General features: G+C 70.5%; 440 protein-coding genes, 4 tRNA genes, 3 rRNA genes, 4 pseudogenes and 1 riboswitch (1 of these 452 only partly in view). Of the genes and pseudogenes, 171 read left to right on the top strand and 280 right to left on the bottom strand.

Annotated elements, in window-relative coordinates:
- Window positions 1-9 precede the first annotated feature (9 nt).
- A complete protein-coding gene (locus MXD64_RS14960) occupies window positions 10-654 on the top strand; it encodes a GntR family transcriptional regulator (protein WP_263136711.1) in 645 nt (214 codons plus the stop codon).
- An 82-nt stretch (window positions 655-736) separates the two neighbouring features.
- Here MXD64_RS14960 and MXD64_RS14965 read toward each other — a convergent pair whose 3' ends face one another.
- Window positions 737-1315, bottom strand: coding sequence for a TetR family transcriptional regulator (locus MXD64_RS14965; RefSeq protein WP_263136712.1), 579 nt, complete (start codon window positions 1313-1315; stop codon window positions 737-739).
- A gap of 86 nt (window positions 1316-1401) precedes the next feature.
- Between MXD64_RS14965 and MXD64_RS14970 the strand changes: the two genes are divergently transcribed.
- The gene (locus MXD64_RS14970) at window positions 1402-2475 is read left to right on the top strand and encodes a threonine aldolase family protein (protein ID WP_263136713.1); all 1074 of its coding nucleotides are present in this window, start codon (window positions 1402-1404) and stop codon (window positions 2473-2475) included.
- A 33-nt stretch (window positions 2476-2508) separates the two neighbouring features.
- Here MXD64_RS14970 and MXD64_RS14975 read toward each other — a convergent pair whose 3' ends face one another.
- On the bottom strand, window positions 2509-4002 hold the full coding sequence (locus MXD64_RS14975; protein ID WP_263136714.1) for a CitMHS family transporter: 1494 nt from the start codon (window positions 4000-4002) through the stop codon (window positions 2509-2511).
- Between the two features lie 153 nt (window positions 4003-4155).
- Here MXD64_RS14975 and MXD64_RS14980 point away from each other — a divergent pair, with 153 nt between their 5' ends.
- Genes MXD64_RS14980 through MXD64_RS14995 form a run of 4 tightly spaced genes read left to right on the top strand, consistent with a single transcriptional unit; the run spans window position 4156 to window position 7714 of the window.
- The gene (locus MXD64_RS14980; protein ID WP_263136715.1) at window positions 4156-5862 is read left to right on the top strand and encodes a sensor histidine kinase; all 1707 of its coding nucleotides are present in this window, start codon (window positions 4156-4158) and stop codon (window positions 5860-5862) included.
- Window positions 5859-6521, top strand: a complete 663-nt coding sequence (locus MXD64_RS14985) for a response regulator (protein WP_263136716.1) — start codon at window positions 5859-5861, stop codon at window positions 6519-6521. The genes MXD64_RS14980 and MXD64_RS14985 overlap by 4 nt, the downstream gene beginning before the upstream one ends.
- A gap of 40 nt (window positions 6522-6561) precedes the next feature.
- Window positions 6562-7239, top strand: coding sequence for a DUF402 domain-containing protein (locus MXD64_RS14990; protein ID WP_017886872.1), 678 nt, complete (start codon window positions 6562-6564; stop codon window positions 7237-7239).
- Window positions 7240-7285: 46 nt separating this feature from the next.
- Complete coding sequence (locus tag MXD64_RS14995) at window positions 7286-7714, top strand: hypothetical protein (RefSeq protein ID WP_042540680.1); 429 nt, start codon at window positions 7286-7288, stop codon at window positions 7712-7714.
- Here the strand turns inward: MXD64_RS14995 and MXD64_RS15000 are convergent.
- On the bottom strand, window positions 7711-8061 hold the full coding sequence (locus tag MXD64_RS15000) for a hypothetical protein (RefSeq protein WP_194590802.1): 351 nt from the start codon (window positions 8059-8061) through the stop codon (window positions 7711-7713). The genes MXD64_RS14995 and MXD64_RS15000 overlap by 4 nt on opposite strands.
- Window positions 8062-8376: 315 nt before the next feature.
- Here MXD64_RS15000 and MXD64_RS15005 point away from each other — a divergent pair, with 315 nt between their 5' ends.
- The 9 genes from MXD64_RS15005 to MXD64_RS15045 all read left to right on the top strand — a co-directional run bounded on the left by MXD64_RS15005 (window position 8377) and on the right by MXD64_RS15045 (window position 17083).
- Window positions 8377-8691 carry an SdpI family protein gene (locus tag MXD64_RS15005; protein WP_017886875.1) on the top strand — a complete coding sequence of 105 codons (315 nt, stop codon included), beginning with the start codon at window positions 8377-8379 and terminating at the stop codon, window positions 8689-8691.
- Window positions 8692-8825: 134 nt separating this feature from the next.
- Complete coding sequence (locus tag MXD64_RS15010) at window positions 8826-9554, top strand: hypothetical protein (RefSeq protein WP_214519386.1); 729 nt, start codon at window positions 8826-8828, stop codon at window positions 9552-9554.
- Window positions 9555-9835: 281 nt separating this feature from the next.
- Window positions 9836-11023 (top strand): hypothetical protein, encoded by a 1188-nt coding sequence (locus MXD64_RS15015; RefSeq protein ID WP_017886877.1) that lies wholly within the window; start codon window positions 9836-9838, stop codon window positions 11021-11023.
- Between the two features lie 3 nt (window positions 11024-11026).
- A complete protein-coding gene (locus MXD64_RS15020) occupies window positions 11027-12772 on the top strand; it encodes a glycosyltransferase (protein ID WP_263136717.1) in 1746 nt (581 codons plus the stop codon).
- 95 nt (window positions 12773-12867) lie between these two features.
- Window positions 12868-13377 (top strand): hypothetical protein, encoded by a 510-nt coding sequence (locus MXD64_RS15025; protein ID WP_214563406.1) that lies wholly within the window; start codon window positions 12868-12870, stop codon window positions 13375-13377.
- A gap of 272 nt (window positions 13378-13649) precedes the next feature.
- A complete protein-coding gene (locus tag MXD64_RS15030; protein ID WP_214563407.1) occupies window positions 13650-14135 on the top strand; it encodes a hypothetical protein in 486 nt (161 codons plus the stop codon).
- Window positions 14136-14290: 155 nt separating this feature from the next.
- Window positions 14291-14917, top strand: a complete 627-nt coding sequence (locus tag MXD64_RS15035) for a hypothetical protein (protein WP_263136718.1) — start codon at window positions 14291-14293, stop codon at window positions 14915-14917.
- 59 nt (window positions 14918-14976) lie between these two features.
- Window positions 14977-15501, top strand: coding sequence for a hypothetical protein (locus MXD64_RS15040; protein ID WP_263136719.1), 525 nt, complete (start codon window positions 14977-14979; stop codon window positions 15499-15501).
- 184 nt (window positions 15502-15685) lie between these two features.
- Window positions 15686-17083: a family 20 glycosylhydrolase gene (locus MXD64_RS15045; protein ID WP_263136720.1), complete on the top strand. Its 1398-nt coding sequence runs from the start codon at window positions 15686-15688 to the stop codon at window positions 17081-17083.
- A gap of 65 nt (window positions 17084-17148) precedes the next feature.
- On the opposite strand, the gene MXD64_RS15050 is transcribed toward MXD64_RS15045, so the two are convergent.
- Window positions 17149-18090: a LysR family transcriptional regulator gene (locus tag MXD64_RS15050; RefSeq protein WP_017886883.1), complete on the bottom strand. Its 942-nt coding sequence runs from the start codon at window positions 18088-18090 to the stop codon at window positions 17149-17151.
- 120 nt (window positions 18091-18210) lie between these two features.
- Between MXD64_RS15050 and MXD64_RS15055 the strand changes: the two genes are divergently transcribed.
- Window positions 18211-19167: a DUF1852 domain-containing protein gene (locus MXD64_RS15055; protein WP_263136721.1), complete on the top strand. Its 957-nt coding sequence runs from the start codon at window positions 18211-18213 to the stop codon at window positions 19165-19167.
- Window positions 19168-19204: 37 nt separating this feature from the next.
- On the top strand, window positions 19205-20254 hold the full coding sequence (locus tag MXD64_RS15060; RefSeq protein WP_263136722.1) for a methionine synthase: 1050 nt from the start codon (window positions 19205-19207) through the stop codon (window positions 20252-20254).
- Between the two features lie 137 nt (window positions 20255-20391).
- Here MXD64_RS15060 and MXD64_RS15065 read toward each other — a convergent pair whose 3' ends face one another.
- The 3 genes from MXD64_RS15065 to MXD64_RS15075 form a co-directional block, all read right to left on the bottom strand.
- Window positions 20392-20811: a DUF1648 domain-containing protein gene (locus MXD64_RS15065; protein ID WP_194590809.1), complete on the bottom strand. Its 420-nt coding sequence runs from the start codon at window positions 20809-20811 to the stop codon at window positions 20392-20394.
- Between the two features lie 37 nt (window positions 20812-20848).
- Window positions 20849-21052: a PLDc N-terminal domain-containing protein gene (locus MXD64_RS15070; protein ID WP_194590810.1), complete on the bottom strand. Its 204-nt coding sequence runs from the start codon at window positions 21050-21052 to the stop codon at window positions 20849-20851.
- A gap of 71 nt (window positions 21053-21123) precedes the next feature.
- A complete protein-coding gene (locus tag MXD64_RS15075; RefSeq protein WP_263136723.1) occupies window positions 21124-21873 on the bottom strand; it encodes a hypothetical protein in 750 nt (249 codons plus the stop codon).
- 241 nt (window positions 21874-22114) lie between these two features.
- Between MXD64_RS15075 and MXD64_RS15080 the strand changes: the two genes are divergently transcribed.
- Together MXD64_RS15080 and MXD64_RS15085 are read left to right on the top strand one after the other, a co-directional pair.
- Complete coding sequence (locus MXD64_RS15080; RefSeq protein ID WP_262118000.1) at window positions 22115-22552, top strand: hypothetical protein; 438 nt, start codon at window positions 22115-22117, stop codon at window positions 22550-22552.
- A gap of 344 nt (window positions 22553-22896) precedes the next feature.
- Window positions 22897-24132 (top strand): acyl-CoA dehydrogenase family protein, encoded by a 1236-nt coding sequence (locus MXD64_RS15085; RefSeq protein WP_263136724.1) that lies wholly within the window; start codon window positions 22897-22899, stop codon window positions 24130-24132.
- Window positions 24133-24268: 136 nt separating this feature from the next.
- Here the strand turns inward: MXD64_RS15085 and MXD64_RS15090 are convergent, their stop codons facing one another.
- Together MXD64_RS15090 and MXD64_RS15095 are read right to left on the bottom strand one after the other, a co-directional pair.
- Window positions 24269-24733, bottom strand: a complete 465-nt coding sequence (locus MXD64_RS15090; protein WP_263136725.1) for a hypothetical protein — start codon at window positions 24731-24733, stop codon at window positions 24269-24271.
- A 222-nt stretch (window positions 24734-24955) separates the two neighbouring features.
- Window positions 24956-26008: a LacI family DNA-binding transcriptional regulator gene (locus tag MXD64_RS15095; protein WP_031259559.1), complete on the bottom strand. Its 1053-nt coding sequence runs from the start codon at window positions 26006-26008 to the stop codon at window positions 24956-24958.
- A gap of 187 nt (window positions 26009-26195) precedes the next feature.
- Here MXD64_RS15095 and MXD64_RS15100 point away from each other — a divergent pair, with 187 nt between their 5' ends.
- The 4 genes from MXD64_RS15100 (at window position 26196) to MXD64_RS15115 (ending at window position 30535) form a co-directional block, all read left to right on the top strand.
- On the top strand, window positions 26196-27257 hold the full coding sequence (locus MXD64_RS15100) for a glycosyl hydrolase family 32 (RefSeq protein ID WP_263136726.1): 1062 nt from the start codon (window positions 26196-26198) through the stop codon (window positions 27255-27257).
- A gap of 44 nt (window positions 27258-27301) precedes the next feature.
- Window positions 27302-28627: a sugar ABC transporter substrate-binding protein gene (locus MXD64_RS15105; protein WP_056069901.1), complete on the top strand. Its 1326-nt coding sequence runs from the start codon at window positions 27302-27304 to the stop codon at window positions 28625-28627.
- A 73-nt stretch (window positions 28628-28700) separates the two neighbouring features.
- Window positions 28701-29687, top strand: a complete 987-nt coding sequence (locus MXD64_RS15110) for a carbohydrate ABC transporter permease (RefSeq protein ID WP_231564124.1) — start codon at window positions 28701-28703, stop codon at window positions 29685-29687.
- Entirely contained in the window at window positions 29684-30535 is an 852-nt protein-coding gene (locus tag MXD64_RS15115; protein WP_017886893.1) for a carbohydrate ABC transporter permease, read from the top strand. Before MXD64_RS15110 ends, MXD64_RS15115 begins: the two co-directional genes overlap by 4 nt.
- A gap of 164 nt (window positions 30536-30699) precedes the next feature.
- Here MXD64_RS15115 and nrdF read toward each other — a convergent pair whose 3' ends face one another.
- The 4 genes from nrdF to nrdH all read right to left on the bottom strand — a co-directional run bounded on the left by nrdF (window position 30700) and on the right by nrdH (window position 34649).
- Window positions 30700-31674 (bottom strand): class 1b ribonucleoside-diphosphate reductase subunit beta, encoded by a 975-nt coding sequence (gene nrdF / locus MXD64_RS15120; protein WP_017886894.1) that lies wholly within the window; start codon window positions 31672-31674, stop codon window positions 30700-30702.
- Window positions 31675-31764: 90 nt separating this feature from the next.
- Window positions 31765-33870, bottom strand: coding sequence for a class 1b ribonucleoside-diphosphate reductase subunit alpha (gene nrdE / locus MXD64_RS15125; RefSeq protein WP_017886895.1), 2106 nt, complete (start codon window positions 33868-33870; stop codon window positions 31765-31767).
- Between the two features lie 17 nt (window positions 33871-33887).
- Complete coding sequence (gene nrdI / locus MXD64_RS15130; protein WP_031259561.1) at window positions 33888-34304, bottom strand: class Ib ribonucleoside-diphosphate reductase assembly flavoprotein NrdI; 417 nt, start codon at window positions 34302-34304, stop codon at window positions 33888-33890.
- 111 nt (window positions 34305-34415) lie between these two features.
- Complete coding sequence (nrdH, locus tag MXD64_RS15135; RefSeq protein WP_017886897.1) at window positions 34416-34649, bottom strand: glutaredoxin-like protein NrdH; 234 nt, start codon at window positions 34647-34649, stop codon at window positions 34416-34418.
- Between the two features lie 355 nt (window positions 34650-35004).
- On the opposite strand from nrdH, the gene MXD64_RS15140 reads away from it, so the two are divergent.
- From MXD64_RS15140 to MXD64_RS15150, 3 genes are all read left to right on the top strand, one after another.
- Window positions 35005-36210, top strand: coding sequence for an MFS transporter (locus MXD64_RS15140; protein WP_031259562.1), 1206 nt, complete (start codon window positions 35005-35007; stop codon window positions 36208-36210).
- Window positions 36211-36398: 188 nt separating this feature from the next.
- Window positions 36399-37217: an aldo/keto reductase gene (locus tag MXD64_RS15145; protein WP_263136728.1), complete on the top strand. Its 819-nt coding sequence runs from the start codon at window positions 36399-36401 to the stop codon at window positions 37215-37217.
- A gap of 55 nt (window positions 37218-37272) precedes the next feature.
- On the top strand, window positions 37273-37839 hold the full coding sequence (locus MXD64_RS15150; RefSeq protein WP_017886900.1) for a hypothetical protein: 567 nt from the start codon (window positions 37273-37275) through the stop codon (window positions 37837-37839).
- A gap of 6 nt (window positions 37840-37845) precedes the next feature.
- On the opposite strand, the gene MXD64_RS15155 is transcribed toward MXD64_RS15150, so the two are convergent.
- Window positions 37846-38184, bottom strand: coding sequence for a hypothetical protein (locus MXD64_RS15155; protein WP_017886901.1), 339 nt, complete (start codon window positions 38182-38184; stop codon window positions 37846-37848).
- A 118-nt stretch (window positions 38185-38302) separates the two neighbouring features.
- On the opposite strand from MXD64_RS15155, the gene MXD64_RS15160 reads away from it, so the two are divergent.
- From MXD64_RS15160 to MXD64_RS15180, 5 genes are all read left to right on the top strand, one after another.
- The gene (locus MXD64_RS15160; protein WP_263136729.1) at window positions 38303-39133 is read left to right on the top strand and encodes a hypothetical protein; all 831 of its coding nucleotides are present in this window, start codon (window positions 38303-38305) and stop codon (window positions 39131-39133) included.
- A 71-nt stretch (window positions 39134-39204) separates the two neighbouring features.
- Window positions 39205-40035, top strand: a complete 831-nt coding sequence (locus MXD64_RS15165; RefSeq protein WP_259494213.1) for a hypothetical protein — start codon at window positions 39205-39207, stop codon at window positions 40033-40035.
- Between the two features lie 94 nt (window positions 40036-40129).
- The gene (locus MXD64_RS15170) at window positions 40130-40651 is read left to right on the top strand and encodes a ribonuclease H family protein (RefSeq protein ID WP_017886904.1); all 522 of its coding nucleotides are present in this window, start codon (window positions 40130-40132) and stop codon (window positions 40649-40651) included.
- 64 nt (window positions 40652-40715) lie between these two features.
- The gene (locus MXD64_RS15175; RefSeq protein ID WP_259553210.1) at window positions 40716-40910 is read left to right on the top strand and encodes a type II toxin-antitoxin system VapB family antitoxin; all 195 of its coding nucleotides are present in this window, start codon (window positions 40716-40718) and stop codon (window positions 40908-40910) included.
- Entirely contained in the window at window positions 40910-41314 is a 405-nt protein-coding gene (locus MXD64_RS15180; protein ID WP_263136730.1) for a PIN domain-containing protein, read from the top strand. Before MXD64_RS15175 ends, MXD64_RS15180 begins: the two co-directional genes overlap by 1 nt.
- A gap of 7 nt (window positions 41315-41321) precedes the next feature.
- Here MXD64_RS15180 and MXD64_RS15185 read toward each other — a convergent pair whose 3' ends face one another.
- Together MXD64_RS15185 and MXD64_RS15190 are read right to left on the bottom strand one after the other, a co-directional pair.
- Window positions 41322-41573, bottom strand: coding sequence for a DUF6458 family protein (locus MXD64_RS15185; RefSeq protein ID WP_017886906.1), 252 nt, complete (start codon window positions 41571-41573; stop codon window positions 41322-41324).
- A 64-nt stretch (window positions 41574-41637) separates the two neighbouring features.
- The gene (locus MXD64_RS15190) at window positions 41638-44208 is read right to left on the bottom strand and encodes a DEAD/DEAH box helicase (protein ID WP_042540825.1); all 2571 of its coding nucleotides are present in this window, start codon (window positions 44206-44208) and stop codon (window positions 41638-41640) included.
- A 182-nt stretch (window positions 44209-44390) separates the two neighbouring features.
- On the opposite strand from MXD64_RS15190, the gene MXD64_RS15195 reads away from it, so the two are divergent.
- Complete coding sequence (locus tag MXD64_RS15195; RefSeq protein ID WP_017886908.1) at window positions 44391-45404, top strand: LLM class flavin-dependent oxidoreductase; 1014 nt, start codon at window positions 44391-44393, stop codon at window positions 45402-45404.
- A 548-nt stretch (window positions 45405-45952) separates the two neighbouring features.
- On the opposite strand, the gene MXD64_RS15200 is transcribed toward MXD64_RS15195, so the two are convergent.
- Window positions 45953-48433: a glycoside hydrolase family 3 protein gene (locus MXD64_RS15200; RefSeq protein ID WP_194590819.1), complete on the bottom strand. Its 2481-nt coding sequence runs from the start codon at window positions 48431-48433 to the stop codon at window positions 45953-45955.
- A gap of 176 nt (window positions 48434-48609) precedes the next feature.
- On the opposite strand from MXD64_RS15200, the gene MXD64_RS15205 reads away from it, so the two are divergent.
- Window positions 48610-49200, top strand: a complete 591-nt coding sequence (locus MXD64_RS15205; protein ID WP_263136731.1) for a TetR/AcrR family transcriptional regulator — start codon at window positions 48610-48612, stop codon at window positions 49198-49200.
- Window positions 49201-49314: 114 nt separating this feature from the next.
- On the top strand, window positions 49315-50178 hold the full coding sequence (locus tag MXD64_RS15210) for an NAD-dependent epimerase/dehydratase family protein (RefSeq protein ID WP_031259567.1): 864 nt from the start codon (window positions 49315-49317) through the stop codon (window positions 50176-50178).
- Window positions 50179-50181: 3 nt separating this feature from the next.
- On the opposite strand, the gene MXD64_RS15215 is transcribed toward MXD64_RS15210, so the two are convergent.
- Both MXD64_RS15215 and MXD64_RS15220 read right to left on the bottom strand, forming a co-directional pair.
- The gene (locus MXD64_RS15215) at window positions 50182-51795 is read right to left on the bottom strand and encodes a DUF7059 domain-containing protein (RefSeq protein WP_262159282.1); all 1614 of its coding nucleotides are present in this window, start codon (window positions 51793-51795) and stop codon (window positions 50182-50184) included.
- Window positions 51792-52157 carry an ArsR/SmtB family transcription factor gene (locus MXD64_RS15220; RefSeq protein ID WP_017886913.1) on the bottom strand — a complete coding sequence of 122 codons (366 nt, stop codon included), beginning with the start codon at window positions 52155-52157 and terminating at the stop codon, window positions 51792-51794. The genes MXD64_RS15215 and MXD64_RS15220 overlap by 4 nt, the downstream gene beginning before the upstream one ends.
- 103 nt (window positions 52158-52260) lie before the next feature.
- Between MXD64_RS15220 and MXD64_RS15225 the strand changes: the two genes are divergently transcribed.
- Window positions 52261-53514: an MFS transporter gene (locus tag MXD64_RS15225; RefSeq protein ID WP_042540827.1), complete on the top strand. Its 1254-nt coding sequence runs from the start codon at window positions 52261-52263 to the stop codon at window positions 53512-53514.
- Between the two features lie 134 nt (window positions 53515-53648).
- Here the strand turns inward: MXD64_RS15225 and MXD64_RS15230 are convergent, their stop codons facing one another.
- The 3 genes from MXD64_RS15230 to MXD64_RS15240 form a co-directional block, all read right to left on the bottom strand.
- Window positions 53649-54098, bottom strand: coding sequence for a TIGR02611 family protein (locus tag MXD64_RS15230; RefSeq protein ID WP_263136732.1), 450 nt, complete (start codon window positions 54096-54098; stop codon window positions 53649-53651).
- A gap of 119 nt (window positions 54099-54217) precedes the next feature.
- Complete coding sequence (locus tag MXD64_RS15235) at window positions 54218-55165, bottom strand: hypothetical protein (RefSeq protein ID WP_263136733.1); 948 nt, start codon at window positions 55163-55165, stop codon at window positions 54218-54220.
- Window positions 55166-55367: 202 nt separating this feature from the next.
- Window positions 55368-55700 (bottom strand): TraR/DksA family transcriptional regulator, encoded by a 333-nt coding sequence (locus tag MXD64_RS15240; RefSeq protein WP_140448748.1) that lies wholly within the window; start codon window positions 55698-55700, stop codon window positions 55368-55370.
- Between the two features lie 50 nt (window positions 55701-55750).
- Between MXD64_RS15240 and MXD64_RS15245 the strand changes: the two genes are divergently transcribed.
- Entirely contained in the window at window positions 55751-56788 is a 1038-nt protein-coding gene (locus tag MXD64_RS15245; RefSeq protein ID WP_263136734.1) for an LLM class flavin-dependent oxidoreductase, read from the top strand.
- 9 nt (window positions 56789-56797) lie between these two features.
- Here the strand turns inward: MXD64_RS15245 and MXD64_RS15250 are convergent, their stop codons facing one another.
- The 30 genes from MXD64_RS15250 to infC all read right to left on the bottom strand — a co-directional run bounded on the left by MXD64_RS15250 (window position 56798) and on the right by infC (window position 90616).
- Window positions 56798-57256: an ASCH domain-containing protein gene (locus tag MXD64_RS15250; protein WP_263136735.1), complete on the bottom strand. Its 459-nt coding sequence runs from the start codon at window positions 57254-57256 to the stop codon at window positions 56798-56800.
- Window positions 57257-57337: 81 nt separating this feature from the next.
- Complete coding sequence (locus MXD64_RS15255) at window positions 57338-58390, bottom strand: site-specific tyrosine recombinase XerD (RefSeq protein WP_031259572.1); 1053 nt, start codon at window positions 58388-58390, stop codon at window positions 57338-57340.
- Window positions 58391-58428: 38 nt separating this feature from the next.
- Window positions 58429-59028 (bottom strand): DUF1349 domain-containing protein, encoded by a 600-nt coding sequence (locus MXD64_RS15260; protein WP_042540832.1) that lies wholly within the window; start codon window positions 59026-59028, stop codon window positions 58429-58431.
- A complete protein-coding gene (locus MXD64_RS15265) occupies window positions 59025-59600 on the bottom strand; it encodes an NUDIX domain-containing protein (protein ID WP_017886921.1) in 576 nt (191 codons plus the stop codon). The genes MXD64_RS15260 and MXD64_RS15265 overlap by 4 nt, the downstream gene beginning before the upstream one ends.
- A 172-nt stretch (window positions 59601-59772) precedes the next feature.
- Window positions 59773-61488 (bottom strand): CTP synthase, encoded by a 1716-nt coding sequence (locus MXD64_RS15270; protein ID WP_194590824.1) that lies wholly within the window; start codon window positions 61486-61488, stop codon window positions 59773-59775.
- Between the two features lie 123 nt (window positions 61489-61611).
- A complete protein-coding gene (recN, locus tag MXD64_RS15275; RefSeq protein ID WP_042540836.1) occupies window positions 61612-63306 on the bottom strand; it encodes a DNA repair protein RecN in 1695 nt (564 codons plus the stop codon).
- A 16-nt stretch (window positions 63307-63322) separates the two neighbouring features.
- The gene (locus MXD64_RS15280) at window positions 63323-64246 is read right to left on the bottom strand and encodes an NAD kinase (RefSeq protein ID WP_017886924.1); all 924 of its coding nucleotides are present in this window, start codon (window positions 64244-64246) and stop codon (window positions 63323-63325) included.
- On the bottom strand, window positions 64243-65076 hold the full coding sequence (locus MXD64_RS15285; protein ID WP_263136736.1) for a TlyA family RNA methyltransferase: 834 nt from the start codon (window positions 65074-65076) through the stop codon (window positions 64243-64245). Before MXD64_RS15285 ends, MXD64_RS15280 begins: the two co-directional genes overlap by 4 nt.
- A complete protein-coding gene (locus MXD64_RS15290) occupies window positions 65069-65236 on the bottom strand; it encodes a hypothetical protein (RefSeq protein ID WP_156155395.1) in 168 nt (55 codons plus the stop codon). The genes MXD64_RS15285 and MXD64_RS15290 overlap by 8 nt, the downstream gene beginning before the upstream one ends.
- Window positions 65237-65246: 10 nt before the next feature.
- Entirely contained in the window at window positions 65247-66218 is a 972-nt protein-coding gene (locus MXD64_RS15295; protein WP_231564126.1) for an HAD-IIA family hydrolase, read from the bottom strand.
- 31 nt (window positions 66219-66249) lie between these two features.
- A complete protein-coding gene (locus tag MXD64_RS15300) occupies window positions 66250-67110 on the bottom strand; it encodes a hypothetical protein (protein WP_263136737.1) in 861 nt (286 codons plus the stop codon).
- The gene (locus tag MXD64_RS15305; RefSeq protein ID WP_263136738.1) at window positions 67101-68036 is read right to left on the bottom strand and encodes a hypothetical protein; all 936 of its coding nucleotides are present in this window, start codon (window positions 68034-68036) and stop codon (window positions 67101-67103) included. Before MXD64_RS15305 ends, MXD64_RS15300 begins: the two co-directional genes overlap by 10 nt.
- Window positions 68037-68426: 390 nt before the next feature.
- Window positions 68427-68543 (bottom strand): 5S ribosomal RNA (gene rrf / locus MXD64_RS15310).
- Window positions 68544-68700: 157 nt separating this feature from the next.
- Window positions 68701-71828: ribosomal RNA gene (locus MXD64_RS15315) — 23S ribosomal RNA — on the bottom strand.
- A 433-nt stretch (window positions 71829-72261) separates the two neighbouring features.
- Window positions 72262-73783: ribosomal RNA gene (locus MXD64_RS15320) — 16S ribosomal RNA — on the bottom strand.
- Together the 16S, 23S and 5S rRNA genes form the textbook arrangement of a ribosomal RNA operon.
- 581 nt (window positions 73784-74364) lie before the next feature.
- Window positions 74365-75678: a tyrosine--tRNA ligase gene (tyrS, locus tag MXD64_RS15325; protein WP_263136739.1), complete on the bottom strand. Its 1314-nt coding sequence runs from the start codon at window positions 75676-75678 to the stop codon at window positions 74365-74367.
- 63 nt (window positions 75679-75741) lie between these two features.
- A complete protein-coding gene (locus MXD64_RS15330; RefSeq protein ID WP_263136740.1) occupies window positions 75742-76440 on the bottom strand; it encodes a DNA-3-methyladenine glycosylase in 699 nt (232 codons plus the stop codon).
- The gene (argH, locus tag MXD64_RS15335; RefSeq protein ID WP_263136742.1) at window positions 76437-77873 is read right to left on the bottom strand and encodes an argininosuccinate lyase; all 1437 of its coding nucleotides are present in this window, start codon (window positions 77871-77873) and stop codon (window positions 76437-76439) included. The genes MXD64_RS15330 and argH overlap by 4 nt, the downstream gene beginning before the upstream one ends.
- 81 nt (window positions 77874-77954) lie before the next feature.
- Window positions 77955-79151 carry an argininosuccinate synthase gene (locus tag MXD64_RS15340; protein WP_263136743.1) on the bottom strand — a complete coding sequence of 399 codons (1197 nt, stop codon included), beginning with the start codon at window positions 79149-79151 and terminating at the stop codon, window positions 77955-77957.
- An 18-nt stretch (window positions 79152-79169) separates the two neighbouring features.
- On the bottom strand, window positions 79170-80093 hold the full coding sequence (argF, locus tag MXD64_RS15345; RefSeq protein WP_042540032.1) for an ornithine carbamoyltransferase: 924 nt from the start codon (window positions 80091-80093) through the stop codon (window positions 79170-79172).
- Window positions 80090-81313, bottom strand: a complete 1224-nt coding sequence (locus MXD64_RS15350) for an acetylornithine transaminase (RefSeq protein ID WP_017887968.1) — start codon at window positions 81311-81313, stop codon at window positions 80090-80092. The genes argF and MXD64_RS15350 overlap by 4 nt, the downstream gene beginning before the upstream one ends.
- On the bottom strand, window positions 81310-82362 hold the full coding sequence (gene argB, locus MXD64_RS15355; RefSeq protein ID WP_263136747.1) for an acetylglutamate kinase: 1053 nt from the start codon (window positions 82360-82362) through the stop codon (window positions 81310-81312). Before argB ends, MXD64_RS15350 begins: the two co-directional genes overlap by 4 nt.
- Window positions 82362-83561 carry a bifunctional glutamate N-acetyltransferase/amino-acid acetyltransferase ArgJ gene (argJ, locus tag MXD64_RS15360; RefSeq protein ID WP_017887970.1) on the bottom strand — a complete coding sequence of 400 codons (1200 nt, stop codon included), beginning with the start codon at window positions 83559-83561 and terminating at the stop codon, window positions 82362-82364. The genes argB and argJ overlap by 1 nt, the downstream gene beginning before the upstream one ends.
- Complete coding sequence (locus MXD64_RS15365) at window positions 83558-84655, bottom strand: N-acetyl-gamma-glutamyl-phosphate reductase (RefSeq protein WP_042540036.1); 1098 nt, start codon at window positions 84653-84655, stop codon at window positions 83558-83560. The genes argJ and MXD64_RS15365 overlap by 4 nt, the downstream gene beginning before the upstream one ends.
- A gap of 77 nt (window positions 84656-84732) precedes the next feature.
- Window positions 84733-87225, bottom strand: coding sequence for a phenylalanine--tRNA ligase subunit beta (gene pheT, locus MXD64_RS15370; RefSeq protein WP_263136749.1), 2493 nt, complete (start codon window positions 87223-87225; stop codon window positions 84733-84735).
- The gene (pheS, locus tag MXD64_RS15375) at window positions 87225-88265 is read right to left on the bottom strand and encodes a phenylalanine--tRNA ligase subunit alpha (protein ID WP_042540039.1); all 1041 of its coding nucleotides are present in this window, start codon (window positions 88263-88265) and stop codon (window positions 87225-87227) included. Before pheS ends, pheT begins: the two co-directional genes overlap by 1 nt.
- Window positions 88266-88357: 92 nt before the next feature.
- Window positions 88358-89209 (bottom strand): TrmH family RNA methyltransferase, encoded by an 852-nt coding sequence (locus MXD64_RS15380; RefSeq protein ID WP_027466551.1) that lies wholly within the window; start codon window positions 89207-89209, stop codon window positions 88358-88360.
- Window positions 89210-89274: 65 nt separating this feature from the next.
- Window positions 89275-89658, bottom strand: a complete 384-nt coding sequence (rplT, locus tag MXD64_RS15385) for a 50S ribosomal protein L20 (RefSeq protein ID WP_017887975.1) — start codon at window positions 89656-89658, stop codon at window positions 89275-89277.
- A 28-nt stretch (window positions 89659-89686) separates the two neighbouring features.
- Window positions 89687-89881, bottom strand: coding sequence for a 50S ribosomal protein L35 (gene rpmI, locus MXD64_RS15390; RefSeq protein ID WP_017887976.1), 195 nt, complete (start codon window positions 89879-89881; stop codon window positions 89687-89689).
- A gap of 60 nt (window positions 89882-89941) precedes the next feature.
- Window positions 89942-90616, bottom strand: a complete 675-nt coding sequence (gene infC, locus MXD64_RS15395; protein ID WP_017887977.1) for a translation initiation factor IF-3 — start codon at window positions 90614-90616, stop codon at window positions 89942-89944.
- A gap of 314 nt (window positions 90617-90930) precedes the next feature.
- Between infC and MXD64_RS15400 the strand changes: the two genes are divergently transcribed.
- Complete coding sequence (locus MXD64_RS15400; RefSeq protein ID WP_017887978.1) at window positions 90931-91281, top strand: DUF1844 domain-containing protein; 351 nt, start codon at window positions 90931-90933, stop codon at window positions 91279-91281.
- Window positions 91282-91357: 76 nt separating this feature from the next.
- Here the strand turns inward: MXD64_RS15400 and MXD64_RS15405 are convergent, their stop codons facing one another.
- Window positions 91358-92647: a phosphotransferase gene (locus tag MXD64_RS15405; RefSeq protein ID WP_017887979.1), complete on the bottom strand. Its 1290-nt coding sequence runs from the start codon at window positions 92645-92647 to the stop codon at window positions 91358-91360.
- Window positions 92648-92751: 104 nt separating this feature from the next.
- On the opposite strand from MXD64_RS15405, the gene MXD64_RS15410 reads away from it, so the two are divergent.
- Complete coding sequence (locus MXD64_RS15410) at window positions 92752-94614, top strand: glycoside hydrolase family 2 protein (protein ID WP_263136753.1); 1863 nt, start codon at window positions 92752-92754, stop codon at window positions 94612-94614.
- A gap of 150 nt (window positions 94615-94764) precedes the next feature.
- Window positions 94765-95994, top strand: coding sequence for a hypothetical protein (locus MXD64_RS15415; protein ID WP_263136755.1), 1230 nt, complete (start codon window positions 94765-94767; stop codon window positions 95992-95994).
- A 105-nt stretch (window positions 95995-96099) separates the two neighbouring features.
- Here the strand turns inward: MXD64_RS15415 and MXD64_RS15420 are convergent, their stop codons facing one another.
- Window positions 96100-97149: an amidase domain-containing protein gene (locus tag MXD64_RS15420; RefSeq protein WP_263136756.1), complete on the bottom strand. Its 1050-nt coding sequence runs from the start codon at window positions 97147-97149 to the stop codon at window positions 96100-96102.
- A 107-nt stretch (window positions 97150-97256) separates the two neighbouring features.
- Here MXD64_RS15420 and MXD64_RS15425 point away from each other — a divergent pair, with 107 nt between their 5' ends.
- Window positions 97257-97640, top strand: a complete 384-nt coding sequence (locus tag MXD64_RS15425) for a hypothetical protein (protein WP_017887983.1) — start codon at window positions 97257-97259, stop codon at window positions 97638-97640.
- 122 nt (window positions 97641-97762) lie between these two features.
- Here the strand turns inward: MXD64_RS15425 and MXD64_RS15430 are convergent, their stop codons facing one another.
- The 5 genes from MXD64_RS15430 to galU form a co-directional block, all read right to left on the bottom strand.
- Window positions 97763-98590: a hypothetical protein gene (locus tag MXD64_RS15430; RefSeq protein WP_017887984.1), complete on the bottom strand. Its 828-nt coding sequence runs from the start codon at window positions 98588-98590 to the stop codon at window positions 97763-97765.
- A gap of 215 nt (window positions 98591-98805) precedes the next feature.
- Window positions 98806-98881: transfer RNA gene (locus MXD64_RS15435), tRNA-Ala, on the bottom strand.
- A 73-nt stretch (window positions 98882-98954) separates the two neighbouring features.
- Complete coding sequence (locus MXD64_RS15440) at window positions 98955-100064, bottom strand: hypothetical protein (RefSeq protein ID WP_214518659.1); 1110 nt, start codon at window positions 100062-100064, stop codon at window positions 98955-98957.
- A gap of 118 nt (window positions 100065-100182) precedes the next feature.
- Complete coding sequence (locus MXD64_RS15445; RefSeq protein WP_017887986.1) at window positions 100183-100842, bottom strand: GNAT family N-acetyltransferase; 660 nt, start codon at window positions 100840-100842, stop codon at window positions 100183-100185.
- An 87-nt stretch (window positions 100843-100929) separates the two neighbouring features.
- The gene (gene galU / locus MXD64_RS15450; protein WP_017887987.1) at window positions 100930-101820 is read right to left on the bottom strand and encodes a UTP--glucose-1-phosphate uridylyltransferase GalU; all 891 of its coding nucleotides are present in this window, start codon (window positions 101818-101820) and stop codon (window positions 100930-100932) included.
- Between the two features lie 114 nt (window positions 101821-101934).
- Between galU and MXD64_RS15455 the strand changes: the two genes are divergently transcribed.
- The 3 genes from MXD64_RS15455 (at window position 101935) to mscL (ending at window position 103382) form a co-directional block, all read left to right on the top strand.
- On the top strand, window positions 101935-102519 hold the full coding sequence (locus MXD64_RS15455; protein WP_017887988.1) for a 5-formyltetrahydrofolate cyclo-ligase: 585 nt from the start codon (window positions 101935-101937) through the stop codon (window positions 102517-102519).
- 1 nt (window position 102520) lies between these two features.
- Window positions 102521-102811, top strand: coding sequence for an FmdB family zinc ribbon protein (locus MXD64_RS15460; RefSeq protein ID WP_071250341.1), 291 nt, complete (start codon window positions 102521-102523; stop codon window positions 102809-102811).
- 76 nt (window positions 102812-102887) lie between these two features.
- Window positions 102888-103382, top strand: a complete 495-nt coding sequence (gene mscL / locus MXD64_RS15465; RefSeq protein ID WP_042540047.1) for a large conductance mechanosensitive channel protein MscL — start codon at window positions 102888-102890, stop codon at window positions 103380-103382.
- A 109-nt stretch (window positions 103383-103491) separates the two neighbouring features.
- Here mscL and MXD64_RS15470 read toward each other — a convergent pair whose 3' ends face one another.
- Window positions 103492-104076: a CDP-alcohol phosphatidyltransferase family protein gene (locus MXD64_RS15470; protein WP_042540049.1), complete on the bottom strand. Its 585-nt coding sequence runs from the start codon at window positions 104074-104076 to the stop codon at window positions 103492-103494.
- Window positions 104077-104428: 352 nt separating this feature from the next.
- Window positions 104429-108256, bottom strand: coding sequence for an ATP-binding protein (locus MXD64_RS15475; RefSeq protein ID WP_017887993.1), 3828 nt, complete (start codon window positions 108254-108256; stop codon window positions 104429-104431).
- A gap of 143 nt (window positions 108257-108399) precedes the next feature.
- Here MXD64_RS15475 and MXD64_RS15480 point away from each other — a divergent pair, with 143 nt between their 5' ends.
- From MXD64_RS15480 to MXD64_RS15490, 3 genes are all read left to right on the top strand, one after another.
- Entirely contained in the window at window positions 108400-109272 is an 873-nt protein-coding gene (locus MXD64_RS15480) for an HpcH/HpaI aldolase/citrate lyase family protein (RefSeq protein WP_017887994.1), read from the top strand.
- Between the two features lie 10 nt (window positions 109273-109282).
- The gene (locus MXD64_RS15485) at window positions 109283-109750 is read left to right on the top strand and encodes a DUF6264 family protein (protein WP_263136760.1); all 468 of its coding nucleotides are present in this window, start codon (window positions 109283-109285) and stop codon (window positions 109748-109750) included.
- Window positions 109751-109931: 181 nt separating this feature from the next.
- Entirely contained in the window at window positions 109932-110810 is an 879-nt protein-coding gene (locus tag MXD64_RS15490) for an aldo/keto reductase (RefSeq protein WP_056071716.1), read from the top strand.
- 81 nt (window positions 110811-110891) lie between these two features.
- Here the strand turns inward: MXD64_RS15490 and MXD64_RS15495 are convergent, their stop codons facing one another.
- Together MXD64_RS15495 and MXD64_RS15500 are read right to left on the bottom strand one after the other, a co-directional pair.
- Window positions 110892-111377 (bottom strand): hypothetical protein, encoded by a 486-nt coding sequence (locus tag MXD64_RS15495; protein WP_263136761.1) that lies wholly within the window; start codon window positions 111375-111377, stop codon window positions 110892-110894.
- On the bottom strand, window positions 111377-111784 hold the full coding sequence (locus tag MXD64_RS15500) for a hypothetical protein (RefSeq protein ID WP_017887998.1): 408 nt from the start codon (window positions 111782-111784) through the stop codon (window positions 111377-111379). The genes MXD64_RS15495 and MXD64_RS15500 overlap by 1 nt, the downstream gene beginning before the upstream one ends.
- 146 nt (window positions 111785-111930) lie before the next feature.
- Here MXD64_RS15500 and MXD64_RS15505 point away from each other — a divergent pair, with 146 nt between their 5' ends.
- A complete protein-coding gene (locus MXD64_RS15505) occupies window positions 111931-112896 on the top strand; it encodes an NAD(P)H-quinone oxidoreductase (protein WP_042540057.1) in 966 nt (321 codons plus the stop codon).
- Here the strand turns inward: MXD64_RS15505 and MXD64_RS15510 are convergent.
- The 6 genes from MXD64_RS15510 to MXD64_RS15535 form a co-directional block, all read right to left on the bottom strand.
- Window positions 112893-113669: an amino acid ABC transporter ATP-binding protein gene (locus tag MXD64_RS15510; protein ID WP_263136762.1), complete on the bottom strand. Its 777-nt coding sequence runs from the start codon at window positions 113667-113669 to the stop codon at window positions 112893-112895. The two genes, MXD64_RS15505 and MXD64_RS15510, sit on opposite strands and share 4 nt — an antisense overlap.
- Window positions 113666-114544 (bottom strand): amino acid ABC transporter permease, encoded by an 879-nt coding sequence (locus MXD64_RS15515; RefSeq protein ID WP_017888001.1) that lies wholly within the window; start codon window positions 114542-114544, stop codon window positions 113666-113668. Before MXD64_RS15515 ends, MXD64_RS15510 begins: the two co-directional genes overlap by 4 nt.
- 4 nt (window positions 114545-114548) lie before the next feature.
- A complete protein-coding gene (locus MXD64_RS15520; RefSeq protein ID WP_017888002.1) occupies window positions 114549-115370 on the bottom strand; it encodes an ABC transporter substrate-binding protein in 822 nt (273 codons plus the stop codon).
- Window positions 115371-115455: 85 nt separating this feature from the next.
- Window positions 115456-115974 (bottom strand): cupin domain-containing protein, encoded by a 519-nt coding sequence (locus MXD64_RS15525; protein WP_235517658.1) that lies wholly within the window; start codon window positions 115972-115974, stop codon window positions 115456-115458.
- Window positions 115971-117356, bottom strand: coding sequence for an amidohydrolase family protein (locus tag MXD64_RS15530; protein ID WP_017888004.1), 1386 nt, complete (start codon window positions 117354-117356; stop codon window positions 115971-115973). Before MXD64_RS15530 ends, MXD64_RS15525 begins: the two co-directional genes overlap by 4 nt.
- Window positions 117353-119185: an adenosylhomocysteinase gene (locus MXD64_RS15535; protein WP_263136763.1), complete on the bottom strand. Its 1833-nt coding sequence runs from the start codon at window positions 119183-119185 to the stop codon at window positions 117353-117355. Before MXD64_RS15535 ends, MXD64_RS15530 begins: the two co-directional genes overlap by 4 nt.
- A gap of 114 nt (window positions 119186-119299) precedes the next feature.
- Between MXD64_RS15535 and MXD64_RS15540 the strand changes: the two genes are divergently transcribed.
- The 6 genes from MXD64_RS15540 (at window position 119300) to MXD64_RS15565 (ending at window position 123338) form a co-directional block, all read left to right on the top strand.
- Window positions 119300-119569 (top strand): glutaredoxin family protein, encoded by a 270-nt coding sequence (locus tag MXD64_RS15540; RefSeq protein ID WP_017888006.1) that lies wholly within the window; start codon window positions 119300-119302, stop codon window positions 119567-119569.
- 53 nt (window positions 119570-119622) lie between these two features.
- Window positions 119623-120516, top strand: coding sequence for an amidohydrolase family protein (locus tag MXD64_RS15545; protein WP_263136764.1), 894 nt, complete (start codon window positions 119623-119625; stop codon window positions 120514-120516).
- 42 nt (window positions 120517-120558) lie between these two features.
- Window positions 120559-121407 carry a fumarylacetoacetate hydrolase family protein gene (locus MXD64_RS15550; protein WP_263136765.1) on the top strand — a complete coding sequence of 283 codons (849 nt, stop codon included), beginning with the start codon at window positions 120559-120561 and terminating at the stop codon, window positions 121405-121407.
- Window positions 121407-122192 (top strand): SDR family NAD(P)-dependent oxidoreductase, encoded by a 786-nt coding sequence (locus MXD64_RS15555; protein ID WP_263136766.1) that lies wholly within the window; start codon window positions 121407-121409, stop codon window positions 122190-122192. Before MXD64_RS15550 ends, MXD64_RS15555 begins: the two co-directional genes overlap by 1 nt.
- 138 nt (window positions 122193-122330) lie before the next feature.
- The gene (locus tag MXD64_RS15560) at window positions 122331-122966 is read left to right on the top strand and encodes a FadR/GntR family transcriptional regulator (RefSeq protein WP_042540122.1); all 636 of its coding nucleotides are present in this window, start codon (window positions 122331-122333) and stop codon (window positions 122964-122966) included.
- Between the two features lie 96 nt (window positions 122967-123062).
- On the top strand, window positions 123063-123338 hold the full coding sequence (locus MXD64_RS15565) for a GlsB/YeaQ/YmgE family stress response membrane protein (RefSeq protein ID WP_056071734.1): 276 nt from the start codon (window positions 123063-123065) through the stop codon (window positions 123336-123338).
- Between the two features lie 88 nt (window positions 123339-123426).
- Here the strand turns inward: MXD64_RS15565 and MXD64_RS15570 are convergent, their stop codons facing one another.
- From MXD64_RS15570 to MXD64_RS15610, 10 genes and pseudogenes are all read right to left on the bottom strand, one after another.
- Window positions 123427-124389, bottom strand: a complete 963-nt coding sequence (locus MXD64_RS15570; protein ID WP_263136767.1) for an aldo/keto reductase — start codon at window positions 124387-124389, stop codon at window positions 123427-123429.
- Window positions 124386-124730 carry an L-rhamnose mutarotase gene (locus MXD64_RS15575; RefSeq protein ID WP_056071737.1) on the bottom strand — a complete coding sequence of 115 codons (345 nt, stop codon included), beginning with the start codon at window positions 124728-124730 and terminating at the stop codon, window positions 124386-124388. Before MXD64_RS15575 ends, MXD64_RS15570 begins: the two co-directional genes overlap by 4 nt.
- Complete coding sequence (locus MXD64_RS15580) at window positions 124730-125857, bottom strand: alpha-L-fucosidase (protein ID WP_411512260.1); 1128 nt, start codon at window positions 125855-125857, stop codon at window positions 124730-124732. Before MXD64_RS15580 ends, MXD64_RS15575 begins: the two co-directional genes overlap by 1 nt.
- Before the next feature lie 94 nt (window positions 125858-125951).
- A pseudogene (locus MXD64_RS17860) lies at window positions 125952-126056 on the bottom strand (alpha-L-fucosidase); the annotation flags it as partial.
- 49 nt (window positions 126057-126105) lie between these two features.
- Entirely contained in the window at window positions 126106-126996 is an 891-nt protein-coding gene (locus MXD64_RS15585) for a carbohydrate ABC transporter permease (RefSeq protein ID WP_052481878.1), read from the bottom strand.
- Window positions 126989-127963 (bottom strand): carbohydrate ABC transporter permease, encoded by a 975-nt coding sequence (locus MXD64_RS15590; RefSeq protein WP_042540073.1) that lies wholly within the window; start codon window positions 127961-127963, stop codon window positions 126989-126991. Before MXD64_RS15590 ends, MXD64_RS15585 begins: the two co-directional genes overlap by 8 nt.
- A gap of 108 nt (window positions 127964-128071) precedes the next feature.
- On the bottom strand, window positions 128072-129307 hold the full coding sequence (locus MXD64_RS15595; RefSeq protein ID WP_250898172.1) for an ABC transporter substrate-binding protein: 1236 nt from the start codon (window positions 129305-129307) through the stop codon (window positions 128072-128074).
- Window positions 129308-129355: 48 nt separating this feature from the next.
- A complete protein-coding gene (locus MXD64_RS15600) occupies window positions 129356-130693 on the bottom strand; it encodes an enolase C-terminal domain-like protein (RefSeq protein ID WP_262118035.1) in 1338 nt (445 codons plus the stop codon).
- A 242-nt stretch (window positions 130694-130935) separates the two neighbouring features.
- The gene (locus MXD64_RS15605; protein ID WP_140449397.1) at window positions 130936-131529 is read right to left on the bottom strand and encodes a TetR/AcrR family transcriptional regulator; all 594 of its coding nucleotides are present in this window, start codon (window positions 131527-131529) and stop codon (window positions 130936-130938) included.
- Window positions 131530-131606: 77 nt separating this feature from the next.
- Entirely contained in the window at window positions 131607-133667 is a 2061-nt protein-coding gene (locus tag MXD64_RS15610; RefSeq protein WP_263136768.1) for an MDR family MFS transporter, read from the bottom strand.
- Window positions 133668-133836: 169 nt separating this feature from the next.
- Between MXD64_RS15610 and MXD64_RS15615 the strand changes: the two genes are divergently transcribed.
- Window positions 133837-134787, top strand: coding sequence for a phosphotransferase (locus MXD64_RS15615; RefSeq protein WP_259494310.1), 951 nt, complete (start codon window positions 133837-133839; stop codon window positions 134785-134787).
- A 72-nt stretch (window positions 134788-134859) separates the two neighbouring features.
- Window positions 134860-135273 (top strand): hypothetical protein, encoded by a 414-nt coding sequence (locus MXD64_RS15620; RefSeq protein ID WP_017888022.1) that lies wholly within the window; start codon window positions 134860-134862, stop codon window positions 135271-135273.
- A 33-nt stretch (window positions 135274-135306) separates the two neighbouring features.
- Here MXD64_RS15620 and MXD64_RS15625 read toward each other — a convergent pair whose 3' ends face one another.
- From MXD64_RS15625 to argG, 5 genes are all read right to left on the bottom strand, one after another.
- Window positions 135307-136764 (bottom strand): SPFH domain-containing protein, encoded by a 1458-nt coding sequence (locus MXD64_RS15625; protein ID WP_017888023.1) that lies wholly within the window; start codon window positions 136762-136764, stop codon window positions 135307-135309.
- A 178-nt stretch (window positions 136765-136942) separates the two neighbouring features.
- On the bottom strand, window positions 136943-137770 hold the full coding sequence (gene nadE, locus MXD64_RS15630; RefSeq protein WP_042540131.1) for an ammonia-dependent NAD(+) synthetase: 828 nt from the start codon (window positions 137768-137770) through the stop codon (window positions 136943-136945).
- Window positions 137771-138015: 245 nt separating this feature from the next.
- Window positions 138016-138627, bottom strand: coding sequence for a copper resistance CopC family protein (locus tag MXD64_RS15635; protein ID WP_056071756.1), 612 nt, complete (start codon window positions 138625-138627; stop codon window positions 138016-138018).
- Between the two features lie 41 nt (window positions 138628-138668).
- The gene (locus tag MXD64_RS15640; RefSeq protein ID WP_017888026.1) at window positions 138669-138836 is read right to left on the bottom strand and encodes a hypothetical protein; all 168 of its coding nucleotides are present in this window, start codon (window positions 138834-138836) and stop codon (window positions 138669-138671) included.
- A gap of 257 nt (window positions 138837-139093) precedes the next feature.
- On the bottom strand, window positions 139094-140536 hold the full coding sequence (gene argG / locus MXD64_RS15645; protein WP_042540079.1) for an argininosuccinate synthase: 1443 nt from the start codon (window positions 140534-140536) through the stop codon (window positions 139094-139096).
- 111 nt (window positions 140537-140647) lie between these two features.
- On the opposite strand from argG, the gene MXD64_RS15650 reads away from it, so the two are divergent.
- The 3 genes and pseudogenes from MXD64_RS15650 to MXD64_RS17865 all read left to right on the top strand — a co-directional run.
- Window positions 140648-141202 (top strand): RNA polymerase sigma factor, encoded by a 555-nt coding sequence (locus MXD64_RS15650; protein WP_259553034.1) that lies wholly within the window; start codon window positions 140648-140650, stop codon window positions 141200-141202.
- Window positions 141199-142101 (top strand): hypothetical protein, encoded by a 903-nt coding sequence (locus tag MXD64_RS15655; RefSeq protein ID WP_017888029.1) that lies wholly within the window; start codon window positions 141199-141201, stop codon window positions 142099-142101. Before MXD64_RS15650 ends, MXD64_RS15655 begins: the two co-directional genes overlap by 4 nt.
- Before the next feature lie 44 nt (window positions 142102-142145).
- Window positions 142146-142553 (top strand): annotated as a pseudogene (locus MXD64_RS17865) (HTH domain-containing protein); the annotation flags it as partial.
- A 92-nt stretch (window positions 142554-142645) separates the two neighbouring features.
- Here MXD64_RS17865 and MXD64_RS15660 read toward each other — a convergent pair.
- Both MXD64_RS15660 and MXD64_RS15665 read right to left on the bottom strand, forming a co-directional pair.
- Window positions 142646-142720: transfer RNA gene (locus MXD64_RS15660), tRNA-Arg, on the bottom strand.
- A gap of 13 nt (window positions 142721-142733) precedes the next feature.
- Window positions 142734-143837 (bottom strand): epoxide hydrolase family protein, encoded by a 1104-nt coding sequence (locus MXD64_RS15665; protein ID WP_263136769.1) that lies wholly within the window; start codon window positions 143835-143837, stop codon window positions 142734-142736.
- 216 nt (window positions 143838-144053) lie between these two features.
- Between MXD64_RS15665 and MXD64_RS15670 the strand changes: the two genes are divergently transcribed.
- Window positions 144054-144746, top strand: coding sequence for an HAD family hydrolase (locus MXD64_RS15670; RefSeq protein WP_263136770.1), 693 nt, complete (start codon window positions 144054-144056; stop codon window positions 144744-144746).
- 79 nt (window positions 144747-144825) lie between these two features.
- Here the strand turns inward: MXD64_RS15670 and MXD64_RS15675 are convergent, their stop codons facing one another.
- The 4 genes from MXD64_RS15675 to MXD64_RS15690 form a co-directional block, all read right to left on the bottom strand.
- Entirely contained in the window at window positions 144826-145971 is a 1146-nt protein-coding gene (locus MXD64_RS15675) for a TIGR03364 family FAD-dependent oxidoreductase (protein ID WP_263136771.1), read from the bottom strand.
- A 298-nt stretch (window positions 145972-146269) separates the two neighbouring features.
- The gene (locus MXD64_RS15680) at window positions 146270-146764 is read right to left on the bottom strand and encodes an HNH endonuclease (RefSeq protein ID WP_017888036.1); all 495 of its coding nucleotides are present in this window, start codon (window positions 146762-146764) and stop codon (window positions 146270-146272) included.
- A gap of 353 nt (window positions 146765-147117) precedes the next feature.
- Window positions 147118-148089 (bottom strand): C40 family peptidase, encoded by a 972-nt coding sequence (locus MXD64_RS15685; protein ID WP_263136772.1) that lies wholly within the window; start codon window positions 148087-148089, stop codon window positions 147118-147120.
- Window positions 148090-148331: 242 nt separating this feature from the next.
- Window positions 148332-149027, bottom strand: a complete 696-nt coding sequence (locus tag MXD64_RS15690; protein WP_017888038.1) for a metal-dependent transcriptional regulator — start codon at window positions 149025-149027, stop codon at window positions 148332-148334.
- A 184-nt stretch (window positions 149028-149211) separates the two neighbouring features.
- Between MXD64_RS15690 and serC the strand changes: the two genes are divergently transcribed.
- A complete protein-coding gene (gene serC / locus MXD64_RS15695) occupies window positions 149212-150327 on the top strand; it encodes a phosphoserine transaminase (RefSeq protein ID WP_056071769.1) in 1116 nt (371 codons plus the stop codon).
- An 87-nt stretch (window positions 150328-150414) separates the two neighbouring features.
- Here serC and MXD64_RS15700 read toward each other — a convergent pair whose 3' ends face one another.
- Window positions 150415-151263: a DUF3027 domain-containing protein gene (locus MXD64_RS15700; protein ID WP_263136773.1), complete on the bottom strand. Its 849-nt coding sequence runs from the start codon at window positions 151261-151263 to the stop codon at window positions 150415-150417.
- Window positions 151264-151267: 4 nt separating this feature from the next.
- Window positions 151268-151645, bottom strand: a complete 378-nt coding sequence (locus tag MXD64_RS15705) for a cold-shock protein (protein ID WP_017888041.1) — start codon at window positions 151643-151645, stop codon at window positions 151268-151270.
- Window positions 151646-151700: 55 nt separating this feature from the next.
- Here MXD64_RS15705 and MXD64_RS15710 point away from each other — a divergent pair, with 55 nt between their 5' ends.
- The 5 genes from MXD64_RS15710 (at window position 151701) to MXD64_RS15730 (ending at window position 158065) form a co-directional block, all read left to right on the top strand.
- On the top strand, window positions 151701-152000 hold the full coding sequence (locus tag MXD64_RS15710) for a hypothetical protein (RefSeq protein ID WP_139179609.1): 300 nt from the start codon (window positions 151701-151703) through the stop codon (window positions 151998-152000).
- A 28-nt stretch (window positions 152001-152028) separates the two neighbouring features.
- Window positions 152029-153795 (top strand): helicase-associated domain-containing protein, encoded by a 1767-nt coding sequence (locus tag MXD64_RS15715; RefSeq protein WP_194590047.1) that lies wholly within the window; start codon window positions 152029-152031, stop codon window positions 153793-153795.
- A 48-nt stretch (window positions 153796-153843) separates the two neighbouring features.
- Window positions 153844-155541, top strand: coding sequence for a DNA repair helicase XPB (locus tag MXD64_RS15720; RefSeq protein WP_017888044.1), 1698 nt, complete (start codon window positions 153844-153846; stop codon window positions 155539-155541).
- Between the two features lie 51 nt (window positions 155542-155592).
- Window positions 155593-156288, top strand: a complete 696-nt coding sequence (locus tag MXD64_RS15725; RefSeq protein ID WP_017888045.1) for a response regulator transcription factor — start codon at window positions 155593-155595, stop codon at window positions 156286-156288.
- 79 nt (window positions 156289-156367) lie between these two features.
- The gene (locus tag MXD64_RS15730) at window positions 156368-158065 is read left to right on the top strand and encodes a sensor histidine kinase (RefSeq protein ID WP_031260211.1); all 1698 of its coding nucleotides are present in this window, start codon (window positions 156368-156370) and stop codon (window positions 158063-158065) included.
- 191 nt (window positions 158066-158256) lie between these two features.
- Here the strand turns inward: MXD64_RS15730 and MXD64_RS15735 are convergent, their stop codons facing one another.
- From MXD64_RS15735 to MXD64_RS15765, 7 genes are all read right to left on the bottom strand, one after another.
- Window positions 158257-159153 carry a hypothetical protein gene (locus MXD64_RS15735; protein ID WP_152427318.1) on the bottom strand — a complete coding sequence of 299 codons (897 nt, stop codon included), beginning with the start codon at window positions 159151-159153 and terminating at the stop codon, window positions 158257-158259.
- A 322-nt stretch (window positions 159154-159475) separates the two neighbouring features.
- Window positions 159476-161098, bottom strand: coding sequence for a chaperonin GroEL (gene groL / locus MXD64_RS15740; protein ID WP_056071779.1), 1623 nt, complete (start codon window positions 161096-161098; stop codon window positions 159476-159478).
- Window positions 161099-161358: 260 nt separating this feature from the next.
- Window positions 161359-161562 (bottom strand): cold-shock protein, encoded by a 204-nt coding sequence (locus MXD64_RS15745; protein WP_017888049.1) that lies wholly within the window; start codon window positions 161560-161562, stop codon window positions 161359-161361.
- A gap of 180 nt (window positions 161563-161742) precedes the next feature.
- Complete coding sequence (locus MXD64_RS15750; RefSeq protein ID WP_263136774.1) at window positions 161743-162354, bottom strand: LytR C-terminal domain-containing protein; 612 nt, start codon at window positions 162352-162354, stop codon at window positions 161743-161745.
- Complete coding sequence (locus MXD64_RS15755) at window positions 162351-162662, bottom strand: DUF3263 domain-containing protein (RefSeq protein WP_231564081.1); 312 nt, start codon at window positions 162660-162662, stop codon at window positions 162351-162353. The genes MXD64_RS15750 and MXD64_RS15755 overlap by 4 nt, the downstream gene beginning before the upstream one ends.
- A gap of 96 nt (window positions 162663-162758) precedes the next feature.
- Window positions 162759-163838 carry a DUF2332 domain-containing protein gene (locus MXD64_RS15760; RefSeq protein WP_263136775.1) on the bottom strand — a complete coding sequence of 360 codons (1080 nt, stop codon included), beginning with the start codon at window positions 163836-163838 and terminating at the stop codon, window positions 162759-162761.
- A complete protein-coding gene (locus tag MXD64_RS15765; RefSeq protein ID WP_214518646.1) occupies window positions 163838-164311 on the bottom strand; it encodes a GNAT family N-acetyltransferase in 474 nt (157 codons plus the stop codon). Before MXD64_RS15765 ends, MXD64_RS15760 begins: the two co-directional genes overlap by 1 nt.
- Before the next feature lie 65 nt (window positions 164312-164376).
- On the opposite strand from MXD64_RS15765, the gene msrB reads away from it, so the two are divergent.
- Together msrB and MXD64_RS15775 are read left to right on the top strand one after the other, a co-directional pair.
- Entirely contained in the window at window positions 164377-164784 is a 408-nt protein-coding gene (msrB, locus tag MXD64_RS15770; RefSeq protein WP_017888054.1) for a peptide-methionine (R)-S-oxide reductase MsrB, read from the top strand.
- Window positions 164785-164821: 37 nt separating this feature from the next.
- Window positions 164822-164897 (top strand) — tRNA-Thr (locus MXD64_RS15775).
- A 201-nt stretch (window positions 164898-165098) separates the two neighbouring features.
- Here the strand turns inward: MXD64_RS15775 and MXD64_RS15780 are convergent.
- Entirely contained in the window at window positions 165099-166130 is a 1032-nt protein-coding gene (locus tag MXD64_RS15780; protein WP_056071789.1) for an aldo/keto reductase, read from the bottom strand.
- A gap of 53 nt (window positions 166131-166183) precedes the next feature.
- Window positions 166184-166969 (bottom strand): alpha/beta fold hydrolase, encoded by a 786-nt coding sequence (locus MXD64_RS15785; protein WP_042539307.1) that lies wholly within the window; start codon window positions 166967-166969, stop codon window positions 166184-166186.
- Here MXD64_RS15785 and MXD64_RS15790 point away from each other — a divergent pair.
- The gene (locus tag MXD64_RS15790; protein ID WP_031260218.1) at window positions 166968-167771 is read left to right on the top strand and encodes an NAD(P)H-hydrate epimerase; all 804 of its coding nucleotides are present in this window, start codon (window positions 166968-166970) and stop codon (window positions 167769-167771) included. The two genes, MXD64_RS15785 and MXD64_RS15790, sit on opposite strands and share 2 nt — an antisense overlap.
- A gap of 13 nt (window positions 167772-167784) precedes the next feature.
- Here the strand turns inward: MXD64_RS15790 and MXD64_RS15795 are convergent, their stop codons facing one another.
- A complete protein-coding gene (locus MXD64_RS15795; RefSeq protein WP_263136776.1) occupies window positions 167785-168927 on the bottom strand; it encodes a glycerol dehydrogenase in 1143 nt (380 codons plus the stop codon).
- A 100-nt stretch (window positions 168928-169027) separates the two neighbouring features.
- Here MXD64_RS15795 and ypfJ point away from each other — a divergent pair, with 100 nt between their 5' ends.
- Entirely contained in the window at window positions 169028-169921 is an 894-nt protein-coding gene (ypfJ, locus tag MXD64_RS15800) for a KPN_02809 family neutral zinc metallopeptidase (protein WP_017888059.1), read from the top strand.
- 102 nt (window positions 169922-170023) lie between these two features.
- Here the strand turns inward: ypfJ and MXD64_RS15805 are convergent, their stop codons facing one another.
- Window positions 170024-170956, bottom strand: a complete 933-nt coding sequence (locus MXD64_RS15805) for a DsbA family protein (protein ID WP_017888060.1) — start codon at window positions 170954-170956, stop codon at window positions 170024-170026.
- A 243-nt stretch (window positions 170957-171199) separates the two neighbouring features.
- Here MXD64_RS15805 and MXD64_RS15810 point away from each other — a divergent pair, with 243 nt between their 5' ends.
- Together MXD64_RS15810 and MXD64_RS15815 are read left to right on the top strand one after the other, a co-directional pair.
- Window positions 171200-172300 carry an ABC transporter ATP-binding protein gene (locus tag MXD64_RS15810; RefSeq protein ID WP_017888061.1) on the top strand — a complete coding sequence of 367 codons (1101 nt, stop codon included), beginning with the start codon at window positions 171200-171202 and terminating at the stop codon, window positions 172298-172300.
- Between the two features lie 84 nt (window positions 172301-172384).
- Window positions 172385-173692: a DUF4032 domain-containing protein gene (locus tag MXD64_RS15815; protein ID WP_017888062.1), complete on the top strand. Its 1308-nt coding sequence runs from the start codon at window positions 172385-172387 to the stop codon at window positions 173690-173692.
- 435 nt (window positions 173693-174127) lie between these two features.
- Here the strand turns inward: MXD64_RS15815 and rlmB are convergent, their stop codons facing one another.
- Genes rlmB through MXD64_RS15835 form a run of 4 tightly spaced genes read right to left on the bottom strand, consistent with a single transcriptional unit; the run spans window position 174128 to window position 178358 of the window.
- The gene (gene rlmB, locus MXD64_RS15820; RefSeq protein WP_017888063.1) at window positions 174128-175138 is read right to left on the bottom strand and encodes a 23S rRNA (guanosine(2251)-2'-O)-methyltransferase RlmB; all 1011 of its coding nucleotides are present in this window, start codon (window positions 175136-175138) and stop codon (window positions 174128-174130) included.
- A gap of 28 nt (window positions 175139-175166) precedes the next feature.
- Window positions 175167-176576 carry a cysteine--tRNA ligase gene (cysS, locus tag MXD64_RS15825; protein ID WP_263136777.1) on the bottom strand — a complete coding sequence of 470 codons (1410 nt, stop codon included), beginning with the start codon at window positions 176574-176576 and terminating at the stop codon, window positions 175167-175169.
- Between the two features lie 32 nt (window positions 176577-176608).
- Window positions 176609-177871, bottom strand: a complete 1263-nt coding sequence (gene ispD / locus MXD64_RS15830) for a 2-C-methyl-D-erythritol 4-phosphate cytidylyltransferase (RefSeq protein WP_411512261.1) — start codon at window positions 177869-177871, stop codon at window positions 176609-176611.
- Between the two features lie 4 nt (window positions 177872-177875).
- Window positions 177876-178358, bottom strand: coding sequence for a CarD family transcriptional regulator (locus tag MXD64_RS15835; RefSeq protein ID WP_017888066.1), 483 nt, complete (start codon window positions 178356-178358; stop codon window positions 177876-177878).
- Between the two features lie 141 nt (window positions 178359-178499).
- Between MXD64_RS15835 and MXD64_RS15840 the strand changes: the two genes are divergently transcribed.
- On the top strand, window positions 178500-179102 hold the full coding sequence (locus tag MXD64_RS15840; RefSeq protein ID WP_140448501.1) for a hypothetical protein: 603 nt from the start codon (window positions 178500-178502) through the stop codon (window positions 179100-179102).
- Between the two features lie 273 nt (window positions 179103-179375).
- On the opposite strand, the gene MXD64_RS15845 is transcribed toward MXD64_RS15840, so the two are convergent.
- Window positions 179376-180056, bottom strand: a complete 681-nt coding sequence (locus tag MXD64_RS15845; RefSeq protein ID WP_017888068.1) for a response regulator transcription factor — start codon at window positions 180054-180056, stop codon at window positions 179376-179378.
- The gene (locus MXD64_RS15850; protein ID WP_017888069.1) at window positions 180053-181219 is read right to left on the bottom strand and encodes a sensor histidine kinase; all 1167 of its coding nucleotides are present in this window, start codon (window positions 181217-181219) and stop codon (window positions 180053-180055) included. The genes MXD64_RS15845 and MXD64_RS15850 overlap by 4 nt, the downstream gene beginning before the upstream one ends.
- 146 nt (window positions 181220-181365) lie before the next feature.
- Between MXD64_RS15850 and phoU the strand changes: the two genes are divergently transcribed.
- Together phoU and MXD64_RS15860 are read left to right on the top strand one after the other, a co-directional pair.
- Entirely contained in the window at window positions 181366-182034 is a 669-nt protein-coding gene (gene phoU, locus MXD64_RS15855; RefSeq protein ID WP_017888070.1) for a phosphate signaling complex protein PhoU, read from the top strand.
- A 31-nt stretch (window positions 182035-182065) separates the two neighbouring features.
- Window positions 182066-182614, top strand: coding sequence for an AAA family ATPase (locus MXD64_RS15860; protein WP_042539320.1), 549 nt, complete (start codon window positions 182066-182068; stop codon window positions 182612-182614).
- Between the two features lie 183 nt (window positions 182615-182797).
- Here the strand turns inward: MXD64_RS15860 and MXD64_RS15865 are convergent, their stop codons facing one another.
- Window positions 182798-183544: a phosphoglyceromutase gene (locus MXD64_RS15865; protein WP_263136779.1), complete on the bottom strand. Its 747-nt coding sequence runs from the start codon at window positions 183542-183544 to the stop codon at window positions 182798-182800.
- Between the two features lie 44 nt (window positions 183545-183588).
- Between MXD64_RS15865 and MXD64_RS15870 the strand changes: the two genes are divergently transcribed.
- Window positions 183589-184362: an SAM-dependent methyltransferase gene (locus MXD64_RS15870; RefSeq protein ID WP_017888073.1), complete on the top strand. Its 774-nt coding sequence runs from the start codon at window positions 183589-183591 to the stop codon at window positions 184360-184362.
- A 96-nt stretch (window positions 184363-184458) separates the two neighbouring features.
- On the opposite strand, the gene ygfZ is transcribed toward MXD64_RS15870, so the two are convergent.
- The 3 genes from ygfZ to MXD64_RS15885 all read right to left on the bottom strand — a co-directional run bounded on the left by ygfZ (window position 184459) and on the right by MXD64_RS15885 (window position 186562).
- Window positions 184459-185541 (bottom strand): CAF17-like 4Fe-4S cluster assembly/insertion protein YgfZ, encoded by a 1083-nt coding sequence (ygfZ, locus tag MXD64_RS15875; RefSeq protein WP_263136780.1) that lies wholly within the window; start codon window positions 185539-185541, stop codon window positions 184459-184461.
- Window positions 185541-186143, bottom strand: a complete 603-nt coding sequence (locus tag MXD64_RS15880) for an FABP family protein (protein WP_017888075.1) — start codon at window positions 186141-186143, stop codon at window positions 185541-185543. The genes ygfZ and MXD64_RS15880 overlap by 1 nt, the downstream gene beginning before the upstream one ends.
- A gap of 137 nt (window positions 186144-186280) precedes the next feature.
- The gene (locus MXD64_RS15885; RefSeq protein WP_140448504.1) at window positions 186281-186562 is read right to left on the bottom strand and encodes a hypothetical protein; all 282 of its coding nucleotides are present in this window, start codon (window positions 186560-186562) and stop codon (window positions 186281-186283) included.
- Window positions 186563-186742: 180 nt separating this feature from the next.
- Between MXD64_RS15885 and MXD64_RS15890 the strand changes: the two genes are divergently transcribed.
- The 3 genes from MXD64_RS15890 to MXD64_RS15900 are packed head-to-tail and all read left to right on the top strand — an operon-like array spanning window position 186743 to window position 190317.
- On the top strand, window positions 186743-187426 hold the full coding sequence (locus MXD64_RS15890; protein ID WP_017888078.1) for a response regulator transcription factor: 684 nt from the start codon (window positions 186743-186745) through the stop codon (window positions 187424-187426).
- Window positions 187426-188253: a mycothiol synthase gene (gene mshD / locus MXD64_RS15895; RefSeq protein WP_263136781.1), complete on the top strand. Its 828-nt coding sequence runs from the start codon at window positions 187426-187428 to the stop codon at window positions 188251-188253. Before MXD64_RS15890 ends, mshD begins: the two co-directional genes overlap by 1 nt.
- A 48-nt stretch (window positions 188254-188301) precedes the next feature.
- Window positions 188302-190317 (top strand): serine/threonine-protein kinase, encoded by a 2016-nt coding sequence (locus MXD64_RS15900; RefSeq protein WP_031260226.1) that lies wholly within the window; start codon window positions 188302-188304, stop codon window positions 190315-190317.
- Between the two features lie 100 nt (window positions 190318-190417).
- Here MXD64_RS15900 and MXD64_RS15905 read toward each other — a convergent pair whose 3' ends face one another.
- The 3 genes from MXD64_RS15905 to MXD64_RS15915 are packed head-to-tail and all read right to left on the bottom strand — an operon-like array spanning window position 190418 to window position 198744.
- Window positions 190418-194683 carry an FtsK/SpoIIIE domain-containing protein gene (locus MXD64_RS15905; protein ID WP_263136783.1) on the bottom strand — a complete coding sequence of 1422 codons (4266 nt, stop codon included), beginning with the start codon at window positions 194681-194683 and terminating at the stop codon, window positions 190418-190420.
- 39 nt (window positions 194684-194722) lie between these two features.
- Entirely contained in the window at window positions 194723-196129 is a 1407-nt protein-coding gene (locus tag MXD64_RS15910) for a hypothetical protein (protein ID WP_263136784.1), read from the bottom strand.
- On the bottom strand, window positions 196126-198744 hold the full coding sequence (locus MXD64_RS15915; protein ID WP_263136785.1) for a hypothetical protein: 2619 nt from the start codon (window positions 198742-198744) through the stop codon (window positions 196126-196128). Before MXD64_RS15915 ends, MXD64_RS15910 begins: the two co-directional genes overlap by 4 nt.
- A 390-nt stretch (window positions 198745-199134) precedes the next feature.
- Between MXD64_RS15915 and MXD64_RS15920 the strand changes: the two genes are divergently transcribed.
- Entirely contained in the window at window positions 199135-199728 is a 594-nt protein-coding gene (locus MXD64_RS15920; protein WP_263136786.1) for a hypothetical protein, read from the top strand.
- Window positions 199729-199761: 33 nt separating this feature from the next.
- On the opposite strand, the gene MXD64_RS15925 is transcribed toward MXD64_RS15920, so the two are convergent.
- The 5 genes from MXD64_RS15925 to MXD64_RS15945 all read right to left on the bottom strand — a co-directional run bounded on the left by MXD64_RS15925 (window position 199762) and on the right by MXD64_RS15945 (window position 207864).
- On the bottom strand, window positions 199762-200232 hold the full coding sequence (locus tag MXD64_RS15925) for a hypothetical protein (protein ID WP_263136787.1): 471 nt from the start codon (window positions 200230-200232) through the stop codon (window positions 199762-199764).
- Window positions 200204-201136 (bottom strand): hypothetical protein, encoded by a 933-nt coding sequence (locus MXD64_RS15930; RefSeq protein ID WP_259576856.1) that lies wholly within the window; start codon window positions 201134-201136, stop codon window positions 200204-200206. The genes MXD64_RS15925 and MXD64_RS15930 overlap by 29 nt, the downstream gene beginning before the upstream one ends.
- 100 nt (window positions 201137-201236) lie before the next feature.
- Window positions 201237-202016 (bottom strand): hypothetical protein, encoded by a 780-nt coding sequence (locus tag MXD64_RS15935; RefSeq protein WP_214531993.1) that lies wholly within the window; start codon window positions 202014-202016, stop codon window positions 201237-201239.
- Between the two features lie 13 nt (window positions 202017-202029).
- The gene (locus MXD64_RS15940; RefSeq protein WP_263136788.1) at window positions 202030-207456 is read right to left on the bottom strand and encodes a DUF6531 domain-containing protein; all 5427 of its coding nucleotides are present in this window, start codon (window positions 207454-207456) and stop codon (window positions 202030-202032) included.
- A 126-nt stretch (window positions 207457-207582) separates the two neighbouring features.
- Window positions 207583-207864: a hypothetical protein gene (locus MXD64_RS15945; RefSeq protein ID WP_017888088.1), complete on the bottom strand. Its 282-nt coding sequence runs from the start codon at window positions 207862-207864 to the stop codon at window positions 207583-207585.
- Window positions 207865-208071: 207 nt separating this feature from the next.
- Between MXD64_RS15945 and MXD64_RS15950 the strand changes: the two genes are divergently transcribed.
- The 6 genes from MXD64_RS15950 to pstB all read left to right on the top strand — a co-directional run bounded on the left by MXD64_RS15950 (window position 208072) and on the right by pstB (window position 215810).
- Window positions 208072-210237 carry an RNA degradosome polyphosphate kinase gene (locus MXD64_RS15950; protein ID WP_042539263.1) on the top strand — a complete coding sequence of 722 codons (2166 nt, stop codon included), beginning with the start codon at window positions 208072-208074 and terminating at the stop codon, window positions 210235-210237.
- Complete coding sequence (locus tag MXD64_RS15955; protein WP_071250259.1) at window positions 210234-211181, top strand: NUDIX hydrolase; 948 nt, start codon at window positions 210234-210236, stop codon at window positions 211179-211181. The genes MXD64_RS15950 and MXD64_RS15955 overlap by 4 nt, the downstream gene beginning before the upstream one ends.
- 405 nt (window positions 211182-211586) lie before the next feature.
- Window positions 211587-212693, top strand: a complete 1107-nt coding sequence (locus tag MXD64_RS15960; protein ID WP_263136789.1) for a phosphate ABC transporter substrate-binding protein PstS — start codon at window positions 211587-211589, stop codon at window positions 212691-212693.
- A 238-nt stretch (window positions 212694-212931) separates the two neighbouring features.
- The gene (gene pstC, locus MXD64_RS15965) at window positions 212932-213882 is read left to right on the top strand and encodes a phosphate ABC transporter permease subunit PstC (RefSeq protein WP_017888092.1); all 951 of its coding nucleotides are present in this window, start codon (window positions 212932-212934) and stop codon (window positions 213880-213882) included.
- Between the two features lie 13 nt (window positions 213883-213895).
- Entirely contained in the window at window positions 213896-214981 is a 1086-nt protein-coding gene (pstA, locus tag MXD64_RS15970; RefSeq protein ID WP_017888093.1) for a phosphate ABC transporter permease PstA, read from the top strand.
- 49 nt (window positions 214982-215030) lie between these two features.
- Window positions 215031-215810 (top strand): phosphate ABC transporter ATP-binding protein PstB, encoded by a 780-nt coding sequence (gene pstB, locus MXD64_RS15975; protein ID WP_017888094.1) that lies wholly within the window; start codon window positions 215031-215033, stop codon window positions 215808-215810.
- Between the two features lie 275 nt (window positions 215811-216085).
- Here the strand turns inward: pstB and MXD64_RS15980 are convergent, their stop codons facing one another.
- From MXD64_RS15980 to MXD64_RS15990, 3 genes are all read right to left on the bottom strand, one after another.
- Window positions 216086-216961, bottom strand: a complete 876-nt coding sequence (locus tag MXD64_RS15980; protein WP_071250251.1) for an anti-sigma factor — start codon at window positions 216959-216961, stop codon at window positions 216086-216088.
- On the bottom strand, window positions 216958-217557 hold the full coding sequence (gene sigK / locus MXD64_RS15985) for an ECF RNA polymerase sigma factor SigK (protein WP_017888096.1): 600 nt from the start codon (window positions 217555-217557) through the stop codon (window positions 216958-216960). Before sigK ends, MXD64_RS15980 begins: the two co-directional genes overlap by 4 nt.
- A gap of 526 nt (window positions 217558-218083) precedes the next feature.
- Entirely contained in the window at window positions 218084-218713 is a 630-nt protein-coding gene (locus MXD64_RS15990) for a hypothetical protein (RefSeq protein ID WP_017888097.1), read from the bottom strand.
- 127 nt (window positions 218714-218840) lie between these two features.
- Here MXD64_RS15990 and MXD64_RS15995 point away from each other — a divergent pair, with 127 nt between their 5' ends.
- The 4 genes from MXD64_RS15995 to MXD64_RS16010 all read left to right on the top strand — a co-directional run bounded on the left by MXD64_RS15995 (window position 218841) and on the right by MXD64_RS16010 (window position 220532).
- Window positions 218841-219002 (top strand): hypothetical protein, encoded by a 162-nt coding sequence (locus MXD64_RS15995; protein WP_017888098.1) that lies wholly within the window; start codon window positions 218841-218843, stop codon window positions 219000-219002.
- A 53-nt stretch (window positions 219003-219055) separates the two neighbouring features.
- Window positions 219056-219131 (top strand) — tRNA-Lys (locus MXD64_RS16000).
- A 67-nt stretch (window positions 219132-219198) separates the two neighbouring features.
- Entirely contained in the window at window positions 219199-220035 is an 837-nt protein-coding gene (locus tag MXD64_RS16005) for an SGNH/GDSL hydrolase family protein (RefSeq protein ID WP_194590031.1), read from the top strand.
- Between the two features lie 176 nt (window positions 220036-220211).
- On the top strand, window positions 220212-220532 hold the full coding sequence (locus tag MXD64_RS16010) for a hypothetical protein (protein ID WP_262161011.1): 321 nt from the start codon (window positions 220212-220214) through the stop codon (window positions 220530-220532).
- Window positions 220533-220620: 88 nt separating this feature from the next.
- Here the strand turns inward: MXD64_RS16010 and MXD64_RS16015 are convergent, their stop codons facing one another.
- Both MXD64_RS16015 and MXD64_RS16020 read right to left on the bottom strand, forming a co-directional pair.
- On the bottom strand, window positions 220621-221553 hold the full coding sequence (locus MXD64_RS16015; RefSeq protein WP_017888101.1) for an aldose 1-epimerase family protein: 933 nt from the start codon (window positions 221551-221553) through the stop codon (window positions 220621-220623).
- On the bottom strand, window positions 221550-222404 hold the full coding sequence (locus MXD64_RS16020; protein WP_017888102.1) for a DeoR/GlpR family DNA-binding transcription regulator: 855 nt from the start codon (window positions 222402-222404) through the stop codon (window positions 221550-221552). Before MXD64_RS16020 ends, MXD64_RS16015 begins: the two co-directional genes overlap by 4 nt.
- Before the next feature lie 64 nt (window positions 222405-222468).
- Here MXD64_RS16020 and galT point away from each other — a divergent pair, with 64 nt between their 5' ends.
- Together galT and galK are read left to right on the top strand one after the other, a co-directional pair.
- Entirely contained in the window at window positions 222469-223566 is a 1098-nt protein-coding gene (gene galT / locus MXD64_RS16025; RefSeq protein ID WP_140448512.1) for a galactose-1-phosphate uridylyltransferase, read from the top strand.
- Entirely contained in the window at window positions 223563-224702 is a 1140-nt protein-coding gene (gene galK / locus MXD64_RS16030; RefSeq protein ID WP_140448513.1) for a galactokinase, read from the top strand. The genes galT and galK overlap by 4 nt, the downstream gene beginning before the upstream one ends.
- Window positions 224703-224874: 172 nt before the next feature.
- Here galK and MXD64_RS16035 read toward each other — a convergent pair whose 3' ends face one another.
- The 3 genes from MXD64_RS16035 to glyA all read right to left on the bottom strand — a co-directional run bounded on the left by MXD64_RS16035 (window position 224875) and on the right by glyA (window position 227642).
- Window positions 224875-225324, bottom strand: a complete 450-nt coding sequence (locus MXD64_RS16035; protein WP_042539253.1) for a hypothetical protein — start codon at window positions 225322-225324, stop codon at window positions 224875-224877.
- A gap of 120 nt (window positions 225325-225444) precedes the next feature.
- Window positions 225445-226368, bottom strand: a complete 924-nt coding sequence (locus MXD64_RS16040) for a tetrahydrofolate dehydrogenase/cyclohydrolase catalytic domain-containing protein (protein ID WP_259553061.1) — start codon at window positions 226366-226368, stop codon at window positions 225445-225447.
- Entirely contained in the window at window positions 226365-227642 is a 1278-nt protein-coding gene (gene glyA, locus MXD64_RS16045; RefSeq protein ID WP_056071863.1) for a serine hydroxymethyltransferase, read from the bottom strand. The genes MXD64_RS16040 and glyA overlap by 4 nt, the downstream gene beginning before the upstream one ends.
- Window positions 227643-227738: 96 nt before the next feature.
- Window positions 227739-227823: riboswitch (ZMP/ZTP riboswitch) on the bottom strand.
- A 38-nt stretch (window positions 227824-227861) separates the two neighbouring features.
- Here glyA and clpS point away from each other — a divergent pair.
- Window positions 227862-228167 carry an ATP-dependent Clp protease adapter ClpS gene (gene clpS / locus MXD64_RS16050; RefSeq protein ID WP_017888108.1) on the top strand — a complete coding sequence of 102 codons (306 nt, stop codon included), beginning with the start codon at window positions 227862-227864 and terminating at the stop codon, window positions 228165-228167.
- Entirely contained in the window at window positions 228164-228637 is a 474-nt protein-coding gene (locus MXD64_RS16055) for a DUF2017 family protein (protein ID WP_017888109.1), read from the top strand. Before clpS ends, MXD64_RS16055 begins: the two co-directional genes overlap by 4 nt.
- Before the next feature lie 43 nt (window positions 228638-228680).
- On the opposite strand, the gene MXD64_RS16060 is transcribed toward MXD64_RS16055, so the two are convergent.
- Complete coding sequence (locus tag MXD64_RS16060) at window positions 228681-229553, bottom strand: NAD(P)H-binding protein (protein ID WP_052481810.1); 873 nt, start codon at window positions 229551-229553, stop codon at window positions 228681-228683.
- A gap of 75 nt (window positions 229554-229628) precedes the next feature.
- Here MXD64_RS16060 and MXD64_RS16065 point away from each other — a divergent pair, with 75 nt between their 5' ends.
- From MXD64_RS16065 to nagA, 5 genes are all read left to right on the top strand, one after another.
- Window positions 229629-230084: a MarR family winged helix-turn-helix transcriptional regulator gene (locus MXD64_RS16065; RefSeq protein ID WP_111032312.1), complete on the top strand. Its 456-nt coding sequence runs from the start codon at window positions 229629-229631 to the stop codon at window positions 230082-230084.
- Window positions 230085-230204: 120 nt separating this feature from the next.
- Window positions 230205-230417, top strand: a complete 213-nt coding sequence (locus MXD64_RS16070) for a hypothetical protein (RefSeq protein WP_042539250.1) — start codon at window positions 230205-230207, stop codon at window positions 230415-230417.
- 91 nt (window positions 230418-230508) lie between these two features.
- Window positions 230509-231369: a formyltetrahydrofolate deformylase gene (gene purU / locus MXD64_RS16075; protein WP_056071870.1), complete on the top strand. Its 861-nt coding sequence runs from the start codon at window positions 230509-230511 to the stop codon at window positions 231367-231369.
- Window positions 231370-231377: 8 nt separating this feature from the next.
- Window positions 231378-231785, top strand: coding sequence for a YrdB family protein (locus tag MXD64_RS16080; RefSeq protein ID WP_052481808.1), 408 nt, complete (start codon window positions 231378-231380; stop codon window positions 231783-231785).
- Window positions 231782-232948 (top strand): N-acetylglucosamine-6-phosphate deacetylase, encoded by a 1167-nt coding sequence (gene nagA / locus MXD64_RS16085; RefSeq protein ID WP_042539248.1) that lies wholly within the window; start codon window positions 231782-231784, stop codon window positions 232946-232948. The genes MXD64_RS16080 and nagA overlap by 4 nt, the downstream gene beginning before the upstream one ends.
- Window positions 232949-232973: 25 nt before the next feature.
- On the opposite strand, the gene MXD64_RS16090 is transcribed toward nagA, so the two are convergent.
- The 3 genes from MXD64_RS16090 to MXD64_RS16100 all read right to left on the bottom strand — a co-directional run bounded on the left by MXD64_RS16090 (window position 232974) and on the right by MXD64_RS16100 (window position 238176).
- Window positions 232974-233501: a hypothetical protein gene (locus MXD64_RS16090; RefSeq protein WP_042539246.1), complete on the bottom strand. Its 528-nt coding sequence runs from the start codon at window positions 233499-233501 to the stop codon at window positions 232974-232976.
- A 13-nt stretch (window positions 233502-233514) separates the two neighbouring features.
- On the bottom strand, window positions 233515-235386 hold the full coding sequence (locus MXD64_RS16095) for an alpha/beta hydrolase family protein (protein WP_263136793.1): 1872 nt from the start codon (window positions 235384-235386) through the stop codon (window positions 233515-233517).
- Between the two features lie 342 nt (window positions 235387-235728).
- On the bottom strand, window positions 235729-238176 hold the full coding sequence (locus MXD64_RS16100) for a GH92 family glycosyl hydrolase (RefSeq protein ID WP_263136794.1): 2448 nt from the start codon (window positions 238174-238176) through the stop codon (window positions 235729-235731).
- Between the two features lie 146 nt (window positions 238177-238322).
- Here MXD64_RS16100 and MXD64_RS16105 point away from each other — a divergent pair, with 146 nt between their 5' ends.
- The gene (locus tag MXD64_RS16105) at window positions 238323-239498 is read left to right on the top strand and encodes a MalY/PatB family protein (RefSeq protein WP_263136796.1); all 1176 of its coding nucleotides are present in this window, start codon (window positions 238323-238325) and stop codon (window positions 239496-239498) included.
- 160 nt (window positions 239499-239658) lie between these two features.
- Here MXD64_RS16105 and nagB read toward each other — a convergent pair whose 3' ends face one another.
- Window positions 239659-240444, bottom strand: coding sequence for a glucosamine-6-phosphate deaminase (gene nagB, locus MXD64_RS16110; protein ID WP_140448517.1), 786 nt, complete (start codon window positions 240442-240444; stop codon window positions 239659-239661).
- A 60-nt stretch (window positions 240445-240504) separates the two neighbouring features.
- Between nagB and MXD64_RS16115 the strand changes: the two genes are divergently transcribed.
- Complete coding sequence (locus tag MXD64_RS16115; protein ID WP_263136798.1) at window positions 240505-240984, top strand: NUDIX hydrolase; 480 nt, start codon at window positions 240505-240507, stop codon at window positions 240982-240984.
- Window positions 240985-241148: 164 nt separating this feature from the next.
- On the opposite strand, the gene MXD64_RS16120 is transcribed toward MXD64_RS16115, so the two are convergent.
- The 12 genes from MXD64_RS16120 to MXD64_RS16175 form a co-directional block, all read right to left on the bottom strand.
- Window positions 241149-242219: an ABC transporter ATP-binding protein gene (locus tag MXD64_RS16120; RefSeq protein ID WP_071250234.1), complete on the bottom strand. Its 1071-nt coding sequence runs from the start codon at window positions 242217-242219 to the stop codon at window positions 241149-241151.
- Entirely contained in the window at window positions 242216-243130 is a 915-nt protein-coding gene (locus tag MXD64_RS16125) for an ABC transporter permease (RefSeq protein ID WP_263136799.1), read from the bottom strand. The genes MXD64_RS16120 and MXD64_RS16125 overlap by 4 nt, the downstream gene beginning before the upstream one ends.
- The gene (locus MXD64_RS16130; RefSeq protein ID WP_071250408.1) at window positions 243127-244092 is read right to left on the bottom strand and encodes an ABC transporter permease; all 966 of its coding nucleotides are present in this window, start codon (window positions 244090-244092) and stop codon (window positions 243127-243129) included. The genes MXD64_RS16125 and MXD64_RS16130 overlap by 4 nt, the downstream gene beginning before the upstream one ends.
- A gap of 5 nt (window positions 244093-244097) precedes the next feature.
- A complete protein-coding gene (locus tag MXD64_RS16135; RefSeq protein WP_262118083.1) occupies window positions 244098-245240 on the bottom strand; it encodes an ABC transporter substrate-binding protein in 1143 nt (380 codons plus the stop codon).
- A gap of 228 nt (window positions 245241-245468) precedes the next feature.
- Entirely contained in the window at window positions 245469-246332 is an 864-nt protein-coding gene (locus tag MXD64_RS16140) for an NAD(P)H-hydrate dehydratase (protein ID WP_214518621.1), read from the bottom strand.
- Complete coding sequence (locus tag MXD64_RS16145; RefSeq protein ID WP_042539822.1) at window positions 246322-247062, bottom strand: histidine phosphatase family protein; 741 nt, start codon at window positions 247060-247062, stop codon at window positions 246322-246324. Before MXD64_RS16145 ends, MXD64_RS16140 begins: the two co-directional genes overlap by 11 nt.
- A 50-nt stretch (window positions 247063-247112) precedes the next feature.
- On the bottom strand, window positions 247113-248072 hold the full coding sequence (locus MXD64_RS16150; RefSeq protein ID WP_263136800.1) for a hypothetical protein: 960 nt from the start codon (window positions 248070-248072) through the stop codon (window positions 247113-247115).
- 328 nt (window positions 248073-248400) lie between these two features.
- The gene (locus MXD64_RS16155; protein WP_263136801.1) at window positions 248401-251436 is read right to left on the bottom strand and encodes an alpha-mannosidase; all 3036 of its coding nucleotides are present in this window, start codon (window positions 251434-251436) and stop codon (window positions 248401-248403) included.
- Window positions 251437-251541: 105 nt separating this feature from the next.
- The gene (locus MXD64_RS16160; protein WP_371830315.1) at window positions 251542-252435 is read right to left on the bottom strand and encodes a carbohydrate ABC transporter permease; all 894 of its coding nucleotides are present in this window, start codon (window positions 252433-252435) and stop codon (window positions 251542-251544) included.
- Between the two features lie 5 nt (window positions 252436-252440).
- Entirely contained in the window at window positions 252441-253391 is a 951-nt protein-coding gene (locus tag MXD64_RS16165; protein WP_017888131.1) for a carbohydrate ABC transporter permease, read from the bottom strand.
- Window positions 253392-253566: 175 nt separating this feature from the next.
- Window positions 253567-254925 (bottom strand): extracellular solute-binding protein, encoded by a 1359-nt coding sequence (locus tag MXD64_RS16170; protein ID WP_263136802.1) that lies wholly within the window; start codon window positions 254923-254925, stop codon window positions 253567-253569.
- Window positions 254926-255126: 201 nt separating this feature from the next.
- Window positions 255127-255969: a PhzF family phenazine biosynthesis protein gene (locus MXD64_RS16175; protein ID WP_140448521.1), complete on the bottom strand. Its 843-nt coding sequence runs from the start codon at window positions 255967-255969 to the stop codon at window positions 255127-255129.
- Window positions 255970-256113: 144 nt separating this feature from the next.
- Here MXD64_RS16175 and MXD64_RS16180 point away from each other — a divergent pair, with 144 nt between their 5' ends.
- Window positions 256114-256626 carry a hypothetical protein gene (locus MXD64_RS16180; protein WP_071250230.1) on the top strand — a complete coding sequence of 171 codons (513 nt, stop codon included), beginning with the start codon at window positions 256114-256116 and terminating at the stop codon, window positions 256624-256626.
- A 162-nt stretch (window positions 256627-256788) separates the two neighbouring features.
- Here MXD64_RS16180 and MXD64_RS16185 read toward each other — a convergent pair whose 3' ends face one another.
- From MXD64_RS16185 to MXD64_RS16200, 4 genes are all read right to left on the bottom strand, one after another.
- The gene (locus MXD64_RS16185; protein ID WP_263136803.1) at window positions 256789-259197 is read right to left on the bottom strand and encodes a lamin tail domain-containing protein; all 2409 of its coding nucleotides are present in this window, start codon (window positions 259195-259197) and stop codon (window positions 256789-256791) included.
- A gap of 267 nt (window positions 259198-259464) precedes the next feature.
- Entirely contained in the window at window positions 259465-260442 is a 978-nt protein-coding gene (locus MXD64_RS16190; RefSeq protein WP_156463879.1) for a hypothetical protein, read from the bottom strand.
- Between the two features lie 101 nt (window positions 260443-260543).
- Entirely contained in the window at window positions 260544-261857 is a 1314-nt protein-coding gene (locus MXD64_RS16195; protein ID WP_263136804.1) for an ROK family transcriptional regulator, read from the bottom strand.
- Window positions 261858-261960: 103 nt separating this feature from the next.
- Window positions 261961-263013, bottom strand: coding sequence for a LacI family DNA-binding transcriptional regulator (locus MXD64_RS16200; RefSeq protein WP_017888137.1), 1053 nt, complete (start codon window positions 263011-263013; stop codon window positions 261961-261963).
- 195 nt (window positions 263014-263208) lie between these two features.
- On the opposite strand from MXD64_RS16200, the gene MXD64_RS16205 reads away from it, so the two are divergent.
- From MXD64_RS16205 to MXD64_RS16240, 8 genes are all read left to right on the top strand, one after another.
- A complete protein-coding gene (locus tag MXD64_RS16205) occupies window positions 263209-264111 on the top strand; it encodes a polysaccharide deacetylase family protein (protein ID WP_017888138.1) in 903 nt (300 codons plus the stop codon).
- On the top strand, window positions 264111-264485 hold the full coding sequence (locus MXD64_RS16210; protein WP_017888139.1) for a hypothetical protein: 375 nt from the start codon (window positions 264111-264113) through the stop codon (window positions 264483-264485). The genes MXD64_RS16205 and MXD64_RS16210 overlap by 1 nt, the downstream gene beginning before the upstream one ends.
- The gene (locus tag MXD64_RS16215; protein WP_263136805.1) at window positions 264482-265528 is read left to right on the top strand and encodes an asparaginase; all 1047 of its coding nucleotides are present in this window, start codon (window positions 264482-264484) and stop codon (window positions 265526-265528) included. The genes MXD64_RS16210 and MXD64_RS16215 overlap by 4 nt, the downstream gene beginning before the upstream one ends.
- A gap of 82 nt (window positions 265529-265610) precedes the next feature.
- Entirely contained in the window at window positions 265611-266960 is a 1350-nt protein-coding gene (locus MXD64_RS16220) for an MFS transporter (protein WP_082046967.1), read from the top strand.
- Entirely contained in the window at window positions 266957-267754 is a 798-nt protein-coding gene (locus MXD64_RS16225; RefSeq protein ID WP_231564095.1) for an SDR family NAD(P)-dependent oxidoreductase, read from the top strand. The genes MXD64_RS16220 and MXD64_RS16225 overlap by 4 nt, the downstream gene beginning before the upstream one ends.
- The gene (locus MXD64_RS16230; protein WP_042539809.1) at window positions 267754-268503 is read left to right on the top strand and encodes an SDR family NAD(P)-dependent oxidoreductase; all 750 of its coding nucleotides are present in this window, start codon (window positions 267754-267756) and stop codon (window positions 268501-268503) included. The genes MXD64_RS16225 and MXD64_RS16230 overlap by 1 nt, the downstream gene beginning before the upstream one ends.
- A gap of 104 nt (window positions 268504-268607) precedes the next feature.
- On the top strand, window positions 268608-269063 hold the full coding sequence (locus tag MXD64_RS16235; protein WP_017888144.1) for a GNAT family N-acetyltransferase: 456 nt from the start codon (window positions 268608-268610) through the stop codon (window positions 269061-269063).
- Window positions 269064-269077: 14 nt separating this feature from the next.
- Window positions 269078-269416 (top strand): MGMT family protein, encoded by a 339-nt coding sequence (locus tag MXD64_RS16240; RefSeq protein WP_263136806.1) that lies wholly within the window; start codon window positions 269078-269080, stop codon window positions 269414-269416.
- Window positions 269417-269438: 22 nt separating this feature from the next.
- Here the strand turns inward: MXD64_RS16240 and MXD64_RS16245 are convergent, their stop codons facing one another.
- The 8 genes from MXD64_RS16245 to sucC form a co-directional block, all read right to left on the bottom strand.
- Window positions 269439-269867 (bottom strand): DUF805 domain-containing protein, encoded by a 429-nt coding sequence (locus MXD64_RS16245; RefSeq protein ID WP_263136807.1) that lies wholly within the window; start codon window positions 269865-269867, stop codon window positions 269439-269441.
- A gap of 37 nt (window positions 269868-269904) precedes the next feature.
- Window positions 269905-271704: an ABC transporter ATP-binding protein gene (locus MXD64_RS16250; RefSeq protein ID WP_031260262.1), complete on the bottom strand. Its 1800-nt coding sequence runs from the start codon at window positions 271702-271704 to the stop codon at window positions 269905-269907.
- A 119-nt stretch (window positions 271705-271823) separates the two neighbouring features.
- Window positions 271824-273632, bottom strand: a complete 1809-nt coding sequence (locus MXD64_RS16255) for an ABC transporter ATP-binding protein (RefSeq protein ID WP_042539805.1) — start codon at window positions 273630-273632, stop codon at window positions 271824-271826.
- A gap of 593 nt (window positions 273633-274225) precedes the next feature.
- Entirely contained in the window at window positions 274226-275860 is a 1635-nt protein-coding gene (gene purH / locus MXD64_RS16260; RefSeq protein WP_263136808.1) for a bifunctional phosphoribosylaminoimidazolecarboxamide formyltransferase/IMP cyclohydrolase, read from the bottom strand.
- Window positions 275857-276450 (bottom strand): phosphoribosylglycinamide formyltransferase, encoded by a 594-nt coding sequence (gene purN, locus MXD64_RS16265; RefSeq protein WP_140448532.1) that lies wholly within the window; start codon window positions 276448-276450, stop codon window positions 275857-275859. The genes purH and purN overlap by 4 nt, the downstream gene beginning before the upstream one ends.
- A gap of 41 nt (window positions 276451-276491) precedes the next feature.
- Window positions 276492-278552, bottom strand: a complete 2061-nt coding sequence (locus MXD64_RS16270; RefSeq protein WP_263136809.1) for a cell division protein PerM — start codon at window positions 278550-278552, stop codon at window positions 276492-276494.
- 141 nt (window positions 278553-278693) lie between these two features.
- Window positions 278694-279581 carry a succinate--CoA ligase subunit alpha gene (gene sucD, locus MXD64_RS16275; RefSeq protein ID WP_071250213.1) on the bottom strand — a complete coding sequence of 296 codons (888 nt, stop codon included), beginning with the start codon at window positions 279579-279581 and terminating at the stop codon, window positions 278694-278696.
- A gap of 11 nt (window positions 279582-279592) precedes the next feature.
- Window positions 279593-280762 (bottom strand): ADP-forming succinate--CoA ligase subunit beta, encoded by a 1170-nt coding sequence (sucC, locus tag MXD64_RS16280; protein ID WP_263136810.1) that lies wholly within the window; start codon window positions 280760-280762, stop codon window positions 279593-279595.
- A gap of 223 nt (window positions 280763-280985) precedes the next feature.
- Here sucC and MXD64_RS16285 point away from each other — a divergent pair, with 223 nt between their 5' ends.
- From MXD64_RS16285 to MXD64_RS16310, 7 genes are all read left to right on the top strand, one after another.
- Entirely contained in the window at window positions 280986-282302 is a 1317-nt protein-coding gene (locus tag MXD64_RS16285) for a RecQ family ATP-dependent DNA helicase (protein ID WP_317629839.1), read from the top strand.
- Entirely contained in the window at window positions 282206-282616 is a 411-nt protein-coding gene (locus tag MXD64_RS17785) for a DUF3553 domain-containing protein (RefSeq protein ID WP_317629840.1), read from the top strand. The genes MXD64_RS16285 and MXD64_RS17785 overlap by 97 nt, the downstream gene beginning before the upstream one ends.
- A 244-nt stretch (window positions 282617-282860) precedes the next feature.
- Window positions 282861-283160, top strand: coding sequence for a hypothetical protein (locus MXD64_RS16290; RefSeq protein WP_159557054.1), 300 nt, complete (start codon window positions 282861-282863; stop codon window positions 283158-283160).
- 50 nt (window positions 283161-283210) lie between these two features.
- Window positions 283211-283576, top strand: coding sequence for a hypothetical protein (locus tag MXD64_RS16295; protein ID WP_159557056.1), 366 nt, complete (start codon window positions 283211-283213; stop codon window positions 283574-283576).
- Complete coding sequence (locus MXD64_RS16300; RefSeq protein WP_259553092.1) at window positions 283573-284412, top strand: oxygenase MpaB family protein; 840 nt, start codon at window positions 283573-283575, stop codon at window positions 284410-284412. Before MXD64_RS16295 ends, MXD64_RS16300 begins: the two co-directional genes overlap by 4 nt.
- A gap of 5 nt (window positions 284413-284417) precedes the next feature.
- Complete coding sequence (locus MXD64_RS16305; protein WP_017888159.1) at window positions 284418-285026, top strand: hypothetical protein; 609 nt, start codon at window positions 284418-284420, stop codon at window positions 285024-285026.
- Window positions 285026-285637: an FHA domain-containing protein gene (locus MXD64_RS16310; protein WP_159557060.1), complete on the top strand. Its 612-nt coding sequence runs from the start codon at window positions 285026-285028 to the stop codon at window positions 285635-285637. Before MXD64_RS16305 ends, MXD64_RS16310 begins: the two co-directional genes overlap by 1 nt.
- 64 nt (window positions 285638-285701) lie before the next feature.
- On the opposite strand, the gene MXD64_RS16315 is transcribed toward MXD64_RS16310, so the two are convergent.
- Window positions 285702-290117, bottom strand: coding sequence for an FtsK/SpoIIIE domain-containing protein (locus MXD64_RS16315; RefSeq protein WP_263136811.1), 4416 nt, complete (start codon window positions 290115-290117; stop codon window positions 285702-285704).
- 105 nt (window positions 290118-290222) lie between these two features.
- Between MXD64_RS16315 and MXD64_RS16320 the strand changes: the two genes are divergently transcribed.
- From MXD64_RS16320 to MXD64_RS16375, 12 genes are all read left to right on the top strand, one after another.
- Complete coding sequence (locus tag MXD64_RS16320; RefSeq protein WP_017888162.1) at window positions 290223-290519, top strand: WXG100 family type VII secretion target; 297 nt, start codon at window positions 290223-290225, stop codon at window positions 290517-290519.
- Window positions 290520-290626: 107 nt separating this feature from the next.
- Window positions 290627-290956, top strand: a complete 330-nt coding sequence (locus MXD64_RS16325; RefSeq protein WP_152427322.1) for a DUF6507 family protein — start codon at window positions 290627-290629, stop codon at window positions 290954-290956.
- A 2-nt stretch (window positions 290957-290958) separates the two neighbouring features.
- Entirely contained in the window at window positions 290959-292797 is a 1839-nt protein-coding gene (locus MXD64_RS16330) for a WXG100 family type VII secretion target (RefSeq protein ID WP_396127173.1), read from the top strand.
- Window positions 292794-293402 (top strand): hypothetical protein, encoded by a 609-nt coding sequence (locus MXD64_RS16335; RefSeq protein WP_017885450.1) that lies wholly within the window; start codon window positions 292794-292796, stop codon window positions 293400-293402. The genes MXD64_RS16330 and MXD64_RS16335 overlap by 4 nt, the downstream gene beginning before the upstream one ends.
- Window positions 293393-294226, top strand: coding sequence for a hypothetical protein (locus MXD64_RS16340; protein ID WP_263136812.1), 834 nt, complete (start codon window positions 293393-293395; stop codon window positions 294224-294226). Before MXD64_RS16335 ends, MXD64_RS16340 begins: the two co-directional genes overlap by 10 nt.
- Window positions 294227-294414: 188 nt before the next feature.
- Window positions 294415-294849: a hypothetical protein gene (locus MXD64_RS16345; RefSeq protein ID WP_152427103.1), complete on the top strand. Its 435-nt coding sequence runs from the start codon at window positions 294415-294417 to the stop codon at window positions 294847-294849.
- Complete coding sequence (locus tag MXD64_RS16350) at window positions 294846-295928, top strand: hypothetical protein (RefSeq protein ID WP_263136813.1); 1083 nt, start codon at window positions 294846-294848, stop codon at window positions 295926-295928. The genes MXD64_RS16345 and MXD64_RS16350 overlap by 4 nt, the downstream gene beginning before the upstream one ends.
- A gap of 24 nt (window positions 295929-295952) precedes the next feature.
- Entirely contained in the window at window positions 295953-296804 is an 852-nt protein-coding gene (locus tag MXD64_RS16355) for a phosphoribosyltransferase family protein (protein ID WP_140448540.1), read from the top strand.
- On the top strand, window positions 296801-296965 hold the full coding sequence (locus MXD64_RS16360; protein WP_263136814.1) for a hypothetical protein: 165 nt from the start codon (window positions 296801-296803) through the stop codon (window positions 296963-296965). The genes MXD64_RS16355 and MXD64_RS16360 overlap by 4 nt, the downstream gene beginning before the upstream one ends.
- A 21-nt stretch (window positions 296966-296986) precedes the next feature.
- Entirely contained in the window at window positions 296987-298387 is a 1401-nt protein-coding gene (locus tag MXD64_RS16365; RefSeq protein ID WP_263136815.1) for a nicotinate phosphoribosyltransferase, read from the top strand.
- Entirely contained in the window at window positions 298384-299034 is a 651-nt protein-coding gene (locus MXD64_RS16370) for an NUDIX domain-containing protein (protein ID WP_017885456.1), read from the top strand. Before MXD64_RS16365 ends, MXD64_RS16370 begins: the two co-directional genes overlap by 4 nt.
- Before the next feature lie 18 nt (window positions 299035-299052).
- Entirely contained in the window at window positions 299053-299688 is a 636-nt protein-coding gene (locus MXD64_RS16375) for a pyridoxine/pyridoxamine 5'-phosphate oxidase (RefSeq protein WP_056071967.1), read from the top strand.
- A 30-nt stretch (window positions 299689-299718) separates the two neighbouring features.
- On the opposite strand, the gene MXD64_RS16380 is transcribed toward MXD64_RS16375, so the two are convergent.
- The 6 genes from MXD64_RS16380 to MXD64_RS16405 all read right to left on the bottom strand — a co-directional run bounded on the left by MXD64_RS16380 (window position 299719) and on the right by MXD64_RS16405 (window position 310635).
- Entirely contained in the window at window positions 299719-302130 is a 2412-nt protein-coding gene (locus tag MXD64_RS16380; protein WP_056071970.1) for a GNAT family N-acetyltransferase, read from the bottom strand.
- The gene (locus MXD64_RS16385) at window positions 302127-303557 is read right to left on the bottom strand and encodes a lysine N(6)-hydroxylase/L-ornithine N(5)-oxygenase family protein (protein WP_263136817.1); all 1431 of its coding nucleotides are present in this window, start codon (window positions 303555-303557) and stop codon (window positions 302127-302129) included. The genes MXD64_RS16380 and MXD64_RS16385 overlap by 4 nt, the downstream gene beginning before the upstream one ends.
- Window positions 303554-304978, bottom strand: coding sequence for a pyridoxal phosphate-dependent decarboxylase family protein (locus tag MXD64_RS16390; RefSeq protein WP_263136818.1), 1425 nt, complete (start codon window positions 304976-304978; stop codon window positions 303554-303556). The genes MXD64_RS16385 and MXD64_RS16390 overlap by 4 nt, the downstream gene beginning before the upstream one ends.
- Window positions 304979-305073: 95 nt before the next feature.
- A complete protein-coding gene (locus tag MXD64_RS16395) occupies window positions 305074-307065 on the bottom strand; it encodes a LamG-like jellyroll fold domain-containing protein (protein ID WP_214563704.1) in 1992 nt (663 codons plus the stop codon).
- A 99-nt stretch (window positions 307066-307164) separates the two neighbouring features.
- Window positions 307165-309612 carry an ATP-dependent helicase gene (locus MXD64_RS16400; protein WP_017885462.1) on the bottom strand — a complete coding sequence of 816 codons (2448 nt, stop codon included), beginning with the start codon at window positions 309610-309612 and terminating at the stop codon, window positions 307165-307167.
- 12 nt (window positions 309613-309624) lie between these two features.
- Window positions 309625-310635, bottom strand: coding sequence for a glycerophosphodiester phosphodiesterase family protein (locus tag MXD64_RS16405; protein WP_017885463.1), 1011 nt, complete (start codon window positions 310633-310635; stop codon window positions 309625-309627).
- Window positions 310636-310741: 106 nt separating this feature from the next.
- Between MXD64_RS16405 and MXD64_RS16410 the strand changes: the two genes are divergently transcribed.
- Entirely contained in the window at window positions 310742-311737 is a 996-nt protein-coding gene (locus MXD64_RS16410) for a DUF817 domain-containing protein (protein ID WP_263136819.1), read from the top strand.
- Between the two features lie 31 nt (window positions 311738-311768).
- Window positions 311769-312641: a Bax inhibitor-1/YccA family protein gene (locus MXD64_RS16415; protein WP_017885465.1), complete on the top strand. Its 873-nt coding sequence runs from the start codon at window positions 311769-311771 to the stop codon at window positions 312639-312641.
- A 344-nt stretch (window positions 312642-312985) separates the two neighbouring features.
- Here MXD64_RS16415 and guaA read toward each other — a convergent pair whose 3' ends face one another.
- Genes guaA through MXD64_RS16440 form a run of 5 tightly spaced genes read right to left on the bottom strand, consistent with a single transcriptional unit; the run spans window position 312986 to window position 317787 of the window.
- Window positions 312986-314566 carry a glutamine-hydrolyzing GMP synthase gene (guaA, locus tag MXD64_RS16420; protein ID WP_017885466.1) on the bottom strand — a complete coding sequence of 527 codons (1581 nt, stop codon included), beginning with the start codon at window positions 314564-314566 and terminating at the stop codon, window positions 312986-312988.
- Window positions 314563-315009 (bottom strand): DUF3817 domain-containing protein, encoded by a 447-nt coding sequence (locus MXD64_RS16425; protein WP_042539755.1) that lies wholly within the window; start codon window positions 315007-315009, stop codon window positions 314563-314565. The genes guaA and MXD64_RS16425 overlap by 4 nt, the downstream gene beginning before the upstream one ends.
- Before the next feature lie 10 nt (window positions 315010-315019).
- Window positions 315020-315796 carry an SURF1 family cytochrome oxidase biogenesis protein gene (locus MXD64_RS16430; RefSeq protein WP_071250173.1) on the bottom strand — a complete coding sequence of 259 codons (777 nt, stop codon included), beginning with the start codon at window positions 315794-315796 and terminating at the stop codon, window positions 315020-315022.
- Between the two features lie 5 nt (window positions 315797-315801).
- Window positions 315802-317253 (bottom strand): cation:proton antiporter, encoded by a 1452-nt coding sequence (locus tag MXD64_RS16435; RefSeq protein WP_263136820.1) that lies wholly within the window; start codon window positions 317251-317253, stop codon window positions 315802-315804.
- A 3-nt stretch (window positions 317254-317256) separates the two neighbouring features.
- A complete protein-coding gene (locus MXD64_RS16440) occupies window positions 317257-317787 on the bottom strand; it encodes a cation:proton antiporter regulatory subunit (RefSeq protein ID WP_017885470.1) in 531 nt (176 codons plus the stop codon).
- Between the two features lie 75 nt (window positions 317788-317862).
- Here MXD64_RS16440 and MXD64_RS16445 point away from each other — a divergent pair, with 75 nt between their 5' ends.
- Complete coding sequence (locus MXD64_RS16445) at window positions 317863-318366, top strand: hypothetical protein (protein WP_263136822.1); 504 nt, start codon at window positions 317863-317865, stop codon at window positions 318364-318366.
- 249 nt (window positions 318367-318615) lie between these two features.
- On the opposite strand, the gene MXD64_RS16450 is transcribed toward MXD64_RS16445, so the two are convergent.
- The 7 genes from MXD64_RS16450 to MXD64_RS16480 form a co-directional block, all read right to left on the bottom strand.
- Complete coding sequence (locus MXD64_RS16450) at window positions 318616-320502, bottom strand: glycerol-3-phosphate dehydrogenase/oxidase (protein WP_214563224.1); 1887 nt, start codon at window positions 320500-320502, stop codon at window positions 318616-318618.
- A 62-nt stretch (window positions 320503-320564) separates the two neighbouring features.
- The gene (locus MXD64_RS16455; protein WP_017885473.1) at window positions 320565-321683 is read right to left on the bottom strand and encodes a GuaB3 family IMP dehydrogenase-related protein; all 1119 of its coding nucleotides are present in this window, start codon (window positions 321681-321683) and stop codon (window positions 320565-320567) included.
- 95 nt (window positions 321684-321778) lie between these two features.
- Complete coding sequence (locus MXD64_RS16460) at window positions 321779-321970, bottom strand: hypothetical protein (RefSeq protein ID WP_139179596.1); 192 nt, start codon at window positions 321968-321970, stop codon at window positions 321779-321781.
- A 367-nt stretch (window positions 321971-322337) separates the two neighbouring features.
- Entirely contained in the window at window positions 322338-323144 is an 807-nt protein-coding gene (locus MXD64_RS16465) for an ABC transporter ATP-binding protein (RefSeq protein ID WP_263136823.1), read from the bottom strand.
- The gene (locus MXD64_RS16470) at window positions 323141-324043 is read right to left on the bottom strand and encodes an ABC transporter ATP-binding protein (protein WP_017885476.1); all 903 of its coding nucleotides are present in this window, start codon (window positions 324041-324043) and stop codon (window positions 323141-323143) included. The genes MXD64_RS16465 and MXD64_RS16470 overlap by 4 nt, the downstream gene beginning before the upstream one ends.
- Window positions 324036-325022 (bottom strand): branched-chain amino acid ABC transporter permease, encoded by a 987-nt coding sequence (locus tag MXD64_RS16475; protein ID WP_017885477.1) that lies wholly within the window; start codon window positions 325020-325022, stop codon window positions 324036-324038. Before MXD64_RS16475 ends, MXD64_RS16470 begins: the two co-directional genes overlap by 8 nt.
- Before the next feature lie 12 nt (window positions 325023-325034).
- A complete protein-coding gene (locus MXD64_RS16480; protein WP_017885478.1) occupies window positions 325035-326345 on the bottom strand; it encodes a branched-chain amino acid ABC transporter permease in 1311 nt (436 codons plus the stop codon).
- Window positions 326346-326671: 326 nt separating this feature from the next.
- Between MXD64_RS16480 and guaB the strand changes: the two genes are divergently transcribed.
- The 4 genes from guaB to MXD64_RS16500 all read left to right on the top strand — a co-directional run bounded on the left by guaB (window position 326672) and on the right by MXD64_RS16500 (window position 331537).
- Window positions 326672-328174 carry an IMP dehydrogenase gene (gene guaB, locus MXD64_RS16485; RefSeq protein WP_017885479.1) on the top strand — a complete coding sequence of 501 codons (1503 nt, stop codon included), beginning with the start codon at window positions 326672-326674 and terminating at the stop codon, window positions 328172-328174.
- Between the two features lie 206 nt (window positions 328175-328380).
- Window positions 328381-329286, top strand: coding sequence for a hypothetical protein (locus tag MXD64_RS16490; RefSeq protein WP_263136824.1), 906 nt, complete (start codon window positions 328381-328383; stop codon window positions 329284-329286).
- Between the two features lie 211 nt (window positions 329287-329497).
- A complete protein-coding gene (locus MXD64_RS16495; RefSeq protein ID WP_071250160.1) occupies window positions 329498-329899 on the top strand; it encodes a VOC family protein in 402 nt (133 codons plus the stop codon).
- Between the two features lie 309 nt (window positions 329900-330208).
- Window positions 330209-331537, top strand: coding sequence for an ABC transporter substrate-binding protein (locus MXD64_RS16500; RefSeq protein WP_071250158.1), 1329 nt, complete (start codon window positions 330209-330211; stop codon window positions 331535-331537).
- An 84-nt stretch (window positions 331538-331621) separates the two neighbouring features.
- Here MXD64_RS16500 and rarD read toward each other — a convergent pair whose 3' ends face one another.
- Together rarD and groES are read right to left on the bottom strand one after the other, a co-directional pair.
- Window positions 331622-332584 carry an EamA family transporter RarD gene (rarD, locus tag MXD64_RS16505; protein ID WP_214563221.1) on the bottom strand — a complete coding sequence of 321 codons (963 nt, stop codon included), beginning with the start codon at window positions 332582-332584 and terminating at the stop codon, window positions 331622-331624.
- 175 nt (window positions 332585-332759) lie between these two features.
- Entirely contained in the window at window positions 332760-333056 is a 297-nt protein-coding gene (gene groES, locus MXD64_RS16510; RefSeq protein WP_017885484.1) for a co-chaperone GroES, read from the bottom strand.
- Between the two features lie 159 nt (window positions 333057-333215).
- Here groES and MXD64_RS16515 point away from each other — a divergent pair, with 159 nt between their 5' ends.
- Complete coding sequence (locus tag MXD64_RS16515; protein WP_140448553.1) at window positions 333216-334418, top strand: class I SAM-dependent methyltransferase; 1203 nt, start codon at window positions 333216-333218, stop codon at window positions 334416-334418.
- A 49-nt stretch (window positions 334419-334467) separates the two neighbouring features.
- Here the strand turns inward: MXD64_RS16515 and MXD64_RS16520 are convergent, their stop codons facing one another.
- The 10 genes from MXD64_RS16520 to glmS all read right to left on the bottom strand — a co-directional run bounded on the left by MXD64_RS16520 (window position 334468) and on the right by glmS (window position 343097).
- Window positions 334468-335289 (bottom strand): DUF4190 domain-containing protein, encoded by an 822-nt coding sequence (locus tag MXD64_RS16520; protein ID WP_263136825.1) that lies wholly within the window; start codon window positions 335287-335289, stop codon window positions 334468-334470.
- 86 nt (window positions 335290-335375) lie between these two features.
- Window positions 335376-336431 (bottom strand): tRNA (adenosine(37)-N6)-threonylcarbamoyltransferase complex transferase subunit TsaD, encoded by a 1056-nt coding sequence (gene tsaD / locus MXD64_RS16525; protein WP_214533303.1) that lies wholly within the window; start codon window positions 336429-336431, stop codon window positions 335376-335378.
- Entirely contained in the window at window positions 336418-336963 is a 546-nt protein-coding gene (gene rimI, locus MXD64_RS16530) for a ribosomal protein S18-alanine N-acetyltransferase (RefSeq protein WP_263136826.1), read from the bottom strand. The genes tsaD and rimI overlap by 14 nt, the downstream gene beginning before the upstream one ends.
- Window positions 336960-337595 carry a tRNA (adenosine(37)-N6)-threonylcarbamoyltransferase complex dimerization subunit type 1 TsaB gene (gene tsaB, locus MXD64_RS16535; protein WP_263136827.1) on the bottom strand — a complete coding sequence of 212 codons (636 nt, stop codon included), beginning with the start codon at window positions 337593-337595 and terminating at the stop codon, window positions 336960-336962. The genes rimI and tsaB overlap by 4 nt, the downstream gene beginning before the upstream one ends.
- A gap of 20 nt (window positions 337596-337615) precedes the next feature.
- Complete coding sequence (locus MXD64_RS16540; protein WP_308159306.1) at window positions 337616-337978, bottom strand: GNAT family N-acetyltransferase; 363 nt, start codon at window positions 337976-337978, stop codon at window positions 337616-337618.
- A 92-nt stretch (window positions 337979-338070) separates the two neighbouring features.
- A complete protein-coding gene (tsaE, locus tag MXD64_RS16545) occupies window positions 338071-338586 on the bottom strand; it encodes a tRNA (adenosine(37)-N6)-threonylcarbamoyltransferase complex ATPase subunit type 1 TsaE (RefSeq protein WP_263136828.1) in 516 nt (171 codons plus the stop codon).
- Window positions 338583-339749, bottom strand: a complete 1167-nt coding sequence (alr, locus tag MXD64_RS16550; RefSeq protein WP_017885492.1) for an alanine racemase — start codon at window positions 339747-339749, stop codon at window positions 338583-338585. The genes tsaE and alr (MXD64_RS16550) overlap by 4 nt, the downstream gene beginning before the upstream one ends.
- Window positions 339746-340849 (bottom strand): alanine racemase, encoded by a 1104-nt coding sequence (gene alr / locus MXD64_RS16555; protein ID WP_042537487.1) that lies wholly within the window; start codon window positions 340847-340849, stop codon window positions 339746-339748. Before alr (MXD64_RS16555) ends, alr (MXD64_RS16550) begins: the two co-directional genes overlap by 4 nt.
- The gene (locus MXD64_RS16560) at window positions 340846-341241 is read right to left on the bottom strand and encodes a holo-ACP synthase (protein WP_017885494.1); all 396 of its coding nucleotides are present in this window, start codon (window positions 341239-341241) and stop codon (window positions 340846-340848) included. Before MXD64_RS16560 ends, alr (MXD64_RS16555) begins: the two co-directional genes overlap by 4 nt.
- 8 nt (window positions 341242-341249) lie before the next feature.
- Window positions 341250-343097, bottom strand: a complete 1848-nt coding sequence (glmS, locus tag MXD64_RS16565) for a glutamine--fructose-6-phosphate transaminase (isomerizing) (RefSeq protein ID WP_042537488.1) — start codon at window positions 343095-343097, stop codon at window positions 341250-341252.
- 70 nt (window positions 343098-343167) lie between these two features.
- Between glmS and MXD64_RS16570 the strand changes: the two genes are divergently transcribed.
- On the top strand, window positions 343168-343653 hold the full coding sequence (locus MXD64_RS16570; protein WP_017885496.1) for a glutathione peroxidase: 486 nt from the start codon (window positions 343168-343170) through the stop codon (window positions 343651-343653).
- Between the two features lie 105 nt (window positions 343654-343758).
- Window positions 343759-344703 carry a type I pantothenate kinase gene (coaA, locus tag MXD64_RS16575; protein WP_056072020.1) on the top strand — a complete coding sequence of 315 codons (945 nt, stop codon included), beginning with the start codon at window positions 343759-343761 and terminating at the stop codon, window positions 344701-344703.
- Between the two features lie 94 nt (window positions 344704-344797).
- On the opposite strand, the gene glmM is transcribed toward coaA, so the two are convergent.
- The 13 genes from glmM to infA all read right to left on the bottom strand — a co-directional run bounded on the left by glmM (window position 344798) and on the right by infA (window position 356844).
- Entirely contained in the window at window positions 344798-346171 is a 1374-nt protein-coding gene (gene glmM / locus MXD64_RS16580; RefSeq protein WP_056072023.1) for a phosphoglucosamine mutase, read from the bottom strand.
- A gap of 22 nt (window positions 346172-346193) precedes the next feature.
- Window positions 346194-346679: a 30S ribosomal protein S9 gene (rpsI, locus tag MXD64_RS16585; protein ID WP_017885499.1), complete on the bottom strand. Its 486-nt coding sequence runs from the start codon at window positions 346677-346679 to the stop codon at window positions 346194-346196.
- Window positions 346680-346716: 37 nt separating this feature from the next.
- Window positions 346717-347163, bottom strand: coding sequence for a 50S ribosomal protein L13 (rplM, locus tag MXD64_RS16590; RefSeq protein ID WP_017885500.1), 447 nt, complete (start codon window positions 347161-347163; stop codon window positions 346717-346719).
- 331 nt (window positions 347164-347494) lie between these two features.
- Window positions 347495-350566 (bottom strand): ExeM/NucH family extracellular endonuclease, encoded by a 3072-nt coding sequence (locus MXD64_RS16595; RefSeq protein ID WP_263136829.1) that lies wholly within the window; start codon window positions 350564-350566, stop codon window positions 347495-347497.
- Window positions 350567-350650: 84 nt separating this feature from the next.
- Entirely contained in the window at window positions 350651-351394 is a 744-nt protein-coding gene (locus MXD64_RS16600) for an MBL fold metallo-hydrolase (protein ID WP_042537494.1), read from the bottom strand.
- Window positions 351391-352299, bottom strand: a complete 909-nt coding sequence (gene truA, locus MXD64_RS16605) for a tRNA pseudouridine(38-40) synthase TruA (RefSeq protein ID WP_263136830.1) — start codon at window positions 352297-352299, stop codon at window positions 351391-351393. Before truA ends, MXD64_RS16600 begins: the two co-directional genes overlap by 4 nt.
- A gap of 76 nt (window positions 352300-352375) precedes the next feature.
- A complete protein-coding gene (locus tag MXD64_RS16610; RefSeq protein ID WP_056072035.1) occupies window positions 352376-353494 on the bottom strand; it encodes an FUSC family protein in 1119 nt (372 codons plus the stop codon).
- A 141-nt stretch (window positions 353495-353635) separates the two neighbouring features.
- Window positions 353636-354202, bottom strand: coding sequence for a 50S ribosomal protein L17 (rplQ, locus tag MXD64_RS16615; protein ID WP_042537495.1), 567 nt, complete (start codon window positions 354200-354202; stop codon window positions 353636-353638).
- Between the two features lie 63 nt (window positions 354203-354265).
- Window positions 354266-355261, bottom strand: coding sequence for a DNA-directed RNA polymerase subunit alpha (locus tag MXD64_RS16620; RefSeq protein ID WP_017885506.1), 996 nt, complete (start codon window positions 355259-355261; stop codon window positions 354266-354268).
- A gap of 205 nt (window positions 355262-355466) precedes the next feature.
- Entirely contained in the window at window positions 355467-355865 is a 399-nt protein-coding gene (gene rpsK, locus MXD64_RS16625; protein ID WP_017885507.1) for a 30S ribosomal protein S11, read from the bottom strand.
- Window positions 355866-355874: 9 nt separating this feature from the next.
- A complete protein-coding gene (gene rpsM, locus MXD64_RS16630) occupies window positions 355875-356249 on the bottom strand; it encodes a 30S ribosomal protein S13 (RefSeq protein WP_017885508.1) in 375 nt (124 codons plus the stop codon).
- Window positions 356250-356435: 186 nt separating this feature from the next.
- Window positions 356436-356552, bottom strand: a complete 117-nt coding sequence (gene rpmJ, locus MXD64_RS16635) for a 50S ribosomal protein L36 (protein ID WP_022903266.1) — start codon at window positions 356550-356552, stop codon at window positions 356436-356438.
- Window positions 356553-356622: 70 nt separating this feature from the next.
- Window positions 356623-356844 (bottom strand): translation initiation factor IF-1, encoded by a 222-nt coding sequence (gene infA, locus MXD64_RS16640; RefSeq protein WP_017885509.1) that lies wholly within the window; start codon window positions 356842-356844, stop codon window positions 356623-356625.
- A gap of 296 nt (window positions 356845-357140) precedes the next feature.
- Between infA and MXD64_RS16645 the strand changes: the two genes are divergently transcribed.
- Window positions 357141-358430 (top strand): LCP family protein, encoded by a 1290-nt coding sequence (locus MXD64_RS16645; RefSeq protein WP_042537499.1) that lies wholly within the window; start codon window positions 357141-357143, stop codon window positions 358428-358430.
- 150 nt (window positions 358431-358580) lie between these two features.
- Here the strand turns inward: MXD64_RS16645 and map are convergent, their stop codons facing one another.
- From map to MXD64_RS16815, 34 genes are all read right to left on the bottom strand, one after another.
- Complete coding sequence (map, locus tag MXD64_RS16650; RefSeq protein WP_042537634.1) at window positions 358581-359360, bottom strand: type I methionyl aminopeptidase; 780 nt, start codon at window positions 359358-359360, stop codon at window positions 358581-358583.
- A gap of 59 nt (window positions 359361-359419) precedes the next feature.
- Window positions 359420-360010, bottom strand: a complete 591-nt coding sequence (locus tag MXD64_RS16655) for an adenylate kinase (protein ID WP_017885512.1) — start codon at window positions 360008-360010, stop codon at window positions 359420-359422.
- Window positions 360007-361329: a preprotein translocase subunit SecY gene (gene secY / locus MXD64_RS16660; RefSeq protein WP_017885513.1), complete on the bottom strand. Its 1323-nt coding sequence runs from the start codon at window positions 361327-361329 to the stop codon at window positions 360007-360009. Before secY ends, MXD64_RS16655 begins: the two co-directional genes overlap by 4 nt.
- A gap of 147 nt (window positions 361330-361476) precedes the next feature.
- The gene (gene rplO, locus MXD64_RS16665) at window positions 361477-361941 is read right to left on the bottom strand and encodes a 50S ribosomal protein L15 (RefSeq protein ID WP_017885514.1); all 465 of its coding nucleotides are present in this window, start codon (window positions 361939-361941) and stop codon (window positions 361477-361479) included.
- Entirely contained in the window at window positions 361938-362123 is a 186-nt protein-coding gene (gene rpmD, locus MXD64_RS16670; RefSeq protein ID WP_017885515.1) for a 50S ribosomal protein L30, read from the bottom strand. The genes rplO and rpmD overlap by 4 nt, the downstream gene beginning before the upstream one ends.
- Window positions 362123-362971, bottom strand: coding sequence for a 30S ribosomal protein S5 (gene rpsE, locus MXD64_RS16675; RefSeq protein ID WP_263136831.1), 849 nt, complete (start codon window positions 362969-362971; stop codon window positions 362123-362125). The genes rpmD and rpsE overlap by 1 nt, the downstream gene beginning before the upstream one ends.
- Entirely contained in the window at window positions 362968-363342 is a 375-nt protein-coding gene (gene rplR, locus MXD64_RS16680) for a 50S ribosomal protein L18 (RefSeq protein WP_031259041.1), read from the bottom strand. The genes rpsE and rplR overlap by 4 nt, the downstream gene beginning before the upstream one ends.
- Window positions 363343-363344: 2 nt before the next feature.
- Entirely contained in the window at window positions 363345-363881 is a 537-nt protein-coding gene (rplF, locus tag MXD64_RS16685) for a 50S ribosomal protein L6 (protein ID WP_017885518.1), read from the bottom strand.
- Window positions 363882-363887: 6 nt separating this feature from the next.
- The gene (gene rpsH / locus MXD64_RS16690) at window positions 363888-364286 is read right to left on the bottom strand and encodes a 30S ribosomal protein S8 (RefSeq protein ID WP_017885519.1); all 399 of its coding nucleotides are present in this window, start codon (window positions 364284-364286) and stop codon (window positions 363888-363890) included.
- Window positions 364287-364439: 153 nt separating this feature from the next.
- The gene (gene rplE / locus MXD64_RS16695) at window positions 364440-365030 is read right to left on the bottom strand and encodes a 50S ribosomal protein L5 (protein ID WP_042537502.1); all 591 of its coding nucleotides are present in this window, start codon (window positions 365028-365030) and stop codon (window positions 364440-364442) included.
- Window positions 365030-365389 carry a 50S ribosomal protein L24 gene (gene rplX / locus MXD64_RS16700; RefSeq protein ID WP_017885522.1) on the bottom strand — a complete coding sequence of 120 codons (360 nt, stop codon included), beginning with the start codon at window positions 365387-365389 and terminating at the stop codon, window positions 365030-365032. The genes rplE and rplX overlap by 1 nt, the downstream gene beginning before the upstream one ends.
- 3 nt (window positions 365390-365392) lie before the next feature.
- Window positions 365393-365761: a 50S ribosomal protein L14 gene (gene rplN, locus MXD64_RS16705; RefSeq protein ID WP_017885523.1), complete on the bottom strand. Its 369-nt coding sequence runs from the start codon at window positions 365759-365761 to the stop codon at window positions 365393-365395.
- 31 nt (window positions 365762-365792) lie between these two features.
- Complete coding sequence (gene rpsQ / locus MXD64_RS16710) at window positions 365793-366077, bottom strand: 30S ribosomal protein S17 (RefSeq protein ID WP_017885524.1); 285 nt, start codon at window positions 366075-366077, stop codon at window positions 365793-365795.
- Window positions 366077-366397, bottom strand: coding sequence for a 50S ribosomal protein L29 (gene rpmC / locus MXD64_RS16715; RefSeq protein WP_017885525.1), 321 nt, complete (start codon window positions 366395-366397; stop codon window positions 366077-366079). Before rpmC ends, rpsQ begins: the two co-directional genes overlap by 1 nt.
- Window positions 366397-366816, bottom strand: a complete 420-nt coding sequence (gene rplP / locus MXD64_RS16720) for a 50S ribosomal protein L16 (protein WP_017885526.1) — start codon at window positions 366814-366816, stop codon at window positions 366397-366399. The genes rpmC and rplP overlap by 1 nt, the downstream gene beginning before the upstream one ends.
- Window positions 366817-366818: 2 nt before the next feature.
- Window positions 366819-367631, bottom strand: a complete 813-nt coding sequence (gene rpsC / locus MXD64_RS16725) for a 30S ribosomal protein S3 (protein ID WP_017885527.1) — start codon at window positions 367629-367631, stop codon at window positions 366819-366821.
- Window positions 367631-368023, bottom strand: coding sequence for a 50S ribosomal protein L22 (gene rplV / locus MXD64_RS16730; protein WP_017885528.1), 393 nt, complete (start codon window positions 368021-368023; stop codon window positions 367631-367633). Before rplV ends, rpsC begins: the two co-directional genes overlap by 1 nt.
- Window positions 368024-368048: 25 nt before the next feature.
- The gene (rpsS, locus tag MXD64_RS16735; protein WP_017885529.1) at window positions 368049-368330 is read right to left on the bottom strand and encodes a 30S ribosomal protein S19; all 282 of its coding nucleotides are present in this window, start codon (window positions 368328-368330) and stop codon (window positions 368049-368051) included.
- Window positions 368331-368341: 11 nt separating this feature from the next.
- A complete protein-coding gene (rplB, locus tag MXD64_RS16740; RefSeq protein WP_017885530.1) occupies window positions 368342-369181 on the bottom strand; it encodes a 50S ribosomal protein L2 in 840 nt (279 codons plus the stop codon).
- Window positions 369182-369199: 18 nt separating this feature from the next.
- Window positions 369200-369499, bottom strand: a complete 300-nt coding sequence (gene rplW / locus MXD64_RS16745; protein ID WP_017885531.1) for a 50S ribosomal protein L23 — start codon at window positions 369497-369499, stop codon at window positions 369200-369202.
- The gene (gene rplD / locus MXD64_RS16750; RefSeq protein WP_027466730.1) at window positions 369496-370155 is read right to left on the bottom strand and encodes a 50S ribosomal protein L4; all 660 of its coding nucleotides are present in this window, start codon (window positions 370153-370155) and stop codon (window positions 369496-369498) included. The genes rplW and rplD overlap by 4 nt, the downstream gene beginning before the upstream one ends.
- Before the next feature lie 2 nt (window positions 370156-370157).
- Window positions 370158-370814: a 50S ribosomal protein L3 gene (rplC, locus tag MXD64_RS16755; protein WP_017885533.1), complete on the bottom strand. Its 657-nt coding sequence runs from the start codon at window positions 370812-370814 to the stop codon at window positions 370158-370160.
- A 12-nt stretch (window positions 370815-370826) separates the two neighbouring features.
- Window positions 370827-371135: a 30S ribosomal protein S10 gene (rpsJ, locus tag MXD64_RS16760; protein ID WP_017885534.1), complete on the bottom strand. Its 309-nt coding sequence runs from the start codon at window positions 371133-371135 to the stop codon at window positions 370827-370829.
- A 521-nt stretch (window positions 371136-371656) separates the two neighbouring features.
- Complete coding sequence (locus MXD64_RS16765; RefSeq protein WP_052481641.1) at window positions 371657-372484, bottom strand: DarT ssDNA thymidine ADP-ribosyltransferase family protein; 828 nt, start codon at window positions 372482-372484, stop codon at window positions 371657-371659.
- 79 nt (window positions 372485-372563) lie between these two features.
- Window positions 372564-373541, bottom strand: coding sequence for a DNA topoisomerase IB (locus tag MXD64_RS16770; protein WP_042537504.1), 978 nt, complete (start codon window positions 373539-373541; stop codon window positions 372564-372566).
- 173 nt (window positions 373542-373714) lie between these two features.
- Window positions 373715-374902: an elongation factor Tu gene (gene tuf, locus MXD64_RS16775; RefSeq protein ID WP_017885537.1), complete on the bottom strand. Its 1188-nt coding sequence runs from the start codon at window positions 374900-374902 to the stop codon at window positions 373715-373717.
- 147 nt (window positions 374903-375049) lie between these two features.
- Window positions 375050-377167, bottom strand: coding sequence for an elongation factor G (gene fusA / locus MXD64_RS16780; RefSeq protein WP_017885538.1), 2118 nt, complete (start codon window positions 377165-377167; stop codon window positions 375050-375052).
- 87 nt (window positions 377168-377254) lie between these two features.
- Window positions 377255-377725, bottom strand: a complete 471-nt coding sequence (gene rpsG / locus MXD64_RS16785; RefSeq protein ID WP_017885539.1) for a 30S ribosomal protein S7 — start codon at window positions 377723-377725, stop codon at window positions 377255-377257.
- A gap of 5 nt (window positions 377726-377730) precedes the next feature.
- Entirely contained in the window at window positions 377731-378099 is a 369-nt protein-coding gene (gene rpsL, locus MXD64_RS16790) for a 30S ribosomal protein S12 (protein WP_017885540.1), read from the bottom strand.
- A gap of 228 nt (window positions 378100-378327) precedes the next feature.
- On the bottom strand, window positions 378328-379584 hold the full coding sequence (locus MXD64_RS16795) for a hypothetical protein (protein WP_263136832.1): 1257 nt from the start codon (window positions 379582-379584) through the stop codon (window positions 378328-378330).
- 37 nt (window positions 379585-379621) lie between these two features.
- Window positions 379622-380149 carry a DUF6121 family protein gene (locus tag MXD64_RS16800; RefSeq protein ID WP_042537507.1) on the bottom strand — a complete coding sequence of 176 codons (528 nt, stop codon included), beginning with the start codon at window positions 380147-380149 and terminating at the stop codon, window positions 379622-379624.
- Window positions 380150-380176: 27 nt separating this feature from the next.
- Complete coding sequence (locus MXD64_RS16805) at window positions 380177-380788, bottom strand: CBU_0592 family membrane protein (RefSeq protein ID WP_194589991.1); 612 nt, start codon at window positions 380786-380788, stop codon at window positions 380177-380179.
- A gap of 161 nt (window positions 380789-380949) precedes the next feature.
- Complete coding sequence (locus MXD64_RS16810) at window positions 380950-381198, bottom strand: hypothetical protein (protein ID WP_194589990.1); 249 nt, start codon at window positions 381196-381198, stop codon at window positions 380950-380952.
- A gap of 61 nt (window positions 381199-381259) precedes the next feature.
- The gene (locus MXD64_RS16815; protein ID WP_263136835.1) at window positions 381260-382123 is read right to left on the bottom strand and encodes a prepilin peptidase; all 864 of its coding nucleotides are present in this window, start codon (window positions 382121-382123) and stop codon (window positions 381260-381262) included.
- A gap of 239 nt (window positions 382124-382362) precedes the next feature.
- Between MXD64_RS16815 and MXD64_RS16820 the strand changes: the two genes are divergently transcribed.
- Entirely contained in the window at window positions 382363-382758 is a 396-nt protein-coding gene (locus MXD64_RS16820) for a VOC family protein (protein ID WP_017885546.1), read from the top strand.
- 129 nt (window positions 382759-382887) lie between these two features.
- Here MXD64_RS16820 and rpoC read toward each other — a convergent pair.
- The 6 genes and pseudogenes from rpoC to MXD64_RS16850 form a co-directional block, all read right to left on the bottom strand.
- Window positions 382888-386770: pseudogene (rpoC, locus tag MXD64_RS16825) on the bottom strand (DNA-directed RNA polymerase subunit beta').
- A gap of 44 nt (window positions 386771-386814) precedes the next feature.
- Window positions 386815-390303, bottom strand: a complete 3489-nt coding sequence (gene rpoB / locus MXD64_RS16830; RefSeq protein ID WP_017885548.1) for a DNA-directed RNA polymerase subunit beta — start codon at window positions 390301-390303, stop codon at window positions 386815-386817.
- A 418-nt stretch (window positions 390304-390721) separates the two neighbouring features.
- Entirely contained in the window at window positions 390722-391321 is a 600-nt protein-coding gene (locus MXD64_RS16835; protein ID WP_017885549.1) for a hypothetical protein, read from the bottom strand.
- Window positions 391322-391653: 332 nt separating this feature from the next.
- Entirely contained in the window at window positions 391654-392337 is a 684-nt protein-coding gene (locus MXD64_RS16840) for a response regulator transcription factor (protein ID WP_042537513.1), read from the bottom strand.
- Window positions 392334-393602, bottom strand: a complete 1269-nt coding sequence (locus MXD64_RS16845; protein ID WP_263136838.1) for a sensor histidine kinase — start codon at window positions 393600-393602, stop codon at window positions 392334-392336. The genes MXD64_RS16840 and MXD64_RS16845 overlap by 4 nt, the downstream gene beginning before the upstream one ends.
- Window positions 393599-394120, bottom strand: coding sequence for a hypothetical protein (locus MXD64_RS16850; RefSeq protein ID WP_214563204.1), 522 nt, complete (start codon window positions 394118-394120; stop codon window positions 393599-393601). The genes MXD64_RS16845 and MXD64_RS16850 overlap by 4 nt, the downstream gene beginning before the upstream one ends.
- 131 nt (window positions 394121-394251) lie before the next feature.
- Here MXD64_RS16850 and MXD64_RS16855 point away from each other — a divergent pair, with 131 nt between their 5' ends.
- The 6 genes from MXD64_RS16855 (at window position 394252) to MXD64_RS16880 (ending at window position 399960) form a co-directional block, all read left to right on the top strand.
- Window positions 394252-395094: a spermidine synthase gene (locus MXD64_RS16855; RefSeq protein ID WP_017885553.1), complete on the top strand. Its 843-nt coding sequence runs from the start codon at window positions 394252-394254 to the stop codon at window positions 395092-395094.
- A gap of 108 nt (window positions 395095-395202) precedes the next feature.
- The gene (locus MXD64_RS16860; RefSeq protein ID WP_139179594.1) at window positions 395203-395976 is read left to right on the top strand and encodes a DUF308 domain-containing protein; all 774 of its coding nucleotides are present in this window, start codon (window positions 395203-395205) and stop codon (window positions 395974-395976) included.
- A 140-nt stretch (window positions 395977-396116) separates the two neighbouring features.
- Window positions 396117-396947: a hypothetical protein gene (locus MXD64_RS16865; RefSeq protein ID WP_052481644.1), complete on the top strand. Its 831-nt coding sequence runs from the start codon at window positions 396117-396119 to the stop codon at window positions 396945-396947.
- Window positions 396944-397435: a SprT-like domain-containing protein gene (locus MXD64_RS16870; protein ID WP_071250131.1), complete on the top strand. Its 492-nt coding sequence runs from the start codon at window positions 396944-396946 to the stop codon at window positions 397433-397435. Before MXD64_RS16865 ends, MXD64_RS16870 begins: the two co-directional genes overlap by 4 nt.
- A 47-nt stretch (window positions 397436-397482) precedes the next feature.
- Entirely contained in the window at window positions 397483-398178 is a 696-nt protein-coding gene (locus MXD64_RS16875; RefSeq protein WP_056072072.1) for a CGNR zinc finger domain-containing protein, read from the top strand.
- 522 nt (window positions 398179-398700) lie between these two features.
- Window positions 398701-399960 carry an Nramp family divalent metal transporter gene (locus MXD64_RS16880; protein ID WP_017885856.1) on the top strand — a complete coding sequence of 420 codons (1260 nt, stop codon included), beginning with the start codon at window positions 398701-398703 and terminating at the stop codon, window positions 399958-399960.
- A 27-nt stretch (window positions 399961-399987) separates the two neighbouring features.
- Here MXD64_RS16880 and MXD64_RS16885 read toward each other — a convergent pair whose 3' ends face one another.
- Together MXD64_RS16885 and MXD64_RS16890 are read right to left on the bottom strand one after the other, a co-directional pair.
- Complete coding sequence (locus tag MXD64_RS16885; protein ID WP_017885855.1) at window positions 399988-400290, bottom strand: DUF427 domain-containing protein; 303 nt, start codon at window positions 400288-400290, stop codon at window positions 399988-399990.
- A gap of 42 nt (window positions 400291-400332) precedes the next feature.
- Complete coding sequence (locus MXD64_RS16890) at window positions 400333-400938, bottom strand: 2-phosphosulfolactate phosphatase (RefSeq protein ID WP_031259161.1); 606 nt, start codon at window positions 400936-400938, stop codon at window positions 400333-400335.
- A 91-nt stretch (window positions 400939-401029) separates the two neighbouring features.
- Between MXD64_RS16890 and MXD64_RS16895 the strand changes: the two genes are divergently transcribed.
- From MXD64_RS16895 to MXD64_RS16910, 4 genes are all read left to right on the top strand, one after another.
- Window positions 401030-401668, top strand: coding sequence for a GNAT family N-acetyltransferase (locus MXD64_RS16895; RefSeq protein WP_017885853.1), 639 nt, complete (start codon window positions 401030-401032; stop codon window positions 401666-401668).
- Between the two features lie 80 nt (window positions 401669-401748).
- Window positions 401749-402231 (top strand): hypothetical protein, encoded by a 483-nt coding sequence (locus MXD64_RS16900; protein ID WP_263136842.1) that lies wholly within the window; start codon window positions 401749-401751, stop codon window positions 402229-402231.
- Between the two features lie 132 nt (window positions 402232-402363).
- Window positions 402364-402936 carry a DUF1684 domain-containing protein gene (locus tag MXD64_RS16905; protein ID WP_017885851.1) on the top strand — a complete coding sequence of 191 codons (573 nt, stop codon included), beginning with the start codon at window positions 402364-402366 and terminating at the stop codon, window positions 402934-402936.
- A 10-nt stretch (window positions 402937-402946) separates the two neighbouring features.
- Window positions 402947-403306 (top strand): GntR family transcriptional regulator, encoded by a 360-nt coding sequence (locus MXD64_RS16910; RefSeq protein WP_031259158.1) that lies wholly within the window; start codon window positions 402947-402949, stop codon window positions 403304-403306.
- 139 nt (window positions 403307-403445) lie between these two features.
- Here MXD64_RS16910 and MXD64_RS16915 read toward each other — a convergent pair whose 3' ends face one another.
- Complete coding sequence (locus tag MXD64_RS16915; protein ID WP_263137455.1) at window positions 403446-404273, bottom strand: endo alpha-1,4 polygalactosaminidase; 828 nt, start codon at window positions 404271-404273, stop codon at window positions 403446-403448.
- A gap of 295 nt (window positions 404274-404568) precedes the next feature.
- Between MXD64_RS16915 and MXD64_RS16920 the strand changes: the two genes are divergently transcribed.
- Both MXD64_RS16920 and MXD64_RS16925 read left to right on the top strand, forming a co-directional pair.
- Entirely contained in the window at window positions 404569-406179 is a 1611-nt protein-coding gene (locus MXD64_RS16920) for a DEAD/DEAH box helicase (RefSeq protein WP_017885848.1), read from the top strand.
- A gap of 279 nt (window positions 406180-406458) precedes the next feature.
- Window positions 406459-406662 carry a CsbD family protein gene (locus MXD64_RS16925; protein WP_017885847.1) on the top strand — a complete coding sequence of 68 codons (204 nt, stop codon included), beginning with the start codon at window positions 406459-406461 and terminating at the stop codon, window positions 406660-406662.
- Between the two features lie 105 nt (window positions 406663-406767).
- Here the strand turns inward: MXD64_RS16925 and MXD64_RS16930 are convergent, their stop codons facing one another.
- A complete protein-coding gene (locus MXD64_RS16930; RefSeq protein ID WP_042537523.1) occupies window positions 406768-407310 on the bottom strand; it encodes an NUDIX hydrolase family protein in 543 nt (180 codons plus the stop codon).
- Window positions 407311-407383: 73 nt separating this feature from the next.
- Between MXD64_RS16930 and MXD64_RS16935 the strand changes: the two genes are divergently transcribed.
- The gene (locus MXD64_RS16935) at window positions 407384-408004 is read left to right on the top strand and encodes an alpha/beta hydrolase (RefSeq protein WP_083389177.1); all 621 of its coding nucleotides are present in this window, start codon (window positions 407384-407386) and stop codon (window positions 408002-408004) included.
- Between the two features lie 137 nt (window positions 408005-408141).
- Here MXD64_RS16935 and MXD64_RS16940 read toward each other — a convergent pair whose 3' ends face one another.
- Window positions 408142-408816 (bottom strand): PadR family transcriptional regulator, encoded by a 675-nt coding sequence (locus tag MXD64_RS16940; protein ID WP_017885844.1) that lies wholly within the window; start codon window positions 408814-408816, stop codon window positions 408142-408144.
- A gap of 160 nt (window positions 408817-408976) precedes the next feature.
- On the opposite strand from MXD64_RS16940, the gene MXD64_RS16945 reads away from it, so the two are divergent.
- Together MXD64_RS16945 and MXD64_RS16950 are read left to right on the top strand one after the other, a co-directional pair.
- Window positions 408977-413755 (top strand): Lhr family ATP-dependent helicase, encoded by a 4779-nt coding sequence (locus tag MXD64_RS16945; protein ID WP_263136845.1) that lies wholly within the window; start codon window positions 408977-408979, stop codon window positions 413753-413755.
- A gap of 50 nt (window positions 413756-413805) precedes the next feature.
- Complete coding sequence (locus tag MXD64_RS16950) at window positions 413806-414585, top strand: Fpg/Nei family DNA glycosylase (RefSeq protein ID WP_017885842.1); 780 nt, start codon at window positions 413806-413808, stop codon at window positions 414583-414585.
- On the opposite strand, the gene MXD64_RS16955 is transcribed toward MXD64_RS16950, so the two are convergent.
- On the bottom strand, window positions 414576-415490 hold the full coding sequence (locus MXD64_RS16955; RefSeq protein WP_071250114.1) for a LysR family transcriptional regulator ArgP: 915 nt from the start codon (window positions 415488-415490) through the stop codon (window positions 414576-414578). The genes MXD64_RS16950 and MXD64_RS16955 overlap by 10 nt on opposite strands.
- A gap of 70 nt (window positions 415491-415560) precedes the next feature.
- On the opposite strand from MXD64_RS16955, the gene MXD64_RS16960 reads away from it, so the two are divergent.
- Complete coding sequence (locus MXD64_RS16960; protein WP_214563054.1) at window positions 415561-416322, top strand: LysE/ArgO family amino acid transporter; 762 nt, start codon at window positions 415561-415563, stop codon at window positions 416320-416322.
- A gap of 101 nt (window positions 416323-416423) precedes the next feature.
- On the opposite strand, the gene MXD64_RS16965 is transcribed toward MXD64_RS16960, so the two are convergent.
- The 3 genes from MXD64_RS16965 to MXD64_RS16975 all read right to left on the bottom strand — a co-directional run bounded on the left by MXD64_RS16965 (window position 416424) and on the right by MXD64_RS16975 (window position 419787).
- Window positions 416424-417899 (bottom strand): APC family permease, encoded by a 1476-nt coding sequence (locus MXD64_RS16965; RefSeq protein WP_017885839.1) that lies wholly within the window; start codon window positions 417897-417899, stop codon window positions 416424-416426.
- A gap of 175 nt (window positions 417900-418074) precedes the next feature.
- Window positions 418075-418947, bottom strand: coding sequence for a hypothetical protein (locus tag MXD64_RS16970; RefSeq protein WP_201300418.1), 873 nt, complete (start codon window positions 418945-418947; stop codon window positions 418075-418077).
- A gap of 18 nt (window positions 418948-418965) precedes the next feature.
- Window positions 418966-419787, bottom strand: coding sequence for an alpha/beta fold hydrolase (locus MXD64_RS16975; protein WP_214518564.1), 822 nt, complete (start codon window positions 419785-419787; stop codon window positions 418966-418968).
- A gap of 211 nt (window positions 419788-419998) precedes the next feature.
- Between MXD64_RS16975 and MXD64_RS16980 the strand changes: the two genes are divergently transcribed.
- Together MXD64_RS16980 and MXD64_RS16985 are read left to right on the top strand one after the other, a co-directional pair.
- Window positions 419999-420565: a hypothetical protein gene (locus MXD64_RS16980; protein ID WP_263136848.1), complete on the top strand. Its 567-nt coding sequence runs from the start codon at window positions 419999-420001 to the stop codon at window positions 420563-420565.
- Window positions 420566-420574: 9 nt separating this feature from the next.
- On the top strand, window positions 420575-421168 hold the full coding sequence (locus tag MXD64_RS16985) for a TetR/AcrR family transcriptional regulator (protein WP_263136849.1): 594 nt from the start codon (window positions 420575-420577) through the stop codon (window positions 421166-421168).
- Window positions 421169-421179: 11 nt separating this feature from the next.
- Here MXD64_RS16985 and MXD64_RS16990 read toward each other — a convergent pair whose 3' ends face one another.
- Genes MXD64_RS16990 through MXD64_RS17005 form a run of 4 tightly spaced genes read right to left on the bottom strand, consistent with a single transcriptional unit; the run spans window position 421180 to window position 423818 of the window.
- Window positions 421180-421440: a type II toxin-antitoxin system RelE family toxin gene (locus tag MXD64_RS16990; RefSeq protein ID WP_017885834.1), complete on the bottom strand. Its 261-nt coding sequence runs from the start codon at window positions 421438-421440 to the stop codon at window positions 421180-421182.
- Window positions 421437-421697, bottom strand: coding sequence for a type II toxin-antitoxin system prevent-host-death family antitoxin (locus MXD64_RS16995; RefSeq protein WP_031259153.1), 261 nt, complete (start codon window positions 421695-421697; stop codon window positions 421437-421439). The genes MXD64_RS16990 and MXD64_RS16995 overlap by 4 nt, the downstream gene beginning before the upstream one ends.
- 28 nt (window positions 421698-421725) lie before the next feature.
- On the bottom strand, window positions 421726-422238 hold the full coding sequence (locus MXD64_RS17000; protein ID WP_017885832.1) for a methylated-DNA--[protein]-cysteine S-methyltransferase: 513 nt from the start codon (window positions 422236-422238) through the stop codon (window positions 421726-421728).
- Window positions 422235-423818, bottom strand: a complete 1584-nt coding sequence (locus tag MXD64_RS17005) for an AlkA N-terminal domain-containing protein (protein WP_263136850.1) — start codon at window positions 423816-423818, stop codon at window positions 422235-422237. Before MXD64_RS17005 ends, MXD64_RS17000 begins: the two co-directional genes overlap by 4 nt.
- A 249-nt stretch (window positions 423819-424067) precedes the next feature.
- Between MXD64_RS17005 and MXD64_RS17010 the strand changes: the two genes are divergently transcribed.
- The gene (locus MXD64_RS17010; RefSeq protein ID WP_263136851.1) at window positions 424068-424673 is read left to right on the top strand and encodes a molybdenum cofactor biosysynthesis protein; all 606 of its coding nucleotides are present in this window, start codon (window positions 424068-424070) and stop codon (window positions 424671-424673) included.
- A gap of 115 nt (window positions 424674-424788) precedes the next feature.
- Here the strand turns inward: MXD64_RS17010 and MXD64_RS17015 are convergent, their stop codons facing one another.
- From MXD64_RS17015 to folE, 5 genes are all read right to left on the bottom strand, one after another.
- The gene (locus MXD64_RS17015) at window positions 424789-425331 is read right to left on the bottom strand and encodes a type 1 glutamine amidotransferase domain-containing protein (protein WP_031259152.1); all 543 of its coding nucleotides are present in this window, start codon (window positions 425329-425331) and stop codon (window positions 424789-424791) included.
- Window positions 425332-425958: 627 nt separating this feature from the next.
- Complete coding sequence (locus MXD64_RS17020) at window positions 425959-426612, bottom strand: HAD-IA family hydrolase (protein WP_263136852.1); 654 nt, start codon at window positions 426610-426612, stop codon at window positions 425959-425961.
- Between the two features lie 24 nt (window positions 426613-426636).
- The gene (locus MXD64_RS17025; protein ID WP_259553133.1) at window positions 426637-427386 is read right to left on the bottom strand and encodes a pyrimidine reductase family protein; all 750 of its coding nucleotides are present in this window, start codon (window positions 427384-427386) and stop codon (window positions 426637-426639) included.
- A complete protein-coding gene (folP, locus tag MXD64_RS17030; protein WP_235517676.1) occupies window positions 427383-428333 on the bottom strand; it encodes a dihydropteroate synthase in 951 nt (316 codons plus the stop codon). Before folP ends, MXD64_RS17025 begins: the two co-directional genes overlap by 4 nt.
- Window positions 428330-428941, bottom strand: coding sequence for a GTP cyclohydrolase I (folE, locus tag MXD64_RS17035; protein ID WP_214518595.1), 612 nt, complete (start codon window positions 428939-428941; stop codon window positions 428330-428332). Before folE ends, folP begins: the two co-directional genes overlap by 4 nt.
- Window positions 428942-429098: 157 nt before the next feature.
- Here folE and MXD64_RS17040 point away from each other — a divergent pair, with 157 nt between their 5' ends.
- Window positions 429099-430574: an NCS2 family permease gene (locus tag MXD64_RS17040; RefSeq protein WP_042537544.1), complete on the top strand. Its 1476-nt coding sequence runs from the start codon at window positions 429099-429101 to the stop codon at window positions 430572-430574.
- 182 nt (window positions 430575-430756) lie between these two features.
- Here the strand turns inward: MXD64_RS17040 and MXD64_RS17045 are convergent, their stop codons facing one another.
- Window positions 430757-431209 carry a hypothetical protein gene (locus MXD64_RS17045; RefSeq protein ID WP_017887957.1) on the bottom strand — a complete coding sequence of 151 codons (453 nt, stop codon included), beginning with the start codon at window positions 431207-431209 and terminating at the stop codon, window positions 430757-430759.
- 133 nt (window positions 431210-431342) lie between these two features.
- On the opposite strand from MXD64_RS17045, the gene MXD64_RS17050 reads away from it, so the two are divergent.
- Window positions 431343-431609, top strand: coding sequence for a hypothetical protein (locus MXD64_RS17050; RefSeq protein ID WP_056072109.1), 267 nt, complete (start codon window positions 431343-431345; stop codon window positions 431607-431609).
- Window positions 431610-431635: 26 nt separating this feature from the next.
- The gene (locus MXD64_RS17055; RefSeq protein WP_056072111.1) at window positions 431636-432151 is read left to right on the top strand and encodes a DUF1697 domain-containing protein; all 516 of its coding nucleotides are present in this window, start codon (window positions 431636-431638) and stop codon (window positions 432149-432151) included.
- 107 nt (window positions 432152-432258) lie between these two features.
- Here the strand turns inward: MXD64_RS17055 and MXD64_RS17060 are convergent, their stop codons facing one another.
- From MXD64_RS17060 to MXD64_RS17070, 3 genes are all read right to left on the bottom strand, one after another.
- Window positions 432259-433026: an SDR family NAD(P)-dependent oxidoreductase gene (locus MXD64_RS17060; RefSeq protein ID WP_194589970.1), complete on the bottom strand. Its 768-nt coding sequence runs from the start codon at window positions 433024-433026 to the stop codon at window positions 432259-432261.
- Window positions 433027-433212: 186 nt separating this feature from the next.
- A complete protein-coding gene (locus MXD64_RS17065; RefSeq protein WP_017887953.1) occupies window positions 433213-435723 on the bottom strand; it encodes a glycoside hydrolase family 65 protein in 2511 nt (836 codons plus the stop codon).
- A 73-nt stretch (window positions 435724-435796) separates the two neighbouring features.
- Window positions 435797-436570, bottom strand: a complete 774-nt coding sequence (locus tag MXD64_RS17070) for an HAD family hydrolase (protein ID WP_042537551.1) — start codon at window positions 436568-436570, stop codon at window positions 435797-435799.
- A gap of 201 nt (window positions 436571-436771) precedes the next feature.
- Between MXD64_RS17070 and MXD64_RS17075 the strand changes: the two genes are divergently transcribed.
- On the top strand, window positions 436772-438127 hold the full coding sequence (locus tag MXD64_RS17075) for an APC family permease (RefSeq protein ID WP_071250089.1): 1356 nt from the start codon (window positions 436772-436774) through the stop codon (window positions 438125-438127).
- A gap of 71 nt (window positions 438128-438198) precedes the next feature.
- Here MXD64_RS17075 and MXD64_RS17080 read toward each other — a convergent pair whose 3' ends face one another.
- The 4 genes from MXD64_RS17080 to hxlB form a co-directional block, all read right to left on the bottom strand.
- Entirely contained in the window at window positions 438199-438921 is a 723-nt protein-coding gene (locus MXD64_RS17080; RefSeq protein ID WP_017887950.1) for an alpha/beta hydrolase, read from the bottom strand.
- Window positions 438918-439424: a GNAT family N-acetyltransferase gene (locus tag MXD64_RS17085; protein WP_159556143.1), complete on the bottom strand. Its 507-nt coding sequence runs from the start codon at window positions 439422-439424 to the stop codon at window positions 438918-438920. Before MXD64_RS17085 ends, MXD64_RS17080 begins: the two co-directional genes overlap by 4 nt.
- Before the next feature lie 148 nt (window positions 439425-439572).
- Window positions 439573-440199 (bottom strand): 3-hexulose-6-phosphate synthase, encoded by a 627-nt coding sequence (hxlA, locus tag MXD64_RS17090; protein WP_017887948.1) that lies wholly within the window; start codon window positions 440197-440199, stop codon window positions 439573-439575.
- An 11-nt stretch (window positions 440200-440210) separates the two neighbouring features.
- Window positions 440211-440774 (bottom strand): 6-phospho-3-hexuloisomerase, encoded by a 564-nt coding sequence (hxlB, locus tag MXD64_RS17095; protein WP_017887947.1) that lies wholly within the window; start codon window positions 440772-440774, stop codon window positions 440211-440213.
- Between the two features lie 110 nt (window positions 440775-440884).
- On the opposite strand from hxlB, the gene MXD64_RS17100 reads away from it, so the two are divergent.
- Complete coding sequence (locus tag MXD64_RS17100) at window positions 440885-441730, top strand: helix-turn-helix transcriptional regulator (RefSeq protein WP_017887946.1); 846 nt, start codon at window positions 440885-440887, stop codon at window positions 441728-441730.
- 30 nt (window positions 441731-441760) lie between these two features.
- On the opposite strand, the gene MXD64_RS17105 is transcribed toward MXD64_RS17100, so the two are convergent.
- The 6 genes and pseudogenes from MXD64_RS17105 to MXD64_RS17130 form a co-directional block, all read right to left on the bottom strand.
- Window positions 441761-442444 (bottom strand): response regulator, encoded by a 684-nt coding sequence (locus MXD64_RS17105; RefSeq protein WP_017887945.1) that lies wholly within the window; start codon window positions 442442-442444, stop codon window positions 441761-441763.
- Entirely contained in the window at window positions 442441-444933 is a 2493-nt protein-coding gene (locus tag MXD64_RS17110) for an ATP-binding protein (RefSeq protein ID WP_017887944.1), read from the bottom strand. The genes MXD64_RS17105 and MXD64_RS17110 overlap by 4 nt, the downstream gene beginning before the upstream one ends.
- 121 nt (window positions 444934-445054) lie before the next feature.
- Window positions 445055-445654, bottom strand: coding sequence for a K(+)-transporting ATPase subunit C (gene kdpC, locus MXD64_RS17115; RefSeq protein WP_263136854.1), 600 nt, complete (start codon window positions 445652-445654; stop codon window positions 445055-445057).
- 2 nt (window positions 445655-445656) lie between these two features.
- Window positions 445657-447754, bottom strand: a pseudogene (gene kdpB / locus MXD64_RS17120) (potassium-transporting ATPase subunit KdpB).
- Window positions 447751-449433, bottom strand: a complete 1683-nt coding sequence (gene kdpA / locus MXD64_RS17125) for a potassium-transporting ATPase subunit KdpA (protein WP_056072128.1) — start codon at window positions 449431-449433, stop codon at window positions 447751-447753. The pseudogene kdpB and the gene kdpA overlap by 4 nt, the downstream one beginning before the upstream one ends.
- Window positions 449433-449522, bottom strand: coding sequence for a potassium-transporting ATPase subunit F (locus MXD64_RS17130; protein ID WP_017887940.1), 90 nt, complete (start codon window positions 449520-449522; stop codon window positions 449433-449435). Before MXD64_RS17130 ends, kdpA begins: the two co-directional genes overlap by 1 nt.
- 342 nt (window positions 449523-449864) lie before the next feature.
- Between MXD64_RS17130 and MXD64_RS17135 the strand changes: the two genes are divergently transcribed.
- Both MXD64_RS17135 and MXD64_RS17140 read left to right on the top strand, forming a co-directional pair.
- Window positions 449865-450203, top strand: coding sequence for a hypothetical protein (locus MXD64_RS17135; RefSeq protein WP_228500774.1), 339 nt, complete (start codon window positions 449865-449867; stop codon window positions 450201-450203).
- Window positions 450178-450711, top strand: coding sequence for an Abi family protein (locus tag MXD64_RS17140; RefSeq protein WP_263136855.1), 534 nt, complete (start codon window positions 450178-450180; stop codon window positions 450709-450711). Before MXD64_RS17135 ends, MXD64_RS17140 begins: the two co-directional genes overlap by 26 nt.
- Here the strand turns inward: MXD64_RS17140 and MXD64_RS17145 are convergent, their stop codons facing one another.
- The gene (locus MXD64_RS17145) at window positions 450712-451668 is read right to left on the bottom strand and encodes a helix-turn-helix transcriptional regulator (RefSeq protein WP_263136856.1); all 957 of its coding nucleotides are present in this window, start codon (window positions 451666-451668) and stop codon (window positions 450712-450714) included.
- 62 nt (window positions 451669-451730) lie between these two features.
- Here MXD64_RS17145 and MXD64_RS17150 point away from each other — a divergent pair, with 62 nt between their 5' ends.
- Together MXD64_RS17150 and MXD64_RS17155 are read left to right on the top strand one after the other, a co-directional pair.
- Window positions 451731-452150: a VOC family protein gene (locus MXD64_RS17150; protein WP_017887937.1), complete on the top strand. Its 420-nt coding sequence runs from the start codon at window positions 451731-451733 to the stop codon at window positions 452148-452150.
- Between the two features lie 96 nt (window positions 452151-452246).
- Window positions 452247-452780 (top strand): hypothetical protein, encoded by a 534-nt coding sequence (locus MXD64_RS17155; RefSeq protein ID WP_263136857.1) that lies wholly within the window; start codon window positions 452247-452249, stop codon window positions 452778-452780.
- 13 nt (window positions 452781-452793) lie between these two features.
- On the opposite strand, the gene MXD64_RS17160 is transcribed toward MXD64_RS17155, so the two are convergent.
- On the bottom strand, window positions 452794-453606 hold the full coding sequence (locus MXD64_RS17160) for a putative RNA methyltransferase (RefSeq protein ID WP_017887935.1): 813 nt from the start codon (window positions 453604-453606) through the stop codon (window positions 452794-452796).
- Between the two features lie 67 nt (window positions 453607-453673).
- Between MXD64_RS17160 and MXD64_RS17165 the strand changes: the two genes are divergently transcribed.
- Genes MXD64_RS17165 through MXD64_RS17175 form a run of 3 tightly spaced genes read left to right on the top strand, consistent with a single transcriptional unit; the run spans window position 453674 to window position 455864 of the window.
- The gene (locus MXD64_RS17165) at window positions 453674-454291 is read left to right on the top strand and encodes a CG0192-related protein (protein ID WP_263136859.1); all 618 of its coding nucleotides are present in this window, start codon (window positions 453674-453676) and stop codon (window positions 454289-454291) included.
- Window positions 454292-454342: 51 nt separating this feature from the next.
- Window positions 454343-455281: an aldo/keto reductase gene (locus MXD64_RS17170; RefSeq protein ID WP_263136860.1), complete on the top strand. Its 939-nt coding sequence runs from the start codon at window positions 454343-454345 to the stop codon at window positions 455279-455281.
- Window positions 455282-455318: 37 nt separating this feature from the next.
- On the top strand, window positions 455319-455864 hold the full coding sequence (locus MXD64_RS17175; protein ID WP_263136861.1) for a GNAT family N-acetyltransferase: 546 nt from the start codon (window positions 455319-455321) through the stop codon (window positions 455862-455864).
- 81 nt (window positions 455865-455945) lie between these two features.
- Here MXD64_RS17175 and MXD64_RS17180 read toward each other — a convergent pair whose 3' ends face one another.
- From MXD64_RS17180 to MXD64_RS17195, 4 genes are all read right to left on the bottom strand, one after another.
- Entirely contained in the window at window positions 455946-456413 is a 468-nt protein-coding gene (locus MXD64_RS17180) for a hypothetical protein (RefSeq protein WP_263136862.1), read from the bottom strand.
- A 72-nt stretch (window positions 456414-456485) separates the two neighbouring features.
- Complete coding sequence (locus MXD64_RS17185; RefSeq protein ID WP_263136863.1) at window positions 456486-456698, bottom strand: hypothetical protein; 213 nt, start codon at window positions 456696-456698, stop codon at window positions 456486-456488.
- A gap of 64 nt (window positions 456699-456762) precedes the next feature.
- Window positions 456763-456993, bottom strand: a complete 231-nt coding sequence (locus MXD64_RS17190) for a hypothetical protein (RefSeq protein WP_071250069.1) — start codon at window positions 456991-456993, stop codon at window positions 456763-456765.
- 33 nt (window positions 456994-457026) lie between these two features.
- Window positions 457027-459136, bottom strand: the 3' portion of a protein-coding gene (locus tag MXD64_RS17195; RefSeq protein ID WP_263136864.1) for a GH92 family glycosyl hydrolase. The gene runs 1103 nt beyond the window's last position; only the last 2110 of its 3213 coding nucleotides appear in the window; its start codon lies beyond the right edge, outside the window; the stop codon is at window positions 457027-457029.

Consider the following 459136-nt stretch of genomic DNA (forward strand, 5'->3'; position numbering starts at 1 on the left):
ATCGGTGCCATGACCCGAACCGTCGGCGGCGCTGACTCCACGGCCACGCGGTTGCGCACCATGATCGCGTCGGGCGGCTTCTCCCCCGGGGCGCAGCTGTCCGAGGAGCGGTTGAGCGATCAGCTCGGGGTGTCGCGGAACACCCTGCGCGAGGCATTCCGGCTGCTCGCCCGCGACCGACTGGTCGAGCACGTGTTCAACCGCGGGGTGTTCGTCCGACGTCTCTCCGCCGCCGACGTCACCGATCTCTACGCGGCTCGGCGGGTTCTCGAGGAAGCCGCTGTGCGTGCCTGCTCCCCCGACTCGCCAGCCCTCGCCGCGGCCGCCGCAGCGGTCGCGGACGCCCGGGCCGCAGCAGCCGCGGGCGACTGGGGCGCCGTCGGCACCGCCGACATCCGGTTCCACACCGAACTCGTGCGCGCGGTGCCGAGCGAGCGGATCCACGCCCTGATGGACGGCCTGCTCGCCGAGATGCGACTCGCGTTCCTGACCACCGCCGACCCGGCGTCGTTCCACGCCGACTTCGTCGAACGCAACGACGCGATCGTGTCCGCGTTGCGCGGTGGCGACCAGGACGCCGCCTCGGCACTGCTCGCGGTCTACCTCGACGATGCGGAGCGGACGCTGCGGGTCGCCGCCGGCGCAGCCGACTGAGGGACGGCCAGGAGGCCCGGCGCGGCTCCGCCCCGCCCGCCCGGTCCGATCGCGGTCGCGCTGGTGCCGGTCGAGCCCTCGGTCAGGACTTCCCGCCGAGCAGCGCCGTGACCGCGTCCACCACGACCTGGCGACGCCGCGGCGGCGTCACGGCCTGCACCAGCGGCTCGTACTCCGGAGCGGTCGCGCTCCAGAACGCCGCGGTGTGCAGGACGAGCCCGAGGAGCACCGCCGGACGGAACGCCCGCGGCAGGACCCCGGCGCGCTGGGCGTGCTCGACCTCGGCCACCGCGTCGGCGTAGCTCGTCGCGACGGACTCGAGCGGGACGTCGGCACGCTCGAGCCGGTGCCACGTCGCGAGCCGCTGGGCCCAGGGGCGACGGACGTACGAGTCGTGCACCCCGCCGGCCCAGGCGGCCAGGTCGGCGGTGTCGAGCGGGGCGTCGGCGAACGTCTCGGTCATGGTCTCCGCGACGAGGGCGTCGAACAGGCCCTCCTTGCTGCCGAAGTAGTGGAAGACCTGCGCCTTGTTGCTCGACGCGGCGGCACCGATCCGTTCGACCCTGCCGGCGGCCAGTCCGACCGCGGCGAACTCGTCCCGCGCGGCGAGCAGGAGTCGTGCGCGCATCGCGTCAGCGGCTGGGGGCGTGAATCGGGCCATGGCGACCACCGTACCGATCACGCGGCCCGCGACGCGGGTGCGACCGTCGCTCAGGGCACCTGATCCCCCGAACCTAGGATGAACGAGTGACCCTCCGACTCCACGACCTGGACCTGCGGGGCTTCGCCTCGGACAACTACGCCGGCGTGCACCCCGAGATCCTCGCGGCCATCGCCGAGGCCAACGACGGCCACCAGACCGCGTACGGCGAGGACGTCTACACGGCGCGTCTCCACGAGGTGGTCCGGCAGCACTTCGGGTCGCAGGCCGAAGCGTTCCCGGTGTTCAACGGGACCGGCGCGAACGTCGTCGGCCTGCAGTCGATGCTGCCGCGTTGGGGTGCGGTGGTGTGCACCTCGACCGCGCACATCCACACCGACGAGGCCGGAGCACCCGAGCGCATCGGGGGCATCAAGCTGCTGACGGTCGATGCACCGGACGGCAAGCTCACCCCCGAGCGCATCGACCGACAGGCCTGGGGCTGGGGCAACGAGCACCGTGCGCAGCCGCTCGTCGTGTCGATCACCCAGACCACCGAGCTCGGCACCGCCTACACGGTGGACGAGATCCGGGCGATCGCCGACCACGTGCACTCGCTCGGCATGACGCTGCACATGGACGGCGCCCGCATCTCGAACGCCGCGGCATCGCTCGGGGTGCCCCTGCGCGACTTCACCACCGACGCCGGCGTCGACGTGCTGAGCTTCGGCGGGACGAAGAACGGCATGCTCCACGGCGAGGCGATCATCGTGCTGAACCCCTCCGCGTCCGAGGGATTGCACTACCTGCGCAAGATCAACATGCAGCTCTCGTCGAAGATGCGGTTCGTCTCCGCCCAGCTCATCGCCCTGCTCAGCGATGACCTGTACCTGCGCTCCGCCGGGCACGCCAACGCGATGGCCGCCCGCCTGCGCGGTGCACTCGAGGCCGGCATCGCCGACGGCAGCATCCGAGGTGTCGGCTTCAGCCAGCAGACCCAGTCGAACGGGGTCTTCGCGACCCTGCCCGCCGGCGTGGCCGACCGGCTGCGGGAGCACTTCCGGTTCTACGACTGGGACGCCAGCCGCAACGAGGTGCGGTGGATGTGCGCGTACGACACCTCGGAGCAGGACGTCGACGACTTCGTCGCAGCCCTGACGCGCGAGCTCGACCCCGCCTGAGCCGGCCCGGCGCACTCCGGCGCGGCGGTCAGATCACCCGAACGGGATGACCCGCACCACGATCGCCACCACGAGCATCGCCATCGCGACCACGGCGGCCCGCCACAGCACCTTCTTGTGGTGGTCGCCGAGGTTCACGTTGGCGAGCGACACCAGCAGCAGGATCGCGGGGACCAGCGGGCTCTGCATGTGCACCGGCTGCCCGACGACCGAGGCCCGCGCCATCTCGGCCGGGGTGATCCCGTACGCCGAAGCGCTCTCGGACAACACCGGCAGGATGCCGAAGTAGAACGCGTCGTTGCTCATGAAGAACGTCAGCGGCATGCTCAGCACACCGGTGATGCCCGCCAGGTACGGGCCCATCGAGTCCGGGATGACCGCAACGAGCCAGTCGGCCATCGCAGCGACCATCCCGGTGCCGTCGAGCACCCCGATCAGCACCCCGGCGGCGAACACCATCGACACGACACCGACGATGCTCGGGGCGTGCGCGACGATCTGCGCGGTCTGCTGCTTGAGCTGCGGGAAGTTCACGAGCAGGGCGATCGCCGTGCCGATCATGAACACGAAGTGCAGCGGCAGCAGGCCCATCACGAGCGCCACCATCACGGCGACGGTCAGTGCCAGGTTGAACCAGATGCGCTTCGGGCGCAGGGTCGGACGGTTCGGGTCGAGCATCGTCTCGGCCATCGTGCCGGTGCCCGCGCCCTCGTCCGTCGCACCGGTTCCGTCCACGCCGTCGCCGTCCGCACGTCGGCCGTCGGCCTTCCCGCCGCGCAGCCCGAGCGCGACCGTGGGGCTCGTGAACATCCCGCCGCCGGTCCCGCCGACCGCCGCGAGCACGCGCGACCCGGCCCGGGCGTTCGCGCGCTCCGGCACCCGTGCACCCCGCGAGGCCTCGGTGAACTCGATCAGCCCGAGGCGCTTCCGCTCCCGCAGCCCCATCGTCCAGGCGAACGTGAAGCACAGCAGCAGCCCCACCACGAGCGACGGCACGAGCGGGACGAAGATGTCCGTCGGGTCGATCTTCAGTGCAGCGGCGGCCCGGGCGGTGGGACCACCCCACGGCACGATGTTGAGCGTGCCGTTCGTCAGACCGGCGACGCACGTCATCACGACCGGGCTCATGCCGAGCTTCAGGTAGATGGGCAACATCGCCGCGGTCACCACGATGAACGTCGTCGAGCCGTCCCCGTCGAGCGAGACCGCGCCCGCCAGCAGGGCCGTCCCGAGCACGATCTTCGCCGGGTCGTTGCCGGTCACCCGCAGGATGAACCGGACGAGGGGGTCGAACAGGCCGACGTCGATCATCAGCCCGAAGTACATGATCGCGAACATCAGGAGCGCAGCCGTCGGCGCCAGGGTGCCGATCGCCTCGGTCACCATGTCGCCGAGTCCCAGGCCCGCCCCCGCGAACAGGCCGAACACGGTCGGCACGATGATCAGCGCGAGCATGGGCGACATGCGCTTGGTCATGATCAGGACCATGAAGGTCAGGACCATCGCGTACCCGAGGATGACGAGCATCAGGACTCCTTCGTCCGTGTCTGGCGGTCCGGGCACGCTACGACCCGGCCTGGAGGCGCGGCGCGCTTCTGCACATTGGCGCACCATCGCGCGTTGACCGCATTCTGCGCATTGTGCGCAAGCAGGTCGGCGCACCCTCCGTACGCTGGGGTCGTGACCGACGACCGTTCACGGCGCCCCAGGCTCCGCTTCGCCACCCAGGTGCTCGTCCTGCAGCTCGCCGTGGTCGTCGCCGTCGTCGCCCTGACCAGTGCCGTGTTCGTCCGGATCGAGGTCACCCGGCTCGAGCGCGCTGCCGAGGGGACCGCACTGGCGATCGCGCAGAGCGTCGCCGCCCAGTCCGACGTCCGGGCCGCGGTCGCCCGGCTCAGCGTCGACGGCACCGACCTCGACCGAGCGACCCTCGCCGACGGGCCCGTCCAGCGTGCTGCCCTTGCCGCCCAGCGCCGGACCGGGGCGCTCTTCGTCGTGGTCACCGACGACCGGGGTGTCCGGCTGGCCCACCCCGACGTCGACCGCATCGGCGAGATGGTGAGCACCTCCCCCGACGCCGCACTGGCCGGACGCGAGACCGTGTCCTGGGCCCGCGGCACGCTCGGTGAGTCGGCGCGGGCGAAGGTGCCCGTCTCCGCACCCGCAGCCGGCGGGGCGGGGACGAGCCGCGCCTCCCGGCAGTCCACCGTCGTCGGCGAGGTGAGCGTCGGGTTCACCCGGGCACGCGTCTACGACACCCTGGTCGAGGACAGCATGCCGGTGATCGGTGCCGGGCTGGCGGCGGTCCTGCTCGCGCTGATCGCGTCGGTGCTGATCCGACGCAGGTTGGTGCGGCTGACGCTCGGGCTGCAGCCGGAGGAGCTCGTGACGCTCGTGCAGAACCAGCAGGCCGTGCTCGGCGGGGTCGGTGAAGGCGTCATCGCGATCGGCCCGTCGGGGGCCGTCACCGTCTGCAACCCCGAAGCCGTGCAGTTGCTCGGGCTGGCGGACCCGGTCGGGCAGCCGGTGGGTTCCCTCGACCTGCCCGCGCCGCTCGGGTCGATGCTCGACGGGGGTTCCGCCGCTCCGGCGAGCGCCACGATCGTCGCCGGGCACCGGGTGCTGCTCGTCGACGTCCGCACCGTGTCCCGCGACGAACGCGACCTGGGCCGGGTCGCTGTCCTGCGCGACCGCACCGACGTCGAAGCCCTGACCCGGCGGCTCGACGCCGTCGGAGCGATGAGCACAGCGCTCCGGGCGCAACGCCACGAGTTCGCGAACCGACTGCACGCGATCTCGGGGCTGCTCGACATCGGCGAGACCGCACGGGCGCGGGCGTACCTGGCGGACGTGCAGGAGCGCGGGCCGCTGCGCTACCCGGTGCAGCACGCCGACCGGTTGACCGAGCCGTACCTGCAGGCGTTCCTCGGGGCGAAGGGCGTCGAGGCCGCCGAGCGCGGGGTGCTGCTGCGGATCGGGGCGGAGACGCTCGTGCAGGGGACGATCACCGAGCCGGGCGACGTCACGACCGTGCTCGGCAACCTGGTGGACAACGCGGTGACGGCGGCCCTCCGCGGGGACGAGCGCACGCGTGACGGGGGCTCCCCGTGGGTGGAGGTCGAGGTGCTCGACGACGGTACGACCCTGCACCTGTCGGTGATGGACTCCGGGCCGGGGGTGCCGGACGGTGCCGCGGACTCGCTGTTCCTCCGAAGTACGGTGACCGCCGCGTCCGGGGACGTCGCGCAGGTGCACGGGCTCGGGATCGGGCTGCCGTTGTCGCGGGAGATCGCCCGGCGGCACGGTGGCGACGTGTGGCTCGCCTCCCCCGGCGGCGACGACCACGGCGCGGTGTTCTGCGCCCGACTGGAAGGAGTGGTGTCGTGAGTTCCGTGTTCACCGTGCTGGTGGTCGACGACGACTTCCACGTCGCAGACCTGCACCGGCGGCAGGTCGACCAGGTACCGGGCTTCCGGGCGCTCGAACCCGTCGGGACCCTCGCGGGTGCTCGCTCCGCGCTGTCGGGCGGAGCCGTGGACCTGGTGCTCGTCGACGTGTACCTGCCCGACGGCAGCGGCCTCGACCTGCTGCGGTCGATCGACACCGGCGCCGACGCCTTCGTGCTGAGCGCGGCCTCGGACTCCGGCACCGTGCGCCGGGCGATGCGGAGCGGAGCGCTCGCCTACCTGATCAAGCCCTTCCCAGCCGGGGTGCTGGCCGAGCGGCTGCAGGCGTACGCGCGGTCGCGGAACGTGCTCGACGAGCGGTCGACGCTCGACCAGGAGGCCGTCGAGCGGGCGTTCCGGATCCTGCACGCCGGGGACAGCGGTGGGGCGTCGCCGTCCCGGGCGGCCACTGCTGCGCTGGTGCTCGAGCAGCTCGTCGCCGGTGAAGAACGATCGGCCGCCGAGGTCGCTGCGGCGATCGGGGTCTCGCGGGCGACGGCGCAGCGGTACCTGGCGCAGCTGACGGCCGACGGGACGGTGGCGATGCAGTTGCGGTACGGGGCTGCGGGGCGGCCGGAGCACCGGTACGTGCGGCGGTGAGTCAGCCGTTCCGAAGACTGCGCCGTGGCACCATCGGTGGATGACCGACGCTGCGCGATCCGACACCAGGACTGATCCGTTCCCCTCGGGGACTCCCGTTGCGCTCCGGAGCCTCAACGACTTCGGCGAGCGCGGCGAAGCGGTCGGCTTCGCGGTCGCCGGCCGGGTCCTGGTGGACGACGACGAGCTCGCGGTGGTCGCCACGACGGTCGGCTCGGCCGTCCGACGACGAGCGGGCGTCGGGAGCGGCCCCAACGGACGCCTCGTGCTTCCCGAGGACTGGGACGGCTCCTACGTCGACGACCGGTGGGTCGGCTCCAGCGTCGTCCGCGTCCATCAGAAGGGAACGCGCTGGTCCGTCTGGCGTTGGCACGACGGGTCGGACTGGCTTCCCGACTGGTACGTCAACCTCGAGCTGCCGTGGGTGCGGACGCCGATCGGGTTCGACAGTCAGGACTGGACACTCGACGTGGTGGCGACCACCGAACCCGACGGTTCGTGGTCCGTCCGGTACAAGGACGAAGACGAGCTCGAGTTCTACGCGGCCGGCGGGTACTGGCCGGCGGCGATGCGGGCGATCATCGAGCGCGCTGGCGAAGAAGCCACCGAACTCGCGGTCGCGCAGCGCTTCCCGTTCGACACCGATTGGTCCGGCTGGGTGCCCGACCCGGCGTGGGGCACGACTGCGCTCCCCCAGGAGTGGAGCGCCGTGCAGTGATCCGCGGAGTCGGTGCAGCGTTGCACAGCCTCCTACGCTCGCTGTCGTGAGCGAGTTCGTCCGGTACCAGAGCGCCGTTCCCAACCGTCGCGGGCGGTTCCCGGGGGTCTTCGCCCTCGCCAACGGTCTGCAGCGGGACGGCAGGCTCAGTGACGCCGAGACCAGGTGGCTCCGAGAAGCGAACCTGCACGCGACCGCGATGTACACGGACCCGACCACGGTGCAGCCCGACTGCTACGACGAGACCCGCAACCCCGGGGCCCGGGCCTGGTTCGCCGCCGACGCCGTCGAGCTGCTCGAGATGGTCGGCCCGTACCTGGAACTCCTCGACCGCCACGGGATCCCGTGGATGCAGCTCGTGACCCGCTCGCCGGGTCGGATCGTTTACCGGGACGCGGTCCAGGTCGTCGCGGTGCCACACACGCACGCTGACGCCTGGCCCTTCCGGCCGACACGGGAGGGGCGGACGCCCTAGCCCTGTCCCTGGTCCGTGAGCCGCCATCCGGACGCCGTCTTCGTGAAGCAGAAGCTCCACGTGCGCGTCCCGTTCATCGGCTCCGATTCCTCCGACGCTCGACTCGTCACCGTCGTGTCGACGCAGGACTCCGTCGTGTGGCCAGGGTTGAACGGCACCGATTCCGCCTTGTCCGCGACGGTGTACTTCCGCAGCGTCGGGTTCCGGCACCACGCCCACGTGCTGTCGAGCGTCAACGCCTTCGTGACATCACACCGCTGCGCCTTCGCCGCAGCGAGGTACGCCTTCGTCACCTCGACCGGAGACGCTGACGACGGCGGCAGGTCGGGCGAGCTGCACCCGGTCATCAGCGCCAGCCCAGCTGTCACCACGATGGTCGTAGCGAGGGTGCGCGTCAGGAGCGGCGAACGCCCCGGCAGCCTGCTCGTCCGCACCTGCACCCCTCACACTGCCGCCGACGGTCCGACGGTCCGGCGGTCTCGGCAAGCGAAGCGCACGACCTCGCACCAGCGCAATGAGTACCCCCACAGCCGCGCTGCCCACTTCTCGCCGACTCAACCCCTTGCGTATTTCACCGTATACCGGCAGGTTGGACTCGTGCGACGCAGCGGGTGCATTGCAAGTCCGCTTGAGCGCGCAACGACCCCGGAAGGAGACCGCACATGATCGCCATCGAGATCGTCGCCGCCGCGCTAACCGTCGTCCTAGTCGCCTTGCCGGCGCGCGGCGTCATCGGCAGGAACGGGATCGCCGGCATCCGCACCAGGGCAACCATGCGCAGCGACGAGAACTGGCTCCTCGGCCACCGCGCAGCGGTCGTCCCGACGAGCATCGCCGGTGGCGCGACGGTGGTCGTGGGCCTGGTCTCCGTCGGACTCGGACGCGCCGACGACGTTCCCGCGTTCGTCGCCTGCGCCGTCACCCTCGTCGGCGGGGCGCTCTGGAGCGTGGTCGCCGCAGGCCGCGCGACCAGATGACGGACAGGAGGCGCGGGGCGGCGCCGCAAGCGGCCTCCAGACCGTCAGGTGGTCCCGTGACGATCTGCACCCGCGCGGGCATCTCGGGGCGCAGCACCGTCGGGCCGGACACCCCGGTGTGTAGATTCGACTCCATGGCGACCTGGGGGAAGTCGGGGACACAGCGCTTCGCAGCAGTGGCATCGGGGAGTTCGAACCGCGGAAGACGTCGTCGGCTGCGGCGTGTGGTGTGGGTGCCGCTTGCGATCGGCTGCGCAGTCCTCACGCTCGCAGGATGCGCCGAAGACGAGCCCCCGGCCGTCTACCCAGACGTCCGGTGGGTTGGCGCAGCACCATCGGGGCCGCTCGAGAAGGACCCCTGGGTACGAGCAGTCCGCGCAGAGCTCGAAGCGGAGGCTGTGGCGCGCAACCGGAACGACTTCAGCATCCCCGAACTCGCTCACAGCGCGACGCCTTCCTACATCGATCGCCTCGCCAGCGTGGCGATGGAGACGCTCCGCCAGAACCACGACACCGACCTCTTCGCCGGCCCCTGGCCGTTCGCACCCACAGAGGTCGAACTGGGCAACGGGAACAACGGTGAGGACGTGGCAGCTGTCCGCGGCTGCAAGGCGCGCAACTGGACCATGACCCCGGGGCGATCGCTCGGCAGCCTCGATGCCGGGTACGGAGTCGAGTACCGGCTCGAGCGTGATGGCAACGGAGTGGTGCGAGTCGATTCGATCGCCGGGCTCCCGAACTGCGATGGTCGTGTTCCGCTCCGCGTGGCGATGTTCGATCCGGTGCCCGAGCCGTCGTCAGTGACCGATGTGAATGAACTCGTCAGGCCTGACGGAACGACCGTCGGGCGACCTCGACGATAGCCGCGGAACGCATGCCCGCACGGGCGGCCTCTGGGCGGGAGGCGAACACGTCGATCGCCTCGACGACGCGGTCGAACCGCCTCGACCGGCCGGTACGAGCACCCGACAGCCGCGTGCTCGACGTCACGTGCGGTCAGACAGACCGAGGCCCGGGTCGGCGATCGGCTGGAGGTGAGAGGATTCGCTCGCGTCCGCACTGCCGCGGCGTCCACGACTTGCGTGTCGTGCGCGGATATCGATTTCAAACAAGACCGAGTCGGCCTTGCTGTGAGGTGGCCCCAGTGGTCTTGTTGGAAGCGGAACGTGCAGGCTCCCTGCGGCGCGAGCTGGAAGCCGCCCGTGCGGACGGCCACGCGCGCACACGGCTGGAACCGTTCCCGAGCCGCGCGGGCGCACGGTGGCTGCTCCGGCTCGCGTTCGCCGTCCCGTTCCTGATCCTCGCCGTCGTCAGCGCCGACCCCACCGTGGCCGACGTCACCGTCAACCGCTCCGTCGTGGACCACGTCGCGACACTGAGTTGGGACCGGGCGGACGTCTCGTGGCTCAGTGAGCTCTACCCGCCGCTGGGCACGGTCCTGGTGCGGCTCATCCCCGGTGGCGCCGCCGGCCTCGCGGCGGCCGGGGCCCTGGTCGCCGGGATCCTGCTGCAGCAGTTGCTCGAGGCCATGGTCCAGCGACGCTTCCCCTGGTGGAAGAGCACGGTCTTCCTCGTCGCGATCGGCGCGAACCCGCTCTTCGCGTACACCGCCACGGGCAACTTCGAAGCGCTCCTCGGCATCGCACTGTTCGGGATCGGCGCGATCAACATGGTCCGCTTCGTCTCCAGCCGGAACACCAAGGCAGGCTTCGAGTCCGGGATCCTCTTCATGCTCGCGGCGTTGGCGGATGCTTCGGGGCTCGTCCTCGTGGTCGCGGCGGCGATCACCGCCCCACTGCTCTCCGTCGCCCGGCGGAGCGAGTCGGGGGCGCGATGGTCGAACGTGCTCATCGTGCTGTTCCCGACGATCGCGGTCTTCGGGGCGGTGATGTTCCTCGAGGCGCTGTTCGGACGGAACCCGTTGCTGGTGTTCCAGAACGCCGTCCACTACGACCCCGCGCTCTGGGCGCTCGTCCCGGAGCTCGTCACGACACTCAACGGGCTGCTCATCCTCGCCCCGGTCGTGAGTGGTTGCGCCCTGGCGCTGCTGAGCCGGCGCCCCGGCTCGGTCCTGATCTCGGTGTTCGTCTTCGGGGCACTGATCATCGGCTACGTGGGCGGCCTCATCCCTGTGAACTCCGCGGGCAACGTGTTCCTCATCATGACGATGATGGGCATCGCCGTGGTCCCCGCCGCCCGGACCACCCGGGTGAGTGGCCTGATCGCTGCCGTGGGCGCAGCGCAGATCGTGATCGCGTGGGCGGCTGCGTTCAACCGGCCGATCACGCTGCAGTGGATGGCCGCCATCGGTGCATCGCTCGGGTGGTGGTGACGCGTGACGACCCCGCACCCCTCCGGGCTCGGCCGGCACACGGCCACGTCCCGACCCGACGAACTCACCGAACTCGAGGCCTCCGGGATCGACCCGGCGTTGCAGCGCCCCGGATCCGGACAGCGGTACCTCGCCGAGGACTGGATGCCGGTGCGCGTGCTGCAGGACGGCAGCATCCTCGTCCTCACCTCCGGCCGAGCCGACGACGCCACCCTCGGCGATGCGCTGTCCGAGGAGCTCGGGGCTCCGGTCACGTTCGTCTCGGTCGACAGCTGGACGCTCCGCCGTGCCGTGCTGAGCCAGTTCCACGGCGCCGTCGCCGACGCTGCCGCGAACGAACTCCACGACCGGAACCCGACGCTCTCCGCCCGCGTCGTCTTCTCGCGGTCGCAGAAGGCCTCGGGCATCGTCCTCGCCGTGATCGCCGTGGCGTGCGGGATCGTCTGGCCCGTCCAGACCGCCATCGCAGCACTGATCGCAGCGAGCCTCGTGTTCCTCGCGGGGACGGGCTTCAAGTTCGTCGTCGCCACGCAGGGAGCCCGCTACGACGTCGTCGAACGGATCACCGACACCGAGGTCGCCGCTCTGGACGACGCAGATCTCCCCGGCTACACGGTCCTGGTCCCGGTGTTCCGCGAGGCGAACATCGTCGCCCAGCTGATCGACAACCTCGGCGGCCTGGACTACCCGGTACACAAGCTCGAGGTCATCATCCTGACCGAGGAAGAGGACCAGGAGACACGGGACGCGATCGCCGCGGCGAACCCACCGCCGCACTTCCGCGTCATCAGCGTGCCGAAGGGGCACCCGCAGACGAAGCCACGTGCCTGCAACGTCGGGCTCTACGTCGCGACCGGCGACTTCCTCGTGATCTACGACGCCGAGGACACCCCCGACCCCGACCAGCTGAAGAAGGCACTGATCGCGTTCGAGCGCGGTGGCGAGTCCACGGTGTGCGTGCAGGCGGCGCTGAACTACTTCAACGCCCGCGAGAACGTCCTCACCCGCATGTTCACGCTGGAGTACTCGTACTGGTTCGACTACATGCTGGCCGGTCTGGACCACGCGTCCCTGCCGATCCCGCTGGGCGGCACGTCGAACCACTTCCGCACGGCGTCGCTCATCGAGCTCGGCGGCTGGGACCCCTACAACGTGACCGAGGACGCCGACCTCGGCATCCGGGCGAGCGCCGTCGGGTACCGGGTGGGTGTCATCAACTCCACCACGATGGAGGAGGCCAACACCTCGGTGCCGAACTTCATCCGGCAGCGGTCCCGGTGGATCAAGGGCTACATGCAGACGAGCCTCGTCCACGCGCGGCGGCCCGTCGCACTGGTCCGTGAGATCGGACTCGTCCGGTTCGCGGCGTTCGTCCTGCTCATCGCAGGTACCCCGGCGACGTTCCTCTGCGTGCTGCCGTTCTACGCGCTCACCGTCGTCACGTTCTTCCTGCCGCGGGAGACCGTCGATGCGCTGTTCCCGGTGTGGGTGCTGTGGCTGTGCCTGTTCAACTTCCTGGTCGGCAACGCGATCATGATCTACCTGTCGATGATGGGCCCGTTCAAGCGCGGGACCTTCCACCTGATCCTCTGGTCGCTCCTGAACCCCGTGTACTGGACGCTGCACTCCATCGCCGCCTACAAGGCGCTCTGGCAGCTCCTGACCCGGCCGCACTACTGGGAGAAGACGGAGCACGGGCTGACGAACCAGGGGTCTGCGACGGTGACGTCGCCCGATTCGCCGCGCTGAGCGGGAGGCCCGCCAGGGAAGCGGCTCCGGTTCGCCGGAGGCCCACGAACGGGAGGATGCAGCAGGCCGCCGCCGTAGGGGACACTTGCCACGACATGCGCACTCCGTTCCTCCACGCCCGCCGCGGCCTTCGACGCAGCACCTTGGTCATCGGCGTCGCCGTCGTGGCCCTCGTGTCGCTCACGGCCTGTTCTGATCACCCGACGCCGGAGGAGAACGACAAGGCCCACTCCGACTGGATGCAGCGCGTGCAGGCCCGGTGGGCCGGACAACCCGGCGGACTCGGCAGCGGTGCCGGCACCAACGATTCATCCAGCCGGCTCTCCCTCGGCACCGACGGAGCCGGAGACCGTGCGCGGATCCGCGTCTCGATCACCTGCCAGGGTGACGAAACCGTGCAGATGGCCGTGTGGGCCGGACGCATCGGTGCGAACGGGTCGGAGACGGGCAAACGGCTCACGTCACGCTCCGTCCACTGCGGACACGACGAGGACCTGTACGTGGTCACGTCGAGCGCGGCGATCACGATCGGCCCGACCGCCGGAGACGGCACCGTCGGCTGGTACGCGGCGGCCTACGGCGATCTCACTGCGCGTACGCCCTGAGCAAGCACCGCAACAGCGGAGCGGCGAGCGCAGCGCTTCCCGCCAAGGGCGCAGGCCGATCCTGCGACCGGACCGGTTTCCGTCGACACCACACGGCGGCCTGGAGGCGCATGGCGGCGCCGCCACGCGCCTCCAGGCCGCCTTCCGGTCACGTCGGGAGCGCGCCGGGCGCGTCCTTTGAGGATCGCACCTGCAAGGTTGTGGTTCGTATTGATATGCAGCATTCTGTGTGAGTCCACCGTGATCACGGTGACGAATTGGGGAGGAAACACATGAAGAAGACCCTTTCGGTCGCATCCGCAGTCACGACCGTCGCAGTTGCGGCGGGACTCTTGATCGCTGCACCCGCCCAAGCTCAGACCACGACGCCGGTCGAGCTGCCGACGAACGTCGTGGTCGACGAGAGCTTCGATCCCGCCGGAGAGGTCGTCACCGCCGACGACGGGCGGTCCACCCGTTCGGGGAACTGCAAGGACCGAGCGTTCGCCGTCGTCGCCAAGATGACCCAGTCACTCAACGGCTGCAGCGTCATCGGCTCGAAGGCTTCGACCCAGGTGCAGTACAAGTGGTACAAGCACCAGGGCAACTCGAATCCCTGCATCTGGGGGAAGTCGTTCAACTCGCGGCACGCTCCGACCTGGACGACCCTGAACTGCGGGACCGGGCGCTCGAAGTTCGTCCCCTGGGGCAACGTGGCCGCCACCAAGAAGATGAAGGGCCTCACGGGCACCGGTTGGGCCGGCGTGCAGTGGCAGTGACGCCCCAACGATCGCGGCGACGCAGCATCGAGGCCGTTGCCTCGATCTGCGTCGCCGCAGCCGCTCTGTCCGCGTGCTCGTCGGGCCCCGACGATCGGACGCGACGGGCTGAGTCACCGACGCAGACACCCGCACCCGCACTCGGCGTGGCTTCGATGCAGATGATCGCCGATGAGCTCCGCGCAACAGTGCCGTGCCTGCGGGCGGATGCACTGCATGACGACCTCGCATTCTGGGACAGCATGCGTGGCTTCGACTGTCTCGACGGGGACTCTCCAACCTTCATCCGTGTCTACGCGCATGCGGTGTCGGTGCCGCAGACCCTCGCGGACTGGGACGGCACGTTCGGTGCCGGGCGAGCCGTGACCAGGGGTGAGCACTGGTACGTCATCGGAGCTCCCGCCACCGTCTCGGCCGTGAAGCCTCCGAAGGGAACACCCCGCATTGCGAACGACGTCGGAGTGCCCGTGCCCCTCACTCCCGAGCAGGACTACATGACGACGTGCGTGCTGTTCGTCTCGAGCGAGGGCCAGCGGTACGTGCAGCATCCGAAGCAGCGCAGCACATCGGCGGATCAGTACAGCGCGCTCTTCCCAGGGGTCACTGCCGCGGTGCACGCGGCGATCGAAGACCTCGGCCGGAACCGCATCCTCGGGATCGCAGATGAGGAACGATGGATTGCGGCACTGTCACCGATGGGCCCACGGCTCAAGCGGCAGTGCGCGACCGCGTACCGCGCGGTCGGCGACACCGTGCGCCCGCTCAGCGGAGACGAGCGATGAGGGCGTCAGGCACCCGGCCCTCCGCTCGCAGAACTGCCACTGCCGCCTCCGCCGCATTGATGGTCACCACCACCGGCGCCTCGCTGCTGGCGGTCGACAACGTGCTCGGCTTCATCGGAACGCATCTGATCGCAGGAGGGCCAGTGTTGATGGTCGCTGCGATCTCGGTCTCAGCAGGAGTCGTGGCCGCTGCCGGTGCTGCGCTCGCTCGCGACGCCGTGCACCTCGTCTTCGCGGCCGCCACCGTCGTCTTCGTGAGCGCTCTGTCGCCGGCGACCAGCAGCCAGCTGTTGCTCCCCATCGCGGTCATCCTGCAGGCGCTCGTCCCGTTGGCCTTCGCAGCCGCCGGGCTGCTGGCCCTTCGCGGTTCGCGGAACTCCACCGCGGTGCGGGTCCTCGCAGTGACGCTCGTGGGGTTCGCCGCCGCCTGGATCGTCACCGCGTTCATCCCGGTGGCGCTCGTGGCGTTCCTCCTCGCACAGGCCGGCACGCTGGTCGTCGGGGCTGTCCTCAGCCTGCAGCCGATTCTTCGCCGAGGTCGGAGTCTTGCGCGTGCGCTGTGGTCGAGCGCGGAGGTCCGCTGAGGAGTCCCGCTGCACGCCGCTGGGCGGTGTGCGTTCGACGCGGTGCGGATACGATCGTGCGCGCATCCTGATCCAGCGAGGGCAACGGGTGTTCGAGGGGGAGAACGTCGTGGTGCGTCAACAGGGGCACGTGGGTCCCGGATCGTCTGCCAGACGCACGCTCGCGGTCGGTCTGGCAATCGCCGTGTCGGCAGCAGCTCTGGTCGGCTTCCGTGCAACGGCAGGATCAGCGGACACCGCAGCCTCGGCGGTGACGGTCACGAAGGTCACCGCGACGACGACCGTCACCTCGACCGGCACCGCCGTTCGCACCACCCTCAAGGTCAAGAACACCGCCTCGGTGCGGAAGCCGGCCTCCTCCGCGTGGCTGTACCTGTCCGCCGGCACGAAGAAGTACACGCTCGGCCGGGTCGCGGTGAAGGCGCTCTCCGCTGGTTCGAGCACCTCGGTCACCGCAGTGCGCGGGACCCCTTCCCGTACCGCGGCCGGCAACTACTCCGTCCTCGCCTGCGCCGGTGCGTACTCGGCGAAGCAGTGCCGCACGTCGACCGCGACCGTCACCACCAAGCCGACGACCCGCGCGCGTCCGGAGACGGGCGTGATGCTCGACGTCGCTCGCGCCTACTACCCCGTGGCGCTGATCAAGCGGTACATCGACCTGCTCGCCGACGACGGTGGGCGCTTCCTGCACCTGCACCTCACCGATGACCAGAACGTCGGGATCGAGAGCACGGTGCTCGGCCAGACCCTCGCCAACGCTGATCTCGACGACGGCGTGTACACGAGCCGCGTGACCCATCGTCCGTTCCTGAGCGTCGCGCAGGCACGTACGATCTCCGACTACGCAGCGAGGCGGGCTGTCGCGATCGTGCCCGAGATCGACACTCCGGGCCACATGGCTGCGGCATTCGACCTGCTCCAGGCGCAGCACGGCACGAAGTGGGTCGATCGCATCCGTTCGGGCGAGAACGAACTCGACACGTCGACGCCCGGGAGCCTCGCGCTGGCGAAGAAGCTGTACGCAGAGGTGCAGCGGACCTTCCCCGCCAGCCGAACCATGCACATCGGCGGTGATGAGTGGGGCGACGACGTCTCGGCCGCCGAACGGGTCGCGTGGATGAACGCGATGGCGGCCGCTCTCGGCAACCGCGAGGTCTGGGCCTGGAACGACGGGATAGATCGGGTCGCGGTCGGGCGACTGGACCCGCGCATCCACGTCACGTACTGGAGCTTCGACGGCGACACCGAGGACGCAGCCGAGCGGCGCGAACGGCGAGCGCGGCGGGCGAGTGCGGTCGACCTGCAGCAGGCCGGGATCGACATGCTCAACTACAACTCGTACTACCTGTACGAGGTGCCGACGGACCTCGACCCGGCCGACAGCGAGTACACCGTCGCCGATCTCCGCGAGAACTGGTCACTCCGGACGTGGGACGGCGACTCCGGTTCGCTGCTCGCGGCTCCGATGTCGGGCGCCGCCGTCGCGATCTGGGGTGAGGACCTCGAGGACCCGCCATCTGACGCGCTCCTGCGGTGGAGCGCACCGCACGTGACGGCGATGATCGAGACCGCAGCCTCCTGACGGACGCGTGTCGTGCCTCCAGTCCGATCGCCGGACCCGCCGGAGCCGCCGGAGCCGCCGCCTGCCTACCCGAGCGGCTCGACGCCGTAGCTGGTGACCACCGCACGCAACTCGTCCAGGTACGCCTGCGCCTGCACGGTGAGGGGAACCGAGGCATGCGCGATCCAGCCGATCTCGATGCGTTCGTCGACGTCGAGGGGGATGGCGACGATCTCGGGGTCGAGGTCGTCGCTGATGAGCCCGGTGGAGATCGTGTACCCACCCAGGCCGATCATGAGGTTGAAGATCGTCGCCCGGTCCGAGACGCGGATCTCCCGCTTGCTCGACATCGTCGACAGGATTTCCTCGGCCAGGTAGAAGGAGTTGTTGGCACCCTGGTCGAAGGTGAGCCGAGGCAGGTCGGCAAGGTCCTCGAGGGTCGCCCGCTCCCGTGACGCGAGCGGGTTCCGCTTGGCCACGAAGATGTGCGGCTGCGCGACGAACAGCGGCGTGAACACGACCCCGGCGTCGCGCAGCAGCTTGCCGAGCACCTGCTTGTTGAAGTCGTTGCGGTAGAGGATGCCCACCTCGCTGCGCAGGGTGCGGACGTCCTCGATGATGTCCCAGGTGCGCGTCTCACGCAGCGAGAACTCGTACTCGTCCGCAGCCGCCGCTTCGACCATCCGGACGAATGCCTCCACCGCGAACGAGTAGTGCTGGGCGGACACCCCGAGCAGCCGACGCGACCGCTGGCCGCCGACGTACCGCTGCTCGAGCAGGGAGACCTGCTCGACGACCTGCCGGGCGTACCCCAGGAACTCGACGCCGTCGACGGTGAGCACGACTCCCCTGGCCGATCGGGTGAAGAGCGGGCGCCCGATCCGCGTCTCCAGGTCCTTCATCGCCGCGGACATCGTCGGCTGCGACACGTAGAGCAGGTCGGCCGCTGCGCTGATCGAGCCCTCCGTTGCGACCTCGATGAAGTACCGGAGCTGCTGCAGGGTGATGTCGTTCGAGACCCGGGCCATAGGCCGAGGCTATACCAGTGCATAGCGTCTCGGTATTACCTGATGGCTCGCTATTCCCGCCATCATCGATGCATCCTTCCCACCGTGCCCACGGGCCGCTCGACGAACAGATTGCCGACCATGGCGAACGACCTCACCTTCAGCATCACCCGGACCCGGTTCGACGAGGACTACTCCCCCGCCGACAGCTCCCGGCTGACCACGAACTTCGCCAACCTGGCGCGCGGCGAGCACCGTCAGCAGAACCTCCGTGCTGCGCTGGCGATGATCGACGGGCGCGCGAACGAGCTGGCCGCGGCGCACGACCGCTACCGTCTGCAGCTCGACATCGTCTCGGTGGCGCTGGAGTTCTCAGACGGTGGTTCGGACGCGCAGTTCCCGTTGCTCGAGATGCTCGACGTCACGATCGTCGACCAGCACACCGGCGAGCGCCACCAGGGGATCCTCGGCAACAACTTCTCGTCGTACCTGCGCGACTACGACTTCTCCGTCCTGCTGCCGTCGTCGCCGGGCTTGCCGTCTGACTTCGGGGCGCTGCACGGGGCACTCTTCCAGCGCTTCCTGGAGTCCTCCGCGTTCCACTCGAATTTCAGTGCCGAGCCCGTCGTCTGCATCAGCGTCTCGACGAGCCAGACCTACCGCCGGAACGGGTACGTCCACCCGATCCTGGGCGCCGAGTACGAGCACGAGCACTCCTCGCTCACCGACGACTACTTCGGCCGGATGGGCATGCAGGTCCGGTACTTCCAGCCAGCCGGGGCGGCTGCTCCGCTCGCGTTCTACACGCGCGGCGACCTGACCGGCGACTACACGGACCTCCAGCTCATCGGCACGATCGCAACCATGGAGACGTTCCAGAAGATCTACCGCCCGGAGGTCTACGCCGCGAACACCCCGGCCGGCAGCACCTACCGCCCCACCCTCGACCACACCGACTTCACGCCGACCCCGGTGACGTACGACCGCGAGGAGCGCAGCCGCCTCGGGATCACGCAGGGCCGGTGGACCGAGGAGCACCTGGTGCGGCCGCACCACGCACGCCTCGCCCGGTGGGCTGACCTCGCCCTCGCGCGCTGACTCCCTCTGCCCTTCGACTGACTGGACCGTCACACCCATGCGTTCTCTCCTCCCCACCTCGATCGTCGGCAGCCTGCCGAAGCCGTCCTGGCTCGCCGAGCCCGAACGGCTCTGGTCCCCCTGGGAGCTGCAGGGCGCAGCACTGACCGAGGGCAAGCAGGACGCCCTCCGCTCCGCCGTCCACGAGCAGGAGCGCCGTGGCATCGACATCGTCAGCGACGGCGAGCAGACCCGCCAGCACTTCGTCACGACGTTCATCGAGCACCTGGACGGCGTCGACCTGGAGCGCAAGGAGACCGTCCGCATCCGCGACCGCTACGACGCGGCCGTCCCGACCGTCGTCGGTGCCGTCAGCCGTCGGGCGCCCGTGTTCGTGGACGACGCCCGCTTCCTGCGCGCGCAGACGGACCGGCCGATCAAGTGGGCGCTCCCCGGCCCGATGACGATGATCGACACGCTGTCCGACCAGCACTACAAGAGCCGCGAGAAGCTGGCGTGGGAGTTCGCCACGATCCTCAACCAAGAGGCCCGGGAACTGCAGGATGCCGGCGTCGACATCATCCAGTTCGACGAGCCCGCCTTCACCGTCTTCCACGACGAGGTGCAGGACTGGGGCGTGGCCGCGCTCGAGCGCGCAGCCGAGGGCCTGCGCGCCGAGACCGTCGTGCACATCTGTTACGGCTACGGCATCGAGGCGAACAACAAGTGGAAGGAGACGCTCGGAGCGGAGTGGCGGCAGTACGAGCAGTCCTTCCCGCTCCTGCAGCAGTCCTCGATCGACATCGTGTCGCTCGAGTGCATCCACTCCCACGTTCCCCTCGAGCTCGTCGAGCTGATCCGCGGCAAGAAGGTCATGCTCGGGGCGATCGACGTCGCGACCGAGACCGTCGAGACCCCGGAGGAGGTCGCGGAGGTGCTCCGTCGGGCGCTCGAGTTCGTCGATGGGGACAAGCTCATCCCGAGTTCGAACTGCGGGATGGCTCCCCTGGCGCGGGGTGCGGCGCTGGACAAGCTCGGGGCGCTGTCGGCGGGAGCGGACATTGTGCGGGCCGAGCTGGTCGGCACGGCGGCCCCGTCGGCCCGCTGACACGTGCGGACACAACGGCGGCTCTCTTCCGGAAGGAGGAGAGCCGCCGTTCGTGTTGCGTCCGCCGCGTGCGCGGCTTTCGATCCGATCTGGAGGCGCGGCTGCGCTCCGGCTGGAAGGTCACGCCGGCAGTGGCGTCACCTTCCACCGCCCCTCGCGGGGGAAAGCAACCAGTACGGGACAAACGCCCACACGGGCGCCGCCGCGAGAAGCCACCAAGCCGTCGGACTCAACGTCGAAGACCCCAATCCCACGATGATCAGCCAGCTCATCGCGAGAGCCGCAACGAACCCTGCGGTGACCGCACACGAGATGCGACCTCTGCGCCGGTCTCGAGCAAAAGCGGAGCCGACCGCCCCCACGAGGAACAGCGACTGTACCGCCGCGAGCAGGATCGCGGTTCCCAACGGAGTTCCGTACCCGCTCGGGCTGCCATCCGGGCCGAACGTCGTCGCGATCCGGTCGGGCAACCGATCCCACCAGACGCTGGTGACCGCGACCTCGACGACGACCGGGAACGCAGCAGCGACGGCTGCGAACAAGGCACGCGGATTCATGCTGCGCACAGGGTGCTGATCCGACCGAAAGTTCCCCTCACCGCTGGCCAACGTCGTCATTTCTGGGCACGATCGACCGTTCGCGGTGCCGAGCGACGAACCACGTTGCCGGCCCGATGATCGGAGCGAACAGGACGACGAGAGTCCATCCGAGCAAACGACGGCCAGAGGTCGACCGAGCTCGGATCAGCGAGATGAACGCTGCGAGCGCGAGGAACAGCGCGAGGAGGGATACGGCCATCAGCACACCGTCGAGCACTGTTGGAACAAGTGGATTCATCATCTGTCCCGCCGCCCAAGACGCCATTCCGCTCACTCCCAGCGGTTGTAGGTGATCGCGCCGTTGCCCTTGGCGCTGAGGCGCTGGATCGAGGAGTAGGTGCTCCACGCAACCGTGCCCCATGGAGTCGGCACACCACGCTTCACGACGACCTTGCACTTCGCAGTGGCCTGTCCGCCGCTGATGTAACCGCTGCTCTTGGAGGTCCTCACTTCAGTGAACGGCTGGACGTTCCTGACGACGGTGCACGAGTACCCGAGCATCTTCCTCGCTGTAGTACCGCTGTACTGGTACGACATCGACACCTTCGTCTCGGTGAGCCGGATTCCGGCGAAGGCGAACCACTGCTTCCCCCACGACGACCGGGATGCGGCCCTGGCCCCCACCCCGACGCCGTTTCCTGCCTGTCCAGCGCCCGACGGTTCCGTTTCTCCCCATTCAAAGTCCCCGTTCGTCCGAACAGTCTCCGGCCCGAGCACCCTCTCATCGGCGGCTGCGGTGGCCGCGGACGCAATGCTCGGATCCAAGAAGTAGGAAGCGAGCTCATGGCGCTGATCAGCGCTGAGGCGGTCGAAGGCCGTGATGTCGGACGGGGTTCCGGAAGCGACGAGGTCAGCGCGGATAGCCGACAACACCTCGGACGGCGTTCGCGGTTCAACAGCGTTGCTGTCGGCGGGCGGCGTGACCGTGGCGTTTGCCGGAACGGCGACGATGACGGAACCAGCGACGACGGCGCATGATGCGCCGATCGAGACGACACGTCCGTAGGTTGACTGCTTCATGGAAATTCCCCTCGCTCTCCGGCCTCAACGCCGGCTTTCGCGTCGGCGGCGTTGCCGACAACGAGCAGTCAACTCAGCGATACATCAGATCTGCAACTTCAGAATCGCTCCGGGCGTGTCGTTGACGCGCGGAGGGCGATCGGCCGATCGAGTGGCGCGCCAAGGCGGCCCCGGACTCCGAGGGTCGGGTCCACCCCGCCCACCAAGGGGACGGCGTCTGCGAAGCGTCAGACTCGGGGCGTTGACTACGTTCATGATCACCAAGGGCGTCATCCACAAGGTCGAGAGTGCGACTGTCCGGGATCGCAACGGCGTATCAGTGGGCAAGGTCGTGCAGGTGTTCCCCTCCGACGAGGACGGCAGTGCGGCCTACGTCTGTGTCGCGACGGGACTGCTCGGGCGACACCAGGCGCTCGTCCCCGCCGACGACGCCACGTTCGACGGCACGGACGTGCACGTCGGGTACACGAAGGACGCGATCAAGGACGCGCCGTCCCTCGGAGCCGGACGCACCCTGTCCCCCGCCGAGGCGAACGCCGTCCGCGGACACTTCGGGCTGTCCCGCACCGGCGCTGCGACCGGAGACATGGGCGACCCCCACGAGAACCTCGATCAGGCCGGGACAGGTCTTGCGGGTGCCGACGACACCGAGGGCGCAGGGACGACACCGCCGGCCTGAACGTCACCGGGGTGAACGACGCCGGGACCGAAGCCCTCGCCCACACCCGGCCAGGCAGTGGCCAGTCCCCCCGACGGGTGCTTGCTCCCTCGTTGATGCGCGCTGCTCTGAGGGCGGCGCAGGCGGGCTCCCCGAAGGAGCATGCCCGTTGTCGTCCGAGGTTGACTCCCCAGCCATCGCAGCGCGGTCACGTGTCATCGGAAGTCACCCTCCGACACACATCGACACAACCCTTCTCGCGGGCGTTCGGCGATGCCAAAGTCTCGCGATGGCGCAGATCTGGACGGGGCCGTCCGGTGCCACACCACGCCACAGGTAGCAACCCAGACCACGAAGGAGTCCTCGTGACGATCAGCAACCAGACCGCCGACAGCACGATCGACGAGGGCGCAGACGACGAGCTCCTCGCCCGCTTCCGACCGATCTTCGACCGCATCGCTGCCGGCGCCTCCGAGCGCGAACGCGGCCACCGCCTCCCGTTCGAGGAGATCCGCGAACTGGCCGCCGCAGGATTCGGCGCCGTCCGCGTCCCCGTCGCCCACGGCGGAGCCGGGGCGACCCTGCCCCAGCTGTTCCGCCTGCTGACCGAACTCGCGGCCGCGGACAGCAACATCCCCCAGGCGCTCCGCGGCCACTTCGCACTCGTGGAGGACCGGCTGGTCGCACGGACCGGGGAACGCGACGGGTGGCTGGACCGCTTCGGCCGCGGTGAGATCGCCGGCAACTCGTGGACCGAGGTCGGGTCAGTGCAGGTCGGCGACGTGATCACGAAGGTGACCCCGCAGGCGGACGGGACGTTCCGGATCACCGGCCAGAAGTACTACTCGACCGGCAGCATCTTCGCCGACTGGATCGACACCTACGCTGAGCGCACGGACACCGGCGAGCGGGTCATCGCGATCGTCGACGCGCACCAGCCCGGGGTCACGCACACCGATGACTGGGACGGGTTCGGGCAGCGCACCACCGGCTCCGGTACCAGCACCTTCGACGACGCCGTCGTGCAGGCCGACGCGGTGATCCCCTTCGACGAGCGGTTCAAGTACCAGACGGCGTTCTACCAGGGCGTGCTGTTGAGCGTCCTCGCCGGGTCCGTGCTCGCAGCCGAACGGGAGATCGCCCGCGAGGTCCGCAACCGCACCCGCGTCTTCTCGCACGGCAACGCCGACACGTTCGCGGCAGACCCGCAGATCCTGCAGGTCGTCGGTGAGGTGTCGGCGGCCGGGTTCGCCGCCACCGCGATCGTCGACCGGGCCGCCGCAGCCCTGCAGGAAGCGTACGAGGGAGCGGGGCTCGACACCGCCGAGGACGAGCGCCGCAACGACCGCGCCGAACTCGCGACCGCGCAGGCGCAGGTGGCGCTGACCACGCTGGCGACGACGGCGACCTCGCACCTGTTCGACGCGCTCGCGGCGTCCGGGGTGAGCACGACGAAGAACCTCGACCGGCACTGGCGGAACGCTCGCACCGCTGGCAGCCACAACCCGTGGGTGTTCAAGGCGCGGATCATCGGTGACCACGCGGTCAACGGTGCCGAACCGCCCCGCGTCTGGGCGATCGGTGCGACCCGCACCTCGTGACGCCTGCACCGGAAGCTGGCCGCGTGAGTGCACGCGATCTCGTGACACGCGACGGACGGGAGGCGCGGTGCCAGCTGGCACCGCGCCTCCCGTCCGGTACACGGTCTCGAACACGCGACGGTGGCGTCGCCACCATCTACATGTCGGCGATGAGACGGAGCGTGCACCCGTCGGGGACCGTCTGGTGTTCGACGTAGTGCATGAACACCGGCGCGGCCTGATCGGCCGTGAACAGCTCGGCTGGATGCCGGGGCTCGTGCGCCGCCTGCACGTCGATGGTCTCCGTGAGCGGTTCCGACAGATCGTGGGCACGGCCGACGATGGAGAAGCGGTACTCGCCGTCGTCCGCACGGCGGCGTAGCTCCACGGTCATCTTCTCCGCGGTGCCACCGGCCTGCAGGTACGAGTCGCCGTACTCGTCGATGACCGCCTGCGGGCCGGCGCGCCAGGTCTGGTCGTCGATCGGCGCGGAGAAGACGAGCCACGCGAAGTGGTCGTCGTTGTCGAGAAGGCCGAGGCTACGTCGCACCTGGTCCGGGAGCGGTCGGAACGTGTCGTTCAGCACGCTGCTGACCGACCCGTTGGTTTTCGTGATGATCAAGGCGGGCTCCTCCACGTGCTCGTCGGCGACAGAGGTGATCGTGATCCGCGCTCCTCTGAGCGTGGCACACGTGGGTTCGTCGGGGCATCACACCCCCCTGGTCCGACGTTGGCAGCTCGCGGTTCGGCGCTCGCCGAACGGACCATGGCGTCGACGAACGAGATGCCCGCTCGGCCCAGGCTGCGACCGCACGTCCCGAGCCGCGGACCGTCGCTGGACGACTCAGTGGGGCCTGTCGAACGATTTGAGCTCCTGCGGGACTGCGGACACCGAACCGCGTACCCGGATCGGCATCGGGACGAGCTGTTCACCGACGGTCAAGTCCGGGTCAAGGAGGATGCGGACCGCCAGGGCCCCCATCTCCTCGTACGGCAGCGCCGCGGTGGTCAGGGTCGGTTCGAGGTACAACGCGATGTCGTCGTCGTCGAAGGAAACGACTGAGACGTCCTCGGAGACCCGGAGTCCCGCTTCGGTCAGGGCGCGGTAGACACCGAAGGCGAGCCGGTCGTTCAGGGCGATCACCGCTCCAGGGCGACGGCCGCTGGCGAGCAGGCCCCGCATGGCTTCGTAGCCGTGGTCGGGATCCCACTCGGGCATGTCGATCTCACTGATCGGCACGACGTCGTGGGCCGCGAGGGCCGCCGATATCCCGGCGAGGCGCCGTTCGATCGCGCGGGTGGTCCAAGCCGGGCGGACGGACCGATCGCGGCCGATGATGACGACGTCCTCGGTGTGGCCGGCGTCGAGCAGGAGCCGCACGATCGACTCGCCGCCGGCGTGCTCATCGGCGAGGACGGTGGCGGTCGGACGGGATGCGACTGCGTTGAGCATGACGACGGGGATGTCCGCGTTGATCTCAGGGAGTTCGACGGCGTGCGGTCGGATCGAAGCGTAGATGAGCCCGTCCACCTGGTGGTCGACGAGCACACCGAACGACGAGACGATCCCGGCCTGCTGGTCCTCGGTCTCGGTGATGAAGAGGACGTATCCCTGGCGCTTCGCCTCGGCGAGGGCGCCGCGGATCATGCCCGACCCGAACCGGTCAGTCGTGATGGCCTCGGAGACGAGTCCGATGACACCGGACCGGCGAGTGGTGAGTGACCGTGCGGTGAGGTTCGGTCGGTAACCGAGTTCACCCGCTGCGGCACGGATGCGGGCTGCGGCGTCGACGGAGACGCGCGATGCCGGGTGGGAGTTGAGCACCTGCGAGACGGCTGCCTTGGACAGCCCGACGCGAGCGGCGACGTCGGAGAGCGTCACTCGACGGGCGCTCATCTCGACCTCGTCGTCATTGTTCGCACCTCTCCAGCATACGGGCTTGACAGACCATGGTGAACCGGTACACCATACGTGATTAACCGGTTCACCATGGCGGTGGACCCCTCGATGATGAGTGGTGGAACCCCGTGCACGACCTTCCCTCGACCGACGGCCAACGCCGCTTCCGGGCAACGGTGCTCCCGTGCTGAGGCTCCCCGACCACTGGGTGTGGGACTTCTGGTTCGCCGACGACGGCGACCGCCACCACGTGTTCTTCCTCCACGCACCGCGGTCACTCGGCGACGAGCACCGTCGACACCGTGCAGCCCGCATCGGTCATGCCGTCTCCGACGACCTCGTCGACTGGGCGATCCTGGACGGACCGTTCGGGCCCGGTCCCGACGACGCGTTCGACGGGACGACGACCTGGACCGGGAGCGTCGTGCGCGGCCAGGACGACCGCTGGCGGATGTTCTACACCGGCACACGGTTCCTCGAGGACGAGCCCGTCCACACCAACATCGAGACGGTCGGGGTCGCCGTGTCCGACGACCTCGTCACCTGGCAGAAGCTGCCCGGCCCTGTGACGCGCTCCGACCCCCGCTGGTACGAGACCCTCGGCAACGACCCCGACGTCGACGGCGCACTCTTCCCGGAAGAGGCCTGGCGCGACCCGTGGGTCCACGAGGACCCCTCTGGCGGCCTCTGGCACATGCTCGTCACCGCCCGCTCCACCGAGGGAGCGCTCGACGACCGCGGAGTCATCGGACACGCGACGTCCACCGACCTCGAGCGCTGGGAGGTACAGCCACCGCTGACCTCACCCGGGTCGGGCTTCGTCCACCTCGAGGTACCGCAGGTCGTGCAGGTCGACGGCGCCTGGTTCCTGGTGTTCTCCTGCCCCGCTGACGCCCTCAGCACGGCCAATCCACGCGCCGACGAGACACCGGGCACCTGGTCGGTCCCGATCGACGGGCCCTTCGGTCCGTTCGACGTGACGGATGCCGAGCCGCTGACCGACGTGACGTGCTACTCGGGCCGGATCGTCCGTCGTCGCGACGGCTCACCCGTCCTGATGACCTTCGCGAACGGCCGCGCCGGAGAACCCCTGCCCGGCTTCCTGCACGACCCGGTCGACGTGCACGTCGTCGACGGTCGGCTGGCTCTCCGTCCAGCGACGCCCACGGCCCAGACCCAGACCCAGACCCAGACCCAGACCCAGACCCAACCCTGCCCCGCCGGCAGCGGTACGGCCGCTCCCTGAGCGCCGTCCCACCGACCGACACCCGATCCCACTCAAGGAGAACCATGCACACCACGTCCCTCGTCCGCCGGACAGGAACGGTCATCGCCCTCGCCGCGGTCGCCGCTGCTGCCCTCACCGGCTGCTCCTCCGGCTCCGCTTCCAGCAGTGCTGCTGGCAGCGGGACCGGCAGCATCGTCGTCTGGGGCCACCAAGGCCAGGACTCCGAGGTCGCGGCCATCCAGAACGCCGTCAAGGGCTTCAACGCGTCGCAGAAGAAGGTGAAGGCGACCCTGAAGCTCATCTCCGGCGACACCTACACCAGCACCGTGACGAACACCCCGACGAACAAGTTGCCGGATGTGCTCGAGATCGACGGCCCGACGCTCGCGAGCTACGTCTACAACGGCAAGCTCACTCCGCTCAGCGACTACGTGTCGAAGTCCACCGTCAGCAACGCCACGAGCGGCTCGATCGCCGAGGGTACCGACGACGGCAAGCTCTACGGCCTCGCGCAGTACAGCTCGGCGATGGGCCTCTACGGCAACAAGAAGCTCCTCAAGGCCGCCGGTGTTCAGCTCCCGACTTCGCCGTCCACTGCGTGGACGCCGGAACAGTTCTCGGCGGCGCTGAAGAAGCTCGCCGCGGCGAACTCCTCAGGGAAAGCGCTCGACCTCACCGAAGCGTCGCTGAACGCCGAGTGGGGCACGTACGGCTTCTCGCCGATGGTCCAGTCTGCCGGGGGCAACCTCGTCCAGGGTGACAAGGCCACCGGTGTGCTGAACTCCGCCGCCTCGGTCAAGGCCCTCGAGGACATCGCGTCCTGGAAGCCCTACGTCGACGCGAACACGGACGGCAACGCCTTCCAGAACGGCCGCGTCGCGCTGAGCCTCAGCGGACACTGGAACTACCCGGCCTACTCGAAGGCGGTCGGCAGCAACCTCGTGGCCCTGCCGCTGCCGAACTTCGGCAAGGGTGAGAAGGTCGGCGCCGGGTCCTGGACCTGGGGCATGAGCTCGGCCACCAAGAACGGCAAGGCCGCAGGTGCCTTCATGGACTACCTGCTCAACGACACCAGCGTCAAGGCGATCACGGACGCGAACGGTGCTCCGGCAGCGACGAAGTCCGTGTTCGACAAGCAGGCCGACTACCAGCCCGGTGGTGCCCTCGCCCTCTGGGGGCAACAGCTCGAGCAGTCCTGCCCCGCCACGGCGATCACGGACTCCTGTATCGCGGTCTACCGACCGGTGACCCCGGGCTACCCGGTCATCACCTCGAAGTTCGCCAGTGCGCTCTCCGCGGTCTGGGGCGGCGCCGACGCGAAGGAGCAGCTGACCACCGCGGCCCAGTCCATCGACCAGGCCTTCTCCGACAGCAACGACTACAAGTGATCGGCGGTGGAGACGTCGGCCTGCCCGACGTCTCCACCGGCACCGCCCCCGAACAGGACGACCAGGAGCACCAGTGACCAGCACGACCAGTCCCCAGTCGGATGCCCCGCCGACGCCATCCAGGGCGCGGGAGCACCGCGCTCCCCGACAACTGCGCAAGCAGCGGAGCGGCACCTTCGCCGGTCCGCTGATGGCCCTCCCCGCGATGAGCGGCATCGTCCTGTTCATCGCAGTACCCTTCGTCGCCGCGATCGGGCTGTCGTTCTTCAACGTCCAGATCGGGTCGCCGCGTCCGCCGACGTTCCTCGGGTTCACGCAGTACGTGCGCCTCTTCACCGACCCCGTCGAGGCACCGCAGTTCTTCCGCGCCCTCGGCAACAACCTCTTCTTCGCCGCGGTCGTCATCCCGGTGCAGACCGGGCTGGCGCTCGTGTTCGCCGTCCTGCTCAACCAGCAGCTCAAGGGCATCAAGTTCTTCCGCACGTTCTTCTTCATGCCCGTCGTCTTCCCCATGGCGCTCGTCGCCGTCATCTGGCGCGTAATCCTCGACCGCAGCGGGGACGGCCTGCTGAACAGCGCGGTCGAGACCGTGACCGGCGGGACCGTCGGCGCGCACAACTGGCTCGGCTCCGGCAACACGGCGATGCTCTCCGTCATCGTCCTGTCGGTCTGGCAGGGCGTCGGCTTCCAGATGGTGATCATCCTCGCGGCGTTGCAGGAGATCCCCGAGGAGCGCTACGAGGCCGCACGACTCGACCGAGCGAACGTCTTCCAGCAGTTCCGCTACATCACCGTGCCCGGCGTCCGGAACACCCTGATCTTCGTCGTGCTGCTCACGACGATCTTCGCCTTCCGGGTCTACGACCAGGTGTACATCCTGATCACCACCGCCGGCGGGAACGAGAACGCCCTCCGCACGGTCCTGTACCAGGCGACGAACGCGATCCTCGCCGAGAACAGCGTCGGCCAGGCTGCCGCCATCTCGGTGGTCCTCTTCCTGATCATCGTCGTCATCACCCTCGTCCAGCGAGCCGTCCTGCGCCAGAGGAGCGAAAGTTGAGCACCATCCGACCCACCCGCAAGCGACTCTCGAAGGCCGGCTCCTACGCCATCCTCATCGTGATGTCGGCGGTCATGTTCTCGCCGATCTACTACCTGCTGATCGGCAGCTTCAAGCCGAGCTCCGAGGTCCTCGACGGCTTCACCGGTTTCCTCCCCATCCACCTGTCGCTCCAGAACTACCTCGGGGTCTTCAAGGCCCTCGACTCGGACGCGACGGGGTACTTCTGGCGGTTCATGGGCAACTCCGTCGCCATCTCGCTGGTCATCGTGCTCGGCGGGCTCGTCGTGAACTCGATGGCGGGCTACTCCTTCGCGCGCCTGCAGTGGCGCGGCAAGAACGCGGTGTTCGTCATCGTCGTCCTGCTGATCATCGTGCCGTTCGAGTCCGTCGCGGTCCCGCTGCTGTTCCTGCTGAACGGCCAGCGCGACACCCTGTTCGTGCAGATGATCCCGTTCGTGGCGAACGCGTTCTCGATCTTCTTGTTCTACACGTTCTTCCTCAACCTGCCGAAGAGCATCGAGGAGGCCGCGCGCCTGGACGGTCTCGGGGCATTCGGCACGTTCGCCCGGGTCGTCGTCCCGAACGCCAGACCGGTCTTCGCGACCGTGGCCATCCTCACGTTCCTCAGCTCGTGGGGGTCGTACCTCTGGCCGTCGATCGTGACGTCCGATCCGACCGCCCGCCCGCTCCCGCTCGAGATGAGCGTGTTCTCCGGCCAGACGCCGGTCGACTGGGGACAGACGTTCGCCTTCGGGACCCTGCTGGTGCTGCCGGTCCTGATCGTCTTCCTCGCGTTCCAGCGGTTCTTCATCCAGAGTGTCGCCGGTTCGGCCGTCAAGGGATGACGCTCGCCTGCTCGAGTCGAGGTGGAACCGGTCGGTCGCAGACGCCCCTTCCGAGCTGAACCTCGACGGGGGTGCCAGCAAGCCTCTCGGGCGGCGGGGCCGGTGAACGAAGGACGCCCCGCCGGCCGAAGCCAGCGGGGCGTCCCCGTCGAGTCAGTCCAGGATCAGAAGTCCCAGTCCTCGTCCTCGGTGTTCACGGCCTTGCCGATGACGTACGACGAGCCGGACCCCGAGAAGAAGTCGTGGTTCTCGTCCGCGTTCGGCGACAGGGCGGACAGGATGGCCGGGTTCACGTCCGTGATGTTCTTCGGGAACATCGGCTCGTAGCCCAGGTTCATCAGCGCCTTGTTGGCGTTGTAGTGCAGGAACTTCTTGACGTCCTCGGTCAGACCGACCTCGTCGTAGAGGTCCTGCGTGTACTGCACCTCGTTCTCGTACATCTCGAACAGCAGCGAGAACGTGTAGTCCTTGAGCTCGTCGCGCTCGGCCTGCGTGAGGGTTTCGAGGCCCTTCTGGTACTTGTACCCGATGTAGTACCCGTGGACGGCTTCGTCACGGATGATCAGGCGGATCAGGTCGGCGGTGTTCGTGAGCTTGGCGCGCGACGACCAGTGCATCGGCAGGTAGAAGCCCGAGTAGAACAGGAACGACTCGAGCAGCGTCGAGGCGACCTTGCGCTTCAGCGGGTTGTCGCCCTGGTAGTAGTCCATCACGATGGACGCCTTCTTCTGCAGGTTCGGGTTCTCCTCGGACCAGCGGAAGGCCTCGTCGATCTCACGCGTCGACGCGAGGGTCGAGAAGATCGACGAGTAGGACTTGGCGTGCACCGACTCCATGAACGCGATGTTCGTGTAGACGGCTTCCTCGTGCGGGGTGATCGCGTCGGGGATGAGCGACACGGCGCCGACGGTGCCCTGGATGGTGTCGAGCAGGGTCAGACCGGTGAACACGCGCATGGTCAGGGTCTGCTCGGCCGGCGTCAGCGTGTTCCACGACTGCACGTCGTTCGACAGCGGCACCTTCTCGGGCAGCCAGAAGTTGTTGACGAGACGGTTCCAGACCTCGACGTCCTTGTCGTCCTGGATGCGGTTCCAGTTGATGGCCTGGACCCGATCAATGAGCTTCAGCTTCTCGACCAACGTGTGTTCCTTACAGAGATGGTGACTAAGTGACGGACTGGAGGCGCGGTGCGGGTTGGCACCGCGCCTCCAGGGAGCAGAGCGGCAGCTCTACAGCATGCAGCTGACGCAGCCCTCGACCTCCGTGCCCTCCAGCGCGAGCTGGCGGAGACGGATGTAGTAGATCGTCTTGATGCCCTTGCGCCATGCGTAGATCTGCGCCTTGTTGATGTCACGCGTGGTGGCGGTGTCCTTGAAGAACAGCGTCAGGGACAGGCCCTGGTCCACGTGCTGCGTCGCCGCGGCGTACGTGTCGATGATCTTCTCGGCACCGATCTCGTACGCGTCCTGGTAGTAGTCCAGGTTGTCGTTCGTCATGAACGGCGCCGGGTAGTAGACGCGGCCGAGCTTGCCTTCCTTGCGGATCTCGATCTTCGACGCGATCGGGTGGATCGACGACGTCGAGTGGTTGATGTACGAGATCGAACCGGTCGGCGGGACGGCCTGCAGGTTCTGGTTGTAGATGCCGTGCTCCTGGATGGACGCCTTCAGCGCCTTCCAGTCGTCCTGCGTCGGGATCGTGATGTTCGCGTTGTCGAACAGCGAGGCAACGCGCGCCGTCGCGGGGGTCCACGTCTGGTCGGTGTACTTGTCGAAGAACTCACCCGACGCGTACTTCGAGTCGCGGAAGCCGTCGAAGGTCTCGCCGGTCTCGATCGCGATCTTGTTCGACGCACGAAGGGCGTGGAACAGCACCGTGTAGAAGTAGATGTTCGTGAAGTCGATGCCCTCTTCGGAGCCGTAGTAGACGCGCTCACGAGCGAGGTAACCGTGCAGGTTCATCTGGCCGAGGCCGATGGCGTGCGACTTGTCGTTGCCGTCCTCGACGGAACGCACCGAGGTGATGTGCGACATCTGCGAGACCGAGGTCAGGCCGCGGATGGCGGTCTCGATGGTCTTGCCGAAGTCGGGCGAGTCCATCGTCAGCGCGATGTTCAGCGAGCCGAGATTGCAGGAGATGTCCTTACCGATCTCCTTGTAGGACAGGTCCTCGTTGAAGGTCGTCGGGGTGTTGACCTGCAGGATCTCCGAGCACAGGTTGGACATGTTGATCCGACCCTTGATCGGGTTGGCCTTGTTCACCGTGTCCTCGAACACGATGTACGGGTAGCCCGACTCGAACTGGATCTCAGCGATGGTCGTGAAGAAGTCACGCGCCTTGATCTTCGTCTTCTTGATGCGCGAGTCGTCGACCATCGCGCGGTAGTTCTCGGAGATCGGGACGTCGCCGAACGGGACGCCGTAGACCTTCTCGACGTCGTACGGCGAGAACAGGTACATGTCCTCGTTGTTCTTCGCGAGCTCGAACGTGATGTCCGGCACGACGACGCCCAGGGACAGCGTCTTGATGCGGATCTTCTCGTCGGCGTTCTCGCGCTTGGTGTCGAGGAACTTCATGATGTCCGGGTGGTGGGCGCTGAGGTAGACCGCGCCGGCACCCTGACGCGCACCGAGCTGGTTCGCGTAGGAGAAGGAGTCTTCCAGCAGCTTCATCACGGGGATGATGCCCGAGGACTGGTTCTCGATCTGCTTGATCGGGGCGCCGGCCTCGCGGATGTTGGAGAGGAGCAGGGCCACGCCGCCGCCGCGCTTCGAGAGCTGCAGCGAGGAGTTGATGCCGCGCGAGATCGACTCCATGTTGTCCTCGATGCGGAGCAGGAAGCAGGAGACGAGCTCGCCGCGCTGTGCCTTCGCCGTGTTGAGGAACGTGGGGGTCGCGGGCTGGAAGCGGCCGGCGACGATCTCTTCGACCAGGTCGATGGCGAGCTGCTCGTTGCCCTGGGCCAGGCCGAGGGCGGTCATGACGACGCGGTCCTCGAAGCGCTCCAGGTACCGCTTGCCGTCGAACGTCTTGAGCGTGTAGCTCGTGTAGTACTTGAACGCGCCGAGGAACGTCTGGAACCGGAACTTCTTCGAGTACGCCAGGTCGTTGAGTCGCTGGATGAAGTCCAGCGAGTACATGTCGATCGTGGCTTGTTCGTAGTACTCGTTCTCGACCAGGTAGTCGAGCCGCTCCTTCAGGTTGTGGAAGAAGACGGTGTTCTGGTTGACGTGCTGCAGGAAGAACTGCTTGGCGGCCTCACGATCCTTGTCGAACTGGATGTTCCCGTCCGCGTCGTAGAGGTTGAGCATCGCGTTGAGGGAGTGGTAGTCCATCCCCGTCTGCGGCGACGTCAGATCGACGTCTGCAACTGCTGCGTCCAAAATGCATCCAATCCTGAGTTGACCGCCGACACGTCGTCAGGGGTCCCGAAGAGTTCGAATCTGTAGAGAAGGGGGACGTTGCACTTCTGTGCGATGACGTCCCCTGCGAGGCCGTACGCCTCGCCGAAGTTCGTGTTGCCACCCACCACCACGCCGCGGATGAGCGAGCGGTTGTGGGCGTCGTTGAGGAACTTGATGACCTGCTTGGGCACTGCCCCGTCGCCGTTGCCGCCACCGTAGGTGGGCAGCACCAGGACGTAGGGCTCGTCCACGTGCAGGAACGGTTCGCTCGGGTAGATCGGGATCCGGTCCGCATCGCGGCCGAGCTTCTCGACGAAGCGTGCGGTGTACCCGGACACGCTCGAGAAGTAGACCAATCGGCTCATGGTGCGCTCCTCGTGGAAAGGTGCGGACAGGCGGACCGGGCGGGCCAGGAGCGGCGAGTCGCGCCTCCCGAGATGCCCTGCCCGCGGGCCCCTTCGGGGCCCGCAGGACGACTACGCCAGTTCGGCGCTGAGGGTCGCGATCTTGTCGGGGCGGAAGCCCGACCAGTGGTCGTCGTCCGTGACGACGACGGGGGCCTGCATGTAGCCCAGGCTCTTGACGTGCTCGAGCGCTGCTTCGTCCGTGGACACGTCGTGCACTTCGTACTCGATGCCCTTGTTGTCGAGGGCCCGGTACGTCGCGGTGCACTGGACGCAGGACGGCTTGGTGTAGACGGTGACGGCCATGTTCTCCCCTGGTTCCTACTGGTTTCTGCTGTGCTGTGGAGGTGGTGCTGATGTCTGTCCGCAGTCGTGTCCGGGAGGGGCCGCTGCGATGTCTCCACACTACATCTAGTGGCTAGCCGCAGCACCGACCACAAGAGGGAGTGTTACAGCCGTGTAGTTCTCCACAACGCCCTCCACAGTCTGTGGATTCCCGGGAGGCCCGAGTTTCCGCCAGTCTGCGGCCGGCCACCGACACTTCCCCACACCGGGGGACAGTCCCGATCCACAGATGTGGAATCAGCCCATCGGCGTGTCGCGAAGGCCCCCTCCCCAGGACGGGGGACACCCCGATCCGGCCGGTCCGTACACTCGTCTCGTGAGTACGTACGGGCCCCTCCTGAAGACCCCTGGCGTGGGTCGTGTCATCGCCGCACAGCTCACCGCACGGTTCCCGTTCGGCATGCTGTCGCTGGCCTACCTGCTGCACGTCGAGCACGTGTTCCACTCCTACGGCGCCGCCGGTCTGGTGCTCGCGACGACGAGTGTCGGGCAGGCGCTGGCCGGGCCGCTGACGAGCCGCTGGATGGGCAGCTGGGGCATGCGCCCCGTCCTCATCCTGACGAGCATCGTCGCGCTGGTCAGCATGGTGGTGATCGCGTTCGTGGTCATGCCGCTCTGGGGCTACGTGGTGGTCGGGTTCCTCGGCGGGCTGGCGGTCCCGCCCGTGCAGCCGGCGGTGCGCACCATCTACCCGAAGATGGTGACGTCGGCGCAGCTCACACCGCTCTTCTCCCTCGACGCCAGCGCGCAGGAGCTCATCTGGGTCGCCGGCCCGGTCATCACCACCTTCGTCGCGACCCAGGTCGGCACGGTCGAGGCGATCGTCGTCGCGATGGTGTTCCTGGTCGTCGGCGGCACGTGGTTCATCGCCTCCCCCGAGCTCGGACGCGTCCGCATCCCCCGTTCCAAGCGCGCGTTCGGTGTCGTGCTGAAGCGTCCAGCGGTCGTCGTCGCCACCCTGACCGGCCTGCTCCTGATCGGGGCGTGCGCCGCGGTCGAGGCGAGCGTCACCAGCGTCTTCGGCGAGGGCAGCCCGAACGCCGGCATCGTCCTCGCGGTGTTCGCGGTCGGCTCGCTCGCCGGTGGCCTGGCGTTCGGCCACCGCCCGATCTCCCGCAACACCCTGTGGACGCGCATGGCCGTCGTGTTCGTCGGCCTCACCCTGGCCCTCGGCGGCACGGGCTTCTGGTGGCTGTGCCTCGCCCTGGTCATCGCGGGTGTGGGCATCGCGCCGGCCCTCGCCGTGATGTTCGGTTCGGTCTCCGCCACCGTCAAGTTCTCCGACACCGCCGAGGCCTACGGCTGGATGGGCACCGGCCAGCTGATCGGTGCCGCCGGCGGTTCGGCGATCGCCGGCTTCCTGATCGACGGCAGCGGCCCCGTCGGCGGCTTCACCGTCGGCGCCGTGATGGCCGGCCTGGGCGTGCTGCTCCCCCTGGCGATGCGGAGCTGGCTGCCCGACCTGCGCGGCCGCGACGCCAGCCCGCTCCCCGACACCGAGCCGGTGCACCTGCCGACCTGAGCGGACGCTTTCGGGCGTACCTGGTCGAATCGGGCGTACCCGGTCGGAAGTTCTGAGCAGGTACGCCCGTTTCCACTCGCCATCGCCGCCGGTATGGGAAGGAACGTGCGCCCGGCGTACGGGTCGCGTTCTCCACAGATTGCCTGGAGGCCCGGCGCGCGCCCGCCAGGCACCGGCAGGATGGGTGCATGGTCACCTCAGTTCCCCTGCGCGACGGCCGCTCGATCCCCGCGATCGGCTTCGGCGTCTACAAGGTCGACGACGCACAGGCCGAGACGGCGGTCGGCCTTGCGCTGGACGCCGGCTACCGGCACGTCGACACCGCCGAGATGTACGGCAACGAGACCGGCGTCGGCAAGGCGATCCGGGCCTCCGGGCTGGACCGTGACGATGTCTTCGTGACGACCAAGGTGTGGAACGACCACCAGGGGCGCGACGCGACCCTGCGGGCGTTCGACGGAAGCCTCGAGCGACTGGGGCTCGACGCCGTCGACCTCTACCTGATCCACTGGCCGGCCGCCGCGAACGACCGCTACGTCGAGACCTGGCGGGCGCTGGTGGAACTGCGCGAGTCGGCGCGGGCTCGGAGCATCGGCGTCTCGAACTTCCAGGTGCCGCACCTGCAGCGACTCATCGACGAGACCGGCGAGGTACCGGCGCTGAACCAGGTCGAACGGCACCCCTGGCTGCCGCAGCGCGAGCTCATCGCGTTCCACGAGCAGCACGACATCGTCACCGGGGCGTGGTCCCCGCTCGGCCGCGGGCGCCTGATCGACGAGCCGGTGCTGACCGGCATCGCGGACGCGCACGGCGTGAGCGTGGCGCAGGTGCTCGTGCGGTGGAACGTCCAGCAGGGCGTGGTGGTGCTGCCGAAGTCGGTCACGCCCTCGCGGATCCGGTCGAACCTCGACGTGGACGGGTTCGAGCTGACCGACGACGAGCTCGCGGCGATCGCGACACTCGAGTCCGGCCAGCGGACGGGCTCCCACCCGGACACGGTGTCGTAGCGGGCGGGGTACGCACCGGTCAGCCACGGCGAGGGCAAGGTCGTACTGTCGAGGGGTGATCGATCCTCAACAGGCCGCCCGTGAACATCTGCGTCCCGATGAGCACCTGTACTGGGCGGGCACCAGTGACCCGGCCAAGCTCTTCTCGGGCCGCGACGGCTTCCTCATTCCGTTCTCGCTGCTCTGGTGCGGATTCGTCGGCTTCGGCACCGTCAGCGTCCTCCGAGACGGTCAGATCGGGCCAGAGCTCGTCATCTTCCCGCTCTTCCTCGTCCTCGGCCTCCACTTGCTGTTCGGCCGGTTCCTCGTGAAGCTCCACCGGAAGCGGACGACGGTCTACGCCGTGACCGACCGCCGCGCCCTGGTCATCACGGCGCGTGGGACCCGCGACGTCCCGGTGGGCCGATCGGACCGCACGACGCGCTGGTCGGCCGACCGACGGCACTGCACGGTCGAGTGGCAGGAGCAGTTCGGTCCGTTCGCTGGCGTGACCCGCGGTCTGCAGACGCAGATCTACGCGAACACCGGACTCGATGGATTCTTCGGTCCGCAGCTCGTGGCGTTCTGGGACGTCCGCGACGGCGAGGAACTCGTGCGCGCACTCGAGCTCGCGACCCGGTAGCCCGGATCAGCCCCGGCGGTCCTCCTCTGACTGCCACGGCAGGTGCAGGTCGCCCGGTTCGGGCTCCACGTCGCCGGCGTCGTCCGCGCCGCCGGTCCCGGGGGCCGCGATGACCTTGGACGGGTCGATGCCGTCCTCACGCAGGTCGTCGTCGTCACGCTGCTTCGTCTGGGACGCGTCCATCTCGCGCTCACTCGACGGGCTGTACGACGTGTCCGCCGCCCGCTGCTCGCGGCCGCTGACCCCGTCGACGTCGTCGCTGTGCGCCGCGTCGCGGAGCGCATCGTTGCGTGCTCGGTCGTCGGACGGCTCGGGGCCGGGGGCCTTCGGGATGCTGTCGCTCATGGTGTTTCCTCCTGCAGCGGACGCTAGTCCTCGGCCCCGTGTAACGAGTCTGGCTCGGTCCGCTCCCCGCACTCGATGACATCCCTGGCCCCCGCTACGCTGCCGACGAGGGGGAACGATGGGACGAACACGGACCGCGACGACCGCGGTGATCGGCTCGGCACTGGTGGGGCTGCTGCTCGCCGGGTGCACGGCGTTCGGCGGCGACGACGCGATCCCGACACCGACGCGTCAGGCGGGCGAGCGCACCGCGGAGCCCGCGCCGGGTCCGACGCGCGACACCGATCCGGTCGAGCCCGAGCCCGAGCAGGCGCTGCCCACCGGCACCGTGGCGGCCGAGACCGACGTCGTCTCGCCGAGCGGTGACACGAGCATCCACGTCCGCGTCGTCGCGAACGACCGCGGCACCTTCGACGCCCAGCTCTCCGGGTACCGGACGACCAACCCGCAGCCCATGCGACTGGAGTTCCGGCACCGGCCCGCGAAGCCGCTCGACGGCGCGGACGGCTCGGTGCGCGAAACGGTCGAGTGGGACGCCGCGGTTGCTCCTCCGGCCTCGTTCACGATGGGTCAGGCCGGGCCACGCCCCGACTACCTGCGCAGTGTCGTCCTCGTGCCGGCGACGACGGCCGACGAGGATTCGTCGTCGCGCCCGTGGGCGGGGTCCGTGCTCGCCGCCGCCGACCTCACGTGGAAGATCCCGAACCCGTATCCCGACCTCCGCGTCACCGTCGGTAAGGACCGACCGGGCGCCTACGGCATCGTCACCGACGTCGACGGCCGACCGGCGAACTACCTGGTCGCGCACGGTGACGAGCTCTCGACCGTCGCGGAGCGGTTCGGCATCACGCCGGAGCAGGTGCAGTGGATGAACCCCCTCATGGAGCCACGTGACGACGACTGGCTGCTCGAGGGCAGCACGCTCAACATCGATCCCGCTCGCCGCTGAGCCTGCGGGAGACGAACGACATGGACCAGCGCGAGCCGACGCAGGGGCCGCGCTGCGGACGAGGGGGAACGATGCGACGAACACGGACCGCGACGACCGCGGTGATCGGCTCGGCACTGGTGGGGCTGCTGCTCGCCGGGTGCACGGCGTTCGGCGGCGACGAAGCGATCCCGACGCCGACGCGTCAGGCATCACTCGACGGGACGAGCCGGAGCCCGGGAGCCGACCCGACCTCCGCCGCACAGCAGGTCAGCACACCGCAGGTCTTGGCGGCCGGCACGGTCGCCGCCGAGACCGATGTCGTCTCGGCGAGCGGTGACACCCGGATCCACGTGCGGGTCGTCGCGAACGAGAGCGGCACCTTCGACGCCGAGTTGTCCGGCTACCGCACGACGAACCCGCAGTGGATGAGCTTGGACTTCCGCGGAGGTGACGCTGACGGTGCCGGCGACGCCAGCGGGTACCGTGCCGGAGTCGTCATCTGGGACCCGGAGACCGGCGCTCCGGACTCGGTCGGGCTGTCAGACGCCGGCCCCACTCCGGACTTCCTGCACAGCGTCGCGCTCGTGCCGGCGCCGTCTGATGACGGGGACGATTCCGGACGCACCGGCATCGGCTCCGTGCTCGCAATCGCTCCGTTGCACTGGACGATCCCCGACCCGTACCCGGACCTGCAGGTCGACGTGGGCGCATCGCGGCCCGGGGCGAACGGTTGGGTGCACGAACGTGACGGCGTGCCGGTGTCGTACCAGGTGTCGAGCGACGACGCGCAGGTGACGGTCGCTGAGCGCTTGGGCATCACCGTCGCGCAACTCCGCTGGCTGAACCCGTCGCTGCAGACCGGCGCGGACGACCAGCTCATCACGGACACCGATCTCAACCTGGATCCCGCAGCGCGCTGATCCGGTCGCCGCCCCGCCGGACGGAGCCCGTCCGTACGGTCGGTTACGGTTGACCAGCACTCGCGAGCACTCGGCACCACCAGGAGGTCCCATCGTGACGATCGTCGCCGCCGCAGACGGCTCAGCCCTCGGCAACCCCGGCCCCGCCGGCTGGGCCTGGTACGTCGACGACGACCGGTGGGCGGCCGGCGGCTGGCCCCGCGCGACGAACAACATCGGCGAGCTCACCGCCGTGCTGCAGCTGCTCCGTGCCACGAAGGACACCGGCGAGCCGCTGCACATCCTGTGCGACAGCCAGTACGCCATCAAGGCCTGCACCGAGTGGCTCGCCGGCTGGAAGCGCAAGGGCTGGCGGAAGGCCGACGGCAAGCCGGTCCTCAACGTCGAGATCATCAAGGAACTCGACGCGGAACTGCAGGGTCGCAAGGTCACGTTCGAGTGGGTCCGCGGCCACGTCGGTCACGAGATGAACGAAGCTGCCGACGTCCGTGCCCGTGGTGCTGCCACCGCGTTCCAGAACGGCACCGACGTGCCGCACGGTCCTGGCTGGCCCAACGTCGAGGTCCCCGAGCCGTCCGCGCTGCCCGACGCCACCCCGCCCGCGACCCTCTTCTGACCCTTCCGCCAGCAGCCCGCCCGGTTATGTACTCCCCTGTATAACGGAGGTGATCGGCTTGGCAGTGACGACGATCGATCTTGATCCACGCGTGCTCGATGATGCGAAGCAGCTGACCGGCGCCCGCTCCAACCGCGAGGTCGTGCAGAGAGCACTCGAAACCCTCATCGCGGTGCGGCGACAGCCCGCCGCCGTCGAACGCATCATCGCGCGAGACTTCAGCGCCGACCCTTCTGCGGCCGACGAGCTGCATCCCTGATGGCGACGTACATCGTCGACAACTCCGTCTGGTGGAAGGCACACCGTTCAGCGGGCATCGCACAGCGGCTTCGCGAGATCGCGACGCAGGACCTGATCATGACCTGCCCGCCGCCGGTCCTCGAGCACTGCCATGCAGCACGCACCGGACCCGACCACCAGGGGTACCGCGACGACATGGACGCCTTCCTCGAGGCTTCAGAACACCCGGACATCCAGGATGTCACGAGCATCCATAACGCCCTCTGGAACAACGGCCACGTCCGCGGAGCCGGACCGATCGACGTCCACATCGCTGCCTACGCCGTGCGCAACGGGGCCACCGTCCTCAGCTCGGACCGCGACTACGACCACATCGCCGACGCAGTCGCCGATTTCCGGCACGAGTACCTGCCGGAGCGCTGACTGCGGGTCAGTAGGTCCCGTCGCGCCGCTCCTGCTGCGTGATCTGCTCCCCCGACGCCGGGTCGACGCCCGAGCGCGTGGTGGTCGTGGTGCGGCGACCACCGAAGGCCACGGCGAGGCTGATGATGAGCAGCACGACACCGGCTGCCATCAGGATGTAGCCGATCAGGCGCAGGTCGACGCCGGCGAGCTGGATGTTCAGCGCGAAGGCGACGATCGCGCCGATGACGATCAGGGCGATGCTGGATCCGATGCGCATGACGCAGTCCTCTCGGGTGGGGGTGGTGCGGCAGACGGTACACGTCCGACAACCCCCGCGCGGATCAGTCGACGTCGACTTCGGCCCACCCGTCGAACCGACCGATCTCGGTGACCCGCACGACGGCCTCGCCGACCTCGTCCGAGGCGTCCAGGTCGATCGTCGCCGAGAACCCGAAGTCCTTGTCGCCCTCGGGGTCGGAGAAGATCTGCCGTGCCTTCCAGACCCGCGGTGATGCCGTGGCACCGCTCTCGTCGAGCACCAGGTACTGCATGGACCGTGCGTCGGCGTCCGTGCCGATGCTGTCGTGCTCCTCGTAGTACTCCTCGAGCACGGTGTCCCACGCCGACCGGTCGAACCCGGCGGTCGCGTCGAGCTCCCCGAGCCCGTCGATGTCGTCGGCCGCGGCGAGCAGCACCCGCTGGAACAGGGCGTTGCGCACGAGCACCCGGAACGCCCTGGGATTGCCGGTGAGCCGTGCGGGCTGCGGCGGCGCGATCTCCTCGTGTTCCTCGGAGGCCAGCAGGACGTCGCCGTTGAGCAGCGCCTCCCACTCGTCGACGAGTGAGGAGTCGGTCTGCCGCACGACCTCGCCGAGCCACTCGATCAGGTCGTCGAGCTCCTGGGTCCGCTGTTCCTCGGCGATGGTCTGCCGCATGGTCCGGTACGCGTCGGACAGGTAGCGGAGCACGAGCCCCTCGGAGCGGGTGAGCTGGTAGAAGCGCACGAAGTCGCCGAAGGTCATCGCGCGTTCGTACATGTCGCGGACGACGGCCTTCGGGGACAGCTGGAAGTCGAGCACCCAGGGCTGTTCGGCGGCGTAGGCCTCGTAGGCGGCGGTCAGCAGTTCGTCGAGCGGCTTCGGCCAGGTGACCTCCTCGAGCAGCTCCATCCGCTCCTCGTACTCGATCCCCTCCTGCTTCATGCGGGCGACGGCCTCGCCACGCTCCTTGAACTGCTGCTGCGACAGGATCGCCCGCGGGTCGTCGAGGGTTGCCTCGACGACCGAGACCATGTCCAGTGCATAAGTGGGAGAAGAAGGGTCGAGCAACTCGAACGCGGCGAGCGCGAACGGCGACAGCGGCTGGTTGAGCGCGAAGTTCGGTGCGATGTCGACGGTCAGGCGGTAGGCGCCGTCGACCTTCTCGATCACCCGTGCGTTGATGAGGGTCCGGGCGATGACGAGTGCCCGCCGGGCCATGGCGAGCTGCCGGGAGCGCGGTTCGTGGTTGTCGTAGACCAGCGACCGGACGTCGGCGAAGGCGTCCCCGCCACGGGCGACGACGGACAGCACCATCGCGTGCGTGATCCGCATGCGCGATGCCATCGGCTCGGGCTCGGCCGCGATCAGCCGTTCGAAGGACGCCTGCCCCCATGACACGAAGCCCTCGGGCGCCTTCTTCCGCTTGATCTTGTTCTTCTTCTTCGGGTCGTCGCCGGCCTTGGCGACGGCGCGGGCGTTCTCGATGTCGTGCTCGGGGGCCTCGGCGACGACGTCACCCTCGGTGTCGTACCCGGCGCGTCCGGCGCGGCCGGCGATCTGGTGGAACTCGCGTGCGGACAGCTGGCGCATCTTGGTGCCGTCGAACTTCGTCAGTCCGGTGAACAGCACGGAGCGGATCGGCACGTTGATCCCGACGCCCAGGGTGTCGGTGCCGCAGATGACGGGCAGCAGGCCGCGCTGGGCGAGCTGCTCGACGAGTCGTCGGTACTTCGGCAGCATGCCGGCGTGGTGCACGCCGATGCCCGCCCGGATCAGGCGCGACAGGGTCTGCCCGAACCCGGCGCTGAAGCGGAAGCCGGCGATGGCGTCGGCGATCTGGTCGCGGCGTTCGCGCGAGGCGACCTTCGCCGACATCAGCGACTGCGCCCGTTCGAGTGCGGCAGCCTGGGCGAAGTGCACGATGTAGATCGGCGCCTTGCCTTCCTCGAGCAGCCGCTCCACCGTCTCCTGCACGGGCGTCATCACGTACTGGTACTCGAGCGGCACGGGTCGCGAGACACCGGTCACGCGGGCGGTGGGCCGGCCGGTCCGGCGGGACAGGTCGTCGGCGATGGTGGTGACGTCGCCGAGGGTCGCCGACATGAGCAGGAACTGCGCACGCTCGAGCACGAGCAGCGGTACCTGCCACGCCCAGCCGCGGTCGGGGTCGCCGTAGAAGTGGAACTCGTCCATCACGACGACGTCGACGTCGGCGTCCGGTCCCTGCCGCAGCGCCAGGTTCGCCAGGATCTCGGCGGTGCAGCAGACGATGGGTGCGTCGGCGTTGACGCTCGAGTCGCCGGTGACCATGCCGACGTTCTGCGCACCGAACAGCTCGACGAGCTGGAAGAACTTCTCGGACACCAGCGCCTTGATGGGTGCCGTGTAGTAGCTCCGCTTGCCCTCGGCGAGCGCGGCGAAGTGCGCGCCGGCCGCGACGAGCGACTTCCCGGTGCCGGTCGGCGTGCTCAGCACGACGTTCGCGCCGGAGACGAGCTCGATGACCGCTTCGTCCTGCGCCGGGTACAGGGGCCGGCCGCCCTCGGCGGCCCAGGCCGCGAAGGCCTCGTAGACCTCGTCGGGGTCGACGACGCCGTCCACCGCCGCCGGGATCGCGGCGACGAGCGGGGGCAGGGCGGTGACGTCGGTCATGCGCCCATCCTCCCAGGTGCGGCCATGACGGACTGGGCCCACGCCGCCGGTCCCGGGGCGACGCGCCAGCGGCGGACCGGCCGTGCCGGTGGGGAGAGGCGCGGTGCCAGCTCGCCACGGGCCTCCCGTCCGCCCCGTCGCCGACTCAGGCGCATTTCAATACGTGCGCATAGACTCGCGCCATGCGCGAACTCGGCTTCCTCTCCTTCGTCCCGAACCACGGCGGCACCGACGGCGCCGCCGGCGCCCTGGAGGACGGCCTGCGCCTGTTCGAGACCGCCGAGTCCCTCGGCTACGGCACAGGTTGGGTGCGTGGACGGCACTTCGAGCCGTACCTGACGAGCCCGATGACCTTCTTCGCGGCCGCCGCGCAGCGCACCAGCACCATCGCGTTCGGCACCGCCGTGCTCGGCATGCGCTACGAGGACCCGGTGCGCTTGGCCGAGGATGCCAGCACGGTCGACCTGCTCAGCGGCGGCCGTGTGCAGCTCGGCATCAGCACGGGCATCGCCGGGTACGGGCCGATCCTCGACCCGGTGTTCGGCACGGTCGACCGCAGCTTCCGCGACGAGGCCGAGGCCCGCGCAGCACGGCTGCTCGAGGTCCTGCAGGGCGAGCCCCTGGGCAGTGCCGGCAAGGGCTACGAGAGCATCCCCGCCGGGGCCGACCTGACCCTGCAGCCGCTCAGCCCGGGCCTGCGCGACCGCGTGTGGTGGGGTGGCGGCAGCATGGGCACGGCGGTGCGCACGGCCGAGAAGGGGCTGCTGCTGCACTGCTCGACCCTGAACACCGAGGACACGGGTGCGCCGTTCGCCGAGGCGCAGGCCGACCAGATCGCCGCCTACCGCGAGCGGTTCGCCGAGTTGCACCCGCACCGCGAGTCCAAGGTCGCCGTGGGCCGGATCGTGGTGCCGCTCCTCGACGACCACGACCGCGCCGTGCACCAGGAGTTCCTGACCGGGTACGCGTCCGGGATGGACGACGAGGGCCGACCGCTGTCGGGCACGCCGCCGTTCCGCTTCAGCAAGGTCGTGTCCGGCGAACCGGCGGCCATCGTCGACGCCCTGCTCGCCGACCCGGCGGTCACCGCCACCGATGAGCTCGTCATCACCCTGCCGGCGAACGGCGACCGTGCGGCACACGAGCGGATCCTGCGCATCGTGGCCGAGGAGGTCGCTCCGGCGCTGCGGGCCTGAGGGCCAGCGACGCGGGCAGACGCCTGGAGCCTGATCGCCTGCGGCCCTGCCGCCACCGAGAGTCGAGGGCATCCGGCGGGGCTCTGATCGAGTTGGTGAAGCCCGAGAGCCCGGCCGGATGACCATCTCGTCCCTGATCCGCACGAGATGGTGCCCCCATCGTTCCACCTACCGACCGGTTTGTCACACCGATCTGCGTCCCTGGAGCAAAGAAGTTGACCAAGTGTCACTCGTTTTTGCGAACCGGCACGAAGTCCGGCAACCGGTTCACCGGTGCGCACCGAGTCCGGGACGGTCCACGGAACGAGGTTCCGGCACGGAGCACCGATGCGGCTCCGACCCGGAACGACGAATGCGCCCCCGCGCGGACGCGGGGACGCATTCTGGGACGCACCGGGGAAGCCAGGGCGACAACGGCCGGATCAGGAGGCCGAATCGCTCACCCAGCGACCCCGTAGTCGGTGCGTGCGCGGACGGTAACCAGCCGACTCGCGCACAACGATGTTACTGAACAGAGTCGGGAGCTGCGCGGAAACCGGACGACTTCGTCACTCCAGTTCGAGGGACGCGGTTCCGGCGTCGTCGACGACGGAGGCACCGACGTGCAGCGTGAACGTCCCCGACTCGTACTGCCACGAACCGTCCCAGTGGGCGAAGGCGCGTGCCGGGACCTCGATCGAGACCTCCGTCGACTCCCCCGCACCGAGCCGGACCGGGGCGAACCCGACCAGCCAGCGAACCGGGCGGTCGACCGCCGACTCCGCACGGGACGCGTAGACCTGCACGACGTGCTTGCCGGCGCGGTCGCCCGTGTTCGCGACGGTCGCCGTGACGATGACGGCGTCGCCCTCGCGCACGGTCGGCGTCGCGGAGACCCCGTCGATCGACCACGTGGTGTAGCCGAGGCCGTGCCCGAACGGGTAGGCCGGCTCGGTGCCGGCCCGCAGCCAGGCCCGGTACCCGACGTGGACGCCCTCGTCGTAGGAGACCTTGCCGTCCACCGGGGTGACGTCGAGCACGGGGACATCGGCCATCGCGACCGGCCACGTGGTGGGCAGGCGTCCACCGGGCTCCTGCCGCCCCGTCAGCACGTCGGCCAGGGCGTTGCCGTACTCCTGCCCGCCGAACCAGGTCAGCAGCACCGCGGCGACGTCGTTCCGCCACGGCATCTCGACCGGCGAACCGGCGTTCACGACGACGACCGTGTTCGGGTTCACGGCGGCGACCGCGCGCACCAGGTCGTCCTGGTGACCGGGCAGCGCCAGCGAGGAGCGGTCGTAGCCCTCGGACTCGACCTTGGAGTTCGTCCCGACCACGACGACGGCGACGTCCGCACCACGAGCGGCCTCGACCGCTGCGTCGATCAGCACGGCGGGGTCGTCGTCGGAGGGCTCGGTACCGAACTGGTACGCCAGCACCCCGCCGAGCGTCTCGTCCTGGATGACGTCGTACTCGATCCGGATCGCGACCTGCTGGCCGGTGGTCACCGACACGGGCACCGACCGCGCCGGCGGGTTCAGGAACGCGGCGCCGAGCTGGTCGCCCTCGTACGGCACGTCCTCGTCGAGCAGCAGCTCGCCGTCGATCCACATGCGTGATCGTCCGGCCGCGCCGATGCCGAACCGCACGGTCCCCGTCGACTCGGCGGTGTAGGTGGTGGTGATGTCGAGCCGGTCGGCTTCGCGCGTCGGCGCGTCACCGCCGAACCAGAACAGTGCCGTCGCGCGGCGGTCCTCGACGAACAGCTCCTCGCCGTCCTTGACGAAGGCGACCCGCGCTCCGGGCTCACCGGTGCCGGGGTTCGTGATGGTGGACAGCGGGAACTCCGCGATGCCCTCCTGCACGACGGCGCCGATCGCGTAGTCCACGCTCGCGCCGGGGAACGCCGAACGGATGCCGTCCAGCGGCGACACGACCTGCGACGGCACGACCGTGGCCGAGCCACCGCCCTGCGTGCGGGCCTGGTCGGCGTTGTGGCCGATCACCGCGATGCGCGACACGGCGGGGGCGTCGAGCGGCAGGACACCGGTGTTGCGGACCAGGACGGTGCCCTCGGCCTCGGCCTCGCGGACGAACGCGATGCCGTCCTCGACGTGCACGGGCGACGCGGCGACGGGTTCGAAGCCCTCGAGCGCGCCGACGCGGGCGGCCAGGGTCAGGATCCGGCGGACCTTGCGGTCGATCGCTGCCATCGGCACCTCGCCGGACTGCACGGCGGCGAGCAGCGGCCCCTCGCTCCACCACGGGTTCGGCCCGGGCATCGCGACGTCCTGCGACGCCTTCGCGGAGTCCACCGAACGCACTCCGGTCCAGTCGGACACGACGATGCCGTCGAAGCCCCACTCCGAGTTGAGCGGGGTCTCGAGCAGATCGTTCTCCGATGCCGTCACGCCGTTGATCGCGTTGTACGACGACATGACCGCCCAGGCGTGCGCCTCGGTCACGGCCTTCTCGAACGCCAGCAGGTACAGCTCACGCAGCGCGCGGTCGGACACCTCGGTCGACGCGGTGAAGCGGTCGGTCTCGTAGTCGTTCGCGATGTAGTGCTTCGGGGTGGCGGCGACACCGTTCTCCTGCACACCGTCGACGTACGACGCGGCCAGGTCGCCCGTGAGCACGGGGTCCTCGCTGAACGCCTCGAAGTGCCGGCCCCCCAGCGGGGACCGGTGCAGGTTGATGGTCGGGCCGAGCACGACGTCGACGCCCTTGCGACGGGCCTCGACGGCAGCGGCGGCGCCGTAGCGCTTCGCGATCGCGCGGTCCCACGAGGCGCTCAGCGCGGTCGCCGACGGCAGGTTCAGGGACGGGTCACGCTCGTCCCACACCTCGCCGCGCACGCCGGACGGCCCGTCCGACATCAGGATCCGGCGCAGCCCGATCTTCTCGACGGGCCAGGTGGTCCAGAAGTCACGTCCGGTGAGCAGCTGCACCTTCTCGTCGGTGGTCAACTGGCCGAGGAGCGCATCGATGCGCTCGGTCAGCGGCGTCGACGGACTGGAGGCGGTGCTCGCGTCGTTCACGGTGGTCACGGTGGTCGGTCCTCTCGTTCAGGGCCGCGGGGCGCCGCCTGGACGGCCGGGGCCTCGTCGCCCACACCCACCATCCACCGGGTTCGCCGCCCGCGCTGGCAGCTCCTGCACCGTACCACCCAAAACCGACCGCTGGTTGGTTTTCTGGGGTCTCCCGTGGGCGGTACAGTCTGGCCATGGCACGACGGGGTTCGTACGCAAAGGGCATCGCGAAGCGCGAGGAGATCCTCACGGTCGCGCTGGACCTCGTGGCGTCGCAGGGCTTCCGGCGGACGAGCATCAAGGACATCGCCGACGCCGTGGGACTGACCCAGGCCGGCCTGCTGCACTACTTCGACTCGAAGGACGAGCTCTGGGTGGAGATCCTCCGCCGCCGCGACGAGCTCGACCTGGCACACGACTGGCAGGCCGCGGACCCGGCGGCCCTGCTCGCGGCGATCGTGCGGCACAACGCCGAGGTCCCGGGGCTGGTGCAGATGTTCGTCAACCTGTCCGCCGCGGCCGCCACCGACGCCGAGCACCCGGCGCACGAGCACTTCCGCGAGCGCTACGAACGCAGCCGCCGCGTGCTGTCCGCCGACTTCCGCACCATGCAGCAGGACGGACGGCTGCGGACCGACATCGACCCCGACGAGCTCACGAGCGTGCTGCTCGCGGTGTCCGACGGCATGCAGATCCAGTGGCTCTTCGACCCCACACGCGACATGGCCGAGCACGTCGAGCTCGTCGCCCGTCTGGCGATCGCCCAGGTCGCCCCCACCGCCTGACAGACCCCCGCCCCGGCAGTGGGGTACGGACAGGGCCTGGTCGTGTCAGGGCAGGCGGGGCAGGATGGTCGGTGCCCGCCAGGGTGTGTTCCGACGACGATGTGGAGTGACGCGATGACGCGTGTAGTGGTGACCGGTGGCAGCGGCAAGCTCGGACGAGCGGTGGTGCGCGACCTCGATGCGCACGGGTACGACGTGGTCCTGCTCGACCGTGTCCCCTCGCCCGACAAGCCCGAGCGTGTCCCGTTCGTGCGGATCGACCTGACCGACCACGGCCAGGTCCTGAACGCCCTGCTCGGCATCGACGACCGGTACGACCACGTCGACGCCGTCGTGCACCTCGCGGCGGTGCCGGCCCCGGGACAGGTGCCCGACGTGGCCCTGATCACCAACAACGTGACCTCGTCCATCAACGTCTTCCACGCCGCCCGTGCCGCCAAGATCAAGAACGTCGTGTGGGCGTCGAGCGAGACCCTGCTCGGCATCCCGATGGGCGAACACCTGCCGCCCTACCTGCCGGTCGACGAGGAGTTCGCCGTCCGCCCGCAGTCGTCGTACTCGCTCGGCAAGGCGGTCGAGGAGGAGATGGCCCGCCACTTCACGCGCTGGGACCCGGAGCTGAAGATGATCGGGCTGCGCTTCTCGAACGTGATGGACGAGACCGACTACCCGGCGTTCCCGTGGGACGCCACCCCCGAGGCGAAGACGTTCAACCTGTGGTCGTACATCGACTCGCGCGACGGGGCCCAGGCCGTCCGCCGTGCGCTCGAGGCGGACCTCACCGGGTTCGAGGCGTTCGTCATCGCGAGCCCCGACACGGTGATGGACACCCCGACGATCGAACTCGTCGAGCGTTTCGTGCCGGACATCGAGCGCCGTGCGGACATCGACGGCGTCAGCTCGCTGCTGTCGTCGGAGAAGGCCCGCGAACTCCTCGGCTACACGCCCGAGCACAGCTGGCGCGACCACCGCGCCTGATCGTCAGGCGGCGGGGACGAGCAGCCCGTCGAGCACCAGGTCACGCGCCGCCGGCAGCAGGTCGGCGGCCAGGGCCTGCTCGTCCACGCCGGTGATCTGCGCGAGTGCGCCGATGATCGCCGCGACGGACAGGTCACCGTCGCACGCACCCACGAACGCCGCGAGTGCGGTGTCCGCGTCCACCCGGCGCCCGAGCCCGCCGCCCTGCACCAGCGTCATCACGGTGGGGTCGTCGTTGCCCGGCCAGTAGTACCGCTCCTCGGTGACGTCACCGGCCACCGCCAGGTGGGCGGCCGCGAGCGCGGCGTCGTCGTGGGCGGCGAGCCAGGCGGCCGCGTCGAGGACGCGGGCGACCGTCGCCCCCAGACCCGCGGGGTTGGAGCCGAGCGTCTCGGGGACGCGCTCGAACCGGCGGAGGCCGGACGGGCCTCCCGGCAGGGGTCGACGCACCACGACGTAACCGAAGCCGACGCCGGTGACGCGGCGATCCGCGAAGTCGTCGAGCCACGCGCCCATCAGGGTGTCGAACCCGTCCGTGCCGGGCTTGGTGCCGCCGTCGCGGATCCAGGTCTCGGCGTAGGACGTCGGGTCCTGCCGTTCGCGCTCGATCACCCACACGTCGAGGCCGGTGTCGGCGAACCAGGCGCGCACGCGGTCCAGGCCGTCGACGCCCCAGTGGTACTCCCAGTTGCCGAGGAGCTGTGCGGTGCCACCGGGCTCCAGGTGGTCCCCGAGGCCCCGGAGCACCGTCTCGACCAGGGCGTCACCGACCATGCCGCCGTCGCGGTACTCGTAGGACGGGACGCCTTCGCGACGAGGCGTGATGACGAAGGGCGGGTTCGAGACGATCCGGTCGAAGCGCTCCCCCGCGACCGGCTCGAACAGTGAACCGAACCGGAAGTCGATGCCGTCGATGCCGTTCAACTGCGCGTTGAAGCGGGCGATGTCGAGGGCACGGCGCGAGATGTCGGTGGCGACCACGTGGTCAGCGAACCGCCGCGCGTGCATGGCCTGGATCCCGCAGCCGGTGCCCAGGTCGAGCACCCGCTCGACCGGCACGGGCACCTGCAGGCCGCTCAGCGTCGTGGTGGCGCCGCCGATGCCGAGGACGTGTTCCTCGCTGATCTCGTGTCCGAGGGCGAGCTCGCCCAGGTCGGAGACGATCCACCAGCTGCCGGCGCCGAGGTCGTCGACGAAGGCGTAGGGGCGCAGGTCGACGGTGGGGTGGACGAGCGGGGCGCCGCCGTCGCCTTCGCCGTCGCCTTCGCCTTCGCCTTCGCTGCGCAGCAGACCCGATGCGATGACGGCGTCGAGCCCGGCGGTCGGGAACGCCGCGGCTGCCTCAGCGCGCGCCACCGGCAGCCCGAGCACGAACAGCGTCGCCAGGGTGCTGAGCGGCGTGGTCTCGCGGGCGGCGAGCGCACGGAGCGCAGCGACCCGCGAACCGCGGTGCAGCGATGCGGCGGCCTCGGCGCCCCACAGGGAGTCGAGCCGGTCGACGGTGAAGCCGGCGGCCGTCAGGTCCGCGGCGAGCGCCGTGGCGACGGCGGGGTCTGCGACGATCGACGGCAGCGTGTGCACGGTCGGGCTCGGGGCGGCGTCGGGCTCGCCGCTCACGAGGCGAGCCCCTCGCGGAGCAGGGCCGATGGGACCTGCCAGTCGAGCACCAGGTCGAGGAGCCCGGGGAACCGCTGCTGCACGTCCGCCACCCGGACACGGCTGACGCGGGTCAGGCCCTCCAGGTGCTGCTCGAGCAACCCGGCCTCGCGCAGGACCCGGAAGTGGTGGGTCAGCGTGGACTTCGGCCGGTCGATGCCGACCCACCCACAGCTGCGCTCGCCGCCGGCCGCGTCGACCAGGTAGCGGTGCAGGATCGCGAGCCGGATCGGGTCGCTCAGGGCGTCCATGACGACGGGGAGGTCCATCTCGGCCACGGACGGCTGCGGCAACCGTTCGGGAGCATCGACGTGCGCGGGCATGGACGGGACGCTACCACCGTTCGGCTTGCTGTACGACTTGCGTCGTACTGTTCGAGTGCGGTACGAATGCAGTCGTACTGCACGGAGATGGAAAGGGGTGCGCATGCACCAGTCAGCTCGTTCGGTCGCCGGGTTCTGGATCCTGGCGGCGATGCTCCTGGTCTCGGTCGCCTCGTCGGCCGTCCCGTCGCCGATCTACCCGGTCTACGCCGCCGAGTGGCACCTCACGCCGCTCATGCTCACCGGGGTCTTCGCCATCTACGTCGCCGGCCTGCTGGCGAGCCTGCTCATCGCGGGGCGCTTGTCCGACCACGTCGGCCGGAAGCCCGTGCTCGTCGTCGGCGGGCTGGGCGTCGCACTGTCGCTCGGCCTGTTCGCGGCGGCGGACGGGGTCGTCGCGCTCATCGTGGACCGGATCGTGCAGGGCGTCTCGGTCGGACTGCTCATCGGTGCACTCGGCGCGGCCCTCATCGACAACTCCCTCGAACGCCACCCGACCATGGCGGGTGTGTTGAACGGTGTCATCCCGCCGATCGCCCTGGCCACCGGCGCGCTGTCGAGCGGCGCCCTGGTGCAGTGGGGTCCGGCGCCGGAGCAGCTCGTCTACCTGCTGTTCGGCGCGCTCCTCGTGCTGCTCGTCCTCGCGCTGTCCGTCGTCCCCGAGCAGGTGGAGCGTCGCCCAGGAGCACTCCGCTCCCTGCGCCCGACGATCAGCGTGCCGCGGTCATCGCGTCGGTTGTTCCGCGGCGTCGCCGGATCGCTCGTGGCCAGTTGGGCGCTGGGCGGCATGTTCCTGTCGCTCGTCCCCTCGGCACTCGGCGCGGTGTTCGGCATCACGAACCACTTCGCCGCCGGTGCGCTCATCGCGGTCGTCACCGGTGTCGGCGCCCTGACCGGCCTGGCGATCCAGCGGATGGACACCCGACGTGCGGTCCTGCTCGGGCTCGTGGCGCTCGTGCTCGGCCCGATCATCACCGTGTCGTTCGTGTTCGCGCACTCCCTGCCGGGCATGGTCGTCGGCAGCGCCGTCGCCGGTGTCGGCTTCGGCGCCGGGTTCCAGGCACCGCTGCGGATGCTGCTCGCCACCGCTGCACCGACCCACCGCGCCGGACTGCTCTCCACGATCTACGTCGTCAGTTACCTGGCGTTCGGGGTGCCCTCGGTCATCGGAGGCCTGCTCGAGCCGTCGGTCGGCCTCGTCCCGGTCATCGCTGGGTACGGCGGCTTCATCGTGCTCGCCGCGGTCGTCGCCCTCGTGCTGCAGCTGTCGTCGAAGGACGCCGCCGAGGTCGAGGAGCGCGCTGCCGAGGTCATCGAGCGCACCGCCACCGGTTCGGTGCGGGTCGCGGCCGAGTAGGCGCGCCCGGCACGGTGCGGCGCTGCCCATTCGGTGCGAGGTTGATCGCTCGGTGCGAGCCTGCAGCGCCGCACGGAGGCGTCAACCTCGCACGCGGTGAACAGCACCGCACGGTGCCGACTGCGACGGCCCGACTAGTGGCCCGGGTGTGCCGAGTTCGCCCCGCGAGCGCGCGCACGGACCCCGACGGTCCGCGCCGCTCCGGTGTGCGCAGCATCGACCTCGGCCTTGCCCCGGTCGGCCGCATCGCGCAGACGCTTCGGCCCGTGCCGCTTGGCCCAGTCCCAGAAGCGGTGCAGCTGCGCCTTGAGCCACGTGATGATCTTGTGGAAGAAGTGGAACTCGCTCGCCAGCACGGTGAGACCGATGAACACCACGAGCCACCCCGGGCCCGGCAGCGGCACCAGGATCAGCCCGATGATGACGACCAGCCCGCCGACCAGACCGACCAGCACCTTGTAGAACAGGTGCACGTGCGGCCGCTCGTGGATCCAGGCGCGCAGGCGGTGGAACCACTGGAAGCGCTGTCGGGCCGCACCATCGGCCCGGGCGTCGCCGGGTCGGTCGTTCGGGTCGCCGTCCATGCCGAAAACGTAGGGCGCGCGGCTGGGAATCAGCGGCGCACGCGGTGGACGCGGGGTGCGCAGGCCGGGAGGCGCGGGGCGGGGTTGCGCCGCGCCTCCCGGCGAGCAGGTGGTCGCCGCTACTGCGCCGGTCGCGCGAGCGGTGAGCCTTGCAGCGCCTTGAACCAGCCGTTGCTCCAGGTGACCATCGTCTCGACGAGCGCGTCGAGGTCATCGATGCCGACGAGCTCGGTCTTCGGGCCGATGGACCAGTCGGTGTAGCCCCTCGCCAGGTGCGTGCGCCCGGACAGGTGGCGCTTCGCGAGCGGCAGCTTGTGCTTGCCGAGACCCTTCCGACCGTTGCCTGCCGACCCACGGCTCACCGCGATCCCGCCCGGGTTTTCCGACAAGACCTGGTCGTCCAAGACCTCGAGCGCCCGGACCCACGCCGGCGCCTGCTCATCACCCTCTGGATCGGGGAAGTCGGCCTCGTCGAGGTGGTTCACCGAAAATCCGACAAACCCCTCGAACTGCGTGTCCTCCAGGTACGGCGGCATCCCGCGCCCCGGGACCTGGATCTGCCCGCGGATCCACTTCGCATCCTTGCCGTCGTGCAGCGGCCGCTCGAAGACGATCGACGGCATACCGCCGTCCCCGCGCTGCACCCGCACCTTCCAGCCAGGCATCCGCGCACCGAGCCCGAGGCCGTGCAGCCGGGCCTCGACCGTCGTCTTCAGCAGGCGCCCCTCGCCCTCGATGTCGTCCTTGACCAGCCGAGGGGCGTCGAAGCACGCAAGAACCTCGTCCCAGTCGATAACGCTGACTCGCTCGTGCTCGATGACCGAGCGAGCGAGCGACTCCTTACGCGGCACCAGCACGAACAGCGCGCCGGTGTCGCCGAGCGCTTCGAGCTGGGCGTCCACCTGCCGCTCGGTCAGCTCGTGGTCGAGCTTCGCCTCGATCCCGACCAAGCCACTGTCGAAGGTCAGCTGCACGTCAAGACGGACGCTCCCTCGCTCGGTCTCGACGTCCTTGTGTGGCACCTCGCACTCGACCTTCTGGAACGAGCCGAACTGCTTGCCGCTCACGCGCTCGAGGAGCTGGACGAACCGCTCGTGATCGTGTCGGATCTCGGCGCCGAGGGCACGAGTCGCCATCGGCTCGGTGCGGTAGATGGTGGTCTGCGTCATGGCGTCATGATTGCGGGACGCGAGGCGCCGACAAGAACGCCACGCGCGGTCGGCGGCAAAATACTAAAGAAATCTCACCTGCGAGTGGAATCCCCGAGCCTCAAGCGTGCGCGACGCACGTCGCCGCCCACGGGACGGCGGCCAGCCGGGCCTCCGGGATCGGCTCGCCGCCGACCGTGCAGCGGCCGTAGGTGCCCTCGTCGATCCGTGCGAGCGCGGCGTCCACCTGGCGGATCCGCAGCTGCGCACCGTCGCGGACCGCGCCGAGCGAGCCACGTTCCCACGCCAGGGTCGTACCCTCGGGGTCGTGCTCGTCGTCGGAGTTGGCATCCTGCCGGGCGTCACTGACGTCACGCATGCTCCGCTCGACCTCGGTCAGCAGCCGTTCGTTGCGGGCGCGTTCGGCTTCGAGTGCGGGGCGGGGGTCCTCCATCCCGGACACGGTAGTCGCGGCGGAATGCCCCCGCCCCCGGATGCGTTCGCATGGACATGACGAAGATCGGGTTCCTGTCGTTCGGACACTGGCGTGACGTGCCGGGGTCGAAGGTGCGCAGCGGGCGAGAGGCCCTGGTGCAGGCGATCGACCTCGCCGTCGCAGCGGAAGAAGCGGGCGTCGATGGCGCCTACTTCCGCGTCCACCACTTCGCGCCGCAGCAGGCCGCACCGTTCCCGCTGCTCGCCGCCATCGCCGCGAAGACGAGCCGGATCGAGATCGGGACCGGCGTCATCGACATGCGTTACGAGAACCCGCTCTACATGGCGGAAGAGGCCGCAGCCACCGACCTCATCTCCGGCGGCCGACTGCAGCTCGGTGTCTCGCGGGGATCACCCGAGACCGCCCTGGCCGGCTACCAGCAGTTCGGGTACGTGCCCGACGCCTCCGACGAGAACGGTGGCGACATGGCCCGAGCGCACACGAACGTGTTCCGCCGTGCGATCGCCGGCGAGCCGATGGCCAACGCCAACCCGCAGATGACCGGTTCGGTCGGGTCCCTGCCGATCTCCCCGCTGGCCGACTCGCTCGGCGATCGGATCTGGTGGGGCGCCGGCACACGTGCCACGGCCGAGTGGACCGCCGAGCAGGGCATGAACCTGATGTCCTCGACCCTGCTGACCGAGGACACCGGTGTGCCGTTCGACCAGCTGCAGGCCGAGCAGATCGAGCGCTTCCGCCGGGTCTGGTCCGAGTCCGGCTGGGACCGCGAACCGCGCGTCTCGGTCTCGCGCAGCATCATCCCGATCATCGACGACGAGTCGCGCCACTACTTCGGCGTGCGCGCGCAGGTCGAGGGGCAGGACCAGGTCGGGCACCTCGACGGCGGACTGGCCCGGTTCGGGCGGTCCTACATCGGTGAGCCCGAACAGCTCGTCGCGGAGCTCGCGGCCGACCAGGCCGTCCGCGCTGCCGACACCGTGCTCGTCACTGTGCCGAACCAGCTCGGTGTGGAGTTCAACGCGCGGCTGCTCGCGGCGGTGAAGGACGTCTTCACCGAGGTCGACGCGGAGCCGGTCCCCGCCTGACCGAAGGCCTCAGCGGTTCGGCCACAGCAGCCGGAACCGCTCGCACACGACGGGCATGTCCGGCGCGAACCCGCGCGGGTGCTCGGAGTGTGCACGCCAGAACGCCTCGTGCACGGCCCGCCAGTGCTCGAGCGTGCGGTCGCCTTCACCCTCGGCCCAGGCGTGGTCAGCATCGACCTGATCGAACGGGACCACCTGGACCAGCGTCGTCTCGATGACCGCGCGGGGCGCATCGGAGCCGTCGGTCACGATGCTCAACTCGTCCACTGCGGGCAGCGGGTCACCGGTCGCCTCGTAGTCCCAGAGCGACGACGCCGTGCCGACCTTGACCCCGTCGAGCACGAGCTGCAGGAGCGCGTCCGCCTGCTCCGGGGTCGCACCGAACGACCAGGCTTCCGGCACGTCCACCGGAAGGTCCGGTCGCTCGAGGCGTCGTGCGGTCCAGAAGTCGTCGAGGGTCGAGGGCACGCCCCGACCGTAGTGCACCGGGAGACGGCACTTCGTGAGCAGGAGATGTCGAGTGCTATGCCGCGACCCGACCATTGCTGCTCACGAAGCACGCCCGTCGCGCCCATCCGGCAGCGCCTGCCGCCGCGCTCTCGGGTGCGCCGTCTGGTACACGTCCCGCAGCATGTCGGCCGTGACCATCGTGTAGATCTGCGTCGTGGCGACGCTCGCGTGCCCGAGCAGCTCCTGCACCACGCGGACGTCAGCACCGCCCTCGAGCAGGTGCGTCGCGAACGAGTGCCGGAAGGTGTGCGGTGACACGTGCGCCTCCAGGTCGGCGGCGGCAGCAGCGGCCTGGATCACGAGCCAGGCGCTCTGTCGCGACAACCGCGCACCACGGGCGCCGAGGAACAGCGCCGGCGTCGACGCTCCCCGTGCCGCGAACACCGGCCGTGCCCGCACCAGGTACGCGTCGATCGCGGCCCGCGCGAAGCTGCCGAGCGGGACGATCCGCTGCTTGTTGCCCTTGCCGGTGACCTTCACGACGGCGAGCCCGTCCGCACCGGGGCCCGGGCCCGGGCCCGGAGCGTCGGCAGCGGCGTCCGACAGCGTGGTGACGTCGTCGACCGACAGCCCCACCGCCTCGGAGATCCGCGCACCGGTGGCGTAGAGCAGCTCGAGCAGGGCCTTGTCCCGCAGCTGGACGGGGTCGTCCGCGTCGACGGAGACCGCCCCGAGCAGCCGTTCCATGTCCTCGACGGGGATCGCCTTCGGCAGCCGCATGGGAGCCTTCGGCGGTCGGACGGCGGTGCCGGGGTCGAGCGGCAGCCAGCCCTCTCCCGCGGCGAAGGCGGTGAACGAACGGACCGAACTGAGCATGCGCGCGATCGACCGCGGCGCCAACGGTCCCGATGGTCGCGTGGCGAGGTGCTCGACGAACCCCGAGACGTCCGCCCGCGCCAGGCGAGCGACGTCCTGCAGCACCGAGGAGCCTCCGGCCCGGTCAGCGCCGTCCGACTCGACGACCGGTGCGACGCCGAGCCACTCGGCGAACACGGCGAGGTCCCGCCGGTACGCCGACAGCGTGTGCTGCGAGAGTCCCCGCTCGATCGCGACGTGCCGCAGGTACGTCTCCACGGCACGATCGAGGGGCATCACCTCAGCAGGCTAACCGGCGAACGGCCACCTGCCCGTCAGTGCAGCGCTTCGTCCGGCGCGCCCACCCGGAAGCCGGTGAACGTCACGGTCAAGCCAGCCCGCGTCGGCCCGGCGCACAGCAGCCCCGCGGACACGACGGCCTCCGGGTCCAGGTACGCGACCCGGACGAGCCGGGGCTCGTCGCCCTCGGCCCACGCCCGGATCGTCACGGCGTCACCGTCGCGGCTCGCGCGGACGGTCACCACCCGGCCCACCCACTCCGGCACGGGCGACACGGACCAGTCGGAGAACCCACGCGTGACCACGGCGCCGAGCTGAGGAGCACCGTCCGAGAACTCGACACCGGCCTTGATCCACGTCCGCTCGTCGACGCGCAGGAACACCCCGGCCTGGTCGAACTGCTCGGTGTAGTCGAGCACGAACGACGCCTCGACCGAGAACGGGCCGTCGGTCGGTTGCAGCAGCGCGTGCTCCGAGTCGTGCACGAACCCGTACGAGGTGGTCCGCCAGGCATCGCTGCCCTCGACGGCGGTGACACGGAACACGTCGCCGTCGAGCACGGAGGCCTGCGGCTTGTGCGTCCAGGCACCGGCGCCGACCAGGTCACGCAGACCGTCGACCGCTGCCCCGCTCACTTGCTGCGCTGTTCGATGGCCTCGACCGCGAGCGTCGCGACGACGAGGGCCGAGTTGTTGAGCCGACCGCCCAGGATCCCGTCGAGCAGCTCCGCCCGTGGCACCCAGCGCGTCACGATGTCGGCCTCTTCCGCCTCGCGCTCGAACGCGGACCCGGTCGACCGCACGCCGCGCGCCCGGTAGACCTGGATGAACTCGTCGCTGCCGCCGGACGACGTGTTGTAGCGGATCAGCGGCTCCCACGTGTCGGCTTCGAGGTCGGCCTCTTCGCCCAGCTCGCGCTTCGCGGCGGTCAGGTGGTCCTCGCCCGCCATGTCGAGCAGGCCGGCGGGCAGCTCCCAGTCACGCATCCGCACCGGGTGCCGGTACTGCTGGATGACCAGGACGCGGCCCTCGTCGTCCTCGGCGTACACCGCGACCGCGCCGGTGTGGTCGATGTACTCGCGGACCATCGCGTCACCGTTGTACGCGACGGTGTCGCGACGCACGTCCCAGACGGCGCCCTCGTAGACGACGGTGGATTCGGTGACCTCGAAGGAGGCGGACTCGTCGGCGATCGGTGCGTCTGTCACGGCTCCATCCAAGCAGGCGCGCGCCGGACGCCCCGTCGGAACCAGGTTCCGGACACAGCACCGCGTCATTCCGTGGTTCCGTGTCCGGAATCAGGTGCCGTGGACGCGCCCCCAGACGGACGGGAGGCGCGGTGCCAGCTGGCACCGCGCCTCCAGTCAGAGACCACTCGCGTTACGCGACCTGCTCCTCGGTCTGCGGGTCGAACAGGCTGGACGCCTCGTGGCGCTCGATCGCGGCCGCGACGAGCCCCGCGAACAGCGGGTGCGCATCGGTCGGACGCGAGCGGAGCTCCGGGTGCGCCTGCGTGGCGATGTAGAACGGGTGCACGTCGCGCGGCAGCTCGACGTACTCCACCAGCGTGCCGTCGGGCGACGTGCCCGAGAACACCAGGCCGGCATCCGCGATCTGCTCGCGGTACTTGTTGTTCACCTCGTAGCGGTGACGGTGCCGCTCGGAGGCCTCGGGCGCACCGTACAGCTCCGCCGCCAGCGATCCTTCGGTGAACGACGCCGGGTACAGGCCCAAGCGCATCGTGCCGCCCAGGTCGCCACCGGCGATGATGTCGACCTGCTCCGCCATCGTCGCGATGACCGGGGTCGAGGTCTCCGGGTCGAACTCGGTGCTCGACGCGTCGGTCAGACCGACCTCGTGGCGGGCGTACTCGATGACCATGCACTGCAGGCCGAGGCACAGGCCGAGCGTCGGGATGCCCTGCTCACGCGCGAACTGCAGCGCGCCGAGCTTGCCCTCGATGCCGCGCACGCCGAACCCACCCGGGATGCAGATGCCGTCGACGTCGCCGAGCTGCTTCGCCGCGCCCTCGGGGGTGGTGCAGTCGTCGGACACGACCCACTTCAGCGTGACCTTCGCGTCGTGCGCGAAGCCACCCGCACGGAGCGCCTCGGTGACGGACAGGTAGGCGTCCGGCAGGTCGATGTACTTGCCGACCAGCGCGATCGTGACGTCCTTCTTCGGCTCGTGCACGGCCTTCAGCACAGGCGTCCACGCGGTCCAGTCGACCGGACCGGCGTCCAGCTTGAGCGCCTCGACGATGACCTGGTCGAGACCCTGGTTGTTCAGCAGCGTCGGCAGGTCGTAGATCGAGGGGACGTCCACGGCGTTCACCACGGCGTCCTCGTCGACGTCGCACATCAGCGCGATCTTGCGCTTGTTCGACTCCGACACCGGACGGTCGCTCCGCAGCACGAGCGCGTCGGGCTGGATGCCGATCGAGCGGAGCGCGGCGACGGAGTGCTGCGTCGGCTTGGTCTTCTGCTCACCCGAGGCGTTCATGAACGGCACCAGCGACACGTGCACGAAGAACACGTTGCTGCGGCCGAGCTCGTGCCGCACCTGACGGGCGGACTCGATGAACGGCTGCGACTCGATGTCGCCGACGGTCCCACCGACCTCGGTGATGATGACGTCGGGCTGCGGGTCGTTCTGCGCCTGCTCGCGCATACGGCGCTTGATCTCGTCGGTGATGTGCGGGATGACCTGCACCGTGTCGCCGAGGTACTCGCCGCGACGCTCCTTGGCGATCACCGTCGAGTACACCTGACCGGTCGTGACGTTCGCGGCCTGCGACAGGTTGATGTCGAGGAAGCGCTCGTAGTGCCCGATGTCGAGGTCCGTCTCCGCGCCGTCGTCGGTCACGAAGACCTCGCCGTGCTGGAACGGGTTCATGGTGCCCGGGTCCACGTTGAGGTACGGGTCGAGCTTCTGCATGACGACCTTGAGGCCGCGAGCAGTGAGCAGGTTGCCGAGGCTGGCCGCCGTCAGGCCCTTGCCGAGAGACGAGACGACCCCGCCGGTCACGAAGATCTGCTTCGTCACCTTCGGGGTCGAGTTCGAAGAATTGGTACCGCCGCTGAGAGTGTCCGCCACGGGATTCCATCGTACGTCAGAACTGCCGGGAGGCGCGACCCCGGTTCGCCGTGGGCGTTGCGCGGGTGGGTGGCCGGGTCGTCGTGACGTGGCCGGGTCACCGGGATCAGGCAGGTCTGGCCGTCAGGCCCGCTGGCCGGCCACGTCGAGCAGCTCGCGGGCGTGCTCGATGCCGCTGGCGCTGTCGCCGAGCCCGGAGAGCAGCCGAGCCATCTCCTGCAGCCGGTCCTCGCCTTCGAGCCGTCGCACACTCGACGAGGTCACGGCACCGCTGGCGTCCTTCACGACGTTGAGGTGGTTGTTCGCGAACGCGGCGACCTGGGCCAGGTGCGTGACGACGATGACCTGCGTGCGCTCGGCGAGCTTCGCCAGCCGCCGGCCGATCTCGATGGCCGCCGCCCCACCGACACCCGCGTCGACCTCGTCGAAGACGAAGGTCGGCACGGTGGTGCTGCCAGCCATGACGACCTCGATCGCGAGCATGACGCGCGACAGTTCACCACCGGACGCCCCCTTGCCGATCGGCCGGGGGTCGGTGCCGGAGTGCGGCTGGAGCAGGATCGTCACCTGGTCACGGCCGTGGCGGCGGTACTCCCCCGCGTCCGTGACCTCGACCACCAGGGTCGCGCCACCCATCGCGAGGGTCTTCAGCTCGGCCGTCACACGCTTCGCCAAGTCGGCCGACGCCTTTGTGCGCGCCGTGGTGAGCGCTGCGGCGGCGGACTCGAGCGCCTGCTCATCCTGCTCGACCGACTGCTGCAACGCCGCGATCCGGTCGTCGTCGCCGTCGAGTTCGAGCAGCCGGTCACTCGCGCGCTGACCGTAGGCGATGACGTCGTCCACCGTCTCGCCGTACTTGCGGGTGAGGCCGGCCAGCAACGCCCGGCGTTCGTTGATGAGTTCGAGGTCGTGCCCGGCTTCGGGTTCCAGGGAACCGAGGTAGCTCGAGATGCTCGCCGACGCCTCGGCCGCCTGGATGCCCAGCTCCGTGAGCTGCTCGAGCACCGGCTGCAGGGCACTGTCCGACGACACCACACGCTCGACGGCACGGCGCGCGGACTCGACCAGGCCGACGACGTCCGAGACGCCGTCGAGGGACTCGCTGGACAGTGCCTCGTGCGCCAGGGCAGCCGACAGCCGGAGCTCCTCGAGGTTCCCCAGGCGCTCGGCGCGCTCGGCCAGCTCGACGTCTTCCCCGGGCTGCGGGTCGGCGGCTTCGATCTCGTCGGAGGCCGCACGGATCCGCTCGGCCTCGGCCACCCGGTCGTCCCGGTCACGGACCAGGACCTCGAGTTCACCGGCGTGCTGCTGCCAGGCGTCGTACGCGGCCACGTACCGGGCAAGGGCCTTCTCGAGCGAGGATCCCCCGAACCCGTCCAGCGCTGCCCGCTGCGCGGTGGCCGAGGTCAGGCGGATCTGATCGGACTGCCCGTGCACGGTGACGAGCTGGTCGGCGAGTTCACCGAGGACCGCGACGGGGGCACTGCGACCGCCCACCGTGGCACGGCTGCGCCCCTCGGCGGAGACCGTGCGGGTGAGGATGAGCTCGCCGTCCTCGACGGTGCCGCCGGCGTCCTCGACACGTTCGGCGACCGCGTCCTGCTCGGGGACGTGCCAGCGGCCTTCGACGACCGCGCTCGACGCGCCACGGCGAACCGAACCGGCGTCGGCCCGCGCACCGAGCAGCAGCCCGAGTGCGGTGACGATCATCGTCTTGCCCGCACCGGTCTCCCCGGTGACCACGGTGAAGCCCGGCCCGAGTTCGAGCGTGGTCTCACCGATGACACCGAGGTCGCGGATCGCGATCTCCTCGATCATCGGTCGTCCTCCGTGCTCATCGGTCGTCCTCGTCGCTCTGGGGGCCGCGCCACCCGGCGACGGGCAGCTGGAACTTCGCGACCAGCCGGTCGGTGAACGGGGCGTCCTTGAGCCGGGCGACGCGCACCGGGTCGGGCGAACGCCGGACCTCGACGCGGGCACCCGGGGGCAGGTCGTGGGTGCGGCGTCCGTCGCACCAGAGCACGCCGACGCCGCTCGTTCGCCGCAGGACCTCGATCGCGAGCGTGCAGTCCGGCCCGACGACGATCGGACGGGCGAACAGGGCGTGGGCGCTCAGCGGCACCATGAGCAGTGCGTCCACATCGGGCCACACGATGGGGCCACCACCCGAGAACGAGTACGCCGTGGAGCCCGTCGGGGTCGACACGACAACACCGTCACAACCGAAGGACGACAGCGGGCGCCCGTCGACCTCGGTCACGACCTCGAGCATCCGCTCACGGGACGCCTTCTCGATCGTGGCTTCGTTCAGCGCCCAGCTCGAGTAGACGATCTGGTTGCCCACGACGACGTCGACCTGCAGGGTGACGCGTTCCTCGACGTTGTACTCGCCGGACAGCGCACGCTCGACCGTCTCGGCAAGACCGTCGCGCTCGCTCTCTGCCAGGAACCCGACGTGCCCCAGGTTCACGCCGATCAACGGAGCACCGGTGTTCCGGACGAGTTCCGCGGCGCGGAGGATCGTGCCGTCGCCGCCGAGCACGATGACGATCTCGAGCTGGTTCGGCTGGACGTCGACGCCCAGGATGTCGACCTTGCCGACCGACGCTTCGGCGCGGCGGATGTCCGCGTACTCGTCGAAGGGCATGACGGGCGTGAGACCGGCGGCGTGCAGGAGGTCGCAGACCTCGACCGCGGCGTCGATCGAGTCGCGGCGACCCGTGTGGGACACGAGCAGGATGTGCCGTTCGTCGCTCATGAAGACCCTTCCGTGAGTTCGGTCGCCCGGACTCTCCATTCTGTCGGATTGCCCCCGACACCGCGCTGGAAGCGGGCCAGGTACTCGTGGTTGCCGTGGGTCCCGACGATCGGCGATGCGGTGAGCCCGCTGGTACCGAGGCCCTGGTCCCACGCCGCCCAGAGCACGTTCATGAGCGCGTCGTTCCGCAGCCCCGCGTCGTGCACGATGCCCTCGCGCACACCGCCGCGGCCCACTTCGAACTGGGGCTTCACCAGCAGCACGAACTCGTCCGCCGGGACGGCCTCGGCCAGCGCCGGCAGCACGAGTCTGAGCGAGATGAAGGACAGGTCCCCCACCACGAGGCTCGTGTCGGTGGCTGCGTCGTCGAGCGCCAGGTAGTCGGCGCGCGTGAGGTTCCGGGCGTTCGTCCCCTCGACCACGGCGACGCGTTCGTCGAGCGCGATGGTGGGGTGCAGCTGTCCGTGGCCCACGTCGAGCGCGACGACACGGCGCGCACCACGTGCGAGCAGCACCTGGGTGAACCCGCCGGTGCTCGCGCCGACGTCGAGCACGACACGATCCACAGGGTCGACGTCGAAGGCGTCGAGCGCACCGACGAGCTTCCGGGCTGCACGCGACACCCATTCGTCCGCGGCGTCGACCTCGATCTCGGCGTCTGGCGCGACCGGCGTCGACGGCTTGAGCACGGCACGCCCGCCGACGAGCACTCGGCCGTCCTGGATCAGCTTGCTGGCCACGGTGCGCGACCGAGCGAGTCCGCGTGCAGGGAGCAGCGCGTCGAGGCGGACCGGGGTCGCGTCGGGGACGGCTCCGTCCGGCTCAGGCACTCGCGGAGCCGCCGCTCTCGAGCCGCGTCCGCAGCTCGTCGTGCAGCGCAGAGAAGGCGTCGGCGCGATCGACGAGCGGGAGCGTCTCTGCCTCGGCGGTCCGCGCGGCGAAGGCGTCCTGCTGCTCGGGTTCGGCGGACGGCTGCTCGGGGTTCGGCACGTCCGACACGCTACTCGCCGCCGTACAGCTGCGGGTCGACGTCGAGCCCGTAGATGGCCAACTCGGACTCCCAGATGATCGTGGAGCCGGCGCGCAGTCGATCGATGTCCGTCCCGGCGTCGAGCACCCGGACCACGTGCCCGCGCATCGCCACCGTCGAGGTTCCGACGGTCACGTACCGGGTGCCGTCCTCGTCCTCGCGCCGCACCGTCTCCGGGTACGGCTGGGACAAGCCGCGGAGGTCTTCCAGCACGTAGGTGGGACGCGAGCGCTGGTCGGCCGCGAGCACCTGCTTGGCCTGGTCGATGCCGGTGAGCACGAGCACGCTCGGGATCCCGACGTCGTTCGCGCCCTTGATGTCGGTGTCCAGCCGGTCACCGATGAACAGGGTCCGACCGCCGCCGAAGCGTTCCACCGCGGTGTCGAAGATCGGCCGCTCGGGCTTGCCGGCGACCACGGGCATGCGACCGACGGCCTGGTGCACGGCGGACACGAGCGTCCCGTTGCCGGGGGCGATGCCGCGCTCGACGGGGATCGACCAGTCCATGTTCGTCGCCACCCACGGCACGTCCGGGTCGGCCAGGGCGAACGACGCCTCGGCCAGTTCCTTCCAGCCGAGATCCGGCGAGAAGCCCTGGATCACCGCTGCCGGAGAGTCCTCGGCGCTCGACGTCACCGTGAACCCGGCTGCCTCGACGATGCTGGACAGGCCGAGCCCGCCGGTCACCAGGACGGTCGACCCGGCCGGCACCAGGGTCGCGAGCAGCTGGACGCCGGCCTGCGACGAGGTGACGACGTCGCCCTCGGACACCTCGAGCCCGTAGCGCTCGAGGTGTTCAGCGACGTCGATCGGGCGGCGCGATGCGTTGTTCGTGATGTAGCCGACCCGCGCCGTGAGGGATGCCCGGGTCAGTGCTTCGACCGCGTGCGGGATCGCGTTGCGGCCCCGGTAGACGACGCCGTCGAGGTCGGTGAGGACCACGTCGACGCCGTCGGTCAGCGCCGCCGGGTGCTCAGCCGGCTGCGGAGCCGTCGACGTCGCGGGGGTTGTCGTCGTCGATCTCGCCGGGCTCGTCGGCTGCCGAGGTGTCGTCGTCGAGGTCGTCGAAGGCTGGTTCGTCGTCGAGGTCGTCGTCGACATCGTCGGCGGAGTCGTCGTCGCCGTCGAGTGCGTCGGTCGCGACGTCGTCGGTTCCGAGGTCTTCGGCGTCGTCGTCTCCGGCGTCTCCGGCGGCTCCGTGTACTTCGACTTCGATCGTTTCCTCGACCACATCAACTGTCTCCCAAGCGTTGTCGTCCGCGATTTCGGCGAGGGCCGCTGCCGCGCGGTCCACTCGGGCCCACCACTCGTCGGCCTCGTCCTGTCGACCGAGCTCCTCGAGCGTGGCCGCGTAAGCACTGTAGAGCGCCGGGGACCACGTGTAGGCGGTGGACGGGTCGAGCTGTGGAATCTCCAGCTCGCCGAGCGCAGCTGTGGGATTCCCGAGGTCGAGACGGGCGCCGGACATGGCGATCGCGAGTTCGACCTGCACCGGTGTCTCGAGGGCCGACCGTTCGACCGAGCGGCCGAGTTCGAGCGCGCGCTCCGGACGTCCGAGGCCGCGCTCGCAGTCCACCATCATCGGCAGCTGGTCGTTGCGACCCGAGATCCGGCGGTAGGTGCGGAGCTCACGCAGGGCCGTGGCGAAGTCGCCGAGACGGTAGGCGGTGATGGCAGCGGTCTCACGGACGACACCGACCCGACCAGCACGACGAGCCGCGCTCAGCGCGTGCTGGTTCGCCGTCTCCGGGTCGTCGTCGACGAACAGCGCAGCAGCCACCAGGTGACGAGCCACCCAGTCCGCGTTGTCCTTGCTGAGGGTCTTCAGCTCCATGCGGGCGGCCGGGTCGAGGTCGCGCGCATCGATCTCTTCGGGGATCTCCGGGTCCTCGTGACGCGGACGGATGGACTTCGTGCCGTACGGATCGCGGTCTTCCCAGTCGTCGCGGGCCGCTTCGCCGAAGCGTGCACCGGCGTGCCGGGAGCCGTCGCCGAACCGACGACGCTCCTCGCCACCATCGCGGCTCGGACGGTCCGAGGACCCGCCACGGAACGGACGGTCGGAGGAGCCGCCACGGTCGCCGTCGCGACGCGGGCGGTCCGGGGAGCCACCACGGTACGGACGGTCACCATCACGAGCCGGACGGTCCGAGGATCCCCCGCGGTACGGACGATCGCCATCACGACGCGGACGGTCCGAACCGCCCTGGAAGGGTCGGTCCCCGTCACGGCGCGGCCTGTCCGAGGACCCGCCACGGTTCGGACGATCGCCATCACGAGCGGGACGGTCCGAGCCACCGCGGTACGGGCGATCGCCATCACGAGCCGGGCGGTCGGACGAGCCACCGCGGTACGGGCGATCGCCATCACGAGCGGGACGATCGGACGAGCCACCGCGGTACGGGCGGTCGCCATCACGAGCGGGACGATCCGAGCCACCGCGGTACGGGCGGTCACCGTCCCGACGCGGACGGTCAGAGCTCCCACCACGGTACGGACGGTCAGCATCACGAGCCGGACGATCCGAAGACCCACCACGGTACGGACGGTCACCGTCACGACCCGGGCGATCGGCACCACGCGGACCATCCCCGCGCGGCGGACGGCCGGCGGAGCCACGATCACCCTGCCACGAGGGTCGGTCATTGCGGTCGCTTGACCGGAACGGACGATCGCCGTCACGACGCGGAGCGCTGTCCCGGCGGGGAGCACCATCGCGGAACGGACGGTCCCCACCTTGCGGACGATCGCGACGGTCACCCTCGCGACGCTCGAACTCACGAGGGCCAGAGGACCACCGGCCGTTGCTCTGGTCGTCACGACGCGGAGCACCATCACGACGGGGGAAACGATCGCCGTCCCGCCGGGGTCGATCTCCGCGGTCGCCGTCGTTCCGCCGCTGATCGTCGTCGTTCGCCACCGTTGCTCCTCATCGCGTGCCCGGTGCAGTGCCTCGGGCGTTCATCCGCTGTGTCGTTGTGTTGGGTGCCGCGTCGGTCGCCCGACGGTGGTTCCAGTCCATCACGAACCGGAGCCGGCGTCGAGTGAACGGCGGCAGAAACAGAAATGGCCACCGGCCCCAACCGAGAACGAGGGTTTCCCCTGCGAATTCTCGATGGAGGGCCGATGGCCACATCTTTCTTACGTTAAGTCCGGCGGCGTCCTACTCTCCCACAAGGTCCCCCTTGCAGTACCATCGGCGCTGAGAGGCTTAGCTTCCGGGTTCGGAATGTGACCGGGCGTTTCCCTCTCGCTATGACCACCGGAACACTCTCGACCAGATCATACATTGGTCTCAAAGCTGTCCCGACTACTGCCCTCGGTGAAGAGGGCAGAGCGGTGTATTCAGTTTCGATTCCCGATCGTCTGTCGGGAACCACAAAGTGGACGCGAGCCCGTGCAACAAGTGCACGGAAATCAGTGTGTTATCAAGTCTTCGGCTTATTAGTACCGGTCAGCTCCACGGGTCGTTAGTCCCCGCTTCCACATCCGGCCTATCAACCCAGTAGTCTGCTGGGAGCCTCTCACACTCAAGGTGCATGGAAATCTCATCTCGAAGACGGCTTCCCGCTTAGATGCTTTCAGCGGTTATCCGGTCCGAACGTAGCTAATCAGCGGTGCCCTTGGCAGAACAACTGACACACCAGAGGTTCGTCCATCCCGGTCCTCTCGTACTAGGGATAGATCTTCTCAAATTTCCAACGCGCGCAGCGGATAGGGACCGAACTGTCTCACGACGTTCTAAACCCAGCTCGCGTACCGCTTTAATGGGCGAACAGCCCAACCCTTGGGACCTACTCCAGCCCCAGGATGCGACGAGCCGACATCGAGGTGCCAAACCATGCCGTCGATATGGACTCTTGGGCAAGATCAGCCTGTTATCCCCGAGGTACCTTTTATCCGTTGAGCGACAGCGCTTCCACAAGCCACTGCCGGATCACTAGTCCCGACTTTCGTCCCTGCTCGACCTGTCAGTCTCACAGTCAAGCTCCCTTGTGCACTTACACTCGCCACCTGATTGCCAACCAGGTTGAGGGAACCTTTGGGCGCCTCCGTTACTCTTTGGGAGGCAACCGCCCCAGTTAAACTACCCATCAGGCACTGTCCATGAACCCGATCAGGGTCCTACGTTAGACATCCAAAGTGACCAGAGTGGTATTTCAACAATGACTCCACGAACACTAGCGTGCCCGCTTCACAGTCTCCCACCTATCCTACACAAGCCACTCCGAACACCAATACCAAACTGTAGTAAAGGTCACGGGGTCTTTCCGTCCTGCTGCGCGTAACGAGCATCTTTACTCGTAGTGCAATTTCGCCGAGTTCGCGGTTGAGACAGCTGGGAAGTCGTTACGCCATTCGTGCAGGTCGGAACTTACCCGACAAGGAATTTCGCTACCTTAGGATGGTTATAGTTACCACCGCCGTTTACTGGGGCTTAAATTCAGAGCTTCGCCCAAAGGCTAACCCTTCCTCTTAACCTTCCAGCACCGGGCAGGCGTCAGTCCGTATACATCGTCTTGCGACTTCGCACGGACCTGTGTTTTTAGTAAACAGTCGCTTCCCACTGGTCTCTGCGGCCTTCAACGCTCACGGAGTAAATCCGGTCACGTGTCCGGCCCCCCTTCTCCCGAAGTTACGGGGGCATTTTGCCGAGTTCCTTAACCACGATTCTCTCGATCTCCTTGGTATTCTCTACCTGACCACCTGAGTCGGTTTCGGGTACGGGCGGCTGCAACCTCGCGTCGATGCTTTTCTCGGCAGCATAGGATCACTGATTTCCCCTTACGGGTACGCGTCGGATCTCAGGCACACAGACGACGGATTTGCCTATCGTCAGCCCTACATCCTTACACCAGGTTCACCTTACGGATACCATCGCCTGGCTCAGCTACCTTCCTGCGTCACACCTGTTCATACGCTAACCGCACCAGCATGGGGTCGAGCGTTAGACCGGCCACCATCACCCCGAAGGGATCCGGTTGTACCGGGTTAGGACTCTTAGCACCACTGGATTAGCTTGGGCGGTTGTTCGCCGGTACGGGAATATCAACCCGTTGTCCATCGACTACGCCTGTCGGCCTCGCCTTAGGTCCCGACTTACCCAGGGCGGATTAACCTGGCCCTGGAACCCTTGGTCTTTCGGAGGACGGGTTTCTCACCCGTCTTTCGCTACTCATGCCTGCATTCTCACTCGTGTAGCGTCCACGGCTGGATCACTCCGCCGCTTCACTCGCCACACGACGCTCTCCTACCACTCCGCACGACTGAACCACGAAGGCTTGTCTATAGTGCGAAATCTACAACTTCGGTGGTGTGCTTGAGCCCCGTTACATTGTCGGCGCGGAATCACTTGACCAGTGAGCTATTACGCACTCTTTCAAGGGTGGCTGCTTCTAAGCCAACCTCCTGGTTGTCTGTGCAACTCCACATCCTTTCCCACTTAGCACACGCTTAGGGACCTTAGTTGGTAGTCTGGGTTGTTTCCCTCTCGACGATGAAGCTTATCCCCCACCGTCTCACTGCTGCGCTCTCACTCACCGGCATTCGGAGTTTGGCTGACGTCAGTAACCTGTTGAGGCCCATCGGCCATCCAGTAGCTCTACCTCCGGCGAGAAACACGCAACGCTGCACCTAAATGCATTTCGGAGAGAACCAGCTATCACGAAGTTTGATTGGCCTTTCACCCCTATCCACAGCTCATCCCCTCCATTTTCAACTGAAGTGGGTTCGGTCCTCCACGACGTCTTACCGTCGCTTCAACCTGGCCATGGATAGATCACTTCGCTTCGGGTCTAGAACATGCGACTCAAACGCCCTATTCAGACTCGCTTTCGCTACGGCTGCCCCTCACGGGTTAACCTCGCCACATATCACTAACTCGCAGGCTCATTCTTCAAAAGGCACGCCGTCACCCCTACTAAGGAGGCTCCGACGGTTTGTAAGCAAACGGTTTCAGGTACTATTTCACTCCCCTCCCGGGGTACTTTTCACCTTTCCCTCACGGTACTTGTCCGCTATCGGTCATCTGGGAGTATTTAGGCTTATCAGGTGGTCCTGACAGATTCACACGGGATTTCTCGGGCCCCGTGCTACTTGGGATACACATCCGGCCATAACACCATTTCGTCTACGGGGCTGGCACCCACTACGGCCCGGCTTTCAAACCGGTTCGACTATGATGCGCTGTAACCGCCCCAGTCCGGCAGAACTGAGTGACGTGTCCCACAACCCCGACCATGCAACGCCCGCCGGCTATCACACATGATCGGTTTAGCCTCATCCGCTTTCGCTCGCCACTACTCACGGAATCACATGTTGTTTTCTCTTCCTGTGGGTACTGAGATGTTTCACTTCCCCACGTTCCCTCTACCCGCCCTATATATTCAGGCGGGAGTCACCAGGTCGCAAAACGCCTGGCGGGGTTTCCCCATTCGGAAATCCTCGGATCAAAGCTCGATTATCAGCTCCCCGAGGCTTATCGCAGATTTCTACGTCCTTCATCGGCTCCAGATGCCAAGGCATCCACCGTTTGCTCTTAGAAACTTGACCACAAAGATTAAAATTGCGATCCAACGTCACCACTCAACAACCCAAAAGGCTGATCATGGATGACGCGAATCAAAGATGCTCGCGTCCACTGTGTAGTTCTCAACATACGATCGGCACCAGCACTCCCCCACCACAACAGCAGGATCACACTGGCCCGACGAAGGACCCGTAGGCCCAACCCCCACCACCACTCACGTAGCAGCAGGAAGCCTGGTCCCTCAGGACCCAACAACGTGCACCAGCTGAGCGCTCCACCCCGACCCGTCCCAACCCTGCAAGCAGAGCGTACTGAGGTCGGAAGCATCACTCCCAACTGCACTGTCAATGTTCCACCCATGAGCTACCCGTCGGACACGTTCGGTCCGAAACAGGCGCCTGGACCAGCAACCAACCACCCCTAATGGGCGACCAGCACTGACCAGATGCTCCTTAGAAAGGAGGTGATCCAGCCGCACCTTCCGGTACGGCTACCTTGTTACGACTTAGTCCTAATCACCGATCCCACCTTCGACGGCTCCTTCCACAAGGGTTAGGCCACCGGCTTCGGGTGTTACCGACTTTCATGACTTGACGGGCGGTGTGTACAAGGCCCGGGAACGTATTCACCGCAGCGTTGCTGATCTGCGATTACTAGCGACTCCGACTTCATGAGGTCGAGTTGCAGACCTCAATCCGAACTGAGACCGGCTTTTTGGGATTCGCTCCACCTTACGGTATCGCAGCCCTTTGTACCGGCCATTGTAGCATGCGTGAAGCCCAAGACATAAGGGGCATGATGATTTGACGTCATCCCCACCTTCCTCCGAGTTGACCCCGGCAGTCTCCTATGAGTCCCCGGCATAACCCGCTGGCAACATAGAACGAGGGTTGCGCTCGTTGCGGGACTTAACCCAACATCTCACGACACGAGCTGACGACAACCATGCACCACCTGTACACCGACCACAAGGGGGCGACCATCTCTGGCCGTTTCCGGTGTATGTCAAGCCTTGGTAAGGTTCTTCGCGTTGCATCGAATTAATCCGCATGCTCCGCCGCTTGTGCGGGCCCCCGTCAATTCCTTTGAGTTTTAGCCTTGCGGCCGTACTCCCCAGGCGGGGCGCTTAATGCGTTAGCTACGACACAGAAACCGTGGAAAGGTCCCTACATCTAGCGCCCAACGTTTACGGCATGGACTACCAGGGTATCTAATCCTGTTCGCTCCCCATGCTTTCGCTCCTCAGCGTCAGTTACGGCCCAGAGATCTGCCTTCGCCATCGGTGTTCCTCCTGATATCTGCGCATTCCACCGCTACACCAGGAATTCCAATCTCCCCTACCGCACTCTAGTCTGCCCGTACCCACTGCAAGCCCGAGGTTGAGCCTCGGGATTTCACAGCAGACGCGACAAACCGCCTACGAGCTCTTTACGCCCAATAATTCCGGACAACGCTTGCACCCTACGTATTACCGCGGCTGCTGGCACGTAGTTAGCCGGTGCTTTTTCTGCAGGTACCGTCACTTTCGCTTCTTCCCTACTAAAAGAGGTTTACAACCCGAAGGCCGTCATCCCTCACGCGGCGTTGCTGCATCAGGCTTTCGCCCATTGTGCAATATTCCCCACTGCTGCCTCCCGTAGGAGTCTGGGCCGTGTCTCAGTCCCAGTGTGGCCGGTCACCCTCTCAGGCCGGCTACCCGTCGTCGCCTTGGTGAGCCATTACCTCACCAACAAGCTGATAGGCCGCGAGTCCATCCCCAACCAAAAAATCTTTCCACCACCAGACCATGCGGCCAGTGATCATATCCAGTATTAGACGTCGTTTCCAACGCTTATCCCAGAGTCAGGGGCAGGTTACTCACGTGTTACTCACCCGTTCGCCACTAATCCACCCAGCAAGCTGGGCATCATCGTTCGACTTGCATGTGTTAAGCACGCCGCCAGCGTTCGTCCTGAGCCAGGATCAAACTCTCCGTAAAAAAATACAGACCCAACACCCGAAGGCATCAGACCGAGTTGATTCTGACTGTTGACTGTCTACTGACAATCTTCAATCCAAAAGGAATTGCTTCATGACCCAGTCAGCAAGCCGACCAGGCACGAGGTCAATCAATAAATTGGCATTGACAATGTGCACGCTGTTGAGTTCTCAAGGACCAGACGCACTTGCTCTTCGGCTCGAGTTCGAGCTTCAGCCACAAGGCTTGTGTTCTTGGCTTGCCACCGGTTGTTCGTCGGACCCGGAGGTCCAGTGGCTCATCCCGAGGGGAGAGAACCGGTGGGCTTGTCATCCTAGGCGTCGAAGCGATCCGGCGCAAGGCCCGATCTGAACTTCAGTGGAGGATGGTCCCGCTTGAGGGCCGACGTGCTCTGGGCTTTCGCTCCAGCCGCTCCGCCGCACCTTTGGGGTGACGAGTAAGAACTATACGCAGCCCTGAGCGGGTGCGCCAAGCCAGCTCCCATCCCGGGCGTGTCGCGTTGTGCAACACACGTCGCCCGGACGCAGTGATGCCCGGTTCCGCAGGGGAACCGGGCATCACGAGAGGTCGAGCGATCGGGGTCAGCCGAGCGTCACACCGGCGAGGGTCTTCTTGCCACGACGGAGCACGAGGACTCCCCCGGGCAGGGCGAGGTCGGACAACGGGGCGGCCGCGTCCTCGGCTCGGACGTTGTTCACGTAGACACCGCCCTGGTCGATCGCGCGTCGGGCCTCGCCGAGGGACTTCACGAGTTCCGTCTCCACGAGTGCCCGTGCGACGTCCGCCTCGGGGTCGAGCGTGACCGACCCCGGCAGCGCGGCGATCGCCGACCGCAGGGTCTCGGGGTCGAGCGCACCGAGGTCGCCGTTGCCGAACAGCGCGGCCGCGGCGTCGATCGCCGCCTGGGTCGCCATCACGCCGTGCACGATCGAGGTGACCTCGAACGCCAGGGTCCGCTGGGCTTCTCGTCGGAAGGGCTCGTCGGCGACGGCCTGCTCGAGTCGTTCGATCTCGGCGCGCGTCAGGAACGTGAACTGCCGCAACCGGGCGATCACGTCCGCGTCCGTCGTGTTGAGCCAGAACTGGTACATCGCGTACGGCGAGGTCATCTCGGCGTCGAGCCAGATCGCGTTGCCCTCGCTCTTGCCGAACTTCGTGCCGTCGGAGTTCGTGATGAGCGGGGTGCCGAGGGCGTGCACCGTGGCGCCTTCGGCGCGACGGACGAGTTCGGTGCCGGAGGTCAGGTTGCCCCACTGGTCCGAACCGCCGGTCTGCAGCGTGCACCCGTACTGGCGCCAGAGTTCGCGGTAGTCGAGTCCCTGCAGGATCTGGTAGCTGAACTCGGTGTAGCTGATCCCCGCATCGGAGTTCAGCCGCGCGGCGACGGCGTCCTTCTTGAGCATCGAGTTGACGCGGAAGTACTTGCCGACGTCGCGCAGGAAGTCGATCGCGGACATCGGGGCGGTCCAGTCGAGGTTGTTCACCAGTCGGACGCCGTTGTCGCCGTTCGGGCTGAGGAACCGCGACACCTGGGTCTGCAGTCGGGAGACCCACTCGGCCACGGTCTCCGGGGTGTTCAGCGTGCGCTCGGCCGTCGGACGCGGATCGCCGATGAGACCGGTCGACCCGCCCACCAACGCGAGCGGCTTGTGCCCGGCGAGCTGCAGCCGGCGCATGGTCAGGAGCTGCAGGAGGTTGCCGCAGTGCAGCGACGGGGCCGTCGGGTCGAAGCCGCAGTAGTACGTGATCGGCTCACCGTCGAGGGCCTCTTGCAGCGCGGCCTCGTCGGTCGAGACCTGCACCAGACCGCGCCACTGCAGTTCGTCCCACACCGAGTCGAAGGCGGGGTCGTTCTGCTGGCGCGTCAGGACGTCTTGAGCGGTATCACTGGACACCCCGCCATCGTAGCGGCGACGGACGACCGGCAGGCGCGGCAGCCGGGAGGCCCGTGGCCGGGTTCACGGGCCGAAGGCACCCTTGTGCCGTCGGTACGTCGAGACCGTGGGGTCACCCGTCAGCCAGAAGCGCCAGGGGTACCGCACCCCGCCGGCGATGCCGCCGACGCCGGTGCGCGGGCCGCGGGAGATCCGTGGGACGGCAGCGCCGGCCCGCGGGCCGGGCAGGGTCTCGGACAGGAGCTCGTCGATCACCCGGGCCGGTCCGGCGGAGGCGAGCCGGGCCTCCAGGCCGGGTGCCAGGGTGAGCACGAACGGGCCGGAACCGTCGAGGAGCGACGTGCCGTCGTCCTGCCCGAGGACCGCGCCGAGCGCTCCCCCGAGGTTGCCGGGCCCGCGTGCCAGCGCGACGTCCGCGACCGTCGGACCGCGACGCGCTCGCGCGAGGTCCAGCCCCTCGACGACCTGCGCACCGCGGAGCAGGGAGCCCGACGAGGTGCCGGCCGGCCCACTCACGACGTTGACGCAGGTGTGGATGCCGTACGAGCGGTAGGCGTACAGCGTGCCGGGCGGACCGAAGAGGTGGCGGTTGCGCTCCGTCATCCCCCGATGGCCGTGCGATCCGGGGTCGGTGGTGCCGGAGTAGGCCTCGACCTCGGTGATGCGGAGCGTCACGCCGCGGCCGGCGATCGTCGCACCGAGCAGGGCCGGCGCGATGACCGGGGCGGGCTCGGCGAGCAGCGCGGCGATCCCCTCGGTCATCGCGAGAAGGGTGCGCCCTCGGCCAGGTCGCGGACGCGGCGGGTGACGGACGCGAGCTGCTCGGCGACCCGGTCGGGCGCGGTGCCCCCGACGCCGGAGCGCGACGCGACGCTGCCCTCGATGGTCAGGACCGACCGGACGTCGGGCGTGAGGTGCTCGGACACCGAGCGGTACTCGTCGTCGGTCGGCTCGTCGAGCTCGATGCCGCGCTCCTCGCAGTACCGGACGAGCGCGCCGGAGACCTCGTGCGCGTCACGGAACGGCACACCCTGGCGGACCAACCACTCGGCGACGTCCGTCGCGAGCGAGAACCCCTGCGGGGCGAGCTCCGCCATCCGGTCCGTGTCGAAGGTCAGGGTCGCGATCATGCCGGTGAACGCGGGCAGCAGGACCTCGAGCGTGGCGACCGAGTCGAAAACCGGCTCCTTGTCCTCCTGCAGGTCGCGGTTGTAGGCCAGTGGCAGTCCCTTGAGGGTCGCGAGGAGGCCGGTCAGGTTGCCGATCAGACGCCCGGACTTCCCTCGTGCGAGCTCGGCGATGTCCGGGTTCTTCTTCTGCGGCATGATGCTCGACCCGGTCGAGAACGCGTCGTGGAGCCGGACGAAGCCGAACTCCTTGGTGTTCCCGAGGATGACCTCTTCCGACAGACGCGAGACGTCGATGCCGATCTGCGCGAGGACGAACGCGAACTCGGCGACGACGTCGCGGGCTGCTGTGGCGTCGATCGAGTTGTCGGCCGGGCGGTCGAAGCCGAGCTCCGCGGCGATCGCAGCGGGGTCGAGACCGAGGGAGCTGCCCGCCAGCGCACCGGCGCCGTACGGGCTGACGCTCGCGCGGCCGGCCCAGTCGCGCAGGCGCTCGAGGTCGCGGACGAGCGGCCAGGCGTGCGCGAGCAGGTGGTGGGCCAGGAGCACGGGCTGGGCGTGCTGCAGGTGCGTGCGCCCCGGCATGATCGCGGACGGGTGCTCGGTGGCCTGCTGGGTGATCGCGTCGACGAGGTCGATCACGAGCCGCCCGATGCGCCGTCCGTGGTCGAGCATGTGCATCCGGCCGAGGGTGGCGATCTGGTCGTTGCGGCTGCGACCCGCGCGGAGCTTGCCGCCGAGCTCGGGACCGAGGTCGGCGATGAGCAGGCGTTCGAGGGCGCCGTGGACGTCCTCGTCGGAGTCGTCGGGCTGCAGCGTGCCGTCGGCGTGCGCCGCTTCGAGCCGGTCGAGGCCGGCGAGCATGCGCTCCAGCTCCTCGGCGGTCAGGTAGCCCGCGGTGTGCAGCGCTCGGGCGTGGGCACGTGACCCCGCGATGTCGTAGGGCGCGAGCTGCCAGTCGAAGTGCGTCGACTTGGAGAGCGCAGCGAGGGCCGCACTCGGGCCGTCGGCGAAGCGGCCGCCCCAGAGGGCACCGGTGTTGGTGGCGTCGGTCTTCTCGTCGGTCATGTCGTCCTGCGTCGTTTCGTCGGTGCTCGGGCGGGCCGGGGCGGGGCCGCGGGCTGGTGGTCGGTGCGGTGCGGCTGTCGGTCAGTTCGCCGCATCGCGGCGGGCGGAGATCTTGCTGGGCAGTGACCAGAGTTCGATGAACCCCCTGGACACGGACTGGTCGAACGCATCGCCGGATTCGTACGTCGCCAGGTCGAAGTCGTAGAGGCTCTGCTCGGACCGACGACCCGTCACCGTGGCGCGTCCGCCCTGCAGCCGCAACCGGACGTCGCCGGAGACGTGCTGCTGGGTGTGCTCGACGAAGGCATCGAGGCTGCGCTTGAGTCCGCCGAACCACAGGCCGTCGTAGACCAGGTCGGCCCACTCGCCCTCGACACCGCGCTTGAAGCGCGCGACGTCACGCTCGAGCGTCAGGCTCTCGAGTTCCTCGTGCGCGGCGATGAGGGCGACCGCGGCCGGTGCCTCGTAGACCCCACGCGACTTGATCCCGACCACGCGGTCCTCGACGACGTCGATGCGTCCGACCCCGTGCTTGCCGGCGACGGCGTTGAGCTCCTGCACCATCCGGAGCACGCTGAACCGCTGCCCGTCGAGGGCGACCGGCACCCCGCGGTCGAAGGTAATCGTGACCTCGTCGGCCGGCTGCGGGAGGGCCGGGTCCTGCGTGGTCGCGTAGAGGTCCTCGGTCGGGCCGTTCCACGGGTCCTCGAGGAGACCCGTCTCGACGGCACGACCCCACACGTTCTGGTCGACCGACCACGGCTGCCGCTCGGGCTGCTGGACCGGCAGCCCGTGCTCCTGCACGTACTGGAGGGCACGGTCGCGGGTGAGGGCGATGTCCCGCACCGGGGCGATGGTCCGCAGGTCCGGTGCGATCGCCGCGACAGCTGCCTCGAAGCGCACCTGGTCGTTGCCCTTGCCCGTGCAACCGTGCGCGACGCTGTCGGCACCGAGCTGCTTCGCCGTCAGGGCGAGGTGCTTCGCGATGAGCGGTCGGCTCAGGGCCGAGACGAGCGGGTACCGCTTCTGGTACAGCGCGTTGGCTCGGAGCGCCGGCACGATGTACTCGTCCGCGAACTCGTCCTTGGCGTCGACCACGAGCGCCTCGACCGCGCCGCAGTCGAGTGCGCGCTGCCGGATCGCCTCGAGGTCGTCGCCGCCCTGGCCGACGTCGACCACGAGTGCCACCACGTCCTTGCCGGTGCCGTCGCGCAACCGGCCGATCCCGACGGAGGTGTCGAGACCGCCCGAGTACGCGAGGACGACGCGGTCAGCCACTGGTGATCACCCGGTCGGTCAGTCGTTGGCGAGCAGCCAGGCCAGCAGCGCCTTCTGGGCGTGCAGACGGTTCTCCGCCTCGTCCCAGATGATGCTGCGCGGACCGTCGATGACGTCGGCGGTCACCTCGAACCCACGGTCTGCCGGCAGGCAGTGCATGAAGACGGCGTCGGCGGCGGCGTGCGCCAAGAGCGCGTCGTCGACGCGGTACCCCGCGAAGGTGTCGAGGCGCGACTGCTTCTCGGACTCCTTGCCCATCGAGACCCAGGTGTCGGTGACGACGACGTCGGCACCGGCCACGGCGGCCACCGGATCGGTCACGACGAGGACGGAGCCACCCGTCACGGCAGCGCGGTCCTCGGCGTCGGAGACGACCTGCGCCGACGGGGAGAACTCGGCCGGAGCGGCGACGCGGACGTGCATGCCCGCGGTCGCACCGGCGAGCAGGTACGACTGCGCCATGTTGCTCGCGCCGTCACCGATGAACGCCACGGTCTGCCCGGCCAGTGTGCCGCGGTGCTCACGGATGGTGAGCAGGTCGGCGAGGAGCTGGCAGGGGTGGAAGTCGTCGGACAGCGCGTTGACGACGGGGACCGTCGTGCCGGCGGCCATCTCCTCGAGCCCGGCCTGGCCGTAGGTGCGCCAGACGATCGCCGACACCATGCGCTCGAGCACGCGAGCGGTGTCCGACGGGGTCTCCTTGCCGCCGAGCTGGCTGTTCGCCGTCGAGATGATCAGCGGGCTGCCGCCGAGGTCCGAGATGCCGACGTGGAACGACACCCGGGTGCGGGTCGACGACTTGTCGAAGATCACCGCGACGCTCTGCGGACCGGCGAGCGGCTTCTCCGCCCAGCGGTCGGCCTTCATGCGGTCGGCGATGTCGAGGATCGCGGACTGCTCGGCCTGGCTCAGGTCGTCGTCGCGGAGGAAGTGGCGGGTCATGCGGTGGGCTCCTGCGCTGCGGCCACGGCCGCGAGGCTCTGGGCGAGGATCGACAGGAACTCGTCGACCTCGGCGTCGGACACGATGAGCGGCGGCGCGATGCGCAGGCTCGACTCGTTGGGGGCGTTGATGATGAGGCCGCGTTCGAGGGCGGCTGCGTTGACGAGCGGGCCGACCGGGCCGGCGAGACCGACGCCGATGAGCAGGCCGGTGCCGCGGACCTCTTCGACCAGCGGGGAGCCGATGGCACGGATACCGTCACGGATGCGCTCACCCTTGACCACCGCGCTGGCGACGAGGTCGGCGCGCTCGATCTCCTCGAGCACGGCGTTCGCCACACGGGTGCCGAGCGGGTTGCCGCCGAAGGTCGAACCGTGCTGCCCGGCCGAGAACAGGTCGGACGCCCAGCCGAAGGTCACGAGGGCGCCGATCGGGAAGCCGCCCGCGATGCCCTTCGCGATCGTGATGGCGTCGGGCGTCACCCCGTGCCCCTGGAACGCGAACCAGTTGCCGGTCCGGCCGACACCCGTCTGGATCTCGTCGAGGATCAGCAGCGCACCGTGCTCCTCGGTCAGCCGGCGGGCGGCCAGCAGGAACCCCTCGGGGAGGTCGACCACGCCGGCCTCGCCCTTGATGGGCTCGAGGATCAGAGCGGCCACGGTGTCGTCGATCGACGCTTCGAGCGCGTCGATCGAGGTGTCGATGTGCTCGACGCCCGGGATCATCGGCAGGAAGTCCTGCTGCAGTGCGGGCTTGCCGGTGAGCGCGAGGGCGCCCATCGTCCGCCCGTGGAAGCCCTGCTTGAGCGCGAGGATCCGCGTCTTCGTGCCGTCGGCGCCCCTGTTGAGGCGGGCGAGCTTGAACGCGGCCTCGTTCGCCTCGGCGCCGGAGTTGCCGAAGTAGACACGGCCCGCTTCGCCCGCGCCGGTGATGCGCTTGAGGCGCTCGGCGAGTTCGAGCTGGGGCGGGGTGGCGAAGTAGTTCGACACGTGCACGAGCTTCGCCGCCTGGTCGGCGATCGCCGCGACGAACGCGGGGTGCGCGTGGCCGAGCGAGTTCACCGCGATCCCCGCGAGGAAGTCGAGGTACTCGTTGCCCTCCACGTCCCACACACGGCAGCCCTGTCCGCGCTCGAGCATGATCTTCGGAGGGGTCAGGGATCGCATGAGCGACGCCCCGAACCGGTCGTTCCAGGTCTCGGTCTGCGTCTCGGTGCTCACTGCTGGTGTCCCTTCTCGTCCGTACCCGCCGCGTGCTGGCCGGTACTGCTGTCGATCGACGGCGACGCCACGCGTCGGCCGATCTCGGCGTGGGTCATCTGGTTCTCGGTTCGTCGGCTCGGGTCCGGGATCACCTCGGTGCCCGCACCCCGCAGGGTGAAGACCTCGAGCAGGATCGAGTGCGGGATCCGGCCGTCGATGATGGTCGCGCCGCCGACCCCGCCGACCACGGCATCGAGGCACGCGGTCATCTTCGGGATCATCCCCGACTCGAGGCTCGGCAGGAGTTCGCGGAGTTCCTCGACCGCGATGAGGTCGACGATCGAGTCACGGTCCGGCCAGTTGCGGTAGAGCCCCGGGACGTCGGTGAGCATCATGAGCTTCGACGCCCGGAGTGCGATGGCCAGGGCACCGGCCGCAGCGTCCGCGTTCACGTTGAGCGCCTGGTCGGGGTGCGCGTCGTCGATCGCGATGCTCGAGACCACCGGGATCCGACCGGCCTCGATCGCGGCGAGCACACCGGACGGGTCGACGTGGGTGATGTCCCCGACGTGGCCGAGGTCGTACTCCTGCCCGTCGACGACGACGCCCTTCTTCTCGCCGGTGAACAGCGAGCCGCCGTCGCCGAACACGCCGACGGCCAGGCCCTCGCCGTGTTCGTTCATCAAGTCGACGATCTCGCGGTTCACCTCGCCGGCCAGGACGTCCCGGACGACCGTGATCGCCTCGGTCGTCGTGACGCGGTAGCCGCCGCGGAACTCGGACTCGATGCCCTGTTCCTTGAGGGCGGCGGAGATCTGCGGACCCCCACCGTGCACGACGACGGGGTGCAGGCCGGCGTAGCGCAGGTAGACCATGTCCTCGGCGAAGGCGCGCTTCAGGTCCTCGTTCACCATGGCGTTGCCGCCGAACTTGACCACGACGACCTTGCCCGAGAAGCGCTTGAGCCAGGGCAGCGACTCGATGAGCGTCGCGGCCTTGACCGCGGCGAACTCGTGCTCTTCTTCCTTCGTGAGGGGCGTGCCGGCCCCGTTCGTGTCGGCCGCCATCAGCTGGAGTACGCGCTGTTCTCGTGCACGTAGTCGTGCGTGAGGTCGTTGGTCAGGATCGTGGCCGAGTGCGTGCCGACACCGAGGTCGATGCGCACGTGGGTGTCACGCGGGGTCAGGTCGACGGAGTCGCTCGGCTCGTCGGGTGCGCCCGCGTGGCAGACCCGGACACCGTTCATGCTGACGTCCACCGCGTACGGGTCGAACTCGGCGTCGGTGGTGCCGATCGCTGCGAGCACCCGTCCCCAGTTCGGGTCGTTGCCGAAGACGGCCGCCTTGAACAGGTTGTTCCGGGCGACGCTCCGACCGACGGTCACGGCGTCGTCCTCGGTCACGGCGTGCACGACCTCGATCGTGATGTCGTGGCTCGCGCCCTCGGCGTCCTGCTGCAGCTGCCGGGCCAGGTCGGCACAGACCGCGGTCAGGGCTTCCTGGAAGTCACCGACCTCGGGCGTCACGCCGCTCGCACCCGACGACAGCAGGACGACGGTGTCGTTGGTGGACATGCAGCCGTCGGAGTCGACCCGGTCGAACGTGATGCGGGTGGCCGCCCGGAGCGCCTGGTCGAGCTGGTCCGGCGTCTGCACGGCGTCGGTCGTGATGACGACGAGCATCGTCGCGAGCCCGGGCGCGAGCATGCCGGCGCCCTTGGCCATGCCGCCGACGGTCCAGCCGTCCTCGGTCACGACGGACTGCTTGGCCTTCGTGTCGGTCGTCATGATGGCGGTCGCGGCATCCGGACCGCCGTCGTCGCTGAGTGCCGCGCTCGCCAGGTCGACGCCACGGAGCACGTTGTCGCGGAAGGACTGGTCGCCGACGCCGATGAGCCCGGTGGAGCAGACGACGACGTCGCCGGCCCCGATCCCGAGGGCGTCGCCCACGGCCTCGGCCGTCAGGTGCGTGGTCTGGAAGCCGAACGGTCCGGTGAAGCAGTTCGCGCCGCCGGAGTTCAGGACGACGGCCCGGGCCACGCCGTCCCCGACGACCTGGCGGGACCAGATCACCGGGTGCGCCTGGGCGCGGTTGCTGGTGAACACGGCGGCCACGGCCGCGTCGGGGCCGTCGTTGACGACGAGTGCCACGTCCGGCTTGCCGCTGGTCTTCAGGCCTGCGGTCACGCCGGCGGCGCGGAAGCCCGCTGCCGCGGTGACGCCCTGGAGGCCCGGCTCGGTCTGGGTGGTCGTGCCTGCGTCGGTCACGGTGCGACTCCGTCCACGCTGAGGCCCGTGGTCTCGGGGAGACCGAGGGCGATGTTCGCCGACTGGACGGCGGCGCCCGCCGTGCCCTTGGCGAGGTTGTCGAGGGCGGTCACCGCGACGACGCGGCCGGCGGCCTCGTCGACGGCGATGCCGACGAGCGCGGTGTTCGCGCCGATCGTGTCGGCCACCCGGGGGAACTCGCCCTCGGGCAGCAGGTGCACGAAGGGTTCGTCGGCGTACGCCTGCTCCCACGCGAGCCGGACGTCACGCGCGCTGACGCCGGGCGAGAGCTTCGCGGTCGTGGTCGCCAGGATCCCCCGCGACATCGGCACCAGGACCGGCGTGAACGAGATCGTCACGTCGGAAGCGCCCGCGACCTGCAGGTTCTGCTGGATCTCGGGGACGTGCCGGTGCGTCCCCCCGACGGCGTAGGCACTGGCGGACCCCATGATCTCGGAGGCCAGGTAGGTGGTGCTGAGCTTCTTGCCGGCACCACTCGGCCCGACGCTGAGCACCGCGACGAGGTCGTCGGACTCGACGAGGCCAGCCTGGACGCCCGGCTGGATGCCGAGCGTCACCGCGGTGACGTTGCAGCCGGGGACCGCGATGCGCTTCGTGCCGACCAGGGCGGAACGCTGCTTGCCCTGGGAGGCGATGTCGTCGACCTCGCGCCACTCGTCCGCCGAACCCGGTGTGGGAGCCGCGAGCAGGAGTTCGGGGAGGCCGTACGTCCACGCGCCGAAGTAGTCGCCGCCGTAGAACCGCTCCCACGCAGCCGGGTCCGTCAGACGGTGGTCCGCGCCGCAGTCGATGACGAGCGCGTCGTCGCCGAGCTCCGCGGTGATCGCACCCGACTGTCCGTGCGGCAGCGCCAGGAAGACCACGTCGTGCCCGCGCAGCGTCTCGGCCGTCGTCTCCGCCAGGGTCAGGTGCGACAGCGAACGGAGGTGCGGCTGGGTCGCGATCAGGGGCTGTCCGGCGTTCGAGAACGCGGTCACCGTCCTGACCTCGAACTCGGGGTGGGCGGAGAGCACACGCAGGAGCTCACCACCCGCGTAGCCGGAGGCTCCCGCCACGGCGACGGATACGGACATGGGATTCCACCTTTGGTCGGACTGGTCGTCGAGAGAGTCGGAGGCGGCGACCCCGGGCGGTGCTGATCCCGTGTGGGTCAGTCGCGCAGGGTCGCCCCGAATCGCTCGCCGGCACGTCGGACAGCGCCGTCACGGGCCTCGGTGGCCTCGGCAGCGGTCAGCGTGCGGTCCGTGGCACGGAAGCGCAGGGCGAACGTCAGGGACTTCTGTCCCTCGTCCACGCCGGAGCCCCGGTAGTCATCCACGAGCCGAGCATACTCCAACAGGTCTCCGGCGCCAGAGCGCACCGCATCCAGCACCTCGCCGGCCGGTACCCCGGCGTCGACGACCAGGGAGAGGTCCTGCGTGGCTGCCGGGTAGGAGACGATCGGCGCGACCGCGATGAGTTCCGGGGCTGCGGCGACGAGCGCGTCGAGGTCGAGCTCGACGACCGCCACCACGCGGGGCAGGACGGCGGCCTCGGCCAGTCCGGGCAGGAGTTCCCCGGCGACGCCGACGACCGTGCCGTCGACGAGCAGGGACGCGGCGCGACCCGGGTGCAGCGACGGGTGGGTGGCCTGCGCGACGGTCAGTTCCACACCGACGGCCCACGCGACCTGGCGGGCGGTGTCGATGGCGTCGGCGATGCCGAACGGTTCCGCGGTGGCGCCGGGCTGCTTGACGACCCGGTGGCCGGTGAGCAGGGCGGCGACGTGGAAGGGCTGGGCCGGCAGCGAGGCGTCCAGTGCTTCGAGCGTCGCACGGTCGGGCCGGGCCGCGCCCGCCGGGACCTCGTCGGTGCCGACCGTCACGCCCGTCACCGGCAGGAACACCCGGGACGTCTCGTACAGGGCGACGTCGACGAGCCCGCGCGAGACGTTGCGGCGGGCGGCGTCGACCAGGGCCGGCACGCCGCTGCGGCGCAGCAGGTTCTGCTCGCTGTCCAGGGCGTTGGCGAGCACGACGCTCGGTCCGCCCTGCGGGTCGATCCCCGGGTAGGCGTCCTGCGTGGCGGCCGACACGAACGGGGCCGTGACGACCTCCGTCAGGCCCGCCGCGGCCAGCGCCGAGGCCACCCGACGACGTGCCTGCTGGTGCCGGGTCAGCCCCCGGCCGGGCGGGGCGACGGGCAGGACGCTCGGGATGCGGTCGTAGCCGACGATGCGTGCGACCTCTTCGACCAGCGTGGTGTCGTCGGTCAGGTCAGGGCGCCAGGTGGGCGGGGTGACCGCGAGCTGCTCGCCGTCGGACTCGACCGTGGCGCCGATCGCACGGAGCGTCTCGATGACCTCGGCGTCGGTGTAGTCGACGCCGACGAGCTCGGCCGGACGGGAGACCCGCATCGTGACGGTCGGCCGCGGGTCGCTGTCGACGAGCGTGGACCCGAGGGGGTCGGCGGTGCCGCCGGCGAGCTCGACGAGGAGCTCGACGGCGCGGTTCGCCGCGGCCTCGGCCACCAGCGGGTCGACCCCGCGCTCGAAGCGACGGGAGGCCTCGCTGGGCAGCTTGTGCCGACGAGCGGTGCGGGCGATCGAGACCTGGTCGAACCCGGCGGCCTCGATCAGGATGTCCGTCGTGCTCGCCGAGATCTCGGTGCGGGCCCCGCCCATGACGCCGGCGAGACCGACGGGACCGTCGTCGTCGGTGATCACGAGGTCTTCGCGGTCGAGCTTCCGGACGGTGCCGTCGAGGGTCTCGAGCGTCTCAGCGGCGTTCGCCCGGCGGACGCCGAGGCCCCCCGCGATCGTCTGCAGGTCGTAGCCGTGCAGCGGCTGGCCGAGCTCGAACATGACGTAGTTCGTGATGTCGACGGGCAGGGAGATCGAACGCACCCCGGCCAGCGACAGACGCGACACCATCCAGGATGGTGTCTTCGCTGCCGGGTCGATCCCGCGCACGACGCGCGTGACGAACGTGGAGGCGCCGACCCGACCCCGGACCGGAGCCTGGTCGTCGATCGTGACCCGGAAGCCCTCGGCCGCACGCGGCGCGATGCGCTCAACGGGGTCGTGGAAGCTGGCTCCGGTGGCGTGCGCGTACTCACGAGCGACCCCGCGCATGCTCAGCACGTACCCACGGTCGGGCGTGACGTTGATCTCGACCGCGGCGTCGTCGAGGCCGAGGAGCGCGATCGCGTCGGCACCGACGGCGGGCTCCATGCCGAGGTCGGCGAAGCGCAGGATGCCGTCGTGCTCGTCGCCGAGCCCGAGCTCGCGCGCCGAGGCGATCATGCCGTCGGACACGTGTCCGTAGGTCTTCCGGGCGGCGATCGGGAACGGCCCGGGCAGGACCGCACCGGGCAGCGTGACGACGACGAGGTCGCCGACGTCGAAGTTGTGCGCGCCGCAGACGATGCCGCGGGGCTCGGCTTCGCCGACGTCCACCTGGCACCAGTTGATCGTCTTGCCGTTCTTCTGCGGCTCGGGGACGCGCTCGAGCACCCGACCGACCACGACGGGGCCGGTCAGGTCGAAGGTGTGGACGTCCTCTTCCTCGAAGCCGACCGACACGAGCGCCGCGTGGACGTGCTCGAGGGTGACGTCGTCGGGGAGGTCGACGGACTCACCGAGCCAACGGAGTGGGACGCGCATCAGACCACCGTTCCGAACTGCTGCGAGAAGCGGATGTCGCCCTCGAGGAAGTCACGCATGTCGTTCAGGCCGTTGCGGAACTGCAGCGTCCGCTCGATGCCCATGCCGAACGCGAAGCCCTGGTACTCGTCCGGGTCGATCCCGGCGGCACGCAGGACGTTGGGGTTGACCATGCCGCAGCCACCCCACTCGACCCACCGTGCGCCACCCTTGGCGTTCGGCTGCCAGACGTCCATCTCGGCACTGGGCTCGGTGAACGGGAAGTAGTTCGGGCGGAGGCGGATCTGCGCCTCGGCGCCGAACATCTGCCGGGCGAAGTGCTCGAGCGTGCCGCGCAGGTGCGCCATCGTCAGGCCCTTGTCGATCGCGATGCCCTCGACCTGGGTGAAGACCGGCAGGTGCGTGGCGTCGAGCTCGTCGGCACGGTAGACGCGTCCGGGCGCGATGACGTACAGCGGGAGGTCACGCGACAGCAGCGACCGCACCTGCACCGGTGAGGTGTGGGTCCGCATGACCAGGTGCCGGTCGACGGGCTCGACGAAGATCGTGTCCGCCATGGCCCGGGCGGGGTGGTCCTGGTCGAAGTTCAGCGCGTCGAAGTTGAACCACTCGTGCTCGAGCTCCGGGCCTTCTGCGACTTCCCACCCCATGCCGACGAAGATGTCGGCGACGGCTTCGTTCAGCAGCGAGAGCGGGTGGCGGGAGCCGGTGGCGCGGTGGGTCGGCAACGCGGTGACGTCGACGCGTTCGGCTTCGAGCCGTGCACGTTCCTCGGCCACCGCGAGGACGGATTCCTGCTCGGCGATCGCCGCGTTCACCCGCCCACGGGCCTGCCCGACGAGCTTGCCCGCCGCGGCCTTCTGTTCCGGCGGCACACTGCGCATCGATGCGTTCATCCGCGCCAACGGTGACTGCTCACCGGTGTGCTCGGCCCTGGCCTGCTTCAGTTCGGCGACCGTCGTCGTGGCACGGACGGCGGCGAGGGCCGCGTCCACCGCGTCGGCGACGGCCGATTCGCTGATCTCGAGAGGTTCTGACACGAGACCCAAGCCTACCGGCCGTCGGGATACCACCCACCTGCACCGAGCGGACGGTGGATGGCCGACGCCGACGACCGATCTGTGGAGGAGCGTCAGCTCCGGAGCGCGAAGGCCGACTCGTACAGGCACACCGACGCCGCCGTGGCGAGGTTCATCGACTCTGCCTGCCCGTAGATCGGCACCTTGACTGCCCGGTCGACGAGCGCCAGGTCGTCGGCGGTGAGCCCGCGTGCCTCGTTGCCGAAGACCCACGCGGTCGGACCGTCGAGCATCCCTTCGGCGCGCACCACCGGCAGGTCGTCGCCGGAGACGTCGGCGGCGAGCACCGTGTAGCCGAGGGCCTTCGCCCGCTCGATCGTGTCCGCGAGCGTGACGCCCACCGACACCGGCACGTGGAACAGGGACCCGGTCGTCGACCGGACGACCTTCGGGTTGTACGGGTCCACCGACCGGCCGGTCAGCACCACCGCATCGGCTCCGGCCGCGTCAGCGGCGCGGATGATCGTGCCGGCGTTCCCCGGGTCCCGCACCTCTTCGAGGATGGCGACCAGTCCGGGCAACGCGGCCTGCTCGTCGGACGCATCACGGGCCTCCGCGTCGGCGGCAGCCGCAGCGCGGTCCGGGAAGACGTCCTTCACCGACGTCGGGAACTGCTGGCACACCGCGACCACGCCCTGCGGGGTGACGGTGTCCGCCATCGCGTCGAGCACCTGCTCGGTCACGAACCACGTGTCCACCGGCGCGTCGTCCAGCCCGTAGCGGGCTGCGGCGGTGGGGGTCACGTACAGCTCGCGCAGGAGCTCCGGCGCGTACTCCAGCGCTTCGCGGACCGCTTGGGGTCCTTCCAGCAGGAACAGGCCGGTCTCGGCCCGGACGTCCTTCTTGGCCAGGGCCGCAACGGCCTTCACGCGTCCGGCACGGGGGTTCTCGAGGAGATCGCTCACGACCCAAGTCTAGGAACGACGAAACCCCCGCCGTGCGGCGGGGGTTTCGCGAGCAGAAGAACTGACTACGCAGCCTTCGGGGCCGAGGTGTCGGCCGGGAGGGCCTTCTTCGCGGTCTCGACGAGCGCGGTGAAGGTCTCGGGGTTGTTCACCGCGAGGTCGGCGAGGATGCGACGGTCGACCTCGACGCCAGCCAGGTTGAGACCCTGGATGAGGCGGTTGTAGGTCAGGCCGTTCGCACGGGACGCAGCGTTGATGCGCTGGATCCAGAGGCGACGGAACTCGCCCTTCTTCGCGTGACGGTCGCGGTACGCGTAGACGAGGGAGTGGGTGACCTGCTCCTTGGCCTTGCGGTACAGACGCGAACGCTGGCCGCGGTAGCCCTCGGCGCGTTCGAGGATGACGCGGCGCTTCTTGGCGGCGTTGACCGCTCTCTTTACTCGTGCCATTGCACTATTCCTTTACGATCTGCGGGGCTCAGTGGCCGAGGAGCTTCTTGACGTTCTTCGCGTCACCCTTGGAGAGGACCTGGTCCTCGTTCAGGCGGGCCTTGCGCTTGGAGCTCTTGACCTCGAGGTTGTGACGCATACCGGCCTGCTGCTTCATGATCTTGCCGGTACCGGTGACCTTGAAGCGCTTCTTCGACCCGGAGTGGGTCTTCTGCTTGGGCATGGTGGTGCCTTTCCGTGGGATGGATGGGGGGCCGCGTCGTTGCGGGTTCGGTCCGGGGACCTATTCGGCCGCGGAGTCCGTGGATTCCGCAGCTGCCTCGGACGTGGAACCGGCCTCGGCCTCGTCCTTGCCCTTCGCGGCGTGCTCGGTGGCACGACGCTCGGCCTTCTGTGCAGCACGCTTGGCGTTCTGCTCGCCCTTGACGTCGGACTTGTTCTTGAGCGGGGCGATGATCATCGTCATGTTGCGGCCGTCCTGGGTCGGACGCGACTCGACGACGCCGAACTCGGCGATCTCTTCCGCGAACTTGTGGAGGAGACGGACACCCTGCTCAGGACGCGACTGCTCGCGGCCACGGAAGAGGATCATCGCCTTCACCTTGTCGCCACCGAGGAGGAACCCCTCGGCGCGCTTGCGCTTCGTCTCGTAGTCGTGCACGTCGATCTTCAGGCGGAAACGGACCTCTTTCAGGTCCGTGTTCACCTGGTTGCGACGGGCTTCCTTGGCCTTCTGAGCGGCTTCGTACTTGAACTTGCCGTAGTCCATGATCTTGGCCACGGGCGGCTTCGAGTTCGGCGCGACCTCGACCAGATCCAGTTCGGCTTCCTGCGCGAGACGCAGGGCCATGGCGATCGGGACAACGCCGACCTGCTCACCCTGCGGACCGACGAGTCGGACTTCGGGAACGCGGATTCGGTCGTTGGTACGGGGATCGGTGATGCGGAGCTCCTTCAATCAGGTGGTGGCCGTCCGGGGCGTTTGCCCTGGACGACAGCACGAGAGAGGAGATCTGACGCACGGGATGTCGACCCGTTCGGCAGCCGCCCTGCATCGGATCCGTGGGATCCGACCGACGAGCGCAACACGTGCACTCGCGGAGCGGTGGTGACCCGGTAGCCTGGTGGAACGCGGCCGCGGGTGGGAGAGACTCCTCTTTCGTGACACCGTCCGGGAGTTGTCAGGGTTCGTGACGTCAGGAGAACTGATGTCAAGAGAACTGATGGCACACGGACAGCATCTGCCGCGAGCAAGCCTAGCAGAGGAGCACCGTGAGCGACACCCCGATCGACGACACCGGCATCGACGCCGCCAGGGACATCGCGGAGGTGCCGGCGGTCGAACTCATCAACACCGTTGCGGTGCACCTGCTCAGTGCCGCGGCCGTGAAGGTCGGCCTGGCCGACGACCCGCAGCAGCAGACCGACCTGGACGAGGCACGGAAGCTCATCACCGCGCTGGCCGGTCTGGTCACCGCCGCCGCGACCGAGATCGGCGATCACCACGCCCGCCCGCTCCGCGACGGGCTGCGGTCGCTGCAGCTCGCCTTCCGCGAGGCGTCGGCGATCCCGGACGCGATCGGCGCCGGGCCGGGCGAGAAGTACACGGGACCCGTCAACTAGACGGGCGTCACCCGGTGACGGACAGGAGGCCCGTGGCGGTGTCGCCACGGGCCTCCTGTTCGTTCGTGGGTCGCGGTCAGGACCCGCTGTCGCCGACCAGGCGCGCGACGGCCGCCAGCGGGATGCCGACCCAGTCGGGTCGGTTGCGGGTCTCGTAGACGACCTCGTAGACCGCCTTGTCGAGCTCGAAGGCGTCGAGCAGCGCACTGTGGCCGGCGAGGTCCGCGCCGGTGCCGCGCTGGTAGCCGTCGAGGAAGCGCGCTCGCGCCTCGGCTGCCCAGGCTGACGCGTCGACCGGCTCGGCGTCGTGCGCCAGGGCACCGGCGACGTAGTCGAACGAGCGGAGCATGCCCGCGACGTCGCGCAGGGTGACGTCCGGCAGCGACCGTTCGTCGAGGGGGCGGAGCGGTTCGCCCTCGAAGTCGAGGAAGACCCACCCGCGGGGATCCGGAGCCGCCAGGACCTGCCCGAGGTGCAGGTCGCCGTGGATGCGCTGCAGGTCCGGCCAGATCGCGTCGGCTGCCCGGGCGTAGACCGCACGGATCGCGTCGGCGTGGTCGGCGACGGCCGGGGCCTCGCGGGCGGCGGTGTCGAGTCGGGCGTGCATCGTGGCGACTGCGGTGGCGCGTCGCGACGCGTCGGCCGGCTCGGTCGGCAGCGCTCCGGCCAGGGTGCGGTGCACGTCGGCGAGCGCGGTGCCGAGCTGCTCGGCTCGGTCCCCGAACGGCGTGCCGGCCTGGGCTTCCTGCAGGGCGACGCGCCAGGCGTCGTCGAGCCCGGGCAGGAACTCCTGGGCGAAGGCGAGGTGGCCGGTCGCTGCGCCGTCCGGGCGGCCGACGTCGGGCCAGTCGGCGCGGAGGGCCCCGTAGACCCGGGGCACGCGGGTGCTGCCCGCCGCGGTGAGGGCGAGCTGCGTGGTCACGTCGGGGTTGTCGCCGTGGTGCAGCACGCGGAAGACCTTGATGATGACGCGATCGCCGGACTCCGTGTCGCAGATGACCGAGGTGTTGGACTGCTCGCCCGTCAGGACGCGGGCCGCGGTGACCCGGCCGATCGGGCTGAGGCACTCCGGCGCCGCGTCGATGCGTGCGGCGAGCGCCGACACCCACGCGAGGTCGGTGGTGGCGTCGACGACCGTGCCGTCGGGACCGCTCGTGATCGGTGCCTGGTAGAGCACGGGGACCGCGGGGGCCTCGTCGAGCACCAGGCGGGTCCCGTCGTCGGTCGAGATGGTGCGGAGACGCGGCACGGACCCCTTCGAGGCGTACCAGCGACGGTCGGCGATCCAGGACTCGAGGTCGTGGTCGCTCGGCGTGCGAGTGTCGGGGGCGGTGGTGTCGGGGGCGCTGGGTGCTCCGTCGCTCATGCAGCGGAACCTACGCGCCGGGGGCTGGCGAGGTGCCGAGTCCTCGGCGCGACGGCGGGCGGCATGCCCTTTACAACGATGTACCGAACCGGGAACATGGAGGTATGAGCACGCTCGACGGCACCGTGGCCGCACCTGACTCCGCTTCCGCCCCCGGCCTCCCCCTCGCTTCGCGGCAGGACGGCACGTACCCCCGGCCGCAGATGCTCCGCACCGCCTGGGCCGACCTCGACGGCACGTGGTCGTTCCGGAACGACGGCGACGACGACGCCTGGCGCACCGGCTTCACCGACGCCCGGGACATCGTCGTCCCGTTCCCGCCCGAGTCCCCGGCCTCGGGCATCGACGAGCCCGGATTCCACCCGGTGGTCTGGTACTCCCGTGCGATCACCCGCTCGGAGCTCGACGCCGCCGGGTTCGGCACCGGCGCGCCTCGACTCGTGCTGCACTTCGGCGCCGTCGACCACCGCGCCCGCGTCTGGGTCGACGGGCAGTTCCTCGGCGGGCACGAGGGCGGCCACACGCCGTTCTCCTTCGACGTGACCGAGGCGCTGACCACGGACCCCGACGCCGTGCACACCCTGGTGGTCCGCGCCGAGGACGACCCGCACGACCTGACCCAGCCGCGCGGCAAGCAGGACTGGCACGAGGACCCGCACGCGATCTGGTACCGCCGCACCACCGGGATCTGGCAGACCGTCTGGCTCGAGGCCGTGCCGACCGTCTCCATCGCGTCCCTGCGCTGGACGAACGTCGACCACGCGACCATGCGCCTGACGGTCCGGCTCGACGGGCACCGCACCGGCGGCGAGCGCCTGCGCGTCGAGGCCCGCTGGGACGACCGCGACGAGCACCTCGCCACGATCGAGACCACCGTCGGCGAGACCGGGGACGAGTTCGACGTGGTCGTCCCGATCGCGCGGCAGACGAACGGGCAGGCCGAGGACGAGCTGCACTGGACCCCGGACGCCCCACGCCTGGTCGACGCGACGGTCTCGCTGCTGCCGCGTACCGGCGCGACGCCGATCGACGCCGTCGCCAGCTACTTCGGACTCCGGACGGTCGGGGTCGACGGCGGCGCGTTCCTGCTCAACGGCCGACGCCACGAGGTCCGCAGCGTCCTGAACCAGGGCTACTGGCCCGAATCGCACATCGCCGCCCCGTCCCGCCGGGCACTCCGCCGCGAGGTCGAACTCATCAAGGAGCTCGGCTTCAACGCGGCCCGCAACCACCAGAAGATCGAGGACCCGCGGTTCCTGTACTGGGCCGACCGACTCGGACTCATGGTGTGGGGCGAGGCCCCCGGCGCCTACGCGTTCTCCCCCCGTGCCGTGCAGCGTCTGGTGCGCGAGTGGATGGACGCCGTCGAGCGTGACGCCTCGCACCCGTCGATCGTCACGTGGGTGCCCGTCAACGAGAGCTGGGGTGTGCAGCACATCGCCACCGACCCGGCGCAGCAGGCCTACGCACGGGCCCTCGCCGACGTCACGCGGGCACTCGACCCGACGCGTCCGGTGATCTCGAACGACGGGTGGGAGCACACGAACTCCGACATCGTCACGATCCACGACTACGAGGGTGACGGACCCCGGCTCGCAGCGACCTACGCGGACGAGACCGCACGGACCCGGCTGCTCGGTGGGATCGGCCCGGCGGACCGCCGCATCCTGGTCGGTGGCGCCGAGAACCTCGGCCAGCCGGTCATGCTCACCGAGTTCGGCGGCGTGAACTACCAGCCGGGCGTCCAGCGCGAGGACGGCTGGGGGTACACGTCGGCCACGGACGGCGACGACTGGGTCGCCCGCATCACCGCGCTGTACGACGCGGTCCGTGCGAGCTCGTTCCTCGCCGGGTCCTGCTGGACGCAGCTCACCGACACCATGCAGGAGACGAACGGCCTGCTCAACGCAGACCGTTCCCCGAAGGTCCCGATCGAGCAGATCCGTCGCGCGGTCACGGGGCGCTAGCCGGGAGGCCCACACCCCGTGAGCAGCGGTGGTCACCTCCGGCAGACGGACCCGACCACCGCTGCTCACGACGCACACGGGTCGCCTCGCGCCGGGCGGGCGGCGACCCGCGATGCGGGGCGCGGCCCACGGTCTGGGAGGATCGGGCGGGTGACGAACGTGGCGGAAGCGAGCCGGGCCTCCAGGCGGGGGTTCCGCAACCTGCTGACCGGACGGCACAGCGCGTGGACCGCGCCGCTGCTGCTCTGGATGGGCTCCCGGGTGGTGAGCACCGTGCTGCTGGCGACCGTGTACCTGCTGGCGACCGCGAACGGCTGGCCGTTCGCCTCGTACCGACGCGACCCGTCGTTCTTCACGTTCTCGGGGTCGTGGGACGCCTCGTTCTACCGGATCATCGCCGAGCACGGGTACCCGGCGACGCTGCCCGTCGACGACGCCGGGCACGTCCTGCCGAACGCGTGGGCATTCCTGCCCGTGTTCCCCACGGTCGTGCGGATCCTGATGACGCTGACCGGCGCCTCGTTCTGGGTCACCGGGGTCCTCGTCGCCTCGATCGCCGGAGCCGGCGCGTGCGTGCTGCTGTACCGGCTGGTGCTCGCCGTCGGCAGCGCACACCGTGCCCGCTGGGCGACCGCGCTGTTCGCGTTCGCGCCGACGGGCTTCCTGCTGCAGGTCGCCTACGCCGAGAGCCTGCTGCTCGTGCTGCTGTTCGGCGCACTGCTGGCCCTGGTGCGGCGACGGTACTGGCTGATCGCACCGCTCGGTGTCGTGGCCGCGTTCACGAAGCCCGGGGTCCTGGCACTGGCGCTGGCGCTGGCCGTGCACCTGGTGGTGCGGTGGGTCGGAGCGCGCCGGTCCGGGCGAGCAGCCGAGGTGTTCCCGTGGCGCGATCGGATCGCGATCGCGGTGACCGGCCTGGTCGTCGCGGCTGCGGGCCTGGCGTGGCCCGTCATCGCGACCGCCGTGACGGGGCGGCCGGACGCCTACCTGGACACCGAGTTGTCGTGGTGGGTGGGGTTCGTCGGCCGGCAGCACTTCGCGCCGCTGACACCGTGGTTCATCATGGCGTCGACGTGGCTCGGGCCGCTCGGCATCGGGCTCGTCGTGGTGGTGCTCGCCGGCGCCGTGTGGTTCATCTCGCGCAGGAGCACCCGGGCCCTGGGCACCGACGTGCTCGCGTTCACGGCCTCGTACGGGCTGTACCTGGTGGCCGTGTTCCTGCCGCAGCAGTCGTTGCCACGGTTGCTCATGCCGATGGCGCCGCTGCTCGGGTCGGACGCGTTCGTGGGGACACGGCGGCGGGCGGTGACGTGGCTCGTCGTCGGGGTGTGCCTGCAGCCGGTCGCGATCGTGCTGCTCTGGTTCCTCGGGTACCCCTGAGCGGTGCTGTCCGTCGGCTCTGCAAGACACCGGTGTTCGCCGGTTGAACACGCGCAGACCGCGGTGCGACACGCGAACACCGGTGTCGTGCGGGCCTGGACAGCGCTACACGTCGAACGTGTGGAACCAGGCCGTCCCACCGGGGTGCTGCACCGTGATCATCTCGTCGAGGTCGCGGTACGGGCCGTCCTGGTTGTGGCTCGCCGACTTGATGCGGATGGTGCCGTCGGACTCGGTGAAGACCTCGGACACGATGGTGGTGTGGTCCGGTGAACCGTTCGCGTTCCAGTCGAAGAACACGATGTCGCCGACCTTGACCTTGTCGCGCTCGTCCGACGAGCGCCGGGTGAGCCCGAACTCGGCCGCGTTGGTCTCGAGCCACGGGTCCATGGTGGGGCAGTAGGTCCACGTCGCACTGTGCTCGGCGCCGGCCGCGCGGTTGTACCAGTCGGACCGCTGCTTCCAGCCGCGGGCGATGAGCGTCTGGTTGACGTAGTTCGCGCAGTCGCCGCCGATCGGGTTCATGGTGCCGTACTCGGCGAGGTTGTAGTCCTTCCAGTACCGCATCGCGTAGGCGAGCTGCCGGTCGACGTCGGTCAGTGCGGCGTACGCGAGGGTGGTCGTCGCGACGGCGCTGCCCGCGTCCGGTGTGGGGGCGGCGGTCGGTGTGGGCGTGGTGGTCGCGGTGTCCTGGGTGGCGCCGCTCTGCCCGTCGTTCGCGGCGCTGCCGTTGCCGTCCGAGGACTGGTTGGCGGACGGGCTCGGCTCGATCGCCGACGTGAAGAGCGCGACGTCGGCGTCACCGGCGGTGTACATCGCCTGGTGCGGGGCCGTGAAGGTCACCTTCGACGCGGTCGCCTCGACGTCGCGCGCAGCGACACCACCGACGGTGACGCCCTTGACCGCGGCGAGCCCGGTCCCCGTGACGGTGACCGTGACGCCACCGGCGAGCGGGACCTGCGCCGGGGCGAGGGCCTTCGCGACGGGCTTCGTCGCGGGGGTGGACGTCGTCCCGCCCCCGCCGCCGGAGCTGCCCCGGCCGCTGCCGCCGTCGCCGCCCTTGTCGCTGCCGGAGGAGCACGCCGCAACGGCGAACCCGATCCCGGCGACGCCGGCGAGGGACAGGAGTGCGCGGCGGTTCATCGAGGCAGTCATGACACGACCAGCGTAAGCGACACCTCCGTCGTTCCGACACGGCATGATCATCTCCGGGGACGAGCGTCCTCCGTGTCCCAGCGGACCCGTTCGGAAGGAACACACACATGCCCGAGAGCCACGACTTCTTCGTCGCCACCGACCCCGAGACCGCCCGTGCCCAGGTGCGCGACGCGCTCGCCCACGAGGGCTACACCGTCGACGACGCCGAACAGGGTGCGCTCCGCGCGACCCGCGGCAGCCTCGGCCTGACGCTGCTCATCGGCGGCATGGCGAACGACCGCACGTTCCACACCCGCCTGGACGTGCAGATCATGATCGCCCCGGACGGCCGCACCGTCGCCCGACTGCTGCGCGGATCCGGCAAGTCCGCGATCAAGGGCGGCGCGCTCGGCGTCTCGCGCGGCAACCGCGCCTTCGAGCAGGCCGCGAACGCGATCCACACCACCTTCGCGCAGTCCGGCGTGCTGACCGAGAGCATCGCGGGCTGACGATCGGGCGGTGGCGATGGGTCTGACGCGACCCTCGGACGGACGGGAGGCCCGGTGCCAGCTGGCACCGGGCCTCCCGTCTGTCAGGTCAGGTCAGGTCAGGTCAGGTCAGGTCAGGTCGATCAGGTGCAGGAGACGTTGCGGTCGATGGTGCCGGAGCCGTAGGGCACCTCGACCTGGACCATGGCGATGGTGCCGCCGGGAAGCGGCGTGCCGGAGCACGCCTTGCGTGCCTTCGTCACCGTGCTCTTGCCGAGCGCGATCCAGTTCGAGCGGCCGTACAGCGGGCTGTTCGCCTTGACGGTGCCGGCGATGGTCTTCCACTGTGACCCGGTCGAGTACAGGCCGATCCGCTTCACGCCGGCGGTCTTGAGCCCGACGATCATGCCCTGCATCGCCGCACGGTTCTGCGCGGTGTCGCGCTGGTACGACAGACCCGTCTCGACGTCGATCCACCAGCGGTAGGCGGACGGGTTCGGGACCCCACGGCTCTGGACGTCGTCGTACCCGCGGGCGTAGCCGTACATGAACGAGCAGGCCAGGGTGAGCTGCTTCTTGCCGCTCTTGGTCACGCACGTGCCGAACGGGTTGGTGGGCACCGTGCCCTGGTAGCTGTTCGACGTCGGCCAGACCGAGGCCTGGAGCCCCGGGTTGGCGAACAGCGCGTACAGCTGGGTCTTCGGCTGGGCCGAACCGCCGACGGACTTCGATGCCCAGTCGAGCTGTTCGGCGAGGCACGGGTTCGTGGTGTTGCCGAGGGACTCGTTGACCCCGACGATGCCGAACGCCTGGTCGGTCGGCACCTGGCTGCCACACTGCGGCCAGGAGATGTCGACCCCCAGCGGTGTGACCGCCGCGGACGCACCCGAGGACGGTCCGGCGACCGCGATGCCGGCGGCCACCACCACCGTGGTCGCGATGGTCGCGACGAGACGACTGATACGGAACATGCTCTCCCCCTGGTCGGGCCCGGTGGGCCGGCGACGCCCCTGCGGCGCACCGGGAGTCTAGGGCGATGCGTTGGACAACACACCACCCCGGTGCGTGAACTGTGTCGAACGATCCCCGTTGCTCGGCCTGTGGAGGAAGGTCTCACCGCACGCGCGCAGCAACGACAGAACGGCCCGGAACCTGTCGGTTCCGGGCCGTTCTCGTGGTTGCCACGTGGTGGAGCTAAGGGGATTCGAACCCCTGACCTTCTCATTGCGAACGAGACGCGCTACCAACTGCGCCATAGCCCCAAGTGCTCGACCACACTAGCACCCTCGTTCGGCCCAGCCGAAATCGCGCGTGGCCCGTCGGGCGTGCCGCGGGTCAGACCGCGCGGCGCCGTCGCATGATCGCGTCGAGGTCGGCCTGCTGGTACGCATCGTCGTCGAGGACGCCCATGCCGGCCCACTTGCTCGGCGGCCCGGCAGGCTCGTCGGTGGGAGCAGGAGCGGCTGGAGCAGGAGCGCCGGGAGCAAGGCCGGCGGACGCGGCCGGGGCCCGGAGCCCGAGCCGCTCGGCGAGACGCCCCTGGTCGTGCGCGGACAGTGACGCCGCCGCTTCTTCGAGCTCGGGACGCATCCGGGACACGGTGGCGAGCGACGGGTCGGACTCCCCCGCACGGATCGCCGCAGCTTCGGCCTCGGCTTCCGCCTTGGCCGCGGCGACGCGCTCCTTCAACCGGGCGGCGAGCTCGGCCGACGACTCGGGCGACGCGGCCGGCGCGGCCGGTCGCTCCACGTAGAGGGGCTTCGGCACGTGGTTCGGGGTCCACGAGCGGTCCTGCGCGGGCACAGCGGGCTGTTCCGTCGACAGGGGCGGCGCCGGGTCGGTCCACGCGGTGGACTGCCGGGAGGCGCGGGTCGCGCCCGTCTCGGCGGCCGCGAGACGCTGCTTTCGCGCCGTCGCCACCTGGTGCAGCTGGGCCAGGACCGCTGCGGACCCACCGGCGGCGACGAGGCCGGCGACACCGACGAGCCAGAGCGACGGCGATGCGATGAAGACCACGAGGGCGATGACGATGCCGAGCGTGCCGAACAGGGTCGCTCCGAGCCGGGAACGGCGCATCCGCATCGCGGTCAGGGCCGGCACGGCGGATGCCCGCTCGAGCACCGGGGCCTGCTCGGCGAGGCGGCGGGTGATCTCACGCTGCCGCGCGGCCTCGTGGGCCCGGACGATGGCGGTGCGCTTGGCCTCTTCGGACCGGGCGACGCGCTGCGCCTGGGCCAGGGACTTCGCGTTCATCTCGATGCGGACCTCGTCCGGCAGCTCGGCGGTCTGCGCGAGGATCCGGAGGGTCTGCTGCAGCCGGATGGCGTTCCGCTCGGTGGCCAGGTACTGACGACGGGCGGCCCACGACGGCATCAGGTAGACGAGCCAGAGGACGGCCGCGACGAGCAGGACGATGCCGCCACCCCACGAGCCGATTCCTGCCATGCGAACACGGTAGGGGCGGCGGTTCCCCGGCCCCGTCATTGCCGGACGCGTGTTGCGCGTGTCGGGGCGGAATCCGTGGGAGGTGCGCCGCGCCTCCGGGCCCGTCAGGTGCAGCGCGTCAGATGCGCGGCGTCGTGTCCAGCGGCATCGCGGCCTCGTCGCGAGCGGCGAGCGGCACGGTCCCCACGCCCGGGGGCACCTGCCCCTGGACCCAGCGCTCGAGGACGCCACCGCGGACTTCTTCGGCCACCAGTGCGAAGCAGAAGTGGTCGCGCCAGTCCCCGTTGATGTGGATGTACCGGCGACGGAGCCCCTCGTACCGGAAGCCGAGCTTCTCGACGACCCGCAGGCTCGGGGCGTTCTCCGGCCGGATGCAGATCTCGATCCGGTGCACGCCGAGCGACCGGAAGCAGTGGTCGACGGCGAGGGCGACGGAGATCGGCGTCACGTTGTGGCCGGCGGCGTCCTCGACGACCCAGTAGCCGATCGAGGCGCTCGCGAGCGAGCCGTACGAGATGCCGGAGACGTTGAGCTGCCCGACGAAGCGGCCGTCGAGCTCCATCGCGAACGGCAGACCGAGTCCCGCGCGGGCGTTGGCCTGGAGCGCGCGGATGCTGCCACGGACGTCGGTGGAGACGTGTCCGGAGGGGTTCGTGGCTTCCCAGGTGCGGAGCCACGAGCGGTTCGTCGCGAGTGCCGCGTCGAGGTCGCGGGTGTCGCGGAGCCGGAGGGGGCGGATGGTGACCCGCCCGTGGGACAGGGTCGGGATCGTCGTCATCGCTGGGTTCCTCCGGGGTCCCGCCCCGGTGCGGGACGGGGTGTCCCGCTCGGGTCCGTGATCACCGGACCCGAGCGGGATGGCCGACTATTCGCCCGCGTTGAACTCCTTCAGCCACGACTTGAGGTCGGGGCCGAGGTCATCGCGGTCCGAGGCGAGCTGCACGATCGCCTTGATGTAGTCGAGTTTGTCACCGGTGTCGTACCGGCGTCCACGGAACACGACGCCGTACACGCCGCCGGTCCACTCTTCCGCGCTCGCCATCTTCATGAGCGCGTCGGTGAGCTGGATCTCGCCGCCCTTGCCCGGCTCCTGCTTCTCGAGGACGTCGAAGACCTCGGGACGGATGACGTAGCGGCCGATGATGGCCAGGTTCGAGGGCGCTTCGCCCTGCGGGGGCTTCTCGACGAGGCCGGTGATCTTCACCACGTCGTCGGTCTCGGTCGGCTCGACCGTGGCGATGCCGTACAGGTGTGTCTGCGACTCGGGGACCTCGAGCAGGGCCACGATGGTGGCGTTCTTCTCGCCCTGGACCTCGATCATGCGCTGGAGCAGCGGGTCACGGGCGTCGATGATGTCGTCACCGAGGAGCACGGCGAACGGCTCGCGGCCGACGTGCATCTTCGCGCGGAGCACCGCGTGGCCGAGGCCGAGCGGGTCACCCTGGCGCACGTAGTGCATGTCGGCGAGGTCCGTCGACTGGTTCACCTTCTGCAGCTTCTCGTGGTCGCCCTTCTTGCGGAGGGTCTCCTCGAGCTCCGACACGTGGTCGAAGTGGTTCTCGAGCGCGTTCTTGTTGCGCCCGGTGATCATCAGCACGTCGGTCAGCCCGGCACCGACAGCCTCTTCCACCACGTACTGGATGGCCGGCTTGTCGACGACGGGGAGCATCTCCTTCGGCATCGCCTTGGTCGCGGGGAGGAAGCGGGTACCCAGCCCTGCGGCCGGGATCACCGCCTTCGAAATCTGGAAGCCCATGGTCAGACCGTATCCGATCCCCCTTTCGAGGGCATGTCGTCGCTCCGGGGGACACGGGAGTGCGCGCGTTCCCGGCGGGAAGCCGCAACGACACCCCTCGGTAGACTCCTCGGCATGATCGCCGATCTCGGGAACGAGAAGCGCGCCCTGCGAGCCGAACTCCGGCAGCGGCGGCGCACCCGGACCACGACCGAACGCGACGCGGACACCGAGACCCTGACCGCGACCCTGCAGCGCTTCGTCGAGGAGCGCCAGGTGACGTCCATCGCCCTGTACCTGTCCGCGCCGGACGAGCCGAACGTCCGGCCGTTCCTGAACTGGGCCTTCGAGCAGGGCATCCGCGTGCTGCTGCCCGTCACCCGCGAGGACGGCCTGCTCGACTGGGCCGTGGGCGACGGTGAGAGCGAGACCGAGAGCCTGCTCGGCCTGCCCGAGGTCGTCGGTGAGGTCCTGTCCCCGCTCGCGATCAATGACGTCGACGCCATCCTCGCCCCCGCGGCGGCGGTGGGGCACGACGGGGTCCGCATGGGCTGGGGGCGCGGCTACTACGACAAGACCCTCGGGTCCATGGCGAACCGCCCGCCCGTCTATGCTGTGATCTTCGACGCGGAGTACCTCGACGAGGTCCCGCGCGAACCCCACGACGAACCCGTCGACGGCATCATCACGCCGTCACGCATCATCACGTTCCGGAGCTGATGTGCCCACCTACTCGTACCGCTGCACCGAGTGCGACAACGCGTTCGACATCAAGCAGTCGTTCTCCGACGCCACCCTGACGGAGTGCCCGGTCTGCGGCGGCGTCCTGCGCAAGGTGTTCTCCCCCGTCGGCGTGACCTTCAACGGCGGTGGCTTCTACCGCACCGACTCCCGCCCGGCGCCGAAGGCCGAGGGGTCGTCGAGCGCCCCTGCGAAGTCGGAGCCGAAGAAGTCCGAGCCGGCGAAGAAGCCCGAGTCGAAGCCGAGCAGCTCGAAGTCCGCCGCGTCCTGACGCGGTCTGCGCTCTCCGGATACATTGGGCGCGTCGCCACTCGGCGGCCGTCCTCGACCCGGAAGGAGACCCTCGCATGAAGGGCTTCAAGGAGTTCCTGCTCCGCGGCAACGTCATCGACCTGGCCGTGGCAGTCGTCATCGGTGCGGCGTTCACCGCGATCGTCAGCACGATCGTCAGCGCCCTGATCAACCCGCTCATCGGTGCGGTGTTCAACGCCTCAAGCCTCGACCAAGCCTTGAAGGTCAAGATCCCCACGGTCTCCGGCGAAGGCGCAACGCTCTACTTCGGCGCGATCATCGGCGCGGTCATCAACTTCGTCATCGTCGCCGCTGTCGTGTACTTCGCGCTCGTCGTACCCGTGAACCACCTGAAGAAGGTGGCGTTCGAGCGCGTCAAGAACGACGAGGAGCAGACCCCGCAGGACGTGCCCCCGACCGACGTCGAAGTGCTGCTCGAGATCCGCGACCTGCTCCGCCCGCAGAACGGTGGCGCCGCGAGCACGGGGGCGCACATCGCCCCGTCGAACGCTCCCGAGGGGCCCGGCATCGGCGGCTCGACGAAGCTCTAGCCCCGGCGCACGACCGCGCTCGGACCCGCAAGACACCGGTGTTCCCGCTCTGCACACCCGCAAACCGCGGTGCGCAGCGTGAACACCGGTGTTTTGCGCTGGAGGGGGGTCAGGCGGCGGAGACAGCCCGGCGCTTCGCGAACATCGCGACGGCGTACTGGGCGCCGGCGAGGACGTGCCCCGCGGTGCCGAGGTAGACGAAGACCAGGGCCACGACCCGGACCCACGGCGCGTTCTCGTCGACGGTGTGCACCGCGGAGAACAGCAGCACCGGCAGCCCGACGAACAGCAGTGCCGAGCGGATCTTGCCCGTCCACGTGACGTCGAGGTCCGGGTTGCCGTGGAACAGCACGCTCGACAGGACGACGAGCACCAGGTCGACGAGCACGACGACGGCCACCACCCACCAGGGCAGCAGGCCGACGAGCACCAGGGACAGCACGATCGCGATGATCGCCAGACGGTCGGCGACGGGGTCGATCGCCTTGCCGAGCTTCGAGCCCTGGTCGAACTTCCGGGCGATGAAGCCGTCCGCCCAGTCGCTCACGCCGATCACGACGAGGGCGACGAGCGCCCACCCCGGGTGGCCGGCGACGACGAGGCCGATGAACACCGGGATCAGCACGAGGCGGAACAGCGTGATCAGGTTCGGCCAGGTCTGCCAGTCGGGGCGCTGCCGCGCGGTGTCAGTCATCACGGGCCAGGGTACCGGTTACCAGTGCGGCGGGACGTCGCGCCGGAGCTGGTCGTCGTTCTCACCGTCGCGGTGTCGCGCCGGTTCCGGCGGCGGCGCCGGGGCGTAGCCCGCCACCGGCTGGGTGGTGACGCGCCTGCGGCGCCGCACCGGGCCTCCCGACGGGTCGTCCGTGTCAGGTTGCGGAACCGCTGATCCGGGAGGCGCGGCTGACGACACGTCGTCGGCCCGCGTCCACGTGCCCACCAGCTGGTCCGTCTCCGGCGTCACCGGACCGGCGGGCCGCGAGGCCCGGCGGCTCATCGGCGGGCGGGGCCGACCGTGGACACGCTGGGATCGAGGTCCTGCGTGCTCACCGGCGGGCGGGGATCGGTGGGATCGAGATCTCCTGCGTGGCACCGCGGTCGACCCCGAGCACGGACGCGACGGTGTCGGCAACGCGGTCCGGGTCGGAGAACAGCTGGAACGCGTGCACGCGCACGTAGTGCCAGCCGAGACGACGGAGCACCTCGGGGCGCAGGCGCAGGGACTCGCGCAGCGATCCCTTGACGAGCGACGCGTCGGTCTCGATGGTGACGCACACCCCGCCGTGCGCGGCGACGAGACCGAGCTTGCCACGGTGGCCGAGCGCGACCGGGATGCCGCGCATCTCGAGGCGACGGGCCAGGTCGACGAGCAACGGGTCGGAGTCGTCCGGCACGTACTCGGCGGTCGTGCGGGCGCGCACCTCGGCCAGGATCTCCGCGAGGGCGATGGTGCCGTGGCCCATGCGCTCGGCCTCGATGTCGGACGGCTGGAAGCACGTGACGATGACCATCGAGCGACGGGCACGGGTCATCGCGACCGCGAGCAGCCGCTCGCCGCCGGGTTTGCCGAGCGGACCGAAGTCGCGCAGCACGCGGCCGTGCGGTGTGCGGCCGTACCCGATGGAGAACACGACACGGTCGCGGCTCTGCGCCACCGACTGCTCGAGCGTCGCCACGATGAACGGTTCGGCGCGGTCGCCGATGACGAACTCGGTCAGGTCCTTGTGGCCCTGGGCGGCGGTCAGCACGGCCTGCTCGACCCGCACGGCGTGCTTCGCCGACGCGGTGATGACCATGAGCGACTCGGTCGGGCGGGTGCGGGCGTGGTCGATGACGAGCCGGACCACGCGGTCCACCTCGGCGTCGACGCTCTCGACGGCACCGGACTCGGGGTCGGGGACGGCTTTGCCGTCGCTGACGTAGTCGAGCGCGATCGAGCCGTGGCCCAGGAACGAGCCGGCCCACGGCAGGGACTCGATCTTGCCGCCGTAGAAGCGACGGTTCACGAGCTCGGCCAGGTCCTCGCCGCCGGCGCGGTACGACCGCGACAGCGACAGGGTGGGCAGCAGGGTGGAGAGCTTCGCGAGTGCGGAGTCGGCGTGGAACGCGTCGAGCGTGCCCTCGTCGACCTGCAGCGCCCGGTGCTCGGGGTCCACGGCGATGCGGAACGGCGACGGTGTCTGGGTGACGGGGTCACCGAACACGACGGTCTGGCGGGCACGACGGACGGCACCGACGGTCTCGGCGATCGTCACGGCACCGGCGTCGACCAGGATCACGGTGTCGAACGGCATCGTGTCGGCGATCTGCGGCACCTCGTACGGGCTCGCGAGCCAGACGGGGGCGATCGACCGGGACAGGTGCGGTGCGGAGTCCTGCAGCAGGCGCGAGGTGATCGCACCGTCGCGCAGCTGCGTCTTGAGCGCCGTCGCTTCTTCGGGCCAGTCGACGAGACCGACCTTCCAGTTCTCGGCGAGCTGCCACGCCAGGCCCTGGGAGACCCCGGCCGCGTGGGCGTCGTCCACCAGGCGGAAGTCGGCCTCGACCCGGTCGAGCATGTCGGTGTTCGCGCCGAGCAGGGCCCGGTCGGACTCGAGCATGGTCTCGAGGGCGGACTGCCACCAGGCGAGCTCGAGCTCGGCCGGCACCTGCACGTCCGGCACGTGCCGGTTCGCCAGGTCGGTGATGAGCGGTTCGAGCTGCAGGTCACGCAGGGTCTGCATGAGCTCGGTGCGCTCCTGCAGGTTGTGCAGGACGTCGGACTCGGCGGCGAGCTCGGCGATGGTCGGGACGAGCTGGTCGACCGGGGTGTTCGCGAGCTGGCGGTCGCGCTCGGTGCGGCCCAGCGGCTCGTCGAGACGCGCGAGGTCCTCGGCGACGTTCGAGAACAGCACCTGCACGTCGGCGATGCCGGTCGGCACCTCGGGGTTCACGCCGGCGGCGACGTAGCGCTGCCAGAGCACGCGCTGCTGCTGGACGCGGGTCAGTGCCTCGTGCAGGTCGGACACGTGCACGCCCGGTCGGACGTACTCACGCGCGAGCTTCTTCAGCCGCCGACGGTTCGTGGACGACATCGGGGCGCCCTCGCCGCGGGGGGCGGTGGCGGCCACGAGCTCGGACACCGAGCGGTCGAACACCACCGGCAGGAAGCGGTCGAGCGTGTCGCGGATCTCGGTGAGCAGGCGCAGGTAGATGCCGAGCTCGTTGATCGTCGTGAACTGGCGCATGTGCGTCGTGCTCACCAGGTCGTGGGCACGGCGGAGCAGGGTCGGCAGGCCGTCGGCGTCCAGGTCCTTCGCGATGCGGTGCGCACGCTGCGCCCCGTCGCTCGAGGAGAACTTCGCGCCGTACCAGGGCGAGTCGTCGGGGCCGTAGCGGAACTCGCCGAGGTTCGCGGCGCTGACCATCGTCTCGGCGACGCGCGACCGGCCGTCGACCATCGAGGCCACGGACTGCTTCGACAGCCGAGCGGTCGTCGACGGGGCGACGGGCAGCAGCGACAGGCGCGACAGCTCCACCAGGCAGTCGAGCACCGAGACGCCGAAGTCGGGGTCCTTGCGGGTGAGCGAGCCGCGGTAGTCCTTCAGCACCTTGCGCAGGCGGACCAGGGCGTCGTCGACCTCGCGGAGGTTCGGCCGCGCGGCCTTCTCGTTGCGGGCGATGGCACGGACGACGTCGCGGCGCAGGGTCGACGGCGTGACGGCGACCCCGGGCAGCTGGACCTCGCCGAAGCGTGCGGCGATGCCCCGCAGGGTGGCGCGGCGCGGGCTCACGACGAGGACGCGCTTGTTCGCCGCGACCAGGCCGCCCAGGGCGTTCACGATGGTCTGGGTGCCACCGGTGCCCGGCAGGGTCTTCACGACGATGGAGTTGCCGGCCGTGATCTGGGCGATCACGTTCTCCTGCTCGTCGTCGGCGTCGAGCAGCAGCGTGTCGGTCTCGGGGCTGCGCTCGTCCGACGGGGTCTGCTCGACGGGGTGGTAGGACTGCTCGACCTGCCACTTCGCGCTCGGGTTGCCGGCCAGTGCGTCGAGCACGGGGTGCGACAGGTCGCCGGTGTCCTCGACCATGCCGGTCGCGACCTCGGCGAAGGCGGACACCACGAGTCGGGCGTGCACTGAGAAGCCCGGGATGTGCGCGGTCAGCCCACGCAGCCGGTCGATGACGGGGTTCGGTGTGAACGAGCCGTCCTGCTGCGCGAGGGCCACGAAGGACTGCGCGTCGAGGATCACCCCGAACTGCTCGTGCAGGGCGTCGGCGAGGCCCGGGTTGAGCACCGGCTCGCCGAGCAGGCGCACCTCGAAGTCGCGTCCGTGCCGACGGATCGCCAGCGGTCGCAGGAGCACGGGGCCGCGGAACTGCTCGTCGCCGTGCTTCCAGTCGGCCATGCCGATGCCGAGCTTCACGGCGTCGATGCCGCGCACGGTGGCGAGCTCGGTGCCCTTCGCCTCGACGTGTCCGGCGGCCACGCGGGCGGCACGGAGCGCCACCTCGTCGCGGATCAGGCTGGACAGCAGGGTCGTCTTGCCGGTGATGAACTGCGCGAGACCACCGGGGTGGGTGGTCGACAGCTCGATGCGGGCGCGCGGGTGGTCGCTGAAGTGCGTGAGCGGGCTGGTGCCACCGACCCCGGTCAGCTGGGTGCGCCAGCCGTCCCACGTCGGTTCCGCCGCGTTGCCCGCCTGCAACCGCGGGTCGCCCAGGCTGATCGCCTGCGGGCTCGTCATCTGCAGCTCCGGGCGGAGCATGCGGTCCGGCTCGTCGTCGGTCCGTTCCTGGTCCACGTCCTGCTGCTCGTCTCGATCGTCGTCGGAGCGCGCGCGGGCACCCTCGACGGGGACGTCGTCGTTCACGTCGTCCTCACCGTCGGTCACCCTGTCCGCTCGCCACACATCCGACACTGTAGGCGGAACCGGACGGCCTCTCTGGCAATGAACCGAGGTTTCGGGGTTTCCGCATCGACGCGGCACGCGTCCGAGCGAGGCGTTCGTCCCCTCGGGTGTGGTACCAACGGGGCATGGCCATCGACGACCGCACCGCTCCGTCCGCCCCCACGCCGAACCGGCGTCGATCGGTCCCCGCCGAGATCTCACGCTCGTGGCTGCTGGTCTCCGGCACCGCGACCGATCGGTTCGACAAGTCCCAGCGGTCCCGCGCCGACCAGATCATCCTGGACATCGAGGACGCCGTCGACCCCGCCGCGAAGCCCTCGGCACGGCAGGGCGTCGCCGCCTGGTTGGCCGGCGGTGGCGAGGCCTGGGTGCGCATCAACGACGTCACGACGGACTTCTGGGCCGACGACGTCGAGGAGCTCCGTGGCCTGCCCGGGCTGCAGGGCGTCATGCTCGCCAAGACCGAGTCCCCCGCCCAGGTCACCGACACCTGGCACCGGCTCGGCGGCCAGACGCCGGTGATCGCCCTGGTCGAGTCCGCGCTCGGCATCGAGGAGTCCGTGTCGATCGCCAAGGCGCAGGGTGCGTTCCGCCTGGCCTTCGGGTCCGGCGACTACCGCCGCGACACCGGGACGAGCGCCGACACCCTCGCGATGGCGTACCCGCGGTCGAAGCTCGTCGTCGCCTCGCGCGTCGGCGACCTGCCCGGCCCGATCGACGGCCCCACGGTCGGGTCGTCGCACCCGATCCTCCGCGAGCAGTCGCAGGTCGCCGTGTCGCTCGGCCTCACCGGGAAGCTCTGCCTGGACACCGAGCAGCTCCCCGTCATCAACGAGGTCATCTCCCCCACCCCGACCGACGTCGCCTGGGCACAGGACTTCCTGGACGACTTCGAGGCCCGCGGCCGGGTCATCCGCGACGGTTCCGACCTGCCCCGACTCGGTCGGGCGCAGAAGATCCAGCGGCTCGCACAGGCGTTCGGGGTCGAGGCGCGGTAGGACTGCACGCATGACCTGGTCCAACGTCCCCGGCCCTCCGCAGCAGCCCTCCTCCGGCCCCACGGACGCGCAGCGCGCGGCGTGGGAGCGCGGCGGCACCACGTTGTTCCCGCCGGCGAAGCTCGCCGACCGGATCTCGACGGTCCTGCTCCTGGTGTTCGGTGCCGTCATGACCGCGATCACGGCGGTCGTCGGCATCATCGCGATCGCCTCGGCCACGACGTCGTGCGACGCCTCGGCCGGGTGCTCGCCCGGCGGGTACTTCGGTGGCGCCGCCATCGCGGTCGGTGGCGCGTTCGTCATCGGGGTCGCCACGATCGTGCTGTCGATCGGCGCCTGGATCCGCCGCAAGCCGTCGTGGTGGATCGCCGCGATCGGCTTCGTGCTCGCGATCGTCGTCATCGCCTGGGGCGGCGTCGTGTTCGCGAACGCCGTCGACAGCGGTTCCGCCGCGTCGTCGGTGTCCGCCACCGCCTGACCGACACCACCCTTCCGACAGGACACGCGTCGATCAACGCGTGTCCTGTCGGAGAACGCGTGTGCGTTCCGGCCTGGAGGCGCGAAGGCTGGGCCGCTACGCGCCTCCCGTCCGCCTGTCGGTCACGGCCACGGCGTGACCACCTGGGCGTGCGGGCGCACCCCCGGCGCATGCTGGGCCGATGAAGCAACGAGTCATCGGAGACGTGTCCGTCAGTGCCATCGGTCTGGGCGGGATGCCCATGTCGATCGAGGGCCGACCGGACGAGCGTCAGTCCATCGCCACGATCCACGCAGCGCTCGAGAACGGTGTCACGCTCATCGACACCGCCGACGCCTACCACCTGGGCGGCCACGACGAGGTGGGGCACAACGAGGAGCTCATCGCCCGGGCCGTCCGGGAGTACCACGACGACACCTCGGCCGTGCTCATCGCGACGAAGGGCGGACACCTGCGCCCCGAAGTCGGCAACTGGACCCAGAACGGGCACCCGGAGTACCTGAAGGAGGCGGCGAAGGCGTCGGCGAAGCGGCTCGGCGTCGAGCAGATCGGCCTGTACCAGTTCCACCGTCCCGACCCCGCGGTGCCCTACGCCGACTCGATCGGGGCGCTCGCCGAGCTGCTCGACGAGGGCGTCATCCGGATGGCGGGCATCTCGAACGCCGACCCGGACCAGATCCGCACCGCGAACGAGGTGCTCGGCGGACGCCTGGCCTCGGTGCAGAACCAGTACTCGCCGAAGTTCCGCTCGAGCGAGCCGGAGCTCGAACTGTGCGACGAGCTCGGCATCGCGTTCCTGCCGTGGAGCCCCCTCGGCGGCATCGGGAGTGCGGCGGACCTCGGCACGGCGTTCGAGGACTTCGCCTACATCGCCCGCGACCGTGGCGTCACCCCGCAGGTCATCGCCCTGGCGTGGGAGCTGCAGAAGAGCGACGTCGTCGTCCCGATCCCCGGGGCGTCGCGCCCGCAGTCGATCCTGAACTCGATCACCGCGCCGACCGTGCGGCTGCGACCGGAGGACGTCGCACGGCTCGACGCGTCGCAGGCCGCGGCCGCCTGACCCGTCCCCCTGGGATGCACGACGCCCCGCCGCTCCTTCGCAGGAGGGCGGGGCGTCGTCGTGTGTGGTGCGCGGTGGCGGTCAGCTCTTGGCGGGGCAGACGGCCGAAACCTGGTCGAGCGTGCTCTGCACGTCGGACTGGGCCTTCTTGACCTCGGGCGAGTCCTCTGCCGAACCGGACTCGATGGCCGAGCTGTAGCGCTTGGCCGCGCCCGAGAACTCCTCGAACGTGTCGTGCACCTGCTCGTTCGAGACCTTCGTCAGCGCCGAGTCGATGCGCTGGACGAACTCGCCGATGAGCGCCCCGCGGGCCTTCACGTCGGACGGAGCCGTGTTGGCCCCCTGCTCCTTGAGGAACGACGCGAGTTCGTTCTCGAGCAGGGAGCAGGCCTCCTGCTTGCTCTGCGCGGGAGCCGCCGCGGCGGTCTTCGACGCCGAGGGTGCACTGGACGCCCCCGAGTCGCCGCCGGACGAGTTGCCACCGTTGCCACCGTCACCGCCGGAGCAACCAGCGAGCAGCGTGAGTGCGAGGCCGGCGGTGGCCAGCGCGGTGAGGGTGCGGCGCATCAGGAGTTGCACTCCTTCTGGAACGCGTTGCCGGCGTCCTGCACCTTGGTGCTGGACTTCGTCAGGCCCGAGACGTCGGCCGACTTCGGGTCCTCGGCGATGTCCTCGATGTCGTCGACCAGGTCGCCGTAGGCCTCTTCGAAGGCGTCGCCCTTGGCCTTCAGGTCGTCGTCCGACAGGTCGTCGACGCCGTCGGAGATCTTCGCGTCGAGCTCCTTGAGCTTCGTGACGGCGGCGTCCGGGTCGGACTGCAGGTTCGCGGCCTCGGACTGCACGCCCTCGGCCGCGGACTTGACGGTCTTCTCGAACTGGGTGCACTGCTCGGCCTTGGACGGCCCGGTGGAGCAACCGGCGAGCAGCGTGAGTGCGAGGCCGGCGGTGGCCAGCGCGATGAGCTTCTTGGGCATGGTGGAGGGTCCCCCTCGATCCGTCCGCACTCCCCCGGATGAGGTGCAGATCCATGATCGAGCGTACAGGGAAGATCCGCTCCGGGTCCGGCCGGCCGCGGCCCCCGACAGCCGGCACGAGGGACGGGGCGCGTACCGTCGAGGGCATGCACGCCATCACGTTCGACGACGCTTCCATGTCGGTCACCGACCTGCCCGACCCCCGACCCGGCACCGACGAGGTCCTGATCGAGGTCGCCGCCGCCGGCGTCAACAACGCGGACCTGCAGCAGCGCGCCGGGAACTACCCGCCGCCGCCCGGGGCCTCGGACGTCCTCGGGCTCGAGGTCTCCGGCACGGTCCGGGCCGTCGGCACCGGGGTCACGACCGTCGCGGTGGGCGACCGGGTGTGCGCACTGCTCTCCGGCGGCGGGTACGCGTCGCTCGTCGTCGCCCCGGTCACCCAGGTACTGCCGGTCCCCGACGGGGTCGACCTGGTCGAGGCCGCCGGTCTGCCCGAAGCCGCCTGCACGGTCTACTCGAACATCGGCATGCTCGCCGGGCTCCGACCCGGGCAGACGCTCCTGGTGCACGGTGGCACGGGCGGCATGGGGTCGCACGCGGTGCTGTGGGCGAAGGCCCTCGGTGCGACGGTGATCGCGACGAGCGGTGGGGAGCGCAAGGTCGCCGCGTCCCGGGACCTCGGTGCCGACCTGGTCGTCGACCACCGCACGGAGGACTTCGTGGAGCGCGTCCTGGCGTTCACCGACGGGGTCGGTGTCGACGTGGTGCTCGACGTCGTCGGCCCGTCCTACCTGGACCGGAACCTGCAGGCCCTCGCCCCGAACGGGCACATCGCGGTGATCGCCGCGGGCAGCGGCCGCACCGCCGAGCTCGACTTCGGGGTGCTGATGCGCAAGCGCGCGTCGATCAGCGGCACGACCCTGCGCGCCCGGCCGCTCGCCGAGAAGGCCGCGATCGTCGCCGCCGTCCGCGAGCACGTCTGGCCCTTCGTCGCCGACGGCAGCATCCGCCCGGTCATCGACTCGGTACTGCCGCTCGCCGAGGTCGAGGAGGCCCACCGCCGCGTGCGCGACGGTGAGGTGATCGGCAAGGTGCTGCTGACGCCCTAGGCGTGCACGCGGGCGAGGAACTCGACCAGCGCGGGGTGCTGTGGGTGGTCGAGGACCTCGGCGGGCGATCCCTGCTCGACGACCTCGCCGCGGTGCAGGAAGACGATCCGGTCGGCGACGTTCCGCGCGAAGTGCATCTCGTGCGTCGTCATCAGGATCGTCGAGCCCTGCCGCTTCAGCTCGGTGACCAGGTCGAGCACCTCGCCGACGAGCTGGGGGTCGAGCGCACTCGTGACCTCGTCGAGCAACAGCAGCTCGGGGTCGGACGCGATGGCCCGGACGATGGCGACGCGCTGCTGCTGCCCGCCGGACAGCCGGTCGGGGTACGCGTCGGCGAACGAAGCGAGGCCGATCCGGTCGAGCAACCGTCGCGCGGTCTCCTCGGCCTGGGCCCGTCCGATGCCGTGCACCTGACGGGAAGCGAGCGTGACGTTGTCGAGCACGCTCATGTGCGGGAACAGGTTGAACTGCTGGAACACCACGCCGATGCGGGCCCGCACGGCGTCGACGGCGACGCGCGGGTCGGCGATGTCCGTGCCCTGCAGCAGGATCTCGCCGTCGTCGATGCCCTCGAGCAGGTTGACCGTCTTGAGCAGCGTCGACTTGCCCGACCCGGACGCCCCGATGACGCAGATGACCTGGTGGCGGTGCACCGTCAGGTCGATCCCGCGCAGGACCTCGTGCTCGCCGAAGGCCTTGCACAACCCGCGCAGCTCGAGGACCGCGGCGTCCGTTCCGGACGCACCACGGGCCTCCAGGCCTGCCTCGCTCATACGGTCCCTCCGATCTGCTCACGCCGCTGCTGCCGACGCGCGATCGCGTCCGTGACGCGGATCAGCGGCAGGCTGATCACCACGAACAGCAGCCCGGCGACGAAGTAGGGGGTGAAGTTGTAGGTCTCGGCCTGCGCGATCTGGGCGGAGCGGACCGCGTCGACGGCGCCGAGGATCGAGACCAGACCGACGTCCTTCTGCATCGACACGAAGTCGTTCATGAGCGCCGGCGTGACCTTGCGGATCGCCTGCGGCAGCACCACGAGGCGCAGCGTCTTGGCGTGCGAGAGCCCGAGCGACCGGGCGGCCAGGCGCTGCGAGGGGTGCACGGCCTCCATGCCGGCCCGGAGCACCTCGGCGATGTACGACGAGTAGGTCAGGGTGATCGCGATCGTGCCCCAGACCTCGGCGGGGAGCCGCGGGAACACCCCGAGCCCCGGGATGCCGTAGCCCACCAGGTAGAGCACGATGATGAGCGGCAGGCCGCGGAACAGGTCCGTGTACCCGGTCGCGAGCATCCGCAGCGGGAAGAACACCGGGTTGCGCAGGCCCCGCACGACCGCGAGCAGGGTGCCGAACACGGCGACGCCGATGGCGCTGAAGAACAGGATCCGGACGTTCAGCCACAGGCCCAGCAGGATGTCCGGGAACGTGTCGATCGCGGTCTCGGGGTCGAAGAACGACTGCTGCACCGCCGCCCAGCCGGGGGTGTTCACGACGCCGAAGTACACGACGGCGAGCACGACCAGGGTGGACACGACCGACACGACGACCGAACGACGGCCGCGCTGGCGACGGTAGAGCCGACGCTCGAGCTCGACCTGGCTCGGCGCGGGGGCGGCCACCGGGGTGCCGGTGCCTGCTGGCAGCGTCATGCGGTTACTTCAGGACCGGGGTGCCGGTCTCGGACGACAGCCACTTGGTCTGCAGCTTGTGCAGGGAGCCGTCGTCGTCGAGGGTCTTGAGGGCCTTGTCGACCTTGCTCGTGAGCTCCGAGTCCTTCGGCAGGACGAAGCCGAACTGGTCGCCCTTGCCGTCGTCGGGGAACTGCGCCGACACGGTCCCGTCGTCGAGCTGCGCGCCGGACATGTAGAACGCCGTCGGCAGGTCGGTGACGATGGCGTCGATCTGGCCGGACTTGAGTGCGAGCACGGCGTCGTCGTTCGAGTTGAACACCTGCGGGGTGACCCCGAGGACGTCCTTGACGCTCGCGATGCTCGTCGAGCCGGTCGCGACACCGATGGCGTCCTGCTTGAGCGCCGCGATCGTGGTGTCGTCGGCGGCCTTCGACTTCTCCGTCGTGACCACGGCCTGCGTCGTCGTGTAGTACGCGCTCGACATGTCGACGGCCTTCTTGCGCTTCGCGTCGATCGAGAACTGCTGGACGTTGAGGTCCCAGTCCTTCGGGCCCGGGGCGATGGCACTGTCGAAGGTGCTGCGCTTCCACACGACGTCGGACTTGCCGTAGCCCATCTCCTTCGCGACGGCGTACGCCACGGCGGACTCGAAGCCCTTGCCGGACTGCGGCTTGTTGTCCTCGACCCAGGGCGAGTACGCCGGGTCACCGGTGGCGATCGTGAGCTTGCCGTCGGTCACGGTGCCGTCGGCGTTGCTGCTGCCCCCGGCGGAGCAGGCCGACAGGGCGAGGGCGGCGACCGCGGCGGTGGCGACGGCGAGGGTGAAGCGGAGGGGACGGGTCACGGTCGGGCCTTCGTGCGAGGGGGGGGTGGGGGCAGGTCGAAGTGTACTTCGCGGTGGGATACCAACGCGAAACGGTGTCGCGGTGCTACTCGGCGGCAGAGTCCCCGTCGTCGACCATCGTGAAGTCGTCGAACGAGAAGCCCGGCGACACCAGGCAGCTCAGCAGCACTTCGCCGTCGCCCGGGATCGTCCGCTGCCACACCCCGCCGCGCACGAACGCCTGCGCGTCGTTCACCCGGTCCCGGCCGGCGTCCGGGCCGAGCGTGATCGTCGCGCCGGGCTCGGGGACGTCACCGTCGCCGCCGAGCTGCAGGTCGACGGTGTCCGGACCGTGCCACATCCAGATCTCGTCGCTCGTGACCCGGTGCCAGGCCGAGGCCTCGCCCGGGGGCAGCAGGAAGTGGATCAGGGTGGCGGCCGGACGGTCCCCCGCGGGGGTGGTGACCGTCGCCGGCGAGGTCCAGGTGCGGACGTACCAACCGCCCTCGGGGTGCGGTTCCATGCCGAGGGCGATGGCGCGCTTCGGCACGTCGAGCCACTCGATCAGGTCGCCGTCGACGGTGCGACGGGCGGCCATGCCGGGGCGGGGTGCGGTCTCGGTCATCGTTCCTCCTGGTGCGGTGCGGGGATGTCCATGTGCGGGGAAGCCGGTTCGGTGACGACGCCCGCCGCGGCACGGACGACCCCGCGGATCACGGTGGCGGCCGCCCGCCCGGCGCCGTCCTCGACGAGCTCGGCGAGCGCGTCCGGCACGGTACGGGCATCGACGTCGAAGACCGCCAGGTCGGCACGCGCCCCGACGGCGAGGTGCCCGATGCGGTCCGGCCCGACGGCGAGCCCCATCGCGTGCGCGCCACCGAGGGTCGCCGCCGCGAGCAGCCGCTCGTGCAGGTCCCGGTGCCCGTAGCCCTGGGCGCGGGCGATCCGGTGCAGCGCGGTGACGTCGGCCATCAGGTCGAGGGACGGCGACGACGACAGGGAGTCGGTGCCGATGGCGATCGGGCTGCCCTCGCGCAGGTAGTCCGCGACGGGCGGCGGATCGAGGCCGATGACGGCGTTCGACCGCGGGCACAGTGCGACGGCGGTGCCCCGGGCACGCAGGAGGGCCCGGTCGGCCGCGGTCATGTAGACGCCGTGGGCGATGTGGCAGTCCGGGCCGAGCACCCCGAGCCGGTCGACGAACGCGGTGGCACTCGCGCCGAAGCCCAGGGCTCGCAGCGCCCGGAACGACGGCACGTTCGCCAGGTGCCAGTCGTTCCCGTGTCCGACGCCGTCGACCCCGTCGAGCCCGGGGACCGGACCGAGGGCGGTGCGCTCCCCCTCGAACGCCGCCTCACCGAGGTGCAGGTGCAGTCGCAGACCGCGCTGCCGCACGATGTCGGGGAGCTCGAGCAGCGGGGCGACCTCGAGCGAGTACGGCGCGTGCGGCGACAGACCCGCACCGGGCGTCGTGGGGATCCGGTCGAGTTCGTCGAGCACCTGGTCGCGACCGTGCGACTGCCAGGCGTCGTTCTCCCAGTCCATGACCTCCCAGTACGCGATGCCGCCGAGCCCGGCGTCCTGCAGCGCGGTGGCGGCCTCGATGTCGGTGACGATGTCCGCGATGCTCGTGACGCCGGCCAGGATCGACGCCCGTGCACCGTCCGCGGCTTCGGCCCGCCAGTCGTGGGGTTCGGCGTAGTCGACGTTGAACGCCGCGGCCCAGTCCTCGAATCCGCCGTACTGGCGCTGGCCGACACTGGCCATGCCGGTGTACTGCAGGTGCGAGTGCGCGTTCACGAGTCCGGGTAGGAGCGCGCCACGCCACTGCCGCTCGGTGAACGTCGCGCCGGACCCGGTGAGCTGGTCGATGACCCACGACCGGTCGCCGACGTGCAGGATGCGGCCGTCCTGCACGGCGACCGCGCCGTCCGCGATCGGCGGCGCGGTCATCGGCACGACGACGCGCGCCGAGTGCACCGTGACCGGGTGCTGTCGGGCGCTCACGTGGGGTCTCCGAAACGGTGCGTCCGGACGTCCGGCTCGCGGTCCGCCGGGTGTTCAGGGGGAAGGCCTGGGCCCACGCCGCCGGTTCCGGGCTGACGCGCCAGCGGCAGCCCGGCCGTGCCGGTGGGGAGAGGCAGGGGTCGGCTCCCGAACGCGGCGAGCGCCGCGCGGGCGGTCACGTCGTCGACCGCGGGGTCGATCGGCACGACGGCACGCTCCAGCTCGTCGCCGCGTTCCAGGAGCATCCGGACGGCGCCGAGCTGCACGGCGAAGGACAGGTCCATGATCTCGACCGGGTTGCCCTCGGCCGCGGTGATGTTGATGCAGCCACCGTCGTCGAGCACGATCGGCCCGCCGTCGACGCCGGGGAACACGAACCGCTCGGCCTTCGGCCCCACGGGCCGCCGTTCGACCCCGGCGGCGAGGGCGTCATCGACCGCGATCTCTTGGTCGACCCCACCGGCGACGGCGACGATCGCGCCGTCCGCGCAAGCACGGAGCACCTCGAGGTCGATGGTGTCCGGCACCCCGGTGGCGCTCATCACGAGGTCGGCGTCACGCACCGCCTGGACCAGCGGGGCCACGGCGTACCCGGCGAAGCGGGCCTGCAGGGCGCGGACCGGGTCGGTCTCGGCGACCGTCACCCGGAACCCGAGGGCGGCGAGCACCAGGGCGACCCCTTCGCCGACGTGCCCGAACCCGGCGACCGCCGCCGCGCCTCTCCCCACCGGCACGGCCAGCCCGCCGCTGGCGCGTCGGGCCGGAACCGGCGGCGTGGGCCCAGCCTGCAATCGGTGTGCGCCGGACGCGAGCCCGTCGACCAGGTCGAGCACCGCGAACACCGTCGACTGCCCGGTGCCGTACCGGTTGTCGAAGAACGTCTTGGTGCGGGCGTCGTTCACCGCGATCACGGGGATGCCGAGCTCGCCGCGCGCTGCCAGCACACGCAGGGGCCGCAGGCCGCTCGTGGTCTCCTCGGCGGCGCCGAGCATCGTCGGCAGCAGGTCGGGGCGCTCCTGGTGGGCGAGCCGGATGACGTGTGCCCCGTCGTCGAGCAGGATGTGCGGCGCCGTGTCGAGCATCGCGAGGGCCAGCTGCTTCTGCTCGGGGAGCGTCGCCGTGCTGCTCGCGAAGACCGTCAGGCCGGCCGACCGCAGTGCGTCGGCGACGGCGTCGTCGGTCTCGTCGGCGTGGGCGTAGACGACGACCTCGGCACCGGCATCGCGGAGCAGCAGGCTCAGCACCGCCGTCTTGGGTTCGAGGAACATCGCGACGCCGATGCGTGTGCCGCGCAGGAGTCCGCCGTCGCGGAGTTCGGCGGCGACCGACCGGGCGACCGGCATCGACCGCCGGGCCCATCGCAGGCGGGCCTCGGCTGCGGGGTCGTGCTCGGGGTCGCGGCCGGTGGAGACGAGGAAGACGTCGTCGGACAGCATCGGGACGGCGAGCACGCCGGGGCGGGCGGGTGCGACGGGGCCGAAGGCGTCCTCGTCGACGGCGGGCAGGTACCGGCCGGCGTCGATGACGACCAGGGTGGTGCCGCGCGGGCGGTCGGCGGCCTGCTCGACGGCGGGCGTCGATTCCTCGGGCGTGCCGAGACACCAGAGCTGGTCGACCAGGTCGGACGGCTGCTGCGGGTTCGGCTGCTGCTCGTCGGCCTCGCGCGCGCCGAGTGCGGTCAGCAGGTGCCGGAGCGCCGCGGCGTCCCGGGGGTCCCCGCCGATGATGCGGAACCGGCGGGCGGCGACGAGCAGGTTGGTCGCAGCGGCGAACCGCCGGACGGCCGCCGAGGCCCAGGCCAGCGTCGCGGGGTCGGGTGCTGGCGGCATGTGCCAATCGTAGGGCGAGGCCGGGCACGCGCCTGCTGCGGAGGCCTGCGGTCCTGTCGCCCTGCGACGCGGGCTCCGGGAATGCCCGGTGGCGCTCCGACGTACTCTCTGCACATGAGCGATGCGACGACTGCCCCCGACCGCGTGACCATGTTCGGCGCCGACTGGTGCCGCGACTGCCGTCGGTCCAAGGCGCTGCTCGACACGCTCGGCGTGGACTACGAGTACGTCGACGTGGAGCAGGACCTGTCCGCGGCGGACCGTGCCGAGGCGATCAGCGGCCGGAAGAACATCCCCGTCGTGGTGCTGCCGAACGGCAAGCACTTCGTCGAGCCGTCCGACGCCGAGCTGCGCGCCGAGCTCGAGGCCTCCGGCGTCGTCTGAGCCGCACCGGCAACGCGCGGGTGAACATCGGATGAATCAGGCATCATGAGCGCGTGATCATCGACGCTCACCACCACCTCTGGGATCCCGCCGACCGGCCGTACCCCTGGATGGACGACTCGGTCGCCCCGATCCGCCGCCGGTTCGACGTGGACGACCTGCGCGCCGCCGCCCGGAGCACCGACGTCACCCGGACGATCGTCGTGCAGGCCGTGCACGACCCCGGCGAGACCGCCTGGCTCCTCGAGCAGCCCGAGCCGGTCGCCGGGGTCGTCGGCTGGGTGGACCTGACCGCCCCGGACGTCGCCGACCGGATCGCCGCCCTCGCCGCCCTCGCCGCACGACCCGGTCGCACCCCTGTGACCGGGAACCGCCTGGTCGGCATCCGGCACCAGGCGCAGGACGAACCGGACCCGGACTGGCTCGCCCGCCCCGAGGTGGTCCGAGGCGTCCGCGCCCTGGCCGCCGCCGGCCTGGCGTTCGACCTGCTCGTCCGCGCACGGGAGCACCGTGCAGCGCTGACACTGGTCGACGCCGTGCCCGAGGCCTCGTTCGTCCTCGACCATGCCGGCAAGCCCGACATCGCGGGCGGGGACCCCGGGTGGCCGAGCCGGATGGACGACTTCGCCGCACGCCCCAACGTCGCCTGCAAGGTGTCCGGCCTGTTCACCGAGGCTGGCCCGGGGTGGCGACGGCAGCCGGTCGACCGGTACGTCCGCGCCGTGGTCGAGCGGCTCGGCCCGACGCGGTCGATGTTCGGGTCGGACTGGCCCGTCTCGACACTCGCCACGACCTACGACGACGTGGTCCGACGCACCACCGAGGCACTGGCCGACCTGAGCCCGGACGAGCGCCAGGCGATCCTCGGCGGTACGGCGGAGCGCACCTACCTGCATGACAGGACCCTCAGCACCCGGAACCTTGTCGACACCTCGGACCAGACATAGGATGTCTCTGGTTGCGCCGGTGCAGCCGGAGAGCGAGGAACGATGCAGTTCGCACGACTCGGCCCCGCGGGCGACGAGGTCCCCGTCGCGGTCGACACCGACGGCGAGGTCCTCGACCTCCGCCCGATCACGACCGACATCAGCGGCGCCTTCCTGGCAGCGGACCCGGTCGCCCGCGTCCGGCACGCGCGCGACGCCGGCGACGTCCGGGTGCTGCCCGACGCAGAGGGCCTGCGTCGCGGCGCACCGGTGGCCCGCCCCGGCAAGGTCGTCTGCATCGGCCTGAACTACCGCGACCATGCCGCCGAGACCGGCGCCGAGATCCCGACCGAGCCGATCGTGTTCATGAAGGACCCGATGACGGTGATCGGCCCGGACGACCAGGTCCTGATCCCCCGCGGCAGCGAGAAGACCGACTGGGAGATCGAACTCGCCGTCGTCATCGGCGCCACCGCCCGGTACTGCGACTCCGACGAGGCGGCGAGCGCCTGCATCGCGGGCTACGCCATCGCGAACGACGTCTCCGAACGCGCCTTCCAGCTCGAGCGCGGCGGGCAGTGGGACAAGGGGAAGTCCTGCGAGACGTTCAACCCGCTCGGCCCGTGGCTGGTCACCCCCGACCAGGTCGACCCGGCGGCGCTCGCGCTCCGGCTCACCGTCAACGGCGAGGTGCGGCAGGACGGCACCACCGCCGACATGATCTTCCGACCCGTCGAGATCGTCCGGTACCTGTCGCAGTTCATGGTGCTGTACCCGGGCGACGTCATCAGCACGGGCACCCCGGCCGGGGTCGCCCTCGCAGGACACGCGCCGTACCTGCAGCCCGGCGACGTGGTCGAACTCACCGCCGACGGGCTCGGCTCGCAGCGCCAGACCGTAGGAGCAGCCTGATGACCGACACCACCGACCAGACCGGCACCACCGGGACGCCCGGCAGCCACGCGGGTCTCCGCGCGATCGTCACCGGCGGCGCCTCCGGCATCGGCGCGGCCATCGCGGCAGCCCTGCGGGAGCGCGGCGCAGCGGTCGCCGTGCTCGACCTGCAGCCGTCCACCGCCGAGGGACTCGTCTCCGTCACCTGCGACGTGTCGTCCGACGAGTCCGTCCGTGCCGCCGTCGCGTCGGCCGTCGACCAGCTCGGCGGTCTCGACGTGCTCGTGAACAACGCCGGCATCGGCGCTCAGGGGAGCGTCGAGGACAACACCGACGACGAGTGGCGCCGCGTGTACGAGGTCAACGTGCTCGGTGCCGTTCGCCTGTCCCGCGCCGCACTCCCCCACCTCCGGGCCTCCGACAGCGCGAGCATCGTCAACACCTGCTCCGTCGCGGCCACCGCCGGGCTCCCCCAGCGTGCGCTGTACTCGGCCACGAAGGGGGCGATCTCCGCACTCACCCGCGCGATGGCAGCCGACCACGTCCGCGAGGGCATCCGCGTCAACGCCGTCAACCCGGGCACCGCCGACACCCCGTGGATCGCACGGCTCCTGTCGACCGCGGACGACCCGGCAGCCGAACGCGCCGCGCTCGAGGCACGCCAGCCGCACGGCCGACTGGTGCAGGCAGCAGAGGTCGCCGAGGCGGTCGCCTACCTGACGAGCCCGCTCGCCCGGTCGACGACGGGCGTCGAGCTGGCGGTCGACGGCGGGATGCAGGCGCTCCGGCTGCGGCCGGTGTGATCGCGCCACGGCTCCGCCGCACGGCCTGGAGGCCCGTCCCGGGTATCGTCGGGACGTCCCGTCGCACAGGCGGCCGGGTCCACAGGAGGTGGTGACGTGGCGTCGTTGACCGACGATGCGATCGCACGCATCCAGCAGATGATCGTGAGCGGCGAGCTCCAACCCGGCCAGCGCCTCCCGCCCGAGAAGGAGCTGAGCGAGTCGCTCGGCCTGTCGCGGAACAGCCTGCGTGAAGCGGTGAAGGCGCTCGAGCTCATCCGCGTGCTCGACGTCCGACGCGGCGACGGCACGTACGTGACGTCCCTCGAACCGGGCGTCCTGCTCGAGGCGGTGTCGTTCGTCGTCGACATGCACCACGACCGGTCGCTCGTCGACCTGCTCGAGGTGCGACGCATCCTGGAACCGGCGTCCGCCGTCCTGGCGACCGCGCGTGCCACGGAACAGCAGATCGACGAACTCGCGACCCTGATGCAGTCCGTCACCGACGACACCGGCGTCGAGGACCTCGTCGCCCACGACCTGTTGTTCCACTCGACCATCGCGGGCATCGGCGGCAACCAGTACCTGTCCGGACTGCTCGACGCCCTGTCGAGCAAGACGGTGCGGGTGCGGGTGTGGCGGGGGCTGACCCAGAACGGCTCGGTGCAGCGGACCCTCGACGAGCACGCGGCCATCGTCGACGCCATCCGACGCCGCGACCCGCAGCTCGTGCAGGCCCTCGTCGTGTCCCACGTCGAAGGGGTCGAGCGCTGGTTGCGGCGCTCCCTGGACTGAACCCGACAATCCTCCCAGGAACCTCGGAGTTGTGTCAGTCCTCGGCCCTGACTCCGGCAACCATGCCGCGGCAACCGCACCCACGAGGAGGACACCGTGCTCGGTCTCATCATCAGCTTGATCATCATCGGACTCATCGCCGGCGCTCTCGCCCGGCTCATCATCCCCGGCAAGCAGAACATCGGCATCCTCATGACGATCGTCCTGGGCATCGTCGGCTCGTTCGTCGGCGGATTCCTCGGCTACCTGATCTTCAACCACGATGGGAACGACGGCTTCTTCCAGCCGGCCGGCATCATCGGCTCGATCATCGGCGCCGTCATCGTGCTGTTCATCTACACGCGCGTCGCCGGCCGCGGTTCGCGCCGCTAGGCACCACACTGCCGGTCTGACCGGCGCACGACGAAAGGCACCCCGAACCGCGCAACCGCGTGGGCGGGGTGCCTTCGTCGTGCGTGGGTCAGGTGTCGAGCAGGCCCGCAGCACGCAGGTCGTCCCAGAGCGCCTCGGGCACGACGGCGGCGGCCCGGGCGACGTTCGAGCGCACCTGGTCGGCGGACTGCACGCCGAGGGCGATCGCGGCGACCGCCGGGGCCCGCCGTGGGAACGCCAGCGCGGCCTCGGGCAGGGTGACCCCGTGGCGGTCGCACACGTCGGCGATGGCGTTCGCCCGCGCGAGCAACCGCGCGGGCGCCTCGGCGTAGTCGTAGGTCACGCCGGCCGCGGGGCGCTCCTGCCCGAGCAGCCCCGAGTTGTAGACGCCGACCGCGACGACCGCGACGCCCAGCGCCGCGCACCGGTCGACGAGCGCCGCCGCCGGTTGCTCGAGCAGCGTGTACCGGCCGGCGAGCATGACGACGTCGCAGAGCCCGGTGTCGACGGCCGCCGACAGCGCCTCGACGGAGTTCGACCCGACGCCGACCGCCCGCACGACGCCCTCGTCGCGGAGCTCGGCGAGGGTCGGCAGCGCCTGGGTCAGGCCGTCGGTGAGCGAGTAGACGTCCGGGTCGTGCAGGTAGGCGATGTCGACGTGGTCGAGCCCGAGCCGGCCGAGCGAGTCGTCGAGCGAGCGCCGCACGCCCGAGGGCGACGGGTCCCACTGCCGCACGGTGTCGTCCGGCACCGCGAAGCCCCCGGACGCCAGGTCGTCGCCGTCGCCGCGCCCCGGCACGAGCACCCGCCCGACCTTCGTCGACACGAGGAACTCCTGCCGGGGGCGTCCGGCGAGCGCCACCCCGAGCCGTCGTTCGGACAATCCGAGGCCGTAGTGCGGAGCGGTGTCGAACCCGCGCACCCCGGCGTCCCAGGCGGCGTCGACCGTGTCGCGGGCGTCGTCGTCGGAGACCGGACGGAGCAGGTTGCCGATGCCGGCCCCACCGAACCAGAACGGCCCACGGTCCAGGTCGAGGGCGAGGTCCGTCACGGGGCCACCTGGTCCACGCCGTCCACCTGGTCCGCCAGCGACCAGACCCGCGGGACGCCGTCGTCGTCGCCCGAGTAGTCGTCGGCCGCCTGGAGCAGCGGGTTGATCGTCTCCTGCCACTCGGCGTTGACCGGGTCGTCCGCGAGCGCCCGGCGCATCGCCCGGTGGTCCTCGACCTCGATCAGGTGGACCAGGTCGAGCCCGTCCCGCCAGATCGTCCAGTCGTGCACGCCGGCCTCGCGCAGTCGTGCCGCGAGCGCGGGCGGGACCGAGGCGTGCACGGTGTCGTACGCCGCCTCGTTCCCGGCCCGCAGTCGCGTCCGCGTCAGGATCCGCTGCATCAGTCGCGCAGGAACAGCTCGACGACGGGGACGGCGACGTCGGGTCGCACGATGGGCAGCGTCAGGGTGAGGGTGCCGGCGGGCTGGCCGCCGAGCCCGGTGTTCTGCGCTCGGGTGCCCGGCGGGATCTCGCGGAAGTGGATCTCCGACGCGTCGTTGAGCAGCTGCGCGTACGCCACCTTGCCGGCCAGGTCTGGCAGGTGCACGTGCTCGAACGGCCAGGCGAACAGGTGCAGGTACAGGCGGTTCCCGTTCTGCGTGTAGACGGTGTTCCGCGGGGCGACGAACTTCGCGGGTCCGGCGCCGTACACCGAGCGGGCGTGCTGGTGCATCCACGTCCCGATGCCCTCGAGCGTCCGGCGGGAGACCCCGTCGAACTCACCGCGACCGGTCGGCCCGATGTTGAGCAGCATGTTCCCGTTGTTCGAGACGCCGTCGACGAGCATGCGGACGAGCAGGTCGACCGGCTTCAGGTTGAGGTTGTCGCGGTCGTAACCCCACGAGCCGTTCAACGTCTGGCAGGCCTCCCACGGCACCGGGACCCCGCCGACCTCCATCGGCTTGTCGGGCTGGTACTGCTCCGGGGTGACCAGGTCACCGGGGATGTCGAGCCGGTCGTTGACGATGATGCCCGGCTGCAGGCGCTTCGTCAGCGCCATGAGTTCCTCGGAGCCCCACTCGTCGCGACCCTTGCCGCCCCAGATGTCCTCGTGGTCGTTGTCCCGGTACGAGAAGTCGTAGAACAGGTAGTCGATCTGCCCGTAGTCGGTGAGCAGCTCCTCGATCTGACCGTGGAGGTACTCGCGGTAGCGCGACATGTCGCGGCCCTCGTTGAACGCCTCGATCTCCTCCGCCGAGTCGTCGCGCCGGGGGTGCACGCCGTCGACGGTGAAGTCCGGGTGGTGCCAGTCGATGAGCGAGTGGTAGAAACCGACCCGCAGCCCCTCGGCACGGACGGCGTCGACGAACTCCCGAACGATGTCCCGGCCGAAGGGGGTGTTCGTGGACTTGTAGTCGGTGAGTGCGGTGTCCCACAGGCAGAAGCCCTCGTGGTGCTTCGTGGTGAGGACGACGTACTTCATCCCCGCCGCGCGCGCACGGCGGGCCCAGTCGGCGGCGTCGAACAGGTCCGGGTCGAAGTGGTCGAAGTAGCTTCTGGTAGTCGGCGTCGGTGATCCGTTCGTGGTTCTTCACCCACTCGTGCCGTGCCGGCAGGGCGTAGAGCCCCCAGTGGATGAACATGCCGAACCGGTCGTGGGAGAACCACGCGGGGAACCCCGCGAGATCCGTCGCGGTCTGCGGCTCGGCAGGTGCGGTGATGGTCATGAGGCCAGTGTTCCTTTCAGTGGAGGACGAGGGAAGACGTCCGGCGGCGTCACCGGCCGCCGAGACCGCTGGTGACGATCCCCTTGACCAGGTGCTTCTGGAGCAGGATCAGCAGGATCACGGTGGGCAGCATCGAGATCACCGACGCCGCCATCACGAGGTTCCACTCGGAGCCCTGCTGCCCGAAGAACTGCTGCAGGCCGAGCGGGATGGTGCCACGGGCCTCGACGTCGTTGACGATGACGAGCGGCCAGAGGAACGAGTTCCAGTACGCGATGAACGAGAACACGGCGAGGACCGCCATCGTCGGCCGGGCGAGCGGGAGCATCACCGAGAAGAACGTCCGGATCGCTCCGGCACCGTCCACCCGGGCGGCGTCGTCGAGCTCCTGCGGCACGGTGAGGAAGAACTGCCGCACCAGGAACGCGCCGAGGGCCGTGAACGCCCACGGGATGATGAGCGCCTGGAACGTGTCGACCCACCCGAAGCCCTGCATCATCACGTACATCGGGATGACGAGGACGTCCTGCGGGATCATCAGCGTCGCGAGGAACAGGACGAACACCGTGTTCCGGCCGCGCCACCGCAGCCGTGAGAACGCGTAGCCGGACAGCACCGCGACGGCGACGTTGATCGCCGTGCCGGCCGCGGCGACGAACACGCCGTTCAGGATGAACCGGGCGAACGGCAGGTAGGTGAACGCCTGCGCGTAGTTGCCCCACTCGATGGACGAGCCCCACAGGGTCGGCGGGGTCGTGAACACGTCGGCCGACGGCTTCAGGCTCGTCGCCACCATGTAGATGAGCGGCGAGACGAACAGCAGGGCCACCAGGCACAGCAGCACGTACCCGACCGCGTGGCGCACCCTGCCGGCCTGCCGGTGCGTGCGGGGCAGCGCCCGCGGGTTGATCGTCCGGTTGGACGAGGTCAGCTCACTCATAGTGCACCCACCGCTTCTGTCCGAGGAACTGGACGGCCGTGATGCCGAGGATGATGACGAACAGCACCCACGCCCCGGCCGATGCGAGCCCGAGCTGCTGGGTCTGGAACCCGGTGTTGTAGATGTACTGCACCAGGGTCTCGGTCGCGGTGCCGGGACCGCCCTTCGTCAGGACGAACGGCTGCACGAACACCTGGAACGAGGTGATCAGGGTCATCATCGTCGCGAAGAAGATCGACGGCGAGATGAGCGGGAACTTGATCCGCCAGAACATCTGCCAGGCGTTCGCCCCGTCGAGCTGGGCAGCCTCGATCTGGTTCTCCGGCACCGAGTCGAGCGCCGCCGAGAAGATCAGCATGTTGTAGCCGAACCCCTGCCAGACGCTCATCGCGACGACGGCGAGCATCGCCCAGTGGTCGTCCGCCAGGAAGTTCGGGGCGTGCACGCCGACGGTCGACTGCAGCGTCGCGTCGATGGCGCCGCCCGGCTGGTACAGCATCCGCCAGACGACGACGTTCGCGACGATCGGCGTGATCGTCGGGATGAAGAACAGCACGCGGAAGACGTGCCGGTGCCGGATCTTCGGGGTGAGCCAGGCCGCGAGTCCGAGGGACACGACCAGGTTGAGCGGCACGTAGAGCACGACGAACAGCACCGTGTTGAGCGTGACCGTCCGGAAGATCGGGTCGGAGAACAGCTGCGCGTAGTTCGACAGGCCGGCCCACGAGCGTTCACCGAGCATCGGCCAGTTCATGAAGCTCACGACGAGCGACGCCAGGATCGGGAACGCCGTGAACACGACGAGGCCGATCGAGTGCGGTGCGGCGAACGCCGCGCCCCACCACGAGCGGCGGCCGAGCTCGGCGTCGGCGCCGCCGGTCTTCCGGCGGGGCGCCGCGCCGGTCGCGACCGCGACCGCGGGGGCGGGCAGCGCCGCCTCGGCGGGTGGGTCCTGGATGGTGGTCATGCGACGACCTCCTCGTCGTTCGCGCGGTCCTGAACAGGGTGGGGATCGGACGGGAGGCCCGTGGCGGGGCCGTGGCGGGCCTCCCCGTCCGTCAAGGGGTGACGCCCGTCACTGCGAGCCGAGCTGGCTCGCGATGGACGACATCGTGTCCTTGCCGGAGGTCTGTCCGTTCACCGCCTGCAGGGCGTACTGCGCGAAGAGCTGGTTGAGCTGGTCGCTCTGCTTGTTGCCGGGCAGCGGGGTGGCGTTCTCGAGCCCGGTCTTCAGGGCGTCCTCGACCCCGTCGATGCCGGCGTTGTCGTACCAGGCCTGCTGCGCGGCGGTGCGTGCCGGGAAGGCGCGACCCTGCTCGGCGAGCGAGGTGAGCGTGGACTCGTTCGTCATCGTCGTGATGGCCTTGAACGCCTGCTCGGGGTACTTGCACTGCTTCGAGATGCCGAAGCCCGACCCGGCGGCGAACGAGCTGGGTCCGTCCGTGCCCGAGGGGATCGTCGTGATGCCGAGGTCGAACTGCACCTTGGCCTTCTGGCTGATGATCGACCACGGGCCGTCGCTGTACATCGCGACGTCACCGGACACGAACGCGTTGTCGTCGGTGGAGCCGTCGGTGCTCGCCTGCGTGGCGTAGCCGTCCTTGACCAGGCTGCCGATCCAGTCGAGCCCCTCGGCGAACTTCGTGTTCGAGGCGTCGAGCGTGCCGTCGGCCCCGATGACCCGACCGCCGTTGTAGCCGAGGATCATCGACTCGAGGGGGATGTCCTCGACGCTCGTGCCCCAGATCGGTGTGCCGGCGGCCTTGAGCTGCTTGGCGGCGTCCTCGAACTCGTCGACCGTCCAGCCCGGCTTCGGCTCGGGGACGCCCGCCTTGTCGAAGATGTCCTTGTTGTAGAACATGACCATGGGGCCGGTGTCGTACGGCAGCCCGTAGAGCTTGCCGTCGACCTTCATGCCGTCGAGCCCGGTCTGGTCGTACTCGCTCAGGTCGAGGTCGGCCTGCTTCGCCATGTCGTCGATCGGCACGAGCACGTCCGTGTAGTTCGCGGCGCGGAGCGACTGGATGCTCACGATGCACGGGGCGGTGCCGGTCGACAGCTGCGTGCGGAGCTTCGTCCAGTAGTCGTTGAACGGGGAGCCCTGGATCGACACGTCCACGTCGTCGTCGGTCTTGACGGTGTCGGCGACCTTCTGCCACGCGGCCTTGTCCTCCTTCCCGGCGATCCACATGGCCCAGGTGAGGGAGTCCTTCGACTGGCCGTCGCTGGCGTTGCTGCCAGCGGAACAGCCGGTGAGCACGAGCACGGCAGCTGCTGCTGCCGCCAGCCCGGCGGTACGTCGTCGTTGCATCGGTGTCTCCACTTCGTCGTGGTGATGGGGTGTGCGGGGAGGGGGGAGTCAGGCGACCCGGACGGCGTCCGCGACGTGCGCTGCGTCGGACTCGGCCCAGACCGGGCCGTCCGGGAACGCGTGGGTGGTCAGGGTGTCGGCGAGCAGCTCGGTGCCGGCGCCGGGCGCGGTCGGCGGCCAGTAGCGGCCGTCGTGGACGTCGACCGGGGTCACGAAGTGCTCGTGCAGGTGGTCGACGAACTCGATGCACCGGGTGTCGAGGTCGCCGGTCAGGGCGACCGCGTCGAACATCGACAGGTGCTGCACCGCCTCGCACAGGCCGACACCGCCGGCGTGCGGGCAGACACGGACGCCGTGCTTCGCGGCGAGGAGCAGGATCGCCAGGTTCTCGTTCACCCCGGCGACCCGGGTGGCGTCGATCTGCAGCACCGACATCGACCCGGCCTGGATCAGCTGCTTCGCGATCACGCGGTTCGCCATGTGCTCCCCCGTCGCGACCGGGATCGGCGCGATGCGCCGGGCGATCTCGGCGTGGGCCAGGATGTCGTCCGGGCTCGTGGGCTCCTCGACCCACGCGATGTCGAAGGGGCGGAGCCGGTCGATCCACGCCACGGCCTCGTCGACGTCCCAGCGCTGGTTGGCGTCGATCGCGATCCGGACGTCCGGGCCGACGGTGGCGCGGGCGATGCCCATCCGTCGGACGTCCTCGTCCACGTCGCCGCCGACCTTGAGCTTGATCTGGGTGAACCCGTCGTCCACGGCTTCGCGGCACAGCCGCGCGAGCTTCTCGTCGTCGTAGCCGAGCCAGCCCGGGGTCGTCGTGTAGGCGCGGTAGCCCTCGCGCTCCAGACGGGCACGGCGTTCGGCACGCAGCGGTTCGGCGGCGCGGAACAGCTCGAGCGCCTCGGCCGGGGTGATCGCGTCGGTCAGGTACCGGAAGTCGACCAGGTCGACGAGTTCCTCGGGGCGCAGGTCGGCGAGCAGGGCCCAGAGCGGCTGCCCCGTACGTTTCGCCCGCAGGTCCCACAGGGCGTTCACCACGGCGCCGATCGCCATGTGCATGACGCCCTTCTCCGGGCCGAGCCACCGCAGCTGCGAGTCGTGCACCATCGCGCGCCAGGTGCCGCCCATGTCGGCCAGGACCGCCTCGGCATCGGCGCCGACGACGTGCCCGCGGAGCGCCGCGATCGCCGACTCCTGCACCTCGTTGCCGCGGCCGATGGTGAAGACGAAGCCGGTGCCGACCAGGCCGTCGAGCGCGTCGGTGGTGATCTCGACGTAGGCGGCGGAGTAGTCGGGAGCGGGGTTCATGGCGTCGGACCCGTCGTGCTCTCGCGAGGTCGGGAACCGGATGTCGTGCACGTGCAGACCGGTGATGCGGCTCATCTGTGTCTCCTGCCGTCCGGTCTCCGTCGACCGAACGATGCAATCAAAACATCCGATGTCTTGCGCGTCAAGAGCCGCGTTCGTGCCGTTTCGGCGAAAGTCACCCCGCAACCGTCCGATGACTGCGCATGCGGCGGTCTGGACGCACCAACGGCCTGGAGGCGCGGTGCGGGTCGGTCCCGCACCGCGCCTCCAGGCCGTTCTCACCCCCGCGCCGGGGGGCGACGCGATGGTCGCGCCGGTCAGGCGGAGGCGAGCCGCCCCATCTCGGCGACGACCGCACGCAGCCGCGCCGCGAGCTCGTCGCGCGAACCGTCCGCCGACCGGTGGGCCGACTCGATCACGGCGGCCATCACCAGCGTGGTCGCGGTCCGCGCGGTGTCCTCGCCGACCCGCTCGGCAGCGACCGTCAGGACCGTCTGCCGGGCGTGCGCCATCCACTGCATCATCGCCGGGACCATCTCCGGCCGAGCCCGGACGAGCTCCTTCATGCGCCGACGGTCCTGTGGCAGGGTGACCGTCTGCGCGACGAGCTCGCAGAGGTCCGACACCAGCGGACCCGCGGAACCGAGGAACACTGCGCGCGCCGCGTCCGGGACCATCGTCGCCGGCAACCCGAGGGCCGCCTCGGCCTTCGACGGGAAGTAGTTGAAGAACGTCCGCGGGGAGACCCCGGCGTCCGCGCAGATCTGCTCCACCGTCACCCCGGCGAGCCCCCGATCGGTGACCAGGGCGAGTGCCGACCGGTGGATGGCGGACCGGGTCTGCTGCTTCTTGCGTTCCCGCAGGCCGCAGTCGCTCGCGACGAGGTCCTCGGTGGTGGTGGTCTGGTGCACGTGCTGCGCTCCGTCCTGCTCTCGGGTCCGTGCGACGCCGGGCCTCCGCGTCGTGTGACGAGGAGGCCCGGCGGGGTTCAGTCCTTGGACCGACCGCCCTGGACCGGGATCGAACCGGTGACCGGGGCGGTGGGCGAGCCCATCGTGTCCGCGGCCCGCACGGCCTGCGCTTCGAGGTCGTCGGCGGTGCCGGCGTCGTCCGCCTGCTCCTGCAGGGCCGAGCTCTTGCGGAGCGGCGGCGCCTTGAAGAAGAAGCTCAGGACGAACGCGAGCAGGATCACCGAGAAACCGACCCAGTAGACGGTCACGGCCGAGGCGTTGAACCCCGACATGAACGGCCGGGTCAGGGCCGGGTCCGCACCGTTGAGGTAGGACGTGTCGCTCGTCTCGGCGTTCGAGTCCTTCGAGTCGTTCGCGCCCTTGTCGATCTGCTTCGACAGCTCCGGGGCGAGCTGGTCCACCCAGTAGGTGCGCTGCGACGAGTCGGACCAGTCGACGACGAGTCGGCCGTCCTGCACGCTGGCGTGCGCCTTGTCGGCGGCTGCGGTGAGCGCCTGCTGCCGCACCGCATCGGGAGCACCGGCGGTGGCCGCGATCACCTGGTCGGTGGCGGTGTCGAGCCCGGACTGCACCTGCTGCTGGAGCGGGGTGACGATCGGGTTCCAGATCTGGTCCATGACACCCTGGTTCGCCTCGGCGCTCGCGACCGTCGGGTCGAGCGCCGCGCTGAGGGCGGGCTTCAGGTTCGACTGGTCCGCCGTGGCGTGCAGGATGTTCGTCGGCATGAGCGAGAACAGGACGGACAGCAGCACGGCGGTGCCGAGCGTGCCACCGATCTGGCGGAAGAACGTGGCGGACGACGTCGCGACACCCATGTCCCGCGGCTGCACCGCGTTCTGCGACGCCAGGGTGATGCTCTGCATGAGCTGGCCGAGCCCGAGACCGATCAGGAACATGCCGATCATCAGGAACCACAGCGGCTTGTCGATCGTCATGAACGTCAGGACGACGTAGCCGAGCGACACCAGCGCCGTCCCGATGACCGGGAAGATCCGGTATCGGCCGGTGCGGGCCACGATCTGACCCGAAGCGATCGAGGCGATCATCAGGCCACCGATCATCGGCAGCGTGGCGAACCCGGACTCCGTCGGCGTCAGACCGGTGACGATCTGCAGGTAGAGCGGGATGGTGAGCATCGCACCGAACATCGCGAAGCCGACCAGGAAGCCCAGGACGGTCGCCATCGAGAACGTGGCCGAGCGGAAGAGCTTGAGCGGGATGATCGCGTCGTCCTGCATGCGGGTCTCGATCACCAGGAAGGCGACGAGGCCGAGCGCGCCGATGCCGTAGCAGGCCAGCGCACTCGCCGAACCCCAGCCCCACGTGCGACCCTGCTCCGCGACGAGGAGCAGCGGTGCCAGCGTGACGATGACCGAGGTCGCGCCCCACCAGTCGATGCGCGGCTTCGCCCTGGCCTCGCCGAACTTCGGCAGGTGCAGGAACGCGATCACCATGAGCAGCGCCGCGACGCCGATCGGCACGTTGATCAGGAACACCCAGCGCCAGCCGGTGATGCCGACGATCGAGCTCGCACCGGCGAACAGTCCGCCGATGAGCGGGCCGATGACGGACGAGATGCCGAAGACCGCCAGGAAGTAGCCCTGGTACTTCGCACGCTCACGGGGCGCGAGGATGTCGCCCATGATCGCCAGCGGCAGCGACATCAGCGCACCGGCACCGATGCCCTGGAACGCGCGGAAGGCGGCCAGCATGGTCATCGACGTCGACAGGGTCGAGAGCAGCGACCCGAGGATGAAGACCGCGATGCCGAAGATGTAGAGCGGGCGACGACCGAAGACGTCGGAGAGCTTGCCGTAGATGGGCGTGGTGATGGTCGACGCGATCAGGTAGGCGGTCGTGACCCAGGCCTGCTGGTCGAGGCCGTGCAGGTCGTCGCCGATCGTGCGGATCGCGGTGCCGACGATGGTCTGGTCGAGCGAGGACAGGAACATGCCCGCCATCAGGCCGTAGATGACGAGCAGGATCTGGCGGTGCGACATGATCGGCTTGCCCGGCGTGCTCGCCGGGGAGTCCTGTCGTCCGCGCGACACCTCGACGGGTGCGGTGGCAGTGGACATGCGGTGTTCCTCACAGGGGGTGTGGCGTGGTGGTCGTCGGCCTGGTCAGGACCCCGAAGCAGGATCAACCTTGCAGGCTCTGCAACTTTACACCCCGAGCACCTTTGCCGCCAACGCAAAGTTGCCGAGCGTGCACGTTTGTGTACGGGTTCTCAGGTAGCGTCGGGTCATGGGGCGAACCACCTGGACCGACGTACCGACGACGCTGCGGCAGCAGGTGGAAGGGGTACTGGGCGGGCCCGTCGTGACCGCCCAGTCGCAGGCGAGCGGGTGGTCCCCCGGCAGCGCCGACCGCGTGACGACCGGGGCCGGACGACGCGCCTTCGTGAAGACCGTGTCGCGCTCGCGCAACGAAGCGGCCTTCGAGCTGCACCGGCGCGAGGCCACGGTCATGGCGCAGCTGCCGACCACCGTGCAGGCGCCGCGACTGCTCGACGCACTGCACACCACAGTCGACGGCGACGACTGGGTCGCGCTCGTGCTCGACGACGTCGCGGGACAGCACCCGGGCAGCCACCTCGACGGTTCGGACACGACGGCCGTACTCGACGCGCTCGACACCCTGCCGCTCGCGACCGGCGCCCTGGCGGCACTCCCCCGCATCGCCGAGGACCTGCGCGACGAGTTCGGGGCCTGGGACCGGATGCTGACCGACGACGCGACCGCCGCCCGCGTCGCCGAGGTCGTGCCGCCGCACGTGCTCGACGCCGGCCCCGCGATCGCCCGTGCGGCATCGCAGGCGGCCGCGCTCGTCGACGGCGAGCACCTCGTGCACGCCGACTGCCGAGCGGACAACCTGCTCGTCGACGGCGGCGGGCTCGTCTGGGTGGTCGACTGGCCCTGGGCGAGCGTGGGTGCGCACTGGCTCGACCCACTGACCTACCTGCTCGACACCCTCGTGCGTGGTGAGGACGCCGACGTCGAGCACCACCTCGCCACGCACCCGGTGTTCGCCGAGGTTCCGGCCGACACGATCGACGCCGTGCTGGCCGGGCTCGCCGGGCTGTTCTTCGAGCACGCCCTGCCGCCGGCGCCACCGAACATGCCGACGATCCGCGACTTCCAGCGGCGCGAGGGCGTGGCGGCCGCCGAGTGGCTGCTCCGCCGCTGGGCCGACTGACGGCTCGTCCGCGGACGCCGGGGGACGCATCTGTCCAGGGAGCGCAGCGCGCCGGAGCGTACGGTCCACCGCATGACTGACGAGCACCGCACCCCGCGCCCCGAAGACGACGCCGCGCGCCTCGGTCTCGTCGTCGTCGGCGAGGCAGCAGCCCTGCAGTCCGGCGACGAAGCGGCGTTGGACGCGAGCGAGCAGAACATCCGCGACACGATCGACGAGCTGGTCGACGAGCCCCTGACGCAGCGGCAGGAAGAGGTCGTCGAGCGACTCGCCGCGGCCGGTGGGACCCTGACCGCTGGGCTCAGCGGCGCCCTCGCCGCACAGAGCGGACGCAGCGTCGACGACGTGCTCGAGGGCGCCGCTCGCAGTGTCGTCTGGCAGCAGCGGCTGGCCGACCAGCGCGAGGACGCCGGGTCGCAGCAGCGTGAGGACGCCGGTGGGCAGCAGCGCGACCAACAGGACGAGAACGGGCGCGGCGAGGGCTGACCCCCGACGCGCCCGCCGAACGGGTCCGCTCGGTTACTCGACCGGTTCGGCCTGCGGCGCCGCCTGCTCGCGCACGACGGCACGGGCGGCTGCCTGCCCCGTCGTGGTGCTCTTCACGATGTCGCTCAGGGTGAACCCGGCGGTGGCACCGAGCAGCGCATCGACCTCGCTGAACTGGCTGACGACGCTCTTCGACAGTGCGCCGGCGCCGTCGGAGGACACCACGGTGAGCGTGTCGATGTTGCTCATCGGAGCAGCGAGCTCGCGGGCGATGCTCGGCAGTGTCTCGATCGCCTTGACCCGCAGGACGGCCTCGGAGTGCTGTGCGAGCGCGTCGGCCTGCGCCTTGGTCGCATCGGCCTCGGCCTGACCCTTCGCACGGATCGCGTCGGCGGCGGCTTCACCCTCGGCGCGTGAGGCGTCGGCGGCGAGCTTGCGGGCATCCGCCTCGGCCTTCGCCTCGGCCGCGACGGCCTCGGCGGAGATCCGGCGGGCCTCGGCCTGGGCGCGTGCGGTCTCGACCTGGGCACCGGCAGCGGCTTCGGCCTCGACGCGGGTCTTGCGCGCCTGGGCCTCTGCGACGGCGGAGACCTCGGACTCGAGCTCGGCACGACGCAGTTCGGCACGCTTCTGGGCGGTGATCTGCTCCTGCTCGACGACGCCCTGGGACGCACGCGCCTGGGCGAGCGGGCCGGCGGCAGCAGCTTCGGCAGAGGCGCGGTCGGCGTCGAGCTGCAGCGCGGCACGACGGATGGCCAGGGTGTTCTCGGCCTCGGCGATCGCCTGGTCGGCGGTCGCGCGGGCCTCCCGCGCTTCACGGTCGGCCTGGGCCTCGGCGTTCTCGGCCTCGAGTCGCACGCGTGCACGCTCGGCACGACCGAGGTCACTGATGTACTCGTTGCGGTCCGAGATGCCCTTGATCTCGAACGAGTCGACGTCGAGCCCCTGGCTGTGCAGGGCGTCCTTCGCGACGTCGAGCACGGCGACGGTGAGCTGGTCGCGCTTGCGGATGATGGTCGACACGTCGGTCGCACCGATCGAGGCGCGGAGCGAACCGGACAGGACCTCGCGCGCGAAGTCGTCGATCTTCTTCTCCTGCCCGAGGAACCGCTGCGCGGCAGCCCGGATCGAGGCGTCGGTCTCGCCGACCTTGACGAGCGCGACCGCTTCGACGTCGATGGTGACCCCTCGGGAGTCCTGCGCGTTGACGTTGATGTCGATCGCGCGCGAGCTGAGCGACAGCTTCGCGACCTTCTCGAAGAAGGGTCGGACGAGCACGCCGGCGCCGAGCACGACCTTGATGCCGGACTCGACGGTCTCGGTGCCGTCGTCGTTCTTGACCTTGCGCGAGCGCTTGCCGGTGATGATGAGCGCTTCGTCGGCGCCGGCGTTGCGGTACACGACCTTGGCGTAGATCAGCGCGATCACGGCGAGGACGATGATCCCCACGATGACCAGCGGGATTGCTCCGAGCGCGAACAGGACGTCCATGTTTCCCCCCTTGCGGACCAGGTACCAGCCTGGATTCCGCATCTGTTGTTCCGTTGGCTCCCATCCTAGGAGCGCCGGCGGACAGCGGGGGGCGCGCAGGGAAGTGTCGGGGACGACAGACGGGAGGCGCGGTGCAGGATCACCTGCACCGCGCCTCCCGGCCGTGTCGCGTCAGCGCCTACGCGCCCGCACGCCACCAGTCGTCGAAGGGCGTCGCCGGCACCTGCCGCTTGTGCTCCGTCGCGCGGTAGCGCGACTCGATCGCCTCGGCGACCTCGATCGACACGTCGTGCCCCTGCAGGTAGGCGTCGATCTCGGCGTAGGACAGCCCCAGGTTCGCCTCGTCGGTCTGCCCGGGCGTCTCGTCGAGCAGGTCCGCGGTGGGGGCCTTCTCGTACAGACGGGCGGGTGCGCCGAGGTGCTCGAGCAGCTGCCGCCCCTGGCTCTTCGACAGCCCGGTGAGCGGGGTGAGGTCGACGCCGCCGTCACCGTACTTGGTGAAGAAGCCCGTGACGGCCTCGGCCGCGTGGTCCGTGCCGACCACCAGCAGGCCACGCTGCCCGGCGACCGCGTACTGGGCGACCATGCGCATGCGGGCCTTGACGTTGCCCTTCACGAAGTCGCTCAGCTCGACGCCGGAGGCCGCGGTGTCCTCGACGACCCCGTCGACCCCGTGCTCGATGTTCACGGTGATGCCCGGGTCGGCCGCGATGAACTGCAGGGCGAGCTGGGCGTCGTCCTCGTCGGCCTGCACCCGGTAGGGCATGCGGACGGTCGTGAACTCGGCCGGGTGCCCCTCAGCACGGAGCGACTCGACCGCGAGCTGGGTCAGGCGGCCGGCCAGGGTGGAGTCCTGCCCGCCGCTGATGGCGAGGAGGTACCCCTTCGCCCCGGTCGTCAGCAGGTAGTCACGCAGGAACCCGACACGACGGGCGACCTCCTGCTCCGGGTCGATGGTCGGCTGGACGTTGAGGTCCGCTGCGATGGCGGCTTGGAGTTCACGCACCACCCCAGTATCACGCCGATCGGCCCGGATGGACCGGATCGATCGACAGTTCGATGCCACGCGATGGTGCTGTCGATCGCGCAGAGGTGTTGTTCGTCCCGATCGTGTTCCGCACCGCGCCGGCGCCGCACTCGAGGCCACTCCCGTGGCGCACGCGGTCGCGCCGCGTGCGCTTCGTGCGCAGGAACGGTCGGGTGCGCGCCTGCGACCCGACCGTTCCTGCTCACGAAGTGAGGTGCGCCGCGCTACGAGCTGCGCTCGGCGCTGCGCCCACGGCGCAGCAGCAGCACGACGACAGCACCGGCCACCAGGACCGTGCCGGCGCCGAGGGCGACCCACACGCCGGGCGCGATGCCCGGTGACGACGACGGCGCTCCGTCGGACGCCCCGGTGGCCGTCGCGGTGGCGCTCGGTGTGGGCGCGGTGCTCGCCGTCGGGGTCGGAGCACCGGTCGCGCTCGGGGTCGGAACAGCAGCTGCAGCCCGGTAGTCGAACGCGAGCGTGCCCTCGATCGGGTGGCCGTCCGGCGACACGTACCGCCAGAGCACCGTGTAGTTGCCCCGGTCGAGATCGACCGCGCGGCGCATGGTCGTGCCGGAGACGGTCACGTCACCCGTGGCGACGTCCGTGCCGGCAGCATCCGTCACCTGGATCCGGAGCCCGGCGTCGAGGCCGGCGAGCGGCGCCTCGGAGAAGGTCAGGTCGACGGTCTGCAGCGGTTCGGTGACGACCGCCCCGTCCGCCGGGGTACTGCTCGTCAGGGCCGAGTGGGCAGACGCGGGCTGGACGCCGACGAGCGTCAGCAGTCCCGCCGCGACGATCGCCAGTGCCGCCGCAGTGGTTCGGGCTGTACGCATGCGCAGACTCTACCGACGGTCGAGCGGCAATCCGCTGCGGATCAGAGCTGCTCGCCGAGGAAGTCTGCGTACGTCGGCTCGTAGCGCGCGTCGCCGGCGCCGACGAGCTGGTGGCCGGTTCCTTCGAGGCGCTCGGCAACGAGGGCGGCGAGTTCTTCCGGGGACCGGAGCCCGTGGCGGTGCCAGATGTTCTGCAAGTTGGCGGCCATGATGACCAGCCCTTCGTCGAGATGATGCGCATCTCGGATCCGTCCGGGTCGACCCGCTGTGCCAGACCCCACAGATCGTGAGGAGCATCGTGACGACGAGTCCCTGATGACTGACCCGGTACCGCAACGATACGGTCGCGTCCCACCGCCGTCGAGGCGGATGCGCTTCGCGGCTGACGACCGACGGGAGGCCCGGTGCCAGCTGGCACCGGGCCTCCAGTCGTCAGGGGTCGCGCCCAGGGCGCGGGTCCGCTCGATCAGTCGGTGCCGGAGTCGAAGGCGGCGCCTTCGGAGGCCAGGTCGGTGCGACGGCCCATCGCGTCCTCGGCGTCGGAGGCGACGATCGCGCCACCGAGGATCTCCTCGGCCTCGCCCGCTTCGAGCTCGCCGACGAGCTCGGCCGTCGCGCCACCGATGAGGCCGGCGGCGGCGTACTGCTCGAGTCGCGAACGGGAGTCCGCGATGTCGAGGTTGCGCATCGTGAGCTGGCCGATGCGGTCGTCCGGCCCGAACGCGGCGTCGCCGACGCGCTCCATCGACAGCTTGTCCGGGTGGTACGACAGCGCCGGGCCCGTGGTGTCGAGGATCGTGTAGTCGTCGCCGCGACGCAGACGCAGCGTGACCTCGCCGGTGACGGCGGAGGCGACCCAGCGCTGCAGCGACTCGCGGAGCATCAGGGACTGCGGGTCGAGCCAGCGGCCTTCGTACATCAGGCGACCGAGACGGCGACCCTCGTTGTGGTACGAGGCGACCGTGTCCTCGTTGTGGATCGCGTTGAGCAGGCGCTCGTAGGCGATGTGCAGCAGCGCCATGCCCGGCGCCTCGTAGATGCCGCGGCTCTTCGCCTCGATGATGCGGTTCTCGATCTGGTCGGACGCACCCAGGCCGTGGCGGCCACCGATGGCGTTCGCCTCGTAGACCAGGGCGACCGCGTCGGTGTACTCGACGCCGTTGATCGCGACGGGGCGACCGGCCTCGAACCGGACGCTGACGATCTCGGTCGCGACCTCGACGTCGTCACGCCAGGCGGCGACACCCATGATCGGCTCGACGATGTCCAGGCCGCTGGACAGCTCTTCGAGGCTCTTCGCCTCGTGCGTCGCGCCCCAGATGTTCGCGTCGGTCGAGTACGCCTTCTCGGTGGAGTCGCGGTACGGGAACCCACGGGCGACGAGCCACTCGCTCATCTCCTTGCGGCCGCCGAGCTCCTCGACGAACTCGGAGTCGAGCCACGGCTTGTAGACGCGCAGGCGCGGGTTGGCCATCAGGCCGTAGCGGTAGAACCGCTCGATGTCGTTGCCCTTGTAGGTGGAGCCGTCGCCCCAGATGTCGACGCCGTCTTCCTTCATGGCGCGGACGAGCATCGTGCCCGTCACCGCACGGCCGAGGGGCGTCGTGTTGAAGTACGTCTTGCCGCCGGAGCGGATGTGGAACGCACCGGTCTGCAGGGCGACCAGGCCTTCTTCGACCAGGGCGCTCTTCGCGTCGACCAGCCGGGCGATCTCGGCGCCGTACTCGTGGGCGCGGCTCGGGACGGCGTCGATGTCCGGCTCGTCGTACTGGCCGATGTCAGCCGTGTACGTGCAGGGGATCGCTCCCTTCTCGCGCATCCAGGCAACGGCGCAGGAGGTGTCGAGACCCCCTGAGAACGCGATGCCGACTCGTTCGCCGACGGGGAGACTGCTCAGGACCTTGGACACAGGGTCAATCGTACGGGGCCAGCGGGGTGGACTACCGTCCGGGGCGACGGTTGTGGAGAACTGGTCGGGCAGAACCAGGAACCGATCCGGGGCGACCGGACAATACAGAGCATGAACCAGATCACGGGGGACCGGTCCGACTGGGCCCTGGGCGTCGCCGGGGACGGCCGTGCGGTCGGTCGGCTCTTCGACCGGCACGCGGCGCGACTGCGTCGTCACGTCCGAGCGCTCGTCCCGACGCCGGACGACGCCGACGACGTGGTCGCCGTGGTGTTCCTCGAAGCCTGGCGGAAGCGGGACCACGTCCGTTTCGTCGACGACTCGATGCTGCCGTGGCTCCTCGTCACGGCGACCAACACGGCGCACAACCTGACGCGGTCCTCTCGGCGCCACCGCTCGTTCCTCGGCAGGTTCCCGGTCGACGACCCGGCACCCGACCCGGCGGACTCCTTCACCGACGCAGAGGCCGTGACCGCACTCCGTGGTCTTCCGATCGGAGACCAGCGCGTCCTGTCCCTCTGCGTGCTCGAGGGGCTGAGCGAGCGTGAGGCCGCGACCGTCCTCGGCGTCCCGCCCGGCACCGTCAAGTCCCGGCTCCACCGTGCGAAGGCGCGGCTCCACAAGCAGTACTCGGCGACAGCGGAACCCCTCGGAGGCACACTGTGAACCACGACCAGATCTCCCCCCGGCTCGCGGCGATGCGCGACGCACTCGTCGCAGAGGTCGACGCGACCAGCGCCACCGGAGCGCCGCTCCGTCGACGTCGCCGACCGACCCGCGGCACGGTCCTCACGATCGCGGCGGCGTTCCTGGCGGGATCGGCCGTCACGGGCGGGATCACCGCGGCCGCCCTCCCGTCGAGCGACCCGGATGCCGCGCTGGAGAGCACCCTTGCGACCTCGACGCGCTACATGGTCGAGGACGTCAACCACGCCACGATCCTCGGGACTCCGGCCTTCGCGAGCACGCAGGGCGATGGTTCGTTCTCGCTCGGTGCCCGCCCCGCGGACGCTGACCGTGTGACGCTCACGTGGAAGTGCCTCGACCCGGCGACCTTCACCGTGGCCGTCGACGGGACGACCGTCGACGGGCCGACCCGCTGCACGCCCGGCGCGACCGGTGCGCATTGGAGCCTGTCCCCTGCGACCGGTTCCGGACGTGCGTCGGTGACCGTCTCCGTGATGGGCGGCGGCTCCGCCCGCTACGCCGTCTGGGCCTCGTGGGCCGAGTCCGCGCCGATCGCGGATCCGTCTGCCCAGCAGCGAGCCGAGATCCGCGACGGCCGGATCACCCTCGACGAGTACCGCGCCGCGTTCAACCGGCTCGAGGCCTGCCTGACGCAGGCGGGACACCCGATGGACGACGTGCCCCTCCTCTGGTTCGCGAACGGGTCCTGGACGAGCCGACCCGTCGGCACGGGCCCCTGGTACCTGTACTCGACGCCGACCGAGGGCCTCGAGGTGTTCGACACCCAGTGCTACCCGCGGGAGTTCGGCCAGGTCGACGCGCTCTGGCAGGCGGAACACCCCGTGCCGGAGGACCCGCCGGCCCAGCCCGCTGGATGATGCACCATGGTGCGGAGAGTCCTGCGACCGATGAAGGGAACGAGATGACTGCCGAGGCCCTCGACGTCCGGGCGGAACTCCGCGCGCTGATCGAGCACCGTTCCGTCGCGCTCGAGGCGATCGCGCAGATGACCGGGATCTCGGAGTCCACGCTCTCCGCGTACCTGGCCGGGCCAGGGACCGAGCACCAGGGTTTGACCGCCCTCGGGACCGGGCTGACTCCCGACGAATCGCAGCGGCTCGCCGTCTTCGCAGCCATGCTGGCCGCGACTGGGAGCGTGCCCGACGATGACCGCGTCCGGGGCATGCTCGAGGGTCTCACGCAGGTCTCCGGGCTGACGGTGGCGAACATCGCGTCGCTCACCGGGATCGCGGAGTCCGACCTCGATGCGTTCTCGGAGGACCCGACCGGGGTGAGCGACGACGTGAAGTACGCGATCGCGACCCGGACCTCGTACCTCGTACCTCGTGAACGCCGTCAACCTCGCGACGTCGAGACACTGAGCGACACCGACGTGCGGCAGGAACTCGAACCGTTTCGATCTGGTGCCCCTGGAGGGACTCGAACCCCCAACCGTTTCCTTAGGACGGAACTGCTCTTCCATTGAGCTACAGAGGCTGGCGCGTCCACTCTAGCGGCGGAAGGGCCCCAGGAACGCGTGCAGTTCGTCGACGAACAGGTCGGGCTGCTCGAACGGCGCGAAGTGCCCGCCGCGGTCGAGTTCGTGGTGGAACACGAGGTTCGTGGTCCGCTCGAGCCACTCGCGCGGCGCCCGCACCAGGTCGCCGGGGAAGATCGAGAACCCGGACGGCACCTCGACCCGTCGCTCCAGCTGCTCCGCAGGGATCGCGGCGTTCGCGTGGTACATCCGCATCGCCGAGCCGATCGTGGCGGTGGCCCAGTACTCGGTGAGCAGCGCCAGGACCTCGTCGCGCGTGTAGACCGGCCACAGGTCGCCGTCGCAGTCGCTCCACGCCCGGAGCTTCTCGACGATCCAGGCGGCCAGCCCAGCGGGTGAGTCGTTCAGCCCGACCGCTGCGGTCTGCGGCTTCGTCCGGTGCAGCATCGCGTAGGCGCCCTCGGCGGTGCGCCAGCGGTCGGTCGCGGCGACGAACTCCCGTTCGGCGGCGGACAGCGTCGACGGGTCGAGCCCCGGCCAGGCGAGCCCGCCGTCGATGCGGTGCACGGCGACGACCCGGTCGGGGTGGTCGAGTGCCAGGTACCGGGCGACGTGTGTGCCGATGTCGCCACCGGAGACCGCGAACCGCTCGTACCCGAGATCCGTCATCAGTGTCGCCCACATGCCGGCCACCTGCCGGGCGTCGAGCACCTGCGGCGGCGCATCCGAGAAGCCGTACCCGGGCATGTCCGGCACGACGACGTCGTACCCGGCGTCGACGAGCATCGGCAGCACCTTCCGGTACCGCCAGCCGGAGTCCGGCCAGCCGTGCGCGAGCAGGACCGGCAGCGCGTCCGGCTGTGCGGCCCGGGCGTGCAGCACGTGGATTCCGACGCCGTCCACGACGGCACGACGCGAGGGCAGCGCCTCGAGCGCGGCACGGTGCGCGTCGAAGTCGAAGCCGTCGGCCCAGTACTCGACGAGTGGCCGCAGGACGTCGTAGTCGGCACCGAGCGACCAGCCGACCCCGGCGGGCGCGTCCGGCCAGCGCGTGGCACGCAGCCGAGCGCGCAGGTCGTCGATGGTCGCGTCGTCGATGTGCGGTGTCTCGCCCATGCGGCCGACGCTACGCGGCGCCACCGACGCAGATCGGCGAACGGGGACCGGAGCCGCTCCCCCTGGCGGACCGGCTGCATGTCCGCACAGGCCGTGACGAGCCTCCTGGCGGCGTTCACCTGGCGGACACCCGCGCATCGTCTGCCCGCCATGGGGTGCGTCGACGCTGGTCGGACCGCGCCGGTCCCGGCGTGGCGGCACGTACCCAGGAGTCCCATGATCTCGCTCGTCTGCCTCGACATGGCAGGAACCACCGTCGACGACGGTGGCGTCGTGCTCGACGCCTTCCGCACCGCGCTCACCGACGTCGGCCTCGAGCGTGGGAGCGCCGAGCACGACCATGCCGTGCAGTACGCCGTCGACACCATGGGCCAGTCGAAGATCGCCGTCTTCACGGCGCTCTTCGACGGGGACGGCGTCCGCGCCGCAGCGGCGAACACCGCGTTCGAACGCGCCTACGCACGCACCCTCGACCGGGGCGTGCGGCCGGTGGACGGCGCCGTCGAGACGCTCGTCGCCCTCCGCGCAGCGGGGCGACGGATCGCGCTGACCACCGGGTTCTCGCCCACGACGCGCGACGCGGTGCTCGACCTGCTCGGCTGGCGGCCGCTGATCGACCTCGCGCTCTCCCCCGCCGACGCCGGACGCGGGCGCCCGTACCCGGACATGGTGCTCACCGCCGTGCTCCGGACCGGCACCGACGACGTCCGTGCCGTGGCGGTCGTCGGGGACACCGTCGCCGACCTGCTCACCGGGCACCGCGCCGGCGCCTCCGTCGTGGCGGGCGTGCGGACCGGGACGCACCAGGACGCGGACTTCGCGACGGTCGAGCACACCCACGTCCTCGACTCGGTCGCCGAGCTGCCGTCGGTGCTCGCCGAGGTCGACGAGGCTGTGGCCGTGGTGTGACGACCGCGCCGGTGCCAGAGGCCGCCGGGGTCGCAGCGTTGGCCGGCCTGGTCGGCGGCTGCGCGACTGACGGTCCCCCTCAGCCGAGGACCGCCGGGGCGATGCCGAGGCCGGTCGTCATGCCGATGCCCGTGGTGACCGTCACGACGTCGACGCCGGGCAGCGGCTGGTCGATGAGGAACTCCCGCCCCGGCGCCGAGGCGTAGACGCCCTGCCACCGGTCGACCACGGAGACCGGCGCACCGAACAGGCGCTCGGTCTCGGTGACGAGCAGCCGGAAGCCGTCCTCGTCCTGGAACGGCGGTGCGTCGACCCCGCGCTCGTGGGTGTCGCCGACGATGACGCTGCCGTCCGGCGGCGACGTGTACATCTGGTTGAGGTCCCAGCGGACCCCCTCGGGCAGGTCGGCGGCGAGCCGGTCCCGCAGGGCTCCCGCTCCGGGCATCGCGGCGAACCCCGAGTAGCGCAGCAGCGACCACCCGGTCAGCAGCGGTGTGGCGAGCGGGAAGGCGAGCGGGATCGTCGCACGCAGCATGTGGAGCCGGCAGCGGACCAGGCCGATCGACTCGGCGAGCTCCGGGAAGAGCTGGTCGAGGTCGTGGTTGGTGCAGACGACGACCCTGGTCCCCTCGACGACGCCGCGACCGGTGCGGACGGCGCCGGCGGCGACCTCGAGCACGGGGGTGCGCCAGAGGAAGGTGACCCCCTGCTCGGCGAGCCAGCGCGCGATCGCGGGTGCTGCCTCCCGGGGGTCGACCTGCAGGTCGTGCGCCAGGTGCGCGCCGCCCAGGGCGGTGTCCGGGTCGACCGGCACGGCCGCGGCGATCTCGGCCGCGTCGGCCAGCCGCACCTCCGCGCCCGAGTCGCGGTACTCCTCGAGCACCGCCATCTCCTCGGGGCGACGGGCGACGACGTGGGCACCGCGTTCCCGAGCCGTGAAGCCGGCGAGCTGCGCGAGTGTGAGCCAGCGGCGGCGTGCCTCCTGGGCGTACCCGGCTGCCTCGCCGCTCTGCGGGGTGACGCAGGCGTGGCCGAAGTTCCGGACGCTCGCCCCGACGACCGCACCCGCACGGTCGACCACCGCGACCCGGGCGCCCTGCCGGAGTGCCTCGTACGCCATGCCGAGTCCCACGATGCCCGCGCCGACCACGACGACGTCGTACCGTTCGGTCAGCGGCTGGTGGTCCGTCTCGGTGTCGAGTGCGGTGCGTGCGGAGCGGGGCATGGAGACCTTTCGGGCAGTGCGGGACGCCGGTCCGGTGCGGACGTCGCAACTGTCGCAGGCAACCGGTGGGGCGGGGTTCCGTCCCGGTGCACACGGCGTGGACGGCAGGTGAAATCGATCGGCACCTGTCCGGACAGCCCGGCCGGGTCAGGTGGTCTCGGTGCCGCCCGGCGTGGCGCGGCGGTCCCGTCGACTGCGGAGCCGCGTGCCCTGCACGCGCGTCAGGGCGGACTGGAGGCCCGTGGCGGCGTCGCCACGGGCCTCCAGTCCGTCTCGTGGTGCCTCCTACCGACGGCCGCTACGCGGCCACGAGGTACTCGTCCCACTCCGCCTGCGGGCGCTCGATGCCACGCACGACCCACGAGGACCCGTGCGGCACCTTCGGCGGGAACCGGAGGCGCCACCCCATCTCCTGCGGGGTGCGGTCGCCCTTGGTGTTGTTGCAGGTCAGGCAGCAGGCGACCAGGTTCTCCCACGAATCCTGCCCACCGCGCGACCGCGGGTGCACGTGGTCGATGGTGGTGGCGTGCCGGCCGCAGTAGGCACAGTGGTTGCCGTCGCGACGCAGGACGCCGCGACGGGACACGGGCACGAGCCGGGAGTGCGGGATGCGGACGTAGCGGGTGAGGATGATGACCGTCGGACGTTCGTAGCTCGACGTCGACCCGGTGACCGGGTGTTCGACGTCGGCCGCGACGACGGCGGCCTTCTGGTTCATGACCAGCACGAGGGCTCGTCGGAACGAGATCACCGCGAGGGGCTCGTAACCGGCGTTGAGGACGAGAGTGCGCATGGGTTCCCTTCCGACGTGCCTGGACGGCTTCCAGGCGCTGCGGGTGCGTCGGACCGACGACGCGGAACGGGTGAACACGGCCTGTTCACACCCCTGGAACCACGAAGAGCACCACCCGGATGGGCAGTGCTCTCGTCATGCAGGGGCGTGCTCGTGCACGCAGGCTGTGCTCGACCATATGTCGACACGCGCGCGCCGACCCATGGTGCGGGTCGTGCGGAACGTCGACATGAGGGTCTCCTGTTCGCGCCGGTGCGGACCGGTGCAGCGTCAGGTTAACCAGAAACCGGCCCGGCACGAGGGTGTGCGGGCCGGTTCTGGAGAAGTTCACACTCCCCCGGGGGCAGTGTTCGCTAGATGCCGAAGCGGACGATGTGGTAGTCGCTCGTCCAGATCGGGCGGATGGACACCGCGCCACCGGGCTTCGGGGCGTCCATGATCATGCCGTTGCCCATGTAGAAGCCGTCGTGCGCCTCGTTGTTGAAGATGACGACGTCGCCGGGCTGCGCCTCGGACTCGGGGATCGTGGTGCCGGCCTGGTCCTGCAGCGGCACCGAGTGCGCCAGGTTGATGCCGTACTGGGCGTAGACGAACATGATGAAGCCGGAGCAGTCGAAGCCCGAGGGGTCAGCGCCGCCGACGACGTACGGGGTGCCGATGTACTGCTTGGCGGTGTTGACCACGGCCGGCAGCGAGAACGGGGTGTTCGCCGCCGACGAGCTGGCTGCGTACTCCGCCGCGGACGGCCCGGTGTACGAGGCGTACTGCTTCGCGGTCGCGGCGCGGGCGGCCTGCGTCTCCTTCGCCTGAGCTGCGGCCTGCTTCGCTGCAGCGGCCTGGTCGGCGGCTGCCTGCGCGGCAGCCTTCTCGGCGTTGAGCGTCGCGGTGGAGGTGGCGCCGTAGCCGTCACGGCTCGTGTCCGCCAGCGCCACGGCGTCGGACACCGACAGCTCCTGGCTCTGCGTGGCGCGGACCTGACGCTGGGCGTCCGCGGCGACGGTCGAGTTGCTGGCGGACGTCGCGGCGAAGGCCGGAGCGACCGCGACCGTCCCGAACATGCCGGCGGCGACGGTGAGGACGACGGGCGCGAGGAACTTGCGCTTCCGCGACACCGAGCTGGCCTTCGCGGTGCTCGCGGCGGCGGCGGCCTGCGCGGCACGACGACCGCCGGGCAGCGGAGCGGAGCGCACCGGCACGACCTTGCGGACGGCTCGGCCCTCGGTTTCGCGCACGGCCCGCCGGGTGAGCGGGGCGGTGGTGGCGTTCTCGGTGTTCGTCGGGTTCGCGGGCGTCTGGTCGTCCGTGGCGGTACCGGTCTGCGTCAAGAGGTGTGTCTCCAACGTCTCGTCATCACGCCGCCGTGGGTGTCCGGCGGTGTGCAACCCCATCCGTTCGTCATCGTTTCCGATCGAGGCAGGAGACGGGTTCGAGACGTCCTGCCACGGGTCTCCGGCTCAGGGGCAGCACGGCGACTCGGACGAGTGTACGGAGGCGTCGTTACCGTGTCGAGACAAAACGCCCCGAGGTAACGAATCGGTAAAGACTCTCAGGGACGACCCCGGAGGGGTCAGTCGCGCTCGATGTAGACGTGCTGGGCAACCTCGATGGGGAGCTCGATGCCCGAGTCTTCGCCCTCGACACGGACCGCCACGTAGGCCCCCGCACGCTGCACACTGCCGACCCGGCCGGGCATGACACCCGCTGTCCGGAGCTGGTGCAGGAGTTCCGGCTCGAACTGCACGGGCTCGCCCAGTCGTCGGATGACGCCGGTCGCGACGGCGTCGGTGCCCTCGGTCGCGGCGACGATGTTCTGGACGCCGTCGAGGAACCCGGCGGCCGCGGGGCCACCGATCTCGGCCAGCCCGGGGATCGGGTTGCCGTACGGCGACTCGGTCGGGTTGCCGAGCATCTCGAGCAGACGGACCTCGACCTGCTCGCTCATGACGTGTTCCCACCGGCATGCCTCGTCGTGCACGAAAGCCCAGTCGAGTCCGATGACGTCAGCCAGCAGGCGCTCGGCGAGACGGTGCTTGCGCATCACGTGGGTGGCGCGGGAACGGCCCTCGTCGGTGAGCTCCAGGTGCCGGTCACCGGAGACGACGACCAGGCCGTCGCGCTCCATGCGGGCGATGGTCTGGGAGACGGTCGGACCCGAGTGGCCGAGGCGCTCGGAGATGCGCGCGCGCAGCGGCACGATCGCCTCTTCCTCCAAGTCGAGGATGGTGCGAAGGTACATCTCCGTGGTGTCGACGAGATCGGTCACGGTCCGCCTCTCATGTCTGGGCCCAGCGCCGACCACACTACTTGTTCGCACCGACGAACACCGACCGGCGCCCGGGCACACGTGAGAAAGGGTCATCGGACGCGGTGAGCGGGTGCGCCGGACCCAACCCGTCCGGCCGGTACACGGGCGGGGGCATGCGGATCGGCGTCGGTAGGATCGGTGCATGGCAGACATCGTCATCCCGGCCGAACTCCTCCCCACCGACGGTCGCTTCGGCTGCGGTCCGTCGAAGATCCGCGGTGCACAGCTCGAGGCACTCGTGACGCGCGGCGCCACGGTCCTCGGCACCTCGCACCGCCAGAAGCCCGTGAAGGACCTGGTCGGCAGCGTCCGCTCCGGCCTCGCCGACCTGTTCCAGATCCCCGAGGGCTACGAGGTCGTCCTCGGCAACGGCGGCTCGACAGCGTTCTGGGACGCCGCCGCCTTCGGCCTCATCGAGCGTCGGGCCGAGAACCTGTCCTTCGGCGAGTTCGGGTCGAAGTTCGCCAAGGCCGCCGCAGCCCCGTGGCTCCAGGCTCCGCACGTCGTCGAAGCGCCGGGCGGCTCCCTCGCCGCACTCGAGCCGGTGGACGGCGTCGACGTCTACGCCTACCCGCACAACGAGACCTCGACGGGCGTCATGGCCCCGGTCGTCCGAGCGACCGGTGACGCCGGTGCCCTGACCGTCGTGGACGCGACCAGCGCCGCAGGTGGTGCCCTGTTCGACGTCAGCGCCACCGACGTCTACTACTTCGCGCCGCAGAAGAACTTCGCCTCTGACGGCGGGCTCTGGCTCGCACTGCTCTCCCCCGCGGCGATCGAGCGGATCGAGCGCATCGCCGCATCGGACCGGTACATCCCCGAGTTCCTGTCGCTGAAGAACGCGGTCGACAACTCGCGCCTGAACCAGACCCTGAACACCCCGGCGATCTCCACGCTGCTGCTCCTCGACGAGCAGGTCCGGTGGATGAACGAGTCCGGCGGTCTGGCGTGGGCGGACCTCCGCACGAAGACCTCGTCGTCGACGATCTACGACTGGGCCGAGGCGAGCGAGTACGCCACCCCGTTCGTCACCGACGCCGCTGCTCGGTCGCAGGTCGTCGCCACGATCGACCTCGACGACTCGATCGACGCCAAGGCCGTGGCTGCGACCCTGCGCGCCAACGGCATCGTCGACACCGAGCCGTACCGGAAGCTCGGCCGCAACCAGCTGCGCGTCGCGACGTTCACCGCGATCGACCCGGACGACGTCGCGAAGCTCGTGCGTGCGATCGACTTCACGGTCGACGCCCTGCGCTGACGCCGGGGACACCCGCCGGAACGCCGAACGGGCCCGGCACCACCAGATCGGTGGTGCCGGGCCCGTTCGTTCGTCGGTGCGGGTGCGTCAGGCGCGGTGGAAGTCCGGGTCGGCCTCGCCCGCGTCGAGCTGGTCCACCTCGAGGTCGGCGTCGGGCTCGACCGGCTGCACGCGGCGGGCACGGCGGCGGCGCGGCGACTGCGGAGCCTCATCCTCGTCGGCACCGTCGGCGCCGTCGGCGCCGTCGGAGGCGTCGGAGGCGTCGGAGGCGTCGGTGTCACTCACATCGGCGAGCGCATCGACGTCCACGCCCTCGATGTCGTCGTCGTCCGACTCGTCGAGGTCGTCCTCGTCGGCATCGAACTCGTCATCGTCGTCATCCGACTCGTCTTCGTCGTCCTCGTCGTCCTCGTCGTCCGAGTCGTCGTAGTCGTCGTCTTCGTCGTCGTCCGACTCGTCTTCGTCGTCGTCGAACTCGTCGTCGTCATCGTCATCGTCATCGTCATCGTCCGACTCGTCGTCCTCGTCCGACTCGCCGTCCTCTGCCTCGTGCTCCTGCGCGGCCCGGTACTCGGCCAGCCGCTCGGACCACGGAACCCACTCGGGTGCGACGAGCGCGCCGTCCCCGGGCATCAGCTCGACCTCGAGCACGGTGGGTTCGTCGTCGCCGATCTTCGCGACACTGACGGTCCAGCGCCACCCGGGGTACCCGGGCAGGCGGTTGGCGAACAGGACGGACACGACGCCGTCCCCTTCGTCCACGGTGCCGACGGGTGCGCCGACGGTCGACTCGGGGGTGACCTCGAGCAACGCCTCGCGCGCCAGGTCGGTGTAGTCGATGGACGCTGCGTCGATGGACGCTGCGTCGATGGACACGGCGTCGGTCGACGCTGCGTCGGGAGCCGTCTCGGCCCCTGCTGTCTCGGACTCGGTCATGGGGTCACGCCTCCAACTGGTCTGCGACGTGCCGCAGGATGGCGGCGATGCGATCGCCGTTCTTCGGGTAGCGGCCGTGGCGGAGGTCTCCGCTGATCCGGTCGAGTTCCTTCACCAGGTCCTCGACGATCACGGCCATGTCGTCCGCGGAGCGACGGGTCATCCGCGACAGCGACGGCTGGGGTTCGAGCAGCCGCACGGACAACGCCTGCGACCCCTTCTTGCCCTGGACGACGCCGTACTCGAGCCGCGTGCCGGCCTTGACGGTCACGACGCCGTCGGGCAACGAGGACGCGTGCAGGAACACCTGGTCGCCGTCGTCTCCGGTGATGAAGCCGAAGCCCTTGTCGTCGTCGTAGAACTTGACCTTGCCGGTGGGCATGCGTGGACTCCTCGAGGTCGTGGTACGGCCGTGGTGCGTCGGATATCCTGGGTCGATGGCCAATCCGACCCGATCAACCGGGAACCCGCAGGATTCCGCAGAACCCCCGCTGACGTTCAATCGTACCGAACGCGCTCTGGCGTTCATGATCGGTGGCATCTTCATCGCTGCCTTCCTCTGCATGGCGGCCATCATCGTCATGTGGCTGACCGCATCCAGTGCGCAGGCGTCGATGCCGTGGCCGGTGATCATGGCGATCCCGCTCATCGGCTTCCCGATCGGCATGGTGCTGGTCTTCACGCTCCTCGCCATCACCTGGACACGTCGCGCACGAGCGAACCGGACGGCTCGCTGACGTCCGCCCCGGACGCTGGCACCGGACGATGACGACCACCGCCGACCTCGCCGCCCGACTCCGGGCGATGCCGGACGACGCGCTCCAGCGCCTCGTCGCGGCGAGGCGACTCCCCACCGCTGCACTCGCCGAGACCGGCCCGCAGCGCATCACCGACTTCTTCGACCTCGCCGAGGCGCTCCGCGGCGACGACGCTGTGGACGCCGCCGTCGAGCACCTGCCGCGCGCCACGATCCTGGCGCTCCGCGACGGCGGTGCCGTCGACGCGCTCGGCCCCGCGGTCGAGCTCGGCCTGGCCGACCAGGACGGCGCCGTCGACGATGCGGTCGCCGCACGCGTGGCCGCCCACCCCGACCTCACCTCACTCGACGAACAGCCTGGAGGCCCGGAGCAGGTCCGCCTCGCTGCTCCCGTCCTCGACGCCGCGGCGCTCGAGCGTGCGCGCACCACGGGCGCGGAACAGGCGTTCGCGACGATGACCGTGCTCGCGGAGCTGCTGCGGGCGGTCGACGCCGGCGCGGTCCGCGAACTCGTCAAGGGCGGGATCGGCATGCCGCTCGCCCGGACCCTCGCGGAGCGCATCGGCACCGACGCCGAACTCGTCGCCGGTCGCCTGGCGCTGCTCGACGGCATCGGGTTCGCCGACCCCGACACCGGACGCTGGATCGTCACCGACGCCGGGCACGCCTGGTTGCTCGCCAGCTGGCCGGAGCGCTGGGTGTCGCTGGTGGCCGCGTGGTCGGACACCCTCCCGCCGGCCGTGCACGAAGTGCTCGCGCGGGCCGACGGCGACCTGCGCGACCTCGTACCGCTCGGACGCTGGGCCTACCCGGCCGGATCCCGCTGGCTCGACGCCCTGCTGCTCGACGTCGCCGGCACCGCGGCGTCGCTCGGCCTGGCCGTCGACGGTCTCGTCACGAGCACGGGCCGGGCGCTGTTCGACGGCGACGCCGAGCAGGCCGCCGACGACCTGCCGGGCACCGTCGAACGGGTCTACCTGCAGCACGACCTCACCGTCATCGCGCCGGGCCCCCTCGCGCCGGTGGACGACGACGCCCTGCGCACGGTCGCCGTGCTCGAGGCACCGGGGCTCGCGGCGCGGTACCGCATCTCCGAGGACACCCTGCGCACGGCGTTCCGGGCCGGACACTCCCGCGACGACCTGCTGGCGCTGCTCGGGCGACTGTCGGCCACCGGCATCCCGCAGCCCCTGGCCTACCTGATCGACCAGGTCGCCGGACGCGACGGCAGCATCGTCGTCGACCGGGGACCCGGCGGTGTCGGCACCGAGGTCCGAGGCACCCCCGACCAGCTCGACCTGATCGGGGTGGACGCCGAACTCCGGCAGCTCGCCTGGGACCGGCCCGACCTGACGACGCTGACCACGCGCTACCCGCCGCACGTCGTGCACAACGCACTCGAGGACCAGCGCTACCCGGCCGTCCTGACGACCGCAGCCCGTCCCGAGGCGCACCACGGGCCTCCCGGCCGGCGCAGCCCCACCGGACGCTCGCCGGAGCAGTCGGCGCACGCACTCGTCGAACGGCTCCGCCTGACGACCCGGCGCGGCGACGCGGAGCCGGAGCAGGAGTGGCTCGGCCGGCAGATCGACCTGGCCGTCCGCGGGCGCACGCCGATCCGCGTGACCGTCCGGATGCCGGACGGCTCGGAGCGACCGTTCTCGATCGTGCCGACGTCGGTCGCCGCCGGACGCGTCCGCGGGCGGGACACCGCCGTCGACGTCGAGCGCACGCTGCCGCTGTCGCTCGTCGTGTCGGTCGAGAGCGACGCCTGAGCCGTGCGGTCACCAGTACGCAGGCGCTGACGGCTAGGCTGGCAGGTCATGAACGGACCGCTGATCGTGCAGAGCGACCGCACCGTGCTCCTCGAGGTCGCGCACCCCGACGCCGAGGACGCACGCCACGAGCTCGCGGCCTTCGCCGAGCTCGAACGCGCTCCCGAGCACGTGCACACCTACCGGATCACCCGACTCGGACTCTGGAACGCGCGCGCCGCGGGCCACGACGCCGAGGCGATGATCGACACCCTGGAACGCTTCGCGAAGTTCCCTGTGCCGCAGAGCGTCACGGTCGACATCCGCGACACGGTCTCGCGCTACGGACGACTCGTGATCCGTCGCGAGGAACGCCCCGACGCGCCCGTGATCGCGAACTCCCCCGCCGAGGAACTCGAGCGGCTGCCGCTCCTGCTGCTCACCGCCGAGGACCCGTCGGTGCTCGCCGAGGTCATCCGGTCGAAGCGGATCAAGCCGCTGCTCGGTGACATGCGGTCCTCGACCGAGGTCGAACTGCAGCCGTGGGCGCGTGGGCAGATCAAGCAGGAACTCGTGAAGCTCGGCTGGCCGGCCGAGGACCTGGCGGGCTACACCCCGGGCCAGCCGCACCCGATCGACCTGGACACCGCCGAGTGGCACATGCGGCCGTACCAGGAGCAGGCGGTCGACACGTTCTTCGCCCAGGGCTCCGGCGTCGTCGTGCTGCCCTGCGGTGCGGGCAAGACGCTCGTCGGCGCCGGTGCGATGGCGACCGTCAAGGCGACGACGCTCATCCTGGTCACCAACACCGTCTCGGCGCGGCAGTGGCGCACCGAGCTCCTGAAGCGCACGACCCTGACGCCGGAGGACATCGGCGAGTACTCGGGCAGCGTCAAGGAGATCCGGCCGGTCACGATCGCGACGTACCAGATCCTCACCGCCCGTCGGAAGGGCGAGTACACGCACCTGTCGCTCCTCGATGCCCTGGACTGGGGCCTCATCGTCTACGACGAGGTGCACCTGCTCCCCGCTCCGGTGTTCAAGCTGACCGCCGACCTGCAGGCCCGCCGACGCCTCGGCCTCACCGCCACGCTCGTGCGCGAGGACGGCCGCGAGGGCGACGTCTTCTCGCTCATCGGGCCGAAGCGCTACGACGCCCCGTGGAAGGAGATCGAGGCGCAGGGCTACATCTCGCCGGCCTCCTGCTACGAGGTCCGCATCGACCTGCCGCACCAGGACCGCCTGGAGTACGCGGCGTCGAGCGACGACGAGCGCTACCGGCTCGCCGCGACGTCGCCGGCGAAGACCCCGGTGGTGCGGGAACTCATCGAGAAGCACCGCGGTGAGCAGATCCTGGTGATCGGGCAGTACATCGACCAGCTCGACGAACTGGCCGCGTCGCTCGACGCGGCGGAGATCACCGGAGCGACCCCGGTCGACGAACGGGAGCGGCTGTACGACGCGTTCCGGTCCGGCGAGGTCGATGTGCTCGTCGTGTCCAAGGTCGCGAACTTCTCGATCGACCTGCCCGACGCGACCGTCGCGATCCAGGTGTCCGGCTCGTTCGGGTCCCGGCAGGAAGAGGCGCAGCGGCTCGGCCGACTCCTCCGACCGAACAAGGACGGCCTGCCCGCGTCGTTCTACACGCTCGTGGCCCGCGACACCGTCGACCAGGACTTCGCGCAGAACCGGCAGCGGTTCCTGGCGGAGCAGGGGTACTCCTACACGATCCTCGACGCCGACCAGGTCCAGACGCCCGTGGGCTGACGTACGAACCGCTCTCAGGAAACCCCGAGGGAACAGTCAGAAGATAAGACCATGAGCGATGGCCCCAAGATCCTGATCGTCGACGACGAGCCGAACATCCGTGACCTCCTGACGACCTCGTTGCGCTTCGCCGGCTTCGCCGTGCGTGCGGTGGGCAACGGAGCACAGGCGATCTCCGCCGTGCTGGAAGAAGAGCCGGACCTCATCATCCTCGACGTGATGCTGCCCGACATGAACGGCTTCGGTGTGACCAAGCGCCTGCGTTCCTCGGGCTACACCTCGCCGATCCTGTTCCTGACGGCGAAGGACGACACCGAGGACAAGATCACCGGCCTCACCGTCGGTGGTGACGACTACGTCACCAAGCCGTTCTCGCTCGACGAGATCGTCGCCCGCATCAAGGCCATCCTCCGTCGCACCATGAACGACGAGGAAGACGCGATCATCCGCGCCGGTGAGCTCACGATGGACCAGGACACGCACGAGGTCACGATCGGTGACGCGCAGATCGAGCTCTCCCCCACCGAGTTCAAGCTGCTCCGCTACCTCATGCTCAACCCGAACCGCGTGCTGTCGAAGGCGCAGATCCTCGACCACGTGTGGGAGTACGACTTCAACGGCGACGCGGGCATCGTCGAGAGCTACATCTCGTACCTGCGCCGCAAGCTCGACCAGTACTCCGCCGAGCCGATCATCCAGACCAAGCGCGGCTTCGGCTACATGCTGAAGGCGTCCAAGGCTTCCTAGGGGCCAGGGCCCCTCGGGGCTCGACTTCACGGCGGCCGTCCGGTTTCACCGGGCGGCCGCTGTCTATCGTTGAGGCAGCATGCACACGCGAATGAACCACTGGTGGGACGGGATCTCCCTGCGCACCAAGATCACCGGGATCACGGTGCTCCTCGTCGCGCTCGGACTGCTCGTCGCCGGACTCGGCACGATGACGGTGCTGTCCACCTACCTCATGCAGCAGCTCGACAACACGGTCAAGCAGACGACCGAGCAGCTCGAGGGCCAGAACATCAGTGACGGCGAGCAGTACTGCAAGCTGTCCGTCGTGGTGTCGCAGAGCGCCTACGTCGCCGCGTACGACGCCGACGGCGACCGGATCTGCCAGACGAAGGCGTCGAGTCGGCCCGACGTCCGCGAAGCCACCCTGGTGCAGGCCGCGCAGTCGAACCAGCGCATCTCGCTCTACGACAGCCAGCACGACCACGAGTGGCGTGCCCAGATCATCCCGGCGTCGCTGCAGAACCAGTCCGACGGCACCACCGAGACCGGCTACGTGCTCATCGCGGTCTCCAGTGCCGGCACCGACGAGACGATCGGCAAGTTCACCGCGATCTTCCTCGGGTTCGGCGCCTCGGTCATCCTGCTCGGCGCCATGCTCACCCGGCTGCTCGTCACCGCGACCTTCGACCCGCTGCGCGACGTCGAGGACACCGCGGCCCGGTTCGCCGCGGGTGACTTCAACCAGCGCCTCGAAGCCGACACCCCGAACACCGAGGTCGGCCGGCTCAACCGCTCCCTCAACGTGATGCTCGAGCGGATCGACTCCGCGTTCGAGGACCGTGAGCGCACCATCGACCAGATGCGCCGGTTCGTCGGGGACGCCTCCCACGAGCTCCGCACCCCGCTGGTGTCCCTGCGCGGGTACGCCGAGCTGTACCGGATGGGTGCCCTCCGCAAGGAAGAAGACGTCGCCCAGGCGATGGAGCGCATCGAGAAGGAAGCGCAGCGGATGGGCCTGCTCGTGCAGGACCTGCTGCAGCTCGCCCGCATCGACGAGTCCAAGCCGCTCGAGCTCGGCCCCGTCGACCTCGTCGCCATCGCCCGCGACTCGGCGCTCGACACCATGGCCTCCAACCCCGACCGCGAGATCCAGGTCCTCGTCGAGGACTCCCTGACCGGCGAGAGCGTGCCGCAGGCCGTCCGTCCGTCGTCGTCCCCGTCGTCCGTCGTCTCTCCGGACACCGGCGAGGCACCGCCCGTGTCGCCGACCTCGGCGAACACCACGGGCCCGATCGCGTTCTCGCGCCAGACCATCGCGCGCCTCCGAGCCCGCCGCACGCGCGCGATGAACATCGACGCCGGCGCCACACCGACCGACGAGACCACGCCGCTGCCCACGGTCGTGCTGCCGAAGCGCCCGCCGATCGTCCTGGCAGAGGAGAACAAGATCCGCCAGATCGTCACGAACCTGATGGGCAACGCCATGCGGTTCACGGCGCACGACGACCCGATCGAGATCGGCATCGGCGTGGACGACGAGCGCGGCATGGCGCACCTCGACGTGATCGACCACGGTGAGGGGATCCCGCCGCAGCTGCGCGAGAAGATCTTCCAGCGCTTCTGGCGTGCCGACACCTCGCGCGCACGCGACACCGGTGGCTCGGGTCTCGGACTCGCCATCGTGTCCGGGATCGTCGCGGCGCACCACGGCTCGGTCGAGGTCTTCGACACCGAGGGCGGCGGCGCGACCTTCCGCGTCTGGCTCCCCCTGCTCCCCCGCGACTTCGCCGCCTGACCGCCTGACCGGCGAGGGCCGTGCGTCCCGCGGCGTCCCGGCTGGTCACAACACCCCGTTCACGGCCGCCGAGTGGTCACGATCTGTCGTCTGCGCACTCGCTGACCGACAGTTCGTGACCGACCGGCGCACAGCCGACGACATGTCGTGACCGCCCGACGAAGTACTCGTCCGCGTGGCACATGCCGCTCTCACGCCGAGCGCCGACGGTTTCCGACCGCACGGACCTCGAACGCCTGCCGGAGCCGCTCGAACAACACTGCGGGCCGGTGGGCGTCCGACGCCGTTGCATGGATCACGAGCCAGTCGTTCACCACGAACCCGTTGTCCCGTCGTTGATCGTGTCGGAAGGTGTCACGCTCGCGGTGGTGATCGCCGTCGTACTCCAACGCGATGCCGAACTCCGGCCACGCCATGTCGACGCGGCCGAGGAACCGTCCCGCACCGTCGTGCACGTCGACGTTCAGCTCCGGCTCGGGGAACCCCGCTTCGACCACTGCCAGACGGAGCCAGGTCTCCTGCGGCGACTCCGCCCCGGCCCGGACGAGTTCCAGCGCGCGCCGAGCAGCGAGCGCGAAGCGTGTGCCGGGACGGATCGCAGCACGGAGGTCGTCCGCAGTCGCGAGACCCGACACTCCGACGAGGTGGTCCCCGATCGCGACCAGGCCGTCACGGTCCACGACACCGGCGCACTCGAACCACATCTGCGCGGGCGAACTGACCCGGCGCTCGCGGTGTTCGACGACGGTCGGCCGACGGATGCGGTGCGCGATCACGTCCGGCCGACGCATCCGGACCCCGTCTCCCACAGTGGAGACGTGCACGGTCCGGAGCGATTGCACCGACTGCGGCAGTGGCGCACCCCAGATCGCAGCGGCGGTCGTGTGACTGAAGAACTGGTCGGGACGCATGACCAGGGCGACGGCGTCGATGAAGTCCACCGAGTCGATCGGAGCGCGGACACCGTGGACCGGGGCTGCCAGGTCGGCACGTCGGAGTCGTTCCGGATGAATGCCACCACCCACGGCATCGGCCACGCGGAAGGTGGATCGGTCGAACGGAGCGGGGAGGCGACGGGCAGCTGGCATGCCGTCATGGTCGCTGCAGGGCACGCGAGCCGACCACCTGCGCTCGGAACCTGTGGAGAACGAGGTGAGTCGGGCCTCCTGTGCGGGAGTGGTGAGGCGCGACACGAGCAAGCCGCATCCACGAGCCGGTCATGACTCCCCGCTCCTGCGCCGCCGGACGGTCACGAAGTGTCGACGGGAAGCGGCCAAACCGACGGTTCATGACCGCGCCGCGAGCCTGAGCGGGGTGTCGTGACCAACAGACCCACTCGCACCCCCACCCACCCGCACACACAGAAGGGCCCCACACGCGCAGCGTGCGGGGCCCTTCTGTCAGGCGGACTTAGAAGTCCATGCCACCCGTCGGGTCGCCAGCCGGAGCAGCGGGGGTGCGCTCGGGCTTCTCGGCGACGACGACCTCGGTGGTCAGGAACAGACCGGCGATCGACGCAGCGTTCTGCAGCGCCGAACGCGTGACCTTGGCGGGGTCGATGATGCCGGCGGCGATCAGGTCGACGTACTCGCCGGTCGCGGCGTTGAGGCCCCAACCCGACTCGAGCTCGCGGACCTTGGCGGCGACGACGCCCGGCTCGAGACCGGCGTTCAGCGCGATCTGCTTGAGCGGCGCGTCGATGGCCACGCGGACGATGTTCGCACCGGTCGCCTCGTCACCCTCGAGCTGGAGGGCCTCGAGTGCGACGGCACCGGCCTGGATGAGGGCGACGCCACCACCGGCGACGATGCCCTCTTCGACGGCAGCCTTCGCGTTGCGGACGGCGTCCTCGATGCGGTGCTTGCGCTCCTTGAGCTCGACCTCGGTCGCGGCACCCGCCTTGATGACGGCGACGCCACCGGCGAGCTTCGCGAGGCGCTCCTGGAGCTTCTCGCGGTCGTAGTCGGAGTCGGTCGCCTCGATCTCGGCACGGATCTGGCGGACACGGCCGGCGATCTGCTCGGCGTCGCCGGCACCCTCGACGATCGTGGTCTCGTCCTTGGTGATGACGACCTTGCGGGCACGACCGAGCAGGTCGAGCGTCGCGTTCTCGAGCTTGAGGCCGACCTCTTCCGAGATGACCTGGCCACCGGTCAGGATCGCGATGTCCTGCAGCATGGCCTTGCGGCGGTCGCCGAAGCCCGGAGCCTTGACGGCGACGGACTTGAAGATGCCGCGGATCTTGTTCACGACGAGCGTGGCCAGGGCCTCGCCGTCGACGTCCTCGGCGATGATCAGGAGCTGCTTGCCCGCCTGGATCACCTTGTCGACGACCGGCAGGAGGTCCTTGATGTTCGAGATCTTCGAGTTGACGATCAGGATGTAGGCGTCCTCGAAGACGGCTTCCTGACGCTCGGGGTCGGTGACGAAGTACTGCGACAGGTAACCCTTGTCGAAGCGCATGCCCTCGGTGAGCTCGAGCTCGGTGCCGAAGGTGTTCGACTCCTCGACGGTGACGACGCCTTCCTTGCCGACCTTGTCGATGGCCTCGGCGATGAGCGCGCCGATCGTCGGGTCAGCGGCCGAGATCGATGCGGTCGCGGCGATCTGGTCCTTGGTCTCGATGTCCTTCGCGTTGGCGAGGAGCTGGTCGGAGACGGCGGCGACGGCCTTCTCGATGCCGCGCTTGAGCGACACGGGGTCGGCACCGGCGGCGACGTTGCGCAGGCCTTCGCGGACGAGGGCCTGGGCGAGGACGGTCGCGGTGGTCGTTCCGTCACCGGCGACGTCGTCGGTCTTCTTGGCGACCTCCTTGACGAGCTCCGCACCGATCTTCTCGTACGGGTCGTCGAGTTCGATCTCCTTGGCGATGGAGACACCGTCGTTCGTGATCGTGGGGGCGCCCCACTTCTTCTCGAGGACGACGTTGCGGCCGCGCGGGCCGAGCGTCACCTTCACGGCGTCGGCCAGCTGGTTCAGGCCGCGCTCGAGGCCACGGCGGGCCTCCTCGTCGAAAGCAATGATCTTAGCCATGTGGTTTTTCGTCCCTCCCGGACGTCGTCTTGGGGGTCGTGCTGGCACTCAGCGTGAGCGAGTGCCAACGCCGATTCTGGCACTCGACGGGTGCGAGTGCAACACAGTCGGGAGGCTCGTGACGACTTCCCAGGACACGCCACGTCCGGCGGACCCCGCACCACCGCCGCGGTCGCGCTCCCCGCACCCGTCCTCACCCCCCCCCCACACGACGAACGCGCCGCCCCTGACGGGACGGCGCGTTCTGGAAGTGGTGGTGCTCAGGCGGGGCGGACGGACTCTGCCTGCGGGCCCTTCGACCCGGTCCCGACGTCGAACACGACGGCCTGGCCCTCCTCGAGGACCTTGTAACCCGACATGTCGATGGCCGAGTAGTGCACGAACACGTCCTGGCCCCCTCCATCCACGGTGATGAAGCCGAAGCCCTTTTCAGCGTTGAACCACTTCACGGTTCCGTTGGCCATGATCTCTTGCTCCCTGGTACTGCAGTGCGGAACGACGTGATCGTCGTCTGCATGGGACTCTGACCGAACGCGCCGGATCAGGCAAGAGGTGTGACGTTGTTTCACGTCGATTCCGTCAGAATTCAACGTGCCCGAAACACACCCGTCACACAATGCGCGAAAAACGCGGTGGTGCCGGGATCAACCGGTGTAGTCCGCGCCGAGGACGACACTCACGTCCGCGTTCGGGAACGCCGCCGACTGCTGCACCGCGGTGACCCCGAGCTGCTTCGCGATGCCCTGCGCGACCGCCGCCTGCGACGCCTGCTGATAATAGACGATCGTCGACGTCGAACCCGTCGTGCCGGCGTCACCGGTCGAGGAGACCTGCCAGCCGGCACCGGTCAGCGCCGCACTCGCCCGGCTGGCCAGGCCCGTGGTGGTCGTGCCGTTCAGGACCACGACGGTGGTGGTGCCCTGCTGCGCCGGCGTCGCGGCCGCAGCACTGCCCGCGCCGGACCCCGCGGAGCCCGATCCGGCCGACGAGGACGCGGACGGCTTCGACGTCGCCGAGGGCTTCGCGGTGGCGGACGCCGACGTGGACGCCGACGGAGAGTCCGAGCTGTTGAAGGAGTAGCTGCCGTTCAGCAGCGCGAGCACGAGCACGCCGATGCCGACGAGCACCCCGGTGGCGAGTGCCGCCCAGGCGAAGGCGATCCAGCCACGGCCGCGACGCTGGGCACCGCGGTGCGCACCGACCCGCGGGCCGTCGGCGACGTCGTCGAACCGGTCTCGGGGGAATCTCGTGCTCATCGTTCCTCTTCACGTCCTTCGGGAGCCACGCCTGGCGCGACGAAGCTGCGCGTGGCCCGGGCGCTGGTGCGCGCGTGCCGGAGCCGCTGCAGCCGGCTGACGAGCTGCGGGTCGTACGCGAGTGCCGCGGGCGAGTCGATCACGCGGTTCAGCACCTGGTAGTAGCGCGCCGCCGACATCTCGAACTCGACCCGGATCTCCGCTTCCTTCGTGCGGTCGTGCCGTGCCCGGTCCTGCTCGAACGACAGCACGCGCTGGGCGAGCTCGCTGAGCTGCTCAGTGCTGCGTTCGTCGGTGGGGCTGGTCACGGCGGTTCCGATCACGGTCGGGTAACGGGTCTCGCACATCGTAGGGGTGGAGTCGATCCGGACCCTGGCACGGGGCTGGACTGTCGCGAACACTGGTCACAGGTTCGGCGCACGGAACCAGCGCACGCGGGTACCGAACGGGTCGGAGGCGGCGACCGCGACCCCGTCGATCGCGGCCGTCGCGAACGCGTCCGGGTCAGCGGCGTCGACGTCATCGGGGAGCGTCGCGGCCACATCGCGCAGGATCCCGGTGCGCTCGAGGGCGATCCAGTGCACCCCCCGCTCACGGATCCGGTCCACGAACCGTTGCCGGTCCGCGCCCGGCACGTAGACAAGGGTCCCGGTGGTCAGGACGACCGGTTCGACGTCGTCCGGCAGGGCGTCCAGTGCACGGTCGAGGTCACCCGGCAGCGTGCCCCGGATCCGCACGGGAGGCACGGCGAGCGTCGCGCGCGCCGCCTCGCGCATCAGGGCGATCCGGTCCGTCGCCTCGGGCGGGACGGCCTCGACCAACCGGTTGAACGCGCCCGGTGCGGCGAGGTCGATCGGGTTCGGGTCGAGGGCGATCCGTGCGCCGATCCGGATCGGCCTGCTCGCCGGAGCTGGAAGGACCCCTGAGACGTCCGCGACGAGACGGACCGCGGGTTCGTAGACCGCCGTGTGCATCCGGACGAGCTCGGTGCGCGCCCCGCCGTGGTCGTCGCGCCCCGAGGAGTCGGGGCGCGACGACGGCACCGGGGCGCGTTCCGCCGGCACCCGGGACTCCGACGTCCGGTGGTCGAGCGTCACCCGGTCCGGGATCGAGCACAGCCCGGCGGCAGCCCCGGCATCGACCAGGCCGAGCGGCCGAGCGGAGCGTTCGGCGAGCGCCGCGAAGAGCGGGACGACCGGGGCGAGCCGCCGCGGGTCGTTGGCCTGCACCGTGGCGGACGCGAGGGCCGTGACCAGCGCGGGGCGGGCCTCCAGGCCGAGCGCGCCGAGCGCACCCGGGTCCGACGGGTCCGCGCCCAGCCGCCGCGCGACCGCGAAGAACAGTTCCGGCTGCCGCTGCTGCTCGGGGACCTCGGCGAGGAGCGCGACGAGGGCGTCGTCGAGCGACCGTGCCCAGGCGGCGTACGACGGTGAGACCGCCTCGATGCGGTCGGCGAAGGCGGCGTACCGGGCCCGGGTGCCCATCAGCGCCCAGGCCGGTGCATGCCGACGTGGCGGATGCCGGCCTCCACGTACGGCTCCCCGAACCGCACGAAGCCGTACCGCTCGTACAGGGCCGCGACGTACTCCTGGGCGTGCAGGACGAACGGGTCGTGTCCGTGTTCGTCGAGGACGGCGGCGACGAGCCGGCCGGCGATCCCCTGCCCGCGGTGCTCCGGGTCGGTCGCGACCCGCCCGATGACCCACGCCGGCGACTCGGCGCCGTCCGGGTGGACCTCGTCCGCCGCCGGGCGGATGAGCCGCAGGTACCCAACCGCAGCGGTGTCCGTACCGAACCACCAGTGCTCGGTGTCGGGCTCGCGGTCACGGCCGTCGAAGTCCTCGGCGGTGACCCGCTGCTCGAGCGCGAACACGCGGTTGCGCAGCACGACGATGCCGTACAGTGCGTCCGTCGTCAGACGGGTCCAGCGGGCGTGGTGCACGGAATGCTCGGACATCGTGGCGAGTTTACTGAAGTGGTCGGGAGTGCCCGGAAGAGCCCGACCGGAAGCAGGAGGAACCAATGGCATACAACGTCGACAAGTCCGACGCCCAGTGGCGCGAGGAGCTCTCCCCGGACCAGTACGCCGTCCTCCGCCAGGCGGGGACCGAACGACCGTGGACCGGTGAACTCCTCGACGAGGAGCGCGCCGGCGTCTACACCTGTGCGGCCTGCAACGCGGAGCTGTTCAAGAGCGGCACGAAGTTCGACTCCGGCTGCGGCTGGCCGTCGTTCTACGAGTCGGTGAACCCCGACGCCGTGCAGCTCATCGAGGACAACTCGCTCGGCATGGCCCGGACCGAGGTCCGGTGCGCGAGCTGCGGTTCGCACCTGGGCCACGTGTTCCCCGACGGGTTCGGCACCCCCACCGGTGACCGGTACTGCATGAACTCGATCTCGCTGAACTTCTCGGAGAAGTCGGGCGAGTGAGCCCCGGACGCCCTCACCGGTAGGATGAGCGGCGTCAGCCGGCATGGCGCAATTGGTAGCGCACCGTACTTGTAATACGGGGGTTGCGGGTTCAAGTCCCGCTGCCGGCCCCAGACGAAGCGATGCCCCGGGCGAAGTCTCGCCCGGGGCATCGGCACACGGAACGCGGATCAGGGGGCGTTCCGGGCGCTGGACGCGGTAACCAGCCGGTCGTGCGACGAGGATGACACCTCACCGACCCGCGCGTCCACACCCTGACCCCACATCCGCGGAAATCCGCACGATGTGCACGAACGCGCACGGGTCCTGTCCGCTCAGCGCCCGCCGGTGATCTTCCGTTCCCGCTGCGCGACGCCGGCCGTGCCGTAGGGGTAGTCGTCGATGCGGGGAGCGCTGGCGTCGGTCAGCCGGGCGAGCTCGTCGTCGGTGAGCACCAGGTCGGCGGCACCGAGGTTGTCCTCGAGCTGCGACAGGGTGCGGACACCGAGGATCACGCTCGTGACCGCGGGCCGGGCCAGCAGCCAGGCGAGTGCGACCTGCGACTTCGACGCGTCGTGGGCGTCGGCCACCTCGGAGACGGCGTCGAGCACCTCCCATGTGCGCTCGTCGCCGTTGCGGGCCTCCCACGCCTCCATGCCGCGCTCCGGGTTCTCGCCCAGGCGGGTGGCGCCGGACGGGGCCTCGTCACGCTGGTACTTGCCCGACAGCCAGCCGCCGGCCAGGGGCGACCAGGGCAGCAGGCCGATGCCGGCGTCGAGGCAGGCGGGCACGACCTCGTGCTCGATGTCGCGGACGAGCAGGTTGTACTGCGGCTGCAGGGTGACCGGCGGTGCCCAGCCGTGCGCCTTCGCCTCGTAGACGGCCTTGGTGACCTGGTAGCCGAGGTAGTTCGAGAACCCGTACGAGCCGATCTTGCCGGCGGACACGGCGTCGTCGAGGAACCGCAGGGTCTCGTCGATGGGGGTCAGGGCGTCCCAGGCGTGCATCTGGTACAGGTCGATGTGGTCGACGCCGAGCCGTTCGAGCGAGGCGTCGAGGGCCACGCGCAGGTGTCGTCGGGACAGCCCGAGGTCGTTCGGACCGTCGCCCTGCGGGAACCGGCCCTTGGTGGCGAGGACGACCTGCGCCGCCTCGGTGGGGTGTGCTGCGAGCCAGCGGCCGATGATCCGCTCGGACTCGTTGCCGGAGTAGACGTCCGCCGTGTCGACGAGCGTGCCACCGGCGGCCACGAAGGCGTCGAGGATGGCGTGTGAGGTGGGTTCGTCGGCTTCGCTGCCGAACGTCATGGTGCCGAGGGTCAGCGTCGACACCGATGTCCCGCTGTTGCCGAGGAGTCTGTAGTCCATGGCGGGGACGGTACGCCCGGTGGGGTCCGACCGAGGGGACCCACGAGTACCCCTCAGCGCGGGGCGGACAGGAACCGCAGCGCCGCTTCGCGGAACGGCCGCGAGGTCGGTGCGTTGAAGTGGTTGCGCCCCGGGATCTCGAAGAAGGTGGCGTCCGGTGCGGCCTCGGCGAGCCGGACCGCACTGTCGCGGATGCCGTCCTCGCTGCCGGCCGCGATCAGGAGCGGCTGCGCCGGGGCGTTCTGCGGGGTCGGCTCGATGCTGTTCCGCATCCCCTCGACCATGGCCACGAGCGCGCCGAGGTCGTTGCCCTCGACGTTGCCCGCCATCGTCAGGTAGCCGTTCGTCACGCGGTCCTCGATCGGGGTGCCGTCGGCGATGTAGGCCTTCGCCTGGTCGACGCGGACGCGACGCATCGGGTCGGCGTCCGGGATCCCGCCGAAGACCGCTCGCGAGATCCGGCCGGGCAGGCGTTCGGCGGTGTGCCAGCCGACGCGGGCGCCGAGCGAGTAGCCGAGGTACGCGACGTCGTCGAGCAGGTACGTGTCGATGACCGTGGTGACGTCGGCGACGAGCAGGTCCATCGAGTAGGCACCCGGGTCGTGCGGCTTCGCGCTCGCGCCGTGCCCCCGCTGGTCGAGCGCCAGCACGCGGTAGCCGGCACGGACCAGGTGTCGCGTCCAGCCCGATGCGTGCCAGTTGAGCACCGCGCCGGAGGCGAACCCGTGCACCGCGATGACGGCCGGGGCGTCGGGGTCGCCGAAGTCGTAGGTCGCGAGTCGCAGCCCGTCGGGCGACATCACGAACCGGGGGCGGGGCGCTTCGGGGACGAGTGACATGTCCTCTCCAGCGTATCGGGGCAGTGTGGTCGCCATGGACGGCTACGGCGGCGATCAGATCCGGGCGGCGGAACGCCCCCACCTCGACGCGGGGGAACCGCTCATGCAGCGAGCCGCCGCAGGGCTCGCGCGCATCGTCGGCGACCTGCTGGACGACCCGGCCGTGCGGCCGGTCGACGGGCCGGGATCGGTCCTCGTGCTGGCGGGCAGCGGCGACAACGGCGGGGACGCCCTGTTCGCGGGTGCTCGCCTGGCAGCGGCCGGGAGGCACGTGGCGGTCCTGCGCGTCGGCTCCCGTGTCCACGCGGCCGGCCTGGCAGCGGCGCTGGACGCCGGCGCCCGTCTGCTCGACGGCGCGTCCGGCACCTCGGGACCGAACGCGGGCGGAGCGGCCGACATCCTGCGGGCAGCCGGCCGGAGCGACGGCGAGCGCCTGGCCGCCGTCGCGACCGAGGCGGCACTCGAGGCCGACCTGGTGCTCGACGGCATCCTCGGCATCGGGGTGCACGGCGCGACCGCACTGCGGTCCCCCGCCCGCGAGGTCGTGGACGCGATCCGCGAGCTCGCCCGCGACCAGCGCGCGCCGTTCGTCGTCGCGGTCGACGTGCCGAGCGGCGTCGACGTGGACACCGGCGGCGTCGCGGACGACCACGTCCTGCACGCCGACGTCACCGTCACGTTCGGCGGCGTGAAGGCCGGACTGCTGACCGGACCCGCCGCCACCCTCGCGGGTCGGATCGAACTCGTCGACGTCGGGATCGGTGCGGACCTGGCGACGATGGAACCGCTGATCCGCACCTGATCCCGCGCCGGGGTCAGTGGTGCTCGTACAGCACGGGCTCCGGCAGACCGTGCTCGGCGCGGATGCTGCGCGCGATGCCCTCGATCGCGACCAGGGCGTCGACCACGAGCTCCGGCGTGACGGGGAACGGCATGTTGTGGATGGTCTCGCCCTCCGCCGTCGCGGCCTCGGCCACGGCGTGCAGCACGTCGCGGTCGTCCACCGTCAGGCCGATCTCGGTCAGGGTGTTCGGCAGGCCGACCTTCGTGGTGAAGACGACGAAGTCCTCGATCTCCTCCGCCGGGGCCCCCTCGAGCACGAGCTGCGCGATCGTGCCGATGTTGACCTTCTGCCCGTGCGCCAGGCCGTGGGCCTGCGGAGCGGCGGTCAGCCCGTTGTGGATCGCGTGGGCGGCGGCGAGCCCGCCCGACTCGAACCCCAGGCCGGACAGCAGCGTGTTCGCCTCGACGACCTTCTCGAGCGCGGGGGTGACGACCTTGGCCGTGACGGCCTCGATGGCCTGCAGGGCGTTCTCGTGCAGGAGCCTCCACGACAGTTCGGCCAGCGCGACGCCGGTCTGGGTCTGCAGGCCGCCGGCCATGGTGTCGGCGTTGGCACGCTTCGCGGCACGGGCCTCGACCCAGGTCGCCAGCGCGTCGCCGATGCCCGCGACCAGGAACTGCACCGGGGCGTTGGCGACGAGCCTGGTGTCGATGAGCACGAGGTCCGGGTTGTGCGGGAAGAAGCGGTACTCGATGAACTCGCCCTCGGCGGTGTAGATGACGGCGAGCGCCGAGGTGGGGGCGTCGGTGGACGCGGCCGTCGGGACGCTCGCCCACCGGATGCCGGCCAGGTGTCCGGCGGCCTTCGCGGCGTCGATGGCGGAGCCGCCGCCGAGTCCCACGATGACGTCGGCGTCCTTCGCGGCGATCTGCTCGACGAGCTCGTCGACGGCTTCGGGGGTGGCGAAGCGGCCGAACCCGACACGCTCGACGGCCAGGTCGGCGGACCGGAAGCTCTCGGTGACGGCGGTCTCGACGATGCCCCAGACCACGTCGTCGGCGACGATCAGGGGCCGCTTGCCGATCGGGGCGATGAACTCGCCGACGCGGGTGATCGCGTCCTTGCCCTGGACGTAGCGAGCGGGGCTCATCACGGTGCTGATGGGAGTGGCCATCGTGCGGTTCCTTCCGGTTGTACGACAGGTGTACGTCAGGTGTCGGGGTGGCCGACGCCGCCGACGGTACGCGGGGCCGCTGATCGGTAGGTTCGGGGCCATGACGTTCAACGACGATGCTCGGCTCCGGGGCGGCAAGGTCAAGCGGCGGGGTCGCACCACGGCGATCGGCGGTGGTGCCGTGGGTGTCGGCGCCGTCGTGGTGTTCCTGATCCTGCAGTTCACGGGGGTCGACCTGAGCGGGATCGTCGGCGGCGACAACGGCCTGACGACGATCCAGCAGGGGGGCGAGTCCGCCGACGCCGCCCCCGAGTGCCGGACCGGGCGGGATGCCAACCTGCGCGTCGAGTGCCGGATGGAGGGCGCAGCCGAGTCCCTCGACGCCTACTGGACGTCCGAGGCACGATCCCTCGGCATCTCGTACACCTCGCCGGAGTTCTTCCTGTTCCAGGACTCCACCGACACCGCGTGCGGGCAGGCGTCCGCCGCGACCGGCCCGTTCTACTGCCCGCCGGACCGGGCGGTCTTCCTGGACACCGCGTTCTACGACGACCTGCAGTCGCAGTACGGCTCGTCAGGCGGTCCGCTCGCGCAGATGTACGTCGTCGCGCACGAGTGGGGGCACCACATCCAGCAGCTGCAGGGGTCCTTCGCGAGCACCGACCGCTCCGGCACGGGGGCGTCGTCGGACAGCGTCCGCGTCGAGCTGCAGGCGGACTGCTACGCCGGAGCCTGGGTCGGCGACGCCGCGACCACCGAGGACGCGGACGGCGAGACCTTCTTCGAGCCGATCACCCGGACACAGATCACGGACGCCCTGTCGGCGGCGAGTGCGGTGGGCGACGACAGCATCCAGGAGCGTGCGACCGGCCGCGTCGACCCGGACTCGTTCACGCACGGGTCGAGCGAGCAGCGGCAGCGCTGGTTCCTGCGGGGCTACCAGCAGGGTGCGACGCACTGCGACACCCTGAGCATCCCGGGTTCGGCCCTGTAGCCGCGCCGTTGCGGACGTCAGGCCCGGTGCCAGCTGGCACCGGGCCTCCCGTCCGTGGTCAGCGCGTCAGCGCTCGTCCGGACGTCAGCGCTTGGTCGGACGTCAGCGCTTGGTCGGCGTGGGCGTCGGGGTCGCGCTCGGCGTGGGCGTCGGGGTCGCGTCGGTCGTCCCGGCGGCCGTCACCACGAAGGTGCGGAAGTCGTCGTTCGTGACCGGCGAGGTCAGTTCGTACCGCTGGCCGTTCACGAGCACGAGCGGCGTGCCCGGGAACTCCTTGAGCGTCGACCCGGGGATGGTGCCGTCGGACACCTTCGACGTCTGCTCGTCCACCCACTTGGCGTAGTCCTGGTCGGTGATGCAGCTCCGGACGGCGCTGCGCTCCTGGAGTCCCTGCACACCCGTGACGACGTCGGTGAGCTCCGCGTCCGTCAGGCCCGCCGTGCCCTCGTCCGGCTGCTTCGCGAAGAGCGCCTGGTTGACCGCGTAGAACTGGTTCGGCGAGTGCTCGGCGACGCAGGCAGCGGCGTTCGCGGCGCGGAGCGAGTACTTCGTGCCCTGCGAGCGGTTCGACAGGATCGCGACGGGGTGGATGTCGACCGTGGCCGCCCCGGAGTCGACCAGGTCCTTGATGTAGTCACCGTTGGCCCGCTCGAACTGGCCGCAGCCGGGGCAGAGGTAGTCGACGTACAGGGTGATCCGGACGGTCCCGGCACCGTCGGTCTCGGCGTTGCTCGGGGCGGCAGAGGCCGATCCGGATGCGGACGCGGTGACCGGCTTCAGGTCCTGTCCGATCGTGATGCCGCCCTGCGACATCGTCGACGGTCCGGGCCCGGCGGGCTTCACGGAGTCGACGAGGACGAGCGTGACGATCGTCGCGGCGGCGAGGAGCACGACCCCGAGCCCGATCTGCAGTCCGAGCCGGACACCGCGCTGGCGTCGCTTCTGCTGGGTCCGGGCACGCTGGGCTCGCTGGCGGGCGGCTTCACGGCGCTCGTTCCGCGCGGCGCGGGCAGCACCCTCGGGGCGGTTGTTCATCGGTGCGTCGTCCTCCTGATCGGTGTCCGCTCGGCGTTCCCCTGCTCGGCGGACGGACCCGGCGATTGTAGTGGGGCGCTCTGGGAAGCAGCCGACCAAGGGGGAAAACACTGGCGCACCCGGGTGAACTCGTGTTGTATGAAGCTCGACAGTCGACGACGACTGTCCGGGGCCCGTACGGGCACACCGCTTCACTCGGATCGTCCGGCACGTACCTGCCGGTGAAGGAAGGACCGAACGCTCATGGCGTCCGTCACCTATGACAAGGCAACCCGTCTCTACCCCGGAGGCAACCGTCCCGCGGTCGACTCCCTCGACCTGGACGTCGCCGACGGCGAGTTCCTCGTCCTCGTCGGCCCCTCGGGCTGCGGCAAGTCCACCTCGCTCCGCATGCTGGCCGGCCTCGAAGAGGTCAACTCCGGTCAGATCCGCATCGGCGACCGCGACGTCACGGACGTCCCGCCGAAGGACCGCGACATCGCGATGGTGTTCCAGAACTACGCGCTGTACCCGCACATGACCGTCGCCGAGAACATGGGCTTCGCGCTCAAGATCGCCGGCGTCGGCAAGGAAGAGCGCGCCACCCGCGTGCAAGAAGCCGCCAAGCTCCTCGACCTCGAGGACTACCTCGGCCGCAAGCCGAAGGCGCTCTCCGGTGGTCAGCGTCAGCGCGTCGCGATGGGCCGTGCGATCGTCCGTCAGCCGCAGGTGTTCCTCATGGACGAGCCGCTGTCGAACCTCGACGCCAAGCTCCGCGTCCAGACCCGCACGCAGATCGCGTCGCTGCAGCGTCGTCTCGGCGTCACCACGGTCTACGTCACGCACGACCAGACCGAGGCACTGACGATGGGTGACCGCATCGCGGTGCTCAAGGACGGCATCCTGCAGCAGGTCGGCACCCCGCGCGACCTGTACGAGAAGCCGAACAACGTGTTCGTCGCCGGCTTCATCGGTTCGCCGGCCATGAACCTGCTGCCCGCCGACGTCATCGAGGGCGGCATCAAGTTCGGCACGCTCAACCACGCGATCGACCGCGACACCCTGTCGAACGCCCGTGCCGCACAGATCACGGTCGGCATCCGCCCCGAGGACGTCGTCGTGTCGCAGTCCGGCGAGGGCCTGCCCGTCACGGTCGACGTCGTCGAGGAGCTCGGCGCCGACGGCTACCTCTACGGTCACGCCGACGTGAACGGCCAGCGCGCCGACATCGTCGCCCGCGTCGACGGTCGTGCGCACCCGTCGATCGGTGACACGATCGTCATCACGCCGAAGCAGGGCCACGTGCACGCCTTCGACACCGAGTCGGGCGACCGCCTCGACGACAAGGCCGTCGTCAGCGCGTAACCAGCGCACTCCCCCGAGAGCCCGCGCCCGCCTCACCAGGCCGGACGCGGGCTCTCGGCTGTCCCCGACACCAGAGGAACCACCGTGCCCGACTCGATGTCCATCACCGCCGCCACCGTCGACCCCGGCCTGCTCGACCTGCCGTGGGACCTGCCGCTCGCCGACTGGCCCGACGACGCGATCGTCGCGCTGCCGAAGGGCATCTCTCGGCACCTCGTGCGGTTCGTGCACCTGAGCGGGTACGTCGCCGCGGTGAAGGAGACCGGCGAAGAGGTCGCCCGGTCCGAGTACGAGATGCTCCGGACCCTGCAGCGCATGGACGTGCCGTGCGTGGACCCGGTCGCGGTCATCACGAACCGCGCCGATGCCGACGGTGAACCACTGCACCCCGTGCTCGTGACCCGTCACCTGCGGTTCTCGCTGCCCTACCGTGCGCTCTACTCGCAGACGCTGCGCCCGGAGACCGCCACCCGTCTGGTCGACGCCCTCGCGCTGCTGCTCGTCCGCCTGCACGTCATCGGCTTCTACTGGGGCGACGTGTCCCTGTCGAACACGCTGTTCCGTCGCGACGCCGGCGCCTTCGCCGCGTACCTGGTCGACGCGGAGACCGGCAAGCTCTACCCCGGCGGGCTGTCGAACGGCCAGCGCGAGAACGACCTCGAGGTCGCCCGCGTGAACATCGCCGGCGAGCTCCTCGACCTGGAGGCCGGCGGACGGCTCGACGAGAACGCCGACCCCGTGGACGTCTCGAACCGCATCGTCGCCCAGTACCGCACGCTCTGGACCGAGCTCACCGGCACCGAGCAGTTCGACATCAAGGAACGCTGGCGCATCAACGACCGCGTGGAGCGCCTGAACGAGCTCGGCTTCGACATCGAAGAACTGTCGATCCACACGACCGAGGGCGGCTCGCAGGTCCGGATCCAGCCGAAGGTCGTCGACGCCGGGCACCACCAGCGCCGACTGCTGCGGCTCACCGGGCTCGACGCCGGCGAGAACCAGGCCCGGCGCCTGCTCAACGACCTCGACTCGTACCGTGCCCGCAACGGCCGTGACGAACTCGACGAGGAGATGGTGGCGCACGAGTGGGTCTCACGGGTCTTCGAGCCCGTCGTCCGGTCGATCCCCCGTGACCTGCGCGGTCGGCTCGAACCCGCCGAGGTGTTCCACGAGCTGCTCGAGCACCGCTGGTTCATGTCCCAGCAGGAGGAGCGTTCCGTCTCCCTGCCCGAGGCCACGACCGCGTACATCAACGACGTGCTCCGCCACCGTCGCGACGAGCGCCTGCTCATCAACCCGCCGACCTCGTCGATCACCGTGCCGATCCCGGTGCTCGACGACGATGCCGCCGATGAGTCCGACGACGTGGACGACTGGCGCGCCACCGTCTGACGCGGTCCCCGGTCGGTCACGACGCCCCGCCGGGTGGGTGCCGACTGGTCACAGACCGTCGCTGGCGGCGTCGCGCAGCGACGACTCATGACCACACGGCCGACACCCGCCGACGGGTCGCGGCCGCTCGGGGTTCGAGAACGCGACCGCCTGGAGGCCCGGCGTGCGTCCCGGAGACCGGTGCCGGCCCTCCAGACCGTCACCTGCACCGCCGGTGGTGCCGTTGGACGTCGAGCGGTCACGACACCCCGCCAGGTGCACGCCGGCAGGTCACGAACCGTCGCCTGCGGCGTCGCGCAGCGACGAGTCGTGACCACACGGCGGGCATCATCCGACGTGTCCTGACCCGTCGGGCCTGCCCCGGTCGGCGCCGCACGCAGGAACGGCCGCCTCCCACGAGGGGAGGCGACCGTTGCTGCGGACGAAGCGCCGGGGCTACGCGGTGCGGCGGCGCCGCGCGACCTCCCACAGGGTGACGCTCGCGGCGATGCCGGCGTTCAGGGACTCGGTGGCGCTCGAGATCGGGATCGACACGATGGCATCGCAGGTCTCGGTGACCAGGCGCGACAGGCCCTTGCCCTCGGAACCGACGACGATCACGATCGGGCGGTCGGCGAGCTCGAGGCCGTCGAGCTCCACGTCACCGTCGCCGTCGAGGCCCAGGACGAACAGGCCCATCGACTTGAGCGACTTCAGGGTCTGCGTCAGGTTCGGGGCCATCGCGACGGGGGTGCGGGCCGCGGCACCGGCCGAGGTCTTCCACGCCGACGCCGTCACACCGACCGAGCGACGCTGCGGCACGATGACGCCGTGTCCACCGAAGGCCGCGGTCGAGCGGATGATCGCACCGAGGTTGCGGGGGTCCGTGATGCCGTCGAGGGCGACGAGCAGCGGGACCTGGTCGCGCGAGAACGCCTGCTCGACGATGTCCTCGGACACGGCGTACTGGTACGCCGGCACCTTGAGGGCGACGCCCTGGTGCACGCTGTCGTGTCCGGTGATGCGGTCGAGCTCGGGACGCATGAGCTCGATGATCGGCACGCCACGGTGGTTCGCGAGCGCGAGGATCTCCTTCACACGGTCGTCGACCTCGATGCGCGACGCGATGTAGAGCGTCGACGACGGGGTCTTCGTGCGCAGCGCCTCGAGCACCGAGTTGCGCCCGGTCACCAGCTCGGAGTCGTCGGTCTTGCGTGCCGGCGGACGGCCGGTGCGACCCTGCGGGGTGCTCGAGGAACCGTGCCGACCCTTGGCCGCCTCGAAGCGGTCCTTCGCGGCCTTGCGCTTGCCCGCGGGGTGGTACGGGCGGTCCTCGGCCTTCGGGGTCGGCTTGCGGCCCTCGAGCGCCTGCGCGCCCTGTCCGCCGGAACCGACTTGCTTGTTGCCCTTGCGACCGGCGCGGACGGCGCCGGGCCGACCCTTCTTGCTTCCCGAGACGTTCTTCATGCGTAGCTCCTGTTCGGCACTGCCGTGTTCAGGCGATGCTCCAGCGTGTTCCGGACGGCGTGTCCTCGATCGTGATGCCCGCGTCGGCGAGGTCGTCGCGCACGCGGTCGGCCGCGGTGAAGTCCCGTGCTGCCCTGGCGTCCGCGCGCTCCTGCACGAGGCGTTCGACGAGGGCGGCGAGCGGGCCTGCCGAGGTGTCGTGGCCGCCGCCCGACCAGTGGGCGGCTCGCGGGTCGATGCCGAGCACCTCCACCATCGCAGCCACCTGATGGTACGCGGTCCCGAGCGTTTCCGCATCGTCGGCGTCCAGGGCGGCGTTGCCGGTGCGCACGGTTTCGTGCAGCACGGCCAGGGCCTGGGGCACGGAGAGGTCGTCGTCCATGGCCGCGGCGAAGGCCTCGGGCACGGATGGGGCATCGGTGAGGTGGACGCCCTCGAGCCGGGGCTCGGCGCGCTCCAGGAACCCGGCGATGCGGTCGTACGCCGCCTCGGCCTCGGCCAGGGAGCCCTCGTGGTGGTCGATCGACGAGCGGTAGTGGGCGGCGCCGAGGAAGTACCGGACGACCGCGGGACGAGCAGATCCGATGAAGTCCGCGGCGAAGATCGAGTTGCCGAGCGACTTCGACATCTTCTGCCCCTCGACCGTCACCAGGCCGTTGTGCAGCCAGTACGACGCGAACGGGTCCCCGGCGGCCGTGGACTGCGCGAGCTCGTTCTCGTGGTGCGGGAAGCGCAGGTCGAGCCCGCCGCCGTGGATGTCGAACGCGGGGCCGAGGTACCGACGTGACATCGCCGAGCACTCGATGTGCCAGCCCGGACGGCCGGCGCCCCACGGGGAGTCCCAGTTGGCGGTCGACGGTTCGCCGGGCTTCGCACCCTTCCAGAGCGCGAAGTCACGGGCGTCGCGCTTGCCACGCGGATCGGCGTCGGCAGCCTCGACCATGTCCTCGCGCCGCTGCCGGGTGAGCACCCCGTAGTCGGCCCAGCTGCCGGTGTCGAAGTAGACGTCGCCCGAGCCGTCGTCGGCGGCGTAGGCGTGCCCGCGGTCGATGAGACGCTGGATGATCTCGTGCATCTGCGGCACGCTCGCCGTGGCCCGCGGCTCGTAGGTCGGGGGCAGGATGCCGAGGGCGTTGTACGCGGCGGTGAACTCGAGCTCGACCCGGTAGGCGCGTGCGAACCACGCCTCGTCCGTGCCGGCAGCCAGGTCGAGGACCTTGTCGTCGATGTCGGTGACGTTGCGCACCAGGGTCACCCGGTACCCGCGGTGGGTGAGCCACCGGCGCCAGATGTCGTAGACCAGCGCGGACCGCAGGTGCCCGATGTGCGGCGACGACTGCACCGTCGGCCCACAGACGTAGACGCTCACGTGTCCGTCGACCAGGGGCACGAGGTCGACGACGGCTGCGGCGCGGGAGTCGTAGAGGCGAACGGTCACGCCTCAACCCTAATCGGCGCGGGGCCGCGGTTTCAGGAGGGACGCACGAGCGCGGTGGCGATCGCGGCGAGCCCCTCACCGCGGCCGGTGAACCCGAGTCCGTCCGTCGTGGTGCCGGACACCGCCACGGGTGCGCCGACCACGGCGGACAGGGCGTCCTGCATCTCGTCACGGCGACGACCGATGCGCGGCCGGTTGCCGATGACCTGCACGGTGACCGACACCGGCACGAGCCCCGCGTCGGCGAGCAGCGTGACCGCGCCGCGGACGAAGACGTCGCCCGTGGCGCCGGCGTACTGCGGGTCGGCGGTGCCGAAGCGGCCGCCGATGTCGCCGAGGCCCCCGGCGGAGAGCAGGGCGTCGCACACCGCGTGCGCCACCGCGTCGCCGTCGCTGTGGCCGGAGAGCCCGGGTTCGCCGGGGAAGTCGAGCAGCCCGACGCGGCAGGGCGAGGCGTCGTCGAAGGCGTGCACGTCCACCCCGAGCCCGAGTCGGACCACGACGGCGTCCGCCTGGCCGGCACCCGCCGCACCAGCACCAGCACCGGCTTCGGACCGCGCCCGCGCGATCGACTCGGCCCGGCCGAGGTCCCACGGCGTCGTGATCTTGAAGGCGTCGGCGTCACCCGGTACGAACCGGACGGTGCCCCCGACGGCCTGGAACACGCCGGCATCGTCCGTCTCGGACTGCGACGAAACCGCGTACGCCCGCCGGAGTGCGGCGAGGGGGAAGCCCTGCGGCGTCTGCACCCCGACGAGTGCGGCACGGTCGACGGTCTCGACGACGACGTCACCGTCGACGCGCTTCACGGTGTCCGTGACGGGGAGTGCCGGCACGACGCCCGCACCGTCCCCGGCGGCGACGGCGTCGAACACCCGCGCGAACTGCGCCGCGGGTGTCAGGCACCGTGCCGCGTCGTGCACGAGCACCGTGGTGACGGAGTCCGGCAGCACGGCCAGGCCGGCCTCGACCGAACCGTGGCGATCCGCGCCTCCGGCCACGACGGCCGTGTACGCGACCGCAGCACCCGCGACGGAACCGACCACCTGCCGGCACTCGTCCAGGTGCGACGCCGGTGCGACCACGACGACGAGCGTCGGCGACGGCAACGCGAACAGGGGCTCGAGTGCCCGCGCGAGCATCAGCGAACCGGCCACGGGCACGAACGCCTTCGCCGTCCCGATGCCGAGCCGGGTGCCGGACCCCGCTGCAACGACGACGACCGCCCGGTCCACCCCGTCGGGGAACCGTGCGGTCGTCGTTCGTGCTGTCGCGCTCAGTGGTTCAGCGTTCAGGCGTTCAGGAGGCCAGGACCTCGTCGAGGACGGTCGATGCCTTGTCCTCGTCGGTCTTCTCGGCCAACGCGAGCTCGGAGATCAGGATCTGCCGGGCCTTGGCCAGCATCCGCTTCTCACCCGCGGAGAGCCCGCGGTCCTGATCGCGCCGCCAGAGGTCGCGGACGACCTCGGACACCTTGATGACGTCACCGGAAGCGAGCTTCTCGAGGTTCGCCTTGTACCGGCGTGACCAGTTCGTGGGCTCTTCCGTGAACGGCGCCCGGAGGACCTCGAACACCTTGTCGAGCCCTTCCTTGCCGATCACGTCGCGGACGCCGACCAGGTCGACGTTGTCCGCCGGGACCTCGATCGTCAGGTCGCCCTGCGTCACCCGCAGCTTCAGGTAGACCTTTTCCTCGCCCTTGATGACGCGAGTCTTGACTTCAGAGATGGTTGCCGCCCCGTGATGGGGGTAGACGACGGTCTCGCCGACCTCGAATTGCATGTATCAGGCTCCGTTCCCAGACCTCCAGTTTACCACAAGGGCCGTTCCGGTAAGGGGACCCTCAGCGCTCACCCCTCCCGGTGATCGCTAGGATGGGCGCGGGGACCGCCCGGTCCCCATCGTGACTTACGGAGGAATCTCTTGCGACCTCGGGTACTCGTGTCCGTCGCCGTTGCGGCAACCATCGCGCTCGGCGCCACCGGGTGCGAGTTCATGTCGCCGGCCCACACCGTCGACATCAAGCAGATCACCGACGGCGTGGACGTCTCGACCGGCAAGGTCGACGTGCGGAACGCCCTGCTGATCTCGGACGACGGCGAGAGCGCCCGCTTCATCGGCACGCTCGTGAACAACGACGACCAGGACGACTACACCGTCTCGATCGAGATCGGCGGCGACACCCAGACCGTCGACGTGCCGGCGAACAGCCACGTCGACCTCGCCATGGCAGCGGGTGCGGGCAGCGACGCCGAGTCGAGCGTGCAAGAGGGCGACACCACCCAGGGCACCACCGCCGCCGACGCCGAGCCGATCGTGTTCGACAACGCGGACGCGAAGCCCGGGTCGCTCGTCAAGGTCTACTTCAGCTACCCCGACGCCGAGGGCACCTCGGCGAACGTGCCGGTGCTGACCAGCTCGCAGGAGGAGTACCAGACCCTCGCGCCGAGCCCGACCCCGGAGCCGACCGACACGGTCACGCTGCCGACCTCGACCCCGACGGCCACGCCGACGGACGGCCAGTAGTCCGTCCGCGCTGACGCGACGCTCGACCACTGCAGACCGGGAGGCCCGGTGCCGGTCCCAGGGACCGGCACCGGGCCTCCTGTCCGTGCGGTGCACACACCAGCCGTCGCCAGCCGTCGCCAGCCGTCGCGCGCGCCCTCGCGCGCGGCCCGGTCATGACTCGTCGCAGACCACTCGTCGAGTGGTCACGAACCGTCATTGCAAGGCGCCGGAGGCGACGACTTGCGACCACTCCCAGGACGACGCGCGGTGAGTCGTGACCGGTCGCGGGGCCTAGGCCTCGATGCGGTAGCCGAGACCGCGGACCGTCACCAGGATCTCGGGGGTCGACGGCACCCGCTCGATCTTCGAGCGGATGCGCTTGATGTGCACGTCGAGGGTCTTGGTGTCGCCGAAGTAGTCGGACCCCCACACCCGGTCGATGAGCTGCCCACGGGTCAGCACGCGGCCGGCGTTCCGGAGCAGCAGCTCGAGGAGCTCGAACTCCTTGAGCGGCATCGGCGTCTCGGACCCGTCGACGGACACCGTGTGGCGCTCGACGTCCATCCGGATGCCGCCGACCTGCAGGATGCCGCTGTCGGCCGGGTCGTCCTCGGTACGCCGTCGGAGCACCGCACGGATCCGGGCCAGGAGCTCCCGCGTCGAGTACGGCTTCGTGACGTAGTCGTCGGCGCCGAGTTCGAGCCCGACGACGATGTCCACCTCCGAGTCCTTCGCGGTCAGCATGATGATCGGCGCGTTCGAGCGGGTCCGGATCTGCCGGCACACCTCGGTGCCGCTCAGGCCCGGCAGCATGAGGTCGAGGAGCACCAGGTCGGGGTTCTCCGTGTCGAACTTCGACAGCGCTGTCACGCCGTCGGCAGCGACGGAGGTCTCGTACCCCTCACGCTGCAGCAGGAACTCCAGGGGCTCGCTCAGGGCCGGCTCGTCGTCGACGATGAGGATCTTGGTCACGATGGCTGCTCTTCCAGTTGCTCTTCGAGGGCTGTGGTCAGTTCGGGATCTGCCTCGGGCAGACGGATGGTGAAGGTCGAGCCCTTGCCGGACTGCGACCAGACGCGCACGTCACCACCGTGGTTGCTGACGACGTGCTTGACGATCGCGAGCCCGAGGCCGGTGCCCCCGGTGGCGCGCGACCGTGCGGGATCGACACGGTAGAACCGTTCGAAGACGCGGTCGAGGTCGGCCTCGGGGATGCCGACACCCTGGTCGGTGACGGCGATCTCGACGAAGCCCTTCGACGACCGGACGCCCACACCGACGCGGGTGCCGTCCGGCGAGTACTTCACCGCGTTGGCGATGAGGTTCGACACCGCGACCTGCAGCAGGCCCGGGTCGCCCATCACCCGCAGCTTCGACTTCTTGGCGCGGATGATCTCGATCGACCGGGCGCGGGCGACGACCTCGTTGCCGTCGATGGCGGCCTGCACGATCTTGTCGATGCCGGTCTCCTCGCTGTTCTCGAGCGCGTCGACCGACTGCAGGCGGGACAGCTCGATGATGTCCTTCGTCAGCGCCCCGAGCCGCTCGGACTCGGTGATGAGCTGCGCGGCGAACTTCTTGACGTGCGCGGGGTCGTCGGCGGCGAGCACGAGCGTCTCCGACAGCAGCCCGATGGCACCGATCGGGGTCTTCAGCTCGTGCGAGATGTTGGCGACGAAGTCGCGGCGGACCTCGTCGATGCGGCGGCTCTCGGTCAGGTCGTCCGCGGTGAGCAGGACGTACCGGTTGCCCAGCTGGGCCGCGCGGAAGCTGAGGTAGCCGATGAGCTCCCCGTGGCGGCCGCGTGGCAGCTCGAGGTCCTCCGCCCCCATCTCCCCGCTCTTGCGCACCCGGTCGATCAGGCCGAGCAGCTCCTGGTGCACCAGACGTCGGCGCACGACGAGCCCCGCGGTGAGTGCCTGGGGCGATGCCGCGACGACGGTGTTCGACGGGTCGATGACGACCGCCGGGTTGTGCATCGTCGAGATGACCGCTGCGACACCGTCCGGCAGGGTCCGCTCCGCCACGTCGGCAGCACGTGCCGTGCGCTCGGCGGTGATGATCAGCACCACGACGCCCGCGCCGAAGACCCCGCCGAGGAGCATCGACAGTGGCACGAGCCACGCGTTGTCCATGCCGCCAGTGTAGGGATGGTCATGCGGGGTTCCGGTACCGTTCACCGTCCGCGGAAGGCCAGAACGCGAAGCGTTCAGCCCCGCGTCACCGTTCGTTCACCTGCGCTGACGACACTCGTCCGGTACGCAGAGAGAGGTACTCCCCCATGCGCGAAGTCTTCCAGCAGGAACTCCAGGACGTCCAGGAGCGACTGACCGAGATCGCCGGGCTCGTCGAGTCCGCCATCACCCGAGCCACGCAGGCCTTCGGCGACTCCGACGTCGCCCTCGCCGAAGAGGTGATCGCCGACGACGAGAAGATCGACCTCGCTGCGAACAGCCTCGACGAGATCGCGATCGACATCCTGGCCCGCCAGGCGCCGGTGGCCCGCGACCTGCGCGTCGTCGTCACCGCCCTGCGCGTCAGCTCCTCGCTCGAGCGCATGGGCGACATGGCCGAGCACATCGCGCAGCTCGCCCGCCAGCGCTTCCCCGAGAAGGTCGTGCCGAAGGGCCTCCGCAGCACCTTCAAGGAGATGGGCAAGCACGACGTCGCGATGGCGCAGAAGCTCACGCGCCTGCTCGCCACCGAGGACATCGCACTGTCGGCCGAGATCCGCGACGAGGACGACGCCGTCGACGAGCTGCACGCCAGCGTCTTCGACTTCGTGCTCGGCGAGGCCTGGAAGGGCGGCCCGATCGACACGGTCGACGCCACCCTGGCCTCCCGCTACCACGAGCGCTTCGCCGACCACGCGGTCTCGATCGCGAAGAAGGTCGAGTACCTGGCGACCGGCGACTGGACCGGCGCGTCCACCTCGACCGCGGCGGTCTGACCCGACCCGATCGGTCTGCGAGGATCGTGGCATGGCCCAGGTCGCGATCATCGTCAACGGCATGCCCGGTTCCGGCAAGAGCACGATCGGCACGGCACTCGCCGAGGTGCTCGGCTGCCCGTTCCTGTCGAAGGACCGCATCAAGGAGCCCCTGGCCGACGTCGTCGGCCCGATGATCGCCTCCCGTCCGCTCGGCGGCATCGCCATGGACACGATGTGGTCCATGGCCCGGGCCGTCGAGAACGGGGTCGTCCTCGACGCCGTCTGGCTGCCGTCCCGCGACCGGGACCGCCTGGAGGCCGGGCTCGCCTCCGCCGGGTCGCCGCGCGCCGTCGAGGTGTGGTGCGACACGGACCGCGCCGCCGCCGAGCAGCGGCTGCGGGACCGGTACGACCCGGGCACCGTGCCGGTGCGGCACGAGGTGCACGGGGACATGGCCGACGTGCTGGCCTTCTGGGACGAGCACGGCGACGACGCGCACCCGGTCGGGCTCGCCGGTGTCCCGGTGATCCGGGTCGACACCACGAAGCCCTACGACGTCGGGGCCCTGGTGCAGGAGATCGCGTCGCACTTCGTCTGACCAGCCACGGCTCGTCGAGCCGACCGTGCTGCCGGAGCGACACGTCGTCGACGGGGCGATCCGTTCCTCCTGGCAGAGCGACAGGAGTCGGCGGAACGTTGGCGGCCCACTGTCGCTTCCGGGAAGCACGGCACACGCACCAACGCCCCGCCCGGATGCCGGACGGGGCGTTCTGCGTGGGCGCTACTTCTTGGCGCCCTGGGCGGCCACGGCGGCGGCGCCGGCAGCGGCGGCCTCGGGGTCCAGGTAGTACGCGGGCTTCGTCGGCGTGAAGTCGTCGCCGAGCTCGTACACCAGCGGGATGCCGGTCGGGATGTTCAGACCGGCGATGTCGTCGTCGGAGATGCCGTCGAGGTGCTTCACGAGCGCACGCAGCGAGTTGCCGTGGGCAGTGACGAGCACGGTCTTTCCGGCGGCGAGGTCCTTCGTGATGTCGGACTCCCAGTACGGCAGCAGGCGGTCGATCACGAGCTTGAGCGACTCGGTGCGGGGCAGCTGGTCGCCGAGCTCGGCGTAGCGGCGGTCACCGGACTGCGACCACTCGGCTCCGTCTGCGATGGGCGGCGGCGGGACGTCGAACGAGCGGCGCCACTCCATGAACTGCTGCTCGCCGTACTCGGCCAGGGTCTGGGCCTTGTCCTTGCCCTGCAGGGCGCCGTAGTGGCGCTCGTTGAGGCGCCAGTCGCGCTTCACCGGCAGCCAGGCCAGGTCGGCCTGCAGCAGCGCGATGTCCGCGGTCTGGATCGCGCGGGTCAGGAGCGAGGTGTACAGGACGTCGGGGACGATGCCGGACTCGGCGATGAGGTCGCCGGCGCGCTTCGCCTCCTTCTCGCCCAGCTCGCTGAGCCGGACGTCGACCCAACCGGTGAACAGGTTCTTCTGGTTCCAGTCACTGTTGCCGTGACGGAGCAGGACGAGCGTGGAGGTCATGCCTCCGAGTCTACCGAGCGGTACCGGCCCCGTACCCTTGACGCATGCCCATCGGGAACGTGACGCGCGGGACGACCGGGTACAACCGGCTCCGCCGCGTCGACCGGTGGATCGCGACCCTGCCGGTGCTGCGCCGGACGGACGACCCGCTCGTCGCCGACGTCGGCTACGGGGCATCGCCGACCACCACCCTCGAGCTCCGCGACCGGCTGGCGGCCGTCCGACCGGACGTCGAGGTGACCGGCATCGAGATCGAGCCCTCGCGAGTCGCGCTCGCGAACGCCGGGACCCGCGACGGCGTGACCTTCCGCCTGGGTGGCTTCGAGACGCCGACGCCCGGGCAGCGCCGACCCGCCGTCATCCGGGCCTTCAACGTGCTGCGGCAGTACGACGAGTCCGCGGTGGTCGGGTCGTGGCGGATCATGCAGGACCGGCTGCAGCCCGGCGGTGCGCTCGTCGAGGGGACGTGCAACGAAGTCGGCCGGGTCGCATCGTGGGTGACGCTCGACGACGTCGCGCCACGGACCTTCACGGTGTCGCTCCGCCTCGCCGGGCTCGACGTCCCCTCCATCGTCGCCGAGCGCCTGCCGAAGGCCCTGATCCACCGCAACGTGCCCGGCGAACGGGTGCACGCGTTCCTCGGCGACCTCGACCTGTCGTGGGCGGTCGCGGCTCCGCTCGGCACGTACGGACCCCGGCAGCGGTGGATCGCCACGGTGCGCGGCATGCGCGGCCGCGGGTGGCCGGTGCTGCACGGCGTGACCAGGTGGCGGCTCGGCGAGCTCAGCGTCCCCTGGTCGGCCGTCGAGCCCGCCTGACGCAGCGGCGCAGAACACCGGTGTTCGCGCTCCGAACACCCGCGACCCGCGGTGCGACCGGCGAACACCGGTGTCTTGCGACCGTCAACGCGCAGGCTAGGAGCGCTTCACGGCTCCGAGACGGGGCAGGCGCGGGACGTTCGCCGTCGCACCGGCCTCGGGCGGGACGATGGTCTCCTGCGCCGCGGTCACCACGACGTCGTCGGCCTCGAGCCGCAGGGTCGCGGTGGGGTCGAGGGAACGCTTGACCACGGCGAGCCCGATCGGACCGAGCTCGTGGTGGATCGCCGACGCCGACAGCCGACCGACCTGCTTGTCGTCGAGCAGCACGGGGGTGCCGGGTGCCGGCAGCACGCCGTCGGACCCGTCCAGGTGCAGCAGCACGGCCCGACGCGGCGGGTGCCCGAGGTTGTGGACCTTGGCGACGGTCTCCTGCCCGCGGTAGCAGCCCTTCGACAGGTGCACGGCGGAACGCAGCCAGTCGAGCTCGTGCGGGATCGTCCGCTCGTCGACGTCGGACAGGACCGGTCGCCAGGCGGCGATCCGCAACGCCTCGTACGCCAGGAGCCCCGCGACGGGGACGTCCGACGCGGCGATCGCGGCCGCAGTGCCGGGGGTGACCACGGCGATGCGGAGGGTCCAGTCGGAGCCGGGGTGGGCCTCCTGGGCGGCGTAGCCCCACCCGCCGGGCGTGACGACGCCCCACGGGTCGACCCACTCGACGACGGGTCGTTTCGGCAGTTCGACGGAGGCGAACGGTGCGGCCTCGCCGAGCCAGCCGAGGGTGACGAAGTCGGCCGAACGGTCGGCGACCTCGACCCGGAGCATGAAGCGCATCGAGTCGAGCCAGCCGGCGAGCGGCGCAGCGTCAGGGCGCTCGGAGAGCAGCCAGGCGGTCGCACCGTCGTCCACGATCCGGGCCGCGTGCTCGACGCGTCCGGCCTGGTCGAGCACGAGCGTCTCGGTGCTGACGCCCGTGGGCAACCCGGTGAGCTGCTGCGAGGTGATCGAGTTGAGCCACGACAGGCGGTCCGGCCCGGAGACCGTGACGACACCCAGACCGAGCTCGACGACGGCGCGGCCGCGGGACAGCAGGCGCTGCTCCCCGATCGGGTTGCCGAAGTGCGCGGCGACCGAATCGGCCGCGACGAAGCCGTCCCGCGCGGCGAACACCGACATCACTCGACCTTCGCGAGCTGCCCCGAGGCGTGCGAGGTGAGTTCACGGCCGAGCGCGGCGATGTCCCACGCCCAGAAGAGCTTGCCCTCGACCAGGCCGTACAGGCGGGTCGCGGCGGAGTAGTCCTTCGCGTTCGGCGAGCGCAGCACGGCGTCGGTCGACAGGTCGATCCGGCCCTTCAGCACACGGCCGACGTAGAGCTCGTTGACGCCCGTCGGGTGGATGATCGCGGCCTCGACGTCGAAGCCGTCGGTCGTGTTGCGGAGCGCCTCGACGCTCTCGACCGTGCTAAAGGGCGTGGGCCCCTCGCCCAGGAGCATCGCGGGGCCGCGGTCGCCGGGCTCGGTCGGACGGTCGATCCGCCAGTAGCCCATCTCGGCGGCGAGCGGGGTGTGTTCGTCGTCGAGCAGCCACGTGGTGGACGAGTAGTTCAGGTAGGGCAGGCCGTCGTGGCTGAAGCTGACGCGCTGGCCGAACTCGTAGTTCCGGACCTCGTCGTCGTCACCGACCGGGTACTCGACCACACCGGTGCCCTCCCACACGCCGACCAGCCACGACAGCGGGACCAGTTCGGGGGCGAGGCCTTCGGGCAGCTCGATCAACGCTGACCCTTGAACAGCTTCACGACGACGACCACCGAGATGAACGCGATCGCGAGCGACGCCAGGCCGAGGAGGCCGACGTAGAAGAGCTCGAGCGCAAGCAGCGAATCCATGGTCCGGAGTCTACGCGGCTCGGCTCAACGCGCCAGGAGCACCACCGCGGTGACGAGCACCACGACGAACGCCCCGGACGACGCGATGCTGATCCGTTCGACCAGCCCGTCCTTGGTGGCGGTGATGAGCTGCAGCACGAAGCTGACCATGACGCAGGCGACGAAGACGAGCAGCAGCCAGGCGAACGAGTCGCGCTCGGCCAGGGTCAGGACGAGCACCGCCCCGACGACCGCCAGCACCCAGACCGGCAGGACGGACGTCAGCCGCAGGCGACGCTGGTCGGTGGGGTGCACGGGCTCGGTCACGCGATCCATCATGACAGGGGACGTGCGGAATGCTCGCACCGCCGGGTGCGGTGCTCGTGCGGGACGCTCGCACCGCCGGTGCGGTGCTGTGCGGGACGGCGCGCAATCCGTCCGGCCGGATGAGTCCTTCCCGAGCATCACTAGGATGTCTCCACGACGTCATCCACCTCCGGAGGTCCTGTGGCACAGCTCCTGGTACTCACCTCGACCGCGCCCGGAGACGTCCTGCCGAGCCTGGGCCTCCTGAGCCACCGGATCCGCCACGTGCCGGCCGAGGCCGCGCAGCTGGTCAACGCCCCGCAGAGCGACCTGATGTTCGTGGACGCCCGCACCGACCTGGTCAGCGCGAAGGCCCTGTGCAAGATCCTCGCCTCGTCGGGGTCGACCACGCCGATCGTGCTCGTCGTCACCGAGGGCGGTCTGACCGCGGTGAACAGCGACTGGAACGTCGACGACGTCGTGCTCGAGAGCGCCGGCCCCGCCGAGATCGACGCCCGCATCCGCCTGTCGGCCGGTCGTGCCGCGAAGGGCCAGACGAGCTCGAAGATCCAGGCGTCCGGTGTCGTCATCGACGAGGCCAGCTACTCCGCCAAGGTCCGCGGTCGGCCGCTCGACCTGACGTTCAAGGAGTTCGAGCTCCTGCGGTTCTTCGCCACCCACCCGTCACGCGTCTTCACCCGCGAGCAGCTGCTCAGCGAGGTCTGGGGCTACGACTACTTCGGAGGCACCCGCACCGTCGACGTGCACGTCCGACGGCTCCGCGCCAAGCTCGGCGACCTCGAGTCGCTCATCGGCACCGTCCGCAACGTCGGGTACCGCTTCAACGTCTACGACGACGAGGCCGAGCGCCTGATGGGGCAGTAGTGCTGCCCGACCTCGGCGCCTTCGTCGCCCCCGGCGAGGCCCCGCCGTTCTCCGACCAGACCCTGGTGGACGTCCGCGCCGGGCGCGCGAGCGTCCTGTCCGTCGACGACGGGGTCGCCGTGGTCCGTGACGGTGAGCTCGAGATGGTCGTCGCCCAGGAGGCCCGCGGCCGCGGCATCGGCACCTCCCTGGTGACGCAGGCGCTCGCGCTGGGCGGCGGGGCCGCTCCCCGGCTCGCCTGGGCGCACGGGGACCACCCGGCAGCGCGGGCGCTGGCCGACCGGTTCGGCTGGCGCGCGGTCCGCACGCTGCTGCAGCTCCGGGCGCCCGTCGCCGACTCCGAGGTGGACGTCGCCGCCGACGTCGAGCTGCCCGACGGGTTCAGCCTGTTGACGTTCCGCCCGGGCACCGACGACGAGACCGACTGGCTCGCGCTGAACGCCGCAGCCTTCGCGCACCACCCCGAGCAGGGGCGGATGACGCTGGACGACCTGCACGCCCGCGAAGCCGACGCCTGGTTCTCCGGCGACGACCTGCTCTTGCTCCGCGATGCCTCCGGGCAGCTCGCCGGGTCGTGCTGGCTCAAGGTCGAGGACGGCATCGGCGAGTTCTACGCCGTCGCCGTGCGGCCCGACCTGCAGGGACAGCGGCTCGGTGGTGTGCTCATGCGTGCGGGAACCGCCCGGCTGCACGGCCGTGGGCTGACCGCCGCCGCACTGTACGTCGAGGGGGACAACGAGCCGGCGCTCGCGCTGTACCGGCGCTCGGGGTTCACGCAGCACGCGATCGACGTGCAGTACGCGGCGCCGGAGCAGCCCGGCCGGTAACATTGCGTGGTCGGCGAGGGGTCGGCCATCGGGGGGATCGGGGAACGCGTGGCGCAGGACCGTCAAGGGCAGTACGGCCAGGGCGAACCGCTCGGTGCGTCCTACCGACTGGTCGAACTGCTCGGGACCGGTGCCACCGGTGAGGTCTGGCGCGTCGAACACACTGCGACCGGTGATGCCTTCGCAGCGAAGCTCCTGCGTGCCGAACTCGCCGCCGACCCGCAGATCGTCGAGCGCTTCGTCCGGGAGCGCTCCGTGCTCCTCGCCCTGCAGCACCCGTCCGTCGTGCGCGTCCGTGACCTGGTCGTCGAGGGTGACCGGCTCGCGATCGTCATGGACCTGGTGCCGGGCGGATCCGCCCGCGACCTGCTCGCGGCGAACGGGCCGCTCACTCCGCGTGACGCCCTGACCATCACCGCCGAGACCCTCGACGCCCTCGCTGCGGCGCACGAGCAGGACGTCACCCACCGTGACGTCAAGCCCGACAACGTGTTGCTCCAGGCCCCGTGGGAGTCCGGCGCGACCGGCGACGTCCGGGTCAGCGACTTCGGCATCGCTTCCGTCGTCGCCGAGCGCGAGCGCACCACCACCGGGCTCCTCGGCACACCGCAGTACATGGCACCCGAGTCGATCAGCCACGGCCGCTCGGGTCCGGCCGCCGACGTCTACGGCGCCGGGGTCATGCTCTACGAGCTGCTGTCCGGTCGCACGCCGTTCGCCGGGCCTGGCACGGACTTCGCAGTGGCGTACCGGCACGTCACGTCGAACCCGCCCCCACTCGACGTGCCGGACCCGTTGTGGACGGCGGTGTCTGCCCTGCTGGCGAAGGACCCGAACGCCCGGCCGTCGGCGGCCGACGCGGCGGGGACTCTCCGTCGGCTCGCACGGTCCCTCGCCTCGGCATCCGCGCTGGTCGCTTCCAGCGACCCGGACTCGTTCGACGAGGTCGAGCGTCCGGCGACCGTCGTCCGTGGGGTCCGCCCCGACGACGCGACGGGATCCCAGACCACCGCCACCGGGGACGACACCGCGGTCGTCGGGCCGGCCCCGGAGCTCGGCCCCGCCGGGTCGCAGACCGTCATCCGGCCGATGGCGCGGCAGCCGCTGCCCGCCGCACCGGCCGCCGAGCCCGAACCGACGCGTCGGTTCGCCCGCCCCGAATGGCTGACCAACCGTGCGCTCCTGTTCGGCGGCATCGGCGTCGTGCTCGTCGCCGCACTGATCGTCGGTGGCGTCGTGTGGCTGCCCGGAGCTCTCCAGAAGACGCCGGGGCCCGGTTCCGCGACCGCACAGGCCGCCAACGCCTACCAGCAGGACCAGCCGCTTCCCACCGGCCTCGCGACCACACGGCGTGCCACCATCGACCCGGCGAAGGGCACCGTGGACCTGCGCATCACGTACGCGGCGCAGGCGGCCACCCTCAGCGGACCGTTCCTCGAGGTGCTGCCAGGTGCTCGGTCGGGAGACTCCTGCCCCGCGGCCACTTGGTCCGGCGAGGGCATCACGGCGAAGCGCAACCAGCCGTCGCTGACCGGTGTGGACACGGCGTGTGCGTGGAGCCTGTCCGGCGTCGAGGTCCCCGCCGGTGGAGACGTCACGGTCGAGGCCTCTGTGCCACTCTCTGTCAAGGACGGTGCCGCGCTGCAGACCTGGCTCGAGGGTGTCGGCGAGGCGACCACCACAGCCGTGACCGACGACGCCGTCCGCGGGACTGCCTACCCCGTCCAGCGGCTGCAGGGCGTCGAGGTCCGCACGCCCGACCGGACGGTCAGCCAGACGGCGCTGCCGGTGACCCTGGTGCCGGTCTGGCCGAACGGTGCCGACGAGCTCAACCCGCTCTACCGCAGTCCGAGCAGCGGGCGGCCGTCGCAGATGCTCGTCGACGTGGCCGGCGGTGAGTCCGGCGTCCGGTTCGCCGACGGCTGCTCGGGCGCGTTGGCCGTGTCGTCCGACGGGCTCGTGGTCACCGCACTCTCCGTCGCCCCGTCGTGCACCGTCCGGGCGACGGTGGGGAACTTCACGAACCTCGAGAGCTCGCCCTTCGGGATCACGACGCGCGACTGAGCGGGCCTGTCGGGGCTGAGCGCGTCGGTCGCGCGACCAGCTGACAGCGTGGAGGCCCGTGGCGGCGTCGCCACGGGCCTCCCGTCCGTCAGTCAGTCGGTCAGCTGCCTGCGGACGCGGTCTGCACGAGGCGGACGGCGCCGCCGGAGGACGCGTAGCCGCGACCCACGGTCAGCGCCACCGGTGCTCGGCGCGGGAGCGTGACGCCCAGCAACTCGCCGTCGTAGTCGACGTCCGGCTGCAGGAGGACGCCGCAACGCGACTTGCGGACCGCTCGTGTCCAGTGGCTGTAGAGCGATCGGAGGTCCGCCGAGCGGCCCGCCGCGACGACGCAGAGCCCGGGGCGCTCGGTCGCGAGCAGCGTCGCGATGGCCTGGTCGCCGTCATCGAAGCGTTCCGCGTCGTCGATCAACAGCAGCACCGGTCCACGCTCGAGCCGCAGCCCGGCCAGCAGAGCCGGGACCTCGTCGGGGCCGACGGCGATGCGGTCGAAGTCCCCGGAGGCGAGCGGCGAACGGCGATCACAGATCGCCCAGACCGCCGGTCGCACGCCATCCGCGGCGCGAGCGAGGGCCGCGAGCGCCAGGAGCACGGTCGACTTGCCCGACCGGGCTGGACCCGCAACGAGCACGTGTTCGCCGTCGTAGACCTCGAGCGCTGCGGGACGGAGATCGTCCTCGGCGACCCCGATCGGGATCCGCCACGGTTCCCCCGCGAACACCGCACCCGCACCGAGTTCGTCGACCAGGACGGCGTCGGGCAGCCGACCGACCGCACTCGCCTTCGGAGCCGTGCCGGGCCAGCGCTCGACGAGGCGATCGACGGCCTGCGCCAGCGGGACGCCCGGCGTCGCCACGTGGGACTGCAGCCGCAGGATCGAGTCGATGAAGCGACCGGCTACGGGCGGTGGGACGTCCTTCGGGCGGACGCCGATCGAGGCGTAGTCGTACGGGTCGGCCAGGCGGAACATCCACTTCTGGGTCGTCACTTCGTCCATCGCGGACGGGACCGCCTTGGCGCGGGTCGTCGAGACGGCGAACGATATGCCGAGCGCGGGCCCCTCGGCGTAGACGCGGTACAGGGCGTCGAGCAGCAGCTGCCCCTCGAAGTCCTGGTACTCGTCGCGCAGGGCCGCGAGGCCGTCGATCAACACGACTGCCCGGCGGCCACCCGGAGTGGCGCGACGTCGCTCGAGCTCGACGCGCAGGTGCCGGAGGAACCGCGCCTGCACCTCCCCCGCGCCGGCACCGGAGCCGACGTAGGCGGTCGTGTGCGGAAGCTGCGCGAGGGGCGCCAGGTCGCCTGGACCCATGTCGAGCACCAGCAGGTCGAGGTCGTCCGGGCTCGTCGCCTCGGCGAGCTGCAAGGCGAGGGTGGCGAGGGCCGTGCTCGTCCCGCTGCCGGGGATGCCCATGAGCATGAGGTTGCCCTCGTCGAGGTCCCACCCGGTCGTGACCTGGCGCTGGTGGTCCGGGTCGTCGGCCAGGGCGACGGGCACGGTCCGCAGCGGTCCGACGACGGGCGCCAGCTCGGCCAGCTCGACGCGATCGCCGAGGGCCTCGGGCCAGATCGGTCGCGGCGGGGCGTGCCCGGCGGCGGCGTTGGCCTGCGCGATCGCCTCGATGAGCTGGTCGAGGTCGGTGACGTCGGCCGCCGTCGGCGCCGGAGCGGGCATCGGAGCGGGCACGCCGAAGACGTCGGTCGGTCGGACGGACACCGGTTGCTCCGCACGCTCGTCGCGAGCACGGCCGGTGACGAGCGCGGTCTGCACCGGGGTGATGTCGTCCTGCCCGAGCTTCACGTACGCGCGACCGGTCTGTTGGCGACCGATACCCGCGGCGGTGGGCACGCCGATCACGTTGGTCGAGTCCTCGCGGCTCTGCACCCGCAGCGCCACCCGCATGTTGGTGTTCGCCAGGATGTCCTCGCTCACGACGCCAGCAGGCCGCTGGGTGGCGAGGATCATGTGGACGCCGAGTGTCCGACCGACCGCGGCGACGGCGACGAGCGAGGTGAGGACGTCGGGGAAGTCCTTCGCCAGCATCGCGAACTCGTCCACCACGAGGAGCAGGCGCGGCATCGGTTCGTCGGGCTTCGTCGCCAGGTAGGCGTCGAGGTTGTCGATGTCCGCGCCGGCTGCGGCGAACACCCGCTGACGACGCTCGAGTTCGGCCTCGAGTGCACGGATCGCACGGTCGGCGAGTTGCTCGTCCAGGTTGCTGATCGTGCCGATGGTGTGCGGCAGTCGCTCACAGGCGGCGAACGCGGCGCCGCCCTTGAAGTCGACGAGCAGGAAGTTGAGGCGGGTGGGATCGTTGCGTGCAGCGAGCCCGGCGACGAGCGAGCGCAGGAACTCGCTCTTGCCCGAACCCGTCGTGCCACCGACCAGACCGTGCGGCCCGTCGCGGACCAGATCGAGCTCGAGGACGCCGCTCTCCGACGACCCGATCGGGGTCGAGAAGCCGGTGCGGGCGCCCCACGCCGCTCGGATCGTGTCGACGGGGCTCGTGGCCGTCTGGGTTCGCGGAACCGTGTCGTCCCCCGCGAGCAGCTCCGGCAGGCGGACGAGCGACGGCAAGGACGCCCCCGGAACCAGCAGTTCGGGATCGTCGAAGTGCGCCACGCTGCGGGCGCTCCGTTCGGCTGTCTCGACGCTGAGTCCGGCGAGCACGACGTCCTCGACGCGGGTCCGGTCCTCCGGCCGGTAGACCGTCGCGGCGGCGTCGGCACCGACCGTGACGATCGTCGTGCAGGCTGCGGGAAGCTGCTGCTCGTTGGTCGCGATGACGATCCCGCTCACCCGCCGTGGCTGCTCACCGGGACGGAGCGACTGTCCGGGGACGGTGCGCCCTTCGCCGAGCAGGTTGCGGGCGGGCGCATCGCGCCCCTCGGTGAGCACCTCGGAGTCGACCACGACGAGCAGGTTCGGGGTCGGTAGCTCGTCGAGCGACTCCCGCAGCCCTCGGAGCATCGCCGCGCTCTGGTCGCGCTGTGCCGACATCCAACGGGCACCGGTGCTGCTCCCCGCCACGCGCGCGTGCGGCAGCCAGGAGGCCCACCCCCAGTCATCGGCACGGCCAGCGTCACAGAAGATGCCCACCGTCAGGTCGGCGGGACCGCAGTGCACGGTGGCCTGCGCGAGCAGGCTGCGCGCCAGCGCGAGTGCTCCCTCGCGGTCACCGACGATCCCGACGACGCCGGCGTCGGACAGGTCGGCCACCACCGGTGCTGCGGTCAGGCGACTGTCCGCGATGGCCGCCTTCGCTTCGTCCTCGAGCTTGGACGACGCGGCCCGCTGATCGAGTTCGGGGCGCCACGGTGCGTCTCCGGTGCCGGCGTGCAGGCTCAGGAAGTCGGTGTCCTGGGAGCGTCGCTGCCACAGCAGGGTGGTGGGGAGCTCGGCCCGGCGGACGACGGTGGCCGGGTCGGGGACGAGTTCCTGCCGACGGGCGGCCTCGACCGCTGCGGCCTCGGCGATCTCACCCCGGAAGGACTCCACTGCCTCGGCGAAGCGGGTGTCCTCCTCCTTCAGGTTCTTCGCCCGACGGTGCTTCTGCTCGAACCACATGCCGATCGCGGTGACCGGAGACAGCAGCGCGAACAGGGCGAACCGTGCGTCGCCGAGCAGGAGCACCATCGCCCCGGCGAGGACCAGAGGCGCTGCGACCGTGATCCAGCTGAACTTGGAGGCCTGGGGGACCTCGCGTTTGGCGGGTGGGTCGACGGTCTCGGTCTCGGTGTTCCGCCCGGCTCGGGGCGGGCGGTTGAACGGCGCGGTCGCCGCGGGCGTCAGGTTGGCCAGCGAGCCCGCGGCCGGCACGGGGACCTCGTCCAGCGCTGGCCGGACCAACAGCACGGCGCCGCCCACGATGACGCTCGTGGTCCCGGTGAGCAGCACACCGTCGGCATCGATGCGCTCGCCCGCGATCACGGTGCCGTTGGTCGAACCGGCGTCGCGCACCCGGACCCCGTCGTCCTCGCGCTCGATCGTGCAGTGCTCCCACGACGCGCTCTCGGTGGGCAGCACGACGTCGGCCTGCGGTGCCCGGCCCACGACGAGCTTCCGGCTGCGCGGGATCGGCACGACCAGACCCGCGTCGAGCCCCCCGGCGAGTGTGACACTCCAGTCGTCGACCAACTGCGGGCGCTCCTGCGGCGTGCGTCCGACACGGGACCCCTCGAGCAGGACGAGGTCACGCAGCGGAGTCGCCGCGCTGGTTCGGTGTCCGTCGACCGCGAGGGAGGTCTCGGCGTCGAGCTCGACGCCGATCGCGGCGGCGATGAGTTCTCCGAGGGAGGACGCGCCGGACCATCCGTCCACCTCGACCGCCTCGCGACGGTCGTCGAGCTCGATCAGCAGGCGCATGCTCGCGTTGTCCTTCTCGGGGGTCCGTGCGTGGGTGGGTCAGCGTGCGGTGGAGTCCTCGAACCACACCAGCGAGGTTGCCTGGGCCGCGTCGTCGCCGGATGCGTCATCGGAGCCGCCAGCGGCGACGTTGGCGGGTCGGAGACCGAGCTGCTGCGCCGAGGCCGACAGCACCGTCGCGCGTGCGCCGAGCGCCTGCTGCCGGGTGAAGTCGAGCGGCGGGCCGGCGATCCCCGCCGCGGAGTCGAGGTCGAGCGTGGCGAGGGCGTCGGTGACGTCGGTCGGCTCCACGCTCTGGGCCTTCCCGACCGCGCGGATGAGCGCGACGACGGCGTCGTGGCTCCGGGAGTCCGCTGCTCCCGCCACCGCCGAGAAGGGCCGGTCGCCCGTCAGGTTCTGGGCGTCTGCATCGTCCGCGAGCACCCGGACACCACCGAGGAACGCGGACATCGCCCGCCCCTCGGCGTCGGAGGAGAGCGCCCGTGCGTCGTCGGTGGCCACTCCGACTGTCCGGAAGGTGCCGCTCAGGCTGCCACCGCCGTCGACGAGCGCTGCGCCGAAGGCCGGGCTCGTCGCGTCCGGGGTGAGGATGACCGGCACCGTTACGTCGGCGGCCTGGAGTGCTGCCACCAGGGCGCCCTGTCGTTGCGCCGAACCGCTGATGACGACCGCATCGGAGTCCGGGTCCACCTTGCGGTCGGTGTCCTGCGCTTCGTCGGCACCCTCGCCCGCACCGCTCACACCGGTCCGTGCGGCGATCGTCTCGGCGAGCGAGCCCGTGTCCGAGGTGTCGTCGCCGTCGATGACGTGCGCCACCCGGAGCCCTGCAGGAGCACCGCCGCCGAGGTCGACGAGGAGCGGTGATCCGGCGTCACCGAGCGCAGCAGTCATGGCACTGCTGACCGAGCCGGCTGCCGGGGCGGTCGTCCAGGAGTCCTTCTCGGCGGGTGCGTAGGGCAGCACGACCGGGACGCCCTTCGCCGCCGCAGCGGTGAGCGCTCCGGTCACGTGCGCTCCGGACGAAGCGACGACGATGCCCGCGACGCCGCTCTCGGCGAGGTCGGCGACAGCGGCCTTCGCCCCAGCGATCGTCCCTCCGTCGTTCTTCGTGACGAGGGTGATGTCGGTTCCGCCGAGCGCGAGTCGTCGCTCGGCGACGAGGGCGCCCTGCGCCGCTTCGTTCCACTCGGAGCCCTCGCCGTCGCCCAGGGTGACGACGACGCCGATCTTCGTGTCCTCCGGAACGCCCCTGACGGTGACGCCCACGGGCACCGTGGCCGGGACGGCTTCGGCAGGCGCGCTGCTGGCGATCGCCCGGAACGTCAGGACGGCGGCGACCACCGCGGCCACCAGGAGCACGGCGATGCCGACGATGAGCAGTCGGCGTCGGTTGCGCGGACGCCCGGCGTCGGTGCCCTCGGTCTGGTCGGTCGTCTGGTCGCTCATCGCTCAGCCCCGATCCGGAAGGTGTACAGCGTGGTCGACGTCGCACTGGCCGGCACCTTGAGCTGGAACGCCGGCAGCGTCGTCGCCGCGTCGATCGAGGCGCGGAACTGCTCCTGCTGGAGGAGTATCCCGGCGACGTCCTCGGCGCGGACGTTCGCGTAGCCGGCGGCGTTCTGCGATGCCAGGGCGAGCTGGTAGTCCGCAGAGTCGGACTTCGCCGCGCTCGTGGCCATCGCGCCGAGGATGCCGGATCCGTTGACCTTGCGGTCACCCAGGTCGAGCATCACCCGGTTGAGGTCGCCCGTCAGCAGTGTCGACGCGCCCTGGACGTCGCGCGTCGAAGCACTCGTGCTCGCGGCGATCTGCTCCAGGCTCGACGCCGTCTGGCGGTCGACGGCGGACGCCAGCTCGGAGCCTTCCCGCTCCAGCGTCCCCCGCTGCTCGTCGATCGTGCCCTTCGAGTCCTTCGTGACCTCGCCAGAGGTGGAACGGAGGCCGGCGATCGATTTGTCGAAGGCCGAGATGACGGCGTCACGACTGCCCTTCGCCGTCTCGCTGACCTGCCGCACCTGCTGGTCGATGATCTTCTGGACGTCCTTCTCGGACTGGGTGGACGCGTCGGCGAAGGCCTTGCGGACGGCGTCCTGCAGTTCGGTCTGCTGCGTGCTGATCGCGGTCAGCTGGGTGCCGACCACTGCGCTCGACTTCGTTGCCTGCTCGACGAGTTCCTCGAGCTGGCGGGCTGCGCCGTCGACCGAGCCACCGTCGTCGCGCACCGCTCGACGCACCTCGGCGATGCCGTCGTCGAGCGCGTCGACGTCGTCGGACAGCGTCGTCACCGCGGCACCGATACCGGTCGCTGAACGGAGATCGGTCGCCGCGACCACCGCATCCCACTGCTCCGCCTGGTCCGTGAGGCGTTCGTCCATCGGGGTGCTGAACCGCCCACCGGGCTTCAGCGTCGTGCCTTCTTCGGCACCGGGGCACGGCGTCGTGGTCAGGTACCCGCGCAGCGCATCCGCTTGCTCCGCGTCGAGCTGGTCGGTCGCCGCGAGAGCGCAGAGCTGGTCGGCGACCTCGCGGTTCTGCGCCTGCATCGAGGTGCTGAACAGACCGTCGCCGGCGCCGCCCACGAGGGCGCGCGCTGCGATGGCCTGCCGGTTCACCGTCGTGACGGCGTCGCGCACCGGGCCGAGGTCGTCAGCGGTCTGGTCACGCAGGTCCTGCAACGCCTGCAGGGTGCGCGCGACCTCACCGGTGCCGTCGCTGCCGAGCGCCTGCACGGCGGTGTCGATCTCCCCGAGCTTGGCCCGCAGGGCGTCCGACTGCTCGATCGCCGAGTCCGCGAGCTTGGGGTCGAGCTGGTCGGCGAGCTGCTGCCCGGTGTTGACCAGACCGATCAACGAGGTGCTCACCGCACGCGACGATTCCCAGAGCGCGCAGGTCAACGAACCACGGGCCTCCTGAGGGGCGCACGTCGCCGCGTCCGGCGACGCCGGGCCGACGGATCCCGCCAGCTGCGCGCTGACCTGCTGCTTGCACGCCTCGCTGGCGTCGGCGTAGCCGGTGAGCTGCGCCGAGACGCGGAGCAGGTTGCCGTAGACGCTGCCTCCGGCGGACGGTGTCTTCGGTGTGGCCGCGCAGCCGTTGCCGTCGAGCACCGTTGCGGTCGCGGTCGCGGACGTGTCGCCGAGCAGGCTGTCGAGGCTCGTGGTGGTCTGCTGGAGCTGCTGCAACACCGTCGACTGCGTGGCCTTGACGGTGGTGCCGAGATCGCCGTTCAGGGAGCCGAGCTGCCCAGAGAGCGACTGCATCGTGCTCGCCAGCGAGGAGCTGCTCTCCTTCAGGCGTTCCGCCGTCCTGACGCCGAGGGTCTCGGACGTCGTCTCGAGGTTGGACCGGACCTCGGTGATGGTGCCGCCGGCACGGGCAAGCACCTCGTTGACCTGCGCGATGAGGTCGATCGTGCGGCGCTGCAGCGCCAGTTCGGAATCGTTGTCGGACCCGAACGCCGCGTTCACGACGCCGGTCGAGGACAGGTCCGTCGACAGCCCGGGCTGCGCCGCGACGTCGATGGTCGGCGCTGTGAAGTCCTCGACGTCGGCGACGAGGTGCAGCGTGCTGCTCGCACCGGAGGTCGGCGGGGCGAGCAGCCGTCCCCACTGGACGACCGCGTCGCCGTCCTCGTTGGTGCTCACGACACCGTCGGTCGAGGAGCCGGAGTCGGCAGAGTCCGTCACGACGCGGTCCGCGGCGGTCCCCGTCAGCACGGTCGACGCAGCGATGCTGAAGGGCGCGCCCACGAGTGCCGGGGTCGAACGCGACGTGCCCGCGACGTCGTAGGTCAGGTTCTTCGACTTGACCGTCAGGTTCTCGATCGTCAGGTCGATCGACACCCGACCCGAGTAGCCGTCGAGGTCGGCGAGGTCCGTCCCGGTCTTCTTCTTCGTCGAGTACTGCGTCGTGATGCGCAGTGGCAGGTCACTCGCCGCCTTCGCGGGGTCGTGCTCGGTCGTCGCAGACGACGAGTCCTTGCCTGCGACCGAGATCGCGGTGTCCGAGATCGACGTGATCGAACCGTCCGCGGCGAGGCGCGTGTCGACGGTCTGCAGCACCCGCGAGGGGTCAGCAACGGGCTTGTCGTCGGAAGTGCAGCCAGCGAGTACCAGCGCAGCGATCCCCGTCACGGCGACCGCCCCCACGAGTCGGCGACTGGTGGTTCGTGTTCCGGTGTTCCCGGCACGCTGGTTGATCACGGTCTTCCCCCCAAGAGAATCGTCGAGCACATCGATGCTAGTTGCTGAACAGCGTCTGGTCCGCGCGGGTCGGCCCCGTCAGCCACCCCCGTTCGGGCCACAGCTCGCCGCTGAAATCCAACATAGAGCATCTACGGAGGACCCGTCCCTGTCCACAGCCCGCTGATACTCTGCACGCATGATCCAGGGGGACCAGGGCGTCATGCCCTTCGAACGACCGCGCACGAACGCACGAACGGGGGCGGACCGGTGAACATCAACCTGTCGCCGGTGGTGATAGCCCTGGCCGCGATGGTCGCCATCCCGGCCGTCGTCAGCGCGCTCGTCCGTCAGAGCGACCGGAAGCGGCCACCGTCCTCCGTCGTCGGCGACGAGGCGTACGGCGTGCTCTTCACCGTCCGCGCGCGCCGGTTCAGCTACCTGCTGCTCCGCATCATCGGCATCGTCTTCGTCGTCGTCGGCGGGCTCTTCTTCCTGGCCACGCTCAGCCTGCTCGACGACCCCGATGCGATCGGCATGCTCATCGCCGGCGTCGGCATGGTGCTGTTCGGGATCCTGTTCGTCTACCTCGGCGTCGGGCAGAAGCGTCGCCGCATCGAGGCGTACGACTCCAGACTGGTCGTGACGCCGATGTTCCGTGCGGCGCGGACCGTCGACCCCGCGGCGGTCAAGGGCATCCGGCCCACCACCAACCGGTTCGGCGGGCTCGACATCAAGGTGCACGGCCAACGCGGTGTGATCAGTGTCCTGTCGATCGACGCCGCCTACCCCGAGCTCTGCGCATGGCTCGAGCATCGGGCACCGGCGCAGTGGGGCGAGTTCGTCAGGGTCTTCGGACGCTGAGCGGCGGACTGCTGCCGCGCTGGGCAGCCAGACCTACCGTGTTCGCGCTGGCTCGAAGCTCTTCACGTACACGGCCTGGCGGATCCTGTTCAAGAAATCCCGCATCGTGAATGACCCCTCGCCGACGTCGAACCGGTAGCGCTCCCACTCGACGACGCCCCGCGCCAAGTCGTGCTCGTTGTCGCGATTCACACCCCAGGTCTGCACGAGCGTTCCGCAGTCGGACGTCTCGAACACGACCTGCGACGTCGACGAGCCGATGCCCTTCAGGGAGTGAGACGAGTCCGCACTGCTGCGCGCGGAGCTGACGGTGCAGACGACGTGCAGCCGGTGTCCTGCGTCGTAGACCTTCAACGTGATCGGCCCGACGAAGAAGCCCAGCAAGGGAACGAGCACGAAGACGGAGAAGACGATCGAAGCCAGGATCCTGTCTCGCCGGACGCGTCTTCGCCGTGCGAGTCGCGCAGCCCCGGAGTCATTCATCGATACCGGCCGCAGGCTCACCCGGCTCGCTCACGCCGTACACCTCCGGGGCCAGCGGCACCCACGGCGCATGCTCCCTGACCCAGAACGACGCGCCACCGACGGTGAATGCGTACTCCCCGGGGGCACGGTCGTAGCGGCGGGCGAAAGCGTCTTGGTTCCCGAACGAGATCGTCTTCGAATAGGTCAGACGGCCACAATCAGGCGCGTCGAACCCCACACCAGCGTAAGAAGCGCCGACGCCCTTCGCGGACCGACTCGACAGTGTGACAGCTTCCGCAGACGTCGCCGTGCAAGTGACTCGCTCCCGGTGCGCGCTGTCGTATGCGTTCATGACGAACAGTCCCGGGAACATGGCAAGCGTGAAAAGGTGGAACGCGACGATGGTCAGCATCGACAGCGCGTTGCGGATTGGCTGCGGCTTCGTCTGGTGAGTGAGCTTGATGAAGAAGGCCTGGTGCTCGACCCAAGGCTCGCCGCCGTTCCGATCAAGCCAGTCGTTCAGTACGTCGTAGTGACGGTGGAACCGGTTCGACCGAAATCCGCGTCGTCCGCGAGCGGTAGCGGCGCTGACCACGTCGTTGCCTTTGCCTGACGCTCGAAAGCGGGCGAGTTCGCCAGGACGGATGGTCCTGGTGCCGCGGAAGTTGACGGTCGCCTCGAGTCGGTCGGGGAACACCTTGACCCGGGTGCGGATGGTACTCACCGCCAGCATCAGTCCCAGTAACCCGAAGAACAGCAGGAGCGCGCTACACCAGACGCGGGTGAACCACGCGCCACCGAACACATCCTGCGAGCACGCCAACCACAGTCCTGCGGCGACTACCCCAGCTGACAGCAGCCTCCACGCCACCGGCACCACCCTGTTCCCCTGGACCAGCACCGGCCTGCCGTGAGATTTCTTCAGCTCGCGTTCCCCCGCCACCCTTCGACCGTACCGGGCGAGACCACCATCAACGCCGTAGCTTGCGGGATGCGCTCCCCATGCGCTCGTAGTGACGCCCCCTGAAGTGCGCCACCATCGATCACGGCAGCGAAGGCCGAACGGTCAACACCTCACCACCGCGCCAGGTCCCTGCGCCACTATCAACCCTCTTCTTCGCAAGAAACGCTTCAACGATCTTCAGCGCCGCTTCAACGTCCACCGTGAGGCCTCGAGCCACGGGAGCAGAGACGTTTCCCATGGCGATCTCGACAACATCCGACGCATCAACCGGGCCGCCGAGCGGAAGCTCCCACCGCTCTCCATCGGTCACGTCCTCAGTCCTGAAGACGATGACCTCCCGTGCGGCATCGCCACAGATGTTGATCTGACGATCTCGATCGATGACGGAGACCAACGTACGTTCACGGCCGTCGAGGGCGCGGACCTTCGCCTCCACTTGAGCCAGGGTCGGGGAGTTCTGCACGCATCGCCGGCCTCGCACCCACCACTGCAGCGCAGGTCCCGAGGCTCGGTCGCGACCGGGGAGTCCCCTATCGACGTGCCGCCGGGCCAGTGCCCCGAGGGTCCAACCAGCGATGAGGCTCATGAACCAGGTCTGGATCGACAGCTGCGCGCCGACGAGCAAGAACTCGGTTGCAAGGGGCCCTCCGAAGAACGCGACCGCCAAGCCGAGCATTGCCCACCCCGAGCCGAGGAACCCCAGAAGGCCGGCGAGGGTGACGGCGAGCAGCACATTCGCCAAGACGACCGGAAACGTCAGCTGCTGCAATCCGAAGAAGAACGCGACCGCGCCCGTGAGAGCGATCAGCGCGATGTTGCCGACGACGCCCGCTCGACTCAGCGGGCGATAACGGCGCACTCGAGTACTCAAGTCACCATCCCATCACGCCACTCACTGAATCGTGGATCACGTCTCCTCCAGCGCCGACAGCGGAACCGATCGCCGCGCCTCCCCGAAGGGCCACAGCGTTTCGCCCGCTTCCGGTCAATCCCTGCCACGTCTGGGTCTGAGTATAGGGAACCTTCCGAAGGGCTTCGAAGTTGGTCTGGGTGTACTTCTCACCGAACGAGAGGTGGGGGGCGGCGGCACCCGACGCCGTGCTCCAGATCACGTCGTTCCAGGACATATCCTCGCCGGATATCCAGTGGTCGACAGTCGTGCCAGCCGTAGCTGCCACCGATCCCACGGCCGATGTGCCCAACTTAGAGACCACTGACTCCACCGGACGTTGCAAGTGCTCTGCGATGCTCCCTCCGGCAGGACCGGCAAGGCCACTGACGGAACCGGCCACGAACCCACCTCCAGCGGAACCAAGCAGCCCTCTCGCGGTGATCGGCTTGTTCGACGTCACGCTCGTGACGACGTTCGCAGCAACACCGAAGCCAGAGCCAGCCGCGCCGTTGACTGCCATGTTCGTCGCGAGGGACTTGACGACCCTGGTCGTAGGGGCAGCGACGTTTTCGGCGACACGAAGCCCTTGCCCGCCGTACTTCGCCGCTTTGAAGAGCGATCCTGCCCCTCCCGGGATCGCGCCAAGCGCGGTGGCGCCGGCTACCTGAGCCCAGTTGACGTTGCCGGTGGTGGCCTTCTGCGTGATGACATCGAGACCGCCGCTGATCAGCATCATCCCGGCTGGTCCGCCAACTCCCGTGAACATCAGGATGCCTCCTCCCACAATTGCAGCTCCGCCAACGACGTACTCCCAGTTGTCCTTCCACCAGCCGCCATCAAACACCCCTTGATGCGCATCCCGGTACGCCTGGAGGTCAGCGTCGGTCGCCGGTCGGAGACCCAAGGGGTCCACCGCGTGCAACGGGTCGTTCCCGGCGTAGGAGTACGGGTTCCCCGACCATCCCGACCCGAGCACGGGCGCGAGCGGGTCAACGGACAGGAAGCCACGGGCGGCAGGGTCGTAGACGCGAGCACCGAGCCACTCGAGGCCGCCGATGTTGATTCCACCGGTCGCGGTGAGTCCGACGGTTGCGGGGAGCGCGGCGCCGGACACCCCGGCGAGCGTCGCCCACGGGTCGGATGCATCGGTCGCCCGGGCATTGCGCCAGCCCGGCGTCGTCCACTTCGTTCCGACGGCGGTGGCGCCACCCGGGAGGTCGAGGACGCTCGTCCCGCCAATCGACATCAGGGATGGCACGGCGGCCGCGGTGTCCCACCATGCCTCGACGTCATCGACGGTGGCGAGTTCGCCGAGCGCATCCGTCCACACGTCGTTGCGCCCGGTCTCGGCGTAGGTGGCGTCGCGGGTAACGAGCCCCGCGAGGTACCCCAGCGGCGACCAGGTGTACTCGGTCGTGGAACCGTCCGGTTCGGTGCGACGCACCCGGCGGCCGAGCCCGTCGTGCACGTACTCCGTCCGCTGACCGTCGCGCAACGTGGCGGTCAGCTGTCCGGCGCGGTCGTACTCGTACGTGGTCGTGACGCCGTCGACGGTCTCGGACACCAGCCGACCGGCGGAGTCGTACTCCCAGGTGGAGTCGCCTGCGCGGACGAGCTGCCCGGCGCCGTCGAACGTGTAATCGACACGTCCGTCGGGGCCATCGATCGCGGCGATCCGGCCGTCGTCGTCTCGTGCGATCCGGGTGACCTGGGCGCCGTCGGGAGTGGTCGTGGTGTGCGCCACGAGGACACCGCCCTCGTACGACCACGCCTGCACGAGGTCCCCGGTCGCCGACTGGACGATGCGCCCGCCGGCGTCGTACGCGAAGGTGCCGACTCCGAGACCGCCCCGCTCCACCGCGGTCACGAGTCCGGCGGCGTTCCGGCGGAACGCGGTGTGGGTGCCGGCAGGGTCGATGCGCGCCGTGCGGTTCCCGTCGGCGTCGTACTCCCACCCGATCGCCGCCGAGCCACGGCTTCGACGGACCAGGAGCCCCCGTCGGTCGTGGTGCAGCTCGTGCTCCACACTCCGTCCGGCACCGCGGGTGTGGTCGGTGACGGTCAGGGTCCGGCCGAGGGCGTCCCGCCGGAGCTCGAACTGGACGACACCGTCGACGCCGACGTCCCGCTGCCGGCCAGCCGCGTCGTAGGACCAGGTGACAGTGTGGCCGTCGGGATCGGTCTGGCCGATCTGACGGCCCGCGGCGTCGTAGGCCGCGGTCGTGGTGCGCCCGAGCGGGTCGGTCACGCTTGTGATGCGGTCTGCATCGTCGTACGTACGGGTTGTGACGCCGCCCGTTGGGTCGGTGACGGTGGTGAGCCGACCTCGCTCGTCGTGGGCGAAGGTGGTGACACCGCCGAGACCATTGACGGTCGCCGCAAGCTGACCCGAGGCGTCGTAGCGGAACCGGCGCCGGCCGTACCGGGCGTCATGGACCGAGACGAGCCTCCCGGCAGCGTCGTAGCGGAACCGACTGGTGCCGGAACCCGGCGTCGTCTGCGCGACCACGCGCCCGACTGCGTCGTAGACGACCTGCTCTGTGTCCCCGGTGGGCAGCGTCCACCGGACGACACGCGAGTGCGCGTCGTACTCGAGTACGGTGCGTGCGCCGCTCGGATCGGTTGCGGCCGACGGACGGCCGCAGAGGTCGTACTCGTAGGTTGCGCGGACGCCGGACGGGGTGGTGAGCGATATCACCCGGCCCGCGAGGTCGCGTTCAATCCTGGTCAGTCCGCCCTCCCCATCGACAAGTTCGACGGGGCGTCCCGCAGCGTCGTAGGTGACGAGCTCGGAGCCGAACTCGTCGCTGGCGCTCTCGACCGGTCGTCCGTAGGCGTCGAACTGCACTGTGACCGCGTCGAAGGCGTCGCGCAGCGACGCGACCCCGGTCTTGGCGTCCTCCGAGAAGTCCTGACGGACCCCGGTCGGGTCGACCACGCTCGACAGGCGGCCGTTCACGTCGTATTCGCGGCTCCAAGTCGCGCCGGTCGGGTCGGTGACGGCCTGGAGGCGCGACAAAGCGTCGTGCGCGAACGTCCAGTCCGCGCCGCCCGGCATCTCGAGCCGCGCGAGGTTCGCCTGGTCGTCGTACGTCCGGGTCGTGGTGCGACCCAGGGGGTCAGTGACGGTGTGCAGTTCGCCGTCCGGTGAGTATGTGTACTCGGTGCGCGCCCCGAGCGGGCCGATGACCGCGCTGATCCGGCCGCCGGCGGCATGCTCGAAGCGCCAGACCGCTCCGTCGGCATCCTGCCGGGACTCCAGCAGACCCGCGGCGTCGTAGCGGTACTCGGTGCGAGCACCAGTGGGGCTGATCGCCGCAGTCGGCCGACCGGCGGCGTCACGCTCGACGCGCGCGGTGTCACCGAGCGCGTTCGTCGTCGCGACCAGCTCGCCGAAGGCGTCGTACTCGAGTTCGATCCGCACGCCGGTGGGGTCGACCACCTGGCGCAGGAGCCCCCCGTCCCAGCTCAGCTCCGTCCGGCCGCCGACCGGGTCGACGATGACCGACGGGTCGCGGTCGTCGCCCACGTACTCGTAGGTCACGACCGCACCGGCCTCGGTGACGACGGTCGTCACGCGATCCTGGTCGTCGTACCCGTAGGTCAGGTCGCCGCCGGAGGGCGTGACGGTGCGGGTCTTACGGCCGCGGTCGTCGTACGCGTGCACGGTCACCGAGCCGTCGCGCTCGGTCGCGGACACGAGATTGCCGTGCCGGTCGTAGCTCATCGACTGGCGTCGGTCGTCGGAGTCGATGACCCCGACGAGACGCCCCTTGGCGTCGGCGATGTAGGAGTTCGACCGCGAGCCGTCGTGGTCGGACACCACCGTGACGCGGCCGGGCAGGTAGGCGAACCGCACGGTGCGGCCGTGCGGGCTGATCTGTTCGACCACGCGGCATTGTGCGTCGTAGGTGTTGTCGACCTCGACGACACCGGCCGCACTCGTGACCGTCGTGATGAGGTCGTCTTCGTTCCAGCCGTACGTGCGGGTGCCGACGGCGTCGGTCACCGAGACGAGTCGGCCGCGCTCGTCGTACCCGTACTCGACCCGGCGGCCGTCGGATGCGCGGAGGACCGCGACCCGGCCGTCGACGTGGTCGATGTCGACCGCGCGGCCGCGCTCGTGTACCAGACGCACGACGACGTCGTCGCTGTCCCGCTCGACGCGGACCGCGGTACCGGCACCGCCGCGCTGTCCGAGCCACAGCCCCGACAGAGAGAAGTCGATGCGCTCGCCCTGGTTGTCGCAGACGACGAGCCGGTCGCCCTCGGCCGCGAGCCAGCGGTTCTCGCCGACGCCACGGGCCCACCCCTCGCCGTCACGTGGGAAGCGCACCTGACGACCGTCGGCGCCGACGAACGACGCGCCCTCGTCGTCGAGGAGCAGACGGGTCTCGAGGATCGACGCCCACCCCGGACCGAAGAGCCCGACGTGCTGGTCGAGGGAGTTGTACATGCGGGTCACCTGCAGCGCCGCAGATGCACCGGTGAACGCCAGGTCGAACTCCGGCTCGAGGAAGTTGCCCGTCGTGGTATTCACCGGGTCCATTGAGAAGCCGGTGGTGGGCTGAGCGCCGTAGGCCGTCGGCGGCTCGAACTGCAGGTCGGTGCGGGTCTGCGAGACGCCGGCCGCGGCGAGCGCCGCAGCGAGGGCCGAGTCTGCGACGGTGGACACGGCACCCTCGCCGCCGGCGGCCGCGAAGGCGTCGGCGACGGTGTTGGCCCACGTGACGTCCTGGTCGTTCGCCCCGATCCACTGCTCGAACGCCGTCACGACGCTGCCGGCGTCGATGTGCGCCCACGAGCACTTCGTCGCGAAGTCGGCGAGCTTGCCGCGGAGCGCCCCGGGTTTGCCGTCGAGGGCGCGGTTCAGCGTCGAGGAACCGGTCGCGAACGAGCGGAGGTCAGCGGGCCGGGCGGACGACGTGCCGCCACCACCACCGCCGGCCCCGGGGTTCGGGGTTTCACGCGGCTTCGTCGTCACGGCCGGCGGGTCGAACTTCGGCGCCGGTTCGTTCTCGACGGTCGGCATCGGGTCGTAGTGGAAGGAGTCGTTGAGGAAGTCTTGGAACCCGTTGCGATCGTCCTCGCGCTCCTGCCACTCGCGGGCGGTTTTGCGGCGCGCGCGCTCGTCCGCGGCGGCGGCCTTCATGGTGTCGATCCACCCGGCGATGGTCTCGAGGGCGTCGACGATGTTGGTGGCATCGCTCGATGCCGTCCCCGCGTTCTGCGTGAAGAGCTGCGAGAAGTGCCCGCGGAACTCCTGCGAGGCGGTCGTCACGTACGACTGCCTCGATGCCTTCTGTCCGCTGATCGCGTCAGCCGACGCGGTCAGCGAGCTCTTGAGCGCATCCGCGGTGGCATCGTCGAACTCGATCGGATCCGTGTTGGCGTGGATCTTCGCCATGGTCGTCCCCCCAGGGTCGGTGCTTGTCGTGCTTGTCGTGCTGATCGTGCTGGTGAAGCGGCCCCACCGACCGCGAACGCCCGGACCGCCGCGAATGCGACGGTCCGGGCGGGAACATGCTGGTGCCTACGCGCCGCCGCCTGCGGTGAAGATGTCCTGCGAGATCTTGTCGAGCTGCGTACGGAGCTGCTCGAGCTCGGTCTTCGCCTTGTCGAGAGCAGCCTTGGTCTCCGGCCAGGTGGACCCACGGAACGTCGCCGCGAGCGGGCCGTCCCAGACGTTCGAGTCGGAGAGGATCCGGCCCTGAGCGTCGAGCTGCGAGATCTGATCGGTGAAACCACCGTTGACGATCGACTGGACCTGACGGATGGCGGTCTTGGCCTGCTCGGTCGAAAGGACACGCGACATGATGAACCTCTTTCATTCGTAGCTGCACCCCCGCGCAGTGGAATCCCCCCGGAGGCTCTGACACGGCCCACCATACCCACAAACCCGGGCAGATGTCACCGTCGGTATATCGTGACCGTTCCTCCACACACGAACGGTTCACCACCGGTTTCCACAGCGTCCACCGGGGCCCCTCCGACGGCAGGGGCCGGGTGGCAGGATGTGGGGATGGACACCGAACCGCAGCTCGACGGCGAATCCGTCGCACCCGACCTCGACGACTTCGACGAGGTCGTCGAGATCGAGCACGAGTCGCTGCCGACGGACCGCTACTTCGACCGCGAGCTCAGCTGGCTCCGGTTCAACCAGCGCGTGCTCGAGCTGGGTGAAGACCGCACGCAGCCCCTGCTGGAGCGTGCGAACTTCCTGGCGATCTTCGCGTCCAACCTCGACGAGTTCTTCATGGTCCGCGTCGCCGGCCTGAAGCGCCGCATCGACACCGGCATCGCCGTCCCGACCAACGTCGGCCGTGCCCCCAGTGACGTCCTGCGCGACATCGCGAAGAAGGCTCACGAGCTGCAGGACCGGCACGCGCAGGCGTTCATCGGGTCGCTCAAGCCGGACCTCGACGCCGCGGGCATCCACATCGAGCACTGGTCCGACCTCGACGAAGCCGACCGGCAGCGGATGCGGGAGTACTTCAACGAGCAGATCTTCCCGGTGCTCATGCCGCTGGCGGTCGACCCGGCGCACCCGTTCCCCTACATCTCCGGGCTCTCGCTCAACCTGGCGGTGCGGGTCCGCAACCCGAAGTCGCAGCGCCAGGAGTTCGCGCGCCTCAAGGTGCCGCAGAACTTCTCCCGCTTCATCAAGCTGCCGGACGACAACTCCGGGCGGATGCGCTTCATCCCGCTCGAAGACCTCATCGCGAACCACCTCGACGACCTGTTCCCGGGGATGGAGGTCCTCGAGCACCACGTGTTCCGGGTCACCCGCAACGAGGACGTCGAGATCGAGGAGGACGAGGCCGAGAACCTCATCCAGGCCCTCGAGCGCGAGCTCCTGCGCCGCCGGTTCGGCCCGCCGATCCGCCTCGAGATCACCGAGGACATGGACCCGGTGACCCTCGACCTGCTCGTGCGTGAACTCGACATCACCGAGGAAGAGGTGTTCCGGCTGCCGTCGCCGCTCGACCTCGGCGGGCTGTTCGAGATCTCGAAGATCAGCCGCCCGGACCTGCACTACCCGAAGCACGTGCCGACGACCCCGGTGCAGTTCCAGCCGGGTGAGCCGAACACGAAGCCCGACCTGTTCCGTGCGATCAAGGCGAACGACGTCCTGGTCCACCACCCCTACGAGTCCTTCGCCACGAGCGTGCAGGCGTTCCTCGAGCAGGCCGCCGCCGACCCGAACGTCCTGGCGATCAAGCAGACGCTGTACCGTACGTCCGGCGACAGCCCCATCGTCGAAGCGCTCATCGACGCAGCGGCCGCCGGCAAGCAGGTCCTCGCCCTGGTCGAGATCAAGGCGCGCTTCGACGAGCAGAACAACATCACCTGGGCCCGCAAGCTCGAGAAGGCCGGCGTGCACGTCGTGTACGGCCTGGTGGGACTGAAGACGCACTCGAAGCTGGTGCTCGTCATCCGGCAAGAGGGCGGGACGCTCAAGCACTACAGCCACATCGGCACGGGCAACTACAACCCGAAGACCTCGCGCATCTACGAGGACATGGGCCTCTTCACCTCGGACGACACCGTGGGCAAGGACCTCACCCGCCTGTTCAACGAGCTGTCCGGCTACGCCATCGAGAAGAAGTTCAAGCGCCTGCTCGTGGCACCGCTGCACCTGCGGAAGGGCCTGCTCAAGCGCATCCAGACCGAGGCGGCGAACGCCCGTGCCGGCAAGCCCTCGGGCATCCGGATCAAGGTCAACTCGATGGTCGACGAGCAGATCATCGACGCGCTCTACCTGGCGAGCCAGGCCGGGGTGCCGATCGACGTCTGGGTCCGGGGCATCTGCTCGCTCAAGCCGGGGATGGAAGGCGTCAGCGACACCATCCGCGTGCGGAGCATCGTCGGCCGCTACCTGGAGCACTCCCGCGCCTTCGCGTTCCACAACGACGGCGACCCGGCGGTGTTCATCGGCAGCGCCGACATGATGCACCGCAACCTCGACCGTCGCGTCGAGGCACTCGTGCGGCTGGTCGCACCGGACCACATCAACGAGGTCCAGGAGATGTTCGACCTGGCGATGGCCGACACCGCCAGCTCGTGGCACCTGGAGTCCGACGGCGAGTGGACGCGGCACTCCACCGACGATGCGGGCCGCCCGCTCGAGGACGTGCAGAATGTGACCATGCGGAAGATCTCGGCTCGGAAGCGCTCGACTCGGTGAGCGGCGGTCCCTCGGGCCCCGTCGTCGCTGCGGGTGCGGTCGTCTGGCGCGAACAGGACGGCACACCCCTCGTGCTGCTCATCCACCGCGACCACCACAAGGACGTCTCCCTGCCCAAGGGCAAGGTGGACCCGGGCGAGGCCGTCCCGACGACCGCTGTGCGCGAGATCGACGAGGAGACCGGCTACCGCGTCCACCTCGGCGCTCCGCTCGGCACCGCCGAGTACGTGCTGCCGAACGGTCGCGACAAGGTCGTGCACTACTGGGCGGCCCGGGTCTCGGCCAAGGAGTACGCCCGCGCCGGGGCCTTCGAGCCGAACCACGAGGTCGCCGCACTCGAGTGGGTCACCATCGACGACGCCCGCAACCGTCTGACGTACGAGCGGGACGTCGCGATCCTCGACCGCTTCGCCGAACGCGCCGCCGCCGGACAGCACCGCACCTTCGCCCTGATCACCCTGCGCCACGCGAAGACCGTGCCCGGCTCGGACTGGGACGGTCCCGATGCCACCCGACCGCTGTTGCCCGTCGGCCGTTCGCAGGCCAAGGCCGCCGCGGCGCCGGTCGCGGCGTTCGGCCCGAAGAAGATCGTGAGCAGCACGGCGGCGCGGTGCCTCGCGACCGTCGAACCGCTCTCGGCCGCGACGAAGCTCGGCGTCTCGAGCACCCCGGACATCAGCCAGGACGCTCACGACCGCGGAGCCGCCGACGTCAAGGGTGTCGTCCGGCGCCGCCTCGACAAGGGCAAGACCGCCGTGCTCTGCTCGCACGGCCCGGTGCTGCCCGACATCATCGCCCGGATCGCCACCGTGACCGCCGACGACTCCGGCCGCTTCGACCTGCGTCGTGCGGCGATGTTGTCCGTCGGGGACTTCTCCGTCATGCACATCGCCGGAGACACGCTCGTCGCGGTCGAGACGCACCGCAACACGATCCCGGCGTAGCCGGCCACCGCCGGACCGCAGCGCCGCCGGACCGCAGCGCCGCCGGACCGCAGCGCCGCCGGACCGCAGCGCCGCCGGACCAGAGCGCCGCCGCACCGCAGCCGACGCGCTCGGCACCCGACCACACGACGGGGCCGCGCCGCGCCCGGAGAACGCGATCCGGCCCTCCCGACCGCCCTTCCGCGATCATGCGTGCGTATCTTCCGAACGCGCGCACAGTGCCCCCGATCCTGCTCCCTGCGCGGGCGCGGCGCACGCCGCCCCGACGCGGACAACCCCTCGTTCACCTTCCGTTCACCAGCGGGGGTGATCCCCGTCACCTCGCGTCCCTACAGTCGCTCCCGGGTCGGCACCGGCCCAGGGACCGCAGTGGTCCCACTGCATTCCATTCCCGAAGGGACCCCTGTGAACATCAAGCGAATCGGTTCGATCGCAGCAATCGCGATCGCCGGCGCAGTCGTGCTCTCCTCGTGCGCGGCAAACGAGGACGCGGGCAGCACCAAGTCCTCCTCCACCAGCGGCAGCGACTACTCGAAGCTCTCCGGCACCCTGACCGGCTCGGGCTCGTCCGCACAGCAGACCGCGCAGGCCACCTGGGCCGCCGGTTTCCAGGACGAAGCCAAGGGCGTCACGGTGAACTACACGCCGGACGGCTCCGGCGCCGGCCGCGAGAACTTCATGTCGGGTGCCGCGGACTTCGCCGGCTCCGACGCCGCACTGAAGGACGAGGAGCTCTCGGGCAAGTTCGAGTCCTGCAAGGCGGACACCAAGGGCATCGACATCCCCGTCTACATCTCCCCGATCGCCATCGCGTACAAGGTCGACGGCGTCAGCGACCTGACCCTCGACGCGAAGACCATCGCGGGCATCTTCTCGGGCAAGATCACCAAGTGGAACGACTCGGAGATCGCCGACCTGAACAAGGACGCGAAGCTGCCGGACGCGAACATCACGGTCGTGCACCGCTCCGACGACTCGGGCACCACGCAGAACTTCTCGGAGTACGTCTCCGCGAACGCCGGCGACGTCTGGACCGAAGAGCCGAGCCAGACCTTCCCGTACTCGGTCGGTGACAGCGCGAAGGGCACCTCCGGTGTCGCCTCCGCGATGGGCAACGCCACCAACGCCATCACCTACATCGACGACTCCGGCGCGGGTGACCTCGACCGCGCGAAGCTGATGGTCGGCGACAAGGCGACCGAGATCTCGGCCAACGGTGCCGCGCAGGTCGTCGCCGACTCGAAGATCGCAACCGGCCGCGAGGACAACGACCTCGCGATCGACATCGACCGCAAGGACACCGCTGACGGTGCCTGGCCGCTGGTCCTCGTCTCCTACGCCATCGCGTGCCAGGAGTACAAGGACGCCGACAAGGCCGAGCTCGTGAAGGGCTACCTGGACTACGTCGTCTCGAGCGCTGCTCAGGACGCCGCTGCGAAGGAGGCCAAGTCGGCCGCCCTCTCCTCCGACCTCGCGTCGAAGGCCAAGGACGCGGTCGCGTCCATCAAGTAAGGCCCCCTGAGCGCCCGGACGCCGGTCCCACCCACATGACCGGCGTCCGGGCCCTCGCCCGTCCGGGCCCCACCGGGAGTGCAGCACCACCGCCGCCACCGGGAGCGCAGCACGACTGCCGCCACCGGGAGCACAGCATCACCGCTCCCACCGGGAAGAGCCCGCACCCGGACGTCCCACCCCGCTCCACCACCCGCACCCGTCGCCTCCCCCGGCGTTCCTCCGACTGGAGTACCCCATGACGACCGCACCGGCCCAGCCAGGGGCCACCGTCACCCCGATCAAGCCGAAGGCCGTCGTCCGCGTCGGTGACCGGATCTTCTCCGCCGCCTCGGTCATCGCCGGCGGCCTCATCCTCTTCGTGCTCGTGCTCGTCGCCGCGTTCCTCGTCTGGCAGAGCATCCCGGCGTTCTCCGCCAAGGTCGGCGAGCTGCCCGGGAAGGCCACGAACTTCTGGGACTTCGTCGGCCCCCTGGTGTTCGGCACCGTCTGGTCCGCGCTCATCGCGCTCGTGATCGCCGTGCCGCTGTCCCTCGGGATCGCCCTCTTCATCTCGCACTTCGCGCCGCGTCGACTCGCTCCGGTCCTCGGCTACGTCATCGACCTGCTGGCCGCGGTGCCGTCGGTCGTCTACGGCCTCTGGGGCATCGCCGTGCTGGCTCCCCTGGTGAAGCCCTTCTACGTGTTCCTGAACGAGTACCTCGGCTGGTTCCCGCTGTTCTCCGGTCAGGTGTCCGGCACCGGCCGCACGATCCTGACGGCCTCGATCGTCCTCGCCGTCATGGCGATCCCGATCATGACGGCGGTCATGCGTGAGATCTTCCTGCAGGCCCCGACCCTCAACGAGGAAGCGGCCCTGGCCCTCGGCGCGACCCGCTGGGAGATGATCCGCCTGTCTGTCCTGCCGTTCGCGAAGTCCGGCATCGTGTCCGCGATCATGCTCGGCCTCGGTCGTGCACTCGGCGAGACGATGGCGATCGCGCTGGTGTTGTCGGTCTCGACGAACGTCACGTTCGAGATGCTGACGTCGCAGAACCCCTCGACGATCGCCGCGAACATCGCCCTGCAGTTCGCCGAGGCTTCCGGGACGGCACTGAACGCGCTCATCGCGTCGGGTCTCATCCTCTTCGTCATCACCCTGGTCATCAACATGCTCGCGCGGTACATCGTCCGCAGCCGAGTCAGCTGAGAGGTCGCACCCGATGTCCCTCGCGCTCCGTCAGACCGGCACCGCCGGCAACGTCTACGCCAACGGCAAGCTGCACGCGTCCGTCCCGTGGCTGCTGCTGGTCGGCAGCTGGGTCGCCCTCGTCCTGGTCTTCGCCCTGCTCAACGCCGGTGGCGCCGTCAAGGACTTCAACGTCGTCGCCGCGATCTTCCTCGGCACGGTCCTGTTCGACGTGCTCATCGTCGTCGTCTCGCGCATCGTCGAGGGCGGTCGCAAGGCCGTCGACCGCCTGGTCACCTCGCTCGTCATCACGGCGTTCGTCATCGCGGTCCTGCCGCTGGTGTCGCTGCTCTGGACGGTCATCGCCAAGGGCGTCGCCCGCCTCGACGCGAACTTCTTCTCGTACTCGATGCGCGGGGTCATCTCCGAGGGCGGCGGCGCGGTCCACGCGCTCATCGGCACCCTCGAGATCACCCTGTTCGCGGCGCTCATCTCGGTGCCGATCGGTCTGCTCACCTCGATTTACCTGGTCGAGTACGGTCGTGGCGCGCTGGCGAAGGGCATCACGTTCTTCGTCGACGTCATGACGGGCATCCCGTCGATCGTCGCCGGGCTGTTCGCCTACGCGCTCTTCGCGCTGTTCCTCGGCCCGGGTGCCCGCTTCGGTCTGGTCGGCTCCGTCGCCCTGTCGGTGCTGATGATCCCGATCGTCGTGCGCTCCACCGAAGAGGTGCTGAAGATCGTCCCGATGGAACTCCGCGAGGCCTCGTACGCCCTCGGTGTCCCGAAGTACCTGACGATCCTCAAGGTGGTGCTGCCCACGAGCCTCGCGGGCATCATGACCGGCATCATGCTCTCGATCGCCCGCGTCATCGGTGAGACCGCCCCGCTGCTCGTCACGGCCGGCTTCACCGCGAGCATGAACTACAACCTGTTCCGCGACCCGATGATGACCCTGCCGGTGTACGCGTACACGCAGTACTCGCAGCAGGGCGCCAACCCGGTGCCGTTCGTCGACCGGGCGTGGACCGCGGCCCTGGTGCTCATCCTGATCGTGATGCTGCTCAACCTGCTCGCCCGGATCATCACCCGCCTCTTCGCCCCCAAGCTCAGCCGCTGACCGTCCGCCCCCGCGGATCCAGCGTCACCACCCACCCAGAAGGATCAACGTGTCCAAGCGCATCGAGGTCGACGGCCTCAACGTCTACTACTCGAAGTTCAAGGCGGTCGAGGGTGTCGACATCACCATCGAGCCCCGCACCGTCACGGCCTTCATCGGCCCGTCGGGCTGCGGCAAGTCCACCTTCCTCCGCACCCTGAACCGCATGCACGAGGTCATCCCCGGCGCATGGGTCGAGGGATCGGTCAAGATCGACGGCGACGACCTGTACGGCCCCGGCGTCGACCCCGTGCTCGTCCGCCGTCAGGTCGGCATGGTCTTCCAGCGACCGAACCCGTTCCCGACGATGTCGATCCGCGACAACGTGCTCGCGGGCGTCAAGCTCAACAACAAGCGCGTCTCCCGCTCCGAGGCCGACGACATCGTCGAGCGCTCGCTGCAGGGTGCGAACCTGTGGAACGAGGTCAAGGACCGCCTCGACAAGCCCGGCATGGGTCTGTCCGGTGGCCAGCAGCAGCGGCTCTGCATCGCCCGCGCGATCGCGGTCGAGCCGGACGTGCTGCTGATGGACGAGCCCTGCTCGGCCCTCGACCCGATCTCGACCCTGGCCATCGAGGACCTGATCGAGGAGCTCAAGAAGGAGTTCACGATCGTGATCGTGACCCACAACATGCAGCAGGCGTCGCGCGTCAGCGACAAGACGGCGTTCTTCAACATCGCCGGCACCGGCGCTCCGGGCAAGCTCATCGAGTTCGACGACACCGCGACGATGTTCTCGAACCCGTCCGTGCAGGCCACCGAGGACTACGTCTCGGGCCGCTTCGGTTGATCGGCATCCGTCCGTCGCGCTGACGGACGGCCTGGAGGCCCGGTGCACGTCCGCCACGGACGCGCACCGGGCCTTCGTGGTTGCGCCGGGTGCCGCGGCGGCCCGCAAGACGTGCGCATGTTCCGACGATCCACGCGTCGATCGACTCGTGGAACGTCGCTCGATGCGCACGCAGACGTTGCGTGCGCATGTTCCGACAGTCCGCGCGTCGATCGCCTCGTGGAACGACGAAAGGTGCCCGCGCATCGACTGCACGGGCACCTTCCGGAGTACCGTCAGGCCGTGGTGGTGGGGACAGCCATGATCGGCGACGAGGTCGGCTGCTTCGAACCACCAGCGGGCTCGACCGTCATGCCGATCGTCGCACCCTCGGACATCGCACCCTTCAGCACAGCGGAGTGCACACCGTCCGCCGCGCCGTCGACCAGGCCGGCCGACTTGATGGCACCGCCCTGCTCCTCGGAGCCGATGTACCAGAGCTCGTACGTCTTGCCCTTCGGCGCCTGCTCGACGCCGTCCAGGATCACCGCGGACTTGCCGAGGTCGTTCGACCACACGACCGTCGCCGAACCGCCGCCCGCGACCTTGGTCGTGGTGCGCTGGAAGTCCGACGCGGCGTAGATGCGGTCAAGGCCGCTCGAGGCCTGCGTGGTGCCCGGTCCGGAGCCGTTCGGGTCGAAGACCGATCCGACGCCGAGTCCCCCGAAGAAGACCGCGGCGACGGCAGCAGCGGCCGTCAGCATCACCGCCGGACGCTGGAACCAGCGGCGGCGAGCCTCGGACGACGCCCGGCCACCGGCGGTGGGGCCGTCGGCGATCGAGGTGACGGGCGCGGCGGGCGCAGGGCGGGCCTCCTGGGCGGGGGTGGTCTCGGCGACCGGGGTCTGGTCGACCGTCGTGTCGGCGAGGGGTGCGGCCTGCGGGGTCGTGGCGATCCGGGCCAGCAGCGACGCCTTCAGCGACGCGGGGGGCTCGATCGGTGCGACGGCGTAGGCGAGCTGCAGCGCGGTCTCGCGCAGCGAGTCGTTCTCGGCCTGCAGCTCGGGGGACGTCCGGAGGGCGTCCTCGAGGAGCGCGCGCTCGTCATCGGACAGCGCGTCGAGTGCGTGGGACCCCGTCATCAGTGCGGGGTCGTCGTGGCGTTCGGTCATGAGGTCACCCCCATCTCGTCTCGGAGTCGGATCATCCCGTCACGGAGACGGGTCTTGACGGTGCCGATGGGGACACCGAGGTGTTCGGCCATCTCGCTGTGCGAGTAGCCGCCGTAGTACGCGAGTTGCACAGCCTGCCGCTGGAACTCCGTGAGCTTCGCCAGCGCTCGGCCGACGCGCTCGTGCTCGATGCGGATCTCGACGGACTCGGAGACCTGGTCGAAACCGGCCTCGAGGTCGCGGATGCCGATCTTGGTGTCGCGGTCGTGCGAGGACTGCGAGGCGCGGACCCGGTCGACCGCGCGCCGGTGGGCCATGGTGAGGACCCAGCTGGCGGCCGTTCCGCGCGTCCGGTCGAAGCGGGTGGCCTGCTGCCAGACTTCCAGGAAGACCTCCTGCGTGACCTCTTCCGACTGCGCGCGGTCCCGGAGGAGCCGCGTGATCAGACCGAGGACCCGGCCGGACAGTGCGTCGTAGAGGTCCGCGAAGGCGGCTTGGTCACCGGAGGCGACCCGGGCGAGGAGGTCGTCCGGCGATGCCTGAGCTGGCTCTGACGAGCTCCAGCGTTCGGTGTCGCTATCCACGAGGGCAAGCATTGCAGGTTTCCCTCCTCTCGGTTGCTTTCGTTGACCAGGCAGGTAGCACGAAGCCCCCGCATGGGCGGTCGAGACGAGGGGCCGGCGTGACCCACAGGGAATTGACCGGCGGTGCCGGTCCGGGTCACACCGGGCCTCTCGCTTCGTGACGGGCATTCCGTCCGCCACGATGATGATTCGGCGCGGTCCCCGCTGTGGATTGGGCGGGGATCGGGATTTCTCGGCGGCGCGGGCGCGGCGGGCTCCCCGCGGGCGGTGCGCTGGCACGCCCGGGGCCGGTTCTGTCCACCATGAGTGAACAGGGTCGAGTGATCAGCCGACGTCTCGTAGACTGGTGATCGCCGGGCCGCAGCAAGCCCCGGGCTCCAAAATTCGCCGCTTCGAGCGGCCTCGCGCCGAGAGGCGCTTTCTGCGGCTCGGCTTCTCCATGCCCGGATGCGTTCCGCGCTCGCGCGACCGTGCGCGTCGTCGCGAAGCTCCGCGCCCCTGGCCTGGCGGCTGGGTGCGGGTCCGCCCCGCCGCCCGCTCAGTCCAGGCTGTCGCGACGCCAGAGCGCCGCCGCCTCGGTCAGGTCGGCCGCCAACTCCGTCAGGCGGAGCGCCCGCGTCGTCAGCTCGCCCGCCCGCTCGGACGCGACCAGGTCGGACTCGTCCGCCACGGCGGTCGCACCGGCGGCGGTCAGGCGGCAGAACGATGCCCCGCGGTCCAGCGCCACCGCGAGGTCGCCCGTGTACAGGCCGTGCAGGATGCGGTCGGCGAGCGTCAGGATCTCGGCCGGGCCGGTCGGTTCCTCGGCACCCGCGACCGCCTGGTCGATCGTGCCGATCTGCGCCGTGCCCCGTTCGAACAGGTACGCGATCTCCTCCGGGTTCTGCCGGATGACGATCCGCACCAGGTAGACCCGCCAGAGCGCCCCCGGCAGGGTGTGCGCCCCCACCCGCGCCCACAGCTCCGCGATGGCGTCGATGCCGTGCACGTCGGTGTAGGTGACGAGCCGCTCGACCACGGCGGGGTCCGGGTCCTCACGCACACGGTGCAGCAGGGCGTTCGCGGTCTCGTGCGCGACACGGTTCACCAGCGCCGGGTCCTCACCGCCCTGGATGGCGGCGAACTCGGCGTCGGTGAAGTGGACAGGACGGTGGTGATCGCGAGGCACCGCAGCAGTGTAGGCGCGGCCGGTGACACGCCCGCGGCCCGTTCGCCGAGAACGCAACGACTGCGCCGCGCGTACCGTGTTGCGGCAGGGAGGCGCTCCTCCCTGCACGTGAAGGAGAGGATCTTCCATGAACGCCCTGCTCATCATCCTGGCTGTGATCGCAGTCATCCTGCTGTTCGTCGGCGGGTTCGCCGCGAGTCTGAAGTTCCTGCTCTACGTCGGCATCGTGCTGCTGATCATCGCGGTCATCGCGTGGCTGCTGCGAACGCTCACCGGACGCCGGGGCTGACCCGCTCGCACGGTTCTGTCCCAGAGGCCCTCACCCGCTAGCCTTGCGGGTGAGGGCCTCTAGCTCAGTTGGTAGAGCACCGGACTTTTAATCCGAGGGTCGTGGGTTCGAGCCCCACGGGGCCCACCACCAGTCGTTCGAGCCCCACGGGGCCCACCACCAGTCTTCCCTGTTGCCCTTGTCTACAATCGGTCCGATGGGCCGAGGATCGCAGCGCGAACGGCCGGGCACCTCCACCGACCCGGCGACGATGCCGCGACGCCGCCGCAGACTCGTCCCCGCACTCGCCCTCGGCGCCATGGCACTCGGGGTCTCCGGACTCCTGCTGATCCTGCCGAGCGTGTCGAGCGCCTGCCAGCCCGTCTCCTCGTCGACCTCGGCCTCGGCCGTCGCGGCCCCCGGGGTCTCGGCCGAGCGGATCGCGGCGGCGATCGAGCCCGGATCGCGTGTCCTGATCGTCGGCGACTCGTACACGTCCGGTCGTGGGTCGACCAGCGGGATCCACGGCTGGGCCCAGGACATCAGCGAGGACCGCGGGTGGAAGGCAAAGATCGACGACTACCCGGGTACCGGCTACGTCGACGTCGGCGCCTCCGGTTCGTCGCACTTCACGTTCGGTCCCCGGATCGAACGAGACGCCTCCTTCGACCCGGAACTAGTGATCGTGCAGGGCAGCCAGAACGACTGGCTCGTCGACGCCGACACCCTGCGCGCCGCCGTCGAGCGCACGCTCCGCACGGCGCAGCAGACCTGGCCGGACGCGGTCGTCGTCGCGTTCGGTCCGTCGGCACCCCTGCCGCACGCGAAGACCACGGTCGGTGTCGCCGCCTCGGTCTCGTCGGCTGCAGCCACAGTCGGGGTCCCCTACATCGATGCCCTCGCCGGCCGGTGGTTCACGACCACGAACAGTCCCGGGTACTCGGCGCCCGACGGCGGGCACCCGAACGACGCCGGCCACCAGTACCTGGCTGACCGCGTCAGCGAGGCGCTGGACGCCCTCGCCACCCCCGCCGACAGTGCCCGGTGCGCCTGACGGGTGCCGTCCGCTCCTGAACGGGGTACAACCCGTCCCCAGCGAGCTCATGGGAGATCCCCTGCACAGCACAGTCGGTCCCCAGCGGACTGTTGGGCTCCCGCCGATAGTGTCGTTCCCGGATCCGATCACCGGATCCTGCAGCACCGCACCACCACGAACGAACGGGGTACACCGTGATCGAGCCCATCGAAGCCACGCAGACCAGCACCACCGGTGACGCGCGCCGCATCGTCGAGCTCGCAGCAGCGACCAACACGACGATGAGCAACGAGCTCCTGCTCGACACGCTCCGCCGCAACGCCCAGGTCACGACCCGCCACATCCGCAAGGACTTCATCGAGGTCGCGACCGCCACCGCCGTGCTCGGCTACGTCTGCCGCCAGCGCAAGGACTTCATGGCGCTCCGCGGCGACGACCCGGCCTGGGCACACGAGGTCGGCCGGTACGCGACCGAGTCCCTCGCGGTCGAGGCGCTCCGGATGCGCCGCGGCTGACGCCCGGCTTCCGACACGAACGCACAAGGCCCCGCCGGACACCCGGCGGGGCCTTCGTCGTGTCAGCGGTGCGAGCCGACCGGAGTCCTCAGGACCAGACGCGGCGGATCCCCCACGAACCGGTCCAGGTCTCGTCCGGCTCGAGCCAGCGCAGACCTTCGCCGGAGTTCAGGGCGTTCGCGGGTGCCGTCATCGGTTCGACCGCGACGGCCAGGCCCTTCCCGTCGCCGCGCGGGTACTCGCGCGACGTGAAGACCTGCACGTACGGGAACGAGGCGTCCTGCCAGAGCTCCACCCCGTCGCCCTCGGGCCCGTGCATCGTCGTGCGGCGGATCCCCTCGGCGTCGGGGGTGACGTCCGTGTACGCGGTGTCGAGGTCCGAGTCCCCGGCCCGCCGGCCCTGACGGAGGTCGTACGGCGTGCCCTCGACCGGCACCGACCCGTTCGGCACCTTCTGCTCGTCGACGGTGAACGCGGTCGCGGCGTCGAGCGTGACGACCAGGTCGTCGGCGGGGGTGTCACCGGCACGCAGGTACGGGTGCGCGCCGACGGCGAAGGGTGCGCGGACGCCCGAGCGGTTCGTGACCTCGTGCGTGACACGGATGCCGTCGTCGACGAGCTCGTGCAGCACGCGCGTCTCGAGGGTGAAGGGCCACCCGTGCTGCGGGTGGATCGTCGCTTCTTGCTGGATCGAGGTCTCGGTCTGCGACACCACCCGGTACGGTGCGAAGCGGAGCAGCCCGTGCGAGGCGTTGCCGTACTTCGGCTCCGAGATGTCGAGCTGCTGCCGCTTGCCCTCGAGCTCCCACACACCACCGGCGACGCGGTTCGGCCAGGGCGCCAGGACGATGCCGTTCGCGCCCGGCGGCTGCTCGGTGACGGGGAACGGCTCGGTGATGTCGAAGCCGGCGACACGGAGTTCGCGGATGCCCGCGGCGACCTCGGTGACCACGGCTTCGACGACCCCGTCGGGTCCGGCGTGGTGGAGGCGGTACTGGCCACCAGTGGGTGCTGCGGTCATGGGGTGTTCTTCCTTCCGGCTGGTTCGGTGCGCTGCTCGCCGTCGGCGACGATCACCTGGGCCCCGGCCGCCCGGATCGTGGCGACCGCGTCGGCGTCGGCCTCGGCGGTGACGACGACGTCGATGTCCTCGAGCGCGCGGACGACCCCGATGTGGGCCCGGCCGAACTTCGACCCGTCCGCGACCACGACGGTACGCCGGGCCGTCGTGGCGAGCATCCGCTTGGCCTCGGTCTCGGGCAGGTTCACGTTCGTCAGGCCGTGGTCGACGTCGAGGCCGGTGCCGCCGAGGAACACGAGGTCGGCCGCGATCATCGGCAGGACGGCGCCGTTGAAGGGTGCGACGAGCGAGTGCTGCAGGGGCCGGAGGGTGCCGCCGGTGACGATCACGGTGAAGCGCGGGACCGCTCGCTCGAGCGCGAGCGCGGTGGTGAGGGAGTTCGTGACGACGGTGACGCCCGTGAGCTCGGTCCGGGCCACGAGCGCCTCGGCGACGGCGGCCGGCGTGGTGCCGACGTCGAGGACGACGCACTCCCCCGGGCGCACCAGCGCCGCGGCCGCACGGCCGATGGCCGCCTTGGCAACCTGGTGCTCGACGGCGGTCTCCTCGAAGGGGCGCTCGGTGGAGCCGGCCCCGAGGCGGACCGCGCCCCCGTGCACCCGGCGGATCCGGGCCTCCTGGTCGAGGACGGCGAGGTCCTGGCGGACGGTCACCTCGCTGGTGCCGAGGGACGCGGCCAACGCGGCCGTCCGGACCATGCCCGGGGCACCGTCGACGATCGCGACGATGCGGTCCTGCCGCAGGGGCGCGGGCAGCGCGCCGGCGAGGAAGGAGAGGTCGGCGTCCGTCATGTGGACAGTTTCGCTTGCTTCCGATGTCCTTCGCAACGCTTCGGATGGGCGCTAGGCTGTTCCGGTGATCACCAAGCGCGTGACGAAGCTCGCGGACGGCCGCGACCTCTTCTACTTCGACGACGCCGACTCGACGCTGCCTGCGGAACGCAGCATCGACGACCGCGTGCTCGACCCGCGGCCCGAGACGGCGCGGATGCGGCAGGACGTCCTGACGGGTGAGTGGGTGTCGATCGCTGCGTCCCGGCAGAACCGTGTGTTCCTGCCGCCGGCCGACCAGGACCCGCTCGCGCCCCAGAGCCCGGCCAACCCGTCCGAGATCCCGAGCCGCTACGACGTCGCGGTGTTCGAGAACCGCTCGCCGTCGTTCGGACCGCTGCTCGAAGCCGACGACGCCCCCGAGTCGCTCGAGTCCCTGAGCGACGTCGGCCTGAACCGCCAGCTCCGCTCGGTCGGCCGGTGCGAGGTCGTGTGCTTCTCCCCCGAGACCTCGGGTTCCTTCGCCTCCATCTCCGAGTCGCGTGCCCGCACCGTCGTCGAAGCCTGGGCCGACCGCACCGCCGCGCTCTCCGCGATGCCGGGCATCCAGCAGGTGTTCCCCTTCGAGAACCGGGGCGAGGCGATCGGCGTCACGCTGCACCACCCGCACGGGCAGATCTACTCGTACCCGTACATCACGCCGCGCACCCAGCGCCTGCTCGCGAGCATCGAGCGGTTCGGGCCGGACCTGTTCGAGCAGCACCTCGCGAACGAGCGGGGTTCCGAGCGGGTCGTCCTCGCCGGCGAGCACTTCACCGCCTTCGTCCCGTTCGCCGCGCGCTGGCCCATCGAGATCCACATGCTGCCGCACCGCCACGTGCCCGACTTCGCCGGCCTGACCGACGCCGAGAAGGACGAGCTGGCGCACATGCACCTCCGGCTCACCCGTGGGCTCGACGCGCTCTACGGCGACCCGACGCCGTACATCGCCGCGTGGCACCAGGCGCCGGTGCACACCGCCCGCGACACCGTGCGGCTGATGCTGCAGATCACCTCGCCGCGACGCGCGGCGGACAAGTTGAAGTTCCTGGCCGGCAGCGAAGCCGCCATGGGCGCCTGGATCGGGGACCTCGTGCCCGAGAAGGCGGCCGAGTTCATCCGACAAGGAGTCGAGCGCGCATGACGTTCCAGCAGGTCTACGGGTACGAGCCGACGGTGCGGTACTCCGCACCGGGTCGCGTCAACCTGATCGGTGAGCACACCGACTACAACGACGGCTACGTGTTGCCCTTCGCGATCGACCGTCGCACCACCGCGTCCATCGCCCAGCGCGACGACCGGATGATCCGCGTGGCATCGGCCTTCGACGCCGAGAGCGAGCCTGTCGCGCTGTCCCTCGACGACCTGTCGCCCGGGGCCATGGACGGCTGGTCGGCCTACGTCTTCGGGATCGCCTGGGCCCTGCGCGAGCAGGCGGGTGCCGATCTGAGCGACAAGACCGGGTTCGACGTCTTCATCGACTCCGAGGTCCCGGTCGGTGCCGGCCTGTCGTCCAGTGCCGCGATCGAGTGCGGTGTCGCGCTGGCGTTCAACGACCTGTGGGCACTCGGCCTCGACCGGAAGTCCCTGGCGCGCGTCGGGCAGTACTCGGAGAACCACGCTGTGGGCGCCCCCACCGGGATCATGGACCAGTCGGCCTCGCTGCTCGGCGAGCAGGACGCCGTCGTGTTCCTCGACTGCCGCACGCTCGACACCGCCGTCGTCGACCTGGCGCTCGAAGCGAACGGGCTCGAGGTCCTGGTGATCGACACCCGTGTCGAGCACGCCCACGCGACCGGTGGCTACGCGGCTCGTCGGGCCTCGTGCGAGAAGGGTGCCGAAGTGCTCGGCGTCGAGGCACTGCGTGACGTCAGCATCGAGGACCTGCCCCGTGCGCAGGAGCTCCTGGACGACGAGACCTTCCGTCGTGTGCGGCACATCGTGACCGAGGACCAGCGTGTCCTGGACACCGTCCGCACCCTGCGCGAACAGGGCCCCCGGGCGATCGGTCCGCTGCTGGTCGCGTCGCACGAGTCGATGCGCGACGACTTCGAGATCTCCGTTCCGGAGCTCGACCTGGCCGTCGCGACGGCGGTCGAGCACGGCGCCGTCGGCGCCCGCATGACCGGCGGGGGGTTCGGCGGTGCGGCGATCGCGCTCGTCGACCAGGCGTCGCGTGACGCGATCGCCGCAGCGGTCACCGCCGCGTTCGCCGACGCCGGGTACCGCGAGCCGAACGTGTTCACGGTGCGCGCCGCGCAGGGCGCTCGGCGCGACTGACCGCTGCGGCGCAGGCCGTCACCCGCGCGCTCGGCCGCTCGGCGCTCGGCGCTCGACGTTTCGCGCTCAGCGACAGGTCACGCGGCGATCAGCCCGTGAGCTGTCGTTCAGCACGAAAGCACGGCGAGGCCGGACGAGCCGTGCCCGCCGTGCGTTCGACGGCTCGGCCGACTCAGCCGAGGTAGTCCGCGTACCGGACGTGCTCCACGACGTTCCCGAGCACGAACGGGTGCGCCCGACCGTGCTCCACGGCCCACTCCACCCACGCGGACTGCGCCGGCATGAGCAGCCACACCAGCGCGGTGGTCCCGAGCACGGCGGCCAGGGTCAGGCCCATCACGGTGTGCTCGTCGAACCGGGCTGCCCCACGGCGGGCGATCGCGACGACGAACCCGACGACTGCGAACCCCACCGTCGCGAGCGTCCACCCGAACCAGGGACCCGACGTGAACGTGTACTCCTGGCCGGCGTGCACGAAGGTCGTCGCCCAGGTCGACCCCGGAGCCTGGAACAGCACGCAGATCGCCACGATGACGATCAGCCACCGGGCGTCCTTGGTCAGTTGCGACGGCTCGGTCCGGGGTCGCATCACCGGCGCCGTCTGCAGTCGTTCGTCCCCCATGCCGCGACCGTAGCACCGGCGGGGTGCACCTCGTGAGCAGCAATGGTCGGGTGCGATGACGCCACCCGACCATTGCTGCTCACGATCGCGACCGCGCCGAGCCCCGCGCGACCGCGCGTGCTACGACAGCTGGCGCTCGGCGGCCTCGACCACGTTCTTCATCAACATCGCGCGGGTCATCGGCCCGACACCACCGGGAGTCGGCGACAGGAAGCCCGCGACCGATGCGACCGCGGGGTCGACGTCGCCGTGCAGCTTCGCCTTGCCGGTCTCCTCGTTGACCACGCGGGTGATGCCCACGTCGATCACGGCGGCACCGGGCTGCACCCAGTCCGGCTTGACGAGCCCGGCGACCCCGGCAGCGGCGACGATGATGTCGGCGCGACGGCACTCCGCGGCGACGTCGGCGGTCAGCGAGTGCGTCAGGGTCGCGGTGGCCTCGAGTCGCGTGAGCAGCAGGCCGAGCGGCCGTCCGACGGTCAGCCCCTGGCCGATGATCGTCACGTGCGCACCACGGATCGGGATCTCGTACGCGTCGAGCATCGCGACGATGCCCCGCGGGGTGCACGGCAGCGGTGCGTCGATCGTGCCGGCACCACCCGGCACGGCGAGCACCAGCTCGCCGAGGTTCGTCGGGTGCAGGCCGTCGGCGTCCTTCGCCGGGTCCATCAGCTCGAGCATCGGCGTCGGGTCGATGCCCTGCGGCAGCGGGAGCTGCACGATGAAGGCGGTGACGCGGGGGTCGTCGTTCATCTGCAGGATCGCGGCCCGGATGTCCGCGGCGCTCGCGGACGACGGCAGGTCGATGCGGTGCGAGTCGAGGCCGATCGACGCCGAGTCGCGGTGCTTGCCCGCGACGTAGGACATCGAGCCGGGGTTCGCGCCGACCATGATCGTGCCGAGGCCCGGACGGATGCCGTGCTCGTGCAGGCGGTCGATCCGGCCCCGCAGTTCGTCGAGCGTCCGGGCGGCGAGGGCCGTGCCGTCGATGCGGACGGCACTGCCCTCTCCGTCCCAGAGCGTCCGAGGGATGGTGCCGCTCACGCGTACAGCGGGAACGCGTCGGTCAGGGCCTTCACCCGTGCCGAGAGCGCTGCGACGTCCGGGTTCGGCATGAGGGTCAGCGCGATGATGTCGGCCACCTCGGTGAACTCGGCGTCGCCGAAGCCGCGGGTCGCCAGCGCCGAGGTGCCGATGCGGACACCCGAGGTGACCATCGGCGGGCGCGGGTCGAACGGCACCGAATTGCGGTTCACGGTGATGCCGACCTCGTGCAGCAGGTCTTCGGCCTGCTTGCCGTCGACCTCGGACGTGCGCAGGTCGACGAGCACCAGGTGCACGTCGGTGCCACCGGTGAGCACGTCGATGCCCGCGGCCTTGGCGTCGTCCGCGGTCAGGCGGGCGGCGAGGGCCTGGGCGCCGCGGATCGTGCGCTCCTGACGGTCCTTGAACTCGGGGGTGCCGGCGAGCAGGAACGCGGTGGCCTTGGCGGCGATCACGTGCATGAGCGGGCCGCCCTGCTGGCCCGGGAAGACCGCGGAGTTCAGCTTCTTGAACAGGGTCTCGTCGTTCGACAGGATGATGCCCGAGCGGGGGCCGCCCAGGGTCTTGTGGACCGTCGACGAGACGACGTGGGCGTGCGGGACCGGGGACGGGTGCAGCCCGGCGGCGACGAGGCCGGCGAAGTGCGCCATGTCGACCCAGAGCTTCGCGCCGACCTCGTCCGCGATCTCGCGGAACTTCGCGAAGTCGAGCTGGCGCGGGTAGGCGGACCAGCCGGCGATCAGGACCTTCGGCTGGTGCTCGATGGCCTTCGCGCGGATGTCGTCGTAGTCGACCTCGAACGTCTCGGGGTCGACGCCGTACGCCACGGCGTTGTAGATGCGGCCCGAGAAGTTCAGCTTCATGCCGTGGGTCAGGTGACCACCGTGGGCGAGCTCGAGGCCGAGGATGGTGTCGCCCGCCGAGGCGATGGCGTGCAGGACAGCGGCGTTGGCCGTCGCGCCGGAGTGCGGCTGGACGTTGGCGTACTCGGCACCGAACAGCGCCTTGGCACGGTCGATGGCGAGCTGCTCGGCGACGTCGACGTACTCGCAGCCGCCGTAGTAGCGCTTGCCCGGGTAGCCCTCGGCGTACTTGTTGGTGAGCACGGAGCCCTGCGACTCGAGCACGGCACGCGGCACGAAGTTCTCGGACGCGATCATCTCGAGGGTGTCGCGCTGGCGGCCGAGCTCCTGCTGCAGGACGGCGGCGATCTCGGGGTCGACCTCGGTGAGCGGGGCGTTGAACGCGGCGCGGGCGGCGGCCTGCTCGGCCACCTCGGCAGAGTCGGAGACGAACGGGGGCAGATCGGCAATGGACACGGGACTCCTACGGTGTGCGGACGACCAGCTGGTCGCACTCGGACGGTCGGTCGGTGCAGCCCAGGCGTACGGCCGCGCACCGTGTCTTTGTCGCTCCCTGATGGTGACCCATCCAACGCCAGTCGCGACGTGACGATCGTACCGAGCGACCCCGCCCTGTGTCACCCTGGATGCATGACGCTGCTCTCGCCCGACGTGGACGAACGGACCACCACGGACGAACGGACCGGTGCACGGGCGGACACCCCGTGGGTCACCGTGGTCTGGGACGACCCGGTCAACCTGATGTCCTACGTCACCTACGTCTTCCAGCAGCACTTCGGGTTCTCGCGCGCGCAGGCCGAGCGGCTCATGCACCAGGTGAACGACGACGGCCGCGCGATCGTGGCAACGGGCCCGCGCGAGTCGATGGAGGCCCACGTCCAGTCGATGCACGGCTACGGCCTGCAGGCGACCGTCGACAAGGCCCCCGAAGCGTGATCCCGTTCGTCCGCCGCGCCGACGGCGTCCACCTCGGCCTGTCCTCCGGCGAGCGCGACCTGCTCGCCTCGCTCACCGAGCAGCTGCGGCAGGTGCTCGGCGGCGACCTGTCCGCCGACCCGATCAGCGAGCGGATGTTCCCGGACGCCTACCCCGGTGACGACGAGGCGAGCGCGGAGTTCCGGAAGTACACGCAGTCCGACCTGCTCACGCAGAAGACGACGAACGCCTCGATCGTGCACGAGTGGCTGACGGGCACCCGCGACGGTTCGCTCGACGCCGAGGACGAGCAGGCGTGGCTCCGCACCCTCACCGACCTGCGGCTGACGATCGCCGACCGGCTGGGCATCGAGGACGCCGACGACGAGGAGCGCTCGGTCGAGGCCGACGCGGGCGTCGGCCTGCGCGACGTCTACGACTGGCTCGGCTTCGTACAGGAACACCTGGTCGTCACGCTCACGTCGCGCTGACGGCCCACGGGCTGGAGGCCCGGATCACCTCCGGCGCGACGGGTCACCCCAGCAGGTCGTCGCGGTGGGCTCGCGCCCAGTCGGCCAGGCTCCGCGGTGCGGTGCCGGTGATGCGCAGGACGTCGGCGCTCATCACGTCGACGCCGTCGAGGCCGCGGCGGACGACCCGGCCGAACTGCTGCCGGAGCCCCTCGGCCTGCCAGGCGGGCACCCCGCTCAGGCGCAGCACAGCGGCGTAGACCCGGCTCGGCAGGTGCAGGGGGCGCACGGGTCGGCCGAGCCCTTCGGCGAGCGCGGCGGCGACACCCCGCGCATCGAGCAGGTCCGGGCCGGTGAGCACCGGTTCGGTGCCGTCGTGGCTGTCCTCGGTCAGCACCCGCGCCGCCGTCCGGGCGATGTCCTCGGTGTCGATCCAGCCGATCACCCCGCGGCCCGTGGTGTGCGGGAACCACCCCCGTCGGATCGCCGGTGCCGAGGGCTGCACGTTCGTCATGAACGACGAGGGGTGCAGGATCGTCCACGCCAACCCGCTCTCGCGTACCAGCCGGTCGGTGTGCCAGGCGGCGCTCGCCCACGACATCGGGGAGTGCTCGGCGGCGTCTCCGCCCGACAGCTGCACGATCCGTCCGACCCCGGCCCGCTGTGCCGCTCGGACCCCGCTGGCGCCCTGCTCCCGCTGCCGCTGGCTGACCGGCGTCACGAGGAAGAAGCGGTCGGCCCCGTCGAGCGCCGCGGTGAGCGCGTCCTCATCGTCCAGGTCGGCCAGGCGACCGTCGATGCCGCGTGCCCGGAGCGCGTCGACCTGCTCGGGGCGTCGGACCACTGCGCGGACCGTCACCCCTGCCGCCCGCAGCAGCTCCGCGGTCTTGCCGCCGACGTCCCCGGTCACGCCGGTGACCGCCACGATCTCGCCCATGTCTGCTCCTCGTCCCACTGACCCGTTCTGGTATCAGTTTCCTGATACCAGAACGTACGCCGGTACGATCGCCCCGTGCCCCAGGAACTCCCAGCCCCGCGCGACGACGTCGACGGCATCGTGGCGTGGACGGTCATCCGGGCCGCACGGACGCTCTCCCGCCGACTCGCGGCCGAGCTGGCGCCGCTCGGGTTGACGCCCGTCGAGTTCGGCGCGCTCATCCAGCTCGCAGCGGCCGGCGAGCTCAGCCAGGCCGACCTGGCGCGCGCGGTCGGCGTCCGACCGCAGAGCATGACGACGCTCGTCGGGGGGCTCTCGACGCGGGGACTCGTGGAGCGGGGCGCCGCACCGGGCCGGGGACGGGCCTCCCGGATGCGACTGACCGACCAGGGCGAGGCGCTGCTGGCACGCGCTCACCCGATCGTCCGGGCGAGCAACGCATGGTTCGGCGACGGTGCGGAACCGATCTCGGCGACCCTGCTCCCGCTGCTCGAGCCGGACGCGGGCGACGACGGGTCCGCCGTTCCCTGAACGACATCGGAAGCCTCGCCCGACGCCGAGTGAGCAGAAGACGACGGCTCGCACCCCCGCACCCGACGTCTTCTGCTCACTCGACGACCGCCGGACGTCCTGGACCGGTGGCGTCGGGGCATGGCGAAGGGCGGCGGGTTCAGCAGTGACACCACGGCAGGCGCGATCTGGAACGTGGTGATCTGCGGCATCCTCTGCATCGGCATCCCGATCGCGGCGATCGTCAACGCCGACCGGGGTTCCGCGTCCGTCGGCATCGGCATCGCCGCGACGGTCCTGGCCCTGTGCATGGAGGTCTCCTTCGTCCGCCGCCTGCTCGCGCACCGGCGCTGACGCTTCGTGAGCACGAGTGGTCGAGTCGCCGCGGCGCACTCGACCGTTCCTGCTCACGAAGCACCTCCCCCGCGGCCGGTACCCTGATCCGGTGACCGACCCGACCCCCACGCACTGGACCCTGACGCTCGTCTGCGACGACCAGCCCGGGATCGTGCACGCCGTCTCCGGAGCGATCGTCGCCGCCCAGGGCAACATCACCGAGTCGCAGCAGTTCTCCAGCGCCGACACCAACACGTTCTTCATGCGCCTGCAGGTGATGGCGCCGGTCGACCGCGCCGCCTTCGAGGCAGCACTCGCGCCCGTCGCCACCCGCTACGACGCCCGCGTCCAGCTCGACGTCGTCGGTCGTCCGCTGCGCACCCTCGTGCTCGTGTCGAAGGCCGGTCACTGCCTCAACGACCTGCTCTACCGGCAGCGCGGCGGCCAGCTGCCGATCGAGGTGCCCCTCGTGCTGTCGAACCACGCGGACCTGTCCGAGCTCGCCGCGTTCTACTCCGTGCCGTTCGAGCACCGTCCGGTCACCGACGCCGAGTCGAAGGAGCAGATGGAGCGGCGCGTGCTGCAGGCGGTGGAGGAGCACGACATCGAGCTCGTCGTCCTCGCCCGCTACATGCAGATCCTGTCACCCGAACTCTGCGCCGCGCTCGAGGGCCGTGCCGTGAACATCCACCACTCGTTCCTGCCCGGCTTCAAGGGCGCGAACCCGTACCGGCAGGCGCACGCCCGCGGGGTGAAGCTCATCGGCGCGACCGCGCACTTCGTCACGAGCGACCTCGACGAGGGCCCGATCATCGAGCAGAACGTCGTCCGCGTCGACCACACCAAGGAACCGGCCGAGCTGGTGTCCATCGGGCAGGACGAGGAGTCCCGCACGCTCACCCAGGCGGTGCGCTGGATCGCCGAGGACCGCGTCCTGCTCGACGGCGCCCGCACCATCATCTTCAAGTAGGCAGCACCATGACCAACGCCCCGCAGTCCCCCGTCGACTGGGAATCGGTCCCCGACCCGGCAGCCGTCCGGCAGCCGCGACCGCGGTTCGAGGCCTGGAAGGTCCTGCGCATCGCCGTGATGGTGTTCGGGCTGTTGTCCCTGGCCTTCTGGGGCTACTGGTCGTGGCAGCTCCCACTCCCCGGCTACCTGTTCATGGTCGGCGCCCCACTGTTCGCCGCGGTCGTCTGGTACTTCTTCCGCTCACCGCGCTCCCCGATCGAGACCGACATCGTCGGCAAGACCATCGTCGAGGTCGCCCTGGTCGTCGCCGCAGGCGCGACCTGGATCTCCATCGGCCATCCGGTCGTCGGGATCGTCTTCATCGTGATCGCCGCCCTGAGCGGCGTGATCGCGTTCCGCAAGGAGACCGCATGACCGCCACGGGCCTCCAGACCGGCCGGGAGGCCCAGCGCACGCTGGTCCGCGCGGCCCGCGTCGTCGACGCGGCCGGCACCACGGCCGACGGCTGGGTCCTGGTCGTCGGTGACACGATCCACGCGACCGGCTCCGGCCCCGAGGCCCCCGCGGCCGACCAGGTCGTCGACCTGGGCGACCGGGTCCTGACGCCCGGGTTCGTGGACCTGCACGGGCACGGTGGGGCGACCGAGGCGTACGAGGACGACTCGTTCGACGGCTCGCTCGCGATGCACCGCGCGCACGGCACGACCCGTTCCGTCCTGTCGCTCGTCGCGAACCCGGTCCCCGCGCTCGTGGCGTCGCTGACCCACGTCCGTGCCGTCATGGCGACCGACCCACTCGTGCTCGGCGTGCACCTGGAGGGGCCGTTCCTGTCCCCGCACAACAAGGGCGCCCACAACGAGTCGTTCCTGATCGACCCGACGCCCGCTGCGGTCGACGCGTTGCTCGAAGCGGGCGAGGGCGTCATCCGCCAGGTCACCATCGCGCCCGAGCTGCCGGGCGCGCTCGACGCCGTCCGTCGGTTCGTCGAAGCCGGTGTCACGGTCGCCGTCGGCCACACGGTCGGCACGTACGACCAGGCCCGGGCCGCCTTCGACGCCGGCGCGACGATCCTGACCCACGCGTGCAACGCGATGCCCGGCCTGCACCACCGCGCGCCGGGACCGATCGGCGCTGCCGTGGCGGACGACCGCGTGACGCTCGAACTCATCCTGGACGGCGTGCACGTGCACCCGGTCGTGGCGGACACGCTCTTCCGGGCGACGCCGGGTCGTGTCGCGCTGATCACCGATGCGATGGGTGCTGCCGGCGCCGCGGACGGCTCGTACCGACTCGGGTCGCTCGACGTCACGGTGACCGACGGCGTCGCACACGTCGCGGGGACCGAGACCATCGCGGGATCGACACTGACGCAGGACGTGGCGCTCCGCAACGCGGTCTCGCTCGCCGGGCGGACCCTGCCCGAGGCCGTGGCGGCGCTGACGAGTGTGCCGGCCGGCGCGCTGGGGCTCGGCGACCGCCTGGGTCGGCTGGCGCCGGGGTTCGCCGCGGACCTCGTGGCGCTGTCGTCGGCGCTCGAGGTCGAACGTGTGTGGGGCGGCGGGCGCGAGCTGCGCTGAGGCACGCACCGTTCGCTCGAACCCGTCACGGCAGGTCGGTCGGGCGGGGGTTGAGGGGCTCACCGAACCTCGGGGCCCGGCCCGGGACGCAGTGCCCGTAGATGGTCACGTCCGCGTGGGACTCGTACGCCTGGAACAGGACGGCGAAACCGTCCCCTGCCGTGCCGCCGAGGTACCCCTTCGGGTAGCTGATGACGGTGCGCTCGGGCGTCAGGGTGTCGTCGTGCTCGACGCGGGCGCCGCCGTACCCGATCGCTGCGAGGGCCTTCGCGACCCGCCCGGCGACCTGGTCGGGGGTGCCCGGCAGCGGGAGCCTCCGCGAGGCCGAGTACGAGTACTGGGCGGCTTCCTGGTCTCCCGTGCCGCAGATGAACCAGGCGGGCTCGTCATCGCCCCAACCGTCCCGCCCGACGACCGAGCGCACGGCGGCGAAGATGTCCAGGACGTCCTGGTGCGACTGTTCGACGTTCATCGACGTGTCCTTCTGCATCGGGGAGTCCGGGGCGGGGTCGGTGCACCCGGTCAGGAGCACGGCACACACGACGGCGATCACCGCGCCCCACGGTTCAGAGCATCGGGTCACCGGTGCCCCCGGTCTGCCAGCCGTACATGAGCCAGTCGTCCTTGGTCTGCTGCCGCATCCGGTCGAAGGGGCCGCCCCGCTCGGGGATCTCGTCCCCGTGCCCCATCGCCGCTCGTGCAGCGTTGTACTGGGCGGTGGTCCCGTTGTCGAAGTAGGAGTACCGGCCGTCGTCGTCATCGCCGTCGTACGGCCCGTGGCGGGTGACGCCGTGCCGGGTGTCCGACCCACGACCCTCGGTCTCGGAGCTGAACTCGTGCGCGTCCCACGTGGACTCGGTCGGGTCACGGCGACCGGACAGGTTCTGCCCGGTGACGGCCCAGCCGTCCTTCGCGCCCTGGGTGGCGAAGACCTGTCCCTCGGGCACGTGCAGTGCGGACGCCTTCGGTGCGGCGTCCGTGACGCCGGCCGAGCCGAACAGCACCACGTGGTCGGCGTGCGTCTTCGTCAGGGCGATCGTCGCCACGGTCGTGCCGTAGGAGTGCCCCATGACGGTCAGGTCGGCGTCCCGCCCAGCAGCGGCTCGTGCCGCGTGGAACCCGTCGAGGTCGGCCACGAGCCGGCCCGCGCCCGCCTGCGCGCGGTCGTCCGCCAGGACGGTCCGGAACGATGGGTCGTCGGCCATCGGCGGGTGGTAGCCGATCCAGGACAGGACGGCCACGTCGCCCGCGCGGGCACCGGACACCCGGACCTGTTCCGCACGCATGCCGATGGCGATCGCGCTGTAGTCCTGCACCGTGCCGTCCTGGTACGTCGCGGTGTTCATGCCCGGCACGATGACGCTGACGTGCGTGGCACGGTCGAGGTCACCCGCGACGATCTGCGCGAGCGGTGGACGGTCGTCGACGAGTGCCACCAGTGAGACCGGCGTCGTCGCGAGGGTGTCCTGGATGTTCCGGTAGGCGTCACGCTGCCGTTCCCAGACGAGCAGCTGCTCGCGCGCCGCGGCCGCGTCGGCGGGGTTCCGGGCGGCGTCGTGCAGCTCGCGCCAGTGGCGCACCTGCCGCCGTGCGTGTGCGAGCCGGTCGGCCAAGACCGTCGTGTTCGCCCGTGCCCGCGCCCAGGAGGCGACACCGTTCAGGTTGCCGATGACCGCCGGCATCGCCGCGACGAACGCCCGCTGGGCCGCGGACGGCGCACCGTCGACGCCCGACATCGCCTGCCACCACCCGGCGACCTGCGCCGCGTCGATGCCGGCGAGCCGCTTCACGACCCGCGAGTCGCCACCGAGCGCAGCGATGCTCTCCGGATCGAGGGTGGCGAGCCACGTGAGGAACTGCCCGTCGCTCATCGCGGACACGACCGCGGCGGAGACCAGCTTGCCGAGCACCGAGCGGTCCTCGAGCGCAGCGGCCGCCGCTCGGTCAGCTGCGGCCCGGCGGGCGACGAGCTCGTCCCACTGCGCCGACAGCCGAGCGTCCAGCCCGGCCAGCCACTCGCCGCTGTGCTGCAGCTGCTGCAGGAGTGCCCGATCCGACTCGACCGCGTCCGGTCCGGATGCCACCGCGGTCGCGTCGCGGATCGCTCGGTCGTTGGCCGCGATGTCATCCGCGGTGTTCCGCCGCGTCGTCTGCAGGCTCGCGGCGTCGTCCTGGATCTCCCGCACCTGGCGCGCGTAGGTGGCGAGTGCAGCCGACGCCGCGTCCAGCCTCGCCGCGACGCGATGCGCACTCGCCGGCATCGCCGCTGCCGCCACGAGGAACTGTTGTTGTGCCCGCCCCGCCCAGCCCGAGGCGGCGTGCTCGGCAGCGACGAGCACGTGCCGGGCGCCGTCACGGACCGCGTCCGAGCGGTCTTCGTGCCTTCGGGCGATCCGCTGGATGCCGTCCGGATCGCCCGCGACGGGGTCCGCGCTCACCGGACCCGCCGGGCGAGGTCGGCGTCCGCCCGCAGGACTGCTTCGGCGGCGGTGGTCACGTACGCACGGAGTGTGTCCGCGTCGTCGCCGAGCGAACGGATCATCGCATCGTGGGCCGAGGACGATGCGATGAACGCGGATGCGACCGCCCCTGAGCCGAACGCACCGCCGTCCGAACCGGACAACGGTCGCTCGGGATGCAGGTCAGTGACCGCTCGCCCCGCCGCTCGCGCGACCGCTTGCATGGTCGGCAGATCGACCGTCAGATCCCCCATGGTTCCCCCTCGTGTTCCCCGAGGAGGTCAACATATCACCGCTGAAGTACGGTGTGTCAAGGGGTGTTCAGTGATCGATCGGGCGCCCCCGCTCGCCGCTCGCCCAGCCCGTGTCCGCCGAGTTGCCCACCCGCAGTGACAGGGTGCCGCCACGCGTCACGAACGACGCCGGCACCCACGACCGCTCGTGCGTCCACCCGTTCAACCGCGCCCCCTGCACGTACGGCTCGGTCCCCGAGGACCGGATGACGAGCCGCTCTCCGCTGGAGCGTCGGATGTCGACCGTGCTGAACGTCGGGCTGCCGATGAGCATCTCCGCTCGCCCGGGCGTCTGCGGGAACAGCCCGATCGAGGCGAAGACGTACCAGGCGCTCATCGTGCCGAGGTCGTCGTTGCCCGGCAGCCCACCGGGGCCGGTCGAGTAGGCGTCGTCCACGACCCGGCGCACGGTCTCCTGCGTCTTCCAGGGCGTGCCGAGTGCGTTGTACATCCAGGGTGTGTGGATGTCGGGTTCGTTCGTCGGGTCGAACTTCGTGGCGTCCCCGCCCGTGACGGCCCAGTTGCCCGAGGCGTCGTGGAAGAAGTCGTCGAGCCGTGCGACGGCGGCGTCGTCACCACCGAGCGCGCTCGACAGCCCCCGCACGTCCTGCGGCACGAGCCAGGTGTACTGCGCACTGGTGCCCTGCGCGAACCCGGTGCCGGTCGAGGGCGACCAGCCCGGCGTCCACGATCCGTCGGCCTGCCGAGCGGCTTGGTGGCCGACCGCCGCGTTGAAGGTGTTCTTCCAGTACCCACCACGAGCGGCGAACATCCGGGCATCGGAGTGCAGTCCGAGTGCGCCTGCCCAGTACCCGAGCGCGCTGTCGGAGATCGAGTCCTCGAGGGTCTCGGCCGCACCACCCCAGCAGGCGCAGTCGTCGTTCGCGGCGTACTGCCGATCCAGGTACTCGTCGAGCGCGGGCCGCTGCGACAGGCACTGTCCGGGGCACCCGACGTCGCTCTCGGCGTCCGCGTTCTCGACCGTCGCCTGGCGCTTGAGGGAGGCGTAGGCGGCCCGGACGTCGAAGTTCCGGACGCCCATGGCGTACCAGGTGGCGAGCGTCGCGGCCGAGGGGTCGCCGGTCATCACGTGCGTCGGCGCTCCGAGGTGCAGCCACCGGTCCCACACCCCGCCGTTCTGCTCGGCGAAGCGCAGCATCGACTGCGCCATGTCCCCGGCGACGTCCGGCCGCAGCAGGGCGAGCAGCTGGATCTGCGCCCGGTACTGGTCCCACCCGGAGTACGTGCCGTAGACGGCCCGGTGTCCGCGGTCCATCCGGTGCACCCGCAGGTCCGGCCCGAGGTAGCGCCCGTCGCGGTCGTTCAGCGTGTTCGGCTGCATGAGTGCGTGGTAGACGGACGTGTAGAGCTGGGTGGTGCGGTCCGCCGTGCCGCCACCGACGCGCAGGCGCGACAGTTCACGGTTCCAGGAGGCCCGTGTGCCGGCCGCGACGCTGGCGACGGTCGAGCGCCCGGTCACCTCGCCGTCACGGTTCGCGACCGCCCCGGCCGCGCTCACGTACGAGATACCGATCTTCGCCTGCACCGTCGCTCCGCGACGCGCATCGAACCCGACCCACGCGCCGGAGCCGCGTCCGGCGCGGTCGGCGCCGGTCAGGTAGCCCTCCCCACCGGAGGAGGACGTGCCTCCAGGCTGGACCGTGCCGTCCTTCCAGGTGCCGGTGCTCGCGAACGCCGTGTCGAAGGTCGCGGTGAAGTAGAGGCGGTAGTAGCTGCGACGGTCCGGGTTGGTGGCGCCGCCGCCGTTCGCGCGGCGGCTGCAGAAGCCGCCGGTCAGGACGCTGCCGCTGACGGTGCGGGTGCGGGGGTCGACGCGGGTGACCGCGGCCTCGCTGCCGTTGATCGAGTTCGAGGTGCGGAACAGCAGGTTCGCGTCCTTGCCCGCCGGGAACGTGAACGCACCGACGCCGGCACGCGTGGTCACGGCGAGGTCGGTGCGGACGCCGTTGTCGAGCGTCACGCCGTAGCGGCCGGGGCTCGCCGACTCCTGGTCGTGCGAGTACCCGGCGGCGTAGACGGCGTCCTTCGAGTCTGCCGACGGCGAGGTCGTGACCGGGGTGGTGACCGGCATGATCGGCACGTCGCCGGCTGCACCCGGAGCGCACCCGGCGCCGTTCAGGTGCGTCAGACTGAAGCCACGCAAGCGGTTCACGTCGTACGAGTACCCGTTCGCGACCGGGGTCGACGTCTGGTCACCCGCGGTGCCCGTGGGACTCCACTGCATCATCCCGAACGGCGCCGTGGCACCCGGCCAGGTGTTGCCGTTGTTGCTCGTGCCGATGAAGGGGTCGACGTACCGCGCAGGATCGCTGACGGTCCGCCCGGCCTGTGCCGAGGGCGAGCCCACAGCGGGCGCGGCGACGATCGCTGTTCCCACCAGGGCGGCGATCGCGGCCACCGCGGCGAGCGGGAACGGACGGACGAGCGGGCGACGGTGCACGCGAGATCGGTTCACATCGGCGACGCTAGCCCCCTCGGACGGGGGACGCCTCCCGCGTCACCGATCGCTCTCCCGCTGTTCACGTCGGGTCCGGCGTCGGACGCGGCCCCGCGCGCCGCCCGACCCTCGCGCCCCGCGGGGGTCGCTGTCAGGATGGGCGCATGAGCGTCATGGTGTCCGTCTTCGATGCGTACCGGTCCCGCACGAGCGAGAAGTACACGGCCTACCCGCCGGACGTGCTCCCCATGTTCGTCGCCGAGATGGACAGCATGCTCGCCGAACCGATCCGCGACGCCCTGGTCACGGCGGTGACGAACGGCGACACCGGGTACGTCGGGCACGGACGGGCCCTGCCCGAGGTGTTCGCCGACTTCGCCGAGAGCCGGTGGGCGTGGCGGGTCGACCCCGACCTGGTCCGCACCACCACGGACGTGTCGGTCGCTGCGGTCGAGGTGCTGCGCCGGGTCATCGAGCCGGGTGACCAGGTGGTCATCATGCCGCCCGTGTACCCGCCGTTCTGGGAGTACGTGTCCGAGGCCGGCGGCACCGTCACCGAGGTCCCGCTGCTCGCCCCCGCGGGCCCGGCCGACCCCTTCGACACCACGGCCGGCTGGCGGATGGACCTGGACGGCCTCGCGCAGGCGTTCGCCGACGGAGCCCGCACGGTGCTGCTCTGCAACCCGCACAACCCCCTCGGGCTGGTGCACGACCGCGAGTCGCTCGTCGCACTCGCGAAGCTGGCCGCCGAGTGGGACGCCGTCGTGGTGTCCGACGAGATCCACGCGCCGCTCGTGCACGCCGACGCGGTCTTCACGCCGTTCCTGGAGTCCTGCCCCGAGGCCGTGTCGCTCGGCGTCGCCCTGACGAGTGCGAGCAAGGCCTGGAACCTCGCCGGCACGAAGTGCGCGATGATGATCGGCGCCTCGGAGCGGGCCCGCGCGTGGTTCGACGGCCTGCCGACCGAGGTCGTCGAGCGCACCGGCATCCTCGGCTACACGGCGAGCGTCGCGGCCTTCAGCGAGGGCGGACCGTGGCTGGCGTCACTGCTCACCGAGCTCGCGGCGAACCGGCGCACCCTGGCCGAGCGGATCGGCGACGTGCTGCCCGGCGCCGAGTACCGGCAGCCGCAGGCGTCGTACCTGGCGTGGCTCGACCTGCGGGCACAGCCGTGGGGCGACGACCCCGCAGCGGAACTCGTCGACCGGGCGAAGGTGGCGCTCGGCTCCGGCCCGGCGTTCGGACGGCAGGGCCGGGGCTTCGCGCGGCTGAACTTCGGGTGCTCGGCGGAGACCCTCGACGAGGGACTCAGCCGCCTGGCCGCAGCCGCCCGCGCCTGAACCCGAGCTGCGTCGACCGGCGTGTGGCTGCCGCGAGACGCCGGCGTGTGCGTTCGACGCCCTGCAATCGTCGAGACGCCGCGGGATTCGGCGGCGTCTCGACGCTTCGGCGGCGCCGGGGCAAGACGCCGGCGTGTGAGTGGAGAGAGGGGCGCAGCGCCTACTCGAACCGCTGCCAGGCCGGCTTGTTCGCGTACGTGTAGCGGTAGTAGTCGGCGAGCTGCAGCCCAGCGGCGGCTTCCTCGTCGACGACGACGGTCGCGTGCTCGTGCAGCTGCAGGGCCGATCCGGGCACGAAGGAGCTGAGCGGCCCCTCGACCGCGGCGGCGACGGCCGCTGCCTTCGACGGCCCCTGGGCGACGAGGACGAGCTCGCGGGCCTCGAGGATGGTGCCGAGCCCCTGCGTCATGCAGTGCGTCGGGACCTGTTCGGGCGAGTCGAAGAAGCGCGCGTTGGCGTCACGGGTCGACGGCGCGAGGGTCTTGATGCGGGTGCGCGAGGCGAACGACGACGTCGGCTCGTTGAACCCGATGTGGCCGTTCGCTCCGATGCCGAGGATCTGCACGTCGATCCCACCGGCGGCACGGATCGCGGCGTCGTACTCCTTGGCCGCGAACTCCAGGTCGGCGGCACGGCCGTCCGGCACACGCACCCGCGACGCGTCGAAGCCGAGCGGGGCCACGACGTCGCGGGCGATCACGGCCGCGTAGGACTCAGGGTGCTCGAGCGGGATGCCGACGTACTCGTCGAGGGCGAACCCACGCGCCTCGGCGAACGAGATCTCACCAGCCTGCACCCGGCGCCGCAGGTCGGCGTAGATGCCCTGCGGGCTGGATCCGGTGGCGAGACCGATGACGGCGGACGGCTTCTTGGCGACGACGGACGCGATCTTGGCCGCGGCGACGCGACCGACCTCGTCCGGCGTGGGCAGGATGATGATCTCCACACCACCAGCCTACTGGTCATGACCAGTCTGCGACAGGGGTCGGGTGGGTAGCGTGGAGGCATGCCGACCCCCGACTTCGTCCTGTCCCTGCGCGAGAAGATCGGCACGGCGACGCTCTGGCTGTCGGGCGTGAGCGCCATCGTGACCCGCGGCTCCGGCGCCGATCGCGAACTGCTCGTGGTTCGGCGGGCCGACACCGGTGCGTACACCCCGGTCACCGGGATCGTCGACCCGGGCGAGGAGCCCGCCGTCGCCGCCGAACGCGAGGTCCTGGAAGAAGCGGACGTCGTCGCCGTCGCCGAACGCCTGGCGTGGGTCCAGGTGCTGCCCGAGATGACCTACCCGAACGGCGACCGCTCGCAGTACCTCGACCTGGTCTTCGCCTGCCGGTACGTCTCCGGCACGCCGAACCCCGCCGACGGCGAGAACACCGAGGCGTTCTGGGCCCGGCTCGACGCACTGCCCGACATGTCCGAGAACATGCGCGCACGCGTCGAGGCCGGGCTTGCCGACGAGCGCGAGGCGCGCTTCCAGCGCTGACCTCACCGGCCTGGAGGCGCGGTGCCAGGCCGCCACGGGCCTCCCGTCCGCCCGTCGGTCGCGCCCACCCCGCCGAAGCGACAGTGTGCCGCGAACGTTCCGCAGCGAACTGTCGCTTCCGCAGAGGACACCGGCAGGCCCGGCGGGAACTGTCGCCTTCGCGACTACGCGAGCGGCGCGACGGCGACGGGTGCGCCGAGCAGGCGCACGGCGACGGGGTCGCCGGTGGCCCGGCGGTCACCGACCTCGTGCTGGACGGTCACGACGGTGTCGTCGTCCAGGCGGACGGTGGTGCGGCGGATCGACCCGAGGAAGCTCGAGCTGACGACGGTGCCGGTGACGCCCTCGGCGGCGAAGGCGATGTCCTCCGGTCGGACGTAGGCGAGCACCGGTCCGTCCGCGATCGACGAGTCGAGCGCCGGCACGCGGAACCCGTAGACGAACACGTCCGCGCCGCGCAGGTCGCCCTGCAGCCGGTTCGACTGCCCGACGAAGTCCGCGGTGAACGCCGACGACGGGGTCCGGTAGAGCTCCTCGGGCGTGCCGATCTGCTCGATGTCACCCGCCTGCATCACGGCGATCCGGTCGGAGACGGCGAGCGCTTCCTCTTGGTCGTGCGTGACGAACACGGTGGTGATGCCGAGGTCGCTCTGGATGCGGCGGATCTCGTCGCGCAGTGAGACCCGGACCTTCGCGTCGAGCGCCGACAGCGGCTCGTCGAGCAGGAGCACACGGGGCCGGGTGACGAGCGCTCGGGCCAGGGCGACACGCTGCTGCTGCCCACCCGAGAGCTGGTGCGGGTACCGCTCGGCGAACTCGCCGAGGCGGACCATGTCGAGGGCCTCGACGACGCGGGTCTTGCGCTCGGCGGCGGGGACCCGGCGCATCTCGAGACCGAAGGCGACGTTCTGCCGGACCGTCATGTGCGGGAACAGCGAGTACTGCTGGAACACCATGCCGATGTCGCGCTTGTTGACCGGGGTGTCCGCGACGTCCTGGCCGTCGATGCGGATGGAGCCGACGTCGATGGCCTCGAGGCCCGCGAGTGCTCGGAGCGCGGTCGTCTTGCCGCAGCCGGACGGACCGAGGAGCGAGACGAACTCCCCCGGCTCGACCCGGAGCGACAGTCCGGCGAGGGCCCGGTGCGGGCCGTAGTGCTTCTCGACGGCGTGCAGTTCGACGACCGCGCCGGTGGTGGCGAGGGACGCCGGGGCTGCCGGGGCGGTGACGGTCATGCGGACTCCTCGAGTCGGGGACGACGGGTGGTGCGGGTGCGGCGGACGCGGGTGGTGCGGCGGGTCCCGATCCGGCCGATGAGGACGAGCAGCACGAAGCCGAACAGGAGCGCGGCGACCGAGAAGATGGCGGCGACGTACGGGTCGGTCCCCTGCACGAGGACGAGCCCGGTCTGGAACGTGGAGCGGGAGAGGAACGAGGCGAGGGTGTACTCGCCGAGGACCACGGTGATCGTCAGGAAGCACGCGGCGGTGATGCCCCGGCGCAGGTTCGGCAGGAGCACGCGCCAGGTGACGGTCCACCACGAGGCGCCGAGCGACCGGGCCGCCTCGGACAGGACGATCAGGTCCGTCGCCGTGATGGCGGCCGCGATCGGGCGGAACGCGAACGGGAGCGTGATGATGCCGATCGCGAACGCCAGCGTCCACGAGCCGGACCCGAAGACCTGCGAGACGACCTGGTACACGGGGATGAACCCGACGACGAGCACCACGACCGGCACGGTGATCGGCACGATGCAGACGAACTCCAGGACGCTCCGGAGCCTGGGGTAGCGGAGCGCGGTGATGATCTGGGCGGGCAGCAGCACGAACAGCACGATCCCGACGGTGATCACGGCGATGAGCAACGACGCCCCGAGCCCGTCGAACACCGGCTGGTAGGTGAAGGCGTTGGCCGGGTCACCGATCGCCGCCCAGTGCGCGAGGGTGAGCCCACCGTCCGTGCCCTGCCGGAAGGTGAACTGCAGCAGCGCGACCAGCGGGACAGCGAACAGGAGCCCGATCACGGTGAGCACGATGGCTGCCGCACCACGGGACGGGGCGGTGCCGAACCGGCGGACGCGGGACGAGCCTCCAGACCGGACGGGACGCATCGGCCGCACCGGCCGCACCGGAGCCGCGGCGCTCATCGCTGCCACCTGGCGGCCCGGCGCTGCAGCAGCGAGTAGGCGCCCATCACGACCGCCATCACGACGACCATGCCGAAGGCGAGCACCCCGGCGACGTTCTGCAGGCCGACGATCGTCTCGCTGGTGAGCTGCGTGCGGATGGTGAGCGGCACGATGCCGCCCTGGGAGATGAGGGCCGCGGCGGTGGCGTACGACGAGAAGCCGTTCGCGAAGAGCAGCAGGAGCGACCCCCAGAACGCCGGCGCCAGCACGGGCAACGCGATGCGGCGCCAGTACGTCAGGCGCGAGGCGCCGAGCGTCGCCGCGGCCTCACCCCACTGCGCTTTGACGCCCTCGAGTGCGGGCATGAACGTGAGGACCATGAGCGGCACCTGGAAGTAGACGTAGGGGATCACGAGCCCGGGCACCGTGTACAGGAAGGCCCCGTCGGCGTTGAGGTCGACGTGGAAGACCGTGACCAGCCAGGTCGTGACGAGTCCCTGCACGCCGATCGTGGCGATGAACGCGAACGCGAGCATGACGCCGCCGAACTGGGCGAGGACGCTGGCCGCCGAGTCGATCATCGACCGGACCAGTCCGTCCGGCCGCAGCGCCGAGAGCGCCCAGCAGACGACCGCGCCGATGACCGCGCCGATGACCGCGGAGGCGGCGGACAGGCCGAAGGACCCGGCGAACGCCTGCAGCACCGAGGGGTCGGCGAAGGCTGCGAGGTTCGCGAGCGTGAACGCGCCGGAGCCGTCGAAGAACCCGCTGCCGATCGCGATCACGGCGGGGACGGCGAGGAAGAGCAGGACGTAGGCGGCGAAGGGGGTCAGCCCCAGCCAGGCGAGGCCGACGCGGCGCCGGACACGGGGTCCGGCGCCGCGTCGGACGGCATCGGCGGGCGCCGCCGCGGACGCCGTGCGCGCAGTGCTCGGGGCGCTCGTCGCCGTCGCGGGCGCGTCTGCCGATGCGGTGGTCATGCTGCTCAGGACCCCATCGTCGAGGACCACTTGGCCTTGAGCACCTTCGCGGCGGCGGCGACCTGCGCGTCGGTCAGCTCGACGTAGTCCTTCGGCGCACCACCGGCAGCGTCGAGGGCGTCCTGGTCGACCTTGCCCGACTTCGTCAGCGCGGCGAGGGTGGACGGGAAGGCGCCGGCCTGCAGGTACAGGTTCTGGACCTCGGGGCTGGCGATGTACTCCTCCCACAAGCGGGCGGCCGCGGGGTGCGGGGCGTCCTTGTTGATGGCCTGCGAGTAGTACGAGCCGAGCGCCTGCCCCTTCGGGACGACGGTCTTCCAGTCCTTGTTGCCCGAGCCGCCGGCGGCGGGACCCCAGGCCAGGTTGTTGTACGACCACTGGACGACGACCGGGGTCTCACCCGAGGCGACGGTGGCCTGCGTCGGCAGCACGTTCTGGAAGTTGCCGGCCTGCTTGAGCTTGCCGAAGAAGTCGACGCCCTTGGTGATGTCGTCGGCCGAGCCGCCGTTCTCCAGCGCCGCCAGGTACACCGCGGACGCGGCCTGGTTGGCCTGCGTCGGGTCGCCGCCGATCGAGACCTTGCCCTTGTACTCGGAACCGAGCAGGTCCGTCATGTCCTTCGGGGCGTCGGAGATCTTCGACGAGTCGTACCCGATCGACATCAGGCCGGTGTAGTCGCGCGTCCAGGCGCCGTCCTTGTCCTTCAGGTTGGTGGGGATGTCGTCCCAGTTCGCGACCTTGTAGTCGGCGAACAGGTCGAGGTTCTCCTGCAGCACGGCGTTGCCGAGGTCGAGCACGTCGGGGGCGGTGGACTGGCCCTTCTGCGACTTGACCGCTGCCACCTCGTCGGCGCTGGAGCCGTTCGGGTTCGCGGAGTTGATCTTGATGCCGTACTTCTTGGTGAAGCCGTCGATGATCTTGCCGTAGTTGGCCCACGTCGGCGGGAGCGTGATGACGTTGAGCTGGCCCTCGGCCTTGGCGGCCTTGACCAGGGCGTCCATGCCGCCGGCGGACTGGGCGCTGTTGGTGGTCTTCCAGTCGGCGTCGCCCTTGCTCGTGCTGGCGGAGCTCGTCGAGGAGCATCCGGCGAGGGTGACGACTGCGGCGGCGGCCAGGGCGATGCCGGCCAGGGTGCGCTTGTGCTGCACGGGTGGGCCTTTCGGGTGGGAGAGGGTGCTGCGCCAGACCGGGTGTCCGGGTTCTGGTCGATCGTGGACGCAGCCGGTTTCCGGCCCGTGCTCCGGTGGTGAACGACGGCGGAACAGCGGGTGCGGCTGTACGCATTGCTCGTTCTGGGCGCAGGGTCGCGCCCGCACCAGGCCTGGAGGCGCGGATGCGGTTCACGACGACGGTCCCGCGGGCCGTTCCGAGCGCGCTCAGGCTCCGAGTTCGACGAGGACCCGCGGGATCTCGGTCACGAGTTCGCTCGCCAGGTAGCCGAGTGGTCCGACCTGCACCGCGAGCCGGTCACCGGCGGCAGCGTGCACGTACGACGCCCACGCCACGGCCTGTGCCGGATCGGCACCGCGGGCGAGCAGCCCGGTGACCGCGCCGGACAGCACGTCCCCGCTCCCGCTGGTGCCGAGACCACCCGAGCCGGTGCCCTTGAGCCACGCACGACCGTGCGGTGTCGCGATGGCGTCACCGAGGGCGACGACCGCACCGAACCGGTTCGCGATCGCGACGGCGTCGGCCACGCCGTCGTCGCTGCACTCCCGACCGAGCAGGCGTTCTGCCTCGCCGGAGTTCGGCGTCATCACGAGCCGTCCACGCAGCGGTTCGAGGCGGTCCCGCACGTCGGCGGCGACACCGAGGGCGAAGGCGTCGAGCACGACGGTGGTCCGCGGACCGACGACGTCGGCGAGTCCGGCCACGAGGTCACGGGAACCGTCCGGTTCGTCGAGTCCCGGGCCGACCAACACGGCATCGGCGCTCGAGGCGCTGTCCGCGATGCCCTCGATCGCGCCGACGGCGATGTGCCCGTCCTCGTCCTCGTCGAGGGGCTCGACCCCGGACTCGGGCACGGCGACCGCGACCTCGTTCGCGACGCTCCGGCCGACGGCCAGGGTGAGGCGACCGGCGCCGACGCGGAGTGCGGCGAGCGCCGAGAGCAGCGCGGCTCCCGGGGTGCGAGCCGCACCCCCGATGACGAGCACCTGCCCGCGGCCGTACTTGCCGGCACCGGGTTCTGGCAGCGGCCAGTCCCGCAGGAAGTTCGGGGTGACGGGTTCAGTGGACATGTTCGTCGTCCTTCCGGCCGGTGTGCTCGGTGACCTCGTCGTCGTCCAGGTGTCCGACCGAGGAGAACTCCTCGAGGACCCACGGCGACCCGGCGCCGTCGCGTCGGAGTCGGGTGAGGGAGGCGTTGGCGACCGCGTGGGTGTGGGCGAACTCCATGAGTGCCGGCTCGTCGAGGTCGAGGCACACCGCGACGGCGAGCATCACCACGGCGTCGTGTGCGGCGATCACCAGGCGCTCGACACCGTCGACTCGCTCGAGGTCACCCAGGAGCGTCCGGAGCCGGAGCATCACGTCCGCCCACGACTCCCCGCCCGCGGGCCGGTGGTAGTACTTGCCGAGCCACTGCCGGCGGCGTTCCTCGTCCGGGTACCGGTTGCGGACGCCCTGCAGGGTCAACAGGTCGAGGACGCCGAGTTCGCGGTCGCGCAGGCGCTCGTCCACACGCTTGCGGGGTTCGGCGAGCCCGGCTGCCTCAAGCGCGATGGCGATGGTCTGCTGTGCGCGGAGGTACGGCGACACCCAGAGCGCGACGGGGACGTCGTCCATCCCGCGGTCGGCGAGCTCCTGCCCGAGAGCACGTGACTGGGCGGCGCCGAGCGGGCTGAGCGGGACGTCGGCGTCGCGGAACTCGACGTCGATGACGTCGTCCCCCGCTGCCTCGGCCCGAGCCGCTGCGACGTTCGCGACCGATTCGCCGTGACGGACGAGCCAGATCTCCTGCACTGCCATGCCGCCACGCTAGCCAGAGCGTGCTGTGCCGGTTCACCGGTGCGACGAGGTCACCCCACGCGGCGCCGAGCGCTCCGGACCGGGCGGACCGCGCACGGGAGTCCTGCTGCCCGGAGTCGCACCACCAGCGCGTCGAGGTCGAACAGGTCACGCCACTCGAGCCGGACGATCGTGCGGACTCCCGGCACGGTGAGCAACCGACCGTGCCGCCGCTTCTCGTCGAGGAACACCTCGGTCGGGCTCCGGCCGCCCAGGTAGCGTTCCTGGGAGCATTTCGCCCGTCCGTCGATCTCGACGACGACCCCGTGGTCGGGGAACCAGAAGTCGACGGCGGAACGGCGGCCGTCGACGACGAACTCCTGCTGCAGCACCGGGTCCGGGAGCCCGAGCTCCCGGAACACGACCCGCGCGAGTGACTCGGCTGGCGACCCGGAACGACCGTCGGCCAGCTCGAGCGCCTGCCGGGCGACGGCACGCGCTCGGGCCTTCGGGGGAACCGCTCGTCGGAGGTCGCCGACGTCGAACCCACGTCGCAACGCCGCGTCCGCGATGACGACGCCCGCCCGCAGATCGCCGGTCATCGCCACGTCGACGACGGTCCGGGGAACGGAGGTGACGGCGATCCCCCCGACGGCGACCCGTTCGACGCGAGCGACGGGTCTCGTGTGCAGGACCAGGTCGGCGCTCCGGCCCCGGTACATCGACTCCGGAACCGTCGCGTGCACCGGGACGTCCCACCCGCCGAGCGCCGGGAGCCCGTGCACGGCCGCGGCGGACAGGTGCGACGCCGTCGCGCGGGTGCCGAGCCGACCGAGCCGCGCGAACACGCGTGTGACGTACCGCTGCCGAGGCCCCGCGGCGTCCCACGCGGCACCGTCTACGAAGGCGTTGGGGCCGACCCGGATCAGACGGCCGGCGCCCTGCAGACGGGTTCGGCGGCGCAGGGTGGTGGCGTCGAAGCCGGCTTCGCGCGTGGATGAGGCTCGGAGGATGGGCAGCGACTCGTTCATGCACGTGACGATGCCGGACCGGCCACGCGCCCAGCGGGCCGATGTCGCGAACTGTGGACGGGCCTCCAGGCCTGGGCGGTTGTGGAGGGATGACGTTCCTTCCCAGAACGGGCGCGATGCCAAGCGGGATCGGGCGTACCTGGCCGGAAGTTCCGACCAGGGACGCCCGATTCGACCAGCCACGCCCGATTCCACCCGGCCAGCCCCGCCACCCGGCCAGCCCCGATTCCACCCGGCCAGCCCCGCGCACAACACGGCGCCGAACGGAACGCACCCGTGTCCCGTCCGGCGCCGCGGTCCCTCCCAGCAGTGCGCCGGGCCCGCTGCCTCAGGCCCGACGCACGCGCAGCGTCACGATCTCGAACGGACGCAGGGTCAACGCGACTGCTTGACCGGCCGACCACGAGCGCTCCAGCGGCCGCTCGAGCAGGTCGACCTGCGACACCGACTCGACGTCGAACCCGAAGGCCACCCCGACGTCCGTCGCCCGGCCCCCGAGCCCCTCGTACAGCCGCACGACGACGTCGCCGGAGCGGTCCTCGGCGAGCTTGACGGCCTCGACGAACACCTGCGGCGACGAGACCGTGACGAGCGGCTCGATCGGGGTCGACCCGGGGACGCTCCGCACCGGCAGGTTCAGCCGGTACCCGGAGTCTGCGGCGTCGAGCACCGAGGCCCCGATCCGCAGCACCGTCCGGAACACGTGGTGCCCCTGGTCGGCGTTCGGGTCCGGGAACGTCGGTCCGCGCAGCAGCGACTCCCGTACGAGCGTGGTGGTCCCGCCGTCCGCCCGGGTCTCACGCGTGATGTCGTGGCCGTAGGTCGAGTCGTTGGCCACGGCCACCCCGAACCCCGGCTCCGCGACGTGCACCCAGCGGTGCGCCGACGTCTCGAACCGGGCGTGGTCCCACGAGGTGTTCTGGTGCGTCGGCCGGTCGATGTGCCCGAACTGGATCTCGCTCGAGGCCGACGACGCGAGCACGTCGATCGGGAACGCGAGCTTCAGCAGCTTCTGGTGCTCGTGCCAGTCGACCTCGGTCTCGACGGTCAGCTCCGGTTCGCCCTGCACCGCCGAGTAGCGCGTGGTGAGCGTCGACGATCCGAAGGACCGCTCGACCACGAGCGCGTCGCCTGCGATCGCGACCGACGACGCCGACAGCACCGTGCCGTTGCGCTGGTACGCGCGGTCGATGTCCCAGGCCTCCCACTGGTTCGGGGTGTCGCGGAACACCGTGTACTCGGCCGCCGCCGCGCCTGGCGCGATCGCGTCGCGTCCGGTCGCGGAGTCGACGAACGACACGACGTGGCCGGCTGCGTCGATGGTCGCGGTGACGACGCCGGTGTCGAAGACGAAGCGGTCGCCTGCCCGGACGGGAGGCACGGGTCGCGGCGCGTGGACGACCGAACCTGCAAGGGCGGTCACCTCTCCCGCCGCGACCGGCGAGGCGTTGAAGCGCACGACCGACGCGGTGTCGTCGGCTGCGCCGGCAGCGGCACCGCTCCCGCCTGCGGCGAGCGCCGTCGTCGCGCTCCCGATCAGCCCCTCGAGCACCTCGGCGACCCGGGCGTACTGCTCCTCGGCGTTCTCGTACACCCACGCGATCGAGGACCCCGGCAGGATGTCGTGGAACTGCTGCAGCAGGACGGTGTGCCAGGCGTCCTCGAGTTCGGCGTACGGGTACTCGCTGCCGAGCCGGACGGCCGCCGTCGCTGCCCAGAGCTCGGCTTCGCGCAGCAGGTGCTCGGAGCGGCGGTTGCCCTGCTTCGTGCGGATCTGCGACGTGTAGGTGCCGCGGTGGAACTCCAGGTACATCTCCCCCGACCAGACCCCGGGCGTCGGCAGTTCGGCTTCGAGCTGCTCGAACACCTCGGCGGGCGTGCCGAGGGTCACGTGCGGCGACCCGTCGAGGTCGTGCTGGCGGTGTGCGGCACCGACCATCTCGCGGGTGGGACCGCCACCACCGTCGCCGAAGCCGTACAGCAGCATCGACGTGTTGGCGGTGCCGCGCTCCTTGTTGTTCCGTTCGCCGCGGCGCAGGTCGGCAGGTGAGACGTCGGAGTTGTAGGTGTCGGCCGGGGGCAGGTGCGTCAGGACGCGTGAGCCGTCGATGCCCTCCCAGTGGAACGAGGTGTGCGGGATGACGTTCGTCTCGTTCCACGACGGCTTCTGGGTGACGAACCACTTCGAGCCGGCGGCGCGGACGATCTGGGGCAGGGCGCCCGAGTAGCCGAACGAGTCGGGGAGCCAGGCCTCGGGGGTGTCGATGCCGAACTCCTCGAGGAAGAAGCGCTTGCCGGCGACGAACTGGCGGGCCAGGGCCTCACCGCCGGGCAGGTTGGTGTCCGACTCGACCCACATGCCGCCGACGGGGATCCACCGGCCCTCGGCGACGCGCTGCTTGATGCGCGCGAAGACCTCGGGGTACTCGTCGCGGATCCACGCGTACTGCTGGGCGGACGAGCAGGCGAAGGTGAAGTCGGGGTCGCGGTCCATCAGGTCGAGCACGTTCGAGAACGTCCTGGCGCACTTGCGCTTCGTCTCGCGCACGGGCCACAGCCAGGCGGAGTCGATGTGGGCGTGCCCGACGGCGATGGCACGGTGGGCGGCGGGGCTGGCGGGGACGGCGAGCACGGGCGCCAGGACCTGCCGGGCGTCCGCGGCGGTACCGGCGACGTCGTCCGGGTCCAGGGCGTCGGCGGCCCGTTCGAGCGCGCGCAGGATGTCGGCGCCGCGGGTGCCGTCGGTGGGGAGCTCGGCCATCAGCCCGCGCAGCACCCAGAGGTCCTGCTGCAGTTCCCACACGGTGTCATCCCGCTCGACGACCTCCAGGGCCTTCAGGCGGTAGATGGGGTCGTCGCCGGCGGTGGAGCGCGAGCCGAGCGGCGTCGCCCCCTGGAACGAGTCGCCGCCGATGTCGGGGTTCGCCCCGGCCTCGATCCAGAGCTCGAAGGACTCCCCCGGGCCGACCTCGAGCGGCACGGTGTCGTTCCGCGGCTCGATCGCCTTGATCGTGGAGCCGTCGGCGCGGAACGCGAGTCCCTCGGCCTGGAACCCGGGCTGCCGCTTGGTGAACCCCAGGTCGACGAGGAGCTCGGCGGTGGTCCCCTGCGCGGTGCCGAAGTCCGCCGGCACGGTACCGGTCACCCGGAACCACGTCGTGCCCCACGGGCGCCCGCCCCAGTGCGACCCCACCGTGAACGGTGTGTACGTCTCGCCCACGGCGGCGTCGAACGGCACCGGTTCGCCCGGCACCTCCCACGCCTCGATCGTCACCGGCGCCGAGCGACGGAGGACGGCGGGGTCGACACGGTCGCGCACGAGGCGGGCGATCCGGGCCTCGACGAGCGGTTCGTCCTGGTGCATGTGCTTCCTTTCTGGTTCGCGGAACACCGGTGTTCGCGGATCGAACCGCGGTTCGCGGGTGTTCGACGCGCGAACACCGGTGTCTTGCGGGGGTGGGGGCCGGCGTCAGCCCTTGATGCCACCGGCGAGGGCGTTGCCGCCGCCGAGGCCTCGGGACACGATCACGTAGAGGGCGATGACGGGCACGGAGTAGACGATCGAGAACGCGGCGAGCTGGCCGTACGCCACCGCCCCGTTCTGCCCGAAGAAGTTGAAGATGCTCACCGCGGCGGGCACCTTCTCGGGCGAGAGCAGCAGGACGAACGGGACGAAGAAGTTCCCCCACGCCTGGATGAACACGAAGATGAACACGACCGCGATGCCCGGACGCATGAGCGGGATCACGATGCGGGTCAGGGTGGTGAGCATCGAGGCGCCGTCGGTCCACGCCGCCTCTTCGAGCGAGATCGGCACCGAGTCCATGAAGTTCTTCGCCATCCAGATCGCCATCGGCAAGCTGGTGGCGGCGAGGAAGAAGATGCAGCCCCACACGTTGTCGATCAGGTTGAGCGACACGAACAGCGCGTAGACGGGCACCATCATCGCGGTGATCGGCAGGCCGGTGCCGAACAGGATGCTGTACAGGAACGGCTTGTTGACGCGCATCTTGTAGCGGGACAGCGGGTACGCGGCCAGCAGGGCGAACACCACGGTGACGACCGCGGTGCCGCCGGAGAGCAGCAGACTGTTCGCGAGCGGGATGAACGACAGCTCGGGGGTGAGCACCTTGGCGAAGTTGTCGAGCGTGAACTGCGACGGCAGCTTCACCGACAGCGACGCCTGGGTGTCGAACGAGGCGAGCACGAGCCAGAGCAGCGGCACCGCGAAGCACACCGCGATGACGAGCAGCACGACGTTCGACACCCACCGCATGGTGCGGCCGCGCGGCGAGGTCATGTGCATCGACCCCGGTGCGGTCACCGATCGGGTCGTGGTCTGGTCCAGGGACGGGGCTGTCATGGCCATCAGTCCACCTCCGGCTTGAGGGCTCGGATGTAGATGATCGAGAAGACCGCCCCCACCACGAGCAGGATGGTCGCGATCGCGGTCCCGAAGCCGAGCTGCGAGAACTTGAACGCCTCCTGGTACGCCAGGATCGGCAGGGTCGACGAGTTCGTGCCCGGGCCGCCGCCGGTCATCACGAAGATCAGCGTGAAGACCGACAGGGTCTGCAGCGTCGTGAGCATGAGGTTCGTCGAGATGCTCCGGCGGATCACCGGGAGCGTGATGTAGACGAGCCGCTGCCAGCCGGTGGCGCCGTCGACCTCGGCGGACTCGGTGATCTCCTCGGGGACCTCCTGCACGGCGGCCGAGTAGACGAGCATCGAGAACGCGGTGCCGCGCCAGATGTTCGCCAGGATCACGGCGAGCATCGGGTACGTGTAGAGCCAGTTCGCGCCGGTGATCCCGATGGACGCGAGGAACGTGTTGAGCGTCCCCTCGTCGTTGAAGAACGCGTACGCCGCGAAGGACGCCACGATCTCGGGCAGGACCCACGCCGCCACCACGAAGGTGCCGACGATCGCCCGCACGGCCTTGTTCGCCGAGCGCATCAGCAGCGCCAGGCCGAGCCCGAGCACGTTCTGCCCCACCACGGCCGAGGCCAGCAGGAAGACGATGGTCAGGATCACGGACTTCGGGAAGTCCGGGTCCTGGAACAGCTCGACGTAGTTCTGGAAGCCGACGAACTGCTGGTCGGCCGCACTCGCACCGGTCAGGGCCGAGTTGGTGAACGACCCGTAGAACGACGAGATGACCGGACCGAGCAGGAAGATGACGAGCAGGACCAGGGCGGGCAGGAGCGGGACGGCTCGTCCGACGTTCCGCAGTGGTCGCCGCTTGCGCGGCACGGGTGGATCGGTGCGCTTCGGCGCACCGGGCGCCGACAGCGTCGGCGCGAGGGGGGTGCTGGACACGATGGGTGCCTTCCGGGTGCGGAGGGGTTCCGAAGGTGGGGAAGGACGGACTGGGCCCCGACCGCCGGTTCCGACGCGCCGCGGAGCTTGCGGAGCGGCGCGTCGGCCGTGCGGTTGGGAGAGGCGCGGTGCGGGACCGCCCCGCGCCTCCCGTCCGTCAGTGGGTGACGGACCGTCAACCAGCGGAGACGGTGTTCTCCTTGCCGACCACCTGCGTGACGGCCTTGTCGTAGGCGGCAGCCGCGTCCTTCGGCGACTGCTGACCGGTCATGACCGCTTCCATCGCGACCTGGATCGCGTTGGACACCTGCGAGTAGTCACTCGTCGCCGGGCGGAAGTTGGTGTTCTCCACCAGTCCCGAGAAGAACTTGAACGTCGGGTTCGCCGCCGTGTACTCCGGGTCGTCCGCGACGTCCTTCCGGACGGCGATCTGGCTGTTCTCGGTGTCGTACTTGAGCGAGCCGTCCTTGTCGAGGAAGCTCGTGATGAAGTCGAACGCCGCCTGCGGGTTCTTCGACTTCGCGCCGACCGCCAGGGTCCAGCCGCCGGACATCGAGTTGTAGCCGGGAGCCTGCCCGTTCTGGGTCGGCATGGGTGCCTGGCCCATCACGTCGTTCCACTCGGGCCACGGCGCGGTGCCGGACTTCAGCCACGTGCCGGACTGCCACGAACCGTCCAGGTCGATCGCGAGCTTGCCCTTCGGCAGCCACGTCTGGGCGATGGTCGTGCCGACGTTCGTGTCGAGCGCCTGCTGTGGTGTCGGGCCGAGGCCGCCCTGGTAGACGTCCTTCACGAACTTGAGCGAGTCCTCGAACTGCTTCGAGCCGGTGACCCACTTCTTGTCCTTGTACAGGGTGTTGCCGGAGCCGTCGGCGCCGTACAGGAGCATCTCGAAGCCCTGCATGGTCGAGGCCTCGCCCTGCGCCTTGCCCGAGTAGATGTTGAACGGGATGACGTCGGGCTGCTTCTCCTTGATGGTCTTCGCCGCCGCGAGCACGTCGTCCCACGTCTTCGGCTTCCACGGGACGTCGAGCCCGGCCTTCTTGAAGATGTCCTTGTTGTACCAGAGGGCTCGGGTGTCGGTGCCCATGGGGACGCCGTAGATCTTGCCGTCGTCACCCTGCCCGGCCTGCTTGGCGTTGTCGAAGAACTGGTCCCACTCGTCCCACTTGTCCGTGTACTTGTCGAGTGGCAGCAGGTAGCCCGCCTCGGCATCGGCCTTGACGAGGAACGTGTCCTCGTACATGACGTCCGGGGCGGTGGCCGGCGCCTTGTTCATGAGCGCGAGCTTGGTGTAGTAGTCGTTGCCCTGCGCCTGGATGGGCACGAGGGTGACCTTCTTGCCGGGGTTGTCCTTCTCGTACTGCTTCTTGACGACCTTCATCTGGGCGTCGAGCTGCTGGAAGGCGCCGAACTTCTGGTACGCGATCTTGATCGTGTCGCTCGAGGCGGACCCCGAGCTCGAGCAGCCAGCCAGACCGACTGCGGCCACGGCCACAACTGCGAGTCCGGCGATGATGCGGGTGCGTTTCATCGGTGCTCCTTTGCACGGGTGATGTCCGCGGGCACCATCGCCCGCGCGCAGGATTAGTCCACCGTATTGACTTAACCGTGTCAAGTGGTTGCCTGGCGGATTCGGGCGTGCCGGGTCGAATCGGGCGTACCGGGTCGGAAGTTTCGACCAGGTACGCCCGATTCCGCTTCCCATCGCGTGCGTCCTGGGAAGGAACGTCCGTCAGGAGATCGGGGTCGCGCTCCCCGTCACCGTGATCCCGCCGGCCTCGGGCACGTCCACGAGCAGCAGACTCGGACGCCCGACGTGTCGCCCCTGCCGGATCGTGACGCGGTCGCCCGGATGCGCTGCACCGATCTGCCGCAGGTACGCCCCGGTCGACGCCGCTGCCGATCCCGTCGCCGGGTCCTCGGTGATGCGTCCGGCGGGGAACAGGTTGCGCGCCTCGTACTCCCGCTCGCCGGTGCGGTGCAGCACCGTGACGGTCCCCGCCCAGCCGGCCTCGCGCTTGAGCTCGGCCAGGGGCCCCGGCGCGAACCGGAACTGGTGGAACAGCTCGTAGTCGTGCAGCACGAGCACCGGGTGCCAGTTGCCGGCGAAGGACTCCAGCACCGGGAACCCCGGAGCGATGTCCGCGGCCGAGAGCCCGAGCAGGTCGAACAGCCGCACCAGCAGAACCGGGTCGATGTCCCGTGTCGCCGGCTCGACGCTCGTCATCGCGACCAGCACCGAGCCGTCCGCACCGACGGTGGCATCGAGCGTGACCTCGCCGGCCAGGGTCGTGAACACCCGGCGGCCCGGCCCCTCGCGCTCGGCCAGCGCGACGGCCAGCGCGACGGTGGCGTGCCCGCAGAACGGCACCTCGGCGCTCGGCGAGAAGTAGCGGACCCGCGGCCCGGTCGCCGTCGCACCCACGACGAATGCGGTCTCGGGGTACCCGACCTGCCGGGCGACCGCGAGCATCTGGTCGTCGGACAGTCCGGCCGCGTCGAGCACGAGCCCTGCGGGGTTGCCGCCGCCCGGCTCGGCGGCGAACGCGGTGTACCGGAGGATCTCCTGCTGCATGCCCCGACGATACTGCGGCGTCACGACGGGGTGCGCGGGCCGATCACCGACGGGTGGCCCGGCGTGGCGGGTGGGGGTAACCCCCGACCACATCCGGGTGCGCACGTGATGTTTCAGCGACGCGTCCGTCGTGAGACTGGATCCATGAGCACCGACACGCGCCCCACCACCGCTCGCCGCACCCTCCGGATCGCCCTCGCCACCACGGCTGCGGTGTCCGCCCTGCTGCTGACCGCCGGCTGCAGCGCGATCCAGGACATGGTGCCGAACAAGACGCCGCAGAAGCACTTCGACACGTACTCCGACGCCCCGCACTCCGGGGAGTCCGAGGACCTGGCCTTCTTCATGCCGAAGTGGGTGCCGAAGGACGCGAAGGACATCGACGTCCGCCTCCACGTCTCGCAGCCCGGGTACGTCATCGGGTTCGCCTCGAAGGACGGCGTGGACGTGGACGCCTGCACCCCGCTCGACACGTCATACGGCGGCACGGCGATGACCGCCGACTTCCTGCCGGAGCGTCTTCCGACCAAGGGCCTCGTCACCTGCGGCGACGGTCGCGCGGTCACCGAGATCGACGGCCGCTGGTACGGCTGGACCACGAAGGACGCCATCCCCGGTCAGGACGACACCCAGACCATGCACGGGTCGGCGGACTGACCGCAGCCACCCACCGGCCTGGAGGCGCGGGGCGGCCCCGCACCGCGCCTCCCGTCCGTCGCGCGGTCGCTCCCACCGCGCATGGTGAGCAGATGACGTCGGGTCCGCACCGCGAACCCGACGTCTTCTGCACACTCATCGCCCCGACGTGGGGCGTGGGGACTACTCCGCAGCCGCAGCCGTCCTGCGGCGACGCACGACCAGCACACCCGCACCCGCCGCGAGCAGCAGGAACGCCACCAGCGCTCCGGCACCCGTCCCTGCGGCGCCCGTGAACGCGAGCTGCCCGTCCGCGGTGATCGTGATCGGGGTCCACCCGATCAGCGTGCCGTCCGCAGCCGTCACCGCCAGACGATGCGCACCAGCCACCGTGTCGGCAGGGATCGTCACCCGGACCGTCCCGTCAGCAGCGACCACGGCCGTGCCGATCAACCTCGGAGTCGAGAACAGCCACACGTTCACCGTGTCACCGGCAGACGCAGTACCCACCGTCACCGTGATGGTCTCCCCCGCACGAGCCGACGCCGGAGCCGAGACCCCACCACGGTTCGCCTCCGTCAACACCGACTCCGACGGCGCCACCGGGGCGACCGGCGCAGCCGACGGACCAGGGGTCGGGACCGCGGTGGGCGTCCCACCCGGAGTCGGCGTCGGGGTCGGCGTCGTGCCGCCGTCGCCCGGAGACGGGATCGGCGTCGGCGTGGGCTCCGTGCCCGGATCGCTGTCGCCGCCCTCGCACGGGTACGTCCCCGTCCGGAGCGAGAACCCGTCCGTGTCGTTGTCGTCGGCGGAGAAGGTCGCGCGCTCCCCGTCGGTGCAGATGCCCGAGATCGCGAAGCCCTCGTTGGCGAGCGTGCGGTCGGCGGCCGAGGGTGCCTCGTACAGCGTCGAGGCGCTGAAGGCCCCGTCGGTCACCTCGTACAGCGCGGTCCGGCCGGAGCACACCTCGTCGCAGACCACCCAGAGCGCGTCGAGCGTCGGGTCGAACTGCACGTCGGCGACGACGGCGAGCGAGGTCGCGATCGTGGCGATGCGCACCGAGGACCCGTCGTCCATCAGGGCGTAGGCGTACACGCTCGCAGTGCCCTCGACTCCGACGAAGAACAGCCCCTCGCCGTGTCCGGCGTAGCTCGACGGTGCGTAGGCGGCGCCGGTGCGCTCGTCGGTGAAGCCGTGCGCGGTGAGCCAGGTGTCCGGGATCCAGGTGACGCCCTCGAGCCCGGCGTTCGCGCCGAGCCCGGGGAAGTCCGCGGCGAGGTTCCACTCGTCGGTGGCCCGCAGGGTGGCCTCGGAGCCGTCGGTCGTGGCGTAGCGCAGGACCGACGGGCGGCTCGTGCTCGACACGTCGTTGTTGCGCTCGGTCGACACGTAGACGGCGTCGGGGTCGTCGCTCGTGACGGTCACACCCTCGGCATCCGGAGTGCCCGTGCCGTCGGCGTAGCGCAGGTCGGTGCCCGCAGCGTTCGACGGCGCCCAGCCGCCCGCGCCGTCCGAGGTCAGGTGGTAGAGCAGGCCGTCGCCGTTCTGCACGGCCCAGAGCTGCCCGTCCCGCGAGGTCGTCGAGGTCGTCCAGTCGAGGCCGCTCAGGTCACCGGTGAAGGTGTCCTCGTCGTCGAGCACGGTCTCGTCCGGGCCGCCGGGCCAGGCCTCGGCGGTGACGACGCCGGCGAACCGGTTCGCCGCACCCTTCGTGGGTGCTGCCGTCTCGGCGAAGTCCCCGGTGCCGTCGGGGTTGCGGCCGTACGTCGTGGTCGCGTGCGCCGTCCACGAGGTCGAGTCGACGACCGCACCGCGGGCGTCGAACAGCCGCGCGGAGTCCGCCTTGCCGAGTCCGAAGCCGAACGCCGCCTCGTCGAGGACGGTGAAGCCCCCGGCCGCGACGGTCGTGCCCGCGGGGATCGTGTACGCGTGGTCGTCGTCGTTGTCGCGCAGGACGTACCCGCCCAGGTCGACGGTGGTGCTGCCGGTGTTGGTCAGCTCCACCCAGTCGCCGGGGGTGCCGTCCTGCGACTCGACCTCGTTGATCCGCACGGGTGAGGAGCAGTCGTTCGCAGCCCCCTTGGTCGACGCCGTGGTGTCCACGAGCGGCCCGACACCGTCGGCGCAGCGGCCGTAGGTGACACCCGCGTGGGTCGTCCAGGCGTACCGGAGCACCAGGTCGCCGGCAGGGTCGTAGAGGCGCGCAGTGTCGGCACCACCGAGCCCGAAGTCGAAGCCGGGGGCGGTCGCGGACAGCTGGTCGACGACGAAGTACCCGCCGGCGGCGATCGTCGAGCCGCTGGGGAGCACGTACGCGTCGTGCGAGTTGTCGGAGTCGAGGAACGCGTACCCGGTCAGGTCGATCGCGGCGTCCGAGGTGTTCTCGAGCTCCACCCAATCGGTGTCGTCGGCGTTCGACTCGACCTCGTTGACGACGAGGCCGTTCGCGGCGACGGCACCGACGGACGGGTCGTCGTCACCGACGGCGGCGAGGGCCGGGCTGGCGGTGACGACACCGGCGGCGACGACCAGGGCAGTCGCGACGGCCGCGCCGATGCGGAGTGTGGGTGGGCGCAGGGCAGGAGCGCGCATGCAGGGTCCTTCTCGGGGGCGATCGGGCTGAAGACCTGCACGACTGTTCAGCATCCACGCGACCGGCCGGTGGCCGCCCGGTGAACGGGCGGTGTCCCAGGTCGCGCCCGGCGCGCTGGACGCGCGACGTGTCGGCCTGGAGGCTCGGGGCGGGCCCGCACCGCGCCTCCCGTCCGCCGTGGGCACAGCCCACCGCACCCGGTGCGCAGAAGACGCCGGGTCCGCACGGCGAACCCGACGTCTTCTGCACACTCGTTGCCCGGGGTGTCAGCGCTCGGTGACCTCCGAGAAGTCGGGCGTCCCGTCGGGCAGCGCGGGCAGGGGCGTGCCGTCGACGTAGCGGGGCCAGGCCAGCGCGCGGGAGGCCGTCGGACGGGCCGCGTACCGACGGCCGTCGGACGCGACGACCGTGCCGGGCTCGGGCGTCGGTGCCGGGGCGAGCTCAGGGTGCAGTGCAGGTGCGGGCGCGGGCGGCGCGGGCGCTTCGGGCACGGCAGCCTCGGGCTCCGGAGCGGCGGGCGTCGGCGTCGCACCCCACGCCGGCTGCTGGTCGGGCACCGGCCACGTCGCCGATGACCGGGGCGCTCGGGGCCGGAACAGCGCGTTGCTGAGGGGCACCACGACGGTGCCGAGCAGGTCGAGGATCACCACCACCCAGACGAGCCGCCAGTAGCCCCGCGCGTAGTCGACGTCCGGCGCGAGCAGCGGGATCGAGAGCAGCAGCGCGAGCAGGGCGATGACGCCGACGGTGGTCTTCGCGACGACCTGCAGGACGGGCGTCGGGTAGCGGCGGTGGATCACGAGCAGCAGGTGGACGTGCAGGAGCGCCACCCGGGCGACGCCGACGAGCCAGATCCAGTGCCAGAAGTGCTCCAGGACGTACCAGATGCCGTCACCGTCCGGCCCCGTCGGCACGATCCACACCTTGTACAGGCCGGCGACGAGCAGGTACATCGACGTTGCGATGCTCGCGAACGCGAAGATGCCCGACCGCCGGGACGACACGTCGGCGTCGTACCAGGACAGCAACGCGAAGACGACCACCACGACGATCGTCAGGAGCAGCTGGACCGCGACCATGCCGAAGTCGCCGAGGAGCACCGCGGCGATCCCGACGAGCCCGGCGGCGACGACCGCGCCGATGATCGTGCGGAAGACGAGCGGGCGCACCCTCGCCCACCGCGGATCCATCGTGCCGTCGGTGCTGTCCGTGCTGTCCGTACTGTCCGTGCCGCTGTCCGTCATGTGTCCCCCGTCGTCCCCGCACCCACGGCGGGTGCGTCGGACCGCAGCGTAGCGGGCCGGGGCGGTGCCCACGGATCGGGCCCGTCTCGTTGCCGGGGTCGTCAGCGCCGGATGAGCAGGGTGCTGGCCCGCGGCGAGAGCGCGGCGTCGAGCACCAGGCAGGCGGCACCCACGGCGGCGACGTCGGCACCGCGGTCACTCTCGACCACCTGCACCGGGTGCTTCGGCACGAGCAGCGGCGACCCGACGATGGCTGCACGCGCCGCGGGCAGCGCCGCACTCGCGATGCGCGACCAGAACGGGCCGCCGAACACCACGCGGTCGATGTCGAGCAGGTTGACGATGAGGACGACGGCGTTGCCCATGACGGTGCCGGCATCGGCCGCGAGCGTGACGGCGGTGTCGTCCCCGCCAGCGATCGCCGTTGCGAGTTCGTCCCACGCGGCGTCCACGGCGTCGACGTCGGTGGCGCCGCTGTCCGTGGCGTCGGTGGCGCCGGCCTCGGTGCCGTCGGCGGCGACGGCCTCGGCGCTCACGCCGCCGCCGGACAACGCCAGGCCCCGCGACCGCGCGACCCGCACCAGCCGGTCGGGCGCGACGGCAGCGCCGACCTCGCCACGCGTGCCCGAGCCGTCCGGGGTGCCCGCGAGCGGCCCCTGGTCGACCATGATGTGTCCGGCGTCGCCCGCGTTCGACCCCACCCCGCGCACGGGTTCGTGGTCGACGACGAGCCCGACGCCGAACCCGGTGCCGAAGTACACGAACGCGAAGTTGCGGGCCGAGGACTCCCCCGCCAGGAACATCTCACCGACCGCGGCGGCCGTGACGTCCTTCTCGAGCAGCACCGGGTAGCCCGTGGCCTCGGCGAGCGCGTCGCGCAGGGGCACGTCCCGCCACCGCGGCAGGAACGGCGGGTCGACCACGATGCCCGCCTCGACGTCGATGGGTCCGGGGCTCGCGATCCCGACGCCGAGCACGCTGTCGACGGCCACCCCGGCGTCGGCGACGAGCCCGTCGACGGCCGAGGCGATGGTGCGCACCACCTGGGACGGGTCGTCGGCGGTGGGGGTCGAGGTCGTGGACGCAGCGACGACGGTGCCGGCGAGGTCGAGCAGCACGTAGGTGACGACGGCCGGGTCGACGTGCACGCCGACCGCGTACCGGCTGCCGGGCTCGAGCCGCAGGATGGTGCGGGGCTTGCCGCGGCCCGAGACGACGGTGCCGGACTCGACGATCATCCCGGCATCGATCAGGAACCGGGTGACGTTCGACACGGTCTGCGCACTCAGGCCGGTGCGGGCGGCGAGCTCGACGCGGCTCAGGCCGTCGGGCGAGCGGCGGACGGCGTCGAGGACCACGGTGCGGTTGAACCCGCCGATCGACGGGAGGTTCGCTCCGCGTCGATGCTCTGCCATGCCGCGACGATACCGCGACCCCGCCCGGGTACCCGGCGGGTGGGCCAGCGTCCGCCGCTCTGGCGCCCGCTCGCGTGGTCCGGTCCGGGTGCCCTGTGCCGGGTCAGCCCGCCGGATGCCCGGTCGACGACCGCACGACGAGCGAGACCGGGAGCGTCGCACCCTGCAGTGTCCCGTCGCCGATCGCCGCGAGCAGTCGCTCCACGGCCACGGTGCCCATCAGGGCGGTCGGTGAGTGCACGGTCGTCATGGGTGTGGGCAGCTGCGCCACGACGGAGATGTCGTTGTAGCCGACGATCGACAGGTCGTCGGGCACGCGGAGGCCGCGTTGCCGTGCAGCGCCCATCACGCCGATCGCCGCGGTGTCGTTGACGGCGAAGATCGCGGTCGGCGGGTCCGACAGCGAGAGCAGCGTGTGCGCGCCGACGACGCCTCCCTCGACCTCGAAGTCGCTGTGGACGACGAGCGCGTCGTCGACGACGACGTCCCGTCGCTCGTGTGCCAGACGGAACCCGGCCACCCGCTCCACGGCGGTGCTGGCGTGGCGCGGACCGGCGATGACGCCGATGCGGCGGTGCCCCAACGCGAGCAGGTGTTCCGTGGCCATCCGGCCGCCCTCGACGTCGTCACCGACCACCGCGGGCATCCAGTCCCCGGGGTGGCGGTTCGTCGCGATGACCGGCACGGGGAGGTCCGTCAGCCGCGGGTTCGGGGACGACAGGTGGAGCGAACTGACGATGAGGCCGTCGACCTGTCGGGAGAGCAGGAAGTCGACCGCGTCCAGCTGCGCGCCCATGTCGTCCGGGGGCGTCGTGAGCAGGAGCTGGTACCCGGCGGAGCGGGCAGCCGACTCGACGGACTGGCAGATCGTCGCGATGACCGTGTCGGCGAGCCGCGGCATCACGACGCCGATGGTGTTCGACCGCCGGGTCCGGAGCGACGCTGCGATCCGGTTGGGGCGGTACCCGAGCTCGGCCGCCGCCGCGATCACCCGCTGCGCCGAGTCGCTCCACCCCTTGGTCGGCTCCGCCTGTCGGAGCACGCGCGACGCCGTCGAGACGTGCACGCCGGCGAGCGCGGCGATGGCCTGGAGGTTCACGTCACCACGACGATCCTGCTGACCGTGTCCGGCCGGGTCGTCGCCTGCACTGCCCATCCGTCGAGTCTAGGTGACGGATCGTCGTGACACCGTGCGGCGCGAACGTTTGCGAGCACCTCGACCGACGACGGCCCGGAGGATCCGAAACACACTGGTTACACGGCTGGACGTCGGTCGAAACAGTCGGGTGTCAGGATTCCGGGCAATGCAAACGATTGCACGAATTGCAGCAACGATGAGAGACGGTGTCCCATGGTGAAAGAGATCTTCGTGTCCTTCGGCGTCGACATCGACGCGGTCGCGGGCTGGCTCGGCTCCTACGGCGGGGCGGATTCCCCCTCGGACATCCAGCGCGGGATCTTCGCGGGGCGCACCGGTGTGCCGCGTCTGCAGAAGGTGTTCGACCGCGCCGACATCGCAGCGACCTGGTTCATCCCCGGCCACTCGCTCGAGACCTTCCCGGACGAGTGCAAGGCCCTGTTCGACGCCGGCCACGAGATCGGTGCGCACGGGTACAGCCACGAGAACCCGGTGGCGATGACCGAGGCGCAGGAGGACGCGGTGATGGAGCGCTCGGTCGAGCTGATCACCCGGCTCACGGGTCGGCAGCCGACGGGCTACGTCGCTCCGTGGTGGGAACTGAGCAGCTACACGCCCACACTCCTGGAGAAGTTCGGGTTCAGCTACGACCACAGTCAGCAGCACAAGGACTTCGTCCCCTACTACTCGATCGTCGGCGACCAGTGGACACCGATCGACTACTCGCAGGACCCGCACACGTGGATGACGCCGCTCGTCCACGGGAGCGAGATCGACCTCGTCGAGATCGCGGCGAACTGGTACGTCGACGACCTGCCCCCGATGATGTTCATCAAGTCGAGCCCGAACAGCCACGGCTTCGTCAACCCGCGCGACGTCGAGCAGATGTGGAAGGACCAGTTCGACTGGGTGTACCGCGAACTCGACTACGCCGTCTTCCCGATCACGATCCACCCCGACGTCTCCGGGCGCCCGCAGGTCCTGCTCATGATCGAGCGGCTCATCGAGTACATCAGGGGCCACGAGGGCGTCCGGTTCGTCACGATGAACGAGATCGCCGACGACTTCCGCGTCCGCTTCCCGTTCGCGCAGCCCGAGCGTCCACGCGAGTCCTGATGTGCGGCGGATGTGGCGGCAACGGCGGGAACCGTGACTGGTACGCCGCCGGTGTCGAGGACTCCCCGGCCGCGCGCAAGCGGGCGCAGCTCCGGCTGGCCGCCTGGGCGACCCGGCTCTTCGCGGACGACCGGATCCGTGTCCACGAGGTCCCGGGCACCGTCCGGCTCGTGATCGTCGGGCCGACCGGCAAGCGCGTCGTGGCGCAGGGCGTCGACGGCGTCCTGGACGCGGTCGAACAGGTCGGAGCCGGGCGCACCGACTGGTCGGCCGTCGCGACCCGCGTCCGCAGGGCCGACCCGCGGGACGACACCGACTGGGAACACCGCAGCCTCGCCCGCGCGGTCGATCGACGAAGGGACACCCGGCCGTGACGGACCCCACGCTCCCGCGGATCGTGTACCTCGCCCTCGGTGGGACCATCGCGAGCGTCACCTCGGGCGATCCGCGCGGTTCCGGCGATCCGCGCGGCTCCGGCGCCGTCCCGCGGATCGCAGCCCGTGACCTCCTCGCCGGTGTGCCGGCCATCGCGCAGGTCGCACGGGTCGAGGCCCGCCAGCTCGGCATGGTGCCCTCTCCCTCGCTCGACTTCGACGACGTGCAGCGCGCGCTCGACGCCGCGCGGGACGCCGTCGGCTCCGGAGCCTCGGGCGTCGTGCTGTCGCAGGGCACGGACACCATCGAGGAGACCGCGTACCTGCTCGACCTCGCGTGGGACCGCTCAGAGCCCCTCGTCGTCACCGGAGCGATGCGCCACGCCTCCTCGCCCGGTGCGGACGGTCCGGCGAACCTGCTGGCGGCCGTGAACGTGGCCGCGGCACCGGCAGCAGCGGGACGCGGTGTCCTCGTCGTGCTCGACGACGAGGTGCACGCCGCCAGGGCGGTCCGCAAGACGCACACCTCGTCGACCGGCGCCTTCACCTCTCCGGGTTCCGGTCCGCTCGGACGGGTCACCGAGGGCTCGCCCGTCTTCCACGCTCCGGCGGCCCGAGTACCCGCGCTCACCACACGCGTCGCCCCGCTGCCCCCGGTGGCCCTGCAGCGGGTCACCCTCGCTGACGACGGCCGGGTCCTGTCGACCCTGGACGGACTCGGGTACCGCGGCGCGGTCATCGAGGGCTTCGGTGGCGGGCACGTCGCCGAGCGCACGGTCGATGCCGTCCGCGCACTCGCCGCGCAGATGCCGGTCGTGCTGGCGTCGCGGACCGGCGCCGGCGCGACGCTCACGACGACGTACGGCTTCGCGGGCGGCGAGATCGACCTGCTCGGCGCCGGACTCGTCCCCGCCGGCACCCTCGACGGCCTCAAGGCGCGCCTCCTGCTGGCCGCGCTGCTCGCCCTCGACGCCCCGGACGACCGCATCCACGCGGCGTTCGACGCCCACGGCCGGGGCTCGTCCCCGACCGGACACCCCTGACCGCACCGACGCTCCGCCTCCGCCCGTCAGCCCGCGCCGCGACACCGTCGCAGCGCCGCACCGCCGTACCGAGAGGAAGACCATGTCCACCACGACCATCCACGAGCCCGAGGACCTCGAGCTCGCCACCGGGACGTTCCCGACGATCGGGCCGAAGGAGACCAAGCGCGGCGCGACGCTGGCGTTCTTCGCCTGGACCCTCGCCGTCTACGACTTCATCATGTTCGGCACGCTCCTCCCCCGCATCGCCGAGGACTTCGGGTGGAACGAGCAGACCGCCCTGCTGGCGAACACCCTCGTGAGCGTCGGGGTCTTCGTCGTCGTCGTCCTCGTCGGTCTGTTCGTGGACCGACTCGGTCGGCGCCGGGGCATGATGATCACGATCGGCGGCGCGGCCCTGTCCTCGCTGCTGACGGCGGCATCGACGGGGGTCGCCTCGCTCGTCGGTTTCCGGGCCCTGAGCGGCTTCGGGATGGCCGAGCAGTCCGTCAACTCCACCTACCTCAACGAGGTCTTCGCGCTCACCGAGCTCGAGGGCGTCAAGAAGCGTCGCGGCTTCTTCTACAGCCTCGTCCAGACCGGGTGGCCGATCGGCGCGCTCCTCGCGGCCGCGTTCATCGCCGGGATCAACGGGCTGTTCGGACAGGAGTCCTGGCGGCTCGCGTTCCTCATCGCCACCGTCCCGGCGCTGTTCGTGCTGTTCCTGCGCAAGGGCATCAAGGAGACGCCGCAGCACCGTCTGAACACGTACCTGCGGCAGCTGCGGAAGTCCGGTCGCACCGAGGAGGCCACCGAGGTCGCCGCCCGCTTCGGCATCGTCGACGAGGGTCCGAACCCGCTGCGGGCGATCTTCGGCCGACGGTACGCACGCAACACCGTCGTGCTCTCGATCGCCTGGATCGTGAACTACTTCGGCATCACCACCACGAGCGTGCTCGGGACGACGATGCTCGAGGGCGTCAAGGGTGTCGACCCGAGCATGTCGCTACTCATCATCGTGCTGTCCAACGTGGTCGGCGCCGCCGGCTACCTGTTCCACGGCTGGCTCGGCGACATCATCGGCCGCAAGACCACGATCGTCGTGGGCTGGGTGCTCGCCGGTGTGTGCTGGACCCTCTTCGTGCTCGGGCCGGACGACTTCGGCTACGTCCTGGTCACCTACATGCTGACGCTGTTCTTCCTGCTCGGACCGTACGCGTCGCTGCTCTTCCTGCAGGCGGAGTGCTTCGACTCGAGCTGCCGCGCGACCGGGTCCGCGTTCGTCACCGCGATGGGACAGCCCGGCACCATCATCGGCTCGGCGGTGCTGACGGCCCTCGTCGCCGGGAGCATCGGGCTCGGCCCGGCAGCCCTCATCGTCGGTGCGGGCGGCATGGTCCTCTCCGGCCTGATCATGCTCGCGACGAAGCGCGTGGCGGTGATCGAGCATTGAGCGCCACGACACCGGCAGGCGTGTACTCCGAGTTCTCGGGGAGCGTGGTCGTCATCACCGGCGCCGCGAGCGGGATCGGCGCGGCCCTCGCGGTGCAGCTCGCCGAGTACGGCGCGAACATCGTCATCCCCGTCTTCGCGGGTGACCCGCACGATCCCGCACCCGTCGTCGACGCCGTCGAGGCGGCCGGTGGCAGCGCGCTGACGGTCACCGCGGACGTCCGCAGCACCGAGGACGTCGACGCCGTGTTCCAGGCGGCCGTCGACCGCTGGGGGCGCGTCGACCACGTCGTGGCGGGAGCGGGGGTGCTCCGTCGGCAGCCGCTCGACACCATGACCGACGCGGCGTGGGACGACATCCTGCAGGTGGACCTGCACGGTGTGATGCGCACGCTCCGGGCCGGCGCCCGACACCTCGACCGGGGCGGGTCGATGGTGGCCGTCTCGTCGATCGCGGGCGGGGTGTACGGCTGGGTCGCGCACAGCCACTACGCCGCGTGCAAGGCGGCGGTGATCGGCCTCGCCCGGAGTGCGGCAGCCGAACTCGCGCCGCGTGGGATCCGGGTGAACACCATCATCCCGGGGCTCATCGAGACGCCGCAGTCCTCGGACGCCCAGAACTCGCTCGGTCCGGCGGGCCTCGCCGCCGCGGGTGCTCGGATCCCGTGGGGTCGTGTCGGCCACGCCGACGAAGCCGCCGCGGCCATCCGGTTCCTGCTCAGCCACGAGGCGCGCTACGTCACCGGGCAGGAACTCGTCGTCGACGGAGGCCTGACGATCCTGATGGCCGACTGATGCCAGACCGGACGGTGTTCGACCTCACCGGGACGACCGCGCTCGTGACGGGCGGTGCGAGCGGCATCGGGCTCGCGATCGTGGAGACCTTCGTCGCCGCAGGAGCGCGGGTCGTCGCCGCCGACCTCGACGCCGACGGCCTGGCGGACCTCGCCGAGCGGCTGGGCGTCCGGACCATCGTGCTCGACGTCACCGACGAGGACCAGGTGGAGGCCGCCGTGGCGTCGGTCGACGAGGAGTCCGGCGGGATCCAGGTCCTGGTGAACGCCGCCGGCGTGCTCTCGCAGGCGCCGCTCGAGGAACTCACCACGGAGGACTGGGCGCGTGTCATCGCGATCGACCTGACCGGGGTCTTCCTGGTGATGCGAGCAGTCGGTCGGCGGATGCTCCGCGACGGGCACGGGCGCATCATCAACCTCGCCTCGCAGCTGGCGATCAAGGGCGGTTCCGAGGTCGCGCACTACGCGGCAGCGAAGGCCGGCGTCATCGCGCTGACGAAGAGCGCCGCGATCGAGTGGAGCGGGCGGGGTGTGCTCGTCAACGCGATCGCACCCGGCCCGATCGTCTCCCCGATGACGGACCGGATGACCCAGCAGTGGCGGACGGACAAGGCCGCCGAGCTCCCGATCGGACGCTTCGGGGTCTCCGCCGAGGTCGCGCCGACCGCACTGCTCCTCGCGTCGTCCCCGGCGGGTGACCTGTACACCGGGCAGACGCTCGGCCCGAACTCGGGTGACGTCATGCCGTGAGCAGCACCCGCCGGTCGGCCGCCCGGTTCCGCCGCGACAACGGTGCGGTCTCGGTCTGCCGTCGCCACTGGCTTCCGCAGGGTCAGCACCGTTACCCTGGCCGCATGTCCGACCTGCGCCTGGAAGAACTCTCCGCGAAGACCGCTGCCGCGGCCAACTCCCTGACGCTCAAGCCGGGCCAGGAACAGTTCGTGCAGCCGACCACCTACGGGGTCGCCGAGACCGACGTCAAGCCGAGCTCCGCGTGGACCCGTGTCGTCCTCGACGACGACGAGGTCCTCGGCCTGATCATCGGTTCGTTCGACGCCGACAACGCGCAGGAAGAACTGCGCAGCTGCATCTGGCGCGTCAACGTGGCAGCCAGCGCGCAGGGCCGTGGCGTCGGTCGCTTCGCCGTGCACGGTCTGGCGGACGAAGCGCGCAGCCGCGGGTTCGAGCGACTGACGGTCGTGTACGAGCCCGGCGGCGACGACAGCCCCGAGGCGTTCTTCCGCGCCGTGGGCTTCGAGGTCGTGCGCGAGACCCAGTACGGCGACCACTTCGCGGTCCTGACGCTCTAGCACGCTCCGACGACGTGCCCACCGACGACCCATCGGTCGACTTCGGCGCCGCCGTCGCCGAGGTGGTGCGGATGATCCCGCCCGGTCAGGTCATGACGTACGGCGACGTCGCCGCAGTCCTCGGATCGCGGGCCTCTCGTGCCGTCGGCAAGGTGATGGCGCACGAGGGCGCCGACCTGCCGTGGTGGCGTGTGGTGCGCGCGGGTGGGCACCCGCCGCTCCGCCACGAGGCCCGGGCGCTCGAGCACTACCGGGCCGAGGGGACCCCGCTCGTGCAGGGGACGACGGCCTGGAGGCTCGACATGCGTCGTGCGCGCTGGTCACCGGCAACGGACGCGGACGACCCGTTCTGACCCCGCGCCGCGCGGGTCGACCTCAGCGGTCGAAGCGCGCACCCTTCGGGTTCGCGGGCAGCAGGCACAGGACGTACACGATCAGCGAGCCGAGGCCCGGCAGCACGTGCAGGAACTGCCAGAAGCCGGACAGGTTCGCGTCGTGCAGTCGTCGGGTGCCGAGGCCGAGGGAGCCGACGAGCGTCGCGAGCACCCACAGCATGAACAGGTACGAGCCGACGGGGTTCTCGAGCACCGGGGTGTCCGGCGTGAACACCTGCGGCACGAGCTGCAGCACGAGCCCGATCGCGAGCGACGTCAGCCACCACCACCAGAACTCGGCGCGCGATGCCCGTCCGGTGAACACGGTGTACTTCCGCCAGAACCGGCGAACGGCCTCGGTGAAGGGGGCACCGTAGAAGGGGTCGTGCAGGGCGACGCCGCCGGGCTGCACCACGCTGTCGTTGCTCATGGAGCAAGCCAACCACGTGGTGCAGCCCGACCGGGGCCTAGACGAGCGAGTCGCGCCAGGCTGCGTGCAGCTGGGCGAAGCGCCCGGTGCCGGCGATGAGGTCGGCGGGGGTACCGTCCTCGACGATCCGGCCGTGCTCCATCACGAGCACCCGGTGGGCGATCGCGACGGTGGACAGCCGGTGCGCGATGATCACCGCGGTGCGGTCGGCGAGCAGGGTCTCCAGGCCCTCCTGCACGAGTCGCTCCGAGGGGATGTCGAGCGACGCCGTGGCCTCGTCGAGGATGAGCACCTTCGGGTCCGCGATGAACGCCCGCGCGAACGAGAGCAGCTGCCGCTGGCCCGCCGAGACACGGCCACCGCGCTTGTTCACGTCGGTGTCGTACCCGTCGGGCAGCGCCATGATGAACTCGTGCGCGCCGACCGCCTTGGCCGACGCCTCGATCTCCTGGCGGGACGCCCCGGGCTTGCCGAGCGCGATGTTGTCCGCGACGGTTCCGGAGAACAGGTAGGCCTCTTGCGTGACCATGACGATCGCGCGGCGCATGTCCTTCGTGTCGAGGTCACGCAGGTCCACACCGTCGAGCTTGACGGAGCCCTGACTCGGGTCGTAGAAGCGCGCCATGAGCTTGGCGAGCGTCGACTTGCCGGCGCCGGTGGAACCGACGAGGGCGATGGTCTGCCCCGACGGGATGTGCAGGTCGAACTCCGGCAGCACGACCTTGCCCTTGTTGTAGGCGAACACGACGTCGTCGAAGTCCATCTTCCCGGTGGCGTCCGCCAGACGGGTCGGCTTCACGGGGTCCGGCACGCTCGGCCGTTCCTCGAGGACGCCGGAGATCTTCTCCATCGCCGCTGAGGCGGACTGGTACCCGTTGTAGAACATCGCGAGTTCCTGCGCCGGGTCGAAGAAGCGCTTGGCGTACAGCGCGACCGCGAGCAGCGCACCGACCTCGAGCGTCCCGCCGACGATCCGGAAGCCGCCGACGATGACGACCGCGGCGAGCGTGGCGTTGCCGATGAGCACGAGCACCGGGTCGAAGGTCCCGAACAGGTTGAACACCTTCGTGTTCGCCACCCGGTAGTCCTCGACGTAGCCGCCGTACTCGTCACGGTTGCGGGACTCCTTGCGGAACGCCTGCACCGCGCGGATGCCCGTCATCGTCTCGACGAAGTGCACGATCACGCGCGCCGAGGTGACACGGGTGGAGCGGAACAGCGTCTGCGAGTTCGTCTGGAACCAGCGGATCAGGAACCAGAGCGGCACGAGCGACACCGCGAGCACGAGCCCGGACGTCGGGTCGAGCAGCACCAGGGCCACGGCGGTGAACGCCATGTACAGCACGCCCTGGATGAGCTGGTTCAGCCCCGAGTCGAGCAGCTCGCGGATCGAGTCGAGGTCACTCGTCTGGCGCGAGATGATCCGGCCCGACGTGTAGGTCTCGTGGAACTCGAGCGAGAGCCGCTGCGTGTGCAGGAACACCCGTTTGCGCAGGTCGAACAGGATCGCCTGGCTGATCCGCGCCGCGAGCACCGTGTACCAGGCGGTGAGCACCGCACCGAGGACGGCCACGACGATGTACGTCGAGACGACGCCGAACGCCGGCACCCAGTCGTTCTGGTCCATCACCGCGGGCAGGGCGTTGTCGATGCCCCACGCGATGAGCGCCGGACCCGCGACGGTGCCGGCGGTCGAGACCACGACCACGATGCCGAGCAGCACCAGCCGGAGCTTCAGCGGTGCGGCGAGGGACCCGAGCAGGGCGAGGGACCGGCGCCGCAGGCGCTTGCTCTCGGCCTTCGTGAAGTCCTCACGCTCCTCGCCGCGCACGCCCATGGTGGTGATCGAGGCGGTGACGGGCGCGGCAGACTGCGCGTCGGCGATGTCGTCGACGACGGGATCCGCGCCTCCCGGCCCGGCCGACGTGTCGAGCGGCAGGTTCTTCTCTTGCTGGCTCATGCCATCGCCTCCTGTCGTGCGGTCGCGTCGTCGTCGTCGAGCGACGAGATGACGTAGCGGTAGTGCTCGTTGGTGGCCATCAGGTCGTGGTGGGTCCCGACGGCCGTGACGACGCCGTTCTCCATCAGGGCGACCCGGTCGGCCAGCGTCACCGTCGACGGACGGTGCGCCACGATGAGCGACGTGGTGTCGGCGAGCACGCGTCGCAGGCCCGCTTCGACCCGAGCCTCGGTGTCGACGTCGAGCGCCGACAGCGGGTCGTCGAGCACCAGGACCGACGGCCGCGCCGCGATCGCACGGGCGAGTGCCAGACGCTGGCGCTGCCCACCGGACAGCGACAGCCCCTCTTCACCGACCCGGGTGTCGACGCCGTCGGGCAGGTCGTCCACGAAGGACGCCTGCGCGATGTCGAGCGCCTCGCGCATGAGCGCCTCGGCCTCGGCACCCTGCACGTCCGGTCGACCGAGCAGCACGTTCTCACGCACGGTCGACGAGAACAGGGTGGCGTCCTCGAAGGCGACGCCGACGTGCCGGCGGAGCTCTTCGCGGGTGAGGTCGCGGATGTCGACCCCGTCGATCGTCACCGAACCGCCGGTCACGTCGTACAGACGCGGCACCAGCGAGAGCAGCGTGGTCTTGCCGCAGCCGGTCAGCCCGACGAGCGCCATGGTCTCGCCCGGCTGCAGCTGCAGTTCGACGCCGTTGATCAGGTCCGGGTACTGCGGTGCGGAGTCCTGGTACCGGAAGTGCACGCCGTTGAACGACAGTGCACCGTGCGGCTCGGCGATCGTCTTCGGGTGTTCCGGGTCCGTGATGGTGTTCTCGGAGTCCATGACCTCGAAGAAGCGGTCGACCGCCGTGCGGGTGTCGAACGTCATCGAGAGCAGGAAGCCGATCGACTCGATCGGGAACCGCAGCACCGTCGCCGTCGCGAAGAACGCGAACAGCTGGCCGACGGTGAGCTGCCCCTGCGAGGCCAGCCAGATGCCGGCGAGCAGGCACAGCGCGAACGCGACGTCCGGCACGAGCAGCAGCCACAGCCAGATGCCGGCGATGGCCTTCGCCTTCTTGATCTCGGTGCCGCGCAGGGCCTCGGCCTGCTCGCTGAACTCCTCGAGCTTCGCGCCGCCGCGACCGAACGCCTTGAGCACGCGGATGCCGTGCACCGACTGCTCGACGCTCGTGGCGAGGTCGCCCACCTGGTCCTGGCTGCGGCGTGCGACGGCGGAGTACCGGCGCTCGAACAGCAGGCCGTTGATCCACAGCGGGATCGACGCGATCAGGAAGATCAGCCCGAGGATCCACCCGAAGGTGAACAGCACGACGAAGCCGACGACGATCGTCACGATGTTGACGACGAGCAGGACGACCCCGAAGGCCAGCCAGCGCCGGATCAGCGACAGGTCGGACACGGAACGGGACAGCAGCTGCCCGGACTCCCAGCGGTCGTGGAACGCGACCGGCAGGTCCTGCAGCTTCGCATAGAGCGAGTTGCGCATGCTCGTCTCGATGCGGGTCGAGGGACGCATCACCAGCCGGCGGCGCGAGGCGATGAAGAACGCCTCGAGCACACCGAGGGCGAGCACCCCGAGCCCGGCGGGCCAGATCTGTGCCGAGTCGCGCGACGACAGCGGACCGTCGACGAGCCACTGCAGCACGTAGGGGATTGCGAGCGCCACCAGGGAGGCTCCCATCGCTGCGGCCATGCCGCCGATGAGGCGCCCCTGGTAGGGCTTCACGTAGGGGTAGATCCGCGCGATCGCGCGGAAGGTGGACGGGCGCGCCGTGGTGGGCGACTTGGACATGGTTGCGTCCTCATGCGTCTGCCGGGTCCCCGGGTCGCGCTGCGCGGTGCGTGCTTGCTTGCTGCTTGCTTGCTTGCTTGCTTGCTTGCTTGCTGCTTGCTTGCTCGCGTCGCGCGGCTTCGGCCTGGAGGCTCGGTGTGGCGTTGCGTGGTGATCATCGGCCGGGCGCGTGGTCGCGTCTCCGCCGTCACTCGCGTGACGTCGGTCGGGCCGGAGGCACCGGGGGAGCGTCGTCCCCCGGGTTCAGGCGGGTGGTTCGCGGACGCCGGTGGTGCTGCGTCGCGGGGCCGTGGGAACGGCCCGACTAGACGGCGGCCGCGACGCGGGGTCGCGGTGCGATCGGGGATCGCCGTGCGGGAGTGGTCCCCACGACGGACACGAGACCTGCGCGGGCGGCCGTCGCCACGGTTCCGGTCATGTTGTCCATCGTCACTCCAGTCGTCGTCTTCGTCACCGTTGTGTCCGCGGTGCCGCCGGTCCCGAGGGATCGTCGGCTGCCTGCCGCGGAGCCTTACAGACTATTCACAGTGACTGTCGCCGCGCAATGGTCTGCCACCGATTGTTCACATCGGTGGACGAAGTGGCAGTGCACATCAGTGGAAGAAGTGGCGCTCGCTCGTGAAGTACATCGTCACGCCAGCAGCCTTCGCCGCAGCGATGACCTCGTCGTCACGGACGCTGCCACCGGGCTGCGCCACCGCACGGACACCGGCGTCGAGCAGCACCTGCAAGCCGTCGGCGAACGGGAAGAACGCATCCGACGCCGCGACGCTGCCGGCAGCCCGGTCACCCGCACGGTTCACGGCGAGGTGGCACGAGTCGACCCGGTTGACCTGGCCCATGCCGACACCGACGCTCGCGCCCTGGTTCGCGAGCAGGATGGCGTTGGACTTCACCGAACGGCTGGCACGCCACGCGAAGGCCAGGTCGGTCAGGGTCTGCGCATCGGCGGGCTCGCCGGCGACGAGGGTCCAGGTGGACTGGTCGAAGCCCGTGAAGCGGTCGGCGTCCTGCACCAGGAACCCGCCGGAGACCTGCTTGACCTCGCGGTCGGCGAGCGCGAAGTCGGCCGGCAGCGTGAGCAGGCGGATGTTCTTCTTGCGCGACAGGACCTCGAGCGCCTCGGGGTCGAACCCGGGGGCGACGACGACCTCGGTGAAGATGTCCTTGACAGTCTCGGCCATGGCCAGGGTGACCGGGCGGTTCGCGGCGATGACCCCGCCGAACGCCGACAGCGGGTCGCAGGCGTGCGCGGCGGCGTGGGCCGAGGCGATCGGGTCGGCGGCGGCGGCCGGGGCGATCGCGATGCCGCACGGGTTGGCGTGCTTGATGATCGCGACGGCGGGCTCGTCGAAGTCGAAGGCCGCGCGGACCGCCGCGTCGGCGTCGACGTAGTTGTTGTACGACATCTCCTTGCCGTGCAGCTGCGTCGCCTGTGCGATACCGGTGCCGTCCGGCGTCGTGTAGAGCGCCGCGGCCTGGTGGGCGTTCTCGCCGTAGCGCAGGGTCGCGGACAGCTCGGCACCGACCGACAGGTGCTCGTCGAACGCGCCAGGGGTCCGGATGTCGCCGGAGGTCGTCGGGGCTGCGGCGGCGGAGACGACGTCGCTCGCGAAGTAGGACGCCACCGCGGTGTCGTACGCGGCGGTGTGCGCGAAGGCCTGGGCGGCGAGGCACTTGCGGAGCTCGAGCGTGGTGCCGCCGGCACGCACGGCCTCGACGACCTCGGGGTAGGACGCCGGGGACACGACGATCGCCACGTTCGGGTGGTTCTTCGCCGATGCACGGACCATCGCGGGGCCGCCGATGTCGACGTTCTCGACCACGGTCGCGGTGTCGGCGCCGGACACCACGGTCTCGACGAACGGGTAGAGGTTCACCACGACGAGTTCGAACGGCGCGATGTCGAGGTCGGCGAGCTGCTGCTCGTGCGACTCGAGCCGCAGGTCGGCGAGCAGGCCGGCGTGCACCGACGGGTGCAGCGTCTTCACGCGACCGTCGAGCGACTCGGGGAACCCGGTGACGCTCGCGACGTCGGTGACGGCGTAGCCCGCGTCACGGATGGTCTGCGCGGTGGAACCGGTCGACACGATCTCGACCCCGGAGTCGGCCAGGGCGCCGGCGAGCTCGAGCAGGCCGGACTTGTCGCTCACCGAGATCAGTGCACGGCGGACCGGCACCACGTCCCGGTCGCGGTAGAGGCTGGGGTCGGCTGCGTGCACGCTCATGCGCTCGGGGTGCCCTTCAGTTCGGTGGTGCCGTTGGCGATGTCGAGGATGGTCTGGATGAGCAGGCGGCGCTCGACCGGCTTGATGCGGTCGTGCAGCGTCGACTCGGTGTCGCCCGGCAGCACCGGGATGCGCTCCTGGGCCAGGATCGGCCCCGTGTCGACGCCGTCGTCGACCGCGATGACGCTCGCGCCGGTCTGGGTCACGCCGGCGGCGAGTGCGTCCCGCACGCCGTGGGCGCCGGGGAACTCGGGCAGGTACGCCGGGTGGGTGTTGATGATCCCCGGTGCGAACTCGGACACCACGGCCGGGGGCAGCAGGCGCATCAGGCCGGAGAGCACGAGCAGGTCGGGCGACCACGGACGGATCTGCTCCGCCAGGGCCTGCCCCCACTCGGCGCGGGAGTCGTAGCGGGTGAACGGGACCGTGAAGGTCGGGATCGAGAACTCCTCGCCCAGCCCGAGCCCCTCGGCGTCGCGGTCGGCACCGATGGCGACGACACGGGCGGGGTACTCGGCGTCGAAGGTCGCTTCGAGCAGGGCTCGGAGGTTCGACCCGGTACCGGAGATCAGGACGACCAGTTCGAGCACGGCACCAACCCTACCGGGAGGCACGGCGTCGGCGGGCGCGGTTACCGGTCGTCCTTCGGCTGTCGCCACCAGGGCAGTTCGTCCTCGGGGATCTGGTCGGTGACGTCCCACTTCGCCGGGCGGGGCTGCTGCTCCCGCTCCGGTGCGGGCGCCCGGGTGTCGTGGACGACGTCGACGCGGTCCGCCTCAGCGGTCTCGTCCAGGTCGTCCCGGCCGGCGACGAACTCCTCGGTGCTCCACGGGAACGCGGGCTGGGCGTCGGTGGGCACGCGCGGCGGTGCTGCCGCGGGGGCGGTGGCCGTGGGCGGCTCGGGGGCGGGCTGCTGCGGCTCGGCGTCGGAGCCGGTCACGCGGCCGCGCAGTGCACCGGCTCGTCCCCGGACCCCCTCGGCCGCGCCGGCCAGACGGTCGCGCAGGCCGCCCAGGGCTGCTCGTCCGGCACCGCGTCGCACCGGTTCGGGCTCGGCGGCGAGGCGGTCGGCGGCCACCGCGTCGGTCTTCGCCCAGTCGGGGAGCTCGACGTCGTGGTCGGTGTCGCCGGCACGGGGTGGAGGCGTGGGTGCGGAGGCGGGGTCGGGTTCGCGGGCGGGGCGGGGCGGTGTCGCATCGGCCGGCTCGTCCCCGACGACCTCGCTGCCGATCGGCCCGGTCGTGTGTTCGGTCGTCGCGCGTTCGGTCGTCACCCGCGGGCGCGCTGCCGTCGACCCGTCGTGGGACTCCTCGACGACGAAGCGGTGCACGTCGGTGGTCCGTCCGGCCCCGGCCTGGTCGAGCGCAGCGAGCAGGGACCCCTCGCCGAGGTCTGCTCCGGCGCGAGCGGTGTCGTGGTCCTCGTCGGCCTCGTCCGCCTCGGTCCAGCGCTCGCGCCTCCACCCGCCCTCCGGCAGGCGGACGAGGTCACTGCCCGCGGCGAGGGCGATGATCGCCGGCAGGCCGACCTCGAGTGCGGCGAACCCACCGACCGCCAGGGCGTTCGGGCCGACGTCGGCCAGGCGTCCCGGGCCGAACGAACCGGACGACACCCAGGCGACGAGCCCCGTGAGCACGCCGGCGACGAGTCCTGCCGCGACGCCGCCGAACGCACGGTGCAGCGCGGAGTCGGCGGTGCCCAGGGCCCGCACCAACCGGGGCCGCATCGAGCCGCCGATCGCGAACCCGGCGATGACGGGCACCAGGATCCAGACGAGCCCGAAGGTGTGACCCGAGGTCGGCAGCGCGCCGAAGACCGGCAGGCCGGGGATCGGGCCCAGGGTCGTGGCGATCGGGGACACGCTCGACCCGGTGCCGATGGCGAACCCGGGGCCGATCAGCCACGAGGTCGCCCACCCGACGAAGTCCGGCAGGAACGCGAGCTGTCCGACGGTGAGCGCGACACCACCGATGACCCCGGCGTGCGACTGCTCGTACAGGGTGATGACCTCGGCGAACGAGGTGAAGAGCAGCAGGCCGACCAGCACCGCGGCCACGCCGACGACCACGGCGGTCGCGGCGGTCCCGGCGCGCAGGCCGAACCCGGCGACGGACCGCCAGACGGCGGGGACGCGGTCGACCAGGTCGATGACCCGCTGGGTGACGGCGTCGGCGGGCATGTCCCGGCGACGACGGCAGACCTCGGACGCGGCGAGTGCGGGGATCCCGAACCAGAGCGCCGGCAGCACCACGGCCTGCCAGAGCGTGGGGTGGGTGGCGGCGGAGGTCGTCGACAGCGCGACGGCCAGACCGAGGAGCGCGACGACGGCGGTGCCGACCAGCAGGCCGGTCGTGCGGTGCTCGGTCTCGGCGAACCGGCGTCCGGCACGGGCGCCGAGCCAGGCGGTCACGACCGCGAACCCGAGGGCCGCCAGGGTGACGTGGATGGGGTCGGCAGCGCCGCTGACCCCGGCGCTCTTGGCGAGTGCGGAACCGAGCAGGAACGAGACGTCGACGCCGTGCCCGACGAGCCAGACGCTGCCGGTGGCCTTCCAGAAGACGTCCCAGTCGACCTGCAGGCCGTACTCGAACCCCCAGAGCAGCGTCAGCGGCACGAGGGCGATCCCGATGCCGACGCCGACCGTCACGACCGCCTCGATCGCGGCGAGCAGAGCGGTTCCCAGGCGGTTCATCGCAGCGAGGATACGTGCCCCTCGCGCGGCCGCCCCGGAGCCGCGCGGCTGCCGACGCAAAACACCGGTGTTCGCAGGACGAACACGCGCAAGACGCGGTTCACCCGACGAACACCGGTGTGTTGCGGAACGGGCTGGTCGCTAGCGGGCGGCGACGACCTCGCGCAGCAGCGCGGCGGTCTCGGACGGCGTCTTGCCGACCTTGACGCCTGCGGCCTCGAGCGCCTGCTTCTTCGCCTCGGCGGTGCCGGCCGAACCGGACACGATCGCGCCGGCGTGCCCCATCGTCTTGCCCTCGGGAGCGGTGAAGCCCGCGACGTAGCCGACGACCGGCTTGGTGACGTGCGCCTTGATGAACTCGGCCGCGCGCTCCTCGGCGTCGCCACCGATCTCACCGATCATCACGATGGCCTCGGTCTCGGGGTCGGCCTCGAACGCGGCGAGCGCATCGATGTGCGTGGTGCCGATGACGGGGTCGCCGCCGATGCCGATGGCGGTCGAGAAGCCGAGGTCCCGGAGCTCGTACATCATCTGGTACGTCAGGGTGCCGGACTTCGAGACGAGCCCGATCGGGCCCTTGCCGGTGATCGTCGCCGGGGTGATGCCGACGAGGGACTCCCCCGGGGTGATGATGCCGGGGCAGTTCGGCCCGATGATCCGGGTCGTGCCGCCCTTCGCCTTGGCGTGCGCCCAGAACTCGGCCGAGTCCTGCACGGGGATGCCCTCGGTGATGACGACGACGAGCGGGATCTCGGCGTCGATGGCCTCCGTCACCGCGTCCTTCGCGAACGCCGGCGGGACGAAGACGATCGAGACGTCGGCACCGGTGGTGTCGATGGCCTCGCGCACCGAGCCGAAGACCGGCAGCGACACGTCGCCGTGGGTGACGGTGGTGCCGGCCTTGCGGGCGTTCACGCCGCCGACGACGTTCGTGCCGGCCTTGAGCATCAGGGCGGTGTGCTTCGTGCCCTCGCCGCCGGTGATGCCCTGGACGATGACCTTGGAGTCCTTGTTGAGGAAGATCGACATGGTCAGTCCCTTCAGGCCGCTGCGGCGGCGAGTTCGGCGGCCTGCTCGGCCGCATCGTCCATGGTCGCGGCAACGGTGACGAGCGGGTGCGCTGCCTCCGCCAGGATCCGACGACCCTCTTCCACGTTGTTGCCGTCGAGGCGCACGACGAGCGGCTTGGTGGCCGCGTCGCCGAGGATGCCGAGCGCGGCGACGATGCCGTTCGCGACGGCGTCGCACGCGGTGATGCCGCCGAAGACGTTCACGAAGACGCTCTTCACCTGCGGGTCGCCGAGGATGACGTCGAGGCCGCTGGCCATGACCTCGGCCGAGGCGCCGCCGCCGATGTCGAGGAAGTTGGCGGGCTTCACGCCGCCGTGGCGCTCACCGGCGTAGGCGACGACGTCGAGCGTCGACATGACGAGCCCCGCGCCGTTGCCGATGACGCCGACCTGGCCGTCGAGCTTGACGTAGTTCAGCCCGTGGGCCTTCGCCTTGGCCTCGAGCGGGTCCTCGCTGGCGGTGTCTTCGAGGTCCTTGTGGCCCTCGTGGCGGAAGTCGGCGTTCTCGTCGAGCGAGACCTTGCCGTCGAGTGCCAGGATCTGGCCGTCGCCGGTGCGGACCAGGGGGTTGACCTCGACGAGGGTCGCGTCCTCGCCCTTGTAGACGTCGTAGAGCTTGACGAAGACGTCGGCGACGGCGTCCTGCAGCTCCGATGGGAAGTTCGCCTGCGCGGCGATCTCGAGCGCGGCGGCCTTGTCGATGCCGGTCAGCGGGTCGACCTCGACCCGGGCGAGTGCCTCGGGCTTCTCGACGGCGAGCTGCTCGATCTCCATGCCGCCCTCGACGCTGGTGAGCGAGAGGTAGGAGCGGTTGGCCCGGTCGAGCAGCACGGAGAAGTAGAACTCCTCGGCGATGTCGGCACCCTGGGCGACCATGACCCGCTGGACGGTGTGGCCCTTGATGTCGAGGCCGAGGATGGCCTGCGCGTGTTCGAAGGCCTCGTCCGGGGTCTTCGCGACCTTGACGCCGCCGGCCTTGCCGCGACCGCCGACCTTCACCTGCGCCTTGACGACCACGACGCCGCCGATCTTCGCGGCCGCCGCCTTCGCCTGCTCGGGGGTGTCGGCGATGATCCCCTGCAACACGGGGACGCCGTAGGACTCGAAGAGGTCCCTGGCCTGATACTCGAAAAGATCCACGCTGTTCTTCTTCCCGCACGGTTCGTGCGATCGGCATCGGTTTCCCGGTCGCGCACTCCACATCGAGGGTCGCTCGATGTCGAGACAACGGCCGCCACGCAGCCTAGCGCTGCTCGGTGGACGGCCGGTGCACGGATGCCGGAGCGGGCCGGCTCCGACGGGCGTGAGCCGCTGCGCGCATCGCTGGGACCGGCCTCAGGCTCCCGCTCGGCACTGTGGATCGGTGCACCCCGAACTCCGTACCCGCGCCACCGAGGTCTTCGGCTGGAAGCTCCGCCCCGACCAGGAGTCCGTCATCGACGCGGTCCTCGAAGGCCGCGACGCCCTGGCGGTCATGCCCACCGGTTCGGGGAAGTCGGCGATCTACCAGGTCGCCGGCCTCGGCCTGGACGGGCTCGTCGTCGTGGTCTCCCCGCTCGTCGCGCTGCAGGAGGACCAGGTGGTCGGGCTCGAGCACCATCCGGGTGCGCCCCGCGCCGTCGCCCTGAACGCCACGAAGAAGGCCCGGGACGTCGCCGATGCCTGGGACGCCGTGGCCGCGGGCCAGGTCGGCTACGTGTTCCTGGCGCCCGAACAGCTGGTGAAGGACGACGTGCTCGAGCGACTCCGCGATGCCGGCGTCGCGCTGGTCGCCGTCGACGAGGCGCACTGCATCTCGTCCTGGGGTCACGACTTCCGACCGGACTACCTGGCGCTCGGCGAGGTCGCGGAGCGCCTGGGCCGCCCGCCCGTGCTCGCCCTGACCGCGACGGGCTCCGCTCCGGTGCGGGACGACATCGTCGAGCGGCTCCGCATGCGCGACCCGTTCGTGCTCGCGTCGGGGTTCGACCGACCCGGCATCCGACTCGAGGTCATCCGGCACGCCGAGGACGCCGAGAAGCGCCAGGCCGTGGTCGACCAGGTCGCCGAACTGGACGGGGCCACGGTCGTCTACGTCGCCACCCGCGCCGCGACCACCGAGTACGCCGATGCCCTCGCCACCCGTGGTCGTCGCGCGCAGCCGTACCACGCCGGCATGCGCGTGGCGGAGCGCGAGTCCGTGCACACCGGGTTCCTGGACGGCGACGTCGACGTGGTGGTGGCGACCAGCGCGTTCGGCATGGGCATCGACAAGCCCGACGTCCGGTACGTCGTGCACGCCCACGTCCCGGAGTCGGTCGACGCCTACTACCAGGAGATCGGACGGGCCGGGCGGGACGCCGAACCGGCCGGCGCCACCCTGCACTACCGCGCCGAGGACTTCGGCCTGCGCACCTTCTTCGCGTCCGGCTCCCCCGGCCCGCATCGGTGCGGGCCGTCTTCGACGCCGTCCCGCCCAGCGGCTCGATCGCCCGTTCCGCGCTCACGGAAGCCTCGGGGCTGTCGGCCCGCACCGCCGGCCGTGCGCTCAACGCCCTGCTCGACGCCGGTGCCCTCCGAGACGACGTCGACGGTGTCTCCCGGATGCCGGACGGCCCCCGGGACGCCGACCGTGCGGCCCGCGCCACCGCCGACCGAGCCGCCGAACGGGAACGGGTCGAGGAGTCCCGCATCGCGATGATGCGCCAGCTCGCCGAGACGACCGCGTGCCGCCGGCAGTTCCTGCTCGGCTACTTCGGCGACGAGCTGCCGGAGCCCTGCGGCAACTGCGACACCTGCTCGTCCGGCACGGCGCGCGACGCCTCCGCCCACGTGGCCGACGGTGCGAACGACGCCGTCTGGCCACCGGATGCCCGCGTCGAGCACGCGGAGTGGGGCACGGGCGTGGTGATGAGCACGGAAGAGGACCGCATCACGGTGTTCTTCGAGTCCGCCGGTTACCGCACCCTCGCACTCGCCGACGTCGAGGAACGCGAACTGCTCGAACGCGTCTGACAGCGGCACGGACGGAGCACGGACGGAGCACACCGGCGGCCAGCGCACCAGCGCAGCCGACCCGGGCGGGGAAGGCGCGGCCGCTCGACCACCCGTCGGCGACCGCGCTCCACTCCCCCGAGCATCGGCGATGCTGCCGTGACGGCGTGACCGGAAGGTGACGCCCGGGTGAACACGACACGAAACCGGACAGCCGCCAAGCACCCGCGGGTAGGCAGGAAGCCCGCAACGGAAAGGAACCACCATGAGCGACCCCGGCATCAGCCCCGTCGACGACTTCGACTCCCAGCAGCGTCGCGACGACGACATCGACCGTGAGCACGTCGGCCCGTACGAGGTGGACGAGGCCGAGGAGTCGCTCGAGACCGTCACGAACGACGCGGTCGCCGGTGAGACGGTGGAACCGCAGCCCGGTGACGGCTCCGACGACGGTCCCACCGGCGGCTCCCCGCGCGAGGGCTCGCCCGACCTGTGGGAGCACGAGAACGAGCAGGACGAGGACCGCGCCGACCTCGGCAACGACCTCGGCACGAAGCCGCTCTGAGCGCTGACCTGATCAGGCTCCCCCGGAACACGGCTCGGTAGCATCGGGCCGTGTTCCGACGAGTCCGTGCCAGCGTCCGCAGCATGCCCTCGGCGGCGCGGCTGCTGGCCGTCGCGGTGATGCTGCTGGTCGCCGCCGCGGCGCACCTCGCCGCCCGCTCGGAGCCCGGTGGCCGCTGGGTCCCGCTGCTCGTCGCCGGCGTCCTCGGCGCGCTGGTCACCGGTTCCCCGACCCGCCTCTGGCCGATCCCCGCGATCTGGCTCGTCGCGACGCTCCTCGCCCTGACCGGTGACGCGCCCGTCGACCCCGCCTCCACACGGGTCGCCGTGATCGTCGGCGCAGTCGCGCTCCTGGTGGCGATCGCTGTGGACCTGCGACCCGTCCTGCGGGCGCGACGCCGACGGGGTGCGGCGTGACCACCCCACGGCCTGGAGGCTCGGCGCACGACCCGCACCGGGCCTCCCGGCCGTCTCCCGCGCACGTCCACGACCGTCACCTGCGTCGGTTCCTCGCCGACAGCACCCCCGTGGCCGCGGGCGGCCGCGCCATCCTGCTGCAGATCGCCGACCCGGTCGTCGCGGCCGGTGTGCGACGGCACTCGGACTTCGCCCGGCGACCCCAGCAGCGGCTCGCCCACACCCTGATGTTCATCTACGCCGTCGTCATCGGCACGGAGTCCGACTCGGCGACCGCGACGGGCTTCGTCAACCACGCGCACGGGCCCGTCGCCGGCGCCGACGACGTCGACCGGCAGCTCTGGGTGGCCGCGACCCTGTTCGACTCCGCCCGGCGGGCGCACGACCTGTTCGGCACGAAGGTCTCCGCTGCCCGGGCCGAGCAGGTCCTCGCCGCCTACGCGCCGATCGCGACCGCGCTGCGGGTGCCAGCGGAGCGCTGGCCGACCTCGGTGGCGGCGTTCGACCGGTACTGGCAGCAGACGCTCGACGGACTGCAGGTCACCGACGACGCCCGCGGGGTCGTCCGTGACCTGCTGCACCCGCGGTTCGCGCCGCTGTGGGTGCGGGCGGCGATGCCCCTCGTGCGCATCGTGACCGTGGGGATGCTGCCGGAACCGGTGCGCACGGCGTACGGCTTCGCGTGGGGGCGGCGCGAGGAGCGGCGCTTCCGGCGGACCGTGCGGGTGGTGGCCGGGGTGCGGGCGCTCGTGCCGCGGGCGCTGCTGCGGTTGCCGAGGCCGGTGCTGCTGCGGGCGCTGCGGCGGACCGCCGAGCGACACGGCGCGGTACGGTAGCGGGCATGTCGGTCGACCACTTCGCCATCACGGTCCCGCGTTCCTGGTTCGAGCTCCCGGTCGATCCGGAACGCCGCGACGACCGGATCAGCGCCCTCGTGCAGGAACGCATCGAGGACCACCGGGAACTCTGGGACCACCGCACCGAGATCGTCCGGGTGCTCCGCCGGTTCGCCCGCTCCGCCTGGGACAGCGGGGCGCGGTACTGCGCCGCGTTCGCCGAGCCCAGCGAGGACGGCATCGTCTCCGGTGCCCTCACCGTGACGGTCCTGCCCGCGCCCGAGGCCGGCGGGGACCCACTCGCCGCACTGACCGACCACGTCGCCGCGCTCGGCGGGGACGACGACGGGATGCACGTCGACGTGCACGAGGTCCCTCGCATCGGCCGGGTGCCGCGCGTCTGGGGCGTCTCGACGGTGCAGGCACCGGACGGCCGCGGATCGTTCGACGTCGTGCTCATGCAGACCTTCGTGCCGGCCGGCGACCAGGTCGCCCTGGTCAGCGTCTCGTCACCCGCGACCGACCTGGCCGAGCCGCTGTACGAACTGTTCGAGACCGTCACCGACACCTTCGAGCTCATCGACTCCGCCACGGTCGGCAGCGAGGTGTCCTGATGCGCCTCTGGCCGTTCCGGAAGAAGCGCAAGGTCGTCGAACCCGTCGTCGAACGGGTCGGAGAGCGTGATCTGGCGCAGATGGCACAGCGCGGAGAGCTCGCCCGTTCCGTCGTCACCCCTCCCCTGGCTCCGCGTGCGAGCGCCGACCGGGTCCGGGCGACCGTGGCGCAGATGCCCGGCCGACCACTCGGCTCGTCCGGCGGAAGCACCGCGCGACGCGACGCCGCGCCGGCCCGCCAGGCCGCGGCGGCCGTGCTCGTCCTCGACGGCGCCCAGCGGGTCACCGTGTCCGGCGGGGGACTGATCGGCCGCGATCCTGCGAGCTCCCATCCCGACGGCGGATACGCCCACATGATCGCCCTGGAGGACCCGGAGCGGCTGCTCAGTCGTACCCACCTGGAGTTCGGGTTCGGTGCCGAGGGCTCGCTCTGGGTGCTCGACACCGCGTCGGCCAACGGGGTCGAACTGCAGCGTCCGGGGTTCCCCCCGGCGATGCTCGTTCCGTCGCAGCGCACGACCGTGCGGCCCGGGGACACCGTGGTGTTCGGCGGGCACTCGCTCCGCGCCGAACCCGCCGTCGGACTCGTCAGCGAGACGCCGCTGGGCTGAGCCGACCCTGGACCGGGCAGACTGCGGGGTGCGCACGCTCCGGGCTGCGCCCCTGCGGCCGGCGCTAGTCGCCGGCCGGCACCTGCACGAGTCGGAGCGCCTGGTCGGCGTCGTTCAGCAGAGCCCGGCCGGCGACGCGGTCCTGGGTGACGAGGCTCTTCGACAGCTTCGTGCCGATCAGGTCGCCATCGACCGTGCTGAGCGGCGCGAGGAGCATGCCCCGACGGGCCTTCTTCGCGTCGACCTGCCAACCGCGGAACCCGCTCGCCACCCCCTCGACGTCTCCCGCCAGGACGAGCCCGACCGAACGGCCCCGGTCGGACTCCATGATCGCCCGGAACACCGGTTCGGCCGGCGACTCCTTCAGGGCTTCGGCGTCGTCGACGAGCACGAGCGTGAAGCCCGCGGCGCCGGTGTCGATGGCGGCGGACAGGCCCTCGGCTCCGATCGCACCATCGGTCACGACCGTGGCTCGTGGCGCTCCGTCGAGCGCCCGCAGCGGGGACTCCCGCGGGGTCACCGCGACCACCGAACCACCGGCAGACAGCACGTGGCGGGCCATCGCGACGAGTGCGGTGCTCTTGCCCGAGCGGGGGCTGCCGCCGACGATGAAGACCGAGGTGTCCTGCACGAAGTCGTGCGTGAACAGCCGGAGCTCGTCGCCGCCGACGCCGAGTGCGACCCGGCCGACCGACGCCTCCGCCGACGGCAGGTACCGCACGGCGTCCTCGAAGGTGATGGAGCGCGGGAGCACGTCGATCCGGAACGGCTTCGGGGCGTCGGCCGACACGTGCGCACGGACCTCGTCACCGATGCCCCGGAGCGCGGCGGCCTGGTCGCGGCCCCCGAGTCCGCCGGGCAGAACGGCGACCTGGGTCTCCGTCGCCGTCGCGTTGCGGAACCCGCGCCCCGGCGGGATCGACTCCGGCAGCTTCTTGCCGTTGATGCCCTCGTAGTTGTAGTCGCCGCGGTCGGCCAGGGCAAGCAGCAGCTTCCGTTCCACCTGGCTCGACATCCGGCCGGACGTGAGGGTGCGGTCGCCGGAGACGACCAGGTGCACGCCGACGCCGACGCCCTCGCGCAGCAGGGTCTGGACGGCATCGTGCAGCATGCCGTTCTCGGCGTCCGCCAGGGTCGCCATGAAGCTCTCCCACTGGTCGAGGAACACGACGACGTGGGGCATCGGCACGGTGCCGGAGTCGGTCCGCTGTTCGGCGATCGACGAGTAGCCGCCGGCGGAGAACGCGGCCTGGCGCTCCTGCACCGTGCGGAGCAGGATGCCGAGCAGCCGCGAGACCCGGTCGGGCTCGTGCCGCTGCACGACGGCACCGCAGTGCGGCAGAGCACCGAGGGCGAGCAGGGCACCGTTGCCGCAGTCGATCCCGTACATGTGCACGTCGCCGACGCCGAGCCGCAGGGCCATCGCACCGGCGAGGGTGCGGAGGGTCTGGCTGCGACCGGAGCGTGGCGAGCCGATCACGAACAGGTGGCCGTCCGCGTCGAGGTCGAACACCGCCGGGCGCTGCCGCTGGTCACCGGGGTGGTCCTCGACGCCCCAGGCGACCGCCAGGGGCGCCAGGTCGCCGGTGCCGGTCGCCTCGACGTCGTCGAGCCCGACGACCTCGCCGAGCGGTGGCAGCCAGGGCTTCCGCTGCTCGGGGGTGCCGAGGGCTCGGGTGGCGTCGTCGATGGACGAGACGAGGACGCTCAGGTCGGTGACCTCCACGTCGCTCGCGGCGGCCTCGACGGCGGCCGGGCGAGGGGCCGGGTCACTGTACGAGGCGAACGTGAGCTCGCGGACCAGGGCGGGTCGGGCCTCCTGGTCGTCCGTGCCGGGCCGGCGCCCGCCGACGCGACCGGACTGGAACGGCAGCAGCGAGGCCGCGCCGAGCCGCACGTAGGCGCGCCCCGGGGTCGACTTCGCGATCCGCGCGGCGTCGTTCGCGCCGATGACGTCCTGGCTCTCCGACTGGTCGGTGACGCGCAGCGCGATCCGCAGGTTCGTGTTCGCGCGGATCTCAGGCGAGACGACGCCGCCCGGTCGCTGCGTGGCGAGGATGAGGTGGATGCCGAGGGAGCGACCGCGCTGGGCGATGTTCACCAGGCCCTTGACGAAGTCGGGCAGCTCACGGGCGAGCGAGGCGAACTCGTCGATGACGATCAGCAGCCGCGGCAGGCTCGGGATGGTGTCCCCGTTCGCCGCACGCTTGGCCTGCAGGTCCTGGTAGTCCTCGAGGTCCTTCGCGCCGACCTCCGCGAGGGCGTGCTCGCGGGTGCGGAGCTCGGCACCGAGCGACTCGAGCGCGCGCTCGACCTGGTGCGTGTCGAGGTCCGTGACCATGCCGACGGTGTGCGGCAGGTCGACGCAGTCCTTGAAGGCCGCACCGCCCTTATAGTCGACGAGCACGAAGTTCATCTCGTCCGGCTTGTTCGCCACCGCCAGGGACGCCACGATCGTCTGCAGCAGCTCGGACTTGCCGGAACCGGTCGTGCCGGCGACCAGGCCGTGCGGACCGTCGTTCCGCAGATCGATCGCGAACGGCCCGTCGATCGACGCCCCCACCACGGCGGTGGTGCTGCGGCCGCCGAGCAGCCAGCGAGCCTGGACGGCCTCGGACGTCGGCGGTTCGAGCTGGAGGACGTCGAGCAGGCGGGCGGACGAGGGGATGGCGCCGTCCTGCACGTCCGGGCTGGCGTCGACGATCGGCGACAGCGACCGGGCTACCCACTCGAGCCAGTCCTGGTCGACCAGGTCGGGGCGTGCGTCGTCGATGCGCTCACTGCGCTGCTGGGTGACCCGCACCCGGTCGTCGCGGACGACCACCACCGCGTCGCACTCCTCGGGCAGGAGCCGTTCGTCCAGGTCGAGGCAGATGCTGAACACCCCGACCGACGGCCCCTCCTTGAGCACCTGCACGAGCGAGGGCATCGCGCGGAGCCGCCGTGCGCCGTCCATCACGACGACGATCTCGTCAGCTGGCGGGGTCTTCTTGCCGATACCCGCCTCTTTCCGGGCGTCGATGATCGCGGCGAGCTCGGCGATCGCCCGCGCGGTCGACGCGGCGTTCGAGGCGATGCTCGTCATCGGCTGGTCTGCACCGTCCCGGCGGACGTGCGGCAGCCAGGACATCCACTCCCACAGCGACGTGCGCGTGGTGTCGGTGAGCAGCGTGAAGGTGACGTCCTTCGGGCTCTGCAGCGTCGCGAGCTGCGCGACCACCCAGTTCGCCAGTCGTCGGGCGTCGTCGTCGGGACCGGCGATGCCGATCACGCCGCGCTCGGCCAGACGGATGCGGACCGGCACGTCCGTGGCGTCCCACGCCACGGTCCGCTTGTGGGACAGCTGCTCCGGGTCCTCGATGGTCACCTCGGAGCGCTGCGTCGCCGTGCCGACGCGGACGAGCAGGTGGTCCGGATCAGTCCGGCGTCGCTCCCACAGTCGCGGCAGCGGCGTGACCGCGGTCTCGTAGACGGCGGCCGGGTCCGGCGCGCTCGCGATCCAGCGTGCGCGTTCGGACTGGAGGCTCTCGGTCGCGTCCGCCTCGATCCGCGCCTTGGTGTCCTCGTACTCCACGACGCGCTGCCGGTACGTCTTCTTGCCCTGTCGGCGACCCTGCAGCCCTGTGATGATCATCAGGACCGGCGACAGCAAGGCGATGAGCAGGTAGATCCAGCGGCCGGTTGTCGACACGAACATGACCGCCATGCCCATCGGCGCCAGTGCCATCAGGATGGGCAGCGCCCGGGCGGGGGGCTCGGTCGGCGGCGGCGGCAGCTGGTAGCGGGTGTGCTCGTCCGGGGGCAGGATGCGCGGCGGCCGGTTGTACTCGAGCGACATGCCGTCGTCCGCCAGTGACAGATGGGCGCCACGGTCCGGAGCGCGGCCGAATCCGAGCAGTACCGCACCGATCGCGAGCTGTGCTGTCTCGGGCCAGTCCGTCTCCTCGGTGACCGGCTCACCGTCGAGCAGCGCTCCGGAGAAGCCGTTCGCCGGACGCACCTTCGCGCCGTCGGCGGTCACCGTGACCAGCAGGGCGATCTCCGGCACCGTGTCGACCCCCGACGCCTCGGCCTCCACCTCGTCCGTGGTGCTCACCGGCACCCGCACGTGCGCGGACCGTGCTGTACCGATGGTCACCGTGCCGGTGCTGACCCGGACAATCGTCCCCGCGTGCAGCCCGGAGACGATCCGGATCTCGGCGTCGGTCAGCGGACGGAGTGGCTGCGGCGGCACCTGTTCCAGGCTGCGGCTCACCACCACTCCCTCCCGGACACCGGACTCGGCGACCGACGCCGAGAGGTCGAGCTGCTGCTCCCCGACGAAGTACACCGGAGTCCGACCGGAGGCGTCGACGTCCGTCGCGATGAGGCGCTCGGCCTCGGCCACCAACTCGCGCACCGCCCGGGAATCGTCACCGTCGACGTAGACGTTCGCGGTCTGGCCGCTCTCGCGGTCGACCATCGTGAACGTGAAGGTCATGGCAATCCCCCGTAGCGTTGACTTCGTGTCGCAGGACGATGGTAGTGTCCATCCCACACGCCCCGTTGGGGGGACAACGAAACTCCGGGGAAAGGGAGTCACACCGTGGCGAACATCAACGTCTCGTACGCAGACCTCGAGGCAGCAGCCTCCGACCTCAAGGCAGGCCAGGCAGACATCGAAGACCGTCTGTCAGCACTGCAGCGAAAGATCCAGCAGCTCATCTCGGATGGCTACGTCACCGACAAGTCGTCCGTCGCGTTCGGCGAGTCCTACGACGAGTTCAACCGTGGCGTGAGCCAGACGGTCCAGGGGCTCGAAGGCCTCTCCACGTTCCTCTCGAAGGCTTCGCAGACCCTGTCCGAGACGGACGAGTCGCTGGCCTCCGGCCTCAAGGGCTGACATCGTCGTCGACCCCGTGCCCCGCGATCGCGTGGGGCACGGGGTCGTCGCGGTTCCTGTGGCGTCGTCCTGGTGGCGCCGGTTCGTGATCGGGGAGGGATTGTTCCGTGGCAGGCAAACTGCTGGTTGATCTGATGGGGCTCGGGGAGCTCCAGAACGACCTGACGACCGTGCACAGCACGCTCGAGCAGGCGCACAAGCGTGTCGATGCGTCCGACGACGAGATCGGTTCGGGGACGGTACAGGACGCTCTGCACGACTTCGACCACCGCTGGGGCGACAAGCGGGACAAGATCAGCGAGTCGACGAAGGCGTTGGCGGACATGCTGAGCTCGTCCATCGAGACCTACACCGAGACCGACGAGAAGCTCGCGCAGGCCCTGCAGGTCAACGACGAGAACGGCGGCGGCGGGCCCGTCGCCTCGAGGGCTCAGTAGCCATGGGGCGGCCGTCGGGGTGGGACGTTGTCGATCAGGGTGATGATCCGGTCAAGGGTGATCCGTCGACGTTGCGGATGATGGCGCGGGAGTACCAGCGCATCTCCGACGCAGCCGATGACGCCTCGACCCGACTGAAGTCGGTGAAGGGCTCGGGGTGGCTGACCGACTGGGAGGGTGAAGCCGCGGACGTGTTCGTCGACGCGATCGAGGACACCCCGTCGGACCTGACCAAGCTCGTCGATTCCTACGAACTCGCCGCGACGGCGTTGTCGGGGTGGGCTGACACGGTCGATGACGCCCAGTACCGGGCTGACGGTGCGTTGGCGGACGCGAAGGACGCCTCCGGGGACCTCGCCGCGGCGCAGGACCGGTTGGCAGATGCGCAGTCGAACCTGTCGCACTACCAGTCGGCGTCGAAGGACCTGTCGAAGGTCGCGGACAAGTACCCGGCCGGTTCCGAGGTGCCGGACGGGGTGGATGTTCCGTCGCCGGCGCAGTTGCGGGCAGCGTCCGACAACGCTTCCGTCGCGCAGGGGTCGGTGTCGTCGGCGCAGGGGGACATCTCGGCGGCGCAGTCGCGGATCGATGCGGCGAAGCGGCTCGTGGCGGATGCGAAGGGTGACTGGCAGGACGCGGAGCAGCGGACCGCGACGAAGATCGGTGAAGCTGCTGACGCGGGCCTCGGGAAGCAGTCCACGTGGGACAAGATCTTCGGGTCCGAACGATGGGAGACCATCGTCTCCATTGCGAAGGTCGTCGTCGCTGTTGGCGGCATCATCGTCATGATCGTCGGCGGACCGCTCGCATGGATCGTGCTCGGTGCAGCGCTGCTCGTACTCGCTGACACCCTGTACAAGATGAGCAAGGGCACCGCCGACGGGTGGGACCTCGCGTTCGCGCTGCTCGACTGCATCCCGGGTATGAAGGGGATCACCACCGCCGGACGGCTGCTGTCCGCAGCCGGCGACGCACGCAAGGCGTTCTCGCTCGCCCGCTCGACCGGATCGCTCGGCTCGCTCGCCGCCCGGACCCTCAGCGGAGCTGGCCGCTACGGCGTGATGGCGCTCAAGGAGCTTCCGCTGGCGGTGAAGCAGTTCGCGTCAAACCCGACGCGGCGACTCGAGCGCATGGCGCTCCAGGTGCGCTACCTGACCCCAGCGAACATGGTGCACAGCGCCGTCGATGCGGCGAAGGGGCTGCACACCGGCTTCTTGGGGTCGCAGGGCAAGCCGATCGTCGAGCGCCTCACCGACGCTTTCACCGCGAGTGACCGCGCCTTCAACCGCACCGTCAGCGGCGCCTACAACGCCCACGTGTCCGACATCGCTCGGACGGATCCGGCCCGGGCCAGCCAGCTGTGGCAGGGCGGCGAAGGCTACTACGGTGTCGACTCGATGACCAACGTGACCGGCCCGCACGCGCAGATCGACGCGTTCGCCTCGACGCCGTCCGGCATGCAGAGCCCGTCGGCGAGCTACGCCGTCCCGAACGCCCCGAGCGGCGACTCCGCCGCGTTCCACGAATCGGCCCAGGTCGGCGCGAACTTCGACTACCCGACCCCGTACCGTGAAGACGTCTCAGTCGCACACATCGGAGCGGACCAGCCGTACGCCGTCGGCACGGCGCAGGCCAACCCGCAGTTCGGCGCCGGCGGTGGAACGCAGTACTTCCACTCCGGCATGGCGACCGACAGCCCATCGCCGTTCCCGGCAGGCGGGCCTTCCGGCATGGACCCGAGCGTTCGGTCGATCACCGAGTCGGTCGGTATGCGCGGAGCCCTGCACGCACCGTGGCGCGCGGTGGCCTACACGCAGCCGCTCGTCGGGAGCGACGAATGATCCACGAGGGCTTCCCGGACGTCCTCGTCGTGGGACCGGTCGCCGATCGGTCGTTCTCCGATGACGGCCAGCTGGTCATCGATTACGGCACGGCGCCTCGGTGGTCCCCTGACGCAACGCTCCCGGATCTCGTCGCACGGGCGAAACTCCTGGCGCTGCTCCTCGACGCGCTCGACCCCGAAGTCGACGTCCGAGTCGGCGCACGTCACCAGTTCCTGCTCAACGACCACATCGACGGGCGCGTCGACACCCGCGCCGGTGGGACTCCGCCGCGCCTGCTCGCGTACGGCTCGCTGACGACCACTGTGATCCGGTCGAGTGACCTCGGCCGACTCGTGGATGTCCGCAACGAACCCTCGATGGCACAAGGGCTCTTCACCTTCCCCCGCGGCGCCGATGTCGTCTCGCAGATCGGCCCCGGAGCCGCACTCACGCGCCACGGCGACACCGGGTACTTCGACCAGGTCCTCTCCTTCGAGACCGACAATGCTGCACCGCCCTCGAAGCAGACCACCAAGGCACTGCACCGATGGACGAAGATCGTAGATCGCTGGCGGACGAAGGCCACTCCCGCGCAACGGGAACTCGAAGGCCCGTGGATCTGAGCGAGCCGGCCGAGCTCACGGCCTGGCGACGGGCGGTCGACACGGACCTGTGGATGCTGGCGACGGAGGACGGCGTCCCGGCGGTCATCGCCCCGGCTGACGAGTCGCCCCAGGCCGTCGCGCTCGCGTTCCTCGACCAGCAACAGGCGCAGGCCGCGGCCCCGGACGACGCGGTCCTCCTGCACATGACGCTGTGGTCGGCGCTCCGCGCGACCCCGGCCGACGTGGCTCTCCTGCTCCAGCCCGGCCAGCCCGACGAGCAGGTCCTGCTGCCCGAGGACATCGACCGGATCGTCGGTGTATCGCGAGACCGCGCGCCGGTGCTCTCACCCCGCGACCTGGCGATCACGTCGATGATCCCCGCGGTGATCGTGGACGGAGTCGTCAGCCCGCAACCGGATGGTCTGCCCGTGGGGGTGCTCCTCGACCAGGCCGGCCGATCCGGCGTCCCGTTGACGCTGGCGGCGGGGCCGACGATGCCCCTCGAACTCGACGCATGGACGACGGCGGCACTCGTCCGAGCGGCGAGCCCGTTCCCGGCGGGGTTCGACGTCGTCGTCGGTGCCCCGAAGCCGGAGCAGTACCCGGCGGTGACCGACTTCCGCGAACAGTACGACGGGGCGGCGATCAGCACGGTCGGTGTCATCGTCGAACGGGCGTCCGAGCGGATCGTGGTACTCGTCGACACGGATGACGCCGACGAACTCGGACGCGTCCGGGTCCAGGCCGCATCGCTCGTGCCCCTGCCCGTCTTCGTGACCGATCGCCGGTCCTCACCAGAGCAGGCGTGGGTGCTCGGGCGGCCCGACAGCCACGTGTCCTGATGGTGACCTGGCGCGCGAGTACCCGTCAGACGACGGTCTGGGCTGTACCGGTTCCGAACGGCCTCTACCTGGCGATCGAGTCCGATGGTCGCCCCGCCACCGAACCGCACGATCGGGATGTTCGTGTCGAGTCCGCGTACTCGGTCGCCGAGGACCGTCCGGCGACGCGAGGAGTCGCAACGCGACCGGTGACGCGGCAGTCCCTGCTCGATGACGAGCGGAGCGGTCGCTTCGTCGTGCAGGTCGCCGCCGCCGAGGGACACGGAGACGGCGTCCTGATCACGGAACGACAGCCGCGTCGCCCAGGTCTAATCTCGTTCGCGCCGTCCGGCGTCCGCGTCCTCGAGCTGTCGGCAGCCAACGGGATCTGGGGGGACGTCGTCAGCAGACTGGCTCGGCCGCACTCGGCATGGATGCTCCTCGAGGCGTCGACGGGCGGTGCGAGCTGCACCGTCATCATCGACCCTGACCCGGACGGATGGCGGAGGCGAGCGGTCGAGGCCCTTGGTCGACGCCCGCACCCGGAGATCACCGTCGTCGACTCCCTCGACGCCGTCGCCCGTGCCTGGCGAACCGCCGCCCGCAACCTGCTCGGGCCGACATTGGCATCGACGCCCGGATGACCGAGTACGCGCGAACGGCGCACCGCCAGGGCGAGACGACGCCAGCCATGATCACCGTGAGCTCCGAGCCGTCCGGCTCGGACGGCCGATTTCGCTACTCCGTGACCGTCGTCGTCGACGGTGTCGAGCACGTCGCCGTCGAGGACGACGCCTTCGGGGCCCTGTCGACGGTGCGGATGGAGCTCGAACGACGCGGCTGGCTGCTCGGCGTCGAGGGTGCACGGATCGACGTCTGGCCGAGCGGCATGGCGAGGGACCAGGGCGGGGGCCTTCGCGCCTACCGGCTCCGACGTGGGCGTTCTCCCCGTTCAGCGGACCTGGTCGACGTGTTCGCTCCGGCTGCCGATCACCTGGCGACCGTGGCCGAGCAGCGCCTGGCGGTCGGGGTCGCGCCACTCGATCTTGCTGCCGCATCGTACGAGGACGCCGACGAGGTGGTCTCGGTCTCGGCACCGTGCGACCAGCTCGTCGCCGAACGGAGCCGGCGAGGCGGCCTCCGTGCCGCACTCTTCGGTGGCCGACGCCCCGGCGACGAGCGATGGCAGGTCGTGCGTTCGCTGGTCGGCGATGCACTGCGACCAGACCGATGGGACGAGGCCGAAGCGCTGTCCGACGAACCGGACGGTGTGCGGCTCGTGACGACGGTCGGTGCGGACGAGGACGGTGTGCGGTGGTCGGACCTCGTCGACATTGGGGTCGACGAGGCTGGCGTGGTGCGGGTCCGACGGTTCCGACGCCGCTACACCGGACGGACCCGCGCGCACGTGGAGGTGCTGCTCGACACCCGCGCGCAGGGTCTGCCACCGACACGGTTCCGGCCGGACGAGTTGGCAGCGCTCACCGGGCAGCGGCAGGTCGATGCGCTGCGGCGGCACGTCCAGGGTCTCGGTCTGGTGCCGACACCAGCCATCGATGCAATGTTCTGGACCGACCGCGGCCGTGTCCCGACCGGTCGCGACGAGGACCAGGGGTCGAACACGACGTTCCACGGCTGGGCCGACAAGGCGGCCTACAAGGTGCTCGTCAGCGGTGTCGGGCACCTCCGGATCGTTCAGGAGAAACCGTTCTTGTCACACTGACAAATACCGTGCTACGGTCGAGCCATGGCAGTCGAACTCAGCACCTGGGACGCCCAGGGCAACCAGACGACACCGACGTTCTCCACCATGCGGTTCCCCGCCGGTGAAGCCCACGTCAAGGTCGCGAACGACACCGCCGAGCCGGGGGGCCTCACCGAGATCGCGACCCTGCGCGGCACGAACGGCGACGACCTGATCATGCTCGGCATGTGGGCGGACGCCGTGCGACAGCGCGGTTCGAAGTCCGTCGCGCTCGTCCCTTACCTGCCCGGAGCCCGGCAGGACCGCGGCCTGCCGTTCGGCGCGAAGGTCTACGCCGACATCCTCAACGGCTTCCACGTCGACCAGGTCATCGCGTTCGACCCGCACTCGCCGGTCATCGTCGGCCTGGTCGACAACCTCACCGTCGTCACGAGCGAACAGGTCGTACGAGACGCGGTGGTCGGGGCGTCCGAGCACGGCGGTGGCGACCCGTACAACGGCATCATCGCCCCGGACAAGGGCGCGGTCCCCCGGGCGACCGCGGTCGCCCGGGCATGCGGCCTGCCGGTGTACCGCGCCGAGAAGCACCGCAACCCGGACACCGGCAAGCTCGACGGCTTCACCTGCGAACCTCTGCCGGACACCGGCCGGTTCCTGGTGGTCGACGACATCTGCGACGGTGGCGGCACGTTCATGGGCCTCGCCGGCTCGACGGGACTGCCGAAGGAGCGGCTCAGCCTCTGGGTCTCGCACGGTGTCTTCTCCGGCCGGGCAGCGCAGCTCGCCGACCACTTCGGCGAGATCGTCACCACCGACTCGTACCCCGCGCAGAACGCCATCGACGGCCTGCGCACGATCGCACTCACCCCCTACCTGACGGAGCAGATCCGATGACCCAGACCGCCCCCGCAACCACTACCGGCACCGGCGCCGCCGGCCTCGAACCCCGCATCACCACGGCGAGCCCGATCGCGCCGCTGCTGGCCGTCGACGGCTACAAGCACTCGCACCGGCAGGTCTACCCCGCGGGCACCACCCGGATCCTCATCAACTGAACGAACCGGTCGAACGCGCACATGCCCGAGTCGACGCACGCCGTGGTCTTCGGGCTGCAGGCGTTCATCCAGCGCTCGCTCGTCGAGGCCTGGGCGCCGTTCTTCGCCGCGGACGAGGACGAGGTCGCCCGACTGTTCGAAGAAGCCCTGCAGGGGTACTTCGGCCCGAACCACATCGGCACCGACCACGTCCGCGCCCTGCACCGCCTGGGTTACCTGCCGCTCGAGATCCGTGCCCTGCCCGAGGGCACCCTCGCCCCGATCGGCGTCGCGACCCTGACCGTCGAGAACACGATCGACGAGTTCTTCTGGCTGCCCAACTACATCGAGACAGCCCTGTCCGCATCGATCTGGCACCCGTCCACGGTCGCGACCAAGGCGCTCGCCTACCGCGACCTGATGGAGGACTGGGCAGCGCGCACCGGTGCCGTCCCGGCCGGCATCGACTTCGCCGCGCACGACTTCTCGTTCCGCGGGCAGTCGAGCATCGAGTCGGCTGCGGCGGGCGGGGCGGGCCACCTGCTCTCGTTCCTCGGCACCGACTCGATGCCGTCGCTCGACTTCATCGACCGGTACTACCCGGGCGACAACGGGCTGGTGGCAGCGAGCGTCCCCGCGACCGAGCACAGCGTGATGTGCGTCCGTGGTGCCGACGGGGAGCTCGCGACGTTCGAGCAGATCCTCGACGTCTACCCGACGGGCATCGTGTCGGCGGTCAGCGACGGCTTCGACCTGTTCAAGGTCGTCACCGAGACCCTCCCGGCCCTCAAGGACCGCATCACGGCCCGCGACGGCAAGCTCGTCATCCGACCCGACTCGGGCGACCCGGTCGACATCGTCACCGGCACCGTGCACGGCGTGGACGAGGCCGAGTTGCTCGCCCCCGGGCGCAGCCACGAGGAGAAGGGCGTCGTCGAACTGCTCGACGAGATCTTCGGCCACACCGTGAACGACCAGGGCTTCAAGGTCCTCGATCAGCACATCGGCGTCATCTACGGCGACAGCATCACGCTCGACCGGGCGCAGCGCATCTACGAGCGCCTCGCCGCGAAGGGCTACTCGAGCGACAACATCGTGCTCGGTATCGGGTCGTACACGTACCAGTACATGACGCGCGACAACCTCGGCAGCGCCGTCAAGGCGACCTGGGCACTGGTGGACGGCGAGCCGGTCGACATCCAGAAGGACCCGAAGACGGGCAGCGGCAAGAAGAGCGCGAAGGGCCGCATCGCCCTGCACCGCGACGAGACCGGCGAGATCCGGCAGACCGACCAGGCCACGGCCGAGGACGAGGCGACCAGCCTGCTCCAGCCGGTGTGGATCGACGGACGGTTCACGCGCCTCCAGTCCTTCGCCGACGTCCGGCAGACGCTGCGGGACGAACGTGCGGCCCGCGCTGCCCGCCGGACGACCATCGCGTGACGGCCGCCGGATCGGCGACCCGCGACCAACCGCTCATCGCGATCGACGTCGTCCCGGTGTCGTTCGCGGGGGCGGACGGCCTGCGGGTCGCCACAGCGCGTCGGGCCTACGCCCCGTACGCCGGACTGGAGGCCCTGCCCGGCGTGCTCCTGGACGGCACCGAGATCCTGGCGGACGGTGCGCGGCGCGCGCTGCGCACCAAGACCGGGATCGACGCGGCCGCGGTCCGCCATCTGGCGCAGATCGGCGCGTTCGACGGACCCGACCGCGACCCGCGGAGCGCCGCGATCAGCATCGCGTTCCTGGCGGTCGTCGAGCCGGGCACGGACTCGACGGCGACGTGGCACGCCGCCGCGGACCGCCCCCTCGCGCTGCCCTTCGACCACGACCGGATCGTCGACGCCGCGCTGGAGCACGTGCGACTGCGGTGCTGGTCGGACGTCCCCCTGACGCGTGCGCTGCTCGGATCGCCCTTCACCACGGCGGACGCCCGTCGGCTGCTCACCGCGCTGACCGGCGCGAGCCCGGACCCGGGCAACCTGAACCGGATGCTCCGGACGAACCCGGTGCTCAGCCGTGTCGACGCCCCCGCCGCGGCCGGTCCCCGCGGGGGTCGTCCCCCGGCAGCCTGGACGTGGAGCGCCTGAGCACGGTTGGGTGGAGGCATGTCCTCCTCCCTGTCCGGTGACGACTCCCTGCAGCTGCCCGAGTTCGACGCTCCCCCGGCATCACCCCTCGACCTGGCCCGACAGTGGCTCGATGCCGCCGACGAGCGCGACGTCTCCGAGCCGAGGTCGATGACCCTCGCCACCGCCGGCGCCGACGGTCGGGTGAGCGCCCGGACGGTGGACGTGAAGCGCCTGGACGACCGAGGGCTGGTGTTCGGCACCTCGACCCTGAGCCCGAAGGGACGCCAGCTCGCCGAGAACCCGCACGCAGCGCTGCAGGTCTACTGGCGCGAGACCATGCAGCAGCTGCGGTTCGAGGGCCGGGCGGTGCAGCTCTCCGACGACGAGTCCGACACGCTGTTCGCCGACCGCTCCCCGAAGTCCCGCGCGGCGACCGCGATCGCCGACCAGTCCGACGTGCTCGAACCGCGGACCCTGCAGGACCTGATCGACGACGCGAACGACCTGCTCGACGAGACCGACGACGCCGTGCCGCGGCCGGCCGGCTGGGTGGCTTGGCGACTCGAACCCGACGTCGTCGAGTTCTGGCACGGCAGCCGTGACCGGATGCACCGCCGGCTGCAGTACGTCCTCGCCGACGCTGCGTGGTCGGCCACCCGCCTGCAGCCCTGACGTCTCGCGCATCGCGAGAGCCGGCGCCCCCTACCGCCCGATCGGGTTCGGCATCGCGCCCGCCCGGATGAGCGACGACGACTGGTCGGCCAGGTCCACCATCGACAGGGTGTTCCGCAGCTGCAACCGGTTCAGGCACGAGTGCTCGAACGTCGGCACCCGCAGGTCCAGGGGCCGACGGCGGTCCGGGTGTGCGGCGGCGTGCGCGTCGATGCACTCCCCCGCGACCTGCCAGAACCGGGCCTCCGGCAGCACTCCGTCGTCGTCGAGGATCGCCGCGACGAACCGCAGCACCCCGTCGAACACGTCGGTGAACACCGCGAGAGCCGCTTCGTCGTCGGACACCGGGTGCACGATCCGGTCGATGTCGGCGGGCACCGGGCGGTCGTCGAGCCGGCCGAGCACCGCGGCCTCCTCGCCGATGTCCTTCATCACGGCGCGGACGACGACACCGTCGCGCACGACGAGCACCAGGTTCTCACCGTGCGGCATGAACACCAGGTCGTGCACGGTCAGGCAGTGCACGACGGGCAGCAGGTAGGCGTCGAGCCAGCGTCGGACCCACTCGTCGGCAGGGACTCCCGATGCCTCGATCAGGGCTGACACGACGGCGTTCCCCGCACCGTCTCGGTGCAGCAGTGCCGCCATGGTGAGCAGGTGTTCGCCCTCGGCCAGCTGCGGGACGGGACTCTCCCGCCACAGCGCCGCGAGCATCTTGCGCTGCGGCGAGGACACGTCGACCCGGTGGTACGCGTCGCCGGTGTAGCCGATGGCGGCGTGCTCCCGGAGCACCGAGAACCCGGCCTCGGCGAGCGTCGGGTCGGCGGCGACGATCGACGCGACCCAGTCGTTCACGGCCGGCGTGTTCCGCATGTAGGCGGGCGACATCCCCCGCAGGAACCCCATGTTCTGCACGGCGAGCGCCGTCTTCACGTACGAGCGTGCCGGCTCGGTGCGGTTGAACGCGGTGCGGATGGACTGCTGCGGCTGGTACTCGTCGGGCCCCTCGCCCAGGTCCACCAGGTCCTGCCGCCCCAGGTCGGGCGCGAAGGTCACGGCGATCCGGTGCTGCCACTGCCAGGGGTGCACGGGCAGCCACACGTAGTCGTCGGGGTCGAGCCCGCGGCGCTCCAGGGTGGCCCGGAACCCGGCCACGACCGCTGCCGGGAGCTCCGACTCCCAGTGCGCCTGCTCGGTCCGGTCCGCGGCGAGCGCCAGGTGCGTGTGCTCGCGTCGGGCGGCGAGCCACCGGTACCGGAACCGGCCGCCGGACTCGGGCGCGAACGCCCGGTACTCGTCGAGGCCGAACCCGATCCGCCCGTTGGCGGCGACGAACGCCGGGTGGCCCTCGGTCATCGCCGACTCGACGTCCTGGAACGACGCTACGGCGTCGTCGACGGCCCCGGACGAGACGGTCGAACCGGTCGAACCGACCGAACCGGCCGACCCGGCCCCGCCCCGCCCCCGTGCCAGCTGCCCGGCCGACGGCCCACCCCGTCGGTGCTTCGCCGCAGCACTCGCCAGCGTCGACGCGATCTCCTCCAGGTACGTCCCGAGCAACTCGTCGGGGATCCCGAGCACCTCGTGCAGTTCGAGCACGAGCTCCTGCGCGCTGAGCGGTGCAGACGCCCTCGCACGGGTCCGCGTCAGCGAGGCCTCGTCCATCGACCAGTGCTCGAGCAGGTGCTGCCGTGCCCGGAACCGGTAGGTCGACTCCCCCGTGTCGAGCCGCCACTCGTCCCCGTCCGGCACGGGTGCGATGAGCCGTTCGTGGGTGAACTCCGCGATCGCCTTCGCGACGAGGTGCCGTTCGGCGGGCTCCAGGTGCTCGGGCCGCAGGTGCGCGGCCGGCCCGTCGTCGTCGGGGACGCCGATCCGGTCGGTGTCGAGCACCGACAGCAGCGCCCGCTTGCCGTCGACGTCGACCTGTCGCAGGGCACGGAACCCGACCTCGGCGTTCTTCGCCTGCACGGCGGTGTTCCGCACGTCCGGTTCGACGACGACCCGGCGCGCGCCGAGGGCGTCCCGGCAGTGCTCGACGACGGCACGCATGACCGCGCTCGTCAGGCCGTGCACGCGGCCCTCGGCCGGCACCGGTGCGACGAGCAGGTGCATGCCGACGTCGCCGGGTTCGGCAGCCCACACGTCGGTGAGCAGGACGGCCGAGGGGTCGTAGGTCTCGGCCAGGAAGCACGGTTCGCCGTTCCGGCGGCCGAGCCACGCGGCCTGCGCGGGGTCGGCCTGCACGCCGGCCAGGTAGGTGCGGACGCCGTCCACGTCGAGGTCGCCCATCTCCCACCACGACGACGCGGGGTGGGCGAGCCACGACTGCACGACGGCGGCGTCGCGTTCCGGGTCCACGGGTTCGACGGTCAGGAGGCCCGGCCCGGCTCCTCCGGGCGCGGTCGCGTCCGGCGCCGTGGTGGTCACGGTCGTGCTCATGCGGAGACCTCCGCACGTTCGGTCGCAGGCCGGGCCGGCGCGCGCTCCGCGGCGCCGGGATGGGCGGTGGACGGCTCTGGTGTTGACTGCTCCGAGGCGGGCAGGCCGAACTCCTGGAAGGCGATCCGGGCCTCCAGGCCGTACACGGGGCGACCCGTGACGGACCGGATGATCGACGCGTTCCGCCACGCACCCATGCCGAGGTCGGGCGCGGTCAGGCCGTGCGTGTGCTCCTCGGCGTTCTGCACCCAGATGCGCCCGCCCAGGGTGTCGACGTGGTGGTCGCGGGCGACCGCCAGGCGACCGCGGGAGTCGCGGGCGACCAGGTGCTCGACCGGGTCGAGGAAGCGCGGGACCCGCGGGGTGTACCCGGTGGCGAGGACGAGCTGCTCGACCTCGTGCTCGTACGTCTGGTCGAGCTGCTCGTGGCGGAGTGTCAGCCGGTACGTGCCGCGGTCGGCGAGCCAGGCGGCGTCGACGACGCTCGTCTCGGTCCGGAGCGTCGTCGGGACCGGACCCCGCGCGCTGATCCGGTAGAGCTGGTCGTACAGGTCGTCGACCAGGTCGGCGCTGATGCCCTTGTACAGCCCCCGCTGTTCCCGTCCGAGGCGGTCGCGGACGGCTTCGGGCAGCCCGTGGAAGTGGTCCGTGTACTCCGGGCTCGTCATCTCGAGGGTGAGCTTGGTGTCCTCCATCGGGAAGAACCGGGGCGAGCGCGTGATCCAGTCGAGGCGGTAGCCGTCCTGCCGGATGTCCTCGAGCAGTTCGCGGTAGACCTCGGCGGCGGACTGCCCGCTGCCGACGACGGCGATCGACCCGGCGTCGCGCAGGGCGTCGCGGTTCGGCAGGAACTCGGCGGAGTGGACGGCCGGCCCGCCGATCCCGCGCAAGGGGGCGGGGACGGACGGCTCGGTGCCGATGCCCACGACGACGTGGTGTGCGCGGTACGTCTCGGGACCCTGATCGGTCTCGGCGTGCACCGTGAACGTGTCGGTGTCCGCGTCGTGCTCGACGGCGGTCACCCGGCGGCCCCACCGCAGGGTGTCGAGCCGGTCGGCGGCCCAACGGCAGTAGGCGTCGTACTCGCTGCGCAGGGGGTGGAAGTCCTCGCGGATGTAGAACGGGTACAGGCGTCCGGTCTCCTTGAGCCAGGCGAGGAACGAGAACGGCGACGTCGGGTCGGCCATCGTCACCAGGTCGGCGAGGAACGGCACCTGGATCGTGGCGTCGTCGAGCATCATGCCGTGGTGCCAGGCGAAGCCGTCGGCGGCGTCGAGGAACACCGCGTCGAGGTCGGCGATCGGCTCGGTCAGGCAGGCCAGGCCGAGGTTGAACGGGCCGATGCCGATGCCGACGACGTCGTGCACGGTGTCGGCGGTGCGGTCCGCTGCGCGGTCGGCGGTGCGGTCTGCGCGGTCGGCGGTCATCGGGACGCTCCTTCCGGGGCGGTGGTGGTGGCCCTGACCCGGGCGGCCGTGGCGACGACGTGCTCGAGCGACGCGCGCATCTGTTCCGGGGTGGTCTCGGGGTTGAGCAGCGTGAGCTTGTTGCACGGGCGGCCGTCGATGACCGTCTTGGCGATGAGGACCCGACCCTCGGCGAGCAGCGCCGAGCGGATCGGGGCGACCAGCGCGTCGGCGTCGTCGTCCGTCATGCCGGCGGGCTGCCAGCGGAACAGCACCGTGCTGAGCTGCGTCGGCGCGACGAGCACCATGTCGGGGTGCTCCTCGACGATCCGGTGGGTGGCTGCGGCGAGGTCGATGACGGCGTCGAACGCTGCTCCGATCGCGTCGGCCCCCGTTGCCCGCAGCGTGGCCCAGAGCTTCAGGGCGTCGAACCGGCGGGTGGTCTGCAGGGACTTGTCGACCTGGTTCGGCTCGGCGGCGTCCTCCGGGTTCAGGTAGTCGGCGTACCACGCGGTGCGGCGCAGGTCCTCCGGGCGCTGCACGAGCAGGGCGCTCGACGACACCGGCTGGAAGAACGACTTGTGCAGGTCGGCGGTCACGCTCCTGGCTCGTTCGACGCCGTCGAGCAGGTGGCGGCGCGTCGGCGACACGAGCAGCCCGCAGCCGTACGCGGCATCGACGTGCAGCCAGACGTCCTCCAGGTCGCAGACGTCCGCGATCGGTTCGATCGGGTCGATCACGCCGCGGTCGGTGGTACCGGCCGTGGCGACGACGGCCATCGGTCGCTGCCCGTTGGCCCTGGCTGCAGCGATCGCCTCGGCGAGGGCCGCGGGCACCATCCGGCCGGCGTGGTCGGTCGCGACGGCGACCACGGTCTCGAGCCCGAGCAGCCGGGCGGACTTCGCGATGCTGAAGTGAGTCTCAGCGGTCGTGAACACGGTGCCGCCGGTGCCGAGGGCCTCGCGCGCCAGCAGCAGGGCCTGCAGGTTCGACTGTGAGCCGCCGGAGGTGAAGATGCCGTCCCCCGCGGCGAACCCGATCCGACCGGCAAGCCAGGCGACGACGTGGCGCTCGATCTCGGTGCCGATGCGGGACTGGTCCCACGTGTCGACCGACGGGTTCACGGCGGCCAGGACCGACTCGGCGGCGACCGCGGGCAGCGCGACCGGGCAGTTCAGGTGCGCGAGGTACGCCGGGTCGTGGAACCAGACGGCCTCGCGGACGAACAGCTCGTCGAGTTCGGCGAGCGCGCGGTCCGTCCCGAGGGGTTCGGCGTCGAGGTCGACGTCCTGCACCCGGGCCCGGAGGACGTCCGGGGCGGTGTCGGTGGTCGGACGGTCGGCCGCGGCGAACCGGTCGGCCAGACGGTCCACCGTGGACGTCACGGCGGAGCGGTAGCGCTCGGCGGTGGCGGTGGTCAGGAGTTCGATGGGAGGTGTCACGTTAGGTAAGGCTAACCTCACAAAACGCGTTCACGCCACCCGAACGAGGGGTGTCCTGGTCGGCCGGGCGTGTCAGACGGCCGTCTGTCGGGTCGTCAGGCGTTCATGAACTCGCTCGGCTGCAGCGCCCGGCCGACGATGCGCACGTCACCGATCGACCCGACGAACACGTTGTCGAGCTTGCCGCCGTAGCGGTACCCGCCGAGCAGCCACGGCTTGCCGATCGTGCTCAGACCGCGGTTCGGGGTGGACGGGTTCCGCACGACCGGGCACCCGTCGACGTAGAGCACGGTGTGCGTCCCGTCGTTCACCACGGCCACGTGCCACCATGCTCCGAGCGGCAGCTCGTGCCCCCAGTTCGTCAACGATCCGTCCTGGCTCGTCGGGTACACGCACCACTGCAGTTCGCGGTCCCCCGACAGGCTCAGGGTCACCGCGGGTTCGTCCGGGTCGCCGTCGGCTCCGGTCGCCTTCCCCACCTGGCCGGCGCTCGAGTACTGCGACAGCAGGGCGCTGAACCCGTTCGTGCTCGGGTCGAAGGTGGTCGGCAGCGCGAAGAACGCCTCGACCGTGTACCCGCGAGGGAAGTGGGTGCGGTTGAGCGGCGCCGCCCGGACGGTCTGCAGGTGGTCGCCCCCGGTCTTGCCACCCTGCAGCGCGAGGCTGCCGGCACCCGGCTGGTCGGGGTGGTGCGCGGCGGTCCAGCGCAACGCCCCTGCGACGGCGCCGGTCCGGCGGGCGACCACCAGGTCGTTGCCCTTGCCGCTCTGGTCGCGCACCCGCGTGGTCGGCGCGAGCGCCGCCCCGTCCGGGTTGCCGTCGAACCGCCAGTACGCGAGCGTCCCCGGTACCAGCATGCGTGCCGCCGGCCGGGAGGCCCGTGGTGCGACCGGCGCGAAGCCCGCGAAGCGCGCCTCGAAGTCCACTGCCATGGTGAAGCGGTCGACGTCACCGCTGAGGTTGACCTCCTGGGCGGCGAGCTCGTTCGCCTCGCCGAGCCCGCCGGCGAGCAGGAACGGCGACAGCGTCTCGACGTCGATGACGTTCCGTTCGAGGTCGACGTGGTACAGCCGGATCATGGCCGCCCCGCCGTAGTACCGGTTCTGGTAGTTGGTCAGGTGCAGGGCGACGTCGTGTCCCACCGCGTTCTTCGCCGTCGTGCGGCCCGGCCCCCAGTAGTGGCCGTTGAGCGTCAGGAACACCTGGTCGTGCTTCGTGATGAAGGAGTCCCAGAGCTGCTGCCCGTAGGGGTCGAACGCCGCCCCGCCGTCGGCGTCCGAGTCGACGATGGCGTGCGTCGTGAGGATCACCGGCGAGTGCGGCCGGGCTGCGAGCACGGAGCTGGCCCAGGCGAGGCCGCTCGCGCTCGTCCGCCAGTCGAGGGCCAGGACGACCCACTCGCGGCCGGCCGCGGTGAACCGGTGGGCGGTGTTGTAGCCGTCGGGGCTCGAACCGATCCAGCCCGGGGCCTTCCGGAACCGCTGCGGACCGAACACGTCGAGGTACGGGGTGCGGCCCCGCTGGTCGTCGGTCGACGAGTCGACGTCGTGGTTGCCGGCGAGCACGCTGTAGGGCGCTCCGGCACGGTCGAGCACGTCGAAGACCTCGCCGGACGCGCGCATCTCGGACGCCGCACCGTTCTGGGTCAGGTCACCGAGGTGCACGAGGAACACCGTGTTGTGCCGGGCCTGCTCGCGCACGACGTACTCGAGCGAGGCGCGCATCGGGGCCTGGTCGACCGCGGCACCGTCGAACATGTACTGGGTGTCCGGCATCACCGCGACGGTGAAGCGCGGCGAGGTCGTGTCGGGTCGCCACGGACCGGTGCGCCCACGGGCCACCGCCTGCTGGGCCGCGATGCCGGACCCGCCGAGGGCCGCCGGGGTGACGGCGGGGGCTGCGGTCAGCGCGTCGGCGACGGCCGGGGCGCTGCCGAAACCGTTCGACGCCACGAGGCCTGCGGCGCCGGCCAGTCCGGACCCGACCAGGAAGCCACGGCGGGAGACCGGGATGCGCTTGCTGCGATCGTCGGCGGGGGCTGCTGCACCGTCGTGGGCGGCTTCGTGGTCGTCAGGGCTGTTCTGCACAGCACCGCACCGTACGGTCCGCGGGGGAACGCCCCGGGTCCGTCCCGTGAACACCAGACCGGCCGCTGCTGCCGGTTCGGTGTGGACCGGTGAGGGCTCCTACAGCTTCTCGATCGGGGCGATCTTGATGAGGAGCTTCTTGCGGCCCGCGGAGTCGAACGCGATCTCGGCGATGCGCTTGGCACCCTGCCCCGTCACCGCGGACACCGTGCCCTCGCCGAAGTCGACGTGCTTGATGCGGTCGCCGGCGACGAGTTCCATGTCCCCGTTGTCGCGCACCTGGCCGGACACCCGGTTCGCCCACTCGGTCTTCGGACGGGTCTTCGAGGCTGCTGCTGCACGGTCGTACGATCCGCCGCCCCAGCCACCACCACCGCGGTAGCCACCGCCGCCGCCACCACCGTTGAAGCCACCGTCGCGCTTGGCGTTCAGGGCCCGGGGCTGCGTGCCACCGCGGCTGTTCGCCATGCCCGGCGACTGCTTCCACTCGATGAGCCCCTCGGGGATCTCCTGCAGGAAGCGCGACGGCATCGCCACGTTGACGTCGCCGAACTGCGCACGGGTCATCGCGAGCGACAGGAACAGGACCTTCTTGGCGCGGGTGATGCCGACGTAGAACAGCCGGCGCTCTTCCGACGGACCACCGGGTTCGTTGGCGGACATCCGGTGCGGGAGCAGGTCTTCCTCGACACCGGTCAGGAACACCGCGTCGTACTCCAGGCCCTTCGCGGTGTGCAGGGTCATCAGCGAGACCGTGCCCGAGGAGTCGTCGAGCTCGTCCGCCGCTGCGACCAACGAGACCTCGGTCAGGAAGTCCGACAGGGTGCCCTCGGGGTTGTTCTTCTGGAACTCGCGCGTCACGGCCACGAGTTCGTCGATGTTGTCGGCGCGCGCGGCGTCCTGCGCGTCGGGCGACTTCCGCAGGTTGTCGAGCAGCCCGGAGCCGTCGAGCAACTGCGTCAGGGTGTCGACCACCGGTTGCGTCTGCGCCTTCTCGGACACGGCGTCGAGCAGCGCCGCGAACTCCGTGATGGCGTTCCGCACCTTCGGCCCGAACCCGAGTTCACCCGCGTGCCGCAGGGCGTCGCGCATCGTGGTCTCGTGCTCGTCGGCGTAGCGCTGCAGCGTGGTCTCGGTGACCGAGCCGATGCCGCGCTTCGGCACGTTGAGGATGCGGCGCAGGGCCATCGGGTCTGCCGGGTTGGCGACCGTGATCAGGTACGCCATGGCGTCCTTGATCTCGGCGCGCTCGTAGAACTTGGTACCGCCGAGCACCCGGTACGGGATCGCCGCACGGATGAAGATCTCCTCCAGCGCACGGGTCTGCGAGTTGGTCCGGTAGAACACCGCCATGTCGCGGTAGTCCATGCCGTCTTCACGCAGGCGCTGGATCTCGTCGGCGACGAACTGCGCCTCGTCATGGCCGGTGTACCCGGTGAAGCCGACGATCTTCTCGCCGGCTCCGACGTCGGTGAACAGGCTCTTCGCCTGGCGGTCGAAGTTGTTCGCGATGACGGCGTTCGCGGCGTCGAGGATGTTCTGCGTCGACCGGTAGTTCTGCTCGAGCAGGATCGTCTTGGAGTTCGGGAAGTCCCGCTCGAACTCGACGATGTTGCGGATGTCCGCCCCGCGGAAGGCGTAGATCGACTGGTCGGAGTCACCGACCACCGTCAGGGACGCGGGCGCGATCGAGCCGTCGGTCTCGCGCATCCGGGCGACGTGCTGCCCGGAGTCCTCGAGCTTGTCGACCTGTTCGACCGGCACCGGGCGGGTGAGCTCACGGATCAGGGCGTACTGGGCGTGGTTCGTGTCCTGGTACTCGTCGACCAGGATGTACCGGAAGCGCCGCTGGTACAGGGCGGCGACGTCCGGGAAGGCGCGGAACAGGAACACCGTCTGGCCGATGAGGTCGTCGAAGTCGAACGCGTTCGCCCGGCGGAGCTCGTTCGTGTAGCGCCGGAACACCTCGGTGAACATGACTTCCTGCGGGTCGTTCACGTTGATGTTGCGCGCGTAGGTGTCGATGTCCTGCAGCTCGTTCTTGAGCTTCGAGATCTTCGACGCCGCGGCACCCACGGTCAGCCCGAGGGAGTCGGCTTCGAGCTCCTTGATGATCCGCTTCAGCAGTGCCTTGGAGTCGGCGGAGTCGTAGATCGTGAACGACTGCGGGAACCCGAACCGCTCGGCTTCGCGCCGCAGGATGCGCACGCACGCCGAGTGGAAGGTGGAGATCCACATCCCCTCGGCCTCGCCGCCCACCAGGGCCCGGACACGCTCGCGCATCTCGGCGGCGGCCTTGTTCGTGAACGTGATCGCCAGGATCTGCGACGGCCAGGCTTCGCGGTTGGCGAGCAGCAGCGCGATGCGGCGGGTGAGCACGCTCGTCTTGCCGGAACCGGCACCGGCCACGATCAGCAGGGACTCGCCGCGGTACTCGACGGCTTCCTTCTGCTGGGGGTTCAGACCCGCGGTGAACGGGTCTTGGTACGCGCGGGCACCGGCGCCCGGTTCGGGCGTCGATTCGAAGGGGTCGAGCACGATCGTCATGTCCGGAACAGTCTAGGCGGGACCCCCGACAGCGGACCGGGCGAGCACCGCCAGGTCCGTGTGGTCGGCGAACACGCCGTCGAGTCCGGTGCGGATGACCGAGGTGAACCAGCGTTCCCAGTCGCCGAAGGCCGCGACGTCCCCGCCGCGACGCAACGGCGACGGCAGGAACCGGTTCTCCGGCCGGAGGGTCCACGTGTACACCGCGAGCCCGGCGGCGTGGGCACGGTCGACGATCGCGCTGCGCACCGGCGTCGGGTCGTCGAGCGCGACGCTGTCCACGCCGGCCATCAGGGTGCCGAGGTCGACGCTGATGCCGTGGAACTCGGTTGCGAACGACGCGAGCGCGTCCTCGGAGCGCTCGGCGGCGTAGGTCGGGGCGAGCGCCCCGTGGGACGCGACCTCGTCCGCGGCGCTGCCACGGGCCTCCTGGAGGTACACGAGCCGACCACCGGTCGCCCGCTCGCGCAGGTCCCGCAACACGCCCTTCTCGAAGCTCTCCACCGTCAGCCGCTCGTCCTGCCGCCACCCGGCCTCGCCGAGCGTGGCGTCGACGAGCTCGCCCATCGGGAACCCGGCGCGGTCGAAGGACGCGGCGTGCTTGACCTCGGCGACGAGCCCGACCGGGCGGGGCGCCGCGTCGAGGATCGCGAGCAGGTCGACGAACCGCAGGATCGGCTGCGCGCCGTCGTGCTCGGCGGATCCCGGGCGCAGCGCGGGCAGGCGCTCGCGGGTGCGGAGCGTCTGCAGCTGCGCCCACGTGAAGTCCTCGGTGAACCAGCCCGTCAGCGTCTGGCCGTCGACGGTCTTCGTCGTGCGCAGGTGCCGGAACTCGGCGTGGTCGGCGACGTCCGTGGTGCCCGAGACCTCGTTCTCGTGCCGGAGCACCAGGACGCCGTCCTTCGTGGGCACCAGGTCCGGTTCGATCGCGTCGGCGCCGAGTTCGATGGCCAGGTCGTACGCGCTCCGCGAGTGCTCGGGGCGGTAGCCGGACGCGCCGCGGTGGGCGATCACGAGGGTCATGGCGCGACCCTACTTGCCGGGGGTGACGAGCGGGCCACCTGTGTCGCGGGACACACTCGTCGCGCCGGGGACCGCCGTTCCCAGCGCCGACGCCGAGCATCACCGCATGACCGTCCGATCGCTCTCCACCGCCGTCGAGGCCCGGATCGACCGGGCCGCACGCCGTGTGCTCGACGCCGGGCACCGACCGCACCGACCCGTCCGCGTGTTCGTCACCGAGTTCCTGGTGTTCGGTGCCAAGCAGGCCTGGGCGTGTGCGTTCGGGGCGCTGCTGCTCGCGACGATGGCCCTGGTGCACCTGACCGTGCCGGCCCCGATGCGGAACGACGTCCTGACGACCGCGGCCGTGCTGCTGCAGGTCGGCATGCTCGTGTTCGGGCTCGAGACCGTACGGGAACTCCGGGTGGTGGTGCTGTTCCACGTCGTCGGCACCGTGATGGAGGTGTTCAAGACCCACATGGGCTCGTGGACCTACGAACCCGGAGGGCTGCTCGTCGTCGCCGGGGTGCCGCTGTTCTCGGGGTTCATGTACGGGGCCGTCGGGTCGTACATGGTCAGGGTCCACCGGCTGTTCGACCTGCGGTTCGACCGGTACCCGCGGCAGTGGCTGCTGGCGGTCGTCGCGGGCGGCGTCTACCTGAACTTCTTCGGCCACCACTTCGTCGCCGACGCCCGGTACGTGCTGCTCGCGCTCGTGCTGCTGCTCTTCGCCCGCACCACCATGGACGTCCGGATCCACCGGGCGACGATGCGGATGCCCGTGCTCGTCGCGATGGGGTTGGTGGCCGTGTTCGTCTGGGCGGCCGAGAACGTCGCGACCTGGGCCGGGGCGTGGAGCTACCCGGCGCAGCTCGCCGCCTGGCACCCGGTGGCCCCGGCGAAGATCGTGGCGTGGTTCCTGCTCATGACGATCTCGGTCGCGCTCGTGACCTGGTTGCACCCGGCGTCGCCCTCGGGCTCCCCGCGCTCGACGGCGGACTCTCGACGTCTTCGAGGCGCGCGTGCAGCGGGCGACCCTAGGCTTCCCTCGTCGGGGCCCACTGGGCCCGCGTCCGCTCGCCGCGAATCCTCAGCCTTCCGCGACCGAGCGCACCTAGGCTGAGAGGACTCGAATCTCCTAGGAAGAGGACACCATGGCCTTCAAGCCCGGTTTCGACCAGTCCCCCGCCTTCAACGCACAGGGGGCAAACACCTGGGGCGGGCGCGGTGCTGGTCAGCAGCAGGCCGGCTGGGGACAGACCCCGCAGCAGGCACAGGGCGGCATGACCCCCGAGCAGCTGCAGTACATGTACGACCGCCCGACTGCGTCCCCGGTGGACACCGACCGCATGTCGTACGAAGACACCATCGTCAAGACGCTGCTCGCGTTCGGCGTGCTCGTCGTCGGTGCGGTGGCCGGTTGGAACCTGCCGCCGGCCGTCTGGGTCGTCGGCGCGCTCGTCGGGTTCGTCCTGGCGCTCGTCAACACCTTCAAGAAGAAGCCGTCGCCGGGTCTGATCCTGACGTACGCGTTCTTCGAGGGGCTGTTCGTCGGCGGTATCTCGAACTACTTCCAGACTGCGTTCCCCGAAGCTGACGGCATCGTCGCGCAGGCGGTGTTCGGCACGCTCGGTGTGTTCTTCGTCACCCTGCTGCTGTTCCGCTCCGGCAAGGTCCGCGCGACCCCGAAGGCCACGCGCTTCTTCCTGATCGCGATGGTCGGGTACATGGCGTTCTCGCTCGTCAACCTGGTCCTGATGTGGACCGGCGTGACGCAGAGCGCGTTCGGCCTGATGGGCGTGACGCTCTTCGGCATCCCGCTCGGTGTGCTCATCGGCATCTTCGTGGTCGTCATGGCGGCGTACTCGCTGATCCTCGACTTCGACCAGATCAAGACCGGTGTCGAGCGCGGCGCACCCCGCATCTACGCCTGGACCGCGGCGTTCGGCCTGATCGTGACGCTCGTCTGGCTGTACCTCGAGATCCTGCGCATCCTCGCCATCATCGCGAGCAGCTCGCGCAACTAGAACCACCGCACACACGAAGGGCCCCGGCGCTGCCGAGGCCCTTCGTCGTTCCCGGGCCGGTGGTCGGCGACGGCCGGGGCGGTGGCGGTGGCGGGAGGCAGTGGCGGTGGCGGCGGCGGTCCCGGGTGGTCACAACACCCCGCCGGTCGCCCGCCGAGTGGTCACGAAGCGTCGCCGGAGCCGGGGCCAGTCGACACTTCGTGACCCCTCGGCACCGGGCCCGCGGGGTGTTGTGACCACTCAACGACCCCGTCAGCACCGCCCGCCGCTCCGGCAGCGCCCCCGGACGCACGAAGGCCCGGCACGCGTGACGCGTACCGGGCCTCCCGTCGCTCAGGGGAGCCCTACTCCCACTCGATCGTCCCCGGCGGCTTCGACGTGACGTCGAGCACGACCCGGTTGACGTCGGGCACCTCGTTCGTGATGCGGTTCGAGATCTTCGCCAGGGTGTCGTACGGCAGACGCGTCCAGTCGGCGGTCATGGCGTCCTCGGACGAGACCGGACGGAGCACGATCGGGTGGCCGTAGGTCCGGCCGTCGCCCTGCACGCCCACGGAGCGGACGTCGGCGAGCAGCACGACCGGGCACTGCCAGATCTCCTCGTCGAGGCCGGCCGCGGTGAGTTCTTCGCGGGCGATCTTGTCGGCCGCGCGGAGCAGTTCGAGCCGGTCCTTCGTGACCTCGCCGACGATGCGGATGCCGAGGCCGGGCCCGGGGAACGGCTGGCGACCGACGATGACCTCGGGCAGGCCGAGCTCGCGACCGACGGCACGGACCTCGTCCTTGAACAGGGTGCGCAGCGGCTCGACGAGCTCGAACGTCATGTCCTCGGGCAGGCCGCCGACGTTGTGGTGCGACTTGATGTTCGCGGTGCCCGCTCCGCCGCCGGACTCGACGACGTCCGGGTAGAGCGTGCCCTGCACGAGGAACTTGACCTCGGCATCGGAGTCGGACGCCTGGGCCTCGAGCACGAGCGCCTCGGCTGCGCCCTCGAACGTGCGGATGAACTCGCGCCCGATGATCTTGCGCTTCTGCTCGGGGTCGCTCACGCCGGCGAGGGCGTCGAGGAACTGCTGCTCGGCGTCGATCGTGATGAGCCGGACACCGGTGGAGGCGACGTAGTCCTCTTCCACCTGCTTGCGCTCGTCGGCCCGCAGGAGTCCGTGGTCCACGAAGACGCAGGTGAGCTGGTCGCCGACGGCCTTGTGCACCAGGGCTGCGGCGACGGCGGAGTCGACACCACCGGAGAGACCGGCGATGACCCGTGCGGAGCCGACCTGCTCGCGGATGCGGGCGACCTGCTCCTCGATGACGTTGCTGGAGTTCCAGTCGCCGGGCAGGCCCGCGGCACGGTGCAGGAAGTTCTCGAGCACGGCCTGGCCGTACACGGAGTGCTTGACCTCGGGGTGCCACTGCACGCCGTAGAGCTTGCGCTCGTCGGACGCGAACGCCGCGACGGGCGTCGATGCGCTCGAGGCGAGCACCTCGAAGCCGGCCGGTGCCTTGGCCACGGAGTCGCCGTGCGACATCCACGTCACCTGGTCCGCCGGCTGGTCGCCGAGCAGAGTGCTGGTGCCGGGGGCGAGGGTCACGTCGGTGGCGCCGTACTCGCGCAGCCCGGTGTTCGCGACCTCGCCACCGAGGGCGGTCGCCATGGCCTGGAAGCCGTAGCAGATGCCGAGCACGGGGACGCCGAGGTCGAGGATGTCACCGTCGAGGGACGGCGCGCCTTCTTCGTACACGGACGACGGACCGCCGGACAGCACGATGGCCGCCGGGTCCTTGGCGCGGATCTCGTCCGCGGTGATGGAGTGCGGCACGATCTCGCTGTAGACGTTCGCTTCTCGGACCCGACGCGCGATGAGCTGCGCGTACTGGGCCCCGAAGTCGACGACGAGGACGGGACGCTGTTCGGTCTCGCTCACCGAGCGGCCTCCTTCTCACGCTGCTGGGCAGCGATCAGCTCGTGGTAGGTGTCCATGGCCTTCTGCTGCATACGGTGTTCGACCACGAAGGACATGAACGGGATGATGCCCCCGAGGGCGATGAGCAGGAAGCGCGACGGCCTCCAGCGCATGATGCTCCACAGACGGAAGTCCGTGAAGAGGTAGAGCACGTACAGCCAGCCGTGGGCGATGAGGATCGCGATCGACAGGTTGAACGTGCCCGGGGTCTCGCCCGCCGTGCCGTTGGGCACGAAGAACGGGCCGTTGCCGAGCTGCATCTCGAGCTGCAGCGGCGTGTACTTGATGATGACCTCGACCACCAGGGCGAGCAGCAGCACACCGGTGATGTACGCCGAGACGCGGTACCACTTCACCGCCCCCGGGATCTTGGGGATGTCACGGGTTCGGACGGTCAGGGCCATGCCGGCAATCCTACCGTCGGAGCGCGTCGGCTTCGGTGGCGAGCAGTGCCTCGCGCTCCTCTTCCTGCTCGCGCTCCCAGGCGTCCTTCACGAATCGGTACCAGAGGAACACGGCGAAGCCCGCGAAGACGACCCACTCGATCGCGTAGAACAGGTTGAGCCAGTCGAACTGGACCTCGCGTGACGGAGCACGGTCGGCGATGGTGCCGAGGTCGGCGGCCTTCGCGGTGGCACCGTCGGCGACGACGTACCCCAGGTACATGCGGTCGTCGAAGGCCTGCCAGGTGTTCACGAACCGTGCGGGCGCGACGGCCGAGTACTCGGCCTTCTTGTAGGCGTCCTGGTCCGGGGACTCGGCCGGGTAGTACCGGCCCTGGATCGTGAGCGTCTGGCCGTCCGCCAGGCGCTCGCCCCCGGCGACGGCGGCCGACCGCTGGTCGGACCACCCGATGACGACCGGGAGGCTCGCCCCACCATCCGAGTCCACCAGGTGCCCGACGGTCTGGTACTTCCCACCCCCGGTGCGTCCGGTCAGCACCGTGGTGTCGTCGGCGACGAAGGTCCCCGTGACGGTCACCTTCTGCCCGGCGAGGCTCTCGCTGACGGGGCGCTCGGGGGTCGTGACCGCCTCGAGCGTGCGGCGGGTCTCGGTGGTCGCCGGCAGGGGCTTGCCGTTGGCGATGGACCGCTCGAGCTGCCACTTGCCCAGCCCGGCGAACACCGCCGCCAGCACGAGCGCCAGCAACAGCAGCGCGATCCACCTCGGTCGTCGGGCAACGGCCCACATCTGTATCAGTACTCCGGATCGCGCTGTCGGACCGGGCGTTCGGGGCGCTCGGCGGGGTTCTCGACCGGCGACGTCACGGGTGCGGACGTCGGCTCGGGCCCCTCATTGTCTCGCTCGTCCCTGCCAGCGGCCTCCACGAGGGCGAACTCCTCGGCGAACTGGCGATCCCGCTCGGCCTTCCGTGCCGCGGCGGTGGCGTCCGCCTCGGCCTCGGCTGCTTCGGCGCTCTCGGCGGCGGCTGCCGCGGCGACGGCACGTCGGCCGCCCAGGCGTCCGCGCAGGCGGATGAGCCGGCCCGGGCGCACCACGAGGCGGCCGATCCGGTCCGAGTTCACCGCGAGCAGCGGCCCGAGGACCGCCATGCAGAGGACGTAGAGGCCCGCGAAGGCGGTGATCCGCGCCTCCAGCCCGGCGGCAGCCGACAGCGTCGCGAGGATCAGCGCGAACTCGCCGCGGTTCACCAGGATGACGGCGGTGTTGATGCCCTGCTGGACGTTGAAGCCGTTCATCCGCGCGACGATCTGGCCGGCGACCGCGTTGAGCACGATGGTCATGCCGATGGCGCCGAGGACGGGCCAGAGCACCTCGCCGAAGGTCGACAGGTCGAGACCGAGCCCGAAGTTCACGAAGAAGAACGCCGCGAAGACGTCGCGCATCGGCAGGGCGAGCTGTTCGATGCGGTCGCGGTACCGGGTCGCTCCGCAGAGCAGGCCGATGACGAAGGCGCCGATGGCGTCGGTCACACCGAGCAGGTCGCCGATGCCGCCGAACATGACCGCGAGTCCGAAGAACAGCACGGTGAACAGCTCGTCGTCACGCGTGGCGAAGATCTTCGAGACCCACTTGCCCGCGAAGCGCGCGAGCGTGAACATCACGATCAGGAACCCGAACGCCAGGGCCAGCTTGCCGACGACGGCCCAGAGGTTGGTGTCGCCGGACAGCACGACGGAGACGATCGCCAGGTACACGGCGATGAAGACGTCCTCGATCACGGTGACGCCGAGGATCATCGGGGTCTCGTCGTTCGCCAGACGGCGGAGTTCGATGAGGAGCTTCGTCACGATGGCGCTCGACGACGTCGCCGTCATGCCCGCGATGATCAGGGCTTCACGGGTGCCCCAGCCGAGCGAGAACCCGAAGGCGAAGCCCACGCCCATGTTGATGACGACGTAGGTGCCGCCCGACACCAGGAGCTTGCCGGCGTTGCCGTAGAACTCCTCTTGGTCGAACTCGAGCCCGAGGTTGAACAGCAGCAGGATGAGCCCGAACGTCGCGATGAGCTCGATCGTGTGGGACTCGACGCTCAGCCCGAACCACGGCGTGTTCGGGCTCGCGACGAGCCCGACCACCATGTAGATCGGGATGGCTGGCAGACCGATGGTCTTGCCGAGTCGGCCCAGGACGTAGGCGATGACGAAGAGCACACCGATGGTGAGCAGCTCACCACCCAGGTGCATGCGCTAGCTCTTCCGCGGGGCCTCGGCCGAGGCGGCCGCAAGCTCTCCGCTGCGGTAGAAGGAGAACGCCTTGGCGACCTTCTCGGGGGATCCGGCCACGACGATGGTGTCACCGGGGAAGACGACGAAGTCCGACGAGGGCGCCGGGTTGGCGCTGTCGCCACGGACCACGGCGACGACGGTCAGGCCGATGAAGCCCGAGTCGTGCAGGTCACCGAGGGGCTTGCCCGCGATGGCGTCGTCGTAGTCGACCGAGAACCAGTCGATGGACAGCCCGGGGATCTCGTCGAGCTTGTCGAGGCCCTCGGTGATCCGGGTGCCGCCGAGCAGTTCGGCGAGGGTGTGCGCTTCGTCTTCGCTGAGACGGAGCGAGACCTTCTCGGACTTGTCCGCGCCGTCGGAGACGTCGGCGAACGAGATGAGGTCGGAGTGCCCCGACCGGTGCGTGATGACACCGCACTTGCCACCGTCGTCGGTGTAGAAGCTGTGCAGCACGCCGACTCCGGGGAGTTTGACGCGATGGACGTCGACCATGATGGCTCCCTCTTCGAGTACCCCGATGATAACCACCCGGTGACCCCGCGCATTCCGCGCACTACTGTTCTGTGGATGGGGAGAACACGGATCGTCGTGGCCGTCGTCGGGGTGCTGGTCGTCGTGCTGTACGCGGCACTGCTCGCGCTGAACGCACTGGTGCTGGACCCGCTCGCCGCGGTCCCCGGTGCGAGCCTGGCCGAGATCCACGCCGAGCTCTCGGAGCAGGGGTTCTCGGTCGGGGCGGACATCGCGACCGTCGTGGGGATCGCCGTCGTCGGCGTCCTGTTCGCCGCGGGACTGTCGGTGCTGCTGCTCATCACCCGGGCGAGGCCGCACGTCATCGCGGCGGTGCTGCTCGCGGTCGTCGTGATGGGGACGCCGATGTCGTTCGTGGCCGCGTTCGCCCTGCAGATGGACGTCGCAGATGCCTACGGGGTCGGCGGCGGTGCCCACACGATCTGGTCGGGCGCCCTGTACGTGACGAGCCTCGTCGCGCTGATCGGGATCCCGGTGGTGCTCGTGGTCGGCCAGGCGGTGCACGTGCGCCGTGCGGCCCTGCGGGCGCGCGCCGTCTGACGGACGCACCACGGGCCTCCAGTCCGGTCTTCCGTCCTTCCGGTCTTCCGGTCTTCCGGTCTTCCGTCCTGGAGGCGCGGGTGGACTCCGCAAGACGCCGTCGTCTCGTCGTGACGCCTCGCCCACCGCGAGACGCCGCCATGTTCGGCGGCGTCTCGGCGACCAGACGGCGTCGACCCGAGACGACGGCGTCTTACGCAACCCGCAGACGCCGGCGTCTGGCTGACACGACGGCGTTTGCGGGCCTCCTCACTCCGGCTCGCTCGTCTTCTCGCCGATGACCTGCTCGTCGGACGCCTTCGCGCCCTCCGCGCCGTCCGAACGGCCGCCACCGACGACCACGTCGTCCTCGTCGAAGCCGAACGCGATGTCCGGAGCCTCGAGCCGCACGCGGTCCGCGCTCTCGTCGTCGGGCTGCAGCTGCGACTCCCGTTCTGCGGCGACGCGCTTCAGGTAGTTCGCGACCTCGTGCTCGGTCGTCTCCTGGTCCCACCCGAGCACGTCCGCCATGAGCTTCGCGGCGACGGGCGCCGCTGACTCGCCGCGGTCCCAGGCCTCGATGGAGATGCGGGTGCGGCGGGCGAGGACGTCCTCCAGGTGCAGGGCGCCCTCGTGCGAGGCGGCGTACACGACCTCGGCGCCGATGTAGTCGTCGGCCCCGGGTAGGGGTTCGGCCAGCGCGGGGTCCTGCTCGACGAGCTGCAGCACCTCGGTCGCGAGGGTGCCGTACCGGTTGAGCAGGTGCTCGATCCGGACCTTGTGCACGTTGCAGCTCCGTGCGGTGCGGGCGCGTCGGTTCCACGCGGCCGGGTAGCCCTCCGCGCCGAGGAGCGGGATGTCCTCGGTCGTCGACTCCGGGATCCTGCCGTCCATGGCCGCGACGGCCTCGTCGATGGCGTCCTTGCCCATCACGCGGTACGTCGTCCACTTGCCGCCGGCGACGACGACGAGCCCGGGCACGGTGTGCGCGACGACGTGTTCGCGGCTCAGCTTCGACGTCTGGTCGGACTCCCCCGCCAGCAGCGGGCGGAGGCCGGCGTAGACGCCCTCGACGTCCTCGCGGGTCAGCGGGACGGCGAGCACCTTGTTGACGTGCTCGAGGATGTAGTCGATGTCCGCCGCGGTCGCCGCCGGGTGCGCCTTGTCGAGGTACCAGTCGGTGTCGGTCGTGCCGACGAGCCAGTGCCGGCCCCACGGGATGACGAACAGGACGCTCTTCTCGGTGCGCAGGATCATGCCCGTGTTCGACGGGAACCGGTCGCGCGGGATGACGAGGTGCACGCCCTTCGACGCCCGCACCTTGAACTGCCCGCGGGTGCCGATCATCGCCTGGGTGTCGTCGGTCCAGACACCGGTGGCGTTGACGACCTGCTTCGCGCGGATCTCGAACCGCTCACCGGTCTGGATGTCGTGTGCCTGCGCGCCGACCACGCGCTCTCCGACCTTGATGAACCCCTCGATGCGGACGCGGCTCGCCGCCTCGGCACCGTACGAGGCCGCGGTGCGCACGAGCGACGCGACGTAGCGCGCGTCGTCGACCTGGGCGTCGTAGTACGTCATGCCGCCGACGAAGGCGTCCTTCTTGAGCCCGGGCATGTTCCTGAGCACCTGCTTCCGGCTGAGGTGCCGGTGGTGCGGGACGCCGGGCGGACGGCCGCCGGACCAGCTGAACACGTCGTACATCGCCATGCCGATGCCGATGTAGAAGCGCTCCCAGACTCGGTGGTTGAGCGGGTAGAGGAAGCGCACGGGCTTCACCAGGTGCGGGGCGATGCGCTGCAGCAGCAGCCCGCGTTCGATGAGGGCTTCGCGGACGAGTGCGAAGTTGAGCTGCTCGAGGTACCGGATGCCGCCGTGCACGAGCTTCGACGAACGGCTCGACGTCCCCGAGCCCCAGTCACGGGCCTCGACGATGCCGACGCTCAGGCCGCGGGTCACGGCGTCGAGCGCACTGCCCGCACCGACGATGCCGCCGCCGACGACCAGGACGTCGAGCTCCTTGGTTTTCAGCGTCTCGATCGCGGCCGCACGTTCGTCCGGTCCGAGCTTCGCCGTGGGGTCGAACCCCACGCCGGGCGCGACGTCACGCGGACGTCCGGCCGTGCTGGTCTGCTTCGTCGTGCTGGACTTCGCCATCGTCGCCTCCGGGTCACGGTCGGCGCCGAGGCGTCACCCGGAGCAGTGTCCGGGTGCCACCGTCACTGGTGGTACGGCGCCACGACCACTTCTACTCGCTGGAACTCCTTGGCGTCGGAGTATCCGGTCGTCGCCATCGATCGGCGCAGGGCACCGACCAGGTTGGCGCGGCCGTCGTGGGTCGGCGTCGGGCCGTTCAGGACGTTCTCGAGCGGGGCGATCGTGCCCACCTCGACCCGGCGGCCACGCGGCAGCTCGGGGTGGTGCGCCTCGGCACCCCAGTGGTAGCCGCCACCCGGGGCCTCGGTCGCACGGGCCAGCGCGGTGCCGAGCATGACGGCGTCGGCGCCGACGGCGATGGCCTTGACGATGTCGCCCGCGGTGTCGAGCCCGCCGTCGGCGATGACGTGCACGTAGCGGCCGCCCGACTCGTCGAGGTAGTCGCGACGGGCACCTGCGACGTCCGCGACGGCGGTGGCCATCGGGGCGTGGATGCCGAGTGCGGCACGGGTGGTCGACGCTGCGCCGCCACCGAAGCCGACGAGCACACCGGCGGCACCGGTGCGCATGAGGTGCAGCGCCGACGTGTAGGTCGAGGCGCCGCCCACGATCACCGGGACGTCCAGCTCGTAGATGAACTTCTTGAGGTTGAGGGGTTCCTCGGTCTGGGAGACGTGCTCCGCCGAGACCGTGGTGCCGCGGATGACGAACAGGTCGACACCGGCGTCGACGACCGTCTTCGAGAACTCCTGGGTGCGCTGCGGGCTGAGCGAACCGGCGACCGGCACCCCGGCTGCGCGGATCTCGGCCAGGCGGGCGGTGATCAGCTCGGCCTTGATCGGCTCGGAGTAGATCTCCTGCATGCGCTTCGTGACGTTGCCGTCGGTGAGCGACTTGATCTCGTCGTAGTACGGGGTCGGGTCCTCGTAGCGGGTCCACAGGCCTTCGAGGTCGAGCACGCCCAGGATGCCGAGCTTGCCCATCTGGATGACCGTCGCGGGCGAGGACACGGAGTCCATCGGTGCCGACAGGATCGGCGACTCGAACGTGAACGCGTCGATCGACCACTGCACGCTGACGTCGCGCGGGTCACGCGTCCGCCTGGAGGGGACCACCGCGATGTCGTCGAACGCGTACGCCCGACGTCCGCGCTTGCCTGCACCGATCTCGACTTCGCTCACCAGGACAGCCTACCGGGCGGGCTCTGCGGCGTGCACGGGCCGGACGGTGCGGACGACGGGCAACCTCGCACCGTGCAGCCGTCACGGCGGAGCCGTCAGCGCGGGCGGCGCGGGGCTCGTCGGCGTTTGCGGAGCACCCGCAGCACGAAGCCGAGCAGGAGCGCGAGCACCACGAGGACGACGAGGAGCACCGCCGCGACCTTGACGAGCAGCGCCGCACCGACGAACAGCGCGATGAAGACCACCCACACCAGGGCGTCCATCGCGCTCACCGACAGTCTCTGCACCTGCGGAACGATACCGACCCGCGCGGGGCGAGTAGCGCCTCCTGGCCGGGTGCGACGGGCGACGCCGTCGTCAACGGAAGACGCCGTCGTCAGCGCAGGACGCCGCCATCCCGACGAGACGCCGCTGGATTCCGAGGCGTCTCGACGGGACCGCGGCGTCGACGGAACACGACGGCGTCATGCGACCACAGTCACGCGACCAGACGCGACCACAGTCACCCGACCAGACGCGATCGGACGCGACCAGAGGCGAGCCGCGCCTCCGGGGCGGGTACAGGAGCGGGGCCGTGCGGCGCGAAGCGACCACGCACGGCCCCACCCGTCACGGATACCACCCCCACAGCGGTACCCGTAGCCGACGACAGCGCTAGCGCTGTGCGTCGACGTCCTTGGCGAGCGTCCCCAGGTAGAGCTCGATGACCTTGGGATCGTCAGCGAGTTCCTTCCCGGTGCCCGAGTACGCGTTCTTCCCCTGGTCGAGCACGTACCCACGATCGCAGATCTGCAGACAGCGTCGCGCGTTCTGCTCCACCATGATGATCGACACACCGGCCTTGTTGATCCGGCGGGTCCGCAGGAACGTCTCGTCCTGACGCACGGGGGACAGTCCGGCGCTCGGCTCGTCGAGCAGCAGCACCTTCGGGTCCATCATCAGCGCCCGGGCCATCGCGACGGACTGCCGCTCACCGCCCGACAGCGATCCGGCCCGCTGGTTCCGCCGCTGGGCGAGGATCGGGAACAGGTCGTAGATGACCTCGAGCCGCTCGGTGAACTTCCGGGGCCGCAGGTACAGCCCCATCTGCAGGTTCTCCTCGATCGACAGCGACGGGAACACGTTGTTCGTCTGCGGCACGAAGCCGACACCGGCCTGCACGAGCTTGTTCGCCTTGAGGTTCGTGATGTCGTCACCCTGCAGGGTCACCGAGCCTTCGCGGATGGACACGAGCCCGAACAGCGCCTTGAGGAGCGTCGACTTGCCCGCCCCGTTCGGTCCGATGATGCCGATGAGCTCGCCCGGGTAGCAGTCCAGGTCGCAGCCGTTCAGGATGTTCACGCCCGGCAGGTACCCGGCGACGAGGTTCTTCGCGCTGAGCACCGGCTCGCGTTCCAGTGTGGCCGCCGGGGACGGACTGGAGGCACTGCTCGCGATCGTGGGGTCCGCCTGGTCCGTCATCGGGTCGTCTCCTCTGCTGCTGCGTCCGCCGCGTCTTCTTCCGCGACTTCCTCTGCCAGTTCCTCGAAGGTCTCCTCGGTGAGGAGCGAGTCGTCACCCAGGTCGGTGTCGTGGTGCGCACCGAGGTAGGCGTCGATCACGGCCTGGTCGTCCATCACCGTGTCCGCCGGGCCCTCGGCGACGACCTTGCCCTCGGCCATCACGACCACCCAGTCCGAGATGTGCCGGACCATGTGCATGTCGTGCTCGACGAACAGCACGGTCATGCCGTCGTCGCGCAGGGACTGGATGTGCCCGAGGAGCGACTGGGTGAGCGCGGGGTTCACGCCGGCCATCGGCTCGTCGAGCATGATCATCGTCGGGTCGGACATCAGCGCCCGGGCCATCTCGAGCAGCTTCCGCTGCCCGCCGGACAGCGAGCCCGCGTAGTCGTCGGCCTTGGTGTCGAGCTTGAACCGGGCGAGCAGGTCCTCGGCCTTGGCCGTGATCTCGCGCTCCCGCTTCGCCCACACCGGCTTGACCAGGGCGGCGAAGAAGTTCTCGCCGGGCTGGTCGCGAGCGCCGAGCAGCATGTTCTGCATCACGGTGAGCCGCGACAGGGCCTTGGTCAGCTGGAAGGTGCGGACCATGCCCTTGTTCGCGATGTGCGTCGCGCTCGTCTTCTGCAGCGTAGCGCCGTTGAACTGCGTCTTCGCACCGGGGCTCGGCTTGTCGAATCCGGTGAGCAGGTTGAAGAACGTGGTCTTGCCGGCGCCGTTCGGGCCGATCAGGGCCGTGATGGAGCCGCGCTGGACCTCGAGGTGGTCGACGTCCACGGCGGTCATGCCCCCGAAGCGGCGGGTGACGTCGTCGACGGTGAGGATCGGGTCGGCCTTGGGGTGGCCGTAGGTCTCAGACACTGAACGTCAGCTCCTTCTTGTTGCCGAGCAACCCCTGTGGACGGAACACGATGAGCAGCATGAGCGCGACGCCGACGAGCACGTACGAGAACTGCTCGGCCTGCTGTGCGTTCATGATCGAGTCGGGGATGAAGTCGCCGGCCAGCGTGCGGATGAAGAGCCGGACGACGAAGAAGAGCACGGCTCCGAGCACCGGTCCGAACACCGTCGCCGCGCCACCGAGGATGAGCGCCGTCCAGATGAAGAACGTCATCGAGCGGCCCATGGCGTCCGGTTGCACGGAACTCGGCAGGACGTAGATGATGCCCGCGATCGCACCGAGCGCCCCACCGAACACGAGCGCCTGCATCTTGTACGAGTAGACGTTCTTGCCGAGCGAGCGGACGGCGTCCTCGTCCTCGCGGATGGCCTTCACCACGCGGCCCCACGGGCTGCGCATGAGCAGGAAGAGCACCAGGGTGAACAGGGCGACCATGGCCCACGCCGCGATGCGGATCCACCAGCCGTTGACGCCGTTGTTGGCGTACGTGAACCACAGGATCGTGGTGGTGCCGTCGGGCAGTGGGCTGAGGGCGGTGAACGGGTCGCGGTAGCTCGACCCGGTGATGCCGTTCGAGCCGCCCGTGGTCGAGGTGAGCAGGCTCGAGCGGCCCACCATGCGGATGATCTCGGCGCCGGAGATCGTGACGATCGCCAGGTAGTCGCCGCGCAACCGCAGGGTCGGGACGCCGAGGATGATCGCGAACACGATCGAGACGAGCAGGGCGATGAGCACCGCCATCACGAACGGCAGTCCGTTGGTGATCGAGATCGCGAAGCCGTAGGCCCCGAGCAGCAGGAACGCCGCCTGGCCCATGTTCACGAGCCCGGTGAGCCCGAAGTGCACGTTCAGGCCGATCGCGGCCAGCGCGAACGCCGCCGTGGTCGGGGCGAGTGCCTCCTGGGTGAGCGAGGACAGCAGGTTGAGGATGTAGTCCATGCGCGTGCTCCCTTAGCCGATCCGCTCGGCGCGGCCGAAGATGCCCTGCGGCCGGAACAGCAGGATGAGGATGAGGATGACGAGGGCGGTGGCGTACTTGAAGTCACCGGGGAGCACCAGGTTCGTGAGCTCCACGACGACGCCGATGATCATCGAGCCGACCAGGGCGCCGTACGCGGTACCGAGGCCGCCGAGCGTGACCGAGGCGAACATGAGCAGGAGCAGCTGGAGCCCCGTCTGCCAGTTCACGCCGTTCAGGACGAGCCCGAGCATCACGCCGGACAGGCCAGCCAGACCGGCGGCGAGCGTCCACACGAAGCGGATCACCCGGTCGACGTCGATGCCGGAGGCCGCGGCGAGCGCCGGGTTGTCCGACACGGCGCGGGTGGCCCGGCCGAAGCGCGTCTTCGCCAGGAAGAGCCCGGTGGCGACGAGGACCACGAGCGCGATCCCCATGGCGACGTAGGACTGCACCGTCAGGGTCACGCCGGCGAACCGCACGGTCTCCGGGTTGCCCTGCTGGATGCGGACCGTCGAGGCGCCGAAGAAGTACTGGAACGCGTACTGGGCGGCGATCGACAGCCCGATCGTCACGATCATGAGCTGCGTCAGGCTGATGCGTCGGCGCCGGAGCGGGCGCCAGATCGCGGCGTCCTGCAGGTACCCGGTCGCGGCGCACAACAGCGTGACGACGATGCCGGTGACCCAGATGTTCCAGCCGAGCTGGTTGGCGAAGACGTACGCCAGCAGACCGCCGAGGGTGACCTGCTCACCGTGCGAGAAGCTCGACAACCCCGTCGTGCCGTAGATGAGCGAGAGCCCGATGGACGCCAGCGCGATCAGCAGGCCGAGCCGGAGCCCGGAGGCGAACTGCTGCCAGGCCCGCTGCATGCTCACACCCGACGAGTCGGACGAGGTCGTCGCGCCCTTCTGGTCGGACAGCTGGAAGATCTGCCCGACGTTGGCGTTCAGCGTCGCCTGCACCTTCCGCTCGGCGTCCGCGGCGTTGGTCAGGTACTGCCCCTTCGGCAGGGTGCCCTGGTCGACGCTCACCGTGTACTCGCCAGCGGTCTCGACCTTGACGGACCAGCGGCCGTCGGCGTTGGTCGTGGCCGTCTGGTCGAAGCCGCTCGGGCCGGTCACGTCGACGTCGACGCCCTCGGCCGGATCACGCTCGGAGTCGGTGATCGTGCCCTGGATGCACCCGTTGTCGGGGCTGACGGTGCACGCCTGGCTGGTGGCCGGAGCCGACGTGGCACTGAAGGCCGGCAGGGTGACCGCCCAGTCGATCAGGAAGGTCGCCAGGAACGCGGCGACGAGCACGGCCGCGAGGACCGGTCGTCGTCGTGTCTGGCGGAGGCGGAACAGGCGCGGCTGCGCCCGTCCCGGAGGAGTGATGGATCCCACGGAAGAGCCTCTCGTTCGGATGACGAGGAACCTATGGGGATTTTGTGACACCCGTGTTTCCAACACGTTCCCTGTGTGATTCGTACCCGAACTGTGACGTTGTGGAGGAATGCTCCGAGGCGGGCGCGATCCGTGCCTCCAGGCGGAATGCGGCGACAGCCGCTCGCGTTACCATGTCCTATCCGGAACCCGTCGTCGTGTTCCCGGTGTCTCGACACTTCACTCGCCCACGAAGGGGACCCATGGACCAGCCGGATCCGTTCGGATTCATCGGACTCACGTACGACGACGTCATGCTCCTGCCCGGGCACACCGACGTCATCCCGAGCGAGGCGTCCACCGCGTCCCGGCTCACCAAGCGGATCTCCGTCAACGTCCCGCTGCTCTCTGCTGCGATGGACACCGTCACCGAAGCCCGCATGGCGATCGCCATGGCGCGCCAGGGCGGCATCGGGATCCTGCACCGCAACCTGTCCATCGAGGACCAGGCTGCCTACGTCGATAAGGTCAAGCGCTCCGAGTCGGGCATGATCACCAACCCGGTGACCACCACCCCGGACGCCACCGTGGCCGAGGTCGACGCGCTCTGCGGCCAGTTCCGTGTCTCCGGCCTGCCGGTCGTCGAGCAGGACGGCACCCTCGTCGGCATCATCACGAACCGCGACATGCGCTTCGTGGCCACGTTCGAGCAGGCCACCACGTACGTGCGCGACGTCATGACGAAGGCGCCGCTGATCACCGCGCTCGAGGGCATCGACCCCGAAGAGGCGATCGCCATCTTCGCCCAGCACAAGATCGAGAAGCTGCCGCTGGTCGACGCCGAGGGCAAGCTCCGCGGCCTCATCACCGTCAAGGACTTCGACAAGAGCGAGCAGTACCCGGACGCCACCAAGGACGACGAGGGCCGGCTCCGCGTCGGTGCCGCGATCGGCTTCTTCGGCGACGCCTGGCAGCGCGCCGAGGCCCTGCGTGACGCCGGCGTCGACGTGCTCGTCGTCGACACCGCCAACGGTGAGAGCGAAGGCGTGCTCGACATGGTCCGCCGCCTCAAGGCCGACCCGACGTTCGACGCGATCGACGTCATCGGCGGCAACGTCGCCACCCGCGCGGGCGCCCAGGCGCTCATCGACGCCGGTGTCGACGCCGTCAAGGTCGGTGTCGGCCCGGGCTCGATCTGCACCACGCGCGTCGTCGCCGGTGTGGGTGTGCCGCAGGTGACGGCCGTGTACGAGGCGTCCCTCGCCGCACGTGAAGCCGGTGTGCCGATCATCGCCGACGGTGGCCTGCAGTACTCGGGCGACATCGCGAAGGCCCTGGTCGCCGGTGCCGACACCGTCATGCTCGGATCACTGCTGGCCGGCACCGACGAGTCCCCCGGTGACCTGGTGTTCGTGGGCGGCAAGCAGTTCAAGGCCTACCGCGGCATGGGGTCCCTCGGGGCCCTGCAGACCCGCGGCAAGAAGACCTCGTACTCGAAGGACCGCTACTTCCAGGCGGACGTGCCGAACGACGACAAGCTCATCCCCGAGGGCATCGAGGGCCAGGTGCCCTACCGCGGCTCGGTCGGCAACGTCGTCTACCAGCTCACCGGTGGGCTGCGGCAGTCGATGTTCTACGTCGGCGGTCGCACGATCCCCGAGCTGAAGGCCCGTGGCAAGTTCGTCCGCATCACCGCGGCGGGGCTCAAGGAGTCCCACCCGCACGACGTCCAGATGGTCGTCGAGGCGCCGAACTACCGCAGCTAGACCGCGGGCCGGGCCGGTTCTGGTCCGCAAGACGCCGTCGTGTCGTTGAGACGCCGCCGAATCCGGCGGCGTCTCAACGCTTTCCGGGCGTGGTTCGGAGACGACGGCGTCTTGCGACTCCTCCACAGGCGGCAACGGCCTGGAGGCTCTCCACCGGTCCGGTGTGCGAGTCGCCTCGCGCCGTGGTCGCGTTCCATGCTGCGGGGATGAACGCGCTCGCCCGGACAGCACTGGTCCGTGTCCCGTCGGCCCTGCACGAGCCGGTACGCCTGTTCCACGGCGCCGCCGTCGAACGTCCGGAGTGGGAGGCGCTCTCACCCCTGGAACGCCGGCGCCTGTTCGTCCGCGCACGGTACGGGTCCCTGCAGTCCGAGTGCGTCGTCTCGGGGACCTCGGCCGCGGCGCTCTGGGGCTTGCCTGACTTCGACGCGACCGACTGGCGGCTGCACGTGATCGACGTCCGGCTCGACAAGACGCACACCGGTCGAGGCGTCGTCCGTCACGCTGGGCGGATCCGGAACGGCGAACGCGTCGTGGTCGACGGGATCCCGACGACCTCGCTCGAGCGGACCGTGCTCGACATCGCGCGTCGACAGTCGTTCACCCACGCCGTCGTCGTGCTCGACCACGTGCTCCGGTCTGCCCTGGTCGGCCGCGAAGGGCTCGTCGCCGCACTCGCCGCGCTCGAACCACCCGGGCGCCTGCGCGGATGCCGACAGGCTGCCGCCGCGATCGACTTCGCCGATGCCCGTGCCGAATCGCCCGGCGAGTCGATCAGCCGCGTCACCGCCGGTGACCTCGGGGGTCCTGCTCCGGAGCTGCAGCGCGAGTTCGAGACACCGCTCGGCAGGTTCAGGACGGACTTCTGGTGGCCCGACGCCGGGGTGATCGGTGAGTTCGACGGTCGCTTGAAGTACGACGACCCTCGAGCGCTGTGGGACGAGAAGAACCGTGAGGACGCGCTCCGACGGGATCCCGAGGTGCGCGGGTTCGCGCGGTGGACGATGCGGGAGGCTGCGGATGCACGAGCGCTGGCTGCGGTGCTGTCGGCTGCCGGGCTCCCCTTGTTCCGCGCAGCACCGATCAGCGCACGTCGCCAGCCGGGCTCGTGAGCAGCGGCTGGCGGGCAGCGCGAGACGCCGTCGTGTGGGTTGGGCGCCGCCGAGTCCCCGAGACGCCGCCGAATTTGGCGGCGTCTCGCGAGCACCGCGGCGTCGGAGCAGCACGACGGCGTCTTCACCCCGTCGCCCACCCCGTCGCCCGCCCCGTCCCCCGTCTCCCCCCGTCCCCCGCAGCTGCGTTCCCCGGCGGTAGTGTCGCGGCATGGTCAGCGCTGTCTCCCACACCACGATCGACTCCCGCGATGCCTACGCCCAGTCCGAGTGGTGGAAGCAGGTGCTCGGGTACGTGGACCTGCCCGACGACCCGAACGCTCCGGGGCACGAGGAGTGCGAGATCACAGCACCCGATCGATCGCACACGGTGCTGTTCCTCCAGGTGCCCGAGACGAAGGCCGTGAAGAACCGGATCCACTTCGACCTGCGCCCCACCGACCGCACCCGCGACGAGGAGATCGAGCGGCTCCGCGGCATCGGTGCCGTGGAGCTCGCCGACCTGCGCCACCCGGACGGCGGATGGGTGGTCTTCGCCGACCCGGAGGGCAACGAGTTCTGCGTCCTGCGGTCCCAGGCCGAACTCGACGAGGAAGCCGGACAGCAGAGCTGACCGGGCCAGCACGGCTGACCGGGACAGCACGGCTGACCGGCCCGCCGTCCACCGGTGCGCCCCCGGGCCTCCCGAACACCCTGCCGGACCATCCGCCTGGCGCAGGTCAGGGCACCACGCCGGCACCGCAGCTCCTGCACGGATGCCTGTCCCCACGCACAGGAACGTCACGGCTCGGTAACGAAACACCTTTGCGTACCGCCCCGTCACACGGGCGAAACACATGGACCCTACGTTTCTCGACATCCAGTGGAGGCGTCGCATTCACCCGAAGCGGCACAGCCTCCGCGCAGAGAAAGGGCTCCACGGATGATCAGAACCACCCGTGCCACCGCGGCACTGGCGTTGGCGGGCGCAGCAGCCGTCCTCCTCGCCGCGTGTTCCACCACCGGCAGTGCTTCCCCCTCGAGCTCGGCGTCGAGCGATGCGAAGAAGGATCCCGCCGCCAGCTGCAAGGCCCCCGACACCCCTGGCACGGACGCGCTGAAGATCGGCACGATCCTGCCCCTGACCGGTTCGCTGGCCTACCTGAACCCGCCGGCCGAGTCCGGTGTCGGCCTGGCCGTCAAGGACATCAACGCCGCGGGCGGTGTCCTCGACAAGGACGTCACGATCGACCCGGCGACCGACTCCGGTGACAGCAACGACATGACCGTGTCGAGCTCCGCGGCGACGAAGCTCGTCAACGCGAAGGTCCCGGTCGCGATCGGCGCCGAGTCCTCGTCCGTCACGCTGAACGTCATCGACCAGCTGACCAGCAACTGCATCGTCGAGATCTCGCCGGCGAACACGGCGAGCGACCTCTCCGGGTACTCGTCGTACTACTACCGGACCGCACCGCCGGACTCGGTGCAGGGTTCCGCGCTCGGTCAGCTCGTGACCGGTGACGGCAACGCGAAGGTCGCCTTCCTGGTCTTCAACGACACGTACGGCACCGGCCTCCGCAACTCCGTGCAGGCCGCGGTCGAGGCTTCGGGCGGCCAGGTCGTCTACGGCGGCAAGGGCGAGGGCCAGGAGTTCCCGCCCGGCCAGACCACGTTCTCGTCCGAGGTGACCGCGGCACTGGCCCAGAAGCCCGACGCGATCGTCGTCCTGGCCTTCGACGAGACGAAGTCGATCATCCCGGAGCTCGTCTCGCAGGGGAACGACGCGAAGATCTACATGTCCGACGGCAACACGGCGGACTACTCGAAGGACTTCGACAAGGGCACCCTGAGCGGCGCCCAGGGCACCATCCCCGGTGCCTCGCCGAAGGACGACTTCAAGAAGCAGCTCGCCGCGTTCTACAAGGACTCGTCGGGCAAGACGCTCGCCGACTACTCGTACGCGGCCGAGTCGTACGACGCCACGGTGCTCGCCGCCCTCGCTGCGGTGAAGGGCAAGGGCACCGACTCCGGCACGATCCAGGCCAACATGGCTGCGGTGTCGGGAGCTGACGGCGGCACGGAGTGTGCGACGTTCAAGGAGTGCAAGACGCTCCTGGACGACGGCAAGGACATCCACTACACCGGCCCGTCCGGCATCGGTCCGTTCGACGACAACAACGACCCGTCGAGCGCCTACATCGGCATCTACAAGTTCGACGGCGACAACAAGCCCGTGTACCAGAGCGCCATCCAGGGTGCGGTGAAGAAGTAGGGCTCAGCCCAGCACCGCTCGCGAAAGCGACAGGCCCCCGCGGAAGTTCCGCGGGGGCCTGTCGCTTTCGCGGTGGAGACCGGGTCAGACCGGCTCGGCCGGGGTGGGTGCGAGCGCCCGGCGGCGGGACACGCGTGCGGCGGCGAACGAGTCCGCCGTCAGCACCACGAGCGCGAGCCACACGATGCCGAAGCCGAACCAGCGCCCGGCCGACATCTCCTCGTGCTGCACCAGGACCCCGACGAGCAGCTGCATCACCGGTGCCAGGTACTGGGTCAGGCCCAGGGTCGACAGACTCACCCGGCGCGCCGACGAGGCGAAGAGCAGCAGCGGCACCGCGGTCGCCGGCCCGGTCAGCACGGTGATGACAGCGTGCCCCCAGCCCTCGCTCGTGAACGTCACGCCGCCGCCGAGCCCGGTCACACCGAGCACCACCAGCGCCACGACCGCGATCGGCAGCAGCCACACGGTCTCGATCGTCAGGCCGCTCAGCGCGTCCACGGTGCCGCCGACGCGCTTCTTCACCAGGCCGTACAGGCCGAACGAGAACGCCAGGGCCAGCGAGATCCACGGCATCTGCCCGTAGCCGATCGCGATGACCACGACCGCCACGACGCTCAACCCGACCGCGGCCCACTGCGCCGGACGCAGGCGTTCGCGCAGGACCACGACGCCGAGGGCGATCGTGACGAGCGGGTTGATGAAGTACCCGAGCGCGGCCTCGACCGTGTGACCGGTCGTCGTCGCGAGGACGTAGACGGTCCAGTTCACCAGGATCAGGACGGCGGCGAGCCCCATCACGAGCATCACGCGGCGCTGGGCCATCAAGGTGCGGGTGCGGAGCCACGACCGGGTGACCGCGATCGCCACCGCGCAGAACACCAGACCGAAGACGATCCGCCACGACACGATCTCGAACGCCGCCGCGGGGGCCATGGCCGCGAAGAGCAGGGGCATCAGCCCCCAGAGCCCGTAGGCCACGACGGCCTGCACCACGCCGACGGATGCCTCGCTGCGGACGGGTCGCGCCGGACTCGGTTCACTCACGGAACCATCCTAGGAACGACCGCCGACCCCGGGACGTGCACCGGGCCTCCAGGCGGGCTGCAAGCGGGCTGCAAGCGGGCTGATCAGGACCGGAGCGCCCTGCAGACCGGCCCCGGACACACGAACACCCCGTCGGCCCGAAGGCCGGACGGGGCGTCCGTCATGCGTACTGGACTCAGTGGACGATGACCGCGAGGACGTCGCGGGCCGACAGGACCAGCAGGTCCTCGCCCGAGTACTTGACCTCGGTTCCGCCGTACTTGGAGTAGATGACCTTGTCACCCACGGCGACGTCGAGCGGGACGCGGTTGCCGTTGTCGTCGATGCGACCCGGACCCACGGCGACGACCTCGCCCTCCTGGGGCTTCTCCTTCGCGGTGTCGGGGATGACCAGACCGGAAGCGGTGGTCTGCTCCGCCTCGACCTGGCGGATGACGATGCGATCCTCGAGCGGCTTGATGCTGACGGCCACGGTGACCTCTTCTTTCTCGGTACGGACTCGGTACAGATGAAAACCGGTTGGCACTTCGCACAGGAGAGTGCCAACGCCAACTCTAGGGGGCCACTGGCACTCGGTCAATCCGAGTGCCAGCACACCCGGAGAACACGCAGCACCTGCGAGGATCGACGCATGGACGCCGCCGAACTCACCGCACTGCTGACCCCGGACGGGATGGCCCTGCTCGACCGTACCCCCGGTGTCTCCGACGGCGGCGAGATCGTCCGCGTGGTGTCCCGGCTTCGCGCCGAGGGCCACGACCCACGGCTCGTCGCAGCCGTGCTGACCCAGGCGAAGCTCCGGCTCAAGGCCCGCGGCAAGTTCGGTGACTTCGCGTCCCGGATGCTCTTCACCGAGGCCGGTCTCGAGCAGGCCACCCGACTGCAGGTCGCGGCCCAGCACGCCGGACGCTTCGCCGCCGCGGGGCTCACCCGGGTCGCCGATCTCGGCTGCGGCATCGGCGGGGACGCCATGGCGATGGCGGCGCTCGACCTGGACGTCACCGCCGTCGACCGCGACGAGGTCACGGCTGCCGTCGCGACCCACAACCTGGCCCTCTGGCCGAACGCGCGGGTGGAGCTCGGCGACGCCGAGTCCTTCGACCTGTCCTCGGTGGACGGCGCGTGGATGGACCCCGCACGACGCACCTCCGGCCACTCCGACACCCGCCGACTCGCCGACCCGGACGACTGGTCCCCCTCGCTCGACACGGTGTTCGCCGCAGCGACGACGACACCGACCGGCGTGAAGCTCGGACCCGGCATCGACCGCGACCTGATCCCGGACACCGCCGAGGCCCAGTGGACCTCGGTCGACCGCGAGGTCGTCGAGCTCGCCCTGTGGTTCGGCCCCCTCGCACGGCCCGGCATCCGCCGCGCGGCCACCGTCATCGGCAGCCACGGCATCGCCGAGATGACCGGAGCGGCGGACGCCGACGACGCCGAGGTCGGACCGCTCGGCGCCTACCTGTACGAGCCGGACGGCGCCGTGATCCGCGCGCGACTGATCGGCGACCTGGCGAGGGGCCTCGACGGGCACATGCTGTCCGACGGCATCGCCTACGTCACGTCCGACCGGGCCGTCACGACACCCTTCGCGCAGGGGTTCCGGGTGCTCGACACGATGCCGCTCGACGTCAAGCGGCTGGCCGCGCGGCTCGCCGCCGACGGCATCGGCACCGTCGAGATCAAGAAGCGCGGCGTCGACGTCGACCCGGCGCAGTTCCGCAAACGGCTGCGGTTGCGCGGATCGGGTCGCGTCACACTCGTGCTCACCCGCCTGGAGGGACGCCACACGGCGATCCTGTGCGAGCGGCTCACCGACACGGTCGGCTGACGGCCGGGGGCCGGGGGCCGCTCGCGGCCTCCGTCGCCCTGCGGCGACGTCAGCTGACGAAGGCCCCGGTGTTCGAGCTGTAGTCGGAGTAGTCGGAGTAGTCCGAGTAGTTCGACGAGTTCGCGATCGAGATCCACACCAGGGCGACGATCAGGATGAACAGGCCCGTCAGGACCCAGCCACCGATGATGCCGGCGAGCGCCAGGCCACGGCCGCCCTCGCCGCTCTGCTTGATCTTGCCGAGGGCGATGTGGCCCATGATCGCGCCGGCCGGGCTCGTCAGGATGATGATCGGCCAGATGATGACGCCGCCGAACGCGAAGACGATCGACAGGATCGACAGGACGTTCGTCTTCGGTCGCTGCGCGTAGGGCTGGTACGAGTACGGGTTGGCCGCGTACGGCTGCTGCTGCGCGTACGGATTCTGCTGCTGACCGTAGGGGTTCTGCGGTGCGCCGTACGCCTGCTGCGGCGGCTGCTGCTGCTGCTGCGGGGCCGCGTACGGGTTCTGCTGCTGACCGTACTGATTCGGCTGCGGCTGCGGCTGCTGCGGAGCGGCGTACGGGTTCTGCTGCTGCGGCGGCTGGCCGTACGGGTTCTGCTGCTGCGGCGGCTGGCCGGACGGGTTCTGCTGCTGCGGCGGCTGGCCGTACGGGTTCTGCTGCTGGCCGTACGGGTTCTGCTGCTGCGGCGGCTGGCCGTACGGGTTCTGCTGCTGGCCGTACGGGTTCTGGGGCGCTTCCGGAGCCGACGGGGCCTGCGGCGCGTCAGGTGCTTGCGGGGCGTCCGGGGCGGGTGCACCGTCGGGCTGTCCGTTCGCCGCGCCGTTCGGCGTCTCGCCCGGCTTCGGCCACTCGTTCTGATCGGACACCGTCCACCCCTCTCGGGCGTCCGGTCTCTCCGACGCCCGTGTGAATCCTCCCACAGGCTCCCCCAGAAGGACCGGGGCCGAACTGGTCAGACCTGGACGGTCGTCACCGGCAGGGTCGAGTCCGCCGCGATGCCGAGGTCGCTCGGCGCGTGCCCCTCGGCAACGAGTCGGGCGCCGACGGCGGCGATCATCGCGCCGTTGTCCGTGCACAGGTCGAACGGCGGGATCCGCAGCCGCACGCCCACGGCCGCGCAGCGTTCCTCGGCGACCTGCCGCAACCGGGCGTTCGCGACGACGCCGCCACCGAGCAGCAGCCGGTCGACACCGGTGTCGCGGCAGGCGTTCAGGGCCTTGGTGAGCAGGACGTCGACGACGGCCTCGCGGAAGCTCGCGGCGACGTCGGCCACCGGCACCTCTCGGCCCTCGTCGCGGCAGCGTTCGACCCAGCGGGCCACGGCGGTCTTCAGCCCCGAGAACGAGAAGTCGTACCGGTGTGCGGCCATGTCCTTCGGCAGCGTCAGCCCGCGGGGGAACCGGATCGCCGTCGGGTCGCCCTCGGCCGCGGCCCGGTCGATCTGCGGGCCGCCGGGGTAGGGCAGTCCGAGCAGCCGCGCGACCTTGTCGAACGCCTCGCCCGCCGCGTCGTCGATCGTCTCGCCGAGCAGTTCGACGTCACCGACCAGGTCACGCACCAGCAGCAGTGACGTGTGCCCACCGGAGACGAGCAGCGCGATCGTCGGCAGCTCGATCTCGCTGCCGTCCTCGCGCAGCACGTCGGCACCGACGTGCCCGACCAGGTGGTTGACGCCGTACAGCGGCTTGCCCGTGGCCACGGCGAGCGCCTTCGCTGCCCCCACCCCGACCATGAGCGCTCCGGCCAGACCCGGCCCGGCGGTCACTGCGACGGCGTCGAGTTCGTCGAGGGTGACGCCGGCACGGTCGAGTGCCTCGTGCAGCGTCGGGGTCATCGCCTCCAGGTGGGCCCGTGCGGCGACCTCGGGCACGACACCGCCGTAGCGCGCGTGCTCGTCCATGCTCGAGGCGATCACGTTCGCCAGCAGGGTGTTCCCCCGCACGATCCCCACGCCCGTCTCGTCGCAGCTCGTCTCGATGCCGAGCACCAGTGGTTCAGTCGCGCTCACCGAGGGCCTCCTGTCCGATGGGTCCGACGTCCGACGACGGTTCCGCGTCCGGGCCGGGCAGTTCCGCCCGCATCACCCACGCGTCGACGCCGTCCGGTTGGTAGTAGCGGGGCCGGGTCGCGATGTGCTCGAACCGGAACGCCGTGTACATCGCTTGCGCGACGGGGTTGTCCGCCCGCACCTCGAGGAACACCTCGCGCACCCCGCGGCGCCGGGCCTCGTCGAGCAGTTCCGTGAACAGGACCCGTCCGAGCCCCTTGCCGCGCTGATCGGCGGCGACCGCGATGGTCTGCACGTCGGCCACCGGGTTGCCCGCCAGGGACGAGAGTCCGGCGTACCCGACGACCATCGGCGCTGCGGTGTCGTCGACGGTCTCGATCACGACGTAGTACCCGTGCGGTGAGTACAGCTCGCCAGACATCTGCGACGCCGACCAGGCGTCCGTCGGGAACGAGACGTGCTCGAGCCACATGATGTCGTCGAGGTCCTGCGGGTGGGCTCGGCGCAGGCGGAGCGCGTCCGGCAGGGTCACTGCTTCACCCGTTTCGGCGCACCGGGCACCGTGACGTCGGGGTCGCGCAGGTACAGGGGGGTGTCCTGGTCGAACGCCGCGCCGGACGCGAGTCGGTCCGCGGCGATCGCGCCGAGCCTCCAGGCCGGGATGGACGTGACGGTCACGCGGTCCCAGCCCACGGCTGCGGGCCGGGAGGCGCGGATCGCGTCGTCGAGATCGGCGGGCTTGGCGAGTCCGGGGCCGGCCACGCGGACGCCGTCGGCGTCGTAGGCGCTCCAGTAGACCTCGCGGCGGCGGGCGTCCGTGAGGACGACGAAGGGGCCGGCGAGGCCGGCGACGCGCTGGTCGAGGGCGACGGCGTCGTGGCTGACGAGCGGCAGGACGGAGACGCCGCGGGCTGCCGCGAAGGTGCGGGCGGCGGCGATGCCGACGCGCAGGCCGGTGAAGGGGCCCGGGCCCATGCCGGCGACGACACCGGTGACGTCGGCGCCGGTGATGCCCGCCTCGGCGAGGGTGTCGGCCAGGAACGGGCCGATCACCTCGGCGTGCCGGCGGCTGTCCTCGGTGTCGCGGGTCGCGAGGGCCTGGCCGGTGGCCGGGTCGACGACGGCGACGGAGGTCCCGGCGGAGGTGTCGATCGCGAGCAGCACCCGTCCATCGTAGGCGGCGGTCAGCGCACCGGCAGTCCCAGGGACCACGCGACCTCGTGCTCCAGCTGCCCCGTCCGGCGGAACAGGCGGACCTGGTGGGTGTCCGGCAGCGCGGCAGCCAGGGCCTGTCGGTCCGCGGGTGCGAAGCCGAGCGACTGCCAGAACGGACCGGAGCGACGGGAGAACAGCCACGCACGCCGGGCGCCGGCCTCGGTGGCCCGGTCGATCGCGAACCGTGCGAGGCGGGTGCCGGCTCCGGACCCGCGGTGCTGCGGAGCGACGGCCACGCTGCGGACGAGGACGTGCACGCCGTCCGCGCTCGACTCGAAGCCGGTGCTGCCGATCACGCTGCCGTCGTCGGCGCGGTCGGTCCAGAGCCGCACGGTCGGGACGTCGAGCCCGGCCAGGGTCAGGTCGGCCTCGACGAGGAACGCCCGGAGCGCCTCGACGTCGTCCGCGGCGACGGGCCGCAGGGTCAGAGGACCACGCCTTCCCAGCGCGGACCGGAGGCGGTGACGACGACCCGGCGGGGCTCGTCGGGGACGTCGTCCGGGTCCGTGTCGTCGGGAGCTGCGGGTCCGGCGTCGGCACCGCTCGCCCGCGTGATCTCGACGTCGAGCAGGCTGTCGCTGACGCCGTCGACCATCCCGCGGCCCCACTCGACGACGACGATCGCGGCGTCCCAGTCGAGGTCGAGGTCGTCGAGCTCGACCGGGTCGGACAGGCGGTAGGCGTCCACGTGCACCAGGTCCGGCCCGGCGGTGGTCGGGTGCGTCCGGGCGAGGACGAAGGTCGGGCTGGACACCTGTCCACGCGCACCGAGTGCTGCGCCGAGCCCACGGGTCAGGGTCGTCTTGCCGGCGCCGAGGGGGCCGGTCAGCACGACGAGGTCTCCGGCGCGCAGCACCCGGGCCAACCGGGCACCGAGCTCCCCCATCGCCTCGGTGCCGTCGACGGTGGTGTCGAGCAGGACGTGGGACGAACCGGTCACGGCCGCTCGCCCCGCAGGTACTCCCCGACGCGTCCCTCGATGTCGTGACCCTCGTAGGACCGGGGCACACGGCTGCCGATCCGGCAGACGATCTCTTCACCGATGGTCTCGAGCGCCGCGCCCCACTCGAGCACGGTCATCTCGTCGTGCTCGCCGGTGCCGAAGAGGACGACGGTGTCACCGGTCCGCACGTCGTCGTCGCCGACGTCCACCAGGAACTGGTCCATCGCGACGCGGCCGGCGATCGGGTAGCGCTTGCCGCCGATCGCGACCTCGATGCGACCCTGCGCCAGTCGCGGGACCCCGTCGGCGTACCCGACGGGCACGAGCGCCAGGGTCGTCTCGGTCGCGGTGCGGTACGTGTAGTCGTACGAGACGCCGGTGTCGACGGGGACACGCTTCGTCTTCGCCACCGACGCGGTCAGGGTCATCACCGGCTCGAGCCCGAGGTCTGCTGCCGAGACCCCGTCGGCCCCGGGGATGCCGAACAGGTTCGCACCCATCCGGACCATGTCCTTGCGGAACTCCTTGCGTTCCAGCCCCGCGAGCGACGCGGCGACGTGCTCCGTCGGGACGTCGAGCCCCAGGTCCTCGGCGATCTCGATCGCGGCGTCGAACACGGCGACCGCGGCGCTGTCCTCGTGGTCGGACGACTCCGCCAGGTGCGTGTAGGCGGCGACGACCTCGATGCGGCCGTTCCGCTGGGCGTCCCGCGCGGCCTCGACGAGGGCCGGCCAGTCCGCTGGGACCGCGCCGTCGCGGTGCAGTCCGGAGTCGACGCCCAGGTGGACCCGGGCGGGGCGCTGGTCGACGGCGTCGACGATGCGCTGCAGTTCGGCGACGTTCGAGACACCGAGGTCGACGGCCGAGTCGATGGCGTCACGGAAGTCCAGGTCCGGGTCGTGCTGCCAGGTGAACAGGTGGACGTCCTCGCCCACCCCGATCGACCGCAGGCGCAGGGCGGCGGGGACCGTCAGCACACCGATCCACCGGATGCCGGCGTCGACTGCGGCGAGCGCGATCGGTTCGAGGCCGTGCCCGTACGCGTCGGCCTTCATGATCGCCATGACCTCGACCGGGTCCATCCACTCGCGGACGCGCTCGAGGTTGGCTCGGTACGCGTCGAGGTCGATGCGTGCCTGACGCAGCGGTGCGGAGCTCACGTGGTCCTCCGTTCCACGCTGCGGCCGATCCGGGCGACCACCTCGTAGTTGATCGTGCCGATGGCGTCGGCCCAGTCCTCGACGGCGGGGTCGCCGTTCGCGGGGTCGCCCCACAGCACGGCCTCGTCGCCGACCTGCACGTCCGCGTCGCCGACGTCGACGTGCATGGCGTTCATCGCGACGCGTCCGACCACCGGGAACGTGCGGTCCCCGATGCGCACCGAGACCCGGTTGCCGAAGTCGCGGTCGAAGCCGTCCGCGTAGCCCAGGCCGATCACAGCGAGGCGGGTGTCGGTCTCGGCGCGCCAGGTGTACCCGTACGAGACGCCGTCACCCGCGGCGACCGGCACGGTGCGGAGCACGGCGGCGGTGACCCGCATCGCCGGACGCAGCCCCAGGTCGGCCGAGGTGCGGCCGTCGAAGGGGCTCAGTCCGTACAGGGCGAGTCCGACGCGGGACAGGTCGTGGCGGGTCTCCGGCACGGCGATGCTCGCGGCACTCGCGGCGAGGTGCACCACGTCCGGCACGATGCCGTTCGCGGCGAGACCGTCCAGCGCACGCTGCAGTGCGGCGTCCTGGTCGAGGTCGTCGGTGCGCGAGGCGTTCGACAGGTGGGACATGAGCCCCTCGACCCGGGTGCGGTTGCCGCCGCGGGCCAGGGCACCGGCGGTCGCGAAGAGCTCGGCCCACTCGGACTCGACGGCCCCGTTGCGGCTCAGGCCCGTGTCGACGCACAGGTGCACGGCACGGACGTCGGAGTCGGCGGCGGCGGACAGCTGCTCGACGCTCGACACCGCCGGCGTGACGTCGAACTGCGCGGCGCGACGGAAGTCCTCGTCGGGGGCGTGCAGCCACGTGAGGATCCGGACCCCCTCGTCGATGCCGCCCTGCCGGAGCGCGACGGCCTCGTCGATGTCGGCGACCCCGAGCCACTCGGCGCCCGCGTCGACGAAGGCCTGCGCGGCGTCGAGGGCCCCGTGACCGTAGGCGTTCGCCTTGACGACCGCGATGACACCAGCCGGGGCGACCCGGTCGGCGATCGTCGCGTAGTTCTCGATCAGGGCTCCGCGATCGATCGTGATGCCGGTGAACGCACTCACCGGGCCGTTCCTTCCAGGACCACGTCTGTTCCTTCCAGGACCACGAACGCGGTCGCGATCCCTCCATCATGCGAGAGCGACAGGTGCACGCTCGTCACGCCACGCGCATCCGCGACCCGGCGCGCACCCTGGCGCAGGGTGAGCGAGGGGTTCCGCTGGTCGTCGGACACGACCTCGAGGTCCTGCCAGCTGAGCCCGGCACTCGACCCGAAGGCCTTGATCAGTGCTTCCTTGGCGGCGAACCGTGCCGCCAAGGACGCGATCGGACGGGGTTCGCCGTCACGGACCTGCTCGGACGGCGTGAACAACCGCGCCCGCATCGCCGGTGTGCGTTCCAGCACCCGTTCGAACCGCTCCAGGTCGACCACGTCGACCCCGATCCCGATGATCACCGTCTCGACTACTCGACGGTGACCGACTTCGCCAGGTTGCGTGGCTGGTCGACGTCGAGGCCCTTGGCCGCGGCGAGCTCCATGCCGAACATGTGCAGCGGGGCCACGGCGAGCAGCGGCTCGAACAGCGGGGTCGCGAGCGGGATCCGCAGGACCTCGTCGGCGAAGGGCAGCACCGCGGCGTCGCCTTCTTCCGCGATGGCGATGACCCGGGCACCGCGGGCGCGGATCTCCTGGATGTTCGAGACGACCTTCGGGTGCAGCGATCGCGGGTCGCGGGGCGACGGCACGATGACGAAGACGATCTGGCCCGGCTCGATCAGCGCGATCGGACCGTGCTTGAGCTCGCCGGCGGCGAAGCCCTCGGCGTGGATGTACGCGAGTTCCTTCAGCTTCAGCGCACCTTCGAGCGCGATCGGGTAGCCGACGTGGCGACCGAGGAACAGCACGCTCCGGGTGTCCGCCATCCAGCGGGCCAGGTCCTTGATGCCGGCGGCGTCCTCGATGGTCTGCTGCAGCTTCGGTGCGAGCCCCTCGAGCTCGGCCACCTGCTCGGCGATCTGCTCGGTGGTGAGCGTGCCGCGCAGCGTCGCCAGGTGCAGCCCGAGCAGGTACAGCGCGACGCCCTGGGCGATGAACGCCTTGGTGGACGCGACGGCGACCTCGGGCCCCGCGTGCGTGTAGATCACGGCGTCGGACTCACGCGGGATCGTGGCGCCCTGGGTGTTGCAGATCGACAGGACCTGGGCGCCCTGTTCGCGGGCGTACTTGACGGCCATGAGCGTGTCCATGGTCTCGCCGGACTGGCTGATCGAGACGACCAGGGTGCGTTCGTTCAGCACCGGGTCGCGGTAGCGGAACTCGTGGGCGAGCTCGACCTCGACCGGGATGCGGGCCCACTGCTCGATGGCGTACTTGCCCAGGATGCCGGCGTAGGCGGCGGTGCCGCAGGCGATCACGATGACCCGGTCGACGGTCGCCAGGCGCTCGGCGATCGGGTCGAGGTCGGTCAGGGTGACGGCGCCGTCGTGGACACGGCCGAGGATCGTCTTGGCGACGGCCTCGGGCTCCTCGCTGATCTCCTTCGCCATGAACGAGGACCAGCCGCCCTTGTCGGCGGCGGAGGCGTCCCAGTTGACCTCGAACTCGGTCGGCGTGGCGGGGGTGCCGTCGAAGTGGATGACGTCGACGCCGTCGGGGCGGATCGTGGCGATCTCGTCCTGCCCGATCGACAGCGCGCGCTGCGTGTAGGCGACGAACGCGGCGACGTCCGAGCCCATGAAGTTCTCACCGTCGCCGAGCCCGACGACCAGGGGCGAGTTGCGACGGGCGCCGACGACGACACCGGGCTGGTCGGCGTGCACGACGAGGAGCGTGAAGGCGCCCTCGAGCCGCTGCACGGCCTGCTGCATGGCGGCGGTCAGGTCACCGGTGTCGCGGAAGGCCCGCCCGACCAGGTGCGCGGCGACCTCGGAGTCGGTCTCGCTCCGGAACTCGATGCCCTCGGCCTGCAGTTCGGCGCGGAGCTCGGAGAAGTTCTCGATGATGCCGTTGTGGATGAGGGCGAGCTTGTCGCCGTCGGCCAGGTGCGGGTGGGCGTTGCCGTCGGTCGGGCCACCGTGGGTCGCCCAGCGGGTGTGCCCGATGCCGGTCGTGCCGTCCGGGATCGGCGACGACTCGAGCTCGTCGACCAGGGCCTGGAGCTTGCCGGCCTTCTTGGCCGACACGAGGTCTCCGGCTGGGTCGACCACGGCGATGCCCGCCGAGTCGTAGCCGCGGTACTCGAGGCGGCGGAGGCCACCGAGGAGGACGTCCTGGCTGCTGTTGCTGCCGACGTAGCCGACGATTCCACACATGGGACCGATCCTACGGTCTGCCTGGACGCCGACCCTGCGAAGTCCCGGGGGTGGGGATAACGTTTCGGCCATGGGACGCTTCGACGACATCGCCATCACCACGCTGCACGGCGAGGACACCACGTTCGGCGCCTACGCCGACAAGGCCGTACTGGTCGTGAACGTCGCCTCCCGGTGCGGCCTCGCCCCGCAGTACGAGCAGCTCGAGGCCCTGCAGAAGCAGTACGGCCCCCGCGGGTTCACGGTGCTGGGCTTCCCGAGCAACCAGTTCCTGCAGGAGCTCGGCTCGTCCGAGGCGATCGACGAGTACTGCTCCACCACGTGGGGCGTGACGTTCCCGATGTCCGAGAAGGTCAAGGTCAACGGCAAGAGCGCCCACCCGCTCTACCAGGCCCTCAAGGAGACCCCGGACGCCGACGGCAAGGCCGGTCGGGTGAGCTGGAACTTCGAGAAGTTCCTCGTCGCCCCCGACGGCACCGTCACGCGCTTCCGCCCCACCACGAAGCCGGACGCCCCCGAGGTCGTCGCCGCCATCGAGGCGGCCCTCCCCGCCTGACGCGTCGCGTCCTGCGGGCGCGCACCGAGCACTGGCCGGGAGGCCCGGGGCACGTGAGCCGACCGGCTCACGTGCCCCGGGCCTCCCGTCTGTACGCTCGATCCCATGCCGATCCCGGAGACCGCCGTCGCGCACCCGACCCCGTTCGTGGAGATCCCGCGTGCCGAGTGGTCGCAGCTCGCACCCAAGGAGCACCTGTCGCTCACCGAGACCGAGATCGTGCAGCTGCGCGGACTCGGCGACCGGTTGGACATGCAGGAGGTGCAGGAGGTCTACTTGCCCCTGTCCCGCCTGCTCACGCTCTACGCGGCCGGCGCACGGAACCTGCACGCCGAGACGAGCCGGTTCCTGGGTGAGCGCGCCGGACGCACGCCGTTCGTCATCGGCGTCGCGGGTTCCGTCGCCGTCGGCAAGTCCACCGTCGCCCGTCTGCTGCGGGAGCTGACGAAGCGCTGGCCGGACACCCCTCGCGTGGAGCTCGTGACGACCGACGGCTTCCTGTACCCGAACGCCGAGCTGGAGCGCCGCGGGATCATGGACCGCAAGGGCTTCCCGGAGTCGTACGACCGCCGCTCCCTGCTGCGCTTCGTGAGCCAGGTGAAGAGCGGGGCAACCGAGGTCCGGGCACCGTACTACTCGCACCTGGTCTACGACATCGTGCCTGATGCCGAGATCGTCGTCCGGCAGCCCGACGTGCTCATCGTCGAGGGTCTCAACGTGCTGGCGCCCCCGGTGCACGGGCGGCTCGCGCTGTCCGACCTGTTCGACTTCACGATCTACGTGGACGCGAAGACCAAGGACATCGAGTCCTGGTACGTCGACCGGTTCCTCGCCCTGCAGGAAGAGGCGTTCTCGAGCCCCGACTCGTTCTTCCACCGGTTCGCCTCGCTCTCGCGTGAGGACGCGGTGCGGACGGCGACCGAGGTCTGGCGGGCGATCAACGAGCCGAACCTGCTCGAGAACGTGCTGCCCACGCGCTCCCGCGCCACCCTGGTGCTGAAGAAGGGCGCGAACCACAAGGTGAACTCGGTCCTGCTCCGCAAGATCTGAACGGGAGCGGGCAGCAAAACACCGGTGTTCGCGAGCTGAACCGCGTCCTGCGCGTGTTCAACCGGCGAACACCGGTGTCTTGCGGAAGGGAACCCTACGCGGCGTCGAGCGCCAGGCGGTCCTGCACGACGGCGGCGAGCTCCTCGGCGATGCGCTGGGCGTCGTCCTGCGACGCAGCCTCGACCATGACCCGCACGACCGGCTCGGTGCCGGAGGGTCGGAGCAGCACGCGACCGGTGTCGCCGAGTGCCGCGGACGCCGCAGTCACGGCGTCCTGCACGCCCTGGTCGGCGAGCCCGTGACGATCGACGCCGCGGACGTTGAGCAGCACCTGCGGGAACACCGTCATGCACGAGGCGAGCTCCTGCAGGGTCTTGCCCGTCCGCGCCATCTCGGCGACCAGGTGGAGCCCGGTGAGGATGCCGTCGCCCGTGGTGGCGAACTCGTTGAAGATGATGTGGCCGGACTGCTCGCCACCGATGGAGTAGTCGCCCTCGGTCATCTTCTCGAGCACGTAGCGGTCGCCGACACCGGCCTCGATCACGGTGATGCCCGCGTCGGCCATGGCCCGCTTGAGCCCGAGGTTCGACATGACCGTCGCGACGAGGGTGTCGTCCTTCAGGCGTCCGCGCTCCTGCAGCGACAACGCCAGGATCGCCATGATCTGGTCGCCGTCGATCGCGTTGCCCGCGGCGTCGACCGCCAGGCAACGGTCCGCGTCGCCGTCGTGCGCGATGCCGACGTCCGCGCCGGCTTCGAGCACGGCGCGCGACAGGTTGTCGATGTGGGTCGACCCGACGCCGTCGTTGATGTTCCAACCGTCGGGGTCGGCACCGATGAGCGTCACGCGGGCACCCGCGTTGACGAAGACCTCGGGTGAGACGCCAGCGGCGGCACCGTTGGCGCAGTCGAGCACGACGTGGATGCCGTCGAGCCGGTGCGGCAGCGTGCCGAGCAGGTGGACGACGTAGCGGTCCTCGGCGTCGGCGAACCGCGAGATGCGCCCGACGTCGATGCCGGTGGGGGTCGGTGCGGAGTGGTCGTGCATGGCCGCTTCGATGCGGTCCTCGACCTCGTCCGGCAGCTTGCGACCACCCGTGGCGAAGAACTTGATCCCGTTGTCGGGAGCGGGGTTGTGCGACGCGGAGATCATCACGCCGAAGTCGGCGTCGATGTCCGCGACGAGGAACGCCGCGGCGGGCGTGGGGATGACCCCGGCGTCGAGCACGTCGACGCCGGCCGAGGCGAGCCCGGCCGCGACGGCGGCACCGAGGAACTCGCCGGAGACGCGCGGGTCACGCGCGAGGACCGCGCGCGGGCGCGGTCGACCCGACGCCCGGCGGGCGTCGGCATGGTGTCCGTGTGTGAGGACGGCCGCGCTCGCCTGGGCAAGACCCAGTGCGAGCGCGGCCGTCAGCTCGCCGTTGGCGAGACCACGAACCCCGTCGGTACCGAACAGACGCGGCATGGCGATCTTCAGCCGGTGACGACTAGCGCTTCGAGAACTGCGACGCCTTGCGGGCCTTCTTGAGACCGGCCTTCTTGCGCTCGATGACGCGGGCGTCACGGGTGAGGAAGCCGGCCTTCTTGAGGGCCGCGCGGTTGTTCTCGCGGTCGATCTCGTTCAGGGTGCGGGCGATGGCGAGGCGGAGCGCGCCGGCCTGACCCGAGGGGCCGCCACCGGTGATGCGGGCGACGACGTCGTACGAGCCGAGGAGCTCGAGCACCTTGAACGGGTCGTTGATGAGCTGCTGGTGCAGCTTGTTCGGGAAGTAGTCCTCGAGCGTGCGGCCGTTCACGACGAACGTGCCGGAGCCCGGAACGAGGCGAACGCGCGCGATGGCCTCCTTGCGGCGCCCGACGGCACCGCCGGAGACGTTGAGGATCTGACGGGGAGCAGCCTCGGCAGCGGCGGGTGCGCTCTCCGTGGTGAAGCTCTCCGGGGTCTGGTCGAGGGAATCAGCGATCTGAGCCATGAGTTTCTCTATGTCCTTGAAGTCGTCGTGGCCGGAACTACTGTGCGACCTGGTCGAAGATGTACGCCTTGGGCTGCTGCGCGGCGTGCGGGTGCTCCGCGCCGGCGTAGACCTTCAGCTTCTTGAGCTGCTCGCGGCCGAGGGTGTTCTTCGGCAGCATGCCGCGGATCGCCTTCTCGACGGCGCGGGTGGGGTGCTTCTCCAGCATCTCCGGGTAGGAGGTCGCCGTCAGGCCGCCCGGGTACCCCGAGTGACGGTAGTAGACCTTCTTCGCGAGCTTCGAACCGGTCAGTGCGACCTTGTCGGCGTTCACGATGATGACGTAGTCACCCATGTCCATGTGCTGGGCGAAGGTGGCCTTGTGCTTGCCGCGCAGGAGCGCCGCGGCGTGGGTGGCGAGACGGCCGAGGACGACGTCGGTGGCGTCGATGACGATCCAGTCGTGCTGGACGTCTGCCGGCTTCGGTGAGAACGTGCGAGTCACAGGAGTGCTGCTTTCGTGTCGAGGTGAGGAGTCCGTGAATCCCACTCCGGTCGGGAGTTCCGCGGGCAGAAGCACCGGGAACACCTCGGTTGGAGGGCTCATCTGACTGTCCGCGCGCGGGGCGCACAGACCAAGGTGAGAGCCTAGCCGACGCGGGGTGCGTCGGTCAAACGCGGCCACCCGCGGCCTGGAGGCGCGGGGCGGCCCCGCACCGCGCCTCCCGTCCGCCGCGCGGTCGCGCCCACCGCGCATGGTGAGCAGAAGACGTCGGGTCCGCACCGCGAACCCGACGTCTTCTGCACACTCATCGCCCCGACGTGGGGCGTGGGGACTACTCCGCAGCCGCAGCCCGACGGCGGCGACGCACGATCAGCACACCCGCACCCGCCGCGAGCAACAGGAACGCCACCAGCGCACCGGCACCCATCCCTGCGGCGCCCGTGAACGCGAGCTGCCCGTCCGCGGTGATCGTGATCGGGGTCCACCCGATCAGCGTGCCGTCCGCAGCCGTCACCGCCAGACGATGCGCACCAGCCACCGTGTCGGCAGGGATCGTCACCCGGACCGTCCCGTCAGCAGCGACCACGGCCGTGCCGATCAACCTCGGAGTCGAGAACAGCCACACGTTCACCGTGTCACCGGCAGACGCAGTACCCACCGTCACCGTGATGGTCTCCCCCGCACGAGCCGACGCCGGAGCCGAGACGCTCCCGCGGTTCGCGTCGGTGAGACCGGTCTCCGACGGCGCCACCGGCGGCACCGCCCCGGGAGTCGACGGGGTCGGAGCGGGGGTCGGCTTCGAGGGCGTCGGGCTCGGCACCGGGGTCGGGTCGGTCCCGGGCTCGGTGCCCGGGTCCGTGCCCGGGGCGTCCAGGTCGAAGCCGACCAGGATCGGGTCGTGGTCGCTCGCCCGGTACACGTCGTCGGTGTACAGGTTCGTCGCGTTGTAGTTGTAGCGGCTGTACTCCAGGCCCACCGACTCGACCGAGTTGATGTTCCAGATGTCCACGCCCGTGACCGTCTCGAGTGCGGCCTTCGAGGCGAACACGTGGTCGAGTGAACCGCTCAGGCCGGAGAACACGTAGGAGTACTCGGTGCTGTCCCGAGCCGGGCCGAGGTCGGTGTAGCCGGCGTCGTCGAGGACGACCACCGGGTCCTCCTTGCTGTAGGCGTTGAAGTCGCCGAGCATGAACACCTTGTCGGTGCCGTACTGGTCCTGCATGGCGCTGGAGAAGGTCACGAGGGCCTTCGCCTGGGCCACGCGGGACGCGTTCGACGCTCCCTGCCCGTCACCCTGGTCGGCGTTCTCACCGGTGCCGGAGCCCTTGGACTTGAAGTGGTTCGCGATCACCAGGAAGTCGTCGTCCGCGGTGCCACCGACCGGGCGGAACGCGTCCGCGACGGGCTGGCGGGCGTTCGTGAACGCGTCGTCGAGCAGGATCGTGGACTCGCCGACGGGCCCGACGCGGGCCTTCTTGTAGATGAGTGCGAGGCGGATGACGTCCTCGCTCGCGGGCAGGACGGCCGGGGACTTCGCGTACTCCCAGGTGTCCTGGCCGGTGGCGGCGTTGAGTGCGTCGACCAGGGTGGCCACGGCGGCGTCGCGGTCCTGGCCGAAGCGGGCCGAGTTCTCGATCTCCTCGAGCGAGACGACGTCGGCGTCCAGCCCGTTGATGGCCTTGACGATCTTGACCTGCTGGCGCAGGAAGTCCTCCTGCTCAGCGGCGCCGCGGGCGTCGCAGCCGGAGTTCACCGTGACGGGGTCGCCGGCACGGTCGGTGTAGTACTTGCAGCCGGTGAGCTCGTCGCCCGTGGTCGGGAAGTAGTTGAGCACGTTGAAGCCGGCGAGCTTCAGGTCACCGCCGACGTCCTGCGGTGCCGGCTGGCGCACCTTCGAGAACGACGCCGGCAGGTCGGCCGCCGGGGTCGCACCGGTGATCGGCGCGGTCGGCTGGAACTTCCACCCGTTGTTGCGGTAGTCGAGGACGACCGGCTCGGTGAAGGTGGCGGCGGCCCCGACGGTGACGGGGCCCTGGGTGAGCCACGACACCGGGATGCCCTGGTTCGCCTGGGTGAGGAAGTTCGTGCTCGCGCCGTCGTCGAGCGTGACCTTGCGCGCGGCGTTGTCGGCCTCGACGGCCTTCGCCTCGGCGCTGCCGGGGCGACCGACCTCGGTCGGCTGGATCAGACGCTTCGTCCCACTGGCGAGCACGACCTCGCCGTACTGGTTCGTCGTGTAGTTGTCGGCGACGGTGTACGCGCCCTGGGGAGCGACGAGCATGCTCTCGAGCGACTCCCGCTGGGCGTCGGACGACGGGAACGCGACCGCGGCGGGCTGCGGTGCCGCGACGGTGTCGTCGAGCTGCTGCAGCGACGAGGCACCGGACACCGTGAGCTCGGTCAGGCCGAAGTACTCGGACACGGCGCCGGTGACGCGGACGTGGTCGCCCCGCTGCACCAGTCCGGCGGTGGCGGACGAGAACACGAACACGGCGTCGGACGCGGTGTGGGCGCCGAGGTCGATCGCGCCGCCGGTGCCGGCGGTCTGGATCGTGTAGCCGTCGAAGCCACCGGTGCCGTACACCGCGGTGACGACGCCGTCGGTCGTGACGTTCTTGCCGGCGTACGGCGAGGTGTCCGTCGTGCCCTGCAGCTGGGCGATGGTCACCGTCTCGGCGGGGGTGCCGGGCGTGGGGGTCCCGCCGTCGCCCGGGTCGGTCGGGTCCGTGGGTTCGGTCGGCGCCGTCGTCTCGCCCGCGGCGTTCCGCGGGGTGAGCGTCGTCGTCACCGAGAAGTCCGCGCCGTTGACGTCGGTGTCCGTGGTGCCCTGGCGGACCAGGCCGTTCGGCACCGAGTTGTCCCCGGTCACGGTGCGGACGGTCGACTCGAACGTGTTCGAGGCGCCGTAGCCGAGCAGGTCGACGACGCCGTCGGTGCCGGCGGCGACGGGTCCGGCGGCGAGCGCCAGCGGTGCGGTGGCGTCGGAGAGCACGAGGGTGCCCGTGGTGCCCGACGGGGTGAGCGACGCGGTGTCGTCGGCGGCGGGCAGGTCCTCGCCGGCCGCGGTGGACCCGCCGTTGCCCGCCATCGACACCAGGAAGGTGCCCTTCGCCGGCACGGTGCCCGCGAGCGCGCTGGCCGAGAAGGTGCCGGTGCCCGTCGCGGAGCGGTACTGCAGCGACCACCCGTCGAGCGACACCGGGGCGTCGGTCGGGTTGCCGATCTCGACGAACTTCTGGTTGTAGGAGGCGCCCTTGCTGCCCGCCTTCAGGTAGGCCTCCTCGATGACGAGGCCGGTCCCCTCGGGGTTCGCGGACGCTGCGGTGACGGTGACGAGTGGTGCCGCGAGGAGCGTCGCGGCCGCCGTGGCGCACAGCAGAGTGCGCCCGAGGGTGTTGGCCATGCCCGCACGCTACCGACCTGCGGGGACATTCAGGTTGCGCTGAGGTGAATGATTGCGTTCGGCAACATCAGCGATGCGGCGGCATCAGCCGATCGGCAGCCAGGTCCCGCCCACGCGCCGCACGGCTGGTCCGTGTCCGGGCAGCACGAGCGCCGGGAACGGCAGCGCCCGCGCCGACTCGAGCGCGCGGTCCTGGTCGGCGGTGAAGAACGGCGTGATCATCCGCGGCCGCGGGGCCCACGACCCGGGCTGGGTGTCGTGGCGACTGACGACCGCGTCGCCCGTCACGATCGCGTCGGCTGCGGGCAGCAGGTACGCCGTCGAACCGTCGGTGTGTCCGACGGCCGGGAACGGCGCGATCGCGCGTCCCGCGAAGTCCGCGCCCGTGAACGCACGCGCCGACGGCACGGTGGTGGGCCGCAGGGCGTCCGACCGGATCGCCCGCGCCAACCAGGCGAGGACGCGTGGGCTGGCGAGCCGACCGCCGATCTCCGCCGGGGTGACCTGCTGCCGCTCCGGCCCGCGGACGTTGTCGAGCTCGTCGGCGTGGGCGAGCACCTCGACGTGCGGGTACCGCTCCAGGATCCCGGGGATGCCGCCGACGTGGTCGACGTGTCCGTGCGTGACGTAGACGCGTCGGAGGTCGGCGGGGTCGTGTCCGGCGGCGCGCACGGTGTCGAGCACCAGGTCCGTGTCGGCCGGGTACCCCGCGTCGATGAGCGCGACGCCGTCCTCCTCCGCCAGCACCACCCAGTTCGACACGGGGCCCTCGACGAAGACGACTCCGGGGGCGACGGACACGACGGAACGGGGTTCGCGCGGGCTCATCCCTCGACGGTACCGTCCGCCGAGCGTCGGGCCCGGGTCTGCTCCGCCCGCTCCGCGAGCGCAGCGTCCGCCGGGTAGCCCACCTCGGTCAGGGTCAGTCCCTTCGCGGGCGCCGTCTTGAACGCGCTGGTGCGTTCCTCGGCGACGCGCAGTTCCTCGAGGCGGTCCGGGCCGAAGCGGCCCTCGCCGACGGCGATGGTCGCGCCGACCATGGCCCGCACCATCGAGTGGCAGAAGGCGTCGGCCTGGAGGCGCGCCACCAGCACGCCGTCCGGCTCGCGGTCCCAGCGGAACTGCTGCAACGTCCGGATGGTGGTCGCCCCCTCGCGCGGCTTGCAGAACGTCGCGAAGTCGTGCAGCCCGAGCAGCGTCAGCGCACCGCGCTCCATCGCTGCCGGGTCGAGCCGCGCCGCGTGCCAGAGCGTGTGCCCACGCCGACGTGGATCGCGCGGGGCGTCGGCGTCCGCGATCCGGTACTCGTACCGGCGCCAGAGTGGCGAGAACCGGGCGTCGAACCCGGCGGGCGCCACCGAGGCCCCGGTGACGACGACGTCCCCCTCGGGTGCCGCGATGCCGTTCACCCGCTTGCGCAACCCGTCGAGGGGTGAGCGGCCCGACCCACGCTTCCCGGTGAGTGCTGCCCACTGCTCTGCCGACAGGTCCAGGTGCGCGACCTGCCCGGTGGCGTGCACGCCTGCATCGGTGCGTCCGGCGACGGTGAGCAGCGGCGGTTCGCCCCAGCGGGTGAAGACGGTGGCGAGGGCGGCTTCGAGGGCACCCTGCACGGTCCGGAGCCCGGGCTGCCGTGCCCACCCGGAGAACGCGGCCCCGTCGTAGGCGATGTCGAGCCGCAGCCGCACGTCGGCGGCGCTGTCGGAATCCTGCAACCCGGCCGTCTCGTCCACGTGACCACCGTAGCGGGGGTGGTCCGTGCCTCCCGGCCGGTGCCCCGTCCACCGGGTCGTGGCTGCCTGCACCCGTTCAGCCGCGCGGTCGACCGAACGCTGACGGGCCCGTGCGGGTGTCGAGGTCGTCGGTGGCGCGTCGCTCGGACTCGACGATCCCGCGCAGGGCGACGAGCGCGGCCGACGTGACGGCGACGTGGGAGGGGTTCTCGCGCGAGGCGTCGAGCGCTTGCTCGAGGTCGGCGATCGCCGCCTCGGCCTGGTCCTCCGGGGAGTCGCCGCGGATCGTGCTGGCGATCTTCCGGAGCGCCTCGGCGATGGGCGTGGCGAAGGCGGGGTCCGGCCGCCCGACGCCCTCGGACACCGGGCCGGAACGTGCCACGAGCTCGGTGAGGTCCGTCGTGTACCAGGCGACCCGTTCCAGCGCGCGGAAGCGTCCACCGTCCTTCTGGAGCCGCGCGCGGGATCCGCGCAGGGCACCGCGGGGGTTGAGCCGTCGGCTCTCGTGCGCGATCGCCACGCGCGACCGCACGTCGGCGATGGCGCGGTCCAGGCGGTCCTGCTGGTGGTCCCACGCCTTCTCGTCGCGCTTGCCCTCTTCGAGCACGGCAGCCAGGCCGTCGAGGTGGTCGGCGAGCACGCCGTTCACCGCGTCGATGCGGTGTTCGGCGTCCCAGAAGTGCAGCGGCGGGAACACCAGGAAGTTGACGAGGAGCCCGACGACCACGCCCACGGCCATCTGCACCAGGTACCCGAGCGAGTAGCCCTCGGCGTGCGCACCGCCGACGAGCAGCACGAAGAGCGCCGCGGTGGACACCCACGAGCTGCCCTCGCCCAGCACGCGGAACCCACCGACGAGCACACCGACGCCGACCGCCAGGGCGATCGCCAGGAAACCGGGGTCCCCGACCCACATCGTGAACCCGGCGATCAGGATGCCGAGCGCGATCCCGACCAGGGTCTGCACGCCGCTCCGGATGCCCGCGAACACCGTGGTCTGCATCGCGACGACGGCACCGAGCGGTGCGTAGTAGGGGTACTCGGCCGCGACGCCCGGCATGTGCTGCGCCACGAACCAGGCGATCACCGCGGCGGCAGCGGCCTTGCCGGCGTGCAGCAGGCGCGGCTGCGTGCCCGAGGTCCGGCTCCACCGCCAGACCCGTGTCCCCAGACCCGCTACGTGCTGGAACGCCATGACTTCCCTCCGTCGCACCCGGCCGGTGACGTTACGCGGAGCAGTCGGTGAGCGCGACCAGCCTCGGGCACGACGAAGCCCCCGCGACCTGGGTCGCGGGGGCTTCGTCGTGGTGGTGCAGCGCGCCAGGGGCGCACCGGACTACTTGGTGTCGGCGTCGTCCGACTTCTCGGCGGCGTCGGCCTCGACCTCGGCAGCTGCCTCGGTCTCGGACTCGGTCTCGACCGGGGCGGACTCCTCGGTGGTCTCGGTCTCCTCGACCGGGGCCTCCTCGGTGGTCTCGTCGGCGGCCGGGGCGGCAGCAGCGGCCGGAGCCGAGTTGCGCTTGACCGGAGCGGGCGTGCTCGAGACGGGCTCGAGGACGAGCTCGATCGACGCCAGCGGGGCGTTGTCGCCCTTGCGGAAGCCGAGCTTCGTGATGCGGGTGTAACCACCCTGGCGGTCCTCGACCTGGGGGGCGATCTCGGTGAACAGCGTGTGCACGACGGACTTGTCGCGCAGGATGCTGATCACACGACGACGCGCGTGCAGGTCGCCGCGCTTCGCGAACGTGATGAGACGCTCCGCGACCGGACGGAGGCGCTTGGCCTTCGTCTCGGTGGTCGTGATGCGACCGTGCGTGAAGAGGGCGTTGGCGAGGTTGCTCAGGAGCAGGCGCTCGTGGGCGGGACCGCCACCGAGGCGGGGGCCCTTGGTGGGCTTCGGCATGTCAGTTCTCCAGTGGTGAAAGTGGTGCGCGCGGTGTCAGCGCGCTTGCGCGTGAGCGCGAGGTCAGTTGTTGGACTCGTCCTCGTCGTACCCGCTGTAGAAGTGGGCGCCGTCGAATCCGGGGACGGTGTCCTTGAGGGACAGGCCGAGCTCGGTGAGCTTGTCCTTGACCTCGTCCACCGACTTCTGACCGAAGTTGCGGATGTTCATGAGCTGCGTCTCCGACAGGGCGACGAGCTCGGACACCGTGTTGATGCCCTCCCGCTTCAGGCAGTTGTAGCTGCGGACCGACAGGTCGAGGTCCTCGATCGGGGTCTGCAGTTCGTTCGAGAGCACGGCGTCGACCGGCGCGGGGCCGATCTCGATGCCCTCGGCCGCCGTGTTGAGCTCGCGAGCGAGCCCGAACAGCTCGACCAGCGTGCGACCGGCCGACGCGATGGCGTCGCGCGGCGTGATGGCCGGCTTCGCTTCGACGTCGACGACCAGGCGGTCGAAGTCCGTGCGCTCACCGGCACGCGTCGCCTCGACGCGGTAGGTGACCTTGAGGACGGGCGAGTAGATCGAGTCGATCGGGATCTGACCGGCTTCGCTGAACTCGGAACGGTTCTGCGTCGCCGAGACGTAGCCACGGCCACGCTCGATCGTCAGCTCGAGCTCGAAGCGCGCGGTGTCGTTCAGGGTCGCGATGACGAGTTCCGGGTTGTGGATCTCGACGCCGGCCGGAGCGGAGATGTCCGCTGCGGTGACCTGACCGGCACCCTGCTTGCGCAGGTACGCCGTGATGGGCTCGTCGTGCTCGCTGGAGACGACCAGGCTCTTGATGTTGAGGATGATCTCGGTGACGTCTTCCTTGACACCGGGAACGGTGCTGAACTCGTGGAGGACGCCGTCGATGCGGATGCTGGTGACAGCCGCGCCGGGGATCGAGGAGAGGAGCGTGCGGCGCAGCGAGTTGCCGAGGGTGTACCCGAAGCCGGGCTCGAGCGGCTCGATGACGAAGCGCGAGCGGTGCTCGGAGATCGGCTCCTCGGTCAGGGTGGGGCGCTGTGCAATGAGCACTGTGGGATTCCTTTCGGCGAAGTGTCCGCTATATGACACTTGGCGGTACGACGGAGCCGCGTGGGCCCCGACGGGTCTGTTGAGTTGTGATCACGCGCACACACGTGCGCGATCGAACGACCAGGAATGGCCGCGGGCCCTGCCCGCCCTCGCCGGAACGGATCCGGTCAGGGGACGAGCAGGGCGCGGCCGGTTGCTCCTCGCGTCAGACGCGGCGGCGCTTGGGCGGGCGGCACCCGTTGTGCGCCTGCGGCGTGACGTCGTTGATCGAGCCGACCTCGAGGCCAGCGGCCTGGAGGGAACGGATCGCGGTCTCGCGACCCGAACCCGGGCCCTTCACGAAGACGTCGACCTTCTTGACGCCGTGCTCCTGCGCCTGACGCGCAGCGGACTCGGCAGCGAGCTGCGCCGCGAACGGCGTCGACTTGCGCGAACCCTTGAAGCCCACGGCACCCGAGGACGCCCAGCTGAGGACGGCACCCGACGGGTCGGTGATGCTGACGATCGTGTTGTTGAACGTGCTCTTGATGTGGGCCTGGCCCACAGCGACGTTCTTCTTCTCCTTGCGGCGCGGCTTGCGCGCGGCAGTCTTGGGGGTAGCCATCGGGGTCTCCTATCGAGCCTTCTTCTTGCCTGCCACGGTGCGCTTCGGTCCCTTGCGGGTACGAGCGTTGGTCTTGGTGCGCTGACCGCGCACCGGGAGACCACGACGGTGGCGGAGACCCTCGTAGCTGCCGATCTCGACCTTGCGTCGGATGTCGGCGGCGACCTCACGGCGGAGGTCACCCTCGACCTTGAAGTTGCCCTCGATGAAGTCACGGAGGGCGACGAGCTGGTCGTCGGTCAGGTCCTTGACGCGGATGTCACCGGAGATACCGGTCTCCGTCAGTGCCTGGACGGCGCGGGTACGGCCGACGCCGTAGATGTACGTGAGTGCGATCTCCACGCGCTTCTCGCGCGGGATGTCGACGCCTGCTAGACGTGCCATGTGATGGCTGCTCCTGTTGTCGATGGAGGTGTGGCGCAGTACCGGTGCTCGGGCCTCCGCCCCGAGGTGTCCCCCGGCCGTCGTGCGGTCGGGTTTTGGTACTGCGTTGTCGATCTTCAGTTGTGGGTCGTGCTCGAGCAGCCTGGTGTCCGAGGGACACCGTCGGCGCCGGTCACGCGCCCGGGACTAGCCCTGGCGCTGCTTGTGACGCGGGTTGCTCTTGCAGATCACCATGACGCGGCCCTTGCGGCGAATCACACGGCAGTGTTCGCAGATGGGCTTGACGCTGGGGTTGACCTTCATGGTTCTTTCCTCGTGCTCGCTGGCTTCGTGCTCGGCAGGATTGCCGTGCCGTTCCTTTCCAGCTCGCGGATCACTTGTAGCGGTAGACGATCCGGCCGCGGGTCAGGTCGTACGGGCTCAGCTCCACGATCACGCGGTCCTCGGGGAGGATGCGGATGTAGTGCTGGCGCATCTTCCCGGAGATGTGCGCGAGGACCTTGTGTCCGTTCGTCAGCTCAACGCGGAACATCGCGTTGGGCAGAGCTTCGAGCACCGAGCCTTCGATCTCGATGACGCCGTCTTTCTTGGCCATAGCCTCACTGTCGCTTGGTTGTGGAACAGGTGTGATCCCCGAACCGGTCTGCGGGTCGGTCGCCACACCCGAGAGGGCATGACACACCAAAGATCGATCTTATGTGGTAAACCCGCAATTGCCAAGTGGGGGCGCGGAACACCCCACGTCTGGGGCTTCCGGAGCAGTGTCTGAGCGTTCCACAGTGGTTTGACGGCGCGCTCCGGGCGCGCTCATGCGTGCGAACCGTAGTTTTGCTCCGCAGCCACGTCCGCCGCGCCAGCAGCCAACGCGACGGACCACCGAACGGAGAACACGTGCCCGACGCCACACGACGCCCCTTCGCCAGTCACGGCAAGCAGGCCCGTCGCCGGGGTTGGGGCACGCTCGTCACCGTCGTGGCGTCCGCCGTCGCCGTCCTGCTCGTCAGCGGCACGAGCGTCGCCGCGATCGCCGGCGCACAGCTGTCGTCCGCTCCCCGGACCGTCGCGCTCAGCACCGACGACCAGAGCACCGCGAAGACCGCCGACATCTCGGCGATCAAGGGCGGGGCGAACATCCTGCTCATCGGCAGCGACACCCGTGTCGGCCAGTTCGACTCCGACGAGGACGTCGAGGGCGCTCGCAACGACGTCACGATGCTCATCCACATCTCAGCCGACCACCAGCAGCTCACCGCGGTCAGCTTCCCCCGTGACCTGATGGTCCCGATCCCGGCGTGCACGAACCCCGCGACCGGCACGACCTACCCCGCCGCGACGTCGGCGATGTTCAACACCGCACTCGGCAACGGTGGTGTCTCCTGCGTCGTGGACACGGTCGAGAACCTGACCGGCCTGAGCATCCCCTACGCCGGCCTGATCACCTTCGACGGTGTCATCGAGATGTCGAACGCCCTGGGCGGCGTCGACGTCTGCGTCGCCCAGCCGATCGACGACACGTTCACCGGCCTGCACCTGACGAAGGGCTCGCACTCGCTCCAGGGCACGGACGCCCTGGCCTTCCTGCGCAGCCGCCACGGTGTCGGTGACGGCAGCGACCTGGCCCGGATCAGCTCGCAGCAGGTGTTCCTCTCGGCGCTGCTCCGCAAGGTCACCTCGGACGGCACCCTCTCGAACCCCATCACGCTCTACAAGCTGGCCGGCGCCGCGCTGTCCAACATGACGCTCTCCGACGGGCTGGCGCAGACCGGGACACTGGTCAAGCTCGCCGCCGCCCTGCGTGGGATGAGCACGGCCAACATGCTCTTCGTGCAGTACCCCGTCGTCGACGACCCCGCCGACAACGCGCGCGTGGTCGTCGACCAGGAGACCGCGCACACGCTCAACGTGGCGCTGCAGAACGACGTCCGGTCCTCGCTGAGCGACTCGAGCACCGGCCGGGCGTCCGAGGAGTCGACGTCGAGCGGCGGATCGTCGGGCACGACCGGGTCGTCGGGGTCGTCGGGATCGTCGGGAACGTCGACTGGCGGTTCGTCGCCTGCCGGCACCCCCGCACCCTCGTCGAGCGCAACGGCCACCCGGACGCCTGCCGCGTCGGCGACACCGCTGCCCTCGTCGATCACCGGGCAGAGTGCCTCGGAGCAGACCTGCTCCGTCGGCAACTGACGGCCGCCGCCGTCGGTCGCCCACCCGCACGGTCCGCCTGACGCGCCCTGAGCGCGCGCCGCACACACGGGGACCCGGCGGGGCGGACCCGGGCCGCGCCTCCAGGTCGTCAGGCCGTCAGGCCGTCAGGCCCAGCCCTGGAGGCCCGCCCTACGGGATCGGGACGGGCGTCACGCCCAGCGGAGCCAGGCCCCGTGCGCCGCCGTCGGCGGCGGTGAGCACCCAGATGCCGGACGCGTGCACCGCGACGCTGTGCTCCCAGTGGGCGGCGTCCTTGCCGTCCAGCGTGCGGACCGTCCAGTCGTCGTCGTCCGTCGAGCTGTCGATCGACCCGGCCGTGACCATGGGCTCGATGGCGACCACCAGGCCGGGCTTGACGGCCGGACCGGCGCCACGGACGCGGTAGTTGAAGACGGGTGGTTCCTCGTGCATCGACCGGCCGATGCCGTGGCCGGTGTAGTCCTCGACGATGCCCCACGAACCGGTCTCGTCGATCGCGTCCTCGACCGCCGAGCCGACCTCGTGCAGGTTCTTGGCGCTGGCCAGTGCTGCGATGCCGTGCCAGAGCGACCGCTCCGTCGTGTCGCAGAGCGCCTGCCGAGCCACCGTGACCGTCTCGTCGCCACCGGGGACGACGGTCGTGAAGGCGCTGTCGCCGTTCCAACCGTCGACCTCGGCACCGGCGTCGACCGACACGATGTCACCGGGCGCGAGCACGCGGTCGCCGGGGATCCCGTGCACGATCTCGTCGTTCACCGAGACGCACAAGGTGTGGCGGTAGCCGGGGACGAGCTGGAAGTTCGGGATGCCGCCGCCGTCGCGGATCGTGCGCTCCGCGATCACGTCGAGCGCACCGGTGGTGACGCCGGGACGGATCGCTGCACGGACGGCGTCCAGCGCCTCAGCCGTCAGCAGCCCCGGGCGGACCATCGCCCGGAGCTCGTCCGGGGTCTTGTAGATCGAGGGCTTCCGGAACCGCACCACGCTGGTCAGACGGCCGCGGCGAGCCCGCGACCCGACAGTGCGGTCTGGATCCGGTCGCCGACCTCGTCGATGCCGCCGAGGCCGTCGACGTCGACCACCAGGCCACGCTCGCCGTACGCCGCCACGATGGGCGCCGTCTGCTCGGCGTAGACCTGCTGACGACGACGGATCGTCTCCTCGTTGTCGTCGCTGCGGCCCTGGTCCTCAGCACGCTTCAGCAGGCGACCGACGAGCTCGTCCTGGTCCGCGACGAGCTGCACGACGGCGTCGATCCCGGTGCCCTGCTCAGCGAGCAGTGCGTCGAGGTACTCGACCTGGCCGACAGTCCGGGGGTAGCCGTCGAGCAGGAACCCGTTCTCGGCGTCCGGCTCCTGCAGACGGGACTTGACGAGCTCGTTCGTGAGCGAGTCCGGCACGTAGTCGCCGGCGTCCATGATCGCCTTCGCCTGGACGCCGAGGGGCGTGCCCTCTGCCACGTTCTTGCGGAAGATGTCCCCGGTCGAGATGGCGGGGATCCCGAAGGACTCGGCGATGCGGCCGGCCTGGGTGCCCTTCCCGGCTCCGGGAGGTCCGACGATGATGAGACGTGCGCTCAACGGAGAAGCCCTTCGTAGTGACGCTGCTGCAGCTGGGAGTCGATCTGCTTCACGGTCTCGAGACCGACACCCACGATGATGAGGATGCTCGCGCCACCGAACGGGAAGTTCTGGTTCGCGCCGAACAGCGCCAGTGCTGCCAGCGGGATGAGCGCGATGAGACCGAGGTAGAGCGAGCCGGGCAGCGTCACCCGGGTGAGGACGTAGTCGAGGTACTCGGCCGTCGGACGCCCGGCACGGATTCCGGGGATGAACCCGCCGTACTTCTTCATGTTGTCGGCGACCTCTTCGGGGTTGAAGGTGATCGCCACGTAGAAGTACGTGAACCCGACGATGAGCAGGAAGTACAGGACCATGTAGAACCAGTTGTCACCCGAGGTCAGGTTGTTCTGGACCCAGGTCACCCACGCGGCCGGCTCGGAGCCGTCGGAGGGCTGGTTGAACTGCGCGACCAGGGCCGGCAGGTACAGCAGCGACGAGGCGAAGATGACGGGCACGACGCCGGCCATGTTCACCTTGATCGGGATGTACGTGTTGTTGCCGCCGTACGTCCGCCGCCCGACCATGCGCTTGGCGTACTGCACGGGGATCCGGCGCTGTGACTGCTCAACGAACACGACGGCCATCATGATCACGAGTCCGACGAGGATCACGAACAGGAAGAGCTCGAAGGACTGCGACTGCTCGATCGCCCAGAGCGCCGACGGGAACTGCGCCGCGATCGACGTGAAGATCAGGAGCGACATGCCGTTGCCGATGCCGCGCTCGGTGACGAGCTCGCCCATCCACATGATGATGCCGGTGCCGGCGGTCAGCGTGACGACCATCAGCATGATGGCGTACCAGCTGTCGTTCGAGATGATCGACGTGCAGGAGGCGGAGGCGTTGGTGCCGAACAGGGCGCCGGAACGAGCGACCGTGATCAGGGTCGTGGACTGCAGGACGCCCAGCGCGATCGTGAGGTACCGCGTGTACTGCGTCAGCTTCGCCTGGCCCGACTGGCCCTCCTTGTAGAGGGTGTCGAAGTGCGGGATGACCACGCGCAGCAGCTGCACGATGATCGACGACGTGATGTACGGCATGATCCCGAGCGCGAAGACCGAGAGCTTCAGCAGCGCGCCGCCGGAGAAGAGGTTGATCAGGTCGTAGAGGCCGCCGGAGGACGACGCGCTGGCGAGACAGCTCTGCACAGCGGTGTAGTCGACGAACGGTGCCGGGATGTACGACCCGAGACGGAACAGCGCGATGATCGCGAGGGTGAAGCCGATCTTCTTGCGAAGATCAGGGGTGCGCATGATGCGCGCGACCGCTCTGAACACGATGACTCCGAACTTGTGGGACCGGGGCCGTCGATCGCGGCCGGACCGGTTTCGGTCGGCAGGGCCGACCCGGCTGGCGGATGCCGGCCACTGTCAAGGAAACCGTAACGGCGGCCCGTGCGCAAACGCACGGGCCGCCGACGGGGGTTACTGGGAGACGGTGCCGCCAGCAGCCACGATCTTCTCGGCGGCGGACGCCGAGACCTTGTCGACCGCGACCGTGATCTTCACGGTGATGTCACCCTGACCGAGAACCTTGACCTTCTCGTTCTTGCGGACGGCGCCCTTGGCGACCAGGCCCGCAACGGTGACGTCGCCACCATCGGGGTAGAGCTCCGAGATCTTGTCCAGGTTCACGACCTGGTACTCGACCCGGAACGGGTTCTTGAACCCGCGGAGCTTCGGGGTGCGCATGTGCAGCGGCATCTGCCCACCCTCGAAGCCGACCCGGACCTGGTAACGGGCCTTCGTGCCCTTGGTACCACGCCCAGCGGTCTTGCCCTTCGAGCCCTCACCGCGACCCACACGGGTGCGGTCCTTCTTGGCGCCCTCTGCGGGACGGAGGTGGTGCAGCTTCAGCACCTGCACGCGCTCGTTCTTCTCGTCGCTCATGCGTCGACCTCCTCGACCTTCACGAGGTGCGCCACCGTCGCGATGTACCCGCGGTTCTGGGAGTTGTCCTCACGCTCGACCGAACGGCCGATGCGCTTGAGGCCCAGGCTGCGCAGGGTGTCGCGCTGGTACTGCTTCTCGCTGATAACGGACTTGATCTGCGTGATCTTCAGCATCGCCATCACGCACCTGCCTTCTCGGTCGCGGCACGCAGGGCTGCGGCCTCGGCCTGGAGCAGACGGGCCGGGACGACCCGCTCGACGTCGAGGCCACGACGGCTCGCGACGGCGCGGGGCTCCTCGAGCTGCTTCAGAGCCTCGACGGTCGCGTGCACGATGTTGATGGTGTTCGACGAGCCGAGCGACTTGCTCAGGACGTCGTGGATGCCGGCGCACTCGAGCACGGCGCGGACCGGACCACCGGCGATGACACCGGTACCGGGGCCTGCCGGACGCAGGAGGACGACGCCAGCGGCGGCTTCACCCTGCACCGGGTGCGGGATCGTGTTGCCGACGCGGGGGACGCGGAAGAAGTTCTTCTTCGCCTCTTCGACGCCCTTGGAGATCGCCGTGGGGACCTCCTTGGCCTTGCCGTAGCCGACGCCCACGAGGCCGTTGCCGTCGCCGACGACGACGAGCGCCGTGAAGCTGAAGCGACGACCACCCTTGACGACCTTCGACACGCGGTTGATGGTCACCACGCGCTCGAGGAACTGGCTGTCGCCACCGCGGTTGTTGCGGTCACGGCCCTGCTGACGGTCACGACCGCCACCACGACGGCCACGGTTGTCAGCGGAGTCGCGGTTGTTGGACGCGGAACCCGCGGCGGTCTCGACCGGACGCTCGGCGACGGCAGGTGCCTCCGCCTCCTTGCCGGTCTTGGCGCCCTCGGCAGGTGCCTCGGCGGTCGCACCGGTGGCCGTGGCCTCCGTGCTCGCCTCGGTGGCCTCCGTGGTCTCGACTGCCTCGGTCTCCGTGGCCTCGACGGCCTCGGTCTTGGCGTCTTCGTTGGTGTTCGCGTTGTCGCTCACAGGTTCAGCCCTCCTTCACGGGCACCATCGGCGATCGCGGCGACGCGACCGGCGTACTTGCTGCCACCGCGGTCGAAGACCACGGCCTCGACGCCAGCCGACTTCGCGCGCTCGGCGAGGAGCTCACCGACGCGACGGGCCTTGGCGGTCTTGTCGCCGTCGAACGAGCGGAGGTCTGCCTCCATCGTCGAGGCGCTGGCGAGGGTGTGACCCTTCGCGTCGTCGATGACCTGCACGAACACGTGACGCGACGAGCGGGTGACGGCGAGACGGGGACGAGCCTCGGTGCCGGTGATCTTCTTGCGGAGACGGTTGTGACGACGCGCCTTGGCGGCCGCCTTGCTCTTGCCTCGTGTCTTGAGGAGTCCCATGATCACTTACCTGACTTTCCGGCCTTGCGGCGCACGTTCTCGCCGGCGTAACGGACACCCTTGCCCTTGTAGGGCTCGGGCTTCCGGAGCTTCCGGATGTTCGCGGCGACCTCGCCGACAGCCTGCTTGTCGATACCGGCGACGGTGACCTTGTTGTTGCCCTCCACCGCGAAGCTGATGCCCGCCGGCGGCTCGACCGTGATCGAGTGGGAGTACCCGAGCGCGAACTCGAGGTTCGAGCCCTTGGCCGCGACACGGTAACCGGTGCCGACGACCTCGAGGCCCTTGGTGTAGCCCTGGGTCACGCCGATGATGTTGTTGGCGATGAGGGTCCGGGTCAGTCCGTGGAGCGAACGCGACTCGCGCTCGTCGTCCGGACGGGTGACGAGGACCTGGTTCTCCTCGACCTTGGCCTGGATGGGCTCCGCGATGACGAGCGCGAGCTCGCCCTTCGGGCCCTTGACCGCCACGTTCTGACCGTCAACGGAGACGGTGACGCCGGCGGGGATGTCGATGGGGAGACGTCCGATTCGTGACATTGTCGATCACCACACGTAGGCGAGGACTTCCCCACCCACGCCCTTCTGCTCGGCTTCGCGGTCGGTCAGGAGGCCGGAGGAGGTCGAGAGGATCGCCACACCGAGGCCACCGAGGACCTGGGGGATCTCCGTCGACTTCGCGTAGACCCGGAGGCCCGGCTTCGAGACGCGCTTGATGCCGGCGATCGAACGCTCGCGCTCGGGGCCGTACTTCAGGTCGATGGTGAGGGTCTGCCCGACTCGGGCGTCCTCCACCTTCCACTCGCTGATGTAGCCCTCACGCTTGAGGATGTCGGCGATGTTCTTCTTGAGCTTGGAGCTCGGGAGCGCGACTGCGTCGTGGTGCGCGGAGTTCGCGTTCCGCAATCTGGTCAGCATGTCTGCGACCGGATCGGTCATCGTCATGATGTTCGTCCATTTCTCGCCTGGTTTCGACACCCGTTCCACGAATGCCGACCTGAGCGATCGAGTGATCCCGGGGCGGTTCCCCGAGATCGGTGTGTTCGTGCGTGCGGGCCGGAGGACGTGAATCCTCCGGCCCGCACTGCTCGAAGTAGCTTAGACCGTCTGCTCGTTGGAGCGGAACGGGAAGCCGAGCTGCCGGAGCAGCGCGCGTCCCTCGTCGTCCGTCTTCGCGGTGGTCACGACAGTGATGTCGAAGCCGCGGACGCGGTCGATGCGGTCCTGGTCGATCTCGTGGAACACGGACTGCTCCGTGAGACCGAACGTGTAGTTGCCGTTGCCGTCGAACTGCTTGTCGCTGAGACCGCGGAAGTCGCGGATGCGGGGCAGTGCGAGCGTGACCAGGCGGTCGAGGAACTCCCACGCGCGGTCACCACGGAGGGTGACGTGCGCGCCGATGGCCTGACCCTCGCGCAGCTTGAACTGTGCGATGGACTTGCGGGCGATGTTCACCTGGGGCTTCTGACCCGTGATCGCCGTGAGGTCCTTGATGGCCCCCTCGATGATCTTCGAGTCGCGAGCTGCCTCACCGACACCGGTGTTCACGACGACCTTGACCAGGCCGGGGACCTGGTTGACGTTCGCGTAACCGAACTGCTCGGTGAGGGCCGTCTTGATCTCGGCCAGGTACTTCTGCTTGAGGCGCGGCTGGATCTTGCCAGCGGGCGCAGCAGTCGTGTCAGTCATCAGAGCTTCTCACCAGACTTCTTCGCGTAGCGGACACGGACGGTCTTCTTGACGCCGTCCTTCTCCACCTCTTCGGTGCGGAAACCGACACGCGTCGGCTTCTTCGTCTTCGGGTCGACGAGCGCGACGTTCGAGACGTGGATCGAGGCTTCGTGCTGCTCGATGCCACCGGTCTTCGAACCACGCTGCGTCTGGCCGACGCGGACGTGCTTCGTGACGAAGTTCACGCCCTCGACGACGACGCGGTTCTTGTCCTTGAGGACCTCGATGACCTTGCCCTGCTTGCCACGGTCGCCGCCACGCTCCTGCGTCGCGCCCGTGATGACCTGGACGAGGTCACCCTTCTTGATGTTCGCCATGGCTTACAGCACCTCCGGCGCGAGCGAGATGATCTTCATGAACTTCTTGTCACGGAGCTCGCGACCGACCGGACCGAAGATGCGCGTACCGCGCGGGTCGCCGTCGGCCTTGAGGATCACTGCCGCGTTCTCGTCGAACTTGATGTAGGAGCCGTCCTGACGACGGGTCTCCTTCTTGGTGCGAACGATGACGGCCTTGACGACGTCACCCTTCTTCACGTTGCCGCCGGGGATGGCGTCCTTCACCGTGGCGACGATGACGTCACCGAGGCCGGCGTAGCGACGACCCGAGCCACCGAGCACGCGGATGGTCAAGATCTCCTTGGCACCCGTGTTGTCGGCGACCTTCAGGCGGGATTCCTGCTGAATCACTGCTGTCTCCTATTCCGAAGCAGGCCGAGGCCTACTTGGCCTTCTCGAGGATCTCGACCAGGCGCCAGCGCTTGGACGCGCTGAGGGGACGGGTCTCGCTGATCACGACGAGGTCGCCGACACCAGCGGTGCCGAGCTCGTCGTGGGCCTTCACCTTGGACGTACGACGGATGATCTTGCCGTAGAGCGCGTGCTTCACGCGGTCCTCGACCTCGACCACGATGGTCTTGTCCATCTTGTCGCTCGTCACGTAGCCGCGACGCGTCTTGCGGTAGCCGCGAGTGAGGGCGGCGGAGTTCTTCTCTTCGTTCGCCATTACTTCTCCTCGGCGGTCTCGGCCTCGGTCGACTCGGCCGGCTTGTCAGCCTTCTTCGTCGTCTTCTTGGCCTTGGGGGCGGTCTCGACGGGCGCGGGAGTGGCACGGATGCCGAGCTCGCGCTCGCGGAGGACGGTGTAGATGCGGGCGATGTCGCGCTTGACGGCACGGAGACGACCGTGGCTCTCCAGCTGGCCGGTGGCCGACTGGAAGCGGAGGTTGAAGAGCTCCTCCTTGGCCTTCTTCAGCTCGTCAGCGAGACGCTCGTTCTCGAACGTGTCGAGCTCCGTCGGACGGAGCTCCTTGGAACCGATCGCCATTATGCGTCGCCCTCCTCGCGCTTGATGATGCGTGCCTTGAGGGGCAGCTTGTGGATTGCACGAGTCAACGCCTCGCGGGCGATCTCCTCGCTGACGCCGGAGAGCTCGAAGAGCACCCGGCCCGGCTTCACGTTCGCGACCCACCACTCGGGCGAGCCCTTACCGGAACCCATGCGGGTCTCGGCGGGCTTCTTGGTCAGCGGACGGTCCGGGTAGATGTTGATCCAGACCTTGCCACCACGCTTGATGTGACGCGTCATGGCGATACGAGCGGACTCGATCTGACGGTTGGTCACGTACGCCGGGGTGAGGGCCTGGATGCCGTAGTCGCCGAAGCTGACCTTGGTACCACCGGTTGCCTGACCCGAACGCTTCGGGTGGTGCTGCTTGCGGTGCTTGACTCGACGGGGAATAAGCATGGTTACGCCTCAACTCCTGCGCCGGCCGGCGCGTCCTGCGGGGCCTGCTGCGGGCGACGGTCACCGCGGTCGCCGCCACGACGGTCGCCGCCACGGTCTCCACGCTCACCGCGCGGGCCGCCACGACGCTCGGGGCGCGACGAACGCTGGTTCGCCTGCTCGCGAGCGAGCTCCTTGTTCGTGATGTCGCCCTTGTAGATCCAGACCTTCACGCCGATGCGGCCGAACGTGGTCCGGGCCTCGTAGAAGCCGTAGTCGATGTTCGCGCGGAGCGTGTGCAGCGGCACACGGCCTTCGCGGTAGAACTCCGAACGCGACATCTCGGCGCCGCCGAGACGCCCCGACACCTGGATGCGGACACCCTTGGCGCCGGCGCGCTGTGCACCCTGCAGGCCCTTGCGCATGGCACGACGGAACGCGACACGAGCGGAGAGCTGCTCGGCGATGCCCTGCGCGACGAGCTGGGCCTCGGTCTCGGGGTTCTTGACCTCGAGGATGTTCAGCTGGATCTGCTTCTTGGTGAGCTTCTCGAGCTCACCGCGAACGCGCTCCGCCTCGGCGCCGCGGCGGCCGATGACGATGCCCGGACGAGCCGTGTGGATGTCCACGCGGACACGGTCACGGGTGCGCTCGAGCTCGATGCGTGCGACACCGGCGCGGTCGAGGGTCTTCTTCAGGTACTCGCGCACCTTGATGTCCTCGGCCACGTAGTCGGCGTAGCGCTGACCGGCCTTCTTGCTGTCGGTGAACCAGTGCGAGACGTGGTCCGTCGTGATCCCGAGACGGAAACCGTACGGGTTGACCTTCTGGCCCATTAGTTGCTCGCCTTCTTGCTCGTCGCGGCAGCCTCGACCTCGTCCGGCGTCGCGAGGACGACCGTGATGTGGCTGGTGCGCTTGTTGATGCGGAAGGCGCGGCCCTGGGCGCGCGGCTGGAACCGCTTCAGGGTCGTGCCCTCGTCGACGAAGACGCGGCTCACGTAGAGGTCGCGCTCGTCGAGGAAGCTGTTCGTCGAGTCCGCCTTGACCCGTGCGTTCGCGATCGCCGAGGCGACCAGCTTGTACACGGGCTCCGAAGCGCCCTGGGGGGCGAACTTCAGGATGGCGAGGGCCTCGTGGGCCTGCTTGCCGCGGATCAGCTCGATGACGCGACGGGCCTTCTGAGGCGTGACGCGGATGTGTCGCACGCGTGCGATCGACTCCACCATTTCGTTCCTCCTCTGCGTCGCCGCCTCAGCGGCGACGGCCCTTCTTGTCGTCCTTCACGTGACCACGGAAGGTGCGGGTCGGCGCGAACTCGCCGAGCTTGTGACCGACCATCGACTCGGTGACGAACACCGGGATGTGCTTGCGGCCGTCGTGGACGGCGATCGTGTGCCCGAGCATGTTCGGGACGATCATCGACCGACGCGACCACGTACGGATCACGTTCTTGGTGTTGGCCTCGTTCTGCGTGACGACCTTGCGGAGCAGGTGCTCGTCGACGAAGGGGCCCTTCTTCAGACTGCGTGGCATCTTCTGAACTCCTACTTGCGCTTCTTGCCGGCGTTACGGCGACGGACGATGAGCTTGTCGCTCGGCTTGTTCGGCTTGCGCGTACGGCCCTCGGACTGGCCCCAGGGGCTGACCGGGTGACGACCACCGGACGTCTTGCCCTCACCACCACCGTGCGGGTGGTCGACCGGGTTCATGGCGACACCACGAACGGTCGGGCGGACGCCCTTCCAGCGCATGCGGCCGGCCTTGCCCCAGTTGATGTTCGACTGCTCGGCGTTGCCGACCTCGCCGATCGTGGCGCGGCAGCGTGCGTCGACGTTGCGGACCTCGCCCGACGGCAGACGGAGCTGCGCGTAGGGGCCGTCCTTGGCGACGAGACGCACCGAGGCGCCGGCGGAGCGGGCCATCTTGGCGCCGCCACCGGGGCGGAGCTCGATGGCGTGCACGACGGTACCCACGGGGATGTTGCGCAGCGGCAGGTTGTTGCCGGGCTTGATGTCCGCGCCGGGGCCCTGCTCGACGACGTCGCCCTGCTTCAGCTTGTTCGGCGCGATGATGTACCGCTTCGTGCCGTCCACGTAGTGCAGGAGCGCGATGCGCGCAGTGCGGTTGGGGTCGTACTCGATGTGAGCGACCTTGGCGTCGACGCCGTCCTTGTCAGAGCGACGGAAGTCGATCACGCGGTACTGGCGCTTGTGGCCACCACCGATGTGACGCGTGGTGATACGGCCGGAGCTGTTGCGACCACCGGTCTTCGGCAGCGGACGAAGCAGTGACTTCTCCGGAGTCGAACGGGTGATCTCAGCGAAGTCGGCGACCGACGAGCCGCGACGACCGGGGGTCGTCGGCTTGTAGTTACGAATAGCCATGATTTATCCCTCTGGTCCTCAGCCGACAGCCGTGAAGATGTCGATCGAACCGGACTTGAGCGTCACGATGGCGCGCTTGGTGTCCTTGCGCTTGCCGAGACCGAACTTGGTGCGACGGGTCTTGCCCGGGCGGTTCAGCGTGTTGATGCTCGCGACCTTGACGTTGAAGATCTTCTCGATGGCGAGCTTGATCTCGGTCTTGTTCGAGCGGGGGTCCACGATGAACGTGTACTTGCCCTGGTCGATGAGCGCGTAGCTCTTCTCCGAGACGACCGGCGAGATGACGACGTCGCGCGGGTCCTTGTTGAAGCCGCTCATGCGGTGATCTCCTTCGCGGTCTTCGACGCGATGAAGGCGTCGAGGGCGCTCTTGCTGAAGACGACGGCGTCCGAACGCAGCACGTCGTAGGCGTTGAGCTGGCCGTACGAGAGCGCGTGGACGTTCGACAGGTTGCGGATCGACTTGAGCGTCAGCTCGTCGTCCGTCTCGAGCACGACGAGCACGTTCTTGACGGGCGCGACCTTCTCGAGGAGCGTGCGGGCGGTCTTGGTCGACGGCAGTTCAGCCGCGACGAAGCCCTCCACAGCGGAGATGCGGCCACCGCGGGCGCGGTCCGAGAGCGAGCCGAGCAGAGCAGCGGCGATCATCTTCTTCGGGGTGCGCTGCGAGTAGTCACGCGGGGTCGGTCCGTGGACGACGCCACCGCCGGTGTGCTCCGGAGCACGGACGGAACCCTGACGGGCGCGGCCGGTGCCCTTCTGCTTGAACGGCTTGCGACCGGCACCGCGGACTTCGCCGCGGTTCTTGGTCTTGTGGGTGCCCTGACGCGCGGCTGCGAGCTGCGCGGTGACGACCTGGTGGATCAGCGGGACGTTGGTCTCGACGTCGAAGAGAGCTGCGGGGAGCTCGACGGTGCCGGACTTGGCACCCGATGCGTCGAGGACGTCGATCGTGGTTGCGGTCGTGGTGGCCATGATCACTTACCCTTCACGGCGGTGCGGACGAAGACGGAGCGGCCACGAGCACCGGGGACGGCGCCCTTGACGAGCAGCAGACCCTTCTCGGCGTCGACGGCGTGCACCGTGAGGTTGAGGACGGTCACGCGGTCGCCACCCATACGACCGGCCATGCGCATGCCCTTGAAGACACGCGACGGGGTCGAGGAAGCACCGATCGAGCCGGGCTTGCGGTGGTTGCGGTGCGCACCGTGCGAGGCGCCGACGCCGTGGAAGCCGTGGCGCTTCATGACACCGGCGAAGCCCTTGCCCTTGGAGGTACCGACGACGTCGACCTTCTGGCCCGCCGTGAACGTGCTGTCCACGGTGAGCTCCTGGCCGAGCGTGTACTCAGCGGAGTCGTTGGTACGGATCTCGGTGAGGGTGCGACGCGGGGTCACGCCAGCGGCCTCGAAGTGGCCGGCGGCCGGCTTGTTGACCTTGCGCGGGTCGATGGCACCGGCGGCGATCTGGATCGCCTCGTAGCCGTCGCGCTCAGCGTTGCGGATCTGGGTGACCACGTTCGGGCCGACCTCGATCACGGTGACGGGGATGAACTTGTTGTTCTCGTCCCACACCTGGGTCATCCCGAGCTTCTTGCCGAGGAGGCCCTTGACGGTCTTGGTTGAGTTCGCCATTGGTCAGCCCCCTTACAGCTTGATCTCGATGTTGACGTCGGCCGGCAGGTCGAGTCGCATGAGCGAGTCCACGGCCTTCGGCGTCGGGTCGACGATGTCGATGACCCGCTTGTGCGTGCGCTTCTCGAAGTGCTCGCGCGAGTCCTTGTACTTGTGAGGGGAACGGATCACTGCGATCACGTTCTTCTCGGTGGGGAGCGGCACCGGGCCGACCACGGTTGCACCGGCACGGGTCACCGTGTCGACGATCTTCCGGGCCGACGTGTCGATGACCTCGTGGTCATACGACTTGAGCCGGATGCGGATCTTCTGTCCCGCCATGTGTCTCTTGTCCTCTCTGCGCCGCGCACCCTCTGGCCGCCTGACGCCGCTCGGTTCCGCATTCCTGCAGACCGTGCTGTTTTCCTGAACCAACCGGCCGCATCCACTGGGGATGACCGCTGTTCACCTGTCAACCTCGCGGGCGACCGTGGCCGTCCAGCGTGGGCAATCGACTGCCTCGTGCTCCGGGCGCAGCAGTGGTGCACCGCGTCCGTCACATCTCGGGGAGTCGTGTTCTGCTGCCTGCGGCCCAACCCAGCCCTGCTGAACAAGGGGGTTGTGCACTGCCAGAGCAGTGATCCTGTGGGCGTACACCCACGGGGAATTCGGAACCGGACAAGTCTCGCATAGCCCCGGCCCACGTGCAACCCGGGCGTGTCGCGAATTGCCGGGCGTGTCCCGCCGGCTCGCTTGCCCGGATCCACGGGGATCGGACGGTCTGGAGGCCCGGCTCGGCCCCGCAACGCAACGCACCCTCCGGACGTGGTCCGGAGGGTGCGTCGACACGGGTCAGGAGACCGTCACTCGGCGGTCACCGGGGGCACGAACCACGGCGGGAAGACGGCCACGCGGGGAGCGTGTCCGCCGTGGTCGGCGAGCACGGCGCGGACGGTCTGCCGGGCCTTGTCGTTCGGCACACCGATCACGGCCACCGAGGTGAACGGCACGCTCGGACCGGCGAGCAGCTCGAGGCCGTGCATCTCCGGGTCCGTGAAGTCGGTGCGACGGATCAGGTTCGTGCCGGCGTCGGGGCCGACGGCGAACCGGACGTCGTCGGCGTCGGCGTCCTGGTCCGCGACGATCACCGAGGCGCCGAACGCCGAGACCGGCACGACGAGCACCACGTAGTCGATCGCGCGGGTGCGACGGGCGGCATCGGACCAGCGTTCACCCTCGGCGCCCGTGCGGAGCTCGTCCCACCGCGTCGCGTCGGGCGACAGCGTGAACGGCACGTGCCCGGCGATCGAGGAACCGTCCGGTGCCTCGGCCTCGGCACGTGCGGCACGGGTGTCGGCGGAGCTGACGTCCACGACAGGCTCGGCCTGGTCGGCCGCCAGGATCGCGCCGGCGCCGACGATGCCGTCGAGGTTGTCGATGTGGGTGACGTGGTGGGCACGGAGCGCTGCGAACTCACGTGCCTCGGGCAGGTCGGCGGACGACGAACGGAGCGACGTCGGCGACCGGAGCGACGTGTTCGGCCCGGAGGCCGGCGGGTCGACGCGCAGGTTGGTGGTGATGCGGGTCCGGCGTGGTGCCGGGGTGGCTGGGATCTCCGACGCCTCGCGCTGCCGGGGTGCGCAGATGTCGCAGAGCTCGGTGGGGAAACCGTGGATGCACTCGTCGGTCACGACTGTTGTGGGTCCTTCCGTGCCGTGTGGGGTGGTCCGGCACGTCGACCAACGCTACGTCATCCGGACGGCCCCCGGGTCATTGTCGGTAGAGCAGTGCCCGGACCTCGGCCTCGGCGGACGCCAGGCGGTCCGGATCGATGGTCTCCCCGTGGTCGTACGCATCGAGCAGACGGGGGTCGATGTAGCTCTGTCGGCACACCGTCGGGGTGTTGCCGAGCTCGTCGCTCGCGGCCTTCACCGCGTGCGACACGGCCTTCTTCCGCTTGGCCTGGGATGACTGCGGCCCGGTCTTCGCCAGGTCGACCGCGGCCGCGACCGTCCCGTGCAGGGTCCGGAAGTCCTTCGCGGTGAACTCGTCGCCGGCACGTTCCTTCACGTAGGCGTTGATGTCCTCGGCGGAGAGCGGCTCCCACTCCGCCCCACGGCGCTCGCGGAACGACAGCAGACGCGCATTGGGTCCGCGACGCTTCATGCCGACGATGACCCGCGCCAGGTCGTGGTCGTGGATCGACGACGACCACTCCTGCCCGCTCTTGCCGGGGAAGTCGAGTTCGATGTCGTCGCCGGACACGTGGGCGTGCGCGCAGAGCAGCGTGGACAGCCCGCGGCTGCCGTGCTCGGTGGCGTACCGCTCGGACCCGACCCGGAGCGACCCCTGATCGAGCATCCGGAAGGCTGCGGCCAGCGCGCGCCGGCGGTCCGGTTCCGGCCGGCGGAGGTCCTGTGTGACACCGCGACGGGCGACCGGCAACGACTCCGCCAGCGCGAGCGCGCGGTCGTACTTGATCCGGTCCATCCGTTCACGCCACGACGGGTGGTACATGTACTGGCGACGGCCAGCACCGTCCGTGCCCGTGGCCAGGATGTGGCCGTTCGGGTACGGCGAGATCCAGACGTCGTCCCACGCCGGCGGGATCACGAACTCCTCGAGCCGACGGCGCTCGTCCGGATCGGTCACGGTCTTGCCGTCGGGGTCACGGAACGAGAAACCGCGTCCGGAACGGACGCGGTGGTAGCCGCGACCGGAGGTCGCGGATCTGCGGAGGCGGGTCACGTGCCCGAGCCAACTCCGTGAAGCCTGTGACGGGGCACGGGGCGGACAGGAGGCCCGTGGCCGACCCCGCCCCGTGCCTCCTGTCCGGCGCCCTGTACGGCGCGCCAGTGGCCGGGTACGACGAAGCGGGGCCGGACCCGAAGGCCCGACCCCGCTGTCGCAAGGAACCGGAGTTACTTGATGATCTTCTCGACCGTACCGGCGCCGACCGTACGACCACCCTCACGGATGGCGAAGCGGAGGCCCTCTTCCATGGCGATCGGCTGGATCAGCTCGACCGTCATGGCGACGGTGTCACCGGGCATGACCATCTCGGTGCCCTCGGGCAGCGTGATGACGCCGGTGACGTCCGTGGTGCGGAAGTAGAACTGCGGGCGGTAGTTCGCGTAGAACGGGTTGTGACGCCCACCCTCGTCCTTGGTCAGGATGTACGCGTTCGCCTGGAACTCGGTGTGCGGCGTGACCGAACCCGGCTTCACGACGACCTGGCCGCGCTCCACGTCCTCGCGCTTGAGGCCACGGATGAGCAGACCGGTGTTGTCACCGGCGACCGCGGAGTCGAGCAGCTTGCGGAACATCTCGATGCCCGTGACCGTGGTCTTCTGCGTCGCGCGGATGCCGACGATCTCGACCTCGGCGTTCAGGTTGAGCGTGCCACGCTCGACGCGACCGGTGACGACGGTGCCACGACCGGTGATCGTGAAGACGTCCTCGATCGGCATCAGGAACGGCTGGTCGGTGGCGCGCACCGGGTCCGGCACGTGCTCGTCGACCTGGGCCATGAGGTCCTGGACCGACTTGACCCACTTCTCGTCGCCCTCGAGCGCCTTGAGCGCCGAGACCTGCACGACGGGGGCGTCCTCGTCGAACTGCTGCGAGCCGAGGAGCTCGCGGACCTCGAGCTCGACGAGCTCCAGGATCTCCTCGTCGTCCACCATGTCGGACTTGTTCAGTGCGACGACGATGTAGGGGACGCCGACCTGGCGGGCGAGCAGGACGTGCTCACGCGTCTGGGGCATCGGGCCGTCGGTGGCGGCGACCACGAGGATCGCGCCGTCCATCTGTGCCGCACCCGTGATCATGTTCTTCACGTAGTCGGCGTGACCGGGGGCGTCGACGTGCGCGTAGTGACGCTTCTCGGTCTGGTACTCGACGTGCGAGATGTTGATCGTGATGCCGCGCTGGCGCTCCTCGGGAGCGTTGTCGATCTGCGCGAAGTCGCGGGCCTCGTTGAGGTCCGGGTACTGGTCGTGCAGAACCTTGGTGATCGCCGCCGTGAGCGTGGTCTTGCCGTGGTCGACGTGACCGATGGTTCCGATGTTGACGTGCGGCTTGGTGCGCTCGAACTTGGCCTTGGCCACTGTGGGTCCTCCTCAGGACTCGGAAGCGTCACCCCCGGCCGGCCCTGGATGGGCTCGGGACCGTTGGTGCGCGGTGTGTGTCTGTACTTTACTTGGTGGCGAGGGGCCCGTCGCCGGGCGCCCCCGCCTGTGGAGAAGCGCTGAGCGCTACTCCCCCGCGTTCTTCGCGATGATCTCCTCGGCGACCTTGGCCGGGACCTGGCTGTAGGTCTCGAAGGTCATCGAGTAGACCGCACGACCAGAGGTCTTCGACCGCAGGTCGCCGACGTAGCCGAACATCTCGGACAGCGGCACGCTCGCGCGGACCACCTTGACGCCCGAGGCGTCCTCCATCGAGGCGATCTGGCCACGACGGGAGTTCAGGTCACCGATGACGTCGCCCATGTACTCCTCAGGAGTACGGACCTCGACGGCCATGATCGGCTCGAGGATCGCCGGACCGGCCTTGCGAGCCGCTTCCTTGTAGGCGATCGAGCCGGCGATCTTGAACGCCATCTCGGACGAGTCGACGTCGTGCGCCGCGCCGTCCTTGAGGATGGCCTTCACGCCGACGGTCGGGTAGCCCGCGAGGATGCCGACCTGCATGGCGTCCTGGATACCGGCGTCGACCGACGGGATGTACTCACGCGGGACACGGCCACCGGAGGTCGCGTTGACGAACTCGTAGACCTTCTCGCTCGTGACCTCCATCGGCTCGAGCGCGATCTGCACCTTCGCGAACTGACCGGAGCCACCGGTCTGCTTCTTGTGGGTGTAGTCGTAGCGCTCGACGATCTTGGTGAGCGTCTCGCGGTAGGCCACCTGGGGCTTGCCGACGCTCGCCTCGACGTGGAACTCGCGCTTCATGCGGTCGACGAGGATGTCGAGGTGGAGCTCGCCCATGCCCTTGATCGTCGTCTGACCGGTCTCGGCGTTGAGCTCGACGCGGAACGTCGGGTCCTCTTCGGCGAGCTTCTGGATGGCCGTGGAGAGCTTCTCCTGGTCAGCCTTCGTGTTCGGCTCGATGGCGACCTCGATGACCGGCTCCGGGAACGTCATCGACTCGAGGACGACCTGGTTGGTCGGGTCGCACAGGGTGTCACCGGTGGTGGTGTCCTTGAGGCCGATGACCGCGTAGATGTGGCCAGCGGTCACGTTGGCGACCGGGTTCTCCTTGTTGGAGTGCATCTGGAAGATCTTGCCGATGCGCTCCTTCTTGCCCTTGGTCGAGTTGATGACCTGGGCACCGGACTCGATCGAGCCGGAGTAGACGCGCACGTAGGTCAGACGACCGAAGAAGGGGTGCACCGCGACCTTGAACGCGAGCGCCGAGAACGGCTCGGTCGCGTCGGGCTTGCGGATGATCTCCTTCTCCTCGTCCTTGACGTCGTGGCCGATCATCGGCGGCACGTCGAGCGGGGACGGGAGGTAGTCGATGACGGCGTCGAGCATCGGCTGGACACCACGGTTCTTGAACGCGGAACCGCAGAGGACCGGGTAGAGCGTGCTGCTCACCGTGAGGGCACGGATCGCTGCCTTGATCTCGGCGACCGAGAAGTCGGTGTCGCCCTCGAGGTAGCGCTCCATGAGGACGTCGTCCGCCTCGGCCACGCGCTCGATGAGCTTCTCGCGGTACTCGGCGGCACGGTCCTGCAGGTCGGCCGGGATCTCTTCGATCTCGTACTTCGCGCCCATCGCGACGTCACCCTTGGCGTCGCCGCGCCAGGTGAGTGCACGCATCTGGACGAGGTCGACGACGCCTTCGAACGAGCTCTCGGAACCGATCGGCAGCTGGAGCACGAGGGGCTCCGCGCCGAGGCGGTTCACGATGGTGTCGACGGTGTAGTAGAAGTCGGCGCCCAGCTTGTCCATCTTGTTGACGAAGCAGATGCGCGGGACTTCGTACTTGTCGGCCTGACGCCAGACGGTCTCGGACTGGGGCTCGACGCCCTCTTTCCCGTCGAACACGGCGACGGCACCGTCGAGGACGCGGAGCGAACGCTCCACCTCGACCGTGAAGTCCACGTGACCGGGGGTGTCGATGATGTTGATCTGGTTGTTGTCCCAGAAGCAGGTCGTCGCGGCCGACGTGATCGTGATGCCGCGCTCCTGCTCCTGCGCCATCCAGTCCATCGTGGCAGCGCCGTCGTGGACCTCACCGATCTTGTGCGTGATGCCCGTGTAGAACAGGATGCGCTCGGTCGTCGTGGTCTTGCCGGCATCGATGTGCGCCATGATGCCGATGTTGCGGACCTTGTTCAGGTCGGTGAGCACGTCCTGTGCCACAGGGTTCCTCCGGAAGAGTTGTAGGAGAGGTTGGCGGCCGTCCGGGCGCCGGGGTTCTTGACCACCGGCGCCCGGACGGTGCCGGGACTACCAGCGGTAGTGGGCGAAGGCCTTGTTCGACTCGGCCATCTTGTGCGTGTCCTCGCGGCGCTTGACCGCGGCACCGAGGCCGTTGGACGCGTCGAGGATCTCGTTCATGAGACGCTCGGTCATCGTCTTCTCGCGACGGGCCTTGGCGTACGAGGTGAGCCAACGGAGCGCGAGGGTGTTCGCGCGGTGCGGCTTGACCTCGACCGGGACCTGGTAGGTCGAGCCACCGACACGGCGGCTGCGGACCTCGAGGGTCGGACGGACGTTGTCGAGCGCCTTCTTCAGCGTCACGACGGCGTCCTGCTGGTTCTTGGCGGAAACGCCCTCGAGTGCACCGTAGACGATGCGCTCAGCGAGGCCCTTCTTGCCGTCGAGCAGGATCTTGTTGACGAGCTGGCTGACGATCGGCGCACCGTAGACCGGGTCGGCGACGACGGGACGCTTGGGAGCGGGACCCTTACGAGGCATCTAACTCAACCCTTCTTCGCACCGTAGCGGCTGCGAGCCTGCTTACGGTTCTTGACTGCCTGGGTGTCCAGGGCGCCACGGATGATCTTGTACCGCACACCCGGGAGGTCCTTCACACGACCGCCGCGGACGAGCACCATCGAGTGCTCCTGGAGGTTGTGGCCCTCACCGGGGATGTAGGCCGTGACCTCGGTGCCGTTCGAGAGCTTGACACGAGCGACCTTGCGCAGTGCCGAGTTCGGCTTCTTGGGGGTGGTGGTGTAGACGCGGGTGCACACACCACGCTGCTGGGGGTTCGCCTTCAGGGCGGGCGCCTTGGTCTTGGTGACCTTCGGCGTACGACCCTTGCGAACCAGCTGCTGAATAGTAGGCAACTGTTCTCCTGGTTCTTCGCTCGTGCTCTCTGGCCGGCGCGTTCCGCCGGCTTCCTCGTCCCACGCTGATCACCGCCGGACGGCGGGTGTTCGAGTGGGGGACGGAGTGGTCCGGCTGGGCGATCCCGCTCGCCGGACTTTTCGGGCGCGCCCGAGGGCGCACACCCGGTAGAGACTACCCGCGGAACGGGACGAAATCAATCCGGGTCACCCCGGGAACCGACACCGTCATGAGCCGGTGTCGGACGAGCCGTTGCCCACCGCCGAGCGGAACGTCGCACCGTCGCTCGAGAAGCCGGTGACGTACCCGCTCGCGTTGACGTTGAGCGGCCCCGCGGACGCCGTTCCGGTGCCGGCGGCACCCGAGATGTCCGCCGTGTACTTCGCCCGCCCGAACGTGGTCGTCGTGATCAACCAGCCGTTCGTCGTCCAGCTGCCGACCCGGACCGTCGGCCGCGTCTCGAGCGTCCACTTCTGGTTCGTGTAGGTGTACGCGGGGTTCTGGCCGTACGCGTAGAAGCTGCAGCCGGCCGGCGCGGCGTCGGTGGAGGCGATGCAGCCGTCCACCCAGTCGTCCACCGCTCGCTTGGCGGCCTGCTGCCCCGCGGTCGTGAGGGTGGTCGTCATCTGCACCGGGGTCGACGTCGTCCGGCCGAACCCGCTGACGTCCGCCGATCCACCACGTGCCGTGGTCCACTTGCCGCCGTCGAAGGCGACGTCGTAGGTACCGGGCAGCGCGCGGAGGCTCACCGTGCCGTCCTTCGCGGTCCGCACGTTCCGGCCTGCGACCGTGACCGACGCACCGGACGGTCCGCGCACGGCGACGTCGACCGAGCCGAGCTCGGGGGCCTGGAGCTCCCAGACCGGGAACACACCCCAGTCGGTCCCGGTCTTGTCGAGCGTGAAGGTCGCGGCGACGTCCTGGCCACCCTGGCGCAGGTACGCCCGGACGGTCGCGGTGTCGCCGTCCGTCCGCGTCGCGGCGACGCGGTACCCGGTGACCTTGTCCGATGCCTTCGCGTAGGCGGCGTCACCGAGCAGCACGTCGGACTTCCCACGTTCGATGCCCGCGTCGTCGAGGGCGTCGGCCACGCGTCCGGCCGTCAGGTCGTCGAGGAACGCCCGCACGGGGCGGTCGGCCGAGTGCGAGGCGGAACCGACCGAGTACCCGACGACCCCGGCGACGAGCAGCAGGACGACGGCGGTGCCACCCGAGATGATCCCGATGAGCGGCCCGCGGCGGAGCTTCCGGCGGGGACGCTGCGGCACCGGCCCGGGCGCTCCGGCGAAGCCGGCGCCGGGCGCTCCGGCGAAGCCGGCGCCGGGCGCTCCGGCGAAGCCGGCGCCGGGACCGACCGCAGGACCAGGGCCGACCGTCTGGCCGGCTGCGGCGGACGTGCCGTCGGTGCCACGGATCGATGCCACCGGCGGGACGGCACCCCAGCCGCCCTGCTGGTCCGGATCCTGCGCGTGCTGGTCGCTCATCGTTCCCCCGTTTGGTGTGCGTCGTGCTGTCCGAAGACTACCGCTCGGCGGGTCCCTCGCCCGCGTTCGTCCGGTTGTGCCCGGAGAGCCCGCCCGACCCGTCCGCACCGCTGGTCGCGTGCGTCCCGTCGGTCGCGACCGAGCCGCCCGCGGTCCGCGCCTGGTGGCGAGCCGTCGCGATCCCGCCGAGCACCGACAGGAGCGCCACCACGACGGAACCGACCACGAACGGGCCGAGGGCGTATCCCGCGGGGAAGACGAGGAGCTCGGTCGCGTCCGAGCGGACGAGTGCGTAGCCCACGGCTCCGACGCCGAGCATGACCAGGTAGACGGTCGCCGCCGCGACGAGGGCGGTCACCCCGGGGTTGCCGTCGCGGACACCCGCCGCGGTCGCCAGGAAGACGACCACCGCGCCGCCGACCACCATCGCGGGCCCGAGGTACGGGGTGGCGTCGGGCTGCGAGATGACCTCGACGTCGGCGAGCAGGGCTTCGAAGCCCGTGACGGCGATCACGAGCGCGATGAAGAGGATCGACGTCATCGTCGCGATCAGCCACCGGGACATGGGCCGATCGTATCGCCGACCGGCTGGTCAGCGAGCGGGTTCGGCGTGGTCCGTGTCGTCGGCGTGCGCACGGTCGGACTGCTCCTGCGCTGCGGCGACCAGGGCGAGCGCGATGGTCGCCGTGATGATCGGGACGGTCTCCGTCATCGGGGCGGGCGCCTCCGGCACCGTCGCGGGCACGAGATCCGACGTCGTCGGGCGGGTCGGGTCCGTCGCGACCGTCGCGTCCGCCAGGTCGACCTGCTGGAGGCCCGTGGTCGCGTCCGTCTCGCCGGCCCCCTCCGGCTCGTGGTCGCGCAGCGCCGGCCCGATGACCGGCAGGACCCCGGTCGTGGCCGGCGGCTCCGCGTGCAGGACCGGCGGCTCGGCCGCAGCGGACCCGTCGCGCTTCGCCGCGCGACGCGCACGGAGCATCTTCACCAGGACGACGACGGCGACGATCGCCCAGATGCCGTTGACGATCGTCGAGGGGACGGCGTGGTGGGCCGCGACGTTGACGGCCACCGCGAGGCCGCCGACCAGGTTGAGCAACTGGTAGAGCGGACCGTTCGGGATCCTGCCCGTGGAGAACAAGATGTAACCAGCAAGGACGGTTACCGCCCCGAACCAACCGAGGAACTCCACGATTCCGACCAACACGCGCGACTCCGGGCACGACGAGGAACGGCCGATTCGAGCCGACCGTTCGAGAGGGGATGAGCAGCCGCGGACACGGCGCCGTGAGCATCGTAATCTCCGCGACGGGCGTCGCGGAAGTGATGTCGGCGTGGCGCGGCCGACACCGGTCCGTGCGGGTCGGATCAGCCCGCCGCGGTGCCGCCTGCGTCCGTCGTCACGTCCTTCGAGCGGAAGCGCCCGATCGACCAGAGCTGGCGGAGTGCGCCCGCCACGGTGTTCGGTTCGAGCACCTCGCCCTGTTTCGTCGCGCCGACGGGTACCGGCACCTCGGCGAACCGCAGGATCGTCGATCTCACCCGGTCCGCGTCCTGCACCTCGACGGAACGGATCGCGGCGGCGCCGATGTCGACGCCGACGATGCTCTTCGACATGGGCGGTCCTTCCCCGTGACCGTCTTCGGGTCGGTCTGGTGAGGCAGCGCGTGACGAGGCGTCAGGCGAGTCCGAGCAGGCGCAGGTAGCCATCCCACGCGGGCGCACCGACGGCGATGCCGAGCCAGGCACCCGCGAGCATCCAGGGGCCGAACGGGATCCCGCTCCGGCGGCCCGCCCGGCGCACGGCCAGGAGGACGACTGCGAAGGTACCGCCGAGCAGGAACGCGGCGGAAGAACCCACCGCGAGGGGTCCCCATCCGAGGTACGCCAGCACGAGACCGAGCACGCCGGCGAGCTTCACGTCCCCGAGTCCCATCCCGCCGAGGACCGCCAGCGCGAGCAAGAGGTAGACACCGCCGAGGACGACGAGACCGACGATCCCGCGGACCGCGGCGCCCCAGTCCCCGGACACCGCCGATGCCACGAGCAGGAGCACGGGCAACACGATGTACGCCGGCAGCACGATCCGGTTCGGCAGGGTGTGGGTGTCGAGGTCGATGAGCGTCAACGAGATGCTGATCGCCATCAGGTACAGGAGCGCGACGAGCAGGGTCGCCGCGTGGATCGTTCCGGGAACACCGTCCGGTGCCGCCGACGTCGACCACGGTGCGAGGACCGAGAGCACGGTCACCGCGACGAACAGGAGGCCCGTGGCGGCCTCGACGAGCGGGTACCGAGCCGAGACGGGCGCGTCGCAGTGACGGCACCGGGCACGCAGGAGGAGCCAGGACACCACCGGCACGTTGTCGCGCCCCCGGATCTCGTGGCCGCAGCCGGGGCAGGAGCTGGCCGGGGCGACGACCGACAGCCGGGCGGGGATGCGGTGCACGACGACGTTCAGGAGCGACCCGATCGCGAGACCGAGCAGACCGACCAACGCGGTGACGAGGGGCAGCGCCGAGGTGGACACGGTGCCGGTCACCTCCCCGTCGGGGTGCCGTCGGTGCGGTCTCGCTGCGGTCGTTCGGGTGCACATGACGACCAGCCTCACGGACCGCGGACCGCTCCGTGGCCTCAGACCGGCAGTCGGTGGAGGACATCGGCGCGATGCCGCCTGTGGAGGAACACCGCGACGAACGACACCAGGTCGACACGGGCCGGACAGCGCGAGGCAGCGGAATCCCTCTCGACGCGCGCCCCCGCCCGGGCACATGATGAGACATGGACATCACGAGCGTGACCGTGGGGCTGCCCGTCACCGACATCGAGGCGTCCTGCCTCTGGTACGGCGCGGTCTTCGAGCGCACCGAGCCGGACCTCGAACCCGAGGACGGCGTCGCCGAGTACGAGGTCGGCGGCATCTGGATCCAGCTCTACGTCGACGAACAGGCCGAGGAGAACCCGGTCAGCGTCCGCTTCGGCGTCGACGACGTCGCCGCGCAGCACGCACGCATCGGCGCGCTCGGCATCGACATCGGCCCCGTCGAGTGCGTCGACGGCGCGGTCGACTGGTTCGACGTCCGCGACCCCGACGGCAACGTGCTGAGCCTGTTCTCGCTGGTCGACGAGACCGGTCGCGGCTCCGGCCGCGACAACGGCGCGGGCCGCGCGCTCTAGCCGCGACCCCACGGCGGACGGGAGGCCCGTGGCGGCCGGGCACCGTGCCTCCAGGCCGTCACGTGGTGACGACACGACGAAGGCCCCGCCTCCTTGCGGAGACGGGGCCTTCGTGGGATCACATCAGGCTCAGTTGTACGTGCCCGGCGTGAAGTCGTCCGACGAGAAGCTGTCGAAGTCGACGAAGCTCAGGTCGGCGTCCGAGAACGACGAGTCGTCAGCGAAGATGCGGTTGGGGTACCGCTCCGCCTTCGCCTCTTCGGTCGCGTTCACGTCCACGTCACGGTACCGGCTGAGGCCCGTCCCGGCAGGGATGAGCTTACCGATGATGACGTTCTCCTTGAGGCCGACGAGGTGGTCCTGCTTGCCCTCCATGGCCGCCTGCGTGAGCACGCGGGTGGTCTCCTGGAAGGAAGCGGCGGACAGCCACGACTCGGTCGCGAGGGACGCCTTCGTGATGCCCATGACCTCCTGGCGAGCCGAGGCGGTCTTGCGACCCTCCTGCAGCGCCGCACGGTTCAGCGCGTTGTAGCGCGACCGGTCGACGAGCTCACCCGGCAGCAGGTCGGTGTCGCCGTGGTCGACGACGGTGACCTTGCGGAGCATCTGGCGGACGATGACCTCGATGTGCTTGTCGTGGATCGGCACACCCTGCGAGCCGTAGACGTCCTGCACACCGTTGACCAGGTGCTTCTGGACCTCTCGGACACCCTTGACCCGGAGGACTTCCTTCGGGTCGACGGTGCCGGCGATGAACTGCTCGCCGAGCTCGACGTGCTGGTTGTCCTCGATGAGGAGCGTCGCACGCTTGAGCACCGGGTAGATGAACGGCTCGTCGCCGTTGTCCGGCGTCAGGATGATCCGACGGCCCTTGTCCGTGTCCTCGACGACGACGCGGCCGGGGGCCTCGGCGATCGGGGACGCGCCCTTGGGCGTACGGGCCTCGAAGAGCTCCGTGACACGCGGCAGACCCTGGGTGATGTCGTCGGCCGAGGCCGAACCACCCGTGTGGAAGGTACGCATCGTCAGCTGGGTACCGGGCTCACCGATGGACTGCGCGGCGATGATGCCGACTGCCTCACCGATGTCGACCAGGTTGCCGGTGGCGAGCGAACGGCCGTAGCACTTCGCGCAGACACCGACGGCCGACTCGCAGGTCAGGACCGAGCGCACCTTGATGCTCTCGACACCGGCTGCCAGCAGCTTCTCGAGGAGCACGTCACCGACGTCCTCACCGGCCTCTGCAACGACCGTGCCCTTGGCGTCCACGGCCTCGGTGGCCAGGGTGCGGGAGTACACGGTGTTCTCGACGCGCGGGTCGCGGACGAGCTTGCCGTCGGCGTCCACGGTCGCGATCGGCAGCTCGAGGCCACGCGTCGTACCGCAGTCGTCCTCGCGGATGATGACGTCCTGGGAGACGTCGACGAGACGACGGGTCAGGTAGCCGGAGTCGGCCGTACGGAGCGCCGTGTCGGCCAGACCCTTGCGAGCACCGTGCGTGGCGATGAAGCTACTCCGCCACGGTCAGGCCCTCGCGGTACGAGTTGATGATCGGGCGGGCGATGATCTCGCCCTTCGGGTTGTTCACCAGACCACGCATACCGGCGATGTTGCGGACCTGCAGCCAGTTACCACGAGCACCGGACGACACCATGCGGTTGATCGTGTTGTCGACGGGGAAGTTGTCCCGCATCTCCTGTGCGATCTCGTTGGTGGCCTCGGTCCAGATCTTGATCAGGTCGGCGCGACGCTCGGAGTCGGTGATCAGACCCTTGTCGAACTCGCCCTGCACCTTGGCGGCCTGGATCTCGTAGCCCGCGATGATCTCCTTCTTGCGAGGAGGCGTCACGACGTCCGACAGGGCGACGGTCACACCGGAGCGGGTGCCCCAGTAGAAGCCGGCGTCCTTGATCCGGTCCAGCGCAGCGGCCGTCTCGGTCTTGGAGTAGCGCTCGGCGAGGTCGTTGACGATCGCGGAGAGCACGCCCTTGTCGGTGACCTTCTGGACGAACGGGTAGTTCGCCGGCAGGGTCTCGTTGAAGAGCGCACGGCCCAGGGTCGTCTCGAGCAGCAGCGTGTCGCCCTGCTCGTAGCCCTCGGGGGCTTCACCCTCGGCGAAGTGGACACCCGTCATGCGGATCTTCACCATCGCGTTGAGGTGCAGCGTGTGCTGGTCGTTCGCCAGGATCGCCTCGGCCACCGACGAGAACGCACGGCCCTCGCCCACGGCGCCCTCGCGGACGGTCGTGAGGTGGTGCAGACCGATGATCATGTCCTGTGCGGGCAGGGTCACCGGGCGGCCGTCGGACGGCTTCAGGATGTTGTTCGAGGCGAGCATCAGGATGCGTGCCTCGGCCTGGGCCTCGACCGACAGCGGCAGGTGCACGGCCATCTGGTCACCGTCGAAGTCCGCGTTGAACGCAGCACAGACGAGCGGGTGGAGCTGGATGGCCTTGCCCTCGACGAGCTGCGGCTCGAACGCCTGGATGCCCAGACGGTGCAGCGTCGGCGCACGGTTCAGCAGGACGGGGCGCTCGCGGATGATCTCCTCGAGCACGTCCCACACCTGCGGACGCGAACGCTCGACCATGCGCTTGGCCGACTTGATGTTCTGCGCGTGCGACAGGTCGATCAGGCGCTTGATGACGAACGGCTTGAAGAGCTCGAGCGCCATCTGCTTGGGCAGACCGCACTGGTGCAGCTTCAGCTGCGGGCCGACGATGATGACCGAACGGCCCGAGTAGTCGACACGCTTGCCGAGCAGGTTCTGGCGGAAACGACCCTGCTTGCCCTTGAGCATGTCGCTCAGGGACTTCAGGGCGCGGTTGCCGGTACCCGTGACCGGACGTCCACGACGACCGTTGTCGAACAGCGCGTCGACGGCTTCCTGCAGCATGCGCTTCTCGTTGTTCACGATGATCTCGGGAGCACCGAGGTCGAGCAGGCGGCGGAGACGGTTGTTGCGGTTGATCACACGACGGTAGAGGTCGTTGAGGTCCGACGTGGCGAACCGGCCACCGTCGAGCTGCACCATCGGGCGCAGCTCCGGCGGGATGACCGGCACGACGCCGAGCACCATCGCCGCCGGCGAGTTGCCGGTGGCGAGGAAGGAGCTGACGACGCGCAGACGCTTGATCGCACGGATCTTCTTCTGGCCCTTGCCCTCGGCGATCTGCAGACGCAGCGCCTCGGCCTCGGCGGCCAGGTCGAACGCCTCGAGCCGGAGCTTGATCGCCTCGGCGCCCATGTAGGCGTCGAAGTAGATCCCGAACCGGTCCTGGAGCTCGTGGAAGACGGCGTCCTCGGGCTTGAGGTCGCCCACCTTGAGGTTGCGGAAGTCCTCCCACACACGCTCGAGACGGGTGATGTCCTCGTCGAACGACTTGCGGACCTGGGACATCTCCTTCTCGGCGGTGTCCTTGGTGCGGCGCTTGACGTCGGCCTTCGCACCCTCTTCCTCAAGGGCTGCGAGGTCGTCCTCGAGCTTCTTGAGGCGGTCGGCGATGATCGAGTCGCGCTGGCCCTCGAGGGTCTTGATCTCGAGACGCATCTCGTTCTCGAGACCCGGCATGTCCGCGTGACGGCCCTCTTCATCGATGTCGATGATCATGTACGCCGCGAAGTAGATGACCTTCTCGAGGTCCTTCGGCGCCATGTCGAGGAGGTACCCGAGGCGCGACGGGACGCCCTTGAAGTACCAGATGTGCGTGACGGGGGCAGCGAGCTCGATGTGGCCCATGCGCTCACGACGGACCGAGGACTTGGTGACCTCGACGCCGCAGCGCTCGCAGACGATGCCCTTGAACCGGACACGCTTGTACTTGCCACAGGCGCACTCCCAGTCGCGGGAAGGACCGAAGATCTGCTCGCCGAACAGACCGTCCTTCTCGGGCTTCAGGGTGCGGTAGTTGATGGTCTCCGGCTTCTTGACCTCGCCGTACGACCACTGACGGATGTCCTCGGCGGTTGCGAGGCCGATCCGAATGGCGTCAAAGGAAGTTGCTTCGAGCAATGTTCTTCTCTCTTGCTGATTCAGGCTTCGATGTACGGGCGGGATCAGATGTCGTCGACGGAGGACGACTCGAACCGCGAGGAGATGTTGATGCCCAGCTCCTCCGCAGCGCGGAAGACCTCGTCATCGTTGTCGCGCAGGCTGACCGCCTGGCCGTCGGCCGAGAGGACCTCGACGTTCAGGCAGAGCGACTGCATCTCCTTCATGAGGACCTTGAAGGACTCGGGGATACCGGGCTCCTGGATGTTCTCGCCCTTGACGATCGCCTCGTAGACCTTCACGCGGCCGAGGATGTCGTCGGACTTGATCGTCAGGAGCTCCTGGAGGGCGTAGGCGGCGCCGTACGCTTCGAGCGCCCACACCTCCATCTCACCGAATCGCTGTCCACCGAACTGCGCCTTACCACCCAGCGGCTGCTGCGTGATCATCGAGTACGGACCGGTCGAACGCGCGTGGATCTTGTCGTCGACCAGGTGGTGCAGCTTGAGGATGTACATGTAGCCGACCGAGACGGGCTCCGGGAACGGCTCGCCGGAGCGGCCGTCGAAGAGCTGCGCCTTGCCGGACGAGCCGATCAGGCGCTCGCCGTCGCGGTTCGGGAGGGTCGAGTCGAGGAGGCCCTCGATCTCGCGCTCGTACGCACCGTCGAACACCGGGGTGGCGACCTTGGTGCCGGGCTCGGCGCTGTGCGCTGCCTCCGGCAGGTTCTCGGCCCACTCCTGGATGCCCTCGACGTTCCAGCCCTGCTTGGCGAGCCACCCGAGGTGGATCTCGAGCACCTGGCCGAAGTTCATGCGGCCGGGGACGCCGAGCGGGTTGAGGACGATGTCGACGGGGGTGCCGTCGGCGAGGAACGGCATGTCCTCGACCGGGAGGATGGTCGAGATGACGCCCTTGTTGCCGTGACGACCGGCGAGCTTGTCACCCGCGGTGATCTTGCGCTTCTGGGCGATGTAGACGACCACGCGCTGGTTGACGCCCGAGCCGAGCTCGTCGTCGCCGTCCTGCGAGTCGAACACCTTGACGCCGATGATCGTGCCCTCTTCACCGTGGGGCACCTTGAGCGAGGTGTCGCGGACTTCGCGCGACTTCTCGTTGAAGATGGCACGGAGCAGACGCTCCTCGGCGCTCAGCTCGGTCTCGCCCTTCGGCGTGACCTTGCCGACGAGGATGTCGCCGGGGCGGACCTCGGCACCGATGCGGATGATGCCGCGCTCGTCGAGGTCGGCCAGCAGGTCCGGGCTGACGTTGGGGAGGTCACGGGTGATCTCCTCCTTGCCGAGCTTGGTGTCGCGGGCGTCGACCTCGTACTCCTCGATGTGGATCGAGGAGAGCGTGTCGTCCTTGATGAGGTTCTGCGACAGGATCATCGCGTCCTCGTAGTTGTAGCCCTCCCACGGCATGAACGCGACGAGGAGGTTCTTGCCGAGCGCGAGCTCGCCGTTCTCCGTCGCGGGACCGTCGGCGATGACCTCGCCCTGCTCGACGCGCTCGCCTGCGGAGACGATGACGCGGTGGTTGTAGCTCGTGCCCTGGTTGGAGCGGTCGAACTTGCGCAGGTAGTAGGTCTGCGTGCCGCCCTCGTCGAGCTGCAGGGTGACGGCGTCGGCCGAGACCTCGGAGACGACACCGGCCTTGTCGGCGGTGACGACGTCGCCGGCGTCGATGGCCGTGTAGCCCTCCATGCCGGTGCCGACGAGCGGCGACTCGGAGCGGAGCAGCGGGACGGCCTGACGCTGCATGTTCGCACCCATGAGGGCGCGGTTCGCGTCGTCGTGCTCGAGGAACGGGATGAGCGACGTCGCGACCGACACCATCTGGCGCGGGGAGACGTCCATGTAGTCGACCTCGCCCTTGGCGACGAGTTCGACCTCGCCGCCCTTCTTGCGGACGAGCACCTTGTCGTCGGCGAAGTGGAAGTCGTTCGTCAGCGGGGCGTTGGCCTGCGCGACGACGAAGTCGTCCTCTTCCGAAGCGGTGAGGTAGTCGATGGTCTTCGTGACCTCGCCGTCGACGACGCGACGGTACGGGGTCTCGATGAAACCGAACGAGTTGATCCGACCGAACGACGCGAGCGAGCCGATCAGGCCGATGTTCGGGCCTTCCGGGGTCTCGATCGGGCACATGCGGCCGTAGTGCGACGGGTGGACGTCGCGGACCTCGACGCCGGCACGCTCACGGGACAGACCACCCGGGCCGAGGGCCGACAGGCGACGCTTGTGCGTCAGACCCGCGAGCGGGTTGTTCTGGTCCATGAACTGCGACAGCTGGGAGGTCCCGAAGAACTCCTTGATCGCGGCGACGACCGGACGCACGTTGATGAGCGTCTGGGGCGTGATCGCCTCGATGTCCTGCGTGGTCATGCGCTCGCGGACGACGCGCTCCATGCGGGACAGACCCGTGCGGACCTGGTTCTGGATGAGCTCGCCGACGGCGCGGATGCGACGGTTGCCGAAGTGGTCGATGTCGTCCACGTCGAGGCGCAGCTGCACCGGCTCGCCGTCACGGATGCCGTCGATCGTGGTGCGCTCGGCGTGCAGCGACACCAGGTACTTGATCGTCGCGACGATGTCCTTGACGGTGAGGACCGAGTCGGACAGCGGGGCGTCCATGCCGAGCTTGCGGTTGACCTTGTACCGGCCGACCTTCGCCAGGTCGTAGCGCTTCGAGTTGAAGTAGAAGTTGTCGAGGAGCGCACGCGCGGCCTCGGCAGCGACCTGCTCGCCCGGGCGGAGCTTGCGGTAGATGTCCTTGAGCGCCTCTTCCTTCGTGAGGACGGCGTCCTTCTCGAGGGTCGACTCGATCGACGCGAAGCCCTGGAACTCGTCCATGATCTCTTCGCTCGTCAGGCCGAGGGCCTTGAGGAAGACGGTCACGGACTGCTTGCGCTTGCGGTCGATGCGCACGCCCACCTGGTCGCGCTTGTCGATCTCGAACTCGAGCCAGGCACCACGCGACGGGATGATCCGCGCCGAGTAGATGTCCTTGTCGGAGGTCTTCTCCTGCTGGCGCTCGAAGTACACGCCGGGCGAACGGACGAGCTGCGACACGACGACGCGCTCGGTGCCGTTGATGATGAACGTGCCGCGCTCGGTCATGAGCGGGAAGTCGCCCATGAAGACCGTCTGCGTCTTGATCTCACCCGTCATGTGGTTCATGAACTCGGCGTTGACGTACAACGGAGCGGCGTAGGTCTTGCCGCGCTCCTTGCAGTCGTCGATCGAGTACTTCGGGTCCTCGAGCTCGGGAGCCGTGAACGAGAGCTGCATGGTCTCGCCGAGGTCCTCGATCGGGGAGATCTCCTCGAAGATCTCCTCGAGCCCCGAGTGCAGCGCGAGGTCGGTGCGACCCTGCTCCTGCCCTTCGGCGAGGCGGGCCTTCCAGACGTCGTTGCCGACGAGCCAGTCGAAGCTCTCCGTCTGGAGTGCGAGCAGATCAGGAACCGTGAGGGTGTCCGTGATCTTGGCGAACGAGAGTCGCGAGTGGTTGCGACCGTTCTTGGGGTTGGTGGATGCGTTGGGCGCAGCAGCCAAGGGTGTGACCTCCGGTAGGCCCCGTCGGGCCGACACTGACGAGCAGTGTGTAGGTGAGTGGATTGATCGCTCGGCGAACCCTGAGAGTGCAAGCCCTGCGACCACGCCGACGCGTGCCTGACGCGGAACGTCGGTGCACGTGTGGGATGATCTCCGTGAGCGGTACCCGCCGCCATATACGGGTCCGGCTGCACCAGGGCGAGATGAGTTTCTGTCTCAGAACTCTGCGTCGACCGAAATATGACGACACGGATGCCAGGGAGCGCGAACTGTCATCATAGTTCGCTCCGCGGCGTGCTGTCCAGTCCCGGCTTGACCGGATTCGGCAGTGGCGTGTATAAGCCGCCGGACGCCGCTTCCATTCCCCTGCGCAGGCAGCCGAGACGCATCCGATGTGCGGCCCGGACGCGCCCCCTGCTCAGCCCAGACGCTCGCGATCGACGCGATCCGCGCCTCCCGGCCCGCCCGGCAGTCCGGCCAGCGCACGGAACGCGTCCTCGGGACGCCGCGTGCGGACGAACGTGACCCGCCCCCGGTCGTCGGTGAGCTCGATCCCGAGCCCCGGCGTGAGGATGAGCGCCCGCACGCCGCGACGGATCCGCAGGCCGACCCCGCCGTAGGTGGCCGCGTCCGCCTCGACCAGACGGACGTCGGTGATCCGCCGGCGCGCGATGCGCCGCGGCGGGAGCGGACGGAAGTGCAGGGTCACGTGCCGCTCGGTGACGGTGAACCCGGCACGGGCGAGGACGAGCAGCAGTCCGAGGGCGACGGCGAGCAGTCCCGGCACCAGGAGCGCGACCTCGGGTGCATCGCCCGGCCAGCCGAGCACGGCGGCGGACAGCCCGGCGCCGGCCACGAACAGCGCGGTGCCGACGACGCGCATCCAGGTCGGCGCCGCCTCGCGGTCGGCGTGGAACGGCCTGGAGGCCCGGATCGCCCGGGTGGGTCGGCTCCCGGACCGGTGGGGGTCCGGGGTGGTGCGGCGTGTGGTGGGCACGCTCATGGTGTCGGCGGTCATGACGGAGGTCTCCTGCGGCGGATCAGCAGTGGTGCACTCGTCATCGGGTGCGGTGCGTTCGACGGCCAGCGCGCGCGGGTGGCCGGAGGGGTGGCGCGCAGCAGCACGCCGACGGCGCGCACGCTCGAGCGGTGGGGGCGCTCACGGGCACGTCGTGGTCACGGTGTCCGGGCGGACGCGTGGGGTGTGGGGCACCCACGCATCGACGCTCGGGCGTCGTGACGACAGGCGTCAACGGTAGGCGACGAGTCTTGGCGTCCGCTGGCCGTCGATGTGCACGCATCCACCTGTCCCGAGTGCGTCACCCGGGGACGACGTCGGGCTGCCGACGGTCAGCGCAGGACGCGGGCGACGGCCTCGGCGCGGGTGCGGACCCCGAGCTTCGCGAAGACCTGGTTCACGTACGACTTCACGGTGGGCACCGTCAGGAACAGCTCGGCGGCGATCTCGGGGTTCGTCCGGCCGTCGGCGATGCGCTCGAGGACGTCCACTTCGCGCGGGGTGAGGTCCGGGAACCGCGCACCGAGCGCCGGGCCGGGATCGGGCTCCGCAGGCGCAGCAGCAGGGCCACCGGAACCGGCACCGGCACCGGCACCACCGACGAGGTGTGCCACGAGCCGCGCTCCCACCGTCGCGTCGAAGGTCGACTGCCCCGCGGCCACCGCACGCACCGCGGCCGCGATCTCCGCCCGCCCCGCGTCCTTCGTCAGGTAGCCACGCGCCCCGGCCCGCATCGCGGTGACGATGGAGTCGTCGTCGGCGTACGTCGTCAGCACCAGCACCGCGACCCCGGGGTGCTCGGCGACGATCCGTGCGGTGGCGGTCGGCCCGTCGACGCCCGGCATCCGCAGGTCCATCAGGACGACGTCGGGTGTGTCCCGGCCGACGGCGGCGATCGCCTCGGCCCCGTCGGCCGCCTGCCCGACCACCCGCAGGTCTGGCACGAGCGACAGCACCGTCACCAGGCCGTCGCGGACGATGGCCTGGTCGTCGACCACGAGCACCCGGATGGTCACGAGCGGTCGTCCTCGGCGACGACCGCCGCGTCCGCGTCGTCCGCAGTGTCCGCCTCGCGCGTGCCGTCGACGGGCAGGTGCATGGCGACGACGAACTCGTCGTCGGAACGCTCGGCCTCGACCGTGGCCTCGCTGCCGAGTTCCGCGAACCGCTCGCGCATCCCGAGCAGCCCCTGGCCGCCGCTCGGCAACGGGTTCGCCACGACGACGTCCACGGCGTCGCCGTCCCGGATCACGGACAGGGACACGGGGCGGCCGGGGGCGTGCCTGCGGGCGTTGCTGAGGGCCTCCCGGACGACCTGGACCACGGCGGCACGGTGGGCGTCGTCGAGGACCGCGAGTGTCGCGTCGCCCTGCACCACGACCTCGCCGCCGAACGAGCGGTGCGCGTCGACGAGGGCCGTCAGGCCCGCCCCGCGGTCGGCGGACGGACTGGAGGCACGGGTCGGCTCCGGCTGGTCGGGCTGCGGTCGGTGGGTCCGGGACTCGTCGGGCGCCGGTCGTCCGGACGGCGGCTCGTCGCGGAGCGCGTGCACCGCACGCCGCGCCTCGGCCAGACCGTCGGCGGCGAGCGCGCGGGCGTCACCGGCACGGCGGGTGGCCTCGTCGACGCGGCCGGCCTCGAGCAGGGCCTCGACCGCGTCGAGCTGCAGCACCAGGCCGCCGAGCGAGTGGGCGAGGACGTCGTGGATGTCCCGGGACGCCCGCGACCGGTCGGCCAGGAGCCGTGCGCGCTGCTGCTGGCGCTCGGTCTCGCGGGCCTGCGCCGTCGTGAGCCGCGCCTGCCGACGACTGAACCCGACGAGCACGCCGAGCAGCAGCCCGCCGCTCACGCCGAGGACGAACTGCACGGACGTCTGCTCGATCGTCGCGGTGACGGCGACCACCACGACTGCGGCGAGCGCGGCGACCGCGGCCGTCCAGACCGGCAGGCGGAGGTCGGCACCGAGGACGACGAGCCCGACGATCACCGGCACGACCAGCAGCGAGTCGGTCGGCACCACGGTGGGCGATCCGGCGGCGACCATCACGCCGGCTGCGGCGACGAGGACCCGGGGTGTACGTGCCCCTTCGCGGACGGCCCAGGCGGCGAGCGCAGCGGCCCCGAGGACCCAGACCCACGCGGGGTGGTGGAGCAGGACGCCGTTCCGGACGAACCAGAAGGCGACCACGGCGATGCCCACGCCGTTGAGCAGCCACGAGACGCCGGAGCGGGACCGGACCCCGGCGGGGTCGGTCCGCTCCGGTTCGGTCGGCAGGCTCACCGCACCATCATGCCGCGGCCGACGGTCGCCGGGCGGTCGGTCCCGCGAGGGATGCGCTGGTCGACGACCAGGGCGCGGGCGGCTCGGTTCAGGGCGAGCACGAGCAGGATCGTGCCGGTCGAGGTGAGCAGGTGTGCTCCGAGGTGGCCGCCGAGGACGTCGAGTCCGATGCGGGCGGCGATGAGGACGATCCAGAGGCCGGCGCCGAGCCAACCGGTGCGGGACTGCAGGGTGCGGCCCTTGGCGTCCGGCGTCGTGACGGTACGGAAGCGGGTCATGGCCCCCATCGCCAGGCCGACGGCGACGGTGAGCAGGGCCTCGAGTCCGAGGAACACGACGTCGGTGGTGGTGACGGTCGTCGTGGTCTGCGCGAGGACGACCACCCCGACGATCGCCATGACGAGCGGACCCCGCCAGATGCGCGCCGGGTCGAGGGACCGCCAGGTCGCCTGCCGGTACGCCAGGAGGCCGACGAGGGCGAGGCCGATGAGCACGTTCGCGAGGAGCTGGACCGACATGGTGTGCCTTTCGAAGTGGTCCGGCGGGGCCTTCCCGACCGGTGTGATCAGCCTCGTTCCGGGTGTCCCCCGGGCACACCAACCAGGGGTGGGGACGCGGGTGGTGATCGCGGTGGTGTTCCATTGACCGCATGGCTGATGCGTTCGACGGGTTCCGGATCGGTGCGGGGTACTCGGTGGTGGAGCCGGACCGGCACCGGCCGGGGTCCTTCACCCTGGTGGTGGACGGCACCCCCCAGTCGCACGTGGACCTCGAGGACCCGACCCACCTGGCGTTCGAGTACATCCGGCGGATCGGGCACGCGATCGACCTGCTGCCCGACGGCCCGGTCACGGCGCTGCACCTGGGCGCCGGGGCACTGACCCTGCCCCGCTACGTCGCCGTGACGCGTCCGGGTTCGCGGCAGCAGGTCATCGAGCTCGAGCGCGACCTGGTCGAGCACGTGCGCGAGGCCCTGCCGTTCCCCCGCGGCGCCTCGATCCGGGTGCGGTACGGCGACGCCCGCGAGGTCCTCGGCAAGCTGCCCGCCGGCCTGCGCGGCACGGTGGACCTGGCGGTGGTGGACGTGTTCGGCGGTTCGCAGATCCCCGCCCACGTGACGAGCGTCGAGTTCTACCGCGAGGTCGCCGCGTTCCTGTCGCCGACGGGCATCGTCGCGGTGAACGTGGCCGACGGCGCCGGGCTGGCCTTCGCCCGCGGACAGGCGTCGACCCTGCAGTCGGTGCTGCCCTCGGTCGCCGCGGTCGCGGACACCGGGATGCTCAAGGGCCGACGGTTCGGCAACATCGTGCTGCTCGGCTCGCCGACCGACCTGCCGGTGGCGGACATGCCCAGGCGGTACTCGTCGGACCCGATGCCGGCGAAGGTCGTGCACGGTGCGGAGCTCCGCTCGTTCATCGCCGGAGCGCCGATCGTCACCGACCAGACGGCGGTCGCGTCCCCCGAGCCGAACCGGAGCGTGTTCGGGGGCTGACGCCCGCGCGGGGCCTCGCCGGGGACGGACTTCGGGCGTTCGGCCGGTCCGGCTGTCAGGATGGTCTGAACGACCGCGCAGGTGCGCGACCGAGCGATGGGAACCCTGATGACGAACGACGACCGGAACGACCAGGACCGGACGGGCGACGGCCAGGCGCCGAGCTGGGGCGAAGCCCCGCAGCAGCGGCCCGACGCCGACGCCCCGCGGTACGGCGAGCGGGTGGACCCGACGCCGACCTCGACCCCGCAGTACGGCGAGCAGTACGGGCAGGGCCAGCAGCAGTACGGCCAGCCGAACGGCGAGCAGCAGGGTCAGTACGGGCAGCAGCAGTACGGACAGCAGCAGTACGACCAGCCGTCGAGCACGCCGAGCTGGAACGACCAGCAGCGTCACGAGCAGGGCCACGACCAGCAGCCGTACGCCGCCGCGCCGTCGCACTCCGGTGCCCCGGCCTGGCAGAGCTACGACGAGCCGAAGCCCAAGAAGAAGACCCTCGGTGTGGTGGCGTTCGTCCTCGGACTCGCCGCGCTCGTGATCGGCGTCATCGGTGGGTACGTGATGGGGTCGGCGCTCGCCAACAGCGACGCGATCAACAACCTCGTCCCGAGCAGCGGTGCGACCCCGGACCAGCAGGAGCTGCAGCGTCAGCTCATGAACGACCCGGCCGTCATCTCGCAGATCGGTGTCGGTGCGGTGATCGCCGGCGTCGCCGCGATCCTCGGGCTCTGGGCGCTCGTGCAGGGCATCATCGCCGCCGTGACCAAGCGTGGTCGCGGCTGGGGCATCTTCGCGATCGTCCTGGCCGTCGTCGCCACGATCGCGACGCTGGTCACCTACGTCGGCGTGGCCGCTGCCGCCGCGGTGGCCGCCAACTCCTGATCGACCGCTCCGGACGGCCCGTCGTGCTCCGGCACGGCGGGCCGTCGGTCGTTCCGCCGGGCACCCCGGACCGCCGCACCCGCGCAACCTGAGCGCGTCGCACCGACGGCTCCCGGCAGACCGCGGCTACCCTCGAACCGATGTCCCTCCCGCCCGACGACCGCCAGCTGCCCGACCCGTCCGACCGTTCCCGTGAACCGCGCCACGCGGCTCCCGTGACGGCCGGGGTCAGCCCGGGCAGCACCTTCGCGCCCATCAGCCTGCGACCCGCGGTCGACGTCGACGCCGTGCACCAGCGGCTCCGCGACCTCGGCCAGAGCCGCAGCACCGACGCCCTCGCCGAACGGGCCGAGCTGCTCCGTCTGCTCGGTCGTCTGGACGAGTCGCTCGTCATCGCGGAAGAGGTGTTCCGTCTCGCGATGTTCACCGGGGAGCGCCAGGACAAGGTCGCCGCACGGATCCGTCGTGCGCACGTCCTGCACGACCTGGGGCGCCACGACCGCGCCGCCAACGAAGCCGCCATGGCCCGCGACACCGCCGCCACCGAGGAGTGGCCGGAACTCGAAGGTGCCGCCGCCGAGATCGAGGGCTGGTCTCTGTTCGAGAACGACCGCTTCGACGAGGCGCGCGCCGCCCTGTCGCGGGCGTACCAGGCCTTCCGCCAGGCGGGGGCGCCGTCGGAGCGCACCGACGCCCTGCGCACCGCGGTCGAGGCCGCGATGCGTGCCGCCATCACGCACCCGGCGGAACCGTCGGACAAGCCCCGGACGGCCCGCGAGGTCGCCGCCCGTCGCGCCGAGGACGACGAACCCGTCACCCGCGTCGCCGAGCCGGTGAAGCAGGTCCCGCCGATCCGCCGTCGCGTGCTCGGTGCGCCCGACGCCGCGCGGACCGAGGCCGACGACATCTGGGGTCGGATCGCGGCCCGGGCAGCGAAGAAGGGCCAGGCCGACCCGCGCGCCGAGCAGTGACCGCGCTCGAGACCGTCCGGCTCCGCGCCGAGGCCCTGATCGCAGAACACCTCGGCGCCGGCACCTGGGCGTTCGGGTTCGACCACGCGAAGACCCGTGCCGGCCAGTGCGACTTCGCGCGGAAGCGGATCACCGTGAGCCGTCACCTGGCCACCCGGTTCTCCGACCACGACGTCGAGCAGGTCCTGCTGCACGAGGTCGCCCACGCCCTCGCCGGCGCACGGGCGGCACACGGACCGAAGTGGAAGCGCACGGCCGCGTCGATCGGGTACACCGGCTCCCGCCTGCACGACGGGCCGATCGCCAGCGAGCTCGCACCGTGGATCGGCAGCTGCCCCGCGGGCCACGAGCACTTCCGGTACCGCACCCCCACACGCCCCCTGGCCTGTGCCCGCTGCTCCCGACGGTTCGACGCCCGGAACGTCATCACCTGGCGGCGCCGGACCGCGGACGACGACGCGGCCACGATGGCGTCGACTACCGCATGAGGTGCCCGACGCACGGAGGCGCGCCGGTAACCCGTTAGCCTGGGCGGATGCACACGGGGCAGCACATCCGCACGGACGCCGGTTCCTCCTGGTTCTTCGACGCCGGACGGATCGCGCTCGACTTCGCGCACACGGGTGGCTTCGCCGACGACTCCGCCGGACGACGCCCGCGGTCACAGCTCGGCGAACTGCTCGCGAGCCCGGCCGACCTGGACGAGTGGCTCAGCGAGCACACCGAGCCGATCGACGTCGGCGCCAGCGGCCGCGAGCTGCAGGACGCCCGCGCCCTGCGCGCCGCGATCGCCCGGTTGGCCGTCGCCGCCGCCCCCGCGCCGGCGAGCACGGCCGCCGAGCGCACCGCCGTGGCGGCGGGCCTGCGCGCCGGAGCCGGCCGCACGCGCCCCGCGCCCGACGACATCGACACCGTCAACCTGTTCGCCGCCCTGCCGGACGTGCCCCCGAGCCTCCCGGGTGGCCGACGCCGCGCCGGAGCCAACCGGGTCCGCCTGGCCCAGGCCCTGTCCAGCGTCGCGCGCGACGCCGTCGCGCTCTTCACCGAGGTCGGCTTCGACGACGTCGAGGCCGACGGCCGCCCGACCCGGCTGAGCCGCTGCTCGGCCGAGGACTGCGGCCTGGTGTTCTACGACTCGTCGCGCGGCGGGACCCGGCGCTGGTGCTCGATGCAGCGGTGCGGCAACCGGGCGAAGGTCCGGGCGCACCGCGCCCGCCGGGCAGCGGAGTGAGCAGGCACTGAGCACGGCCTGACCGCTTCCCGTCCGCCCTCCGCGAGCGGTCACGACACCCCGCTCGCCTCTGCCGAGCGGTCACCAACCGTCGGCTGGCGGCCTCGCAGCCGACCGGTTGTGACCAGCCGACGCGACGCAAGCGACGAGCCGCGACCAGCCACCGGCCCTCCGCGAGCGGTCACGACACCCCGCTCGCCTCTGCCGAGCGGTCACCAACCGTCGCCCGACGGCCTCGCAGCCGACCGGTCGTGACCAGCCGACGCGACGCAAGCGACGAGTCGCGACCAGCCACCGGCCGGGAGGCGCGTGGCAGCGCCGCCACGGGCCTCCCGTCCGCCTTCGGCGAGCGGTCACGACGCCTCGCTCACCTCTGCCGAGCGGTCACCAACCGTCGCCCGACGGCCTCGCAGCCGACGGATCGCGACCGCCCGAGGCACGCTCACGGGCGTGGTGGCCACCGAACGCAGCATCCGCGAAGAAAAAGATTCGGCACACCGAATCCTCTGGCAGGATCGGTGCATGACCGACACTGCCAGCACCCGGCTCGACGAGCGCCCACCCGGCGCCCCGCGTCGTCGTGCAGCCGGCCTCACCCTGCTCGGACCGGCCTTCGTCGCAGCCATCGCCTACGTCGACCCGGGCAACGTCGCCGCCAACCTGACCGCCGGGGCCGAGTACGGCTACCTGCTGCTCTGGGTGCTCGTGGCAGCGAACGCCAGCGCCGTGGTGGTGCAGTACCTGTCCGCCAAGCTCGGGGTGGTGACGGGCAAGTCGCTGCCCGAACACCTGGGCCTGCGGATGCGGCGCGCGCCGCGCCTGCTGTTCTGGGGCCAGGCCGAGATCGTGGCGGCAGCGACCGACATCGCCGAGGTCATCGGCGGCGCGCTGGCCCTCTACCTGCTCTTCGACCTGCCGCTCGTGGTCGGCGGGATCATCACCGGGCTCGTCTCGATGCTGCTGCTGACCCTGCACAGCCGCCGGGGCACGCGCCTGTTCGAGACCGTGGTGACGGCGATGCTCGCGATCCTGACGGTGGGCTTCTGCGCCGGGCTGCTGTTCGCCCGCGTCACACCCGCAGACCTGGTCGCCGGGCTCGTGCCGCGGTTCGAGGGCGCCGGGTCGGTGCTGCTCGCGGCCTCGATGCTCGGCGCGACCGTGATGCCGCACGCCGTGTACCTGCACTCGGCGCTCGCCCGGGACCGTCACGGGGACGTCCCCGCCGGGCCGGAGCGTCGCCGGGTGCTCGTCGCGACCCGGTGGGACGTCGGGCTCGCCCTGATCGTCGCGGGTGGGGTGAACATCGCGATGCTCGTCCTCGCCGCGGCCACCCTGCCGGGCGTCGCGGGCACCGACTCGATCCCCGGGGCGCAGCGGGCCATCGCCGAGAACGTGGGCCCGGTCGTCGGGGTCCTCTTCGCCGTCGGACTGCTGGCGTCCGGACTGGCCTCGACCTCGGTCGGCTGCATGGCCGGAGCGGAGATCATGCAGGGGCTGCTGCACGTGCGGATCCCGCTGGTGGCCCGGCGGGCGATCACCCTGGTGCCCGCGATCGTGCTGCTCGCGCTGCACATCGACGCGACGATGCTGCTCGTCGTCAGCCAGGTGGTGCTGAGCTTCGGGATCGCCTTCGCGATCGTGCCGCTCGTGGTCTACACGTCACGGCGGAGCGTGATGGGCACCGACGTGAACGCCGCGATCACCCGCGTGGTGGCGTGGGTGATCGCGGCGGTCATCGTGGCGCTCAACATCGCGCTGGTGGTGCTCACCCTGACCGGCTGAGGCACACCGGTCAGGGCGCGGCGGTCGTCACGCGACGACCTGGACGTCCTTCCAGAACGCGACGTAGCCCGAGTAGTCCTTGCCGACACGCTCGAACGACGACGGGATCGGCGTCGGGTACGACCACGCGCGGTCCTGCAGCGCCTGGCCGTCCACGTTCACCGTGAAGTACTGGGTGTCGCCCTTCCACGGGCAGTGGTACTGGGTGGGGCTCTCGGTGAAGAGCTCGGTCTTCACGCTCGACGGCGGGAAGTACCAGTTGCCCTCGATCTTGATGAGGTCCTCTTCCGGGGCCTCCGCGATCACCGTGTCGCCGACGACTGCCTTCATGGCGTTGCTCCTTCGCTCGCTGGTTCCGTGACGGGGCGAACGCTACGCGCGCTCCCCCGATTCCCGCAGGACGGGCAGGTCGGGGCCCGCGGCGAGCGCCGCGTGCACGTCGTCCCGGCTCAGGACGGCGGCTCCCTCGGACGCGCTGACCAGGTGCCGCACGGCACGGCGCAGCCCCGTGTACGCCGCGCAGGCCGCAGCGGCCTCGGGCGAGGTGTGGTCGATGCCGACCTCGGTGAGTGCGTCGACGACGGCTCCGGCGGCGAGCAGGTCCTCGACGGCGAAGTCGGGTGCGTCGGCGACGTCGACGGACTCCCCCGCCGCCTCGGCCGCGTCGTCGAGGGTCGCGGTGTGGTGCAGCCCGGCGGCCACGATCGCGACGACGCATCGGTCACCACGTGCGGCCTGGAGGCCCGTCACCCGTTCCGCGACCGCCGCCGCGTTGCCGAGGTGGCCGAGCACGACCTCCGGACCCTCCGGCAGCTGGGCGCTCACGTTCCGGAGCGCGCGCCGCTGCGCGGCGGCGTCGGGGCTCGGCGGCAGGGCGTCGACCCAGACGAGCAGGTGGGTGCCGTGGGCGATGCGTGCCGCGCCTCCGGGACCCCACGCGAACCGGACCTGGTACTTCTCCTGGGTGCGTTCTGCCACGTCCGTCACGATAGCCGTCCGGGCGATGCTGTCCCTCTCCACAGGGTCGCCGTCCGGCCGGGTTCCGCCAGGGTCGGCGACCGTAGGATGCATGGTCATGGAGATCGCCCCCGTGCCCACCCTGACCGGCGACCGTGTGACCCTCGAGCCCCTCGGGCAGGAGCACGCGGAAGACCTGCGGGCGGCGGTCGCGGACGGCGATCTGTGGCGCACCTGGTACACCTCGGTGCCCGCTCCGGCACAGGTCGAGGCCGAGATCGACCGGCGGCTCGCCGAGCACGAGGCCGGCCGCATGGTGCCCTTCGCCGTGCGGGACCGCCCGACCGGGCGGGTGGTGGGCGCGACGACCTTCATGAACATCGACACGGGCAACCGTCACGTCGAGATCGGCAGCACGTTCCTGGCGAAGTCCGCCCAGCGCTCGGGGATCAACACCGAGTCGAAGCTGCTCATGCTCTCGCACGCGTTCGAGGCGTGGCAGTGCATCGCGGTCGAGTTCCGCACCCACTGGCACAACCTGCAGTCGCGCGCGGCCATCGCGGGCCTCGGCGCCAAGCAGGACGGCGTGCTCCGGAACCACGCGATCGGCCGAGACGGCACCCTGCGCGACACCGTGGTCTTCTCGGTCATCGCGTCGGAGTGGCCGGCCGTCCGGCTCGGACTGGCCGAGCGGCTCCGCCGGCACGACCGCGCCGAGGGGTCCCGCCGCCGGTCGGCCCGGCACGCCTGATCCCCGCGCCGCGACGGGCGTGATGCCCGCATCGGCGACGCACGGAGCAGCGCCCAGCCCGCGGGCGTAGCGTCACCGGCATGCACGTCGGCCTCCGGATCGTCCTCGACGCGCCGGTCGACGCCGTGCGCGATGCCCTGCTGTCCCCGTCCGTGATGGTGGCGGTGACGAAGCCGTTCCTGGCGTACCGCTCGCGCGACCCCCAGGGGTTCCCGGAGCGCTGGGAGCCGGGGCACCCGCACCCGATCACCGCGGATGCCTTCGGCCTGGTGCCGAGCGGCGACACGCACGTCGACCTCGACCTGTACGAGGTTCAGGGGGTTCCCGTGCAGCGCGACAACGGCGGCGGCACGTCCGGGCTGTTCGGCCGGATGACGATGTCGCACCGGATGGCCGTCCTCCCCGCGCCGGGCGGCCGGACCCTGCTGCTCGACCGCCTGACCTACCGCATGCGACCGGCCGCCCTCGGCCTCGCCCTGTGGCCCGGCATGTGGGTCATCTGGCAGTGGCGGGCGTTCCGGATGCGTGCCCTCGCGCCCACCTGGCGGACCGACGGCGCGTGACGCGACGCGGGTCGGGCCTCCCGTCCACCGCGCAGCGGGCGTAGCCTCGTCCACGTGAGCCAGACGCGCCCCCAGGAGCCGACGACCGACGACCGTGTGCGCAGCACGCTGGCGACGACGGATTGGCGGCGGATGACGTTCGACCTGTACCGCCGTGTCCGCGCGACGCCGGATCCCCAGACGGCGCACGCGCTGTGGCGGGAAACGCGCGACGCGATGTTCGCGGAGCACCCGGCATCGCCGCTGCTCGACGAGGACGCCCGCGGCTTCGAGTCCCTGCCGGTGCCGGACTACGACCCGGCCTGGCGCTTCCAGGTCCGCATCGAGGCCACGGAGCCTGCCGAGTTCGACTTCGAGACCGGCACCGACGGCGTCGTCCACTTCGACCGCCTCGGCCTGGTGCGGGTCCCCGGTGTCGGCACCCTCGACGTCTGGAAGCACGGCGGCTACGCGGGCGGGGTGTTCGTGCCCGTCAAGGACGCCAGCGCCGGCAAGGCCCGCGGCACCTACGGCGGCGGCCGCTACCTGCTCGACACCATCAAGGGCTCGGACCTGGGCGGCGACGACCTCGGGTCGCTCGTGCTCGATTTCAACTTCGCCTACAACCCGTCGTGCGCGTACGACCCGGCGTGGGCGTGCCCGCTCGCCCCTCCGGGCAACACCGTGCCGGTCCCGATCCCCGTCGGCGAGCAGTACGACTTCTAGGGTGGAACGCATGACAGGACTCGTCGCGCTCGACGTCGGCGGCCGCGTGCCCCCGTTCGAGCAGGTCCGATCGCAGATCGCCGCGCAGATCGCCGCCGGGTACCTGGTGGACGGCGAACGGCTGCCGAGCGTGCGGGGGCTGGCGGACGAGCTCGGCCTCGCCGCCGGCACCGTCGCGAAGGCCTACCAGCTGCTCGAGGAAGCCGGGCTCGTGCACACCGCACGGGGCGCCGGCACCCGGGTGGTGCGGCCGGCAGCGGTCCCGGACGCCGTGGCCGAGGCCGCTCGTGCCCTGGCCGGCGCGGCGCGCTCGGCGGGGCTGTCGGCGGACCAGGCCGCGACCGCGTTGCGCGAGGCCTGGCCAGCGTAGGGCTGCGCGGGGCTGGCCCGGCTGGCTGGCGCTTCCGGGCGTACCCGGTCGTTCCGGGCGTACCCAGTCGGGAGTTCCGACCCGCTCCGCCCGATTCGACCAGGCATCGCACGCGTTCTGGGAAGGAACGCCCGAGCGATCAGCAGCGCTTGTAGACGTACGCGTCGTCCTTCGGGGTCACCAGGTCGCGGTCGCGCAGGATCGTCATGGCCGGACGGCTCTTCAGCGTGCACACCGACCCCCACGAGCGCTTGAGGGTGTCCGAGTACTCCACGTCGATGACCCGCCCGCCGTAGGCCTTCGTGTACGCCGCGCACTCCCGGTACTGCACGCACTCCTCGGCGACGACGAAGTCGAACCCGGTCTGCTTCCGGCCGGACGCCCCGAGCTGCGGTGTGTTCTTCTGCCCGACGGCCAGGCCGTGCCGGTGTCCCTTGGCGACGAGCGACTTCGCGAGCGCCAGGTTGCCGGAACGGGTGAGCCGCTTGCCACTGCGGGTCCAGGAGTCGAGGTTGTCGAACTCGACCGCGTCGAACCCGCGGTCAGCGCAGCGGGCAACGGTCTTCGCGAGCACCTTCGTGATCAGGGCACGCTTGGCCGACGTCCGGGTGTCGAGGAGCATCTCGTCGGGCCACCCCGGGTCAGCGACCGGCTTGCCCGCGCGGTCGCGGAGGATCGCCGACGGGTAGGACTTCTTCCACGTGCGGGCGGCCTCGGGCTGCGTCTGGAACCCGTTGACGTAGCAGATGTTGTACTTGCCCTTCGCCGGGCGGTCGGTGCTGTCCCGCTCGACGATCGTGACGCCGGACGGCGGGGTGTAGCCGCCGCCGAGCTGGTAGTCCACACGGCCCGAGGTCGGCAGGTTCCGGTAGCTGGCGGCCGCGCTGGTCGTCGCAGCCTCGGCGCAGCCGGCGGTACCGAGGACGGCCACCAGGGCCATCGCGGTGGTCAACAAGACGGTTCGCATGCGCACCCCGGAATCCTCGCATGCGCGGGGCGATCCACCCGGCCCTCGCTGATCCGGGCATCTGCACGCTATGCTGGTCGTACTCGAGGCGCCGATCGCCTCGTGCGTCGTACGGACGCCCCGAACTCCCGACCACCTGTCTCCGGACTCCGGTCGATGATCGAGCACCTCACGAAGGTGCCCAGGCTTCTCTGCTGCGGCGACTGCGCCAGCCACATCCGTTGGCGCGCATCCCGCCCGCGCGCTGCCTCGCAAGTGCGCCCACAGCCGGCTCGCTCCGGCTCGAAAGGTCACCATGACCACCGAAGACATCCGTTTCTCCGACCTCGGCGTCCCCGCGCCGATGGTCTCCGTCCTCGCCGACCAGGGCAAGGACATGGCGTTCCCCATCCAGGCGGACACGCTCCCGGACTCCCTGCAGGGCAAGGACGTCCTGGGCCGCGGCCGCACCGGCTCCGGCAAGACCATCGCGTTCGCGATCCCGCTGGTCGCCCGCCTCGCCGCCAGTGGCCGCAAGCGCCGCGCCGGTCGCCCCCGCGCGCTGGTGCTCGCCCCGACCCGTGAGCTCGCGACGCAGATCGACGTCGCGCTCGCCCCGCTCGCCAAGGCCATGGGCCTGAACACCACGACCATCTTCGGTGGCGTCGGTCAGGGTCGTCAGGTCGACGCCCTGCGCGGCGGCGTCGACGTCGTGGTCGCCTGCCCGGGTCGCCTCGCCGACCTCATGCAGCAGGGCCACGTGAACCTGGGCGACATCGAGGTCACCGTCCTCGACGAGGCCGACCACATGGCCGACATGGGCTTCCTGCCCGGCGTCACCAAGATCATGCAGGCGACCCCCGAGAAGGGACAGCGTCTGCTGTTCTCCGCCACACTCGACAACGGTGTGGACAAGCTCGTCAAGAAGTTCCTGCACAACCCGGTGATGCACTCCGTCGACGAGGCGAACAGCCCCGTCGAGGCGATGACCCACCACCTGTTCGAGGTCGCCGACGCCGACGCGAAGAAGCACCTCGTGAGCGCCCTCGCCTCGGGCAACGGTCGCCGCATCCTCTTCATGCGCACGAAGCACCACGCCAAGCGCCTCGCCAAGCAGCTCAGCAGCCAGGGGATCCCGGCCGTCGACCTGCAGGGCAACCTGTCGCAGGGCGCCCGTGAGCGCAACCTCGCGAAGTTCTCCTCCGGTGAGGCCCTCGTGCTCGTCGCCACCGACGTCGCCGCCCGTGGCGTGCACGTCGACAACGTCGAGCTCGTCGTCCACGTCGACCCGCCCACCGAGCACAAGGCGTACCTGCACCGCTCGGGTCGCACGGCGCGCGCCGGTTCGTCCGGTGACGTCGTCACGGTGACGATGCCCGCCGAGCGTCGCGACGTCGCGCAGATGATGCGTGCGGCTGCGATCAAGGTCACGCCGCAGCACGTCACCTCGACCTCCGCCGCGGTCACCGCGCTCGTCGGCGAGGTCGCCCCGATCCGCCACGTCGCCGAGGAGCAGCCCACCCAGCAGCGTCAGCCCAAGCAGCGCTCTGCCGAGTCCGCCGGTGACGGTGGCGGTCGTCGCCGTGGTCGCGGCGGTCGGTCGGGAGGCGCGGCGCAGCCCGCACGCTCCGGTTCCGCTGGCGAGTCCGCCGGTTCGGCCGGGGGCCGTCAGGGCCGTCCGGCCCGTGGCGCGCGTTCCGAGGGCGCCGGGCGCTCCGGCGCCGCGGCCGCCGGTTCGACCGGTGGTCGCCGCAGCGGCGGCAACCGCCGCTCCGGCAGCGGTGACGTCGTGCGCGGCGGCTCGTCGGCCGTCTGGTCGTCCGAGGGCGGCTACGCCGCGGGTCGGTCCGGCAACGAGTCGGGCGGCAACCGTCGTGGTGGCTCGCGCCGCGCCTCCCGTCCGGCCGGCGCTGCGGACCGCCACTGAACCACCCGCTCGACCTGCGTGGTCTGAGCCCGTCGGTCTGAGCCCGTCGGCCTGAGCCCGTCGGCCTGAGCCCGGCGGTGCTCGCAAGACACCGGTGTTCACGTTTCGCACCCCCGCATCCCGGGGTGTGATCCGCGAACACCGGTGTTCTGCGTGAAGGCGGGGGCGAAACCTTGGCGGGGGCTGGGGGTGGGGTACCCCGGCGGGCGTACGGTCTGCTTCACCGGATGCCGCGCAAGCGGCTGACGGGGAACACGTCCGCTTCTGGAAGGAGTGCCTATGGCTGGCATCGATGACATCAAGAACGCCGCTGAGAAGGCGGCAGGCAAGGTCAAGGAAGCCGTCGGGAACGCGACCGACAACGACCGCCTGAAGGCCGAAGGCCAGACCGACCAGGGCAAGGCCTCGGCGAAGCAGGGCGTCACTGACGTCAAGGACGCCGCGCACGGCGTCGCCGACAGCTTCAAGAACGACAAGCACTGAAGCCGGTTCGCGACCGAGCTGCGAAGCCCCCGGATCCGATCGGATCCGGGGGCTTCGTCGTGCGCGGGGCTTCGTCGTGCGCTGGGTACGGCCGCCCCCGTCGGGCTAGTGCAGGGCGCCGACCGACGCGAGACCGGCCCGGAGCAGGGCGCCGCGGCCGCCTTCCATCTCGTCGGCGACGGCGTCGGACGCGGCTTCCATCGGGCTCATCCACGTGAGTTCGAGAGCGTCCTGCCGGGGCTCGCACGTCCCCGTGACCGGGACGACGTAGGCCAGCGAGATCGCGTGCTGCCGCTCGTCGGTGTACACCGAGGCGCCGGGCAGCGGGAAGTACTCGGCCACGGTGAACGGCGCCGGGCTCGAGGGCAGCTGCGGGAACGCCATCGGCCCGAGGTCCTTCTCCAGGTGGCGGAACAGTGCGGTGCGGATCGACTCGCCGAACATCACGCGACCGGACACCAGGGTGCGGGCGATCGAACCGCTCGAGGAGACCCGCAGCAGCACCCCGACCTCGGTCACGACACCGAGGCCGTCGGTGCGGACGGGGACCGCTTCGACGTAGCAGATCGGCAGACGACGGCGGACGTTCGCGAGCTCCTCGTCGGACAGCCAGCCGGAGTCGGGATCGGGGGTGCGCAGCGAGGACATGCACCGTGTCTACCAGGGACGGCAGCGAGTTCGGCGGAAGGCGCGGGAGTTGGGGATGGTTAGCGTTGTCCACATGATCGATGCGGACCTGGTGCAGTGGACACGGAGTGCCTCGGACCGGCGGGGCACACCCCTGCTCGTCGCGATGCACGGGGTGGGGTCGAACGAGCACGACCTGCTCGGACTCGCCCCCGCGCTGCCGCCCGCGTGGACCGTCGCCTCGCTCCGGGCACCGATGCCGTGGGGGCCCGGCTTCAGCTGGTACCCGCTCGGCACCCCCGGCTCCCCCGCGCCCGAGGCGGTCGACGCCGCGGTCGACGAGGTGCTCGACTGGATCGACTCCGTCGCCGCAGACCACCCGCGGATCGGACTGCTCGGGTTCTCGCAGGGCGGCTCGATGGCGCTCCAGCTCCTGCGGGCACGGCCCGCGGCCTTCGCGTTCGCGGTGTCGCTGTCGGGGTTCGTGGTGCCGGGCGTCACGGATTCGCGTGACGAGGCCGTCTCGGCTGTGCGGCCGAGGGTCTTCCTGGGGCACGGCGACCTCGACCCGGTGATCCCGCCCGAGGCCACCGTTCGGACACAGGCGTGGGCCGCGGCGCACACCGACGTGACCGACCGGACCTACGCGGGCCTGCCGCACGCGGTGTCGACGGCGGAGCTCGCGGACGTGGCGGCCTTCGTCGACGCCGGGTAGGCGCTGCGCGCGCTTCGTGAGCACGAATGGTCGGGTCCGACGCGCGGACCCGACCACAGCTGCTCACGATGTGCAGGCAGACAGGAGGCCCGGTGCCAGCTGGCACCGGGCCTCCTGTCCGTCGTGGGTGACGTCCGTCAGTCGGCGAGGATCTGGAGCAGGTCCTTGCGGAGCTGGTCCACCTTGGCCGTGGCCGCCTTGGCCTGTTCCTCGGTCGCGGTGCTGCGGTACATGTGCAGGACGCCCATGGTCTTCCGGAGCGCCTCGAAGAACTCGCGCTGGGCGTCCGGGATGCCAGGGGCCCCGTCGAGTGCCGCGGCGATCTCGTCGGCCTTGGCCTCGGTCTCGGCCTTGCCGGCGTCGGTGAGTTCGAAGAGCGTCTTGCGACCGTCGCCGGACGAGACCACGAGGTCTTCGTCGACGAGCTGCTGGAGCGTCGGGTAGACCGAGCCGGGGCTCGGCTTCCAGGCGCCGCCGGTGCGCTCGGCGATGGTCTTGATCACGGCGTAGCCGTTCTGCGGGCCCTCGGCCAGCAGGCCGAGGATCGCGAGTCGGACGTCGCCGCGGCGACGGCGTTCGCGGCCGAAGCCGGGGCCGCCGAATCCGGGACCGAAGCCCATGCCCGGGCCGAAGCCGGGGCCGAACCCGCGGCCACCGAAGCCCCGGCCGCCGTGGTCGTGGTCACCGCGGTCGCGGCCGGGGAAGCCGGCGCCGTGGTGCTGCCGCGCGCCGCCGAAGCGGGGGCCGCGCGGGCCGAACCCGCGCTGGTCGCGGGGGGACGTGTTGCTGTTGTCGTCATACGAGGGGCGCATGAGGAGTCCTTTCGTCGTGCTGAGTCGGCTCGCGACCGGTCTGACCTGATCGTCTTCGTCGTATCGCGATGTGTTTACGATAGATCGTTAACTATCGCTCTGTCAAGAGCGACGTCCGCTCGGCCTGCTGTCGGTGGCGACGGGCAGGATGGGACGGACCATGACGGACGTCTTCGAGCGCTTCTCCCCCGCCACCACCGAGTGGTTCCGCGGCGCCTTCGACGCACCGACCCCCGCACAGGCCGGGGCGTGGGACGCCATCTCGACCGGGCAGCACGCGCTCGTGATCGCCCCGACCGGTTCCGGCAAGACCCTGGCCTCGTTCCTGTGGTCGATCGACCGGCTCATCAGCGCGACCGACCGGCCGCCGGCGAAGCAGCGCACGCGGGTGCTCTACGTCTCGCCGCTCAAGGCCCTGGGCGTCGACGTCGAGCGCAACCTGCGGAGCCCGCTCGTCGGCATCACCCAGACCGCACGCCGTCTCGGTACCGAACCACCGGACGTCACGGTGGGTGTGCGCAGCGGTGACACCCCGTCGTCCGACCGGCAGAAGCTCCTGCGCCAGCCGCCGGACATCCTCATCACCACGCCCGAGTCGCTCTACCTGATGCTCACCTCGCAGGCACGCGAGACCCTGGTGAACGTCGACACCGTCATCGTGGACGAGGTCCACGCGGTTGCCTCGAGCAAGCGCGGCGCACACCTGGCCGTGTCGCTCGAACGCCTCGACGACCTGCTCGACAAGCCCGTGCAGCGCATCGGGTTGTCCGCGACCGTCCGTCCGCCGGAAGAGGTCGCGCGGTTCCTGGGCGGCCGCGCCCCGGTGACGATCATCGCGCCGCCGGCGCAGAAGACCTTCGACCTGCGGGTCGTCGTGCCCGTCGACGACATGACCGAGCTCGGGGCGCCGCCGGTCGGTGCGGACGCGTCCGAGTCGCCGACGAACGGGTCGATCTGGCCGCACGTCGAAGAGCGCGTCGTCGACCTGATCGAGGAACACCGCTCGACCATCGTGTTCGCGAACTCGCGGCGGCTGGCCGAGCGGCTGACGGCACGGCTCAACGAGATCCACGAGGAACGCGTGCTCGCCGCCGCCGGCGACGGCGCCCTGGTGCCGGCGGGGGCGTCGCCGGACGACCACGGCCTGCCCGTTGCACGGGGGCGGCCGCAGTCTCCGGCGCGCACCTCGGCGCATGCGGTCGCGCCCCAGGGGGCCAAACGGCCGCCGGCGCAGCTCATCGGCGGGTCCGGGCAGACCGCCGGCGGGGGCTCGGACGCCTCCGTCCCGGTGCTCGCCCGCGCGCACCACGGCTCGGTGTCGAAGGACCAGCGCGCGATCATCGAGGACGACCTGAAGTCCGGTCGGCTGCGGTGCGTCGTCGCGACGAGCTCGCTCGAACTCGGTATCGACATGGGCGAGGTCGACCTGGTCGTCCAGGTCGAGGCGCCGCCCTCGGTCGCGAGCGGGCTGCAGCGCGTCGGTCGTGCCGGACACCAGGTGGGCGAGATCTCGCGTGGGGTGCTGTTCCCGAAGCACCGGGCCGACCTGGTCAACAGCGCGGTCACGGTCGAGCGGATGGTCTCGGGCCAGATCGAGTCGATCTCGGTGCCGGCGAACCCGCTCGACGTCCTGGCGCAGCACACCGTGGCGGCCGGGTCCATCGACACCCTCGACGTCGAACACTGGTTCGAACTCGTGCGGCGGAGCGCCCCGTTCAGCGGCCTGCCCCGGTCGGCGTTCGAGGCGACGCTCGACCTGGTCACGGGTCGGTACCCGAGCGACGAGTTCGCCGAACTCCGGCCACGGCTGGTCTGGGACCGCGTGCACGGCACCCTGACCGGGCGGCCCGGTGCCCAGCGGCTCGCGGTGACGAGCGGCGGGACGATCCCCGACCGTGGCATGTTCGGCGTGTTCATGGTCGGCGAGAAGGCGTCCCGCGTCGGCGAGCTCGACGAGGAGATGGTCTACGAATCACGCGTGGGGGACGTCTTCGCCCTCGGTGCCACGAGCTGGCGGATCGAGGAGATCACCCACGACCGCGTCGTCGTGAGCCCGGCGTTCGGGCAGCCCGGTCGCGTGCCGTTCTGGAAGGGCGACGGCATCGGCCGACCCGCCGAGCTCGGCCGGGCCACCGGTGCGTTCGTGCGCGAGGTCGAGGGCGCATCGGACGACGACGCCCGCGCCCGGGTCGCCGCCGGCGGACTGGACGAGCGTGCCGTCACCAACCTGCTGACGTTCCTGCGCGACCAGCGCGCGGCCACCGGCCACGTGCCGAACGACACCACGCTCGTCGTCGAGCGGTTCCGCGACGAGCTCGGGGACTGGCGGCTCATCCTGCACTCGCCCTACGGCATGCAGGTGCACGCGCCGTGGGCCCTGGCCGTCGCCGCGCGGCTGCGCGAACGGCACGGCATCGACGGCGACGCGATGGCGGCCGACGACGGGATCGTCGTGCGCATCCCGGAGACCGACGCCGAGCCGCCGGGTGCCGACCTGTTCGTGTTCGAGCGCGACGACCTCGAGGCCCTGGTCACCGACGAGGTCGGCGGCTCAGCGCTCTTCGCCGCGCGGTTCCGCGAGTGCGCGGCGCGCGCCCTGCTGCTGCCCCGACGGAACCCCGGGCAGCGGTCGCCGCTCTGGCAGCAGCGGCAGCGGGCCTCGCAGCTGCTCGAGGTCGCGCAGAAGTACCCGACGTTCCCGATCGTGCTCGAGACCGTGCGCGAGGTGCTGCAGGACGTCTACGACGTGCCCGCGCTGCTCGGGATCGCCGACGACATCGCCGGGCGCCGGATCCGGTTGGTCGAGACCGAGACCGAGCAGCCGTCGCCGTTCGCCCGGTCGATCCTGTTCGGGTACGTCGCGGCCTTCATGTACGAGGGCGACACCCCGCTCGCCGAACGCCGGGCAGCGGCGCTGTCGCTCGACTCGACGCTGCTCGGCGAACTGCTCGGTCGTGCGGAGCTGCGCGAGCTGCTCGATCCCGCGGTCATCACGTCGGTGGAACGCGACCTGCAGCGGCTCTCGCCGGACCGCCGTGCCCGTGACGCCGAGGGGCTCGTCGACGTCCTGCGGCTGGTCGGCGCGCTCGACCTGGACGAAGCGGTCGACCGGAGCTGGCTCGCCGACACCGCCGACCGGGCCGGGGCCATCGCCGAACTGCGCAGCACGCTCCACGCCCTGGAACGTGATCGCCGGGTGCTCTCGTTCTCGCACGCCGGGGCGACGCGCTGGGCCGTGATCGAGGACGCCGCCCGTCTGCGTGACGCCCTCGGGGTCCCGCTGCCGATCGGTGTGCCCACGGCGTTCATCGAGCCCGTGGCGGATCCCCTGGGCGATCTGATCGGCCGCTACGCGAGGTCGCACGGACCGTTCTCCGCACAGGAGGCCGCCGGTCGCCTCGGCCTGGGGATCGCCGTCGTGCAGGACACCCTGCGCCGACTCGTCGCCGACCGCCGCGTGGTGGAGGGCGAGTTCCGCCCCGACCGCCAGGGCGCCGAGTGGTGCGATGCCGAGGTCCTGCGACGGATCCGCACGAAGTCCCTCGCTGCCCTGCGGCACGAGGTCGAACCGGTCTCGCCGGACACCCTCGCCCGTTTCCTGCCCGCCTGGCAGCACGTGCAGACTCCCGGGACACGCGGTGGCCTCCGTGGCGTCGACGGCGTGCTGCAGGTGATCGACCAGCTCGCCGGGGTGGCCCTGCCCGCCAGCGCGTGGGAGACCCTGGTGCTGCCGTCGCGCGTCACCGACTACTCGACGAGCATGCTCGACGAACTGACCGCCACGGGCGAGGTCCTGTGGTCCGGCGGCGGCACACTGCCCGGCAACGACGGCTGGGTGCGTCTGCACCTGGCCGACACCGCGGCGACGACGCTCGCCGAGCCCTCCGGCGACGAGACGACCGAGCTGCAGCGCGACGTGCTCGGTGCGCTGGCCGGTGGCGGCGCCTACTTCTTCCGGCAGCTGGGCCAGGCCGTGGGCAGCAGCGACGACCAGGCGCTCACGACCGCGCTGTGGGACCTGGTCTGGGCCGGGCAGATCACGAACGACACGTTCGCCCCGCTGCGGTCGATGCTCGGCGGCAAGGCGAAGAGCTCGAGTGCCCCGCGGGCCCGGGCCTACCGCGGCCGTCGGCGGCCGACCATGCCGACGCAGTCCGGGCCGCCGTCCGTCGGGGGTCGCTGGTCGCTCCTGCCGCTGGCCGAGTCCGACTCGACCGTGCGGGCCGCGGCGACCGCCGAACAGCTGCTCGAACGCTACGGCGTCGTGACCCGCGGCGCCGTGCAGGTCGAGGGTGTCCGCGGCGGCTTCGCGGGGGTGTACCGGGTGCTCTCTCGGTTCGAGGAGTCCGGCCGGGCTCGTCGCGGGTACTTCGTCGAGGGGCTCGGTGCCGCCCAGTTCGCCACCGGCCCGACCGTCGACCGGCTGCGCACCTACGCCCGCGAGCTCGGCGACGACGAGCGTGGCGATCCGGACCGCAAGCGCGAGGCCCTGACGCTCGCGGCGACCGACCCGGCGAACCCGTTCGGGGCCTCGTTGCCGTGGCCCACGGGCGACGTCGACCCCGGAGTCGCGGACGATGCCGTCGCAGCCGGTGGGGCGAGCACCGGCGCGAACGACGCGGCGAGCGGCGTTGCGAGCGGTGCGAAGACCGCCCGGGGTCACCGGCCCGGACGCAAGGCAGGCGCCCTCGTGACGACCGTGGACGGCAAGCTCGCCGTGTACGTCGAGCGGGGCGGCAAGTCCGTGCTCACGTTCACCGACGACGCGGCCGACCTCGCCGCTGCCGCCACCTCGATCGCCTCGATCGTCCGGACCGGGCTGCGGAAGCTCTCGGTCGAGCGGGTCGACGGGGACTTCGTGCTCGAGACGCTGCTCGGCGGCGCGCTCCGTCAGGCGGGGTTCACGGCGACCCCGCAGGGGCTGCGGCTCCGTGTGTGAGGCGAGCCGCGCCTCCCGGCCGTGCGGTGACCACGTGCCGGAGGTGCCCCGTGCCTGAAGGCGACACCGTCTACCGTGCGGCACGCCGTCTGCACACCGCGCTGGCGGGCAAGGTCCTGACGAAGAGCGACTTCCGGGTCCCGGCCTTCGCCACCCTCGACCTGGTGGGGCGCACCGTCGACGAGGTCGTCCCCCGCGGCAAGCACCTGCTGCACCGGATCGGCGACCTGACCGTGCACTCGCACCTGAAGATGGAGGGCCGGTGGGACGTCTACGCGCCCGGTGACCGCTGGCGACGTCCGGCGCACCAAGCCCGGGCGATCCTGGACGCCGAAGGAGTCTCCACCGTCGGCTTCGCGCTCGGGGTGCTCGAGGTCGTCCCGCGCGACCAGGAGTCCGAGGTCGTCGGACACCTGGGGCCCGACCTGCTCGGCCCCGACTGGGACGCCGACCTGGCCCTCGCCAACCTGACGGAGGACCCCGAACGGCCGGTCGGGTTGGCGCTGCTCGACCAACGGGTGCTCGCCGGGCTCGGCAACGTGTACCGGAACGAACTCTGCTTCCTGCGCGGGGTGCTGCCGACGCGTCCGGCCGGCCAGGTCCCCGACCCGGCGCGCACGATCACGCTCGCCAGCCGACTGATCCTGGCGAACCGCGACCGCAGCGCCCGCGTGACCACCGGTGTCGACCGCCCCGGTCGACGGTTCTGGGTCTACGGTCGCGCCGGCAAGCCGTGTCTGCGCTGCGGGACCCCGATCCGGCACGGCGAACTCGGCGACTCGGAGCTCACCCTGCGCGACACCTACTGGTGTCCGCGCTGTCAGACCTGACGCACGGGGTGCAGGCGCTCCGCGGCGGTCACCCGGACCGCGTCGGTGACCCGTTCGAGGAGCGCTGACGCCAGGTTCCAGCGCTGCCACCACAGCGCGACGTCGGCGTGCCGACCCGGGGCCAGCTCGACCAGGACACCGCGGTCGATCGCGTCGAGGCACTGCGCCTCGGGCAGCAGCCCCCACCCGAACCCGAGCGTGACGGCGCGGGCGAAGTCGGCAGAGGTCGGGACGAAGTGGCGCGGGCCGCCGGGAGCGTGCCCCAGGACCTGGCGCAGGTACCCCTGCTGCAGGTCGTCGTCGCGGTCGTAGTCGACGAGCGGGACCTCGTCGAGCCGCCGGAGCATCCGCCGCTCGGTGCCGGTGTCGCCGAGGTACCGGGCGACGAACGCCGGTGACGCCACGGCCCGGTACCGATCGATGCCGAGCGGCACCGACGAGCAGCCCTGCACGGGGTCCGCCTCGGCCGTCACCGCGCCCATCACGGTGCCGGCGCGGAGCAGCTCGGCGGTGCGGTCCTGGTCTTCGCGGTGCAGGTCGAAGACCACCTCGGTGTCGGCCCGGACGAGGGCCAGAGCATCGAGGAACCAGGTGCCGAGCGAGTCGGCGTTGACGGCCAGCGGGATCGACGGCACCACCGAGGAGCCACCGCCGAGTGCACGGGAGGTCTCCTCGTCGAGCAGCCGGACCTGCCGCGCGTGCCGGAGCACCACCTCGCCGTCCGCGGTCGGGCGCACCGGGGTGGTGCGCTGGAGCAGGACCCGACCGACCTGCTGCTCCATCGACTTGATCCGCTGCGAGACCGCCGACGGGGTGATGGCCAGCGCGCGAGCCGCGGCGTCCAGGGTGCCGTGGTCGACGGCGGCGAGCAGCGTCTCGAGGTGTTCGCGCTGGAACCGGGACATACAGCTGAGCTTACGGCGCTGCAGGAACGTGAGCTGTACTGCACCGCGGCGACGCTCTAGCGTCGGATCCGTGACCACGCTCCTGCCCCTGCTCTCCGGCCTCGGCACGGGACTCGCACTGATCGTCGCGATCGGTGTGCAGAACACGTACCTGCTCCGGCTCGCGGTCAGCGCAGGACTCCGGGTGGTGGCCGCGGCGGTCGTGGTGTGCGCGGTCTCGGATGCGCTCCTCATCGTCGCCGGGGTGCTCGGGGTCGGCGCCGTGGTCGAGCGGTTCCCCGTGGCGCTCCTGGTGGTCCGGTTCGTCGGTGCCGCGTTCCTGCTCACCTACGGGGTGCTCGCGGCGCGGCGTGCGCTGCGGCCGTCGGGGGACGCGATGCGGGTCGCCGACGAGGCGGCCGACGACGGGGTCGTGGGCGCCGGTGCGGGCGCAGGCGCGGGGGTCGACACGGGCGCGGGCGCCGGTCCGGGGATCGACGCGACCGGGCGTTCGACGGTGGCGGCGGGGCGGACGCGCACCGTGCCTCCCGGCCAGGGTGTGACCATGCGGACGGCGGTGCTGACCATGCTCGTCTTCACGTGGGCGAACCCGCACGTGTACCTGGACACGCTGGTGTTCCTCGGGTCGGTGGCGAACCAGCAGGGTGCGGACGACCGGTGGCTCTGGACGATCGGTGCCGTCGCGGCGAGCTGCCTGTGGTTCGGTGCGCTCGGGTTCGGCGGTCGGCTGCTGCGGCCGCTGTTCGAGAAGCCGCTCACGTGGCGGGTGTTCGACGGCCTGGTCGCCGTCGTGATGCTCGCGTTCGGCGGGCTGCTGCTCGTCGGCGCGTAGCGGCTGCGGCGCGCTGCGGTCTGCAAAACACCGGTGTCCACACGTCGAACCGCGGTGTGCGGGTGTGCAACGTGCGAACACCGGTGTTTTGCGGGACGGCCCTACTGCATGCCCTGGCCGACGCGGCTGTGGCGGCGGCTGTACCCGAAGTAGATGACGAAGCCGATGACCAGCCAGACGACGAACCGGAGCCAGGTCTCGACCTCGAGGTTCAGCATCAGCCAGAAGCACAGCACCGCCGAGATGATCGGCAGCACGGGCGACCACGGCACCCGGAAGGCCCGCGGGGCATCGGGCCGCGAACGACGCAGCACGACGATGCCGATCGACACCAGGACGAACGCGGACAGCGTGCCGATGTTGATCATGCCCTCGAGCTTGTCGACCGCGGTGAACCCGGCCAGCAGCGCAACGACGACACCGGCGACGACCTGCACGCGCACCGGCGTCTGCGTCTTCGGGTTGGTCTTGGAGAACCAGCGGGGCAGCAGGCCGTCGCGGCTCATCGAGAAGACGATGCGGGACAGGCCGAGCAGCAGCACCATGACGACGGTGGTCAGACCGATCAGCGAGCCGATGGCGATGATGCCGGCGGCCCACGGCAGCCCGACGATGTCGAACGCCGAGGCCAGCGACGGTGCCTTCTCCTCCGCCAGGCGCTGGTACGAGACCATGCCGGTGATGACGATGCTGACGCCGACGTAGAGCAGCGTCACGATGCCGAGGCCGATGAAGATGCCGCGGGGCAGGGTCTTCTGCGGGTTCTCGGTCTCCTCGGCGCTCGTGGCGACGACGTCGAAGCCGATGAAGGCGAAGAACACCAGGGACGCCGCGGCGAGCAGGCCGAAGACGCCGTACTGGGCAGGCTCCGCACCGGTGAACCACGACACGAGCGACTGGGTCCAGACGCTGCCCTCGGCGCCCTTGGCGGGCTCGGCCGGCGGGATGAACGGGGTGAAGTTGGCGGCCTTGACGAAGAACGCACCGGCGACGATGACGAACACGACGATGGCGACCTTGATGACGGTGATGACCGCCGACACCCGCGACGACAGGCGGGTGCCGAAGGCGAGGAGCACCGTGAAGATCCCGACGATGAGCACCGGACCCCAGGTGAACGGGATCGGACCGAGCTGGATCGTGCTGGGCAGGGTCACGCCGAAGACGTCGAACGCGGTGCTGAGGTAGATGCCCCAGTACTTCGCGATCACGGCACTGGCGGTGAGGGTCTCGAGGATGAGGTCCCAGCCCACGATCCAGGCGAGCAGCTCACCCATCGTGGCGTAGGTGAACGTGTACGCGGAGCCGGCGACGGGGATCGTCGACGCGAACTCGGCGTAGCACATGATCGCCAGGCCGCAGGTGACGGCGGCGAGCAGGAAGGAGACGATCACGCCGGGCCCGGCGAAGTTCGCGGCGGCGTTCGCGCCGACCGAGAAGATGCCGGCGCCGACGGCGACCGCGATGCCCATCGCGGCGATGTCGAACGTCTTCAGGGAGCGTTTCAGGGACCTGCCCTGCTCCTCGGAGTCGGCCAGGGAGGCCTCGATCGACTTGATGCGGATCTTCGTTGCCATGGGTGGATCCCGTCATCGGCTGGCGGCGGACCTCGGAAGGGTACTGGTGTACCACTGTGTCACGCAAAGCGTCCGGCCGGACGGTGGGCCGGTCCGGCGACGGACGGGAGGCGCGGTGGCGGTCCAGCGCGCACCGCTCGGTCGGCGGGCGGGTGCGTCCAGGGCCGCGGCCGCGTCAGCGCGCGGCGCGCCAGTCCGCCAGGAACCGGGCGCCGGCCTCGTCGTGGATGACGCCGTCGGGCGCGGTGAGCACCGGGTACGGCGTGGCCGGCACACCGTCGGCAGGACGGACGTCGACGTGCGCGACCTCGTACCCGTTGGCGTGCAGCCAGTCCGCCATGGCGTAGTCGCTGCGGGAGTCGCCCACGGTGCGCCAGGTGATCGGGAGCTCGCCGTCCTGCCCGAGGAGTTCGAGCGACCGCTCGGCGCCCAGGTCCTTGCCGCTGCGGTCGGACTCGACGTCGGTGGAGATGATGGTCGGGTCGATGCGCCACTGCACGGCACCGTCGGCGTCGGGTCGGACATCGTCGAGGCGGCGGACACCGAGGCCACGACGCTCGAGCGCGGCCATCGCCTTCGCGTCGAACTCCGGCTGGCGGGCGAGGTACGTGGCGTTCGGCACCTCGACGCGCTGCTCGATCGACACCATCGCGCGCTTCGTCTCGTCGAAGAACACCAGGTCGGCGTACTCGGCGCGGACCAGCTCGCGCATCTCGTCGGCGTAGTCCCGCGGCAGCGCGAGGTCCTCGGCGACGGTCAGCTCACCCATGCCGCCGTCGTACTGCGGGCCGATCGAGCACCACACGGCACCCTTCTCGCAGACCGCGTGCACCCGGCCGCCCTCGGCGAGGCCACCGGCGAGCAGCGGGCCGACGACCTCGGAGCGGATGAAGGCGTCGCTGCGGCCGGTGTTGAAGACGATCGGGATGCCCTCGGCAGCGAGCGCGACGAGGTCCGCGACGATGCTCGGGATCGCGATGGTGCGGGAGACCGGGCTGGCGATGGGCCCGTCGACGTCGAGCAGGAGACCGAGGCGGGGTGCGTTCACCAACCCATCCTCTCGCAGTCAGCTGCTGGGCGAGACGATTGGGCTCCGGACGCGGTCGATCAGTGCTCCGAGGGCGGCGGGGGCGGGGACGTGTCCCTGCCCGGGTACCTCCGCGTACTCCGAACCCGGCACCGCGTCCACGACGGCGCGGGCCGCACGACGCATCCACTCGAGACCGTCACCGCCGGCGCCGACGAGCACCGGCACGCCGACGGCTGCGGCGACCCGCTCGGGCACGGCGAGGCCGTTCAGCACCCGGACCTCGCGGCTGAGCACGTGGGCGTCGACGACCAGGGAGCGCCAGAGCGAGCCCTTGAGTCGGAGCGCCGTGACCTGGCCCATCGGGAGCCCGAGCACCTGGGTCAGGAAGCCGCGGACGGCCTGGGTGCGGCGGCCGGCGACCACGTGCTCGTCGAGCAGGTCGGCGAAGACGACGTCGTCGGCGTGCGGGTCGACCGAGGCGCGGTACGGCGGTTCCCACAGGACGGCACCGTCGACGGGCAGGCCGGTGGCGAGGCCGTGCAGGACGACACCGGCACCGACGCAGATCCCGACGGCGGTCGTGGGGACGCCGACGCTCTCGACGACGGCGCGGAGGTCGTCGACCTCGCGCTCGATCGCCCACGACGCCGAGTCGCCGCTGGCACCGCGACCGCGTCGGTCGTAGGTGACGACACGATGGGTGGGAGCGAGCTCGGCGACCACGCGGTCGAGGTACGGGGTCCCCCGGTGGTCGAAGGCACCGCCCACGACGACGACCGCCGGTCCGTCCCCTGCCTCGGACACGGCGATGGTGGTGCCGTCGGAGGAGACGACCGTTCGGTCGACGGGAGGGAGCATGGGGTCCTTTGCGGGCTGTCGACGGCGATGCGTCGGGCCTCGGAGGGGACCGTGCGGATTACCGGTGCTCCGAGTGTCGCAGGCGTGGGAGCCCGTGTCTCCCCCCGCTTCCAGGGGCAGAACACCGCCGCTCGACACCGCGGCGGTCGCCGTGCGATGCTTGTTGAGTACACCTGTACTCAGACGATCAGCGACACTGCATCGGGGAACCATGACACTCATCGCCATCGTCGCCTGCGAGATCGCCTTCTGGGTCGCGATCCTCGGCGGCCTGACCACCCGGTACCTGCTGCGACGGCCGCGCACGGGTGCGGCGATGCTCGTCGCGGCCCCCGTGATCGACGTCGTCCTGCTCGCCGTCGTCACGGTCGACCTGCTCGGTGGTGGGACCGCGACGTGGCACCACGGCCTCGCCGCGATCTACATCGGCTTCTCGGTCGCGTACGGGCACCGGATGATCGCGTGGGCGGACGTCCGCTTCACGCACCGGTTCGCCGGCGGTCCGGCACCCGAACGGCTGAGTGGACGGCGGTACACGGCCCGGTGCTGGGGCGACGTGCTGCGGACCGGGCTCGCCGTGCTGATCGCCGGTGGGATCGTCGGCGGACTCGTCCTCGTCGTCGGCGACCCGGAGCGCACGGACGAGCTGCAGGGCACGGTCGCACTGCTCGGGGTGGTCCTGGGCGTCGAACTGCTGTGGGCGATCAGTTACACGATCTGGCCGCGCCGAGTCACCTCCGCAGCCGCGGACCCGGCCGGCGCGTCGAGCCGGCCGTAGGCTGACCCGGTGCCCCGCCGTGTCGACCTCGAGGAACGGGGATCCCTGGTGGCCGCGGCCTGCCTGCGGATCCTGGAGCGGGACGGCCTCAGCGCACTGTCCGTGCGGAACGTCGCGGACGAGGCCGGCATCGCCCCGGCGTCACTCCGCCGCGTGTTCCCGACGCAGGACGCCCTGCGCGAGCACTGCCTGACGATCATCGAGGAACGGGTCACCGCTCGGCTCGCCGCCCTGCGTTCGACGGGTCGTGCGCTCGCACTGGACGTCCTCGCCCAGGTGCTGCCGCTCGACTCCGAGCGCACGACCGAGATCCTGGCGCAGGTGCAGCTCGGCGTGCTCGCGCGCACCGACGAACACCTGGCTGCGAGCGCCCGACGCCTGAACGACGGGGTCAGCCGGGTGTGCACCCGGGCGCTGGAGATCCTGCGCGAGGACGGCAGCCTCGGCGCCGATCGCGACCTGACCGACGAGGCGGACCGGCTGCACGCGCTGATCGACGGGCTGGCGATCGAGCACACGTGGGACCCGACGGCGCGTGCGCCGGAGCGGGTCCTGGCGCTGGTCGAACTGCACGTGGACAGCCTGCGCGGCACGATCGGCTGACGACTGACGGCTCAGCGGTCCCGGTAGACCTCGCGCCGGTGCCCAGCGTCGACGACCACCACGACGAGCTTGCCGTCGTCGATCCGGTAGATCAGTCGGTAGTCCCCCGAGCGGACTCGCCATCCGGGCCGGTTCACGAGCTTGCGTGCGGCGGGTGGCCGGGGGTGCTCGGCGAGGATCGCGAGGAGCCCCTCGATCCGCCGCCGTCCGTCGAGCGGGAGCTTGCGGATGACGCGTTGCGCGGCCGGGATGACCTCGACCGAGTACGTCACCCGAGGCCGAGTTCGCGCTTGAGGTCGTCCCACTTGACGTTCTCGCCACCGATGCGGGCACTCTCGGCGACGGCTTCGTCGTAGGCGACCAGGTCGTCCAGGTCCTCCGCCGCCTCGAGCAACCGGTCGAGGACGGCCGCGTCGACCACGGCCGCGACGCGCTTGTTGCGCCGGGTCAGGTAGACGGGTGCATGCCGGGCGTCGTCGATGATCGACGCCAGACGGCCACGGGCTTCGGAGATCGACACTTCGCTCACCTGTACATTCTAGAGCGTTTTGTACAATTCAGACGAGTGCCGTGGTGCCGACCGACTCTCGTTCGAGCAGGGACCGCTTGACGTCGAGCCCCCATGCGAAGCCCCCGAGCGTGCCGTCGGAACGCAGCACCCGGTGGCACGGGACGAACAGTGCCGGGGCGTTCCGGGCGCACACGCTCGCCGCCGCCCGTACGGCGTCGGGTCGCCCCATCGCCGCCGCGAACCCGGTGTAGGTCAGCGTGCCGCCGGCGGGGATCCGGCGGAGCTGCCTCCACCCCTCGGTGAAGAGTTCGGTGCCGAACTGCCGCACGGGCACCTGCATGGCGTGCTCGACCTCGCCCGAGTAGAAGGCGTCGACCGCGTCGGCCGAGGCGACCACGCCGTCGAGGACGCGGTCGGGGCGGTGCCGGTCGGCCAGGCGGGCGAGGATCCGCTCGACGGAGTCGGTCCACCCGGAGGCGAGGACCCTGCCCTCGGCGTCTTCGAGCACGGTGAACGGCCCGTCGGGGGTGTCCAGGGTCTGGATGGTTGCGTCGGTCATCGGTCGTCCTTCCGGGGGTCCTCGGGGGCACGGGCTGCACGGGTGCCGGCGGTCGCGGTCATCGCGCGGTCGATGATCGGTCGCCAGCAGTGCATCGTGAGGTAGCTCCGCCAGGGGGCCACCTGCTCCGACCATAGGGAGAGCTCACGCGCCGTACCGGGCAGCCCGAGTTCCTGTGCACCGTTCCGCACGGCGAGGTCGCTGTGGAGGAAGATGTCGGGGTGGTGCCGGACCCGCAGCGCGACGTAGTCGGCGGTCCACGGCCCGATGCCCTTCACCGCGAGCAGTCCGTCGCGCAGGTCACCGAGGGACTGCGCGCCGTCCACCACCAGGGACCCGTCGGCGAGCGCCGCAGCCACCCGCAGGATCGTGTCGACGCGCGCGGCCGGACCACGCAGGACCTCGTGCCCGCGTTCGGCGACCACCGCTGCGGACGGGAACAGCAGCCCACCGGGCCGGATCGCGTCGGGCACCGGCGCACCGAGCGCGGCCACGAGCCGGGTCTGGGCGGTGCGCGCCGCGGCCACCGAGACCTGCTGCCCGATCAGGGTGCGGAACACGATCTCGTGGGCGTCCACCGCGCCGGGCAGCCGCAGGCCGGGCACCCGTGCGACGGGGCCGGCGAGCTCGGGCACGGCTCCGAGGACGGCGTCGACCGCCACCGGGTCGGCATCGAGGTCGAACAGCGCACGCACCCGCGCCACGAGCGCGGGCAGGTCGGACAGGTCGGCGACGCGCACGCGCAGGTCGATCCCGGTGCCCCGACCGGGCACGTCGGGGACGGCGGCCGACGCGCTGAACCAGCCCGGGCCTCCAGGCAGGTCGACCAGCCGCCCGTACGACGTGACCCGGCCGGTGGGGTCGGTGTCCACTTGCTCCGTGCCCGGCAGAGCGTGCAGCGCGTGCCAGTCGAGCAGGCCCTGCGCGTCGAAGGGCGCCCGGGCCGGCAGGTGGACGTGCAGTGCGCCGTCGGGGTCGCCGTCGCCTCGGCCGACCCGGCGTGCGCGGAGCTCGGTCGGGGTGACGGCGAAGACCTCGCGCACGGTGTCGTTGAACTGTCGGACGCTGGCGAACCCCGCGGCGAACGCGACGTCGGCGACGGGCAGGTCCGACGAGGTGAGCAGGGTGCGGGCCGTCTGCGCGCGGTGTGCTCGACTGAGCGCCTTCGGCCCGGCACCCAGCTCGGCGGTCATGATGCGGTTGAGCTGCCGCTCCGAGTAGCCCACGCGCGCGGCGAGCCCGGGGACGCCGTCGCGCTCGACGACGCCGTCGAGGACGAGGCGCATCGCCCGTCCGGCGACGTCCTCGCGCAGGTCCCACTCGGGGCTGCCGGGGGTCGCCTCGGGCAGGCAGCGCTTGCAGGCACGGAAGCCGGCCAGGTGTGCTGCGGCACTCGTTCGGTAGAAGGTGACGCCCGTGACCTTCGGTGTGCGGGCCGGGCAGCTCGGGCGGCAGTAGATGCCGGTGGAGTGCACGGCGGTGACGAACTGGCCGTCGAACCGAGCATCGCGCGAGGCGACGGCGCGGTGTCGCTCGGCGTGCAGCGCGTCGTGCTGCGCGTCGGTGTCCGGGCTGGTCATGGCCTCAGCCTGGCACGCGCCACCGACGTCGACTGGCGGGAATCGGACGGAGCAGCGCAGGGCCTGGTGGCCACGACGCCGCCGTCTCGTCGAGACGCCGCCGACCGCGCGAGACGCCGCCGGAATCCGCGGCGTCTCGCGGAGAACGCGGCGTCTCGCGAAGAAGCCGGCGTCCCGGCACCACGACGGCGTGTCACCGCAGGCGGACACGGCAGCGCACGGCCGGGAGGCCCGGCTAGCGTTGGCAGCGTGACCCCAGCAGACGACGTGGCCGGGCTCGACGACCTGCCGTTCCGGACCGAGGTACAGATCGCACTGCTGCTCGTCTCACCGCGGCACCGGTACGAGGGGCGCCCGGCCGACGGCGCGCTGCCACCCCGGTCGACGGACCCGGACGAACGGCGCGACCGGATCGAGCTGCGTGCCGGGCTCGGGATCGTCGGCGACCGCTACTTCGCCGCGCGGGCACACGTGCACGCCTCGGTCACCGTGATCGGCCTCGAGGGGCTCGAGGCGGTCGGTCAGGCGATCGGCACCACCGTCGACCCCGTCGCCAGCCGGCGGAACGTGTTCCTGCGCGGCGCCGACGTCGAAGCGCTGCGGGGCCAGCCGTTCTCGTTGGAGAGCCTGCTCCCCGGTGGCGACGGCAGCGGCAGCGGCGACCTCGGTCGTGCCGTCCGGTTCCGTGGCTACCGTGCGGCGAACCCCTGCGCCTGGATGGACCACGAGGTGGCCCCCGGTGCGTTCCGGGCGATGCGCGGCCGGGGCGGCGTGCGGTGCGATCCGGAGTCCGACGGTGTGCTCGCCCTCGGTCCGGCGGTGCTCCGCACTGCCCGCCCCGTGCCGCTCGGCTGACGCCGGCGACGTCGGGCGCCCGGGCGTACCCGAGACTCGGCTCGGCGGACACTTCGTCGACAGCCGGAGGCGCACGGTGTCCGGTCGGCCGAGACTCGGCTCGGCGACGAGGCGCTCAGGCGGTGAGGGCGCTCTCGATCGCGTCGACGAACGCCGGCAGGTCGTCCGGGGTGCGGGAGGTGATGAAGCCGCCGTCGACCTGGACCTCCCGGTCGACCCACTCGGCACCGGCGTTGCGCAGGTCGGTCTGCAGCGACGGGAACGAGGTGACGGTCTTGCCGGACAGCACGCCCGCCTCGACGAGGGTCCACGGGCCGTGGCAGATCGCCGCGACCGGCTTGCTCGCCTCGGCGAAGGCCTGCACGAGCGTCGCCGCGCGGGACTCCTGGCGCAGCGTGTCGGCGTTGATCGTGCCACCGGGGATGACGAGGGCATCGAAGTCGTTCGCGTCGACACCGGCGAGGGTGGTGTCGGGCTCGAGGGTCTGCCCCGGGTCCTTGTCGCCGACCAGGGTCTGGATCGTGCCGGTCTCCTTGGCCGCCACGGTCACCGAGGCACCGCGCTCGCGCAGCTGCTCGGTGGGGACGACGATCTCGTCCTGCTCCACGCCGTAGTTCGTCGTGATGACGAGGATCTTCTTGCCGTCGAGGGTTGCCATGATCGCTCCTTCCGCGGCCCGGTCGTTCCGGCCGCACACCCGAGGGTCGTCGGGGTCGGCTGGGCAGTCCTCCAGGAGCGGTCCGGCGCCCGGCTGACTGGTCACGACACCCCGCCCAGGTCCGCCCGGCGGTCACGACATGTCGGCTGGCGGCGGCGCAGCCGACGGGTCGCGACCACTCGGCGCACGCCGGGCGGGGCGCCGTGGACGCGCCCACGGTCGGACGGGAGGCACGGTTCGGGCCCGCCACGGGCCTCCAGGCCGACAGCGCGACCGGTCGCAACTCCCCGCTCACGTCCGCGCGGTGGCCACGAAGTGTCGGCTGGCGACGGCGCAGCCGACGGTTCGCGACCACTCGGCGCACGCCGGGCGGGGTGTCCTGACCGGCCGGCGGGGCGCCGTGGACGCGCCCACGGCCGGACGGGAGGCACGGTGCGGGCCCGCCACGGGCCTCCAGGCCGACAGCGCGACCGGTCACGACTCCCCGCTCAGGTCCGCGCGGCGGTCACGAAGTGTCGGCTGGCGGCGGCGCAGCCGACGGTTCGCGACCACTCGGCGCAGGGCGGGCGGGGTGTCCTGACCGGCCGGGGCGGCAGACCCCCCCGCAGGGCAGGACGGGTGCCTCGCTCAGCCCCGGATGCGGAAGGCGCCGCCGTCGCGCTCCACGGTCAGCCCGTCGTACCCGTGCACCCGGTGCAGCCCGGCGGTCACGGGGTGCTCGAGGGGACCGACGACGACCGTGGTCGCACCGGAGGCGATGGCGGACTCGAGGCCGGCGGGGGCGTCCTCGAACGCCACGCAGTCGGCGGGGTCGACACCGAGCAGGGCGGCGCCGCGCAGGTAGCCGTCGGGGTGGGGCTTGCCGTGCTCGACGTCCTCCGAGGGGACGAAGGCCTCGGGCACGGCGAACCCGGCGGCCGCCATCCGGCCCGCGGCGAGGTCACGCGGCGCGCTCGTCACGAGGGCGACCGGGACGCCGAGGTCGACGAGGCGCTGCACGAAGGCGACGGCGCCGGGGATCTCGAGGATGCCCTCGGTGCTCGCGGTCTCCTCGGCGACGAGCTCCGCCGCGATCCGCTGCTGCTCGGCCAGGGGCAGGTCGGGCAGGAAGCGCCGCAGGGTGTCGATCGCCTGCCGTCCGTGCGAGAACGCGAGGATCTCGTCGGGGTCGATGCCGTTCGCGTGGCCGAACCGGGTCCAGGTCGCCTCGACCACCGCGGTCGAGTCGACGAGGGTCCCGTCCATGTCGAAGAGGACCCCGGACGCCACGATGTCGATCACGCGCCCGACCCTAGCCCAAGGGGGTCAGCGCGCCCGGACGTACCGCGTGAGCAGCACGTCGCCGGCGCCGAGCAGCACGTGCGCCGGTCGCATCCGCCGGAGCTCCGGGGACGACCCGCGGGCGATGCGCGGTCCCTCCCCGCCCTCGAGCGACGGGTCGATCGTCAGGGTCAGCTCGTCGACGGCGTCCGCGGCGACGAGCGCCCCGAGGAACGACGGACCACCCTCGCAGTGGATCGTTCCGAGGCCACGATCGGCCAGCAGACCGCGGATCCGTCCGGCGTCCACCGAGTCGGGGTCGTCGTCCGCGCTGCAGGGCACGATGTCGGCCACCTCGGCGAGCGCCCGGGCCGTCGCCGAGGCAGCCGCCGTCGCCGAGGTCAGGACGATCGGCCGCACCGGCGCCTCGGTGAAGACCCGCGACGCCGGGTCGAGCGACAGCGACCCGGTGACGATCGCGAACACGGGGTGGTCCGGCATGCCGTGGGCCCGACGCCAGGCAACGTCGGCGTCGTGCAGGACCATCGGCCCGTAGCCCTCGTCACGGACGGTGCCGGCGGCGACGAGCACGACGTCGGCCACGCGGCGGAGCAGGTCGAAGACCCGCAGGTCGTCGTCGCCGCCGAGCGACCCGGACACCCCGGCGGCCGAGGCCGAGCCGTCCAGCGTCGCGACGAAGTTCACGCGGAGCCAGGGGTCCCCGACGTCGGCGGTGTAGAGCTCGAGCAGGTCGTCGTCGGACAGGTCCGCGATCGACGGGGGCAGGACGGTCACGTGTTGTGCCTCGATTCCACGGGGGTGCGCCATCCGAGGGTGGCCTCGACCATGCGCATCGCGTCGACGCTCTCGGCGACGTCGTGCATGCGGACGATCCGGGCGCCGAGCATCGCGCTCACGGTCGCGACGGCGAGCGATCCGGAGAGCCGTTCCCCGCGGGGGCGTCCGAGCGACTCCCCGACGAAGTCCTTGTTCGACACCGCGGCGAGCACCGGGTAGCCGAGCGCGACGACCTCGGGCAGGCGCCGGGTGATCTCGAGGGTGTGCACGGTGTTCTTGTGCAGGTCGTGGCCCGGGTCGACGATGATCCGCGACTCCGGGATGCCCGCGGCGAGCGCCCGGTCGACCCGTTCGCGCAGGAACGCGACGACCTCGCCCGCGATGTCGGCGTACTGCGGTGGAGCCGGCAGGGGACGACGGGGTTCGGCGAGCGAGTGCGTGATGACGACGGTGGCCTCGGAGTCGGCGACCACGGCGGCCATCCGCGGGTCGGACAGGCCGGTGGTGTCGTTGACGACGGTCGCGCCGGCTGCGATCGCCGCCGCGGCGACCTCGGGTCGGAAGGTGTCGACGCTGATGACGACGTCGGACTGCTGGGCGAGCTGCTCGACGACGGGGACGACCCGGTCGATCTCGTCGGACGCGGGCAGCTCCGGGCCGGGGGCGAACTTCACGCCGCCGATGTCGACCCAGTCGGCACCCTGCTCGGCTGCGCGGACCGAGGCGGCGACGGCCCGGTCGAGCTCGAAGGTGGCGCCGCGGTCGTGGAACGAGTCCGGGGTGCGGTTCACGATCGCCATCACGGCGATGCGGTGGTCGAAGTCGATGGTGCGGCGTCCGAACGTCCGGACCGGGTGCCGCAGGTCCGGCACGACCCAGCCGGGTCCGGCCGCGTCGGGTCCGCCCGCGGCGTGTTCGCCCGAGACGTGCGGGAGGCCGGTCATGCGCCCGCCTCGGCAGTCGCCACGCCCGCGGCATCGGTCCCACGCCCCGCGCCGATGAGCGCGATCGCCTCGGCCCGTCCCGCGGTGTCGGCCAGCGAGCCGGTCGCCGCGACCGTCACCGTCGTCGAACCGGTCTGGCGCTCCCCACGCGTCGTCACGCACTGGTGCTGCGCGTCGAGGACCACCAGGACACCCTCGGCGCCGAGGCCCTCGGCGATGGTCGCGGTGACCTGTTCACCGAGCCGCTCCTGCAGCTGCGGGCGGGAGGCCACCGCGTCGAGCACCCGTGCCAGCGTGCCGAGGCCGATGAGCCGTTCCCCCGGGGCGTACGCCAGGTGCGCGACCCCGAGGAACGGCAGCAGGTGGTGCTCGCAGACGGATCGGAACTTCACGTCGCGGACGATGACGAGCCGACCGCGTTCGCCGTCCTCGGCGTGCACGGTGCCGTCCCGGGCGATCGCGACCGCATCGGTGCCGATCCCGGAGAAGAACTCGGAGTACGAGTCGGCGACCCGGGCGGGGGTGCGGGTGAGTTCCGGGCGGTCGGGGTCCTCGCCGATGGCGAGCAGCAGCTCGCGGACGGCGGCCTCCACACGGGCGCGGTCCATGTGTGACGTCACCCGCTCATCCAACACCAGCCCTGGCCGGAGAACGCGGGCAGACGCCCAGCGCGACGTGCGCGACCCGCGTGGGACGGGCCTCCCGGCCGCCGGAACCTGTGAGACCGGTGTGACACGCCCGAAACCCAGCGTCCTTTAAACTCTCGTGGTGAGCGCCCCGCAGACCGACACCACGCCCCGGAACCGCTTCGCGACCGGCCTCGATCGATTCTTCTCCATCACGCAACGCGGATCGTCGATCCCCCGCGAGGTCCGCGGTGGCCTCGTCTCGTTCGTCACGATGGCCTACATCGTGATCCTGAACCCCCTCATCCTCGGTGGGTTCAGCGCCGACCAGGCCGCGAAGGACGTCAACGGCGGGTGGCTCGAGAACGCTCAGGTGGCGGCGGCGACCGGCCTCGTCGCCGGCGTCATGACCATCGCGATGGGCATCATCGCGAACCTGCCGTTCGGCATCGCCGCGGGGCTCGGGATCAACTCGTTCCTCGCCGTCAGCGTCGTGCACCAGGTCACCTGGGCCGAGGCGATGGGCCTGGTCGTCATCAACGGCGTGATCATCGTGATCCTCGCGTTGACGGGCATCCGGACGATGATCTTCACCGCCGTACCGGCTCAGCTGAAAGCCGCGATCACCGTCGGCATCGGCCTGTTCATCGCGTTCATCGGGCTCGTCGACTCCGGCTTCGTGCGGTCCTCCGGGAACCCGTCGCCACCGCTGCAGCTCGGTGAGGACGGTTCCGTCGGGGCGCTGCCGACCGTCGTGTTCCTGATCGGCCTGATCATCATCGGCACGCTCATGGCCCGCCGGGTCAAGGGTGCGCTGCTCATCGGCATCGTCGCGACCACGATCATCGCGATCATCCTGCAGGCGATCTTCCAGGTGCCGACCTCGGTCGACTCGAAGACCGGCTGGAACCTCAACGCCCCCGGTCTGCCGAGCGCACTGTTCGCCGTGCCGGACCTGTCGCTCGTCGGCCACGCCGACGTCGTCGGCGCCTTCACCCGCATCGGCCCGCTCGCCGCGTCGATGCTCGTCTTCACCCTCGTGTTCACGAACTTCTTCGACGCGATGGGCACCATGACGGGGCTGGCCAAGGCCGCCGGTGTCGCGAAGCCGGACGGCACGTTCCCCCGCCTGAAGTCGGCGCTCGTCGTCGAGGGCGTCGGCGCGATCGCCGGTGGTGGCGCGTCGGTGTCGTCGAACACCGTCTTCATCGACTCGGCCTCCGGCATCGGCGAGGGTGCCCGCACGGGCATGGCCTCGGTCGTCACCGGGCTGCTGTTCCTGGCGTCGATGTTCCTCACGCCGCTCACCCAGGTCGTCCCGCTCGAGGTCGCCGCCGCCGGGCTCGTCGTCGTCGGTGCGCTCATGGTCGCGCAGGTCGCGGACATCTCGTGGTCGGACTTCGGCTCGGCCCTGCCGGCGTTCCTGACGATCGTCGTCATGCCGCTGACCTACTCGATCGCGAACGGCATCGGTGCCGGCTTCATCAGCTGGGTGCTCATCAAGCTGCTGTCCGGCCGTGGCCGCGAGGTCTCGTGGCTGCTCTACGTCGTCGCCGCGGGCTTCCTGCTGTACTTCGCGCGGGGGCCGCTGGAGACGATGCTCGGCGTCGGTTGAGGCTTGCTGCGGGGCCTTGCTGATCGGGGTCTGACGCAAGACGCCGGCGTGTCACCGAGACGCCGCCGAATCCGGCGGCGTCTCGACGTTTCCGGGGCGTGTCCGGATGACGCCGGCGTCTTCCGCAGGACGCCGGCGTCTTCCGTCGGCCACGTCGGCCGCGTCGGCCTGGAGGCCCGTGCTCAATCCGGCAGGTCGCTCGGCGTCGCCTCGTGGTGGCGCTGGTCCTGGGTGCGTCGGTCTTCCTTCATGCCCGCCTCGAACAGGTGGCGGCGGCCCTGCACGAGCTCGTCCCGCGCGGTGCGCTCGAGCTCCTTGGCGAGGGCGTAGTAGCCGTCGTCGTAGTCCTCGACGATCTGGAACGTCCAGCGGCCCGCGATGACGTTGCGGCCCACGAGTTCGGTGTCGATTCGCTCGGCGAGTTCGGTGTGCCCGGCCTTCCGGAGCTGCTCGACCGCTTCACCGAGGTTCAGGTCGGCGGTGCCGGTCAGGCGGTGGAACCCGTAGAGCAGGCCACGGGCGTGCTCGATGACCTCGACCGCCGCGGACAGGCTGCCGAGCGCCTCGACCGTGGCCTCGGACACCCCCTCGGGAACCTGGTGCTGTGCGTCGGGGCCTTGTGCGTCGTTCGTCATGGGTCCCGTCTACACGAGGGTTGCTGCGTCGTTCGAGGGGTTCGTCCACGACCCGCCGAGGTCCACTGCCGGTGGTTGCGACGTCGGAGGTCGACACCTACCATTCGAACACACGTTCGAACGAGGAGACCCGATGATGATCACCGAAACGGCCGCCACGGTGTGGTGGGCCGAGGGCACGCCGACCCGGCTGGTGTGGGCCGGACGGCGTTGGCGGGTGAGCGACACCCCCACGCGGCTGACCGTGACGCGCGCCGAACTGCCGACCGCGATCACGCACGCACCCGAGCGCACCGTGGGCTGGCGGTTCCAGGCGACCAGCGACGACGACGGTGAGGCGCTGGTGGTCGACATCGTCCCGCAGGGCTCCGGTTGGGGCGTGGCCCGGACGTGGACGTGAACGGCTCGGACCGCTAGCGTCCGGACATGGACAGGTGGGTGGCGCTGCTGCGCGGGGTCAACGTGAACGGCATCACGATCCGCAGCGCCGAACTCGCGGAACTCTTCCGGGGGCTCGGGTTCGACGACGTCCGCACCGTGCTCGCCTCGGGCAACGTCGTGTTCGCAGCCGACGTGCCCGCCGGACGGCTCAAGACGTCGATCGAGCAGGGGCTGCGCGACCGGTTCGGGTACGACGCCTGGATCGTGCTCGTCCGGCACGACGCCCTCGCCGCTGTCGTCGACGGGTTCCCCTTCGCGCGTGACGACGATCGGCACGACTACGTCGTGTTCGGGTCCGAGGATGCAGCGCTCGACGCCCTGGTGGCCGACCTCGAGTTCGACGACGCGGTCGAGCAGGTCGCGCGCGGGAACGGCGTCGTCTACTGGTCGTGCCCGAAGGGGTCGAGCACCGACACGGTGTTCGCCAAGCGGGCCGGCGCCGCACGCTTCAAGCGCACGACGACGACCCGCAACACGAACACCCTGCGGAAGCTCCTGTGACGCTCGTGCACTCGAAGCGGGCCGAGACTCGCTCCCGCGGACGATCCGGGCGTTCCTGACCGCCCGAAGTGTCCGCCGGGCCGAATCTCCGCCGACGCGGCGGAGGCTCAGGCCTGCGGAGGCTGCCCGTTGCTCGCCATGGTGCCGCCGTCCACCGGCAGGACCGCGCCCGTGATGAACGACGCAGCGTCGCTGGCCAGGAACAGGATCGCCTCGGCGACCTCGGCGGAGCGACCCCCACGGCCGAGCGCGATCCGCTCCTCGAACTTCGACTGCAGGGCCTCGTCCTCGGCCTGCTCCTGGGTCAGGTCGGTCCAGATGAGTCCCGGAGCGACGGCGTTCACGCGGACGCCGAACTGCCCGTTGTCGAGCGCGGCCGCCTTCGTGAAGTTCGTGACGCCGCCCTTCGCCGCGTTGTACGGGCTCATCCGCCAGTCGGCGTCCTCACCGGAGACCGACGACGTGTTGACGATCGAACCCTTCGTCTCGCGCAGGAACGGCAACGCTGCCCGGGTGCCGTAGAACACCCCGGACAGGTCGGTCTCGATGACGCGGCGCCACTCGGCCGTGCTGATGTCGGTGATGTCGCCCGAGCTGAAGGTCCCGGCGTTGTTCACCAGGACGTCGAGCCGGTCGAAGCGGTCGATCGCCGCGGAGACGACGGTCTCCCAGTCCTCCGGGCTCGCCACGTCGGCGTGCAGGGAGACGACACGGTCGGTCGGCAGGGAGTCTCGCACCGTGCGGACCTTCTCCTCGACGCTGTCGGTCAGCACGACGGACGCACCCTCGTCGACGAACGCGCGCGCCGTCGCTGCGCCGATGCCCGAACCCGCGCCCGTGACGATCGCGACCTTGCCCTCGAACCGGTTGCCCATGATGTCTCCTCTCGTTGCACGAACCGTGCCCGGGGAGACGCCATCGACCCGAAGGGCACGGCAGACCACGGTGCCCGGGGGCGACTGAACGCGTTCGGAGGTGCCGGGAGCACGCGCCGCGCACGTCACCCCGGCACCGCGAGGCGGGACCGGGGCGACGTGTGACCGCGGGCGGAGGAACCGGTGTCAGGCGGTCGTCTCGTCGAGGTCGAAGTCGCGCTCGAGCGAGATCGTCGGGATCGACGCGGTGATCACCGAGCCGTCGGCACGCAGCGTGCCCTGGATGTCGCTCGTGGTCGGAGCGTGCCCGGACATCCGCGGCCCGTGGTGCGGCAGCGGCACCACGGTGGGCTCCCCCGCCTCGATGTCCCACTGCTGGTTGTGCACCCACACGGTGAAGCCCGCACCGGTCTCGACCGTGAGCGTCATGGTGTCCTGCTCCAGGTCGATCCGCACGCGCGAGCCGCGCACCGTCAGGCGGTAGGACAGACGGTCCCAGTGCTTCGGCAGCCGCGGGTTGAAGGTCATCCGGCCACCGTGGTCGCGCATGCCGCCGAAGCCGTTGACCAACGCACCCCAGATGCCACCGGTCGACGCGATGTGCACGCCGTCCGAGGTGTTGCCGTGCAGGTCCGCCAGGTCGACGTAGAGCGCGGTCTGGAAGTACTGGTCGGCGAGGTCGTGGTAGCCGACCTCGGCCGCCATGATCGACTGCACGACCGCCGACAGCGTGGAGTCACCGGTGGTGAGTGCGTCGTAGTAGTCGAAGTCGCGACGCTTCTCGGCCGCCGTGAACTCGTGCCCCTGCAGGAACAGTGCGAGCACGACGTCGGCCTGCTTGAGCACCTGGAACCGGTAGATCACCAGCGGGTGGTAGTGGAGCAGCAGCGGGCGCTTGGAGTCGGGGGTGTTCTCGAGGTCCCAGAGTTCCTTGTCGAGGAACTGGGCGTCCTGCGGGTGGATGCCGCGGTGCGGGTCGAAGGGGATCTCCATCGACTCGGCGGCGTGCTCCCACTCGACGAGCTCGTCGGGGCGCAGGCCGGTCCGGCGCACCATGCGGTCGTACTCTTCGGCGTCGTCGGCGGCGAGCTCGCGGCAGGCGTTGACGGCGAACCACAGGTTCGCACGCGCCATCACGTTCGTGTAGAGGTTGTCGTCGACGACGGTCGTGTACTCGTCCGGTCCGGTCACGCCGTCGATGTGGAACTTCTTGTCGCCGTTGGACCGCCAGAACCCGAGGTCGGCCCAGAGTCGGGCGGTCTCCACGAGCACGTCGATGGCGCCGCGCTTCAGGAACTCACGGTCGCCCGATGCCCGCACGTACTGCATGAGTGCATGGGCGATGTCGGCGTCGATGTGGTACTGCGCGGTGCCGGCGGCGTAGTACGCGCTGGACTCCTCGCCGTTGATGGTCCGCCACGGGAACAGCGCCCCGCGCTGGTTCAGCTCGCGGGCTCGCGCCCGTGCCGCGTCGAGCATGTTGTAGCGGAAGCGCAGGGCGTTCCGGGCAACGATCGGCGCCGTGTACGACAGGAACGGCAGGACGTAGATCTCCATGTCCCAGAAGTAGTGGCCGCCGTAGCCGGAGCCGGTGACGCCCTTCGCGGCGATGCCGTGGCCGTCGGTGCGGGCCGTGGCCTGCGCGAGCTGGAAGAGGTTCCACCGCACGGCCTGCTGGATCGCGGGCTGGCCGGTGATCTCGACGTCGCTGCGTGCCCAGTAGTCGTCGAGCCACTCGCGCTGCTTCGCGAAGGTCTCGTCGACGTTCTCGGCGTGTGCGCGGTCGAGCGTGCGCTCGCACCGGTCGGCGAGCTCACGCACGGGCACGCCGCGCGAGGTGTGGTAGACCACGTGCTTCACGAGGCGGATGGGCTGACCGGCGCGGGCCTGCACCCGGTAGACGTGCTTCGCCAGGTCGTCCTCGATCGACGACGACTCGTCCCAGCTGTTCTCGGTCTCGATGTGGTGCTCGACGCCGACGCAGATCGTCATGCCGGAGCTGGACGCCTGGTACCCGAGGACCGAACGGTCACCGGTGCTGCGCTTGACCTTCGGCACGAGCACCCGCTCGGTGAACGACTCGGCCTTGCGGGGGTCGAAGGCGTTCGCCGCGGCCCGCATGCCGGCGTGGTACTCGTCCTGCACGTCCTGGCGGTTGAGGATCTGGCTGGACAGCAGGATCGAGGCGTCTGCGTCGAGCACGGTGACCTCGTAGTCGATGACGGCGAGGTGCCGGTCGGTGAACGACACGAGCCGGCGCGACCGGATGAGGACCCGCTTGCCGGACGGCGTCGACCACTCGGTCTCGCGGAACAGGTACCCGCCACGGAACTCCAACCGGCGGGTGTGCCGCAGGATGTCGGCCTCGGCCAGCACCAGGGGCTCGTCGTCGACGTAGAGGCGGATGACCTTGGCGTCGGGCGCGTTGATGATCGTCTGCCCGGTCTTCGCGAAGCCGAAGGCGTCTTCCGCGTGCCGGATCGGCCAGGTCTCGTGGAAGCCGTTGACGTACGTGCCGTACTGCACGCCGCCACGGCCTTCGTCGAGGTTGCCGCGCAGGCCGAGGTACCCGTTGCCGACAGCGAAGTTCGTCTCGGCGACGCCCTGCTCGTCGGGGGTGTACTCGGTCTCGACGAGGGCCCACTCGTCGATCGGGTAGCGGACGCGGTCGAGGGGGTCCGAGGTGATGGGGTTCATGCTGCTCCGTGGGAAGGGAGGGAGATGGGTACGTCGGTGCGGCGGGCAGGCAGGGAGCGCCCGGCCGGGTGGCCTACGTCGTGCTGGTGCTGGCGACCGGTGCGGGCAGGTCGTCGAGGAGTTCGGCGAGGTCGGACACCACGACGTCGGCACCGTGCTCGCGCAGGGCGTCCGCCCCGGCACCGCGGTCGACACCGATGACCAGACCGAACGAACCGTTGCGGCCGGCTTCGACCCCGCTCGTCGCGTCTTCCACCACGGCGCACTCGGCGGCGGTGAGCCCGAACCGGGTTGCCGCGTCGAGGTAGGTGTCGGGTGCTGGCTTGCCGGTCAGGCCGTCCTGGCGCGCGACGAGCCCGTCGACGACGACCGGGAACCGGTCGAGGATGCCCGCGGTCCGGAGCACCGAGTTGGCGTTCGCCGAGCTCGAGACGACCGCGACGGACAGACCGGCGTCGATCGCGGCGGTCAGGAACCGCAGCGAGCCCGGGTAGGGCTCGACACCGTGCTCGTCGAGCTCGGCCGTGAACTCCGCGTTCTTCCGGTTGCCGAGTCCGCACACCGTGTCGGTGTCGGGCGCGTCGTCCGGGGTGCCCTGCGGCAGGTCGATGCCACGCGACTCGAGCAGCGAGCGCACGCCGTCGTACCGGGGCTTGCCGTCGATGTACGTGAAGTAGTCCTGCTCGGTGTACGGCGCGACCCCGTGCGCTTCGAGGTACGGCGTGAAGAGCCGGCTCCAGGCCCGCATGTGCACGTCGGCGGTGGGGGTGAGCACGCCGTCGAGGTCGAACAGGAGCGCTCGCTGGTCACTGAGTCGAGCGGGCGTGCGCTGGTCCTGCGTCGTCATCTGCGGTCCTCCGGGGACTGGTGGTGGACGTGTGGCTCCCGACGAGTCTAGGACCGCTCCAGGTGCCGGGTCCCGACGCGCCGCACGCTGTGGAGAGAGTTCACCAGGGGCTGCACTGTGCAGGGGGAACCCCCTCCGCGGCGCACCTGTGAAGCCTCCGAGACACACCCCGGCACGCTGACCCGGACGAAAGGCACCTTCATGACCAGCGACACCACCGCCGCACCCCACGACGGCTCGCAGTCGAAGCTCCGCCAGGCGATCACCGGCCCGCTGCTGTTCCTCTTCATCCTGGGCGACGTGCTCGGCGCCGGCATCTACGCGTTGATGGGGACCCTGGCGGAGGACGTCGGCGGAGCGCTCTGGGCACCGTTGGTGCTCGCGCTCCTGCTGGCCCTGCTCACCGCGGGGTCGTACGCCGAACTCGTGACGAAGTACCCGAAGGCGGGCGGTGCCGCGGTCTTCGCCGAACGGGCCTACAAGACGCCGATCGTCTCGTTCCTGGTCGGCTTCAGCATGCTCGCCGCCGGTGTCACGAGCGCCGCCGGGTTGTCACTCGCCTTCGCCGGCGACTACCTCGGCACCTTCGTCGACCTGCCTCCGGTGCCCACCGCGATCGTCTTCCTCGCCCTGATCGCCTGCCTGAACGCCCGCGGCATCTCCGACTCGCTCAGGAGCAACGTCGTGATGACGGTCATCGAGGTCTCCGGCCTCGTCATCGTGGTCGTCGTCGTGGCCGTGATGCTCGGCGGGGGCGGCGGCGACGTCTCGCGCATCGGCGCGTTCCCGTCCGAGGCGAACCCGGCCCTGGCGACGCTGAGCGCCGCGATCGTCGCCTACTACTCGTTCGTCGGCTTCGAGACGTCCGCCAACATCGCCGAAGAGGTCCGCGACCCCCGCCGCGTCTACCCGAAGGCCCTGTTCGGCGCCCTCGCCACGGCCGGTGTCGTCTACGTCCTCGTCGCCCTCGCCAGCGCGATCGCCCTGCCCGCGTCCGAGCTGTCCGAGTCCAGCGGCCCGCTGCTCGCGGTCGTCTCCGCCACCGGCGTCCCGATCCCTGACTGGGTCTTCAGCCTCATCGCCCTGGTCGCCGTCGCGAACGGCGCGCTGCTCACGATGATCATGGCGAGCCGCGTGACCTACGGCATGGCCGAGCAGCGGCTCCTGCCCGCCCTGCTCGCGAAGGTCCTGCCGAACCGGAAGACCCCGTGGACCGCGATCGTCGCCACGACGGTCGTCGCGATGCTCCTGACCCTGGTGGGTGACGTGGGCGTGCTGGCCGAGACCGTCGTGCTCCTGCTGCTCTTCGTGTTCATCAGCACGAACGTCGCCGTCCTGGTGCTCCGCCGCGACCACGTCGAGCACGACCACTTCCGGGTCTGGACCTTCGTCCCGGTGCTCGGGGTGCTGTCGTGCGTCCTGCTGCTCACGCAGCAGAGCGGCCAGGTCTGGCTCTACGCCGCGATCCTGCTCGCCGTCGGCGTGGTGCTCTACTTCATCGCCCGGTTCACCGGGCGCCGTTCCGGACGCGACCACGAGGCGGGCGTGATCCACTGACGTCGCGCACCACGGGCCTCCAGGCAGACCGTCTGGAGGCCCGTGGTGCGTCCGCCGGTCGGCGCGCGGAGTCAGCGCAGGTCGCGCACCCAGGCCTCGACCGCGTCCGAGATCTGCTGCCGGGCATCAGCACGGCTGATGGTCGCCGTCCGGTCGCCCGGCTGGTCGCCGTAGGCACCGAAGTCGGCGTGGTTCGACCCCTGGATCTCGGTCATGGTGGCGGTCGACGGCAGCTTGTCCCGCGCGGCGTCGACCTTGGCCGGCGTCGACAGGCCGTCACGCGAACCGGAGACGCTCAGCACGTCGATGTACGAGCGGCTGATGTCGTTCGCGCAGTAGCTGCCGAAGAGCAGCAGACCGTCGGCGTCCTGGGCGAGCTGGCACGCACGGACCCCGCCGAGGGAGTGCCCGCCGACGGCCCAGCGCGTGACCGAGGGGGCGTGGGCCTCGAACGTGGCGAGCGGCCGGGTGTCGAAGAACGCCAGGTTGAGCGTCGGCTTCGTGATGACGACCGTCGTGCCGTTGGCGACCACCTGCCGGAACGTCGCCATGTAGGCGTAGGGATCCACCTTCGCACCGGGGATGAACACGATCCCGACCCCGTCGGCCTGGCCGGTCGGGGTCATCACCACCGAGTCACCGGCGTCCCGCACCGCGATCCGGTCGTCACGCCAGACCTGCAGGGCGGCACTGCGCGTGCCCTGCATGACGATGTGCGCCCACACGAGGAACACCACCGCGAGCAGGACGACGACGGCGACGATCCAGGTGGTCCAGCGCAGCGCTCGGTTCATGTGGCCACCGTACGGCGCATCAGGACCTCGGTCCGGCCGTCCGGCAACGGATCGCCGGGTTCGTCGCGGGCGCTGAAGCCGACGTGCTCGTCGGCGCGACGGGCGACGGCGTTGTCGGGCAGCACCGAGAGTTCGAGCTCGGTGGCTCCGGTAGCAGCCGCCCACGTGGCGATCGCGTCGATGAGTGCACGGGCGATCCCGCGGCCGCGCGCTGCCGGGTCGACCCACATCGAGATGAGCTCGGCGGGGCCGTCCGGGTCGGTGGACGGGACGCCGCTGGCCATCCCGACGACCGCGCCGGGTCCGTCGGCATCGGTGTCGACCGCGAGCAGGTCGAGCGCTCCCGGGATCGACAGGCGGGTGCGCCACCGGTGCTCGGGGGCGTCCACCCAGTCCTGCAGCGTCGAGCCGAAGGCGTGCGGGGCGTCGGCGAGGGCGCGGAGGCGCACGGTTCGCCACGCTTCCCAGTCGTCGGCGGTCACGCGGCGCAGTTCGATCCCCACGTCCCGACGGTACCGCGGAGCGGGGTGCGACCGGCAGGGCGGAACCGGCAGGGTCCCGCATCCAGTGCGCAGAAGACGTCGGGTGCGGTGGTCGCACCCGACGTCTTCTGCTCACTCGTCGGCCGTCGCCCGGGAAGGGCGACCGGGACTACGCCTTGATGGCGGCGCGGATCTCGGCGGCGGCTGCGCCGACGTCCGAGGCGCTGTAGATCGCGCTGCCGGCGACGGCGATGCGGGCACCGGCATCCTGCACCGAGGCGACCGAGGACGCGTTCACGCCGCCCGCGATCGAGAACGGGACGCCCGAGTCCTTGCCGGCGTCGAGCAGGGTCGAGAAGGTGAAGCCCTCTTCTGCCTGCTCGTCGAGCCCGGCGTGGACCTCGACGAACTCGGCGCCGAGTGCGACGACCTCGCGGGCACGGGCGGCCTTGTCGGAGACGCCGATCAGGTCGACGACGATGCCCTTGCCGTGCTTCTTCGCGGCCTTGACGGCGCCGACGATCGTCGAGTCGCCGGCGACACCGAGGACGGTGACCAGGTCGGCACCGGCCGAGAAGGCGATGTCGGCCTCGAGCTCACCGGCGTCCATGGTCTTGAGGTCGGCGAACACGATCTTGTCGGGGTGCGCTTCCTTGATCGCGGTGACGGCGGACAGGCCGGCGCTCTTGATCAGGGGCGTGCCGAGCTCGAGGACGTCGACGTGCGGCGCGGCCGCGGCGGCGAGCTCGAGGGCGGCTTCGGTGGTCAGGGTGTCCATGGCGAACTGGAGCTGCATGGGTGTGCCTTTCATTCGAGGTTGGCGTGACGGGGCCAGAGGTCGTCGGCGGACTGCCCGCCTCGGGCCCACAGGGCGTGGAACACGGCGTCGCCCACCAGGGCGACCGCCTGTTCGAAGAGGCCACCGGCGTACTGGGCCGAGGCGGTGCCGGAGCGGTCGGTCTTCGTCGCGGCGGGCAGCACGATCGTGACGTCCGCCAGCTCGGAGAGCGGGGAGTCGTCGGTGGTCGAGAGCGCCACGACGGATGCCCCGACCTCGTGCGCGGTGCGCGCGGCCTGCACGATGCCGGTGGTCGTCCCGGAACCGCTCGCGACGAGGAGCAGGTCACCCTGCCGGATGGCCGGGGTGGTGACCTCGCCCACGACGTGCGCGTCGAGCCCCAGGTGCATGAGGCGCATCGCGGTCATGCGGAGGGCGAGGCCGGAGCGACCGGCGCCGTGGACGAACACCCGGTCGGCGCCCTCGATCAGGTCGAGTGCACGCTGTGCGGGAGCGTCGTCGAGGCGGGCTGCAAGGTCGCCGACCTCGCGGACGACCAGGTCGAGCGCTGCGGAGACGGTGGTTGCTGCCATGACGACGATCCTTCCTTCAGCGGACCCTGCGCGCCGCTACCCGCCCCGGCAGGGGTCCCATCCCATCGGGTGGGCCCGTCCGCTCGGGTGGGACGGGTACGGTCGCCTCCATGGACGCATCGGTCGACACCCTGGAGGCCCGGGGCGGCTCCGCCATCCGGCTCGCGGCCGCCGAGCACGCCCGCACCGTCGCCGAGCAGGCGGACCGGCACGCCCTCACCCTCGAATCCGTCCTCGCCGTGCTCCGGTCGTCGCGGGTCACCGACGCGGCCGCCCGGGCCGAGGCCGTCGAGATCGCCTCGGCCGCCCTCGTCGACCTGCGCACCGTGACCGATCAGCAGCGGAGCACCCTGCTCGAACCGGTCACCGGTGCGTTCTCGCGGCTGCGCGCCGACCTGCGGCCGCTCGTGCGCTTCGGGGACCTCGACGTGCAGTTCGTCGAGCCGCCGGCAACCGGTCGTGCGCTCCCCGGTGACGTCGCCCACGCTGCCCGGGCGATCGTGCGGACCGCGGTGCTCGCCCTGGTCGACGACGGTGCGGCGAAGCGGGTGCGCATCCAGTGGGACTGCGACGGCCGGAACCTGCTCATGCAGCTCCGCGACGACGGCTCCGGCACGCTCGACGTGCAGGACGACGCCATGCGACCGATCGCCGAGCGGGTCGTCACGCTCGACGGGCGGGTGCAGGTCGCGAGCACGCCCGGCTGGGGGTCCGTGCTCGACATCTCGCTGCCCCTCGACCCGCGACCGACCGAGGTGGACGCGGTCGACGACGGCGATCTGACCCCGCGGGAGCGCGACGTGCTGCGGCTCGTGGCGACCGGTGTCGGCAACCGGGAGATCGCCGAGGGGCTCGGCATCAGTGTCAACACCGTGAAGTACCACGTGGCGAACCTGCTCCGGAAGCACGGCGCCCGGACCCGGGCCGAGCTCGCGGCGTTCAGCTCCCGGGCGTGAACCGACGGGATCGCGACGCGTGCCGGGTTCCTACGCTCCGGGGGCGAAGCGGTACCCCATGCCGGACTCCGTCACCAGGAAGCGCGGGTGCGCGGGGTCGGGCTCGAGCTTCCGCCGCAGCTGGGCCATGTAGAGGCGCAGGTACCCGGAGTCGTTGCCGTGCGTCGGCCCCCAGACCTCGGTCAACAGCATCTCGCGGGTCATCAGCCGGTCGGGGTTCGTGACCAGGACCTCGAGCAGGCGCCACTCGGTGGGCGTCAGGCGGATCGCCGGACCCTCGGCCGGGGTGACCTGCTTCGCGACGAGGTCCACGAGCAGCGGTCCGATCGCGATCGTCGGGGTCTCCTCCGTCGCCACCACCCGGCGTCGTCCGAGTGCCCGCAGCCGGGCGAGGAGCTCGTCCATCTGGAACGGCTTCGTCACGTAGTCGTCGGCGCCGGCGTCGAGCGCGTCGACCTTGTCCGACGAGTCGGTCCGGCCGGAGAGCACCAGGACGGGCACCTGCGACCAGGCCCGGACGCCCTCGAGCACCCCGATGCCGTCGAGTCGGGGCATGCCGAGGTCGAGGAGCACCAGATCGGGGCGCTCGGTGATGACGGCGTCGATCGCCTCGCGCCCGTCCCGAGCCGTGACGACGTCGTACCCACGCGCCGAGAGCGTCACCGACAGCGCACGGACGAGCTGCGCGTCGTCGTCAGCGATCAGGACCTTCATCGGATCTCCACTCCCACGTGCCCGGCGATCGGCAGCCGCACCACGACGGTGAGGCCACCGCCCGGGGTGTCGTCGACCTCGATCGTGCCGCCCATGCCCTCGGTGAACCCGCGCGCCAGAGCCAGGCCGAGCCCGAGGCCGGTCTCGTTGTCGGTGTCGCCGAGCCGCTGGAACGGCTGGAACACCTCGTCGCGGCGGTCCGCGGGGATCCCGGGGCCGTGGTCGGCGACGCGGAGTTCGACCACGCCGGCGAAGGCGCTGGCGGCGACCCGGACGTGGGTGCCGTCCGGGGCGTACCGGGCGGCGTTGGCGAGCAGGTTCACGACGACGCGCTGCAGCAGGACGGGGTCGGCGAGCACCGGCGGCAGGTCGGCGGGCAGGTCGAGGTCGACGTCGTCGGGGCCGAGCTCGAGCTCGTCGAGTGCGGGGGCGACCACCGTCTCGAGTGCGATCGACGCCGGGGTGACCGCGAGGACACCGGCCTGCACGCGGCTGACGTCCAACAGGTCTGCCAACAGCACCGCCAGCTGACCGAGGCTCTCGTCGGCGGTCGCGAGCAGCGCCTCCCGGTCGGGTCCGGACAGGTCGATGTCGGGCGCACGCAGCGTCTGCACGGCGGCGGAGGCCGCTGCGATCGGTCGGCGCACGTCGTGGCCGACGGCCGCGAGCAGTGCGCTGCGAACCCGGTCGGCGGCGGCGATGCGTTCGGCACCGACGGCCGTGCGGGTCAGCTCGCGGTGCTCGACGGCGGCGTCGAGCTGCTGCTCGACGACCCGCAGCAGGCGGCGCTGGGTCGGGTCGTCGGGTGCGCCGGCGAACTCGAGCACGGCGCCGGAAGCGAGCGTCGTCGACGCGTCCGGCGTCGCACCGAACTCGCCGGAGGTCGCCGGCACCTCGTCGCCCTGGCGGATCCGGACGCCGGCGAAGCCGAAGGCCTCACGGGTGCGGTCGAGCAGCGCCTGCAGGGCGTCGTCACCACGGAGCACACTGCCGGCGATGCCCATCAGGAGCCCGGACTCGGCCGAGGCCCGACGGGCGGCACGTGACCGGCGGGCGGACCGGTCGACCACGAAGCTGACCAGCACCGCGCTGATGACGTACATGACCAGCGCGAACAGGTGCCACGGCTGCTGGACCGTCACCATGTAGAGGGGTTGCACGAAGAAGTAGTCGAGACTCAGCCCGGACAGCACGGCCGCGAACACCGCCGGCCACATCCCGCCCACGAGCGCCACGACGAGCACGAGCAGCTGGTACGCCAGCACGTCGACGGTGATGGCGTCCGGGTCGCTGCCGATCGACAGCACCCAGGTGAGCAGCGGGCCGACCAGGACCGACAGCACGAACCCGGCGATCACGCGTCCGCGGGACAGACTGCCCCCGAGCTTCGGCAGGGTGATCCCGCCGCCGGCCCGCTCGTGCGTGACGACGTGCACGTCGATGTCGCCGGACTCCCGGATGACGGTGTTGCCGATGCCCGGACCGGTCATGGCGGCCGCGAGCCGGCTGCGGCGGCTGACCCCGATCACGATCTGGGTGGCGTCGATCGACCGTGCGAACCGCACCAGGGTGCTCGGTACGTCGTCGCCGACGACCTGGTGGTACGTCCCACCGAGTTGCTCGAGCAGGGTCCGCTGCTTGCCGAGCGCGCCGGGGTGCCGCACCCGCAGGCCGTCGTTCGTGGTCACGTGGACGGCGGCGAGCTCGCCGCCGGCGCTGCGGGCGGCGATGCGGGCGCCGCGGCGCAGCAGGGTCTCGCCCTCGGGGCCGCCGGTCAGGGCGACGAGCACGCGCTCCCGGGTCTCCCAGCGGTGTTCGATGCCGTGCTCGGCGCGGTAGGCCTTGAGCGCGTCGTCGACCTCGTCCGCGAGCCAGAGCAGGGCGATCTCGCGCAGGGCGGTGAGGTTGCCGAGGCGGAAGTAGTTCGACAGCGCGGCGTCGATCCGGGCCGCCGGGTAGACGAGCCCGTCGGAGAGCCGTTCGCGCAGCGCTGCCGGGGCCAGGTCGACGACCTCGATCTGGTCGGCCGCGCGCACCACGGCGTCGGGGACGGTCTCGCGCTGCACGGTGCCGGTGATCTCGCGGACCACGTCGCCGAGGGACTGCATGTGCTGCACGTTGACCGTCGAGATGACGTCGATGCCGGCGTCCCGCAGCGCTTCGACGTCCTGCCAGCGCTTCTCGTTCGGGCTGCCGGGGGCGTTCGTGTGGGCGAGTTCGTCGACGAGCGCGACCTCGGGTGCCCGGGCGATGACAGCGTCGAGGTCGAGGTCGTCCAGGTCGACGCCGCGGTGCGAGACGGTGCGGCGGGGCACCACCTCGAGCCCGTTCACCAGGGCCGCGGTGGCGGCGCGCTCGTGCGTCTCGACGACGGCGACGACCACGTCGCGACCCTCGTCGAGCAGCCGACGCCCCTCTTCGAGCATCGTGTAGGTCTTGCCGACACCGGGCGCTGCACCGAGCAGGACCCGCAGCTTCCCGCGCTTCACGTGCTCATCCTCTCGCGTGCGGGGGTCGGTCTCCGCAAAACACCGGTGTTCACCTGTCGCACCGCGGTCTGCGAGTGTTCGACGCGCGAGCACCGGTGTCTTGCGGAGGGGTCGCCCACGCTCAGGACGCCTTCGCCAGCGCCAGGTTCAGCGCGAGCACGTTCACCACGGGCTCACCGAGGAACCCGAGCTGCCGCGAATCGGTGTGCGACTGCACGAGCTGCCGCACGGTGGCGACGGACAACCCCCGTGCCGATGCCACGCGCGCCACCTGCTGGCGTGCGTACTCCGGGCTGATGTCCGGGTCGAGCCCCGAGCCCGAGGCGGTCACGGCGTCGGCCGGCACCTGTGCGGCGGGGACCCCGTCGGCCTTCGCCAGGGCGGCACGACGCTCCTCGACGGCCTTGAGCAGGTCGGCGTTGTTCGGCCCGAGGTTCGAGCCGGAGGACGCCCCCGCGTCGTAGCCGTCCCCGGCGGCGGACGGCCGCGACTGGAACCAGCGGTCGGCCTGCTTCCCGGTGAACGACTGCCCGATCAACGAGGAACCGACGACCTTGCCGGACGAGTCCGTGACCATCGAGCCGTTGGCCTGGTCGTGGAACGCCGCCTGGCCGACGCCCCAGACGGCGAGCGGGTACCCGACGCCGAGGACGACGGTGGCGACGAGGGTGAGGCGGATCGCCACACCGGCGGAACGGAAGGTGGAACGTGCAGATGCCATGACTAGAACCCCGGGATGAGACCGACCACGAGGTCGATCAGTTTGATGCCGATGAAGGGGACGACCACGCCGCCCAGCCCGTAGACGAGCAGGTTGCGGCCGAGGATCGACGACGCTGCGGCTGCGCGGTACTTGACGCCACGCAGGGACAGCGGGATGAGCGCCACGATGACCAGCGCGTTGAAGACGACCGCCGACAGGATCGCGGACGACGGGCTGTGCAGCCCCATGATGTTGAGCGCCGCGAGGCCCGGGAACGCGGCCTGGAACATCGCCGGGATGATCGCGAAGCTACTTCGCGACGTCGTTGGCGATGGAGAAGGTGGTCAGGGCACCGCGGGTGATGAGCAGCTGCTTGCCGATGCGGACGACGTCGATGAGCTTGGTCGGGTCGGAGTCGAGGTCGACCATGTTGCCCGCCTCCTTCGCCGCCGTCGTACCGGTGTTCATCGCGACGCCGACGTCCGCCTGGGCCAGGGCCGGGGCGTCGTTGGTGCCGTCACCGGTCATGGCGACGAGGTTGCCGCCCTCCTGCTCGCGCTTGATGTAGGCGAGCTTGTCCTCCGGGGTGGCCTCGGCCAGGAAGTCGTCGACGCCGGCCTCGTGGGCGATGGCTGCCGCGGTGCGGGGGTTGTCACCGGTGATCATCACCGTGCGGATGCCCATCGACCGGAGCTCGGCGAACCGTGATGCCATGCCGTCCTTGACGACGTCCTTCAGGTGCACGACGCCGAGCAGCGTGACCGCACCGGTCGACGACCGACGGCCGACGACGAGCGGTGTGCCGCCCTGGTCGGAGATCTCCGCGACGGTCGCGTCGATGGCCGAAACAACACCGGCTCCGGTGGTGTCCGCCCATGCGAGCACAGCCGCAGCGGCACCCTTCCGGATCTGCGATCCGTCGGGCAGGTCGAGACCGGACATTCGCGTCTGCGCCGTGAACGGCACCTCGACGGCCCCGTCCGGCAGGCCCACGGCGGCGCCGTCCTCGCGCGCCAGGTCGACGATCGAGCGTCCTTCCGGGGTGCTGTCCGCGGCACTCGACAGCGCTGCGGCTTCGAGCAGGTCGGCGGTCGTCACGCCCGGCACGGGCACCACGCGGGATGCCCGGCGGTTGCCGTAGGTGATCGTGCCGGTCTTGTCGAGCAGCAGCGTCGTGATGTCACCGGCGGCCTCGACCGCGCGGCCCGACATCGCGAGCACGTTGTGCTGCACGAGTCGGTCCATGCCGGCGATGCCGATCGCGGAGAGCAGGGCCCCGATGGTGGTCGGGATGAGGCAGACGAGCAGGGCGATGAGCACCGGCACGCTGACCGTCGCACCGACGAGCCCCGCGATGGGCTGCATCGTCAGGCAGACGATCACGAAGACGATCGACAGCGAGGCGAGCAGGATGTTCAGCGCGATCTCGTTCGGCGTCTTCTGCCGTGCCGCACCCTCGACCAGACGGATCATCCGGTCGATGAAGGTCTCGCCCGGGGTCGAGGTGATGCGCACCACGATCCGGTCGGACAGCACGCGGGTGCCGCCGGTGACGGCGCTGCGGTCGCCGCCGGACTCGCGGATGACCGGTGCCGACTCACCCGTGACGGCCGACTCGTCGACCGACGCGATGCCGTCGATGACGTCACCGTCGCCCGGGATGACCTCGCCCGCGACGACCAGGACCACGTCGCCCTTGGCCAGGTCGACGGAAGCGACCTCCTCGGTCGCGTTGCCGGTCGCGGCCGCGTCGGACGTCGCGTACCCGAGCACCCGGCGGGCACTCGTGGTCGAGCGGGTCTTCCGCAGGGTGTCGGCCTGGGCCTTGCCGCGGCCCTCGGCCACCGACTCCGCCAGGTTGGCGAAGACGACGGTGAGCCAGAGCCAGACGGCGATGGCGATCGTGAAGGCGGACGGCTCGACGACGGCGGCTGCCGTCGTCAGCGCCGCGCCGACCTCGACGATGAACATGACGGGGTTCCGCCACATGAGTCGCGGATCGAGTTTCCGCAGGGCGCCCGGGAGGCCCGCCACCAGCTGGCGGGGTCCGAATGCGGACGAGCGGATGGCCGGCCTGGAGGCGGTGGTCGCCTCGTGCTCGGAGGTCACGGTGGTCATGACAGTCCTTCTGCGAGCGGACCCAGTGCGAGCACCGGGAAGTAGGTGAGTGCGGTGACGATGACGGCGACGCCGCCGAGCAGCACGATGAAGAGCGGGCGGTGGGTGGGCAGGGTGCCGGCGGTCTCCGGCACCCGGTCCTGCGCCGCGAGGGATCCGGCGAGCGCCAGGACGAACACCATCGGCACGAAGCGGCCGAGCAGCATCACGACGCCGAGCGAGGAGTTCATCCACGTGGTGTTCGCGGTGAGTCCGCCGAAGGCCGAGCCGTTGTTGTTCGCGCCCGAGGTGAAGGCGTAGAGCAGCTCGGTCAGCCCGTGGTTGCCGGGGTTGAAGATCGACGTCCCGAGCACCTGTTCGCGGACCCCGGGGATCACGAGCGAGAGCCCGGTGGCCAGGAGCACGAGCGTCGGCGTGACGAGGATGTACAGCGCCGCGAAGGTCATCTCCTTGGCGCGGATCTTCTTGCCGAGGTACTCCGGGGTTCGGCCGACGAGCAGGCCGCCGATGAACACCGTGATGACGGCGAGCACGAGCATGCCGTACAGGCCGGAGCCGACGCCGCCGGGGGTGACCTCGCCGAGCATCATGTTGACGAGCGCCATCATCCCGCCGATCGGGGTGTAGCTGTCGTGCATCGCGTTGACGGCGCCGGTGGACGTCGAGGTGGTCGCGGTCGAGAAGAGCGTCGAACCGAGGATGCCGAAGCGGCTCTCCTTGCCTTCCATCGCGGCCCCGGCGGCGTGTGTGGCGATCCCGCCGCCGCCGAGCTCGGCGATCGACATGACCGACAGCGAGACGAGGAAGATCGCGCCCATCACGGCGAGGATCGCGTAGCCCTGGCGGTCGTCCCCGACGAGCCGCCCGAACGTGCGCGGGAGCGAGAACGGGATGACGAGCATGAGGAAGATCTCGACGAGGTTCGTCCACGCCTGCGGGTTCTCGAACGGGTGCGCCGAGTTCGCGTTGAAGTAGCCGCCACCGTTCGTGCCGAGTTCCTTGATCGCCTCCTGCGAGGCGACGAACCCGCCGGGGATGTGCTGCGTGCCACCGATGAGCGTGGTGACGTCGGTGCCGCTCCCCCACGACTGGACGACCCCGCCGGCGACGAGCACGATCGCGAAGACGAACGCCCCGGGCAGCAGCAGCCGGCCGAGCCCGCGGACGATGTCCACCCACACGTTGCCGAGGGTGCCGGACTTGCGACGGGCGAACCCGCGCACCAGCGCCACGGCGACCGCCAGGCCGACGGCTGCGGACAGGAAGTTCTGCACCGCGAGGCCGGCCATCTGCACGGTGTAGCCGAGGGTGACCTCGGGCGAGTACGACTGCCAGTTCGTGTTCGACACGAACGACGCCGCGGTGTTGAACGCGAGCGAGGGTCCGACACCGGGCAGTCCGAGGTCGCCGGGCAGGACGACCTGGATGCGCTGCAGCAGGTAGACGAGCAGGAGCCCGGCGACGCTGAAGAGCAGCACGCCGCGCAGGTACACGGGCCAGGACTGCTCGGCGTCCGGGTCGACGCCGATCAGCCGGTAGACCCCGCGCTCGACCCGGTTGTGCCGGACGGGCGTGAAGACCTTCGCCATCCAGTCGCCGAGCGGGCGGTACGCGACGACGAGCAGCAGGACGAGGGTGGCGACCTGGGCGATGCCCGCCCAGAGGTCCGCGGCGCCCACTAGAAGCGCTCCGGACGCACGAGCGCCCAGACGAGGTACACGACAGCGGCGATGCCGAGGACGGCGGCCGCGATGGTGATGCCGATCACAGCCGTTCCACCCCCTTGGCGATCAGTGCCACCACGCCGAACACGGCGAGGACACCGGCGACGACGAACACGTCGAACACGAGGGACTCCAGAAGGTCTGCGGTGTCCGCGCCGGGTGACGCGGACCGGCACCACTTGTGGTGCCGAACCGATGCTGGATCCTGCGCCGGGCCTCCAGGCCGCTCCTAACGGATCCCTGACGCCGCCCTGGCGGACGCATGCACGCTCCTAACGCCTGTGGAGAGCGCTCGATCCCGTGACGCGGATCCTGGTAGGGTTTCAGCATCACGATCGGCCCGCTCGCCTCACGGCTCGGGCCGATTTTCTTGTCTCGGGGGGCGCATGGAGTACGTGAAACCGTGGCTCTCGATCGGTGAGCAGATCGAGAAGCTGGCTTCCAAGGGAGTCCGCATCGGTGATCGGGGCGTCGCGGGATCGGTGCTGCGCGAAGTCGGCTACTACCGCCTCACCGGATACCTCTATCCCTTCCGTGAATCGTCATCGGTCACCGATGAGGTCGGCCGCCGACACGGCGAGGTCCACGACCGGTACCGAGCAGGGACGGAGTTCGCAGCAGCCGGACACCGGAGCGTTCACTGCACCTCGGCCCGACCCACCGGATGGCTCCAGCGCACACACGGCGTGGCTGCAGCGAGTGCGAGACCGACAGGATTCCTCTGACGAACAGTTCGTCGCACACTTCCGAACCGAGTACGACGACCGGATGCCCATCTGGGCACTCACCGAAATCCTCGAACTGGGACACCTCGCTCGGCTGTACGGCGGTCTCCGGAACGACGTCGCCACCCGGATCGCCCGAGAGTTCGGCGTCCCGACCAAGAAGACGATGCTGAGCTGGCTCGCCTCGGTCAACTACGTCCGGAACGTCGCAGCACACCATGCGCGTCTGTTCAACCGGAAGTTGGTCGTGGTCCCGAAACGGCCGAGGTCCGGTGCGGTACCGCTCCTCGCACATCTCTCGGGAACCGATGCCCCGAAGCAGTTCGGTGCGTACAACACCTTGGCGGCGATGGCGTACCTGCTCAGGTCGGTCCCGTCCGACCACGACTGGGCCGAGCGCGTGGCCGCTCTCCTCGGGGCCTTCCCGAGCAACGAACACCTCGATCTCTCGTCGATGGGTGTCGGCGGCGGTTGGCTGGACCACGCGCTCTGGACAGGTCCCCACTGATCACGCTGGGCGACGCGTGCCGGCCGTGCGCAACCGGTCAGCGAGGTCTGCCACGGCCTCGACGAGCTCCTCCGGACCCGCGACGACGAAGTCGACCGCAAATCCTGACACCACGCCCGCGAGCCCGTCCCACGACCACGACCCGAGGGTGACGCGGGCCCGGTCGCCCTCGAGCTGCTCGACCACGGCGTCCTCGGGCAGGTACGGCGCGATCCGCCGCGCATCGTCCGCCGTCGTGGTCACCGAACCGGTGCACGGCCACACGTCGTCGACCGCCGACCCCTTGAACCGCGCGGACACGAACGCGGCCGCATCGCCACCGGGGATCGGACGTGGCGTGAAGGGGACGCGGGTGCGCATCCGCGGCGTGATCCGGTCGATGCGGTGCGTGCGCCATTCGTCGCGGGCGGCATCCCAGTCGAGCAGGTACCAGCGACCGTTCCGGGCGACGACGGCGTGCGGTTCCACCCGGTGCGGGGTCTCGTCGTCGCCGTACCCGAAGCGGAAGACCTCGTGCAGGTGGACGGCCTCGCTCACCGCCACCAGGACCTCCGGGTCGGTGGTGGTCCGGCTCGTCGCGGTCACGGCCTGCACCGCGTCGACCCGGGACCGCAGTCGCGCGGGCATCACCTGCCGGACGGTCGCCAGGGCGCGGGCCGCCGACTCGGCGACGTCCGCCCCCGATGCCGGTGCCACGGCGAGCGCCAGGGCGATCGCCACCGCCTGGTCGTCGTCGAAGAGCAGCGGGGGCAGGTCGGAGCCGGCCTCGAGCCGGTAGCCGCCGGCCGGTCCGCGGAGCGCCTCGACCCGGTACCCGAGCCCACGGAGTCGATCGACGTCGCGGCGGACCGTACGGGGACTGACCTCGAGCCGCCCGGCCAGCTCGTCCCCCGGCCAGTCGCGGTGCACCTGGAGCAGGGAGAGCAGCGTGAGCATCCGTGCGGAGGGTCCGGCCATGGCGTCCATCTTCGTCCGAGAAGCGGACAGGATCTGACCGCATTGCCCGAGATCCTCGTCCCATGAGCATCGAAACGACAACCCACCTCAACTTCGACGGCGACGCCCGCGCGGCGCTCGACTTCTACGCATCGGTCTTCGGCGGCGAGGTCACCGCCGCCACCTACGGCCAGATGGGCGCCCTGGACGACCCGGACTGGGCGGACCGCATCGTCTTCGGGCAGGTCTCCACGGCCGCCGGCTTCCGCGTCATGGCCTTCGACGTCTGGCCCGGGCAGCCCTACGACCAGGGATCGAACGCCTTCTACGTGTTCGTGCACGGCGACGACACGGCCGAGATCGAGCGGTACTGGGCGGCACTGTCCGAGGGCGCCGAAGTACGGCAGCCCCTGGAACCCTCGGCCTGGGCACCGTTGGCCGGGCAGCTGCGCGACCGCTTCGGCGTGGTCTGGCAGCTCGACGTCGCGGCCCCGACCGAGTGACGCGGCGGTGCGGCCCGGATGGTCCCGCCCCGCACCGACGCTCGGACGTTTGTGAACCACTTCCCCACGGAATCCAGCCGCCGATAGCGTGCTGGCATGCCCGAGTTCCGCCCGATGCCCGGTTACGAGCTCGGCCACGGATGGGTGGCCGCCCGCCGACGCCGCTCCCGGTTCGGCAGCGTGTGGCGCTGGATCGGGCCGCCGGTCGCACTCGTCGCCGTCGTCGCTGCCGCGCTGCTGTTCCACTGGTACGCGGGCGTGGCCGACCAGGTCGAGTGGGAGTGCGCGGTGTCCACCTGCGGCACGAGCGACCCGCGGTCCTTCGCGCCGGAGGGGTGCTGGGCGCTCCTCGTGCTCGCCGGTCTCGGCACCGTCCGGGTCCCCGGGCGGTGGTGGTGGACGGGCGCGCTCCTGCTCGGGTTCGCGCTCGTCGCCGCGTGGTCGATCGACTGGTGGCGGATGCCCGGCACCGACCTCGGGCTGTTCGTGACGCCGATCGGAGCCGGGAGCCTGGGCGTCGTCCTCCTGCTCGCCCGGATCGGGATGGCCGTCGACCGTGTGCGCGGGCGAGCCCACACCGCCCGTCGGCGGGCCGAACAGGACAGTCCGCGGGACGTGGGCGAGCGCTGACCCGGTCGGAGGATCAGCCCGAGCGGCTCCAGGTGCTGACCGTCACGGTCGCGGTCACGCTCGTCGGCGCGAACACCTGCTCCGCCGAGACGTGGTGGTGGCTCGGCCCCATGTGCACGACGTCGTGGACGTCCTCCGCCGACAGCTCCATGGACCACATCAGGTCCTCGGAGGACCGCAGCGCGAACGACGGCGTCAGGGAGTCGTGCAGTCGGCGCTCCTTCTCCGGGTCCACGCTGATCGTCGCCTCGGCGAGCTCCGCCAGGTGGCCGGTCCGCGGGGTCACCACCACGAGCACGCCGTCGGCGTGCAGGACGCGGGCGTACTCGGTCTGGTTGCGGGGTGCGAAGACGTCGAGCAGGACGGCGGCAGCGCCGTCGACGACCGGGAGGCGCTCGGTCACGTCACCGACGACGGCCCCCGCGCGCTCGTGGGCGCGTGCCGCACGCCGGATCGCGACGGCCGACAGGTCGAGCGCGACCCCGAGCCTCCCGTCCGCCGCGCGCAGCGCATGCGCCAGGTAGGTCCCCGGGCCGGAACCGACGTCGAGCACGATGCCGGGCGCGGTGGCGTCCGCGACGATCGCGGCGAGCGCCCGCTCGACGGGCGCGTAGTGGCCGCGCCCCAGGAACCGCAGCCGCGCGTCCACCATCTCCGGGGTGTCCGCGGTGAGTGCGCGGCGCTTCGCGGGCAGGAGGGTCAGGTGGCCCTGCTTCGCCTCGTCGAACCGGTGACCGTTCGGGCAGCCGACCTGGCCGCCGTCGACGCGGCCGAGGGGCTCGGCGCACACGGGGCAGGCGAGCATCGGCAGCAGGTCGTCACGCACCGGCCCAGCGTACGGGCCTGGCTCCCCCTGACCGGATGTCGGTGCTGCGCGGCAGTACGGTCAGGACATGGCAGTCATCGAGCAGGCAACGCTCCGCCCCTCCAAGGCCGAGGCGCTCGCCGCCTGGCTCCCCGACCAGGCGTGGAGCGGCGTCGTCGCGGGAGCGCCGCTCGAGGTCGTCGGGCAGTTCCGGTTCGACGACCCCGCTGGCGAGGTCGGCATCGAAGTGCTGCTCGTCCGCACCGACGGCGGCCGGGTCCTGCAGGCGCCACTGACCTACCGGGACGCACCGCTGCCGGGTGCCGACGCGTTCCTGGTGACCGAAATGGACCACTCCGTGCTCGGACGACGGTGGGTGTACGACGCGGTGGGCGATCCCGTGCACGCCGACGTGCTGCGCCGGGCGATCGTCACCGGCGGGCACGAAGCGGAGCTCGAGTTGGCCAACGGTGCCGGACAGCGGCCGAAGGACGCCTGGGCCAGCGGCAGCGGCTCCGAACCCGACTCCCCCACGATCACCTCGTTGCACGCGACGACGGGTGCGGTGACGTCGATCGCGACCGACCACGGCACGATCGTCGTCGCTCGGGTCGTCGGTACGGCCCTGCCCGAGGGCGAGACGCTGACCGGGACGTGGACGGACGGCTCCGAGGTGCTCGCCGTCCTGCTGCCCGAACGCGCCTGAGGTACTGGCAGGGCCTGCCTGTGCCGGGGACCGGCTGGCAGGATCGACGACGTGAAGACACTGGAGTTGCCACAGACGGACCTCACCGCCTCCGACGTCGTCGTCGGACTGATGCGGATCAACGACATGAGCGACGAGGGCATCCGTTCGCTCTACAGCGCCTCGCGCGATGCGGGCGTGAACATGTTCGACCACGCCGCGGTCTACGGCGAGTGGCACGGCTGCGAGGAGCGGTTCGGCGCCGCCGTCACGCTGACGCCCGCGGAACGCGCCGAGATCGTGCTGCAGACCAAGGTCGGCATCCGGCCGACGCCGAAGGGCGCGTACTTCGACTTCTCGTACGAGCACATCCTCGAGTCCGTGCACGAGTCGCTCGAGGCACTGCAGACCGAGTACGTCGACGTGCTGCTGCTGCACCGCCCCGACGCCCTGGTCGAGCCGGAAGAGGTCGCGAAGGCATTCGACGAGCTGCACGCCGCCGGCAAGGTGCACCACTTCGGCGTCTCGAACCACACCCCCGGCCAGGTCGACCTGCTCAAGAAGCACGTCCGCCAGCCGCTCGCGTTCAACCAGGTGCAGCTGAGCATCACGCACGCCAACGTGATCTCGCAGGGCCTGACCGCGAACATGGGCGGCCTCGAGCAGTCGGTCGACCGCGACAACGACATCCTCAACTACTCGCGCATCAACGACATCACGCTGCAGGCCTGGTCGCCGTTCCAGAAGGGCTTCTTCGACGGCGTCTTCCTGGGCGACCGTGAGCAGTACGCCGAGCTGAACGACGTGCTCCAGGAGATCGCCGCCCAACACGGGGTCACCCCGACCGGCATCGCGGTCGCGTGGATCACCCGCCACCCCGCGCACTTCCAGGTCGTCCTCGGCACCACGAACCCGCAGCGTGTGCGGGACTCGGCAGCAGGCTCGGACGTCGAGCTGTCGCGCGAGGAGTGGTACCGGATCTTCACCGCGGCCGGACACACCGTTCCCTGAGCTGGAACGGCCCGGTCGGGTCGGGCAGGGTGGGGTCGTGCTCCACGACCTCGCCCTGCCCGTTCGTCTGCCCGCCCGCAGTGGCGAGGTGACGCTCCGGAACGCCACGGAAGCGGACCTCGACGCGCTCATGGCGCTGTTGTCCGACGACCCGATCAGCGCCGCACGTGGTGACGTCGCCGCGCCGGAGGACCGCCCGCAGTACGCCGACGCACTCCGGTCGATCGTGGACGACCCGGCGAACGCGCTGCTCGTCGCCGAGGACGCCGACGGACGACTCGTCGGGACTCTGCAGCTCACCCGGATCCCCGGGATGGCTCGTCGTGGTGCCACCCGGCTGCTCGTCGAGGCGGTGCGGGTCAGCAGTGCGCTGCGCTCCGGCGGCATCGGGAGTGCCCTGATGCGCTGGGTGACCGACGTCGCAGCGCCGGAGCTCGGGACCCCGCTCGTGCAGCTCACGTCGGACGCTGCACGGACCGATGCGCACCGGTTCTACGAGCGCCTCGGCTTCACCGGCTCCCACGTCGGGTTCAAGTACCGGGTCTCCGACCCTTCCGCCATCCCGCCTGATATGTCACACTGAGACCAGTCGCCCCATCGAGGTGGGTGCGGAAGTGATCCCCGGGAGATCCTGCGGTATAGCGGGGCCCGGGGATTCGCGCGTTCACCGACGGTGTTCGTGGACGTTCAGCACATGGTCCAGCTGCTCGAGGTAGGCCGTTTCCCCTCGCCGAGCCAGCGCGACCACGCCGCAGACCGCATCAGCCGCCCAGAGAAGTGGCTCGCGGCCACCTGGCAGGTGCTCGAACACCAGCCCGTGAACCAACTTGCGTGACCGCAGGGCGTCGAGGTGCGCGCGATCGTTCCGGTCCGAGGGCCCGCGAGATTCGAGGACGGATCGGTCAGTCACGCTCACGACCCCGATGGCTTCGAACGGATGGTCGCACAGCATCCCGACGATCCCGGTGCGGTGCCGGGCGTCGCTCTCGGACCAGTGCAGCTTCCGCGCCGATCGTGGCTTGATGGCGCAGAGCGAGTCCCGGAACCGCTCAGCATCGCGGTCGGCGACTGTCACCGCCCCGAGGATGTACGCGCCGGGGTCACGTTCGTCTCCGGGCTCGGACTCGTCCACGGAGGCCGTCGGTACCATTCCGGAATACTACCGGTCAGACAGTGACGCACGGCCGATCTGACCGAAGCCGCGCTAGTCGTCGGAGGCGGAACCAGCAGACCTCGGCGTCGGTACGTTCACGTCGACCGGGGACACCCCGGCGGGATCGGCGGAGGCACCACCCACGACGTCGAACGAGATCCCCAGCATCGCCGGGTCCTCGTCGAGTTCGAGCCCGTCCTGACGGACCTCGTCCTCCGGGATTGCACGGCCACCGGACGGGTCCCACGAGTTCGCGATCGACATGCGCACGAGCATGCCCGAGCCGCTTGGCAATCGCCCAAGAATCCCCGGAGGACCCCCGGAACGATCAGAGGTCGTCCGGGTGCAGCCGTTCGCCGGCGTGCGGACGCCGGAACACCGGGCCGCCGCCGGCCTCGTCCTCGTCGTGGTGGCTGACGGGCGAGACGCTCGGGTCGGCGGAATCGTCGCCGACGTCGGCGCCGCGGTCCTCCTCCACCTTGAGCTCGGACTCGTCACTGCCGTCCACGGGGATGGACCGGCCCTGCTGTTCGGGATCGAACGGTGCGCTCATCGACATGGGGGAGCATGCTCCCGCTCGGTGCACGCGCGGTCAGCGTTGTCCGTCGGCCGCGATGAGCTCGAGCTGCGTGAGTGCCAGGTCGGTGCCCGCGGTGAACGTGAACGACGAACCACCGCCGATGATCCGGAACACCCGGGTCTGGCCGGCCCACGTGAACTCGGCGCCGTCGACCGCGGTGACGGTGTCGTCGAGGCCGACCCGCCACGAGTACGACCCGGGCGATGCCACCGTCACCGTGTACAGCGAAGCGGCGGCGCACGACACGTCGAACGAGACGGACTCCCCGGCGGCGAGCCCCGTGACGGTGCGGCCGGTGTCGTCGGTGAGCGCCGAGACCCCGACGGGCAGGACGTCCACGGGGGCGTCCCGGTAGCCGTGCACGTCGGAGGCCGAGACGGGGCGGGTGTCCGACGCCCAGCCCTGCGGTTCGTCGGACAGTGTGAACTCGATCCGCGACGCGGCCACGACCACGCTGTGCGGGATGGTGACCGAGGTCCAGGGCGAGCCGTCGACCGTCACCGACGCCACGTACCGGCCTGCGGAGCCGGCGGCGATCTCGATGACCGTCTCCGTTCCTCTCCCCACCGGCACGGCCTGCCCGCCGCTGGCGCGTCGGTCAGGATCCGGCGGCGTGGGCCCAGGCTGTCGCAGCACGGTCCTGCGGACCGACGGCGGCACGAGCACGTAGGTGCCGGTCGACGGCGCCAGCGGGTACAGGCCGATGGTGGCGAAGACGTACCAGGCGCTCATCTCGCCGTTGTCCTCGTCGCCGGGGTAGCCCTGGCCGAGGTCGGACCCGACGAACAGGCGCTCGAGCGATTCGCGGACGATGCGGTGCGCGTCGTCGTGCCGCCCGGTGAACATCGGGAAGAAGGGGATGTGGTGCGCGGGCTGGTTCGACAGCCCGAGCATGCCCATCCGGACGTCGCGGGCCTCGGTCATCTCGTGGATCGGGAAGCCGTACGAGCCGGAGCGTGCGAGGGCGCCGGTCTCGGGGGTCGCGAAGAAGGCGTCGAGGGCGGCGTCGAAGCGCTCCGGCCCGCCGTGCAGGTCGACGATGCCGGCGCCGTCGTGCGGCGCCGTGAACGCGGTGCCCCACGCGTTCGTCTCGGTGTAGTCGTCGCCCCAGTCGCGCGGGTCGAACTCGGTTCCCACGCGCCACGAGCCGTCCGGGTCGCGGCCGATGAAGAACCCGCGCTCGGAGTCGAAGACGTGCCGGTACTGCAGGGACCGGCGGGCGAACCACTCGGCCTCGGCCTCGTACCGGGACAGGTCGGCGGGCGTCCGCGCACGCGATGCGAGCAGGCCCGCCATGACGGCCAGACCCCAGTCGTTGATGGCCGCGTCCAGGGTCCACGACATCCCCTCGTGGGTCGCCGTGTCGACGTGGCCGCGGAAGGCACCCGGGAGGCTCCCCTTGCGTCCGACGCGCTCGTCCCGCGGCGGGACGGTCGCGTTCCGCACCGCGCTCCGGTACGCCTCGGCCAGGTCGAAGCCGCGCACGCCCTTCACCGCGAGGTCGGCGAAGACGGTGTCGCTCGTGGTGCCGGTCATGCAGTCCTCGGCGCCGGGCGCGCTCCAGCGCGGGGTCCACCCGCCGTCGTGGTGGTGCTCGACGAAGCCCTGGGCCAGCTCGCCCGCGGTGTCGGGGGTCAGGAGTCCGAGGAGCGGCCAGGCGGTGCGGTAGGTGTCCCAGAAGCCGTTCGTGGTGGTGAACGGGCCGTCGACGATCTCCGGCCCGGGCTCGTCGCGGATCGGGTCCGCCAGCACGTCGCCGTACGGGGAGCGGTGCCGCGGGGCGCCGGTCAAGGCGGTCTCCCCGGCACGGTTCGGGTAGAGGAACAGCCGGTACAGGCCGGAGTACAGGCTCGTCAGCTGGTCGGGGCTCGCGCCGTCGAAGGACAGCGTCGCGAGCTTCTCGGTCCACAGCGCCTCGGCACGGGAGCACATGGCGTCGAACGAGCCGGCGTCGTCGAGGTTCGCGCGGGCGTCCTCGATCGAGACGGTCGAGATGCCGAGCAGGACGTCGACCGGGCCGCCGGTGCCGCCGGGCTCCCCCACGGACAGCCAGCCGCGCAGCTCGTGCTCGCCGATCGTCGTGTGGTCGGCGGTGACCCCGGCGACCCGCAGGTGCACGTGG

It is taken from the genome of Curtobacterium sp. Arg-1, from assembly GCF_025643395.1.
In the GTDB taxonomy this organism is placed as follows: domain Bacteria; phylum Actinomycetota; class Actinomycetes; order Actinomycetales; family Microbacteriaceae; genus Curtobacterium; species Curtobacterium poinsettiae.

Coding starts and splice junctions, on each gene's coding strand:
- MXD64_RS15780 (WP_056071789.1), bottom strand. CDS start 166,130: ATGGACTACAGACTCCTCGGCAACAGCGGGACATCGGTGTCGACGCTG.
- MXD64_RS15945 (WP_017888088.1), bottom strand. CDS start 207,864: ATGTCGCGTGTCCTTTCGACCGAGCAGGCCAAGACCGCCATCCGTCAG.
- rplO (WP_017885514.1), bottom strand. CDS start 361,941: ATGAGCGACGAGAAGAACGAGCGCGTGCAGGTGCTGAAGCTGCACCAC.
- MXD64_RS16140 (WP_214518621.1), bottom strand. CDS start 246,332: ATGTCCACTGAACCCGTCACCCCGAACTTCCTGCGGGACTGGCCGCTG.
- hxlA (WP_017887948.1), bottom strand. CDS start 440,199: ATGCAGCTCCAGTTCGCCATGGACACCCTGACCACCGAAGCCGCCCTC.
- rplR (WP_031259041.1), bottom strand. CDS start 363,342: ATGGGACTCCTCAAGACACGAGGCAAGAGCAAGGCGGCCGCCAAGGCG.
- MXD64_RS15610 (WP_263136768.1), bottom strand. CDS start 133,667: ATGTCCACTGCCACCGCACCCGTCGAGGTGTCGCGCGGACGACAGGAC.
- MXD64_RS16515 (WP_140448553.1), top strand. CDS start 333,216: ATGGACGCCGCCGAACTCACCGCACTGCTGACCCCGGACGGGATGGCC.
- MXD64_RS16860 (WP_139179594.1), top strand. CDS start 395,203: ATGACGAACGACGACCGGAACGACCAGGACCGGACGGGCGACGGCCAG.
- MXD64_RS16145 (WP_042539822.1), bottom strand. CDS start 247,062: ATGGCAGTGCAGGAGATCTGGCTCGTCCGTCACGGCGAATCGGTCGCG.
- MXD64_RS16980 (WP_263136848.1), top strand. CDS start 419,999: ATGACACTCATCGCCATCGTCGCCTGCGAGATCGCCTTCTGGGTCGCG.
- kdpC (WP_263136854.1), bottom strand. CDS start 445,654: ATGGCATCTGCACGTTCCACCTTCCGTTCCGCCGGTGTGGCGATCCGC.
- MXD64_RS16020 (WP_017888102.1), bottom strand. CDS start 222,404: ATGACGGACGCCGACCTCTCCTTCCTCGCCGGCGCGCTGCCCGCGCCC.
- MXD64_RS17100 (WP_017887946.1), top strand. CDS start 440,885: ATGGACGCATCGGTCGACACCCTGGAGGCCCGGGGCGGCTCCGCCATC.
- rplD (WP_027466730.1), bottom strand. CDS start 370,155: ATGGCCACCACGACCGCAACCACGATCGACGTCCTCGACGCATCGGGT.
- clpS (WP_017888108.1), top strand. CDS start 227,862: ATGACGCTGCTCTCGCCCGACGTGGACGAACGGACCACCACGGACGAA.
- rpsH (WP_017885519.1), bottom strand. CDS start 364,286: ATGACGATGACCGATCCGGTCGCAGACATGCTGACCAGATTGCGGAAC.
- MXD64_RS15210 (WP_031259567.1), top strand. CDS start 49,315: ATGACGCGTGTAGTGGTGACCGGTGGCAGCGGCAAGCTCGGACGAGCG.
- MXD64_RS16430 (WP_071250173.1), bottom strand. CDS start 315,796: ATGTGGGCCGTTGCCCGACGACCGAGGTGGATCGCGCTGCTGTTGCTG.
- MXD64_RS16270 (WP_263136809.1), bottom strand. CDS start 278,552: ATGAACCGCCTGGGAACCGCTCTGCTCGCCGCGATCGAGGCGGTCGTG.
- MXD64_RS17150 (WP_017887937.1), top strand. CDS start 451,731: ATGAGCATCGAAACGACAACCCACCTCAACTTCGACGGCGACGCCCGC.
- MXD64_RS15075 (WP_263136723.1), bottom strand. CDS start 21,873: ATGAAGCAGTCAACCTACGGACGTGTCGTCTCGATCGGCGCATCATGC.
- MXD64_RS15650 (WP_259553034.1), top strand. CDS start 140,648: ATGAACCAGATCACGGGGGACCGGTCCGACTGGGCCCTGGGCGTCGCC.
- MXD64_RS16475 (WP_017885477.1), bottom strand. CDS start 325,022: ATGGACTACATCCTCAACCTGCTGTCCTCGCTCACCCAGGAGGCACTC.
- MXD64_RS15585 (WP_052481878.1), bottom strand. CDS start 126,996: ATGAGTGAGCTGACCTCGTCCAACCGGACGATCAACCCGCGGGCGCTG.
- MXD64_RS15410 (WP_263136753.1), top strand. CDS start 92,752: ATGAGCACGCTCGACGGCACCGTGGCCGCACCTGACTCCGCTTCCGCC.
- MXD64_RS16925 (WP_017885847.1), top strand. CDS start 406,459: ATGGCTGGCATCGATGACATCAAGAACGCCGCTGAGAAGGCGGCAGGC.
- MXD64_RS16250 (WP_031260262.1), bottom strand. CDS start 271,704: ATGGGCGTGCGCGGCGAGGAGCGTGAGGACTTCACGAAGGCCGAGAGC.
- MXD64_RS16965 (WP_017885839.1), bottom strand. CDS start 417,899: ATGGCAACGAAGATCCGCATCAAGTCGATCGAGGCCTCCCTGGCCGAC.
- MXD64_RS16160 (WP_371830315.1), bottom strand. CDS start 252,435: ATGACAGCCCCGTCCCTGGACCAGACCACGACCCGATCGGTGACCGCA.
- MXD64_RS16005 (WP_194590031.1), top strand. CDS start 219,199: ATGGGCCGAGGATCGCAGCGCGAACGGCCGGGCACCTCCACCGACCCG.
- MXD64_RS16495 (WP_071250160.1), top strand. CDS start 329,498: ATGGTCAGCGCTGTCTCCCACACCACGATCGACTCCCGCGATGCCTAC.
- MXD64_RS16795 (WP_263136832.1), bottom strand. CDS start 379,584: ATGAGCGACCAGCACGCGCAGGATCCGGACCAGCAGGGCGGCTGGGGT.
- MXD64_RS16490 (WP_263136824.1), top strand. CDS start 328,381: ATGAACGCGCTCGCCCGGACAGCACTGGTCCGTGTCCCGTCGGCCCTG.
- MXD64_RS17045 (WP_017887957.1), bottom strand. CDS start 431,209: ATGACGAACGACGCACAAGGCCCCGACGCACAGCACCAGGTTCCCGAG.
- glmS (WP_042537488.1), bottom strand. CDS start 343,097: ATGTGTGGAATCGTCGGCTACGTCGGCAGCAACAGCAGCCAGGACGTC.
- argH (WP_263136742.1), bottom strand. CDS start 77,873: ATGACCGACGAGAAGACCGACGCCACCAACACCGGTGCCCTCTGGGGC.
- MXD64_RS16915 (WP_263137455.1), bottom strand. CDS start 404,273: ATGCGAACCGTCTTGTTGACCACCGCGATGGCCCTGGTGGCCGTCCTC.
- MXD64_RS15185 (WP_017886906.1), bottom strand. CDS start 41,573: ATGCGCATCGGATCCAGCATCGCCCTGATCGTCATCGGCGCGATCGTC.
- MXD64_RS16880 (WP_017885856.1), top strand. CDS start 398,701: ATGACCGACACTGCCAGCACCCGGCTCGACGAGCGCCCACCCGGCGCC.
- MXD64_RS15860 (WP_042539320.1), top strand. CDS start 182,066: ATGGCCCAGGTCGCGATCATCGTCAACGGCATGCCCGGTTCCGGCAAG.
- MXD64_RS15165 (WP_259494213.1), top strand. CDS start 39,205: ATGCGACGAACACGGACCGCGACGACCGCGGTGATCGGCTCGGCACTG.
- MXD64_RS16380 (WP_056071970.1), bottom strand. CDS start 302,130: ATGAGCACGACCGTGACCACCACGGCGCCGGACGCGACCGCGCCCGGA.
- MXD64_RS16200 (WP_017888137.1), bottom strand. CDS start 263,013: ATGGGCAGTGCAGGCGACGACCCGGCCGGACACGGTCAGCAGGATCGT.
- MXD64_RS16855 (WP_017885553.1), top strand. CDS start 394,252: ATGGCTGATGCGTTCGACGGGTTCCGGATCGGTGCGGGGTACTCGGTG.
- rplB (WP_017885530.1), bottom strand. CDS start 369,181: ATGGCTATTCGTAACTACAAGCCGACGACCCCCGGTCGTCGCGGCTCG.
- MXD64_RS15810 (WP_017888061.1), top strand. CDS start 171,200: ATGGCGTCCGTCACCTATGACAAGGCAACCCGTCTCTACCCCGGAGGC.
- MXD64_RS16350 (WP_263136813.1), top strand. CDS start 294,846: ATGACCGAGTACGCGCGAACGGCGCACCGCCAGGGCGAGACGACGCCA.
- MXD64_RS15675 (WP_263136771.1), bottom strand. CDS start 145,971: ATGCCCCGCTCCGCACGCACCGCACTCGACACCGAGACGGACCACCAG.
- MXD64_RS16850 (WP_214563204.1), bottom strand. CDS start 394,120: ATGTCGGTCCAGCTCCTCGCGAACGTGCTCATCGGCCTCGCCCTCGTC.
- MXD64_RS16905 (WP_017885851.1), top strand. CDS start 402,364: ATGACGTTCGACCTGTACCGCCGTGTCCGCGCGACGCCGGATCCCCAG.
- MXD64_RS16255 (WP_042539805.1), bottom strand. CDS start 273,632: ATGTCCAAGTCGCCCACCACGGCGCGCCCGTCCACCTTCCGCGCGATC.
- MXD64_RS15515 (WP_017888001.1), bottom strand. CDS start 114,544: ATGACGCTGCCAGCAGGCACCGGCACCCCGGTGGCCGCCCCCGCGCCG.
- MXD64_RS16975 (WP_214518564.1), bottom strand. CDS start 419,787: ATGCTCCCTCCCGTCGACCGAACGGTCGTCTCCTCCGACGGCACCACC.
- recN (WP_042540836.1), bottom strand. CDS start 63,306: ATGATCGAGGAGATCGCGATCCGCGACCTCGGTGTCATCGGTGAGACC.
- MXD64_RS15420 (WP_263136756.1), bottom strand. CDS start 97,149: ATGACTGCCTCGATGAACCGCCGCGCACTCCTGTCCCTCGCCGGCGTC.
- MXD64_RS16610 (WP_056072035.1), bottom strand. CDS start 353,494: ATGGCGTTCCAGCACGTAGCGGGTCTGGGGACACGGGTCTGGCGGTGG.
- nagA (WP_042539248.1), top strand. CDS start 231,782: ATGACCGCCACGGGCCTCCAGACCGGCCGGGAGGCCCAGCGCACGCTG.
- nrdH (WP_017886897.1), bottom strand. CDS start 34,649: ATGGCCGTCACCGTCTACACCAAGCCGTCCTGCGTCCAGTGCACCGCG.
- MXD64_RS15425 (WP_017887983.1), top strand. CDS start 97,257: ATGCCCGAGAGCCACGACTTCTTCGTCGCCACCGACCCCGAGACCGCC.
- MXD64_RS15835 (WP_017888066.1), bottom strand. CDS start 178,358: ATGCAATTCGAGGTCGGCGAGACCGTCGTCTACCCCCATCACGGGGCG.
- MXD64_RS17000 (WP_017885832.1), bottom strand. CDS start 422,238: ATGACCGACGCAACCATCCAGACCCTGGACACCCCCGACGGGCCGTTC.
- MXD64_RS16500 (WP_071250158.1), top strand. CDS start 330,209: ATGATCAGAACCACCCGTGCCACCGCGGCACTGGCGTTGGCGGGCGCA.
- MXD64_RS15300 (WP_263136737.1), bottom strand. CDS start 67,110: ATGGAGCTGAAGACCCTCAGCAAGGACAACGCGGACTGGGTGGCTCGT.
- MXD64_RS15160 (WP_263136729.1), top strand. CDS start 38,303: ATGGGACGAACACGGACCGCGACGACCGCGGTGATCGGCTCGGCACTG.
- MXD64_RS16385 (WP_263136817.1), bottom strand. CDS start 303,557: ATGACCGCCGACCGCGCAGACCGCACCGCCGACCGCGCAGCGGACCGC.
- MXD64_RS16120 (WP_071250234.1), bottom strand. CDS start 242,219: ATGACCGTCACCGCCCCGGCAGCCCCGGCGTCCCTCGCCACCACCGGC.
- MXD64_RS16875 (WP_056072072.1), top strand. CDS start 397,483: ATGCACACGGGGCAGCACATCCGCACGGACGCCGGTTCCTCCTGGTTC.
- MXD64_RS16800 (WP_042537507.1), bottom strand. CDS start 380,149: ATGTCCCGGTGGCTGATCGCGACGATGACGTCGATCCTCTTCATCGCG.
- MXD64_RS15510 (WP_263136762.1), bottom strand. CDS start 113,669: ATGAGCGAGGCAGGCCTGGAGGCCCGTGGTGCGTCCGGAACGGACGCC.
- MXD64_RS15440 (WP_214518659.1), bottom strand. CDS start 100,064: ATGGCAGGAATCGGCTCGTGGGGTGGCGGCATCGTCCTGCTCGTCGCG.
- MXD64_RS14960 (WP_263136711.1), top strand. CDS start 10: ATGACCCGAACCGTCGGCGGCGCTGACTCCACGGCCACGCGGTTGCGC.
- MXD64_RS17070 (WP_042537551.1), bottom strand. CDS start 436,570: ATGACGACGCAGGACCAGCGCACGCCCGCTCGACTCAGTGACCAGCGA.
- MXD64_RS16465 (WP_263136823.1), bottom strand. CDS start 323,144: ATGACGGACCAGGCGGACCCCACGATCGCGAGCAGTGCCTCCAGTCCG.
- MXD64_RS15950 (WP_042539263.1), top strand. CDS start 208,072: ATGGACACCGAACCGCAGCTCGACGGCGAATCCGTCGCACCCGACCTC.
- MXD64_RS15595 (WP_250898172.1), bottom strand. CDS start 129,307: ATGCAACGACGACGTACCGCCGGGCTGGCGGCAGCAGCAGCTGCCGTG.
- MXD64_RS15540 (WP_017888006.1), top strand. CDS start 119,300: ATGAGCGATGCGACGACTGCCCCCGACCGCGTGACCATGTTCGGCGCC.
- MXD64_RS15180 (WP_263136730.1), top strand. CDS start 40,910: ATGGCGACGTACATCGTCGACAACTCCGTCTGGTGGAAGGCACACCGT.
- MXD64_RS17075 (WP_071250089.1), top strand. CDS start 436,772: ATGACCAGCGACACCACCGCCGCACCCCACGACGGCTCGCAGTCGAAG.
- MXD64_RS15850 (WP_017888069.1), bottom strand. CDS start 181,219: ATGGACAACGCGTGGCTCGTGCCACTGTCGATGCTCCTCGGCGGGGTC.
- MXD64_RS17155 (WP_263136857.1), top strand. CDS start 452,247: ATGCCCGAGTTCCGCCCGATGCCCGGTTACGAGCTCGGCCACGGATGG.
- rpsJ (WP_017885534.1), bottom strand. CDS start 371,135: ATGGCGGGACAGAAGATCCGCATCCGGCTCAAGTCGTATGACCACGAG.
- MXD64_RS15030 (WP_214563407.1), top strand. CDS start 13,650: ATGAAGAAGACCCTTTCGGTCGCATCCGCAGTCACGACCGTCGCAGTT.
- MXD64_RS15505 (WP_042540057.1), top strand. CDS start 111,931: ATGCACGCCATCACGTTCGACGACGCTTCCATGTCGGTCACCGACCTG.
- MXD64_RS15560 (WP_042540122.1), top strand. CDS start 122,331: ATGATCGTGAGCGGCGAGCTCCAACCCGGCCAGCGCCTCCCGCCCGAG.
- MXD64_RS16205 (WP_017888138.1), top strand. CDS start 263,209: ATGGTGAAAGAGATCTTCGTGTCCTTCGGCGTCGACATCGACGCGGTC.
- MXD64_RS16900 (WP_263136842.1), top strand. CDS start 401,749: ATGCACGTCGGCCTCCGGATCGTCCTCGACGCGCCGGTCGACGCCGTG.
- MXD64_RS16230 (WP_042539809.1), top strand. CDS start 267,754: ATGCCAGACCGGACGGTGTTCGACCTCACCGGGACGACCGCGCTCGTG.
- MXD64_RS15005 (WP_017886875.1), top strand. CDS start 8,377: ATGATCGCCATCGAGATCGTCGCCGCCGCGCTAACCGTCGTCCTAGTC.
- rpsI (WP_017885499.1), bottom strand. CDS start 346,679: ATGGCTCAGATCGCTGATTCCCTCGACCAGACCCCGGAGAGCTTCACC.
- MXD64_RS15715 (WP_194590047.1), top strand. CDS start 152,029: ATGACGACCACCGCCGACCTCGCCGCCCGACTCCGGGCGATGCCGGAC.
- MXD64_RS15635 (WP_056071756.1), bottom strand. CDS start 138,627: ATGCGTACAGCCCGAACCACTGCGGCGGCACTGGCGATCGTCGCGGCG.
- MXD64_RS15575 (WP_056071737.1), bottom strand. CDS start 124,730: ATGCAGCGGATCCTGACGCGGACGCGACTGCGGGCCGGGAACGAGGCG.
- MXD64_RS16445 (WP_263136822.1), top strand. CDS start 317,863: ATGGGGAGAACACGGATCGTCGTGGCCGTCGTCGGGGTGCTGGTCGTC.
- MXD64_RS15255 (WP_031259572.1), bottom strand. CDS start 58,390: ATGCCCCTCGATCGTGCCGTGGAGACGTACCTGCGGCACGTCGCGATC.
- MXD64_RS15230 (WP_263136732.1), bottom strand. CDS start 54,098: ATGGACGGCGACCCGAACGACCGACCCGGCGACGCCCGGGCCGATGGT.
- rpmI (WP_017887976.1), bottom strand. CDS start 89,881: ATGCCCAAGCAGAAGACCCACTCCGGGTCGAAGAAGCGCTTCAAGGTC.
- MXD64_RS16245 (WP_263136807.1), bottom strand. CDS start 269,867: ATGAGCAACGACAGCGTGGTGCAGCCCGGCGGCGTCGCCCTGCACGAC.
- MXD64_RS15640 (WP_017888026.1), bottom strand. CDS start 138,836: ATGGCCGCCAACTTGCAGAACATCTGGCACCGCCACGGGCTCCGGTCC.
- folP (WP_235517676.1), bottom strand. CDS start 428,333: ATGACCGGCCTCCCGCACGTCTCGGGCGAACACGCCGCGGGCGGACCC.
- MXD64_RS16015 (WP_017888101.1), bottom strand. CDS start 221,553: ATGACCGCAGCACCCACTGGTGGCCAGTACCGCCTCCACCACGCCGGA.
- serC (WP_056071769.1), top strand. CDS start 149,212: ATGGCAGACATCGTCATCCCGGCCGAACTCCTCCCCACCGACGGTCGC.
- MXD64_RS16595 (WP_263136829.1), bottom strand. CDS start 350,566: ATGGCCAACACCCTCGGGCGCACTCTGCTGTGCGCCACGGCGGCCGCG.
- MXD64_RS16335 (WP_017885450.1), top strand. CDS start 292,794: ATGATCCACGAGGGCTTCCCGGACGTCCTCGTCGTGGGACCGGTCGCC.
- MXD64_RS15940 (WP_263136788.1), bottom strand. CDS start 207,456: ATGGCGAAGATCCACGCCAACACGGATCCGATCGAGTTCGACGATGCC.
- sucD (WP_071250213.1), bottom strand. CDS start 279,581: ATGTCGATCTTCCTCAACAAGGACTCCAAGGTCATCGTCCAGGGCATC.
- rplW (WP_017885531.1), bottom strand. CDS start 369,499: ATGAGCGGCTTCAACAAGGACCCGCGCGACGTCGTCATCTCGCCGGTC.
- MXD64_RS17135 (WP_228500774.1), top strand. CDS start 449,865: ATGGAGTACGTGAAACCGTGGCTCTCGATCGGTGAGCAGATCGAGAAG.
- rplX (WP_017885522.1), bottom strand. CDS start 365,389: ATGGCGAACATCAAGAAGGGTGACCTCGTCCAGGTCATCACGGGCGCG.
- MXD64_RS16450 (WP_214563224.1), bottom strand. CDS start 320,502: ATGGCGAAGTCCAGCACGACGAAGCAGACCAGCACGGCCGGACGTCCG.
- MXD64_RS15705 (WP_017888041.1), bottom strand. CDS start 151,645: ATGCCCACCGGCAAGGTCAAGTTCTACGACGACGACAAGGGCTTCGGC.
- msrB (WP_017888054.1), top strand. CDS start 164,377: ATGGCATACAACGTCGACAAGTCCGACGCCCAGTGGCGCGAGGAGCTC.
- rpsM (WP_017885508.1), bottom strand. CDS start 356,249: ATGGCACGTCTAGCAGGCGTCGACATCCCGCGCGAGAAGCGCGTGGAG.
- MXD64_RS15495 (WP_263136761.1), bottom strand. CDS start 111,377: ATGCGCCGCACCCTCACCGCGCTGGCCACCGCCGGCCTCGCACTCACG.
- MXD64_RS15365 (WP_042540036.1), bottom strand. CDS start 84,655: ATGTCCGTATCCGTCGCCGTGGCGGGAGCCTCCGGCTACGCGGGTGGT.
- MXD64_RS15480 (WP_017887994.1), top strand. CDS start 108,400: ATGGCCATCGACGACCGCACCGCTCCGTCCGCCCCCACGCCGAACCGG.
- MXD64_RS15025 (WP_214563406.1), top strand. CDS start 12,868: ATGCGCACTCCGTTCCTCCACGCCCGCCGCGGCCTTCGACGCAGCACC.
- MXD64_RS16835 (WP_017885549.1), bottom strand. CDS start 391,321: ATGACCGCCGACACCATGAGCGTGCCCACCACACGCCGCACCACCCCG.
- MXD64_RS17145 (WP_263136856.1), bottom strand. CDS start 451,668: ATGGCCGGACCCTCCGCACGGATGCTCACGCTGCTCTCCCTGCTCCAG.
- MXD64_RS15750 (WP_263136774.1), bottom strand. CDS start 162,354: ATGAGCACGAGATTCCCCCGAGACCGGTTCGACGACGTCGCCGACGGC.
- MXD64_RS16290 (WP_159557054.1), top strand. CDS start 282,861: ATGAGCGACCCCGGCATCAGCCCCGTCGACGACTTCGACTCCCAGCAG.
- MXD64_RS15095 (WP_031259559.1), bottom strand. CDS start 26,008: ATGAGCGCCCGTCGAGTGACGCTCTCCGACGTCGCCGCTCGCGTCGGG.
- MXD64_RS15035 (WP_263136718.1), top strand. CDS start 14,291: ATGCAGATGATCGCCGATGAGCTCCGCGCAACAGTGCCGTGCCTGCGG.
- rpsK (WP_017885507.1), bottom strand. CDS start 355,865: ATGGCTACCCCCAAGACTGCCGCGCGCAAGCCGCGCCGCAAGGAGAAG.
- MXD64_RS15535 (WP_263136763.1), bottom strand. CDS start 119,185: ATGCCGCCAGCACCCGACCCCGCGACGCTGGCCTGGGCCTCGGCGGCC.
- folE (WP_214518595.1), bottom strand. CDS start 428,941: ATGGACCGCGCCCGTGTGGAGGCCGCCGTCCGCGAGCTGCTGCTCGCC.
- MXD64_RS14975 (WP_263136714.1), bottom strand. CDS start 4,002: ATGCTCGTCATCCTCGGGTACGCGATGGTCCTGACCTTCATGGTCCTG.
- MXD64_RS15615 (WP_259494310.1), top strand. CDS start 133,837: ATGGGGCGAACCACCTGGACCGACGTACCGACGACGCTGCGGCAGCAG.
- MXD64_RS16195 (WP_263136804.1), bottom strand. CDS start 261,857: ATGGCAGAGCATCGACGCGGAGCGAACCTCCCGTCGATCGGCGGGTTC.
- MXD64_RS16935 (WP_083389177.1), top strand. CDS start 407,384: ATGATCGATGCGGACCTGGTGCAGTGGACACGGAGTGCCTCGGACCGG.
- phoU (WP_017888070.1), top strand. CDS start 181,366: ATGCGCGAAGTCTTCCAGCAGGAACTCCAGGACGTCCAGGAGCGACTG.
- map (WP_042537634.1), bottom strand. CDS start 359,360: ATGGTCCGCCCGGGGCTGCTGACGGCTGAGGCGCTGGACGCCGTCCGT.
- MXD64_RS16220 (WP_082046967.1), top strand. CDS start 265,611: ATGTCCACCACGACCATCCACGAGCCCGAGGACCTCGAGCTCGCCACC.
- MXD64_RS16355 (WP_140448540.1), top strand. CDS start 295,953: ATGGCAGTCGAACTCAGCACCTGGGACGCCCAGGGCAACCAGACGACA.
- MXD64_RS16080 (WP_052481808.1), top strand. CDS start 231,378: ATGACCAACGCCCCGCAGTCCCCCGTCGACTGGGAATCGGTCCCCGAC.
- MXD64_RS17185 (WP_263136863.1), bottom strand. CDS start 456,698: ATGTCGATCGCGAACTCGTGGGACCCGTCCGGTGGCCGTGCAATCCCG.
- MXD64_RS16175 (WP_140448521.1), bottom strand. CDS start 255,969: ATGCAGCAGGAGATCCTCCGGTACACCGCGTTCGCCGCCGAGCCGGGC.
- argF (WP_042540032.1), bottom strand. CDS start 80,093: ATGACCCGCCACTTCCTCCGCGACGACGACCTGAGCCAGGCCGAGCAG.
- MXD64_RS16945 (WP_263136845.1), top strand. CDS start 408,977: ATGACGGACGTCTTCGAGCGCTTCTCCCCCGCCACCACCGAGTGGTTC.
- MXD64_RS17050 (WP_056072109.1), top strand. CDS start 431,343: ATGATGATCACCGAAACGGCCGCCACGGTGTGGTGGGCCGAGGGCACG.
- MXD64_RS17065 (WP_017887953.1), bottom strand. CDS start 435,723: ATGAACCCCATCACCTCGGACCCCCTCGACCGCGTCCGCTACCCGATC.
- MXD64_RS16955 (WP_071250114.1), bottom strand. CDS start 415,490: ATGTCCCGGTTCCAGCGCGAACACCTCGAGACGCTGCTCGCCGCCGTC.
- MXD64_RS16400 (WP_017885462.1), bottom strand. CDS start 309,612: ATGACGATCGTGCTCGACCCCTTCGAATCGACGCCCGAACCGGGCGCC.
- rpmC (WP_017885525.1), bottom strand. CDS start 366,397: ATGGCGATCGGTTCCAAGGAGCTCCGTCCGACGGAGCTCGACACGTTC.
- MXD64_RS17785 (WP_317629840.1), top strand. CDS start 282,206: ATGCCGGACGGCCCCCGGGACGCCGACCGTGCGGCCCGCGCCACCGCC.
- MXD64_RS15665 (WP_263136769.1), bottom strand. CDS start 143,837: ATGGGCGAGACACCGCACATCGACGACGCGACCATCGACGACCTGCGC.
- MXD64_RS16375 (WP_056071967.1), top strand. CDS start 299,053: ATGTCCTCCTCCCTGTCCGGTGACGACTCCCTGCAGCTGCCCGAGTTC.
- MXD64_RS15720 (WP_017888044.1), top strand. CDS start 153,844: ATGAACGGACCGCTGATCGTGCAGAGCGACCGCACCGTGCTCCTCGAG.
- MXD64_RS15600 (WP_262118035.1), bottom strand. CDS start 130,693: ATGAGCCGCATCACCGGTCTGCACGTGCACGACATCCGGTTCCCGACC.
- pstA (WP_017888093.1), top strand. CDS start 213,896: ATGTCCCTCGCGCTCCGTCAGACCGGCACCGCCGGCAACGTCTACGCC.
- MXD64_RS16360 (WP_263136814.1), top strand. CDS start 296,801: ATGACCCAGACCGCCCCCGCAACCACTACCGGCACCGGCGCCGCCGGC.
- MXD64_RS15730 (WP_031260211.1), top strand. CDS start 156,368: ATGCACACGCGAATGAACCACTGGTGGGACGGGATCTCCCTGCGCACC.
- MXD64_RS15500 (WP_017887998.1), bottom strand. CDS start 111,784: ATGCCCAAGAAGCTCATCGCGCTGGCCACCGCCGGCCTCGCACTCACG.
- MXD64_RS16150 (WP_263136800.1), bottom strand. CDS start 248,072: ATGAACGAGTCGCTGCCCATCCTCCGAGCCTCATCCACGCGCGAAGCC.
- coaA (WP_056072020.1), top strand. CDS start 343,759: ATGCCGATCCCGGAGACCGCCGTCGCGCACCCGACCCCGTTCGTGGAG.
- rpmD (WP_017885515.1), bottom strand. CDS start 362,123: ATGGCGATGCTGAAGATCACGCAGATCAAGTCCGTTATCAGCGAGAAG.
- MXD64_RS15245 (WP_263136734.1), top strand. CDS start 55,751: ATGGACATGACGAAGATCGGGTTCCTGTCGTTCGGACACTGGCGTGAC.
- MXD64_RS15220 (WP_017886913.1), bottom strand. CDS start 52,157: ATGCCCGCGCACGTCGATGCTCCCGAACGGTTGCCGCAGCCGTCCGTG.
- mscL (WP_042540047.1), top strand. CDS start 102,888: ATGAAGGGCTTCAAGGAGTTCCTGCTCCGCGGCAACGTCATCGACCTG.
- MXD64_RS16070 (WP_042539250.1), top strand. CDS start 230,205: ATGGCGAAGGGCGGCGGGTTCAGCAGTGACACCACGGCAGGCGCGATC.
- MXD64_RS16810 (WP_194589990.1), bottom strand. CDS start 381,198: ATGTCGAAGAGCATCGTCGGCGTCGACATCGGCGCCGCCGCGATCCGT.
- MXD64_RS16210 (WP_017888139.1), top strand. CDS start 264,111: ATGTGCGGCGGATGTGGCGGCAACGGCGGGAACCGTGACTGGTACGCC.
- MXD64_RS15865 (WP_263136779.1), bottom strand. CDS start 183,544: ATGACCTCCACGCTCGTCCTGCTCCGTCACGGCAACAGTGACTGGAAC.
- hxlB (WP_017887947.1), bottom strand. CDS start 440,774: ATGGCAGCAACCACCGTCTCCGCAGCGCTCGACCTGGTCGTCCGCGAG.
- rpsC (WP_017885527.1), bottom strand. CDS start 367,631: ATGGGCCAGAAGGTCAACCCGTACGGTTTCCGTCTCGGGATCACGACG.
- MXD64_RS16405 (WP_017885463.1), bottom strand. CDS start 310,635: ATGACCCTCGTGATCGCCCACCGCGGCGCGTCCGGCTACCGCCCCGAG.
- rpmJ (WP_022903266.1), bottom strand. CDS start 356,552: ATGAAGGTCAACCCCAGCGTCAAGCCCATCTGCGAACACTGCCGTGTG.
- MXD64_RS15995 (WP_017888098.1), top strand. CDS start 218,841: ATGAACGCCCTGCTCATCATCCTGGCTGTGATCGCAGTCATCCTGCTG.
- MXD64_RS16895 (WP_017885853.1), top strand. CDS start 401,030: ATGGTCATGGAGATCGCCCCCGTGCCCACCCTGACCGGCGACCGTGTG.
- MXD64_RS15430 (WP_017887984.1), bottom strand. CDS start 98,590: ATGTTCCGTATCAGTCGTCTCGTCGCGACCATCGCGACCACGGTGGTG.
- MXD64_RS15680 (WP_017888036.1), bottom strand. CDS start 146,764: ATGCGCACTCTCGTCCTCAACGCCGGTTACGAGCCCCTCGCGGTGATC.
- MXD64_RS16940 (WP_017885844.1), bottom strand. CDS start 408,816: ATGCGCCCCTCGTATGACGACAACAGCAACACGTCCCCCCGCGACCAG.
- rplC (WP_017885533.1), bottom strand. CDS start 370,814: ATGGCGAACTCAACCAAGACCGTCAAGGGCCTCCTCGGCAAGAAGCTC.
- MXD64_RS16330 (WP_396127173.1), top strand. CDS start 290,959: ATGGGGCGGCCGTCGGGGTGGGACGTTGTCGATCAGGGTGATGATCCG.
- guaB (WP_017885479.1), top strand. CDS start 326,672: ATGGACCAGCCGGATCCGTTCGGATTCATCGGACTCACGTACGACGAC.
- MXD64_RS15785 (WP_042539307.1), bottom strand. CDS start 166,969: ATGTCACTCGTCCCCGAAGCGCCCCGCCCCCGGTTCGTGATGTCGCCC.
- MXD64_RS15700 (WP_263136773.1), bottom strand. CDS start 151,263: ATGACCGAGTCCGAGACAGCAGGGGCCGAGACGGCTCCCGACGCAGCG.
- MXD64_RS15760 (WP_263136775.1), bottom strand. CDS start 163,838: ATGGGCACCCGGGCCCGGTACGCCGCCTTCGCCGACCGCATCGAGGCG.
- MXD64_RS15105 (WP_056069901.1), top strand. CDS start 27,302: ATGCACACCACGTCCCTCGTCCGCCGGACAGGAACGGTCATCGCCCTC.
- MXD64_RS15735 (WP_152427318.1), bottom strand. CDS start 159,153: ATGCCAGCTGCCCGTCGCCTCCCCGCTCCGTTCGACCGATCCACCTTC.
- rplQ (WP_042537495.1), bottom strand. CDS start 354,202: ATGCCGAAGCCCACCAAGGGCCCCCGCCTCGGTGGCGGTCCCGCCCAC.
- rplT (WP_017887975.1), bottom strand. CDS start 89,658: ATGGCACGAGTAAAGAGAGCGGTCAACGCCGCCAAGAAGCGCCGCGTC.
- rlmB (WP_017888063.1), bottom strand. CDS start 175,138: ATGAAGAACGTCTCGGGAAGCAAGAAGGGTCGGCCCGGCGCCGTCCGC.
- MXD64_RS17060 (WP_194589970.1), bottom strand. CDS start 433,026: ATGGGCAACCGGTTCGAGGGCAAGGTCGCGATCGTCACGGGCGCGGGT.
- MXD64_RS15190 (WP_042540825.1), bottom strand. CDS start 44,208: ATGACCGACGTCACCGCCCTGCCCCCGCTCGTCGCCGCGATCCCGGCG.
- MXD64_RS16410 (WP_263136819.1), top strand. CDS start 310,742: ATGACCGTCCGATCGCTCTCCACCGCCGTCGAGGCCCGGATCGACCGG.
- argB (WP_263136747.1), bottom strand. CDS start 82,362: ATGGCGGCCGACACGAACGGGGCCGGCACGCCCCTCACGAAGGAAGAA.
- sigK (WP_017888096.1), bottom strand. CDS start 217,557: ATGCTTGCCCTCGTGGATAGCGACACCGAACGCTGGAGCTCGTCAGAG.
- MXD64_RS15725 (WP_017888045.1), top strand. CDS start 155,593: ATGAGCGATGGCCCCAAGATCCTGATCGTCGACGACGAGCCGAACATC.
- MXD64_RS15670 (WP_263136770.1), top strand. CDS start 144,054: ATGATCTCGCTCGTCTGCCTCGACATGGCAGGAACCACCGTCGACGAC.
- MXD64_RS15155 (WP_017886901.1), bottom strand. CDS start 38,184: ATGAGCGACAGCATCCCGAAGGCCCCCGGCCCCGAGCCGTCCGACGAC.
- MXD64_RS15490 (WP_056071716.1), top strand. CDS start 109,932: ATGAAGCAACGAGTCATCGGAGACGTGTCCGTCAGTGCCATCGGTCTG.
- MXD64_RS16305 (WP_017888159.1), top strand. CDS start 284,418: ATGTCGGTCGACCACTTCGCCATCACGGTCCCGCGTTCCTGGTTCGAG.
- rplV (WP_017885528.1), bottom strand. CDS start 368,023: ATGGTGGAGTCGATCGCACGCGTGCGACACATCCGCGTCACGCCTCAG.
- MXD64_RS16105 (WP_263136796.1), top strand. CDS start 238,323: ATGAGCGTCATGGTGTCCGTCTTCGATGCGTACCGGTCCCGCACGAGC.
- pstC (WP_017888092.1), top strand. CDS start 212,932: ATGACGACCGCACCGGCCCAGCCAGGGGCCACCGTCACCCCGATCAAG.
- MXD64_RS17165 (WP_263136859.1), top strand. CDS start 453,674: ATGGCAGTCATCGAGCAGGCAACGCTCCGCCCCTCCAAGGCCGAGGCG.
- MXD64_RS15330 (WP_263136740.1), bottom strand. CDS start 76,440: ATGACCGAGGGGATCGCCGCGCTGCTCGCCGAGCCCGCCCCGGTCATC.
- MXD64_RS15795 (WP_263136776.1), bottom strand. CDS start 168,927: ATGGCCACTCCCATCAGCACCGTGATGAGCCCCGCTCGCTACGTCCAG.
- MXD64_RS16060 (WP_052481810.1), bottom strand. CDS start 229,553: ATGGGCGAGATCGTGGCGGTCACCGGCGTGACCGGGGACGTCGGCGGC.
- MXD64_RS16930 (WP_042537523.1), bottom strand. CDS start 407,310: ATGTCCTCGCTGCGCACCCCCGATCCCGACTCCGGCTGGCTGTCCGAC.
- MXD64_RS15455 (WP_017887988.1), top strand. CDS start 101,935: ATGATCGCCGATCTCGGGAACGAGAAGCGCGCCCTGCGAGCCGAACTC.
- rpsS (WP_017885529.1), bottom strand. CDS start 368,330: ATGCCACGCAGTCTGAAGAAGGGCCCCTTCGTCGACGAGCACCTGCTC.
- MXD64_RS17105 (WP_017887945.1), bottom strand. CDS start 442,444: ATGAAGGTCCTGATCGCTGACGACGACGCGCAGCTCGTCCGTGCGCTG.
- MXD64_RS15205 (WP_263136731.1), top strand. CDS start 48,610: ATGGCACGACGGGGTTCGTACGCAAAGGGCATCGCGAAGCGCGAGGAG.
- MXD64_RS15065 (WP_194590809.1), bottom strand. CDS start 20,811: ATGAATCCGCGTGCCTTGTTCGCAGCCGTCGCTGCTGCGTTCCCGGTC.
- MXD64_RS15745 (WP_017888049.1), bottom strand. CDS start 161,562: ATGGCCAACGGAACCGTGAAGTGGTTCAACGCTGAAAAGGGCTTCGGC.
- MXD64_RS15445 (WP_017887986.1), bottom strand. CDS start 100,842: ATGACGACGATCCCGACCCTGTCCCACGGGCGGGTCACCATCCGCCCC.
- MXD64_RS14965 (WP_263136712.1), bottom strand. CDS start 1,315: ATGGCCCGATTCACGCCCCCAGCCGCTGACGCGATGCGCGCACGACTC.
- ypfJ (WP_017888059.1), top strand. CDS start 169,028: ATGACGTTCAACGACGATGCTCGGCTCCGGGGCGGCAAGGTCAAGCGG.
- ygfZ (WP_263136780.1), bottom strand. CDS start 185,541: ATGTCGGTGTTCGCCGCGCGGGACGGCTTCGTCGCGGCCGATTCGGTC.
- MXD64_RS15625 (WP_017888023.1), bottom strand. CDS start 136,764: ATGGACGTCCTGTTCGCGCTCGGAGCAATCCCGCTGGTCATCGTGGGG.
- MXD64_RS15710 (WP_139179609.1), top strand. CDS start 151,701: ATGGCCAATCCGACCCGATCAACCGGGAACCCGCAGGATTCCGCAGAA.
- MXD64_RS15470 (WP_042540049.1), bottom strand. CDS start 104,076: ATGACTGACACCGCGCGGCAGCGCCCCGACTGGCAGACCTGGCCGAAC.
- MXD64_RS16190 (WP_156463879.1), bottom strand. CDS start 260,442: ATGACGGACAGCGGCACGGACAGTACGGACAGCACGGACAGCACCGAC.
- MXD64_RS16570 (WP_017885496.1), top strand. CDS start 343,168: ATGGGACGCTTCGACGACATCGCCATCACCACGCTGCACGGCGAGGAC.
- MXD64_RS15050 (WP_017886883.1), bottom strand. CDS start 18,090: ATGGCCCGGGTCTCGAACGACATCACCCTGCAGCAGCTCCGGTACTTC.
- nrdI (WP_031259561.1), bottom strand. CDS start 34,304: ATGAGCCGATTGGTCTACTTCTCGAGCGTGTCCGGGTACACCGCACGC.
- MXD64_RS15590 (WP_042540073.1), bottom strand. CDS start 127,963: ATGACCACCATCCAGGACCCACCCGCCGAGGCGGCGCTGCCCGCCCCC.
- MXD64_RS16910 (WP_031259158.1), top strand. CDS start 402,947: ATGACAGGACTCGTCGCGCTCGACGTCGGCGGCCGCGTGCCCCCGTTC.
- MXD64_RS16885 (WP_017885855.1), bottom strand. CDS start 400,290: ATGAAGGCAGTCGTCGGCGACACGGTGATCGCGGAGGCCCCGGAAGAG.
- MXD64_RS16865 (WP_052481644.1), top strand. CDS start 396,117: ATGTCCCTCCCGCCCGACGACCGCCAGCTGCCCGACCCGTCCGACCGT.
- infA (WP_017885509.1), bottom strand. CDS start 356,844: ATGGCCAAGAAAGACGGCGTCATCGAGATCGAAGGCTCGGTGCTCGAA.
- MXD64_RS15000 (WP_194590802.1), bottom strand. CDS start 8,061: ATGACCGGGTGCAGCTCGCCCGACCTGCCGCCGTCGTCAGCGTCTCCG.
- MXD64_RS16125 (WP_263136799.1), bottom strand. CDS start 243,130: ATGAGCGCCGCGGCTCCGGTGCGGCCGGTGCGGCCGATGCGTCCCGTC.
- MXD64_RS16415 (WP_017885465.1), top strand. CDS start 311,769: ATGGCCTTCAAGCCCGGTTTCGACCAGTCCCCCGCCTTCAACGCACAG.
- MXD64_RS15040 (WP_263136719.1), top strand. CDS start 14,977: ATGGTCACCACCACCGGCGCCTCGCTGCTGGCGGTCGACAACGTGCTC.
- MXD64_RS15765 (WP_214518646.1), bottom strand. CDS start 164,311: ATGTCCGAGCATTCCGTGCACCACGCCCGCTGGACCCGTCTGACGACG.
- MXD64_RS15225 (WP_042540827.1), top strand. CDS start 52,261: ATGCACCAGTCAGCTCGTTCGGTCGCCGGGTTCTGGATCCTGGCGGCG.
- MXD64_RS17015 (WP_031259152.1), bottom strand. CDS start 425,331: ATGGCAACCCTCGACGGCAAGAAGATCCTCGTCATCACGACGAACTAC.
- MXD64_RS15620 (WP_017888022.1), top strand. CDS start 134,860: ATGACTGACGAGCACCGCACCCCGCGCCCCGAAGACGACGCCGCGCGC.
- MXD64_RS15240 (WP_140448748.1), bottom strand. CDS start 55,700: ATGGAGGACCCCCGCCCCGCACTCGAAGCCGAACGCGCCCGCAACGAA.
- MXD64_RS15525 (WP_235517658.1), bottom strand. CDS start 115,974: ATGACCGAGACCGCACCCCGCCCCGGCATGGCCGCCCGTCGCACCGTC.
- MXD64_RS15145 (WP_263136728.1), top strand. CDS start 36,399: ATGGTCACCTCAGTTCCCCTGCGCGACGGCCGCTCGATCCCCGCGATC.
- MXD64_RS15555 (WP_263136766.1), top strand. CDS start 121,407: ATGACCGACACCACCGACCAGACCGGCACCACCGGGACGCCCGGCAGC.
- MXD64_RS16185 (WP_263136803.1), bottom strand. CDS start 259,197: ATGCGCGCTCCTGCCCTGCGCCCACCCACACTCCGCATCGGCGCGGCC.
- galU (WP_017887987.1), bottom strand. CDS start 101,820: ATGGGCTTCCAGATTTCGAAGGCGGTGATCCCGGCCGCAGGGCTGGGT.
- MXD64_RS16310 (WP_159557060.1), top strand. CDS start 285,026: ATGCGCCTCTGGCCGTTCCGGAAGAAGCGCAAGGTCGTCGAACCCGTC.
- MXD64_RS15060 (WP_263136722.1), top strand. CDS start 19,205: ATGCGTTCTCTCCTCCCCACCTCGATCGTCGGCAGCCTGCCGAAGCCG.
- MXD64_RS16235 (WP_017888144.1), top strand. CDS start 268,608: ATGTCCGACCTGCGCCTGGAAGAACTCTCCGCGAAGACCGCTGCCGCG.
- MXD64_RS15195 (WP_017886908.1), top strand. CDS start 44,391: ATGCGCGAACTCGGCTTCCTCTCCTTCGTCCCGAACCACGGCGGCACC.
- MXD64_RS15485 (WP_263136760.1), top strand. CDS start 109,283: ATGACCTGGTCCAACGTCCCCGGCCCTCCGCAGCAGCCCTCCTCCGGC.
- MXD64_RS16600 (WP_042537494.1), bottom strand. CDS start 351,394: ATGAGCCCGCGCGAACCCCGTTCCGTCGTGTCCGTCGCCCCCGGAGTC.
- MXD64_RS15010 (WP_214519386.1), top strand. CDS start 8,826: ATGGCGACCTGGGGGAAGTCGGGGACACAGCGCTTCGCAGCAGTGGCA.
- MXD64_RS15550 (WP_263136765.1), top strand. CDS start 120,559: ATGCAGTTCGCACGACTCGGCCCCGCGGGCGACGAGGTCCCCGTCGCG.
- MXD64_RS16440 (WP_017885470.1), bottom strand. CDS start 317,787: ATGGTCGACGTCCATCGCGTCAAACTCCCCGGAGTCGGCGTGCTGCAC.
- MXD64_RS17005 (WP_263136850.1), bottom strand. CDS start 423,818: ATGACCAGCCCGGACACCGACGCGCAGCACGACGCGCTGCACGCCGAG.
- MXD64_RS16180 (WP_071250230.1), top strand. CDS start 256,114: ATGAGCACCGACACGCGCCCCACCACCGCTCGCCGCACCCTCCGGATC.
- MXD64_RS15055 (WP_263136721.1), top strand. CDS start 18,211: ATGGCGAACGACCTCACCTTCAGCATCACCCGGACCCGGTTCGACGAG.
- MXD64_RS16435 (WP_263136820.1), bottom strand. CDS start 317,253: ATGCACCTGGGTGGTGAGCTGCTCACCATCGGTGTGCTCTTCGTCATC.
- pheT (WP_263136749.1), bottom strand. CDS start 87,225: ATGCGCGTCCCACTCCGTTGGCTCGGTGAGTCCGTCGACCTCCCCGAC.
- glmM (WP_056072023.1), bottom strand. CDS start 346,171: ATGCCGCGTCTGTTCGGTACCGACGGGGTTCGTGGTCTCGCCAACGGC.
- MXD64_RS15805 (WP_017888060.1), bottom strand. CDS start 170,956: ATGAACAACCGCCCCGAGGGTGCTGCCCGCGCCGCGCGGAACGAGCGC.
- MXD64_RS16170 (WP_263136802.1), bottom strand. CDS start 254,925: ATGAAACGCACCCGCATCATCGCCGGACTCGCAGTTGTGGCCGTGGCC.
- MXD64_RS15905 (WP_263136783.1), bottom strand. CDS start 194,683: ATGCGCCTGCTGATCGAGCTCGACGACCGTCGCGAGGCGGTCGAGGTG.
- MXD64_RS17190 (WP_071250069.1), bottom strand. CDS start 456,993: ATGTCGATGAGCGCACCGTTCGATCCCGAACAGCAGGGCCGGTCCATC.
- MXD64_RS15910 (WP_263136784.1), bottom strand. CDS start 196,129: ATGAGCGACCAGACGACCGACCAGACCGAGGGCACCGACGCCGGGCGT.
- groL (WP_056071779.1), bottom strand. CDS start 161,098: ATGGCTAAGATCATTGCTTTCGACGAGGAGGCCCGCCGTGGCCTCGAG.
- MXD64_RS15790 (WP_031260218.1), top strand. CDS start 166,968: ATGTCCTCTCCAGCGTATCGGGGCAGTGTGGTCGCCATGGACGGCTAC.
- MXD64_RS15070 (WP_194590810.1), bottom strand. CDS start 21,052: ATGGCCGTATCCCTCCTCGCGCTGTTCCTCGCGCTCGCAGCGTTCATC.
- MXD64_RS16130 (WP_071250408.1), bottom strand. CDS start 244,092: ATGACCACCGCATCGGCAGACGCGCCCGCGACGGCGACGAGCGCCCCG.
- MXD64_RS17055 (WP_056072111.1), top strand. CDS start 431,636: ATGGACAGGTGGGTGGCGCTGCTGCGCGGGGTCAACGTGAACGGCATC.
- MXD64_RS16115 (WP_263136798.1), top strand. CDS start 240,505: ATGCCGACCCCCGACTTCGTCCTGTCCCTGCGCGAGAAGATCGGCACG.
- rpsG (WP_017885539.1), bottom strand. CDS start 377,725: ATGCCTCGTAAGGGTCCCGCTCCCAAGCGTCCCGTCGTCGCCGACCCG.
- MXD64_RS16315 (WP_263136811.1), bottom strand. CDS start 290,117: ATGACCTTCACGTTCACGATGGTCGACCGCGAGAGCGGCCAGACCGCG.
- MXD64_RS16820 (WP_017885546.1), top strand. CDS start 382,363: ATGGACATCACGAGCGTGACCGTGGGGCTGCCCGTCACCGACATCGAG.
- MXD64_RS14990 (WP_017886872.1), top strand. CDS start 6,562: ATGACCGACGCTGCGCGATCCGACACCAGGACTGATCCGTTCCCCTCG.
- MXD64_RS15405 (WP_017887979.1), bottom strand. CDS start 92,647: ATGAGCGACGGAGCACCCAGCGCCCCCGACACCACCGCCCCCGACACT.
- nrdE (WP_017886895.1), bottom strand. CDS start 33,870: ATGGACTACCACTCCCTCAACGCGATGCTCAACCTCTACGACGCGGAC.
- MXD64_RS16425 (WP_042539755.1), bottom strand. CDS start 315,009: ATGGCCCTGACCGTCCGAACCCGTGACATCCCCAAGATCCCGGGGGCG.
- MXD64_RS16035 (WP_042539253.1), bottom strand. CDS start 225,324: ATGGGGGACGAACGACTGCAGACGGCGCCGGTGATGCGACCCCGGACC.
- rplP (WP_017885526.1), bottom strand. CDS start 366,816: ATGCTTATTCCCCGTCGAGTCAAGCACCGCAAGCAGCACCACCCGAAG.
- rplE (WP_042537502.1), bottom strand. CDS start 365,030: ATGACTGACACGACTGCTGCGCCCGCTGGCAAGATCCAGCCGCGCCTC.
- MXD64_RS16920 (WP_017885848.1), top strand. CDS start 404,569: ATGACCACCGAAGACATCCGTTTCTCCGACCTCGGCGTCCCCGCGCCG.
- MXD64_RS16365 (WP_263136815.1), top strand. CDS start 296,987: ATGCCCGAGTCGACGCACGCCGTGGTCTTCGGGCTGCAGGCGTTCATC.
- MXD64_RS17080 (WP_017887950.1), bottom strand. CDS start 438,921: ATGAACCGAGCGCTGCGCTGGACCACCTGGATCGTCGCCGTCGTCGTC.
- MXD64_RS15980 (WP_071250251.1), bottom strand. CDS start 216,961: ATGACCGAACGCCACGACGACCCCGCACTGATGACGGGGTCCCACGCA.
- MXD64_RS15870 (WP_017888073.1), top strand. CDS start 183,589: ATGCCCATCGGGAACGTGACGCGCGGGACGACCGGGTACAACCGGCTC.
- MXD64_RS15280 (WP_017886924.1), bottom strand. CDS start 64,246: ATGAGCGACGAACGGCACATCCTGCTCGTGTCCCACACGGGTCGCCGC.
- MXD64_RS16155 (WP_263136801.1), bottom strand. CDS start 251,436: ATGCACCAGGACGAACCGCTCGTCGAGGCCCGGATCGCCCGCCTCGTG.
- purH (WP_263136808.1), bottom strand. CDS start 275,860: ATGAGCGTGCACGCAGCCGACCCCAGCCTCTACCGCGACCGGGACGTG.
- rplF (WP_017885518.1), bottom strand. CDS start 363,881: ATGTCACGAATCGGACGTCTCCCCATCGACATCCCCGCCGGCGTCACC.
- rpsQ (WP_017885524.1), bottom strand. CDS start 366,077: ATGGCGAACGAAGAGAAGAACTCCGCCGCCCTCACTCGCGGCTACCGC.
- galK (WP_140448513.1), top strand. CDS start 223,563: ATGACGTTCCAGCAGGTCTACGGGTACGAGCCGACGGTGCGGTACTCC.